This is a genomic window from Enterobacter sp. JBIWA008, from assembly GCF_019968765.1.
Classification (GTDB): domain Bacteria; phylum Pseudomonadota; class Gammaproteobacteria; order Enterobacterales; family Enterobacteriaceae; genus Enterobacter.
In genome coordinates, this window is sequence record NZ_CP074149.1 from 916,923 (window position 1) to 1,371,821 (window position 454,899).

Here is a 454,899-nt window from a genome sequence, read left to right on the forward strand (position 1 = left end):
AGTCTGCAACTCGACTCCATGAAGTCGGAATCGCTAGTAATCGTAGATCAGAATGCTACGGTGAATACGTTCCCGGGCCTTGTACACACCGCCCGTCACACCATGGGAGTGGGTTGCAAAAGAAGTAGGTAGCTTAACCTTCGGGAGGGCGCTTACCACTTTGTGATTCATGACTGGGGTGAAGTCGTAACAAGGTAACCGTAGGGGAACCTGCGGTTGGATCACCTCCTTACCTTAAAGAACCTGCCTTTGTAGTGCTCACACAGATTGTCTGATGAAAAACAGCAGTAAAAATCTCTGCAGGCTTGTAGCTCAGGTGGTTAGAGCGCACCCCTGATAAGGGTGAGGTCGGTGGTTCAAGTCCACTCAGGCCTACCAAACTCCTTTTAAAGGATGAGCGGTACAGAGATTATAAACGATGGGGCTATAGCTCAGCTGGGAGAGCGCCTGCTTTGCACGCAGGAGGTCTGCGGTTCGATCCCGCATAGCTCCACCATCTTTTACTGCAAACACAAGAAAACTTCAGAGTGAACCTGAAAAGGTGCACTGCGAAGTTTTGCTCTTTAAAAATCTGGATCAAGCTGAAAATTGAAACGACACACATGTTATGTGTGTTCGAGTCTCTCAAATTTTCGCAAGTCGATGATGAATCGAAAGAAACATCTTCGGGTTGTGAGGTTAAGCGACTAAGCGTACACGGTGGATGCCCTGGCAGTCAGAGGCGATGAAGGACGTGCTAATCTGCGAAAAGCGCCGGCGAGGTGATATGAACCTTTGACCCGGCGATGTCCGAATGGGGAAACCCAGTGCAATTCGTTGCACTATCGTTAACTGAATACATAGGTTAACGAGGCGAACCGGGGGAACTGAAACATCTAAGTACCCCGAGGAAAAGAAATCAACCGAGATTCCCCCAGTAGCGGCGAGCGAACGGGGAGCAGCCCAGAGTCTGAATCAGCTTGTGTGTTAGTGGAAGCGTCTGGAAAGTCGCACGGTACAGGGTGACAGTCCCGTACACGAAAGCACACAGGTTGTGAACTCGAAGAGTAGGGCGGGACACGTGGTATCCTGTCTGAATATGGGGGGACCATCCTCCAAGGCTAAATACTCCTGACTGACCGATAGTGAACCAGTACCGTGAGGGAAAGGCGAAAAGAACCCCGGCGAGGGGAGTGAAAAAGAACCTGAAACCGTGTACGTACAAGCAGTGGGAGCACCTTTGTGGTGTGACTGCGTACCTTTTGTATAATGGGTCAGCGACTTATATTCTGTAGCAAGGTTAACCGTATAGGGGAGCCGAAGGGAAACCGAGTCTTAACTGGGCGTTAAGTTGCAGGGTATAGACCCGAAACCCGGTGATCTAGCCATGGGCAGGTTGAAGGTTGGGTAACACTAACTGGAGGACCGAACCGACTAATGTTGAAAAATTAGCGGATGACTTGTGGCTGGGGGTGAAAGGCCAATCAAACCGGGAGATAGCTGGTTCTCCCCGAAAGCTATTTAGGTAGCGCCTCGTGAACTCATCTTCGGGGGTAGAGCACTGTTTCGGCTAGGGGGCCATCCCGGCTTACCAACCCGATGCAAACTACGAATACCGAAGAATGTTATCACGGGAGACACACGGCGGGTGCTAACGTCCGTCGTGAAGAGGGAAACAACCCAGACCGCCAGCTAAGGTCCCAAAGTCATGGTTAAGTGGGAAACGATGTGGGAAGGCACAGACAGCCAGGATGTTGGCTTAGAAGCAGCCATCATTTAAAGAAAGCGTAATAGCTCACTGGTCGAGTCGGCCTGCGCGGAAGATGTAACGGGGCTAAACCATGCACCGAAGCTGCGGCAGCGACGCTTATGCGTTGTTGGGTAGGGGAGCGTTCTGTAAGCCGTTGAAGGTGTGCTGTGAGGCATGCTGGAGGTATCAGAAGTGCGAATGCTGACATAAGTAACGATAAAGCGGGTGAAAAGCCCGCTCGCCGGAAGACCAAGGGTTCCTGTCCAACGTTAATCGGGGCAGGGTGAGTCGACCCCTAAGGCGAGGCCGAAAGGCGTAGTCGATGGGAAACAGGTTAATATTCCTGTACTTGGTGTTACTGCGAAGGGGGGACGGAGAAGGCTATGTTAGCCGGGCGACGGTTGTCCCGGTTTAAGCATGTAGGCGGAACGATTAGGTAAATCCGGTCGTTTATTAACGCTGAGGTGTGATGACGAGGCACTACGGTGCTGAAGTAACAAATGCCCTGCTTCCAGGAAAAGCCTCTAAGCATCAGGTAACACGAAATCGTACCCCAAACCGACACAGGTGGTCAGGTAGAGAATACCAAGGCGCTTGAGAGAACTCGGGTGAAGGAACTAGGCAAAATGGTGCCGTAACTTCGGGAGAAGGCACGCTGATATGTAGGTGAAGCCCCTGCGGGTGGAGCTGAAATCAGTCGAAGATACCAGCTGGCTGCAACTGTTTATTAAAAACACAGCACTGTGCAAACACGAAAGTGGACGTATACGGTGTGACGCCTGCCCGGTGCCGGAAGGTTAATTGATGGGGTTAGCGGCAACGCGAAGCTCTTGATCGAAGCCCCGGTAAACGGCGGCCGTAACTATAACGGTCCTAAGGTAGCGAAATTCCTTGTCGGGTAAGTTCCGACCTGCACGAATGGCGTAATGATGGCCAGGCTGTCTCCACCCGAGACTCAGTGAAATTGAACTCGCTGTGAAGATGCAGTGTACCCGCGGCAAGACGGAAAGACCCCGTGAACCTTTACTATAGCTTGACACTGAACACTGGTCCTTGATGTGTAGGATAGGTGGGAGGCTTTGAAGCGTGGACGCCAGTCTGCGTGGAGCCATCCTTGAAATACCACCCTTTAATGGCTGGTGTTCTAACGTAGACCCGTGATCCGGGTTGCGGACAGTGTCTGGTGGGTAGTTTGACTGGGGCGGTCTCCTCCCAAAGAGTAACGGAGGAGCACGAAGGTTAGCTAATCCTGGTCGGACATCAGGAGGTTAGTGCAATGGCATAAGCTAGCTTGACTGCGAGAGTGACGGCTCGAGCAGGTGCGAAAGCAGGTCATAGTGATCCGGTGGTTCTGAATGGAAGGGCCATCGCTCAACGGATAAAAGGTACTCCGGGGATAACAGGCTGATACCGCCCAAGAGTTCATATCGACGGCGGTGTTTGGCACCTCGATGTCGGCTCATCACATCCTGGGGCTGAAGTAGGTCCCAAGGGTATGGCTGTTCGCCATTTAAAGTGGTACGCGAGCTGGGTTTAGAACGTCGTGAGACAGTTCGGTCCCTATCTGCCGTGGGCGCTGGAGAATTGAGGGGGGCTGCTCCTAGTACGAGAGGACCGGAGTGGACGCATCACTGGTGTTCGGGTTGTCATGCCAATGGCACTGCCCGGTAGCTAAATGCGGAAAAGATAAGTGCTGAAAGCATCTAAGCACGAAACTTGCCCCGAGATGAGTTCTCCCTGACTCCCTGAGAGTCCTGAAGGAACGTTGAAGACTACGACGTTGATAGGTCGGGTGTGTAAGCGCAGCGATGCGTTGAGCTAACCGATACTAATGAACCGTGAGGCTTAACCTTACAACGCCGAAGGTGTTTTGGCGGTGAGAGAGACAGGATTTTCAGCCTGATACAGATTAACAGAATTTGCCTGGCGGCTTTAGCGCGGTGGTCCCACCTGACCCCATGCCGAACTCAGAAGTGAAACGCCGTAGCGCCGATGGTAGTGTGGGGTCTCCCCATGCGAGAGTAGGGAACTGCCAGGCATCAAATTAAGTAGTAAGCCGGTGCATGAATCCGGTGGTTACAAGCAGTCTTCGGTGGAGCGGTAGTTCAGTCGGTTAGAATACCTGCCTGTCACGCAGGGGGTCGCGGGTTCGAGTCCCGTCCGTTCCGCCACTTATTAAAAGCCCTGAGCTAACGCTCAGGGCTTTTTTCTTATCTGACGTTTTATTATTGCGAAATTAGCAAAAATCCTCTGCTTTTTGAGATCTTTTTCTCTATAACACCGCCAGCGATAATCTTGCTCAGTTTACGAACATAATGATTGAGGAATAGTATGACTCTCCCTGCATTTGGTCTGGGCACCTTCCGCCTGAAAGACGACGTTGTTATCGCATCAGTTAAAACCGCACTCGAACTGGGCTATCGCGCAGTTGATACGGCACAGATCTATGAAAACGAAGCTGCCGTTGGACAAGCTCTTGAAGAGAGTGGTGTACCGCGTAATGAGCTGTTCATTACCACGAAAATCTGGATTGATAATCTCAGCAAAGACAAGCTGATCCCTAGCCTGAAAGAGAGCCTGAAAAAACTGCGTACTGACTACGTGGATCTGACGTTGATCCACTGGCCATCACCAAATGATGCCGTCTCCGTGGAAGAATTCATGCAGGCACTGCTGGAAGCGAAAAAGCAGGGCTTAACCCGCGACATTGGGATCTCCAACTTCACCATTCCGCTGATGGAAAAAGCCATTTCCGCAGTTGGCGCAGAAAATATTGCCACCAACCAGATCGAGCTGTCTCCATACCTGCAAAACCGCAAAGTCGTAGACTGGGCAAAACAGCACGGTATCCACATTACCTCATACATGACGCTGGCCTACGGTAAGGCACTGAAAGATGAAGTGATTATGCGTATCGCAGAGAAACATAACGCGACTGCTGCGCAGGTGATTCTGGCATGGGCAATGGGTGAAGGTTATGCCGTGATCCCATCATCAACTAAGCGTGAAAACCTGGCCACCAACCTGTTAGCAACGGATCTTCATCTGGAGGCTGACGATAAGAAAGCGATCGCAGCCCTGGAGTGCAACGATCGCCTGGTAAGCCCGGAAGGTTTAGCCCCTAACTGGGATTAAGTCTGACCCACCCTCTGTAACCTGAACCCTCACACAGCTCCTCCGGGAGCTGTTTTTATATGTTCACTCAGGAAGTCAATAAAGGCACGAATGCGCGTACTTACCGCTCTGTCACTGTAATACACGGCGCTAAAAGGCATCTCTACAGGCAGACGTTTATCGGCCATCAGCTCCACCAGATCACCCCGGGCTATCTCCTTGTCAATCATATAGTCGGACAAGCAGGCGATACCATTTCCTTCGAGACACAGCTGCTTCAGCGTTTCCCCGCTGTTTGAGGATAATCCGCAGGTAATTTCATGAAGTTGACCATCATGACAGGCGACAGGCCATGTGTTTAGCGACACCGGCTCCGTAAAGCCCAGGCACAGATGCTGCTTCAATTCTTCAACCGTCTCCGGTTTACCATGCTCAGCAATATACTCTGGTGATGCAATGATTTTGCGGTAGCTGGCAAACAGAGGGCGGGCACGCAAGCTTGAATCCGTCAGGGTTCCCGCCCGGATAGCCACATCCACTTTACGCTCGATGAGGTTAATAAACGTCTCTGAGGAGACCAAAGAAAGCGTCATCTCCGGGTATCGTTCGCGGAAAGGTTTGATCAGCGGCATCAGAAAGTGAAGCACGACCGGCGTGGCCGCATCAATTCGCAGCAATCCACGTGGCGTGCTGCGGGTCTCCATAATCTCCGTCTCCGCTGCGGCCATCTCCTGCAGTACCGACTGTACGCGGCGGAAGTAACGCTCTCCTTCTTCCGTCAGGCTCAGCTGCCGCGTCGTTCGGTTGAGCAGACTCACTCCAAGCTTCATCTCCAGTTTTTTTACCGAACGGCTGATGGCTGAGTTAGCTTGACCCAGCTGTTCGGCCGCGCGGCTAAAGCTGCCGCTTTCAACGACGGCGACAAAGATTGTCAGCTCTTCCGATGTTGCTTTCATTGTTGCACCACCTGCAAAATTCTATTGAGATTTTGACCATTTTTGTTATTTAAGCACTGGCGCATACTGCCTGTCATCTTAATCCTGATGATACGGAGTATTTTATGCCACTGGCGCTACTTGCCCTGACGATCAGTGCCTTCGCAATTGGCACGACCGAATTTGTTATCGTGGGTCTGGTTCCCACCATTGCTGACGGCCCTGACAGGACGTTTTCCGCGTAAGCAACTCTTGGTCGCGCTGATGGTGCTGTTCACCGCCGGTAACATTCTGGCATGGCAGGCGCCAGCCCGCGTCGCGCTGGGGTAACATCAGTAAGCGCTTGCTTACAAAACTGGAAAGCGGTTTCTCAGAAATTGCGTTGAAAGTATGACCTAAAGTCCCTATAACATTAGAACCAGTCCGTTTCCGGGCTGGTTCTAATGTTACAGAGGCTGTTTCCAAAAGTGCGAAAAAATACCTATGCCATGCGTTACGTTGCCGGAATGCCCGCGGAGAGGATCTTGCCTCCGGGGTCATTTGCGAGCATAAGCCAGGCATTACCCGCCGGCACACCGTTAAGCAGCGATGAAAAAATCCGTGTACTGGTGTGGAATATTTTTAAGCAGCAGCGTGCCGAGTGGTTATCAGTACTCAAGAATTTTGGAAAAGATGCCCACCTGGTTCTGCTCCAGGAGGCGCAAACCACCCCTGAGCTGGTACGGTTTGCCACCACCAACTATCTTGCCGCCGACCAGGTGCCTGCATTTGTCCTGCCACAGCACCCTTCAGGTGTGATGACTCTTTCAGCAGCACATCCGGTCTATTGCTGTCCACTGCGCGAACGTGAACCTATCCTGCGACTGGCGAAATCGGCGCTGGTGACGGTCTATCCGCTGCCGGATACCCGAATGCTGATGGTCGTGAATATCCATGCGGTAAATTTCAGTCTGGGCGTGGATGTCTACAGTAAGCAGCTACTTCCGATCGGCGATCAGATTGCCCATCACAGCGGGCCCATCATTATGGCCGGCGATTTCAATGCCTGGAGCCGTCAGCGCATGAATGCGCTGTATCGCTTTGCGCGCGAAATGTCGCTGCGTGAAGTTCGTTTTAGCGATGACCAGCGCAAAAAAGCCTTTGGTCGCCCTCTCGATTTTGTCTTCTATCGTGGTTTGAGCGTGCATGACGCCTCTGTTCTGGTGACGCGCGCCTCGGATCATAACCCTCTACTAGTCGAATTCAGTCCCGGCAAACCTGATAAATAATGGTGTGTCAGGTCTGCCGTGGGGCAGACCTGCGCGGGTGCTGCCCTTTATTTTTCACTCACAAAGGACAGTACGATGACAACAACACACTCCCATCATGACAACGTAGAAAAACAGTTTGGTTCACAGGCAAGTGCCTATCTGAGCAGCGCCGTGCATGCTTCTGGCCGCGATCTGGTGCGTCTCGGTGAACGTCTGGCGGCGTTCCCGCAGGCGCACGTGTTGGATTTAGGCTGCGGGGCAGGGCATGCCAGCTTTACGGCTGCGCAGCAGGTCTCGCACGTTACCGCGTATGACTTATCCAGCCAGATGCTGGACGTCGTTGCCGGGGCGGCGAAAGCGAAGGGGCTGGACAACATTGATACGCGCCAGGGCTATGCCGAATCCTTACCTTTTGATGATGCGTCGTTTGAGGTGGTGATCAGCCGTTATTCCGCGCACCACTGGCATGATGTCGGCCAGGCATTACGCGAGGTTAAACGTGTTCTGAAGCCGGGCGGCACCTTCATTATTATGGATGTGATGTCACCTGGACACCCGGTGCGCAATATCTGGCTGCAAACGGTAGAAGCGCTGCGCGATACCTCGCACGTGCAAAACTACTCCAGCGGAGAGTGGTTGTCATTTATCACTGAAGCGGGGCTGATCGCGCGCGCGTTAATTACCGATCGCTTACCGCTGGAGTTCAGCTCGTGGATCGCGCGTATGCGTACCCCGGCAGCATTGAGCCAGGCGATCAGGCTGTATCAGGAGAGTGCGTCTGCAGAGGTAAAGGCATACTTTGAACTGCAGGACGATGGATCGTTTACCAGCGATACCATCATGGCTGAAGCGCAAAAAGCGGGATAAACAAAAAAGCACCGAGGGGAATCGGTGCTTTTTTATCTTTCGATCGTGCTATCAGGAGTCTGGCGTAGCGCTGTTCTTCACAAACAGCGTCAGCTGGTCACCAGGTTTCAGATTGTCAGTATCATTGTTCCAGCGCATCACATCCTTGATGTTTACGCCGTGCCGTTTTGCGATACTGGACAGTGAATCGCCCTTGCGAACGCGATAGGTAATGCTATCGCTGTTGCTGGCGAGACGCTGTGCGCTGCTACCTGCACCTACCGTCAGAGTCTGACCCACTTTCAGGCCGGAGCTGCGCAGATTATTCCACTGCTGCAGATCTTTCGCATTCACGCCAAGACGTGACGCAATGCCCGAAAGCGTATCACCTGAACGAACCTTATAGCTGCGGCTGTTGACTGATGATGCATCCGCGATCAGCGTTGACTGAACGGCGGCGATTTCACCAGAAGCTAAAGACTCGCGTAACTGCTCAGCATGTTTCTGCGGAACCATTACATACTGCGGACCACTTGCCCCCAGAGTCGAGCCTTTAACGCCAGCGTTAAAGGTTTTCAATTTACTTACCGACATACCCGTCATATCAGCAACCTGTTGAATATCAACCGGATTGCTGAGGCGAACACGCGCCAGTGCACGACTTTCGTCTGGTGTTGGCAGTTGTACACCGTAACGCTTGCTGTTCTTGAGAATATCGCTCAATGCCAGCATTTTCGGTACGTAAATCTTTGTTTCCTGTGGCAGTGAGAGCGACCAAAAATCGGTGGATTTACCCCGTGCTTTATTCGCTTTCATTGCCTTCAGTACACGACCTTCGCCACTGTTATACGCTGCGACCGTTAACAGCCAGTCGCCGTCAAACATCTTGTTCAGACGTTGCATCATGTCGAGAGCGGCTGTCGTTGAAGCGACAACATCACGACGCGCATCATAGTTGCGGGTCTGTTTCAGACCATAGTTTCGCCCGGTGCTCGGAATGATCTGCCAAATGCCTGCGGCATTGGCGCCAGACGTCGCGTGTGGGTCAAAAGCGCTCTCCACTATGGGTAGGAGTACCAGCTCCATAGGCATGTTACGTTTCTTAACTTGCCCGGCTATCCAGTACATATACGGCTCTGCCCGTAACGTTACATCGTGGAGATAGCTCTTATTACTTAAATACTTCTGTTTCTGTTCGCGAATCCGGGGATTTTCCGGAATTCCCATCTTTAGCTCGTCGCCAATAGAGGTCCACAAGTCTTGATCCTGCGCGTAAGATGTTCCATCGTCCATCCAGCGCGCCGAACTTGCAAACTTCCCTGCTTCCCCTTGACCAGCTGCAGAAAGGCTCTGTGCGTGCTGTTGTACGTTGCTGCCGTTCTGCGACTGGCAACCTACAAGCAGGACAGAGGCGAGTAATATCGCTTTTGCCTTCATGTGTGTGTCAATAGTTGCTTAAAAGACGAGCGATGATAACGGCGAAATTTTGAAAAGGCAACCCGCAATTATCTGAAGTTATCTTTCTTTGACCTTAACCATGCAAATCGTTGTTCTGGTTGTTGCAAATTTGTTTCTTGGTTAATTTTATTAATTAAATCAATATCATTCGTTCGTAAAAATAAATTAATTTGGCGCTCTTTTTTCAGAGTTACGGGTAGTGTTTTTTGGTTTTTTGCACGTAACTCCTTCACTTTGTGATAATAATCCTGAATCGCCCGATCCTCGGGTAACAGGCTCACTGAAAACTTCATATTTCCTAAAGTATACTCATGGGCGCAACAAATGATTGTTTCGTCGGGCAGTGAGTTAATCTTCTGTAAAGACTGGTACATTTGAGCTGGCGTACCTTCAAACAGTCTTCCGCAGCCTCCGGAGAACAGCGTATCGCCGCAAAAAAGATAAGGCTTACTGTAGAAACACAGATGTCCCAAAGTGTGACCTGGTGTGGCAAATACGGAAAACTCCCACTCGCGTATGAGGATATTTTCGCCTTCTTCGACTACATGCGTGATTCCCTTATCTTGTGCCTCTGCCGGTCCATAAACCACAAGATGCGGAAAATGGGCGCGCAGTTCAGGTACACCGCCAGTGTGATCGTTATGATGATGCGTCAACAGAATGGCTTCTGGATGCCAGCCGTTCTCTTTTATGGCGCGCAGTACATGGGCGGATTCTCCGGGATCGACAATGACGCATCGACGTTCATCGTCAACCAAAACCCAGATGTAATTGTCCTCAAAAGCAGAAATACTGATAAGATTCATACATTACCTCTTATAGCGTGGCGGGTGTGTTGATGAAACCGGCAAGGATACCTCAGACTGTCACAGCACCGGAACGTTGGGCGGAATTGCCCTGGGGTGAATACTATCGCGAGGCATTAGAGCAACAGCTGAAGCCCTGGCTCGCGAAAATGTATGGCTTTCACCTGCTTAAGATTGGCAATCTCAGCGCGGAAATCAATACCGAAAGCTGCGCTATCTCGCATCAGGTCAACGTCTCTCTCGGCGGATCGCCGGTTCAGGTGAAAGCAGACCCGTTGCATCTGCCGTTTGCGGAAAAATCCGTTGATGCGTGTTTGCTCGCACACACGTTACCCTGGTGCAGCGATCCGCATCGTCTGCTTCGCGAAGCCGATCGCGTGCTGATTGATGACGGCTGGCTGGTACTGAGCGGATTCAACCCGCTGAGCCTGATGGGCCTGCGTAAGCTGGTACCGGTGCTGCGCCGGACGCCGCCTTACAACAGTCGAATGTTCACCATGATGCGTCAGCTCGACTGGCTGTCCCTGCTGAACTTCGAAGTGCTCTGCTACGGCGGCTTTCAGGTGCTGCCCTGGGCGCGGCAGGGGGGCGTGGTACTGAGCACCCATCTCCCCGCGTTGGGCTGTTTGCAGTTTATCGTCGCGCGTAAGCGAACCATTCCCCTTACGCTTAACCCTATGAAGCAGAGCAAGTCGAAAACGCCCATCCGCCAGACCGTCGGCGCCACGCGGCAGTACAAAAAAACCGATTAGGCGTCGGGCTGATAGCCTGCATCTTCATGTGCGGGATTAGATGCCGCTGCACGCGCCAGTTCGTCGCAGCGTTCGTTTTCCGGATGGCCTGCGTGACCTTTAACCCACTCCCACTTAATCTGGTGTTGGCCCAGGGCGGCATCAAGACGTTTCCAGAGATCGACGTTCTTGACCGGCTTCTTATCGGCGGTTTTCCAGCCGCGTTTTTTCCAGTTATGGATCCACTGGGTGATCCCCTGACGCACGTACTGACTGTCGGTGCTTAACACCACGTCACAATGTTCTTTTAACGCCTCCAGCGCCACGATGGCCGCCATCAACTCCATCCGGTTGTTGGTGGTCATAAAATAGCCTTCGCTAAAGGTTTTTTCGTGCTGGCGATAGCGCATAATCGCGCCGTAGCCGCCGGGCCCTGGGTTACCGAGACAAGATCCATCGGTGAAAATTTCTACCTGTTTACGCATCTCTGGTAGACTTCCTGTATTCGAAACGTTCAGTTAAACGATAAGTCTGACATAAATGACCGCTATGAGCACTGCAATTACTCGCCAGATTGTCCTCGATACCGAAACCACCGGTATGAACCAGATCGGCGCGCACTACGAAGGGCATAAGATCATCGAGATCGGCGCCGTTGAAGTGGTGAACCGTCGTCTTACGGGGAACAACTTCCACGTTTACCTCAAGCCCGATCGGCTGGTGGATCCCGAAGCGTTCGGCGTTCACGGGATTGCCGATGAGTTCTTGCTGGATAAACCGACGTTTGCGGAGGTGGCTGACGAGTTTCTGGAATACATCAAGGGCGCCGAGCTTGTCATTCATAACGCATCGTTCGATATCGGCTTTATGGATTATGAATTCAGCAAGCTTAATCGTGATATTCCGAAGACGAACACCTTCTGTAAGGTGACGGACAGCCTGGCGCTGGCAAGGAAGATGTTCCCCGGCAAGCGAAACAGCCTGGATGCACTCTGCTCGCGCTACGAGATAGACAATACCAAGCGAACGCTTCACGGGGCGTTGCTCGATGCCCAGATCCTGGCCGATGTCTATCTGACGATGACCGGCGGGCAGACGTCAATGAAGTTCAGTATGGAAAATGAATCCCAGCAGACCCAAGGCGAAGCGGGCATTCAGCGTGTTGTCCGTCAGGCCAGTCGGTTGCGGGTTATTTTAGCCAGTGACGAAGAGCTTCTTAACCACGAATCCCGGCTTGAGCTGGTCCAGAAGAAGGGCGGCAGCTGTTTGTGGCGCGCCTGAAAAAACGCCTTAATGCCTGTAAAATCATCGTTTGGGTGATTTTTGCAGCAAACGATTCAAAACGTGAGAAAAAGCGTTGACGAGATCGGAGGCGCACCGTAATATGCGCCTCGTTCCCCAAACGGGAACAGTGGAGCGGTAGTTCAGTCGGTTAGAATACCTGCCTGTCACGCAGGGGGTCGCGGGTTCGAGTCCCGTCCGTTCCGCCACTATTCAGAAGGCCTGAATCAGAAATGATTCAGGCCTTCGTCGTTTCAGCATTCTGTAATCTCCCCCTCTCACTTACTGTTAACAAAAAATTAATGCTTGCAGTGCAATTAATTAACATTTGCACGGTTGTAGTGCGTTATTCGCACTAACTTTGTGCGTTTAACCACCATTCCTCTCTTCAGACTTCAGTCAGAATGTGTCTTTCTGTAAAAATAATTCACGCAGAATCATCCGGTTATCTCCTGCTTTCCAAAAATATACCGAACCAATTGCGTATTGGTTTGGTTATTGCTTAATCATTAGCACGATAAGCTTCATTCCATATCAATAAATTATCGTTAATAAAAATAAAGCAATGATGAAAGCGAGCGAACCAATATGGAAAAACCGTCACGGTTTCTGGCCAATTCCAGCACCGCGCTTGAGCAGTTGCGCGGGCTTATCAACCAGCATGAGTCAACACCAGGCATACCGCTGCCCACGGAACGTGAGCTGTCGGACACTCTCGGCGTAGGGCGACGTGAAGTGCGTCGTGCGCTGGACGTGCTGGAAGAAGAGGGGCGCATCTGGCGTAAGCAGGGCAAAGGGACCTTTATCGGCCCGGCTGCACCTGTTGAGCCGCTGGCGCTTCAGGGATTGGTTCAGCAGACCAACCTTCTGGAAGTGATGGAAGCTCGTCTACAGCTCGAACCCGGCTTAGCCCGGCTTGCGGCACTGCGTGCCACCAGGGAAAACCTCGCGCTCATGCAGCGCATGCTGGAACGCATCGATAAGGTCAGCCCGGACGACCGCGATCTCAACGAGCTCTGGGATAGCGCCTTTCACCGGGCGATTGCCGAGGCTGCGGGCAACCGTCTTATGCTCGGCCTGTTTGATGCCATTGATGCCGTGCGGCGTGAACCGGGCTGGCAGCATCTGCGTGAATTAGCCCGCACGCCCGAACGTGTCGATAGCTATAACGACCACCACCACAAGATCATGGCTGCGATTATCCATCGCCAGCCTAATGAAGCTGCGGTCGCCATGCGCGAACACCTGCTCAGCCTGCAAACCGCCCTGATTCAGGCGATCCACATCGAGGACGACTTCACGCCATGACGACAATACCCTTTAAGGACGCCACGCCCGTATTGCGGGTGCAAAACCTCAACGTTACGTTTGCTGGCTCGTCGGTTAGCGTGCTTGATGGTATCTCGCTGACCGTCAGGGCGGGCGAAACGCTGGCGCTGGTGGGAGAGTCCGGCTGCGGGAAAAGCATCACCTCACTGGCGCTCATGGGCTTGCTGCCCGCCAGCGCGCAGATTGTCAGCGGTGAGATGCAGTTCCGCCGTCAAGACCTGCGAAAACTCTCTCCGCGTGAGTATGCCGATCTGCGCGGCAGCGAGCTGGCGATGATTTTCCAGGAGCCGATGACCTCGCTCAATCCGGCGTTTACGTTGGGCGATCAGCTCAGCGAAGCGGTTATGCGACACCAGAACGTCTCGCGCGCAGAGGCGATGAAGGTCGCGCTGCAGATCCTCGACAAGGTGCAGATCCCGGCGGCAGAGATGCGCCTGAAAGCATATCCCCACCAGCTTTCCGGCGGCATGCGCCAGCGCGTGATGATTGCGATGGCGCTGATTAACCATCCCAAACTGCTGATTGCTGATGAACCCACCACTGCGCTCGACGTCACCATCCAGGCGCAAATCCTCGCCTTGCTCAACGCCTTAAAAGAGGAAACCGGCACGGCGGTGCTGATGATCACCCACGATTTAGGCGTGGTGGCCGAAGTCGCCCAGCAGGTCGCGGTGATGTATGCCGGGCAGGTGGTGGAGCAGGGGAGCGTGGAGGCGATATTCGCCGACCCGCAGCACCCGTACACCATCGGCCTGATGGGGTCGATCCCCTCGCTGGGCGCACGCAAGGGCCAGCTCTCCACCATTCCCGGCGCGGTCCCGCTCCCGGAATCCATGCCGAAAGGCTGCCGTTTTGCCACCCGCTGCCCGTTTGCGCAGTCGCGCTGCCATGATGAAAAACCTCAGCTCACCGCGCTCGGCGCGGGCCATCAGGTCGCCTGCTTCCGCGTGCCGCTTGAACACCACATTGCCCTGGGAGAGACCGCATGACCACGCCCATTCTTGAAGCCCACGACCTCAGCAAGCTTTTCCCCGGCCCCAAAAAGCTCTTTACTCCGGCACGGTTTGTCACGGCGGTCGATCGCGTATCGCTTGCCGTGATGCCGGGCGAAACGCTGGCGATTGTCGGCGAGTCCGGTTCCGGAAAATCCACCCTAGGCCGTCTGCTGCTGCGTTTGCTGGCCGCCAGCGAAGGGCGCGTCTTTTATCAGGGGGAGGAGATCACCGACGCCTCCGGTGCCCGCCTGAACCAGCTCCGGCGCGAGCTGCAGATTATTTTTCAGGATCCCTTCGCCTCGCTCAACCCGCGCATGACGGTGGAGCAGATCGTCGGGGAGCCGCTGTGGCTGCATCAGAACATGAAAAAAGCGGATCGCCAGTACCGCGTTGCCGAGCTGCTTAAAACCGTTGGCCTGCCTGCCGCCTGGGCCGGGCGCTATCCACATGAGTTTTCCGGCGGGCAGCGCCAGCGTATCGGCATTGCGCGCGCGCTGGCCTCGGGGCCGAAGCTGCTGCTGGGTGATGAGCCGGTATCCGCGCTGGATGTGTCCGTTCAGGCGCAGGTGGTCAACCTGCTGGAAAGCCTGAAGCACCAGCTGGGGCTGACGATGGTGATTGTCGCCCACGGTCTGGCGGTGATCCGCCATATGAGCGACCGCGTGGCGGTGATGTATCTCGGGCAAATCGTCGAGCTTGCCACCGTGGATGAGATTTTTGACGCGCCGCTGCACCCCTATACCCAGGCGCTGATCGCCTCGGCGCCGCAGATGCAGCCGGGCGTTGAGCGAGAGGCGCCGCTGCTGCAGGGGGATCTGCCCAACCCGGCCAGCCCGCCGTCCGGCTGCCGTTTCCACACCCGCTGCCCGTACGTTACCGATGAATGCCGCCAGGTCGAGCCGATTAATCAGGTGCTCGACGGCGGGCGTCAGGTTGCCTGCCACCGCTGGCAGGAGATCAACCGCGATCGCAGCGTTATCCAGATCGCACCGCCATCCGCCGCTTTTCTGCGCCGCCGCGCGCTGTTTGAACACGCGGCCACTCACTCGTCCCTTCCTTCAAGGAACTCATGATAATGACAATGCGTAATTCTCTTTTGACCGTACTGGGAAGTGTTATGTTGCTTGGCGCGGCGCTGCCCGCCCATTCTGAAAGCGTGCTGCGGATCGGCCTGGGCGCAGACCCGGACATGCTCGACCCGCATCTGGCGCGCACCTACTATGGCCGCTTCGTGTTTGCCTCCCTGTGCGACAGGCTGGTGGACGTGGATGAAAACCTGAAGGTCGTCCCCGGTCTGGCCAAGGACTGGGCGTGGAGTGACGACGGTAAAACCCTGACGCTCAATCTGCGCGAAGGCGTCACCTTCCACGACGGTGAGAAATTCGATGCCGCCGCCGCAAAATACAATCTTGACCGCGCCCTGACCCTGAAAGGCTCCCTGCGTAAGAGCGAGATCTCCTCCGTTGAATCGGTCGAGGTCACCGGCCCAATGCAGATTGCGCTGCACCTGAAAACGCCCGATGCCGCGCTGCTGATGCAGCTCACCGACCGCGCGGGCGCGATGATGGCTCCCGAGGCGGCGAAAAAGCCTGACTTTGCCGCCCATCCGGTCTGCTCCGGCCCGTATAAATTCGACAGCCGCGTGTCCCAGGACCGCATCGTTTTGAGCCGCTTCGATAACTACTGGAACAAAAACGCCTACCACTTCGACAAAATCATCTATCTGCCGATCCCGGACGCCTCCGTGCGCCTCGCGAACCTGCGCGCGGGCGATCTCGACCTGACCGAAGGCATCGCCGCCAGCGACGTGAAAACGGTCGAGGCCGACAGCAAGCTGGCGCTGGCGAAGGTGACCGGTCTGGGCTATCAGGGCATCACCTTCAACATCAATAACGGCAAGGTGCCGGCCAACGATCCGTTTAAGGACGCCCGCGTGCGCGAGGCGTTTTCTCAGGCCATCGACCGCGATGCGTTAAACCAGGTGGTCTTCGAAGGGCTTTACACCCCGGCCAACCAGGCGTTTTCCCCGGTCAGCCCGTATCACGTCAACCTGCCGGTTCCGCCGCGTGACGTCGACAAAGCCAAAGCCCTGCTGAAAGCGGCAGGCATCACCGCGCCGCTGACCGTCAACCTGCTGGTGCCAAACAACCCAACCTCGCAGCAGGTCGGCCAGGTGCTGCAGGCAATGGTCGCCGAGGCGGGCTTTAATCTGAACCTGCAGATGACCGAATTCGCCACGCTGCTGGACCGCCAGCAGAGCGGGGACTACCAGCTGAGCTTCTCCGGCTGGTCGGGACGTCCGGATCCGGACGGCAGCATCTACGGCTTTATCAACAGCAAAGGCACTCTGAACGACGGCCGCTACAGCAACGCGCAGGTCGACGAGTGGCTGACCCAGGCGCGCCAGAGCACCGATCAGGGCGCACGCCAGCCGCTGTACGACAAGGTGGTGAAACAGCTGCAAACCGATATGCCGATTGCCTACCTCTACTTCGAGCCGCGCATTTTCGGTCTGAACAAAAGCGTGCAGGGCTTTAAGCCGTACCCGGACGGCATCGTGCGTCTGGCGGGTTTGACGCTGGCGAAATAAACGTCCTGAGGAGAACCCATGCTGGAACTTATTTGCAAACGTCTGCTGCTGGCTATACCAACTCTGCTGCTGGTGAGCATGATGGTGTTCGGGCTGCAAAAGCTGCTGCCCGGCGACCCGCTGATTGCCATGGCCGGGGAGGAGCGCGATCCGGCGGTCATCGCCCAGCTGCGCGCGGAGCTGAACCTCGATGCGCCGATCCCCGTGCAGTATTTCCACTGGCTGACGCGGGCGCTGCAGGGCGATCTGGGCGTCTCTTTACGCACGCACGAACCGGTGACGCAGCTGATCGCCAGCAAGCTGCCGGTCACGCTGGAGCTGTCCCTGCTGGCGATGATTATTGCGCTGGTGTTTGGCATCAGCATGGGGATCCTCGCGGCGGTGAACAAAAACAGCTGGGTCGATCACGGGGCGAACTTCGTGGCGATCTCGGGGATCTCGATCCCGCACTTCTGGCTGGGGATCCTGCTGATTCTGGTCTTTTCGGTGAACCTGCAGTGGCTACCCGCGTCCGGCTACGTGCCGTTCAGTGAAGATCCGCTCCAGAACCTGCGCACGCTGCTGCTGCCCGCGTCCGTGCTCGGAACCGGCCTCGCGGCAACGCTGATGCGCCACACCCGCGCGTCGATGATTGCGGTCCTGAAGGCAGATTACATCCGTACCGCGCGGGCTAAGGGGCTGCTGCCAAAAGCGGTGATCTTAAAGCACGCGTTTCGCAACGCGCTGGTGCCGGTCATCACCCTCACCACGCTGCTGTTCGGCGAGCTGCTGGGCGGTGCGGTGCTGACCGAGCAGGTCTTCACCATCCCGGGCTTTGGCAAGATGATTGTCGATTCGGTATTCAACCGTGACTACGCGGTGGTGCAGGGCGTGGTGCTGATCGTGGCGATTGGCTTCCTGATGCTCAACCTGCTGGCCGACGTGCTCTACGTCCTTATCAACCCGAAAATGCGAGGTTAACCATGGCGGAACTGACGACGCAAACCGTTACGCCCGCGCTGCCGCGCGCGCAAAACCGGGTGCTGAAGAAATTCCTCGCCAACAAAAGCGCGGTGATTGGCGCGGTGGTGGTGGGGTTCTTTGTAATTGTGGCGCTGCTGGCGCCGTGGCTCGCCCCGTTCGACCCGGTTAAAGCCAACTTTCTGGCGGTGCGCAAAGCGCCGTCGGCGATGTACTGGTTCGGCACCGACGAGCTGGGGCGCGACATTTTATCCCGCATTATCTGGGGGGCGCGCACCTCGCTGATGGCGGGCTGTATGTCGGTCGTTATCGCGGTGGTCATCGGCGTGCCGCTGGGGCTGGTGGCGGGTTACTACCAGAAAATATGGGACGGGGTGATCTCGCGGTTTATCGAGGCGCTGCTGGCCTGTCCGTTCCTGATCATGGCGATCGCGCTGGGGGCATTTTTGGGCCCGAGCCTGACGAACGCCATGATCGCCATCGGCCTTTCGGCGATGCCGATCTTCGCCCGCCTGACGCGCGGCCAGGTGATCGCCATTCGCAACGAAGAGTACATCGACGGCGCGCGGGCGATTGGCCTGCCGGATCGCTGGATCATCATCAAATACGTCCTGCCAAACGTGATGTCGCCGATCCTGGTGCAGGCCACGCTGGCGATTGCCTCGGCGATTATCGCCGAAGCCAGCCTGTCGTTTTTAGGGCTGGGGCAGCAGCCGCCCAATCCGTCCTGGGGCTCCATGCTCAACACTGCGAAAGGGTTTCTGGAGCAGGCGCCGTGGATGTCCGTTTTCCCCGGCGTGGCGATTTTCCTTGCCGTGCAGGGCTTTAATTTACTCGGTGACGGGCTGCGCGATGCGCTCGATCCGCGCCACGACTAAGGAGTCATGATGACCAAAGCGCTTGATTTTACGTCCGGTTACGATTCACGCCGCCCGCCGATGCTGGGCCATAACGCGGTTGCCACGTCGCAGCCGCTGGCGGCACAGGCGGGAATGAAAATGCTGCAGCTGGGCGGCAACGCCGTGGATGCGGCCATTGCCACCGCGATGGCGCTGACGGTGGTTGAGCCGACCGGCAACGGGATTGGCAGCGACGCCTTTGCGATCGTCTGGGACGGTGAAAAGCTTCACGGGCTGAACGCGTCCGGTCGTTCGCCGGCCAGCTGGCATGCGGATCTGTTTGCCGGAAAAACGGCGGTGCCGGAAATTGGCTGGGACGCGGTGACCGTGCCGGGTGCGGTATCCGGCTGGGTCGCGCTGGCGGAACGCTTCGGCACGCTGCCGCTGACCACGCTGGCGCAGCCTGCCATTGACTATGCGCGAAACGGTTTCCCGGTCTCCCCGCTGATTGGCCATCTCTGGCAACGGGGCTACAACAAGCTGAAAGACCAGCCGGGCTTTAGTGCATGTTTCGCCCCTGAGGGACGCGCCCCGCGTATTGGTGAAATCTTCCGTAACCCGGCGCAGGCGAACTCGCTTGAGCTGATTGCCCGCACCAACGGCGAAGCCTTTTACCGCGGCGAGCTGGCGCAGAAGATTGCCGCTTTCGCCAAAGAGCACGGCGCGCATCTTACTGCCGACGATCTGGCAAACCATCGCGTAGACTGGGTTGAGCTGCTGTCGCGCGACTTCGCGGGCGGTTCGGTGCAGGAGCTGCCGCCAAACGGCCAGGGGATCGCCACGCTGATTGCACTCGGCATTCTGGAGCAGTGCGGCATTGAGAAGCATCATCCGGATTCCGTGCAGTCCCTGCACCTGTCCATTGAGGCGATGAAGCTGGCGCTGGCGGATCTCGACCGCTACGTGGCGGATGAAGAACACATGGCGTTTGCGGCAAAAGAGCTGCTGAGCGACCATTATCTGAAGTCGCGAGCCGCGCTTATCGATCACGATAAGGCGTCCGATTTTGTCTACGGTTCCCCGACGCAGAGCGGCACGGTCTACATCAGCACCGCCGACGCCAGCGGGATGATGGTCTCGTTTATTCAGTCCAACTATATGGGTTTCGGTTCAGGCATTGTGGTGCCGGATACGGGGATCAGCCTGCAAAATCGGGGCTGCGGATTTGTGCTGGATCCCAGTCACCCGAACGCGCTGGCGGGCAGCAAGCGTCCGTTCCACACCATCATTCCGGGCTTTGCGATGGACGGCAACGGCCAGCCGCTGATGTCCTTTGGCGTGATGGGTGGCCCGATGCAGGCGCAGGGACACATGCAGATGGCGCTGCGCATTATGCTGCACGGGCAAAACCCACAGGCGGCAATTGACGCCCCGCGCTGGCGCGTGGTGCAGGGCAGAGAGGTGATCGTTGAATCGACGTTCGATCGCAATACTATCGCCGCGCTGCGCGAGCGGGGGCATCAGATCGTGGTGGAAGATCCGCTGCAGGATTACAACTTCGGCGGGGCGCAGGTGATTTACCGTCTGCCGGAAGGGCACTACGTGGCTGCGACGGAAAGCCGCAAAGACGGGCAGGCGCTGGTGAGTTAATGTTTTATCGTCCCTCTCCCTTTGGGAGAGGGGCGGGGTGAGGGGAAAATTTCACCCAATGCTAAACGGATCCGCATCCTGCCATGCCGGAAACTTCTCCCGATACTCTTGCAGCGCCGTCAATGACATCTCGGCATCAATGCGCGTCGCCTGATGCGGCTCGGCGGTGGCAATGATCTCGCCCTGCGGGTTCACCACCCGGCTGTCGCCGCGGTAGTGATGCCCGTTGCCGTCGGTTCCCACGCGGTTACAGCCCACCACGTACGCCTGGTTCTCAATTGCGCGCGCTACCAGCAGCGACTGCCAGTGCAGGGAGCGCGGCGCAGGCCAGTTGGCGACATACAGTGCCAGGTCGTAATCGTTGCGGTTGCGCGACCACACCGGGAAGCGCAGGTCGTAGCAGACCAGCGGCAAAATACGCCAGCCGCGCCACTCGAACACCACGCGCTCGTTTCCGGCTTCGTAGTGATGATGCTCATCCGCCATACGGAACAGGTGGCGTTTATCGTAAAAATGCACCTTCCCTTCCGGCTCCACCAGCAGGAAGCGGTTCACCGGCCCGCGTTCCGTTTGCAGGGCGGCGCTCCCGGCGATCAGCGCGTTGGTCTGCTGCGCTTTGGCATGCATCCAGGCGACTACCTCATCCTGCGGCAGGGACTGCTTTGCCGCCTCCATGGCGAAGCCGGTCGTGAACATCTCCGGCAGGACAATCACATCACGCCCGGTAATGCCTTCCAGTTGACGATCAAAGTGGCGCAGGTTGGCGGGGCCATCCATCCACACTAAAGGTTGCTGCAAAATAGAAATCTTCAGACCAGGCACAATTCAGACTCCTCAAACGACCACTTTTTGACACTGTAGCACGACATAACGAGAAAATGTGGCAATAAAAAACCCCGCGCGAGGCGGGGTTTGTATAAGCGAAACGCGTTACGCCGCTTCAGGTTTGCGGTGCTTCTCCGGCAGCTTTACCGGCTGCGTCGCCAGCTCTTCCGGTTCGAAATCATCCACGTTAATACTGCGCAGACGGCTCTCTTCGGCTTTCACCAGCAGAGCAGCTTCATCTTTATTGATAATGCCACCGGCGAGCGCCTGTTTTGCCAGCTCGTCCAGACGGGTAAACGGCAGGTTTTTGCCCAGCTGTTTACAGATCTTCTGGTGAATCGGATCGGCAGCCATCACGTCCAGCAGCGCCTCTTCCAGCAGACCCACCGGGTTATGCGGCGTCGGCGTCAGATACTGACCGCGGCCGATACGGGAGCGGGTTGCGCTCGGTACCTGCAGGATCTTCGCCACCTTGTGGTCCAGCTTGTCGGACGGCGCCAGATGGTGACGACCGGTCGGGAAGATCACCACGCGCAGAGCGCCCGCCACGAAGCGGTTCGGGAAGTTCGCCAGCAGGTCGTCAATCGCCTGTTCAGCCTGATACATTGCATCCTGAACGCCCCAGTGTACCAGCGGCAGATCCGCTTCCTGACGGCCTTCGTCGTCGTAGCGCTTCAGGACCGCCGAGGCCAGGAAGATCTGGCTCAGCACATCCCCCAGACGGGCAGAGATACGCTCGCGACGCTTCAGGCTACCGCCCAGCACCGCCATAGAGACGTCAGACAGCAGAGCCAGGTTGGCGCTCAGACGGTTCAGATGCTGGTAATAACGTTTGGTCGCATCGCCGGTCGGCGTCGCGCTGGTAAGGCCGCGCGTCAGGCCCAGCCAGAAGCTGCGAACCTTGTTGCTGCCCACGTGACCGATATGTTTGAACAGCAGCTTATCGAAGGCATCCACGTCGTTGTTCTGCGCGGCAGCCATCTCTTCCAGCACGTAAGGATGGCAGCGAATTGCGCCCTGACCGAAGATCATCATGCTGCGGGTCAGGATGTTTGCGCCTTCCACGGTGATGGCAATCGGTGCGCCCTGATAGCCGCGCGCCAGGAAGTTGCCTTCGCCGAGCATAATGCCTTTACCGCCCGCGATATCCATCGCGTCAATGATCGACTGCTGCGCGCGGTGGGTACAGTGGTACTTCACAATTGCGGACAGCACGGCCGGTTTTTCACCCAGCATAATGCCGTAGGTAATCAGAGAAGCAGCGGCATCCATCACGTAGGCGTTGCCCGCGATACGCGCCAGCGGCTCTTCAATACCTTCCATCTTGCCGATGGAGATTTTGAACTGACGGCGGATGTGGGCGTATGCGCCAATACCCATCGCTACCGACTTCAGACCACCGGTTGAGTTCGAAGGCAGGGTAATGCCGCGGCCCACAGACAGACATTCCACCAGCATGCGCCATCCCTGACCGGCCATTTTCGGGCCACCGATGATGTAGTCAATCGGCACAAAGATGTCCTGACCGCGGGTCGGACCGTTCTGGAACGGCACGTTCAGCGGGAAGTGACGACGACCAATTTCAACGCCAGGGGTAGAGGTTGGGATCAGCGCACAGGTAATACCCAGATCTTCTTCACCGCCCAGCAGTTTTTCCGGGTCAGAGAGCTTAAAGGCCAGACCCAGCACGGTGGCGATTGGCGCCAGGGTGATATAACGCTTGTTCCAGGTCAGGCGCATGCCCAGCACCTGCTCGCCCTGCCATTCACCAATGCAGACCACGCCGGTATCCGGGATCGCGCCTGCATCGGAACCCGCTTCCGGGCTGGTCAGCGCGAAGCAAGGGATCTCCTGACCGCGTGCCAGACGCGGCAGGTAGTGATCTTTCTGCTCTTCCGTGCCGTAATGCTGCAGCAGTTCGCCCGGGCCTAAGGAGTTAGGCACGCCAACGGTAATCGCCAGGATCCCGGAGACGCCCGCCAGCTTTTGCAGGACGCGAGCCTGAGCGTAAGCGGAGAATTCCAGGCCGCCGTACTCTTTCTTGATGATCATCGCGAAGAAGCGATGTTCTTTCAGATACGCCCACAGCTCTGGCGGCAGATCGGCCATTTCATGGGTGATGGCAAAGTCGTTTGCCATACGGCACGCTTCTTCCACCGGGCCGTCAATAAAGGCCTGCTCTTCAGCGGTCAGGCGCGGCTGCGGATAGTTATGCAGCTTTTTCCAGTCTGGGTTGCCCTGGAACAGATCGCCTTCCCACCAGGTGGTGCCCGCATCAATCGCTTCTTTCTCGGTACGCGACATCGGCGGCATCACTTTGCGGAAGCCTTTGAACACCGGCGCAGAGATCATTGATTTACGCATCGGGGCCAGGTTAAACGGCAGAAGAATGATGGCAAGAGGGACTAAAAGCCAGATATTCCAGAGGCCTGCGACGCCAAGCGCAGCCGTCCAGGCCAGAAGAATCAGGCTGCTCAGGAATAAACTTACGCGGTGATAGAACAACACACCGAGCAGAACAACGGTTGCGAGAATGCTCAAAATCATCATAAAGAAAAGCTCCCTTGCTTGTAGGAGGTCTGACCACTTGTGATGATATGGTTGTAGTTGATGTTATTTCCTTTAGCAATGTGTTTACAAAATAATTACAACCTGGTTCACATTGTTCGCGTTTTCGCCGGCACGAAAAAGCAAAACGCCGGACGATTCGCATGGCTTTAGCTTCTCGCTTTTCCCGCTATCCGGTACACTCCACTGTGTTATTTCATCAATACTGAAGGATTATCCTCATGTACCAGGATCTTATTCGTAACGAACTGAACGAAGCGGCGGAAACGCTGGCGAACTTTCTGAAAGATGATGCCAATATTCACGCTATTCAGCGCGCAGCGGTCCTGCTGGCCGACAGCTTTAAAGCCGGTGGCAAAGTGCTTTCCTGCGGTAACGGCGGTTCTCACTGTGACGCTATGCACTTCGCAGAAGAGCTGACCGGACGCTATCGCGAAAACCGCCCGGGCTACCCGGCGATTGCGATTTCCGACGTGAGCCACATCTCCTGCGTAGGTAACGACTTTGGTTACGACCACATCTTCTCCCGCTACGTTGAAGCCGTAGGCCGTGAAGGCGACGTGTTGCTGGGAATCTCTACTTCCGGCAACTCCGGCAACGTGATCAAAGCGATCGCCGCCGCGCGTGAAAAAGGGATGAAAGTCATCACCCTGACCGGGAAAGATGGCGGTAAGATGGACGGTACGGCGGATGTCGAAATTCGCGTTCCGCACTTCGGTTATGCTGACCGAATTCAGGAAATTCACATCAAAGTGATCCACATCCTGATCCAGCTGATCGAAAAAGAGATGGTTAAGTAAGACTTCGCTGGGGGGCTCCGGTGCCCCCCGCTGTTGTGGAGGTGTTTTATGTGCGAACTGCTCGGGATGAGCGCCAATGTGCCAACCGATATCTGCTTTAGCTTCACCGGACTGGTTCAGCGCGGTGGAGGAACCGGGCCGCATAAAGACGGCTGGGGCATCACCTTCTACGAAGGCAAAGGGTGTCGCACGTTCAAAGATCCACAGCCCAGCTTTAACTCACCGATTGCTAAACTGGTGCAGGACTATCCCATCAAGTCCCGCTCGGTGATCGCCCACATCCGTCAGGCTAACCGTGGCGAAGTGGCGCTGGAAAATACCCATCCGTTTACCCGTGAACTGTGGGGCCGTAACTGGACCTATGCGCACAACGGGCAACTCACGGGCTATAAATCACTGGAGACGGGTAATTTCCGCCCGGTCGGCGAGACGGACAGCGAAAAAGCCTTCTGCTGGCTGCTTCACAAGCTGACGGAGCGCTATCCCCGCACGCCCGGCAACATGACTGCCGTGTTCAAATACATCGCGACGCTGGCATCTGAACTGCGTGAAAAAGGCGTGTTCAACATGCTGCTCTCTGATGGCCGCTATGTGATGGCGTTCTGCTCGACGAATCTGTTCTGGATCACCCGCCGAGCGCCGTTTGGGGTTGCGACGCTGCTCGATCAGGATGTGGAGATAGACTTTCAGAAGGAGACCACACCGAACGATGTGGTCACTGTTATCGCAACGCAGCCGTTAACGGGCAACGAAACCTGGCAAAAGATTATGCCAGGCGAGTGGGTGCTATTTTGTCTCGGGGACCGTGTAATTTGACGCCAGCTGCGGATGGACGACTTCGTGGCTCAGCGGTTTGCTGACCACGTAACGGCCATCGACGATAGAGACCACTGGTGGCTTGTGGGTCTGCTCAAAGTAGTCGTAACCAGGCTTCAGCTGTTTCCAGAAATCCGCGTAGTATGAGTACTTGTGACGCGCCATGTTGGCGTCCGTCATGCGGAAGGGATAGATGCTGACCTGTACGTTAGGCTGCCCAAAGACCAGCGCGCCCGTCACGAACTGGAAAATCTCATCAATGCCGGAGTCGGTCATCGCATAACAGCCGACAGACACGCAGGCACCGTGGATCATCAGGTATTTACCTTCATAACCGTGTGCACGGTCATAGGCATTCGGGAAGCCGATGTTAATGGCCTTATAGAAGCGGCTGTCAGGTTTTAGCTGACTACGCTGAACGTTGTAAAACCCTTCCGGACTTTTGAAATCGCCCTGACGCTGTTTTGGCCCCAGACCGCCGGAGTAGTTACAAATTTTGTAACTATCAAGCAGCTGATATGTCTCGCCCATTTTGACAAACAGATCGAGAGTGCGCTCTTCCTTAAAGATCTGAATATAAACCGGCGATCCCATTAACTGCTGTTTATATTCTTTGCTGATCGGCGTCGTTGAGCTATTACTGCTGAGCAGCCCGGCAAACGACATGCACGGCATCAGAAGCATCGCAATGAACAATGCGATTTTACGCATACTACTAGTTCCTTGATAAAACCATGACCAACTTGCCAGGACGGCAAAAGAGACCCGAAATCAGATTATTCTGTTAGGAGCGCTCACATTAGCACCGCTATAGATTTTCGCAAGAGCCGGGCGGTGAGTTTACAAATTAGTTTTACTTTATAAACCATCAAAATCGTGATGGCTCCAGGAACTTTGCGCATTAGCTCGCAATTTGGCGCGCGCGACGGTGGATTACCTGCCTGCGAGAAGAGGAAAATGCTACACTTCGCGCCCACTGGATTGTTGTTCATGGAAACCTGCTAACCACATGTTTAAAATTAAAAAAGGACTTAATCTGCCGATTGCAGGCGTGCCAGCGCAGCACGTTTCGACAGGCGCAAGCGTCCGTCATGTCGCCATTTTGGGCGAAGACTACCTGGGTATGCGTCCTTCAATGCTGGTACAGGAGGGCGATCGCGTTATCAAAGGACAGGCGCTCTTCGAGGATAAAAAAAATCCCGGCGTGATGTTCACGGCACCCGCGAGCGGCACCGTTGTGGCCATCAACCGTGGCGAACGGCGCGTTTTGCAGTCGGTGGTTATCCGCATTGAAGGCGATGAAAAGCGTGAATTTGCCCATTACGACAAAGCAGAACTCGCATCGCTGAACCGTGACGCCGTTCAGGATCTACTCCTGGCCTCCGGATTATGGACCGCGCTTCGTACGCGTCCCTTCAGCAAATCCCCCGTACCGGGCACGGAACCGGCCGCCATTTTCGTTACGGCAATCGACACCAACCCGCTCAGCGTGGACCCGCAGCCGGTTATCCTGGCGCAGCGCAAAGCCTTTGATGCTGGGCTGACCGTTTTAACCCGCCTCACGTCAGGAAAAGTCCACGTTTGCCAGGCCGGCGGCGGCAAGCTCGGCGGACATCCGCAGGGGCAGGTCACGTTTAATGAATTTTCGGGCCCCCATCCTGCGGGGCTGGTCGGCACCCATATTCACTTCCTTGAGCCGGTAAGCCTGACGAAACAGGTCTGGCATCTGAATTATCAGGACGTCATCGCCATCGGGAAGCTCTTCACCACCGGTGATCTGTACGCGGAACGCGTCATCGCCATCGGCGGACCGCAGGCTGAAAAACCGCGTCTGGTGAAGACGCTGCTGGGCGCAGACATCAATGAGCTGCTCGAGGGGGAAACGAAAGCGGGTGAAAACCGCCTGATTTCCGGTTCGGTCCTCAGCGGCCGCCATGCTGTCAATGCGCACGCGTACCTGGGACGTTTCCATTTACAGGTCAGCATTGTGCAGGAAGGACGTGAGAAAGAGCTGTTTGGCTGGGTTCTGCCCGGTGCGGAAAAATACTCCGTCACCCGGACCACGCTGGGCCACTTCCTGCGTAATAAGCTGTTTAGCTTCTCAACCAGCACGCACGGCGGCGAGCGAGCCATGGTCCCGATTGGCAACTACGAACGCGTCATGCCGCTGGATATTCTTCCCACCGTGCTGTTACGCGATCTCCTTGCTGGGGATACCGACGGCGCGCAGGCGCTGGGCTGTCTGGAGCTTGACGAAGAAGATTTGGCGCTCTGTACCTATGTCTGTCCGGGCAAATACGAATATGGGCCGGTATTGCGCGAGGTGTTAACCCGCATTGAGCAGGAGGGATAACCGATGGGCTTAAAACACCTCTTTGAAAAAATTGAGCCGCACTTTACCGAAGGGAAGCTCAAAAAGTACTACCCGTTGTATGAAGCAACGACGACTATTTTCTACACGCCGGGGCTGGTGACCAAGGGGGCGGCGCACGTTCGCGATGCCATCGACCTTAAGCGGATGATGATCCTTGTGTGGTTTGCGGTCTTCCCGGCGATGTTCTGGGGAATGTACAACGTTGGCCTGCAGACCATTCCGGCGCTGCACCACATGTACGATGCACAGCAGCTGGCGCAGGTAATCCAGTCAGACTGGCACTACCGTCTGGCCCAGTCGTTAGGGGTGAGCTTCGCTGCAAACGCGGGCTGGCTGAGCATGATGACGCTGGGCGCGGTTTTCTTCCTGCCGATTTACATCACGGTATTTATCGTGGGCGGCTTCTGGGAAGTGCTGTTTGCCATCATTCGTAAACACGAGATCAACGAAGGCTTCTTCGTGACCTCTATTTTGTTTGCCCTGATTGTTCCCCCGACGCTGCCGCTCTGGCAGGCGGCGCTGGGCATCAGCTTCGGCGTGGTGATTGCCAAAGAGATCTTCGGCGGCACCGGGCGTAACTTCCTCAACCCGGCGCTGGCGGGACGCGCGTTTCTGTTCTTTGCTTATCCGGCGCAAATCTCGGGCGATCTGGTGTGGACGGCGGCAGACGGATTTTCCGGCGCGACGCCGCTTTCACAGTGGGCTGCACACGGCGGCGAAACGCTGGTTAACAACGCTACAGGTCAGCCTGTCACCTGGTTTGATGCCTTTATTGGCACCATTCCGGGCTCCATCGGAGAAGTCTCTACGCTGATGATTTTGCTTGGCGGGGCGATCATTCTTTTCGGCCGCGTGGCCTCCTGGCGGATCGTTGCGGGCGTGATGCTCGGTATGGTGCTGACCGCCACCCTGTTCAACGTTATCGGTTCGACCACCAATCCGATGTTCTCCATGCCGTGGTACTGGCATCTGGTGCTGGGTGGCTTCGCGTTCGGCATGATGTTCATGGCGACGGACCCCGTCTCTGCCTCGTTTACGGACAAAGGTAAATGGAGCTATGGCGTGCTCATTGGCGCGATGTGTGTCCTGATCCGCGTGGTCAACCCGGCGTACCCGGAAGGGATGATGTTGGCCATTCTGTTTGCCAACCTGTTTGCGCCGCTCTTCGATTACCTGGTCGTGCGGGCCAATATCAAACGGAGGAAGGCGCGTGGCTGAAGTTAAAAATAACGACAGCATCAGCAAAACGCTGCTGGTGGTGCTGGTGCTCTGTCTGGTCTGTTCTATTGTCGTGGCCGGTTCTGCCGTGGGGTTAAAACCCCTACAGCAGGAGCAACGTGCGCTGGATAAACAGCGCAACATCCTGGCCGTCGCCGGGCTGATGCAGGAAGGAATGAGCGCAGACGACGTTTCGGCCGTCTTTGCTGAACGTATTTCGGCGCGTCTTGTGGATTTAAAAACGGGTGAACTGCTGGATAAAGACCCGGCAACATTCAACCAGGCGCTGGCGCTGAAAGATCCGCTGATGAGCCTGACGCTGGAGGCATCGCAAGATCCCGCCGGGATTAAGCGTCGTAGCAACCTGGCCGAAATCTATCTGGTTCGCGATCCTCAAAAACGCATTCAGGAAGTGGTACTGCCGATCTACGGCAACGGTCTGTGGTCAATGATGTACGCCTTTGTGGCACTGGATACCGATGGCCGCACGGTCAAAGGCATTACGTATTACGACCAGGGTGAAACCCCGGGGCTGGGTGGCGAAGTTGAAAACCCAAACTGGCGGGCACAGTTTGTCGGCAAGAAAGTGCTCGACGATAACGGTCTTCCTGCGCTGAAGGTGATGAAAGGGGCGGCACGTCCCGGTGACGACTACGCCGTTGACGGGCTTTCCGGCGCCACGCTCACCTCAAAAGGCGTGCAGCACAGTTTTGATTTCTGGATGGGTGAGCTGGGCTTTGGTCCTTTCCTGAAAAACGTACGTGAAGGAGCGCTGAACAATGGCTGATACCGGTGAACTGAAAGAAGTCAAAAAGGTGCTCATTGGCCCCCTGCTTGCCAATAACCCGATCACGCTCCAGGTGCTGGGCGTCTGTTCGGCTCTGGCGGTGACGACCAAGCTGGAAACGGCGGTGGTGATGACGCTGGCCGTCACGCTGGTCACGGCGTTCTCCAGCATGTTTATCTCGATGATCCGCCACCACATTCCCAACAGCGTGAGGATCATCGTCCAGATGGCGATCATCGCCTCGCTGGTTATCGTGGTCGATCAGCTGCTTCGCGCCTTCGCCTATGAAACCTCCAAACAGCTCTCGGTGTTTGTCGGGCTGATTATCACCAACTGTATCGTCATGGGACGTGCGGAAGCCTACGCCATGAAAATGCCGCCTATGGCGAGCTTTATGGACGGTATCGGCAACGGCCTCGGCTACGGCGTGATCCTGCTGACCGTTGGGTTCCTGCGTGAGCTGATTGGCAGCGGCAAGCTGTTTGGCATCACGGTGCTGGATACGGTGCAGAACGGCGGCTGGTATCTGCCAAACGGCCTGTTCCTGCTGGCCCCTAGCGCATTTTTCATTATCGGTTTGTTGATCTGGCTGATTCGTACGCTGAAGCCAGAGCAGCAGGAAAAGGAGTAACCGACGATGGCTCATTACCTGAGTTTGTTTGTGCGAGCGGTGTTTGTTGAAAACATGGCGCTCGCGTTTTTCCTCGGCATGTGTACGTTCCTTGCCGTGTCTAAAAAGGTCTCCACGGCATTTGGCCTGGGCGTGGCGGTCACCGTTGTTTTGGGGCTTTCGGTTCCGATTAACAATCTGGTTTACAACTTTGTGCTGCGGGACGGCGCGCTGGTGGAAGGGGTTGATCTCAGCTTCCTGAACTTCATCACCTTTATCGGGGTGATCGCGGCGCTGGTGCAAATCCTCGAGATGATCCTCGATAAATATTTCCCGTCGCTGTACAACGCGCTGGGGATCTTCCTGCCGCTGATCGCGGTGAACTGCGCCATCTTTGGCGGCGTCTCGTTTATGGTTCAGCGTGATTACAACTTCAGTGAATCCGTGGTGTACGGTTTTGGTTCCGGCATCGGCTGGATGCTGGCGATTGTCACCATGGCGGGGATCCGCGAGAAAATGAAATATGCCAACGTGCCTGCGGGTCTGCGTGGCTTAGGGATCACCTTTATCACCACCGGGCTGATGGCGCTGGGCTTTATGTCCTTCTCCGGTGTGCAGCTATAAGGGCTAACAGATGGAAATTATTCTTGGCGTGGTGATGTTCACGCTGATAGTACTGGTGCTGTCAGGGCTGATCCTGACGGCGCGTGCAAAGCTGGTCAATTCAGGGGATGTGGTCATTGATATCAATGACGATCCGCAGAATCAGATCCGCACTCCGGCGGGGGACAAGCTGCTCAACACGCTCTCCGGTAACGGCATTTTTGTCTCCTCCGCCTGCGGCGGCGGCGGCTCTTGCGGGCAGTGCCGCGTGACGGTAAAAGAGGGCGGTGGCGATATTCTGCCAACCGAGCTGGCGCATATTACAAAGCGTGAGGCAAAAGAGGGCTGTCGTCTGGCCTGCCAGGTCGCGGTGCGCCAGAACATGAAGATTGAGCTGCCGGAAGAGATCTTCGGCGTAAAAAAATGGGAGTGCGAGGTTATCTCTAATGATAACAAAGCCACCTTTATTAAAGAGCTGAAGCTGAGGGTGCCGGAAGGGGAAGATGTTCCGTTCCGCGCCGGGGGGTACATTCAGATTGAGTGTCCTGAGCATACCGTGGCCTACGCGGACTTCGACGTGCCGGATGAGTATCGTGCCGACTGGGACAAATTCAATCTCTTCCGCTTTGTCTCGGAGGTGAAAGAGCCGACGCTGCGCGCCTACTCGATGGCCAACTACCCGGAAGAGAAGGGCATCATCATGCTCAACGTGCGTATCGCCACGCCGCCACCGAATGTGCAGGATGCACCGCCGGGCGTGATGTCGTCATACATCTGGTCCCTGAAGCCTGGCGATAAGGTGACGATCTCCGGACCGTTCGGGGAGTTCTTCGCGAAAGATACCGACGCGGAAATGGTCTTTATCGGCGGTGGGGCCGGTATGGCCCCGTTGCGCTCGCACATTTTTGACCAGCTCAAGCGGTTGGGGAGCCAGCGTAAGATCAGCTTCTGGTACGGGGCGCGCTCGCTTCGCGAGATGTTCTATGATGATGAGTTTGAGCAGCTGGCGCGTGAAAACCCGAACTTTACCTTCCACGTTGCGCTTTCCGATCCGCAGCCGGAAGATAGCTGGACGGGCTATACGGGGTTCATCCACAACGTGCTGTATGAAAACTACCTCAAACAGCATCCGGCGCCTGAGGACTGCGAGTTCTATATGTGTGGTCCGCCGATGATGAACGCCGCCGTGATCAAGATGCTGAAAGATCTGGGCATAGAAGATGAGAATATCCTCCTTGATGATTTCGGAGGCTGATCATGCTGACCTTTCTGGCGACCTTCGCGGTGTTTGTGCTGGTGGTTTTCGGCATGTCATTAGGCTGGATTATCAAGCGTAAAAGCATTCAGGGCAGCTGCGGCGGTATCTCTTCTATCGGAATGGAAAAGGTTTGCGACTGCCCGGAACCGTGCGATGCGCGAAAAAAACGAATGGTGCGGGAACAGCAGCGTCAGCAAAAAAGAATCATCTAGCAAAAAAAGGCCGCATATTGCGGCCTTTCCTGTTTATTTTGCCCAGCTTTTCGCTTGCGCTGGCGAATCCACGAGAACCCCTTTGGCGCCTAATGCTTTGGCTTTCTGATAATCTTCGTTAGAGTTCACGCCGATAAAAATCAGGTGGGCATTGCCCTGGGAGCGAAAGCAATCAACGGCTTCTTTGTCCCATGTTAAGGTTGCAGGAGAGATCCCTTCGCCTAAGGTAAATTTCTCAACTACCTCGACCTTTCTGTTTAACTCAAGTCCATACCAGTAATCATTCATTTTTTGTGAGGGCGGAAGGCATTCGTGGCTTAACGAAATATTGGCCAGACGGGTGCGCGTTTCGCTGCGGGTCACAAAACGAGGGATTTCGGTAGGCAAAGCTTCCAGATAACGGTCTTCTGTTGAATAGACGCGAACCCGATTCAGGCTATTGGTTTCCTTCAACACGTTAAGCAGTTGCTTACCCATCATGTCCGGGTTTGCATCAGGGGATTTGATATCAATATAAAACTGCGTATCGGGCCAGGTAGTCAGTACCGATTTAAGCGTTGGTATCGTCGTATTTAGCAGGTTTTCCGGCAGTTCCTTGTCCTTCCACTTCACGCTGGTATCTATCTTCGCCAGTTCCGCGAGTGAATACTGTGACACCTTGCCTTGCTGATTGGTTAACGCTTTCAGGTCGCTTGGGCGATAGAGTACTGGAACCCCGTCCCGGCTTAATTGCACGGTGACCCAAATGGCCTGTGCCTTGTTTTCAAGCGCCAGTTTAATGGCCGGAAGGCTATTTTCAGGCGCATCCGCAGTGCCGCCCCGATGCGCAATGATCTCCGGGTTAGCAAATGCCGCGCTCGCCAGAAAAATTAATGGTACAGAAAAGATTTTCTTCATGAATTAATACCCTCCATTTATTTTTAAAGTGTATGTATATCAATATTTTATTCGGAATTTTCATAACACATTTTTACGACAAACATGCGACACGAAAACAGCTGACGCATTTTTTGCCTTTTGTTATACTGTATATAAATACATGTGTTGGTTCGAAAGATGCGCAAAATAATCCATGTCGATATGGACTGCTTTTTTGCCGCAGTGGAGATGCGTGACAACCCGGCGCTGCGGGATATTCCCATCGCCATTGGCGGCAGCCGCGTTCAGCGTGGTGTCATCAGCACCGCCAACTACCCTGCGCGCAAATTTGGCGTGCGCAGCGCTATGCCGACGGCGATGGCGCTAAAACTCTGTCCCCACCTCACCCTTTTGCCCGGTCGCTTTGAAGCCTACAAAGAAGCGTCAAACCATATACGGGAAATCTTCTCCCGCTATACCTCACTGATTGAGCCGCTATCGCTGGACGAAGCCTATCTGGACGTCACCGACAGCCTGCACTGTCATGGCTCCGCCACCCTGATGGCGCAGGAGATTCGCCAGACGATCTTCAACGAGCTGGATCTCACCGCATCGGCAGGCGTCGCGCCGGTAAAATTTCTCGCTAAAATCGCCTCCGATTTAAATAAGCCCAACGGTCAGTATGTCATCACGCCGGAAGAGGTACCTGCATTCCTAAAAACGCTGCCGCTTGGCAAAATCCCCGGAGTAGGAAAAGTCTCCGCCGCAAAGCTGGAAAGCATGGGGTTACGCACCTGCGAAGACGTGCAGCGAAGCGATCTTGCCATGCTGCTCAAGCGCTTTGGGAAGTTTGGCCGCGTGCTGTGGGAGCGCAGCCAGGGGATAGACGATCGCGATGTAAACAGCGAACGGCTGCGTAAATCCGTCGGCGTTGAGCGAACCCTCAGTGAAGATATTCATAACTGGTCGGAATGCGAAACCATTATCACGGAACAACTTTACCCGGAGCTGGAACGACGCTTAATTAAGGTGAAGCCGGACATGCTCATCGCCCGTCAGGGTATTAAATTAAAATTCAACGACTTCCAGCAGACCACGCAGGAACACGTCTGGCCGCGTCTGAATAAAGACGATCTTATCGCGACGGCGAAAAAGGCATGGGAAGAGCGTCGGGGCGGGCGAGGGGTGAGGCTGGTGGGATTGCACGTTACGCTGCTGGATCCGCAGTTAGAGCGTCAGCTGGTTTTGGGACTGTAAAAAAGCCCGGTATTTACCGGGCCTGCGTTTTTCACCCTCTCTCTTTGGGAGCGGGGAGGGTGCTACTTAACTGGGATCGCTTTCAGCAGTTCAGTCAGCAGCGTCCAGTAGTGACCGACGCTTTCGATATGAACCTGCTCATCCGGCGAGTGCGGACCGGTAATGGTTGGCCCGATGGACACCATATCCATATCCGGATACGGTTTCTTGAACAGACCACATTCCAGACCCGCGTGGATCACCTGGATGTTCGGGGTGCTGTTGAACAGACGCTGATAAGTTTCACGCACCAGCGCCATCACCGGAGAACTCGCATCCGGCTGCCAGCCCGGGTAGCTGCCTTTTGCAGACGTTTTCGCGCCCGCCAGCGTACCGAGAGATTCCAGCATGCTCACCACGTACTCTTTACCGCTATCTATAAGCGAGCGGATCAGGCAGACGATTTCCGCGCTGTCGTCACTCATGGTCACCACGCCCACGTTCAGTGAGGTTTCCACCACGCCTTTCGCCACGTCAGAGTTGCGGATCACGCCGTTTGGCGTCGCGTTCAGCAGCTGAACGAAGGTGTCACGAGATTGCACGGTCAGCGCGGCTTTATCTGTAGAAACAGATTCCAGCACCACGGTCAGGTTTTTCTCTTTCGCCGACAGTTCGTTTTTCAGGATATCCAGGTATACGGTGGAGAGATTTTTCAGCTCGTCCGCTTTTGCAGCAGGAACCGCTACGGTGGCGAACGCTTCGCGTGGGATCGCGTTACGCAGGGTACCGCCGTTGAAGTCCACCAGACGCAGGTCCAGCTCAGCTGCATGGCCTGCCAGGAAGCGCGCCAGCAGCTTGTTGGCATTACCCAGACCCAGGTGAATATCGCCGCCGGAGTGGCCGCCTTTCAGCCCTTTCAGCGTCAGCTTGAAGGTCTGGAAGCCTGCAGGGATCGCTTCGCGTGACAGCGGCAGGGTAGAGATGAAATCAATCCCGCCCGCGCAGCCCATGTAGATCTCGCCTTCTTCTTCAGAGTCGGTGTTGATCAGGATGTCCGCCTGCAGCCAGTTCGCCTGCAGACCGAATGCGCCGTCCATGCCCGCTTCTTCGGTCATGGTCAGCAGCACTTCCAGCGGGCCGTGCTCAACGCTGTCGTCGGCCAGCACCGCCAGCGCAGAGGCCATACCGATGCCGTTATCCGCGCCCAGCGTGGTGCCGCGTGCTTTCACCCAGTCGCCGTCGACGTAAGGTTGAATCGGGTCTTTGGTGAAGTCGTGAACGGTGTCGTTATTTTTCTGTGGCACCATGTCCAGGTGCGCCTGCAGCACAACCGGTTTGCGGTTTTCCATGCCTGCGGTAGCGGGTTTACGAATCAGAATGTTGCCAACCTGGTCGCGTTCAGCATGCAGACCTTTTTCCTTCGCCCAGCCCATAATATGTTCGGCAAGCTGTTCTTCATGGTAGGAAGGGTGTGGAATGGAGCAGATTTTTGCAAAAATATCCCACAGCGGCTGCGGGGATAATTGAGACAGTTCAGACACGATAAGTCTCCTTGTCGTGGCGCTGCAAGCAGGGTTGCAGGTCACAGGGTTAGCAGGTTAATAGTTACCACAAGTCAGGCTTGCGAGATGAAACTGAGAATACCACTTTCTCTGCTGGCTGGTAGCATAAAGCATGTAAAAACTCAGGCAGAGGGCGCTAAACACTGGTTTTTAGTGCGTCAGATCTCTATAATCTCGCGCAACCTATTTCCCCCTCGAACACTTTTTAAGCCGTATAAAAACAGGCTGGGACACTTCACATGAGCGAAAAATACGTCGTCACCTGGGACATGTTGCAGATTCACGCACGCAAACTGGCTGCGCGTCTGATGCCTTCCGAACAGTGGAAAGGCATTATTGCCGTCAGCCGTGGCGGTCTGGTACCGGGGGCGCTGCTGGCACGTGAGCTGGGTATTCGTCATGTCGATACCGTTTGCATCTCCAGCTATGACCATGATAACCAGCGTGAGCTGACCGTGCTGAAACGTGCGGAAGGCGACGGTGAAGGCTTCATCGTTATTGATGATTTGGTGGATACCGGCGGTACTGCGGTCGCTATCCGCGAAATGTATCCGAAAGCACATTTCGTCACAATCTTCGCGAAGCCTGCTGGGCGCCCACTGGTTGACGATTACGTGATTGATATCCCGCAGGATACCTGGATTGAACAGCCATGGGATATGGGCGTGGTCTTCGTACCGCCTATTTCAGGCCGTTAATACCAGTACGTAACTTTACACGCCCGGCTATGTCGGGCGTTGTTCTTTTTGGCCTGCCACGCGTTACAATAGTCTTCATATGACGTATTCATGGAGGCAACGCAATGACGCAGGCGAATCTCACCGAGACTCTCTTCAAACCCCGTTTCAAACATCCTGAAACGTCGACGCTGGTGCGTCGCTTTAATCCGGGTACCCAGCCTGCCGTCCAGTCCGCGTTAGACGGTAAAAACGTGCCCCACTGGTATCGTATGATTAACCGCCTGATGTGGGTCTGGCGCGGTATCGACCCCCGTGAAATCCTTGATGTGCAGGCACGTATCGTGATGAGTGAGGCCGAACGTACCGACAGCGAACTCTACGATACGGTGGTGGGCTACCGTGGCGGAAACTGGATCTACGAGTGGTCTAAACAGGCGATGCTCTGGCAGCAAAAAGCCAGCCAGGAAGAGGATGCCACGCGCAGCGGCAAGCACTGGCTGCACGCCGCTAACCTTTACGGTATTGCCGCGTACCCCCATTTAAAAGGGGATGAACTGGCTGAGCAGGCTCAGGCGCTGGCGAATCGCGCCTATCAGGAGGCGGCTCAACGTCTGCCGGGCCGGATGCGTGAACTTGAGTTCACCATTTCAGGGGGATCGTCCGTAACCGGGTTCCTGCATATGCCTGAAGGTGAAGGTCCGTTCCCGACCGTCCTCATGTGCGGCGGGCTGGATTCACTGCAAATTGATTATTACAGCCTGTATGAGCGTTACTTCGCACCAAAAGGGATCGCGATGCTGACGCTTGATATGCCCTCAATTGGTTTCTCATCCAAATGGAAACTGACGCAGGATTCCAGCCTGCTGCACCAGCATGCGCTAAAAGCGCTGGAAGGCATTCCGTGGGTTGACCACACCCGCGTGGCGGCATTCGGCTTCCGTTTCGGCGCGAATGTCGCGGTGCGTCTGGCTTACCTTGAATCCTCTCGCCTTAAAGCCGTCGCCTGCCTGGGCCCGGTCGTACACGCTCTGCTCAGCGATCCTGCTCGCCAGGGGAACGTACCTGAAATGTACCTTGATGTGCTGGCCAGCCGTCTTGGCATGCATGATGCATCAGACGAAGCGCTGCGCGTTGAGCTCAATCGCTACTCGTTAAAAACGCAAGGGTTGCTGGGACGTCGCTGCCCAACGCCGATGCTGTCGGGGTTCTGGAAAAACGATCCGTTCAGCCCGGAAGAAGAGTCTCGCTTAATCACTTCGTCATCTGCGGATGGCAAATTGCTTGAAGTGCCGTTCAGCCCGGTCTATCAGAATTTCGACAAAGCGCTGAAAGAGATTACGCGCTGGATCGCTCAGAGATTGTGTTAATAGATTGCTAAATTTTGCTGGTTTGGTAAAACAGTGGCTTCACAAAAGGAGATCGCAATGACGTTACCGAGTGGACACCCGAAAAGTAGACTGATTAAGAAGTTTATGGCTCTCGGCCCGTATATTCGAGAAGAGCAGTGTGAAGAGAATCGCTTTTTTTTCGACTGCCTGGCTGTATGCGTCAACGTGAAGCCTGCACCAGAAAAACGTGAATTCTGGGGCTGGTGGATGGAAATGGAAGCAGAGGAAAAACGTTTTACGTATAGCTACCAGTTTGGCCTGTTTAATAAAGACGGCAACTGGCAGGCGACCACCATTAAAGATCAGGAAGTGATTGACCGCCTGGAATATACACTTAAAGAGTTCCATGATAAGGCACGCGCCCTGCTGGCGAGCCTGGATCTCAAGTTCGAGCCCGCGGATGACTTTTCCAGCGAAGCGGTGAAGCTGACTGCCTGATGGTTTCACAGCGCCGGGTGGCGGCTTCGCCTTACCCGGCCTACAAAATGCACTATCCCGTTGGCCCGGTAAGAGCTGCGCCACCGGAAAAAAAATCCCGGCTTATCTGCCGGGATTTTTTTATCGGGATAATCTTAGAACTGGTAGGTCATACCCAGGGCAACGATGTCATCGCTGCTCACGCCCAGTTTATTTTTGTCGTCAATCTGGTTGATTTTATAATCAACAAACGCTGACATATTTTTGTTGAAGTAATAGGTCGCGCCAACGTCAATGTATTTCACCAGATCTTCGTCACCAATACCTTCGATATCTTTGCCTTTAGACTGGACATAACCCAGGGACGGGCGCAGACCAAAGTCGAACTGATATTGTGCGACAACTTCAAAGTTCTGCGCTTTATTTGCAAACCCGCCGGAAATTGGCGTCATATTGCGGGTTTCAGAATACATTGCAGCCAGATAAATATCGTTCGCATCATATTTCAGACCGGTCGCCCAGGCTTCTGCTTTCTGCCCCTGGCCACGCGCCAGCAGGTTCTGAGCGTTGGTGCGGTCAGAGCTGGTGTAGGCACCGCTAACTGCGAAATCGCTGCCGCCGAAGTCATAGGTCAGAGAGGTACCAAAACCGTCACCGTTCTGTTTCTTGGCGTCACGGTTTTCGTTTTTGCCCTGGTACTGCAGCGTCATGTCCAGACCGTCAACCGCGCCGAAGAAATCGGTGTTACGGTAGGTAGCAAGACCGGTAGCACGCTTGGTCATGAAGTTATCGGTCTGCGCGGAAGAGTCGCCGCCGAATTCCGGGAACATATCGGTCCATGCTTCGACGTCATACAGGGCACCCAGGTTACGACCGTAATCCAGAGAACCAAAGTTTTTCAGCTTAAGGCCCGCAAACGCCAGACGCGTTTTCTGAGAGGAATCGCTCTCGGCTTTGTTACCCGCAAATTCAGATTCCCAACGGCCATAGCCTGTCAGCTGATCGTTAATCTGGGTTTCGCCTTTAAAACCGAAACGAACGTAAGTCTGATCCCCATCTTTGGTGGCATCATCACTGATGTAGTGCATGGCTTTCACTTTGCCGTACACGTCCAGTTTATTACCATCTTTATTATAAACTTCAGCTGCGTGAACGGATGCAGAAGCCACTACGCCCATAACCATTAATGCCAGAGTGCTCTTTTTCATTTTCGATCCTGTCTTATAAACGCGCTAAAAAATTCGCTGGACGATAAGCTCATGCTTAAGTCCCGTGAAAAAACAGGAAGGGTTTTATCGTTCTGGAGTGAAACTTTTATGACAAATTAAGAATAATTTTAAAAAACTGTGATTTATTATTTCGGTAATAAAAGCGTCAAATTCTCCCGCTACGCTTCCTGATCCCGCGCAACAAAGTGTTTCGCGATGTGCTAAGGCAGTTGGCAACAGGGCTGACTCCTGTTAAAACGTTCGTTCGACATTACTTTCCCTTATCGTTGAACGGCAGAGAATCATGAGTGACAGCCAGACGCTGGTGGTAAAACTCGGTACCAGTGTTTTAACAGGCGGATCGCGCCGCCTAAATCGCGCCCACATTGTTGAGCTTGTACGTCAGTGCGCTCAGCTACATGCCGCAGGGCATCGTATTGTGATTGTGACCTCCGGGGCGATTGCCGCCGGGCGTGAACACCTGGGTTACCCCGAACTTCCCGCGACGATCGCCTCTAAACAGCTGCTGGCCGCCGTGGGGCAAAGCCGACTCATTCAACTCTGGGAACAGTTGTTCTCCATCTATGGCATCCACGTCGGGCAGATGCTGCTCACTCGTGCGGATATGGAAGACAGAGAGCGCTTCCTGAACGCCCGCGATACCCTGCGCGCGCTGCTGGACAACAATATTGTTCCGGTCATTAACGAGAACGATGCTGTTGCTACCGCTGAAATCAAAGTGGGTGATAACGACAACCTCTCGGCGCTGGCCGCGATTCTGGCCGGTGCTGATAAATTACTGCTTCTGACCGATCAGCAGGGGCTGTTTACCGCCGATCCACGCTCCAACCCGGAAGCCGAGCTGATTACTGACGTGCAGGGTATCGACGATGCGTTGCGCGCCATCGCCGGCGACAGCGTGTCAGGCCTCGGAACGGGCGGTATGGGAACCAAGCTGCAGGCCGCTGACGTGGCGTGCCGCGCCGGTATCGACACCATCATTGCAGCGGGCAGCCGCCCAGGCGTGATTGGCGACGTGATGGAAGGTATCTCCGTCGGCACCCGCTTCCATGCCCAGGAATCCCCGCTGGAAAACCGCAAGCGCTGGATATTTGGTGCGCCTCCTGCTGGCGAACTCGTCGTTGATGAAGGGGCAACCGCCGCGATTCTGGAACGAGGAAGTTCATTACTTCCTAAAGGAATTAAAAGCGTGACAGGCAACTTCTCCCGTGGTGAAGTGATCCGTATCCGTAACCTCGAAGGTCGCGACATCGCTCACGGCGTAAGCCGTTATAACAGCGATGCCCTGCGCCGCATCGCGGGTCACCACTCGCAGCAGATCGACGCCATTCTGGGCTATGAATATGGCCCGGTTGCCGTACATCGCGATGACATGATTATTCGTTAAGGAGCAGAACATGCTGGAACAAATGGGCGCTGCCGCGAAGGCTGCCTCTTACAAACTGGCGCTCCTTTCCAGCCGCGAGAAAAACCGCGTGCTGGAAAAAATCGCTGATTATCTGGAATCACAATCTCAGGAGATTTTGCTCGCCAACGAGCAGGATTTACTGGAAGCGCGTCGTAACGGCTTGAGCGAAGCGATGCTCGACCGCCTGGCGCTGACGCCGGCACGCCTGAAAGGCATCGCCGACGATGTGCGTCAGGTCTGCAATCTGGCCGACCCGGTAGGGCAGGTGATCGACGGCGGGCTGCTCGATAGCGGCTTACGCCTGGAGCGCCGCCGCGTGCCGCTCGGCGTTATCGGCGTGATTTATGAAGCCCGTCCAAACGTGACGGTGGATGTCGCCTCCCTGTGCCTGAAAACAGGGAACGCCGCTATTCTGCGCGGTGGAAAAGAGACCTGGCGCACCAACGCCGCCACGGTGAAAGTCATTCAGCAGGCGCTGGAAGAGTGTGGCTTACCGGCGGGTGCAGTACAGGCGATTGAGAGCCCAGACCGCGCGCTGGTCAACGAAATGCTGCGCATGGATAAATACATCGACATGCTGATCCCACGCGGTGGCGCGGGCCTGCACAAGCTGTGCCGCGAGCAGTCGACGATTCCGGTTATCACCGGCGGTATCGGCGTGTGCCATATCGTGGTCGACGACAGCGCGGAGATTGAACCGGCGCTGAAGATTATCGTTAACGCGAAAACCCAGCGTCCAAGCACCTGTAACACCGTAGAAACGCTGCTGGTGCATCAGGATATTGCGAACACTTTCCTGCCAGCCCTGAGCAAACAGATGGCAGAGAGCGGCGTGACGTTGCATGCTGACGCCAACGCGCTCGCACTGCTTCAGGATGGCCCGGCAAACGTGGTTCCTGTAAAAGCGGAACAGTACGACGACGAGTTCCTGTCGCTGGATCTGAACGTGAAAATCGTTACCGATCTCGACGACGCGATTGCGCACATCCGTGAGCATGGCACCCAGCATTCAGACGCGATTCTGACGCGCACCCTGCGCAATGCCGATCGCTTCGTGAATGAAGTGGATTCCTCTGCGGTCTATGTGAATGCCTCCACCCGCTTCACCGATGGCGGCCAGTTTGGCCTCGGCGCCGAGGTGGCGGTCAGCACGCAAAAACTGCACGCGCGCGGTCCGATGGGGCTGGAAGCGCTGACCACCTATAAGTGGATCGGCTTCGGTGACGATACGATTCGTGCGTAAATAATCACGGGTGATGCAAAAATAGCCGTTTGATTCAAAAGGGCATTGACGCATCACCCGGATAGATCTAACCTTTTGCCCCGTGGTTACGCTCGTAACCAGCCTCTCAGGGCCGATATAGCTCAGTTGGTAGAGCAGCGCATTCGTAATGCGAAGGTCGTAGGTTCGACTCCTATTATCGGCACCACTAACCACGCGGGTTCACGCGATATTCACCAGTTCAGCAAAAGCGCCTTGTGCCATATTTGTGCCATTCCCCGCCAGGAATGAGTCGATTTGCATGGCATGCTGCGTCAGGTGATTCGGTGCCAGATGGGCATAACGCTGTACCATCTCGATACTTTCCCACCCGCCCATTTCCTGTAGCGCACTGAGTGGTACGCCGGACTGTACAAGCCAGCTTGCCCATGTGTGCCGCAGGTCATGGAAGCGGAAATTTTCTATTCCCGCCCGCCTTAACGCTGCGCGCCATGCCGTGTTAGCATCAGACCGCATTTTGCGCACCGCCTTTGTTCTCGTTCCATCCGGGCGAACGGATGATTCAGTGTGAACAAAGACCCACCGGTTATGTTTCCCCAGCTGCTCCCGCAGCACCTTACAGGCCGATTCGTTCAGGGCGACCCCAATCGCCCTTCCTGCTTTCGCGTCCTCGGGATGAATCCATGCGACCTTCCTCTGCATATCAATTTGCGACCACTCCAGATCTGTGATGTTCGACCTGCGCAGCCCCGTCGCCAGTGCAAAAATAACAACTGGTTTCATATGCTCGGGCAGCTCCCGGATCAGGCTCGCCGCTTCCTCTTTGGTTAGCCAGCGAATACGCTTATTTTTCGGCACCGGGCATTTGATGTTCGGCGCTTTGGCTATCCATCGCCATTCGTTGGCCGCGCATCGTAACAGCGCCCGGATGAAAGCAAGGTGCGTTGCCTTCGTCGCCAGCGACGCTGGTTTATCCTTAAATTCAGGAACCGGCTTACCTCTTCGCAGCAGGCTGTCCCGCTTAGCCTCCCAGTTCATTCGATGTTTGCGATTAACCATCGAACTCACCGCCGACAAGATCCTGTCTTCCGTGATTGCTGACAGGTCCATTCCTTTGAAGTGCATCCTCCAGAATCCGATCCGGCTTTTGTCATCGTCCAGGCTTTTCTTGTGCTGCTTTTCGTTAAGCCAGCGAACGCACGCTTCATCGAACGTTCTCGGCTTAAACTCACCCATCTTATCAACTCGCCATGCTTCAGCTTTCAGCTGATCATAGAGCTCCTGCGCTTGCCTTTTGTCCGTTGTCCCAAGAGACCGTCTAATTCGACTTCCACCAGGCGTAACGAAGTCGCAGTGCCACGTACCGGCACGTTGTTTGATTGACATGCTTTATCCTCCTGCACATCAACCGCATTCACGGGTTGATTGTGGATCGGGTTCTTCACTGCCGCAATACAGTCTGTTTTGCAGATCAGATATGGGCTTTTTTTCTTATGTGGATTTTTTCGGGTAGCAGCCAGGCGACCGGACTTTATCCACTGGGCAATCGTGCCTTTATCCACTTTAAGGAAGGCGGCGGCCTCATCTCTGGTAAATACTTCTTCGTCCATCGATGTTCTCCAGTGGCCCCAGTCGGGGCCGTCATTGTTAATCAGTGTGCCTGTGCTGGCAGGTTTCGAAGTTTACGAACGCCGATCATTGCTGTGGCGACATAGCTGGTGGCGCGGTTGACGACTTCGACGGTGACCTTCATGCCATCCACCTCAACGGTGTAATTTGTCTGGTGCTTCTGCCTGCCGTAATCGCCATATTTTGCGTGGTGCGCCGCCAGCGCAACATCGCAAGCGCGGCGACCAATAGGTGATTGCTTACTGCGATTAATCAGCTTCATCATCAATGCACTCCCAAAGTGGCTACGACATCACTCGCTGTTTCGCGGGTGCTGCCTTTGCTGGATATAGCCCGGCGAGCACTGACGCGGTGGAGCGTGAAGCCGTGCTGTTCGTAAAGTTCAATTACGCGCGGAGCGGTAGAATTGCTGATCACCACTTTTGCCCCCCGCTGGTGGGCTGCCACACAGCTTTCCGCAAGCTCTACCTGGCTATCCCATGAGAACCCACCAGCCGCGTAGTTAGTGAAACCAGCGGTGCCGGGCAGCGGCTCATAAGGCGGATCGCAGTAAATGACGTCACCATCACCTGCCAGCGCGAGCGTGCGCCTGAAGCCGGCATTCATGAATACGCATGCGTGAGCCTTCCGCTTAAATGCCTTGATCTCTTCTTCCGGTAAATATGGCGCTTTATATTTCCCAAAGCCGACGTTAAAAAAACCGTCCAGGTTGTAACGGATCAGGCCGTTGAAGCAGTGCCGGTTGAGGTAAAGGAATGCTGCTGCGCGCTCAACCGCATCCAGCCGCTGCGCGTTGAATGCTTCACGAATTACCGTGTAGCTTTCGGCATCATTCAGATGCCTGAATGCCTTCATTGCCTCATAGATCACCGAGTCGGGGACCACCGCCAGCATCTGATACAGGTTAATCAGGTCGGCGTTGACGTCAGCCAGAAGGAAGCGTTCGTGTTTATCTGAGTTAAGGAACACCGATCCGCCACCCACAAAAGGCTCAATAAGGCGTTTCCCTGCGGGGATCAGGCGATCCAGTTCCGGCAGCAGCGAATATTTGCCGCCAGCCCATTTAAGGAACGGGCGCTGCCAGTTGCGCGGTGCAGGCGCTTCGACGGGAAGCGCTGCGGCGATACGTTCACCGATCCAGCGCATAACCGGCACAGCCATAGAGTTGCCTATCGCTTTGTAGCGCGGGCCGTCCGGGCAATCAGCCGCAGCTTTTCCTCGCCACGAAATTAGAGTGTGGTTATCGGGAAAACCCTGGAGTCGTTCGCATTCAACCGGTGTAAGACGGCGAACCTGCATGCCGAATTGAACAACATCAGCAGATGAGCGTGAATCCTGCGTAAAGGCCACATCTTCCTGATAGCCTTTACCTTGAGGCCCAGCAGCATCGTGGCGACCAATAGACGCGTGCTGGATGCAAATAGCGGGCGGCTGACCGCTGTTTGCATGGCTGGTATCGTGATTACCAGCTCTCAGCGTTGGTGACATATCAACGGTCGCATCTGCGCCATGGTCTTTGTAGCTGAAAGCTATAGCCGGAAAACCTTGTCCTGGCTTTCCACCACCAGTGGATAGGGGGCCAGTTATTTGCCCGTCGCCACCCTGTAAACGAATCTCACCGCGACTGTTCTCCGCGAAAGCAATGGCTGGTGTAAGATTGGTTCCTGATTGTGCCGAGGTTAGCGTAGGGGATAGCTCTTCAGCCCATCCAATGCCACCGACTTTACTGCCCTGACCGGGTTTAAATCCATAGCACACGGCATTTTCCTGACCATGATTACGCCCCAACGTGTGAGCCAGTTCGTGATTAGTGTCAGGATCTTGGGTGCCATGGACGGCAAAAGTTTCTGTATCAAAGTCCATTCGCACGCCGTGAGCGGTGCATGCAGTCGCTACGTCGATATTTCCGCCAGTATTACCTCCACCATATGCCAAAACGTAGGTGTCCAAATCTTCTGCTGTGCTATCGTTTTCTTTAGCCAACAATGTGCGGGAGATATTGGAATAAGCATCTGATACAAGGCCAGATCCGCGCTGGCTGAAAATTTCCTGATTGCTGGCGCCAATGCCACCAATATTGTTGGACTGGTTCAGAGTCGGGTGTGGATTTGCTGGGTTGTCCCAGTGACTACCGCCTTCAGCGCAGTTTCCAGCATAGCTGGCAACTTCCGGTTGCGTTTCTCGGCGCGGCGGAGTATCCCGGCGCACGCTGTTGAGCTCAAAAAGTACCGCTGCGGGATCGAAGTCTTTTCGAGAACTTGCGACAACGAACACACGGCGGCGGCGTTGGGCCACTCCGAAAAATTGAGCATCAAGGACGCGCCAGGCGATAATCCTTTGTGGTCCAGACACACAACCTGCGTGCGTCCATTTTCCCCCTGCTGGCTGCAACTCGCTGCTTTCTCCGGCAAGCCCTGCCAGAAAGCAGCCGAATGCGTTGTCTTTGCTGCTGAGGACGCCCGGGACGTTTTCCCAGACGATGATCGCTTCATCTTCTCCGCGCTCGCGGCGTTTGTCGTCGATTGCATTCGCTAATTCCACGTAAGAAAGGGTTAACTGCCCGCGCTCGTCGTCCAGACCATTGCGAAGACCAGCAATACTGAAAGCCTGGCACGGCGTGCCGCCGACTAGCACATCTGGCGCCGCAACGTCACCAGTTCGCACCGCAGCGGCGATTTTTGTCATGTCGCCCAGATTGGCTACATCAGGCCAGTGATGGGCAAGAACCGCAGACGGGAAAGCTTCGATTTCGGCAAACCATGCTGGAAGCCAGCCCAATGATTCCCAGGCAACGCTTGCGGCTTCAATACCGCTGCAAACCGATCCGTATCTCATGCTGCCACCTGCTTTTCGTTAAGTTCTTCAGCCAGTCGTTGCGCCTTCAGTGGGTTGGTAACGACTTCACCCCACGGCAGCAACCATCCGTTTTTCTCTTTGAGCCAGGGAAGGCGCACCGCGCCAACCCTGATTTCGTCCTGTGCATGTGTCATAGCGCATAGATAGAGTGAGAAGGGAACGGGAGACCAATCGGCGCAAATGGGATATCGTCGTCAAAGTCGACCGGTGGCTGACCGCTATTCTGCTGCAAGCGAGACTGTGGTGCGCCGCCAGTCTGATTTGCATAAGGGTTACCGCCATGTTGGGCATTGCGCGGGCCAGAGAACTGCGCGCCGCCGTGGATACGTTCGTCCTTATCCTTCATCGACAGTTCAAGCGCGGCGATCGCTTCTGCTGGGGCATTCTCAGCGTGTTCGGCGTAGGTCTTGCGCGTTCCCGGCTGGAAAACGTGGCGCACTTCGAACTTGTAGCCGTCGCCGCCGTCGTTTTTGGTGTACAGCACCTTCTGGAGAAACAGGCCCACCTTTTTGCCAACCAGCGCAGGGCAGTGCCATTCGATACCGTTTTGACCCTGTACCTGCTGCGGTTGCGCCTGTTTGACCTGGGCGACCCACATCAGCGCTGATACCAGCCCCATGCCGAAAGTCTGCTGGCCGTCTTTGCCGAGGAAGTTAATGCGCAGGAAATTCGCCTTAAGCCCGTTCGAATCCAGGCTCAGTTCAAGCGCCTGGGACTGGCTGCCATCTTTCCCGAAGGTGTACACCGCAGAAACGATTTCGCCCTCGTAAGCGCCGGTTTCGCTGATCCCGCCTGTTGCGCCAGCTTTCTTCGCCATCTCAGCCGTTTCGTTGTTCCACATAAAAGTCATTGGTTGGTTCATCGTTAAATCCTCAAAGTTACAATTCGGTCATAAATTCGGTGATAGCCACGTCTACGGCGTGGAGGTCGTTGTCCATTTCCGTCTGATCAGGGAACAGGTCAGGCGGCGCTTTGGCGGTGTCGTTGTCATCGCCTTTGATGAGAAAAACGTGTTTACCGTCCTTCTTGATGGCGCGCAGCACGATGGAGAAATAGCCCTCTGGCGTCAGCTTTTCGTTCAGCATCTTCCCTGTGGTCTTCATGCGGATCTTTCCCTCGGTCTCTTCGGTGTGAGCCAGGAAATAAACGCGGAAGTCGTCCGGCAGCTCGGTGGCCGCCATGATGATTCGCCAGATGTGATCTGCCATTTCGGTGAACTTGGCATAGCCGGTCTGATACGCGCGGTTCATGTTTTCGTGCTGCATGACCACCTGAAAATCGTCGATGATCAGGACGCGGCGAGTTTTCGACTGCACCATGCGATAGATGGTGTCCAGCACAGTTTCCCAGTTATCTGAGCGCAGAACGTTACCGCGCTGTTTGCTTCCGTCTGGCAGCAGCTTGCCGTGAAGTTTCCAGCCCGCAGACTTGAACGGCAGCATTTTGGGGATGCACTGGAGCAGCATCACATCGTCCGGATTGAAGTTGCGCAGGCTGTAGGACTTGCCCGCGCCAGAATCACCGAGGATCAGCACTGGAGTACCCATCATTTACCCCCGTTCAGCCAGTGTTCAGCCGTAAACAGCACGTCTTCGTCGTCGCTGTTGGCAACGAGCCAGCGCAGGTAACCCGGTTCTGTTTTTGCCAGCTCTGCGAACGAGACGCCTTTATGCTTACCGAAACGGAGCGCATGCAGCAGGGAAGGGTTATTGGAGATGGCGCGCATTTCGCCCATCGTCCATTTCGCCAGGCGGCCCATATAAAGCAGCAATTCGGCGGTGACATAGCAGTCATACAGCGCGCGGTGAGCGTACAGACCTTCCGGTACTTCCGGTTTCAGCCCGAGGCTGTAGCGCAGGTACTGGTTGCTGTGGCTCTTGTGCTCTGGCAGGAGTGAGCGCGCCAGCTTGGCGGTGCAGATCCAAGGCGAATCAATCTGCGGCAGCTTGGATTTGTCGAACTTCGCGTTGTGGGCGACGTAGGCATCAGCCCCCAGATAGCGGCCAATTACTTCACTGAGCAGCGGCGCGCCTTCCACCATGTCTTCGGTGATATGGTGAATAGCCATCGCCTCAAAACCGATCGCCACGCCTGGCTTAACGAGGTCGCTCATTGGGTTGCAGATCACGCCATCGACAATATCGACGCTGGCGATTTCCACCACAGTTTCCGGGCCGCCTTCCAGGCCAGTCGTTTCGGTATCAATGACACGCAACATTGTTAATCCCCTGTGTTCTGTAATCACAAACTGCATCGAAGTGCGCGAGCTGGTGGGCGATGGCCTCAAGGTCAGCTGGCGATAAGTGGTACATCAGGCACAGAAGCGCGATAAGGTTCATCGCCTGCTGCTGTTTGGTCGTAGCCTGCATATCCATTCCTCTGAAAAAGGTTGTAAGAATCCCGTCGCTGTGAAAGCCGACCGTTTAACAAAGTTGGTTTTGCTGGTGTCCCTGCTAATGGATTGCAGGTTTACCGTGCTGGTTGAGATAAACCTCTATCTCATCGTTAGTGGTGCGCAGACGCTCAAACAGGGTGAACAGATACAACCCTTTACCCACGTTTGCAGATGCGCGGTATGTGCGCCCCTGATACCTGACCAGCATCCCTGGTACAACGCTGGTTCTTGGTAATGTTGTTGTGCCGTAATTAGCCATCTCATCCCCTTGCCGTCTTCCCGGCTGCCAGAACTTTTACCCGGGCATTCGCGTTTGAATGCGTTGTTTGGATGAGATGATTATTAACCGATGGTTATTTTTGGTCAATAACCGATGGTTAATTATTTTGAAGATAGTTAATAACTAACTGAAATGTGGGTTAATTTAGTTTTTAAAAACTGCGTGGTATGATTAAAAAAACAGCTATGGAGGTGTTTATGGAATTCAATGAAGAGCGCGCAGGCATGATCTCTAGCGCCATCGGTTTGGCTGTGGTTAATCTTGTTGCCTTTGGTGTCCCTATTAACAGAGATAATTTGGTCGACGAACTTGAACGGGTAAGGCGTGAAACCGGGAACGTGATCGGGAAGGGGGTTAATCGAGATGCTGCTGAGATCGTTAGAAAAGGGATATAAAAAAATCCGGCTCAGTGGCCGGATTATGTCTATCTACGGTAACGCAAAACAGAATACCAGAACACAAACCCGATGATTTCGACGTCGCTTTCGTTTGCCTCTTCATCGTCGTATTCACGATTGATGCTGCGGATTAACACCTTTCCGCCAGGCTTGCGGTAAAGCTGTTTGATTCGCTTTAAATCGCCCTGGTTGATGGCGTACAACTCACCGTCAACGATTCGTTTATTTCCGGTGTCAACTGCAACGGTTGCACCATCAGGAATTACTGGTTCCATGCTATCACCGGAAGCCGGGAAACACAGGACACCAGAACCGTCAGTGCTGGCACCTACGCGCCGTAAAGTTGCTTTGGAAAAACGTAGCTTGAAACCGTTGTAATCTTCATCCGTGACGCGCCCATCCCCGCAGGCAAATTCGATATCCTTCAAGAACGGCACTTCAACCTCATCTTCTGGTAGAGGGGTATTTCTATCCCAAGATTCGACTGTACCCCACTCACTTACGGGGGGGAGAGCATCATCAGACAATCGTTTTTCAGCGAGTTTTTCGCCTCGCCCATACTCAAGCCACTCTGGAGAAACCCCAAGCCATTTACTTAAAGCCATGATGTTTGTCATGTCTGGGATTGCTGCGCCGTTAAGCCATTTCCAGATCCCAGGCTCAGAAACATCAATGCCTTGAGCTTTTAATGCGCTACGAATCCTGCCTGCGAGCCCACGCCCACCCACACCAGCATCAAGACACGCAGTGTGTAGTCGTTTGGAGAACTCTTCTTTTAAATCTTCTTTTTTAACCATGCGTTAATTATCGAATAGAGTTGACATAACTGTCAGTTAAGAATTAATCTTAACCCGTAGTTAATTTGGTTAATGGAAAACGCTATGAATCCAATGCAATTCGCTATTGAAGCTGTAGGCGGCCAAACAGCAGCAGCTCGCCTATGCGGACTGTCGAATGTGGCTATTCATAAGTGGGTTAAGAACGCAGCCTTACCGCGCACTGAATACACAGAGAAAACCAATTATTCACAGATCCTTGCTGACGCATCTGGTGGAAAGTTCACCTCTGAATGGTTGCGTCAAGCAGCAAACCCAGACCGGGAAAAAGCACCCGATGCCGCCGCTTAATCAGCGGCATATGTTTTTACAAGGGGATTATCACCAATGGAGAACGCAATCGCACGAAAGTTAGACCCGCCAGTTATCAATCCGGTTGAGATAGAGAGCGTTCTGCTCACCCGGCTTGCATCAGTGGGCCAGAAGTCTTACGCCGAGCATATGGGTATCAGCGAGTCGACAGCCAGCAGGCGCAAAGCCGAAGGGTATTTCAGCACCATGGCGAAAGAGCTGGCCTTACTGGGTATTCAGGCCGCGCCACCGGAAGCGGTGCTTGTGTCGCGTGAATATCTGGCCTCAGTAGAAACGCTCGCTGATATCGGGCTGAAAGCCGAACGGGCAAGGCCGGGGCCGCTGGGGTGGGATTAAGCCATGAACCATATCGAATTCATCGAAAAGCATGTTCGTGAAGAACTGCTGAAGCTCGGTTTCTCTCTTGGTGTCGCTCAGGGGGGGGCATTCCAGGCAATCGACATGTACAAGCGCATGAGCCAGGCAAGCAGAAAGGGGAAAATTTTTGATGATGTTTTACGGTACGCAAAGCTGTGGGCGGAGAAGCAGCAGTTACCCGCTGACCGCTTTGAGAAGCGAAAAGTTAAACGGAAAGCCCAGCCGGGCTTGTTCTGAAAAGGCGAAAGCCGCTGTGCGTCAACACAAGCGGCTCTCAGGTGCAACAAACGTGAGTAAATTGCGAGGTCAATTCTAATGCCAAAGCGCAAAAAGTACCAGGAAAATGAGGAACGACGCCTTCAGGATTCCCCTGATGGGCTGGTGGTCGCCGCGTCAAAAAACAGGGCGTTCGCTGAACGTCTGGTGGGCGTGATCCGTCTGGCTCTCGCTACGTCGGGAGTGAAAAATGGGCGTCGTTAAGTTAGCAGACTACAGGCCGCCGCTGGAGGTCGTGGAGCATCGCGTGGCGCAGCTGGAAGATGGTTTTACTCGTGTTGCTAATGAGCTTCTCGATGCTGTCATGGCATCCGGACTAAGCGAAACAGAGCTGTGTGTTGTCCTCGCTGTTTGGCGCAAGACGTATGGCTACAACAAGAAGATGGACTGGGTTAGCAATGACCAGCTTGAGCAGATGATTGCCAAGCATCACACACACTGTTCGACAGCAAAAAATCAGCTTGTTGCCAAAAAAGTCTTGGTCCAGGAGGGGCGTAGCGTGGGTATGAATACCAGCATCATCGAGTGGAAAACAAAGATTAACGGATTCTGCAAAACATTAGCTAAACCTGCTAAGGATTCTTTAGCGGAAGTTGCTAATAAAACTTTAGCTGAAAGTGCTAAGGAAACATTAGCGGAAGGTGCTAAGGATGATGGCGAAACCTTAGCAGAATCTGCTTTTGAAACTAAGCAGGATCTGCTAACCACAAAAGACAATATACAAAAGACAATAAATAATACCCCCCAACCCCCAGAGGGGGAGTGTGTCGGGCAGGAAGAAAAACCTGTCTCAAAGAAAACCCCGATCGACTACCAGGCAGTGCTGTCTGCATACAACACCACCCTGGGAGACCGCCTTCCCCAGGCAGAGGCACTAAACGACAAACGTCGCCGTGCTATCAAACGCCTGCTGGCCGAACTGAAAGAGCCAACCGTCGAGGCTGTGGAGAATTACTTCGCCGCGTTCGCCGAGCGAGCACCAAAATTTTACTTCGGTGAGAACGACAGAGGCTGGCGTGCCAGTTTCGATTATCTGCTGCGTTCTGACACCCTGCTGAAAACCAGGGAGAAAGCGCTATGACCGACATGAACATGATCCCGCAGAACATCGAAGCCGAACAAAGCGTGCTGGGCGGTATGATGCTGGATAGCGGTAGCGATCGCTGCCAGACCGCCATGTCGATGCTCAAACCAGAATCGTTCTACATCCGTCCCCACCAGGTGATTTTCGCTGAGATGCGGGAGCTGGTAGCCAACCAGAAGCCTATCGACCTAATCACCCTGATTGAGTCGCTGGAGTCGAAAGGGCTTGGCGAGCAGGCTGGTGGTTTCGCTTACATGGCGGAGATATCCAAAAACACTCCCAGCGCGGCGAACATCGTTCACTACGCAATGCTGGTGCGCGAGAAAGCCATGGAGCGCTACGGCATAGACAAGCTGACCAGCGCCACCGAGCTGCTGTTCTCCCGCAACGGGATGACCACCAGCCAGAAGTTTGACGCTATTCAGACCCTGTTCACCGATATCGCTGACTACGCGAAAACCGGTAACCGCCGAGGGCTTCGCGAGTTTTCGGAAGTGATGGGCGACTGGGTGGACGAGGTGGAAGCGCGCTGGAGTGACTCAGACGCAACGCGCGGACTGTCGACTGGGATCGGCTCGCTGGATGACCTGCTGCAACCGAAAGGGCTGGTTAAAGGCGCTCTGATGGTGATCGGCGCACGTCCAAAGATGGGTAAAACCACGCTGTATAGCCAGCTGGCCGTCAACTGTGCCGAGGTTGAGCAGCTCCCCGCGCTGATGTTCAGCCTCGAAATGCCGGATAAGCAGATTGTGGAGCGCATGATCGGGCAGGTCAGCCGCGTGAATACCGATGTGTTTTATGGCGATCGGTACGACGACGCGCAGGTGGCAATGGCTTTTGCTGCTGGTGGACGTCTGGCCCAGACCGGGAATCTTTACGTCGACGACACGCCCGGGATCACGCTGGCGCACATTGTTGCAGAATCGCGTCGCATCAAACGCGAACGCGGTGCTGTCGGCATGGTGCTGGTGGACTACCTGACCCTGATGACCGCCGATAAGGCTGACCGTAACGACTTGGCCTACGGGATTATCACGAAGGGGCTGAAGAACCTTGCGAAGGAACTGAACTGCATCGTGGTGCTGCTTACCCAGCTGAACCGCGATCTGGAGAAGCGCACCAACAAACGCCCGATGCCGAGTGACTCCCGCGACACCGGTCAGATTGAGCAGGATTGCGATTACTGGATCGGCATTTACCGCGAAGGCGCATACGACGAAAACGCAGATCAGGCGGCTACCGAATTGCTGTTGCGCCTGAACCGCCACGGCCCAACCGGCGTTGTTTACTGCGACCAGCGTAACGGTGCGATCTACGACTGCGACCAGGCTGCTGCTGAGCAGAAGCGCCGCGCGAATGATGCCAGACCCAACAAAAAGAGGGAATTTTGATGAAAATTTACATTGCTGGGCCAATGACCGGCATCCCGAAATATAACCGCCCTGCGTTCCATTTTGAGGCTATGCGCCTGGCTTCGGAAGGCCATGTGGTGTTAAACCCCGCGACGCTTCCCGATGGCCTGAGCCAGCCAGAGTACATGGATATTTGTCTCGCGATGCTCCGCTGCGCTGACGGTATTTTCCTGCTGTCCGGCTGGCAGAACTCCGCAGGCGCAAAAGCGGAACACGCTCTGGCTCAAAAGCTGGATCTGGAAATCATTCATCAGGAGAGTGCGGTATGACCAACAAAACCAAAGAACTCGTAGCTGCCGGACATGCGCTGGCGAAAGAGTTGCATTGCGCTGAGTCTGCTGCGCTGGTGCGTGAACTGGCTACGCAGCTGGATGTGCAGCGTGCTCGCGCTGATGTGTTGGCTGACGTAGAGAAGCAGAACGCCCAACTGAAAGACGAGAACGAATACATCCGCAATCGCTTCAAAGAGCTTGATCGGATGTTCGGTAAGAACCTGCTTGTGATGAAAGCGGCGGTTATCGACTGGCGCACCACCGGAGACGCCAAGAACGGGATGGCATGGATTTTTAACACCCTGCTTGGTCCTGGTGAGCTACCCAACGAGGACGAGAAAGACGCTCAGGCCTACTTTGACCGCGAATACGCGCCACTCGACAAAGAGTTGATGGATCTTCACCAGTGGTTTTGGGAGCGCCATAAGCGCATTGAATCCAAAGGTACTGTTATTCAGGAGGCTGCCCAGTGAACGAAGTATTTGTATTGATCAAGATAACAGCGATGGTCATTGGTATTTCGGTCGCTGTGCTGGGGCTGATGTCATTCGTGATGTGGCAAAACCCGTTTCGCTTCATCAAACCGATGTTTGCCGTAAGGGTTTTGGTGGCGTTAGTAGCATACGCATGGTTCCTTTACTTTATTCCGGGGGCGTCACAATGAACAGAATCACCGAAGGCAAAAAATACTGCTATCGCTACCATGACGGGAACGACAGCGAAGGCCGCCCGATCGTCACTTTGTGGAAGCGCGTAATCATTCGCGAGACAGACAAGACTTTCTGGCACGTCGAAGACATGCCGTACATGACCAATGAGCAGCTTATTAAATACCGGACCGGTGGGCAGCCAGCCAACCAGAAATACCATGTTAAACGCTGCCTAAAAGGTGCTGATCGCTCCAGTTACCATTACACGAGGGAAGAGGCTTTACAGGCATTTGTTCGTCGCAAAACCCACCAGATTAGCAAGATTCAGCTCGCAGAAGAAACAGCGCGCCTGTGTCTTGCCGGTCTTCGTGAAGCCGGGATCATTTCCGAGGGATATCGCTGTAAGGTCGAAAAATTGCCGGATAGCGATATATTCCTCGCTGCCAACCAGCCGGGGCCAATTGCATCAGAATATAGCTGGGGAGAATACTGATGGCTGATAAATTTCCACCAGCAAAAGGGCCGAAGGTGCCGCCTATGCAACCACGCATCACCATCAATATCGGCGAGTCGGCATCATCGGCGCAATTACGCAGGTTGATACGTGATCGGCACGCTGCATGGTCACAGGAAACCTTTGGTGATGTTGGTCCAGTCGGTCCGTTGAAACACCTTGCGAAAGAAGCGCTGGAGGCCGCCGCCGCGCCAGATGATTTATCCGAGTGGGCGGATCTCCAATTCCTCTTGTGGGATGCCCAGCGGCGTGCCGGTATCTCTGACGGCGAAATCACAGCAGCGATGGAAGAAAAGCTGAAAGTGAACATGGCGCGCCAGTGGCCTGAACCGAAGGACGGAGAGCCGCGATTACACATCAAAGAGCCTGACAACGCTCTGGCAATTCCGGATGGTTATGTCGTGGTGCCGATTGAGCCGACAGAAGACATGATCGTTTACGGCTTCGAGTCCGAACCGGATGAGGACTTCAGCGATCCGGCTGTATGGGAGGAATATCAGGCTATGAGTGGGTGCCGACAGGCGGCGCATCGGGCGAAATTATGTTGGGCAGCGATGATTGCAGCAGCGCCAAAGCTGGGGGATGAATGAGCTACTTCTTCCTGATTATTGTGACAGCCAGTAGCACCATGAATATGCAGATTGTACCAATGCAAAGCATGGAACAATGTCAGGCGGCAATAAAAGCGTTAAGCATTGCTGACGAACAACGTTCGTGGAGTGAGACCTCTCCAGCTATCAACAATATCAAATGCGTGGAGGCAAAATAATGGCTAAATCTGCTGCTGAACGCAAAGCCGCCCAGAGAGCCCGACAAGCAGCTGCTGGTGGGCGTAAATTTGAGCTCATACTTGATACGCAGGAACTTGAGATGCTGGAGCGCAATTGTGCATCACGCCGCCCGGGGAGGGCGCCGTATGAAATGAGCGAATACGTCGCGATGCTGATTCGGCAGGACGACGCCCGCGTTCGTGGTCGCATCAAGTCAATCAGGGCGAACCGCTGCGGTAAATGCGGCGATGCGCTGCCGGTTAAGTCGTGTCCGTGCGACGGTGATTCGCAATGCTGGGTTACGCGTGGCTGGCACGAAACGAAACTTGCTATGTGACATGTCACAATGTAATCAATAACATACAAGCCTCTTCGGAGGCTTTTTTGTCGGCGTTAAATTGCTTTTGCCACAATGCCCAGCCATAATATCCCTGTCAGCCTGAACAACTGACACTCGGACATTCGCGCCACGGAGAACACCATGGCGCAGCACCACCAGCTTAAACACAATCGCCTGACGTTATCCGACGTCAGCGACTTGTCGTATCTGTCGCTTAACCTCTTCGGGGGTGACGCGTGAGCCAACAATTCCACCTCGTTAACGAAAGCGTTAAGCAGAACGCTATCAACTACATTCGTCAGTTGCCGGTCGACAGCAAGCGCCCGCTGATTCTCGACGTGAAAGAATCGACGCGCACCGCCATTCAAAACCGCAAGATGTGGCCGTTACTGAAAGACCTTTCCGACCAGGTTCTCTGGTTCGGCAATAAATACGATTCCGACGACTGGAAAGACCTCATCACCGCGCTGGTGGCGAAGACCAAAAAGCAGGAACAGCGAATGGCCCCCGGCCTTGATGGCGGCGTCGTGATGTTCGGCCAGCGCACCAGCAAAATGACCATTCCCCAGATGGTAGAGGTCATCGAGGCGATTTACTGGTTCGGCACCCAGCAGGGCGTCACCTTCAGCGAACAATCCCGCAATGAAATCGAGTGGGCAAAGCGTTGGGGGGATAGCAATGCGAAATAACCCCAATCAGAAAACCTACCGCAGCAAAAAATGGCTCGCTGCTGTCGGGCAGATCGAACAATGCGTGTTATGCGGTTCGTGGGGGACGCAGGTAGCACATCGCAATGAAGGCAAAGGCATGGGCCTGAAAGCTGATGATTGCGCCACGGCGGCGATCTGCATTTGCTGCCACGATAGCATCGACAACGGGAGCAAGCTATCGCGCGACGAACGCCGCCAGCTGATGGACCGCGCTATCGTTCTGACCGTTATCCAGATCGCTCGCCTTGGGTTGGTGGTGCCAGCATGAAAATTTACGATATCACCCCGATCAGCAAGCCCCGCATGACCCGGAGCGATCGCTGGCGCAGCAGGCCGGAAACTTCCGCTTACTGGTTCTTTAAAGTTCAAGTGCGCCGTCTCGGTATAACCCTCCCGGAATCCGGTTACCACATAACATTCGTATTGCCCATGCCGAAAAGCTGGAGCAAGAAAAAGCGTCAGCAGCATGACGGCCAGCCACACCAGACCAAGCCGGATAAGGACAATCTGGAGAAAGCGTTACTGGATGCGATATTCGATGATGACTGTCGGATATGGGACGGCAGGGTAACGAAACGATGGGGAGAGACAGGCCAGATCATTATCCAGGAGAATGCAGAATGACACGCAACGACATTAACAATTACCAGAAAGCGTCTGTTGAGCGTACCGACTCGCAAAACGCCTGGGTGACGCTGGCAGCAGCACCACGCAGATCTTACCTGGGGAAATACCGCCGACTGACACCATCGCAAAGCCGTTGGGTTCGTTCGTTGCTGAACCACTGGGGCGGTATGTACGGGGGCAGCGGAACAGAGCACCTTTCTGGTGGCGGTGGTATGTGGTCAATGATATTGACCGGCTGGACTGGCGAGCAGCAGGAGCGGATCGCTACCGTGCTGTCTGGTCTGCGTAAAATTGGCTATACCGGCGATGCGTTGTTTGAGCAGGCGAGAGCCATCATCTGGCCGAAGAAATCACTTTCTGACCTGATTGGCAATGCCGGTGATCAGGAGGAAGCTGCATTCATGGAGGCTATCATCCTGAAGTCCTTCAAGCCGGGTAATCCCGTGTATGAGATAGGGAAGGACTATTACACCTGGCGGAAAACCATCAATGGCATGGCACGATGGATGCAGTATTACTACGCGCCGTTTCTGACCGAAAAGCAATGTATTGACCGTGTGCGCTGGTGTATTGAGTTGTTCAACTCTGCTGTCTTCTTCACGTTAAAAGATGAATTAGGATTCGAAAATGCAAAAACTTGCGAAAAAGACTTGAAAACGAGTTTTGAAACTGCATAATTCAGATATGCTCGGACGTCAAAGGCGAAAGAGCTTACCCACCAGCGGAGATGCCTTGCGCGGAGCGGTGGGAACCACATTTAAGCCCTTGCAGAAATGCAGGGGCTTTTTTATTGGCTCAATGCCACCGGGTGAATAATGTATGCACACGGCGATCATCTGCGCTTCTGGCCCGTCCCTTACTCCCGTTGACTGTCAAATAGCTGCACGCTCAGGGCTTCCTGTGATAGCGGTTAATTCATCATGGCGAGCCATACCGGAATGCACCCACATTTACGCTGGCGATCTGCGCTGGTGGGATGTGAACATTCCCGCGCTGCCCGATGGCCCAGAACGCTGGTCATGTAACCGGAGAGCACACACCCGATACGGCGTGAACCTCTTCCCGACAGATACCAGCGGCACATTCAATTCGGGGCAGAGAGCGATCCTGTTCGCTCACTGGCTCGGTGCCATGCGCATCATCCTGCTCGGCTTCGATTGCTCAATATCAAATGGTAGTCACTGGCATGGCGATCATACAGCGCTTGATAACCCGACAGCAGCGAACGTAAAGCGCTGGCATGGCGAGTTTGCCCGGGTTGCTGCGCAGCTGCGTGGAAGCGTCAATATCATCAACAGCAGCCGCCAGACGGCGCTTAATTGCTTTCGTCGTCTACCTCTTGAAGCGGCGATCAGCGAGGTTACATGCTGAATCCTCCGATTTACATCGATGGCATGCTGGGAATGGGAGACACCATTTACCAGCGCGCTTTCGTCAAACAGCTGCCTGCGGGGACATTCATTAAGACGGCATGGCCGGAGCTTTACGAAGACCTGCCAGTAAAAGCTGTCCGAAGTGATACCGCGCTTAGAACGCAGCGAAAAAACGAGTTTCGCAGCTCTGCAAAGTTTTATCCGCCGCCATCGCCACGACAGACGAAGCGAATATTTTACGGACCGGATGATCTGCGGCGCGGTTCGATATTTGATGCAATGCGCCGCCAGTTCGGCGTAACGCCAGCAGCGCTTGATTTGCCATCCTTTGGCCCGGCGCAGTTTACGCACCAAAAGCCGATCGCCGTTATCCGTCCGGCAACGGTTCGTTCTGAATGGCGTAGCGACTCCCGAAACCCTGACCCCGATTACCTCCTGCGCGCATCGAGAATCCTGCGGAAACATTTCTGCGTGATTAGCGTTGCTGATTTGCAGGACGGGGAAGAGTGGCTGGTGGGTGAAGAACCAGAGGCGGATCTGAAAATGCACGCTGGCGAGCTCAATATCAAAGAGCTGATGTGCCTGGTAGAGCATGCAGCTGTCGTGGTTACGCCTGTCGGCTGGGCGCTGCCAGCTGCCATTGCGTATAAAACACCTGTTTACGTTATCGCTGGTGGGCGAGGTGGGCATAACGCTCCCGAGATAGTCACCGATCCGGCGATGGATTTATCCCGCGTTGGCTGGGCAATCCCGGACAATTATTGTCGCTGCGAAGCGTGGGATCACCATTGCGACAAACACATCTCCAACTTTGATTCAAAATTCGAGGCCTGGCTGAATGAAGTCGTTTTATCAGGAACTGAACAGCGGGCTGGTATTCCTCCCGGAGCTGGGCATCGGTCGTTATCCGGTTCCGGCGTCACGCCCGTATGACGAGCAGTATTTTGCGAAGTATCAGCAGCTGGCCGACACCGAAACGGGCAGAGCCTTAACGCAATCCCGTATTGAGCTGGTGGAGCGCCATTTTCACGGTCCTGTTCTCGACGTTGGTATCGGCGCTGGTCAGTTCGTCTCTACCCGACCGGGAACGCTTGGGTATGACGTTAATCCGGCTGGTATCGCCTGGCTGAACAAGCGGGGCGCATTCGCTGACCTCTACGCCAGTCAGTGGCGCGCGCTGACGATGTGGGATGTACTGGAGCACATCGACGAGCCGGAGCTGGCAGTACAGCAGGCTAAAGAGTTTGTTTTCGTTTCGATCCCCATTTTTACCGATGCCGGAGACATTCTTCGCTCGCACCATTTCAGGAAGAACGAGCACATCTGGTATTTCACTGATGAAGGTATCAGGCGCTGGTTTGCTGAGCAGGGCTTCGAATGCGTGGAACACAACAATATCGAGTGTGAGCTCGGGCGCAAAGGTGTTGGCACTTACGCTTTCAGGCGTACTTGAGTTAACCCTCATTTTGCCCGCTTCGGCGGGCCTCTTTTTCAGGCTACGGGAATCATCCTCGACGTGCTTTGTGTTAAATCCAGCCCGATAGCCTGAACCCTACACACGGAAATCATATGTCTGATCCATTAACTGTAGCTGGTGGGTTTGCTGCCGGGACTGTGGGGGTGACGCTTGCCACTCTATTTCCCGAAGCCACTCCCGGCGTAATGCTTTTCTCCCTCGGAGGTGCCGCGCTCTATGTGTTGACGTCTGAGCCGCACCAGATATGGAAACAGGCGGTATTCGCGATTATTTCGTTTCTTGGCGGCGTCTCGTTCGCGGTGCCTATGGCGACCATCATGGCTGGCGTTATTAACTCTGCACTGAGTTTGCTGACACCACCAGTGACCATCGAAGTATCACCAAATATCGGCGCGCTGGTCGCCGCATCCATTTCGGTCGCTATCCTCCTTCGCATTTTGTCCAAATCCAAAAACGGGAGCCTTCCCGGACTGGATGGGGGTGATGAATGACATGGGATTCGCTGATGCTTCACGCAAACGCGGTGGTTTGCCTGCTGATAATGTTCCGTCTGATGTTCTTCAATAAGACGGGGAAAGCGTATCGGCTTGGCGTCTCATTGTTTGCGTACCTGATTATTCTTTCAGCCGGATATACCGCATTCCGGATTATCCATGGCGATTACGTACAGGTCGACCCTGGTGAATTCATGCTGAATGCGACTGTTTGCGTCTCGGTATGGGTGGCTGGCGGGAACCTGGCAAAATTTGTGAGAGCAACATAGATGAATCAATCTCAATTTCAAATGGCGGCTGGTATCAGCGCCGGGTTGGCTGCGCGCTGGTTTCAACCAGTAGATGCGGCGATGAAAGAATTTGGCATTACAGCACCTGCGGATCAGGCCATGTTCATCGCTCAGGTAGGTCATGAGTCTGGTGGCTTTAGCGCTGTAGTTGAAAATTTGAACTACACGCCATCGGCGCTGGTGGCGACCTTCGGAAAGAGGATCACACAGCAGCAGGCTGATGCGCTTGGGAGAACAACCGAACACGCAGCCCGCCAGGATGCCATCGCCAATCTGGTGTATAGCAACCGCCTGGGTAACAAAGCGCCCGGCGACGGCTGGAAATATCGCGGCAGAGGGTTAATTCAAATCACTGGCCTCGACAATTATCGCACCTGCGGGGCGGCGCTGAAGTTAGACCTCGTTACTTCACCTGAACAGCTCGAACAGGAACTTCAGGCAGCACGCTCTGCCGCCTGGTTCTACACATCCAAAGGGTGCATGGCCTACGGTGCCGATATTACTCGTGTTACGCGCATCATTAACGGCGGCCTGAATGGCATTGATGACCGCAAGATCCGCTACAACAAAGCGCGGGCGGCGCTGCTGGTATGAAAATGAGTTATTGGGTGCTCATTGTGACGTTTATCGGCTGTATTGCGGGCGGTCTTGTCTGGTCAGCGGATCACTATCATGGAAAGTTTCTGGAGGAACAGCGTCGCGCTGACGATGCAGAACAGCGTGCTGATTCCTCTGAGAGCATCACCGCTAATGTCCTGCGCACCGTAGCAATAACAAACATCATTCTGGAGACAAACCAACATGCCAAGCAGCAGATCGCACTGGAGTCACAGAGAGCCGAGAACGATATCAAAGCTGCTGTTGCGGATGATGATTGTGCTGTTCGTTTTGTGCCTGCTGGCGCAGTTAAGCGGATGCACGAATACGCGAACGGTCTACGTTCCGGTACCGGTAGTTCCGTTACCAGCCAGCCTGACGGCTGAAACACCCCAGCCAGAATTACCCGACCCGTTTACGTGGGGAGCAAGTCTTGACCTGAATGTCGCGTTGCTGTCAGCGCTGGCGCAGTGCAACAGGGATAAGGCTGATATCAGGACTTTCGAGAACAACAGGGCAGGACAAACCGATGGCACGATTAAACGTTGAAGTTATCCCACCAGACAGCAAGGCGCTGAACGGGATTTTTGCAGAGATTGAGCGCAAATATGCGTGTCAGCCGCTGACGCCAAAAGTAATTGATGAAATGCAACGCGAAGCGACGCGCCTTGTACGGCGAATGATAACCACAAAGGTTACGTTCGTCCGGGACTGACATTACAGAAGCCCTTCACTGAGGGGCTTCGATAATGGAGCACTGGAATTATTCATGAACAGACCACACCCACCAGCGCATTTTACGATGCCACCTGACCCGAAGCCTTACATCAGCATAATGCCCGCCAGTGACGTTGGTGAGTGGCTGAATCAGCACATCCTGAGCTATGAGGGTGACCTCTACAACCCTGATCACCAGCATTTGCTTGAAGCGGATCTGTGCTTTCTCTGGGCGTCGAACGCTTTCGAGAAGAAAGGGCGTTCCGTGCTGGGGCAGGCGGAAGAAGTGGCAATGCGGGCTGGAGGATGGCAGAAAGCGCGGATGGAGCAGCAGATGTATGAATGGTTCGGCAGGGTGCCGCAGTTCATCATCACGCTCGCCGCCGATTACTGTTCGCAATGTTCCGATCTGGAGTTCTGCGCGCTGATAGAGCACGAGCTTTATCACATCTGCCAGGCGACAGATGAATTTGGCGCGCCGAAGTTCACGCAGGAAGGGCAGCCAAAGCTGAAGCTGCGCGGCCATGACGTGGAAGAGTTTGTAGGCGTGGTTCGCCGTTACGGTGCGAGCCGGGACGTGCAGGAAATGATTGATGCGGCGAATCAGCCAGCGGAGGTTGCTCATCTCGATATTGCCAGAGCGTGCGGGACGTGCATGCTGCGACTGGCTTAAATACTGGACTGTATAAGACGAATGGTGATTTATGGCTGCATTAAAACCTGATGTGAAAGCCTTCATCATTCAGTCGCTTGCGTGCTATGACACGCCATCGCAGGTGGTCGAGGCTGTCCAAAAAGAATTCGGGATCAAGATCACCCGCCAGCAGGCTGAATCTCACGACCCCACGAAGGCCAGCGGTAAGACGCTCGCCAAAAAGTGGATCGAGATGTTCCACGCGACGCGCGAACGGTTCCTGACCGAAACCAGCGACATTCCGATCGCGAACAAATCCTATCGCCTCCGCGTGCTTGACCGCATGGCAACCAAAACCGAGGGGATGAAAAACTTCTCCCTGACGGCGCAGCTTATCGAACAGGCCGCGAAAGAGGTTGGCGACGCTTACACCAATAAGCTGAAGGTTGAGAGCACTGGCAAGGATGGCGGCCCGATCAAGACCGAGACGACCAACCTCACCGCAGATCAGGCCGCAGAGCTTTACCGCAAGATGATGGGGTGATTATGCCTCTACCGTTTGAATTCGACTTCAGGAACCCTGATTACCAGATGGTTTTTGAATGGCGGATGGAACGCCTACAGCGCATTCGCCAGAACCCCGAAATGCTGCCAGCGCTAAAGCAGTTTTACCGCACCAACCCCGCCCAGTTCATCATCGACTGGGGTATGACGACAGACCCGCGTAACATCGATTATGGCCTGCCGGTCACCATCCCTTTTCTGCTGTTCCCGAAACAGGAAGAGTGGATTCACTGGATCATGGAGCGGCGCGAACGGCTGGAGAACGGCATCACCGAAAAGAGCCGCGAAATGGGGCTCAGCTGGACGGCGATCGGGCTGGCTTGCTCGCTCTGCCTCTTCAACAAAGAAATGGTCATTGGCTTCGGCTCCCGTAAAGAGGAATACGTCGACAGCACCGGTGACCCGAAGGCGCTGTTCTGGAAGGCGCGCAAATTCGTGGAAACGCTGCCCGTCGAGTTTCGCGGTTCGTGGGACGAGAAGAAGCACGCCCCGTACATGCGCGTTGAGTTTCCCGATACTGGCGCTGTCATCAAAGGCGAGGCTGGCGACAATATCGGGCGTGGTGACCGTACCACGCTCTACCTGGTGGATGAGGCTGCGTTCCTCCAGCGGCCCCTGCTGATTGATGCGGCGCTGTCGCAAACCACCCGCTGCCGTATCGACCTGAGCTCGGTTAACGGCATGGCGAACCCGTTCGCTCAGAAGCGTCACGGCGGGAAGATACCGGTATTCACATTCCACTGGCGAAGTGACCCGCGCAAGGATGAGGAGTGGTATCGCAGGGAATGCGAGAAAATCGACAATCCGGTGGTGGTGGCGCAGGAACTTGACCTGAACTACAGCGCATCAGCGGAAGGCGTCCTGATCCCGTCCGACTGGGTACAGGCTGCCGTCGACGCGCATATCAAGCTGGGCATTCAGCCAACGGGCAAACGACTGGGCGCGATGGACGTCGCCGACGAAGGCAGGGACAAAAACGCCTTTTCGACCCGTCACGGCTTCCTCCTGGAGAACGTGCGGGAATGGTCCGGCGTGGGAAGCGACATTTACCAGTCCGTTGAGAAGGTCTTCGGCTTTTGCGAACAGGACAACCTCGAAGAGTTTCGCTTCGACGAGGACGGTCTGGGCGCTGGCGTTCGCGGAGATGCGCGCGCCATCAACGAACTGCGCAACGCTGCGCGCCGACCGTCAATACTCGCCACACCGTTTCGCGGTAGCGGCGCAGTGTTTGATCCGGACGATGAAGCGGTGCGCGGCGACAATGGACAGGCCGCCCGCCTGAACAAGGACTTCTTCGCTAACGCCAAGGCCCAGAGCTGGTGGCGGTTACGCAAGCTTTTCCAGAACACCTATCGCGCCGTGGTTGAGGGAATGGCCTACAACCCGGACGAAATCATCTCAATCAGCAGCGCTATGGCGAGCAAAGACAAACTCATCATCGAGCTTTCTCAGCCGACCTACTCCATTAACGGTGTTGGGAAAATCGTTGTTGATAAACAGCCTGACGGCACCAAGTCGCCGAACCTCGCCGACTCGGTGATGATCAGCTACGCGCCAATGAATTCAGCCCTGAACATCTGGGAGCTGCTAGGGAGACAGGCCTGATGGCACGAAACAAGCAAGCCTCTCAGCGAACGGCGCAGGCCACCGCTGATGGCTATGAGAACTTTGTCGCCCGCGTGGGGATGCAGACGCCTAACCAGCATTCAGCATCGACCTACCGGGCGAACTTCACCAGCCGCAACCGCATGCTGGTGGAATGGTCCTATCGTTCGTCCTGGATCATCGGCGAAGCGGTCGACGCTATCCCGGACGATATGACCCGGAAAGGCATTCGCATCACTTCGGAGATTGACGCCAAAGACCGTGGCACCCTGGAAGCGCAGCTGGATGAGCTGCAGATCTGGGATGCGCTGAACGACGTGCTGAAATGGTCGCGTCTCTACGGCGGCGCGGTTGGCTTCATCATGATTGAGGGGCAGGCACCAATGACCCCGTTGCGGCTCGAAACCATTGGAGAAGGCAGGTTTAAGGGCATTCTCCCGCTCGACCGCTGGATGATTAACCCGGTGCTGGCCCGCCGCATTAAAGATATGGGGCCGGATCTCGGCAAACCTGAGTTTTACGACGTGGTGACCACTGCAACGGGCATCCCGGCCTGGCGCATCCATCACAGCCGCCTGATTCGCTTCGACGGGGTGACGCTGCCATTCCAGCAGAAGATGACCGAAAACGAATGGGGAATGTCGGTTGTAGAGCGTATCTGGGATCGGCTTACTGCGTTCGACAGCGCCACTGTCGGCGCGGCGCAGCTGGTCTACAAAGCGCATCTGCGGACCTACAAGGTGGAAAAACTTCGTGAGCTTATTGCGCTGGGAGGCCCGGCATTCGAGGCGCTGCTGAAAAACATTGATCTGATTCGCCAGTTTCAGAGCAATGAAGGTATGACGCTCATGGATGCCAAAGATACCTTCGAAACCCACCAGTACAGCTTCAGTGGTCTGGATGACATTCTTTCGCAGTTCGCTGAGCAGATTAGCGGTGCAGTCGGCATCCCGCTGGTACGCCTGTTCGGTCAGTCCCCGAAAGGCTTCTCTACTGGTGACGCAGACCTTGCCAACTATTACGACCGGGTGAGCTCATTGCAGGAGCGCCGCTTACGGCTGCCGATGCGCCGGATACTGGACATTATGCACCGCTCGGAACTCGGTAAACCGCTGCCGGACGATTTCACGTTTGAATTTAATCCGCTATGGCAAATGTCTGACGTTGACCGCTCAACGGTGGCCGTAAACACCACCAACGCGATCAGCACCGCGCTGGGCGACGGATTGATGACGCGTAAGGCGGCGATGACCGACCTGCGCGAAAACTCTGACGTCACCGGCATCGGGGCATCCATTACCGACAAGGACATAGAGAATGCCGAAGACGAAGCGCCGCCAGGCATCGGCGAACTTGGCGACAAACCGCCAGAGTCGCCAGGCGGAGATCCGATATCGAACGAGCCTACGGCAGATAGCGCGGGCGGTCGGGGATATCGTAAATGGACGCTACGATGGTTCAAACGATAGCGTCACCGAAATAATGGATGCGCTGGAGCGCTACAGCGAAATCATCACCCCCTGGGCGACGAAGGTTGCTGAGAACTTTACCGCCGACATTGCGCGCCAGAATGAAAAGCAGTGGCGTCAGCACAGCCGAAACATCAGCGCAGAGCTGCGCAACATGGTTGACCGCGCCCCGGTAGGCCAGGTGATGAGATCCATCGTTGCCGAGCAAATTAAGTACATCAAATCGCTACCTCTTGAGGCCGCCGATCGGGTGTATGACATTCAGAACAAAGCCATCGAGGCCGTTGTGACTGGTGGCCGCGCTGAGCCATTCGCGAAAGAGATAGCTGCGTCCGGTGACGTGTCACGCTCACGAGCGAACCTTATCGCCCGTACCGAGCTTGGACGCGCAACCGGAGCGCTGGATCAGGCGCGTGCGCTGTCAATCGGCTCGAATGGTTATATCTGGCGTACAGCCGAAGATGGCGACGTCCGGCACTCTCATCGTGAAATGGAGGGCAAGTTTGTCGAATGGGGCCGACCTCCAACGCTTGACGGCATGACCGGTCATGCTGGCGAGCTCCCGAACTGCCGCTGTTATAAAGAGATCGTCTTCCCCAACCCTCATTCTTATCTCGCCTGAATCGCAGGTAAACCATGAAATATTTTTTCAATACCCGGCTGGGGGAAACCCGCTATCAGCTGGCTGACGGCTCTCTGTTGTGCAAAGACGTGCCGATAGGTCGAACGGGTAAACAGCTCTACGGCGCTGCCGATCTGCCAAACCTCAAACCCGACAAGCTCGGTGAGATAGTCGTAACGCGCTCTCCTGAGCAGGTATTCCATCCGGCCACGCTCGCCTCATTTGAAGGGATGAGCATCACTATCCTGCATCCTGAAGATGAAAACGGGAATGTGCGGCTGGTAAATCCCGAGAACTGGAAAGAGCTTGCGGTCGGGCATCTTCAGAACGTGCGGCGAGGGACTGGTGACCAGTCTGATTTGATGCTGGCTGACCTTATCGTCAAAGACGAAAGCGCCATTCAGCTTATCGAAGATGGTCTGCGCGAAGTGTCGTGCGGCTATGACGCGGAGTACGAGCAGACCGAGCCAGGTAAAGCCGAGCAGGTCGATATTACCGGAAACCATGTGGCTCTTGTCCCTAAAGGCAGAGCCGGAAATCGTTGTGCAATTGGAGACAGAGACACAATGGCAAATCAAAAGAAAAGCTGGTGGACCCGCATGCGCACGGCCATCAAAACGGGTGACGCTGACACCATGAACGAACTGCTGGACTCTGCGCCAGCGGCGGTAACGGGTGATGAAGGGGATCTGCCCAGCGGCGTTAACCTCAACATTAACCTTTCACCGCAGCAACCATTGCCGGACAAAAAGCCGGAAATGGGCGGAGAGCCAACCGGCGACGGCGAGGACGATATCAAAACCTTGCTCAAAGCCCTGCTGGCTAAGCTGGAAGGAAATGCGACGGGTGATAACGCCAATAATCCTGGCGAAAATGATAACAAAAACCCAACCGGCGACGACGAGGACAAAGAAGAGGAAACCACGATTACCGGTGACTCTGCCTATCGTGCCGAGGTTATCGTCCCGGGTATCGATCTGAGCCGTAAGGTGAAACCGACCGCGTTCAAACGTGATGTGCTGGCTGCCGCTGACAAAACACTGGTTCGCCAGGTTGTCGGTGATGCGGATATCCGCAAATTGCCCAAGCAATCGGTCGATATGGCGTTTAACGCCGTGTCTGAGATTGCCAAAGGGCGAAACACTCGCACCACCACGGGCGATGCACAACGTCCAAATATGGGCATGACCAGCATCGCTTCCCTGAACAAACAAAACGCCGACTTCTGGTCTAACCGCAAAGGATAATCCAATGACTGCATATCTGTACCGGATGCCTGTTGGCATTGCCGGGGCTATCTCTCGCCCGCAGGACTTAACCGTCGAACCGGTGATCCTTAAATCCGCTAACGCCTTCGCTGCCTATGGTCTGGCCGGCAAATACGACGCTGACGGCTTTTTCGTGCCGCTGGCGGACGGTGACACCGCCGACAAGGTGAAGGGTATCTACGTTCGTCCGTATCCGACCACATCGCAGCCAGACATGGTTCGCCAGGTGGGGACGGATAAGAACTTCCCGGGCGACGCCATGAAGCGTGGCTACATGACCGTTAACCTTGGATCTGGCTTCGATGCCAGCACCATCAAAAAAGGCGCGCCTGTCTACGTGGTTGTTTCGCTCGACTCAACCATTGACGTGCCGCTGGGCGGCTTCATGTCCACGTCCGTCAGTGGCAAAAACGTGGCGCTGACCAACGCCGAATTCACAGGGGCCGGTGACGCTAACGGCAATGCAGAAATCTCCTGGAAGATTTAAGGAACAGACGAATGATTACTTTTGATCAGGCAACCGTTGATAGCTCTGGTGCCTTTCTCATCGGGGAGCTGGAGAGACTCGACCAGACGCTGAACCTGCCGCTGGTGGGTTACACCTGGACCCGCGACATTCAACTGCGTGAAGACGTTTCTATCGCAGATGACATTTCCAGCTGGACTAACACCAGCTTTGGCGCTGCGGGTACTGGCGCAAATCCGAACGGTAAAAACTGGGTAGGTAAAGACTCCACCGCTATTGCTGGCGTGAACGTTGATATCGGCAAAGACGGCAATCCGCTGAACCTCTGGGGAATGGAACTGGGCTGGACCGTTGTAGAGCTGGCAGCAGCTCAGCAGGTAGGTCGCCCGATTGATACCCAGAAGTACGACGGGATGCAGCTCAAATGGCAGATGGACAACGACGAGCAGGTTTACATTGGCGATGATGCGCTCGGCCTGAAAGGGCTGGCAAACCTTGTCGGTGTGACGCTGAACAATGCGCCGAAGACCTGGGCGAACTCCACCAACGACGAGATTCTTGATAGCGTGAACAGCATTCTGTCGAATGCCTGGGCAGCATCCGGTTATTCCGTCGTGCCTTCTGATCTGCGCATTCCGCCAGAGCAGTATTCACTGCTGGCGAGCCGTAAGGTTTCCGAAGCGGGTAACCAGTCACTGCTGACCTATCTGGCTGTGAACACTATCGCTTTCCACCAGAACGGCGTTCCGCTGGAAATCAAAGCGGTCAAATGGCTGAAAGGGCGCGGGGTTGGCGGTAAAGACCGTATGGTCGCCTACACCAACGACAAGAAATACGTGCGCTATCCGCTGGTGCCGTTGCAGAGCGTTCCTGTCCAGTATCGCGGTCTGTACCAGATTGCGACCTACTACGGCAAGCTCGGTGCGGTTGAGCCAGTGTACAAAGAAACCCTGTCCTACGTGGACGGTATCTGATAACCAGAACGGCCCCGAAAGGGGCCAGAAGGAAACTGAAAATGGCGAAAGAAAAGCTGGTTACCATCCATGTTCACACCCCGTTTACGCTGACGCTCGGCGATCAATCAAAACAGGAGTTTGGCCGGGGACGGCATAACGTACCGGAAGAGGTCGCGTCGCACTGGTTCACCCAGGCGCACTCTGAGCTTTCCGAAAGCGTGATTAGCGACACCGATGATCTGCAACCCATTATCGACAGCCTGCAAGCGCAGATTGCCGACAAAGATAAGCAGATTGTCGATAAAGATCAGCTGATTGCCGATCTGAAAGAAGCGCTGCTCAAACTGCAAGAGCAGAACGACAGCCTGCAAGCGCAGATTGCTGCCGCCCAGACTGGCGGCAATGGAGCAAAAGATGCCAAAGAATCAAAGCCTGCCAACAGTAAGTGATTTTCGCCGCGACTTCCCGCAGTTTGCTGACCCTGCCAAATATCCCGAAGCGCAAATCCAGTTTCGTCTGAATCTGGCCGATGTGCTGCTGAGCGAAAATGTCACCGGCAAAGAGTTGTTTCCGTACTTTGCCGAGTTGTTCGTGGCTCACTACATGACGCTATGGGCGGCAGATAGCCGGGCAATGCTGGTTGGCGGCCCGGGCGGTTCAACCAATGGTGTTCAATCCTCCAAGTCCGTTGACAAGGTAAGCGTCAGCTATGACACCAGCGCGACGCTAAACCCTGACGCAGGCTTCTGGAATAACACCCGATATGGCGCTGAATTTTATCAGCTGATCACGATGTTCGGTGCGGGCGGTCGCCAGCTATGAGTTTCAAAAGCGGTGTAACAACGAGGGTGGATAACGCTCAGGCCATTCTGGATGCGCTCAAATCCATCGGTAAAAAAGAAGTGCTGGTGGGCATCCCGGAAGAAGACAGCGAGCGTGAGGATGTTCCGTTTGGTAATGCCGGGATCGGTTACGTCAACGAATACGGCTCACCGGCGCAAAACATCCCCCCGCGCCCGCACCTGATCCCCGGCGTTAAATCGGTAGAGGAACAGACAGTGCCGCAGCTAAAAGCAGCGGCGCAGGCTGCGCTTGATGGTAATGCGGCGGGTGCGGAAAGAGCGCTCAACCGCGCCGGAACGCTGGCCGCTAATGGCGTCAGGCGTTACATGACTATTACCGGCTTTACACCGCTTGCTGATAGCACCGTTGAAGCTCGCGCGCGTCGAGGGCGTAAAGGGGCGAAAGCGGAGCTTGCCCGACGCGCTGCTGGCGAGTCCCCCGGAACCGATCTGGTGAAACCGCTAATCGACACCGGGCAATATCGCAGAGCCATTACCCATGTTGTGAGGGATAAAGATGCCGACTCTTGATGTAACAGACGTGCTTTTTGACCCCGACTTTTGCGACTTCAACCTGTGGGTAACGCGTCGTGCGCAAACGGTGGACGAGGACGGGATCGGTAGCGACAGCGAAGTTAAAACGCAGTTTGCCGGGGTTGTTACCGTTGACCGCTCTCTGGAAAACCGCCGCATGCAGGCCGGGCAGGTTATCAGCGGCGCGATTCTTATCGTGACAACTGAGCGGCTGACACAGGGGCAGACTGGCCGTGATGCCGATATCGTGACGTATCAGAACCGTGATTATCGTGTGACGTTCGTCGACCCGTATACCGCTTACGGTGCTGGCTTCGTCCAGGCGCATTGCGAACTGTTGCCGTTTGATGGGGGTACTCCCGTTGAGCAATAACACCAGCACAGAGCGCGGCTGGCTGACACCCACCAGCGGCGATCCGGATTATGACGAAGCGCTAGACAGGCTGTTAAGCCAGTGGATGCGCAATGTTTCCGGCTTGCCTTCGGGGATGGTTCGCCCGCGCTGGCAGAAAGATCAGCCGCCACTGCTACCCGTTGAAACGAACTGGTGCGCGTTCGGCGTTACCGGATGGCCCATTGATAACAGTCCTGCATTCACCAGGCAGACCGATGAGGGCGCTCAGCTCTGGCGGCATGAAACGTTTGAGTGCATGGCGTCGTTCTATGGCCCGGCTGGTATGTCTTATGCGTCCCGTTTTCGCGATGGCATATCTGTGCCGCAAAATAATGCTGAACTGAATGCGCTTGGTTTGTCCCTGGGCGACTACACCGGTCTGACCCCTTTCCCCGAACTTATCAACCAGCAATGGGTTCGCCGCTACGACATGACGGTGCGCCTGCGCCGGAAGGTTGTGCGCGAGTACGGCATTAAATCGCTGGTGGAAGCGCCAGTCACCTTTTTTGGAGAATAAACTATGACGCAGGGCTTACCTGTATCCAACGTTGTAAACGTTGATGTGATCATCTCGCCGAAAGCGGCTACTGGTCGTAACTTCGGCGCGCTGCTGATCCTCGGTTCTTCCACTGTCATTCCGGTGCAGGAGCGCGTTCGCCTCTATGCGTCCGTTGAGGACATTGGCGAGGATTTCGGAGTCGACAGCCCGGAATATGAAGCGGCGCAGGTTTTCTTCAGCCAGTCGCCGAAGCCGACGCAGGTTTATGTTGGCCGCTGGGCGAAGACGCTGACCTCTTCCGAAGGTGGAAGCGTGGAAACCATTGTGCAAGCTGTTAATGCCTGCCTGCAATATACCAACTGGTATGGGCTGGTTGTCGCTGATGATGTTGCTGATGGCGATGATGTGCTTGATGCTGCCGACGTGATTGAGGTTGCTAAACTCATCGAAGCGTCCAGCCTGAGCCGCATTTTCGGGGTAACCTCTGCCGACGCCGAGATTATCAATACGACCTCGACGACCGATGTTGCGTCAAAATTAAAGGCTGGTAAGTATTCTCGGACCTTTATTCAGTATTCCACCAGCAGCCCTTATGCTGCGGTTTCAGCTTTTGGTCGCGCGTTTACCGTCAATTTCAACGGCAGCAATACCACGATTACCCTGAAATTCAAACAGGAACCGAGCGTAACCTACGAAACGCTGACGGTAGGACAGGCGGCGGCTGTGGATGCGAAGAATGCGAACGTGTTCGTGTACTACGCCAACGACACGGCGATCCTGCAACAGGGTGTTATGGCGAACGGAGACTTCTTCGACGAGCGCCACGGGCTCGACTGGTTGCAGAACTACGTTCAGACCAACCTCTATAACCTGCTTTACACCAGTACCACCAAAATTCCGCAGACTGATGCTGGTGTGACCCGTCTTCTTTCCGACGTTGAACAGTCCATGGATCAGTCCGTCACGAACGGTCTGGTAGCGGCTGGCGTGTGGAATGGTGGCCCTATCGGACAACTGAATTCCGGCGATACGCTGACCAAAGGCTATTACGTGTATGCACAGCCGCTGGTGCAGCAGGCACAGGCCGACCGCGAAGCGCGCAAAGCACCGTTAATTCAGGTGGCCTGTAAGCTGGCTGGCGCAGTTCATTATGCCGATGTGCAGATCAACGTGGTTCGCTAAGGAGCGATAAATGGCAACTTATTCTTTTCTCGATGTAACCGCGTCGCTCACCGGGCCGACCGGCGTTATCGATCTTGGTCAGGGTTCTGCGAACTCTGAGGAAGGTATCACCCAGACCATGGGCGGCAACAAGAACACCATGACCATCGGTGCCGATGGCGAAGTGATGCACAGCCTGCACGCCGACAAGTCAGGCACCATTACGGTAACGCTGCTGAAAACCTCCCCCGTGAACAAGAAGCTGTCTCTGGCGTATAACGCGCAAAGCCAGTCCTCTGCCACCTGGGGCAATAACGTGATCGTCATTCGCAACACGGCATCTGGTGATATCTCTACTGCGCGTTCGTGTGCATTCCAGAAACAGCCTGATTTCAATAATGCCAAAGAGGGCGGAACCGTCGCCTGGGTATTCGACTGCGGCAAGATTGACCAGCTGCTCGGGGAGTTTTAACGCATGGAATTCGAAATTAAGGGCGTGAAATATCGCACTGCAAAACTCAGTGTTTTCGAACAACTGAAGGTGTCACGCAAGCTGTTGCCGGTGCTGGCCGGGATGGTTTCTGACTTCCGGAGCGTTCAGGAGAAGATCAGCAGCAAAGATACCGAAGGCGCGATGGCTACCATCCTGCCAAAGATTGCCAATGCTGTGTCCGATCTGAGCGATGGAGACGTGGACGCTATCCTGTTTCCCTGCCTTTCCGTAGTTTCACGCGAGCACATGAAAGGCTGGGTGCCGGTATGCCAGCATGGCGAAATGGCGTTTGACGATATCGACCTGCTGACCATGCTGCAACTGGTGGCGCGGGTGGTCGCCGACTCTCTGGGAAATTTTTTGCAAGGACTCCCTACCAGCGAGACGCCCACCCCGCCAGCGGAATAACCTTCAACAGCCTGCCGGGCGGTGAAGATTTTATTCTTCGTCCGGCGCTAGCCTTCCATATTGACCAGAAAGACCTTAACAGCGGTGCGGTAGACCTCTGCCGCATCGCGCTTCTCAATGACTACCTCGACATGCGCGAGGATAACGACGCCCGGGTAGATAAATGGAGAGCGGCCAATGAGCGGTAACGCAGATACGATTAAAGACTTCCTTGTTTCGCTGGGGTTCGATATCGATCAGGCTGGCGCTAATAAGTTTGAAGCAGTGCTGAAAGGCGTTACCGCGAATGTTCTGAAGGTCGGCGCGGTGGTGGAAGGCGCAGCGCTGAGCATTGTTGGGTTTACCACCCAGATCGCGAATGGTCTGGATAAGATTTACTGGGCATCCCAACGGACGGGGGCCAGCGTCCAAGGCATCAAAGCGCTGGGCTATGCCGCATCGCAAACCGGTGCCAGCGCCGAGTCGGCCATGTCCTCCCTTGAAGGACTGGCTGGTTTCATGCGTAGCAATCCGGGGGCGGAGGGCTTCCTGAACCGTCTGGGCGTACAGACCCGCGATGTCAGCGGAAAGATGCGTGATACTGCCGCCATCTTTACTGGCGTTGGGCAAAAGCTCAACAACATGCCGTATTACCGCGCGAAGCAATACGCGCAGATGCTCGGCATCGATGAAAACACGCTGATGGCGATGCGGCGCGGCATGAATGGCTTTACCGCCGATTACCAGTCTATGCTGCAAAAGACGGGGTTCAACGCTGATAAGGCAGCCGTTCAGTCCAACAAATTCATGACGTCCATGCGCGGGCTTACGTCGCTGTTCGGCATTATGCGGGACAAGATCGGCTCAAACCTCGCTGGTGGTCTTGCTGGTTCGCTGGACAGCCTGCGGCGGCGCATCCTCGACAACTTCCCGAAGATTGAGGAAACGCTGACCAAAGTCATTAAAGGCGTGATCTGGCTTGCGAACGCATTCACACGAATGGCGTGGCGGGTGATTCAGGCCGCTGGTTCTGTCATTGAATGGTGGAAAAAGCTGGACGATGGCAGCAAAAAGTTCCTGATGACCATCGGCGCAATCCTCATCGCTTGGCGTTTGCTCAATGCTGCATTTCTGAAATCACCTATCGGCCTGATCACCACGCTGATTCTGGCGATCGGATTACTCTATGACGATTACCAGACGTGGAAAGAGGGCGGTAAAAGCCTGATTGACTGGTCTAAGTGGCAGCCAGAGATTGAGCAAGCAAAAAAGGTATTTAAATGGTTACGCGATAAGTTTCTGGAGCTCAAGGACAACCTGGGCGGCTGGAAAAATACGCTCACCATCCTGTTTGGCTTTCTGGCCGGTGCGAAGCTGGTCTCCATGCTCACGGGTATCGGGCGACTTGTCGCCGGATTTATGGGGCTCGGTAAGGCAATCGGCGGTTCTATTGGTGGGCTGGGTAAGCTGGCGCAGGGGATCGCGCAGCTGGCAATCAAGAATCCCTGGTTGCTTATGTTCATTCCTGCCAACAATACGCCGACCACCAGCGAAGAAATGGCATCGATTGGCGGTATAGGTAGCAATATCGTACCCGAAAGGCAGCAGGCATATGAGGCGCTGAGAAAGGAAAACCCTGGCAAAGACTTTTTCACTGATGAGCAAATCCAGCGAAAAATTCAGGAGATGGGACTGGAGCCAGAGCAGCGAGCGCAGTCTGTTAAGCGACCTCAGGCGACAGCCCAGGGCAAGGTATTGCTCGACTGGATGGGGCCAATGTTCAATAAACTGGAGTCGCTTTATCAGCTGCCAGCTGGCCTGTTGAAAAGCGTGGCGATCACCGAGTCGGGTGGTAACCAGTTCGCCATGTCCGGCGCAGGCGCGAAAGGACTGTTTCAATTTATGGATGGCACGGCGCGCGACATGGGCCTGCGTGGGAATGATGTATTCGACCCGGAAAAGTCAGCTCAGGCAGCCGCTAAGTACCTCAGCCAGCTGTTGCGGCAGAACGGCGGAGACCTTAGCAAAGCACTGGCTTCATATAACTGGGGGATCGGCAACGTTCAGCGCTATGGCATGGGGCTGATGCCGCAGGAAACGCGCAACTACATTCCGAAAGTGATGAGCAATATGCCCACCAGCGCCCCGGTGATTCAGCAGGAAACGAATATTAACATCCACGGCGTTTCCGATCCGCGCGAGGCTGCCCGTTTGACTGTTGACCGTCAGAAGGGCGTGAATTCACAGTTAACCCAGCAACTCCCCGCAGGACCGAGATAATGGATATTTTATCAGCGATTTTTCGCCAGCAATCCCGGCGAATTGGCCTGCTGATCCCCAGCGTGGTCGTCTCCGAAAAGCATTCTGATGCGCTCGAAATTACTGAGCACCCGGTGGAGAAGCCAACAACTAACAGCGCGTCGGGCTTTATCGCCGATCATGCGTACAAGCGCCCCAGTGAAGTCACAATGGAATGCGGCTTCGCTGGTGGTGGTTCGTTGCTGGACTTCATTGATACATCGTCAATCGGCCTCAGTGCCGGACTGAGCCCCAAAGAGACCTATCAGCAACTGCTGGATCTCCAGTCCTCCCGAGTGCCGTTCGATGTGGTGACCGGAAAGCGGGTGTACAGCAATATGCTGGTGCGAGCCATTGAGGTGACAACGGACAAAACCAGCGAGAACGTGCTGAACTGCACGCTTACCCTGCGCGAAGTGATCATGTCGCAAACGCAGAGCGTTAGCGTTGCTGATAAATCAGATATGCAGGATGGCGTCAGTACATCGGCAGTGCAGAATTCCGGGACGAAATCCACGACACCGCCAAATGAATCGCTTCTCAGCAGCATCGTCACAGGCGGTCAGCGCCTTGCCGGAGGGTGATATGCAGTTTAACGAAATACCGCTTTCTCCTGACAATCAGCAGTTCCGCGTCTTGCTGGGCAATACCACGTATACGCTAAGGATCATCTGGCGTGATGCGGCTGGCTGGATCATGGACGTGATGGATAGCGGCGGCGATGCGCTGCTCTCTGGCCTACCTCTACTGACCGGCGTGAACCTATTGCGACAATATCCACAGCTTGGCATTGATGGCGCGCTGGTGGTAGCGACCGATAAGGGAGCACCAGACGAGCCCACCAAAACCAACCTCGGCACATACAGCCACCTCATTTTCGTACAGGAGTAGAAATGTCTCTTAACTGGATGCGCCATTTTGAGCTGCAATTGTTGGACCAGAACGGGCAGGGCGTTTCCCTGTCTGACTTTAAGGTCACGTTCCAGATCGAGTGGGCAGACACACGCTGGCCGCGCGTGGCGAACGTGAAAATTTACAACCTTTCGACCGATACCACGAACAAGATACTGGGGCAGGAATTTGCCAAAATTCGCATCATTGCCGGATATGACGGTATAGCGCCGGATGTTGATGCGAGCCAGGTTGGTGTCGCCAGGGAGATTTCACCAGACCAGATAGGGCAGGTGAACGGTCAGAACTACGGCCTGATTTTTGACGGTGATATTCGCTTCACCGTCACCGGGAAGGACAACATTACGGATTCGTGGGTGTTGATTCAGGCCATTGGTGATCATGAAGCGTTCCTTTATGCGACTACCATCACCACGCTTGCAGCTGGTTATACCGTTGCGGATCTGCACCGGGCGACGATGCAGGATTTCAACGCGTTCGGCGTGACACAGGGCATTACCGGCGATTTTCCTGATACCGTGTTTCCTCGTGGCCGCGCGATTTACTCATCCACCCGTAACGTGATGGATAATATTGCTGCGCAGTGCAAAGCGACATGGCAGCTGGTGGATGGTCAGGTCCAGATGGTGCCAGAGGATAAATATATTCACGAAGCCATTGTGTTGAATGCCGATACTGGCCTGATCGGTATGCCGCAACAGACGATGGGCGGCGGCGTAAACGTGCGGTGCCTGATAAACCCAAACATCCGCATTAATGGTCTTATCCAGCTCGATCAGGCTTCGGTGTACCGCGCCGCGCTCGGCAATAGCGAAATCGCTCAGTCGCCCGGGCGCATCACCGAAACAGAAGAGAACGGCAACCGTGTGTTGACCGGCACAACGTCACAAGCTGCCAGCATTGCGACAGATGGCGTTTATATCGTCAAAGCTATCGACTATACTGGCGACACCAGAGGTCAGGCGTGGTACATGGATTTGATGTGCTTTGCGCGTGGCGCTCGTGATCTGATTAGCCAGGCGACTATAGCTCGTTCAGGAGGAGGTTGAGTGTATAAGAACATGAATGGACTTCGATACAGTGTGATTTTCCTGTCGGTGCTGCTCGTTTCTGGATGCGCAAATGCAGGCTTCAATTCTGATAAGAATGTTAGTTACAAAAAACGCCCCGGGTGGCAGCCAATTTTAATCTTATCGGCAGACGATTGCCAAACATGGCAATCGAAAGGTAAGTCGCTTATCGACTGGAGTGGGGAATCTTGCGGTCCCGAAGGGTTGATTAAGGCGATTAATAAAAAACCAGAGATGATCCCTATTTTTTATGCTGCATATCATGAGTACGGTACCGGTGGCGTTGGGGCTATCGATGTAAGAGATAATTCCCCGCTAAATTACCTTAACTTTGAAAATAACTTAGCTAAAAATCTTTCATCATTAACTGTAATATCAAAGATATATGATGACTACACCATTGACAGAAAACCAATGGGTCTTGCAGAGGTTTCACGTGAGGTTTTTGTTAAGAGGCTAAATGATTTTTCTTTGCAGCAGCCTGCTATCTATCAAAAGATGAATGATGTAGCGAAGGCCGATTATGAGAAAAGCAAAAAAGCACACAGCAACGAAAAACTTGGTGTGAACTACAAGACTACTTGTGGGCCTTATACGATAGACCTGTCGTCTGCTGATGGTTGGGCCAGAATTAATGGCGTGAAACCAGAGACGCAAAAAATTACTCCAATTGGTACTGGTGGCAGCACAAACCGTGAGCCGGATAACGTCAAAATGGAGTGGATGGTCGATACTGACCAACTTGGCCGGTGGGTAGGGCTCGAGTACATCAAGCGCAACGGCAAAGCCATTCTCAACGCTCAGTGGCTGCAAGCCAGCATGAATGCGCCGCGTCAATACGCAACATACGACTGCGTGAAGGTGAAGTAGTACCAAAACCTTGATGCTTCGACTCAAATTGTGCTTTGTTTGTTTTCGTTTTTTAGTGTTAAGCATTACACTGCAGTTACTCTTTCGTGGTTACTTTTCGCTATTCGCAATTTCAACGCAGCAGGAATAACAATTACATGACACAAGCCCAGCTAAAATCTGGCGCTCTGATTGAGGAACTTACACCTTCACTGATCAAAGGTGAGCTTTTGATTAATGAAATGGATGTTCGCAGAATCATCAGGGAAGCCAAGAGGATTCCTGAGAGATATCAAGGACTCTCGATTGAAGGACTGGCTAGGATTACCTTGGGTCAAATTGAGGATGGGTGCGAGCTTTGTGAAAGGGCTCTATCGTTGGCACCAAACGATCCTGTTTCATTATGCAACTATACGATTGCGCTTCGTAACAAAGGTTTACATCTCAAACAAAACGAACTTTTGGCTGCAGCTGTTAATTCGCGCAATCCAAAAATTCTTTATGACATCGTTGCGAATGCGACCTATTGGGCTGATATCAGAACCTTAAATAGGGCTTTGCCTATGCTTATTGCGATGAATTTGCCATCAAGTGTTGATCTTCACGAAGGCTTAGACACCATCAAATATTATGAAAAACATGAGTGGAGGGTGGACGATATGACGTCTATCGGCAAACTTATGATGGCTATTTCAGACAAGCATAGGTTACGTCTTGCTGCTTCACAAATGCTAGATATTAACTCTGAACTTAATGCGTTAGTCATTGAAGTAAAAACAGAAGATCCAGTTTTTATATCCATGCTGAATGATGAGTTGACCAATGAAATTTTGGCTGCTGGTTTAGCAAACTCTGAGTGCGTTGGATATTTTGAAGCAGGAGACTTCTGATGCCAGTTTTGCATACCTGTTTTTTAGAGATAGCGAAAGATTCGCTAGAAAGAAACGGGGAGTTATGGACGCGCAATGCAATTAGTCGGGCATACTATGGCTTGTATCATTCTGCATTAAGAATGACGGACAACATGACACCTCAGTACAGCAAGGATGGCGAAAAATTGCCAGGTGGCTCACACATGCGTTTTTATTTAGCCTGCTGTAGTGGGGAAGCTGCAACCATCAAAAATCTTGATGTCCAGAAGGTAATGAAAATTGGCGTTAAACTCAAAATGCTTCACGCCCAAAGAGTGAGCGCAGATTATAAACTTGATAGAAAAATCAATAGAATAACTGCATTAAGCACGCTAAATGATGTTGAAGAAGCCAATGCAATAATTGACGATCTACTAGGTAGCAATGAAAGTTCTCTAATTGCCTAATCATTTATCTAATCACTTAACCCGCCTCCGAGCGGGTTTTTTTATGGGTTTTTTATGCCAATTCCAACTCAATCACAGATCGGCGGCGAGCAGCAGACCGCGCAGGCCATTGCCGATTCGGTGTCTACCCAGATGCGCGTAGCGATGCCCGGCATCATTCAGTCGTTCGATCCTGATACTGTTACCTGCACCGTAGAGGTGGCGCTTCGCGGTATTGTTGGCGATGGCTCCACCGAATTAAAACCACTGGTGGATGTGCCGGTTATCTTCCCGCGTGGCGGAGGTTGCACGCTGACCTTTCCGGTTAAAGAAGGCGACGAGTGCCTGCTGATCTTTGCCGACCGTTGCATCGATTTCTGGTGGCAGAGCGGCGGCGTTCAGGAGACCGTCGACCCGCGCCAGCATGACTTATCTGACGCATTCGCCATCGTTGGCCCGCAGTCACAAGCACAGAAAATCAGCGGTATCAGTACCAGCGCCGCGCAGCTGAGAACCGATGATGGTGCGGCGTTTGTAGAAGTCGCCGCAGGACATAACATCACAATTAAAACACCGGGCCAGCTTACAGCTACGGCTGAAGGTGGAACGACAATCACATCCCCGACTATCACGCTGAACGGCAACGTAACGATTAATGGCAACTTGTCTCAGGGAATGGGCGAAAGCGGCGGTACTGCGACGATGCTTGGTCCGGTGACGGTAACGAATGACGTAACAGCTTCTGGTATCAGTGTCGCCACGCATAAACATGGCGGAGTACAGACTGGCGGGGGAACTACCGGAGGACCGCAATAATGCGATACCGTCGCGAAGATGCTGAAGGTGATTACACTTTCGGCCAGGGTGACGATACTTTCCTTATCGACAGTCCGGAATGTGTCGCTCAGGCAGTAAAAACCCGTTTCGAGCTGTGGCGCGGTCAGTGGTTTCTCGACCTGACGGAAGGCACGCCGTATGTTCAGTCGGTGCTTGGGAAACAACGATCTGACGTCTACATCCTGGCTATACGCGAACGCATACAGGGCACGCCTGGCGTTCTGTCGATTCTTTCCTTCGATACCAATTATGATGGCACCAGCCGTCGCGTCACTTTCACTTCCTCCATTGACACAATCTACGGTCAGACAACTGTAACAAGCGAGGCATAAATGGCTTTGAACCTCGACACGCTGGGGCTATCGGCAACGGTAACCGCCCAGGGGATTAGTGCGCCTGATTACCAGACAATCCTCGATACACTGACCAGCTATTTCAGGCAGATTTACGGTAGTGATGCCTACCTCGAACCAGACAGCAAAGACGGGCAGATGGTCGCGCTCGTGGCTCTTGCCGTGCATGACGCTAACAATACCGCTATCGAGATCTACAACTCTTTTTCACCGACGACAGCGCAGGCCGCAGCGCTTAGCAGCAATGTGAAAATTAACGGGATCACGCGAAAGGTAGCGACAAACTCTACTGCTGACCTTCTGTTAACCGGTACGGCGGGCACGACTATCACGAATGGCTCTGCACGGGATAAAAACGGCATTATCTGGAATTTTCCCGCAAGCGTATCGATCGGCGTTGACGGCACTGTGCTGGTGACGGCCACATGTGCGAATAGCGGTTCTGTCGCGGCGCTGGCCGGGTCGATTACCACTATCAACACGCCGACCCGTGGATGGGCATCGGTAACCAACCCTGCGGCGGCCACCGTAGGCGCACCGGCTGAAACCGACGCAGAGCTGCGCATCAGGCAGGGGCAAAGCGTAGCGCTACCATCCCTCACACCGTTTGAAGGTGTCGACGGTGCGATCGCCAACGTTGCAGGCGTGACACGTCATAAACTCTACGAGAATGATACTGGTTCCACCGACAGCAACGGGCTACCGCCTCATTCCATTTCCGCCATCGTTGATGGAGGTGATGTTACCGAGATAGCCCAGACAATCCGGGGAAACAAAGGGCAGGGAACAGCCACCTACGGGACAACATCTGTCACGGTGCCGGACACCTACGGTAACCCACACGTGATCAGCTTTTCTAGGTCTACTGATGTGCCAATTTATGGACATATCACCCTGAAGGCATTCACCGGCTACACGTCGCAAATTGGCGTACAGATTCAGCAGGCCGTCGCGGATTACATCAACGGGCTGACGATCGGCGACGATGTGCTGCTGAGCAGGATTTATTCTCCGGCGAACCTCGGTGTGGTGAGTGGTGGCAACGCGCGCTACTACGACATACAGGAGCTGCTGATTGGCAAATCAGCCGGTAGCGTGGCGGCGGCAAACATCATCATCGCCTACAACGAATCTGCGTCGTGTAAGCCTGAAAACATTGTTCTAACGGTGACGTCATGAGCAAGTACACGGACCTAATCACCAACTATCACGCCACTAAGCCCAGATTCTTTGATCACGTCGACCTGAGCACGCGGCCACTGATTGATATCACTGGTGCCACCCGGGGGCTGGTAAGCGCATTCGATATTGATACCGCTGTCGGTGTCCAGCTCGATACGCTCGGCCTCTGGATTGGTCGCAGTCGAATCGTCAGCCAGCCTATAAGCGGCGTTTATTTCAGCTGGGACACCGACGGGCTCGGGTATGACCAGGGTGTATGGCAAGGCCCGTATGATCCAGATGCAGGCTATACCACGCTGAGCGACGAAACCTACCGCATCGTTCTTAAGGCGAAAATCGCTATCAATAACTGGGACGGTCGGAATGACTCGTTACCTCCCATCCTTGACGCTGCGACCGCAGGCTCTGGCCTGAAGATGCAAATCGTCGACAACCAGGACATGACGATCTCGGTCTGGGTTTTTCCCGAGACTGATATTTCTGATGTGTCTCTCGAACTGATCGCCGCTATCAAGCAGGGCTATCTCACCGTTAAAGCTGCTGGCGTATGGGCCGGTGATGTTGAAACGCCCTCGGTAGAAGCACCATCCGAGGGTTCTAAATTCTTTGGGTTTGATATGGATAACGAATACATCGGCGGTTTCGATGTTGGAGCATGGGGGACAATACTCTAATGGCAACAAATAATTTTAAAGCGTTCGCGCTTGATCCTAACGCTAACGTCACCTCACAGGCTGACTGGGAATCACTTCCCGCTCTGCTCTCAGGATTCACGGCGGGCAAAGCATCCAGTGCACAGGTAAACAAAGCAATTCGTCAGGCCAGTTTTATCGCTGCCGCGATTGCTCAGTATGTGGTAAACAAAACGAATCAGGATGTCCTGGATAACGGGAATATTAACGGATTTATTAATCAATTTATCGCTGCACTTGCAGAAAGCCCCAACTTTACCGGCGTGCCAACAGTACCAGATACTCATACAGGTAATTACGGTGAGCAAGCTGCAAACACAAAATTTGTTCGTGATGTGGTGAATGAGCTAATTGATAATGCTCCATCCGGACTTAATACATTAAGAGAACTGGCAGCAGCAATTAATAATGACCCTTCGTTTTATTTATCTGTTAATAATGCTATATCAGGGAAATTAGCAAAAAGCCAGAACGGTGCTGATATACCTGATGCAGCAACATTCAGAGCGAATATCGGTGTGAAGTCTGCGGGCGTGCGCGATGTAGGAACTGGGGCGAATCAGATACCAGATATGTCATCATTTGGGATATCCACATCAGCGAACGGATGGTGCAAACTACCGAATGGTCTAATTATTCAATGGGGAAGAGGAGGGCCGTTAACCCCCGCATCTCCAGATAACTCCGTCAGCTTTAATATTTCGTTCCCGAATGAATGCTTATTCATCACCGAGCACGACCTCAATAATGCCGCAACCATGACCATGGTTCAGTTAGGATATGTAACCACAACTGGTTTTTCGGCATATAACCTTGGTCAACTGAACCGGAGCGCTCCTTCAGGGTTGCAACCTGTTATCTCAGCATATGTACAATGGATCGCAATAGGATATTGAAATGGGAAATTACTTTTATAGTGCAAAGAAAAACGCGTTTTACCCTGTGTCTCTGGAGGATGCCTATCGCGCGGCAAACTCCTGGCCTGAGGATGGCGTAGAGGTTGATGATTCTGTTTATCTTGAATACTCAGCAACGCCGCCTGAGGGTAAGGTTAGGGTGGCAAAAGACGGAGTGCCGTCGTGGGCTGATATTCCACCGCCAACGCATGAAGAACTAGTTGCCTCTGCCAATACTGAAAAACAAAAGAGGATTGATCAGGCTAACGACTATATGAACAGTAAGCAGTGGCCAGGGAAGGCAGCAATGGGGCGACTGAAAGATACCGAAAAAACGCAGTACAACGCGTGGCTTGATTATCTGGATGAACTGGAAACGGTTGATACTTCTACCGCTCCTGATATCAAATGGCCTACGCCACCAGCGGCTTAGTCTCATTTTGGCGATGTGCCAGATTTGTGTCATACATGGTAAATCGCCTTTCTCTTTCTTACATCATGTGCCATTGAGTTGCCTGATGTGAATGCGGCAATGTGTATGTAAAACAGTTAGTTAAATGTGATTCTGCTAATTCGTAATGCGAAGGTCGTAGGTTCGACTCCTATTATCGGCACCAGTCATATCAAGTAGTTACGCATCATTCGTACCTTCCTTATTTTCACTATGGGACAAATTTGGGACAGAAGACCCAAAAATAGAGTCTATTTGCCGTGCATGCTCAGTCAGGTGGTTAGGTGCAAGGTGAGCATATCGACGAACCATTTCGATTGATTCCCAGCCGCCCATTTCCTGCAAAACAGAAATCGGAACTCCAGCCTGAACAAGCCAACTTGCCCATGTGTGTCTCAGGTCATGAAAACGGAAGTCTTCAATTCCTGCTCGTTTTAATGCAGCCCTCCATGCGGTGTTAGCGTCGTAGCGCATCTTTCTCACTACAGGTGATTTAGTTCCATCTGGTTTTGTGCTGCTTTCCTTGTAAACAAACACCCACTTGTGGTGATTGCCGATTTGCTTTTTCAACACCCGGCAAGCAGTATCATTCAGTGCCACGCCAATGGCCTGATTCGACTTGCTCTGCTCAGGGTGAATCCATGCAACCTTTCTCTGCATGTCTATCTGCTGCCATTCCAGATTGATGATGTTCGAGCGTCTTAAGCCAGTAGAAAGCGCAAACTCTACGACTGACTTAAGCGGCTCCGGACATTCATCAATCAACCTTCTCGCCTCGTGAGGTTCAAGCCATCTGATACGCTTGTTCTTAGGCTGAGGCACTTTGACGATCGGAGCCTTATCCAGCATCTTCCATTCACGTTCAGCGGCCCTGAGAAGCGCCTTAATGAATGAAAGGTGAGTTGCTTTTGTGGCTACCGCTGCAGGCTTTGGTTTGTATACTGGAGGAAGCTTTCTTTTCTTGCGACATGCCTTGAATCGCCACGGATAATCTAGACACTTCCGAGCCGTTGATAATACTGGTTTTCATATTCTGTCGGTGACATCTGATTGCTCGAACCATGCCGACGCTTACTGTTATAAAACATTTCGATGTAACCAAAAATATCGCTGCGGGCTTCTTCCCGCGTTCCGTATATCTTTTTCTTTATCCGTTCGCGTTTCAGCAACTGGAAAAAGCTTTCTGCAACCGCATTATCGTGACAGTTACCGCGACGGCTCATGCTCCCCTCCAGGCCGTGTAATTTCAGGAACGACTGACACTCATGGCTTGTTTACTGACTGCCCTGGTCCGAGTGAACCAGCACCTGTTTTTGGGGATTACGCCGCCATACAGCCATCAGCAGTGCGTTCAGGACAATGTCCTTTGTCATCCGGGATTGCATTGACCAGCCGATAATTTTGCGTGAGAACAGATCAACAACCACGGCAAGATACAGCCAGCCCTCGTGGGTCCTGATGTAGGTTATGTCCGTTACCCAACGCTCATCCGGAGCATCCGGATTGAACTGTCGCTGGAGCCTGTTGGGCGATACGATACTGGCCTCGCCTTTACGTGCCGCGGACTCCGGTATCCGACCTGAGCCTTTATCCCGACACGTTTCATCAGTCGCCAGACTCTGTTCACTCCGCACTGTTGCCCGCTGTCCCGCAGATCCAGATGGATTTTGCGATAACCATAGACGCATCCCGATTCCAGCCAGAACTGTTTAATCTGTCCTGTCAGTCTCAGGTCTGCCTGATGGCGTTGTGAATGCGGCTGCTGAAGCCAGGCGTAAAAACCACTGGGATGAACATCCAGCACCCGACAGAGCAGGCGAACAGGCCAGCAACAGGTGTTGTCACGGATAAAGGCGTACCTCAGTCGGACAGCTTTGCGAAGTACGCCGCGGCTTTTTTTAATATGTCCCGTTCGTCGGTAACCCGCTTCAGCTCTTTCTGGAGACGGCGGATCTCGGCCTGAGCATCTGACTGTTCTTTATTAGTGGATGAGTCCGGACCGTACTTCTTTATCCAGGCGTAAAGGCTGTGGGTAGTGATATCGAGACGTGTTGCAACGCTGGCAACAGAATAACCGCGATCAACAACCTGTTTGACTGCTTCAATTTTAAACTCTTCGGGATAACGCTTACCGCTCATGGGCACCTCTCTTTAAGCCATCTTAAATGACTCTTAGATGTCTGTTAAACCCGTGGCGATTCACATTTCCGCACGTCTTGAGCTGTAATCGAATTCATGAATATCACTATATTAAGCGGCCGCTGTGGTGGAGATAAGATTGCGGGCGGGTATGGAAAGAGTTATAAAAGCTTAGAGGATAGTTTAGCGAGGGATATCATGAACCGGCAGCCGTTTACTTCATCAGCACTTAAACGAAACTTAAGTGAAAGTGAGAAGGCTTATTATTTCAAAAAAAATAATTCCGCTGAGTTAGAATTGCTAATTAGTGATGCCGTTTTAATTGCTAATGAGAATTTTCGTTCTGGTGTTAGTGTAAAGAAACTAAACATTAAAGGACGTTGCGTTTACACTGCTTCATGTTTGAAAGAAAAAATAATACTTAGACATTGTAACGCAAATCTAAAATGTATTGAATCACTTCTTCCCAAGCAAAGAAATACAATAATTAATGAGTTGAAAATTTATTTGAAAGAAGGCACTCCATTCAAAATATATCGTTTGGATATAAAATCCTTCTTTGAGTCAATTGATCTGCCACAACTTTTTCAATGCTTACATAATGAAACACGTCTGTCTAGACATACAAAAAATTTGTTAGAATGGTATCTTAAGTCGTGTGAGAGAATCCACTCTTCAAAAGGATTGCCTAGAGGGTTGGAAATTAGCCCTATGTTATCAGAATTGTACTTGGCACAATTTGATAATAGTGTTCATAGGCACCCAGATGTATTTTATTACTCAAGATTTGTAGATGATATGGTGATCGTTTCAAGTGGTTATGAATGTGAAGCGTCCTTTATGAATTTCATACAAGATTTATTACCTAAGGGATTGTCATTAAATAAAAATAAGTTGAAAGTTTCTCCGTGTATACCAAAGAGAAGTAAAGGTATTAATAGGCAGAATAAATTGCTTCATGAATTTGATTTTCTTGGGTACTCATTTTCCATAATAGACACCCCTCTGAATAAAGATGGTGAGATTAATAGCTGTTATAGAAAGGTAATTGTGAATTTATCTAAGTCTCGCCTGAAGAAGATTAAAAATAGAATAGCTAGATCTTTTTACTCTTATCATATCAATGGTGATTTTAAATTACTTTTAGATAGAATTTCTTTTTTGACAAGCAATAGGGATTTAAATAGAAAAATAAAATCTTCAAGCTCTTTGGAGAAAAGTAAGATAAGCACTGGCATCTATTACAGTAATTCGAGATTAGATGCTGACTCTATATCCCTAAAACAATTAGATGACTTTTTGCTGTATTGTGTAAAAACTAATACTGGGCGTTTGAACAGCATTATAAAAAAACCTTTTAATTTGAAGCAAAAAAAAGAATTGCTAAGAAATAGTTTTAGAAAAGGCTTTTTAAATAGAGTATACAGAAAGTATAACTTTAAGCGCTATACTGAGATTACAAAAATATGGCTATAAAGAAAAACATTAAACTCGATAAGAAAGATTATCTCAGGGCTTTACTATGTGATACACAGCCGGGTGATTGTCCAATTATTTTTTCAAATGATGGGCTATATATAAACTTAACCGAGCATGATAGAGTCAGTAATGACTCATCAAGTTACACTCCTGTTTCTTCTTTCTTAAAAAAAATAATTAACCCTGGTTTAGACTCTTCTATTGGTGTCGAAAAGCAAGCCCAAGCAAAGAAAAAACAAAGCTCTCCGTTTGGCTATTGCATAGTGAAAGATGCCTTTAGCCAAAGACATCTTTCTTTAGTTCACCCTAGATCTCAAATTAATTATTCGGAATTTTACAAAACTTACTCATCCGTTATCACACTAAATACATTGAAAAGTAATTTTTCAATTCGTTATCCCCGTAAAGTAGCTAACTCTTTCTTTTTGTATGAGAATTCTGCATCAGAAAAATACAAAGGAGAGGATATCGAAACCACAAAAGATGAGTTAATGAGGAAATATTCATCCTCTTATTTTACTTATGGTGGGTTCAACAGGATATATAAACTATTTCAAAGTAAAATGTTTATTGGTCTTGAGAAGAGATTCTCATTTATGTGGATGTTGGATGTATCGCATTGTTTTGACAGCATATATACACATTCTATTTCTTGGGCGTTAAAAAATAAATCATTTATCAAAAAGCATGTTGCACACAGCAATCAGTTTGGTCAAGAATTAGATAAGCTAATGCAGCGTAGCAATAATAATGAAACAAATGGGATACCTATTGGTTCAGAATTTAGTAGGGTTTTTGCAGAATTAATATTTCAGAGAATTGATTGTAATATTGAGTCATGCCTTCTGAGTGAACATGGATGGGTTAATAATAAAGATTATGCTATATTGAGATATGTAGATGATTTTATTGTTTTTTGCAATAGTGAATCAAGCGCCGAAATTATTACAAAAATCATTAATGTTAAGTTAAATGAATACAATCTTCAGTTGAATGTAAATAAACTTAAGAAGTATTCTAGACCATTTTGTACTAGCAAGACAGGTTTGATTATCAAAGTTAATGAATTAATTCGTAACCTAGAGATTAAGTTGTATGAAAAAAATGATGGTGGCTTCACATTAAATAAAATAAGAAGTAAGCATGACTTAAAAATATATGTAATTAATCATGTCAAGTCTATATGCATTGAAAATAAAGTATCTTATGCTGATGTTTCTTCATATATAATATCTTCTCTTTCTAAAAGACTAATATCAATGATTGATATGTTACAAACCCAAAAAAATGAAGGGGATTTAGAAGTAACAAAAAGAATTAAGGACTTGATTTTCACAGTAACCGATATAATGTTATTCTTCTTCAGTGTTAACCCAACTGTTTCATCATCTTATAAATTATCAAAGACGATGTTTGTTGTTAATAACTATTTGAATGATATCTCTAGTGACTATAGTAGTATTTTTATGACTTCTATAGTGAATACTGCTGAAACCATTAATTTTGGTGAGAATGATAATGGTTTATTTATTGATGATTTCATTTCAATTGAAAAAGTTAATTTGATTTTAGCTGCTACTTTTTTTGGGGATAATTACCTCGTGAGTGCCGATTTTTTTCATGGGATTGTACATAAAAAGAAATTAGATTACTTTACTATAATCTCCTTGTTATTCTATTTTAGAAATAGGAGATCATTCCAGGAATTGAAATGCATAATAGAGAATAAAATAAAAGAGCTATTAAGCCATAATATTGATTTACTACAATCATCGGAAAAAGCGCATTTATTTTTAGATGTTTTGTCATGTCCATTTGTCTCAATAGAGACAAGACGATTTTTATATAGAAAGTATCTTAAAAACTTTGAGCCAACACTTAACAGAAGTCACCAGGAAATTGAGAATGATTTGCAGTCACTTCTCCAAACATATTGGTTTGTCAAGTGGGATGAGTTAGATATTGTGAAAATGATCGAGAAAAAAGAATTGAAAGAAAGCTATTAATTTGATAGAAAAGAATAGTGGTCAGTTTCAAAATACTTACGTCATCGTTGTCGATATAATTTATATTGACAATGAAGGCGATTTCGCTGGAGCTGAAATCGGCTTGAACGCTTAGACTCAAGCTAAAAAAACTGCTTGAGACCAAAGCCTAATTTATTAGCCTTTGGATTTTCAGAATCAGTTGAGAGTAATTACTGGCTGTTTATTGCTTAACCAATACAGTTAGTGGTGCTTACACACCTGATGTTGAGAAACTGACCACACCCATACTACCTGTTGTTTGCCTTAAAAACTGTACACGACTGAATACGAATCATCATCTGGGGGCATGTGTGGGGGCATTTGGGGTGTGTTCCTAAAAATTATCTATTTTTTTCATGCGGTTATGCTATCGTTCCACTCCTATTATCACCCAATAAACAACATTTATTCCTTTTCAAAGAGACTAATTGCGACTCAGCGATAACTTTCTTCCGACTGCTCCGATAAACCATCACACATCTCCTGCAACTCATTAAACATCCTTGCCACATGGAAACCATCGCACACAGAATGATGGACCTGCACCGCGAGCGGCAGCAGCACTTTTCCATCCTGATCGTAGTATTTTCCAAAGGTGAACATAGGCGAAAAGAAGTTCTTCATATGAGCAATATTCATCGTAAAGTTGGTAAACGTTACCCAGGGAATCGATGATACGAAAAAGACATTTTCCCGCGATGCTTCCTTCGGCCAGTAAGACAGGTTATTGCCATAGCGGGCAACATCTTCTGCATACGTGTTCTGGAAGTGATGAATATTACCGTCGAAGTGGCTCCACAGTGACGAAAAGGTCTCCGTTTCAGGATGGAAAATGGTATAGCTTGGATGAATTTCATTCCAGATGACAAGCTCATTGTCCTTCATGGCCATACGGAATTCCTGATGCCGATTCATGATTTTAGACAGGAGGGAAATAATCGTCGGGTAAAACTTCCAGCCGACCACTTTGATATGTTTTCGCAGTGCGGTGATGTCGATCAGAACCGTTTGGTTAATTGTACACTCAGCAAATGACTGGAATACCTCAAAATGCTCTTTCCTGGCCCAACGAGATAAATCAACAGGCGTATAGGCCGGGGCTGTTTTTTTCATTTTATAACCTTTGATTATCAATTACCTAAAGGATTAAGGGCCAGAAAAAGCTGCATAGTCATTTCAACCGTATCTAATCTTCCTGTCAATCTCAGCCTGTGGTTTTCCGAACAGATATCCCTGCACGAGATCGCAGCCAAGCGCCTGAAGACGTTCAAGCTGCGCTTCGGTTTCAACGCCTTCTGCAATGACGCTCATATTGAGGCTCTTCGCCATACCGGTAATCAATTTAACGATATTAAGCGCATCGTCTTGCGTGGATATCGGATTCACAAAGGATTTGTCTATTTTAATTTTATCAAAGTTAAGTTCACTCAGCCTGGAGAGCGAAGAATACCCCGTCCCGAAATCATCGATGGAAATTTTTACACCCAGCGAACGAAGCTTTTTAAGAATAGTGATCGGCATATTGCTGTCACTGAAGAGCGAAGACTCTGTCACCTCCAGCTCGAGTCGACTGGCCGGTAGCCCCGTCTCTTTCAGGATAGTCTGCACCATCGTGGTAAATGATTTATTACCCAACTGAATAGGTGAGACGTTTACCGAGATCCTCGCCGGAACCGCCCAGGAAACCGCTTCCCGGCAGGCAAGCTCAAGCACGGTTTTGCCGATCTGATTGATCATCCCCGTTTTTTCAGCGACTGAAATAAAGTAATCAGGTGACAGTATCCCCTTCACCGGGTGTATCCAGCGAATCAGCGCTTCATAGCCGTAAATTTCACTGCTGAATGAATCGACAATTGGCTGGTAATAAACAACGAATTCGCGGTTATCGATCGCCAGTGCCATATCATGTTCAAGGGTTCTGCTTTCCTGTAACTTTTGCAGCATCCATTGACGGAAAACTTTTATCTGCTGTGAGCCCTCTTTTTTGGCTTCGTAGAGCGCCAGATCGGCAAATTTATAAAGATAATCAGAGCGTCGTTCATTATCAGATAAAACGATACCCACACAGGTGGCAATTTTTATCAGCTGGTTATTAATCGTATAGGGCTGACTGATTTGATCGCTGATTTCTTTAGCGCGGGAAACGGCCGCGTTTTCGGTTAATCCGCTGGAAAGAAGGGCGAATTCGTCTCCGCCTAAACGGTAAAATGTATCAGTGGCGCTACTCATTGAGGTGAGGCGTCTGGATACCTGATTTAACAGCAAATCTCCGGCATCGTGGCCATAGGTATCGTTGACCTCTTTGAACCGGTCTAAATCAAATAACATCACCGTGACGGGGATGTGGTTTTTATCTGCCAGAAGATTAATTTTGTTGAGATCGTCCCAGAAGAACAGGCGGTTTTTCATACCAGTAAGGGAATCATGATAAACATCATATTCCAGCTTGGCATTCTGAATTTGCAGCGTTTCTTTTGATATCTGAAGTTCATCAGCAAGGCTTTTAACCTGCATGTGTGCTTTTAGAATGTTTTTATTCTGGTAGATCATTAAGAAACCAAGGATGAAACTTAATATCACCAGGAGTAGCGAAAGTGCCGAATAAATATAATAAAGAATCTGGATTTTTTTATTAGATTCATTAACTGTATTAATGTCTTTTGTTAATGCTGTTGCTGAAAGCTGGCTCAGCGGCGCATCAAGCTCATGCATATTTTTCAGGTATGCCTGTAACTCTGGGTGGCTCATTTTTTCAAGATGGCTGTCCAGATAGGTTAGTATTTTCTCTAAGCGTGAAGCGAGCTCTTGATGCGTTTTATCGCTGTCAATATAGCGACCTAAATCTCCCCCCTTCATTAAATCGCCCTGGCTGAGCATAATTTCAAGACGCATGCGGACCTGGTCTATCGTAACGTCATCGGTATCGGTTGCGTATAGACCAATCCATGATTCAAAACGGTAATACTCTGATACCAGTTGTGCCACGGACCAGGACTCAGTGTATTGAGTCAGTTTTTGCAATTCCTGCTGACGATCGTAAACAAGGAATGCAATATATCCTGTCGTGATAAAAAGAGAAAAAATGATACCAACCAGTATCCTGTTCATTATGTTCTCCTGAACGACTTACTCAATCTTCATTTTGCTAACCTGCCATGCTGATCGCGAGTAATAAATCTGATTATTCAACTCAGGAAGACTGTCATAGGGGTATACAATGAACGATGGGCCTTTATCGCGGATGCGCATATATTCGCCATTTACCTTTAAGGCAAGTATGGCGTTGTATTTTTTAAAGTCGCTGAGAGGGATCACGGTAGAGTAATCATTGAGCGCAATAACATTCACGTTCGCACCTTTTGCCCCCACATAATCCATGAGTTTGCTCATTGGGACACCCTCAAACTTCGTACGACCGTTATACCAGGGTGAGGTCGTCTCGAAACTCACCATGCCCAGTTTTTCAAGGCTGGCGAGATCAAACACTGCTTTTCCATTTTCATTGGTATTTTCTATATTACCGTAAATCGTTAAAATGGGTTTACCAACTGGTTTTGGCAGGTCGCCAGCCCAGGTTACACTTTGTACCAGACAGCATAACAGCAGTAGGGTTAATCGCATTTTGACCTCCACCTTTTTAACAGAAGTATAAGAATTATAATTTAGATATCACACGAGTTGATATATTTTGTTGAGTAGCAAGGGTTTTTATGTCTTTTATTGATTAAGTTCATAAAAATCAAACTGTTACTCTTGCTTCGTGATGCGGTGTCCGACCGCGGAGTGCGGATTGATTTTTTTGAGATAAGTAAAAGGAACAATTATAAATTTCTTTTGTTTAAAAAATGTTCGTTTTGCATTGGCTTCCGGAAAGAACACTTAGGTAAGTTGTGTCTGAGAAGACAATACCGGTTCAAAACGTGTGTCAGGTTCTAAAAGAGGTTTGTTCTACATCCGAACATTGCAAAGCCACAGCTTTTATTCTGGGGGCGTTTTCATTTATCAGGTATCAGGATTACCTCAATAAACGTTAAGCCCCCTGCAAAGGCGCTTTGGCGGCGTACTGTCTGTTTTTTACAGGTGTTGCCGTAGCAAAAATCCTGCACTATCCAGTTAAAAAGTTAAAGAAAGCGCTATTGCGGAATCAATAGCGTCTTATTCCGGTTTTTGCGCCTGCGGCAGACGCTGCACATGGAGCAGAGAAGGAGGGTATGCTCCTATCTGTTATGAAAATGAAGTCACGGATGAGATGATCGGGCATTGGCGTGAAAATAATAGCTAACCCGCCTCCAGCATCCCAAAACTCACAATCCGCGCCCGGCCAAGCTCTTTTGCCCGGTATAACGCCACATCCGCAGCGCGCAGCAGGTTGTCGGTCTGGGCATGTTGTGGGTAACTGGCAATCCCAATCGACACGTCCACTGGCCCAATCTCGGTAAGTCCGTAGCGAAGCGACAGCTCATGCACACCGTTGTAAATCGTCTGCGCGCAGGCGTGCGCCTCTGCTTCATTAGCGCCGGGAAGCAAAACCAGAAACTCTTCCCCCCCGTAGCGGAATGCCAGTCCGTTGTCGTGTGCGGCACGCTGAACAATTGACGCCACGCTTTTAATCACCCGATCGCCCGCTTCATGGCCGAAGCGGTCATTGATGCTCTTGAAGTGATCGATGTCGATCATCATGCAGCTTAACGGCTCGCCGGTGCGCATCGCCTGTGCCGTTTGGGTTTGCAGGGTATTTTCCAGATGATGACGATTACGCAGGCCCGTGAGCGGGTCGAACAAGGCTTTTTCCAGCAACGCGTCGCGCAGCCGTTGGTTGGCCAGCGCCAACCCGAGCGCCTCGGCCATCAGTTCCAGATACGCGCGGGAAGGGGCATTATCCGCCGTAATATTCTGGAAGGAGAGCAGGCCAATGGCCTCGCCCTGGGCGATAAGCGGCACGCACAGGGAACTTTCCGCCTGTGATGCCGGAAGATGATAGCAGGCGATATCCGGCTCACCGTTTACCGGCGGGTGGCTCTGCCCGCGGCGCACGGCCCAGCACTCATCCGGATGGAAGCGCGTCTCTTCACCAACCGGTGAAAGCCATTGCGCGACGCAGCGCATCTGCCACGGATCGCGGTCAAGGACGTAAAGTCGGCCCGCAATCCCCGGCGCGATATTAGGCGCAAACAGCTCCGCCACGTTAATCACATCGTTAAAGTTCTCACACCCCTGCAGCCGCTGGGTCATGCGCGCCAGCAGCTCGCGGATGGCCCAGTCGGCATCGCGCTCTCTTTCCAGACGCTGTCGCGCAAGGCCGTTTTCACGGAAGATGCGGATGGCCTGGGCCATATCGCCAATTTCATCAATCTGGTTGAAATTGGGCGTTTCAACCGCGTAATCCTGCGATGCCAGACGGTGTACCACGTCGCTCAGGCGCACCACGGGGCGCAGCACGCGGCGCTTCAATATAAAGCCGAGAACAAACAAGAACAGCAGGGCGGTCAGGCCGACCATAAGCTCAGAGGCCGTACGCAGCGCTTTCGATTTTTTTGTCGCCTCCTGAACGGAGACGATGACGCGCCTGTCGAGTATCTGGCGGAAGTGATCGATCTGGTTTTGTGCGCGCTCAAGCTCCTGCTCATAGGGCGCACCGTAGAGTAGCGCAACGGCCTGCGCATCTTCTCCCTGCGCCGCGCTCGTTAGTGCCATCTGCTGCTCGTCCTGCAGTTCATCAATGATTTTTATGCCTTCGCGCAGCAGGGACAGCTCATCATCCGATGCACCGTTGTCCCGTAGCTTTTCAAGCCGGAGTTCAAAGCGCTTCAGGTTGTTCTCTGACTGGCTATATTCCTTCAACGTTTGCGGATCTTTTTTGATAACGTAGAGGCGTGCTAAATTCGACTGCACCCAGGCATCGGTTTCGATATCTTCCGTAAGCTCATCAAAACGCTGGCGTTGTTCAACGGCCTGACGTTCAGCAGTGTCAGCACTTGACGCCATCAGCATGATGACGCCTGAGGCGATGGTCAGGCAGACTGTGGCACCATAGGCCCAGTTTGTTATCGTCGCGATTCGCACCAGATGATCCTTTTACGACATGAGTAGGATGGCGTTCTTCAAATTATAGAAAACGTCTGATTTAAGGCGAAAAAAAGGCGGCACGGCGCCGCCTGGTGTGGTCTTTATCGTCACATCCTCACAATTCTGGAGGGTTTTTTCCTTCTTCGATGAAATCCGCGTCCAGCTCTTCGGCGTTACCTGCATGATCTCGCCCTGAAAAGAGGTTCCAGCAGGCGATAAACAGCGCGGCGATGAGCGGCCCAATCACAAAGCCGTTAATGCCGTACAGCTCCATGCCGCCAAGGGTGGAGATCAAAATCAGGTAGTCCGGCATTTTGGTGTCTTTCCCCACCAGCAGCGGGCGCAGGATGTTGTCCACCAGCCCGACGATAATCACGAAGAAGCCGACAATAAACAGCCCTTGCCAAAGCTGATGGGTGGCGAACAGGAAGATGGCGGCGGGCACCCAGACAATCGCCGAGCCGATGGCGGGTACCAGCGAGAGGAAGGCCATCAACGCGCCCCAGAGCACGCTGCCGTCAATACCGGCAATAGCAAACGCAATCCCGCCGAGTATGCCCTGAACCACCGCCACCGCCGCCGTTCCTTTTACCGTGGCTCGCGATACGCCGACGAATTTGGCGAACAGGTGCTGCTTGGCGAAATCAGACAGCGGCAGGGAGTCGAGGATCTGGCGCACCAGATACGGGCCGTCTTTCAGCAGGAAGAACAGCAGATAAAGCATGATGCCGAAGCTAATCGCAAATCCAAACGTTCCCTTACCAATCAGAAACGCGCTGCCGGCGAGATATTGCCCGCCCTGCAGGGCGACATCAGAGAGTTTTTTCTGGATCTGCGCCGCGTTGGTCAGGTTGTGATCCGCGAGGAAGCCGCTGGCCCAGTCAGGCAGATGGTTAAAGATGCTCGCCACCACTTCCGGGAACTGGGTGTTGTTCTCCTGGAGCTTCGTGTAAACCACGTTCAGCTCAATGGCGAGCGAGGAGAGGATCACCATCAGCGGAATAAAAACGATCAGGCAGATAATGCCAATGGTCAACAGCGAGGCCAGCCCGTTGCGATCCCCCAGCGCGGCGCGCAGCCTGTTTTTTACCGGGTTGAAGATGACGGTCAGAATAGCGGCCCACAGTATCGCGGAGAAGTAGGGCGACAGCACGTCGAAGAAGGCCCAGGTCACAAGGGCAAGAATAAAGATAAAGAAACCTTTGGTCAGTCCGTTAAAGCGCATCAGTCAGTCCTGGTTACTAATAAACTGTCTCGACTATAGAACTGATTGTGAGAATTACCAACCTTGCGCCGGGTGGCGGGCAGTGTTGCGGTATGAATCCACGCTTTACGGATACCACTTTCGACTGACCGAAGTTCGCCTCTTCCTGCACCATGCTGTCAGTATCTGCTTGCGGAGGTGCTTATGGCCTGGCGTCCGATTCTCTATGTGATCCTCACCACCCACCCCAGACTTAGCGCGAGGCGTGCCCGTTTGCGTCTGGTCATCTAGCTTTTTATTAACAATCGCGGTATAACACACCTTCTTTGGATGTTTAGATGTCCATACGTATAGAAGGTAATATGCAAACACAACAAGAAAATGGGCAGCTTAAGCGCACCATGAAAACACGCCACCTGGTTATGCTCTCGCTGGGCGGCGTGATTGGGACAGGGTTATTCTTCAATACCGGCTACATCATTTCAACGACCGGGGCGGCGGGCACGCTGCTGGCGTACCTGATAGGCGCGCTGGTGGTCTGGCTGGTGATGCAGTGTCTGGGCGAACTTTCCGTGGCGATGCCGGAAACCGGCGCGTTCCACGTCTATGCCGCCCGCTATCTTGGCCCGGCGACGGGCTACACCGTAGCGTGGCTCTACTGGCTTACCTGGACGGTGGCGCTCGGCTCAAGCTTTACCGCCGCCGGCTTCTGCATGCAGTACTGGTTCCCGCAGGTGCCCGTCTGGGCGTGGTGCGTGGTCTTCTGCGTGGTGATTTTTGGCCTCAACGTCATCTCGACGCGCTTCTTTGCTGAAGGCGAATTCTGGTTCTCCCTGGTCAAAGTCATCACTATCATCGCCTTTATTATTCTTGGCGGGGCGGCGGTCTTTGGCTTTATCCCGATGCAGGATGGTTCACCTGCGCCGGGCTTAAGCAACATCACTGCCGAAGGCTGGTTCCCGCACGGCGGTCTGCCGATCCTGATGACCATGGTGGCGGTGAACTTTGCCTTCTCGGGGACCGAGCTCATCGGTATTGCGGCGGGGGAAACGGAAAATCCGCACAAGGTGATTCCGGTCGCTATCCGCACCACTATTGCGCGCCTCATTATCTTCTTTATCGGTACCGTATTCGTGCTGGCGGCGCTAATCCCGATGCAGCAGGCAGGCGTGGAAAAAAGCCCGTTCGTGCTGGTGTTTGAAAAGGTCGGTATTCCTTACGCGGCAGATATCGTTAACTTCGTGATCCTGACGGCGATCCTCTCGGCGGCGAACTCGGGCCTGTACGCCTCCGGGCGCATGCTGTGGTCGCTTTCGAATGAGAAAACGCTGCCGCGCTGCTTTGCCCGCGTAAACAAAAACGGCGTGCCGCTGACGGCGCTCTCGGTTTCTATGCTCGGCGGCGTGCTGGCGCTGTTTTCAAGCGTCGTGGCGCCGGACACGGTGTTTGTCGCGCTCTCGGCGATTTCCGGTTTTGCGGTAGTGGCGGTGTGGATCAGCATCTGCGCGTCGCACTTCGTTTTCCGTCGCCGCCATCTGCAGTCCGGCCAGCCGCTTTCTGCGCTGCAGTATCGTGCCCCCTGGTATCCGCTGGTGCCGGTGCTCGGTTTTATCCTCTGCGTGGTGGCCTGTGTCGGCCTGTGGTTTGACCCAAGCCAGCGCATTGCCCTTTATTGCGGGCTTCCGTTTGTCGCTCTGTGTTATGGTGCGTACTACCTGACCCGAAATATGACATCGCAGGAGCCTGAACATGTCGCAGAATAACCCGCTTACCGCCATCCTTGAAAAACAGCCGTTTGTGGTGCTGGATGGCGCGATGGCGACGGAGCTGGAAGCGCGCGGCTGTAACCTGGCAGACAGCCTCTGGTCAGCCAAAGTGCTGGTGGAAAACCCGGAACTCATCCGTGAAGTGCATCTCGATTACTATCGCGCGGGCGCGCAGGTGGCGATCACCGCCAGCTATCAGGCCACGCCTGCGGGCTTTGCGGCGCGCGGCCTGGACGAAGCGCAGTCCCGCGCGCTGATCGGTAAAAGCGTGGAGCTGGCGCGTAAGGCGCGCGAAGCGTATCTGGCTGAAAATCCGCATGCGGGCACGCTGCTGGTGGCGGGATCCGTTGGGCCGTATGGTGCATATCTGGCGGATGGCTCAGAGTATCGAGGCGACTACGTACGCAGTGCGGAGGAATTCACCACCTTCCATCGTCCGCGCGTGGAAGCGCTGCTGGATGCGGGCGCTGACCTGCTGGCCTGCGAAACGCTGCCCTCGTTTGCCGAAATTAAGGCGCTGGCGGCGCTGCTGTCTGAATATCCCCGCGCCCGGGCGTGGTTCTCCTTTACCTTGCGGGACAGCGAACACCTGAGCGACGGTACGCCGCTGCGTGACGTGGTCAGCGTGCTGGAAAACTCTCCCCACATCGTCGCGCTGGGCATTAACTGTATCGCCCTGGAAAATACCACGGCGGCGCTGAAGCATCTGCAAAGCCTGACGTCGCTGCCGCTGGTGGTTTACCCGAACTCGGGCGAGCATTATGACGCGGTAACCAAAACCTGGCACCACCACGGCGAAGCGTGCGAGACGCTGGCGGGGTATCTTCCGCAGTGGCAGGCTGCCGGGGCGAAGCTGATTGGCGGATGCTGTCGCACCACGCCGAAAGACATTGCTGAGCTGAACGCACAGCGCTGAGTGCTTTGCCGGGTGGCGGCTACGCCTACCCGGCCTACATCTGAGGTTTCGTGCGGCCTGATGCCCTCACCCTGACCCTCTTCCACGGGGAGAGGGAAAAAACGAACCGCACAAAATTCGCTATCCTTTCCCGCTTTTTATCTAAAAACGAATCGTTATGAGCGATTCATTTTTATTCCTTTATCAAAATTCCCTCGCCGGAAATACTGCCCTCATAACAACAAGGGGAGCAGGCACTATGGCAATTTCATCGCGAATCACACTTCTCGGCGCACTGGCGCTGTGGGCATTTCAGGCGCAGGCGGTGGACGTCACCGTCGCGTATCAAACCTCTGCGGAACCGGCGAAAGTCGCGCAGGCGGACAACACCTTTGCCAAAGAGAGCGGCGCGAAAGTCGACTGGCGCAAGTTCGACAGCGGGGCGTCCGTCGTGCGTGCGCTAGCCTCGGGCGACGTGCAGATCGGCAATATCGGATCCAGCCCGCTGGCGGTTGCGGCGAGCCAGCAGGTGCCGATTGAGGTGTTCCTGCTCGCCTCCCAGCTCGGTAACTCTGAAGCGCTGGTGGTGAAGAAAAACATCACCAAACCGGAAGATCTGATCGGCAAACGCATCGCCGTGCCGTTTATCTCCACCACCCACTACAGCCTGCTGGCGGCGCTGAAACACTGGGGCATCAAGCCGGGTCAGGTACAAATTATCAACCTCCAGCCGCCGGCGATTATCGCCGCCTGGCAGCGTGGGGATATTGACGGGGCTTACGTCTGGGCTCCGGCCGTGAACGAACTGGAAAAAGACGGCACCGTGCTGACTGACTCCGAAAAAGTGGGCCAGTGGGGCGCGCCAACCCTCGACGTGTGGGTAGTGCGCAAAGACTTTGCCGAGAAACATCCTGAGGTGGTGAAAGCCTTCGCAAAAAGCGCGATTGACGCCCAGCAGCCGTACATCAGCAATCCGGATGAATGGCTGAAGCAGCCTGCCAACCTGGAAAAACTCTCCCGCCTGAGCGGCGTGCCGGAAGCGGACGTACCGGGGCTGGTGAAAGGCAATACCTATCTGACGCCCGCGCAGCAGGTGCAGCAGCTGACCGGGCCGGTGAACAAAGCGATTGTAGATACCGCCACCTTCCTGAAAGAGCAGGGCAAAGTGCCCGCGGTGGCGGCGGATTACAGCCAGTACGTGACCGATCGTTTTGTGAAATAAGGAGTCCGCCATGCTGAATATTACGAACCTGTACGCCGATTACGGTGGTAAACCCGCGCTGGAGGACATCAACCTGACGCTGGACAGCGGTGAACTGCTGGTGGTGCTGGGCCCGTCAGGGTGCGGAAAAACCACGCTGCTGAATCTGATCGCCGGGTTTGTCCCTTATCAGCATGGCGCTATTCAACTGGAAGGCAAAAAAGTGGAAGGCCCGGGCGCAGAGCGCGGCGTGGTCTTCCAGAACGAAGGGTTGCTGCCCTGGCGAAACGTGCAGGAAAACGTGGCGTTTGGGCTACAGCTTGCGGGCATCAACCGCGAACAGCGGCTGGAGACGGCGCGGGCGATGCTGAAAAAAGTGGGGCTGGAAGGGGCGGAAAAACGCTTTATCTGGCAGCTTTCCGGCGGCCAGCGCCAGCGCGTAGGTATTGCCCGCGCGCTGGCAGCGAATCCGCAGCTGTTGCTGCTGGACGAGCCGTTCGGGGCGCTGGATGCCTTCACCCGCGAGCAGATGCAAACCCTGCTGCTGCGCCTGTGGCATGAGACGGGCAAGCAGGTGCTGTTGATTACCCACGATATCGAAGAGGCGGTATTTATGGCGACGGAGCTGGTGCTGCTCTCGCCGGGGCCGGGCCGCGTGCTGGAGCGTTTGCCGCTGGATTTCGCCCGCCGCTACGTCGCGGGGGAACCCGTGCGCAGCATCAAATCCGATCCGCTGTTTATCGAACAGCGTGAATACGTCTTAAGCCGCGTGTTTGAACAGCGGGAGGCTTTCTCATGAGCATCATCTTCAGTGAAAAAACGCGCCGCACGCGTCTGGCGCTGCGCTGGCCTTTCTCGCGTCAAATCACGTTGAGCGTCGGTACGCTGCTGGTGCTGCTGGCGGTGTGGTGGGCTGTGGCTGCCCAGCAGTGGGTCAGCCCGCTGTTTCTGCCGCCGCCGGGACAGGTGCTGGCCAAACTCATTACCATCGCCGGGCCGCAGGGCTTTATGGACGCCACGCTCTGGCAACATCTTGGGGCAAGCCTGACGCGTATTCTGGTGGCGCTGCTGGCGGCGGTAATTATCGGGATACCGGTCGGGATCGCGATGGGCTTAAGCCCGACGGTGCGCGGTATTCTCGACCCGCTGATTGAGCTTTACCGCCCGGTGCCACCGCTGGCCTATCTTCCGCTGATGGTGATCTGGTTCGGCATCGGTGAAACGTCAAAAATCCTGTTGATTTATCTGGCGATTTTCGCCCCGGTTGCCATGTCGGCGCTGGCGGGGGTGAAGAGCGCCCAGCAGGTGCGGATCCGCGCGGCGCAGTCGCTGGGCGCCAGCCGCACGCAGGTGCTGCTGTTCGTGATTTTACCGGGCGCGCTGCCGGAGATTTTAACCGGACTGCGCATCGGCCTCGGCGTAGGCTGGTCAACGCTGGTGGCGGCAGAGCTGATTGCAGCCACGCGCGGCCTTGGGTTTATGGTGCAGTCGGCGGGAGAGTTCCTGGCGACTGACGTGGTGCTGGCAGGGATCGCGGTGATCGCCGCGATCGCCTTCGGATTAGAACTGGGGCTGCGCGCGCTACAGCGCCGCCTGACGCCCTGGCATGGAGAAATACAATGAGTGAACGTCTGACCATTACCCCGCTGGGGCCGTACATTGGCGCGCAGGTGTCGGGCCTGGATGTGACCCGTCCGCTGAGCGATAATCAGTTCGAGCAGCTGTACCACGCGGTGCTGCGCCATCAGGTCGTTTTCCTGCGCGAACAGGCAATCACCCCGCAGCAGCAGCGCGCGCTGGCCCTCCGCTTTGGCGATCTGCATATCCACCCCGTCTACCCGCATGCGGAGGGGGTGGAGGAGATTATCGTTCTGGACACCCACAACGATAACCCGCCGGATAACGACAACTGGCACACCGACGTGACCTTTATCGAGACGCCGCCCGCCGGGGCCATTCTGGCGGCGAAGCTGCTGCCGGAAACCGGGGGCGATACGCTGTGGACCAGCGGGATTGCGGCGTATGAGGCGCTCTCCGCGCCGTTCCGGACGCTGCTGAGCGGGCTGCGGGCGGAGCATGACTTCAAGAAATCGTTCCAGGAGTACAAGTACCGCAGAAGTGAAGAGGAACACCAGCGCTGGCAGGAAGCGGTTGCGAAACATCCTCCATTGCTGCACCCGGTTGTGCGGACCCATCCGGTTACGGGCAAGCAGGCGCTGTTCGTGAACGAAGGCTTCACGACGCGCATTGTGGATGTGTCTGAGAAAGAGAGCGAGGCGCTGTTAGGTTTCCTGTTCGCGCATATCACTAAGCCGGAGTTTCAGGTGCGCTGGCGCTGGCAGGAGAACGACCTGGCGATCTGGGATAACCGCGTAACGCAGCACTATGCCAATGCGGACTATCTTCCGCAGCGCCGGATTATGCAGCGGGCGACGATTTTGGGGGATAAGCCGTTCTTTCGTCCTTGACCCCGCCGCACCCTTAGGCCGGGTGGCGGCTACGCCTTACCCGGCTGCACATTTAAAGGTGCGCCTCAATATACCGCTGATAGCGGTTCGCCTTCAGGTAACACAAATCCACCAGCACCAGCCCGTCGACGCAGTTGTTGAATGCCGGGTCGCTGCCAAAATCAATAAACTGCACGCCGCCGGGCTCGCACAGCTCGGAATATTGCTTGTAGAGCGGCGGAATGCCGCAGCCAAGATTGCCGAGCAGGGATTTCAGCTTCGTCAGATCGTCCACGTAATCCACGCCGCCAAACTGCGCGAGCACGTCCGGCAGTGATGCGGGATACGGCTGACGTGACGCGGCTAGCGGATGCGTCGCCGGGAACCACAGGCGGTAAAATGCCACCAGCAGATCCCGCGCGGCAGGCGGTAAGCCGCCGGAAATGGAGACCGGGCCAAACAGGTAGCGATAGTTCGGATAACGCGCCAGGTAAGCCCCAATGCCGGACCATAAATAGTCCAGGCCGCGGCGTCCCCAGTAGCGCGGCTGAATAAAGCTGCGCCCCAGCTCAATGCCGTGCTCCAGCACATCCTGCATTTTGTCGTCGTAGTGGAACAGGCTATAGCTGTACAACCCTTCCAGACCTCGACGTTCAACCTGGCTGGCGGTGGGCATAAAGCGGTACGCGCCGACGATCTCCAGATCTTCATCATCCCAGAGGATCAGGTGCATATAATCATCATCGTAGCAGTCGGTGTCCCGGCGCTTGCCGCTCCCTTCTTCCACCGCGCGAAAGGCAATCTCGCGCAGGCGGCCCAGCTCGCGCAGCAGAGGGGCGTCTTCCTGACCGTTGCGCTGCCACAGGTAGATGGTTTTACCGTCGCTGGTATTGCCCAGACACTCGGCCTGCGCCAGCGCGCGTTTCAGGGTGGCCCGGTCTTCCGGACGGGCAATGGCGCACTGGGTTTTAAAGACGCCAGGCACTCCCTTGCCAAGACGCATCACGTGCTGACGGCACTGCTCGGCCATCTCACGCGACGAAAGGGTGGCGCTATGCCAGTGATGCCAGGCAATCTGCTGGCCGATTTTAATCGGCAGCTGGCTATGGCGGCGGCGGAACATCTGCTGCATGAGTAACAGCATCGACAGCGTCGGGGAGACCAGCGTGCTGGCATAAAAGAGCAGGCTGTTATGCGCCTGAATATGCACCGGCAGCAGCGGGGCGCGCAGCTTGCTGGCGAGTTTGATAAAGCCAGAGTGCCACTTTTTGTCGCGAATGCCTTTGCGCGTGGGGCGGGAAACTTCTCCGGCCGGGAAGAAGATCAGCACGCCCGCGTTTTGCAGATGCTGCTCCATCTGCACCAGCGACGATTTCGCCGTCCTGCCGCCCATATTGTCCACCGGAATAAACAGCGAGCTGAGGGGCTCAAGGTGAGTTAGCATCCGGTTGGTCACGACTTTAACATCGCGACGCACGCGGGAGACGGCGTACATCAGCGCCAGCCCGTCCAGCGTACCCGTAGGGTGGTTAGCAATAATGACCAGCGGGCCATGTTCGGGGATTTGTTCAAGATCGCGGGCAGAAACGGTGCAGAGAATATCAAGGTGTTCCAGAATTTGCTCCACCATATCCAGCCCTTTCAGGTGGAGGTGTGCTGCTGCAAATTGCTGAAATTCGTCTTCGTAAAACAGTCTTTTTAACAGACTTTTTTGCCAGGGGGCAGGCCTCGCCTGAGGCCAAAGATCGTCGAGAACGCTATCGAGGCTAAACATGGTTACTCCTCCTGCCGTCTTGCGAAGACAGTAGAAGGAGCAGATGTCGGTTGTATTGCAGTTTGGTGAAGATTAGCGCAGAGAACAGGCCGGGTAATGCGAAGACGCCACCCGGCGCTAAAGCGGATTAACGCAGAATTTTCTTCTCGGCCAGATCCAGCGCGAAGTAGCTGAAGATCAGATCCGCGCCTGCGCGTTTGATGGCGCCGAGGCTTTCCAGGATCACTTTCTCTTCGTCAATGGCACCCGCCAGCGCGGCGAATTTGATCATCGCGTATTCGCCGCTGACCTGGTAAGCGCCCAGCGGCAGCTCGGTGCGCTCGCGGATGTCGCGCAGAATATCAAGGTACGCGCCCGCTGGTTTCACCATCAGGCAGTCTGCGCCCTGAGCTTCATCCAGCAGGGATTCGCGAATCGCTTCCCGACGGTTCAGCGGGTTCATCTGATAGGTTTTACGATCGCCCTTCAGCGCTGTACCGGCCGCTTCACGGAACGGGCCGTAGAAGGAGGAGGCAAATTTGGTGGAGTAGGACATGATGGCGGTGTCGGTGAAGCCCGCCGCGTCCAGCGCCTGACGAATCGCCTGAACCTGTCCGTCCATTGCGGCAGAGGGCGCGATGAAGTCCGCACCCGCAGCGGCAGCCACGACCGCCTGTTTGCCGAGGTTCAGCAGGGTGGCATCGTTATCCACGCCATGATCGCACAGCACGCCGCAATGGCCGTGAGAGGTGTATTCGCAGAAGCAGGTGTCTGACATGACGACCATTTCCGGCACGGTCTCTTTGCAGATGCGGGACATGCGGGCGACGAGACCATCTTCTTTCCAGGCGTCACTGCCGGTGGCGTCGGTATGGTGAGAGATGCCGAAGGTCATCACCGAGCGGATCCCCGCGTTGGCGATGCGTTCAATCTCACGTGCCAGATATTTCTCCGGAATGCGCATTACGCCCGGCATGGCTTCGATGGCTTTGTAGTCATCGATCTCTTCTTCGACAAAAATCGGCAACACCAGATCGTTTAAGGTCAGGGTTGTCTCTTCAAACATAGCGCGCAGTGCAGGTGACTTGCGCAGGCGGCGTGGGCGTGCAATTAAATCGGTCATGGTATGCCTGATGTTTGTGGAACAAAGAGGGCTAGTGTACATCAAAGTTAAGAGGGGTGTTTTACTAAAGTGGGCATTTTGCTTTTACGAAATGCGGAGGGTGAGTTTGCCTGTCATCAATAATATTTAATGCAGATAAGAATATCACTGAGAGGAGAATGAGATATTTGCGTTATTTCTATATGGGAATGAATATATCATTAAAAATGATTTATTATTTTTAATGGTATTTTCCCGATTGGTTTGGTCTTGCATTAACGTTTTGTTTTTATAATGTTTATTATATGGCGCCTTATATTTTTTGGGCCTGGATGTGTTTTTTGTCTGAATACGGACTTAATGGAAACATTCATTGAACCTTTTCGAAATGAAACTGCATAATTCCCTCCGCAATTAAATATTGCAAATTCATTGATGGACAAACTTGCTTACGTCCCTGAGGAGGGATGATCCAATGCAAACATGGAAAAAGAAACTGGTTGTATCTCAACTTGCATTAGCCTGCACCCTGGCTATCGCTTCTCAGGCCAATGCGAAGGATATTTCCGGTACGACATATAATACCTTTGGATACGATAATACAGCATCCTCTCCCTGGTATTATGGTTATGCCGACTGGGGTTACTCAGATGCCATCCACGATGGTGATATTTATCCCGTGATTAATAAAGCCACTGTGAATGGTGTTATTTCTACGTATTATCTCGATGATGGCATCAATGGTCGGGCGAATGCGTTGAGCATTTCCAACAGTACCATTAATGGCATGATCACTTCTGAATGTATGACCACCTCGTGTGCTGATGGTATAGATACCGACGGCACGACCCATTCTCAGTACGATCGTTTTAGCCTGACCGTAGATAACTCAACGATCAACGATACCTATGAACATTACGCTTATGATGTCGTAAATGGTCAGAGTACAGAGACGCATTATCTGGACACCTATGCTTTGGGTAACGCGATTACCCTGGATGTTGAATCGGATATCGTTATCCAGAATAATTCTCACGTCGCGGGGATTACCCTGACGCAGGGGTATCAGGAGCTGGATAATACCCCATACGACGGCGTTGAAGGCGTAGCCAACAGCAGTAAAGTCTTTACCGATACGCTACTTGTGAAAGATTCGGTACTGACTTCCGGTGCGTACAGTGATTTAGGTACCAGCGGATTCTACGGTCAAAGCGCGAAGCCGAGCGATTATGGTGAAACCAACGTGACAGCGGCAGATGATGCGGCGCTGATTGTGGCAGCCAGCGCGTCTGATAACGCGATGCAGACCACTGCCACGTTCGATCACTCCACCGTTACTGGTGACATTCTGTTCTCCAGCACCTTCGACAATAACTTCTACCCGAACGGCGATCCAGCAACCGATACCACCGACGATGGCATCTATAACCCCACCACCAACGGCTGGGATGGCACCGATAAGCTGGATGTTACTCTCACCAACGGCAGCAAATGGGTCGGCGCAGCGCAGTCCAGCGTTGAGGCTATTGGCACGGCGCAGATGTATGGCCAGGGCTACAGCAACGTAGACTGGAGCACTCTGTCTCCTAACAGCATTTGGCCGGATTCCACCTTTGACAGCAATGGGCATGTTGCGGGCGAAGCGGTGTATCAGAGTGGTCTGTTTAACATCGTGCTGGATAACGGCTCCGAGTGGGATACCCGTAAGGTGTCTAACATCGACACGCTGACCGTAAACAACCATTCTCAGGTCAATGTTGAAAACTCTGGCCTGCTGGCGGATACCATCACCCTGACCAATGCTTCATCAATGAATATTGGGGACAGCGGTGGCGTGGCAACCGACCACCTGTATCTGGACAGCTATAGCCGTGCGGCACTGACGGAAGAAACGGCCGAACTGTATGCCAACACCATCACCGTGGATAACGGTGCAGAGCTGGCGCTGGGGCTGGGCCAGGTTGATACGCACAATATGGTACTGACCGATGGCGGTGTGCTGAACGTTGCCAGCCGTGATTACGTGCTGAACAGCGATCTGAACAACGCCCGCTATATCACTAACGATAAGCACAGCGCTGATTATGACTACGGCGTAGTGGGTATTAACTCTGACGGCCATCTGGCGGTGAACGGTGACGTCGCCGGTAACTACCAGGTCCGTATCGATGACGCGACTGGGGCAGGTTCCGTTGCTGATTACAAAAATAAAGAGATTATCCGCATCTATGACAATAACGCGGATACCACAGCCAGCTTTACTGCTGCAAACAGAGCCGATTTAGGGGCCTATACATACCAGGCGCAGCAGCAGGGTGACGCCGTTGTCCTCCAGCAGAAAGCGCTGACCGACTACGCGAATATGGCGCTGAGCATTCCTTCTGCCAATACCAATATCTGGAATCTGCAGCAGGATACCGTAGGCACGCGTCTGACCAACAGCCGCCACGGCCTGGCGGATAAAGGCGGGGCGTGGGTGAGCTACTTCGGCGGCAACTTCGACGGTGACAATGGCGTTATCAGCTACGATCAGGACGTGAGCGGTATTATGGTGGGTCTGGATACCCAGATCGACGGTAATAACGCGAAGTGGATCGTCGGTGGTGCGGCAGGTTTCGCGAAGGGTGATATCAGCGATCGTACCGGTCAGGTCGATCAGGATAGCCAGACAGCGATGATCTACGCGTCAGCGAAGTTCATGAACGATCTGTTCCTTGACAGTTCCCTGAGCTACACCCGCTTCAACAGCGATCTCTCCGCTAACATGAGCAACGGTCAGTATGTTGACGGCAATACTACCAGTGACGCTGTTGGTTTTGGGCTGAAGCTGGGCTATGACTGGAAACCAAACCTCTCTGGCTACGTCACGCCATATGCAGCCGTATCTGGACTGTTCCAGTCTGGTGATGATTATCGTCTGAGCAATGACATGCGCATGGATGGGCAATCTTACGATAGCCTGCGTTATGAACTCGGTGTTGATGCGGGTTACACCTTCAGCTACGGCGGCGATCAGGCTCTGACCCCTTACTTCAAACTGGCCTACGTCTATGACGACGCCGATAACAATGCCGATATTAACGGCGACAGCATTGATAACGGCGTGAAAGGTTCAGCTGTTCGTGTTGGGCTGGGCACCCAGTTCAGCTTCACGAAGAACTTCAGCGCTTACACTGATGCCACTTATCTGGGCGGCGGTGACGTTGACCAGAACTGGGGCGCAAATCTGGGTGTGAAATATAGCTGGTAATATATAAAAGCGAGGGAGGGGTTACCTCCCCGCTTTCTACAAAAGTAATAAAAATAATATTGAACCGACAAATACGGATGCCTTGAGGTCTGCATGAACGTTAATGCGAAACCGCTTTCTGAATTACGCCGGCTCGAACAGTGTTTAATATCGGCCAGTACCCCTTTTACATGTACGCCCCAACAATTAATTACGTCAGACGAATGGAATGAGCCTCGTACGATCGTATTACAAACCGGTGTTATTGAGGTCTATCGTTCCTCTGATGAGCTGCTGGTTGGGATTGCGACTGCTCCTTTTATTTTCGGTCTGTCTACGGTGATGATTCGTCACTCTCAGGAATACAGGGTGGTTGCTAAAACGGCCTGTACCGGTTTTTATTTGCCTACGGAAACTACCCGTCAACTCATCCAACAGAATTCCCTCTGGAAAGAGGCCTTCTGCTGGTTATCATGGATAAACTACATTCTTGAAAAACGCGATATGCAGCTGGTTGGCAATAACTCCTATCACCAGATCCGCGCGATGCTGTTAAATATGGCCGAGTGGGATGAAACGCTGCGTTCAAAAATCGGTGTGATGAATCATATTCAGCAAAGCACACGCATTTCACGTTCTGTTGTTGCCGAAGTTCTGGCCGCCCTGCGACAGGGAAACTATATCAATATGAGCCGGGGCAAGCTGGTCAGCATCAACCGCTTGCCCACGGAATATTAATATCAGTTAGACGCGGTGAGCACCTGGGCTTTATTGGCGCTCAGTTCCGCCACTAAGTTATTAATTCCGTCACTCATATTGACGAAACGCGTATGCGGGGAGCGGGTGACCACTACAAACGCGCCGACGTTTGACTGCGGGATCATGGCCATATAGGTGATGAATCCACCGCCGCCACCGGTTTTTTGAATAATACCCGGACGGCCATTTTTGGGGGCCATATAGACCCAGCCCATACCGAGCGCATCGGCTTTACCCGGCACGTCCATCCCGATGACGCGGTGCAGCTGAGTACGCTGATAAATCAGGGTTTGCATACGATCGGCCTGGCTGCTGCGGGCGTAGAAATCCGAGGAAAGGAACTGCTGCATCCAGCGCATCATGTCGCCGGGCGTGGAGTAAACCCCGCCGCTGCCCACGGCCGCCAGCGTGTTGTTACAGGGGCTGGCGCCTTTCTCGGCCACCATCAGGCGACGGCACTGATCCGGGGACGGGGTAAAGGTGGTGTCTTTCATACCCAGCGGGCGGGTTATCTGCTCTTCAAACAGCTGCGTGTAAGGTTTGCCAGCCGCCGTTGAAAGGGCATCCGCCAGCAGGTCAAAGGCGAGGTTTGAATATGAGGCCTGCGAACCCGGTGCCGCCTTCAGCGTGGCGGTACTCAGGTAGCTCCAGCGCTGCTCGCGCGTTGGCCAGACAAATACGTCACGGTGCGCCGCTCCGCCTGGCTGCTCACGCGGCAGGGCGCTGGTGTGGGTGGCAAGGTTCACAAGCCGGATCGGCGTACCCTGATATGTTGGAACCCGGGAGCCTGGAGGCGCATATTTGCTGAGCGGGTCGTCGAGTTTCACCACGCCCTGGTCGAGCAGTTTCACCAGCATTTCGCTGGTCATCAGCTTGGTTAAGGACGCGATGCGGATAACGGAATCCAGCTGCGGGTGAACGTTATTACCCGGGCGCGTTTCGCCAAAGCTGCGGAACACACGCTGGTTGCCATCGATGACGACCATCGCCATCCCGGTCGCGCCGCTGCCGTAATAAATAAGGTTCGCGTAGCGATCGGCAATATCAGAAGCTAAAACGGGGGCCGTCAGCGGTTGGGCTGCCTGGGCGGTAGAAAAGCTCACCGCACACAGCGCGGCAAAAGAGAGCAGACAACGTTTCAACGAAGAGCATCCATGAAGTGAATGAGGAAAGTAATGGGTATTTATACTACTAAACGGTACCGCGCAATGTCCCGAATTGCATAACGATAGTGAAAAAACGTAACCATGGGTAAATATGAACAATTTACTTGCGAGCCATCTCCCATTTTGTGACATCGGGCTTATGATAGGTACCTGTGTCACTCAATCTTACGGAGAACGGTATGTCTGAGAAGCGTGTGGTTATGGTTGTCGATATGCAGAACGGGGTGTTTGAAACCCCCCGTCATCAGCGCGAAAAGTGTGTCTCTCTGATCAACCAGCTTACGCAGGCAGCCGACAAGGTGATTTTTATTCAGCATACCGAGCCCGGGGGCCTGGAAGAGGGAAGTGAGGGGTTTGCGCTACTGTCTGAACTCCATCAGCCAGCCGACGCGCTTTACGTCACCAAAACCGCCTGTGATGCCTTCTATAACACCGCGCTTGAGGCGCTGCTGCGGGAGCAGGGCATTCGCGAGTTTGTCATCTGCGGCTGCGCCACCGATTACTGCGTCGATGCGACAATCAAGAACGGCGTTAGCCGGGGTTATCACATCATCGTGGCGGAAGATGCTCATACTACCGCCAATCGCCCGGCGGCAGATGCGCAGATCCTGATTAACCACCACAACGACGTCTGGCGTAACTTCATCGCGCCGGCGAATCCTCTCGCAGTGAAACGCACCGAAACAATTCTCGAAAACTGGAAAGCGAACTAATAATCAACCCTCGGGTCTGACCTTTTTGCCCGGGCCTGGAGGCTGGCCCGGGCAGGTTTTTCCTGTGGTAACGTGTTGTGCACAGCAACAGCCATAACAACAAGAAGGAAGCATTATGTTTAAGTCTTTTTTCCCAAAGCCGGGGCCTTTTTTCCTGTCGGCATTTATTTGGGCACTGATCGCTGTCATTTTCTGGCAGGCGGGCGGCGGCGCATGGCTGACGCGCATCACGGGGGCGACAGGCGAGGTGCCGATTAGCGCGGCGCGCTTCTGGTCGCTCAGCTATCTGCTGTTTTACGCCTACTACATGGTGTGCGTTGGGCTGTTTGCGCTGTTCTGGTTTATGTATTCTCCGCACCGCTGGCAGTACTGGTCGATCCTCGGCACATCGCTGATTATTTTTGTCACCTGGTTCCTCGTGGAAGTGGGCGTGGCGGTGAACGCCTGGTATGCGCCGTTCTACGATCTGATCCAGACCGCGCTGAGTTCGCCGCATAAGGTGACCATCAACCAGTTCTACCATGAAGTCGGGATTTTCCTCGGTATCGCCCTTATTGCGGTGATCATCGGCGTGATGAACAACTTCTTCGTCAGCCACTACGTTTTCCGCTGGCGTACCGCGATGAACGAACATTATATGGCGCACTGGCAGCACCTGCGCCATATCGAAGGTGCCGCGCAGCGTGTGCAGGAAGACACCATGCGTTTTGCCTCCACCCTTGAAGACATGGGCGTAAGCTTTATCAACGCCATCATGACGCTGATTGCCTTCCTGCCCGTGCTGGTAACGCTCTCGGCGCATGTGCCGGACCTGCCGATTGTCGGCCATCTCCCGTATGGTCTGGTGATTGCCGCGATCGTCTGGTCGCTGATGGGTACGGGCCTGCTGGCGGTGGTGGGGATCAAACTGCCGGGTCTGGAGTTTAAAAATCAACGCGTGGAAGCCGCTTACCGTAAAGAGCTGGTTTATGGTGAAGATGATGCCGACCGCGCCTCGCCACCGACCGTCCGCGAGCTGTTTGGCGCCGTACGTCGTAACTACTTCCGACTCTACTTCCACTATATGTATTTCAACATTGCCCGTATTTTGTATCTGCAGGTGGACAATGTTTTCGGTTTGTTCCTGCTGTTCCCGTCGATTGTTGCGGGTACGATTACGCTCGGTCTGATGACGCAGATCACCAACGTTTTCGGTCAGGTTCGTGGGTCGTTCCAGTACCTGATCAGCTCCTGGACCACGCTGGTGGAGCTGATGTCCATCTACAAACGTCTGCGCAGTTTTGAACGTGAGCTGGACGATCGTGACCTGCAGGAAGTTACCAACACATTTAGCTAATACAGGGAGTTGCTATGCCTTTTGCCGTACCGCGCGCGTTACCGTTGTCCTTGCTGGCCGCTCTTGTGCTGGCAGGCTGTGCCGAACAAGGGGCCGCTCCGCTCAAAAAGGGGGAGAAGCCCGTCGATGTGGCGAGCGTTGTGCGGCAGAAAATGCCCGCCAGCGTGAAGGATCGCAATGCGTGGGCAGATGCGCTGGCAAAAACCTTTGAAAGCCAAAAGATCGCGCCGACCGAGGAGAATATCTGCTCGGTGCTGGCGGTGGCACAGCAGGAGTCGATGTACCAGTCAGACCCGGTGGTGCCGGGTCTGAACAAAATTGCCTGGAAAGAGATCGACCGCCGCGCGGAATCTATGCATATCCCGGTATTCCTCGTGCATACCGCGCTTAAAATCACCTCGCCGAACGGCAAAAGCTACAGCGAGCGGCTGGATGCGGTGAAAACCGAAAAACAGCTTAGCGCCATCTTTGATGATTTCATCAGTATGGTCCCGATGGGGCAGAAGCTGTTTGGCTCACTGAATCCGGTCCACACCGGTGGTCCGATGCAGGTGAGCATTGCGTTCGCGGAGAAGCATACCGACGGCTACCCCTGGAAAATCGACGGTACGGTGCGTCAGGAGGTCTTCTCCCTGCGCGGTGGGCTGTGGTTCGGCACGTATCATCTGCTGAACTATCCGGCGAACTACAATGAGCCGCTGTACCGCTTTGCCGACTTTAACGCGGGCTGGTATGCCAGCCGTAATGCGGCATTCCAGAGTGCGGTCAGCCGAGCAAGCGGCGTTAAGCTCGCGCTGGACGGCGATCTCATCGCTTACGGCAGCAGCGAGGCGGGAAGCACCGAGCTGGCCGTACGGAAATTATCGACCACGCTTGGCTTGAGCAACAGCGACATTCGCCGTCAGCTTGAGAAAGGCGATAGCCTGGCCTTTGAGAAAACGGATCTGTACAAGAAGGTGTTTGCGCTTGCAGAGCAGAAAAGCGGGAAAACGTTACCGAGGGCTATCCTGCCGGGGATCCAGCTGGAAAGCCCGAAGATCACGCGTAACCTGACCACCGCATGGTTCGCAAAACGCGTGGACGAACGCCGGGCTCGCTGTATGGGGCTTTAACGGCGGCGGCGAAAACGCAACACTAACGCCACAACGCCCAGAATCATACATCCCGCGAGGAAGGGGATCAGGCCGAACAGGGTGCTGACACCAAAGCCAATCTCAACTCGCGGGCGTCCGTTATCCTGTACCTGCATCAGGTGTTCATAAACGCCAGGCGCATGGACCAGCATATTGAGCAGCTGCGAGCCGGCCCAGAAGCAGAACAGGACAAACAGGGCATACGCGATATTACCCGCCGTGGAGGTTTTTGGTTTGCCGCCAAAAATCGGTTTCGACAATGTAAAGTCAGCCATGTTGACCTCCCGTGGTATCACTCTGTATTAATACGCGTCTTACGGGGTGAGTTTGACAGGTCATCGCATTTGTCAATATCAGAATCGTGGTAATTTACGCGCCGGAATCCTCCTGGATTGTCGATTTCTGCAGCACATCACAATTCCATCACTTAAGTGAAATTGCGTCGCGTTTCAGAATTTCCGTATCTGCCACAGACCTGGCCGAAAAACTGTGAGAGGATGTCTTTTTTTCCTGCCGGAGTTGTTATGAAGCTCACGTCCAAACTACGCCGTGACTGGCACTACTACGCCTTTGCTATCGGGCTGATCTTTATTCTTAACGGTGTCGTGGGCCTGCTGGGGTTTGAAGCAAAAGGGTGGCAAACGTATGCCGTCGGGCTGGTGACCTGGGTGATAAGTTTCTGGCTGGCGGGGCTGATTATCCGCCGCCGTCCCGAAGAGACGACAGCGGATGAGGCAGAGTCGGCGAAGCGCGCCGATTAACCGTTTACGGAACTTTTAAGCGCGCTGTCGGCGGCGTGACGCTCCAGCGCCAGTTCGATCAGGCGGGTGATTAATTCCGGGTAGCTCAGGCCGCTCGCCTGCCACAGCTTCGGATACATGCTGATGTTAGTGAACCCCGGCAGCGTGTTGATTTCATTGATCACCACTTCGTTTTCCGGCGTCAGGAACACATCCACGCGCGCCATGCCGCAGCAGCCGAGCGTCTGATAAGCGCGAATGGCGATCGCCCGGATCTTATCGTTAATCGCCGGATCGATATCCGCAGGAACGACAACCTGCGCGCCTTTATCATCAATGTATTTGGTGTCGTACGAGTAGAAGTCGCTGTTTAAGACCACTTCGCCGCAGGTGCTCGCCTGTGGAAAATCGTTGCCCAGCACGGCGCACTCAATTTCACGACCTTTGATACCCTGCTCAACCACCACTTTATGGTCGAACTCAAACGCCAGGCGAACGGCCTGCGTGAACTCAGCTTCGCTGGTGACTTTGCTGACGCCCACGGAGGAGCCCTGGTTTGCTGGCTTCACAAACAGCGGCAGACCCAGCTCTCCGCTGATTTGCGCGAAGGTGTGTTTGTCGCGGTTGGCGCGGGTGAGCGTAACGAACGGGGCAATATTCAGTCCGGCATCGCGCAGCAGGCGTTTGGTGACGTCTTTGTCCATGCATGCGGCAGAGCCGAGTACGTCCGAGCCGACGAACGGCAGGTTGGCCATGCGCAGCATGCCCTGCAGGGAACCATCTTCACCGAGGGTGCCGTGAACAATCGGGAAGACGACGTCGATCTGGGCGAGAGCCTGAGCATTGCCGGCGTCGATGAGCTGTCCCTTCACGACGCCGGGTACGGTGGCGACGCTAATTTCCGAAGGATTAAGGGCGATTTGTGCCGGATCGTGAGCATTCAGCAGATACTGGCTGGCATCGTTAACGTGCCACTGGCCCTGTTTATCAATGCCCAGCAGCACCACGTCGAAACGGCTTTTATCGATCGCGTCAACGATATTTTTGGCCGATTGCAATGACACTTCGTGCTCCGCTGATTTTCCCCCAAAGACAATACCTACGCGCTGCTTAGCCATCTCACTCTCTTCCAGTCTGACGAAAAGCCAATAACATACCACGATGCCCGGCGGGTTTCGCGGCCTTCTGCCATAATGTTTTGGGGAATGTTGAGGGGGGAGAGTGAAAGGAAAAACGCTGCTGACCGTTTTCATCATTGTGGCCGTTGCAACGGTGGGTTACCGCTGGTTGCCGCCTTACTACAACCCTTTCATGCCGCTGACGCTTGACGACCCGCCGGGCCTAATCATCCAGTATAAGCTCCGGCGCTTAACCCCCGAGGCGTGCGCGAGCCTGCTTTCGCAGGCTAACCAAAGAGATCTCATCCGCACCCAGCCGGTGGCGGACAGCGGCGGCGCGTGTCCGCTTAACAACGTCGTGCGCGTGCGTGACTTTGGCCCGGTCGGCCTGAACAGCAGTTTCCTTGCCAGCTGTCCCCTGGCCCTCAGCTCAGCGCTGTTTATCAGCCAGCAGGCCCGGCCGCTGACAAAACGCTATACGGGCAGCGACCTGGCTCGCATCGATCATCTCGGCAGCTTTGCCTGCCGCAATATTTATCACCGCCCTGACGCGCGACGCAGTGAACATGCCACGGCGGAGGCGCTGGATATCGCAGCTTTTCGTCTGGCGAACGGGGAACGCGTCGCGGTACTGAACGGCTGGAAGGCGGCAACAACGCAGCCATGGCTGAAGGCAATGCTGGCGGCAAGCTGCGGCTACTACGGAAACGGCCTGGGGCCGGAGTATAACGCGGCGCATGCCAACCATTTTCATCTGGGAATGCGCGGTTTCGGCCTCTGCCGATGAAGCACAATATTCCGCCAGAAAATGGATAAATTGTGACTTATTTCACAAATATGATGACTGGGAAGATAAAACACCAAAGTCAGTCAGGGCGCATCTCTGGTGCGACGTCAAAACACGTAACTTGCTAATCTGTAGGCGAATTCGCCTAAAAATGAAGACTATTTCGTTATGGAATCCTGGAAAGTTAATCTTATCTCGGTCTGGTTCGGTTGTTTCTTTACCGGATTGGCCATCAGCCAGATTTTGCCGTTCCTGCCGCTGTACGTGTCGCAGCTGGGGGTGACCTCGCATGAAGCGCTTTCCATGTGGTCCGGCCTGACGTTTAGCGTCACGTTTCTGGTCTCCGCCATTGTGTCACCGATGTGGGGCAGCCTGGCTGATCGGAAAGGCCGTAAACTGATGCTGCTGCGTGCCTCGCTCGGGATGGCGATTGCCATTCTGCTGCAGGCCTTCGCAACCAACGTCTGGCAGCTGTTTTTCCTGCGGGCGGTGATGGGGTTGACGTCCGGGTATATTCCAAACGCCATGGCGCTGGTTGCCTCTCAGGTGCCGCGCGAGCGTAGCGGCTGGGCGCTGAGTACGCTCTCCACGGCGCAGATAAGCGGCGTCATCGGCGGTCCGCTGCTGGGCGGTTTTCTGGCGGACCACGTCGGGCTTCGCGCCGTATTTATCATCACCGCGATCCTGCTGGTGGTCAGCTTCCTGGTCACGCTCTTTCTTATCAAAGAGGGGGGGCGCCCGGTTATCGGTAAATCTGAACGCCTGAGCGGCAAGGCCGTCTTCGCCTCGCTGCCCTATCCGGGACTGATGATCAGCCTGTTTGTGACCACCATGGTTATCCAGCTCTGCAACGGTTCGGTCGGGCCGATTCTGGCGCTGTTTATCAAGTCGATGGAGCCGGAGAGCACGAATATCGCTTTTCTGAGCGGCATGATTGCCGCCGTGCCGGGCGTTTCTGCCCTGATCTCCGCGCCGCGTCTGGGGAAACTGGGTGACAGGATCGGCACGGCGCGCATCCTGATGGCGACGCTGATCTTTGCGGTCGTTCTTTTCTTCGCGATGTCGTTTGTCACCTCTCCACTTCAGCTTGGCGTATTGCGATTTCTTCTCGGGTTTGCTGATGGCGCAATGTTGCCTGCGGTACAGACCCTGCTGGTTAAATATTCCAGCGATCAGGTGACGGGGCGAATCTTTGGATATAACCAGTCATTTATGTATCTGGGGAATGTTGCCGGTCCGCTTATTGGCGCATCCGTTTCCGCAATGGCCGGTTTTCGTTGGGTATTTGCGGCTACGGCGATTGTTGTTTTAATCAATATTATCCAGCTGGCTATTGCGCTGCGACGGCGCAGACAAATGGCGGAGGCCAAATCGGCGAGATAACGCTTTCGCAGATGTATTATATATTCTTATGGTAGCCGCATTTTTATATAACAAAATGCGGCGTCTTTTTATAGAAAAACGTTTCGCTCACGGCGCTACCTCTTTATTTTCGTTCCTGTATCACTTTTGCATACCATAATTAATTTCTTCTCTTTGCAATAGGGATTCAGAATGCTAACTTCAGATAAAACTGAAAAAGGAACTGGCACGATGAAAAACCTCATTGCTGAATTGCTGGTCAAGCTGGCACAAAAGGAAGAAGAGTCAAAAGAGCTGGTGGCCCAGGTCGAAGCGCTGGAAATTGTGGTCACCGCGCTGCTGCGACAAATGGCGAAAACCGATCAGCAGGCGTTGATTGAGAGCGTGGAAGGCGCGCTGGAGAGCGTCAGGCCTGAATCGCAGGTACCGGTTGAGGATGCGGAGATGCTCCACCAGTACGTAAAGAAGCTGTTAAGGCATCCGCGCAGCTAAACCGTCACAGGACGTAACGACGTGTCATAGAATTGTCATGCAGGATGCCTATAGTCGCTCTGTTTTTATTTTTATGTATTTGTACATGGAGAAAATAAATTGAAACAGAGCGCACTTTTCATTGCATTACTTCCCCTGTTAATTACCCCTGCCATTTATGCTGATACGACGCAAACCAGCGTGCTGGATAATCGTGCGGCAAAAGGCGATATCACCCAGCCTGGCGGCGCGCGCCGTTTATCAGAAGATCAAACTGCCGCTATTCGCGCTTCGCTAAATGATAAGCCGGCGAAAAATATTATTCTGCTGATTGGCGATGGAATGGGGGATTCCGAAATCACGGCGGCGCGAAATTATGCCGAGGGCGCGGGCGGCTTTTTTAAAGGCATCGATGCATTACCGCTGACCGGACAATATACCCACTACGCGCTGGATAAAAAAACCGGTAAACCGGATTACGTAACGGACTCCGCGGCCTCGGCCACGGCGTGGTCCACCGGCGTGAAAACCTATAACGGTGCGCTGGGCGTGGATATTCACGAAAAAGATCATCAAACCCTTCTGGAGATGGCAAAAGCGGCGGGCCTGGCGACCGGCAACGTCTCCACCGCTGAACTTCAGGATGCGACGCCTGCGGCGCTGGTGGCTCACGTGACCTCGCGTAAATGCTACGGCCCGTCAGTGACCAGCGAAAAATGCCCCACGAACGCGCTGGAAAAAGGCGGCAAAGGATCGATTACGGAACAGCTGCTGAACGCACGTCCTGACGTGACCCTGGGCGGCGGCGCGAAAACCTTCGCGGAAACCGCGACGGCGGGCGATTGGCAGGGCAAAACGCTGCGCGAGCAGGCGCAGGCTCGCGGCTATCAGCTGGTGAGTGACGCAAATTCTCTGGCGGCGATAACCGAGGCGAACCAGGACAAACCGCTGCTGGGGCTGTTCTCTGACGGCAATATGCCCGTGCGCTGGGAAGGACCAAAAGCCTCATATCATGGCAATATCGATAAACCAGCCGTAACCTGTACCCCGAACCCGAAACGCACGGACAGCGTGCCGACGCTGGCGGCGATGACCGATAAAGCAATCTCTCTGCTGAGCAAGAGCGAAAAAGGGTTCTTCCTGCAGGTAGAAGGCGCGTCGATAGATAAGCAAGATCATGCGGCGAATCCGTGCGGTCAGATTGGCGAAACCGTCGATCTGGACGAAGCGGTGCAGAAGGCGCTTGAGTTTGCGAAAAAAGACGGCAACACCCTGGTGATCGTCACCGCGGACCATGCGCATGCCAGCCAGATCGTTCCGCCAGATACCAAAGCCCCGGGCCTGACGCAGGCGCTGAACACCAAAGATGGCGCCGTCATGGTGATGAGCTACGGCAACTCTGAAGAAGAGTCCATGGAGCACACGGGCACCCAGCTGCGTATTGCGGCCTACGGTCCGCATGCGGCAAACGTGGTAGGCCTGACCGATCAAACGGATCTGTTCTATACCATGAAGGCGGCGCTGGGCCTTAAATAATAAAACCCCGGCGGAAATCACATCTGCAGGGTGGTTTTTTTCCTGTCACGAACCAGACTTACAGGGAATGTTCACAAAAGGATGGTGCAATGAAAACAACATTACTGGTTACTCTGCTCTCCGGCCTGTTCCTGGTCGCATCGGCAAACGCGGAAGAGAAAACGTTAACGCCGCAACAGCAGCGTATGACCACCTGTAATCAACAGGCGACGTCTCAGAGTCTGAAGGGGGATGCTCGTAAGACCTACATGAGCGATTGCCTCAAAAACGGCGCCGCGAAGCCGGCTGAAAAAAGCCTGACGCCTCAGCAGCAAAAGATGCGCGAGTGTAATGCCAAGGCAACCGAACAGTCCCTGAAAGGGGATGACCGCAGCAAGTTCATGAGTGCCTGTCTGAAGAAAAAAGTGTAGTTCTAACGGGTGAGCGGCTCAGGCGGCTCACCCGAAATTTCATACTTTCCCCGCAGACCCCCTCTCTATAATTTGGGAAAATGTTTCAGAATATTCCCAAAAATGATGAATGATGAAACGTATTACAACAAAAAGCGCATTCGGGAAGAGTGGAATCTAACCCTTTCTCAGGATGACCCTCACCGCGCCGGCATTCAGTTTGCACGGAGAGTTCGGCTGGCGCGCGCCGTGGGGCTGGCAGCGATGTTTTTCCCGGTTGCAGGGATGCTGGTCACCCATTTTTTACCCGGTGGCTGGTGGCTTTTACTGGTGGGGTGGGCGTTCGTCTGGCCCCATTTAGCCTGGCAGTTATCCTGCCGTGCCGCGTCACCTCATCAGCAGGAAATTTTCAATCTTAAAATCGATGCCATTATTGCCGGGCTCTGGATCGGCCTCATGGGGATGAGCGCGTTACCCACGGCAGCGCTGGTGATGATGGTAGGGATGAATATGATGGGCTCCGGGGGCTGTCGTCTGTTTATCCCGGGGATCCTGTTGACCTTGCTTTCCGCGCTGGTGACGCTGCCGCTTGTCGGGAGCGTGGTCGTCTTCAATCCCGACCTCGTGGAATGGGGCTTAACCCTTCCCGTGCTCGTGCTTTATCCCATGCTGTTTGCCTGGCTCAGTCACCGCACCGCCGTCAGGCTTGCAGAGCACAAGCAGCGGCTGGAAATGATGAGCACCCGTGACGGTATGACCGGTGTCTTTAACCGTCGGCACTGGGAAATGCTGCTGCGAAATGAATTTGAGCACTGTCGGCGCGACCACAGCACCGCAACGATATTACTGATTGATATCGACCACTTTAAAAATATCAACGATACGTGGGGGCACGCTGTGGGAGATGAGGCGATCGTTGCCATTACGCGCCAGCTCCAGCGGGCGGTACGGTCAGGCGATGCGATCGGCCGGTTTGGCGGGGATGAGTTTGCGGTGATTATGTCGCAGACCGCGGCGGAAAGCGCCATCGCCGTGATGTCGCGGCTGCATGAGCGGCTGGAAAACCTGACGTTACCGTGCGCGCCAAAAGAAGCGCTGCGCATCAGCGTAGGCGTTGCCCCCTGGGGGCCGCAGTTTGAACATTATCGGGAATGGCTAAAGGCGGCTGACGTGGCGCTGTACAGGGCGAAAAATGCCGGGCGCAGCCGCACCGAAGTGGCCGCCTGACGCCCGACTGAAAGGATCAGGATTTACTCAGCTTCTCTGATTTTTCCATGCATTTTGCCATCGCCTCAATGACGGCAGAGCGGAACCCGCGCTCTTCCAGCACCCGCACCGCTTCGATGGTGGTACCGCCCGGGGAGCAGACCATATCTTTCAGTTCACCCGGGTGTTTACCGGTCTCCAGCACCATTTTGGCGGAGCCCATGACGGCCTGCGCGGCGAACTTATACGCCTGGGCGCGCGGCATTCCGCCAAGAACGGCGGCATCGGCCATCGCTTCTAAAAACATGAAGACATACGCAGGCGCAGAACCACTGACGCCGACCACCGGATGGATCATCGATTCGGCAATCACTTCTGCTTCACCGAAGCAGCGGAAAATGTTCAGCACGTCGGCCACTTCTTCTGTGGTCACCAGCGCGTTAGGCGTGACGGAGGTCATGCCCGCGTTAACCAGCGAGGGGGTATTGGGCATCGCGCGGACGATTTTACGATCGTGACCCAGCGCGCGCGCCAGCTGATCGAGCGTGACGCCTGCGGCAATCGACACGACCAGCGTCTCTTTATTCAGGCTGGAGGTGATATCGCTCAGCACTTTGATCATGATGTTCGGCTTGACGGCGCCAAAGACGATATCGGCTACCTGGGCCACTTCCTGCGCGATTTCGGCGGCGTTGATCCCGTATTGATCGCGCAGCGCGGCGACCTTGTCCGGTGACGGGGTATAGACCCAAATCTGACCCGGCAGCACCTGCCCGCTGGCGATCAGGCCGCCCAGGATGGCTTTGCCCATGTTACCGCAGCCGATAAACCCGATTTTCTTGTCCATCACGATTCTCCGTCATTATGCGTTGTTTTCTCTGATTGATAGCTTAACAACGAAATGCAGGCGACAATAGTCGGCAGAGTTATTATGGGGAGACAATATGGCGATTTGGGTTGATGCGGACGCGTGTCCGAATGTGATTAAAGAGATTTTATTTCGCGCCGCAGAGCGCGTTCAGATGCCGCTGACGCTGGTGGCTAACCAGAATATTCGCGTACCGCCTTCGCGGTTCATCCGCTCTTTGCGCGTACCGGCCGGGTTCGACGTGGCGGATAACGAAATTGTTCGCCTGTGCAGCGCGGAGGATCTGGTGATCACGGCGGATATCCCGCTGGCTGCCGAAGTGCTGGAGAAAGGGGCGGCGGCGCTCAATCCGCGCGGTGAGCGTTATTCGCCTTCGACCATTCGGGAAAAGCTCACAATGCGCGATTTTATGGATACGATGCGGGCCAGCGGCGTGCAGACCGGTGGGCCAGACAGTTTAACTCAGCGTGACCGCCAGCAGTTTGCCGCAGAGCTGGATAAATGGCTGCTGGAAGTGAAGCGCCGTACGGCGTAATGATAATCATTGTCAAATATGGTACAGTATGGCGGTAACAGGGTTGTCATCCCGTACCGCTTTGCAGTAAAGTAAACGCAACATCTTCTGCAATTATTTCTTTACACTCTTCGGCCATCCGGCATCAAGGGGAAACACCTGGTTATGACCCAACCCATCTTTTTAGTTGGCCCCCGCGGCTGTGGGAAAACCACCGTTGGCCTGGAGCTGGCGCGCGCCTGTCAACGCCATTTTATTGATACTGACCACTGGCTGCAGACGCTGGCCGGACAGACCATTGCGGAAATTGTTGAGAAAGAGGGCTGGGACAGCTTTCGCAGCCGCGAAACGGCCGCGCTGGAAGCGGTGACGGCACCCGATGCTGTGATTGCCACTGGCGGCGGGATTATTCTGGCGGAATATAACCGCCGCTTTATGCGCGAAAAAGGGATTGTGATTTACCTCTGTGCACCGGTGGCTGCCCTGGTTGGCCGTCTGGAAGCGTTTCCGGAAGAGGGGCAACGCCCTGCGCTGACCTCCAGACCGCTCAGCGAAGAGGTGAGCGAAGTGCTGGCGGAGCGCGATGCGTTATATCGCGAAGCGGCTCATCACGTGGTGGATGCCTCAGCCTCTCCCGAAGACGTTGTGATTCAGATTATTACCGCCCTGCGTTTGGCTTGTGCCAGCTAACCGGCGTCTATACTTATAGCTCAGACATAAAAAAAGGATGAGCTATGCCAACCAGACCTCCCTATCCGCGTGAAGCGCGCATTGTTACCGTAGAAAAAGGCCAGGGCGATCGCACCGTGACCTGGTATCAACTGCGTGCCGATCACCCCAAACCCGACTCGCTGATTAGCGAACACGAAACCGAGCAGGAAGCGCTGGATGCCAAACGGCGCTACGAAGATCCCGATAAGTCGTGAGTTAATTCCTGAATGGCCTAATACCGTGCGCACATCACACTTTTTACTCATCGTTAATGTTAAGCAAGAGTTAATATTTAGTTATTACAGGTAGCTTCGAAATGGGCAGGCGATCTTTACATTTCGGTGTGCGGATCACCTGCTACGCTTGGTGCTGTTTTGTTGAAAAAATGAACGGTACAGCGTAGTGAGCCTGTGCCTGTGTGAAAGTTTTGGTAGTAACGGAAGGCGATGAAGATGAAGGCGACGTTGGCGATCCTCACCATTGGTGTGGTGCCTGTAAGCGAAGTATTACCGCTCTTAACCGAGCATGTATCTGAACAACAGATCACGCATCTTAGCCTGCTGGGTAAGATAAGCCGGGAAGAGGTCATGGAAGACTACGCTGTCGAGGCGGGGGAGGATCCCCTGGCGACGTTATTAAGTGACGGTAAACTGGCACATGTATCCCGCCAGAAAGTCGAGCGCGCGCTTCAGGGAGTGATAGAAGTGCTCGATAATCAAGGCTATGACGTTATTTTGCTCATGAGTACCGCACCCATCAAAGGATTCGTCGCACGTAATGCGATTTTGCTGGAGCCGATGCGGATCATTCCGCCGCTGGTGGCCTCGATTGTTGACGGGCACCAGGTAGGGGTAATTGTGCCCATTGAAGAACTTATGGATAACCAGGAGGCAAAATGGCAGGTGCTTGAAAAAATGCCGCTGTATGCTCTTGCAAATCCGTTCTGGGACAGTGAGGCAAAACTCATTGCGGCCGGTAAGGAGTTACTGGAACGAGGGGCAGATGTGTTAATTCTCGACTGCCTGGGGTTCCATCAACATCATCGTGATTTGCTGCAAAAAGCCCTAGATGTGCCCGTGCTGTTATCCAACGTTCTGATGGCTCGCCTGGCTTCGGAACTTCTCATGTAATGTTTTTGCGTGACAGGTGATGAGCATGGCCCCTATAGTGGATTTTTATCTAAAAAATATAAGGGCCAGTTCATGCTTCAAAGTAACGAATACTTTTCCGGTAAAGTGAAATCCATTGGTTTTACCAGCAGCAGCACTGGCCGCGCCAGTGTCGGCGTGATGGCTGAAGGGGAATACACCTTTGGTACAGCCGAAGCTGAAGAGATGACGGTGGTGAGCGGTGCGCTAAACGTCTTACTGCCGGGTGAAACGGAATGGAAAGTTTACTCTGCCGGCGAAGCTTTCAACGTCCCTGGCCACAGTGAATTCCATCTGCAGGTTGCTGAACCGACCTCTTATCTGTGCCGCTATCTGAAATAAAAAATAAGCCGGGTGGCGCTCACGCTTGCCCGGCCTGCGTTTTCTTGACTTATCTCTGCGCTTCGCCGCCGAGACCTTCCACCAGATTCTGAATCAACGCGGCCAGCTCGCCGGTCATGAGGATGAAGTCCGCGTCAAAGCGCTGGGCGTAATCTTCCCTGTCGATATCTTCGTTCTGATCGCGCAGCTCGTCGCAGAACTTCAGACGCTTAACGGAGCCGTCGTCGCACATCACAAACTGAATGCGCTGCTGCCAGTCGAGCGCCAGTTTGGTCACCACTTTGCCTGCTTCAATGTGCACGGCGATTTCGTCGCTCACCAGATCCTGCTTTTTCGCGCGGATGACGCCGCCATCTTCAAGCAGGGCTTTCAGCTCGGCCTCATCAAGGATCTGGAAACCCTGTGCCGCAGCACCGCTGCGTACCCATTCGGTCAGCGTCAGCTCGATCGGCGTTTCAAGCGCCAGCGGAACCACCGGTAAAGAACCGATGCTTTTGCGCAGCAGGGCCAGCGTATCTTCCGCTTTTTTGGCGCTGGCGCAGTCCACCATGATCAGCCCGTTGACGGTATCGATCCACATCATGGTCTGGCTGAAGCGGCTAAACGCGCGCGGCAGCAGGGAGTGCAACACTTCGTCTTTCAGGGAATCTTTTTCAGTCTTTTTCAGCTTGCGGCCCTGTTCGGCTTCAAGCTTGAAAATTTTCGCTTCGAGCGCCTGCTTCACCACCGGCGTGGGCAGGATTTTCTCTTCTTTACGGGCGCAAACGATGATTTGACCCGTGCTGCTTGCGTGGGTCAGGGCATCGCTTTGTGAACCCATTGGCGGAACCCAACCGGTTTTCGCCATATCCTGGCTACCGCAAGGGGAAAAGGTATAAGCGGCTAACTGTTTTTCCATCTCTTCTGCACGCAGCGAAACGTCGCGGCTGAGACGGTAAACCATCAAATTTTTGAACCACAGCATGATAATTTCCACGGCCTTGTCGTTAAATCAGCGGGCATGATAACGAATTGTCGCATCGCTTGCATTGCTAATCGGGAAGCGTGCTTCTACTCTGTTGATAATCAAAATAATGAGGAGAGTCTTGTGCGTATTGGGATCGATTTGGGCGGCACCAAAACAGAAGTCATCGCACTGAGCGAGCAGGGGGAGCAGCTTTTCCGTCATCGTCTGCCCACGCCGCGCGACGATTATCACCAGACTATCGAGACGATTGCCAGCCTGGTTGAGATGGCAGAGCAGGCGACAGGACAGACCGGCAGCGTCGGGATGGGCATTCCTGGGTCAATTTCTCCTTATACCGGAGTGGTGAAAAACGCCAACTCCACCTGGCTCAACGGCCAGCCCTTTGATAAAGATTTGAGCGTGCGTCTGCAGCGCGAGGTGCGTCTGGCGAATGACGCGAACTGTCTGGCGGTATCAGAGGCCATCGACGGTGCGGCGGCAGGAGCTCAGACCGTTTTTGCTGTCATCATCGGTACCGGCTGCGGGGCCGGTGTAGCGTTCGGCGGGCGCGCTCATATCGGCGGTAACGGTACGGCGGGCGAGTGGGGACATAACCCGCTGCCGTGGATGGATGAAGACGAGCTTAAATATCGTGCTGAAGTGCCGTGCTACTGCGGAAAGCAGGGCTGTATTGAGACGTTTATCTCCGGCACCGGTTTTGCGACTGACTACCACCGCTTGAGCGGCCAGCCGCTCAAGGGCAACGAAATCATGCGTCTGGTCGAAGAACAGGATCCGGTCGCCGGGCTAGCCCTTAGCCGCTACGAAATGCGGCTGGCGAAATCCCTGGCGCACGTGGTGAATATTCTCGATCCGGACGTGATTGTGCTCGGCGGCGGCATGAGCAACGTCGACCGGCTGTATGCCACGGTACCGAACCTTGTCAAACAGTGGGTCTTCGGCGGCGAATGCGAAACCCCGATCCGCAAAGCTGTCCACGGTGACTCCAGCGGCGTGCGCGGCGCGGCGTGGCTGTGGCCGGAATAAACGTTTATTCCCTCTCCCTTTGGGAGAGGGCCAGGGAGAGGGCCAGGGTGAGGGCACCAGACCGCACCATCCTCCCATTTATTCCACCGCAAACACCTTATCCAGCCTGCTATACCCCAGCCCGTTAATTTTCTTCACCTTGATCTGCACCGGAATGCGCTCTTTCATCGCCTCAACGTGGCTGATTACGCCGATGGTTTTCCCGGTGGCGTTCAGCGCGTCGAGCGCATCGAGCGCGGTGTCCAGCGTTTCGCTGTCGAGCGTGCCGAATCCTTCATCCAGGAACAGCGAATCGATTCGCGTTTTGTGACTCACCAGGTCGGAAAGTGCCAGCGCCAGCGCCAGGCTGACGAGGAAGCTTTCGCCGCCAGAGAGCGTACGGGTATCGCGCACGGCATCGGCCTGCCAGGTATCGACCACCTCCAGCTCCAGTGCGTCACTGACTTTACGCTGGAGCAGATAGCGCCCGTGTAGGCGATTAAGCTGCTGGTTAGCCAGCCAGACCAGATTATCCAGCGTCAGACCCTGGGCGAATTTGCGGAACCTGTCGCCGGTGCTGGAGCCGATCAGCACATTCAGGTGCCCCCAGTCCTCGGTCAGACGTGAGGCCTCGTCAATTTGCAGCATCAGCGCCAGCTGATGCTGGCGGTTATCGCTGTCCTGCTTAAGCTGCTGGCGGATCTCCCCCTGATGGGTGGTGTTGTCACGAAGTTGCTGCGCCAGCTGCTGTAGCTGTGCCTGCAGGGTTTGCGCGTCGGCTTCCAGCCCTTCCGGTCGCTGGCTCTGGTGGGCCTGCAGCTGCTGTTCAGCCTGCCCGCAGAGCGCTATTGCCTGCTGAAGCTGGCTCTCCAGCACCTGCTTGCGTTGCTCAAGACGGCGGATGGTCTCCTCATCCAGCAGCGCGGCGAGAAAGTCCTCCCGATCGGCGAAGCAGCTGGCCGCCAGGGCGGTGGCAAATTGCGTTGTGGCGTGCTGTAACCGCTCGCTTTCCAGACTTTCCTGTTGCTGCAGGGTGGCAAGCTGGCTCTGCAGCGACAGGCATTCGTCATGGATCTCTCGCCAGTTCTCAGGAATGGCCGGTTCAGCCTCAGTGTCATCGGTTGCCGGAAGCGTGTCGAGCAGAGGTTTAAGGGTGTTAATGCGCTCCTGAATCGCCGCATGCTGCGTCTGTTTTTCCTGCCACAGGTTGAATTCCGCTTCCCGGGCGTGCAGCCAGACGGCTTCTGAGCCCTCTTCAGGGACATTCAGTGATAGTGCGAGCAGGGAGTTTTCCAGCGCCTGCCGCGTAGCCGACAGCTGTTGCTGATACTGTCGCTCCTGCACTTCCTGCTCGTTCAGCTGGTTTTGCAGGGTCAGACGCTGGCTCAGCTGATAAAGCTGGCGCTCGTACTGTTCCTGCTCGTTCATCCACGTGGTGATATCTTCCTGAATATTCAATGAGATGTTCAGGGTGGTGCAGATCTCCAGCCACTCTTTAGTGAGCGCTTGCTCTTCCTCAGAAAGCGTCTTTGCTTCGTCTGTTTCTCGCTGGATCTGCTGCGTCAGGGCATTGACCTGTCCCAGTACCAACAGACCTTCTTCTTTAAGCGCGGCGACCTCTTTTTCCAGCGCATCCCGGCGTCGCTGGTTTTCGGTGAGTTCAAGCGCCTGATACGTATCAACGGCGGGATGTTCACTGGAACCGCACAGCGGGCAGGGTTTACCCGCCTCAAGCTGCGAACGGTAGTTTTCCAGCTTTTTGATCGTCGCTTCGCTTTCGCACAATGCTTTCAGATCGACATAGTGCTGGTTTTTTTCTTTGTACTGCTGGCGGCGCAGCGTCAGCGTTTCATTGAGTATTACCTGCTCGGCCTGAGCTTTTTGCCGGGTATCCGCGTTCTGCTGCAGCCGTTTTTGCAGGGGCTGATAGCGGGCATGAAGTGACGTCAGGCGCTGACGGAAAGGGCGTGACCTGGACTGTTGCTCCAGTGCCGCTGCCACGTCATCCGCCGTCAGCGTCAGGGCATTTTCCGGCATGTCGGCGAGCTTCTGACGTGATTCAGCAATACGTGCTGCAAGCGTGGCGATCTGATGTTTATCGCGATTCAACTGTGTGAAATGGGCGCGCCAGCCAGCAATCTCCTGGCCCCACAACCGGTAACGTTCATGCGCCGTCAGCCATGTTGCCTGGGTTGTCAGATCGGTCTGCAGTTGTTGATGGGTACGCAGTGCCGTAAGCCGGATGCGCGAGCGCTGCGCGGTTTTGGCCTGTAAGCGAGTATTTACTTCGACAATGCGCAGCTTTGTCTGCCCGAGGCGCGTGGTCTGCTCTTGCTGACTATCCCACAGAGGACGAAGCTGGGTGGCGGGCTGCGCAAGCTGGAGCTTTGCCAGCTCAGGCGCGGCCTCCTTCAGGGAGTGCTGCGCCTGCTGTTGCAAGAACATTACGCGCTGTTGCTCGCGAATAAGTTCATCGTTGCGCGTCAGCCACTGAAAATCTCGCTGTTGGTTCTGCTGCTGAGTCAGCAGGGTTTTCTCTTCGTCAGTAAGTGCCTGCAAACTCTGCTGTAACTGCTGTTGTTGCGCTTCGCTCAGTAGCACAACGCCTGCGGCCTGCGCCTCGCACATCTCAAGCGCGTTACGGGCGGCCTTATGTTTCTCGAATACCATCGCTGAAATCTGGCCGTAGATCTCCGTACCGGTCAGCTCCTCCAGCAGCTCGGCGCGATCGCCCGGTTTTGCATTGAGGAAGGCGGCAAACTGCCCCTGCGAGAGCAGCATGGAGCGGGTAAAGCGACCATAGTCCAGCCCGGTGAGCGCGGCGGTTTGCTCGAGTTTATCCGTCACTTTGTCGGCCAGGATTTTGCCATCTTCGCAGCGCGCCAGCTCCACGCGCGGCGCCTGCAGGTTCCCGTCAGGCTGGTTGCGCGCGCGGTTCTGGCTCCAGAACGCGCGGTAGGCAGTGCCTTTTACCTCGAATTCCACTTCCGCCAGGCACTCGGCGGTGTCGCGCGTCATCAGGTCGTTTTGCGCCTGGGAGACCTTCTGCAGTCGCGGCGTTTCGTGATAAAGCGCCAGACAGATAGCGTCAAGCAGGGTGGTTTTACCGGCCCCGGTCGCGCCGGTGATGGCAAACAGCCCGTTGCTGGCAAACGGCTCAGCGGTAAAATCAATTTTCCACTCGCCCTTGAGGGAGTTGAGGTTTTTCAGACGCAGGCTCAAAATTTTCATGCGTTCTCTTCCTCATCAGCGAGCGCGTGCAGAGTATGAAGGAACAGCTCGTTAAGCCTTGCGCGCGTTGTGTCGTCAATCTCTTCCTGCGACAGACGGCGTTCAAATACCTCTTCCACCTTCAGTTCGCTGAGCGTTTCACGCTGCGCACCCAGCAGAATTTTCTCGCGCTGTTCGCGGCTGCGGCGTACCAGTAAGACCTCGACGGGAAGCGCTTCCGTCAGCGCCTGGATTTTACGCTGCATATCATGCAGATAGTCATCGGTCGTGATTTCGATATCCAGCCAGATGGGGGGATTTTGCTGGACGTCGCGCCATTGCTCCAGCTGGGCGGTAATGGCCGCCAGATCGCCCTTCAGCACCGCCAGCGGTTGGGTGACGGGGACCTCCATCGACTCAACGGCGCTGAGTTTGCCCTCGCTAAAGCTCACCAGATGAACACATTTGGCTTTGCCGGTCTCATCAAAACTGAGCGCAATGGGCGAGCCGCAGTAGCGAATGTGCTCGCAACCGCCAATGACCTGTGCCCGGTGAATATGTCCGAGTGCGATATAATCCGCTGGCGGGAAATTTTGTGCCGGGAAGGCATCCAGCGTGCCAATATAGATGTCACGTACCGCGTCACTTTTACTGGCACCGACGGTGGTGAGGTGGCCGGTGGCAATCACCGGAATGGCTTGCTCGCCGCGCAGGGAGCAGGCATCGGTATATTGTTGGTGATAATAGTCAGTGATGCTCTGCAGCAGATGCTGCTGTTTTTCTCCGCCGGACATCCCCGCCTGGCTCTGCACGATATCACGCGGGCGCAGGAAGGGAACCGGGCACAGTACCGCCCCAGGTGTACCGTCACGTTTTTTCAGGATCTGCGGAGCATGTCCGGCACTGGCCACCACGGTAGTGTTAAGGAAGGCCAGGATGTCGCGGGATTCATTCAGCATTGCGACGGAATCATGGTTACCGGCGACAATCACCAGATGACAGCCGGTTTGCTGCAGATTTACCACGAAGCGGTTGTAGAGCTCACGCGCATAGCTTGGCGGCGAACCGGTGTCGAAAATATCACCCGCCACAATAATCGCGTCCACCTCGTGCGTCCGGGCCGTTTCCAGCAGCCAGTTCAGGAACGCTTCATGTTCAGCCGCACGGCTTTTGCTGTAAAAATTTTGACCCAGATGCCAGTCCGAGGTGTGAAGTATTCGCATAGCTGATCCGTGGCAAAAAAGAGAAAGCAGGATTATAAACGTTCAGAGACGGGAAAATAACCGCTGTAATAAAACAACCGTTTGCCCGTTATCGTGGTACTGTTTTTCATAAATCTGTCATAAATCTGACGCATAATGACGCCGCATTACAAACTTGTAACTTAAATAAGATAAGACAGGGCAAAGTATGGCGAGACGTATTCTGGTCGTAGAAGATGAAGCTCCAATTCGTGAAATGGTGTGCTTCGTGCTCGAGCAAAACGGCTTCCAGCCGGTTGAAGCGGAGGATTATGACAGCGCGGTGAACCAGCTGAATGAACCCTGGCCCGATCTGATCCTGCTGGACTGGATGTTGCCTGGCGGCTCCGGACTGCAGTTTATCAAACACCTGAAGCGTGAAGCGCTGACCCGCGACATCCCGGTTGTGATGCTTACGGCGCGCGGAGAAGAGGAGGATCGCGTGCGCGGTCTGGAGACCGGCGCGGACGATTACATTACCAAACCATTCTCCCCCAAAGAGCTGGTGGCCCGCATTAAAGCCGTGATGCGCCGTATTTCGCCGATGGCGGTGGAAGAGGTGATTGAGATGCAGGGCCTCAGCCTTGACCCCACCTCACACCGCGTGATGACCGGTGAAAATCCTCTCGACATGGGGCCTACCGAATTTAAACTCCTGCACTTCTTTATGACCCACCCGGAGCGCGTTTACAGCCGCGAGCAGTTGCTGAATAACGTCTGGGGAACTAACGTGTATGTCGAAGACCGGACGGTTGACGTACATATTCGCCGCCTGCGTAAAGCACTGGAACTGAGCGGCCACGATCGTATGGTGCAGACGGTCCGCGGCACGGGTTATCGTTTTTCTACCCGTTTCTGAACAATGACAGGAGTGTGACGCGTGCTGGAACGTCTGTCATGGAAAAGGCTCGTCTTTGAACTGATCTTATGCTGTATTCCGGCCTTCCTACTGGGGGCCTTTCTTGGACACCTGCCGTGGTTTCTGCTGGCGTCGGTCACCGGGCTGCTGATTTGGCATTTCTGGAACCTGCTGCGTCTCTCCTGGTGGCTGTGGGTTGACCGAAGTATGACGCCGCCGCCGGGAAGCGGCAGCTGGGAGCCGCTGCTCTACGGTCTGCATCAGATGCAGATGCGTAATAAAAAGCGACGCCGCGAGCTGGGAAGCCTGATTAAGCGTTTTCGCAGCGGTGCTGAGTCACTGCCGGATGCCGTTATTCTTACGACCGAAGAAGGGACGATCTTCTGGTGTAATGGCCTTGCTCAACAGCTGCTGGGCCTGCGCTGGCCCGACGACAATGGCCAGAATATCCTCAACCTTTTGCGTTATCCCGAGTTCACGCTGTACCTGAAAAAGCGTGATTTTACCCGCCCGCACAATCTGAAGCTCAATAATGGTCGCCATCTGGAGATCCGCGTAATGCCCTACAGCGATAAGCAGTGGCTGATGGTGGCGCGCGATGTCACCCAGATGCACCAGCTGGAAGGGGCACGTCGCAACTTCTTCGCCAACGTCAGCCACGAACTGCGTACCCCGTTGACCGTGCTGCAGGGCTACCTGGAGATGATGCAGGAGCAAACGCTGGAAGGTGCGCCGCGTGAAAAAGCGCTGCACACCATGCGGGAGCAAACGCACCGGATGGAAGGCCTGGTGAAGCAGCTTTTGACCCTCTCGAAGATTGAAGCGGCGCCAACGCTCGCGCTGAATGACACCATTGATGTCCCGATGATGCTGCGGGTTGTGGAGCGTGAAGCGCAGACGTTAAGCCACAAAAAGCATCACCTGACCTTTGACGTCGACAACACGCTGAAGGTGCTGGGTAGTGAAGATGAGCTGCGTAGCGCCATTTCCAACCTGGTGTACAACGCGGTGAATCATACGCCGGAAGGGACGGATATCGTGGTGCGCTGGCACCATACCCTAACGGGGGCCGAGTTTAGCGTTGAGGACAACGGGCCGGGGATCGCGCCGGAACATATTCCGCGTCTGACCGAGCGCTTCTACCGCGTGGATAAAGCGCGATCGCGGCAGACGGGCGGAAGCGGCCTGGGGCTGGCAATTGTGAAACATGCGTTGAATCACCACGAAAGCCGTCTCGATATTCAGAGTACCCTGGGTAAAGGTACCCGTTTCAGCTTCGTGATCCCGGAACGATTAATTGCCAAAAAGATCGCCTGACGGCAGGCGTGTCATTTTACCTTTCCACGGGTCAGCATCTGCTGGCCCGTTTGCTTTGCAGTCAAGCGAAACGCGGATGAATTTTATACGGTTGTCTCTTTTTTGTTCGCATGATTAGCCATGGGTTTTTCTTATAAATAGCGTATTGTGCTGGTACGTTTTTTCATGCTGGCATATTGTTCTGGTTTTGCGATCCCACCTTGCCTTTAAACGTTATAAGCGTTTAAATTGCGCCCCAGATACTGTCAGACCGACTGTATTTGCGTGGTAAATCGAAAAACTATTCTTCTCCACGCCTGGACGGGAGCATTTCCCGCTGAAATTGAGCAAATTTTCGGCTGTATCGTCCCGTCAGGGATATCGAAAATCTCAACGTTTTCAACACCACATCCACAGGCAGTAAGGTTTTATGACCCATCACTTAAAATCGCGTGACATCATCGCGCTGGGCTTTATGACATTTGCGCTGTTCGTTGGCGCAGGCAACATCATTTTCCCTCCAATGGTTGGCTTACAGGCGGGAGAACACGTCTGGACCGCCGCGTTTGGTTTCCTGATTACTGCCGTAGGTCTGCCGGTTCTGACCGTCATCGCGCTGGCGAAAGTCGGCGGCGGTGTGGATAGCCTCAGCACCCCGATTGGTAAAGTGGCGGGCGTTCTGCTGGCAACCGTCTGCTATCTTGCCGTTGGTCCGCTGTTTGCGACCCCGCGTACGGCAACCGTGTCCTTCGAAGTGGGTATTGCTCCCCTGACCGGTGACGGTGCGATGCCGCTGTTTATCTACAGCCTGATTTACTTCGCGATCGTGATTCTGGTTTCCCTCTATCCGGGTAAGCTGCTGGATACCGTGGGTAACTTCCTGGCTCCGCTGAAAATTGTGGCGCTTATTGTTCTGGCTGTAGCTGCCGTCGTGTGGCCCGCTGGCCCGATTAGCGACGCGATGGACGCCTATAAAAACGCCGCATTCTCTAACGGCTTTGTGAACGGCTATCTGACGATGGATACGCTGGGCGCTATGGTATTTGGTATCGTTATCGTTAACGCCGCGCGCTCCCGCGGTGTGACCGAAGCGCGTCTGCTGACACGCTATACCATCTGGGCTGGTCTGATGGCCGGTGTGGGGCTGACGCTGCTGTATCTGGCGCTGTTCCGCCTGGGCTCCGACAGCGCCATGCTGGTCGATCAGAACGCCAACGGTGCGGCTATCCTGCACGCCTACGTTCAGCACACCTTCGGCGGTGCGGGGAGTATGCTGCTGGCGTCGCTCATCTTCCTGGCCTGTCTGGTAACCGCGGTTGGCCTGACCTGCGCCTGCGCAGAGTTTTTTGCACAGTATCTGCCGCTCTCTTACCGCACGCTGGTGTTTATCCTCGGCATCTTCTCCATGGCGGTGTCCAACCTCGGTTTGAGTCACCTGATTCAGGTCTCTATTCCGGTGCTGACGGCGATTTACCCGCCGTGTATCGTGCTGGTGGTGCTGAGCTTTACTCGCCCGTGGTGGAACAACTCTTCACGAATTATTGCGCCAGCCATGTTTATCAGCCTGATTTTTGGTATCCTTGACGGGATTAAAGCATCAGCTTTCGCACACATACTGCCAGCATGGACACAGCGTCTGCCGCTGTCCGAGCAGGGGCTGGCCTGGCTGATGCCTACCGTTGTTGCACTGGTTCTGGCCATTATCTGGGACCGTGCTGCAGGGCGTCAGGTTGCATCGAACGCTCATTAATCAACGGCAACAAACTGTTTAACCACGGGGCTTAAGGCCCCGTGGTTTTTTGTTTTTTTCGTGTTGAATGGCAAGATTTAAATGGAAAGCACTAACAAACTTAAACGTGGATTGAGCACGCGCCACATCCGCTTTATGGCGCTGGGCTCTGCTATCGGCACCGGTCTTTTTTATGGCTCGGCAGATGCCATCAAAATGGCCGGTCCCAGCGTTCTGCTTGCGTACATCATCGGCGGCGTGGCGGCGTATATCATCATGCGCGCCCTTGGCGAAATGTCGGTTCACAACCCGTCCGCCAGCTCATTCTCCCGCTACGCGCAGGAAAACCTTGGCCCGCTGGCCGGGTTTATCACCGGCTGGACCTACTGCTTTGAAATCCTGATTGTGGCGATTGCCGACGTGACGGCGTTTGGCATCTATATGGGCGTCTGGTTCCCGGCGGTGCCGCACTGGATTTGGGTGCTGAGCGTTGTGCTGATCATTTGCGCCGTCAACCTGATGAGCGTGAAGGTGTTCGGCGAGCTGGAGTTCTGGTTCTCCTTCTTCAAGGTCGCGACCATCATCATCATGATCGTGGCCGGTTTCGGCATCATCATCTGGGGAATCGGCAACGGCGGGCAGCCGACCGGTATCCATAACCTCTGGAGCAACGGTGGCTTCTTCAGCAACGGCTGGCTCGGGATGGTCATGTCGCTGCAGATGGTGATGTTCGCCTACGGCGGCATTGAGATTATCGGTATCACCGCCGGGGAAGCAAAAGATCCGGAGAAGTCCATTCCGCGCGCCATCAACTCGGTGCCGATGCGTATTCTGGTGTTCTACGTGGGTACGCTGTTCGTGATTATGTCCATCTACCCATGGAATCAGGTGGGTACCAACGGTAGCCCGTTTGTTCTGACCTTCCAGCATATGGGGATTGCTTTTGCGGCCAGCATTCTTAACTTTGTGGTGCTGACCGCGTCGCTTTCCGCGATCAACAGTGACGTCTTTGGCGTGGGCCGTATGCTGCACGGCATGGCGGAGCAGGGCAGCGCGCCGAAGGTGTTCGCCAAAACCTCACGCCGCGGCACGCCGTGGGTGACCGTCGTGGTGATGACCGTGGCGCTGCTGTTCTCGGTTTATCTGAACTACATCATGCCGGAGAACGTCTTCCTGGTGATCGCGTCTCTGGCGACCTTCGCGACGGTGTGGGTGTGGATTATGATCCTGCTGTCGCAGATTGCCTTCCGCCGTCGTCTGTCGCCGGATGAGGCGAAAGCGCTGAAGTTCAAAGTACCGGGCGGCGTTGCGACGACCGTCGTCGGGCTGATCTTCCTGGTGTTTATCATTGGCCTGATTGGCTACCATCCGGACACCCGCATTTCCCTTTACGTGGGCTGCGCGTGGATCGTCCTGCTGCTGGTGGGCTGGGTGTTTAAATGCCGCCGCGACCGTCAGCTGGCGGAAGCACAGTAATATTTTTTATGCCCTCTCCCTGCGGGAGAGGGAATTTTGCCTCATCCCCCGTCCTCCTCCCCCAATAAATCACGTCATGGTGAGCTATCCTTAACCACCCTGTGGCAAGGTGACGTCAATTTCATCTAAGGGGATTCGTGATGTTAAACGCCTGGCACCTTCCGGTTGCCCCATTTGTTAAGCAAAACAAAGACAACCTTGTGATTACGCTCTGGCTGGCGGGTGAAAATCAGCCTGAACGCGTGACGCTCCGCGCCGAAATCGATAACGAAGAGACTGGGCTGAAAATGCACAAGCTGCGCAGCCAGCCGCAGCCGGGGATCACCGCCTGGCGGGCGAATATCGACCTGCGTAGCGGACAGCCGCGCCGCCGCTACAGCTTTAAGCTTTTGTGGAACAACCGTCAGCTGTGGTTTACCCCGCAGGGGTTTAGCCGTTTCCCGCCCGCCCGGCTGGAGCAGTTTGCTGTGGATTACCCGGATAACGGCCCGCAGTGGGTTAACGACCAGGTCTTTTACCAGATTTTCCCGGACCGTTTTGCGCGCAGCGAAAAACGCACTGCCGACCAGGACAAGATTTATCACCACCATGCGGCGGGCCACGACATTATCCTGAAAGAGTGGGACGAACCGTTAACCGCTCAGGCTGGTGGATCCACTTTTTACGGCGGCGATCTCGACGGCATCAGCGAAAAGCTGCCCTACCTGAAAAAGCTCGGCGTGACGGCGCTGTATCTCAACCCGGTATTTAAAGCCCCGAGCGTGCACAAATACGATACCGAAGATTATCGCCACGTTGACGCGCAGTTTGGCGGTGACGAGGCGCTGCTGCGCCTGCGTAAGAACACCCAAAACGAAGGCATGCGCCTTATTCTGGACGGCGTGTTCAACCACAGCGGAGATTCGCACGCCTGGTTTGACCGTCATAACCAGTCGATGGGCGGGGCATGCCATAACCCGGATTCGCCGCAGCGCGACTGGTACAGCTTTAACGAGGAGGGCCGTGCGCTGGACTGGCTGGGCTACGCGAGCCTGCCGAAGCTGGATTTCCAGTCGCCAACGCTCGTGAATGAAATCTACGGCGGCGAAGACAGCATCGTCCGCCACTGGTTGAAAGCGCCGTGGAATATGGACGGCTGGCGTCTGGACGTAGTGCATATGCTCGGCGAAGCGGGCGGGGCGCGGAATAACCTTCAGCACGTCGCCGGGATCGCGCGCTCGGCAAAAGCGGCCCGGCCGGAGGCGTTCGTGTTTGGCGAGCACTTTGGCGACGCGCGCCAGTGGCTGCAGAACGATGCGGAAGATGCGGCGATGAACTATCGTGGCTTTACCTTCCCGCTGTGGGGATTCCTCGCTAACACCGATATCTCCTACGATCCGAATCATATCGACGCTGAAACCTGCATAGCGTGGATGGAGAACTATCGCGCCGGTCTGTCTCATCAGCAGCAGCTGCGGATGTTCAACCAGCTCGATAGCCACGATACCGCCCGCTTTAAATCCCTGCTCGGCAAGGATGTGGCGCGTATGCCGTTGGCGGTGACCTGGCTCTTCACCTGGCCGGGCGTGCCGTGCATCTATTATGGAGACGAAGTGGGGCTGGACGGCAATAACGATCCGTTCTGCCGCAAAACCTTCCCGTGGGAGTCAGCGAAACAGGACAGGGTGCTGTTGAGCCTGTATCAGCGGCTGGCGAAGCTGCGTAAGCAGAGTCTCGCCCTTCGCTACGGCGGCTGTCAGGTGGTGTACGCCCACGATAACGTGGTGGTGTTTGCTCGCGTTTATAACCAGCAACGCGTGCTGGTGGCGATTAATCGGGGCGAAGCCTGCGAAGTGGTGCTGGATGATTCACCGCTGCTGAAGGTGGCTATGTGGAAGAATAAAGAGGGCAAGGCGACGATACAGGACGGCGTGCTGGCGCTGCCTGCGATATCCGCGACGATCTGGTCCGGCAGCTAAGACCTGCTAATGTTTCCACCTTTTAAGATGGCGCAAATGCAACTATTTGTGTCAATCTTAACGGATCGTTTACGGTGAAGGTGGAAACATGGACGAGCTTTACATCCTTGGCTGTTTGCTCCTGGTTTTTGCGCTGGTGGTTGCACCCGTGCTTGCGGTTATAGGCTTTAACCGAAGCACGGCGGCGCGACAGGAGATCGCCCGGCTACGCCAGCGCATTGAGGCGCTTGAGCAGCGCGGCGTACCTGAAAGAGAGCCGGATCCGGTGCAAACCACCGCGCCAGCGGCTGTGAGCTCGCCGGCCGTTGAGGACGCTCCCGCGCCTGTCGACCCCTGGCGCCACGATACTCCCGCTGCAGTGGCAGAACCCGCCCCAGCCCCGGCGCCTGCGGCAAAACAGCTTTCTGCCTTTGGCGGCATACTGACGTCGCTGGTGCGCTGGTTCATGCAGGGTAATCCGCTGGCGAAGCTTGGGATCCTGCTGCTCTTCCTTGGTCTTTCATTCCTGCTGCGTTATACCGTTGAACATTCCCTGTTCCCGCTTGAGCTGCGCCTCGTGGCAACCGCGCTGTTTGCTATTGTTCTGCTGGCGGTTGGGTGGCGGCTGCGGCACAGGCAGCGTGTCTATGCGCTGATCCTCCAGGGCGGGGCGACCGGCGTGCTCTACCTGACGGTGTTTGGCGCGTTCCGGCTATGGCAAATGCTGCCGATGACGCTGGCCTTTGCGCTGCTGGTGGTGATTTGCGCGGCGAGCGTCGGGCTGGCGGTGCTGCAGAAGGCGCTGAGCCTTGCCATGCTGGCGAGCCTCGGCGGGTATCTGGCGCCGCTGCTCTTATCTACCGGGGGCGGCAGTTTTGTGGCGCTGTTCTCTTTCTATCTCCTGCTTTCCATCGGCATTCTCGCTATCAGCATCTGGCAGCACTGGCGCGAGCTGAATCTGCTCGGGCTGCTGTTTACGTTCGGCGTGGGCGGCCTGTGGGGGCTGAATGACTACCAGCCTGAAGACTATTGGGTCTGCCAGCTGTTCCTGATTGCCAATACGCTGATATTCGGCGTCCTGAGCGTGGCGCTGTCGCTGCGGGCGCAGGAGAAAGGGAGGCAAATTATTGACGGCGTGCTGCTGTTTGCCCCGCCGCTGATCGGTTTTGGAATGCAGTATGGCATGACCCGGCACTGGGAATATGGCCCGGCCCTGAGTGCTCTGGGATACGGCGCATCTTATCTTACCCTCGCGTTCCTTGCGCTGCGGCGCTATCCCTCCATCGGACGACCGCTGGTTATGGCGGCGCTGGCAATCGGCGGCGGGTTCGCTACGCTCGCCATTCCGCTGGCGCTGTCAGCGCGCTGGACGGCGATGGCCTGGGCGCTGGAGGGGCTGGGTATCCTCTGGCTGGGCGTGCAGCAGCATCAGCGTCGCATGAGCTATAGCGGGACGGCGCTACTGGTGCTGGCGCTCGGCAGCGCGCTGTGGGCGCAAACGAACGGCGTTACGTCCCTGAGCCTGCTGCTGATCTTCACCATCCTCAGCCTGTGCTGGCTGGCGGCGGCCTGGCTTTGGCGGACTCTCTTTCTGCCGGTCAGCTGGGCGCTGCTGGCCGGCGGGCTGCTGTTCTGGCTCGTGGCGCTTGGGCGCATCGGGGCTTGCACTTACGCAGGAATTACCGATTCTGGCGTGCGTGCTGGCGCTGACGGCGGCGTCGGTCTGGGGCTGGCGGCAGGTGGCTGCTCGCCTGGCGTGGCGGGAGCTGGATGCCAGCAAATGGCTGCTGTGGCCGGTTATGCTGCTGATGGTGGGTTATCAGCTCTGGCACCAGCAGATCGTTGCCGCCGGCTGGTCAAATCTCGTATGGTGCGTTGCGCTTCCTGCCGCGCTGATGCTGCTCCGGCGCGACGGTGAGAGACTCTTGCCGCGCATCGCGATGGGGCTGCATCTGTCGCTGTTCTGGATGATTTTGCTGGCTCTGGCCGCGGAGCTTTACTGGTTTGCCCGTTCGCTGCCGTGGGGCATGGCGGCCTGGGGCAGCGGGTTAGCGATGGCCGCAGGCGGCGGGGTGATTATGGCGCTCTCTGCAGCCGTACGGCGTCGCGGGTGGCCGTTCCGGGAGTGGCCTGCGCTCTACGCCTGCCTGGCTCCGATCCCCGTGGTCGTGGCGCTGCTGGTATTGCTGGTGGTGACCAATTTCCAGGACGGCGTGGTCTATCGTCAGACCTGGCTGCCGCTGGTAAACCCACTTGAGGAAGGCGCGGCGTTCGCGCTGCTCGGGCTGGTGGTCTTTTATCGCGCGGTGGATCGCTATTACCCGGCGTGGCTCTCGCAGGCCCGCCCGTGGCCTGCCGTCGCGATAATGGCGCTTGGCTTCTGGTGGCTGAACGGTGCGCTGATGCGCGCCCTGGCCTGGTACGGCGACGTGGCCTGGAATATGGCATCGCTGTGGGATTCGCGGCTTGTCCAGACCAGTTTTGCCCTGTTCTGGATGCTGAGCGCGCTGGTGGTCATGATCCATGCCACCCGTAGGGCTTCCCGGCAGGAGTGGCTCTGCGGTGCCGCGCTGCTCGGTGTGGTGATAGTTAAACTGATGCTGGTGGACAGCGCGGGCGGAGGCGGTTTGTCGCGCGCGGTGGCGTTTATCGGCGTGGCGATACTGGTTCTGATCGTGGGGTATTTCTCACCGCTACCGCCCAAAACAGGAGATGAAAAATGAAATGGATGAAAGCGGTAGCCTGTACCGCGCTGCTGGCGTTTTCCGGCCCGGCGTTCTGCGGCGAGGGACAAACGGAATCGCCCCGGGACTATGCTTTTGGTCTTTCACTCGATACGTCTGCTCCTTCCCAGTGGTATCGGGTGATGCTGCCGCTCGCCGTCTATGAGCAAAGCACGTCGCCGGATCTGCGTGATGTCCGCGTCTTTAACCAGTCGGGCGAGCCGGTTCCCTTCAGCCTCGTCAGCGCGACGCGTCCGCAGGGGGCGGTGCAATCCACTGCGCTGCGCCTCTTTCCGCTGGACGCCTCGCCGCTTGCGGGCCCGCGAGGAACCGGCGATAGCGATAAGATCCTGCTCCGTTCCGGAAACGGCGTTGAGATTGTGCTGGAGGGGCAAAAAGCCGCCGCTGCCGGGCAACATTATCTACTGACCCTGCCGGAGAAGGCTACGGAGGAAATGGCCATATCCCAGCTGCAGCTGCTCTGGAATACCCCTCAGACGCCGTGGCAGGGAACGGCGTCGGTCTATTACAGCGAGGATCTTAAGCGCTGGTATACCCTGCGTGAGGATATGCCATTGCTGGACGTCGTCAGCGGCCAGGATCGTCTTAAGCTCGATCGGATAGACACCGATACCGTTTTATCTCCCGATGCAAATCGCTATCTCATGGTGGTGCTGAACGCGCAGAGCCAGGGGATAACCTTGACCGGCGTAAACGCAATCACCGCACCTGCCCAGGCGGCCCGGGAAGCGGTCGATCTTGAGGGAGAAGGGGAGCAGCTATCGACAAGCGAAGCGCAGTGGCACTGGACGCGTCCGCAGCCGCTTAGTGCTGTCAGCATCTCACTGAATGGCGATGGCGTCCTTCCCGTGGAGATCGCGTGGCGGAGTACGGAAAAAGACGCATGGCATCCCCTGAAGAAAGAGGTTCTTTACCGTCTTGAGGGTAAAACGTCGTCACCGGTTTCGCTTAACGGGGGCCCGGTGCAGGCAGTGAAAATCACGACGCTGAATGCGCGTCTGCCAGAATACCTGCCGAGCGTCACGGGACATCGCGACCGCTATGACCTGGTGTTCAACGCGCAGGGGAAAGCGCCGTACGTGCTCGCCTGGGGCAACGGCGCCGCAAAGCCTGCCAGCGTGGAGCCCGGCATGCTGATCCCAGCCGACCTGCGCACGACCTATGATATGGCGAACCTGCCGCAGGCCGACATTCTGGATGATGTCGCGTTAGGCGGCCAGGGGCGTCTGACCGCTACCTCTGCGGCCGAGCGGGAGAGCCGGATGAACACGCTGCTGGTATGGGGCGTGCTGATTGCGGGTGTGATTCTGCTGGCGGGCATGGCCTGGCGCATCTGGCGAGAGACGCAGCGTAAGGCATAAAAAAGGCCCGCATAAGCGGGCCTTTTTCGTAAACCGTGCCGATTACAGGCTGGATACGTTCTCAGACAGGTATTTAGCCACGCCGTCTGGAGACGCGTTCATGCCTTCTTTACCTTTTTCCCACTGAGCTGGGCACACTTCGCCGTGCTCTTCGTGGAACTGCAGCGCGTCAACCATACGCAGCATTTCGTCGATGTTACGACCCAGCGGCAGATCGTTCACAACCTGGTGACGAACGATGCCGTTTGCGTCGATCAGGAAGGAGCCACGCAGCGCAACGCCAGCGTCCGGATGTTCGATACCGTAAGCCTGCTGGATTTCGCGTTTGATGTCCGCAACCATTGCGTATTTCACCGCACCGATGCCGCCTTTGTCGACAGGGGTGTTACGCCATGCGTTGTGTACAAATTCAGAGTCGAAGGAGACGCCAACAACTTCCACGCCACGCTTCTGGAATTCTTCATAACGTTTGTCGAATGCGATCAGCTCAGACGGGCAAACGAAAGTGAAGTCCATTGGCCAGAAGAACAGAACGGTCGCTTTACCGTTGGTGTGCTGTTTGAAGTTGAAGTTTTCAACGATTTCACCGTTGCCCAGAACTGCTGCAGCTGTAAAATCCGGAGCCGGACGAGTTACCAGAACCATATGATTCTCCTGTAGATACTAAGGTTATTTGGAACGCAACGCCGCCCAGTATAGAGAGTGTTCTTTGAGAAGACAAAGAGGCGCTGACAATCGTTCAACAAGCTTTCGCCTATCAAGGTGCATCCAGTCAGAGCTGTTTGTTTTTCGCCTGCGCCATCATGCGCGGGTAAAACTGCCAGAAACGCGCTTCCAGCGCATCGTAATGTTCATCCAGGTCATACCAGGAATCCCGCAGCGCATCCAGTCGCGGTCGGCGGCTCGCCATCCCATTCAGCACGTTCTGGATGAAATCCATCTCGCTATAACGCTCCAGCCAGCGTTCCGACCACAGGTAGTTATTCAGATTCACAAAGCGCGGCGGCGAGTCGGGCAGAATTACCGACACCTGCTGGTGGGCATAGCGCACAAACGTCGGCAGTGGCATCTCCGGCGATAGCTGTTCCCAGTGGCGCGACAGAAAGTGGTCCCACATCACGTCGAGCGTAATCGGCGCTACGCGGCGCGTTTCCGGGCGAAACCACGCTTTGGCTTCCGTCACTTCCGGCAGCTTATCTGTCAGCACGTCGATGCGACGGTGCATAAAAATCCCGTCGACAACCTCAGGGGAGTAGTCTTCAGCGGGGTTGCCGCGTACGAAATCGGCCAGCAAATTGCCGGACAGGGAGCTGTCAGCGAGGTGAGCGAGATGCAGGTGAGCGAGAAAATTCATGCGTTTTATTTGTCCGGGGGCGGCTAGTTGTTGCAGCAAAAGGGTGTGAGCACTAGACTATGCCGCCTGTTTTTAAGTCACGAGTATACGTCATGCGCGTCGCCGATTTCTCCTTTGAACTACCTGAATCCCTGATTGCTCACTATCCCATGCCTGAGCGCAGCAGCTGTCGCTTACTGTCACTGGATGGGCCAACGGGCGAACTGACGCACGGTACTTTCACCGATTTGCTCGACAAGCTCAACCCTGGCGATCTGCTGGTCTTTAACAATACCCGCGTGATCCCGGCGCGCCTGTTCGGCCGTAAAGCCAGCGGCGGCAAGATTGAAGTGCTGGTCGAACGTATGCTTGATGATAAACGTATTCTGGCACATATTCGCGCTTCTAAGGCGCCGAAGCCGGGCGCTGAACTGCTGCTGGGCGATGATGAGAGCATCAAGGCGACCATGACCGCGCGCCACGACGCGCTGTTTGAGGTGGCGTTCGACGACGAGCGCACGGTGCTCGATATCCTGAACGCCATCGGCCACATGCCGCTGCCGCCTTACATTGAGCGCCCTGATGAAGAGGCCGACCGCGAGCTGTATCAGACCGTTTACAGCCAGAAGCCTGGCGCGGTGGCGGCGCCGACGGCGGGTCTGCACTTTGACGAACCGCTGCTGGAGAAACTGCGTGCGAAGGGCGTGGAGATGGCATTCGTGACGCTGCACGTCGGCGCGGGAACCTTCCAGCCGGTGCGAGTGGACAGCATCGAAGATCACATCATGCACTCTGAGTATGCCGAAGTACCTCAGGATGTCGTTGACGCGGTGCTGGCGGCGAAAGCGCGCGGTAGCCGCGTCGTTGCGGTCGGTACGACGTCTGTGCGCTCACTCGAGAGCGCCGCGCAGGCGGCGAAGCGCAATCTTATCGAGCCGTTCTTTGGCGATACGCAGATCTTTATCTACCCGGGCTATCAGTACAAAGTGATTGACGCGCTGGTGACCAACTTCCATCTGCCTGAATCGACGCTGATTATGCTGGTGTCGGCATTTGCCGGTTATCAGCACACTATGGCGGCGTACAAGTCTGCGGTAGAACAAAAATATCGCTTTTTTAGCTACGGGGACGCGATGTTTATCACGTACAATCCGCTCGCTTTGAATGAGCGTGTCGGGGAATAAGTCCGCGGCACCGTATTACAACGTTGGACTGTTTTTCTGACGTCGGAGAAAAAATGAAATTTGAACTCGATACCACCGACGGTCGCGCGCGTCGCGGTCGCCTGGTGTTTGATCGCGGCGTGGTGGAAACCCCCGCGTTTATGCCTGTGGGCACGTACGGCACCGTAAAGGGGATGACCCCGGAAGAAGTAGAAGCCACTGGCGCACAGATTATCCTCGGCAACACCTTCCACCTGTGGCTGCGTCCGGGTCAGGAGATCATGAAGCTCCACGGCGACCTGCATGATTTCATGCAGTGGAAAGGCCCAATCCTGACCGACTCCGGCGGCTTCCAGGTCTTCAGCCTGGGCGATATCCGCAAGATCACCGAGCAGGGCGTACACTTCCGTAACCCAATCAACGGCGATCCGATTTTCCTCGATCCCGAAAAATCGATGGAGATTCAGTACGATCTCGGCTCTGACATCGTGATGATCTTCGACGAATGTACGCCGTACCCGGCCGACTGGGACTACGCAAAACGCTCCATGGAGATGTCCCTGCGCTGGGCGAAGCGTAGCCGTGACCGTTTTGACTCTCTCCAGAACAAAAATGCGCTGTTCGGCATTATCCAGGGCAGCGTTTACGAAGATTTACGCGATATCTCTGTTAAAGGTCTGGTAGAGATAGGTTTTGATGGCTACGCTGTCGGCGGTTTGGCTGTGGGTGAGCCGAAGGAATACATGCACCGCATTCTGGAGCACGTCTGCCCGCAAATCCCGGCGGATAAACCACGATACCTGATGGGCGTGGGTAAACCAGAAGATCTGGTTGAAGGCGTACGCCGCGGCATTGATATGTTCGACTGCGTCATGCCAACCCGCAACGCGCGTAACGGCCATCTGTTCGTTACCGATGGCGTGGTGAAAATCCGTAACGCGAAGCATAAGAGTGACACCAGCCCGCTCGATCCCGAGTGCGATTGCTATACCTGTCGCAATTATTCTCGCGCGTATCTGCATCATCTCGATCGTTGCAACGAGATTTTGGGCGCGCGTCTCAATACCATTCATAATCTTCGTTATTATCAGCGCTTAATGGCTGGTTTACGTAAGGCTATCGAAGAGGGTAAATTAGAGAGCTTCGTGACCGATTTTTACCAACGTCAGGGGCGGGATGTTCCACCGTTGAACGTTGATTAATTTTAATAATGAGGGAATTTGAATGAGCTTTTTTATTTCTGATGCGGTAGCGGCAACAGGTGCTCCAGCGCAGGGCAGCCCGATGTCTCTGATTCTGATGCTGGTTGTGTTCGGTCTGATCTTCTATTTCATGATCCTGCGTCCACAGCAGAAGCGCACCAAAGAGCACAAAAACCTGATGAACTCCATTGCGAAAGGCGATGAAGTACTGACCAACGGTGGTCTGGTGGGGCGCGTAACCAAAGTGGCTGAAAACGGCTACATTGCGATCGCCCTGAACGACACCACTGAAGTGGTCATCAAACGTGACTTCGTAGCTGCCGTTCTGCCGAAAGGCACCATGAAGGCGCTGTAATCCCAACTTTTCCCAAAGGGAACTGCCGTGTTAAACCGTTATCCTTTGTGGAAGTACATCATGCTGGTCGTCGTGATTCTCGTCGGCCTGCTGTACGCGCTTCCCAACCTGTATGGTGAGGATCCGGCTGTTCAAATCACTGGCGCGCGCGGTGTCGCCGCCAGTGAGCAAACGCTGATCCAGGTCCAGAAAACGTTACAAGAAGAAAAAATTACCGCTAAGTCTGTGGCTCTGGAAGAGGGTGCAATTCTTGCTCGCTTCGACACCACCGACACGCAGCTCCGCGCTCGCGAAGCGCTGATGGGCGTGCTGGGTGACAAATACGTCGTAGCGCTTAACCTTGCCCCTGCAACCCCGCGTTGGCTGGCTGCGATGAAAGCAGAGCCAATGAAACTCGGTCTTGACCTGCGTGGCGGCGTTCACTTCCTGATGGAAGTGGATATGGATACCGCACTCGGCAAGCTGCAGGAACAGAATATCGACAGCCTGCGCAGCGATCTGCGTGATAAAGGCATCGCTTACACCACCGTGCGTAAAGAAGATAACTACGGCATGAGCATCACGTTCCGCGACACTGCGGCGCGCGATCAGGCTGTAGATTACCTGACTCAACGTCACCGTGACCTGGTGATCACCTCTCAGGGCAGCAACCAGCTGCGCGCGGTGATGACCGATGCACGTCTGAAAGAAGCGCGTGAATATGCCGTTCAGCAGAACATCAACATTCTGCGTAACCGTGTAAACCAGCTGGGCGTGGCTGAGCCGCTGGTACAGCGTCAGGGTGCTGACCGTATCGTGGTTGAACTGCCGGGTATCCAGGATACTGCGCGTGCGAAAGAGATTCTGGGTGCGACCGCAACCCTGGAATTCCGTCTGGTGAACTCTAACGTCGATCAGTCCGCTGCTGCCGCAGGGCGTATTCCGGGTGACTCCGAAGTGAAACAGACCCGCGAAGGTCAGCCAGTTGTGCTGTACAAACGCGTGATTCTGACCGGTGACCACATCACTGACTCCACGTCGAGCCAGGATGAATATAACCAGCCGCAGGTTAACATCTCGCTGGATAGCGCGGGTGGTAACATCATGTCTAACTTCACCAAGGACAACATCGGTAAACCGATGGCGACCCTGTTCGTGGAGTACAAAGACAGCGGTAAGAAAGATGCAAACGGTCGTGCGGTGCTGGTGAAAGAGGAAGAGGTGATTAACATCGCCAACATCCAGTCTCGTCTGGGTAACAGCTTCCGTATTACCGGTATTAACAACCCGAACGAAGCGCGTCAGCTCTCCCTGCTGCTGCGTGCCGGTGCGCTGATTGCGCCAATTCAGATTGTTGAAGAGCGTACCATTGGTCCAACTCTGGGTATGCAAAACATCCAGCAGGGCCTGGAAGCGTGTCTGGCTGGTCTGGTGGTCTCTATCCTCTTTATGATCTTCTTCTATAAGAAGTTTGGTCTGATTGCGACCTCCGCGCTGATCGCCAACCTGGTGCTTATCATCGGCATTATGTCCCTGCTTCCGGGGGCGACGCTGACCATGCCGGGGATTGCGGGTATCGTTCTTACCCTTGCGGTGGCGGTCGACGCCAACGTACTGATTAACGAACGTATAAAAGAAGAGTTGAGCAACGGTCGCTCTATTCAGCAGGCGATTGACGAAGGCTATAAAGGCGCGTTCAGCTCCATCTTCGATGCGAACGTAACAACACTGATTAAGGTTCTTATCCTGTATGCAGTGGGTACTGGCGCGATCAAAGGCTTTGCGATTACAACCGGTATCGGTGTCGCAACGTCAATGTTTACCGCTATTGTCGGCACCCGTGCCATCGTGAACCTGCTGTACGGCGGCAAGCGCGTCAAAAAGCTGTCTATCTGAGGAGTGCGTTGTGGCACAGGAATATACTGTTGAACAATTGAACCACGGCCGTAAAGTCTGGGACTTTATGCGCTGGGACTACTGGGCCTTCGGCATTTCAGGTTTTCTGCTGATTCTGTCCATCGTCATTATGGGCGTGAAAGGCTTTAACTGGGGTCTCGATTTCACCGGGGGTACGGTCATCGAGATCTCCCTGGAAAAACCGGTCGATATGGACCAGATGCGTCTGTCCCTGCAGAAAGCGGGCTTTGAAGAGCCGCTGCTGCAGAACTTCGGCAGCAGCCGCGACATCATGGTGCGTATGCCGCCGGTGCACGATGCCAACGGCAGCCAGGAGCTGGGTAGTAAGGTCGTACAGGTCATTAATGAGACCACCAGCCAGAACGCCGCGGTCAAGCGAATTGAGTTCGTTGGCCCAAGCGTGGGTGCTGACCTGGCGCAGACCGGCGCGATGGCGCTGCTGGTGGCGCTGATCTCCATCCTGGTGTACGTCGGTTTCCGCTTTGAGTGGCGACTGGCGGCCGGTGTGGTTATCGCGCTGGCGCACGACGTGGTGATCACCATGGGCATTCTGTCGCTGTTCCACATTGAGATTGACCTGACGATTGTGGCATCCCTGATGTCCGTTATCGGTTACTCGCTGAACGACAGTATCGTCGTATCTGACCGTATCCGTGAAAACTTCCGTAAGATCCGTCGCGGTACGCCGTACGAAATCTTTAACGTGTCGTTGACCCAGACGCTGCACCGTACCTTGATCACATCCGGCACCACTTTGATGGTGATCCTGATGCTGTTCCTCTTCGGTGGTCCGGTACTGGAAGGCTTCTCGCTGACCATGCTGATCGGTGTCACCATCGGTACGGCATCGTCTATCTACGTTGCGTCCGCACTGGCACTGAAACTCGGCATGAAGCGCGAACACCTGCTCCAGCAGAAAGTTGAGAAAGAAGGGGCGGATCAGCCGTCCATTCTGCCGTAAGGCGACGTTTAGCGCGTTATCGAAATCCCGGTCTGTTGACCGGGATTTTTTTTATCTGATCCTGACAAACACTCCTGACAGTATGCTGTCAGGAGGCCTGTCGTAGACTCCTTCTGAACCCAAACAACAGGCAGGAGGATGTATGAAAAGCGTCATTAACTGGTTTGAAATTCCGGTCTCGGATATGGATCGCGCCATCAAATTTTATGAGCCGGTGATGCAGCTCGCGCTGCGTCGCGAGAAAATGGACTGTTCGGAGCTGGCGGTTTTCCCGCATGAGGATCCGGGTATCGGCGGGGCGCTGGCAAAATTTGACGGTGTTACACCGTCTGTGCAGGGCGCTATTATTTACCTGCATACTGACAATCTGGCGGCCACGCTCGATCGCATCGCCTCTGCGGGCGGCGAGTGCGTGTTTGGCCCGCTGGAACTGCCGCATGGCATTGGCACTATCGCATTGTTTACCGACAGCGAGGGCAACCGCGTCGGCCTCCATCAACCTGCCTGAGAGCGGAACAAGATATGACCCGACGCGCTGACCGTTTGTTTCAGATTGTGCAGATCCTGCGGGGCAGGCGTCTGACAACGGCAGCGCATCTGGCGGACCGGCTTGGCGTGTCCGAGCGTACGGTCTACCGCGATATCCGCGACCTGTCGCTTTCCGGCGTGCCGGTGGAAGGTGAGGCGGGGAGCGGATATCGGCTGATGTCGGGCTTTGACCTGCCGCCGCTGATGCTGACAAATAAAGAGTCAGAGGCGCTGATCGTCGCGATTCGCCTGCTCAAAACCTGGGGAGGGGAGTCGCTGTCGCGCGAACTGGAGTCGGCCCAGGAGAAGGTGCTGGCTATCCTGCCCGAGGAGAGTCGTCGCAAGGCGGAGCTGGCGCGCATCTATGCCCCGGATTTTTGCATGCAAAGCCACTCCCGCAGTGATTTTGACATGATTCATCAGGCAATTTCCGCCCAGCGCGTGCTGGCACTGCATTACCGTGATGAAGCCGGGCAGCTCTCAAAGCGCGAGGTTCAGCCGCTGGGGCTTTTCTTCTGGGGCGAGCGCTGGCTGCTGGCGGCGTGGTGTGAACGACGCGATGACTATCGTTGTTTCCGGCTCGATCGATGTCTCAATATTGTGCAGACGGAGAGGCGGTTTAGCGAGAGTGCTGACAGGTCTCTGGCAGATTTTTTGCGAAAGGTTAAGCAGTAAAAAGCCGGGTGGCGAGGTAAAAGCAAAACGGCAACGATGTTGCCGTTTTTTGTGTTTGCACCCTCTCCCGTGGGAGAGGGAAGGGGTGAGGGCATCAGCCCGCACAGTCCCGCGCTGATTAGAAGTTGTAACCCACGACCAGGTAGCCACCCCAACCTGTAGAACGGACGTTTTCTTTCATCCAGTTCAGGTCTGCGTCGTCGTTCCACTGACCACCGTTGTGCCAGTAACGTGCTACTACAGAGTAGTGCCAGTGATCGTAGTTCAGCGCCAGGATGTGGCTGGAGGCGATGGAGTCGTTGGTACGCTGCTTAATACCGTTCTCTGCGTAACCGCTCTTATCGCCCAGATCTGAACCCCAGTCGAAGTTGGTAAAGCCGATATAGCTCAGGTTACCGCCCCACAGCTGAGTGATTGGCACAAAGTATTTCACTTTGAAACGGTAGCCATCCCATTCGTTCTGGTTTTCTGCGCCATAGTTCTGCCACTGGTATTTCGCATACACGTTCAGGGACAGGCTCATTGGCAGTCCGGTATCAACGTCGGTACCCAGACCCATGTACCAGGTGCTCTGACGACCGGACGCGTTGCGGCCCATGTCGTAAATGTAGTTGTTCGCGAAGTACCACTCTTTGAACGGACCGAAGCTCAGGTCGGTGCCGGTCAGCTTGTCGATAGAGAAGCGTGGTTCAATTTCCATGAACAGCGGAGAACCGTGGTTCCAGATCCCTTTTGCCTGAGAGTTACCACCGAAGAAGACCGGTGCATCCATGTAGCCGTAGAAATCAAACCAGTCTTTCTTGGCGAACGCTTCATATTCCAGGTAGGTATCGTTGCGGATCTGTGGTCCGAAGCGCGTGTGGTAGCTGCCGACCACGTTAACGCTCTGGTGCCACCAGTCGGAGAGGTATTGTGGTTTATCGTTTTCCGCTGCGTTAACAGTGAAAGAGGAAGAAAGTGCCAGCACGGCGCCAGCTGCGAGTAATGTTTTTTTCATAATCATGCCACTGATTGAAATTCCCTTCCGGGAGTGAAAAATGCGCGAATTGCGTTTCTAAATATTTCGTGTTTCTGCGGTGCCTATTATAGGAATCCCTGCTCACAAAAATATGTGTTGTTTCACATATCTCTCACACGCGTAATCGATTGCGTTCACGTTTGCGTACTTTAAACGGCCGGGATTGTAGCGGCAATCATTTATCTTGCCAATCCATACGAAATGTAAATGTAAGCGGAGTGACATTTCACTCCGCTTAAGAGGATGGAATTACTGCGCGGCGGGTTGAATGTCGTGAATGCGGATAAAGCCTAACTGTTCCGGCGTAAGACCGCTTAACTGAAGCGGTATTTCCACATCGCTGGGTGCTAAAACGCTGGCCGGGGCGGTGAACAGCTGATTCTTCACATTCACCTCCTGGTAATTCTCCGTGGTGCCCTGGATCTGTCCCCACTCCACGGTACCGCTGAAGGCTGGAAGCGGATCGTTGGATTCACCCTGGATGCGTAATGTTGCGCGCGTACCATCGGCATTCGCCGCCACGTTCACGAGCGACATTTTCAGCGTGCCAACCTGGCTGTTCAGGCGCGCAGGCGTGTTCGCGCCCGGCAGCAGATAGACCCCGCTGCTGGATTTGGCGTTCAGCGCGTTTTGCTGGGTGATTTTCACCGTTTCTTTATTAAGTTTGTCCATCGCCGTATTGAGCGTATTCACGCTCTGTTTCATCTGACGGACTTCGGTTTGCTGTGCACAGGCGCTAAGGGTGAAGAGGCTCCCCACCAGCAAAATTTTCAGGTAACGTCTTGTCATTGCGTTTATTTCCTTGAAATAACGGATCGCTCTAATGGTAGCCAGCATCACACCGCCAGACATAGATCCTTTATCTCAAAAAGCTCTTCCTTTGTTGTCAGGCCAGATCAGGGTAAAATGAAAATCAGTTAACCGGATAACAGGGATACCGTATGCATTGCCCATTCTGCTCCGCTGTGGATACCAAAGTCATCGACTCTCGTCTTGTAGGCGAGGGGTCATCCGTACGCCGTCGTCGGCAGTGTCTGGTGTGCAACGAGCGTTTCACCACCTTTGAGGTTGCAGAGCTGGTAATGCCGCGCGTGGTGAAAAGTAACGACGTGCGCGAGCCGTTTAACGAAGAGAAACTGCGCAGCGGTATGCTGAAGGCCCTCGAAAAACGTCCCGTCAGCGCGGATGACGTCGAGATGGCGTTAAACCACATAAAATCTTACCTTCGTGGTTTGGGCGAGCGTGAGGTGCCCAGCAAAATGATCGGTAACCTGGTGATGGAGCAGCTGAAAAAGCTCGATAAGGTTGCCTATATCCGCTTCGCCTCGGTCTACCGCAGCTTCGAAGACATCAAAGAGTTTGGCGAAGAGATCGCCCGCTTACAGGATTAAGCTCATGCAGGATGAGATTTACATGGCGCGAGCCATGAAGCTGGCGCAGCGCGGTCGTTTTACTACCCATCCCAACCCGAACGTCGGGTGCGTTATCGTTAACGATGGCGAGATCGTGGGGGAGGGCTTTCACTATCGTGCAGGCGAGCCGCATGCCGAGGTTCATGCGTTGCGCATGGCCGGTGAGAAGGCGCGCGGTGCCACAGCCTACGTCACGCTGGAGCCCTGCAGCCATCACGGGCGTACGCCGCCGTGCTGCGAAGCGCTGATCGCGGCAGGTGTTTCACGCGTGGTCGCCTCGATGCAGGATCCGAATCCGCAGGTTGCCGGACGCGGGCTGTATCGTTTGCAGCAGGAAGGCATAGACGTCAGCCATGGGCTGATGATGCAGGACGCTGAAGCGATCAACAAAGGCTTTCTGAAGCGCATGCGCACGGGCTTCCCGTATATTCAGCTCAAGCTGGGCGCCTCGCTGGACGGTCGTACGGCGATGGCAAACGGCGAAAGCCAGTGGATCACGTCGCCACAGGCAAGGCGCGATGTGCAACGTCTGCGCGCGCAAAGCCATGCTATTCTCACCAGCAGTGAAACCGTTCTGGCTGACGATCCGGCCATGACCGTGCGCTGGGACGAACTGAATGCTGATACTCAGGCGCTTTACCCGCAGGAGAACCTGCGTCAGCCGCTGCGTATTATTATTGATAGCCAGAACCGCGTGACGCCGAAGCACCGCATCGTTCAGCAGCCGGGGGAAACCTTGATTGCCCGCACCAAAGACGATACGCGCGAATGGCCGGAAGGCGTACGCAGCATTATGGTGCCGGAGCACAATGGTCATCTGGATCTGGTGGTGCTGATGCTGCTGCTCGGCAAGCAGCAGGTGAACAGCATCTGGGTAGAAGCGGGGCCAACCCTCGCCGGTGCGCTCTTACAGGCCGGACTGGTGGATGAACTGATTGTTTACGTTGCGCCTAAACTGTTAGGTCACGACGCGCGCGGCCTGTTTGTGCTGCCCGGCCTTGAAAAACTGGCCGACGCACCGCAACTCAAATTTAGCGAGATTCGTCCGGTAGGTCCGGATGTCTGCCTCCACTTAACGACAGCGTAATTGCTCCTGAAATAGGGAAGCAGTGTGCAAAGTATTATGATAAAATCCGCCCCCCTGCGGGGCCAAATGAACCCGTAAAGGAAGAGTATGAACATTATTGAAGCTGCTGTAGCTACCCCGGACGCTCGCGTCGCCATCACCATTGCGCGTTTCAACAACTTTATCAACGACAGCCTGCTGGAAGGTGCCATTGACGCCCTGAAACGCATCGGCCAGGTTAAAGATGACAACATTACCGTTGTTTGGGTTCCAGGCGCTTACGAACTGCCACTGGCGGCGGGCGCGCTGGCGAAAACCGGTAAATACGACGCGGTGATTGCGCTGGGTACCGTTATTCGTGGCGGCACTGCGCACTTCGAATACGTTGCGGGCGGTGCAAGCAACGGTCTGGCACACGTTGCGCAGGATGCTGAAATTCCTGTCGCGTTCGGCGTGCTGACCACCGAAAGTATTGAACAAGCCATCGAACGTGCTGGCACCAAAGCCGGTAACAAAGGTGCAGAAGCTGCACTGACCGCGCTTGAAATGATCAATGTATTGAAAGCCATCAAGGCCTGATTTTTTTTGTAAGGGGAATTCCGTGAAACCTGCTGCTCGTCGCCGCGCCCGTGAATGTGCCGTCCAGGCACTTTACTCCTGGCAGTTGTCCCAGAACGACATCGCTGATGTCGAATACCAGTTCCTGTCAGAACAGGACGTGAAAGACGTTGACGTTCTGTACTTCCGTGAACTGCTGTCGGGAGTGGCGACTAATAGCGCGTATCTCGATGGCCTGATGAAGCCTTACCTGTCCCGTTTGCTCGAAGAGCTGGGTCAGGTAGAAAAAGCAGTGTTGCGTATCGCGCTGTTTGAGCTGTCTAAACGTGATGATGTGCCGTACAAAGTGGCCATCAATGAAGCGATCGAGCTGGCGAAAACCTTCGGCGCTGAAGACAGTCACAAGTTTGTAAACGGCGTACTTGATAAAGCAGCCCCTGCGATCCGTCCCCACAAAAAGTGATCCGCAAACCGGAGTCCTGCATTGCCTGAAGGGCAGTGCGGCTCCGGTTTTTTCTTTTATTTGCTGAGGCATAACGTATGGCATGCGGCGAATTCTCCCTGATTGCCCGTTATTTCGACCGTGTCAGAACCGCTCGTCTTGATGTTGAAACCGGCATTGGCGATGACTGTGCACTTCTCAATATTCCCGAAAAACAGACGCTGGCAATCAGCACCGATACCTTAGTGTGTGGACGTCATTTCTTACCGGATATCGATCCTGCCGATCTGGCGTATAAAGCGCTGGCCGTTAACGTCAGCGATCTGGCGGCGATGGGTGCCGATCCCGCGTGGCTGACGCTGGCTTTGACCCTGCCAGAAGTGGATGAAGCCTGGCTAGAAGCCTTTAGCGATGCGCTGTTTGAGCAGCTTAGCTATTACGATATGCAGCTGATTGGCGGTGATACCACTGCCGGGCCGCTGTCGATGACGCTGGCGATCCACGGCTATGTGCCGTTCGGCCGCGCGCTGAAGCGCTCGGGCGCAAAACCAGGCGACTGGATCTACGTGACAGGTACGCCGGGCGATAGCGCTGCAGGGCTGGCGATCCTCCAGGACCGCTTAACCGTGAAGGACGCTGACGATGCGGCGTATCTGATGAAACGCCATCTGCGCCCGACGCCGCGTATTCTGCACGGTCAGGCGCTGCGCGAGCGGGCAAGCTCAGCTATCGATCTCTCTGACGGTCTCACCTCAGACCTCGGGCATATCCTGAAGGCCAGCGGCGTAGGTGCGCGCGTTGACCTGGATCTCTTTCCGCTGTCTGAGCAACTGCTTCGCCATGTGGAACCTGAGCAGGCGCTGCGCTGGGCGCTGTCCGGTGGTGAAGACTACGAGCTGTGCTTCACGGTGCCTGAGCTCAACCGTGGAACGCTGGACGTGGCGTTAGCGCATCTCGGCGCGAAGTTTACCTGCATCGGTCAGATCATGCCGGAGAGTGAAGGGCTTAAGTTTGTGAAAGACGGTGCGCCCGTTACGCTGGACTGGAAAGGGTACGATCACTTCGCGTAATTTTTTGCCGGGTGGCGGCTCCGCCTTACCCGGCCTACGTGTCTTGTTCCCTCTCCCTGTGGGTAGGGCTTACTTAAACCCCACCACCGGATGCGGCTGATACGGCGTCTCCAGCTCGGCAATCTGCTCCGGTGTCAGCGTGATATCCACCGCATTCAGCAGCTCATCCAGCTGTTCTTCCCGGGATGTGCCAATAATCGGTGCCGCAACGCCGCGTTTACCCAGCAACCATGCCAGCGCTACCTGGGCGCGCGTTGCACCGGTATCGTCGGCAATCCCGGCTAAACGTTCGGCAATCAGCGCATCGCTGGCTTCTGTACCGTCATAGAGATTTTTTCCCACTTCATCCGATACCAGGCGAGCCGTGGTTTCCCCCCATGGACGGGTCAGGCGGCCGCGTGCCAGCGGGCTCCACGGGATCACCGCCACGCCCTCCTGATGGCATAGCGGCAACATCTCGCGTTCTTCTTCACGATAGATCAGATTGTAGTGATCCTGCATGGTGACAAAGCGCGCCCAGCCGTGCTGTGCCTGGAGAGCCAACGCCTGGGCAAACTGCGACGCGTGCATAGACGATGCGCCGATGTAACGCGCTTTCCCGGCTTTGACCACCTCGTTCAGTGTCTCCAGCGTTTCTTCAATCGGCGTGTTGTAATCCCAGCGGTGAATTTGCAGCAGGTCGACGTACTCCATGTTCAGGCGTCTGAGGCTGTCATCAATGGAGCGCAGGATCTGCGCGCGAGAAAGGCCCTCAGCCAGGTCGCCTGACGGATAGTAGACCTTGGTGGCGACGACGATGTCATCACGACGGGCAAAATCGCGCAGGGCGCGGCCGACAATTTCCTCGCTGCTGCCGTCGGAGTAGCTGTTGGCGGTGTCAAAGAAGTTAATGCCGCCCTCGATGGCGCGTTTGATAATCGGACGGCTGCTCTCTTCCGGTAGCGTCCAGGCGTGATTACCCCGATCGGGCTCGCCAAAGGTCATGCATCCCAGACAAAGTCGGGAAACCTTAAGGTCCGTTTTTCCTAATGTTGTGTATTGCACGGTTCCGCTCCTGCTGTTTAAACACCAGGTTTAAGCATAGCAGGAGCGGAAAAGGGGGAAGGGGTCAGTCCAGCCAGGCGCGGATTTTGGCTTCGATACCGGCCTCGTCCAGGCCAATCGCCGCGCGGGCTTCGTCCTGAGTACCCTGAGGAATGAAATGATCCGGCAGGCCGAGGTTCAGCACCGGCACGGCTTTACGGTTTGCCATCAGCACCTCGTTCACGCCGCTGCCCGCGCCGCCCATGATGGCGTTTTCTTCCAGCGTGACCAGCACGTCATGCGTTTGCGCCATACTCAGGATCAGGGATTCGTCGAGCGGCTTCACAAAGCGCATATCCACCAGTGTAGCATTCAGCGTTTCAGCCACTTTCGCGGCCTCTGGCATCAGCGTACCGAAGTTTAGGATCGCCACTTTTTCGCCGCGACGCTTCACCAGACCTTTACCTATCGGCAGCTTTTCCAGCGGCTGGAACTCAACGCCTACCGCATTGCCGCGCGGGTAGCGAACGGCGCTTGGGCCATCCTGGTAGTGGTAGCCGGTAAACAGCATCTGACGACATTCATTTTCGTCGCTTGGCGTCATGACAACCATATCCGGGATACAGCGCAGGAACGACAGGTCAAACGCGCCCTGGTGCGTCTGGCCGTCGGCGCCGACGATGCCCGCACGATCGATAGCAAACAGTACCGGCAGCTTCTGAATCGCCACGTCATGGATCACCTGATCGTAGGCGCGCTGCAGGAAGGTGGAATAGATAGCGACAACCGGCTTGTAGCCGCCAATGGCCAGGCCCGCTGCAAACGTCACCGCATGCTGCTCGGCAATGGCGACGTCGAAATACTGGTCAGGGTATTTTCTGGAGAACTCCACCATGCCGGAGCCTTCGCGCATGGCCGGGGTGATCGCCATTAGCTTGTTGTCTTTCGCGGCGGTTTCACACAGCCAGTCGCCGAAGATTTTGGAATAGCTCGGCATGCCGCCGCTGCTTTTTGGCAGACAGCCGCTGGACGGGTCAAATTTCGGTACCGCGTGGAAGGTAATCGGATCTTTTTCCGCCGGTTCGTAGCCACGCCCTTTTTTGGTCATGATGTGCAGGAACTGCGGGCCTTTCAGGTCGCGCATGTTCTTGAGCGTGGTCACCAGACCCAGCACGTCATGGCCGTCAACCGGGCCAATATAGTTAAAGCCCAGCTCTTCAAACAGGGTGCCCGGCACCACCATGCCTTTGATGTGTTCTTCGGTACGCTTGAGCAGCTCTTTAATCGGCGGTACGCCGGAGAAGACTTTCTTGCCGCCTTCACGCAGCGACGAGTAAAGCTTGCCGGAGAGCAGCTGGGCCAGATGGTTGTTCAGCGCGCCGACGTTCTCGGAGATCGACATTTCGTTATCGTTGAGGATAACCAGCATGTCCGGCTTGATATCGCCCGCGTGGTTCATAGCTTCGAAAGCCATACCGGCGGTAATGGCCCCGTCACCAATTACGCAGACGGTACGGCGCTGTTTGTTCTCTTTTTCGGCGGCAACGGCAATACCGATGCCCGCCGAAATGGAGGTAGAGGAGTGGCCGACGCTCAATACGTCATACTCGCTCTCACCGCGCCACGGGAACGGGTGCAGGCCGCCTTTCTGACGAATGGTGCCAATTTTATCGCGACGTCCGGTCAGAATTTTGTGCGGATAAGCCTGGTGGCCCACGTCCCAGATGAGCTGATCGAACGGCGTGTTATAGACGTAGTGCAGCGCCACGGTCAGCTCTACCGTGCCAAGCCCTGAGGCGAAATGGCCGCTGGAGCGGCTTACGCTGTCGAGCAGGTAGCGACGCAGCTCGTCGCACAGCTTCGGCAGGCTCTCTTTCGGCAGCAGACGTAACTCCTGGGTGGAGTCAACTAACGCCAGTGTCGGGTATTTGGCAATATCAAAACTCATCAAAGGCTCATCGAGATATGTAGTTTATTTATCACGCTGGATTATATAGTCCGCTAGCGCTTCCAGTGCCGAGGTATCCAGCGATTGCGCGGCCAGTTCATTTAGCGACTGGCGGGCATCGTCAATCAGATCCCGGGCTTTACGTTGGGCTTGCTCAAGGCCCAGCAGGGCGGGGTAGGTACTTTTGCCAAGCTGCTGGTCCGCACCCTGACGTTTACCCAATGTTGCAGTATCGCCCACCACATCCAGAATGTCATCCTGAACCTGGAATGCCAGACCGATACTTTCTGCGTATCTGTCCAGAATCGGCAGGGCTTTGCGCCCTTGTTCACCCGCGCTCAGCGCGCCCAGGCGAACGGCTGAACGAATCAACGCCCCGGTTTTATGGCGGTGAATACGCTCCAGCTGTTCCAGATTAACCTGACGTCCTTCCGCTTCAAGATCCAGCGCCTGTCCGCCGCACATGCCGGCCACGCCGCTGGCCATTGCCAGTTCGGAGATCATCGCCAGGCGGTCGCGATCAGCCACTTCTGCCATCGGCGCGTCGCTCAATATCGAGAACGCCAGCGTTTGCAGGGCATCACCCGCCAGAATGGCATTCGCCTCGCCAAACTTGATATGGCAGGTGGGTTGACCCCGACGCAAATCGTCGTCGTCCATGGCCGGGAGATCGTCGTGGATCAGCGAGTAGGCGTGGATGCACTCAACGGCGGCTGCCGGGGCGTCCAGCGTGTTATCGCTGATGCCAAACATGTTGCCGGTGGCGTACACCAGGAACGGGCGCAGGCGCTTTCCACCCAAGAGTGCGCCATAGTGCATGGCTTCAACCAGAGGAGTGTTCTGAAAAGGCTGTGGCGCAATAAATCGGCGCAGGGCGTCGTTGGCACGCATGACGCGCGCCTGAAGCTCGTTGGCAAAATCCATTTACTCGGCGTCCGGTGTGAAAGGCGTGGTTTTCGCGTCTTCGCTGTCGGAAAGCAGGATCTGCACGCGCTGCTCGGCCTGCTGCAGTTTGACCTGCCCCTGGCGCGCCAGCTGCACGCCGCGTTCGAATTCATTGAGCGCCTCTTCCAGCGGGAGATCGCCGCTCTCAAGACGGGTAACGATTTGCTCCAGTTCACTCAGCGCAGTTTCGAAACTGGCCGGTGCGTCGTTCTTCTTCGGCATAGTGAATTGACTCTTATATTCTCAGCCCCGACATGGTAACGGACTCAGGGCAATTATCAAATAACGCGCAATGTGCACAGGAGCGGCGCGATGGTGGTATACTTGCGCGCCTGGATGCAGCCACGGGTGTGGGCTGCTGTACTCTTTTCCATTACAAGCCTTAATACGCTTGCCTAAGAAACATTGCCGCCATGAAGTTTATCATTAAATTGTTCCCTGAAATCACCATCAAAAGCCAATCTGTGCGTTTGCGCTTTATTAAAATTCTCACCGGGAACATTCGTAACGTATTAAAGCACTACGACGAAACCCTCGCCGTGGTGCGCCACTGGGACCACGTTGAGGTCCGTGCTAAAGACGAAAGCAAACGTCAGGATATTCGCGACGCGCTGACCCGTATTCCGGGGATCCACCATATCCTGGAAGTGGAAGATGTTCCGTTCAGCGATATGCACGACATTTTCGAGAAAGCGCTGGTGCAGTACCGCGACCAGATCGAAGGCAAAACCTTCTGCGTGCGCGTGAAGCGTCGCGGCAAGCACGAGTTCAGCTCCATTGAAGTGGAACGTTACGTCGGCGGCGGTTTAAACCAGCACGTTGAAACGGCGCGCGTACGTCTGACCAACCCGGACGTGACCGTGAACCTGGAGATCGAAAACGATCGCCTGCTGCTGGTGAAAGGGCGCTATGAAGGTATCGGCGGCTTCCCGATTGGCACCCAGGAAGACGTATTGTCCCTGATCTCCGGCGGCTTCGACTCCGGCGTTTCCAGCTATATGCTGATGCGTCGCGGCTGCCGCGTGCACTACTGCTTCTTCAACCTGGGCGGCGCGGCGCACGAAATCGGCGTACGTCAGGTGGCGCATTACCTGTGGAACCGCTTCGGCAGCTCCCACCGCGTGCGTTTCGTGGCGATCAACTTTGAACCCGTGGTCGGCGAAATCCTCGAAAAAGTGGACGACGGCCAGATGGGCGTGGTGCTGAAGCGCATGATGGTGCGTGCGGCGTCCAAAGTGGCCGAGCGCTACGGCGTGCAGGCGCTGGTCACCGGTGAAGCGCTGGGTCAGGTTTCCAGCCAGACGTTGACCAACCTGCGTCTGATCGACAACGTGTCTGATACGCTGATCCTGCGCCCGCTGATCTCCCACGATAAAGAGCACATCATCGATCTGGCTCGCGAAATCGGCACAGAAGATTTTGCCCGCACCATGCCGGAATACTGCGGCGTTATCTCAAAAAGCCCAACGGTGAAAGCGGTGAAGGCGAAGATCGAAGCGGAAGAAGAGAACTTCGATTTCAGCATTCTGGAAAAAGTGGTGGCGGAAGCCTCCAACATCGACATCCGCGAGATTGCCCAGCAGACCGAGCAGGAAGTTGTTGAAGTTGAAACCGTGAGCGGTTTCGGCGCTAACGATGCGATTCTGGATATCCGCTCTATTGACGAGCAGGACGACAAGCCGCTGCAGGTGGAAGGCGTAGAAGTGGTTTCTCTGCCGTTCTATAAGCTGAGCACTAAGTTTGGCGATCTCGACCAGAGCAAAACGTATCTGCTGTGGTGTGAGCGTGGGGTGATGAGCCGCCTGCAGGCGCTGTATCTACGCGAGCAGGGCTTTGCGAATGTGAAGGTGTATCGCCCGTAGTTTATTGCCGGGGAGTGCGGCCTGATGCCCTCACCCCGACCCTCTCCCACGGGGAGAGGGAGACGCCTATTCGTAGTAGTTATAAATCCCCGCCGGCATCACCAGCGACGACGCCACTTCGTACGCTTTCTCGCGCCCGACCAGCAGGTCAATAATCTTTAAGCCAAAATCAATCGCGGTGCCTGGCCCCTGGCTGGTCAGCAGGTTGACGCGCGGATCCCAGACGACGCGTTTATCCACCCAGTGCTCTTCCGGGATCGTATCCTTCAGCCCCGGGAAGCCGGTCATATTGCCGATGGGGAAGATATCGTGCGGAACCAGAGCCGTTCCTGCTGCGGCACAGATAGCCGCGACGATACGGCCGGATAAATGAAACTGACGCACGGTCTCAACCAGCAGCGGGCTGTCGCGAAAACATTCCGCGCCTTTTAGACCGCCGGGCAGTACGATGATGTCGTAATCTCCGTCAGCCACCTGAACAAGCGGTGCATCCGCGAGGATTTTCACCCCGCGTGAACAGGTGATTGCCAGGCTACCGTCGCTGGCGACGCTGGCGGTGGTGACCTTAATGCCGCCGCGCACCATCAAATCAATGGTGGTGACCGCTTCCATCTCTTCGCTACCAGGGGCGAGGCAGATCAGTGCTGACGCGCTCATATTCACTCTCCTTACGTTTAACCAGGTCATACAGACGGGCGTTTTCCGGCACGGCGATGCCGTGCGCGCGGGCGCGTTTTAGCAGATAGCCGGTGATGTAGTCGATCTCCGTGTGGCGTAAGGCCCGAACATCCTGCAGCATCGAGGAGATGTTTTCTGCAGTACTTTCAATGACCTGCTCGACGTAACAGCGCAAATCGTCCGCTGAGGTATGCAGGCCTTCCCGCTCAACGACCGCTGCGACTTCCGCACACAGCGTCGCAACGTCCTGCGGATGATTTTTCAGCTCCCCGTTCGGGCAGTTCCATAGCGCTGTCAGCGGATTGATCACGCAGTTTACCGCCAGCTTCCGCCACAGCTGAGGGCGGATGTTGTTGTGCCAGGCCACGTCCGGCAGCACCTTTTGCAGCACATCGGCAAGATAGCTGTAATCTCCATCCTGAGCCCTGGCGGGGCCGATATGCGTCACGCCGCTGGCGACATGCACGATGATGTTGCCGTCGCGACGGGCAGCGTGCGTGGTCGTCGCCATCAGCAGGGGCTGCGGGACGTTTTTCAGCTCATCAAGCGTTCCCATGCCGTTATGCAGCAGCAGAATGGGGGAAGTGGAGGGGAGCTGCGCGGCCAGCGTCTTTACCGCATCTGAAACCTGCCACGCTTTGAGCGTCACCAGTAAAAGGTCGCTTTGCGCCAGGAAATCAGGATCGTTCGCGGTGAGGGATTCGTTAAAGATGCTTCCGTCTTCACCAATCAGGTTTACACTGCAATAGGGTTGGGGCACGCGCAGCCAGCCCTGAACCTCATGTCCGTGCTTGCACAGCGCGGTCAGCCACAGCTGACCAAGCGCTCCGCATCCGAGCACCGTAATTTTCATTTTTCCTCCTCACCTGCAACTGCGCCAGGTGTTACAGCTTAATTATACAGCTAAGCTTCTGTTGAGTTATGCCTCGTAGCGGGTATTATGCAACGCAACAAAAGTGAAGGGAGAAGAAAAGATGCCATCTTTCGATATTGTTTCCGAAGTTGATATCCAGGAAGTTCGCAACGGCGTTGAGAACGCAACCCGCGAAGTTGAGTCACGTTTCGATTTTCGTGGCGTTGAGGCGTCGTTTGAGCTGAACGACGCAAATAAGACCATTAAGGTGCTGAGCGAGTCTGATTTCCAGGTGAATCAGCTGCTCGACATTCTGCGCGCCAAGCTGTTAAAGCGCGGCATCGAAGGGACGTCTCTGGATGTGCCGGAAGAGTTTGTGCACAGCGGTAAGAACTGGTTTGTTGAAGCCAAACTGAAGCAGGGCATTGAGAGCGCGGTGCAGAAGAAGATCGTTAAGCTCATTAAAGACAGCAAGCTGAAGGTGCAGGCGCAGATCCAGGGCGAAGAAATTCGTGTAACCGGTAAGTCCCGCGATGACCTCCAGTCCGTAATGGCGCTGGTGCGCGGCGGCGATCTGGGACAACCGTTCCAGTTTAAAAATTTCCGCGATTAATATAAAAAAGCCCGGTTTAACCGGGCTTTTTTTCAGGCTTTGAGCGCCTGTTCGACCTCAAAGCGGTTGGTCATTTTACTGTCTATTTTGACGTAAGCGCTGCGCTCTTCCGGGACAATGAGCACCTCCGTCACGCCCTCTTTGGCTTCCAGACGCTGTTTCAGCACATCGCTGATTTCCACATCATCCGGGATTTCTACCCGCAGGCTGCTCACGTAGCGCGGCTCTTTCATGGTGCTGGCGACCAGCAGCCAGACTGTTGCCAACAGCGCGCCGGCGAGAAACACGGTTTGCGAATCAAACAGGCCGTCCACCCAGCCGCCGAGCGAGCCGCCGATCGCCACGCCGAGAAACTGGCTGGTGGAGTAAATGCCCATCGCCGTGCCTTTATACCCGGCGGGAGACTCTTTGCTGATAAGCGAAGGCAGCAGGGCTTCCATCAGGTTAAAGGCCAGGAAGAACAGCTGTACGCCGGCAATCAGCTCCCAGAAGTGCGGGCCGGCACCCCAGAGCACGATCTCGGCAATCAGCAGGACCGCCACGCAGCCCGCGAAGACGCGCTTCATTTTGCGCTTCACTTCGGCGTAGATGATGAACGGCACGACGGAGACAAACGAAATCAGCATCGTGACCAGATAAATTTTCCAGTGCTCAGCCGCCGGGAAACCCGCTGCAGCAAGCTGGCCGGGCAGGGCGACAAAGGTCGACATCAGCAGGATATGCAGACACATAATGCCAAAGTTCAGCTTGAGCAGGCGCGGCTCGACAATCACCTTGCTGAAGCAGCCTTTTACCATCCCCGATTCACGGTTGAGGACGTGGTTTTTGCTGTCCGGCACGACCCACAGGGTTAAGACAATACCGATGGTTGCCAGCACGGCAATCATCCAGAACAGGGCGTGCAGACCCAATGCGTGCGTAATGATGGGGCCCAGCACCATCGCAATCGCAAACGTCACGCCAAAGCTCACGCCGATGAACGCCATCGCTTTGGTGCGGTTTTGCTCGCGGGTTAAGTCGGACAGCAGCGCCATCACCGCGGCGGCAATCGCTCCGGAACCCTGCAGGGCGCGGCCGAGAATAATCCCCCAGATGGAGTGGGAGAGGGCGGCAATAACGCTTCCAAGCACAAAGACCAGCAGCCCGCCGACTATCAGCGGCTTTCGGCCCACCCGGTCAGAGAGCAGGCCAAACGGGATCTGGAAGACCGCCTGCGCCAGACCGTAGATGCCAATTGCGAGCCCAATCAGCGCCTCGCTGGCCCCCTGTAGCGCCATACCGTACGTGGTCAGAACAGGCAGGACCATAAACATGCCAAGCATCCGCAGCGAGAAGACAGTCCCCAAGCCCCAGGTCGCGCGTAGCTCGCCTGGCGTCATTTTATAATCGTTCATTACCACCTCAGTTCAAAAGCAGGCCATAGTGTAGTGCGGGGAAGGGGCGGGGTAAATAAAGGGTTATTTAACAAATATTACATGCTTTATTAATAGATTCAGTGAATAAAAAAAGGGTGCCGAAGCACCCCTTTATTCACCTGTTTTGGCTTACCAGACGTAAGTCAGCAGGTTGTGTGAATCTGGTACCATGAAGTCCACGGACATCATCACGGACAGCGAGGTGATGGCCACAATCGAGAACACAAACAGTTTGCGCGCCCAGACTTTGTCATCTTCCACTTTGTAACCGCGCAGCGCCATACCGAGCCACCAGACGCTCACCGCAGCCGCTACCGCCAGATATTTATATCCAGCGTAACCACCCAGAGAGAGCATCAGCGTTGCCACGGCAAAGGCGATGATGTACAGCGTGATGTGGTTCTTGGCAACGGAAATGCCCTTCACGACCGGCAGAACCGGGATGTTCGCTGCCTGATAATCCTTGAAGCGGAAAATCGCGATGGCATAGGAGTGCGGCATCTGCCACAGGCTAAAGATAGCCAGCAGGATCAGCGCACCGCTGTCGAACTCGTTCGTGACGGCGCAGTAGCCAATCACCGGCGGCGCAGCGCCGGAGAGAGAACCAATCAGCGTGCCGTAGACGGAGTGGCGTTTCATATACAGGCTGTAGACGCCCACATACACCACGAACCCCATCACCCCCAGCCAGCAGGCCAGCGGGTTAGCACCGAACCACAGCAGCATAAAGCCAGCAATACCCAGCAAGGTGGCGTACACCAGCGAGACGGAAGGGGCGATCAGGCCTTTCACCAGCACCCGATTTTTGGTCCTTTCCATCTTCTTGTCGATATCCATGTCGATGTAGTTGTTAAATACACAACCGGACGCAACAACCAGTGACACACCGACCAGCGTGTAGATAAAGAGGGTGTAATCAATGCTGCCCTTAGAGGCCAGCAGGAACCCTCCGATCACGGAGATCAGGTTGCCAAAGATGATGCCTGGTTTCGTTACTTGCAGGTATTGCTTAAACATACTCGCCGCTCTTAGTGAACCATCATGTTGTAGTTGAGGTTCCACATAATCCAGATGGAACCGACTACCAGGATAGCGATGATAATCACGGTAAAGATGAAGGCGGTCATATTCCAGCCTTCATCGGACTTGGTGTTCATGTGCAGGAAGCAAACCAGATGCACCAGAATCTGAATCACCGCGGTCACCAGGATTGCACCCAGGATAACCGGTTTAGACGCAGAACCGCTCATCACCATCCAGAACGGGATCACCGTCAGGATGATCGACAGGATGAAACCTGTCATGTAGGTTTTTACGCTACCGTGGGAAGCGCCATGATCGTTTGAATGACTCATTACATCGCCCCCATCAGATAAACAACAGAGAACACACAGATCCACACCACGTCCAGGAAGTGCCAGAACAGACTCAGGCACATGATACGGGTACGGTTAGTGCTGGTCAGGCCGCGACGGGATACCTGGAACATCAGTACCGCCATCCAGATCAGACCAGAGGTGACGTGCAGACCGTGGGTACCAACCAGCGCGAAGAACGCGGACAGGAAGCCACTGCGATCCGGACCGAAACCTTCCATGATCAGGTGATGGAATTCATAGATTTCCATCCCGATAAATCCAGCACCAAACAGCCAGGTCAACGCCAGCCAGGAAACAACCTGGCTCTTGTTGTTTTTATACATGGCGATAGCCGCCATGCCGTAGGTGATGGAGCTGAATAACAGCAGTGCGGTTTCAACCAGAACGAACGGCAGTTCAAAGATGTCCTTGCCGGTCGGGCCGCCCGCTGTGCCGTTCACCAGAACGGCATAGGTCGCGAACAGACAGCAGAACAGAATGCAGTCGCTCATCAGGTAGATCCAGAAACCGAAGACTTTCATCGGTCCTGTATCGTGGTGCGCATGTTCATGCGCGTGGGCAGTTGAGTGCGCCAGAGTATCAGTTGCCATTTTTCAGCCCCGCTTTAGAAATCTCGTCGAAATGCTGATTTTCCAGCTTCTCAACTTCACGGACTGGTACGTAGTAGTCCACGTCCTCGTCAAAGCTCTTCACAATCCAGCTGATTACGATGCCGGCGAAGCCAACAATCGCCATCCACCAGATGTGCCAGATCATTGCGAAACCAAATACCGTTGCGAAGGCGGCAATGACAATGCCCGCACCGCTGTTTTTCGGCATGTGGATCTCTTCGTAATGAGCAGGTTGCTTGTACGCTTCACCTTTTTCTTTCATTTCCCAGAATGCGTCGCGTTCATGAATCTGCGGCACGATGGCAAAGTTATAGAAAGGCGGTGGAGAAGAGGTCGCCCACTCCAGCGTACGGCCACCCCATGGGTCACCGGTCAGGTCACGGTTCTGATCGCGATCGCGAATTGACACGTAGAACTGAATCAGCTGAGACGCGATACCACAGGCAATCAGCACCGCGCCGCCCGCTGCAACCATCAGCATTGGGTGGAACTGCGGATCAATCTGCTGGCTCAGACGACGGGTCATACCCATGAAGCCCAGCACGTACAGCGGCATAAATGCCACGAAGAAGCCGATGATCCAGAACCAGAACGCGCGTTTACCCCATTTTTCGTTCAGCGTGAAGCCGAACGCTTTTGGCCACCAGTAGGTTACGCCAGCGAAGCAGCCGAAGACCACGCCACCGATGATAACGTTATGGAAGTGCGCAATCAGGAACAGACTGTTGTGCAGCACGAAGTCAGCACCCGGTACCGCCAGCAGTACGCCGGTCATCCCACCTACGGAGAAGGTCACGATGAAGCCGATAGTCCACAGCATCGCTGAGTGGAACACGATACGGCCCTGATACATGGTGAACAGCCAGTTGAAGATCTTCACCCCGGTAGGAATGGCGATAATCATGGTGGTGATACCGAAGAAGGCGTTTACGTTCGCGCCCGCACCCATGGTGAAGAAGTGGTGCAGCCAAACGATGAACGACAGAACGGTAATACACACGGTTGCCCACACCAGAGAGGTGTAACCAAACAGACGTTTACGCGAGAAGGTTGCCGCGATTTCGGAGAACACGCCGAACACAGGCAGAACCAGAATGTACACTTCCGGGTGACCCCAGGCCCAAATCAGGTTGATGTACATCATCATGTTGCCACCCATATCATTCGTGAAGAAATGGGTGCCCAGGTAGCGGTCCAGGGTCAGCAGCGCGACGGTGACGGTCAGAATTGGGAAGGAGGCAATAATCAGGATGTTGGCGCACAGAGATGCCCAGGTAAATACCGGCATCTTGAACATGGTCATGCCAGGTGCACGCATCTTGATAATGGTCACAAAGAAGTTGATACCGGTCAGGGTAGTACCGACACCGGAGAGCTGAAGCGCCCAAATCCAGTAGTCGACGCCAACGCCCGGACTGTACTCAATTCCTGACAGCGGCGGGTAAGCCAGCCAGCCGGTCTGCGCGAATTCGCCCACACCCAGTGACAGGTTAACCAGGATAACGCCGACAACCGTGAACCAGAAGCTCAGGTTGTTCAGGAACGGGAACGCCACGTCGCGCGCGCCGATTTGCAGCGGAACGACAACGTTCATCAGACCGATAACCAGCGGCATCGCCACGAAGAAGATCATGATAACGCCGTGGGCGGTAAAGATCTGATCGTAGTGGTGCGGCGGCAGGAAGCCGGCTTCACCCGCAGAAGCGAGTGCCTGCTGGCTACGCATCATGATCGCATCCGCAAAGCCACGAATTAACATGACGATACCGACGATGCAGTACATGATACCGAGTTTTTTGTGGTCAACCGAAGTCAGCCACTCGTTCCACAGGTAGCTCCACTTACCGAAGTAAGTGATCAGGGCCAGTAAGGCCGCGCCACCAATGATAATTGCAGCCACCGTAACCACGATAATCGGTTCATGGTAGGGCACTGCATCCAGTGTCAATTTTCCGAACATTTTCTTCCTCGGCCCCTTAGTGAGCGGTTTCCGCGTGGCTCATGTCCATGCCTTCCATACCTTCGTGCGCGCTGTGCTCGCCTTCTGGCTGGGTCATGTCCATGCTCTTGCCGTGATCCATAAATTTGCCAATAACTTCTTTGAACAAATCTGGTTTCACATTAGAGAAGTACTCCACCTTATTGTATTCGCTAGGCGCAGCCACTTTATCGAACGCCGCCATGTCAGACATGGTGTTTGGAGACTGCTTCGCTTTTTCAACCCACTGGTCGAAAGCGGCACGGTCTGGCGTCGCAATAGCTTTGAACTTCATACCTGAGAAGCCCGGGCCGCTATAGCTGGCGGAGATACCATCATAGGTGCCTGCTTCATTTGCGATCAGGTGCAGGTTGGTCTGCATACCGGCCATCGCGTAAATCTGGCTACCCAGACGTGGGATGAAGAAGGAGTTCATTACGGAGTTGGAGGTCACTTTGAACTGAACCGGAGTGTTCGCCGGGAAGGCGATTTCATTCACGGTAGCAATACCCTGCTCTGGATAGATGAAGAACCATTTCCAGTCCATGGAGACCACTTCAATGGTAATAGGTTTCTCATCGTGAACCAGCGGTTTGCTTGGCTCAAGTGCGTGAGTGGTTTTCCAGGTCAGTACGGCAAGGAACAGGATGATCAGAATAGGTACCGTCCAGACCACAGCTTCCACTTTATTGGAGTGTGACCAGTTAGGGCTATACTTCGCATCTTTATTGCTCGCACGATACTTCCAGGCGAAACCAACAGCCATCAAAATGGCAGGAATAACCACAATCAACATCAGGCCAAAAGCCGTCAATATCAGTGAACGTTGTTCCAGTCCAATCTGTCCTTTGGGGTCTAGTAGTGCAGAATCGCAGCCACTGAGTAATACAGTGCCCGCGAATAATGACAACCATCCCAAACTTTTATTGTATTTCCCGAGTCTCATTTAACGACCTCAATTCCACAGAGTCTGGTGGCGTTTAAAGTGTGCGGGCATTTTACGGGAAGGTTACATTACTGTAAACATCATTAGGCCTGTGTCAGGAAGGTGTTACCGGGTTCTGCCGCACGTGTCACAAGTGTTGCAAATTATGTCGGTTTTTATGACCGAAGCCGCATGGCATGGGCTTTATAACGAAAGGACCCCCAAGCATACCCTAAAAGGGACAATTGGTATAACCATTGTTGAAAATAAACAAAAAATTAACAATTAATTATCAATAAAAAGACATCTTAAAAACGAAAAATCAAACTCTGGTATGCTGAATCGTTTAATGAAAAATAACGTTTTGGAATGGGAGCCAATAATTTCCAAATCCTATCCCGCACAAAACAACAAATATTTTTTTCAGCGCTTGGTAGCTATTTCGGCGTTATAATTTCGGTTGGTGATTACAACGGGAAATAACCTTTCGCATTTTTCTTCAGGTCATCTGCGTTTTACGCAACGCCATGAAATCAAGCAGACCTCCGATCAGGATCCCGGCGATAGCCAGCAGGGCGCCTGCGTCCAGCAGAAGGGCTTCGAAGGGGAGTGCCAGCGACGTGCTGGCATTAATAATGAGTACCACCAGCCAGAGTGCTAGCGCAACGCAGCCGACCATTAACAGACGTAACGCAAAACGGTAGGCGCGGCGATATTCGGTGCGCGGCATAAAATGTTCTGTCCGCTGGGTATATTCAAGCGTCTCACGGCAGACCAGCAGCAATAAAATTCCCGGCACGGCAGCCACGACCGAGAAGAGATAAAATGTTGGCCAGCCATGAGCTTCTACGAACCAGCCGGCAATCGGGCCGACGTAAACGCGGCCAACGGCGGAGAGCGCCGAGAGCAGAGCGAACTGGGTAGCGGAAAACGATTTGTTGCACAGGCTCATCAGCAGGGCGACAAACGCCGCTGTGCCCATGCCGCCGCAGAGGTTTTCGAAGAACACCGCCGCGGCCATGCTGATCGTGTGTTTGTCGGTAATCGACAGCAGCCAGTAGCCTGCGTTAGAGGCGCCCTGAAGGATGCCGAAAATCAGCAGCGCGCGAAAAAGCGTCAGGCGCTGCATCAATACGCCGCCATAAAGCGCGCCGACAATGGTCGCAAACAGCCCCAGCGTTTTATTCACCACTCCCACTTCACCGGCATCAAAACCGACACCGCGGATCAGGAAGGTGGTGGTCAGGCTCATGGCAAAAGCATCGCCAAGCTTATAAAGGACGATAAGCAACAGAATTAGCCAGGCGTTGTTGCGGCCAAAGAAATCACGAAGCGGTTCGGCGACAGCCTGCTCCAGCGAGCGGGGAACCGGGATGACATCACTCGGTTCGGGCGCGAACAGCGTCGCGATAATGCAGGGGATCAGCAGGGCGGCCATCAGCCAGTACATGCCCTGCCAGCCGAGGTGACGGTCGGCGAGCCACAGCGCCAGCCCGCCGGAGACCAGCATCCCGAGGCGGTAGCCCAACACGCTGATTGCCGCGCCAGCGCCGCGCTCTTCCGCAGGTAACACGTCCGTCTTCCAGGCATCGAACACGATATCCTGAGAGGCGGAACAGAAGGCAATCACCACCGCAAGCGCGGCCATCCAGCGAAGCTGCGTTGTGGGTTCAAGAAAACCCATCGCCGCAATGGCCAGCAGCAGCAGGATCTGCGTCATCACTAACCAGCCGCGTCGACGCCCGAGGAAAGGCGGCGTGTAGCGATCCATGACCGGAGACCACAGGAACTTAAAGACATAGGCCTGGCCCACAAGCGAGAAGAAACCAATGGTTTTAAGATCGATGTTCTCAACCGTCATCCACGCCTGAAGCGTGCCGGAAGTGAGTGCGAGGGGTAAACCCGAGGCGAAGCCGAGGATCAGCAGAATCGCTGATTTCGGTTGCTGGAAAATGCGTAAGTAGTTGCTGGACATGTTTTTATAAAACTGACCCGGCGATATACCGGGTCAGCTGGCAGGATTAACGCGCGTTCTGCTTGATGAAGTCGTGAATGCTGGTGTCCTGCGCCATGTCGGAAATGGTATCCGTCAGCACGCTGTTAACCGCATCAGCAATATTTTTATTCGATGCCTGGAACGCGCCTTCTACAGAGTAGCTGGCGCGGTAGTTTTTGGTCATCTTGTTGCCATTCTTCGCGGTGGCAATGATGGCGATATCCGCTTTGGTCGCGATGTTGTAGCGCACGTTGCCCTGAGACACGTCAGCGTACAGGTTGTTGACGATAATCTGCAGATCAACCGCGCCGCTTGGGCCAATCATGTAGCCGCGAGCGGTCATTTGTTTCTCCAGCACTTCCTGGAGCAGGAAGCGCAGGTCGCGGGACGCGGTGAGGGTAACCTGCTGGTTATCGCGGGTCACTTTTGCCAGCGCCTGATCCTGACGCTGATCGGCACCGTTAATGCTCACGGTGACGCCCATCAGGCTTGGGTCCTGCTGAGGCAGGCTGATTTTTGGTGATACATCAATAGTGGTTGGCGGGGTAGCACAGCCAGCCAGCATAAAAAGGGCTACCAACGGAAAGAAGAGTTTTTTTAACATTTTCGGGTTCTCAACGAATCGTAAGCATATAAAGAGAAAAATTGTCGCCATCATAACATCGCCAACGGCGAGGGGAAGTGGTCAACGCATGTAAATTCATCGCCTTGTCGGAAAACTGACCAGTTCACCGTTTTTCCCAATCCGTATATGACAAAACGTATGAGTCTTACAGTGAACTTCATTCGTTTGAATGAGAAAATCAGACGAAAGCTAAATATTTGTTGTCAAGCTGTAATGGAAACGGTAAAAGCGGCTAACATTTAAAGGGATGGGTGACATCCTGGCGTTGTCGGAGGAGTAATTTCATGATGATACGTGAGCATATAGAAGATAAATTAAGGGCAGCGTTCAACCCTGTGTTCCTCGAAGTCGTCGACGAAAGCTATCGTCATAACGTGCCGGCAGGTTCTGAAAGCCACTTTAAAGTGGTTCTGGTTAGCGATCGTTTCACGGGAGAACGTTTCCTGAATCGACACCGCATGATCTACAGTACCTTGACGGAAGAACTCTCCACGACCGTGCATGCGCTGGCACTGCATACCTACACCATTAAGGAATGGGAAGGCTTGCAGGATACGGTTTTCGCATCGCCGCCCTGTCGCGGTGCAGGCACTATCGCCTGATAAATCGGATTTGCAACGGCTGGAGTTTTTCCAGTATGTTGCTTAGAGATTTCCTCAAAACGGCCTCCGGGCCGTTTTGTTTTGTCTGAGTTTTGAGCGGATGGTGCGATTTTAAGGCTAAAAATAGCCTTAAAGTGTGAAAAAAGCCGCAGCAACATGCCCCAACCGTTCTCGACTCACCTAAGTGATGCCGCTATAATGCCGCGTCTTATTGAATGTCTTCGGGATGATTCTGGCGACAGGGAATGTGAATCTGCACTAAGAGAGCATCCCGGTATAACAGACAGATTCAGAGTTGACCGAGCACTGTGATTTTTTTGAGGTAACAAGATGCAAGTTTCAGTTGAAACCACTCAAGGCCTTGGCCGCCGTGTAACGATTACTATCGCTGCTGACAGCATCGAAACTGCTGTGAAAAGCGAGCTGGTCAACGTAGCAAAAAAAGTACGTATTGACGGCTTCCGTAAGGGCAAAGTACCAATGAATGTTGTTGCTCAGCGTTATGGCGCTTCCGTGCGTCAGGATGTGCTGGGTGAACTGATGAGCCGTAACTTTATTGATGCGATCATCAAAGAAAAAATCAATCCGGCCGGCGCGCCGAACTACGTTCCAGGCGAATACAAACTGGGCGAAGACTTCACCTACTCCGTAGAGTTCGAAGTGTACCCGGAAGTTGAGCTGAAAGGTCTGGAATCTATCGAAGTTGAAAAACCAGTTGTTTCCGTGACTGACGAAGACGTTGACGGCATGCTGGATACCCTGCGCAAGCAGCAGGCGAACTGGAAAGAGAAAGAAGGCGCAGTTGACGCTGAAGACCGTGTCACCATCGACTTCACCGGTTCTGTAGACGGCGAAGAGTTCGAAGGCGGCAAAGCGTCTGATTTCGTACTGGCAATGGGCCAGGGTCGTATGATCCCAGGCTTCGAAGACGGCATCAAAGGCCACAAGGCTGGCGAAGAGTTCACCATCGACGTGACCTTCCCGGAAGAGTACCACGCTGAAAACCTGAAAGGGAAAGCAGCGAAGTTCGCTATCAACCTCAAGAAAGTTGAAGAGCGCGAACTGCCAGAACTGACTGAAGAATTCATCAAGCGTTTCGGCGTGGAAAATGGTTCCGTAGCGGGTCTGCGTACCGAAGTGCGTAAGAACATGGAACGCGAGCTGAACGGCGCGGTGCGTAACCGTGTGAAATCTCAGGCGATCGAAGGTCTGGTGAAAGCCAACGAAATCGACGTTCCAGCTGCCCTGATCGACAGCGAAATCGACGTTCTGCGCCGTCAGGCTGCACAACGTTTCGGTGGCAACCAGCAGCAAGCGATGGAACTGCCACGCGAGCTGTTCGAAGAGCAAGCGAAACGCCGCGTTGTTGTTGGCCTGCTGCTGGGCGAAGTGATTCGTACCCACGAGCTGAAAGCTGACGAAGAGCGTGTGAAAGGCCTGATCGAAGAGATGGCTTCTGCATACGAAGATCCATCAGAAGTGATCGAGTTCTACGGTAAGAACAAAGAGCTGATGGACAACATGCGCAACGTCGCCCTGGAAGAGCAGGCTGTTGAAGCGGTACTGGCGAAAGCGAAAGTGACCGAAAAAGCGACCTCTTTCAACGAACTGATGAACCAGCAGGCGTAATTTCGCCCCAACGGTTTAAAGTTTGAACAGAAAACCCGTTGCCTTGCGGCAGCGGGTTTTTTTTATCGCAGCGATAGCCCAGGAAGAGTGCTAAAACGCCCTTTCGGTGTTAGCGTAACAACAAAAGGTTGTTATGCTTGAAATAGGGCACTGCGAACCCCATAAGTACGTAATCATGATGAATGAGACTGGCTGATAATCCGTCCGTAAGGTTACAATCAGTACAGCAGGTGTTTTCAATTTTGATCCAGGAGACGGAAATGTCATACAGTGGCGAACGAGATAACTTTGCACCCCATATGGCTCTGGTGCCAATGGTTATTGAACAGACCTCACGTGGTGAGCGTTCTTTTGATATCTATTCCCGTCTGCTCAAGGAACGCGTTATCTTTCTGACCGGCCAGGTGGAAGACCACATGGCTAACCTGATCGTGGCGCAGATGCTGTTTCTGGAAGCGGAAAACCCGGAAAAAGACATTTACCTGTACATTAACTCCCCGGGTGGCGTGATTACAGCAGGAATGTCCATTTATGACACCATGCAATTCATCAAGCCTGATGTAAGCACTATCTGTATGGGTCAGGCTGCATCAATGGGCGCGTTCCTGTTAACAGCAGGGGCGAAAGGTAAGCGTTTCTGCTTGCCAAATTCCCGCGTGATGATTCACCAGCCGCTGGGCGGTTACCAGGGGCAGGCGACGGATATCGAAATCCACGCCCGCGAAATTCTGAAAGTAAAAGCGCGCATGAATGAACTTATGGCGCAGCATACGGGTCAACCACTCGAGCAGATCGAGCGCGATACCGAGCGCGATCGCTTCCTCTCTGCTCCAGAGGCAGTTGAGTACGGCTTAGTCGACTCCGTGTTGACCCATCGTAATTGATGCCCGCGACGCGAGGGGGCCGCTATACTAAGGTAGGGCGGCACGCTGCTTGTTGCAGCTTGCGTCTTAGAATGGCATTTGCGTCGTCATGTGCGGCACAAAGAACTTAATAAGAGGTTTGGACTCATGACAGATAAACGCAAAGATGGTTCGGGCAAACTGCTGTACTGCTCTTTTTGCGGCAAAAGCCAGCATGAAGTGCGTAAACTGATTGCCGGGCCGTCCGTGTATATCTGCGACGAATGTGTCGATTTATGTAACGACATCATTCGCGAAGAGATTAAAGAAGTCGCACCGCACCGTGAGCGCAGCGCGCTGCCAACGCCGCATGAAATTCGTCATCACCTTGACGACTACGTCATCGGACAGGAGCAGGCCAAGAAAGTGCTGGCGGTAGCGGTCTATAACCACTACAAACGTCTGCGTAACGGCGACACCAGCAATGGCGTAGAACTGGGCAAAAGTAACATTCTGCTGATCGGCCCAACCGGTTCCGGTAAAACGCTGCTGGCGGAAACCCTTGCACGTCTGCTTGATGTTCCGTTCACGATGGCTGATGCCACCACCCTGACCGAGGCCGGCTATGTGGGTGAGGACGTCGAAAACATCATCCAGAAACTGCTGCAGAAGTGCGATTACGACGTACAGAAAGCTCAGCGCGGGATTGTTTACATCGATGAGATCGACAAAATCTCCCGTAAATCAGACAACCCGTCCATTACCCGTGACGTATCGGGTGAAGGCGTACAGCAGGCACTGCTGAAGCTGATCGAAGGTACGGTTGCTGCCGTTCCGCCACAGGGTGGTCGTAAACATCCGCAGCAGGAGTTCCTGCAGGTTGATACCTCCAAAATCCTGTTTATCTGTGGTGGTGCGTTTGCTGGTCTGGATAAAGTCATCTCCCACCGTGTTGAAACCGGCTCCGGCATTGGTTTTGGCGCAACGGTAAAATCGACGTCCGAAAAACCGAACGAAGGCGAACTGCTGTCTCAGGTTGAACCGGAAGATCTGATTAAATTCGGTCTGATCCCTGAATTCATCGGCCGTCTGCCGGTTGTGGCAACGCTGAATGAGCTGAGCGAAGACGCGCTGATCCAGATCCTGAAAGAACCGAAAAATGCGCTGACCAAGCAGTATCAGGCGCTGTTCAATCTGGAAGGCGTAGATCTGGAATTCCGTGACGAAGCGCTGGATGCTATTGCCAAGAAAGCGATGATCCGTAAAACCGGTGCCCGTGGTCTGCGTTCAATTGTTGAAGCGGCACTGCTTGACACCATGTACGATCTGCCGTCGATGGAAGACGTTGAGAAAGTGGTGATTGACGAGTCCGTCATTAGCGGTCAAACCAAGCCGCTGCTGATTTACGGCAAACCGGAAGCGCAGCAGGCATCTGGCGAATAATTCACCAAATCATACAAGCAGTTAATCAAAAAGGGGGGATTTTATCTCCCCTTTACTTTTTCCGTATTCATAGCGTTGAATGTGTGGGAAACATCCCCATATACTGGATACATGTTAATGGTTATGTGAAGCACAGTGACATGACCAGCTTACCTGGCGGACACTAACTAAGAGAGAGCTCTATGAATCCTGAGCGTTCTGAACGCATTGAAATCCCCGTATTGCCGTTGCGCGATGTGGTGGTTTATCCGCACATGGTCATACCCTTATTTGTAGGGCGGGAAAAATCTATCCGTTGCCTCGAAGCCGCCATGGATCATGATAAAAAAATCATGCTGGTGGCGCAGAAAGAAGCTTCAACGGATGAGCCGGGTGTAAACGATCTTTTCACCGTTGGGACCGTGGCCTCTATTTTGCAGATGCTGAAGCTGCCTGACGGCACCGTGAAGGTGCTGGTAGAAGGCCTGCAGCGTGCGCGTATTACCACTCTTTCAGATGACGGCGAGCACTTCTCTGCGAAGGCAGAGTACCTTGATTCGCCTGAGCTTGATGAGCGCGAACAGGAAGTACTGGTTCGCACCGCGATTAGCCAGTTTGAAGGCTATATCAAGCTGAACAAGAAAATCCCACCAGAAGTGCTGACGTCGCTGAACAGCATCGACGATCCCGCACGTCTGGCGGACACCATCGCTGCACACATGCCGCTGAAGCTGGCTGACAAACAGTCCGTGCTGGAAATGTCCGACGTTAACGAACGTCTGGAATACCTGATGGCGATGATGGAGTCTGAAATCGATCTGCTGCAGGTTGAGAAGCGCATTCGCAACCGCGTGAAAAAGCAGATGGAGAAATCTCAGCGTGAGTACTATCTGAATGAGCAGATGAAGGCCATTCAGAAAGAACTGGGCGAGATGGACGACGCGCCGGATGAAAATGAAGCGCTGAAGCGTAAGATCGACGCGGCGAAGATGCCGAAAGAGGCGAAAGAAAAGGCTGAAGCAGAACTGCAGAAGCTGAAAATGATGTCTCCAATGTCGGCTGAAGCGACCGTTGTACGCGGCTACATTGAGTGGATGGTGCAGGTTCCGTGGAACGCCCGCAGTAAGGTCAAAAAAGACCTGCGTCAGGCGCAGGAAATCCTGGATACCGACCACTATGGCCTGGAACGCGTGAAAGATCGCATTCTTGAGTACCTCGCGGTACAAAGCCGTGTAAACAAAATTAAAGGCCCAATCCTGTGCCTGGTTGGACCGCCGGGGGTGGGTAAAACTTCACTGGGTCAGTCTATCGCCAAAGCGACAGGACGTAAGTATATCCGTATGGCGCTGGGTGGCGTACGCGATGAAGCGGAAATCCGTGGCCACCGTCGTACTTACATCGGTTCTATGCCGGGTAAACTGATCCAGAAGATGGCGAAAGTGGGGGTTAAAAACCCGCTGTTCCTGCTCGATGAGATCGACAAGATGTCGTCGGACATGCGTGGCGATCCGGCGTCTGCTCTTCTGGAAGTACTCGATCCAGAACAGAACGTGGCGTTCAGCGATCACTACCTGGAAGTGGACTACGACCTGAGCGACGTGATGTTCGTGGCGACCTCCAACTCCATGAACATTCCGGCGCCGCTGCTGGACCGTATGGAAGTGATCCGTCTCTCCGGTTATACCGAAGATGAGAAGCTGAACATCGCTAAGCAGCACCTGCTGCCGAAACAGATTGAGCGTAACGCGCTGAAAGCCAACGAGCTGACCGTCGAGGACAGTGCGATTATCGGCATCATTCGTTACTACACCCGTGAAGCCGGCGTGCGTAGCCTTGAGCGTGAAATCTCCAAACTGTGTCGTAAAGCGGTGAAACAGCTGCTGCTGGATAAGAGCCTGAAACACATTGTGATTAACGGCGACAATCTGCATGCGTACCTGGGCGTTCAACGCTTCGACTACGGTCGCGCGGACAACGAAAACCGTGTTGGCCAGGTGACCGGTCTTGCATGGACGGAAGTGGGCGGCGATCTGCTGACCATCGAAACCGCCTGTGTGCCGGGCAAAGGCAAGCTGACCTACACCGGCTCGCTGGGTGAAGTGATGCAGGAGTCCATCCAGGCGGCGCTGACCGTGGTGCGCGCGCGCGCGGAGAAACTGGGTATCAACCCGGATTTCTACGAAAAACGCGACATTCATGTTCACGTTCCGGAAGGGGCGACGCCGAAAGATGGTCCAAGCGCGGGTATTGCCATGTGTACCGCGCTGGTTTCCTGCCTGACAGGGAACCCGGTGCGTGCCGATGTGGCAATGACTGGTGAAATTACGCTGCGTGGTCAGGTTCTGCCGATTGGTGGTTTAAAAGAAAAACTGCTGGCGGCACACCGCGGTGGGATCAAAACCGTACTGATCCCTTACGAAAACAAACGCGATCTGGAAGAGATTCCGGACAACGTGATTGCCGATCTGCAGATCCACCCTGTGAAGCGAATTGAGGAAGTTCTCAGTCTCGCATTGCAGAATGAACCCTCCGGAATGCAGGTTGTAACCGCAAAATAGTGACCTCGCGCAAAGAGCGTCAATAAAAACAAGGCTGGTAAGTCATTTCGCACTTGCCAGCCTTTTTTTGTATAGCTAATTTAGATTGCTGATTAGGTCAGCCATCAACAACGGGTGTTGTAAGGTCATGGCAGGCCTGATATAACTGCTGCGCGGTCGCGTTGTGAAGGATTCAGGCGCGATATAAATTATAAAGAGAGGAAGAGAACAGTGAATAAATCTCAACTGATTGACAAAATTGCTGCTGGTGCTGATATTTCTAAAGCTGCAGCTGGACGTGCGTTAGATGCATTAATTGCTTCTGTTACTGAATCTCTGCAGGCTGGGGACGACGTTGCACTGGTAGGCTTCGGTACTTTTGCTGTTAAAGAGCGTGCTGCCCGTACTGGCCGCAACCCTCAGACCGGTAAAGAGATCACCATTGCTGCTGCTAAAGTGCCGGGTTTCCGTGCAGGTAAAGCGCTGAAAGACGCAGTAAACTGATTGCTTTCCTGTTTCAGGGAAGCCGGAAAGTACAAGGGCGCATCATTTGATGTGCCTTTTTTGTTTGTCCTGGCCTGATTTGTGCGAGTTTATGCGAGTTGTGGGCTGACAATCGCCCCGTTTTCTTGTCACAATACGCCTTCACGCGCGACGGGCAGGATTTTCCGTCAGCGTCAGGTAACCAGTCACCTACAGCGGAGTGTTGTTACACCATGATGGACAGCTTACGCACGGCTGCTAACAGTCTCGTGCTCAAGATTATTTTCGGTATCATTATCGTGTCGTTCATATTGACCGGCGTGAGCAGTTACCTTATTGGCGGTGGCGCAAACTATGCCGCAAAAGTGAATGGCCAGGAAATCAGCCGTGGTCAGTTCGAGAATGCTTTTGCCGGTGAACGTAACCGTATGCAGCAACAGCTGGGCGACCAATTCTCTGAACTGGCAGCGAACGAAGGGTACATGAAGACCCTGCGCCAACAGACACTGAACCGTCTTATCGACGAAGCGCTGCTGGATCAGTATGCCAAAAAACTCGGCCTTGGCATCAGCGATGAGCAGGTGAAAAAAGCCATCTTCTCCACCCAGGCCTTCCAGTCTAACGGTAAATTCGACAACGCGCGTTACAACAGTATCGTCAACCAGATGGGGATGACGGCCGATCAGTACGCTCAGGCGCTGCGTAACCAACTGACTACCCAGCAGCTCATCAATGCCGTCGTGGGCACCGATTTCATGCTCAAAGGTGAAACGGATGAACTGGCTGCTCTGGTGGCACAGCAGCGCGTTGTACGCGAAGCGACCATTGATGTGAACGCCCTGGCGGCAAAACAGCAGGTAAGCGACGCTGACGTTAACGCCTGGTACGAGCAGAACAAGAATTCCTTTGTTTCTCCAGAGCAGTTCCGCGTGAGCTACATCAAGCTGGATGCGGCTGCGCTGCAGGAAACCGCGTCTGATGCTGAAATCCAGTCTTACTACGATCAGCATCAGGATCAGTTCACTCAGCCGCAGCGTAACCGCTACAGCGTGATTCAGACGAAAACCGAGGCTGATGCTAAAGCGGCACTGGATGAGCTGAACAAAGGCGCTGATTTCGCGACCGTTGCAAAAGCGAAATCCACCGACATTATCTCTGCGAAAAACGGCGGTGATATGGGCTGGCTGGAAGACGCGACCACGCCGGACGAGCTGAAAAATGCCGGTCTGAAAGAGAAAGGCCAGCTTTCAGGCGTCATTAAGTCTTCCGTTGGTTTCCTGGTCGTTCGTCTTGACGACATCACCGCGGCGAAAACCAAGCCGCTGGCTGACGTTCGTGAAGATATTGCGGCGAAAGTGAAACAGGAAAAAGCGCTGGATGCCTACTACGCGCTGCAGCAGAAGGTAAGCGATGCTGCCAGCAACGACAACGAATCTCTGGCGGGTGCAGAGCAGGCGGCGGGTGTGAAGGCGGTAGAAACGGGCTGGTTTGGTCGTGACAACCTGCCGGAAGAGCTGAACTTCAAACCGGTTTCCGATGCTATCTTCAACGGTGGTCTGGTGGGCGAGAATGGCACGCCGGGCAGTAACTCTGACATCATTACCGTCGATGGCGATCGTGCGTTTGTGTTGCGCGTCAGCGAGCACAAGCCAGAAGCGGTCAAACCGCTGGCGGAAGTGAAGGATCAGACCATCGCTCAGGTTAAACACAACAAAGCGGAACAGCAGGCGAAACTGGATGCTGAGAAGATTCTTTCTGACCTGAAAGCGGGTAAAGAAGACGCGCTGAAAGCGGCTGGCCTGAGCTTCGGTGATGCGAAAACGCTGAGCCGTACCGGTCAGGACCCAATCAGCCAGGCCGCGTTTGGTCTGACTCTGCCTGCGAAGGACAAGCCAAGCTTCGGTACCACCACCGATACGCAGGGTAACGTCGTTCTGCTGGCGCTGGGCGAAGTGAAAGCCGGGACCCTGCCAGAAGCGCAGAAGAAGGCGATGGTTCAGGGGATTACCCAGAACAATGCTCAGATTGCCTTCGAAGCCATGATGAGCAACCTGCGTAAAGAAGCCAAAATCACGCTGGGTGATGTGATGACTCAGCAGCAGTAATTACGTGTCTGCTCGCAGATTTTCGTAACGCTCTGCAATAACTAAAGGCCGCTTTCGCGGCCTTTTCCATTTCTGCAATCTGCTGTTTGTGCCGGGTTTATCGGGTGGCTATCGTGAGGTGGCTGTCAACAAACAAGGAGATAACAGCATGAAATGTGGAATCAAAGCACTGTTAATTACGCTGGCTATTGCCACCACCGGGATGAGCGTGGGTGCGATGGCGTCGGCCCCCGCCGCCAAAACACAAATTACGCAGAGCAAGTCCGATGCGGCAGCGCCAGTACAAGGGCAAACCAAAGCGACTGACGCCGGTAAAAATGTGGATGATGACGGTACGCGGGTCAGTATTAATTCGGCCTCTGCGGAAGATCTGGCTCGCGCGATGAATGGTGTTGGCCTGAAAAAAGCGCAGGCCATCGTTAGCTACCGCGAAGAGTATGGTCCTTTCAAAACGGTCGACGATCTCAAACAGGTGCCGGGCATGGGCAGCGCGCTGGTTGAGCGCAACCTCTCACACCTGACGTTGTAATTACGCAATTTCTTGCACTGCGGCAAAATTTTGCCAGGATAAAGAGGTCATACCAGTCATGACCTCTCATCCTACAATAACAGTAAAGGCTATTGCGCTATGCAGACAAAAATCAAAGTACGCGGTTTTCATCTCGATGTTTACCAGCATGTGAACAACGCTCGCTATCTTGAGTTTCTTGAAGAAGCGCGCTGGGACGGGCTGGAAAACAGCGAAAGCTTTCAGTGGCTGACCGCGCACAACATCGCGTTCGTGGTCGTCAATATCAACATCAACTACCGCCGTCCGGCCGTGCTGGGTGACGTGCTCACGGTCACCAGCCAGGTACAACAAATCAATGGCAAAAGCGGGGTATTAAGCCAGGTGGTGACGCTCGATCCAGAAGGGCAGGTGGTGGCTGATGCGATGATCACCTTTGTCTGTATCGATCTGAAAACGCAGAAAGCGCTACCGCTGGAAGGGGAGTTGCGGGAAAAGCTGGAGTTGATGATCGTGTAAGACATGTTAAAGCATACTCGTGCTGTCGACACCCGCTTTGCGACAGCACGATCAAATAATCCTATTTAAGGCCGGTTTTTTTCTGCATTGCGGTCATCACACCGACTTTATCGGCAAGATAGTGATTAAGCCCGTTTGCGCGTAGGTTACAGGCCGCACACTGGCCGCAACCGTCGCCTTTGATGCCGTTATAGCAGGTGAGCGTTTCCCTGCGAACCAGGTCCAGCTTGCCCCAGTAGTCCGCCAGCGCCCAGGTTTCGGCTTTATCCAGCCACATGAGTGGGGTTTCAAAGCGCGTCTCTTTCGCCATTCCCAGATTGACGGCATGGTTTAACGCCTTCACGAACTCATCACGACAGTCCGGGTAGCCGGAGAAGTCGGTCTCGCACACGCCCGTGATCACCGCTTCGGCTTTTACCTGGTAGGCGTAGATCGCCGTCAGGGTCAGGAAGAGGATATTACGGCCCGGCACGAAGGTATTCGGAATGCCGCTGGCATCGGGTTCGTAGTCCGGGACGGGAATACTGTCCCGGGTGAGGCTGCTCACGGCCAGTTCATTTAACAGCGTAACGTCCAGCACCTTGTGCGCGCGTGCGCCCAGTTTCAGGGCAAGTTCACGGGCAACGTCGATTTCAGCGCGGTGACGCTGACCATAATCGAAAGTGACACAGTGAACTTCATCGTACTGATGAAGGGCCTGAACCAGGCAGGTAGTTGAGTCTTGTCCTCCGCTGAACACGACGACGGCACGTTTCATAAATCATCTCGACTGTTACGGTAAAAACGTTATGTTACCGTCTGACCATGACGGCGACCAGCTTCTTCACGATTTAGGGGCAGGCAGCCAGGCTTCGGTAAAGTCAAACCAGCCGCGAGTGTTAAGGCGAATGCCATTCACGCCAGGCGGAGCACTGATTTGGTATTGGTAATTAAAAAGGGGGGTCAGCACCGCACTCTCCATTAGCCGGTTGAAGATGGCTTGCAGCCCCGCTTGTCTATCCCGAGCCTCGGCCTGAGTCTGTACCGCATCCAGCGTGGCTTGCAGATGGGCGTAAGCCGGTGCGCTAAGCACGTGCGGCCAGAGGGGATCGCAGCGCAGCCACTGTTCAAGCGTATATTCAGGCGCTTCACCAATCAGCCTGTCGCCCATCATGATGTCTGCATAGGCAAGCTCCAGGCACCCTTCCCACGTCTTGGCGTCGTGAAAGATGACGGTCAATTCACACCCCTGTAGCGCCAGGTATGCCTTCAACTGGCTGGCCATGGTGTGAAGCTCAACAGGGAGATGGTAAACCAGCGTCAACGCTTCGGGGACAGTGACGTCCGATAAATCAGGCCATTCGGGGATTGTCCACCCGGGAAGCAGTTCCTGGGTGGGCGTGATGAGCCCTTCATTTAGCGGAAGCGTGTGGAGAAGCCTGGAGAGATGAATGATATTGATAAGCCACTTTGCCTGGATCTCACTCAGGCGCGCGCTCTGTTTTAGCGTGAGGTAACAGAACCCCAGGCTGGTGCTGCTGCTTACCAGCCGCAGACTCTCCAGCTCGTCGGCCTCGCCGATCGCGATTTGCACCGGGTGACGACAGCTTGTGCCCAGGCTGTAATCAAAAAGCTGTGGCGTGATCCAATATTCGATGGCTTTGAGCAGCGGATGGCTCAGGTGATACTGCTCATGGCTTTCCAGACGAACCAGGTCGGGCTCAAAGGCGGCGAGCCGAAAGGGCCCGCAGCCAACCGCAGGAAGGTCGGGATGCGCCAGACGGCTACAGTAGGTTGCCAGCCTGTGCGGTAGCCAGTAGTCAGGTTGATGCAGCGTAAACGTCAGACACTGTGGGTGCGTTGTTTCAATACATAATACGCTCTGTAACAGGGTGCGCAGGGCGGGGAGCGTCAACAGCGCTGTCAGACTTCGCTGGAGTTGCGCCGTTTCTATTTTATCGCCGTTATGCCAGTGCAGGGTGGAGCGAATGTAGAAATGCCAGCGCAGGCCGTCATCAGAGACATCCCAGTGATGCGCCAGATCGCCCGTGGGTTCACTGCTGTTACCGTGAAAGCGCGTTAAGCCTGAGAACACCTGTCCCGCCAGATGCTGCTCTGCCCGGCCCGGTAAAAAACCCGGCTGAAGCGGCTCCAGCGAGCGATAGTATGGGATGCGCAGCGTCGGCGTGTCGTTTTGCCACTGCCCGCCCAAAAAAGGATGCAGTAATGACCGCAGCGCTTCAGGGGCTAGTTGGGCCAGCTCCAGCGCGTTATGCTGCTGCCCGCTTTTCAGCGCTTCTTCCATCATCGCATTGCGCAGTGACTCCGGGTCGACATGGAACGTCAGCTCACCACGCTTACCGCGCCCAGACTGCGCGCGCCAGCTGAGCCAGCCAGCCTCCTGGGCCTGACGCAGCAGCGTTCGGACATGCCGCTCGCTACAAAAACAGCGGGCGGCCAGCTCGCTGATGGTGACCTGTTGCGTTGCCCCCAGGGAAGGTTGCCACAGGCGGTGATACTGATTGAGTCGATTGAGCTGGCGCATAAGAAACCCGGAACAATAATTTTCATCTATTCACTATTACTTCCGTATATCTCACACGATACTGATGCACAAGTTAACCGCATCACATTTCGGGAGTAATCATGGCTCGGCTCGCTGCATTTGATATGGACGGTACGTTGTTAATGCCGGATCACCGTTTAGGGGAAAAAACCCTGAACACGCTGAAGCGTCTGCGCGAGCGCGATGTCACCCTGACGTTTGCCACCGGGCGCCATGTACTCGAAATGCGCCATTTGCTGGGTGCGTTTTCCCTCGACGCCTTTCTGATCACCGGCAACGGGACGCGAATTCACTCAGTAGAAGGGGATGTGCTGCACCGGCAGGATCTCAACCCGGAAGTAGCGGAGATCGTGCTGCACAGCACCTGGGACACGCAGGCCAGCGTCCACGTCTTTAACGATCGGGGCTGGTTCACCGGAAGCGAAATCCCGGAATTATTGCACGCGCATGTTTACAGCGGTTTCAAATACCAGCTTATCGATCTGCGTCGGATCCCCGCCCATGCGGTAACCAAGATCTGCTTCTGTGGCAATCATGACGATCTGTGTCGCTTAAGGATTCAGCTGAATGAGGCGCTGGGCGACCGGGCGCATCTGACCTTCTCGGCGGTGGATTGTCTGGAAGTGCTGCCGGTGGGCTGTAACAAAGGTTCCGCTCTCGCGGTTCTGAGCGACCACCTGGGCTTAACGCTGCAGGAGTGTATGGCGTTTGGTGACGCCATGAACGACCGCGAAATGCTGGGTAGCGTAGGTCGCGGTCTGATCATGGGGAATGCGATGGCGCAGCTGAAAGCAGAGCTTCCCCATCTGCCGGTTATTGGCCACTGCCGCAATGAAGCAGTGTCCCATTTTTTGACGCATTGGCTGGACAACAACAACCTCCCGTATTCCCCCGAATAGTGAGACCCTTCCAGCAAGCCAGACTTCGGTCTGGCTTTTTTTATTTTACCAGTTCTGCAATCTGCGCTTTCCATGGGGCGATATCGCCGATGTTGGCCTGCACCCACTCCGCGTTGTAGTAGGTCTCGAGATAACGCTCGCCGCTGTCGCACAGCAGCGTGACGATGGAACCGGTGCGGCCCTCTTCGCGCATACGTGCGGCAAGCTGCAGTGCGCCCCACATATTGGTGCCCGTCGATGCGCCCACTTTGCGGCCCAGCTGCGTTTCCAGCCAGTGCGCCGTTGCCACGCTGGCGGCATCCGGCACGCGCATCATCTCATCCACAACGTCGGGGATGAAAGAGGGCTCCACGCGCGGGCGGCCAATTCCTTCAATTTTACTGCCCACCGGGCTGCGCAGACCGGCATCGCGGTTTTGCCAGTAGTCGAGGAACACGGAGTTCTGCGGGTCAACCACCATCAGTTGGGTATCGTAGCCCTGACAGCGGATGTAGCGTCCAATAGTGGCTGACGTGCCGCCGGTACCGGCGCTCATGACAATGTAGGACGGAACCGGATGGGGTTCGTGGGTCATCTGGCGGAAAATACTGTCGGCAATGTTGTTATTGCCGCGCCAGTCCGTCGCGCGCTCGGCGAAGGTGAACTGGTCCATATAGTGGCCGTTCAGCTCGCGGGCCAGCATTTCAGAGGCGGCGTAGATTTCGCAGGCGCTTTCCACAAAGTGGCAGCGACCGCCGTAAAATTCGATCTGCTCGATTTTGCGTTTTGCGGTGCAGGACGGCATCACCGCGATAAACGGCAGGCCCAGCAGGCGGGCAAAATAGGCTTCGGACACCGCCGTTGAACCGGATGAGGATTCTATGATGGTGGTGCCTTCTTTGATCCAGCCGTTACACAAACCGTATAAAAACAGCGAGCGCGCCAGGCGATGCTTCAGGCTGCCGGTAGGATGGGTGCTTTCATCTTTCAGATAGAGCTGAATGCCGTCAAATCCCGGCAGTGAAAGGCGAATCAGGTGCGTATCCGCCGAGCGCTGATAGTCGGCATTGATTTCGCTGATCGCATGTTTAACCCAGGTGCTATTCATCGTCGTTATCCGTTTGTCATTTTGTGCCTAGCATAGCGAAAAGCACAGAAAAAATTGTTGCTATCTGGCCTTTAAAATAGAATGAAGAGAGAAAAATTTTCTCTGTGAGGTGGGTATGCTAGATAAAATTGACCGCAAGCTCCTTTCATTGCTGCAAAATGACTGTACCCTCTCTTTGCAGGCGCTGGCAGATGCCGTTAATCTGACCACCACCCCGTGCTGGAAGCGCCTTAAGAAGCTGGAAGATGACGGCATTCTTCTGGGGCGCGTCGCGTTGTTAGATCCCGAAAAGCTGGGGCTTGGGCTGACGGCGTTTGTGCTGATAAAAACCCAGCATCACAGCAGCGAGTGGTATTGCCGCTTCGTCACCCAGGTGTCGGAGATGCCCGAGGTGCTCGGTTTCTGGCGTATGGCCGGAGAGTACGATTACCTGATGCGCGTCCAGGTGGCCGACATGAAGCGCTATGATGATTTCTACAAGCGGCTGGTGAATAGCGTACCGGGCTTGTCGGACGTCACCTCAAGCTTCGCCATGGAACAGATTAAATACACCACAGCATTACCTATTGAATAACTTCGTAAAATACCTTCAGGAACAAACCGCGTGCGATTATTTGCCCAACTAAGCTGGTACTTTCGTCGGGAGTGGCAACGCTACCTCGGCGCAGTATTCCTGCTTATTATCATTGCCATCCTGCAGCTGATCCCGCCGAAAGTGGTGGGGTACGTCGTGGATGGCGTCACCGAACAGCATTACACCACCGCACGGGTGTTGATGTGGGTTGGCACGCTGGTGCTGACGGCCGTCATTGTTTATCTGCTGCGCTACGTCTGGCGCGTGCTGCTGTTTGGTGCGTCCTATCAGCTGGCCGTTGAGCTGCGTGAAGATTTTTACCGCCAGCTGAGCCGACAGCATCCCGAATTTTATCTGCGCCATCGCACCGGGGATCTCATCGCCCGCGCGACTAACGACGTCGATCGCGTGGTCTTTGCCGCCGGGGAAGGGGTGCTGACGCTGGTGGACTCGCTGGTGATGGGCTGCGCGGTGCTGATCGTCATGTCCACGCAGATCAGCTGGCAGCTGACACTGCTCGCCCTGCTGCCGATGCCGATCATGGCGCTGGCGATCAATCGCTATGGTGAACAGCTGCACGAGCGCTTCAAGCTGGCGCAGGCGGCGTTTTCGTCTCTGAACGATCGCACCCAGGAGAGCATGACCAGCATCCGCATGATCAAAGCGTTTGGTCTGGAAGACCGGCAGTCTGCGCTTTTTGCGGCCGATGCGGCAGACACGGGGGCGAAGAACATGCGCGTCGCGCGTATCGACGCCCGGTTTGACCCGACGATTTATATTGCGATTGGCATGGCAAATATGCTGGCCATTGGCGGCGGAAGCTGGATGGTGGTGCAGGGCACGCTTACCCTGGGGCAATTGACCAGCTTTGCGATGTATCTGGGTCTCATGATCTGGCCGATGCTGGCGTTGGCCTGGATGTTTAACATCGTGGAGCGCGGCAGCGCCGCCTATAGCCGCATTCGCGCCATGCTGGCCGAAGCGCCGGTAGTCATTGACGGTAGCGAAGCCGTACCTGAAGGGCGCGGCGTCATGACCGTCGACGTCCGGCAGTTTATCTATCCGCATACGGAGCATCCGGTACTGGAAAACGTCAGCTTTACCCTGCAGCCAGGGCAGATGCTGGGCATCTGCGGCCCGACGGGATCCGGCAAAAGTACCGTGCTCTCTCTGCTTCAGCGCCACTTTGACGTCACCGAGGGCGATATTCGTTTTCATGATATCCCCCTGACGAACCTGCTCCTGGACGAGTGGCGTGGCCGTCTGGCGGTCGTCAGCCAGACGCCGTTTTTATTTTCGGACACCGTGGCGAACAACATTGCCCTTGGACGCCCTGGGGCGACGCAGGACGAGATTGAACACGTGGCGCGTCTGGCAAGCGTTCATGATGATATTTTGCGTCTGCCGCAGGGGTACGAAACGGAAGTGGGGGAACGTGGCGTCATGCTGTCCGGGGGGCAAAAACAGCGTATCTCCATTGCCCGCGCCCTGCTGCTGAATGCTGAAATCCTGATTCTGGATGATGCGCTTTCCGCCGTGGACGGCCGTACCGAGCATCAGATCCTGCATAACCTGCGACAGTGGGGCGACGGCCGCACGGTGATTATCAGCGCCCACCGTTTGTCGGCGCTCACCGAAGCCAGCGAAATTCTGGTCTTACAACACGGGCACATTGCCCAGCGCGGGCAGCATGAAGCGCTTGCCGAGCAGCCGGGCTGGTATCGCGATATGTACCGCTATCAACAGCTTGAGGCGGCACTGGACGATGCGCCGGAGCAGGATGAGGAGGCCGCCAATGCGTAAGCTCGGAACGATGTGGCCGACGCTCAAACGTCTGCTGGCCTACGGCTCGCCGTGGCGTAAACCGCTCTCCGTGGCCGTGCTTTTGCTCTGGATAGCGGCGATTGCTGAAGTGAGCGGTCCGCTGCTCATTAGCTACTTCATCGACAACATGGTCGCCAAACGCTACCTTCCGCTGGGGCTGGTGGCGGGCTTAGGCGCGGCCTACGTTGGCCTGCAGCTGGCGGCGGCAGGGCTGCACTATGCTCAGTCGCTGCTGTTTAACCGTGCAGCCGTGGGCGTCGTTCAGCAGCTGCGTACGGATGTGATGGACGCGGCGCTTCGCCAGCCGCTCAGCGAGTTTGATACCCAGCCGGTCGGGCAGGTGATTTCGCGCGTGACCAACGATACCGAGGTGATCCGCGATCTGTACGTCACCGTGGTGGCAACCGTATTGCGCAGCGCAGCGCTGATTGGCGCGATGCTGGTGGCGATGTTCAGCCTTGACTGGCGCATGGCGCTGGTGGCGATCACCATCTTCCCGGCAGTGCTGATTGTCATGGTCATTTACCAGCGCTACAGCACGCCAATCGTGCGTCGGGTGCGCGCTTATCTGGCCGACATCAACGATGGCTTCAACGAAGTGATCAACGGCATGAGCGTCATCCAGCAGTTCCGCCAGCAGGCGCGCTTTGGCGAACGCATGGGTGAAGCCAGCCGTTCGCACTACATGGCGCGTATGCAGACGCTGCGGCTTGATGGTTTCCTGCTGCGTCCGCTGCTGAGCCTTTTCTCGGCGCTGGTGCTTTGCGGGCTGCTGATGCTCTTTGGGCTGAGCTCAAACGGTACGATCGAAGTGGGCGTGCTGTACGCCTTTATCAGCTATCTCGGGCGTCTTAACGAGCCGCTGATCGAGCTTACCACCCAGCAATCGATGCTGCAGCAGGCGGTTGTCGCCGGTGAGCGCGTGTTTGAGCTGATGGACAGGCCGCGCCAGGCCTACGGCAATGACGAGCGACCTCTGCAAAGCGGGACTATCGCCTTTGATAACGTCTCGTTTGCCTATCGCGAAGACCGGCTGGTGCTGCAGGACATCACGCTTGACGTTCCGTCGCGCGGTTTCGTGGCGCTGGTGGGGCATACCGGCAGCGGTAAGAGCACGCTTGCCAGCCTGTTGATGGGCTATTACCCGGTCACGCACGGCGAAATCCGCCTCGACGGGCGCCCGCTCGCGTCTCTCAGCCACACCGTGTTGCGTAAAGGCGTCGCGATGGTGCAGCAGGATCCGGTCGTGCTGGCCGATACCTTCTACGCCAACGTGACCCTGGGGCGAGACTACTCCCAGGAGCAGGTCTGGGACGTGCTGGAAAAAGTGCAGCTGGCAGAGCTGGCGCGCGGGTTTAGCGATGGGATCAATACCAAACTGGGCGAGCAGGGTAACAATCTCTCCGTCGGGCAAAAGCAGCTCCTGGCGCTGGCACGCGTCCTGATTGAAACGCCGCAGATACTGATTCTGGATGAAGCCACGGCCAGTATTGACTCCGGCACCGAGCAGGCCATCCAGCAGGCGCTGGCCGCGGTCCGCGACCATACGACGCTGGTGGTGATTGCCCACCGTCTTTCCACTATAGTCGATGCCGATACCATTCTGGTGCTACATCGCGGACAGGCCGTTGAACGCGGTACGCACCGTGAACTGCTGGAAGCAAAAGGGCGCTACTGGCAGATGTACCAGCTGCAGCTGGCGGGCGAAGAGCTGGCGGCTAGCGCGCGTGATGAAGAGTCGCTTAGCGCCTGATGCACTAAAATGAGGCGACGCGCTAACGGTCATTCCTGTTGGTGCAAAACTGAAACGCACCCTGCACCGGCATGGTGCGTTTTTTTTCACCTACGCGTTGAACAGAACCGCGTAACGCTCATCGCACCGTTGTTCCCCCTCGTTTTCATTTCTGGCACACCCCTTGCAATACCTTCTGCGTAAGCTACGGCCATTACCGAATTCTGACTGGAGGGGATCTATGAAGCTGGTTACGGTTGTAATCAAACCATTCAAACTCGAAGACGTGCGTGAAGCGTTGTCTTCTATGGGTATTCAGGGACTGACTGTCACCGAAGTGAAAGGCTTTGGTCGTCAGAAGGGTCATGCCGAGCTTTATCGCGGGGCGGAATACAGCGTTAACTTCCTGCCAAAAGTAAAAATTGATGTCGCGATTGCTGACGATCAGCTTGATGAAGTCATTGATGTCATTAGCAAAGCGGCCTATACCGGCAAAATTGGCGACGGCAAAATTTTCGTTGCCGAACTGCAGCGCGTCATTCGCATTCGTACCGGCGAATCTGACGAAGCGGCTCTGTAAGTAACTCCTGGCACACAGTGATAGGGATCGAGAAAATGAAGATAGCAACACTCAAAACGGGTCTGGGTTCGCTGGCACTGCTGCCGGGCCTGGCGCTGGCTGCTACCCCTGCGGTGGTCGACAAAGCCGACAACGCCTTTATGATGATCAGCACCGCGCTGGTGCTGTTCATGTCAATTCCGGGCATTGCGCTGTTCTACGGCGGCCTGATCCGTGGCAAAAACGTTCTCTCCATGCTGACGCAGGTTGCCGTGACGTTTGCACTGGTCTGCGTGCTGTGGGTGGTTTACGGTTACTCGCTGGCGTTCGGCACGGGCAACGCGTTCTTTGGTAACTTCGACTGGGTGATGCTGAAAAATATTGAGCTGACCGCGCTGATGGGCAGCTTCTATCAGTACATCCACGTTGCGTTCCAGGGCTCCTTCGCCTGTATTACCGTCGGGCTTATTGTGGGCGCGCTCGCCGAGCGTATTCGTTTCTCTGCCGTCCTGATCTTCGTGGTGGTTTGGCTGACGCTCTCCTATGTGCCGATTGCGCACATGGTCTGGGGGGGCGGTCTGCTGGCAACGCATGGTGCGCTGGACTTTGCGGGCGGTACCGTTGTACACATCAACGCCGCGGTAGCGGGTCTGGTGGGTGCCTACCTGATTGGCAAACGCGTGGGCTTCGGTAAAGAAGCGTTCAAACCGCACAACCTGCCGATGGTGTTTACCGGTACGGCTATCCTCTACTTTGGCTGGTTTGGCTTCAACGCCGGCTCGGCAAGTGCAGCAAACGAAATCGCCGCGCTGGCCTTCGTGAACACCGTTGTGGCCACGGCGGGGGCAATCCTCTCCTGGGTGTTTGGCGAGTGGGCGGTACGCGGTAAACCTTCTCTGCTGGGTGCCTGTTCGGGTGCCATTGCCGGTCTGGTTGGCATTACGCCAGCATGTGGTTATGTCGGTGTAGGCGGTGCGCTGCTGGTCGGCCTGGTGTCCGGTCTGGCGGGTCTGTGGGGCGTGACCGCACTGAAACGTCTGCTGCGCGTTGACGACCCATGCGATGTGTTTGGTGTTCACGGCGTGTGCGGCATCGTTGGTTGTATCATGACCGGTATCTTTGCCGCGAAATCGCTCGGTGGCGTGGGCTACGCAGAAGGCGTCACCATGGTTCATCAGGTGCTGGTACAGCTGGAAAGTATTGCTATCACCGTTGTCTGGTCTGCCGTTGTCGCTTTCATTGGCTATAAGCTGGCGGATATGACGGTTGGCCTGCGCGTACCGGAAGAGCAGGAGCGTGAAGGTCTGGACGTCAACAGCCACGGCGAGAATGCGTATAACGCCTGATAAACAGCAAAACGGCAACCAAAGGTTGCCGTTTTTAATGTGTATTCCCTCTCCCTGTGGGAGAGGGGCAGGGTGAGGGCATCAGGCCGTACACAATCACCCGCGATTACGCATCACCCCTTCCTGTACGGTAGAAGCCACCAGCACGCCATCCTGAGTATAAAACTCCCCGCGCACAAACCCGCGTGCACTCGACGCTGACGTACTCTCCACGCTGTAAAGCAGCCACTCATTCATGTTGAATGGACGGTGGAACCACATGGAGTGATCGATCGTCGCGACTTGCATCCCTTTTTCCAGGAAACCAACGCCGTGCGGCTGCAGCGCCACCGGCAGGAAGTTGAAATCTGACGCATAGCCCAGCAGATACTGATGCACGCGGAAATCTTCCGGCACGCTCCCGTTGGCACGGATCCAGACCTGGCGTTTTGGCTCGGCGGTATGGCCTTTCATGGGGTTGTGGAACTCAACCGGGCGGATCTCCAGCGGCTTATCGCAGAGAAACTTCTCTTTGACCTGCGGCGGAAGCAGATGCGCCAGCGCGCGGGCAATATCCGTCTCTGATTTTAAAGAGTCGGGTGACGGAGCCGGGGGCATCACTTTTTGATGCTCGTAGCCGGGTTCCGGCGCCTGGAAAGAGGCGGTCATGTAAAAGATCGGCTTGCCGTTCTGAATGGCCGCGACGCGGCGTGCGCTGAAACTGTTGCCGTCTCGCAGGACTTCAACGTCATAAACAATCGGTTTTGCGCTATCGCCAGGGCGTAAGAAGTAGCTGTGGAACGAATGCACCAGACGGTCTGCCGGGACAGTCTCCTTTGCTGCGTACAGTGCCTGTCCGACGACTTGCCCCCCGAAGACCTGGCGTAAGCCGAGATCTTCGCTCTGTCCGCGAAAGAGTCCTTCCTCAATTTTTTCCAGATTCAGTAATGTCAGCAGATTGTTCAGTGCCTGACTCATAGTTGTCCTCAATAAACGCCGTAGCGAAAGATAGGCAGAGTATAACGCAGAAATGAAAGTGGTCCGATGGGTAGAATAATCTGAATATCGGCACGTTTTCAGGCATAAATCGGTGATCTGTGCCACACTTGAATGCGTTATGTGATTGAAACGACATCGGATGGGATCGATCCCGCTGGTGCATTGATAAGGAGACTTCAATGAAACTCGTGCCCATGCTAAGTGGTGTAGCTATTGCGGTGGCGTTGTCCGCCTGTGCCGGTAAGAGCGCCCAGGTGCCGGTTCCAGCTGCAGATCCGAACGGGATAAATGCCCTTTCACAGCAATCCATTCAGCAGCCTAATGTGTCCGGTACCATCTGGATTAAACAGAGAGTCGCTCTGCCACCGGACGCAGTATTAACGGTAACGCTGTCTGATGCTTCCCTGGCCGACGCGCCGTCGAAAGTCGTGGCTCAGCGCGCCGTTCGTACCGAAGGCAAGCAGGCGCCGTTTAGCTTCGTATTGCCGTATAACCCTTCGGACGTTCAGCCTAACGCCCGTATTCTGCTGAGCGCAGCGGTAACCATCAACGGTAAGCTGGTCTTTATCACCGATACGGTCCAGGAAGCAATCAACAACGGTGGGACAAAAATCGACCTGAACCTGGTGCCGGTGCAGCAGACCGAAGTGCCGGTCGCACCGCAGACCAATCAGCCGTCTCTGCCAACCCCACCGACTCAGATGTAATTTCTGCATTACCCCTCTCCTCCGGGAGAGGGGTCAGTATACCCAGCGAAATTTCTGCAAATCGATTTGACCCGACCCTGACACCTGCACCCCTTCTGAAAGTAACGCCTGACGCTGACGCTGGAGATCCGGCCCGGTTAGAGAAATGGCGCCATGACGATTCACCACCCGATGCCAGGGCAACGTGCTTCCTTCCGGCAACCGTTTCAGGACGCCGCCAACCTGTCGCGCCGCGCGCGGAGAACCGGCCAGACGCGCGACATCACCATAGGTGGTGACATAGCCTTCCGGGATTGAGGCAACGATTTGCCATACGCGCTGTGGAAAGGAGTCGTGCTCGTCCATACTTTCACCTGTGGGGAGTTTCTGGAACGCTATGATAAACGAAGATCTTCATGATTGCTGCGCCTGTTTGCGCAAGAAACCAGCATCCGGTTCCTGGTCGCTTGCAATTGGGCTTTAGCACAGGGATAATGCGCCAGCGCGTTGGTTATCAACGCTCTCAATGGGGGCTCTGTTGGTTCTCCCGCAACGCTACTCTGTTCACCAGGTCAGGTCCGGAAGGAAGCAGCCAGGGCAGACGACGTGTGTGCCGGGATGTAGCTGGCAGGGCCCCCACCCATTTATGCTCTCATAAGATCTTCCAGCTTCACCTCTCCACTTAAACCGCTATCCCACAATAATATTGTGCCTATATCGTGTAATATATATTTCATTGTATTGAAATATTATTGTCATAAACCTGTAATAATAGACTGTCATTTTATAATTGGATGTTTATTTACTACGATAACTTAAAAAAATATATATCTGGATAACATTGTTAACTTCGTGTATTAAATAAAGTACTTATTCCGAAGGGAAGTGACAAACATGGCTACAGCGGTATTAAACGTTAAGATTGATGACGCGCTAAAAGAAAGACTTCGCCACTATGCGGAAGTCAATAACGAGAATTTAAGCGTGACGACAGAGAAACTGCTGCTGCTGGCGTTCGAAGCAGTAGAAGAGGCGGGAGTATCGGAAGAGGATATTGATAATCAGCATACGGAAGAAGAGAGTGTATCTCCTTTTACTCCTAAAGAAATCAAGGCTCTACGTAAACTTCTGAAGAAGAGAAAATGAAACAACAACTGTCAACTGCCAGTGACTACAAAGAGGCCTGCGATCTGTTGCGTTCAGGCTACGTGAAGCATGTACGTCTTGGCTGGAATGTCGGAAGTGATGAGTTCTTTCGTATTGCGTCTGACTGGTGTGATACCGGCGCAAAAATAAAGAAAGACGGTGATAACTTCGTTATTTCACTGAAAGGTTTTCCTATTCCTGCTCAGCATTAACTCCTGACCGGTGAAAACTGCTGACTGTATATGTGACAGTCAGCAGTTTTTATTTATGATCTGCTTCAAAGTTTTTATTATTAGATCACGCTGCGTTTCAACGATGGCACATTTTTATTCAGGGTGAGCCATAACGGTTTGATCCTCAGCAACGCCTGCTCAAGCTCTGTTGATTCGAGCGAGAAGGGCATCCGTAAATAGCGGTCAAACGCGCCAGAGAGACCAAACCGCGTACCGGTCCCCAGGTTTATCCCCAGAATCTCAGCCCGCGCGGCAAGCTGCGTAGCCAGCATGCCCGGGAGTTCTATCCAGTAAGAGAGCCCGCCTTCCGCTTCATGGAATTTCCAGTCCGGGAAATGTTCGCGCAACAGTTCACCGCATCGATCGCGTCGTTCCGCCAGCATCTTCCGGCGTGCGGGCAAAAACGTCTCGCTGTTGTTAATGAGCCAATGCATCGCCAGCTGTTCCAGAAGCGGCGAGCCTAAATCCAGCGTATCCCGCGTCTGGGCAAGCGTGGCGATGGTGCGCGATGAGGCGCGGATCCAGCCGAGACGCAGCCCTCCCCAGAAGCTTTTTCCGGCAGAGCCTAAGGTGATAACGGTGGCCTGCGGGTTAAAGGCGGCCAGCGGTGGCGGGGGAGGCGCATCAAACCAGAGATCCACCATCGTTTCATCCACTACCAGCGCCGTACGGGTTTGTGCAGCAATATCGGTAATAGCCTGACGGGTGGCGATATCCATACAGCGCCCGGTGGGATTATGAAAATCAGGCATCAGGTAGGCCAGGCGCGGCGCCGTCTGGGCAAGGGTTGCCGCAAAGCCATCCGTATCCCAGCCGGTTTCCGGCAGCGACACCCCGACTGGCCGGCACTGCGCTCCCTGAATGGCGGCAATCGCCAGCGGATAGGTGGGGTGATCGACCACGACGCGATCCCCCGGCCCGGTCATCATCCGCAGTACCAGCGCAAAGCCGCTGACGGCGCCATTGACCACCATCACTTCGTCTGCGCGGGTGGGAAGACCCCGCGCGGTATAGCGCGCAGCGATGGCCTCCCGTAGCGTCGGCAGCCCAAGCTGATCGTAGCCCGTCAGCGAGAGATGCTGCGTTATGGCCGTGAGCGCATGGGCATAAGCCTGATGGATCTCCGGCCCGGCATTCAGGGCGGCAGTAGAGAGATCCAGTGCGGCACTTGCCGCTGAAAGGGTGGGAACGGCGCGCGTATCCGGGAGGAGCACGCGTGACCCGCTGCCGTGGCGGCTTTCAAGGTAACCCTCCTCGCGCAGGTGGGCGAGGGCGCTGCCGATGGTGGTCCGGCTCACGTCCAGCGCAGAGGCCAGCTCACGCTCGCCCGGTAGACGCGTATTCAAAGCCAGGCGCCCATCAAGGATTAACAGACGCAGCGCGTCGGCCAGCTGTCGCCAGAGCGGGGTGCGGGATGAGGCTTGCTGCCAGTGGCCTAAAAGACGTACCAGAGACTGGCTTCCGAAGCGACGTGATGACATATGCAGTCCACTATTTGAAAACTGGACATTAATCATAGTGCCATTTTAGGCCAGGATGAAAGCCTGGTTCACTGGAGAAGATAAAAATGGTACGTCGTCTGCTACAACTCTATGTCGGTTTAGGGCTGTATGGCCTTTCCACCGTAATGTTTATTCGTTCTGATTTGGGTGTCGATCCCTGGGATGTTTTTCACCTTGGGGTGGGGATGCAGCTGGGGATGACTATCGGGACGGTGATCATTGTGACCGGCGCTGCGGTGCTGCTGCTGTGGATCCCGCTGCGTCAGATGCCGGGCCTTGGCACGATAAGTAACGTGATTTGTATAGGCCTGGCGGCGGATGCCAGCATGGCGCTTATCCCGGAGCTGGATTCGTTACCCGTTCGAATTGCTTTCCTGGTGTCGGGCATCGTGATGAACGCGATTGCGACCAGTATGTACATCGGCGCCGGCTTCGGGCCTGGCCCGCGCGACGGCCTGATGACCGGCATTCATGCCCGGCTGGGGTGGTCCATTCGCAGCGTGCGTACCTCGATTGAAGTGTCCGTCCTGTTGATTGGGTGCGTGCTTGGCGGCACGTTTGGCGTGGGGACGGTGCTGTATGCCCTGACCATTGGCCCGCTTATTCAGCTCTGTTTGCCCTGGTTCCGCCAGAAGCCGCGCACTGAGGAAATACCTCAGCCGGAGCGGGTTGTTTAATTTTGCGAAGCGCTCACATGTTTTAACGGCGTCGCTGTGCCAGAATATACGCTTCGAAAATCGCGATGCCGGAAAGCATGAAAGCAATCACTCTCTATGATGTCGCCCTCCTTGCGGGGGTTTCTTATCAGACCGTTTCCCGCGTCATTAACGACGCGGAACATGTGTCTGCCCGCACGCGGGAAAAGGTGCAGCAGGCGATGGCGGAGCTGCACTACGTTCCAAACCTTCGCGCGCAGCAGCTGGCGGGTAAACGTACCCGTACGCTGGGTCTTATCACCACTGACCTGGCCCTGCACGCGCCTTCGCAAATTGTGTCGGCGGTCAAATCGCGTGCGGCGGAACAGGGGGCGAGCGTCCTTATCTCCATGGTGGAGCAACCCCGGCAGTGCCATGCCGCGCTTCAGGCGCTGCTGGCACAGCGGGTGGAGGCGCTGCTGGTGAATGTGCCGCTTGACGATCCGCACGCCGAAGAGCTCAGGGCGCTGGCGTCGCCCGTCCCGGTGCTATTCCTTGATGTATCCGCCTCAGCGCGGGTAAACAGCCTTGTGTTTAACGCAGAGGAGGGGGCGCGTCTGGGCGTCGAGCATCTGCTTTCGCTGGAGCATCGGCATATTGCCTTGCTGAGCGGCCCGGAAAGCTCGGTCTCCGCGCGCGCTCGCCTGGCGGGGTGGAAAGCAACGCTGGCGCAGGCGGGTCTTGAGGCGGTTGCGGTGGCTTACGGTGACTGGAGCGCCGCCAGCGGCTATGAGAAAGGGCATGTCCTTCTGTCGGGGACGGTATTTCCGGATGCCATTCTGGTGGCGAACGATCAGATGGCGCTCGGGGTGATGCGCGCCTGCGCGGAAAAAGGGGTAGCGATCCCTGGCCAGCTTTCGGTGGTTGGGTTTGACGATACGGCCGACAGCGCCTGGTTTTCTCCGCCACTGACGACCATTCGCCAGGCGTTTCGCGAGGCGGGCGAACGCAGCGTGGAGTGGCTACTGGCCCCCTCCGGGGACGAGGCGTACTGGCAGGTTCAACTACCGGTGACGCTGGTTACCCGTCATTCCAGCGCGCGCCGCGCGCCGCAGCAGGCCGAACGCGAGGATCTGGCGCAGCAGCTCAGAAGCCTGGCACTCCTTGCCGAGCAGATTGCCCGCAAATAAAACTTTGTGATCGGACTCGCTACCCCGCGATTGAACGCTTTACCATTGCCGGGTGCCAGGGCATGTTAACCAAAATTGTGAGCGCTTCGCAAAGAGGTTACTATGTCCACCACTTCACCGCTGACCCTCAGCGCCATTCTGGCCCGTCGGGACTGGGAAAACCCTGGAGTCACCCAGGTTAACCGTCTGGCCGCACACGCGCCGTTGCACAGCTGGCGCAATGAACCCTCTGCCAGAGAGGACGCTGGATCCATCAGCAGGTTCTCTCTCAACGGGGTATGGCGCTTTAGCTACTTTACCGCGCCGGAGCAGGTTCCTCAGGCATGGATAACCGAAGATTGCGTGGATGCCGTTGCGATGCCCGTGCCGTCTAACTGGCAGATGCAGGGTTTCGACACGCCCATCTATACCAATGTCACCTATCCGATCCCCGTTAACCCGCCTTTTGTGCCGCAGGAAAATCCGACCGGTTGTTACTCGCTCACATTTGAGGTGGATGACGCCTGGCTTCAGAGCGGACAGACCCGCATCATCTTCGACGGCGTGAACTCTGCGTTCCATCTGTGGTGCAACGGACAGTGGATGGGCTATTCCCAGGACAGCCGCTTGCCCGCTGAATTTGACCTTTCGGCGGCATTACGGCCCGGGCAGAACCGCCTGGCGGTCATGGTATTGCGCTGGTGCGACGGCAGCTATCTGGAAGATCAGGACATGTGGCGCATGAGCGGCATCTTCCGCGATGTGACGTTGCTGCATAAACCCGATACCCGGATTGCCGATTATCACGTGGTAACCGACCTGAATGCGGAGCTGGACCGCGCGGTGCTGAAGGTGGATGTCGCGCTGGCAGGCGCTGGCTTTGCAGCCTGCGAGGTGATCGTGACCCTGTGGCGCACGGGTGAAAAATGCGCCAGCGTTTCCCGGCGGCCAGGGTCTGCCATCGTCGACGAGCGCGGCAGCTGGGCAGAGCGCTTAACGGCGGCGATCCCCGTTGATCAGCCCGCGCTCTGGAGCGCTGAAACGCCAGACCTGTATCGCCTGACGATTGCGCTTCTTAACCCGCAGGGTGAGGTGCTGGAGATTGAGGCGTGCGACGTGGGCTTCCGCCGCGTTGACATCAGCAATGGCCTGCTGAGGCTCAACGGTAAACCGCTGTTGATCCGTGGGGTTAACCGGCACGAGCATCACCCGGAAAACGGCCAGGTGATGGACGAGGCGACCATGCGCCGCGATATCGAAATCATGAAACAGCACAACTTCAACGCCGTGCGCTGCTCGCACTACCCGAACCATCCGCTGTGGTACCGGCTTTGCGATCGCTACGGGCTGTACGTCGTTGATGAAGCCAATATCGAAACGCACGGCATGGTGCCGATGAGCCGCCTTGCTGACGATCCGCGCTGGCTGCCCGCCATGAGCGAGCGCGTGACCCGCATGGTGCAGCGCGATCGTAATCACCCCTCGGTTATCATCTGGTCCCTGGGTAATGAGTCCGGTCACGGTGCAAACCACGACGCGCTGTACCGCTGGCTGAAAACCACCGATCCGACGCGTCCGGTACAGTATGAAGGCGGCGGCGCGAACACGGCGGCGACCGATATTGTTTGTCCAATGTATGCCAGGGTCGATCGGGATCAGCCGTTCCCGGCAGTGCCTAAATGGTCAATCAAGAAATGGATCGGCATGCCGGACGAAACGCGTCCGCTGATCCTCTGCGAATATGCCCACGCAATGGGAAACAGCTTTGGCGGGTTCGCGAAATACTGGGAAGCGTTTCGCAGCCATCCTCGCCTGCAGGGCGGGTTTGTCTGGGACTGGGTCGATCAGGCCCTGACGAAACGGGACGAAGATGGCAATACGTTCTGGGCGTACGGCGGAGACTTTGGCGATAAGCCGAACGACCGGCAGTTCTGTCTTAATGGGCTGGTATTCCCCGATCGCACGCCGCACCCGGCGCTGTACGAGGCGCAGCGGGCCCAGCAGTTCTTTACCTTTACGCGGGTCAGTACCTCGCCGCTGGTGATTGAGGTGCAAAGCGGCTACCTGTTCCGCCACACCGATAACGAAGTGCTGAACTGGACGGTTGCCCGGGACGGGGACGTGCTCGCTGCGGGCAAGGTGACGCTGGATATGGCCCCTGAAGGCACTCAGCGTCTGGAGATCGTCCTGCCGGAGCTGAACGCCGTGCCGGGTGAGGTCTGGCTGAACGTTGAAGTACGCCAGCCGCGGGCAACGCCGTGGTCACCGGCAGACCATCGCTGCGCGTGGGAGCAGTGGTCGCTTCCGGCCCCACTTTTTATTGCCGCGCCAGTTCCGGCGGGCGAGCCGCCGGTGTTAACGCAAAACGATCGCAGTCTGGATATCACCCATTGTCAACAGCGCTGGCAGTTCGATCGCGCATCCGGAAACCTGACCCAATGGTGGCGAAATGGCGCTGAAACGCTGCTTTCACCTCTGACGGATAACGTCAGCCGTGCGCCGCTGGACAACGACATTGGCGTGAGTGAAGCGACGCAGATTGATCCCAATGCCTGGGTTGAACGCTGGAAAGCGGCGGGCATGTACGATCTTACCTCGCGCGTGCTGCACTGTGAGGCTGAGCAGCATGCAGGAGAGGTGGTGATCACAACCCAGCATGTCCTTGAGTATCGCGGCAACGCGCTGTTTCTGAGTCGTAAAGTCTGGCGAGTGGACGATCGGGGCGTTCTGCATGGCGATATTCAGATCGACATCGCGTCTGATATCCCGGAGCCTGCGCGCATTGGCCTGAGCGTTCATCTCGCCGAAACGCCGAAAAACGTTCACTGGCTGGGGCTGGGGCCGCATGAAAACTACCCGGACAGAAAGCTGGCGGCGCAGCAGGGGCGCTGGACATTACCTCTCGAAGCCATGCACACGCCGTATATCTTCCCGACGGAAAATGGTTTGCGCTGTGAGACCCGTGAACTGGTGCTGGGAACGCATCAGCTGAACGGCCGGTTCCATTTCTCGGTGAGCCGCTACGGCCAGCAGCAGCTGCGTGAGACAACCCATCATCATCTGCTGCGGGAAGAACCGGGCTGCTGGCTCAACCTCGATGCGTTCCATATGGGCGTGGGCGGCGACGACTCCTGGAGCCCCAGCGTCTCGCCGGAATTCATCCTGCAGACCCGCCAGCTTCGCTATACCTTCAGCTGGCAGCATAACCTTTAACTGACCGTAGAGATGCGGCCGCAGAGTGTGGCCGCAGGATCATGTAAATCCCTAACACGGTAATCAGTGCAGCAGAGATCCACGGCGTTTTACGGGAGAATTCGCTAAACCCGGGCCAGCGTTTGGTTGCGTGCCTGAGGCTCAAGGCAGCAATCGCGCCGGAAACGACCAGCGTTAACGCCATTAGGTAGAATGCCTGCCGAGGTTATTTTCCACCCAAAGAATAAATTCCGCTTTTGGCAGCGCTTTGCTGTAGTACCACCCCTGCCCGTACTGCACGCCGTGTTGGTGTAGCCAGGCGAGCTGCCCTGCGGTCTCGACGCCCTCCGCCACCATCGCCAGCTTTAACGACTTTGCTATTTCAATGATGTGCGGCGTCACGTTTTTATACTCCAGCGCATCCACGAACGATTTATCAATTTTTAGCGTGTCGACGTCCAGATCCTGCAGATAGCTCAGGCTGGAATAGCCCGTGCCAAAATCATCAATATAGACAGGGTGGCCTGAACGGCGAAACGCAGCGATAGCCGGTGCGCTAATTTTGGGGTCGGCAAAGCCGCGCTCGGTGAGCTCAAGGGCGATTTGGCCTGGGTGGATCTTCCATTTGTTCAGCAAGTGATTCAGCAGCGGCGGCAGCGTGCCGGAGGTCAAATCGGCGGGCGAAAGGTTGATGGAGATATGCTGATCGGGGTGAAGGTGCAGCCAGCTGCCCATATCCTCAAACACTTTTTCGATGACTAACTGCGTCAGCTGCGAGATGAGCCCCGTTTGCTCGGCAAGAGGGACAAAAATATCCGGCGAGAGGCTGCTTCCGTCTGGCTGAGGCCAGCGCGTCAGTGCTTCTGCACCCACAATTTTTCCGCTACTGAGCGCCACTATGGGCTGATAGTGAACCACAAAATCCCGGCTGTTAATGGCGTCAAGCAGGCGATTGCGCGGCGACTGGATACGTCCCAGGATCCGCAGGACAAACAGTGCGGCGAGCAGGCTTATCAACATGCCGAACGGTAACCAGAAAAGAAGCTGCCGGTGCCAGGTTTCAGCCAGTGGTTTGAGCGTTGCCCATGCGACGACGGTAAATCCAAGCTCAGGTACAGACTTCATGACGTACACTGAACCGTTGTACTGCACGCTTTTCACACCCCGCACCTGATGAACCATGTCGCGGATGTGAGAATCGAGCTTACTGCTGCTGGCGAAAATGCGGTGTGTTGTGCTTCCTACCAGGGCGGCATCAATTGCTATCTCGCCGAAAGGGATCACGTCCACCAGCGAGGCAGGATCGATCATGACAAGGTAGTTGCCTTTTCCAAGCACTGCCATGTAGCGGTTAAACCCAAGATCGTTTTGCGTGGTCAGCCATGCGCTGTAACCATCTTTGGTAATGCGCATCGGAGGGGGGAAAGGGGGGGCATGACTGGTTTGCTCGAGGGAGGAGCAGAGCGGCTGAAGGTTGTCGATATAAACCACTTCCTGAACATATCGCCACGAGAAAGCGACCCGGCGCATCTCCCTTAACTGCAACGGGCTACACGGCACCCCTTCAAAGGCCTGCAGGTGATCGAGCGCTTCTTTTGCCTGATCCACAACTCTGCCGGTTCTTACCAACACGCGTGACGCATAGTTATCCAGCGCATTGGCAAACTTATCTTCCGCCTGGCGATGGGCCAGCCAGATGCTCAGGCAAATGGGGACCAGCACAGAAAAGATAAGTATGCCAGTCACCAGACTGACCAGATGTCGGGTTTTCATGCTGTCGTGTCCTTCCTCGTATACCCGTTCCTGGGCATTGAGTTCCTTGCCTGAAGAGAAAGATTTTACCGCGAAATGATATAGTTATAGCACGTGGGCAGCCAGATTTTCATGTTATCTCAGGCAAATGAGAAAATATCGCCAGGCAAGATGGGGTTGTTTTTTTAAACTGACCTGGATATTATTTTGTTATGTTATAACAAAACACAAAGGATTTACGATGAAGCCCGATATCCATCCAGCCTATCGCACCGTGGTATTCCACGACACCAGCGCTAATGAATACTTCAAGGTTGGCTCAACCATTAAGACCGACCGCGAAATTGAACTCGATGGCGAGACGTATCCGTACATCACCATCGAGGTTTCTTCAAAATCGCACCCGTTTTATACCGGTAAGCAGAAAACGTTCTCCACGGACGGAAGCGCCGCACGCTTCCGCAAGCGTTTTGGCGGTTTTCTTAATGCGAAGCGGGGCTAACCATGCAGGTACTTAACTCATTACGTAGTGCAAAGCAGCGTCACCCGGATTGCCAGATAGTCAAACGCAAGGGACGCTTATACGTGATTTGCAAATCCAATCCGCGCTTTAAGGCGGTTCAGGGACGTAAAAAAAGACGCTAGACGCGCGTTTCTCGCCAGCTTTCCAGGGATCTTTTCTGTTTGCCATCGGCAGTAAAATTGTCGGTGGCAAGCCAGCTTTCAAAGGCGCCCGCCAGCGCCGGCCACTCTTTGTCGAGAATCGAAAACCAGTCGGTATCCCGGTTATGACCTTTTATGACCAGCGCCTGGCGAAAGCGCCCCTCAAACTGGAAACCCAGACGCAGTGCCGCTTTACGGGAAGGTTCGTTCAGGCTATTGCACTTCCATTCATAACGCCGGTACCCCAGGGTATCGAACACGTACCGCATCAGCAGATACTGCGCTTCTGTCGACATTGGCGTGCGGCTTAAAAGAGGAGAGAAGTGAACGTGCCCCACTTCCACGACCCCGTTTGTAGGATCGATCCGCATCAGGGACAGCGTCCCGACAGGGGACTGGGTCCGGTTATCCATAACGGTAAAGTGGATGGGATCGGATAACTCACTTACGCTCACCACCCATTCGGCAAATTCCTCCGCGGTGGCATCGGGTTCACGCAGTAGCCACGTCCAGCTTCGGGTATCTTCGGCCAGGGAATAGGCAGAAAACAGCGCTTGTGCATGCTCGACGCGCAGCGGCTCAAGCCGACAATAGTGACCCTGGAGGACCACACGGGACGGGTGCTGACGAGGTTGCCAGTCGGTAAGCGCTTCGCCCACTGGCTGTCCGAACTGATTGAATATCTTCATCTTCATTTCCATGACGTTGAAAAGAGCTTCAGGCTAATGAATCGCTGGTTCCTTAAAAAGAGCCACTGCGCTATGTTTTGATGGTGCCATGAGGAGGCGAGATGAATATACCGGGTGATGAATTTTATACCTTGCTCCATGCAGCCCTGAAAACACGCGGGCAAGAGACGCTACAGCGCGCGCTTTACCTTGCTTTGCGGGAGGCCATACTGTGCGGAAGGCTACAATCCGGCAGCCAGCTTTCCGGTTCGAGAACGCTTGCCCGGCAGCTCATCCTTTCCCGGAATACCGTCAATGCAGCGCTGGACCAGCTCACCCTCGAAGGGTATTTGCAGCGTAATCGCCAGGGACCGCGGGTGGCACAGTTAGCTCATCGTTCTGTCTCCCGGACATTGCCGGATCCTGCCATCACGCTCGCAAAACGGGTCGGGCTGCTGCCCGCGCCTGTGCCCCGGGATACGCCGGTTCTGGCATTTACCCCAGGCACGCCGGCCATCAATTATTTTCCCCTGCCGCTGTGGCGGCGATTGTACGATCGTGTCCTGCGCGAGGAGGGGAGTGCCCTGTTAGGGTATGGCGACCCGGCTGGCGAGCCGTCGCTGCGGGCCGCAATTGCCCGGCATCTCGCCTTGTCCCGCGGTATTGATTGCGACGCCAGCCAGATAGTGATTACCGAAGGTGCGCTTGAGGGCGTCAATCTCTGCACGATGCTGGTAAGCGAGCCTGGCGATGTCGCCTGGGTGGAAAACCCCGGCTACAGCGGCGCAAAGAGCGCTTTTGTTAAAACCGGCCTGGCAATGACGGGAATACCGGTTGATGACGAGGGAATGTGTTGGGAGGGGATGGATGCGCCAGCGCCCTCACTGATTTTTACGTCGCCTTCGCATCAGTTCCCTTACGGGAGCGTGCTCAGCGCGCGGCGGCGGCTGGCATTGCTGGAGCTGGCCCGGCAGCATAATGCGTGGATCATCGAGGATGATTACGACAGCGAGTTCCGTTATGCCGGTGAGCCCGTACCGGCGATGCTGGGAATGGTCAACAATGCGCCCGTTGTGTATCTGGGGACGTTCAGTAAAACGTTGTTTCCGTCACTTCGAATGGGGTTCATGGTGTTACCGCCAGCGCTGGCAAAAGCGGCGCGCCCGGCCATCGGCTCGCTGCTGCGCGGTGGACATCGCGCTGAGCAACGTACCCTGGCGCTGTTTATTGAAGAAGGTCACTATGCCCGTCATCTTGCCGCCATGCGTCGGCTCTATCGTAAGCGTTACCGGCAGCTGCGGGAGGTGCTGGACGCAGAGCTGCATACGCCGCACCGCATTCTGGCAGGCGAAGGTGGGATGCATCTGACGCTGGCGATAGACGGTATTGACGACCTGATGCTGGTGGAGCAGGCGAGGGCGTTTCAGCTGGCACCCGCTGCACTGAGCGGGTATTACCTGGAATCGAAGCTGGGGCAAACCGGTCTGGTTTTAGGCTACGGCAATACCTCTGCTTCTCAGTTTGCGCCGGGGATCCGACGCCTGCAGGCGTTAATTACGCAGCAGCAGGGCGGGAAAGGGTAAAGACATCATAGAAAGAGAGCTGACCTTTGGTGGAGACCATTTTCTGCAGCTTCTCTTTTTGCTGGGTTTCCACTGCCGGAGAGTGCATGATGCTCTCGATAAGATCCGCAGGCACGTAACGCGTGTTGTACCATTCGCCGTTGTAGCAGACCCGGAAATCGAGTACGTCGATATCTTCGTAACGGTAGCGCGGATTCACGTCGAAAAAGAAAAAGGCGTTAAAGACGACAAACAGTACAACCAGCAGCCAGACGGAGTCCACCAGCGTTTCGGACTTCAGCATCACAATAAGCGTCGCCAGCCAGGCGGCATACATGGCGACAAAGAGTCCAGGATGTTTGCGAATAAAGCTAATGCTAAAGCGCGGGCGATTGTCGCGCTTTTCGCGGAGGTTTAGATCGTCGATGGTGGCGGTAAGCAGGCGCTGTATCTCGGTCATTTTTTGCCTTCATAAGAGTTGACAATACAGGGTGTCTGCCAATTTTAGGGGAGCCACCAGGCTGAAAAAAGTAACAGTCTGGTGCTAAAAGACTATAACAGTTGGCTCCCCGGGACCTCACAGCGTTTTGATGATTTTTGCCGGGTTGCCGCCAACAACTACATCAGCCGGGACATCTTTCGTCACGACGGCGCCGGAGGCAACCACAACATTATCACCAATGGTGACGCCAGGGTTAATAACCGCCCGGCCACCAATCCAGACGTTATTTCCAATATTGACAGGTTTTCCAAACTCCACGCCGCTGTTTCGTTCCTGCGCATCCAGGGGATGGGTGGCAGTATAAATATGAACACCCGGCGCGAGCATACAGTTATCGCCAATATGAACAGGGCAGACATCCAGCATCACGCAGTCGAAGTTAGCGTAAAAGTTTTTGCCCAGATAAATGTTATATCCATAGTCGCAGCGGAAGCTTGGTTCTATATAGGCTCCTGCGCTTTGTCCCAGAAGTTCCGCCAGAATATTCTGGCGTTCTGTTTTTTCATCAGGCGCGGTGTGGTTATAGCGGTAAACCAGATGGCGGGCCCGCAGTCGTTCAGCCCGTAACGTCTCATCGCCGGGGCGGTAATGTTCACCGGCAATCATTTTCTGTTTTTCTAAGCTCATTGGAAACCTCTCTGGATGTTATTACCGCAGGGTAATCGGAACAGGCCAGAAGGGGAACGTTCCCGGGGGGCCGATGTGACTGTCGTCACAACATTGCTGCTGATGAACGCGTTTTACACGGAGACCTGCCTTAGGCACAGGGAGCATAACGGGATAGGTAAATACTCAAAACGAGGCGTAGAACTCTACAGACACCCTTAAAAGATTAACGGACAAATTTCCACACAGAAGTAGGAATTTTGTCATACAGCTTATTCATTGTTAGTTCAGCAAGACGATGGTCAGCGGCTGAATAAAATACCGCCAGTTCATTATCAGAAAGCTCGTATTTATTCTTTTCAATGACGCGCTCAAGCGTGTCAATTGACTGACAACGTCGTAAGCGCATCAAATAATCGAACTTTGTGAGTGGTTTATCAGACATAAATTCACCTTAGTAATTGTAATAATTTTAACAGGACAGACTCACCGGGTTAGCTCTGCTCACGTTGACGAAACAGCGGAATAGTCGATTTCCCGATTTACGCCATTTTTGCAAATCCTGAGCGTTAATGCCGTAACTGCTGAACAACATAAAGGTGTCGTCCAGGTATTCATCAATTTGCTCAATGAGCTTATTATCTTCATTGTACTTAATTTTATAATTAAGTGCGAAGGTTGCGATATGCTCTATCAGCTCATTCAACTGTAAATTGATGGCAGACGTTGGGTCATTTACCCAGCCATGGTTACTTTCATCAAGATTGGCAAGGCAGTCATGGTACAAGGATTCGCAGAGAAATTTCAACTGCGCAATATCATGCCTTTTTGGCGAGTACTCGTCCATAGCGCATCCCCTTCTGAGTGATTTCTTACTCACCGAACATCATTGTCGGGATGGATACAACTGACTTAGCTACATGAGTGCTGTGTTCCTGATAACCTAACTATAAGCCACTCCTTCCTGGATTTCACCGCGCTATTACGAAAAATTACAAATAAAACCGCAGGCTGGGGGGCTGAACGCAAATGGTCGCCCTGGACTCAACGTTTTAATCCAAATTAACGACGGTGTTTTATTGCTTCCTTACGTTTCATTGGCTTAGCAAAAATGATGAGAAGAGTTCCGACTCAGACTTAGCTTTGTAAGAACTTCTTGCCAGGAATATTCCTAATATCTTAAGCGGAGATATGAAATTAAAAAAATCCTGAATTCACCGACTAAGTTATCAGTTAATTATGATATGTCTATTTATGATGGCAGAAAATAAATAGAACCACAATAAGCGTAATTTATGATTTTTTTCTGAAATGAAAAAGGCCGCTAATGCGGCCTTTTTATCATGTGAAACCGGTATCAGTGAGGTTCTACCGAATGACTGTGTTCAACATCTTCATTCTTTCGGCTAAAGCGGCGGCGAACCACCACGAAGAACACCGGTACGAAGAAGATAGCCAGTACGGTTGCGGTGACCATGCCGCCCATTACACCTGTACCTACTGCGTTCTGCGCGCCGGAGCCTGCACCGGAGCTGATAACCAGCGGCAGTACGCCGAGGATAAACGCCAGTGACGTCATCAGGATTGGGCGCAGACGCATACGAACCGCCTCAAGCGTCGCCTCAATAAGACCTTTGCCTTCTTTCTCCATCAGATCTTTGGCGAATTCCACGATAAGTATCGCGTTCTTCGCCGACAAGCCAATGGTTGTCAGCAGGCCTACCTGGAAGTAAACGTCGTTGGTCAGTCCACGGAACGTCGCCGCAAGCAGCGCACCGATAACCCCGAGTGGAACCACCAGCATAACGGAGAAAGGAATCGACCAGCTCTCGTACAGTGCCGCCAGACACAGGAAGACCACAATCAGAGAAATGGCGTACAGGGCAGGAGCCTGGTTACCGGACAGACGTTCCTGATAGGACATACCGGTCCAGTCATAGCCGATACCCGCAGGCAGTTTGCTCGCCAGCTCTTCCATCAGGTTCATGGCTTCACCGGTGCTTCGGCCCGGAGCAGCCTGACCCAGGATCTCCATCGATGGCAGACCGTTATAGCGTTCCAGACGCGGTGAACCATATTCCCAGCGTGACGTTGAGAACGCAGAGAACGGAACCATCTGACCATTGCTGCCGCGCACGAACCAGTTGTTGATATCGTTTGGCAACATACGGTACTGCGCCTCTGACATCACGTACACTTTCTTCACACGACCGCGGTCGATGAAGTCGTTGACGTAGCTACCGCCCCAGGCTGCGCCCAGCGTGGTGTTGATGTCACTGATGGATACGCCCAGAGCCTGGGCTTTCTCCTGGTCTATGTCGATCTTGTACTGCGGCGTATCTTCCAGGCCGTTTGGACGCACGCCGACCAGCAGGTCAGGGTGCTTAGCGACTTCACCAAACAGCTGGTTACGCGCCTGCGTCAGTTTTTCGTGACCCAGACCGCCCTGGTCAATCAGCTGGAAGTCGAAGCCGGTCGCGGTACCCAGTTCAACAATCGCTGGCAGGTTAAAGGCGAAGACCATCGCATCTTTAATCTGCGAGAAGGTGCCCATTGCGCGGCCGGTGATGGCTTCAACCTTGTTCTCTTCGCCCGGACGTTCAGACCAGTCTTTCAGAGAAACGAAGGCAATACCGGTATTCTGACCACGACCCGCAAAGCCAAAGCCGTTAACCGCAAACACGGACTCAACGTTGGCTTTCTCTTTGGTGAGGTAGTAATCGGTCACTTCATCCAGCACTTTCTGGGTACGCTCTTGCGAGGCACCTGCCGGAAGCTGTGCCATCGTCAGGAACACGCCCTGGTCTTCATCTGGCAGGAACGAGCTTGGCAGACGAACGAACAGGAAGGCCATGCCGACAACGATGATGATATAGAGCAGCAGGTAACGACCGGTGCTGCGCAGAATGTTGCCCACGCTGTCGGTGTAGTGGTGCGTGCTCTTATCAAACATGCGGTTAAACCAGCCGAAGAACCCTTTATGCTCACCGTGACCGCCTTTCTGAATCGGCTTGAGCATGGTGGCACAGAGGGCAGGCGTCAGGATCAACGCGACCAGTACCGACAGCGCCATCGCGGAAACAATGGTAATGGAGAACTGGCGGTAAATCGCACCGGTAGAGCCACCGAAGAAGGCCATCGGGATAAATACCGCGGACAGTACCATCGCGATACCGACCAGCGCGCCCTGGATCTGACCCATCGATTTACGGGTCGCTTCCTTCGGCGGCAAACCTTCTTCCGCCATCACGCGCTCGACGTTCTCAACTACCACGATGGCGTCATCCACCAGCAGGCCGATGGCGAGCACCATCCCGAACATCGTCAGGGTGTTTATCGAGAACCCAAAGGCCGCAAGGATGGCAAATGTCCCCAGCAGAACGACCGGAACGGCGATGGTTGGAATCAGCGTCGCGCGGAAGTTTTGCAGGAACAGATACATCACCAGGAATACCAGGATGATCGCCTCAACAAGCGTCTTAACCACTTCATGAATCGAAATTTTGACGAACGGCGTGGTGTCGTACGGATAAACGATTTTCAGACCTGACGGGAAGTAAGGTTCCATCTTCTTCAGTTCTGCGCGGATCGCCGTGGCGGTGTCCAGGGCGTTAGCGCCTGTCGCCAGTTTGATACCCAGACCGGAAGCTGGTTTACCGTTAAACTTCGCAATGATGTCGTAGTTTTCACCGCCCAGCTCAACTTTCGCCACATCGCGCAGGCGAACCTGCGAACCGTCCTGATTCACTTTCAGCAGAATTTTGCTGAACTCATCGGCAGAGGTCAGACGGGTCTGCGCGATGATCGAGGCGTTAAGCTGCTGGCCTTTCACCGGCGGTGTACCGCCCAACTGACCGGCAGCCACCTGGGCGTTCTGCGCTTTAATCGCACTGATCACGTCAACCGGCGTCAGCTGGAAGTTATTCAGCTTGTTCGGATCCATCCAGATACGCATCGCGTACTGGGAACCGAACAGCTGCACGTCACCCACACCTGAAGTACGGCTAATGGCGTCCTTCATGTTGGCGCCCACGTAGTCGGAAATATCCTCCTGCGTCATGGTACCGTTGGTGTTGATAACGCCGACAACCATCAGGAAGCTACTGGACGATTTCTCGACGCTCACACCCTGCTGTTGTACTTCCTGCGGCAGCAAAGGCATTGCCAGCTGCAGTTTGTTCTGCACCTGAACCTGCGCAATGTCAGCATCCGTACCTGACTCGAAGGTCAGGGTGATCTGTACCGTACCAGTGGAATCACTGTTTGAGGACATGTACATCAGGTTATCGATACCGTTCATGTTCTGTTCGATAACCTGGGTGACGGTGTCCTGCACCGTTTTCGCATCAGCTCCCGGGTAGGTTGCGGAAATTGTCACCGCCGGTGGCGCAATCGTTGGATATTGCGCGACAGGCAGCTTCAGGATCGCAAGTCCCCCGGCCAGCATGATGATAATGGCGATCACCCACGCAAATATGGGGCGATCGATAAAGAAATTAGGCATGTCTTAACGGCTCCTGTTTAAGTTAAGACTTGGTTTGTTCTGACTGGCCAGCGGCCGAAGCTTGTTGTTTATCGTCAGATTTCACTTCCTGTGCTTTAACCTGCGCGCCAGGACGAACTTTTTGCAAACCAGTAACAATCACGCGATCGCCATCTTTCAGACCTTCCGTCACCAGCCATTTATCGCCAATCGCCTGAGTGGCGGTGATATTGCGCGTTTCGACTTTGTCATCAGCCCCAACAACCAGCGCGCTCGCATCGCCTCGTGGCGTACGGGTCACACCCTGCTGTGGAACCAGAAGTGCGGTTGGATTCGTTCCTTCTTCCAGACGCGCGCGAACGAACATACCTGGCAGCAGATTTTTGTCAGGGTTCGGGAAAATCGCACGTAAGGTGATGGAGCCGGTAGTCTGGTCGACCGTCACGTCAGAGAATTCCAGGGTCCCTTCCTGCGGGAACTTGATACCGTCGTTGGTGATCAGCTCCACTTTTGCTTTGCCGTTTTCCTGTTTCAGGGTGCCGTTAGCCAGCTCCTGCTTAAGGCGCAGGAAATCGTTGCTGGACTGCGTCACGTCAACGTAGATCGGATCGAGCTGCTGTACGGTCGCCAGCGCAGTGGTCTGACCGTTCTGCACCAGTGCCCCTTCCGTGACGGAAGACTTACCAATACGACCGCTGATAGGGGAGGTCACTTTGGTATAGGCCAGGTTAATGCGCGCGGTTTCGACGGCCGCTTTGGCGGCCACCACGCTCGCGTTAGCCTGCTGTGCATCTGCCAGGGCGGTATCGTAATCCTGTTGGCTGATGTACTTGGTACCGAGCAGTTTTTGGTAGCGGTTCAACGTCAGCTGAGCAATTTTGGCCGCGGCCTGTGCTTTCGCCAGGTCGCCTTTCGCACTTTCATAAGAGGCCTGATAGGTTGCTGGATCAATCTGATACAGGGACTCACCGGCCTTCACATCACCGCCTTCGGTGAAGTTACGTTTAAGGATAATGCCGCTAACCTGAGGACGAACTTCCGCAATGCGGTAAGCATTTGTACGGCCTGGTAATTCGGTGGTGATTTGTAGAGGTTCAGATTTGAGCGTCACAACGCCTACTTCTGGCGCCTGCTGAGCTCCTTGTTGAGCCGGTTTGTCGTCACATCCTGTTAGCGCTAAGCTGCCTGAGAGCATCAGAACGACCGCCAGAGGCGTTAACCCTCTGTTTTTGTTCATATGTAAACCTCGAGTGTCCGATTTCAAATTGATCAAGGGTCCTGAGTCTAAAACCCATTGCTGCGTTTATATTATCGTCATGCTATGGTACATACATTCATAAATGTATGTAAATCTGACTCCTGTAAATTCACCCACCTATGGCACGAAAAACTAAACAACAAGCGCTGGAAACCCGACAACACATTCTGGATGTGGCAATACGTTTGTTCTCGCAGCAGGGTGTTTCATCCACCTCGCTGGCGCAGATTGCTCAGGCTGCCGGTGTGACGCGAGGAGCGATTTACTGGCATTTTAAAGATAAGTCAGATCTGTTCAGTGAAATCTGGGAGCTTTCAGAGTCCAGCATTAGCGATCTCGAGAGTGAGTATCGGGCAAAATTCCCTGACGATCCACTCTCAGTATTAAGAGAAATATTAGTATATATCCTTGAAGCAACTGTAGTTGAAGAACGTCGCAGATTAATGATGGAGATTATTTTTCATAAATGCGAGTTCGTGGGCGAGATGGCGGTGGTGCAGCAGGCACAGCGCAGCCTTAGTCTGGAGAGCTATGATCGTATCGAACAGAACCTGAACCTGTGCGTGCAGGCAAAACTGTTACCGGCCAATCTCCTGACCCGACGGGCGGCAATCCTGATGCGCAGCTACATTTCAGGTCTGATGGAGAACTGGCTTTTCGCGCCGCAATCCTTTGATCTCAAAGAGGAAGCCAGCAGCTACGTGGCGATTTTACTGGAAATGCTTCAGCTCTGCCCCACGCTGCGCAGCGACGCGTCTTCGCTAACGGCCTGATCCCTTTCCAGGATTTATCTCAGAGGATAACGTTCGCGCTATTCTGCTTTCGGCGAGCGTGATATTCTTCACGCCGGACTATTTTCGGTCCTCTTCTGACATCATTCACAACTATGCTGCCCATCAATCGCTCGCAACATCCTGTATTTGCATTGCTCTTTGCGATGCTGTTTTTCTTCGCCACGGCGCCGCTGACCTGGGCCCGCGCCGATAACAGCAACGATATTCCCTCGCGCGGCGATGTTCAGTCGCAGCTCGACACGCTGAACAAACAAAAAGATCTCTCCCCTCAGGAGAAACTCATCCAGCAGGATCTGACGGAAACGCTGGAAACGCTGGATAAAATTGAGCGTGTTAAAGCAGAAACCGTCCAGCTTCGCCAGAAGGTGGCTCAGGCCCCTGAAAATATGCGTAAGGCCACCGAAGCGCTGAATGCCCTCAGCGATGTGGATAACGACGACGAGACGCGCAAGACGCTCTCGACGCTCTCATTACGTCAGCTGGAGTCCCGCGTCGCACAACTGCTCGATGACCTCCAAACCGCGCAGTCGGATCTCGCAACGTATAATACCCAGCTTGTCTCTCTGCAGACCCAGCCGGAGCGTGTGCAAAACGCGATGTACACCGCGTCTCAGCAGCTGCAGCAAATCCGCAACCGTCTGAACGGCACGACGGTTGGGGAAGGCACGCTGCGCCCGACGCAGCAAACCCTGCTGCTGGTTCAGCAGACCTTGCTCAATGCGCAAATTGAACAGCAGCGTAAAAGCCTGGAAGGGAATACGGTGCTGCAGGACACGCTTCAGAAACAGCGTGATTACGTCACCGCGAATATTAATCGCCTGGAGCACCAGCTTCAGCTGTTGCAGGAGGCGGTAAACAGCAAACGCCTGACGCTAACGGAAAAAACCGCCCAGGAGGCCGTATCCCCTGACGAAACCGCCCGCATTCAGGCGAATCCGCTGGTGAAACAGGAGCTCGAGGCCAACCACCAGCTTAGCCAGCGCCTGATACTGGCGACGGAAAACGGTAACTCGCTGGTTCAGCAAAATATCAAGGTGAAGAACTGGCTGGATCGCGCGCTGCAGGCGGAACGCAACATCAAAGAGCAGATTGCGGTCCTGAAGGGCAGCCTCCTCCTGTCGCGTATTCTCTACCAGCAGCAGCAGACGCTCCCGTCCGCCGATGAGCTGGAGGACATGACCAACCGCATTGCGGATTTACGTCTGGAACAGTTTGACGTTAACCAGCAGCGCGATGCCCTTTTCCAGAGCGATGCTTTTGTCGCCAAAATTGAAGAGGGGCATTCCAGCGACGTGAACCCGGAAGTGCACGACGCGCTGCTCCAGGTCGTTGATATGCGTCGCGAGCTGCTGGACCAGCTCAACAAACAGCTGGGCAACCAGCTGATGATGGCCATTAACCTGCAAATCAACCAGCAGCAGCTGGTGAGCGTCTCGAAAAGTCTGCAGGAGATCCTGACCCAGCAGATTTTCTGGGTGAATAGCAACAAGCCGATGGACTGGGACTGGATTAAATCCTTCCCGGAGACGCTGAAAACGCAGATCAAGAGCATGAAGATCACCGTAAACTGGGAGAAAGCCTGGCCTGCGGTAATGATTGCTTTCCTGGCAGGTTTACCGCTGCTGCTGATTGCCGGTCTGATCCGCTGGCGTCTGGGCTGGCTGAAAAAATACCAGGCGAAGCTGGCCTCCGAAGTGGGGCAGCTGCGCAACGATAGCCAGCTCCATACGCCAAAAGCGATTCTCATCGATCTCATCCGCGCCCTGCCGGTGTGTCTGATTATTCTGGCCGTGGGCCTGATTTTGCTCACTATGCAGCTCAACGTCAGCGACCTGCTGTGGGCGTTCAGTAAAAAACTGGCGCTGTTCTGGCTGGTGTTTGGCGTGTGCTGGAAGGTGCTGGAAAAAGACGGCGTAGCGGTGCGTCATTTTAACATGCCTGCGCAACTGACCAGCCACTGGCGGCGTCAGATTGTGCGCATCAGCCTGGCGCTCCTTCCGCTGCACTTCTGGTCGGTGGTCTCTGAACTTTCCCCTCTGCATCTGATGGATGATGTGCTGGGCCAGCTGGTCATCCTGCTGAACCTGCTGCTGATTGCGATCCTGATGTGGCCGATGTGCCGCGACAGCTGGCGTGATAAAGAGTCCCACAATATTCGTCTGGCCACCGTGACGGTGCTGGCGATCATTCCGCTGACGCTGATGGTGCTGACGGCTACGGGCTATTTCTATACCACGCTGCGCCTGTCCGGGCGCTGGATTGAAACGGTCTATCTGGTGATCGTCTGGAACCTGCTCTATCAGACCGTGCTGCGCGGCCTGAGCGTGGCGGCCCGCCGCATTGCCTATCGCCGTGCCATTGCGCGTCGTCAGCATCAGGTGAAAGAGGGGGCCGAAGGCGCGGAACCGCAGGAAGAGCCGACCATCGCCCTGGAGCAGGTTAACCAGCAGACGCTGCGTATCACCATGCTGGTGATGATTGCCCTTTTTGCCGTGATGTTCTGGGCCATCTGGTCCGATCTCATTACCGTTTTCGCCTATCTCGACAGTATTACCCTCTGGCAATACAACGGTACCGAAGCGGGCGCGGCGGTCATGAAAAGCGTGACCATGGGCAGCCTGCTGTTTGCGCTGGTGTCGTCGGTGGTGGCCTGGGCGTTGATTCGCAACCTGCCAGGCCTGCTGGAAGTGCTGCTCCTGTCACGTCTGAATCTTCGCCAGGGGGCGTCCTACGCCATTACCACGATCCTCAATTACGTGATCATTATTGTTGGGGCGATGACGGTCTTTGGCTCGCTTGGCGTCTCGTGGGATAAACTGCAGTGGCTGGCGGCCGCCCTCTCGGTCGGTCTTGGTTTTGGCCTGCAGGAGATCTTCGGTAACTTCGTGTCTGGCCTGATCATCCTGTTCGAACGTCCGGTACGAATCGGCGATACCGTCACCATCGGCACCTTCTCCGGTACGGTCAGCAAGATCCGTATTCGTGCCACCACCATCACCGACTTCGATCGCAAAGAGGTGATCATCCCGAACAAAGCGTTCGTGACCGAGCGTCTGATCAACTGGTCGCTCTCGGATACGGTGACCCGCGTGGTGATTCGTCTGGGCGTAGCCTATGGATCGGATCTGGAGAAGGTGAAAGAGGTGCTTCTCAAGGCGGCGTCAGAACATCCAAAAGTGATGCACGATCCGGCGCCGGCGGTCTTCTTCACCACCTTTGGGCCGAGCACGCTGGATCACGAATTGCGTTTATACGTGCGCGAGCTGCGCGATCGCAGCTACACCGTGGATGAACTCAACCGCTCTATCGATCGTCTGTGCCGTGAAAATGATATTAATATCGCCTTCAACCAGCTTGAGGTTCACCTGCGTAACGAGAAAGGTGATGAGCATACGGAAGTGAAGCGCGAGATTAAGGGTGACGATCCGACTCCGGCTTAATCTATTATCTTCCCTCTCCCTGTGGGAGAGGGTTAGGGTGAGGGCAACAGGCCTTCACCTTTGCCTCAAAATCCCGCTGCACAATCTCCAGCGCTTTAAGCACCGTCTCGGCGGGAATCTCATGATTCTCCAGCAGCATAATCAAATCGACGGCCAGCTTGACCTCATCGGGTGCATTTTCCAGTGACATGGTGTGACTCCTGTTAACGGGTCAAACGTTCAATGACGTGTTCAATCTCATCCCGCGCCTGACGGCAGCGGAGGATGCGTCCTTCCAGCGCGCTAATCTCGCGCATCAATAGCTGCTGCTCTTCCAGCGTTTCGCTGTTGTTTAGCCGCCCTTCGCGCTCGCGCTTCATTTCAAACAGCCGGCGCTCAAACTCCTGGTTCTCCAGCCGCTTGCGCTGCCATTTGCCGAGCCCCGGCGAGGCGCTGTCCCAGGCGCGCAGCGGCCAGGCGGTGATTTCGCGATGCAGAGCGGTGATCTGCTCTGTGAGATGCTCCGCAAGCCACGCCACCTGTTCCTGCTGTTCATTCTCAACCGCATGGCGAAGCTCGTCGAGGTTCGTCTGCGCTTCCGCCAGGTAATCCTGAATGACGGTGCTGCGCGTGCGAAAAAGCTGCCGGTCAAAGCGCGGCTTCAGCGTGGCGTGCCCCATTAGCGGTGTAGCCTGCTCCCGCAGAGCAATCAGCTGATTTTGCAGCCTTTCAAGAAGCAGTGCTGTTTTCAAGGCGCTCTCCAGTGGTAAAGTAGCCGTTCAGTTTGATAACGATTCGCATTATGCAGCGTACTATTTTAATCATCATTGGCTGGCTCGCGGTAGTGCTTGGCACGCTAGGGGTGTTTTTACCCTTACTGCCGACCACGCCTTTTATCCTGCTGGCGGCCTGGTGCTTCGCCCGCTCGTCGCCGCGTTTTCATCACTGGCTGCTCTACCGCTCGTGGTTTGGCGGCTATCTGCGGCACTGGCAAAAACATCGGGCCATGCCGCCCGGCGCGAAGCCGCGCGCGATCGCGATGATCCTCATCACCTTCGCTATTTCATTATGGCTGGTGAAAATGATGTGGGTACGCATTCTGCTGCTGGCGATCCTGACCTGCCTGCTTTTCTTTATGTGGCGAATCCCCGTGGTTGATGAAAAGCAACAAAAGCACTGAAGCCTTATCATGACTGTTGCAATTATTGCGTACAGCCAGTAAATTCGACCGTTTTCGAGCACAGGTGCGCCTGGTCAAAGGTTAAACAATTGTTGCCTTGGCCGATTCGTTGCGCGCTGTGAGTAACACTGTTTCATTTAGGCAAAACCGATGACCGCAACTGCACAGCAGCTTGAATATCTGAAAAACAGCATCAAAAGCATCCAGGACTATCCAAAGCCTGGCATTCTTTTCCGTGATGTCACCAGCTTGCTGGAAGACCCGAAAGCGTACGCGCTCAGCATTGAACTGCTGGTCGAGCGTTATAAAAACGCCGGGATCACCAAAGTAGTAGGTACCGAAGCCCGTGGCTTCCTGTTTGGCGCACCGGTTGCGCTGGCAATGGGCGTGGGTTTTGTGCCGGTTCGTAAGCCGCGCAAACTGCCGCGTGAAACCATAGCTGAGAGCTACGAGCTGGAGTACGGCACCGATCAGCTGGAGATCCACGTTGATGCGATCAAGCCTGGCGACAAAGTGCTGGTGGTCGACGACCTGCTGGCAACCGGCGGTACCATTGAGGCGACCGTGAAGCTGATCCGTCGTCTGGGTGGTGAAGTGACCGACGCGGCCTTCATCATCAATCTGTTCGATCTTGGCGGTGAACAGCGCCTGGAAAAACAGGGTATTACCAGCTACAGCCTGGTGCCTTTCCCGGGTCATTAATCCCGGTTTTCACAACCTCGCTCAATGGGTGAGGTTGTGATAGCATTCCCCTCCATAAATTCACCTTCCAGCGTTGCAGAGCCTGCCCATGAGTTATCAGGTGTTAGCCCGTAAATGGCGACCACAAACCTTTGCTGACGTTGTCGGTCAGGAACATGTGCTGACGGCCCTGGCGAACGGCTTGTCGCTAGGTCGCATCCATCACGCCTATCTTTTCTCCGGCACCCGTGGCGTCGGTAAGACCTCAATTGCCCGTTTGCTTGCGAAAGGTCTCAACTGCGAAACCGGGATCACCGCCACGCCCTGCGGCGTGTGTGATAACTGCCGGGAGATCGAGCAGGGGCGTTTTGTCGATCTGATCGAGATCGACGCCGCCTCGCGCACCAAAGTGGAAGATACCCGCGATCTGCTCGATAATGTGCAGTACGCCCCGGCTCGCGGCCGCTTCAAGGTCTACCTGATCGATGAAGTGCATATGCTGTCGCGCCACAGCTTCAACGCCCTGCTGAAAACGCTGGAAGAGCCGCCCGCGCACGTGAAATTCCTGCTGGCGACCACCGATCCGCAAAAGCTGCCGGTCACGATTTTATCGCGCTGCCTGCAGTTCCACCTGAAGGCGCTGGACGTTGAGCAGATCCGCGCTCAGCTTGAGCACATTCTTGATGAAGAGAACATTGTCCACGAACCGCGCGCCCTGCAGCTGCTGGCCCGCGCGGCGGACGGTAGCCTGCGTGATGCGCTCAGCCTGACCGACCAGGCGATTGCCAGCGGTGACGGCAAGCTCTCCACCGAGGCTGTCAGCACTATGCTCGGCACGCTGGATGACGATCAGGCGCTGTCGCTTATCGAAGCGATGATTGCCGCCAACGGCGAACGCGTGATGTCGCAGGTGAATGCGGCCGCGGCCCTGGGTATTGAATGGGAAGGACTGCTGGTTGAGATGCTCAGCCTGTTGCACCGCGTGGCGATGCTGCAGCTTTCTCCGTCCGCCATTGGCGCAGATATGGCCGCCATTGAACAGCGGATGCGTGAGCTTGCCCGCACCGTGCCGCCTGCCGACGTGCAGCTGTACTATCAGACGCTGCTGATTGGCCGCAAAGAGTTACCGTTCGCGCCGGACCCCAGGATGGGCGTTGAAATGACTCTGCTGCGCGCGCTGGCGTTCCACCCGCGCATGCCATTGCCGGAGCCGGAAGTGCCGCGGCAGTCTTTCGCGCCGGTCGCCCCTACGGCGGTGATGTCGCCTCAGCAGGTGCCACCGCAGCCGACGCCGCCGCCACAGCAAAACGTGCCGCTGTCGGATGCCACCAGTTCGGTGCTTGCCGCACGCAGCCAGCTGCAGCGTGCCCAGGGAGTAACCAAACCAAAAAAGAGTGAACCGGCAGCGCCAGGAAGAGCGCGGCCGGTGAACAACGCCGCGCTTGCACGACTGGCCTCGGTAACGGAGCGCGTACAGTCGCGTCCGGCACCGTCCGCGCTTGAGCAGAAAGCCCCGGCGAAAGAAGAGGCATACCGCTGGAAGGCGACCACCGTTGTTGAAACGGTGAAGGAAGAGGTCGCCACGCCGAAAGCGCTGAAAAAGGCGCTGGAGCATGAGAAAACGCCGGAACTTTCCGCGAAGCTTGCTGAAGAGTCCATTGCGCGCGACGCCTGGGCCGCCGAGGTTAGCAAACTTCAGCTGCCTAAGCTGGTCGAGCAGGTCGCGCTGAATGCCTGGAAAGAGCAGGACGGCAATCAGGTACGTTTGCACCTGCGTCCGGGCCAGCTGCACCTCAATTCCCCTGGCGCGCAAAAGGCGCTGGCCGAGGCGCTCACCGCATTACAGGGTGCGCCGGTTGAATTGACTATCATTGAAGATGATAATCCGGCAGTGAAAACGCCGCTCGAGTGGCGCCAGGCCATTTATGAAGAAAAGCTCGCGCAGGCGCGCGAGGCGATTATTGCGGATAACAACATTCAGACCCTGCGCCGGTTCTTCGACGCCGATCTGGATGAAGAGAGTATTCGCCCCATTTGATCGTGAGTCTGACTTACGGTTGTAATCCTTAAACGTGAAAAAGAGAGAAGCCTATGTTTGGTGGAAAAGGCGGTCTGGGTGGCCTGATGAAGCAGGCTCAGCAGATGCAGGAAAAAATGCAGAAGATGCAGGAAGAGATCGCTCAGCTGGAAGTCACGGGTGAGTCCGGTGCCGGTCTGGTCAAGGTGACCATCAACGGTGCGCACAACTGCCGTCGCGTGGAAATCGACCCGAGCCTGCTCGAAGACGACAAAGAGATGCTGGAAGATCTGGTTGCAGCCGCGTTTAACGATGCCGCTCGCCGTATCGACGAAACTCAGAAAGAGAAAATGGCCTCTGTATCCAGCGGTATGCAGCTGCCGCCTGGCTTCAAGATGCCATTCTGATGCAAACCAGTCCGCTGCTCACGCAGTTAATGGAAGCACTGCGCTGCCTGCCGGGCGTTGGCCCGAAGTCGGCGCAGCGCATGGCGTTTACGCTATTGCAGCGCGACCGCAGCGGCGGGATGCGCCTTGCGCAGGCTTTGACCCGCGCCATGTCAGAAATTGGTCACTGCGCGGATTGCCGCACCTTTACCGAGCAGGACGTGTGTAACATCTGTACGAACCCGCGTCGTCAGGAAAACGGCCAGATTTGCGTGGTGGAGAGTCCGGCGGACATCTACGCCATCGAACAAACCGGGCAGTTTTCCGGCCGCTACTTCGTGCTGATGGGGCATCTCTCCCCGCTCGACGGTATTGGCCCGGATGATATCGGCCTTGACCGCCTTGAACAGCGTCTTGAGTCCGAAACCATCAAAGAGGTGATCCTCGCCACCAACCCGACGGTGGAAGGGGAGGCAACCGCCAACTACATCGCCGAACTGTGCTCGCAGTACGGCGTGGACGCCAGCCGCATCGCCCACGGCGTGCCGGTGGGTGGCGAGCTGGAAATGGTGGACGGCACCACGCTGTCACACTCTCTGGCCGGGCGTCACAAGATTATTTTCTGACCAAACGGAGGCCGCGCGCGCGGCCTCCGCTTGAAAACTCTCCCCCTTATCCCCATCTCTCACTCAACGTTTTACAACCCCATTAAATGGCATTGTTGAGGTCGACTTAGATGAAAGGACAAGAAACCCGTGGTTTCCAGTCAGAAGTAAAACAGCTTCTGCACCTGATGATCCATTCCCTGTATTCCAACAAAGAAATTTTCCTGCGTGAGCTGATTTCCAACGCCTCGGACGCGGCGGACAAGCTGCGCTTCCGCGCGCTGTCCAACCCGGACCTGTACGAAGGCGACGGCGAGCTGCGCGTGCGCGTCTCGTTCAATAAAGAGAACCGCACCCTGACCATCGCCGATAACGGCATCGGGATGAACCGCGACGAGGTGATCGACCACCTCGGCACCATCGCGAAATCCGGCACCAAAGCGTTCCTTGAGTCCATGGGCTCTGACCAGGCGAAAGACAGCCAGCTGATCGGCCAGTTCGGCGTGGGCTTCTACTCGGCGTTCATCGTGGCCGACAAAGTTACCGTGCGCACCCGCGCGGCGGGCGACAGCGCCGAAAACGGCGTGCTGTGGGAGTCCAAAGGGGAAGGTGAATATACCGTTGATGACATTACCAAAGCGGATCGCGGCACCGAAATCACCCTGCACCTGCGTGAAGGCGAAGACGATTTCCTGAACGACTGGCGCGTGCGCTCGATCATCAGCAAATATTCCGACCACATCGCCCTGCCGGTAGAGATTGAAAAACGGGAAGAGAAAGACGGCGAAACCGTGGTCTCCTGGGAGAAGATCAACAAGGCGCAGGCGCTGTGGACGCGCAACAAGTCTGAAATTAAAGACGACGAATACAACGAGTTCTACAAGCACATCGCCCACGACTTTACCGACCCGCTGACCTGGAGCCACAACCGTGTGGAAGGTAAGCAGGAGTACACCAGCCTGCTGTACATCCCGGCACAGGCGCCGTGGGACATGTGGAACCGCGATCACAAGCACGGCCTGAAGCTGTACGTGCAGCGCGTGTTCATCATGGACGACGCCGAGCAGTTCATGCCGAACTACCTGCGCTTCGTGCGCGGTCTGATAGATTCCAACGATCTGCCGCTCAACGTCTCGCGTGAAATTCTGCAGGACAGCACCGTCACCCGTAACCTGCGCAACGCCCTGACCAAACGTGCGCTGCAGATGCTGGAAAAACTGGCGAAAGACGATGCGGAAAAATATCAGACCTTCTGGAAACAGTTCGGCCTGGTGCTGAAGGAAGGCCCGGCAGAAGACACCGCGAACGTTGAAACGATCGCCAAACTGCTGCGCTTCGCCTCTACGCATACCGACTCCTCCGCGCAGACCGTGTCGCTGGAAGAGTACGTCTCGCGCATGAAGGAAGGGCAGGAGAAGATCTACTACATCACCGCCGACAGCTACGCGGCGGCGAAGAGCAGCCCGCACCTGGAGCTGCTGCGTAAGAAAGGCATCGAAGTACTGCTGCTTTCTGACCGCATCGACGAGTGGATGATGAACTACCTGACCGAGTTCGACGGTAAATCCTTCCAGTCTGTCGCCAAAGCGGACGAATCCATCGACAAACTGGCGGATGAAGTTGACGAAAGCGCGAAAGAAGCCGAGAAGGCGCTGGAGCCGTTCATTGAGCGCGTGAAAACCCTGCTGGGCGAGCGCGTGAAAGAGGTGCGCTTCACGCACCGTCTGACCGACACCCCGGCGATTGTCACCACCGATGCGGACGAAATGAGCACCCAGATGGCGAAACTGTTCGCTGCGGCGGGCCAGGCGATGCCGGAAGTGAAATATATCTTTGAGCTTAATCCGGATCATCCTCTGGTGAAACGCGCGGCGGATACCCAGGACGACGCCCGCTTTGCCGAGTGGGTTGAGCTGCTGCTGGATCAGTCCCTGCTGGCCGAGCGCGGCACGCTGGAAGATCCTAACCTGTTCATTAAACGTGTGAATGCGCTGCTGCTGGCGTAATTGACCACGCCTCCCCTGGTCTTCTCCCTCTTCCGTGGGAGAGGGCCGGGGTGAGGGCATCAGACCGCACCCTCCCAAATAATCTCCCCCCGTTAACCGTTTCAGCCTTCCCGCCTTCCTTGAGCGATGCCCGTTCTGGTGGTATTGTTTAGCGCTTTTGAAAAATTGAAACGACTTTTGAGGGGATTTTCGCAATGCGTATTATTCTGCTTGGCGCTCCGGGCGCGGGTAAAGGAACTCAGGCTCAGTTCATCATGGAGAAATACGGTATTCCGCAAATCTCCACCGGTGACATGCTGCGCGCCGCTGTTAAATCTGGCTCCGAGCTGGGTAAACAAGCGAAAGACATCATGGACGCAGGCAAGCTGGTGACCGACGAGCTGGTTATTGCTCTGGTTAAAGAGCGCATTGCGCAGGAAGACTGCCGTAACGGTTTCCTGCTGGACGGCTTCCCACGCACCATTCCTCAGGCCGACGCCATGAAGGAAGCGGGCATCAACGTGGACTACGTTCTGGAGTTCGACGTACCGGACGAGCTGATCGTTGACCGTATCGTTGGCCGTCGCGTACACGCTGCTTCTGGCCGCGTTTACCACATCAAATTCAACCCACCTAAGGTTGAAGGCAAAGATGACGTGACCGGCGAAGAGCTGACCACCCGTAAAGACGACCAGGAAGAGACCGTGCGTAAACGCCTGGTGGAATACCATCAGATGACCGCACCGCTGATCGGCTACTACACTAAAGAAGCGCAGGCGGGTAACACCAAATACGCAAAAGTTGACGGCACCAAAGCCGTGGCTGACGTACGTGCAGAGCTGGAAAAAATCCTCGGCTAATCGCGCGCCTCTCACCCGGGTTTCCGGGTGAGAAATATTCTCATCTTACCTATTACAGCAATGGGTTTCGTTTAAACGCATTTCCGCTACAATTGACAACCTATCAAATGGTTAAGAGGCGTGAATGAGTCAGGCGAAAACCGGCATCCTGCTTGCCAATCTGGGCACTCCAGAAGCACCTACATCAGACGCGGTAAAACGCTACCTGCGACAATTTTTAAGCGACACGCGCGTCGTGGATTTCCCGAGACTGCTGTGGTGGCCGCTGCTGCGTGGCGTCATTCTGCCGATTCGCTCTCCGCGCGTCGCCAAACTCTATCAGTCCGTCTGGATGGAAGAGGGCTCGCCGCTGATGGTTTACAGCCGTCGTCAGGAGAAAGCGCTGGCCGCCCGCCTGCCGGATATGCCCGTCGCGCTCGGCATGAGCTACGGAAAACCGTCCCTGGAAAGCGCGGTGGAATCACTGCTGGCGCAGGGCGTGGACCATATCGTCGTGCTGGCGCTCTACCCGCAGTACTCCTGCTCGACGGTGGCCGCCGTCTGGGACGAGCTGGCCCGCATTCTGGCGACCCGCCGCCGCATTCCGGGCGTCACCTTTATTCGCGACTACGCGGATAACGATCTCTACATCCAGGCGCTTGCCAACAGCGCGCGCGCGTCGTTTGAAAAGCACGGCGAGCCGGATCTGCTGCTGCTTTCCTATCACGGGATCCCGCAGCGTTTTGCCAATGAAGGGGATGATTATCCGCAGCGCTGCCGCGATACCACGCGCGAGCTGGTCTCCGCCCTTGGCCTGCCGCCGGAGAAGGTGATGATGACCTTCCAGTCGCGCTTCGGTCGCGAGCCGTGGCTGACGCCGTACACCGATGAAACCCTCAAAATGCTGGGCGAGAAGGGCGTGAAGCACATTCAGGTGATGTCGCCGGGCTTCTCGGCCGACTGTCTGGAAACGCTGGAGGAGATCGCGGTACAAAACCGGGAATTTTTCCTTGAAGCTGGCGGCGAAAAGTACGAGTACATTCCGGCGCTTAACGACTCCCCTGAGCATATTGACATGATGGTCTCGCTGGTGACGAAAAGCCGCTAATCGCGCTTGAGGCCGGGTTTGTGCTACCATTCCCGGCTTCTATTCCTTGCACAGTTCAGACCATGAAATTTCCCGGTAAACGTAAATCAAAACACTACTTCCCCGTTAACGCGCGCGATCCGCTCCTGCAGCAAATCCAGCCTGAAAGTGAAACCAGCGCCGCATGGGTGGTGGGTATCGATCAGACGCTGGTGGATATTGAAGCCAAAGTGGATGATGCGTTTGTTGCGCGTTACGGTCTGAGCGCCGGGCATTCGCTGGTGATTGAAGACGACGTTGCCGAAGCGCTGTACCAGGAGCTGGTGCGCGAAAACCTGATTACCCATCAGTTCGCCGGTGGCACCATCGGCAATACCATGCACAACTACTCTGTGCTGGCCGACGACCGCTCGGTGCTGCTCGGCGTGATGTGCAGCAATATCGAAATCGGCGGCTATGCCTACCGCTATCTCTGCAACACCTCAAGCCGTACCGATCTGAACTACCTTCAGGGTGTCGACGGGCCAATTGGCCGCTGCTTTACCCTGATCGGGGAATCCGGTGAGCGTACCTTCGCCATTAGCCCAGGCCACATGAACAAGCTGCGCGCTGAGAGCATCCCGGAAGCGGTGATCGCGGGCGCCTCGGCGCTGGTGCTGACCTCCTACCTGGTGCGCTGTAAGCCGGGCGAGCCGATGCCGGAAGCGACCATGAAAGCGATTGAGTACGCGAAGAAATACAACGTGCCGGTCGTTCTGACGCTGGGTACTAAATTCGTTATCGCCGATAACCCGGAATGGTGGCAGGCGTTCCTGAAAGAGCACGTTTCGATTCTGGCGATGAACGAAGAAGAGGCCGAAGCGCTGACCGGCGAAAGCGATCCCCTGCTGGCATCTGACAAAGCGCTGGACTGGGTGGATCTGGTGCTCTGCACTGCCGGACCGGTTGGGCTGTACATGGCCGGCTTCACGGAAGAAGAGAGCAAGCGTAAAACCCAGCACCCGCTGCTGCCCGGCGCGATTGCCGAGTTTAACCAGTACGAGTTCAGCCGCGGCATGCGTTACAAGGATTGCGTGAATCCGCTGCGCATCTACTCTCACATCGCGCCATACATGGGCGGTCCGGAGAAGATCATGAACACCAACGGCGCGGGCGACGGCGCGCTGGCGGCGCTGCTGCACGATATCACCGCCAATGCCTACCACAAAACCAACGTACCGAACTCCAGCAAGCACAAGTTCAGCTGGCTGACCTATTCGTCGCTGGCGCAGGTGTGTAAGTACGCCAACCGCGTGAGCTATCAGGTGCTTAACCAGCATTCCCCGCGCTTAACGCGCGGCCTGCCGGAACGCGAAGACAGCCTCGAAGAGGCGTACTGGGACAGGTAAAAGCAAAACGGCAACCTATGGTTGCCGTTTTTAGTGTTTGTTCCCTCTGCCTTGTGGGAGAGGGCCAGGGTGAGGGCATCAGGCCGCACAACTCTTAACCCGTCACAGCCTCTTCAACCGGCGGTTTCTCCAGCAGCGTCAGCATCGTATTCGCAATCTCGCGCTCGCCCATCACCACCTTATCCGCACCGCGCTCGGTAATGTACTCCACCTCGTCGTCATAATGCGCCCGGGCGATAATCTCAATCGCTGGACACTTCGCGCGCGCGGAGGCCACAATCTCACCCGCTTCATAGCCGTTAGGTATGGTCAGCAGCAGCCAGCGTGCGCAGTCCAGATGTGCCAGATTCATGATCTCTTCGTTTGCCGCATTGCCCAGCACCGCACGAATACCGCGCTCGCGCAGCTCGTCAACGCGGGTGCGAGAGGTCTCAATCACCACCAGCGGAATGCCCTGCGCCATCAGCTTCTCACCGAGCAGGCTGCCCACGCGGCCAAAGCCGACCAGCAGGGCGTGATTGCAAATATCCACCGGGATCTGCTTCTCCTCTTCGATGGCTTCTTCCAGCGTCTGTTCTTCCAGCGTTTCGGTTTTATCGAGGTATTTTTCCAGCAGGGCAAACAGCACCGGGTTCAGCATAATCGACAGAATCGCCCCCGCCAGCACCAGGTTTTGTCCCGCCTGCGGCAGCAGGTTCAGGGCCATGCCCAGGCCGGCCAGAATAAAGGCGAACTCACCGATCTGCGCCAGGCTGGCGGCGATGGTCAACGCCGTACGCGGGGAGTGGCCGAACATCCGCACCAGGAAGAAGGCGGCAAGCGACTTACCAAAGATGATGATCGCCAGCGTGCCCAGCACGGCCAGCGGCTGGTGAATCAGAACCATCGGATCAAACAGCATCCCGACGGAGACGAAGAACAGCACGGCGAAGGCATCGCGCAGCGGCAGAGTATCGTGCGCCGCGCGGTGGCTCAGCTCGGACTCGTTCAGCACCATCCCGGCAAAGAACGCGCCCAGGGCAAAGGAGACATCAAACAGCTCTACGGCACCAAAAGCGATGCCCAGCGCCAGCGCCAGCACGGAGAGGGTAAACAGCTCGCGTGAGCCGGTTGCCGCGCTGCGGGACATGATCCACGGCACCAGACGGCGCCCCACCAGCATCATGATGGCGATAAACGCCACCACCTTGCCGATGGTGATACTCATATCCAGCGCCAGCGAAGCAAAGCCGACGTTGTCTTTTTCCATCATCCCGGCGACTGCAGGCAGCAGCACCAGCGTCAGGACCATCACCAGGTCTTCAACAATCAGCCAGCCTATCGCGATTTGCCCGCGCTGACTGTCTATTAGCTGTCTCTCTTCAAGCGCGCGCAGCAGCACCACGGTACTGGCGGTTGAAAGACACAGCCCAAATACTATGCCGGTCATTAACGACCAGCCCAGCACCGCCGAAAGCGCCATCCCCAGCAGCGTCGCCACCCCTATCTGGGCGATCGCTCCTGGTATGGCAATCGACTTTACCGCCATCAAATCCTTCAGGGAGAAGTGCAGGCCGACGCCAAACATCAGCAGAATTACGCCCAATTCCGCCAGCTCTGGGGCCAGTTTGGTATCCGCCACGAAGCCTGGCGTAAACGGTCCCGCCAGTACACCCGCTAACAGATAGCCGACAAGAGGAGAAATACGCAGTTTATTGGCAATCATGCCGAGGATAAAAGCGAGCACAAGTCCACCAACAATGGTGGTGATAAGCGGTGTGGCGTGGTGCATTCCGTCTCCTTTCGTTGTGGGTGTTCCTTTTTGGCGAAAACCAAAAAACCGAGTAATAGTTTATGACAAATTTTACCCTTATGTTTATGAATAATTGTTGAAGTTTGAATAAAACAGCAATAAGCACGTAAAAAAGCGCATTTTGATAAATTCAGTGAGGGTATGAAGAGGAAACCCTTATGGCATCAGGGTATCGGGAAGCCAAAGTTAAACTTTGGCTTCCCGTAACTTATGCTTTATGACGGTTATCAGGCAGGAATATGGTTAACATACCAAGAAGTGGCAGGAAAGCGCAGATTTTATAAACCAGGAAGATGCTGGTGTGATCCGCAACCATCCCTAACACCGCTGCACCAAGCCCACCCATGCCGAAGGCGAAACCGAAAAACAGTCCGGAAACCATACCGATACGGCCAGGCAGCAGCTCCTGGGCATAAACCAGAATGGCGGAAAACGCCGATGCGAGGATAAAACCAATGATCACGGTTAAAATTCCCGTCCATTCAAGGCTTGCGTACGGCAAAATGAGGGTAAAGGGGGCTACGCCGAGGATAGAGCCCCAAATGACATATTTACGCCCAATCTTATCACCCACAGGCCCGCCAATGACCGTACCGGCCGCGACGGCGAACAGGAAGGCAAACAGGTGGAACTGCGCATTCTGTACCGATAATCCGAATTTTTGCATCAGATAAAAGGTGTAATAGCTGCTGATGCTCGCCATATAGAAGTATTTCGAGAAAATCAGCACCAGCAGTACGGAAACCGCCAGGATAACCTTATTGCGGGGCAGGGGATTGATAACCTTCGCTTTAGGTTTTCCTTTATTCACGCGATGCTGAGCGGCATACCAGCGGCTGATCTGCGCCAGCACGATAATCGCCAGCAGCGCAGCCAGCACAAACCAGGCCACGTTGCCTTTACCGTAAGGGGCAATAATCACCGCGGCCAGCAGCGGGCCGAGAGAGCTACCAAAGTTACCGCCAACCTGGAAGAGTGACTGCGCCAGCCCGTGACGCCCCCCTGAAGCCATACGCGCCACGCGGGAAGACTCCGGATGGAAAACGGACGAGCCGGTGCCCACCAGCGCGGCGGCAACCAGCACCGCTTCAAAACTCCCCGCCATGGCCAGCAGCACCAGCCCGCTTAAGGTAAAGCACATGCCAATCGGCAGCGACCAGGGCATCGGATATTTATCCGTCCAGTAGCCCACCACCGGCTGCAGCAGCGAAGAAGCCAGCTGGAAGGTCAGGGTGATCATCCCTATCTGCACGAAAGTTAATGAAAACTCGGACTGCAGCAGCGGATAAATGGCCAGAATCAACGACTGGATCATATCGTTGAGCAGGTGCGAGAGACTGATTGCGCCTAAGACTTTAAAGGAGGTGCGCGACGCCGGCGCGCCCGGAACGGGCTGGGTTGATTCACTGATTGCCATAGAGAGAAGTACCACGTCTTTGGTTATTAGAGGTGCAGGGTGTAATTATTATCCGACTAACATACCCGCCCGGGACATTTGAAGAAAGTCGCAATTCTGAAAACTTATTTGTCTATTATTGTGAGTCACTGTAATTTTTGCCTTTGTCTATTGGTCAGGGAGAGAGAAGATGAAGTTAATGAAGCGGGGCGTCGCGCTGGCGCTCTTAGCCGCATGGGGCCTAGTAAGCCTGCCCGCGCAGGCGTATGAAAAAGACAAAATCTATAAAATCACCATTCTGCATACCAACGATCACCACGGTCATTTCTGGCGCAGTGAATACGGCGAATATGGCCTGTCGGCACAAAAAACGCTGGTGGACGGCATTCGTAAAGAGGTGGCTGCTCAGGGCGGCAGCGTGCTGTTGCTCTCAGGCGGCGATATTAATACCGGCGTGCCGGAATCCGATTTACAGGATGCCGAACCCGATTTTCGGGGCATGAACCTGATTGGCTACGACGCGATGGCCGTGGGTAACCATGAGTTTGATAATCCCCTGACCGTGCTGCGTCAGCAGGAAAAATGGGCCAAATTCCCCTTCCTCTCCGCTAATATTTACCAGAAAAGTACCGGCGAGCGCCTGTTTAAGCCGTGGGCGCTGTTTAAGCGTCAGGATCTGAAGATCGCGGTCATCGGCTTAACCACTGACGATACGGCGAAAATTGGTAACCCCGAGTTCTTTACCGATATCGAATTCCGCAAACCGGCAGACGAAGCGAAGCTGGTGATTCAGGAGCTGCAGCAAAACGAAAAGCCGGACGTGATTATCGCCACCACGCACATGGGGCACTACGACAACGGTGATCACGGCTCCAATGCCCCCGGCGACGTGGAAATGGCGCGCAGCCTGCCAGCGGGCTCGCTGGCGATGATTGTGGGTGGTCACTCACAGGATCCGGTATGTATGGCCTCGGAGAACAAAAAGCAGGTGGACTACGTGCCGGGCACGCCGTGCGCGCCAGACCGTCAGAACGGTATCTGGATAGTGCAGGCGCACGAGTGGGGTAAATACGTGGGCCGGGCGGATTTCGAGTTCCGTAACGGCGAGATGAAGCTGGTTCATTATCAGCTCATCCCGGTCAACCTGAAGAAGAAAGTCACCTACCCGGACGGGAAAAGTGAGCGCGTACTTTACACGCCAGAAATCGCAGAGAACCAGCAGATGCTCTCCCTGCTGACGCCGTTCCAGAACAAGGGCAAGGCGCAGCTGGACGTGAAAATCGGCACGCTGAACGGTCGTCTGGAGGGGGACCGCAGTAAAGTTCGTTTCGTGCAGACCAACATGGGCCACCTGGTGCTGGCGGCGCAAATGGCGCGTACCGGGGCTGATTTTGGCGTGATGAGCGGCGGCGGCATTCGTGATTCCATCGAGGGTGGAAATATTACCTATAAGGACGTCCTGAAGGTACAGCCGTTCGGTAACGTGGTGGTCTATGCGGACATGAGCGGGAAAGAGGTGATTGACTACCTGACCGCCGTGGCGCAGATGAAGCCCGATTCCGGGGCCTATCCGCAGTTTGCCAACGTCAGCTTTGTGGCGAAAGACGGCAAGCTTAACGACCTGAAGATCAAAGGCGAACCGGTTGACCCGGCGAAAACGTATCGTCTGGCGACGTTAAGCTTTAACGCCACCGGCGGCGACGGCTATCCGCATATTGATAACAAACCGGGATACGTGAACACCGGCTTTATCGATGCGGAAGTGCTGAAGCAGTTCATTGAGCAGAATTCGCCGATTGACGTGAATGCCTACGAGCCGAAAGGTGAGGTGAGCTGGCAGTAGTGCGGGTGTTTTGTGCCGGGTGGCGGCTACGCCTTAACGGGCCTACATTCGAATCGTAGGCCCGGTAAGCGCAGCGGCACCGGGCAATTTTCTCAATCCCGGCGCGCAATATCCGCAAATTTCGCGTCCAGCATTTTCGCCAGATCGCCCGCCGCCAGCTCGATATCCAGCCCGCGCTTGCCGCCGGATATAAAGATGGTTTCAAATTCCTGTGAAGGCGCATCGATCAGCGTCGGCAGGCGTTTTTTCTGCCCGATAGGACTGATCCCGCCCACCAGATAGCCCGTGGTGCGTTGCGCCACCATCGGATCCGCCATATCCACCTTCTTCGCCCCCAGCGCTTTGGCGACTTTCTTCAGATCCAGCTGCCCCGCCACCGGAGTAACCGCGACGGCGAGGTGTTTCATATCGCCATTCACCGCCACAAGCAGCGTTTTATAAACCTGGTCCGCATTAAGCCCCAGCTTGCGCACCACTTCATCACCAAAGTTAGTTTCATGCGGATCGTGATCGTAAGTGTGGATCCGGAAAGAAATGTTGTTTTTTTCGAGTAATTTAACGGCGGGAGTCATAGCTATCCTTCTTACGACAGACAAATCATGCCCACAGCATACGCCTGACGTTTGTCTAAAAAATAGCACCATCTTGCGCAATAGTATTGGCAGTGATGGTCACTTTGAGCGACAATCGGCTGAACCGAAGGTCTCCTTCGGCATAATAAAAACGATGAAATTCCTCTTTGACGGGCCAATAGAAATATTGGCCATTTTTTTATTTCAACAGTGACGGCAAATTCCCTTCTCCGTACAAATGTAACGCCCCAACCGCCACCACGTAATGCCCCGCGGGCAAAGCATGCAGCGTCTGCCGCCAGGCTTTGTTGCGCGCATTCATCAGCACATCATACAGCGATTCGCTGAATGTAGACGGTAACGCCAGCTTACCGTCCTCAGGCGGCGCGTCCAGCCACCAGCCAATCATGGTCTGTAGCAGGCGCGCGTTGGTATGCCAGTGGGTCAACGTATCATCCAGCAGCATCAGGCCGTCGTCGGGAAGCTGCCGCAGAAGCGCAATCTGGCTGTCCGTCCCTTCCAGCTCGATGATGGGCAGGCTGCGCGCCCTTGCCGCGTTCAGCAGCTGGTAATCAATGCCGTAGTCACCGCGCAGTCCCAGACGCTGCGCCTGCGTGGCCTGCAGCACCATCGCAATTTGCCAGAGCGGCAGGGTGTCAATCATGGAGAGCGACACGCCGGTTTCATCCGCGACGCGCGTCAGTTCGGCAAGCCGGGCATCATCCAGACGTTCCGCCAGGCTGAGATCGCTTTCCAGCCCGGCAAACGGCGACTCCTGACCCGAAATGTCCGCCTCAACGACCAGCGCGTCGGCGCGTTTCAGTTGTTTAATCAGCCCGGGTGGCAGGGGAGACATATCCTGTGTACCCATATGGATGCTGCCGACCAGATGAAGGTGCTGCCCGCCGGGGAGAGAGATATCCAGACCGGGCCAGGCGTAACGGCGAGGAAAGAGGGCGCGAAACGATGCTTTTATACGATTAAACAGACCCATACGCGCTCCATGAATGGAAAGGTTCATGCTAGCGCGTACGGGTACAAGGTTCAATCCTTCGGTTTAAAGCGCAGCAGACGGTTGGCGTTGCTCACCACGGTAATGGAGGAGAGCGCCATCGCCGCGCCCGCGACCACCGGGTTAAGCAGCGTGCCGGTCAGCGGCCATAAAATCCCGGCCGCGATTGGGATACCGAGGGTGTTATAGACGAACGCTCCCAGTAAGTTCTGCTTCATGTTGCGCAGCGTGGCTTTTGAAATGGCCAGCGCGTCGGCAACGCCCATCAGGCTGTGGCGCATCAGCGTAATCGCAGCGGTTTCGATGGCGACATCGCTCCCGCCACCCATGGCAATCCCCACGTCCGCCTGGGCCAGCGCCGGGGCATCGTTGATGCCGTCGCCGACCATCGCCACCTGACGACCCTGACTTTGCAGCTTCTTGATGGCGTCCGCTTTACCGTCCGGCAGCACGCCTGCAATGACCTCATCAATTCCGGCTTCTTTCGCGATGGCGTTGGCCGTTGTCGGATTGTCCCCGGTCAGCATCACCAGACGATAGCCCGCACGGTGCAGACGCTGCAGGGCGTCCACGCTGTCCTGGCGAAGCGGATCGCGCACGGCCAGCAGCGCGGCGGCTTTGCCATCCACAGCCAGCAGAACCGGCGTAGCGCCCTGAGACGCCTGCGCCTTCAGCTCGCTTTCCAGCGCGGCGGTATCAATACCGTTTTCATTGAGCAATGCCTGGTTGCCCAGCAGCAGCGCGTGGCCTTCTGCTTCACCGCTGACGCCGAGCCCGCGCAGGGTGCGGAAATTGCTTACCTGCGGCAGGGCAGAAGCATTCGCTTTATCGAGAATGGCGCGCGCCAGCGGATGGCTGGAGCCCTGCTCCAGCGCGGCGGCGAGACGCAGCGCCTCCTCTTGCGCAATGCCAGCGGTAGTGACGGCCACCACCTGCGGTTTGCCTTCGGTCAGCGTGCCGGTTTTATCAAACACCAGCGTGTCCAGGGTGCTGGCCCGCTGCAGCGCGTCTGCATCCCGCACCAGTACGCCAAATTCAGCCGCGCGGCCTACGCCGGAGATAATCGACATCGGTGTCGCCAGGCCAAGGGCGCAAGGACAGGCGATGATCAGCACCGTGGTGGCGATCACCAGGGTATAAACAATCTGCGGTGCGGGACCGAAGAAATACCAGATAGCCGCGCTCAGCAGGGCAATGCCGACCACCACCGGCACAAAAATGGCCGAGATTCTGTCGGCAAGCTGGCCAATTTCCGGCTTGCTGCTCTGCGCCTGGCGCACCATGCGGATGATACGCGACAGCGTCGTGTGGCTGCCGACGGCGCTGGCGGTAAACAGCACGCTGCCGTCCTGCACCACCGTACCCGCATGAACGGCGTCGCCGTCTGATTTCTGCTGGGGGATAGGCTCGCCGGTCAGCATCGCTTCATCCAGCCAGGCTTCGCCCTGGGTTATCTTGCCGTCAACGGGAACGCGATCGCCCGTCGTCAGGCGCAGCGTCATGCCGGGCTGAACCTCGGCCAGCGGGACGCTTTTCTCCCCCTCGTCCGTGACCACGCGGGCCGTCGGCGGGGTTAAATCAAGCAATCTTTCCAGCGCTTTCGAGGAGCGCTGACGGGCGCGGGCTTCCAGCATATGGCCCAGGTTAATCAGGCCGATAATCATTGCGCTGGCTTCATAATAGAGATGGCGCGCCTCCATCGGGAACCACTGGGGCCAGACGTTCACGCTCATCGAATAGAGCCACGCCGCGCCGGTACCGAGCGCCACCAGGGTGTCCATCGTCGCGGTGCGGTTTTTCAGGCTCTTCCAGGCGCTGGTATAGAAATGCCCGCCTGCAAACACCATCACCGCAAGGGTAATCAGACCGATCGCCAGCCACAGCGTGCGGTTGTCGTCGGTGACCATCATGTTGTCGCCGACCATCCCCCACACCATGACCGGTACCCCGACCAGCAGAGCGACAATCGCCTGCCAGCGGAAGCGCTTCATGGTGGCGATAGCCGTTTCCTGCTGGCGCTCGCGGCGTTTGGCGTCATCTTCGATGGCCTCCGCCCCGTAGCCCGCTTTCTCAACGGCCTGCACTAAATCTGCGGCGGAGGCGCTGCCCATCACCAGCGCGGTACGCTCCGCAAGATTGACCCGTGCCTGCGCGACCCCCGGTACGGCCTGTAAGGCGTTTTGTACCCGGGAGACACAGCTGGCGCAGCTCATGCCGTTGATCAGCAGCTGTTGGCTGTCATCAATATCATCAGCTGCCGGAAGCTCAGGAGTAGCCGCTGTCAGTGCTTCCGACGGGGATGATGACTCTGCCAGCGGTTTAGCCTTTGGGTGGCTTAACTCCGCCCCGTAACCGGCCTGTTTGATGGTATCGATCAGCGCATCCGCGCTGGCGCTGCCGGTTACGGCGGCACGATCGATAGTCACGTCAGCGCTTTCAACGTCAGGGCGCTGTTCCAGGCTTTCTTTAACGCGTTTGACGCAGTGGCCGCAGGAGAGGCCGTCCAGCGTCAGGTCGATAGTGTGAGACATAACAAAACTCCCGTATAATGAACTGGTCAGTAGTTGACCGGAGTAACGCTTTTCGCTAACTGTTATGAAGGTTAAACCTTCCATCAAGGGGAAGGTCAAGAATTTAAATTGCTGATTGAAAGGGATTTTTAAAATCAGCGTCCACATAGCGTCCACACTTCGACAAAAGTGTCCACATTACAATGACAAAGCCCCGCTTGTTGAGCGGGGCTTTTTTCATAACAAGTTACTCTTCATCGTCTGAAGGTAGCTCTAGTTAATGACATAAACTTCGTTTACTTCCAACCACAAGCTTTTTGAAGCGGTTTCATTGCATCTGAAAGGCCCTTCAGATCGAAGGTTGCACTCACAGGGGCTTCATTGTATGGGGTGATTCTGGTGAACATTTTGTCTGCTTTAGCTAGAGATTTAATGAAATCGATGTCACTACCCTTGTAAAAAACTGCTTTGGTATCAGTTGAGATAGACCATTCTTTTTCAACTGCTTTCTGCTTATCCAGGCGGTAGAGCATGCTAGTTTGCTCAAGACCTAGGTACACATCCCAGTTAATGAATACCTCCGTTTTCTTTTCGCGGCAGGCTACATACATTGTTGGAATCACACTTTCTCCAAAAGGAGTTCGAATGTAATCATTACTGTTAAGTGAGAGGATTATGTTTTTTGAGTCGTCTACCGGCGAGGTGCTAATTGATGTTTGCCACTTGCCAGGGTTAGAAACAGAATTTTCTACAGCTTCAGTTTCTGCGGATGTAGTCTGCGGGAATAGCTTGTCGAAACATGCCAGCCTTTTAGTGCCATTAATTTCACTTTGGCACTCTAACAACTTAGCTCGGTCAGGTTGCTGATAATCAGTTTTTGCTGACGTGTTTATCGTGCTTGTTGTAGCTTTAAACGTTGGTGAGAAAAAGCGATCGTAACAAGATAGTCGTTTATCGTTATCTTTCTCCTCAGGGCATTGATCTCTACTCTCGAATTTATCAGCATTTTGTGTTCGTGATGGCGGTATTGATTTGTCGTAACAAGAAAGTCGTTCAGCATTATTTTCCATAGCCCGACATTCAAGTACTGCATTGAAGTTTTTATGTTCACTTCCTGCGTATACAGACGCTGCATTGAGTGCCATAAATGATGCTATTGCATTTAAAAACAGCTTTTTCATTTAATCATCCCTTTGGTCTTGTGAGGAATACAAGGATACCGATGATTATGTCGCCTATAACCCAGACACTAGCGATTGCCATTAAACCTAGACTGGTACCAATTGCAGCCCCAGCTCTTTCTGCATCGGAAGTTGCGTGATTTATTACTTCACCACTCCCACCTAATCCTGCGAAGAGGCAGTAGATCATAAATAAGTTGAACAGTATAAAAGCCCACTTGATGACTTTTCCAAAAAGTGAACGCCGTGGCTTTTTAAGCTGCTTCCCACATGACGGGCAGCGTAATGCTGTATCACTTACATCCTTTAGACACTCTGGACAGCTAACCAATGCCATAAACAAATCTCCTTAAATGAAAATCTTATCTTTTTGTTACAAATCATTGGGATTTTATCGGATTTGGACACATTGACAAGTGAAAAGCCCCGTTACATTGCGGGGCTTTTATTTAAATAATCAGGCTAAGTTGATTATTTCCATAGTGCGAGGCGGGAAAGGCATCGCGGGGGATGAAGTCTGGCGGTAACGGTGCAGTACCTGCACGCTTTGTTACCTCCCTTTCTACGCTGTTAAGCGTGGTGAATGACCGGCTACATTCCAGATTCTGACACTGGTGATATTGCCGGATTGTCATATCGGTTATTTTACGGCTGGTACGGGTGCGGGCCATAGCGCCGCAAAAAGGACATCTGAACATAATGATGGCTCCCCTGTGGGAGTTGAACTCCATTTCATTTTATTCAGTTTCCGCTATCCAGTCAGGTATTTTCGCTTCCAGCTCCAGCCGGGTGGTAAAGCCGCTGTCGTCTATGACGTGCTCAGCGCGCGCAATAATCCAGTCCTGATTATCTATTTTATCCTTAAAACCGCTAACCGTGACGTGCATTTCGGGGTAAAGCTCAGCGCGGCCACGCGCCAGGGTGATCGAGAACTCGGCTGCACCACGCTGAAGCTGTTGCCATTTTGCCGCTGCTGCACGTTTTGCCGCTTCTTCATTCTGGTAGGTCTTGCGCAGCACATAGATGTTACCGTCTGCGCCTTCCATGTAATCGCCCTCACGGCTGCTGCTCTTCTCTTTTTTGGGCTTTGCTGGCTTACGGCGCTTAACGCTGACCTTTTTCTTTTTGCCGAAATTGAGATCCAGCCAGTAAGCCCTGACGCCGGTATACGCATCCCGATCGGCAATACGAAAGCGGTGCCGATCGCCGCTCGTCCGGTCAATACTGGCAGAGGGTAACGCCTTCCCGTCAGCGGTAACACCTCCGCCCGGGAGGATAAACAGCAGACTGCCGTTCTTTACGGTGGCAATTGCGCCCAGCATTTCCGCCATGCGGGTAAGGAATGACATATCGCTTTCCTGCGTCTGGTCAGCGTGATCAATCTCAATATCCATGAGCATTTCACTGATCTGCGCTTTCAGGCCGTAGCGGTGCGCAATGGCCGATACAACGCGCTCAACGGTCACGTCATGCCATGAGACTTCGCGCTTTACGTTGAACTCTTCACGAAAATCAGCGCTGCGGGCAGTAATACCAATGATATCACCCGGCCCTTCATGGGATACCTCATCAACCGTGTACAGTCCCTTGTAAATCAGCGGCTCACCCAGCCAGCCAATTGATACAGCAAGCTCAGCGCCACGCGGAGGCAGAGCAACCATACCGTCACTATCATCAACAGAAATGGAAAGCTGATCGGCATCAAAACCCCGATTGTCCGTCAGTGACAACGACATGATCCGCTCGTCAAGCTGCGTCCGTACCTTGCCGCCCATCGTTATGCTGAATCCCGGACTTTTTACCGCCTCGGTCAGTGAATCGTTATAACTGCTTACGGCGTCGTTAAGTGATTTTGTCAGGTCTGTAAGTGCCATGCTTTCCCCCTTCTTTCGGCGAAGGATCCCACGCGCGCGGGAGAGGCCAAATCGGTTTTTGTTGTCGCCGTCCGGCCAGACCCGCAATAGCGTGAGTGACATTCAGACATGAGGGATTATCACTGCGAACTCAATAACGTAATGGTGGCTAACATGTCAGAGACACGTTTCCACGGTGTACGCGTCCGGGAGAATACCGACCTGGTGACGGCCATCAATGACATTGAATCAAGTGTCATTGGGGTCGTTGCCGTAGCGGATGATGCCGACGCGGAAACCTTTCCCCTGAATACCCCCGTGTTGCTGACGCGGGTTAACAACGTGCTGGGTAAGGCGGGTAAAACCGGTTCCCTGTACAAAACGCTTAAAGCCATCGCTGACCAGACCAGTCCGAAGGTTATCGTTGTGCGCGTGGCAGCAGCCACGGAAGAGGAAGGCGGTAAAACGCAGTCGCAGCTCATCATGGGTGGCACGGCAGAAGACGGCAGCTATACCGGCATGTACGCGTTTCTTACTGCCGAGCAGAAGGTGGGTTATCGTCCGCGCATTCTGGCCGTGCCGGGCTACGACACGGAAGAAGTGACCTCCGCGCTGTGCGTCATTGCACAAAACCTGCGCGCGTTTGTTTACGCCAGCTGCTATGGATGCAAAACGATGGCTGAAGCCACCGCATATCGTGCGACCTTCGCCTATCGCGAGCTAATGCTTATCTGGCCTGATTTCATTGCATACAACCCGCAGACAGGAGAAAACGAAACCTTCCCGGCCCCTGCGTATGCCTGCGGCCTGCGTGCGCTGATTGACAACAATCAGGGCTGGCATAAATCGCTTTCCAATGTATCGGTAAGCAACGTGCTGGGTATTTCGCAGGATGTTTTCTGGTCGCTTCAGGCCGAAGACAGCGACGCGAACGAACTGAACAACAAGGAGATCACGACGCTCATCAAGCGTAACGGTTTCCGGTTCTGGGGCAACCGCGTTACGGACACCAAAGACTATATCTTTGAGGTTTACACCCGTACGGCACAGATTCTGGCTGACAGTATCGCTGAGGCGCAATTTGAATCAGTGGACGAACCGCTAACCCCGGCCAACGTCAAGGACGTGGTCAGCGGCATCAGCGGCAAACTCAATTCGCTGGTGACGCAGGGGCGGCTAATTGGTGCTGAATGCTGGTTTGATATCCTGGATAACCCGACAACCGGTCTCCGTCAGGGTCAGGTACGCATTCGCTATAAATATACACCGATTCCGCCAATGGAAGATCTGACGCTCTACCAGACCTTCACGGACGAGTATTTCGAATCGGCGTTTTCTTCCCTGGGAGGTGCATAAATGGCGGTTCCTCACAAACTGCGCCTGTTCACCTGCTTTGTGAACGGCAGCAACTGCATCGGCAAAGTCTCTTCCGTGACGCTGCCAAAACTGACCCGTAAAACTGAAGATTTTCAGGGCGGCGGGATGATTGGCTCCGCTGCGGTGGATCTCGGTCTGGACAGTGGCGCGCTGGACACCACGATGGTGGTTGGTGGTCTGGTTCAGTCGCTTCTGCTGAACTACTGCGGCGATATCGACGAGACCCGCTTCCGCTTCGCCGGTGAGTATTACACCGATGGTGAAAGCCTGCTGGTAGAGGTCGAACTGCGCGGCCGGATCACCGAAATGGACGGCGGCGAAAGCAAGCAGGGAGAAGACACCTCCGTCAGTTACACGATGAAGAACACCTATTACAAGCTCACCATCGACGATAAGCCGCTGTTTGAGTTTGATCTGCTGAACTTCATCTACAAGAAAGACGGCAAGAATATCTACCCTGACCGCATCACGTCTGCGCTGGGAATGGGTAACTGATTAACCAGATAAGTGGCGGCACAGCCGTGCCGCCCGGAGCATTCAACAATGAGCAAAAAAAACGATAACGCGATTACGCTTGCAAAACCCGTCATTCGCGGCGATGAAAAAATTACTCAGGTAGCGATCACGGATGAAATCAAACAGGCTGGCTCCCTGCGTGGTCTGAAACTGGTCAACGTGATGAATATGGATGTGGATTCGGTGGCGGTGCTGCTGACCCGTGTAACGTCACCGCGCCTCAAGCAGACCGAAATCAACGAAATGGATACCCGCGATTTTGTCAGCCTGTCTGAAGCGCTTGTCCCTTTTTTGACACCTGCGGGGTCTGGAGCGTCGAGCGAGGCGGAGACGGAGAATCAGTAACACTCCTGCGGTTCGACCTGATCGACGATCTGGTTGCTGATATCGCGGTTGTTTTCAACTGGCCGCCCTCTGAAGTCTTCACGATGGAACTGGGCGAAGTCATAGCCTGGCGTGAGCGGGCGGCTGTCCGAAGTGGAGCCAGTGACAGTGAAAAGCCTTAATATCCGCGTCGCGTTCAGCGCGATCGATAAACTTACCCGCCCGGTCAATGCCGCCCGCCAGAGTGCGGGCGGTTTGTCTGAATCCCTCAAAAAAACGCAATCCAGTATTAAAGATCTGGACAGTCAGTCCCGCACGTTCAACCGTTTGCGCGACAGCGTACAAAAGACCTCCCGCAAAATCGACGACGCCAGCCGGACACTTGAAGGGCTGAATCAGGCGCAGCGGGAAGGTACACAGCTTACAGATAAGCAGAAAGCCCATATGGCAGCGCTGGCCGCAAAGCTGGAGCGCCTGAATTCTGCACGCACACAGGAAATGGTTAAGCTGCGCGCCGCCTCACAGGCGCTGCGCAGCCACGGCGTTTCGCTGGTCGGCAGCGATCGCACCATTCAGAGCGCTATACGCCGAACCGAGCAGTACAACCAGACGCTGGAGCGGGAACGGCGACAGCTTGCCGCTGTCACGCAGGCACGTGCGCGCTACGACCAGATGCAGCAAACGGCGGGCAAACTTCGTGGCGGTGGCACGATGGCCGTTGCCGGGGCCACTGCTGCCGGTTATGCAGCGGGGCGCTTTTTATCCCCTGCCGTTGGGTTTGACCGTGAAATGTCCCGCGTACAGGCGCTTACCCGCATAGATAAAAGCTCAGCAGACTTTTCGGCACTCCGCGATCAGGCCAAAAAGCTGGGTGCTGAAACACAGTTCACCACGACTGACGCCGCCAGCGGTCAGGCATTCCTCGCTATGGCCGGTTTCACTCCGCAGGCCATTCAGGCCGCACTGCCCGGCGTGCTCAATATGGCGCTGGCCGGTGGCATGGATTTAGGTGAAAGCGCCGATATCAGCTCAAACATCCTGTCTCAGTTCCGCCTCGATCCCAAAGAAATGGATCGCGTCAGCGATGTATTAACTGGCGCGTTCACCCGCACCAACACCGATCTGCAAAATATCGGTGAGGCAATGAAGTACGCCGGGACAGGTCTTTCCAATCTTGGCGTCAGCGTTGAACAGACAACAGCCATGATCGGCGTAATGGCGAACGTGGGTCTGCGCGGGAGTATCGCAGGTACAGGTTTGCAGGCCACATTTTCACGCCTTGCCGCGCCAACTGGCAGGGCAAAAACCGCGCTTAAAGAATTAGGCGTAGAAGTCGCTGACGCAACGGGGAAAATGCGTCCTGCTGAAGTCGTTCTAACCGATCTCTATAAAAAGATCAGCAAGTACGGGGATACCGATAAGCTCTCTTTCTTCAAAGATATTGCCGGTGAAGAGGCGTCAAAGTCATTCCAGGCTCTGGTTATGTCAGCCGGAAGCGGTGAACTTCAAAAGTTGCTGGGTGAATTGAAAAACGCCAAAGGTGAGGCACAGAAAGCCGCCAAAATAATGGCGGATAACCTTGATGGCGATCTCAAAAATCTGGATAGCGCCTGGGAAGGCTTCCGCATCCAGATTAACGATCTCGTTAACAATCAGCTTCGCGGCCTGACTCAAGGACTGAGTGACGTTGTGGGGAATATGACGCAGTGGGCGAAGGAAAATCCGAAGCTCGCCCAATCCCTGCTGGTTGTCGGCGGCAGCGTTCTGGCACTGACCGCCGCCATTGGCGGCACATCGCTGGCGATCGGCTTGCTGATGGGGCCACTGGCTAAACTCCAGTTAGGTTTTACCCTGCTGACCGGTGGCAGAGGCATAACCGGAACGATTGCCGCTCTGCGAACACTCGGCACAGCTTCCGGCCCGGCAATGGCAAGCGTGCGCGGATGGGGGCCAGTTCTCGGCTCGTTAGCAGGTAAAATGCGGGGAGTATCGACCATCATCCCTGCAATGCGCGGCGCACTTATGGGGGCATTTCTTGCACCTGGCGCCGCGCTGGGCGCACTGACTAAAAATATTGGAAAGTTTGCCCTTCGTCTGACTGGCTTGCCAGCAATATGGGGCATGATCACTACTGCGGTATCTGTGCTTGGTACAGCACTATCACTGCTGTTTAGCCCCATTGGCCTGATAGTGGCTGCGTTTATTGCAGCTGGTGTGCTTATCTGGCGGTATTGGGAACCTCTTAAAGCATTTTTTGCTGGCGTGTTCACCGGCATCATGGAAAGACTTTCCCCATTACGCGAGACCTTCGCGCAATTCAGCCCCATCTTTGACGCGATAGGCAGCGCTGTTAGCCAGGTCTTTAACTGGTTCAAATCTCTGCTTTCCCCGATGGAGTCCAGCAAGGAAACACTGGATAAATGTGCCAGTGCCGGTGAGGTGTTCGGCAACGTTCTGGGCGGTGCGCTTCAGCTTGTCCTGGCTCCCGCAAAAATGCTACTGGATACATTAGCCTGGATCCTTGAAAAGCTCGGCGTTCTGCCAGATGAGGCCGAAAAAGCCAGGAAGAAGATCGAAGACGCACAGCGTATGGCCGTTCTTCAGGACAAAATCGCCCTTCTTCAGGGAGATATTGCTAAAGTTGCGCCGAAAAAAGTTGAGGTGAATAACGTTCCACCCGGATCACCGCAACCCACTTCACCGCTGACCGGCGATAACGGCACTATGCGCCGGTTGCAGAGTATCGACAGTAATACCAAAGCGACAGCCGACAACACGAAGAAGATCGGCCCCGGCGATATCGTGTTTAAAAACCTGCCGCGTGCACTGGCCATTCGTGGTGAATGGAAGGAGTCGCAGCTTGCCAGTACCGCTACGGCAGGTCGGTTAAGTGAACGTCCCGCAACAGTGGGGGAGGAGTGGAAGGAGCCACAACCTGCTAAGACCACCACGGCAAGCCGGATAAGTGCGCGTCCCGTGGCAATGGGTGAGGAATGGAAGGCGGCACAACTTGCCAGCACTACCACGGCAGGCCGGGTAATTGCGCGTCCCGCAGTAGTGGGGGAGGAAGGGAAGGAACCACAGCTTGTCAGCACCACCACGGTGGGCCGAATAAGTGCGCTTCCCGTAGCGGTAGGGGAGGGGTGGAAGGAACCACTACTTGGCACCACCACGGCAGGCCGGTTAAGTGAACGTCCCGCAGTGGTGGCGGCGTCGCTTCCAGTCAAACAGTCGGAACTTCAGCCAGTCAGCCGCAGCGCCAGCAATATACCGGTTGCCGCTGGCGGCTTTACGGGGGAAGTTCACGTACACCTGCACGGCGTAGACCGGCAGGACGCGCACGAAATTGGCCGGATTATTGCCGATCAAGTTAATGCCGAACTGGCCCGCCGTGAACGGCTTAATCGCGGCAGTTTTAAAGACAGAGATTAAGGGGAGGCAACATTATGATGATGATTTACGGGATGTTCGTTTTTGAACTGAAGACACTGCCTTACCAGCAGCTGCGCCATTCGCTTAACTGGCGACATGTGAAAAATGACCGTATCAACCGATCGGCAAAATGGCAGTACATCGGCGCGGGGGAGACACAGATCAACCTGGACGGAGTGCTTTACCCTGAAATTACGGGCGGCGACGTGTCTCTTACCGTTCTGGCAACGCAGGCATATACCGGGCGTCCGTGGCCTTTAATCAGCGGCGCAGGGCAGATTTACGGGATGTATGTGCTGACCGGGCTACAGGCCACGCATACGGAGTTTGACCGCTACGGAAAGGCGAAAAAAATAGAGTTCTCGATCAGCTTTCAGCGCTGTGACGAAGATTTACGCGAACGCCTGCAAGCGTCGTCCGTTGGCGACCTGCTTTCAGGGCTGAAGGATAAAGCTACGTTCGCCTACAACTCTGCCAGTAGTACGCTGTCGGGCCTGTTCTGACAACATCCACATAAAACTAAAGCGGGCATTTGCCCGCTTCATCTTCCTGAACACACCGCCATAACTGACTGTGCTACAGCACCGTTAAAAATGACTGTACTCGATACATATGGCCAGCACGGTTAGAACCGGCAGTACTTGCCGGTATGCAAACTTATTCCGGCTTAACAGGCCAGGTAATTTCCGGCGCTTTCGACGTATCCACAGCCTGCACTGCCTTGATGTAGTTCATCCAGGCGATCAGGCTGGCTTTATCTTCATCGCTGATAATGCTTAACTGTAATTCCGTCTGCCACAGGCTGATCCTCGTTTGTGCCTCTGCAAGTAACGCAGCTTTCTGTTGTTCTGCTGCCTCCACATCTGCCTTGTGCTGTGCTTCATTATCCGTCACCCACTCGCTACCGTCCCACGTATCGTAAGGCGTGGACGGTGCCAGAGTGGTTGTGCCCTCCGGGTAATCACCGGGCAAAGAAACGATCACCGATTCCCCTGTTTCAGTGCTGTACACCGTTTCACCACGGTGATCGGCGACGTATTCCCAGGCGGTAAAGTCTGCTGTCCGGCAAATGGTGAAATCTTCTTTGCTTTTTCCTGGCTCGTCAGTGCAGGAGTTGGCTGGCAGGCCAACGCCAACAGCCAGATATTCCACGGATGTAGACAGGTATTCCCGCGTCTCACCATCATAATTAAACACGGTAATATCACCCGCCACAGTGGCAATAAGTTCGCTATTCAGTTTTGCCTTCGCCATTATGCAGCCCTCACGATGTAGTTAAACGCGGTGTTACATGGTGCGGTTTCGTTCTGGCCCTCGTCGGATAAATACACGCCACTGCTCCCCGAATATGCAAAATAAACGGTCGCTGAACTCTTACGGTAAGATTCATGAACAGCAGGAGTTTCGCCCCCGTCTCCATTACCAAACAATAATGCATGAGTGTGCTTCCTCAACTTATCAGCAGCATACGACAGAATAGCGCGGCCACTATCCAGCCCCCGCCCATCGTCCCAGCCGCGAATAAACACGCCGCGCAAATCAGGCAGACTACCTGATGGATATGCAACAGCCAGTTTGGGGTATTTTGCCCTGTCAAAAGCTGCGCCATTGCACTTGATAAAACCCGCTGGCGGTGTTGCCTGCGGCCACGGAAGCGGAAAACCTGCCGGGAAAAATTTATCAAAATCTGATTCCAGCAAATACTGCGTATGCGGATCAGCCGCGGCAATATGCGCCGCCAGCTGTTGATCCACATATGACTTAACTTCAATGACGGCATCATCGACATATTTACGGGTTGCCAGTACCACGGACGGATCGATTTTCAGCGTTACCGCCTCGGTACTGCTGACGATCAGAATCACGCGAATGACCTGCACACGCCCGCTGCCTTCCTGCAACTGCGGTTTATAGGTCTCCGCGCAGTTGGCAACTGCAATCATATCGCCGTCTTTATCAAACAGACCGATTTCACGGATCCACCATCCGCCCACGTCTTCCGGTATGACCTGTTCCGCAATGATCTGATTGGTATTTACCGGGTCGATAGTCAGCATGTTAAGTTGCGCGCGGCGCAGCTCATGCGTCAGCGCGGTTTGTGCCGGGTTCGGTGTCGGTAGCGCACCATTGCCATCACCTACGGCCATCTGGGTGATCTCAACCTTCGCACCCAATGCCGTGGCGTTTGCCAGTTTTGCCGCCCCGATATTGGTTAACAGGGCAAAATATTTAGTCGCCACTTGCGATCTCCACGGTATCAATTAAATGGACTGCCGCGCCGGTGTAGTCACCACCGCCCACGGATATGGTTTCAGGAAAATAGGGGTAAACGGTCAGCGTATCGCCGATATAACATCCCGCCCCAGCTTCGATATACCCCTGCGACTGAAGCGAAAGAGAAAGGCCAGTAAGGTGGCGGCTTCTCGGCTTGGCATCGTCAATAAGGCGCTCAAGCTCAAGATAGGTTTCCTCCGTAATCCCCTGCTCCTGAATACCGATTTCGAGCTTGAATGTTCCCGGTTCTTCGCCGCTCTGCCACCACTCGATCACGCGAAGCAGAAAGCCGAACGGTTCAACGACGCGACGCAAAGCGGAAATAGTGCCCTTCTGACGGTGAACCAGCCAGGAGGCTTTAATCACCTGCCGCTTGGTCTGTTCTGACCAGTTCTTATCCCAGCGGTCAACTGACAGCGCCCACGCGAGATAAGGCAGAAGATCAGCGGGGCATTCGTCCGGGTTCCACAGCTTGCGCAGATCAACAGGCATATCGGTAAGCCGCTCCGTCACCTTCTCTGTATTGCGCATAAAACCGCTGGCCGAAGGCGGCAGCATGTTCTTATTCATCAGTGCCCCCGGTTTCTATCGCGAAGGACTCGCACCGCGCTGCCTGCGTATCGGCGATCACAATATCGCTGGCAGGCTCCAGCAGCTCCACCCTCTGCACGCCTTGAACATGAAGCGCCGCCATAATGGCTGAGCGGGCAACGTCACGGCCAATCTTGCCCTGCTGATTCAGCCAGGACTGAAGCGCGTCCTGCGCGGCGGTATGGATTGGTTCAGACTCCGGGCCGGGATAGAAATACAGCATCGCATTGATCTGATAATTCACTATCTCTGCTGCCTGAACGGTCAGACGATCGGCAACGGGGCGCTTATCGTCAGCAGACAGCGCTTTATCCACCGTCGCCAGCAGTTCCGCACTGGCAGTGCCGTCACCTTCGGTAGACAGCACAGAGACCACCACCACAGCAGGCGACGGGCTGATCGCTTTGGCGTCCGCCACTTTGCCGCTGGCACTTTTGGCAAAATATTCATATGCACCGGTTGGCCCCGCCACGCTTAGCCCTTCAAACGCAGCCTGCGCGCGCAGACGCAGTGCGGTATCACTTTCTGTTACCGCGTCAGTGGTTGCCGTCTCCGGGGTTATGATCAGGCGTTCGGTGTTCAGGTTGCCCGCGAGATTATCAAGATCGGACGATACGGCATGGCTCAACATACACGCCGCCGCACCGTCATTAATCCGCTGCCTGAGCATCATTTCACGGTAAGCAACTACCTGGGCGATCACGTTCAGTGGTTCGGATTCCAGCTCCAGCGCGGCGGCAACAGAAGCCTGCTGTTCCTGCGGGAATGCCGCCAGCATGACGGCTTTGACCTCGCTGAGAATGACTTCAAAGTCCAGCACTTCGATAATTTGCGGCTGCGGTAGCTGCGATAAATCAACTGTTGCCATTGCTGCCACTCCTGAGCGTTAGCGCACTGCCTGCCGTCTGCATGGTTTCGGTGATAATACCGACCAGTTCAGCGGTAACAGCGCCATCCTTTGAATAACTGATATTGATGCCGTTCAGGGCAATACGCGGCTCCCACATCGTCAGGGCGATCACTGCCGCACTCATACATTGCAGGCGCGTCACTTCGTTCTGTGGTTCATCCAGCAGATCGGGGATCATGCTGCCGTAGTCCCTCCGCATAACCCGGCTTGCCAGCGGCGTGGTCAGTATGTCGCGTACTGAATTCCACAGCTGATCTGTATCGGTAAGCTGGCCCGTGCCGTCCGGGTTCATCCCGGTATAGCGGACTGTCATTTCGGCCCCCCTGTGTTGCTGCCGCCACCCTGCACACCACCATGCACGTGCGAATGAACAGTCACCCCGTTAGACGAAAGCGATCCGCCAGAATGGGTAACATTGCCCTTCATCGTGCCACCCTCCGACAGTTCGAACGTCCGCGCTTTCAGATGGTTGGTGCACTCTACAATTGGTGTTTCAAGCGTGACGCTGGCAGAGGCTTTGATATGTGCTGTCTTCATGCCCTGCGCTTCCAGCGCGCTGGCCTCTGCGTCATAGCGGAAAGAGGCACCGTCTGGTGCTGTCAGCACAATCTCTTTCAGGCTGCTGCCCGGCGCAGGGTTGTCACTGCTGTAGAGACTGCCGATAATGACCGCCGTTTCAGGGTTGCCACCGATACAGCCCAGCCAGACCTGTTCACCCACGGAAGGCGGTACCCATATACTGAATGCCCCGGCACGCGTGGTATTCCAGCGCAGCCAGTCGGTCTGAAGCTCGCCGCTTTGCACGCGCACACGCCAGCTCTCTTCATCAACGGCAATAACGACGCCGACGCGGAGGATATTTTCCAGCAGGCGGATCAGTTCAGCGCTCATCGTGCGGCACTCCCCAGACTGTTAAGCACCTGTTCTGTAATCATCTGCTCATCGCCCGCGGTAAAGCCCAGCAGCTCACGCACCGGATATTTAGCAAAGGCACCCGGCCCGACCTGGTCGCGCTGGCCATACTGGTGTACACGCGCAATGCGTGCCGCCACGCCGTCATAACCCACGGATGTGCCCCCTGCATCAGCACGCATTTTGAGAAAGCGATAACTGCGCAGCCGCTGAAACATCGGCACCTTCTTCGCAGTGCTGCGGCGAACTGAGCGCGTATTGATCTCGATGTAACGCTCAATATCGCTGCGGTAAAACGTGCGAATATCGTTGCGCTCTTCGTCAAAGCCGGTAATGGTGCGCCCGTATTTCCCCCGGCCTCCATGCCAGTTTTTGAGGCGGCGGATCTCGCCCTGCCAGACAAACACGATGCCCTGTTGAGAACGCAGCACCCGGCGACGGCGGGCAGGGTAAGGCGAACCTTCCGGGTTTTGCTGCGCTTTGATGCGCTGTTGCTGGCTCTTTCGCAGTGCCTGGCCAACCGCGCGGGCGGTGCGAATACGTCCGGCCTGCGAGGTGCCCGCCAGTATGTCGCTGAATACCTGATCCAGCTCACGGAAGAGATCGTTACTCATGGGCGTCAGCCTCCCATGTCACATCCTCAAAGATGGCGCTCCAGTCGCCCTCCGCTGACGGGATGCGCGGCTTAGGTTCCGGCAAATGTTCCGCACGCGGAATGCCGTTTGCATCCAGAGTGACCTTCACGCGCTCGCGCAGCGGCATTTCAAAAAGAATGTCGGCGGCATCGTCGTTGTTGATAAGGGTCGTAAATTTAATGTTCCTGTTCTTCTCCGGGTTCAGCAGCAGATCGGGCTGGTTGTGCCAGAGCCATGCCATTAACGGCAACGTGAAATCATCAATATCACCGGCAAAATTCATCACAAACAGCACCAGGGTATAGCGGTACATAAACGATGGTGTTTCGCCGGTCGTCTCGATGTTCCCTTCTTCCACAAAAACGGTGAAGGCTTCAGGGTTGGCTCTGCACCATTTGTTAGCGCGGGTCAGGGTCTCGCGCAGTGAGTCAGCTTTCAGCATGGTGATACCTTCTTAACGCCCGAAACGTTCAATCGCGCCCGCAATGATCAGCAGATAAATAAGCGTCCAGTAAGGGTGAGCGCTCAGGTAGTCGAATAAGGTCATGGTGTGGCCCTCGCGTGGTCAGTCAGTCTTTTCAGGCGGCGCAGATCGAGATCGGCTATCGCCGCCTTATCGGCGTTGCAGGTATCCAGCGCATCGCGCAGGCGATCACTCCAGATGGCTATTGCGCCCCACGTTACCGGGGCGGTCAGTTCCGGCGCTGGCGTTGCTGCCGTCAGGCTTTCCGGCACCGGTTCGTGCACGATTTTCATTTGCGGCTGCGGCGGTACGGTGTTGCAGGCTGTTACTGACAGAAGCAGGAACAACAGTACTGGCACACGTATCGTCTTTGATGGCATCGCGCATGTTTTCACGTCGTTTTTCTCCCTCGGCGTTTCTTTGCTGTTCGGTTGCCCTCAACTGTGCAAGGACTTCGCGGGCATCAGCAGTCAGCGCCCGCAGCTCATCCAGCACCTCACCATTACTCTTCACCTCGCGGGAAAGTGCTTCATTGCGCACGGAGTCTTTACCGCGCTGATGTGTCTGCCAGAGCAAGCCACAAGAGGCCAGCGCCAGCAGCGCGCATAAAATGGCTGTAATCTTCACTTTCCAGCCTCCACGTCACGCAGGCACCACGCCTTAAAATCCGTTCTACGGTTAACCAGTCCCTGGCTGCGTTTACCGCCGCTGTTTACAAAGTCCGTCAGCCGGTTACACATCGCCTGCCATTCATGCGCCTGCGCCTTCTTCCAGATGGTCGTGCGCTGTTTTCGCTTCTGGCTGTCCGTGAACCACATCAGGCCAGTACACCCCACATTAAGACCAGCATCCGTCATGGCCTCAAAGGCGGACTGTGGCATATACGCGCCTTCAAAATTCTGGTTAATGCAGTTTTCAGCGTGCCGCATATCGTTAATCCAGCGACCGGCGATCTCGCTGTCGCTGTACTCACGCTTTTCAACACGTCCCGTCGAACCAATTCCAACAGTCAGCACGCCAGCCGTGCAGTAGTAGGGCGTATTCCGGCAGTCTTCCCAGCCAGCAATCTTCTGCTGACCTTCAGGCGTTGTGCGCAACGCGCCAGGACTGAGCGTGATACCCAGCGCAACAATGGCCGCAATGGAGCATTTTTTAATAAGCTGTTTCATCTTCCGGCTCATTCTGTTGCAGAAGGTCAAGCGCCCGGCGCTCTGATTCACTCATCTGCCTGTGTTCTGCCTGCTCAAGGATCTGGTTAATCAGTTCGTTGCGACGCTTCTGCCCCCGTTCGATGCGGGCGCGATAGATCCATCCACGGGCACCAAAAACCATCCCGACGAGAAGACCGGCCAGCGCAATCTTTTCGCTTAGTGTCATGACGCCGATACTCGTGACCATTGCTGACATGGTGAATGTCAGCCAGTCATTCAGGCGGTGAAAGAAACTTAATCCCATAGCTGCACCATCTCCTGTGTCGCTTTACGCGCGATTTCCGGCAGCTCAATCTCCTGACCGGCATCAAGAAAAACCTGCTGGCTCAGTCCTGGATTGGCAGATAACACTTTTTCGGTCACGCCCTGCGTGGTGCCGTAGTGACGCCAGCAAAGCAAATCCACCGTATCACCCTGCAATGCCTTCACTTTCATCAGCAAAGCTCCGCATAGAGGCGCGGCGTGTCGCGAATGTCGGCAATACTCCAGCGGGCATCCCGCCAGAGATCATCCCGTTGCAGGTCAAGCGCGGCGGCGTCTTTGTCGCCTTTTGCTGTGGTATCAACGTCGCGATAGCCTTCGAGTACCAGCGCCCTGGCAATCGAATAGACTGCACGCCGGAAGCGGTACACCTTCACGTTTTCACCGTTGATAATCAGCTTTTCCGTATCACCTGACAGCAGGACTGAAGGCACATCTTCCAGCGTGTGAAAACCTGCTTTGACCTGACCGGCACGCCAGTCAAGTAACTGCGCGGTGACATGGGCTACCGCTTCCGTGGTGACGTGCATCAGCCTGGACGTAGTGATACCGCCAGTGATACGCGCGGCCAGACGGAGATCGGCCAGTTTAATCACCGGCCAGAAGTCCCCGGCGCTGACGGTAGTATCACCATCATCAACATCGGGGGTATCACTGCCGGCAGGCAACACGCGCTTATTTGCCACAAGGCTGCTCATGCACTTATCTCCCATAAATCAGGCGGTGGGCGGGTGGTTAAAAGACCGTATACGGGCAGATATCCACCCGCGCCGCCTGTCGGACGGGGCCGAAGTCGTTAATTCTTTTTCTGGCTGGCAGGCTTGCGCTTTGTCGCTTTGCCTGTTGCCGTCTTAGTCGTGGTTTTACGCGCCGTCGCTTTACCTGCTGCGCTGGCGGTGGTGGTCTTTTCAGGAACAGGCTCTGCAGTACCGTCAGTTTTGTCGGTGCTGGCCGTATCGCCTTCACCCGTGCCGCTATCCGCAGACAGCTTCTTAACTTCACGGGCAAGCGTGGCAATCTCTTTTTTCACCCCCGCGTTGGGGTTGCGCGTCAGCGCCTCACGGAACAGCGCCAGCGCTTCCGCTTTGGTCGTGATATCAGTCGCACCACGGCGGGCAAGTGCACGAGCCTTGCACAACTTGGCGCGCACCACATCCGGCATATCACTGTTGGCGACAATCTCCGCCACTTCATCAAGCACTGCGGTACTGGCCGTTAAATCAGCGTCAGCATCAGCAGCGGCAAGCGTCAGCACCGGTTTACTCATTTCTTCGGTCAGGAATGTTGCTGCCGTGCGGTTGAAGTTATCCGGCAGCGTCAGCCCGTGGCGCACCACATAGCGCCCCAGCCTCAACGCAAGCGCATAGTCACGGCAGTCAATCGCCCAGACCATCAGCCTGGTGATGACTTCATCCTGCCGCCCGTTGTCACCGTCGAGCGTGCCTTCAATCCATCCCTCATATTCAGGCAGCATGGATTTTTTCATTTCGGCTTTGGTTTCTTCGGACTGCACGCCGCTAAGGCGGGACAAGTCCATACGCAGGCGATGCAGAATTTGCTCATGCGCAGTGCGCTGGATATCGGATTCTTCATCCGCCTGGCCCCGGCGTTCTGCCATGACCTTCTGAAAATGTCGTTGTGCCGGTGTTAACATCGTCACTTCTCCCCGTAATGGCGGGGGAATTCCCCCGCCGCGTCTGTCACTCGCCAGCCTGTTCGGCCTGGGCGAACTGAATGCCGTCAATGAACGCAACATTGCCGTAGTCTTCAATGACGAAGTCATCGTTTGAAGACTGATACGTTGCGACACGGTTGTATTCCGGCTCTTCTTTTATCGTCCGGCGCAGACCGCCGCGCTGGTAGTACACCGACAGGTTTTTGAACGGCGTAATCAGTACGCCAGTTACAGGGAAGTAAGGCGCGATAAAGGTCGGCATGTTGCCTACGCGCTCCTGCGCAACAATCAGCTGACCGGCCAGCATTTCGGTATTCGGGTTGGTCTGGCTTAAGGCGTTGATGGCCGAAAAATTGCTGGTCGTCAGCAGGTCACCCGCCAGAATCACCACGTTATCCGGGTTATGCTTGTGCCACTCATCCATGAGGCTGTTTTTAGCGTCGTACACCGCAGCACCAAGGTTGCCGTAAGTACCTTTTGCAACAATCTTGTTATCTTCATCGCGTGAGGTGATCGTCACATTAGAAATGACGCGGTGCGGTGCCTCCTTACGGATTTTCTCCAGCCAGCCGATGCCACAATCCTGCAACAGTGGATTAGCGGCGCGGTCAGACGGATCGCTGTACTTCACGCCGTTAAAGCCAATCATGATGCGGTCAAGCGACATCTGGCGGGCCATTGCCTTGCTGATCAGCGGCTGGAACTCCGGCATATGTGCCCACGCATCAAGCTGTTCATAGCTGATGCCGTAGTCATAGTTGACCTTGCGGCACATGTAGTCGAACGGCTCCATTGAGTGATTTGAGCCAGGGTTGCGACGACTGGTGACGCCGTTGTTTACGCCAGCCATCGGGCCTTTACTGCCGATCAGGACTTTCTGGCCGATCTGCTGGTTGACGGGGAACACGTTAATTTTGCTCAGGAAAGAATCGTTTTGCTGTGCAGCCTGTTCCATGCGCTGCTGGCGCGTCGGATCTACAGCAAATTTTGCAGCGATAGCGGAGGTTGAAACGCCGTTTAGCTGTGCCTGCTGGGCTACGTACCGATCAAACAGCTGGCGGGTAGTGTTTTCCATATTCTTTGCTCTCGTTGTTGATATCAGTATTCAGCAAGCTGCGCGTTTGCGCCGCCGTTTGCGGGTTCCCGCTGGCTGAAATTGGCGTCAGTGGCCCCCAGCTTGCTGCTCATGGCGGCAAGGTCGGCGGTCAGCTTCTGGATGGCCTGACTGTCCTGTTCGCGGGCGCGGCTCAGTTCGTTGAAGCTGTCCAGCAGATCGGCATGGGACTGAGCTACGTTCTCCACGGCGTCACGCACCTGGCTGAACTGCTCACCGTCAGATTTACGGCCTTTGCCGATAATCCCCATGACACGCCCGAACCACTGTTTGCCTTCATCGCTGCGCTGCTCAGCCAGTTCGATAATTTCAGCCTCAATGGCATCGGTGAACAGCGGGGCTTCACCCTGCTGATTGTTGAATGACATAACCTGCTGACGCTGCTGCGCGGCAAACTTCAGGCGTTCGGTGCCGAGGCTTGCCGGGGTATCGGTCATCGCCAGCCCCATGACATACGCCTTGCCGTTCAGCGCAAACTGCGGGTGCAGTTCAATGCTGGAATAAATTTTCTTGCCTTCATCTGTCAGCTTCTTCATGCGCTCAGATGGTTCAATTTCGGCGTAAAGCGCTGTGCGTCCGGCGAGCGGGCCTTCACTGATATCTTCAGCACTCAGCGCCGTCACATCACCCATCGCGCCGAAATCACTGCCGGGGAATGGCGAAAGGTAGTGCTCCACGTTGACGCGTGCGCCGTACACGTCCGGGCTGTAGTTTGCTGCTGCATCACGAAGGTGCTCAGGGCGAATTTCACGCCCGTCAACGGTGGCACCAGAGACAGCAACGCGGAATTTCTTACGGGCTGGTTTAGCTGCGCTAGCCATGTCGATAATCCTGTTGAGTGGTTTCTGTACGGCCATGATGGCAGAGCGTAACTTGCTGTCTCAACGAGGTTTTGTTGTCGGAGGAAGGCCAGACCATAAAGGGGGCGATAGCGGGATCGCGCGCGGGGTAATCTTCACTCCATAAACGGTGGAGGGCAGATGATACAGGACGCTTTTGTACGTCAGAGGGCAAAACAACTTTACTGGCAGGGCTACCCGCCAGCGGAGATCGCGCGCCTGATGGGGATTAATCAGAACACAATTTACGCCTGGAAGAAACGCGATGAATGGGATGAAACGCCGCCCGTCCAGCGCGTCAGCCAGTCTATGGATGCCCGCCTCATCCAGCTTACGGACAAGAAAGACAAGACCGGGGGAGACTTCAAGGAGATTGATCTGCTGACCCGGCAACTGAAAAAGCTGTCTGACGGACAACCGGCAGGGGCTGGCGCGGGCAAAAAGCCGCGCAAGCGCAAGCTGAAAAACCACTTCACCGAAGAACAGATCGTCGCGCTGCGGGAGAAAATACTTGATTCCCTTTCGTGGCATCAACGCGGCTGGTACGAGCAACGCCACCACCGAAACCGCATGATACTGAAGTCCCGCCAGATTGGCGCAACCTGGTACTTTGCACGCGAGGCGTTGCTTGATGCGCTGAGAGATGATGTGAAATACCCGTACCAGCGCAACCAGATATTTCTGTCTGCATCCCGCCGTCAGGCTCACCAGTTCAGGGGATTCATTCAGAAAATGGCTGAAGAGGTGGACGTTGAGCTTAAGGGCGGTGACAAAATCGTACTGAGTAACGGCGCAGAGCTGCATTTCCTCGGCACGTCCGCTGCAACGGCGCAGTCATATACGGGCAACCTGAAGTTTGACGAATTCTTCTGGGTCAGCAACTTCACCAACCTGCGAAAGGTTGCGGGGGCGATGGCTACGCTGAAGGGGCTGACGCGTACCTACTTTTCAACGCCGTCAGGTGAGACCCATGAGGCTTATCCGTTCTGGACGGGCGATCGCTGGAATGAGAAACGCCCGAAGGCACAGCGCAAAGCGTTTGATGTGGGCTGGAAAACGCTGAACAGTGGGCTGTTATGCCCGGATAAAACCTGGCGTCAGATTGTCACCCTGAAGGATGTGATAGACCACGGCTGGGAGTATACCGATCTTGAAGAAATTCAGGATGAAAACAGCGAGGATGAATTCCGCAACCTGTACATGTGCGAGTTCGTTCGCGATGGCGAGTCCGCCTTCAACCTTAACGCCCTGATTGGGTGCGGGGCAGATGGTTATGACGAATGGCCGGACTGGAAGCCTTTTGCGTCCAGGCCGATGGGTAATCGTCCGGTCTGGATAGGTTATGACGCCAACGGCAGCAGCGGAAACGGTGACAGCGGCGCGATTTGCGTTGTGGTTCCACCACTTGTGCCGGGAGGTAAATTCCGCACGGTAGAAACGGAACAGGTGCGTGGCCTTGAGTTTGAAGAGCAGGCGAAAGTTATCGAAAATTTCACCTTCAAATACAACGTCCAGCATGTCGGTATAGACGTAACGGGCGGTAACGGTGAGGCCGTTTACCAGATAGTGAAGAAGTTTTTCCCGATGGCAATGCCCTACACCATGTCAATGACGTCAAAGCGCGCCCTGGTGCTGAAAATGCTACAGCTGATCCGCGCCGGGCGATGGGAATATGACCGCAGTGAGCGCGCCCTGATCAACGCCTTTAACTCTGTTCGCAAGGTAAAGACGCCTGGCGGATTCATCACCTATGACACTGACCGCTCGCGCGGCGTCAGCCACGGTGATTTAGCTTGGGCGAATATGCTCGCCATTATTAACGAACCGCTGGGCCAGGAGAGTGGCAGCGGCGGGTTTGCTATGGAGTTCTGATGAAGAAGTGCACCTACAAAAATAAACACACTGCCAACAGTGGCAGTGCCGGACAGCCTGATATCTCTGACGCGCTCAGAAGCGATCCGGCGCTTAGCGCCTTCACGTTTGACGGGCCATATTCAGTAACAGACGGCTATGATCTGCTGGACAGCATGTGTTGCGTCGATAATGGCCGGTACTATGAAACGCCAATTGACTGGAAAGGGCTGACCCGTGCATTCGCACAATCCCCGCTGCATCAGTCGGCGCTTTACTTCAAGCGTAATGTGCTGACCGGGTGCTTTATCCCTCACCCCTTGCTGTCACGTCAGGCCTTCTCTGCGTTTGCACTGGACTGGTTTGTCTTTGGTAATGCCTATCTTGAACGTCGCTCTAACCTCCTTGGCGCTCCGCTCAAACTCCAGCATGTTCCGGCACTGAACACGCGACGCGGGAGCGACCTTAATACCTACTGGTTTATCCGACAGTGGAAAGATGAATATGAGTTCAAAGCGGGCGAGGTCTGCCACATCATGAACCCGGACATTCATCAGGAAATCTACGGTATGCCGGAATACATGGGGGCGCTTCTTTCCGCCAGCCTGTCACATTCCGCCGATAAATTCCGCAAACTCTATTACGACAACGGCTCCCATGCCGGATGTATTCTGTATGTCGGTTCGGAGAAGGTGGATCAGGAAAGCATAAAGGTGGTTCAAAAAACGCTGTCACAGGCCAGAGGGAAAGGCTCCTTCAAAAACGTGCTGATCCACGCGCCGGGTGGCGGCAAAGACGGTGTGCAACTGTTGCCGTTCAGCCAGATATCGGCAAAGGATGAGTTTCTTAACATCAAATCAGCAACGCGCAACGATTTACGCGACGCTCACCGCATCCCGCCGCAACTGATGGGCGCAATGCCGGAAGGCAACGGCTCGCTCGGTGATGTTGAGAAGGCCGCGCGCGTCTTCGCCATCAACGAAATGTTGCCCGTGATGGAAGCCATGAAGGGCGTCAATGACTGGCTCGGTCAGGAAGTGATCCGCTTTAATCCCTACGCTCTGCTCAAAGACGAGTGATCCGCACCACCCGCCGCACATCCTGCGGCGGTTGTCCTTCAGTAATTTTCAATCTTCGCATGACCGGCCAGCACCCGATTACCACCCGGTACGACCTTTAACGCCCCTCACTCAGAGCGCATGAGCGCCATTCTGGCAGGCGCAAACTGCAATCGACTCCGCACACACCCGGAAGCGAGAAAACGCGCTAAGAAGGCGGAAATGGCCGAAGAATGGCATTTAATGGCACCCCCTCCCTGACCCCTGTCGCGTGGGCTGTTCCCCCGTCACCTGCGCGCGACATTTGCTTCGTTTTTTGTGCACTTCCCGATCCTGAGCCAGACCGCGCCGCCACAGGGCGGAAAGGGCATAAACAGCATCAAAAAAATTGTGCAAATTTGTGCGCTATTGTGCAGCTCTAAAAGGCCCATCCATTTGACTACCGATTACCTTTAGGGTAATTTTGTCGTATTACTTCACTAATAAGTGAATCTTCACCAATAAGTGAACTACGAAATGCTTTCAAAGGGGGTTATTATGAGAAAATTGTTTGATGAGTTCGACGGCTTCTAAGCTGAATCTAACCTCTACGAGGCGGGGAACTTACCCCGCCTTTTTTATGGATAAAAAACATGACATTAGACGCCAATACCCTGCAAATTATCAGTAACGCCCTTGTGCTGCTCGGCGTTGTCGTTGCCATCTGGACAATCGTCTATAACGTCCGCACCGCAAAGAAAACGCAAACGGCGAACTTTCTGTTCGAAAGTCGCCAGGATACGCAGTACATAGAATCGCTGCATGTCCTCAAGCAAGTGCATCGTTCAGGAAAATCGTTCCGTGCTTACGTCTTTCCATGCGAAGGCAAAGCGATCACCGAAGAAGAAATGACTGAGCGTCGCAAATTTCAGTACATCCTGAACTTTTACGAAAGGGTTGCCGTGAGCATCCGCGAGGGGATTTATAACGAGCAGATGATCAAACGAACATCGTATACCACCGTGATAGAGACCTACGATATTGCCGAACCACTGATCAAAGCCATCAGGGAGCACATCAAGTCAGAAACTACCTATCAAGAATTTGAATGGCTGGTTAAGCGATGGAAAGCCAAACCGCTTAAGAAGAATAAATAACTATCGGCGTTGAGGAAGCCGCCAGCTAGGCGGCTTCCTCAAACTACCGCGATGAACCGGAAACGATTTAGTTACGAGATGCAGGGGACTAAAACCTGTTTTGATAATATCAATCCTATCTCAGGTCTCAGCGCGTGCCTAAATCGTACTCAGTTATCCCGCTTTTTGCGCAAACCTGCAGCAGGCCCATTCCAATATGGTTAGCTCGAAAACATACAAAAATAGTTTGTGTATTTATAGGAAATTTGCGCATCATTTTTCTTCACCTTTTACTTCCACTGTTTTTTCTTTATCTTGCCCGCGAGATTTGAGGGTTTCCATAACCTCTTTAAATAGCTCAGACTGAATACCTCTCAGCATCTTAGACTCTTCTTTGAACTGATTCTTTTCCAGAGAATCAAGAGGTGGTTGGTGTAATTGTTCCAAAACTGACTTTATATACTCAGTAACACTGTCAGGAGAACTATCCGTCAACTCATTACGGAAACTTACCATTGATAAGGCAAGAACTTTTTTATATGCATAATCTTCAATTATATGTTTTTGCTTAATATACTGGCTTGAGCAAAACCATAGTCCCGCAAGAATTAGCGGAACGATACTTAACCTTGAGAATAGATAGGGTATTTCGCTCGCTGCATCAAAACTCCATAAGGCCCATACGCAAACCCCTACAGCACACGCTAATAGCACACCGCTTGCAATTAACCATTTGCCAACATTTTCTTTTGCTTCTGTGTGCTGCTCTTTAAAAAACTGGCCTAAACTAACAGTCCCGGTTATGTTTAGAATGGAAATCGCTTTTTCTTTTATCTTCTCAAGTTCATTGGCTTTTGCATCAAAATACTCGACTATATTTGATGCACTTCGGTTATTATCCTCTGCGATTTCGACCAGTGCCTTTAACTGCCTTCTAATATCTCCAGATGATTTGTAAAGCTCATCAATTCTTGAATGTACATCTTCAACTTCATCCTTGACTCTATCCATTTCAACAACTTTTTGATCCCAATCGTTTTTAGAGGTGGCTATAGACTCTATTTTCTTATTAACTTTATCAAGTTCAATTTCAAGCTCGCTGAATTTTTCTTCGGCTTGACCATGAATAGCCTCAACCTTATCATAATATTCTTCTATGGATGTCAGGCATTCGTTAGCTTCTTTTTTATACCTCTGAGCATAGTCTAAATTATTAACAAAATCTCCCTTTAAATTTTCTAATGCAACTTGATCTTCCAATAATCGTCTATAGCTATCCCCTCTAGTTTCTGCCCCTTTGAAAGCAAAAACGCGGAGATATGGCTTCAAAACATCCAATTCGTTTGGAATGAGATTGAGTGAAAGTGGAGACCGTGGCCTAAGACGCTTTTCATGCTGAGTTGCAGAAATGTTAGGCATATCGAATATATCATTATTTAGCTGCACATCATCTTTTGTAAGAGTTTTATCACCATTTTCATCTCGTAATTGCCTTTCGCAAGCATCTAAAGCGGAATCAATTCTATGCAAACTATCTTCAATAATTTGAATTTCACTTGCACTATAAAACACAGATAGAGTAAAGCTTTTCTTATTGAAATACTGAATACTCGATTTTAGTAGTGTACTTAAGTCATTCAAAATACCTTTAATGGATTTTCCTTCGTAATTACTAGTCGAATAATCCAAATCAAACCCAGAGGCAATCAGTTCAGTTTGGAGGTTATCTTTTTTTGCTATTATGTTTTTAACTAAAGATTCCATTTATGTTCCTAGCTAATGTAAGTGCATAGTCCTCATCAATCATATGACAACTCACTGAGTAATCAAATACTTTGCTATTCCTCCCGCTTACTCTTATCACATGCTATTTTCCATCTTTGCAAAAGTTTTTGTGTCTGTTTAGATGCCAATAGTCTTTGCAATGGCTGTTTATCTATCCCGGACTCGGCGCGGTTGCGCAATACCAGCCGCCCGTCATGCACAGTGATAATGAGATCGCCGCACGCCACTGACGCACCGTCCATAATCGATCTGACCATTCCGGCGCTAGCATCAACCCCACGCAGCGCCAGCAATTCACTGATCTGCTGTTCTTTCACGGATAGCCGTCCCCGCTCTTCCCGTTCCGGTGGCCGCTTTTTACGCTTACTTCTCACATCGTCACTAAGTCTCTGTGCCAGTTCTCTCTTTTCCTGCCGTGAAAGCCCGTCAAAATTCACCGTCACGCCCTCAGCTGGAACAGTCATTTCCGACTGCCCTGCAGATTCGCTGGCGGCATGTTCAACACCGTCAGCACCTGCCGCAGGATCCCGCGTACAGTTATTGACAGAACTCCGAGGGGCGGCGATGCCGCCTGAAAAACCAACGTCAACGGCCACACCGTCAGCGTTCTGGCGCTTCGGCACGATTTTGTATTGAGTGGTGCGGGTGAAGATCAAAGAGTCATTGCCCGTTATCGGGCAGTAAATACCGGTGATGCGCTGGACGTCATCGCCGTAGGCGTTGCCGTTTTCGGTGGTTTCATAGTTCAGACGAATGCGCAGCTTATCGCGCTCAACCAACGGGCCACCCTGGGCTAATACGTAGTTATCCCACTCGCCAGCATCAGCGGCCTGTCGTGCGGTTTCCAGTTCAGGGTGTAACACCAGTTCGCGATTACCCAGGCGGCGAAGTTCACGATATACCGTGACCGGCGCACCGCCGATCTGCTGAAACTGGCGAATAGACCAGCGCGACGCCCACGCGCTAACGCGGAGTGACATTTCTTTCAGGTCTTCCCCGGTTTCGTCGTCTTTTTCGCCATCCAGCGCGAAGCCGTCGATATTCTTCGAAATGTATTTCGCTATGTAGCCGGTTGCGCTGCCTAAAGCGTCCTCAATCGGCTTAAATTCAAGGCGGTGCTCCCATGCTCCTGGCTCGTTGCCGTCTTCTCTAAGGGCATATTTACGGAAGATATCGCGCGCCTGTTCGACCTTTTCCGGGCGCATGAAAAGAAGTAAGTGCCAGTGCGGCGTTGCATCGTGGTGCGGTTCAACCACGCGGAAGCCAAAAACACGGATCCCTTTTCTCTTCCACGCGGCGCGGGTTCTCGCCCAGACCTTGCAAAGGTATTGCTGCGTCTCGCGAGGTGACGCGCCACAGTATTTATTATTACGACGCCCGTTATGCTGCATAGCGTGATAGCGGGAAGGTGCAGTCAGCGTGTAGAAGTCACCGGCCAGCCCTTCCAGCTTTGCCAGTTCTTCAAATCCGCGCATTCTCGTCATGAGTTCGCGGCGACGGTTGGCTGGATTGGCAACACTGCCGGCGACTTTATCGATCAAAGAAATGCGCTCGCCCGTGTCCTGGTCTTCCAGTTCCATAGCCTTAAGGTATTCACGGTTAGCCTTTTTCTGGGCCAGCCATTCCGTAAGGCACGGGGCGCTGCTATATGGAGAGGATTTTTTCTGGACATATCCCGCTGCGATCATCAAATGCTCACGCCAACGGGCATGGATACGGCGCAGGCGGTTTAACCACCACTGCGGTGACTCAAGACGGAGAACCGCGCGTAACGCGTCCTCCGCTTCAAGTTCTTCATTGCAATATGCTGTCCAACCGGGGATCGGCGTTTTCAAATGCACCGCCAGCGACGCAATACGGCCATAGCCAGAAAGCGCCGCGAACTCAGGATCGCCGGTGCGCGCCAACTGGTGATCGGACTCGCGTATAAACTCGCTCGTAAAGATATCGGCAAGCGTATAAGCCAGTCTTTTTAACTCTTTTTTCCCTGCCCAGAGCATACGGAAAAGCTGATCGCGGATTGGCAGCAGAATGCCGGGCATCACAGTGTCAGGCTGGTAAACACTGTTCACGCCATCAATACGCGTTAATACGTGGCGCTCAAAGGTGTTAAGCAGCCAGTGGTCTGCCGCTTTGCGGTCTTTCGCGTCCAGCGCATCCAGCTTCGCGGCAAAGTGACGGCGGACATACTGCGGAAGAGAAGCCAGACGGCGGCGCAGCAGCTTGCTGCGTTCCGGCTTTTCGTCCTCCGCTACCAGTTCACTGAACGCAATATGCTTGCGGGTGCCGTCCGGCGTGAGATAGTCGAAACCATCCAGCCCCGGCGCTACATCAACGCCAATCGGCTGGTATGGTTTGTTCCCGCCATAAGCGTAAGGGGTAGCATTATCAGTGCTACCCGGATACGGTGGAGGTGGAGAAGGGGCGCGACGGCCACGGGTTGCCGTGGTCATTGCGCGATCTCCATGTAGGCTTTTAAGAAAGTAGCGGCTGCATAGATATTTACGGCGTTTCCGCTGGCGCGTAGTTTTCCCACTCTGGAGGGAACCCCATCAACCAGAGGCTTAAGGCCGGGTTTAACTGGCCTCCACTTTCCATCTCTGCAAAAGAGCCAGTCAGCAGATCCCCAGAATCCGTTAACCGGGCCGGGCCTGCTATCTGCGCTGTCACATCCAGCGTATCCGTTGACAGCTTCCCGTGCCGCATCCTTCCTCCCTGATACCCGCCCTTTCCATCCCTCGCCGCAGGGGTGGGCCAGCCCGCAAGACAAGCAAAGTCCTGTAAGTTCGACTGCCGACCAGCCAGCTTCCTGGCGATCACCTTCTCGGCATCCTGATAAGCGTTCTTCGTATTGCTCGCGGTTGGAGTCGGCCAGCCAGTAAGTACGCTCCCGGATGTGCGGCGCACCGACGCCCGCAGACGGAAACGCCGACGCCCCGAAGGCATAGCCCAAACTTTCCATGTCAGTTTGTACAAGGTCGATCCAGACTTCTGCATCTTTGCTTGAAGACTGTTCGCCAAATATAACGACAGGGCGTTGCTGGCCTGCAAGCCAATGAACGGCGGGCCATAGGTGCCGCTCATCATCAAATTGTTTTCCTTCGCCTGCCTGGCTGAAAGGTTGGCATGGGCAACTTGCTGTCCATATTGGGCGGTCGTCCGGCCATCCTGCAACGCGCAAAGCACGGGGCCAGCCTCCAAAACCTGCAAACAGGTGGACTTGAGAGAATCCTTTAATGTCATTTGGGGTTACATCCTCAACGGAACGAGTATCAACAACGCCGGAAGCGATAAGCCCAGCATCAATGAGGTTGCGCAGGTATTGCGCGGCGAAGGGGTCGATTTCGTTGTAGTAGGCAGTCATAGAGGGCGTCTCACAGTGGAATCGGGTTTTCTTCTGATTCCCAATAGCCGGGGAGCACATCGCTATCGGATTCATCTCCACATCCGGCTGAATACCCAGCGCATGGCCCGCAGTCCGGGCAATGACCACCACCATAACGCCCGCAGCAGTCGCAGACAGGCAGCACGCCGATCACTTCTTTGGCCTTCTGGCGGTTGTCCTTGTCAGTGCTGACGGAACGTTGCACGCTGATTTCGTGCATCTTGAATGGCTGATAAATCGCGCGGGTGGCTTCGGTGTCGCTGTTGGAAATGACGACCTTCACGCCATGCTTACGGTTAACTTCCAGCAGTGCCTTGACTAACTGGCGGTGGTTGTCTTCCTTGAATGGTTCGGTGTGGTACTGGGTGAAATCCGCTGTTTTGCTCTCAGGCAGGTAAGGCGGATCGCAGTACACGAGAACATCGCCACTCGTGACGACTTGTAGAGAACGCTGGAACGGCGCGCAAAGAAATATTGCCTTTGTATCGTTGGCCTTTTCGGCAAACAGGCGGATTTCATTTTCAGGAAAGTAGACGCTCTTATACTTGCCAAACGGCACGTTAAAGCCGGTCTTCCGGCTGTATCGACATAAGCCGTTATAACCGTGGCGATTCAAATACAGGAATTGAGCAGCGCGCATAATGCACGCCATTTCAGCGCCATAACGCAACCCACCGCTTTTTACCATACCCACCTGCTTATTGAACGCGGCGCGGACTTCGTTGTATCCCTGCGGGCTGTTCTTACTGTTGAACAGTTCGCGGGCCGCATCGATCACTAAGTCCGGGTAACGGGTGACTTCCCGATACAGGTTAATAAGATCCGGGTTGATATCAGCCAGCACATATCGGCGGTATTCAGTCGCCAGAAATACCGATGCGCCGCCTACGAACGGTTCGATCAGGCAGTCGGCTTTAGGAAGATGCGGCAGCAGGTCAGGGAGGACACGGGTTTTACCCCCTGCCCATTTGATGAACGGGCGGATCATTTTATAGGACTCCGTAATGGGAAGCTGGAATAGAAGGGCGCTGCAATTCTTCAATGCAATGCTGGCGCAGATTGCTTATAAAATTGGTTGCTACTGACCCACTGGCTGAAAGGGTTAACTCACCATCACGGCGGGTTTTGATGGTTAATCCTTCATTTTCGATAGCAGGTAAAAGAACATGCAAAATGAAGCTATATTGATCACGTCTGGTCATAATCTCTTCCTCAAAAAAGAATGAGTTAAACCGCCGCCACTTAATAAAGGGGCGGAGAAAACAGAGTCGATTTTTTAAACAGAATTACTTAATTAGCGTTTTAAATAATTCAGCCAGTGTAAACAGGAAGCCTTTATTTATTTTTTGGGTATAAATAAACGGTTTATTTTTACCTTTGATAAATTGAACCTTCGCCGGTTCGGGCTTAAAAAATCTTCCGTCCGGCGTTTCCAGCCAGCCGCGTGAGTTCTTGAAGTGCGTGACCTGACAACCGTGCTTTAAGAGGCTGGCAAGTGATGGGGCGTTATCGTTCATATCGTGTACCTGCTACAGTTGTCTACGTGCTTTTAGTTCAACTTCTTCACGGCGGGCTTTATATTCAGAAAGCGCCTTAATTCTTTTCTGCTTAGTGTTTTCTATTCGCTGCCTGATTAGGAATTGAGTTAGGTACAAAACAAGCACAGCAAAAATAGAAAGACCGATAATCATTTCAACCCTCATGATTTCTTCCACTATTCAGCCGTTCAATTGTTCGCATTGCTTCAGATAAGGCAAAGTCACGGCCAAAATAATTATCAACATTGCCGTTATCATCCCGCTTATTAATCAGATATGAATTACTTCTGTTAAAAGCATTGCGCGGTGATTTACGGATAGTGAAGCCGTTAAAGACATAAACGTTTTTGCTTACCTGAACCAAACCCGGAATGCTCCCAGCATCTGACCCATGTTGTGAATAGCGCTTTTTCATGTCTGCTTTTCCCTATGCCCGGCCATGCGAAAGTGTATTGCGGCTATTACGCTTCAACACATTGTGTTTGTTTCCGGTGGTGCGTCGATAAGTGGCTTTGTCGTGCATCAGTCTGTCGATGTAATGCCTTTCTTCTGGGGTGATCAGAGCGCGGCAATGTGCAACAGCATCCCAATATTCTTGCAGCATGACGAAACGTTTTGGACGCTTTGAACCTGGCATACCTTCGCGATGAACTGGAAGCTGCGCGCGATCCATCAGGTTGCGAACTGATTTTAGTGTGCGGCCAGTCAGATAAGCGAATTCTGCCGGCGTGACGAAAATCTGCTTTTGCAGTTCTTCGGTATTCATATCCCGGATGCTTTCAGCCTGCGCGGTGGTCATTTTGCACGTGCGAGCAACGCGGGCATTGTCTAACGGGAATTGGCGTAAATGTTGAGATCCCGAAGTTAAATTGATTTCTCGTGATTCTGTCATTTGTTAGACTCCTAAGTTAACCATTTATGAGGCTTACTAAGTTCATTTATGGCTTGTATGACATTGTCTCGACTTGAGCTAAATGTCTCGTATGTAGGTAACTATATGGAGAACTCGTAATAGTGTCAATTTCCCAAGGCGAAAAACTAGCCCTGATCCGTGACTCTGAAAGGCTAACAAAACAACAACTTGTTGATTTAGTTGGGCTTAACTACACGACTTATCACGGATATGAACGCAATAAATCCAAAATGACTTTAGAGGCAGCTGTAAAAATCTTCGGACATCCCAGATTCAACAAATATCAAGACTGGTTCATGTACGATCGGATCGACCCAAGTCGGGGCCAGATCGCACCGGCTCTCGCACACTATGGGCACGAAACAACTCAATCAGACCACTCTGGGAAACAGATTGGTTAACTTTATATAAACATTACATTTTCACTATTTGTTACCAGGATAGTGAATTCACCATTGGAGGGCTTCACTATGTCAGTTAAGAAGCTCGAAGATGGACGCTACGAAGTTGATGTAAGGCCGCGCGGGCGCGATGGAAAACGCATTCGGCGGAAGTTTGATAGAAAGGCAGATGCCCACGCTTTTGAACGCAGTATCATTGCCAAATTTCAGAATCATGATTACCTGAACAAACCGGCAGATAAACGAAAACTAAGCGAGTTTATTGCGCTCTGGTGGCAGTTGATCGGACGAAACAAAAACTATGCAAATCGCAGATTGAGTGCGGTTAAATGTATTTGCCAAGATATGGGTGACCCTATGCTTTACCAGCTTGATGCACGATGCATTATTGATTACCGGGCATACCGGCTGGAGCAGGGGATCAAGGCTTCAACGATAAATCATGACCTTTTCGCCTTAAGTGGGATTTTCAAGTCAATGGCGGAGATCGACGAGTTCCACGGAGAAAACCCCGTGACGTCTGTTGCCGCGTTGAAAGAACCCAAAACCGAAATGTCATATCTCACTCAGACCGAAGTTGATCGGCTTTTGTCGTTATGTACGGGTGATTACTACCGCATAGCAATTTTGCTGTTGGCTACCGGTGCGAGGTGGGGGGAAGCATACAATCTGAAAGCGGAAAACATTGTCGGTAACAGAGTCATGTTTACCCTGACAAAAAACGGCGAAAGGCGCGTTGTTCCGATATCGGATGATATCGCCAGGATAATTAAACACAGGGAATCAGGGCGGCTTTTCCGAGTCAGTTACAAGACATTCCGTTTGAGGATGAAAGAAGCAAAACCCAACTTGCCAGATGGACAGGCGGCCCACGCTTTGCGGCATACGTTCGCAACGCACTTCATGATGAAGGGGGGCAACATCATTGCCTTACAGCGAATTTTGGGTCATGCGGATATTTCGCAAACGATGGTTTACGCACACTTTGCACCAGACTATTTACTGGACGCTGTGAGCTATAATCCTCTCAGTGGAATGTCCACATTGTGTCCACACTCTGGAGGCAAAGCGGGGGATTTGCGGGTTAGTTAAGTCTGTAAAATACTGATTCGGCGCAGTACCTTACGGGGCTGCGCCTGTCAGAATCCCACCATCAAGGGGAAGGTCAAGGGGGAAATGTGAATATCAGTGACGTGGCAAAAAAAACCGGCTTAACCAGCAAGGCAATCCGCTTTTATGAAGAGAAGGGGCTAGTAACGCCACCGCTGCGCAGTGAAAACGGCTATCGCAGCTACACGCAGCTGCATCTGGATGAACTGACGCTGCTGCGCCAGGCAAGACAGGTGGGGTTTAATCTGGAAGAGTGCGGCGAGCTGGTTAACCTGTTTAACGATCCGAAGCGTCACAGCGCCGACGTGAAAAAACGCACGCTGGAAAAAGTAGCCGAGATTGAACGCCACATCATCGAGCTGCAGTCGATGCGCGAACAGCTGCTACAGCTCGCGGAAACCTGTCCGGGGGATGACAGCGCCGACTGCCCGATTATCGATAACCTTGCCGGCTGCTGTCATCGTAAGGCCTCTGCTTAGCAGGCTTTCACCCGCAGGGTAATGCCTTCCACCGCGATGACCTCAACCCGCGTGCCGGCGCTGAGGTCGTCGTCGGCGACCACCGGCCACGAGCTGTCGCCCACGCGCATATGCCCGCGTCCATTCACCAGCGCGGCGTCGAGCGTAAAACGCTTGCCGACAATCTGCTGTCCGCGCTGGTTAAGGTGCGCGTCCAGCGGTTTCTGCTCCTTAACCCGCCGGTTTAGCCAGCGCCACCACAGCCACGCGGCCACCAGCGTGAGCACGGCGAACAGTGCGCCCTGCCACGTCCAGTCCAGGGGAAGGATCCAGACCAGAAGGCCAGTAATGACGGCGGCAACACCGCTCCAGAGCAGGTAGCCGTTGCCGCCCAGCATCTCCGCCGCCAGCAATAAGCCACCGAGGCTTAGCCAGAAGGCATGAGGATGTGCAACGATCAGCTCAATCATTTTTTACGCTCGTTTCCGCTGTCTTTGATCAGCTCGGCAATACCGGCGATAGAGCCCATCAGGCTGCTGGCGTCCAGCGGCATCATCACCACTTTGCTGTTGTTCGCGGAGCCGATCTGTTTTAGCGCGTCGGTATATTTTTGCGCGACAAAGTAGTTCACGGCCTGGATATCGCCGGCGGCAATCGCCTCTGACACCATCTGGGTGGCGCGGGCTTCCGCCTCGGCTGAACGTTCACGCGCTTCCGCCTGTAAGAATGCGGACTGACGATCGCCTTCCGCTTTCAGGATCTGCGACTGCTTTTCCCCTTCCGCTTTGAGGATCTCCGCCTGACGCACCCCTTCGGCTTCCAGAATGTAGGCGCGCTTGGTTCGCTCGGCCTTCATCTGGGCGTTCATGGAGGCGATCAGCTCCGCCGGCGGGCGCACGTCGCGGATCTCGATACGGGTGACCTTGATCCCCCACGGGTTCGTTGCCTCGTCGACAATGTGCAGCAGGCGGGTATTGATGCTGTCGCGCTGGGAAAGCATCTCGTCTAGCTCCATCGAGCCGAGCACGGTACGGATGTTGGTCATCGTCAGGTTGACGATCGCCAGCTCCAGGTTGCTGACCTCATAGGCCGCCTTCGGCGCATCAATCACCTGAATAAAGCAGACGGCGTCGATGGTGACGTTGGCGTTATCCTTGGAGATCACTTCCTGGGACGGAATGTCCAGAACCTGTTCCATCATGTTGATCTTGCGACCAATCCGGTCCATGAACGGAACAATCAGGCTTAAGCCCGGCTGGAGGGTGTTGGTATATCGACCGAAACGCTCAACGGTCCACTGATACCCTTGCGGGACAATTTTGACGCCTGCGCCCACGATAACCAGCGCAACGAAAATAAGGACAGGAACAACGATAAGCATAAAAACCTCCTGTTTTGCATGCTGTGACGAGAGATGTGTGTGTTTATTGCTCGTAAGTATAGGTAAAGTCAGAGATGAAGCCATCACCGGCTTCGGCAATGGCTTTGGATAATCCCTGGTAGTACTTCTCCAGCCCCAGCGCTTCGATACGCTGGATCTGTTCGCGGACAGGGGCGCAGAACAGAACGGCATTCCCCGCTTCTACGCGCTTGTTATTGGGGGGAAGGTCGCCCGCGATGGCTTTGAACCAGGTTCTGATGCCCTGCTTTAAATTATGCGGCGCTTTTGTCAGGTTATCCATGCCCGTCAGGACCTGCAGGGTGGGAAACTCATCGGCCAGCACGGCGGTTTTCATGCGTGCAAAGAACTGGCTGAACAATTCAAACGATCCCAGATCGGTCACGCGCGGTTTGGTCGTTTTACCGTTTTTATTGCCGATTTTCCCTGCGGCTGACGTTGCGGTCGGAACCGCATTCACCTTTTCCAGCTCCAGCCCGAATAACAAATTGCAGTGCGCGCGGCGCGCTTTCAGCGGGTAGGACATCAGCACGTCAATGAATTGGGTGGCCTTTACATCCGCAAGATCGTGGTTGATAAGCCACTGGGTACGAGAAAATTCAGCCGGAGAGACGAACCAGTCGGGTACCTCATTGAAACGTTTTGATTTTCCCTTGCCGTCAAATTCCAGAAAGTGTGTCCCGTTGTCGAAGGCGAAATAGCAATTTTTGAAACTGCCGATCGTGGTGTTCACGATGAGCGCCTTCTTAACAAAATCCACCACCTCTGCACCAATGACAAAACGCGTGAGTTCCGACGATTTGATGACTTCCATTAATGTTTCGACATCAGGAACACCAGGCTTCAGGGAAGGAAACTCATAAAAGATATGTGCCATGCTGCTTACTTCCTGTAGTGATGGTGGTGACAAATTACAAACAAAAAGTTTAACACTTGCTTTAGCGTGAGGCTATTCGCTCTGTGCAGGCGAAAGGATTATGCTACAGACGGTTATTACACGAAGCGGTTAACGGAAGCGTAATGAACGATAAAAAAAAGCTATTACATGTCAGGGATATCGGATTTCGTGTCGGGGAAAACATTATTCTTCAGCACGTCGGATTTAGCCTCTCGCCGGGCGAGTTTAAATTAATCACGGGACCGTCAGGCTGCGGTAAAAGCACGCTGCTGAAGATTGTGGCTTCCCTCCTCAGCCCGACGGAGGGAAACATTCTGTTTGAAGGACAGGATATCGCGACCCTGTCCCCGGAAAGCTACCGCCAGCAGGTCTCCTACTGCGTGCAGACCCCCGTGCTTTTTGGCGATACGGTCTATGACAACCTGATTTTCCCGTGGCAAATCCGTAATAAAACGCCGGAGCCGGAAAAATTTATCAGCGATCTCGCACGCTTTGGCCTGGCGCAGGAGACGTTGACCAAATCCATCACTGCGCTGTCGGGTGGAGAAAAGCAGCGCGTCTCGCTGATCCGCAACCTGCAGTTTTTACCGAAGGTGTTGCTGCTCGACGAAATCACCAGCGCGCTCGATGACGCCAACAAGCGCAACGTTAACGAGATTATTCATCGCTACGCCCGGGAGCAGAACATTGCCGTGCTGTGGGTGACGCACGACGCTAACGAAATTACCCATGCGGATGACGTGATTACGCTTCAGCCGCACGGCGGGAAAATGCAGGAGGCTAACCGTGGGTGAGCATAACATTACCAATGAATCCCTGGCGTTTTCGATGGTGCTGGTGCTGATTGCGATTGTGGTCAGCTACCGGGAAAAGCTGGGGCTGGAAAAAGATATTGTGTGGAGTATCTGCCGCGCGGTGATTCAGCTCATCATCGTCGGCTATGTGCTGAAGTATATATTCAACGTCAACCACGCGATGCTTACGCTGCTGATGGTGCTCTTTATCTGCTTTAACGCAGCGTGGAATGCGAAAAAACGCAGTAAATACATTGATAAAGCGTTTATCTCGTCGTTTATCGCCATTACCACCGGGACGGCGCTCACGCTGGCGGTGCTGGTGCTCTCCGGCTCGATTGCGTTTACGCCGATGCAGGTTATCCCCATCTCCGGGATGATTGCGGGGAACGCCATGGTGGCCGTTGGGCTGTGTTATAACAATCTCGGCCAGCGTTTCAGCAGTGAACAGCAGCAGCTACAGGAGAAATTAAGCCTGGGAGCGACGCCTAAAGTGGCCTCGGCGCGGCTGATCCGTGAGAGCATTCGCTCATCGCTGATCCCCACGGTAGATTCAGCCAAAACGGTGGGGCTGGTGAGCCTGCCGGGCATGATGTCGGGGCTGATTTTTGCAGGTATCGATCCGGTTAAAGCGATTAAGTATCAGATCATGGTGACGTTCATGCTGCTTTCCACGGCAAGCCTGTCAACCATCATTGCCTGCTACCTGACCTATCGGAAGTTCTACAACGCGCGCCACCAGCTGGTGGTGACGCAGTTGAAAAAGACGGGGTAATATCGGTTTGTGTAGGCCCGGTAAGGCGAAGCCGCCACCGGGCTTTTTTTATCAGTACAGCAGCGCATACAGCTGACGACGATACTTCGACGCCAGCGCGTCTCCGGTGCCCAGCGCGGCCAGAATTTCCTGGAACATCTTACGCGCCTGACCGTCTGCGGCTGCCAGGTCTTTTTGCAGGTGGCTGAACAGCAGCTCCAGCGCCTCTTCGTTACGCCCCACCTGATGAAGCTGCAGCGCCAGCTGGCTTGCCAGCGCGGCATCGGCCGGGTTGTCGGCAACCTGCTGCTGAAGCTGCTGAATTTCCGGGGTGTCCGCCGCCTGTTTCAGCAGCTCAATTTGTGCGACCAGCCCCTGATAGCGGGTGTCCTGATCCTGCAGAGGAACCGTCTTGAGTACGGCTTCCGCGTCTTCTGAGCGGTGCAGGGCGATCTGCGTCTCCGCCAGCAGCAGGCCAATCTGGCTGTTCTGTTTTGACAGCTGCCACGCCTCTTTGAGCAGCGGCAGCGCCTCGTCGTATTTGCCTTCCTGCATCAGCGCCATGCCTTCCTGCGCTTTCAGCTCTTCTTCGCGCGGCAGCACCTTATCCAGCAGGGCGCGGATAGCCTCTTCCGGCTGCGGCCCCTGGAAGCCATCAACGGGCTGGCCGTTCTGGAACAGATAGACGGTTGGGATGGCGCGCAGACCAAACTGGGACGCGACCATTGGCTCGGCGTCACAGTCCAGCTTTGCGAGAATGAACTGACCGTTGTACTGGGCGGCAAGGCTTTCCAGCACCGGCGTCAGCTGCAGACAGTGTTGGCTGCGTTCAGACCAGAAGTAGAACAGGACCGGTTTGGTCATCGACTGTTCAAGGGTCTGTTGCAGGTTTGCTTCAGTGATATTGACGATATTCTGTACGGACATGCGGCTTTCTCTTTTGTCGGTTTGTTCTTTACATGGGGATGAGCGTCGTTGCTTCAACTCAGCCGTGCAAAATTTTGTCCATCATCCGGCCCGGCAGCAGGCGTTTTAACCAGCCTACGGCATGGGTGACCAGCGTCACCGGGTAGCGCATTTTGGGATGTTCACTCTCAAAAGCATGGCGCACTTTGGCCACCACCGCCTCTGGCCCGAGGGTAAAACGTGCGGCGATGCCGGGGTTCTCCACCGGTTTATCCGCCTGCGTCTGGTTCACGTTTTGGGTAAAGCGGGTGCGGATCGGGCCGGGTTCAATCAGGCTGACCTTGATGCCGCTGTGGCGTAGCTCCATGCGCAGGGCGTCGGACCAGGCCTCCAGCGCATATTTGCTGGCGGCGTAGGCGCCGCGGCCCGGAGTGGAAATCAGCCCCATCACCGACGATGTCATTACGATGCGCCCTTCGCCGTGCGGCAGCATAGCGGGGAGCAGACGCATGGTGAGCTGATGCACGCCGAAGAAGTTGGTCGAAAACTGCTTCTCCAGCGTTTCACGGGAGAGCGTATCCAGCGGGCCATACACGCCGTAACCGGCATTGTTAAAGAGCCCGTAGAGACGATTGTCGGTCAGCGCGATCGCTTCATCAGCGGCGCGCTCAATGCTCTCCGGCGAGTCCATGTCCAGCAACACGCCGGTAAAGCCTAGTCCGTTCATGCGTTCGACATCGTCGGGTTTGCGACAGGCAGCCAGGACCCGAAACCCCCGGCGCTTCAGTTCGAGCGCGCTTTCCAGGCCAATTCCACTGGAACATCCTGTAATTAAGACCGATTTTTGCATAACTTTACCTGTCAGGATCTCCGCTTAATCAGGAGTCATGTTTAACTAAAGGAGCCAGCCGCGTTGCCATCCAGTCGGCAATAAACGGCTGAGCATCGCGATTGGGGTGGATCCCGTCGTCTTGCATCCACTGGGGTTTGAGATAGACCTCTTCCATGAAAAATGGCAGCAGCGGAATATCAAACTCTTTGGCAAGCTTAGGGTAGATCGCGCTAAAGGCTTCATTATACCGACGACCGTAGTTAGCGGGCAGGCGAATTTGCATCAGCAGCGGCTGGGCGTTTGCCGCCTTGATATCCTGCAAAATGGTGCGCAGCGTTTGCTCGGTTTGCTGAGGCTGAAAACCGCGCAATCCATCGTTACCGCCAAGCTCCACCAGCACCCAGCGCGGCTGATGCTGTTTGAGCAGCGCAGGCAGGCGCGACAGGCCCTGCTGCGAGGTATCGCCGCTGATGCTGGCGTTGATTACCGACGTCTTGCTCTGCCATTTGTCGTTAAGCAGAGCGGGCCAGGCCGCGCTGGCCGCCATGCGATAGCCAGCGCTCAGGCTGTCGCCGAGAACCAGTAACGTGTCCGCTGCCGCCGCGCGGAAGGTCATCAGAATCAAAAACAGGAAGGGCAAATGCCAGCGGAAAACAGTGTTGAAGTTCATCATCTTAAGAAGTCCGTCGGTCAGGGGGAACACGAGCTTTCCATCCTTACTGGAGTTGAACTCGTTGTCAAACGCGCTGAAACCATCGCGCTGATTGGCGAATCCGGCTCCGGCAAGTCCACGCTGCTGGCGATTTTGGCCGGTCTGGACGACGGCAGCAGCGGTGAGGTCCACCTTGTCGGGCAGCCGCTGCATCAGCTTGATGAAGAGGCGAGGGCCGCGCTGCGCGCGCGTCACGTAGGTTTTGTCTTTCAGTCCTTTATGCTGATCCCGACCCTGAACGCGCTGGAAAACGTCGAGCTCCCGGCGCTGTTGCGCGGTGAAAATAGCCGTGAAAGCCGCGCGCACGCGAAGGCGCTGCTGGAACAGCTCGGTCTGGGCAAGCGTCTCGACCATCTTCCCGCACAGCTTTCCGGCGGCGAACAGCAGCGCGTGGCGCTGGCGCGGGCGTTTAACGGCCGTCCCGAAGTACTGTTTGCCGATGAGCCCACCGGTAACCTCGACCGTAAAACCGGAGACCGGATTGCTGACCTGCTGTTTTCGCTTAACCGCGAGCACGGCACCACGCTGATCCTCGTGACCCACGATCCGCAGCTCGCCGCCCGCTGCGACCGCCGCCTGCGGCTGGTGAACGGTATTCTTCAGGAGGAGGCATGATTACCCGCTGGTTCTGGCGCGAGTGGCGCTCGCCCTCGCTGCTGATTGTCTGGCTGGCGCTAAGCCTGGCGGTGGCCTGCGTGCTGGCGCTAGGGAGCGTCAGCGACCGCATGGAAAAAGGGCTTAGCCAGCAGAGCCGGGAGTTTATGGCGGGGGACAGGGCGCTGCAAAGCTCCCGCCCGGTGCCGTTGGGCTGGATTGAAGAGGCGCGCAAAGAAGGGCTGAAGGTGGGGGAGCAGCTCACCTTCCAGACTATGACCTTTGCGGGCGACACGCCTCAGCTGGCAAGCGTTAAAGCCGTCGATGATATCTACCCGATGTACGGCGAACTGCAGACCAACCCGCCTGGGCTGAAGCCAAAGCCCGGCACGGTGCTGCTGGCATCACGTCTGATGGCGCTTCTGAACCTGAAACCCGGCGATAGCATCGACGTCGGCGACGCCACCCTCAAGATTGCCGGGGAAGTGGTGCAGGAGCCCGATTCCGGCTTTAACCCCTTCCAGCTCGCGCCGCGCCTGCTGATGAACACCGCGGATGTCGCGGCAACCCATGCGGTACAGCCGGGCAGCCGCGTCACCTGGCGCTATAAGTTTGGCGGCACGCCTGCCCAGCTGGATGCGTACGAAAAATGGCTTCTGCCGCAGCTCAAACCGGAACACCGCTGGTACGGGCTGGAGCAGGACGAAGGGGCGCTCGGTAAATCTCTTGAACGTTCTCAGCAGTTCCTGCTGCTGTCGGCACTGTTGACCCTGCTGCTGGCGGTGGCGGCGGTTGCCGTGGCGATGGGGCATTACTGCCGCAGCCGTTACGATCTGGTGGCGATCCTCAAAACCCTGGGGGCGGGCAGGGCGCAGCTGCGCAAGCTGATCGTCGGCCAGTGGCTGATGCTGCTGGTACTGTCCGCGCTGACCGGCGGAATAATGGGGCTGCTGTTTGAAAAACTGCTGATGGTGATGCTGAAGCCGGTGCTCCCGGCCGCATTGCCGCCGGCCAGCCTCTGGCCGTGGCTGTGGGCGATGGGCGCAATGACGGTGATTTCGCTGCTGGTGGGGCTCCGACCTTACCGCCTGCTGCTCGCCACGCAGCCGCTGCGCGTGCTTCGCAACGATGTGGTGGCGAACGTCTGGCCGCTGAAGTTCTACCTTCCGGTGATTATTGTCGTAGCGGTGGGGCTGCTGGCCTGGCTGATGGGGGGCAGCACGCTGCTGTGGGCGGTACTGGCCGGGGCGGTTGTGCTGGCGCTGCTGTGCGGCGTGCTGGGCTGGATATTGCTCAACGTCCTGAAGCGGCTAACGGTAAAATCGCTGCCCGTGCGCCTGGCGGTCAACCGCCTGCTGCATCAGCCGTGGTCAACGCTCAGCCAGCTGTCGGCGTTTTCGCTGTCGTTTATGCTGCTGGCGCTGCTGTTAGTGCTGCGCGGCGATCTGCTCGATCGCTGGCAGCAGCAGCTTCCGCCTGAAAGCCCGAACTATTTCCTGATCAACATTGCCCCTGAGCAGGTTACGCCGCTGAAGGGCTTCCTGTCGGAGCATCACATTATCCCCGAGTCGTTCTATCCCATCGTGCGTGCGCGTCTGACGCAGATCAACGGTCAGCCAACGGAGGGGAACAAGGACGAGTCGCTTAACCGCGAGCTGAACCTGACCTGGCAGGAGAAACGCCCTGACCATAACCCGATAACCGCCGGCACCTGGCCGCCGAAAGCGGGTGAGGTGTCGATGGAGGAGGGGCTGGCGACGCGGCTGAACGTGAAGCTCGGGGACCGCGTCACCTTTACCGGGGATACCCAGGACTTCAGCGCCAAAGTGACCAGCCTGCGTAAAGTGGACTGGGAAAGCCTGCGGCCCAACTTCTTCTTTATCTTCCCGCCGGGGGCGCTGGACGGACAGCCGCAGAGCTGGCTGACCAGCTTCCGCTGGGAAAACGGCAACGGCATGCTGACCCAGCTTAACCGGGAGTTTCCGACGGTCAGCCTGCTGGATATTGGGGCGATCCTGAAGCAGGTGGGGCAGGTGCTGGAGCAGGTGAGCCGCGCGCTGGAGGTCATGGTGGTGCTGGTAACCCTCTGCGGCGTGCTGTTGCTGCTGGCCCAGGTGCAGGTGGGCATGCGCCAGCGCTATCAGGAGCTGGTGGTCTACCGCACGCTGGGGGCCGGAAAGCGGCTGCTGCGGATGACGCTCTGGAGCGAGTTTGCGCTGCTGGGGCTGGTGGCCGGTCTGGTGGCGGCCATTGGCGCAGAGACGGCGCTGGCGATGCTGCAGACAAAGGTCTTTGACTTCCCGTGGGAGCCTGACTGGCGCCTCTGGTTGATCCTGCCTCTCAGCGGCGCGGTGCTGCTTTCTCTCTGCGGAGGCTGGCTCGGCACGCGGCTGTTAAAGGGCAAAGCCCTGTTCCGTCAGTTTGCGAGTTGATTTAGAACGGTGATAGTTGCGCACCGGGTTTTAATTCCGGTGCGCAGTGTTTAAATAGCACAAAGTGATAATACCCACTCATTTAGTAGCACAAAACATTAAAAACCCGACCACACGGCCCGATTATTTCCAGTTAATATTCACCCGCTAAATATTTAGCAGCGTGTCTATTAAGGAAAAATAATGACTATAAAAAAATCAGCGCTGGCGGCAACGATCGGCGCGGCAGTGGCATTGACTACCTTCGCTTCTCAGGCGGAAATCACCGTTCTTAAGCAGGATCCTCAGGCGGGTAATCCGCTGAGCCGCCTGAACTTTACCGTTGGCGGCAGTATTCGTCCTCAGTTCCAGAACATGACCGGCGACGACGGTAAAAACAGCTACAAGCGTAACGGCTTTGACGGCGGCACCCGTTTCCGTTTCGCAGCAGATTACTACCTGTTTGATGACATCAGCTGGATCAGCTACTACGAGCTGGGTGTCAATATTCCTGCGCAGTTCAACTGGGATCACCACTACGCCGACGGCGCACACGACACCACGCGTCGTATGCTCTACACCGGTCTGAAGAGCGACACCTGGGGTACGCTGACCTTCGGTCAACAGAACAGCGTTTACTATGATGTGGTGGGCGCGAAAACCGATATCTGGGACTACGACATGATCGGTCAGGCTCCGGGTAACGGTATCAACGGCGATTACGACGGTTCTTACCGTTCACGCCAGATGCTGAAATATAAGAAAACCGTGGGTGATGCCGATATTTATGCATCCTACCTGTTTGAAGACAGCGAATACCTGCCGGGCAACGGCCTGCGCTACAAGCGTAAAGGCGGCGGCTCGCTGGGTCTGGATTACCACCTGACCACCGACCTGACCTGGGGCGCGGCGTGGAACTACACCCGCGCGGACATGCGTAACCCGGACAACGGCGACAGCAAAACCTACGACCAGAACATCCTCGGTACCGCGCTGAGCTGGACCCCGGACAACTGGACCTTCTCCGCTGGCGGCGGCTGGTATCAGAACTTCCTGACCACCAAAAAAGTGTCTGTTAACGACTACTTTGCGGGTGACGCGTGGGGTATTGAATACTTCGCAGGGTACAAATTCCCAATCGGCCAGTACGCGGTTAAATCCATCCAGCCTTACTTCATGGGCGACCGCATTGAGTACGTGAACGGCCGTAACTACCAGCGCATCGACAACGGCGTTGGTATCAGCTTCCAGTTGGACTACGGTTTCCGCGTGGATTACGAACACGTGTTCACCTCCAGCACCGACAACCTGGGCGACATGAACCTGGTGCGTCTGCGTTACGACTTCTAAGTCGTCTTGTTGGGTGCGGTCTGATGCCCTCACCCTGACCCTCTCCCACGAGGAGAGGGAATAAACATTAAAACGGCAACTCCGGTTGCCGTTTTGCTTTTACCTCGCCACCCGGCCTTGTTTTTCAGCGATCAAGCCACTCGGCAACGTCTTCAAACGTCCCGCGATAGACGATCTTCTCCGCTTTCTTCTCCAGCTGATAGCCGTACATCGGGTCGTAATAGTCGTTCAGGAGCGGTACAAGCCAGCTGAAGTGCGCGTCCGTGCTACCGGAGCGTTGCTGTTCCAGCAGCGCGGAATCTAACAGCGCGGTGAATTCTGCATACCGCTGCAGCCCCAGACGGCGGCGAATGGCGAACAGGCCGTGATGCAGGTACTCGCTGTATTCCTTCCAGCCTGCTTCCTCGCCGTAGGCGGCAGAAAAATCCGCCCACATATGGTCGAAATACTCTTCGCGCAGGCGTTCAAGACGAATTTCAAACGGGTCTTCGACGACAGCGATAGGGGCTTCAGCCATGCGGTCGCGCAGGCACTCCGGCAGGTGGTTGGAGCCAATCATCCGGCCCTCGTCCTCCAGCACCCAGCGCGCGGCGTCTTTTTTCAGCAGCTCAACCGCAAGGTGATTTTCAAAGCTTGCCTGGGAAAGCTGCGGCGTCAGCGTGCGGCCAAACGACGAACCGCGATGGTGCGCCAGCCCTTCCAGATCGATTCCCTGCGCGTGCTGCTTCACCAGCAGGGTTTTACCGTTCCCGGTACAGCCGCCAATAAGCACCATCGGCTTTTGTGACTGCTCGATGGTCACCTGAATTGCCGTCTGGCGCAGGGCCTTATAGCCGCCGCGGATCAGCGGGTAGTCGACGCCCGCCTCTTTCAGCCAGGCCTGGGAGATATGCGAGCGCTGGCCGCCGCGCGCGCAGCAGAGAAAGCCCTCAGGATGGGCAAGGCTGGCTTCCCGCCAGGCGTTGATGCGTGCCTCACGCGTCTCGCCGTTCACCAGCTGATGGCCGAGCGCCATCGCGGCCTCGGGGCCCTGGCGTTTATAGCAGGTACCAACGGCGGCACGTTCGTTGTCATTCATTAAAGGCAGGTTGATCGCCGCAGGCATCGCGCCCTGGGCAAATTCGATCGGCGCGCGAACGTCGATTAAAGGGGTATCAGACGCGAGGATCGCGCGATAGTCCGTTCCATCGTTCATGGTTATTCCAGAAGAAAACTCAGCAGCAATGGGCGGGGATTGTACGCCGGGGAAGGGGAAGGTCAACTCCCCGGCGCGGATGTCTTACTTGAGCTTTGACTGCGCCCAGACAATACCGCTCGCATATTCCGGCGGCAGGAGAGGGATCATCGCTTCCAGGGTGGCGCTCAGGCGGCCCGTGTCGCTGTCGTTCAGGTTCAGGTGACCGACCTTACGACCCGCGCGAACCTCTTTGTCATACCAGTGCAGATGCACCAGCGGCAGCTTCAGCCAGTCGTAGTTCAGATCGGTGCCGATCAGGTTGATCATCACCGACGGGCTGTTCACCACCGGCTGCGGCAGCGGCAGGTCGGTAATTGCGCGCAGGTGCAGCTCGAACTGGCTGATGGATGCGCCGTTTTGCGTCCAGTGGCCGCTGTTGTGCACGCGCGGCGCGAGTTCGTTGATCAGCAGGCCGGACGGGGTGATAAAGCACTCCATCGCCATGACGCCCACATAGCCCAGTTCGTGCATGATGGCAGAGAGCATATCTTCCGCCTGCGCCTGCTGGTCAGCATTGGCATGCGGGAAGGCGACGCTGGTGCGCAGAATGCCGTCCTGATGCAGGTTATGCGTCAGCGGATAAAAGACGGTATGCCCGTCGTGCCCGCGCGCGCCAACCAGCGACACTTCACCGCTGAAGTTAATGCCTTGCTCAACGATGCACTCGCCGTAGCAGTCGTCCGGCAGTTCTGCCGTTTCATCTGCACGCAGGCGCCACTGGCCGCGGCCATCGTAGCCGCCCACGCGGCGCTTTACGATTGCCAGCTCGCCCAGCATCGCGAAAACGTCATTCCACTCGCTTTTATCGGACAGGAGCTGCCACGGCGCGGTCGGCAGACCGAGCTTGTCGAACAGCTGCTTTTGCGTCAGGCGGTCGGCGATGATCGGGAATACGTCGCGGTTAACGAAGGCGTTATGACGCGCCAGCTCGCGCGTCAGGGCCGTCTCCGGCCAGCGTTCGATCTCAGCGGTGATCACGCTCTGGTGGAACGGTACGGCTTCAGGTTCAGCATCCAGCCCCACGGGCCAGACGGCAATACCCAGCGGCTCACCGGCCTGACGCAGCATGCGGCCTAGCTGGCCGTTACCGAGGACGCAAACCTGCTTCATGCCGCACCCCGCGGGTCCGGATTGTCCAGCACTTCGTCGGTCTGGGCTTTACGCCACTCCGCCAGACGCTGATGCAATGCTTTATCGTGCGTCGCGAGAATTTGCGCCGCCAGCAGGGCGGCGTTCGCCGCACCCGCTTTACCAATCGCCAGCGTGCCGACAGGAATACCGCGCGGCATCTGGACGATGGAGTAGAGGCTATCCACACCGCTTAACGCGGCGCTTTGTACCGGGACGCCCAGTACCGGCACCAGGGTTTTGGCGGCAATCATGCCCGGCAGGTGTGCTGCGCCGCCCGCACCGGCAACGATCACCTCATAACCGTTCTCTTCGGCGCTTTCGGCGAAGCTGAACAGTTTGTCCGGTGTACGGTGCGCGGAGACCACTTCAACGTGGTGCGGAACATTCAGGATTTCAAAGATTTCGGCGGCGAACTGCATGGTAGCCCAGTCGCTTTTGGACCCCATCACGATGGCGACACGCGCCGGATTATTGCGGGAAGACATGCGTCTTAAAACTCCTGTGGTGCGAAACACACTGCTTTCGAGGGCACAGAGAATAGCATGTTATACGGGCAAGGAAAACGGTTGCGCGGTTAAATCTTGAGCCGTTGTTGCCATCCGTTCATAACAAAACAGACCGCGTTCTGGCGGTCTGTTTTCGTTGTTTGCCAATCATTATTTAGTCAGTTCGGCTGTCATGTGTACGCGGTTGTTGAACTGCGCACTGGTAATTTTGTAAGAGGCACCCTGTTCAGCGGCCTGCGCGGCGATTTTCGCTTCTGCGCGGTCAAGGGTAGAGGCGGTTGCGCTCACGCTCTGCGCGAAAGAACCGAAAGAAACCAGGGAAAGAGCGGCAACTGCAACGAAAGTTTTGATGGATTTCATGGTCGTATTCCTCAAGTATTTTATCTGGGATAGGGCGTGTTGCCCTGATGTGATAAATAATAGGTCGACCACGAGCTGATTAAAATCGAAACAATTTGCCGATGTTATTCAAAAAAATAGAATGATGGCGTGAGGGGTTAAAACGAAAACGCGATCAGCTCCACGCCCTCTGGCGTGACTTTGACCATGGAGCCTTCTGAGTGCCATGCACCCAACACCACGCGATGGGCCTGTTCGCCGTTGGCGATAAGGGAATGGACGTCAGGACGATGGGTATGGCCGTGGATCAACCACTGAACGCCATGCTTTTCCATCACGCTCACCACCGCCTGCGGGTTAACGTCCATGATGGTCATGGATTTGCTGCTGTTGGCGGCTTTACTGCCCGCGCGCATTCTGGCGGCGATGCGGTTGCGGATAAACAGCGGCAGGGCAAGGAACACCTTTTGGATCCACGGGGTGTGGACTTTAGCGCGAAACGCCAGGTAGCCGGTATCGTCGGTGCAGAGCGTGTCGCCGTGCATGATCAGGCCCCTGCGGCCATAGAGATCGAGCACCTTTTCTTCCGGCAGCAGCGTCATGCCGCTTTCGCGGGCGTAGCGCTTGCCGATCAGGAAATCGCGGTTGCCGTGAATGAAGTAGCAGGGGACGCCGGAATCCACGAGCGCGTGAATGGCGGCTGCCATTTCACGGTGCAGCGGGTTAGGGTCGTCGTCGCCAATCCAGGCTTCAAACAGGTCGCCCAGGATGTACAGCGCATCGGCGCTTTTCGCTTCACCGCGTAAAAAACGCAGAAAACCGGCGGTTATCGCCGGTTCTTCTGTTTGCAGATGCAGATCCGCAATAAAGAGTGTCGCCACGAATTACTCGCTGACGGTCACGCTTGTAATCACAACGTCTTCTTTAGGAACGTCCTGGTGCATACCGCTGCGACCGGTAGAGACGGCTTTGATCTTGTCAACCACGTCCATACCTTCAACCACTTCTGCGAATACGCAGTAGCCCCAACCCTGCAGGCTTTCGCCGGAGAAGTTCAGGAAGTCGTTGTCCGCTACGTTGATGAAGAACTGCGCGGTGGCAGAGTGAGGCGCCTGAGTACGGGCCATTGCCAGCGTACCGCGGGTGTTTTTCAGACCGTTGTTCGCTTCGTTTTTGATCGCTTCTTTGGTCTCTTTCTGGTTCATGCCAGGTTCGAAACCGCCGCCCTGGATCATAAAGCCGTTGATCACGCGGTGGAAAATGGTGTTGTTGTAGAAACCTTCGCGGCAGTAGTCCAGGAAGTTTTTAACTGTTTCAGGCGCTTTGTCATCAAAGGTTTTGATTACGATATCGCCATGATTAGTGTGGAAAGTAACCATTTTTGCATCCTGTTCCGTTATTGTGGTACGTCGACCCGCGTTCGGGTCATCTATAGGGGCTTGTTATAGCATAACCACAGGATGCGATCACCTTGCATTGTGTGCTGCTTCGGGTTTGAATTACGGGTAGAATAGCCGGTTTTCAACCACACACGTGTTTACATGGAATCTTCGATGTTAAAAATCTTTAATACAATGACGCGCCAAAAAGAGGAATTTAAACCTATCCATGCCGGGGAAGTTGGCATGTACGTGTGTGGTATTACGGTTTACGATCTCTGTCACATTGGCCATGGCCGTACCTTTGTCGCTTTTGACGTGGTGTCACGCTACCTGCGTTTCCTGGGCTATACCCTGAAATACGTGCGTAATATCACCGACATCGATGACAAAATCATCAAGCGCGCTAATGAAAACGGCGAAAGCTTCGTTGCACTGGTCGATCGCATGATCGTCGAAATGCACAAAGATTTCGACGCCCTGAATATTCAGCGCCCGGACAGCGAGCCGCGAGCGACCCACCATATTCACGAAATCATCGAGATCACGGAAAAGCTGATCGCACGCGGTCACGCCTACGTTGCGGACAACGGTGACGTGATGTTCTCGGTGCCGACGGACCCAACCTACGGTTCGCTTTCCCGTCAGGATCTGGACCAGCTTCAGGCCGGTGCACGCGTCGACGTGGTCGACGTGAAGCGTAACCCGATGGACTTCGTGCTGTGGAAAATGTCGAAAGAGGGTGAACCAAGTTGGCCATCCCCGTGGGGCGAAGGCCGTCCGGGCTGGCACATTGAATGTTCCGCGATGAACTGCAAACAGCTGGGCAAACACTTCGACATTCACGGCGGTGGTTCGGATCTGATGTTCCCGCACCACGAAAACGAAATCGCGCAGTCCACCTGCGCCCATGGCGGCGAGTACGTGAACTACTGGATGCACTCCGGAATGGTAATGGTTGATCGCGAGAAGATGTCTAAATCGCTGGGTAACTTCTTCACCGTGCGCGACGTGCTGAAGTATTACGACGCGGAAACCGTGCGCTACTTCCTGATGTCCGGCCACTATCGCAGCCAGCTGAACTACAGCGAAGAGAACCTGAAGCAGGCGCGCTCGGCGCTGGAGCGTCTATACACCGCGCTGCGCGGTACCGACAGGTCTGTTCCTGCTGCAGGCGGCGAAGCGTTTGAAGCACGCTTTGTTGAGGTGATGAACGACGACTTCAACACCCCGGAAGCCTACTCCGTGCTGTTCGACATGGCGCGCGAAGTGAACCGCCTGAAGTCAGAAGATATGGCCGCGGCGAATGCGCTGGCGTCCCATCTGCGTAAGCTTTCCTCCGTGCTCGGCCTGCTGGAGCAGGATCCGGACGTGTTCCTGCAGAGCGGTGCGCAGGCGGACGACGGTGAAGTGGCGGAAATTGAAGCGTTGATCAAAGCGCGTCTGGAAGCGCGTCAGGCAAAAGACTGGGCGGCGGCAGATGCGGCGCGTAACCGTCTGACCGAGATGGGCATCATTCTGGAAGATGGCCCGCAGGGCACCACCTGGCGCCGTAAGTAATTTTCCCCTCACCCTAACCCTCTCCCCGTGGGAGAGGGCCGGGGTGAGGGCATCAGCGCGCAAGTTTCCTCCACCACAGCAACCCCATCAGCACGACTCCCGGCAGCCACACCCACAGCAGTTCTGAAACGATCACCTGATGCCCGTACGGCGTGGTATAGCGCGACAGCGCAAACGGCGCGACCTTAATGACCTGCCACGGCGCAAAGAAGCGTTCATCTGACCACGGCCACAGCCAGCCGACACCTTTCCCGCCCGTGGTAATCGAATCCAGCAGGCTGTGCGACAGCAATGACACCGTTAAAAACAGCCAGCACCGCGTCAGGCTGGTCCTGAACCATCGTCGGCCAATCAGCACGCAAAGTATCGGCACCACAAAGGCGAACAGCAGGGAGTGGGTAAAGCCGCGGTGGCCGAAAACATTGCCGTACGCGACGCCGAACTTGAACGCCAGCACGTCGGCATCCGGCAGCATGGCGAGGACAATCCCGGCAAACAGCAGGCGGGGAGGAATAACTTTGGTTCACAGGCCTAAGCCCAGGCAAAGCGGAACAGCAGCGTGCGTAATAACGGTAGGCATTGCTATTATCCATGGCAAATCATGGAAATATAGCAGCAATCCCGCGCCGGCAGACCTGTTTTAAATTCTGATTTTACGCCGACTCGCGCGCGATAAGCTGCCCGGAAAGCGTAATGCGCTGGGTTTGCAGCGTCGGCTCCTTCAGCGTGCGAATAATCAGCCCGGCCGCCTGACGCCCCGTCTCTTCGCTGGCGGACGACACGTAGGTAAAGGACGGCGAGGTGAGGTTAACGTGGAGCATATCTTCGAAACCGACCAGCGCGACCTGCTGCGTCAGAAACACATCTTTGCCCACCGTTCGTCCTACCTGATGAATACCGGAGATGGAGCCGATCATGGCATCCGGCGAGTGGCAGAGCAGGGCGGTGATGGTGTTGTTTTTTTCCAGCAGCTGGCGGGTCGCGAAACCCGCGGCCAGGGTGTCATCGCTGCAGGCCGGAGAGTATTCATCGCGCCAGACCAGCCCGTTCTGCGTCATCGCGCTGCGAAAACCGAGCAGGCGCTGTTCGCGGATAAGACATCCTTCACGTCCGCCAATGTAGGCGATATTGCGATGGCCGCGCTCGATAAGATAACGCACCGCCAGATTTGCCGCCTGACGGTTGTCGCGCATCACCAGATTGCATTTTTCATCCAACAGCGACTGAGAGACCACAACCAGCGGCAACGGGCAGCGGCGAATGTGTTCCGGTAGGGTAGAGGTGCGGGTATCCGAAGCCAGATAGATAACCCCGGCGACGCCCTGCTGCTTAAACGACAGCAGGCAGCGCTCAAGATGGTCATGGTCGTTCTGGGGCTGGCCGAGAAAAACCATATACCCCTGTTTTTCAAGATCCTGGACGATGCTCGCCATCACCTTGATGGAGAAACTGTCGCTAAAGTCACGGAGGATCAGGCCAATCAGGTTGGACGTATTGGCGCGGAGGTTGGCAGCGGCGACGTTATGAACATAGCCCAGCGTATTGATGGCAGCGTTGACCTTCTCGATCGTTGCCTCTGAGATTTTCCCTTTCTGGCGCAAAACCAGCGAGACGGTTGAGACCGACACGCCCGCGTGCTTTGCGACATCAATAATGCTGACTTTCTTCAAAACCGCTCCCTGAAATTCACCGATTATCAGTCAGATACGACAATGCGTCTCCCAGACTACAGGAGACGCGTCGTTCAGGCATCTTATTATTTGCCGACCATAGTGGACATGCTCTGGGCAATAAACTGTGCTCTGGCACCGAATATCACCTGAATACCGTTGTCGCCGACAAACACCACGCCGCGCGCGCCGAGTCCGTTCAGGCCATCTTTATCGACCGCCTCGCTTTTTGCCACTTCCAGGCGCAGACGGGTGATACAGGCGCCGACGGAGTCGATGTTATGCGCCCCGCCCAGCAGGGTGATGATCTCGGTCGCGAGTTCTGAATCAGACTTATCATCCGCGTTAGCGGTCACCTCAGTACGGCCAGGCGTCTTCACGTCGAAGCGACGGATCACGAAGCGGAACGTGAAGTAATAAATCAGGCCCATTGGGATACCGATAATAATCGCATTCAGGAAGTTGGTCTTGTAGCCGTTAAAGGACGGCAGGATCCCGAATGACAGATAGTCGATAAAGCCTGCGGAGAACGACTTGGCGATATGCGCATGCAGCAGATACATGGTCATGTACGCCAGGCCCGCCATGATGGCGTTAAAGACGTACAGGATCGGCGCCACGAAGATAAAGGTAAACTCGACCGGCTCGGTGATCCCCGTGAGGAAGCAGGTCAGCGCCGCGGAGAACAGAATACCGGCCGCGATTTTCTTATTCTTCGTATGGGCTTCGTGATACATCGCCAGGCACGCGGCGGGCAGCGCGAACAGCATCAGCGGGAATTCGCCCTGCATGAACTTACCGGCGTTCTGGTAGGTGTCGCTGCTGAAGGACTTCACCCCTTCTTCCAGCATTTTGAACCAGATGGTCTGGTCGCCGTGGATCACCTGGCCTGCCTGGGTAGTGTAATCCCCGAACGAATACCAGAAGGACGGATACCAGATGTGGTGCAGGCCAAGCGGGATCAGCGCACGCTCCACCAGTCCGAAGATAAAGGTCGACGCCGCCTGATTATCGCCGTTCACCACCACGGAGAGCGCGTCGATACCGGCCTGAATATGCTGCCAGACGTACGGCAGCAGCAGCCCCATCAGGAACGACAGAAACGCCGTTGCAATGGCCACGAAGCGCTTGCCGGAGAAGAAGCCCAGGAACTCCGGCAGCTGCATGGTGTGGAAGCGGTTATAGCACCAGGCCGCGAGGATACCGCAGATCAGGCCGCCGAAGACGCCCATCTGCAGCGTCGGGATGCCGACCACCATGGCGTATTTCCCGCCCTGAGAGGCCATTTCCGGCGTGATGCTCAGCACGGTGCTGATGGTGATATTGGTGACAAACACCGATACCGCCGCAGACAGCGCCGCGATGCCGGATTCTGAAGCCAGACCCACGGCGGAGCCAATGGCAAACAGCATCGGCAGGTTATCAAAAATAACCCCGCCCGCGTTCATCATCAGCGGCAGATGGAACTTATCGCCGAAGGCCAGCAGAAGGCCCGCAGCGGGAAGCAGTGAAATTGGCAGCATTAAGGCGCGACCAATCATCGATAACTTAGACAGCGATTTAACAAACCCTGATATCAGACTCATGCTGATTTCCCCCGAGTAGCGCTTTATTGGCGCTGTTATTGTAAGTAGAACGTTTTAGTAGAACGTTCTACTTATCGTGGGCAAAGAGTGAAAAACGCGCAACTGAATTTTCACTTTTCAACAGATGAAATAGTGATTATTTGAAGTGGATCGATAAATAACCGCGATGGGGGGTATGGGGATTTTTATCCCCTCTCCCGGGGGAGAGGGTTAGGGTGAGGGCATCAGAATGCTCAGGCCGTAACGGTGACGCTCTGTCCTTCAAAGCTCACGGTCTGGCCCGCGACAATCTTGCAGCGCTTGCGCGTTTCTACCGCGCCGTCGACTAACACCCGCCCGTCGGCGATGACGATTTTCGCCTGCGCGCCGCTTTCGCTCCAGCCTTCCAGCTTGAGCAGATCGCACAGCTCAACGTGCGGGTGTTTGCCTAATGAAAATGTGGCCATCTTATGCGTCCTCTACGTCGTGATATTCTTCGCACGCCTGCAAAGTATTCTGAATCAGTGTGGCAACGGTCATCGGGCCTACGCCGCCCGGTACCGGCGTGATGTAGGAGGCACGAGCCGCGGCATCTTCATACACCACGTCGCCGACCACTTTGCCGTTTTCCAGACGGTTAATCCCGACGTCCACGACAATCGCACCCTCTTTAATCCACTCGCCCGGAATAAAGCCCGGCTTGCCGACTGCGACGATCAGCAGATCGGCGTTCTCGACGTGGTGACGCAGGTTTTTGGTGAAGCGGTGGGTGACGGTGGTGGTGCAGCCGGCCAGCAGCAGCTCCATGCTCATCGGGCGGCCCACGATGTTGGACGCACCGATGACCACGGCATTCAGACCGTAGGTGTCGATGTTATAACGCTCCAGCAGCGTCACAATACCGCGCGGCGTGCAGGGGCGCAGACGCGGCGCGCGCTGGCACAGGCGGCCAACGTTGTACGGGTGGAAGCCGTCTACGTCTTTATCCGGCGCGATACGCTCCAGCACCTTCACGTTGTCGATACCTGCTGGCAGCGGCAACTGAACCAGAATACCGTCGATCTCTTTGTCGGCATTCAGGGTGTCAATAAGTTCCAGCAGTTCTGCTTCGCTGGTGGTTTCCGGCAAATCGTAAGAGCGGGAGACGAAGCCGACCTCTTCACACGCTTTGCGCTTGCTGCCGACATAAATCTGCGATGCCGGGTTGCTACCAACCAGCACAACGGCCAGCCCGGGGGCGCGTTTTCCGGCTGCTTTTCGCGCCTTCACTTTTTCAGCGACCTCAGAGCGCACCTGCTGCGCAATCGTTTTACCGTCAATAATCTTTGCTGCCATCAGAGAGAAGATTCCGTCTGTAACGTTTGAAAGGGGGGATGGCGTGTATTTTGTCAGAAGCGAGCGTCGCTGTCAGTCACCCTTTACGCGTTTTTATCAGCGAGACGCAAAAACCCTTCTTAGGGGATGGTCAATTTCTTAGGCGGGATTAGGATGTGACCTGGCGAAATGGCAGCGTTTTGACATATTTAAAAATCGCCTCCTGAGCTACTTTGTCTCCTCCGAAATAAGCTTTCAATTACTCAATTGAACGTATTTCTTATTCCCGATTATTCGCGGGAAGGGTTATTTACATTTTAAAGGAATAGACATGAAACTCAGCAACATTGCTTCTACTGTTATTGCAACTCTGGCTCTGGTCGCGGGTGCCGCTCATGCAGATCCGGTTTCCGTCAATGGCGGTACCGTGCATTTTAAAGGGGAGCTGGTTAATGCTGCTTGTTCAGTAAATACTGATTCTTCCGAGCAGACCGTTAATCTGGGTCAGTATCGTACCGCGAAATTTACCAAAGTGGGCGACACCACCTCGAATATTCCATTCAACATTGAACTGAATGACTGCGATCCGCAGGTTGCTCAAACGGCAGCGGTTGCGTTCACCGGTCAGATCGACCCAACGGACAAAACCCTGCTGGCTGTCACTTCCGGTAACAACGACAACACCGCGAAAGGCGTGGGCATTGAGATCCTCGACAGCAAATCCAGCGTGCTGACCCCAGACGGTGCGACCTTCTCTGCTGCGCAGACGCTGATCGAAGGGACAAACACCCTGAAGTTCACCGCGCGTTATAAATCAACGGCTGCCACTACCGAGCCAGGCCAGGCGAACGCTGACGCCACCTTCGTAATGAAATACGAATAATTCCTCCGCACAGGGATGTTCAGGCCTCAGGGACGAGGCCCGTCATACGCTATTGCCAGGAACGAAGGATGACAAGGACTGGAACACTACTGCTGTTAACCCTTGCGATGGCTTGCCCGGCATCGGCGCATACCGTGGTGATCGAGGGCGGCAAGGTTCATCTCAGAGGTGAACTGGTGAACGGCGGCTGCGCCGTGGCGCCCGACAGCCAGAATATGCGCATCGACATGGGGCAGTACCGAACCAATTCATTTTCCGGCGTGGGCAGTTTTTCCACGGTGAATGTGCCTTTTACCGTGCGGCTGCTGGACTGCAGCGTTGATGTTTCGCGCACCGTGGGGATCCAGTTTCAGGGCGTCACGCCCGCGGAAGATCCGCAGGTCTTTCTGGCGACATCGCGGCCCGGTGAAACCCCTGTCAGCAGCGGCGTGGGGCTGGCGCTCTTTGATGAACAGCAGCGTCAGATAATCCCAAACGCCACGGCCGTCAGCTGGCTGCCGATCGATACCCGCGAGCTCGCGTTCCATTTTAGCGCCCGCTACCGGGCTATTTCCGAACACCTCGAGCCAGGCAAAATTCAGTCGGATGTCTGGTTTACGTTGATTTATCCATAACACCTGCGAACACATTATTAAAGGTACGGTTGTGATGAATACCCTAATTAAACCAGGATTGTTTCTATCGTTTATTTTGATGATGGTTTCTGCATGCGCAAATGCATCCGGCGGTATTGCGCTGGGGGCCACGCGCGTTATTTATCCCGCAGAGGCGAAACAAACGTCACTGGCGATCACCAACAGCAACAAACAGGAACGCTATTTAATTAACGCGTGGATCGAAAATGCGAGCGGGCAAAAAGAAAAAACGTTTGCCGTCACTCCGCCCCTGTTTGTTAGCGAGCCGAACAGTGAAAACACGCTGCGTATTATTTACGCCGGGCCTGCGCTGCCTGCCGATCGCGAATCGCTGTTTTACATGAACGTGAAGGCTATCCCGTCGGTGAACAAAGCGAAAACGGAAAACAATAACGTGCTGCAGCTGGCGATCCTGTCACGCATCAAGCTGTTTGTGCGCCCGAATAACCTGGCGATGCAGCCGGAAGAGGCGCTTTCCCAGCTGCGGTTTGAGCGCGCGGGCAACCATCTCAAAGTCAGCAACGCTTCCCCGTATTACATCACCCTCGTCAATATGAAGCTGGGCGGGCAGAAGCTGGATAACCTGATGGTTGCGCCGAAAAGCTCGGCTCAGCAGGCGCTGCCAGCCGGTGCCAGCGGCACGCTTTCCTGGCAGAGCGTGAATGACTACGGTGCCATCACCCCGGCGCGTAGCGTCAACCTGTGAGCAGAGTCAGGGCGATGAAAAACCACCAGAGACGTTACTGCCCGGTTGCACTGGCGCTGATGGCTGCGCTCTGGCCGCAGGCTGGCTGGAGCGAAAGTTATTTCAACCCGGCCTTCTTGTCCGACGACACCGCCAGCGTGGCGGATTTGTCGCGTTTTGAACAAGGACACCAGCAGGCACCCGGCGTTTATCGCGTGGATATCTGGCGTAACGATGAGTTTATCGGTACCCAGGACGTGCGTTTTGAGCAGGCCGAAAACACGCCCCCGGTGGCGGGCGGTTTGTCGGCGTGCATTACGCGCGCGATGCTCGATCGCTTTGGCGTCAACGTTACGGCGTTTCCCGAGCTCGCTAAGGTGCAGGGCGAGACCTGCGTTCCGTTGAACACGGCTATACCCGGCAGCGAAACGGTATTCAACTTTGCCTCACAGCGTTTGGACGTCAGCCTGCCGCAGGTGGCGTTACAAAACAGCGCCCGGGGCTATATTCCCCCTGAACAGTGGGATGAAGGCATTCCCGCCGCACTGGTGAATTACAGCTTCACCGGTAACCGGGGAAGCGAAGACGACAGCTATTATCTGAACCTGCAAAGCGGGCTGAACTATGGCGCCTGGCGTTTACGTAACAACGGCGCATGGCGGTACACGCAGAATAACGGGCAGCGGCACAGCGAGTGGCAGAATATTGGCACCTGGGCGCAGCGCACCGTTATTCCGCTTAAAAGCGAACTGGTGCTGGGCGACAGCAATACCGGGAATGACGTCTTCGACAGCATGGGTTTTCGCGGTGGGCGGCTTTTCTCGTCTGACAGCATGTACCCGGACAGCCTGCAGGGCTACGCGCCGACCGTGCGCGGGATCGCCCGTACGCCTGCTAAAGTGGTGGTTCGCCAGAACGGCTACGTTATCTATCAAAGCTATGTGCAGCCGGGCGCATTTGCGATTACCGATCTCAACCCGACCTCCTCAAGCGGTGACCTGGAAGTGACGGTGGAAGAGAAAGACGGTACCCAGCAGCGTTATACCGTGCCGTACTCCACCGTGCCGCTTCTGCAGCGTGAAGGGCGCTGGAAGTATGATCTCGTCGCGGGGAATTATCGCAGCGGTAACAGCGATCAGGATACGCCGTTCTTCACCCAGGGAACCCTGATTACCGGTCTTGCCAACGGTTACACGCTCTACGGCGGGACACAGCTGGCGTCACGCTATACCGCGGTGGCCCTCGGGGCCGGAAAAAACCTGGGCGACTGGGGCGCGGTCTCGCTCGATATCACCCACGCCCGCAGCCAGCTCGCGGACGACAGCAAGCATGAAGGGCAGTCTCTGCGCTTCCTCTATGCGAAATCCCTTAACGGCTTCGGCACCAACTTCCAGCTGCTGGGCTACCGCTACTCCACAAAAGGGTTTTACACCCTCGACGATGTGGCCTGGCGCTCAATGGAGGGCTATCAGTATGCCGATAGCCAGAACGATAACGATGTGCCGGACGTGCAGAGTTATCACAACCTGACGTGGAATAAAAAAGGCCGCTTCCAGCTCAACGTATCTCAGTCTCTGGGGGACTACGGCTCGGTCTATATCTCCGGTAGCGAGCAGACCTACTGGGGAACAGACGAGACGAACCTCTGGTACCAGCTGGGCTACGCGGGAGGCGTGAAGGGGATCAACTACTCCGTCTCGTGGTCGTGGAATAAATCCGTTGGGATAGACGGCACCGACCGGATCGCGTCGTTTAACGTCTCCGTGCCGTTCAGCCTCTTTACCCGTCAGGGCTATCGCCGGGACAGCGCGATTGACCGCGCCTACGCTACGGCGTCCGCCAGTCGAAACAGCGATGGCGACACAAGCTGGCAAACCGGCGTCAGCGGAACGCTGCTCGAGGACCGCAACCTGAACTACAGCGTCACCCAGGGACACGCCAGCACCAACGGCTCAAGCGGAAGCGCCAGCGCCAACTGGCAGGCGACCTACGGCACGCTGGGCGTGGGCTACAACTATTCCCGCGATCAGCACGATCTCAACTGGCAGCTCTCCGGCGGGGTGGTCGGCCACGCCGACGGCGTGACCTTCAGCCAGCCGCTGGGCGACACCAACGTGCTGATCAAAGCCCCGGGGGCATCGGGCGTCAGTATTGAAAACCAGACCGGTGTGAAAACCGACTGGCGAGGCTACGCGGTGATGCCGTATGCCACCGTCTATCGTTACAACCGCGTGGCGCTGGATACCAACACCATGAGCAACAACACCGATATCGAAAACAACGTGAGCAGCGTGGTGCCGACCAAAGGCGCGCTGGTACGCGCCAGCTTTGATACCCGCATTGGCGTGCGCGCCCTGCTGACGGTAACGCGCGGCAACCAGCCGGTGCCGTTCGGCGCGGTGGTGCGTGAGACCAAAAGCGGCGTCACCAGCATGGTGGGGGATGACGGGCAAATTTACCTGAGTGGGCTGCCGCTGGAAGGCGAACTGCTGATCCAGTGGGGAGACGGGGCGCAGTCCCAGTGTCGCGCGCCTTACAGCTTGTCTGAACAGAGCCTGCAACAGGCAATCACACTTAAGGGGATCGGCTGTGATTAAAACCCAAATCTTTGCCCTGTCGCTGCTGGCGTTACTGCCCGCGACAAACGCATTGGCGACCGTGTGCGTCAATGAAAATGGTGTGCCGACGGAGGTGCATTACGACCTGACGGATAAATTCAATAGCTCGAATAACCAGGTCGGGCAGGTCGTGACGCTCAGCGAGAAATCGCAGTGGGTAGGGGTGAATGCCGTCTGTCCGAAGGGCACGTCCGGGAATACCACCAAGCGCAGCTATGTGACCGATTATCCGGTAACGGGAACGAGTGATGGCTATCAATATCTGAAGCTTAACGACTATCTGGACGGGGCCATGAAAATCACGGACAGCTATGCTGGCGTGTTTTACCCGCCCAAAAGCTATATCCAGATGGGGAGCCATCCTAACGTCTCCAAAAACAAACCGTTTGGCGTTCAGGACTCCAGCCTGGTCTTCCGCCTGAAGGTGACCCGGCGTTTTATTAACATGGTAGTGATTCCGCGTGCCACCATGTTCCGCGTCTACGTCACCACCACCTCCTCCGATCCGTTAACCTCGCCGGTCTATACCATCAGCTACAGCGGAACTATTCAGGTGCCGCAAAGCTGCGCCATTAATGCCGGTAACGTGGTGGAGTTTGATTTCGGCGACATTGGCGCTTCCTTGTTCAGCAAGGCGGGCGTGGGTAACAAGCCGGAGGGGGTCTCATCGCAAAGCAAAACCATCGCCATTAAATGCACCAACGTGGAGGCGAACGCCATGCTGACGATGCGCGTCGAGGCGGAAAAGGTCTCTGATAATGTGCTGGTGTCGGATAACCCGGATGTGGGGTTCATCATTGCCAACGAAAGCGGGACGCCGCTCACGCCCAACAACCTGACGAGCAAAATCCCGTTCCGCCTCGACGACAGCGCGCAGGCGCAGGTGGGGATCCGCGTCTGGCCGGTAAGCGTAACGGGCAATAAGCCAGCGGAAGGGCGCTTCACCTCGCGCGGGTATTTGCGCGTGGATTACGACTAAGGAGCCGATATGCGAAACGGGATCCGTTTTATCACCGTGGCGCTCTTTGCGCTTTGCACTCAGGCTCAGGCGGACACCGCGTTGGGCGAGATTAACATTCGACTCTACGGCAATGTCGTCGATTTTACCTGCGTTGCTGAGGGCAGCGACAGCGACAAGACCGTCCCGCTGGGCACCTGGCCCACGAAACAGCTCCGCACCACCGGGAGCCGCACGCAGCCCATGCCGTTTACGCTGAAGCTGACCGGCTGCCCACCGGGCGCTGCGTCCATTACGTTTTCGGGGAAAGCCGACGGGAGCAACAGCGGCTTGCTGGCGCTGAATGACGCCAGTACAGCAAGCCATGTCGCCGTTGAGATCAGGGATGCGGATAAAACGCGCCTTGCGCTTCAACAGGCCAGCCAGCCGGTCTCGGTTGATGCGCAGGGGAATGCGATTTTGTCATTTTATGCCAATTATATTGCCACTGCCGATAACCCTGAGCCCGGACGGGCTGATGCGGATGCCACCTTCATGATTAATTATAATTAGCACTGACCGCACTCCCTGCAGCTCAGATAAGCTGCAGGGAGTGAATTCAGGTTATAGCAGTTCGTGCGCTTTAGCGTAATCAATTAATTCCACGATGCTTTGCACACCCAGCTTAGAATAAATATTGGATTTATGCGCACTAATGGTCTTGTTACTTAATAGTAGCTGTTCAGCAATTTCCTTGTTGGATAATCCATTCGCCAGGTATCGTAATACCGTGACCTCGCGATTCGATAATGGCATATCTACTGCCATCCCTTTCCCCGATCCCAGATGGTTTATAAAGTTCAGCGTTTCCGACGGGAAAAAAGAATAGCCCATCAGGATCATTTCTACGGCGTTGTAGATCTCCCCCAAATCTTTTCGTTTACTGACAAAGCCATTTGCCCCAGCGCGAATGGCGCGACCTGCGTAAAATAACTCTGATTTAGAGGAGAGGAACAAAACCTTAATATTTTTGTTTAGGTTCTTGATTCTCTTGAGTAAAACGAAAGCATCCGTGCCCGTGAGTTCAATGTCAAGGATCACCAGATCGATCGGGTGATTGCGGATACAGTCAAGGACTTCATGGCTATCGCCAGACTTGAGCTTGACTGTGATATTCTTATTTTTCTGTAGCAGGACTTCTATCGACATTCTGACGATAGGATGTTCGTCCATAATGATAACGGATGCCGGTTTCATTTTTAATGCCTCAGATTGTTAAAAGCGTTATGCAGAGTTTTGTAAAACTCTCGAAATGCCGGAAGGATATAATGTGAAGATCCCTATACCGTAGTATTTCCCTGGAAAGAGCGAAAGCATCCTTGTTTACGTAATGAAAAGAACTATGCCTCAGCGCGGTCATCTCATTAGGCTGGTGTTGGCAAAAAGGTTTTTCTTATTCATATTTGATACGCATCTTATTATACAGGGTAAGTTTTTTCCGAAAACCCTGTAAATTAATATCCGTGTATGGGTTTATATTATCTTCTGGATCTGAATCGCTATTTTTTTAAAATTAGCGGAAATATCCTGTTATCCCATTTACCGCATATTTTCATCTTTATGTAATAACAAAAAATAACAGATATCTCTGTATGTTGATTAATTGTTAACAAAAATCCCCCTTTTTTAAATGGGCAAACCTGCAAATATGAGGTTAAAAATTGCCCTCGCAGGCCGCCAGACCTTCATACGAAAGTGGTTGCGTTGACCTGGATAACGGCGTCAGGTGCACAGGAGAACATGCTACCCGCTTCGCTTTTTACTCCAGGCAGTTGTCGCTAAGTTGCTTGTTTTTACATCATTATCATCTTGTTAACGCCTTCTGTATTCACTTAACGGATGGAGGAAAGTGCTGCCGTTCCGTTAATCTGTGGTATTTCACAAGGTTCTCGCCCATAAATTAGGAATAGTTATAAATTCGAATTAATTGTTAAGAATTAACAATTGTGCAACGTTGGTGGTAAGTAAATTCCTAAACATCTTTAGGAAATAAGGGGTTAGGAGGTCAGTGAAAATGTGCAGTCTGAGAGGTTATTAAGAAGATGCAGCAATTCCTGACGATGGCTCAGCCCCAGCTTCACCAGGATGCAGCTGAGACGATAGATAATGCGGCTATAGGGGCGATTCTGCATAAGGGCAATCTGACGTAATGTCTTGCCCCGGGAAAGCTCCTGCAGGATGGGCCATTCGTTGCGCGAGAACCAGTCTTTCTCGGTACCCTGCGGAGGGAGGGTATCCAGCAGGCTGTGTTGGAGCTCAGCGGCGTTCAGCTGGCGTTCGAGCACATGAAAGGGACCGGCTGCTTTGCAGAAGAGGCGGGTGTCGTAATTATCGGCCCTGACCAACAGCCAGGGCGTCAGGAACGGAGGAAACAGGCTATGCCTTCTCAACTGATCCAGTTTCTCCAGAAGCCCCGTAGACCGGCTCTCAATATCCACGACCAGACGGGCTGAGGGCCACTGGGTCTGAGCGATGAGGGCGTCGTCCAGCGTGGCGTAGTCGCAGCAGCTGCTCAGGGGAAATTGCCCGTTGAGAAAACCGGTGCGCAGGTAGTGATCCTCCGTCACCAGAAGAATACACGGGGCGTCTGTTTTGCGGGGCTGGCTGATGGACTGGCTCAAAAATTCAAGTCGGTCGAAAAAGGGGGGACCAAAAGGTGAGCGCGTAAATCCCAGCGCATCACTTCCTGTACGCCGCCGCCGGTAACGGCGCACTGTCATTCGCATGGTCTCCCTCCTGGAAATGGCTTTTTAATCCTCCGGCCATGTCCAGGACGGCCAGTAATACCCCTGGCCGAGATCTGCGCCTGCCTGCAGTGCCCAGGTACGATCGCGTTCAGTCTCAATACCTTCGATAAGCACTTTCCCGGCCAGCTGAAAGCAAAGGGAAACCAGTTGCCTCAGCGCAGGAGTGTTGCGTAAACGCCAGAATGCTTCCTTATCTATTTTGATGCCGCTTAACGGGAGTCGGCAGGATAAAAACGACTGCACTGTGACGTCATCCACGTCATCAAGCCATATTGCGTGTCCCTGTCTGTTAAGTTGCCGTAAATTTTGAACGACATGCTGCTTCTGTACGACGGACAGCGCCAAAAAGGACGCAACGTCGACAATCTCAATATTGAGCGGCGCGTCTGACAATCGGATAAGTCGTTGAAAAGACGCTTGCTCTGTCAGGACGGTTATCGGCAGATTAATAAAAAGGTTATGACTTTGCGGCGTTTTTTTTAATGTCGCAAGCTGCGCTTCAAGCAGCGTTATCGACCAGTCAGCGGACCTATCGTAAAAAAAGTCCTCGCTGTGGCGCATGTCGGACAGGACGCTGAGTACCTCCACGCCAACCTGGCGCAAAGAGGTGAGGGCAACGATGGGCTCAAGCTTAATGCCGACGATGTCCTGAGAAATGTACTGTAATCGGGGGGGCGTATCGATCAGGTTTTGCGCTGTCACTCCATTGTCCTGTTGTCTGTCAGCCTCCAGGCGGCCGGGATACCAGACTCTAGTGTGGCGAGCTGACGTTCAGGAAAACAGCAGGCGTTACTTAAATGCAACTAAGCCTTTTCGCAGCGCTAAATTTTACGGTGAAACAGGGGGGAATGTTGAGAAAATAGCCGTATTTACAATCGGCTAGCGGTAATTGCCGTGGAAAACGGAAAAGGCATTGACTCACCTGCCATTGACCGTATAATTCTTCGCGTTTCACCACCGCGAAGTTCACGCATATCAGTGCGCCCTTAGCTCAGTTGGATAGAGCAACGGCCTTCTAAGCCGTAGGTCGTAGGTTCGAATCCTACAGGGCGTGCCATTTAGCCTCAGCGCTTAATCCAGTCAATTCTTCCTCTGACCACCAACTACTACCTGTCCTTCACCCTGTGCCTGATATTAACCGTCGGATTTGCATGGTTAATTCTGGATGTGTATCATCTTGCTCCCGATTCTATAGCCTGTCGGTGAGAACGTTTTTTCCGTCATCGACCGGTCATTGCCGCGTAGTTCCAGCAAGGGCTACCGCACCGCCACTCGCTCCCCGGGAAGAGCAACAACCGTACATACCGATCATCAAGGACATATATGTGGTATCTACTCGCAACTTCGCTTGCCGCACTTTCCCTTAATAAAAGCCTGGCTTACCTGATGCTGGGATTAACGGCATTTCTCGGCTGGAAACAGAGTATTCTTGACGTCCCGGCGCTGCTGGTAATTGCATCAATCGTTGTTGGCTGGTCTGTTGTTGAATGGCTACGTAATAAAAATAATAAATATACTTATCTGGTCGAAGGCCTGTGCGTGGTCATCGCCGTTGCCCTGGTTTTGCATGTGATCCCGGGCTTCCATAACCCCAAAGTGCTGGATGCAGTCGTCGTTGGTCCGCAAAGCATACCGTTCAGTATGTACTTTAATATGGACAAGGCAGTGGTGCCGTTCTTTTTAATTACGTGCATGCCAACGTTATTCGTCGCAAAACCCCTCTATAAAGCTGGCAAGGTCGGCTGGGGAATATTGGTTCTTGCGATACCCGCGCTGTTACTTCTGGCTGTTGCGTTAGGCGGACTCAGAATTGAGCTGCATGCGCCAGAATGGTTCACTCAATTTGCCCTTGCGAATATTTTTTTCGTTTCTTTGGCCGAGGAAGCCTTGTTCAGAGGCTACCTGCAGCAACGCTTGTCCCGGATTATTCATCCTGTTGTCGCGCTGTTGATTGCCTCAGTCATCTTTGGGCTGATGCATTATAGCGGCGGTTTACTACTGATTATTTTTGCCAGCCTCTCCGGCATTATTTACGGTCTGGCGTGGATGTGGAGCGGCAGGCTCTGGGTTGCAACGTTATTCCATTTTGGGCTGAACTGCGTGCATTTATTGTTCTTCACCTATCCGATGTATGCCCCTCATGCGGCAATGTAATGCGTTTTAAAATAGTAGCTTTATAAATTTGGCTACCTCCGGATAAGCATAAAAAGCCCCGAAATATCGGGGCTTTTTATATATAGCGGGCGCGTGAATAACTGATTTATCTTCGCGTCAAAATGAATAGAAGGCTAATGAATTTCATTGCTTACAGGCTTAAGGTTTTCTTAATCTAAAAATTATCTCAGATTAAAATTTGGGTTTTTATCACTCTAAAACCTGCTAAAAAGAAATTTTACACTTTTACGCCTAAACTGGATTGATACTAATTATCATTAGCGTTGTTGTATGCTTTAATCCTGTCCCACAATGCTATGAGTTGTTAATCCCGTTGGTCTATAAAGGATATGTTCATGAATTCTCGCCTGCTGTCCTGCTTCTCGCTTGCCTTGTTGTCTTCATCGCTTTTCCTTTCCACACAATCGGTTGCGGCCGATAACAACGACGGTATCGTTGTCTATAACGCGCAGCACGAAAACCTGGTGAAGTCATGGGTTGACGGTTTTACCAAAGAAACCGGCATTAAAGTCACTCTGCGTAACGGTGATGACAGCGAGCTGGGTAACCAGCTGGTTCAGGAAGGCAGCGCATCGCCGGCAGACGTATTCCTGACCGAGAACTCGCCGTCAATGGTGCTGGTGGATAACGCCAACCTGTTTGCGCCGCTGGATGCAGGCACCCTGAAGCAGGTACCGGCAGAATATCGTCCTGCGCACGGCCGCTGGATCGGCATTGCCGCCCGCAGCACGGTGTTTGTCTATAACCCGGAAAAGCTGAACGAACAGCAGTTGCCTAAATCGCTGATGGATCTGGCAAAACCCGAGTGGAAAGGCCGCTGGGCGGCATCACCGTCAGGCGCGGATTTCCAGGCCATCGTGAGCGCGATGCTGGCTCTGAAAGGCGAAAAGGCCACCCTGGAATGGCTCAAGGCAATGAAAGCCAACTTCGTTGCCTATAAAGGCAACAGCACGGTGATGAAAGCGGTCAATGCCGGCCAGATTGATGGCGGCGTGATTTATCACTACTACCGTTTTGTCGATCAGTCCAAAACCGGTGAAAACAGCAAAAACACCCAGCTCTACTACTTCAAACACCAGGATCCGGGCGCGTTCGTAAGCCTCTCTGGCGGCGGCGTCCTGGCGTCCAGCAAACACAAAGCGCAGGCGCAGGCCTTCATCAAATACATTACCGGTAAAGAAGGTCAGGAAAGTCTGCGTACCAACAATGCCTTTGAATATGCAGTGGGCGTGAACGCGGCCTCAAACCCGAAGCTGGTCCCGCTGAAAGATCTTGATGCACCGAAGGTTGAACCTTCAACGCTCAATAGCAAAAAAGTTATCGAGCTGATGACGCAAGCCGGTCTGCTGTGATCCTGAGAGTGAAGTGAACGTCTTATGTCTGGTCTGAGTTTCGACATCGGAAAAAACAAAGTCCAGGAGCCTGTCCGCAGGCGTCCTGCACTGCCGATGGTTGCGTTAGCTGTGTTGTTTTCATTAATGGCGCTTCTGCCTTTGGGTTTTATCATTGCCATTGGCATTGAGACCGGCTGGGAAACCATTAAGGCTCTGGTGTTTCGCCCGCGTGTTGCTGAGCTGCTCAGCAACACGCTGTGGCTGACGGCTTTAGCGGTTCCGCTCTGTATTGTGACGGGGGTGGCGATAGCCTGGCTCACCGAGCGCACGCAGCTTGCCGGGCGAGGGATCTGGTCTGCACTGGCGGTCGCCCCGCTGGCGATCCCCGCGTTTGTGCAAAGCTATGCCTGGGTGAGCGCTGTCCCGTCCATGCATGGGCTCTACGCGGGCGTGTTCCTTTCCGTTCTTGCCTACTATCCGTTTATCTATATGCCGGTTGCGGCGGTGCTGCGTCGCCTTGACCCGACGCTTGAAGATGTAGCCGCTTCGCTGGGTACGCCGCCGTGGCGGGTCTTTTTCCGCGTGGTGCTTCCCCAGCTCAAGCTGGCTATCTGCGGCGGCGCGCTGCTGGTGGCGCTGCACCTGCTGGCGGAATATGGCCTGTACGTGATGATCCGCTTTGATACCTTCACCACAGCAATCTATGACCAGTTCCAGTCTACCTTCAGCGGTCCGGCGGCGAACATGCTGGCGGGCGTTCTGGCCTTGTGCTGCCTTGCTATATTAATGCTGGAAGGCGTGACGCGCGGAAAAGCGCGCTACGCGCGCATTGGCGCCGGGGCAGCGCGCGAGCAGAAACGCTGGCCGCTGAAGCCTGCGGCTGCCGCGCTGGGTCAGCTGTTTTTCATCGTGCTGATCGTGCTGGCGCTGGGCGTGCCGTTAATTGTCCTGTGTCGCTGGATTTGGCTCGGCGGCGTGCAAAACTGGATGAGTGCCGATCTCTGGCACTCCCTGCGCCAGACGCTGATGCTCGGCGTGGGCGGAGCGCTCCTGACGACGGCCTGCGTGATCCCCATTGCGTGGCTCGGTATCCGCTATCCGCACCGTATCTTCCGGATGCTGGAAGGGTGCATCTATATCACCAGTTCACTGCCGGGCATTGTCACGGCGCTGGCGCTGGTCACCGTCACTATTCATTACGCTCGTCCCATTTACCAGACGGAAATTACCCTGTTCCTGGCCTACCTGCTGATGTTTATGCCCCGTGCGCTCATTAACCTGCGGGCGGGGATTGCGCAGGCGCCGGTCGAGCTGGAGAACGTGGCGCGCAGCCTGGGCAGCACGCCCGCGAAGGCGCTCTGGAGCGTCACGATGCGTCTGGCCGCGCCGGGTGCGGCAGCGGGTGCCGCGCTGGTTTTTCTCGGCGTCAGCAACGAATTGACCGCCACGCTGTTGCTCTCTCCGCTGGGTACGCGCACGCTCTCCACCGGATTCTGGGCGCTGACCAGCGAAATTGATTATGTGGCCGCCGCGCCTTACGCGATGCTGATGATCCTGATTTCACTCCCGCTGACCGCCATTCTCTATATGCAGTCGAAGAAAATTGCAGGGCTATGACATGCTTGAATTAACCGCCATTTCTAAATCGTTTTCTGATGTGCAGGTGCTCGACAGCGTAAACCTGAGCGTTGCGCCGGGGAGCAGGACGGCGATTGTCGGGCCGTCCGGATCGGGGAAAACCACGCTGCTGCGTATTCTTGCCGGGTTCGAAACGCCTGACACCGGGCGTATTGTCATGCAGGGGAGAACGCTGTTTGATGAAAACAGTTTTGTTCCCGCCCACCTGCGCCGGGTCGGTTTTGTGCCTCAGGAAGGCGCGCTGTTTCCGCACCTCAACGTGGCAGACAATATCGCCTGGGGGCTGGACGGCACCCGCCACGAGAAGCGCCAGCGCGTTGAGGCGCTGATGGAGATGGTTTCTCTGGACAGGCAGCTCGCAACGCACTGGCCCCACGAGATATCCGGCGGACAGCAGCAGCGCGTGGCGCTTGCCCGTGCGCTGGCCCAGCGTCCTTCACTGATGCTGCTGGATGAACCATTCTCGGCTCTGGATACCGGCCTGCGCGCGATGACGCGTAAGGCAACGGCCGATCTGCTGGCCGAAGCGGGCGTGGCCTCGATTCTGGTCACCCACGATCAGAACGAAGCGTTGTCCTTTGCCACGCAGGTTGCCGTCATGCGCTCCGGACGCTTCACACAGGTCGGCACGCCTTATGACGTCTACACCCGTCCGGTTGACGAAGAGACGGCACTTTTTCTTGGCGATGCAGTGATCCTGCCAGCTCAGCTCGCTGCCGGGTATGCCGTGTGCGCGCTGGGTAAAGTGCCGACGGACAACGCGCATGCGACAGGACAGGGCCGGGTAATGATGCGCCCTGAACAATTACGCGTGACGGCATGCGCAGCGCATGAAAGCCCGATCTCAATTCTTGATGTGGACTTCACCGGCCAGCTGTCGACGCTTACCCTCGGATTAGCCGGGCAGCAGCAGCCCGTGATTCTGAGGACCGTAAGCCAGCCGGGATGGAACCCGGGCACGGCGGTACGCATTGATATTGCTGGCACCGCGCGCGTATTCGAATATTCTTAATATTCGTTAGTAATTTCATGCAACGGGTTGTTATAAAAGAATTTTCCTGAACGTGTGGCATTTCCTGAGATTCTCTACCATGCTCATAAAACCTCACCACGCTGCGTGAGGTTTTACGTAGTTGCTGATTAATCTCAAGGAAAAAGGTTATGAAAAAGACGACTGCTATTTTGTTGGGAACGGCGTTACTGTTTACAACCAATGCTTTTGCTGCTCAGTTGCTGACTAAAAGCGAGTTCAAAAAAGTTGCATCTCAATATAAAAAAATCGGTACGGTAAATACCTCAAATGAAGTATCGGTTGATGATGCAAAAAAAGAACTGATTGAGAAAGCCGATAAGAAAGGCGCGGATGTCCTGGTGCTCACTTCAGGGAACACCAATAATAAAATTCACGGTACGGCCAATATCTACAAGAAAAAATAACTCATTGCAGCCCCCCATGCGGGGTGGCTGCGCTTTATCAGGTATGAATGCTTCCAATGAGTTCGTTAATTTTCATCGGTTTGCAGAAATAGTAGCCTTGTAAAAAATCGCTGTTCTTAAAGCGCAGGTAGTTAGCCTGAGCCTCTGTTTCAACTCCTTCTGCAATAATGCTGAGCTGCATTCTTTTTGCCAGTTCGATAAGACTGTCAACTAGCCGGGTATCGCCATTTTCACTAATCTGGCTAACAAAAAGTTTGTCTATCTTGATGAATTCGGGTTTCAGCGCGTGAATATAAGCGAGGTTTGAATAACCTGTCCCAAAGTCATCCAACGCCAGAGCTATATTTGATTGTCGAAGCCTTGCAAACCATTCGCTCAGCCGTGGCGTAAAATGCAGCGGATTTCGTTCCGTGATTTCAATAACCAGCTGAATCTGGCCCGACGAAAGTTTTTGCAAAAGCTCAAGCGTATCCGTTTCAAAGCGCGGATCGAGACAGTTATCCGTGCTCAGATTAAGGCTGATGTAGAGCCGCTCAGGAAAAAGGTGGATACGAGGCTGGAGATCGGCAATAACCTGCTGAATCAGATGATGCATTAGTGGAGCAATCAGCCGGTGCTTCTCCGCCAGCGGGATAAACGTATCCGGAGACACTGGGCCATACAGCGGATGATTCCAGCGAGCGAGCACTTCGATACCCGCAATCTTGCCCGTCAGGCTGTCAAAAAAGGGCTGGTAGACTGGCACGATCTCGCGCCTTTCAATGGCCGCGCTCAGGGTGCTTTCCCGGGAGAGGGGAAAGAGGCGAGCCTGCAGGGTGTTCAAGCTGCCGGGCAATCCCGGCGTTGTCTTTGTCATGGTTATCACCGAGAGCCTTAAACGCGCGGCGACCTGTCCCGGTAGCCGCGCGGCAGTTATCAGAATTTAACCCATTCGTCCTGTCCACGGGCGGGAGGGCGTTTAAAAGGTGCAACGCTGGCGGTTTGTTTGCTCTCTTTTGGCAGGGTTTCAGGACGCGTGGTATGAGCTTTTGAGACACGGAAAATCGACACCACTTTTTCAAGCTGAACAGCCTGCTCCTCCAGCGAAATGGCCGCAGCAGAAGACTCTTCCACCAGGGCGGCGTTCTGCTGAGTAGTGGTGTCCATTTCAGCCATGGCCTGGGCAATTTGTGAAATTCCGCGGCTTTGTTCATCAGTGGCAGCGGCAATTTCGTTCATGATGTCGCGTACCTGCGCCACGGATGTCTCAATTTTCGACATTGCATCACCCGCGCTTTCAACCAGGCTAAAGCCGGTATCCACATGCACGACCGATTCGTTGATCAGGTTTTCAATCTCTTTTGCAGACTGCGCGCTGCGCTGGGCAAGCGTTCGCACTTCGGCGGCTACAACAGCGAAGCCTTTACCCTGATCGCCTGCCCGGGCGGCTTCAACGGCGGCATTCAGCGCTAAAATATTGGTCTGGAAGGCGATACTGTTAATTACGGTGGTGATCTCAGAAATGCGGTGCGAACTGCTGCGCACGTTTTTCATCGTATCTATCACCCTCAATGAGAGCTGGCTTCCTTCCGTCGCATTTTGCGCGGCTTCATCTGCCAGACGTCGCGCGTGGTTGGCATTTTCAGCGTTGAGCGCGACGGTAGAGGTTAACTCTTCCATGCTGGCGGCGGTTTCAACGACGGCGGCTGACTGCTGCTCGGTCCGCGACGACAAATCCATATTGCCCGCGGCAATTTCAGAAGACGAACGCGCGACGCTATCTACTCCATTACGTACATCATTAATGATGTTTTTCAGGTTTGCATTCATGGTAGCGACGGCCTGCATTAACAGTCCAGGCTCATCACGACGTGTGCTGGTCACGGTGCTGGTGAGATCGCCACTGGCGATTTGCTCCGCGACGCGCAGCGTTTCATTAAGCGGACGGGTGATGGACAGGGTGATGCCCATTGCCAGCAAGATGCCAAGCGCAAGACCGATTGCGGCAACAATGCCCATCTCTAGCTGAACGCTATTCACCGTATCGGCCACTTTTTTCTGCTGCAGAGCAAATAACGTCTGTATGGCGTGCGTTAGTGTTAAGGCCTTTCCGGTTAAGGTCTCCGAGAGCGTCGACTGTTGATCCCAGACTTTTTGGTAATTCAGCAACTCAGCCGCGATGCTTTCCATGCTTTCAAGACCGGACTGCAACCAAACCTTTTGTTCCGTGGTAGCAACCGGTAACAGTTGTTCGGTATCTGATTTCGCTACATCCAGGCGATCGCGGATCCCTTTCATTAACTCATCTGTAGGATGCTGTTTATAAAGCGTTACCTGAGAGTCAATGTCGCTCATGATAAAAGCAATCTGTGCAGCCACAAGGGTGTGCTGAGCGTCCAGCGTACTATTACGGCTTAGCGTTGAAGCCAGCACGGAGTTATCGCATAAACTCTGTGTGCTGAGTTTTTTTTCACTGATTCTTTTTTCTGAAAGGGATTTTGTGAAAGGCAGCAGGGTAGCAACATAGCTATTCACTGCATTTGCTGTATCATCCAGCGCTTTTTTCCCTTCCGGAGACCAGGGCAACTTATCCATACTGGCGACAATGCTCTGCATGCGTTGCATGCCTGAGTTGGTCTGCTCCAGGTACTTCTGATCAAGTGTATATTGGAAATTCGTCCGCCCTAAACGGACCTGCGAAAGTGAGTTAAATAGATCGGCGGTATAGCCGTTTTTTTTGACTTTATCCTGAATGTTGCTAAAACCCAGTAAACCTGACATCAGAATAACAATCGTCACGAGCAATACGAGGGAAAAACCAAAAAACAACTTCTTACGGACTTTTAAATTGGCAAAATGGTTGATTATATTCATATGTAACTCCAGTGTTGGTATAAACCAAACAACAGTGCTAATACATCATTAACGAAAGAATTGATAGTGAAGAGGGATAATAAAAAAAAGCCCCTCACACATGTGTGCTCAGGGCAAAAAAACCTGAGTTGACATCACTTACTCAGGCTATCTGTCGTCTCCTCTTTTTTAACGGAATGAGCCGGGAGTTCGCTCATTCTGTAATAAACGGGGATTACATCCGGGTAATTAATGATGTAACCACGCCCTTTAATATTACGAATAAAATCCTCGGGTAAACCCAAGACATTAAGCTTGTTCGTTAGATTATGTAAAACCTGCCATAATCGCTGTGTGGAAGGGCTCAGATTATGTGCCTCCCAAATTTCTTCAAATAACTCTTCTTTTGAGACTGGTCTTGTTCTGCCATTCATCAATAAAAAAAGAAAAAGTCTAAGCATCGTTTCATTTAAGTAAATTGATGCGAATGCAATGCTTTTATCTGTATGACTGCCTGTGAGTCGGTATAGTCTGCGATTAGAAATATCAAAATGAATTTCTTCGCCAATCATAAATCCATATAGACGATAGCCCATATCATTTGCCCACAATTGAGAAACTAACATGCACTCCTACATATAAGCCTGAGATAATCCATACTCTTCATGTGGTGGATTATATGGCTGCTATGAATGCTTTCCAATACACATCCCTACGCGCTATAAGAAACAGGATCTGCCATCCCTCGGCGTGAAGTTTTTGTCGATGTAAGTCGTTTTTTCAGACTAAAAAACTACTGTAAATACATTCTCAGTGCACTTGTTCTGAAAATTAATGTCTACCTGATGACTCAAGATAAAATGCTTATTTTAGAAAAGTCTTAGAATTTGTCTCCTTCTTAGTCTGGCAATGGTCTTCAACACGTTACGGCGCGTCAGCGATAGAGTGGAGTGAAGTTAAATGATTTATACTGATTGAAGTGAGCCTTAATCATGGCGCTACGATACAAGGCGTCGTCTTCGGAAGGGTGAAGTTGATTGATTTTAAAGCCTTAATTTCTGAATCAGAAAGCGGATACGGACGCGTAAACATAGCAATGATGAATGTACTATTACCCTTTGCCTTAATGGTTGATGCTTCATGAAGCCTGTTTTTTTGATAAATGGTTTAGTGTTTTTTGAACCCGATCGGCGTCGTCTCTGTTCGCTTTCGGGCTACCCCGAGCGTGCTGTTATCCTTCACGGTCCGGTTAGTGAATGCCTGCTTCAACTGCTTGAACACAACGGCGAAGTGCTGTCGCAACGTTATCTTTTTTCGGCGGTATGGGAAAAACAGGGCGCGATAGTCTCGACCAATGCGTTATACCAGACTATTGCCTCCATTCGTAAAGCGCTCAAGATGGCGGGGCTGGCAGAGAATGTTGTGCAAACGGTACCAAAAGCAGGGTTTAAGCTCGTTGCACAAATACAAACGGGGACGGTCGATAATTTTATCTCGATGGCCGTCGCAACCCCGGAGAGTTTACCCTCTAAACCAGATGTTCCGTCACCATCCGTTACAGATAGCAGGTTCAATCTTTTCTCGAAAAAAATTGCATATGGGGTGGCCGCAGCGGTCTTATTTATCCTCTCTTGTACGGTTCTATTTCAACAGCTTCATGTACAGGATTCTGGATTTAAGGCATATCAACCGATAGGTAATATTGCAGGTTGCGACGTTTACTCTTCGTGGCATGACGATATAAAAAGCCAGCGTATTTATACCACCTTGATAAAACGTTATCCCATTCATTGCAATGCTGGCGGGGTAGCCTATATGACGATCAATCGTTTTCCAAATGGTACTTCGGTGATCGTATGCGATAAGTTGCCCGATATTGCTGGCGCTGACTGTGATTCAATCATGTACAGGAACCAATATAATGAAAACGACTAGTCGGAGTGCGATCGGATTGATCATCATACTGATGATTGCCGCGCCATTATTTTACGCCTGGTACATTCATTATCAGCAGAATCACTTTACCTGCGAGAGCCGTTTAATCATTGTTGAAGATGATTCCCAGGTGGATTCCCTTATGACGTTTACATTTAATAATGGCAATGGCACCTATGATTCCTCCGGAGAATACAGTCAGTCGGGCCAGCAGACGGTCATCTTCAGCAATAAGATAACCTTCAACTACTGGCGTGAAGAGGGTAGAGTGATTATGGTCTCCAGTGAGACTAACGAACTGCCGAAAAAAGACGAACTCTTTCGCCGACATATTCCTGATTTTTTCCATTATCGCGATCGTGGTATTAGTGTGGAAATCCTTCCGGTAAATACCTCAGGTTATCTCTTCTCCTTCGGAAATTCTCCCGCGTTCTACTGCGCTAAAGGATGAGCTGAAGCCCTTTTGTTATGCGTTCTTTGTACAAGATCTTACGGATGTTTACGCTTGATTATGCAAAGATAATGCGTATAGTTCTCATTTACATTGAAGCCAAACATTCTAAGGCCCGACAAAGGGTCATTTTTGCGCGCACGTTTAAATGAGTTAACGATGAACAACACCAAAATACACAGGACGCTGCTGGCGCTCGCCGTTGGCGCGGCGACACATTCCTCCTTCGCGGCGGACGATCAAAAAGAGGACACCCTCGTTGTCCAGTCTGCACCAGCCGGCGATTTCAAACCCGGTGGCGACCAGCTGGTACCGGCCTTCCTTGACGGGCAGGTGGCGAACGGCGGGCGCATGGGGATGCTGGGCCAGCAGAACGCCATGGACGTGCCGTTCAACATCATCAGCTACACCTCGAAGCTGGTGGAAGATCAGCAGGCGAAAACCATTGCCGATGTCGTCGCGAACGACGCGGGCGTACAGTTTGTTCAGGGGTACGGCAACAGCGCGGAGACCTACCGTATCCGTGGCCTGAAGTTTGACGGCGACGACATGACCTTTGGCGGTCTGTCCGGCGTGCTGCCGCGCCAGGTGGTGGATACCCAGATGGTCGAGCGCATCGAGATCTTCAAAGGGGCCAACTCGCTGATGAACGGCGCGGCAAGCTCCGGCGTGGGCGGGATGATTAACCTTGAGCCAAAACACGCGGGCGAACTCCCGCAGGCCAAAGTCGGCGTGGACTATACCTCGGATTCCCAGATTGGCACCACGCTGGATGCGGGCCGTCGCTACGGCGACAATGACCAGTTTGGCGCGCGGGTGAACCTGGTCCATCGCGAAGGGGAAACCGGCATACCGAACGATCGCCGCCGCACCACGCTGCTCTCCACCGGCCTGGATTACACCGGCGACCGCTTCCGCACCTCGCTGGATCTGGGCTATCAGAAGAAAACTTTCCACGGCAGCCCGACCAGCGTCAATATTTCCGCGGTGGATTTCGTGCCCGAGCCGCCGAAAAACGATCGCAACTTCTCGCAGAAGTGGGCCTACAGCAACATCGAAAACGAATTTGGGATGTGGCGCAGCGAGTACGACATTACCGACGGCTGGACCGCCTATACCGGTCTGGGCGCGCAGCACGCGCATGAGGAAGGCATCTACAGCGCGCCGAAGCTGGTGGATAAAAGCGGCAAGGCAACGGTCAGCCGCCTTGATACCAACCGCATAAGCGATTCCGTCAGCGGCATGGCGGGCGTTCGCGGCAACTTCAATACGGGATTCGTCTCGCACAAGATCAACGTCGGCTATTCGGCGATGACCAAAAACGAAAAAATCGCGTGGAAAATGTCGGCGGCGAAGGATAACCCGACCACCAACATCTATCACAATACCGGCGTCGATATGCCGGATAGCACCAACTTCAACGGCTCTGGCGGGAAGTACAGCGATCCGCTGACCAGCGGGCGCACCCGTACACAGGGCTGGCTGCTGAGCGATACCCTGGGCGTGCTTGACGATAAACTGCTGTTTACTGCGGGCGCGCGCCACCAGAAAGTGGTCATTCGCGGGTATAACAAAGTCACCGGTGCGGAAAACGCGGCGGACGGTTTCGACGGCAGCCGCTGGATGCCAACCTACGGCGTGGTCTACAAGCCGTGGGAGGCGATCTCCCTCTATGCTAACCACACTGAAGCGCTGCAGCCGGGCAAAACCGCGCCTAACACCGCCACCAACTACGGCCAGAGCACCGGTATCGTTCACTCTAAGCAGAACGAAGTGGGCGTGAAGGCGGATTTTGGCCGCGTGGGCGGATCGCTTGCGCTGTTCGAAATCAAAATGCCGTCGGCGATCCTCGACGACAGCGGCCACTACGGGCTTGACGCTGAACAGCGTAACCGTGGCGTGGAGCTGAACGTTTTCGGTGAGCCAATGCTGGGGATGCGTCTGAACGCCAGCGCCACCTGGCTGCAGGCCGAGCTGACCAAAACCAAAAATGGCGTGAATCAGGGTAACGATGCGATCGGTATTCCGAACTTTTACGCCGTGCTGGGCGCAGAGTACGACATCAAGCCGATTAATGGCCTGACCGCCACCGCCCGCGTGAACCACTCCGGCGCGCAGTACGCTGACCTGGCAAACACCAAAAAGCTGGACAGCTACACCACGCTGGATCTGGGGATGCGTTATCGCTTCGCGGTGAATCACAATCAAAACCAGATGACGGTTCGTGCGGGCATCGACAACGTGACCAATGAAAACTACTGGGCCAGCGTGGACGACTCCGGTACTTATATTACGCAGGGCGAACCGCGCACCTATAAGGTCTCTGTTGGCTACGCGTTTTAAGCGTTCCATCTCGTTATCCGGGGCAGGGATGCCCCAATCCCTTGCTACCTCCAGCATGAAGTGTTAAAACGTGCCCCTTCTAAAAAAGAGACAGGGGTAGGACGTGAAAGACGCGTCATCCGCTTCAGGCCAAGGTAGCGCTGAAGCCTCGTCGGATCAGAATCCGACGCTGCAACGTGGTTTGCAAAATCGACATATTCAGTTAATTGCCCTTGGCGGCGCGATCGGTACCGGGCTGTTTCTCGGCATTGGCCCCGCTATTCAGATGGCTGGTCCGGCGGTGCTGCTGGGTTACGGTATCGCCGGGATTATTGCCTTCCTGATAATGCGCCAGCTTGGCGAGATGGTCGTTGAAGAGCCGGTTTCAGGCTCCTTCGCGCACTTTGCTTATAAATACTGGGGCCCGTTTGCAGGCTTCCTGTCCGGCTGGAACTACTGGGTGATGTTCGTGCTGGTGGGGATGGCGGAGCTGACCGCCGCGGGCATTTACATGCAGTACTGGCTGCCGGACGTCCCGACGTGGATCTGGGCGGCGGCCTTCTTCATCATTATTAACGCCGTTAACCTCGTCAACGTGCGCCTGTATGGCGAAACCGAGTTCTGGTTTGCGCTGATCAAGGTGCTGGCGATTATCGGAATGATCGGCTTTGGCCTGTGGCTGCTGTTCTCCGGTCACGGCGGCGAGCGCGCCACGATCGACAACCTGTGGCAGCACGGCGGCTTCCTCGCCACCGGCTGGAAAGGGCTGATTCTCTCCCTGGCAGTGATCATGTTCTCCTTCGGTGGACTCGAGCTGATCGGCATTACCGCCGCGGAAGCGCGCGACCCGCATAAAAGCATTCCTAAAGCGGTCAACCAGGTCGTGTACCGTATTTTGCTGTTCTACATCGGCTCGCTGGTGGTGCTGCTGGCGCTTTACCCGTGGGTGGAAGTGAAGTCCGACAGCAGCCCGTTCGTGATGATTTTCCACGATCTGAACAGCAACGTGGTGGCCTCGGCGCTGAACTTCGTCATTCTGGTGGCGTCTCTGTCGGTCTATAACAGCGGCGTTTACTCCAACAGCCGCATGCTGTTCGGCCTCTCCGTGCAGGGCAACGCGCCGAAGTTTCTTACCCGCGTCAGCCGTCGCGGCGTGCCGGTGAATTCCTTGTTCCTTTCTGGCGCTATTACGTCGCTGGTGGTGCTGATCAACTATCTGCTGCCGAAAGAGGCCTTTGGCCTGCTGATGGCGCTGGTTGTTGCTACGCTGCTGCTGAACTGGATCATGATTTGCCTGGCGCACCTGCGCTTTCGCGCCGCGATGCGCCGCAAGGGACGCGAGACGCAGTTCAAAGCGCTGCTCTATCCGGCGGGGAATTACGTCTGTATCGCTTTCCTGGGGCTGATTCTGGTGCTGATGTGCACTATGGATGAGATGCGTCTTTCGGCGATGCTGCTGCCGGTGTGGGTTATCTTCCTGTTTGTGGCGTTTAAACTTTCCCGCAAAAAGTAGCGTGGTTTTATCCCTCTCCCTGTGGGAGAGGGCCGGGGTGAGGGCACCAGACCGTACCAGCCTTCACGCCCGGTGGCGCAAACTGATTATCTGGCGCTAACGCCCGCCAGGGAGCGAATATCGTTCCCCGTCGGGGACTGGTGAATACGCAGCCCAAATTCATCCACTACCGCGAAAATATGGTCGAAGATGTCGGCCTGAATCTCCTCATATTCTGCCCAGACCACCGTGTTGGTGAAGGCATATATTTCAATCGGCAAACCATTCGCATCAGGCGCTAGCTGGCGCACCATCAGCGTCATATCTTTTCGAATACGGGGATGGTTGCGCAGATATTCATTCAGGTAGGCGCGGAAGGTGCCAATATTGGTCATCTTACGCAGGTTTAATACCGACTCCCCTTCACCGTTCTTCTGATTCCACAGGTTAATTTCCTCATGCCGCGCGGCCAGATAGGGCTTCAGCAGCTTCGCCTGAATGAGTTTCTGCTGTTCCTGCTCGTCGAGAAAATGAATGCTGGTGGTATCTATATTCAGGCTGCGCTTAATGCGTCGCCCGCCGGAGGCAGACATGCCGCTCCAGTTGATAAAGGCATCGGAGACCAGCGCCCACGTCGGAATAGTCGTAATCGTATTATCGAAGTTGCGCACTTTAACGGTGGTCAGACCGATGTCCGTCACCGTGCCGTTGGCACCGTATTTCGGCATCTCCAGCCAGTCGCCGAGCTTGAGCATGTCGTTGGCGGAAAGCTGAATCCCCGCCACAAGTCCTAGTATCGGGTCTTTAAACACCAGCATCAGAACGGCGGCCATGGCACCCAGACCGCTTATCAGAATTGCCGGGGACTGACCAATCAGCAGGGAGATAATTAATATCCCCACCAGGATGGCGCTCACCAGCTTGATGCCCTGGAAGATCCCTTTCAGCGGCAGCTGCGATGCGGTGGCCATTTTCTGCGACAGATTAAAAATCACGTCCAGCAGCGAGAAGAAGGAGAGCAGGGCATACACCATGACCCACAGCTTTGCGCATGTCGTGAGAATTTCCGCCGCTTCGCTACCCTTTTGCAGCCAAAGTACCGCCTGGACGTTGACGATTATCCCCTGAAGGGTGAAGGCCAGACGGTGAAATAATTTATTCTGGGTGATGATCTGCAGCCATAAATGGCTGCTGGCCTGCGCGCGTTTTTCGAAAGCGCGAAGCACCCCTTTGTGCAAAATAAAATGAACGATGATGGCGGTAAGAAAAATAATACCGAAGATAATCACTAAAGAGGTGGTGTGATTAATTTCAATGCCTAACTCTTCAACCTGAGCAATTAATTCCTGCATAACGTCTCCTGTATTGATGCAGCCCCATAATGGCGGCTGCGGATCTATTATGCAAATTCACGGGCTTATTTGGTGGCCTGGCAGACGTTGACCACCGGCAGACACAGGCTATGGCGGATGCGCAGCGTCGCCAGGGCAAGCACCACCATCATCGCCGTTTCCACCGTCAGGAAGACGTTAACCGCCTGGGTGTAATCCCCGTGATGGTTCTGCAGCGCGTGGAGCAAAATCGCGCCAAAAATGGCCGGGCCAAGCCCCAGCGCGGCCTGCTGGAGCGTGCTGAGAATGGCGCTCGCGGCCCCCGCGTCGTCAGGCTGAATATCGCGCATCCCGATGCGGTAGAAGCTGTTCACGATCAGTGCCTGCCCGTAGCCGACCAGCCCGGTCGCGGGCGCCAGCGTCAGCTCGGTATTCTCCATTCCCCAGACGCGGAACGTGGCGATCAGCGCCAGCAGGCCGACAATCTGGATCGCCAGACCCGTAAGCAGAATGGTACTGGTGCTGTAGCGGGCAATCAGCCGCGGCGCGAACCACGCGGAAATAAAGTAGGTTACGCCCAGCGCGATAAAGCTGTTTCCGGACTGCCACGGAGCCATCCCCAGACCGGTTTGCATGGTGAGCGCCATACAGAACATAAACCCGGACCAGACGCTGAAAAAGAGCATCGCAATCAGAATGCCAAAGCGAACGCTGCGAAGCGCAAGCAGACGCGGCGGGATCAGCGGGTGGGCATTCTCACGCTCCTTTTTGCGCGCGTTCAGCGCCGTCAGCCAGGCCAGCGGAAGAATGGCGAGCAGCATAACCTTTAGCGGCCACGACCAGTGCCACTGTGGGCCGAGCGCCATCGGGAACAGCAGGCAGCAAAGGATGACTGCCAGCAGCATGGTGCCCGTCCAGTCGATGCGTGACGGCGTCTCGCGACGTGTTTCGGGGACGAAATAGCGACTCAGCGCCAGCACCACCAGGCAGATCGGGACGTTGATGAAGAAGGCGTTACGCCAGCCCAGCCCGGCGATATCTGCCGATACCAGCCAGCCGCCGCCCATTTGTCCTACGATAAACGCAATCCCACCGATGCCGCCGAACAGGCTAATGGCCTTAGCGTGCGCCGTACCTTTCAGCGTCACGTGTAGGGTGGCAAGAATTTGCGGCACGATCAGTGCGGCTCCCGCCCCCTGAACGATGCGCGCGGCCAGCAGCTGTTCAATGTTCCCCGCCATTCCGCACAGCAGCGAGGCCAGGCCAAAGCTCGCGACGCCCCACATGAACAGACGGCGACGGCCAAAGTTATCCCCCAGCTTGCTGCCAAGCGCGAGGCAGACGGCGAAGGCCACGCCGTAGAGCGCGACAATCAGCTCCAGCTCGGTGGCGGTGGCGTGCAGCGAATGGGTGATGGCGTCCAGCGCCACGTTGGTGATTGAGGTATCAATCATCGGCAGCATCTGGCCGGTTAATAGCAAAATCAGGCCAGCGCGGCCCGGTGAAACAACTGACGTATTCATGGTAACTCCATTGCGTCATTCATCAGATGGTCGTAGCATCAACCATCTAATAAACGGGTACCAGTTCTTGCTTATACTGGTACTGGCACTACCATGCAGGGGGATTTATGGCATTGATGTCTGAACCCGTCGTCTCTCTTCAGGATGACACCCGAAAACAGCTGGGGGCATTTTTACGCGCGCGACGCGAAAGCCTCGATCCGCAGCGTCTTGGCCTGCCGCGCAGCGGTCGTCGCCGCACGCCGGGTCTGCGCCGTGAAGAGGTGGCGATGCTTGCTGACGTGGGCGTGACCTGGTACACCTGGCTTGAGCAGGGCAGGGACGTCAATCCGTCCAGCGCGGTGATGGCGGCCGTGGCAAAAGCGCTGCAATGCACTCCAACCGAGGCCCGGCACCTGTTTGTGTTAGCGGGCTTACCGCCGGGTGAAGCGCCGCAGGCGGTCTGCTGCGAGGGCATCAGCGAAGGCACCCGGCGCCTGCTTGATACGCTGATGCCGAAACCCGCCAGCATTCAGAAACCTAACTTCGATATCGTGGCGTGGAACGACAGCTTCGGGCACCTGATGGGCGTCGATTTCAATGACATCCCTCCCGAAGACCGCAACTGTATCTACCTGTTCCTCACCCATCCGGCGTGGCGCGCGCGTCTCGGCAGACGCGACGACGTGCTGCCCATATTTGTTTCCTATTTCCGGGCGGCGATGGCCGAGCACCGGGGCGATCCGCTGTGGGAGGCCAAACTGGCGCGCTTCTTTGCGGTGTCGGAAGAGTTTAAAACCCTGTGGCGCCAGCGCAACGACGTGCGCGGCGTGGAGAACCAGCTCAAGCTGTTTACCCATCCCGAGCTGGGGGATTTTACGCTGCAGCAGATGTACTGGTACTCCGCGCCGCGAAACGGGTCGCGGCTGCTGGTGTATTTGCCGGTGGATGAGGCAGGGGAGCGGGCGATGGACTGGCTGGCGGCGCAGGGGAAATAAGTTTTTGCGAGGTACTTTCAGGAAATAAGAGCCGTATCTGCTGAGTGGAGAGAACTGGCGTAATGTGGGGGTAACTTAAACCCATCACTGAATCGGCATCATTTCGACGGGGTGTTAAAAAGCGTAACGGGCCACACAGAGCGGCCCGTTTTGTTTAGCACTCGGTCACAATCGTGCTCAGCGGCAGGCGAGACTTCGGCAGCGTGGCGTTGAAATCTTCCACGCTGTGGTGCCCAACCGGTACCACCACCAGGCTGGTAAAGCCTTTCTCTTTCAGGCCAAACTCTTCGTCGAGAATAGCGGAGTCGAAACCTTCAATCGGTACCGCGTCCAGACCCATCGCGCCTACGCCCAGCAGGAAGTTGCCGACGTTCAGGTAAACCTGCTTCGCCATCCACTGGTCGTCATCTTTCAGATCCACACGGTGCATGTCGGCGAAGTAGGTGCGGCCCTTATGGTTCGCGGCTTTGGCTTCCGGTGTGTTAAAACGGCCATCGGCCTCTTCCTGATCCACGACGCGCTCCAGCCAGGCATCGTCCATCGCCGTTTTCGCGCAGAACACCACCACGTGAGAGGCGTCCAGCATTTTGCGTTCGTTGAACACATAGGTACCTGCGGCGGATTTCGCCACGCGCGCTTTACCTTCCTCGGTGCTGGCTACAATAAAGTGCCACGGCTGGGAGTTGGTGCTGGACGGGCTGTACTGCAGCAGGGTTTTGATTTTTTCTGCTTCTTCAGCGGTCAGTTTTTTAGTCGGATCGAACGCCTTGGTGGAGTGGCGTTTCAGTGCAACAGAAATGATATCCATAACAACTCCTGGTGATGAAATTCGCCCGCGTGCGGGCGCGAAAGGTGAGCAGATTATCGCGCGAAGCGGCAAAAGATAAGTGCAATTCGAGCGCTTAATCTGTTCGTCTCAGACGAACAATCAGGCCGACCGGATCCACTTCTGGTCTTTTTTCGGCAGTTTATCCACCACCAGATGCCAGGAATCATTGATGAGGTCGGTAACCAGTTCCGGCGTCACGTCGTCAGTGCCGTAAAGGGAAATCCAGTGCTTTTTACTCAGATGGTAACCCGGCTCTATCCCGCGATAGATCTGCTGATTTAACAGCGATTTCTCCGGGTCTGACTTCAGGCTGACGTGCGGCCGCCCGTGCGCGACCGCGACGATCATGAAAATCTTACCGCCCACTTTAAACACGTCAAACTCCGGCCCAAACGGCCAGCAGTGTTCGGTGAACGGCAGTTCCAGCGCCACGCGTTTTGCGTGCTCCTGCAACGTTTTACTGTCCATCGCTATCCTCCTGAGCCAGCCCGCGCCACATGGCCTCAAAACCCAGCGCTTTAAAATCGACGGCCCGTGACGGATCGCGGGTGGCAAACTCCATGGTGGTTTCCGCCAGCGATAAGAAAAGCGCATCGCCAAACGTTTTAAATTCATCTGACATAAACACTGGGCGCACCGAGCGGCGGCAGAGTTCATGCAGCTCCGGGAACATCTCCTTCACCGCCTGTTCCGTTTCGGCGCTCAGCTTTTCACTGACGCCAATCTGGCGGATCGCCGCATGAGCAACGGGGTTACGAATCCCCCAGTCCACGTAGCTGTTCCAGATATTGCGGGTATGTTCTTTAGGCAGCGTGATGGTGCGATCGAGGTTCGCCAGCATGGTCTGGCAGAGATCCTGCTTCAGGTGCAGATAGAGGGCATTCAGCAGATCGTCTTTAGTGGGAAAGTAGCGAAACAGGGTCCCTTCGGCGACGCCCGCGTTACGGGCGATTAACGCCGTTGAGGCGGCGATACCTGACTGAGCAAATGCCGCCGTTGCTGCTTCCAGTAAGGCCTGTTTTTTGTCTTCACTCTTCGGACGTGCCACTAAATTTTTCCCCCTGTCAATTGTAAAAAACCTGATTGAAACACGTGCTTTGACACGCTGCAACGCGGAATGTCAAAGATCGAAAACGTCTTGACGACTTTATCATCATATCTATAATGAGTGCCTACTCACTCATAATCAAGTTTACCCCGCGCAAACTATCGGATGGGGCGCGTTTTCGGGTCAGGATATGAAAAAACCTCTCTTCATCTGCGTGGTGTTAATCATGATTATTGCTTCAGCTGCGAGTTTACCGTTTGTCCTGAATGCCGGATTTGGCCAGCCACCGCAGGGTGAGCAGCTCACTGAAGTGGAGGCCTCCCCCCAGTATCGCGACGGGAAATTCCACAATACGCTGCCGACGCCGGGTTATAACGGCGACAAAAATATGCTGGTCGCGATGTGGGAGTTTCTGACCAAAAAAACCGAAAACGCGCGCCCGGCCCGGCCGTTGCCGCTGGTGAAAACCGATCTTGCGAGCCTGCCGCTGGAGCAGGACACCCTGGTGTGGCTCGGTCACTCCTCGTGGTACCTGCAGCTCGCAGGCAAACGCATCCTGATTGACCCGGTGCTCGGCAACTACGCCGCGCCGTTCTCGTTCCTGAATAAAGCCTTTGCCGGGGAGTATCCGTGGCGCGCTGAAAGCATGCCGGATATCGACCTGCTGATTATCTCGCACGATCACTACGATCATCTGGATTACGCCACCATCAGGGCGTTACTCCCGAAGGTGAAGCGCGTGGTGACGCCGCTGGGCGTGGGATCCCACCTGCGCTACTGGGGAATGAAGCCTGAGATTATTGACGAGCGCGACTGGAACCAGTCGGTACGCATCAGCGAGGAACTGACGGTGCATATTCTGCCGGCGCGCCACTTCTCCGGGCGCGGCATCAAGCGCGATCGGACCTTGTGGGGCAGCTTTATGTTCGTCACGCCAGAGCAGAAGGTTTACTACAGCGGGGACTCCGGTTACGGTCCGCATTTCAAGGCCATCGGCGAGCAGTTTAAGGGCGTGGACGTCGCCATCATGGAAAACGGCCAGTACGACCAGGACTGGAAGTACATCCACATGCTGCCGGAGGAAACGGCGCAGGCCTCGGCGGATCTGAACGCAAAAGCCGTGGTGCCCGGGCATAACGGGCGCTTCGTGCTGGCGAAACATGCCTGGAACGATCCGCTGATCCAGCTGGCAAAAGCCAGCAAGAATAAAAACTATCGGCTACTGACGCCGGCGCTGGGCGAGCCCGTCCGGGTGAGTGACGCCACGCAAACCTTTCGCGCGTGGTGGGAATAATGTTTAAGCGAGAAGCAGAGGGGGACAGCTGTATGACCATTTCCGCTCAAGTCATCGACACTATCGTCGAATGGATCGACGACAATCTGCACCAGCCATTACGTATAGAAGAGATTGCCCGCCACGCGGGTTACTCGAAGTGGCACCTGCAGCGGTTATTTATGCAGTACAAAGGGGAGAGCCTGGGGCGTTATATCCGTGAACGCAAGCTGCTGCTGGCGGCGCGCGATCTGCGTGAATCCGACGCTCGCGTGTACGACATCTGCCTGCGTTACGGGTTTGACTCGCAGCAGACGTTTACCCGTATCTTCACCCGTACGTTTAACCAGCCGCCTGGCGCGTACCGCAAGGAAAACCACGGTCAGGCGCATTGAACGTAAACCTAAAAAAGCCGGGTCAGGCGAAGCCGCCACCCGGCTTTTTTATTGGCTCACGATGCCAGTGAAAACCAGCGGCGCCAGACGAAACGCAGCACGAAGAATTCGATGGCACCCAGCAGTAAAAACCACACGCAGAACAGAATGGTGTAAAGCTGATTCAGATCGACCATGTGAAAGGTCTGTACCAGCTTCTGCGCCAGCACCAGACCCAGCGACGGCGCGGGTAACAGCAGGCAGGAGATCAGCGCCAGCAGTAAAATGCCGCCTGCCGTAAGCAGCGATTCTAACGGGTGTTTCATCGTAATGTTAATCGTCAGTTAAAAATGTCATTGTCCGGCATCCTGTAACGTAAAGCAATATCAGCGGCTCAGGCGTTATTGAATAAAACGAAGATATTATTTTGCGAATAAATAACAAAATAAGACCCGGCATTTATATTAATATCGCGTTATGTAAATAAATGTCTTTATCAGGAAAATAATTTTACAAAAGTATAGGTGCTATAACCAATTAACGTGGCAATAACAATGGCCGCGATAACGTATAACACCAGTCGGCGTCCGCGATAAATACCCCACATGGTTCCCCCTCGTTTAGCATTGGTTTAGAAATATTTTGTAAAAATCAGCGTGTCGAAATAATTTTAATTAATTTTGAATAACCCAGTAGTAAATATATTGCGGTAGATCAATTTTACCCGCAAGACTTTAAAATGAATTTATTTAAGCCAGAAAGGAATTCAGGCTTCTGTTCACCGGATATTGAAGGAAAAATACGATGACCGAAAAAAAATTGTCCCCAAACGTGCCGCCTTCCGGCGGGCTGGCATACCAGCAGACCGTAGAGCAGGTGCTTACTCACACGCAGAGCCAGGCCAGCGGTCTGGATCGCGCAGAGGCGCAGCTGCGTCTGCAAAAAACAGGGCCGAACGCGCTGCCGGAGAAAAAAGGCAAACCCGCCTGGCTGCGTTTCTTAGCCCATTTTAATGATGTGCTGATTTATGTCCTGCTGGCCGCCGCCGTATTAACGGCAGTAATGGGCCACTGGGTTGATACGCTGGTTATTTTGGGCGTCGCGGTAATCAATGCCTTAATTGGTCATATTCAGGAAAGCAACGCGGAAAAATCCCTGAAGAGTATTCGCAATATGCTCTCCAGCGAGGCGCGCGTTATTCGTAACGGCAGCCACGAAACTATACCCACAACTGAAATAGTCCCGGGCGATATTATTGTATTACGCGCGGGGGATCGTATTCCGGCGGATATGCGTTTAATTGAAGCGCATAATTTACGGGTGGAAGAGGCGATTCTGACCGGTGAATCCACCGTGGTGGATAAACACGTTAATTCGCTGAGCGGCGAATTACCGCTGGGCGATCGTACCAATATGGTGTTCTCCGGGACGACCGTGAGCGCGGGCGGCGGTGTCGGCGTAGTCACCGCGACCGGTAAGGATACGGAGCTTGGCCACATCAACCAGATGATGGCGGGCATCGAAAAGCACCGCACGCCGCTGCTGGTGCAGATGGACAAGCTGGGTAAAGCGATCTTCGCCATTATCCTGGCAATGATGGCCGCGCTGTTTGTCTTCAGCCTGGTGTTCCGCGAGATCCCGATGGGCGAGCTGCTGCTCTCCCTGATTAGCCTGGCGGTGGCCTCCGTACCGGAAGGTCTGCCGGCGATTATCTCCATCATCCTCTCTCTGGGCGTGCAGGCGATGGCGCGCAAGCGGGCGATTATCCGCAAGCTGCCGACGGTTGAAACGCTCGGCGCGATGACCGTGGTCTGCTCGGATAAAACCGGCACCCTGACCATGAATGAGATGACGGTCAAAGCCATCATTACCGCTGACGTCTGCTACCGCGTGGACGGCAACAGCTACGAGCCGGTGGGCAACATCTACCTGGAAGGCAGCGACGAGCCGGTGCAGATCCAGCCGGGCACGGTGCTGGAGCAGTACCTGCGCACTATAGATCTGTGTAACGACAGCCAGCTGATTCAGGACGAGCACGGCCTGTGGGGCATCACCGGTGGCCCAACCGAGGGCGCGCTGAAGGTGCTGGCGGCGAAGGCCAGCCTTGAGCCGGTGATGACCACGCTGGTTAACAAGATCCCGTTCGACTCGCAGTACAAGTACATGAGCACCCACTACCAGATTGGCGGTGAGGAGCAGATCCTGATCACCGGCGCGCCGGACGTCATTTTCGCCCTGTGCGCGCAGCAGCAGACCCGTAACGGTGTGGAAGCCTTCAACCGCGCGTACTGGGAAAGCGAGATGGAGCGCTATGCGCGTCAGGGGCTGCGCATGGTGGCCGCGGCGTTCAAGCCGGCGAACGGCGAGCAGGAACTGACGCACGACGATCTGAGCCACGGCCTGATCTTCCTCGGCATCGCCGGGATGATGGATCCGCCGCGTCCGGAAGCCATTGACGCGATTAACGCCTGCCAGCAGGCGGGGATCCGCGTGAAGATGATCACCGGGGATCACCCGCAGACGGCGATGAGCATCGGCCAGATGCTGGGGATCACCAACAGCGAGCAGGCGGTCACCGGCTACGAGCTGGAGAAGATGGACGACGCCGCGCTGGCGGAAGCCGCGGTGAAGTATGACATCTTCGCCCGTACCAGCCCGGAGCATAAGCTGCGCCTGGTAAAAGCGCTGCAGGACAAAGGCGAAATCGTCGGCATGACCGGTGACGGCGTGAACGACGCCCCGGCGCTGCGTCAGGCTGACGTGGGCATCGCGATGGGCATCAAGGGCACGGAAGTGACCAAAGAGGCGGCGGACATGGTCCTGACGGACGATAACTTCGCCACCATCGCCAGCGCGGTGAAAGAGGGGCGTCGCGTTTACGACAACCTGAAGAAGACCATCCTGTTCATCATGCCGACCAACCTCGCGCAGGGGCTGCTGATTGTGATTGCGCTGCTGGCGGGGAACATCATTCCGCTGACGCCGGTGCTGATTCTGTGGATGAACATGGCCACCTCCGCCACGCTCTCCTTCGGCCTGGCCTTTGAGGCCGCCGAGCGCAACATCATGCGCCGCCCGCCGCGCCAGACCGGGCAGCACGTGATGGACGCCTACGCCGTCTGGCGCGTGGCCTTCGTTGGCACCATGATTGCCATCGCCGCCTTTGCGCTGGAAGCCTGGCTGGCGCCGCGCGGCCACAGCGCGGAGTTCATCCGCACCGTGCTGCTGCAGATGCTGGTCTGCGCCCAGTGGGTATACATGATTAACTGCCGCAACACCGAAGGGTTCTCCCTGAACCGCGGCCTGCTGGCGAACAAAGGGATCTGGCTGGTGACGGGCGTGTTGTTCCTGCTCCAGGCGGCGATCATCTACCTGCCGTTTATGCAGATGCTGTTCGGCACCGAAGCGCTGCCGCTGCGCTACTGGTTTGTGACCCTGGCGGTGGCGGGCGTGATGTTCTTCGTCGTCGAAATCGAGAAGCGACTGACCCGCAGGTTCCGTAAGGCTGCATAACCTAAACCTTACCCCTCACCCTAACCCTCTCCCGCGGGGAGAGGGGACTCTGACCTCCCTCGCCCCTTTGGGGAGAGGGCCGGGGTGAGGGGAAAACGCTGAGGTACTCCCATGAAATTCCCTCTCCTGTTCGTCCTGCTCGCCTGCACCCTGCAACCCGCATTCGCCGCCGTTCCCGTTCGCGTCGCCACCGTGGAGCAGACCGCCCACGCCGCCGAGCGCCAGATCCCGGGCCGCATCGAAGCCATTCACACCGTTGAGCTACGGGCGCGCACGGAAGGCGCGATCGCCAAAATCCACTTCCGTGACGGGCAGTACGTGAAGAAAGGCGACGTGCTGTTTGAGCTGGACGACGCCGAGCCGCGCGCCGCCCTGCGCCTGGCGCAGGCCGAAGTGAGAAGCGCCGAAGCCACGCTGCGTCAGGCGCAGCAGCAGCTTTCCCGCTTTGAAAGCCTGGGCAGCAGCAACGCCATCAGCCGTCACGACGTGGACAACGCCCGCATGCAGCGGGACGTCGCCAGTGCCGCGCTGGAGCAGGCGAAAGCCCGGCTCGACGCCCGCAGCGTCACCCTGAGCTACACCCGCATCACCTCGCCGATTGACGGTCGCGTGGGGCACAGCCGGTTCCACGTCGGCAGTCTGGTCAACCCTGCCAGCGGCGTGCTGGTGGAGGTGGTGCAGCTCGATCCGATCCGCATCGCCTTTGCGCTGGAAGAGGGGGCGTTTGCCACCAAAGCCGGACAGCATGGGGATATCAGCGCCATGAAGCAGGCCTGGCAGGCGTTAATTGACAGCAACGGCCAGCGCGTCAGCGGCGAGCTGACGTCCGTGGACAACCGCATCGATCCGCGCACCGCCAGCGTGATGCTGCGCGCCGAGTTTGCCAACCCGCGCCATCAGCTCCTGCCCGGCGGCAACGTGAACGTGACCCTGCGCCCGGCCAGCGAGCAGCCGGTTCTGACCCTGCCCGCCGCCGCAGTCCAGCAGAACGGCGACGGGTTCTTTGCCTGGGTGGTTAACCCCGACGGCAAAGCCGAAATGCGCCCGCTGAAAATTGCCGGACAGATCGGCCAGCAGTTCCGGATTTCATCCGGCGTGAAGCCCGGTGAGCGAGCGATTACTGACGGCGCGCAGCGCGTGCAGCCAGGTGCTGCTGTCCAGATACTGAATTAAGGAGCCATCATGCTGACGTTTTTCATCAAACGCCCGCGCTTTGCGATGGTGATTGCGCTGGTCATCACCCTGCTGGGGGCCATTGCGCTGAGGATTATCCCGGTGGAGCAGTACCCGCAGATCACGCCGCCGGTGGTGAATGTTTCTGCCAGCTGGCCGGGCGCCAGCTCGGCTGACGTGGCAGAAGCGATAGCCACGCCGCTGGAGACCCAGCTGAACGGCGTGGATCATATGCTCTACATGGAGTCCACCAGCTCGGACGAAGGCACCTATAGCCTGAACATTACCTTTGCGGCGGGCGCCGATCCGGACCTCGCCGCCATCGACGTGCAAAACCGCGTGGCGCAGGCCGTGGCGCAGCTTCCGACCGAGGCGCAGCAAAACGGCGTGCAGGTGCGCAAGCGTGCCACCAACCTGATGATGGGGGTAAGCCTTTACTCACCAAATAACACCCACACGCCGCTGTTCGTCAGCAACTACGCCAGCACCCAGGTGCGCGAGGCGCTGTCTCGCCTGCCGGGCGTCGGGCAGGTGCAGATGTTTGGCGCGCGCGACTACAGCATGCGCATCTGGCTGCGTCCGGACCGCATGAACGCCCTGAACGTCACCACAGATGACGTGGCGCAGGCGCTGCGCGAGCAGAACGTGCAGGGGGCGGCAGGCCAGGTCGGTACGCCGCCGGTGTTTAACGGCCAGCAGCAGACCCTGACCATCAACGGGCTGGGGCGATTAAGCCAGGCCGAAGACTTTGCCGACATCATTATCCGCGCGGGCGAGATGGGCCAGCTGGTGCGCCTGAAGGATGTGGCCACCATCGAGCTCGGTTCGCGCAGCTACAGCTCCGGCGCGCAGCTGAACGGGCACGACTCCGCCTACCTCGGCATCTACCCGACGCCGTCTGCCAACGCCCTGCGCGTGGCCGACGCGGTGCGCGCGGAGCTGGAACGCCTCTCGACGCGCTTCCCGGACGACCTGGTCTACGAGGTGAAATTCGACACCACCTCCTTTGTGGCCGCGACCATCAAAGAGATCGGCGTCTCGCTGGCGCTTACCATGCTGGCCGTTGTGGTGGTCGTTTCCCTGTTTCTGCAAAGCTGGCGCGCAACGCTGATTGTCGCGCTCGCCATTCCGGTGTCGCTGGTGGGCACCTTCGCGGTGCTCTACACGCTCGGCTACTCCGCCAACACCCTCAGCCTGTTCGCTATCATTCTGGCGCTGACCATGGTGGTGGATGATGCCATCGTGGTGGTGGAGAGCGTCGAAACGCTAATGGCGGAAGGGCAGAGCCGCACGGCGGCGACCGCGCTGGCGCTGCGCCAGATTGCCGGGCCGGTCATCGCGACGACGCTGGTGCTGCTGGCGGTGTTTGTGCCGGTGGCGCTCCTGCCGGGGATTGTCGGCGAGCTGTACCGCCAGTTCGCGGTGACGCTCTCCACCGCCGTCACGCTCTCAAGCCTCGTGGCGCTGACCCTGACGCCCGCCCTGTGCGCGATGCTGCTGCGCCCGCGCCCGGAGAAACCTGCGGCAGCCTATCGCGCCTTTAACCGTGGGCTGGACGCCACGCGCGGTTTCTACACCCGCATCGTGAACGTATTAAACCTGCGCCCGTGGCTGGCGCTGCTGGCCACCGCAGGCGCGGCAGCCGTGGTGGCGTTTAGCTTTACGTCGATGCCAAAAGGCTTCCTGCCGCAGGAAGACCAGGGCTACTTCTTCGCCAGCGTCCAGCTGCCGGAAGCGGCCTCGCTGGAGCGCACCGAGGCGGTGATGGCCACGGCGCGCGAATTAATAGCCAAAAACCCGGCGGTGGAAGACGTGATTCAGGTGTCCGGGTTTAACATCCTCAACGGCACCAGCGCCTCCAACGGCGGGTTTATCTCCATCATGCTCAAAGACTGGAGCGAGCGCCCGCCGCTGGACGAGGTGATGGGTACCCTGCAGCGCCAGCTGCTGTCCCTGCCGGAAGCAACCATCATGACCTTTGCGCCGCCGACTCTGCCGGGGCTGGGCAACGCCTCCGGCTTCGACCTGCGCATCCAGGCGCAGGCGGGGCAGAGCCCGGCGGAGCTGGAGCGCGTGACGCGCGAGGTGCTGGCGAAAGCTAACCAGCATCCGCAGCTGAGCCGCGTTTTCACCACCTGGAGCAGCAACGTGCCGCAGCTGACGCTGACCGTTGACCGCGAGCGCGCCGCCCGCCTCGACGTGCCGGTGTCGCGCATCTTCAGCAGCCTGCAAACCGCCTTTGGCGGCACGCGCGCCGGGGATTTCAGCGTCAACAACCGCGTCTACCACGTGGTGATGCAGAACGAAATGCAGTGGCGCGAGCGCGCCGAGCAGATCGGCGAGCTGTTCGTGCGCAGCAATAGCGGCGAGCGGGTGCGCCTGAGCAATCTCGTCACCATCACGCCGACCGTCGGCGCGCCGTTCCTGCAGCAGTACAACCAGTTCCCGTCGGTGTCGGTGAGCGGCTCGGCGGCGGAGGGGGTGAGCAGCAGCACCGCGATGGCGGCGATGGGCGAGATTCTGGTGGAAAACCTGCCAGCCGGGTACGACTATGCCTGGAGCGGCATGTCGTATCAGGAGCAGCAGACCGGCAACCAGGCGATGTGGATCGTGCTGGCGGCGGTGGTGATGGCGTGGCTGTTCCTCGTCGCCCAGTATGAGAGCTGGACGCTCCCGGCGAGCGTGATGCTCTCGGTGCTGTTCGCCATCGGCGGGGCGCTGGTCTGGCTGTGGCTGGCGGGCTATGCCAACGACGTGTACGTGCAGATAGGTCTGGTGCTACTGATAGCCCTCGCCGCCAAGAACGCGATCCTGATCGTTGAATTTGCCCGCGCCCGGCGCATGGACGGGATGGCGATTGTCGATGCCGCGAGGGAAGGGGCATCGCGTCGCTTCCGTGCGGTAATGATGACCGCCGTGTCGTTCATTATCGGCGTATTGCCGATGATGCTGGCGACCGGGGCGGGTGCCCAGAGCCGCCGCATTATCGGCACCACGGTGTTCAGCGGCATGCTGGTGGCGACCGTGGTGGGGATCCTGTTTATCCCGGCGCTGTTCGTGCTGTTTCAGCGCCTGCGCGAGTGGGGCCACGGCCTTACGGACTCGTCGCCCACAGCTCGCAGTGCTTCTGAACCAGAGAAATAAGCGAGCCGCCGTCCGCGATAAACTCCCGCATGCGCTGCGCCTCGCTCTTGCCCTGCTTTAACAGCAGGGCGATTTCATTGATTGCGCTCGTCGCGCCGAGCTTCTCGGCCGACGGCGCAACCTGCTCCAGCAGCCAGGCGATGTCTTCCGCCACGGTTTTATGTTCGCCGGTGTGCACGTCCGTCAGGATCCCCTCCAGCCCGTAGCGACAGGCCTGAAAACGGTTAAAGCGGTACAGCAGAAAATCTTTTTCCTGATGCTTATAGGGGCGCGCGGTCAGCAGCCAGTGCGACGTCGCCTGAATAAGCCCGGCGATGTTAATGGCGTGGCCGAGCGTCAGCGGCGTATCCATCACCCGCACTTCAACGGTGCCGAAGTGCGGGCTGGGGCGGATGTCCCAGTGCAGATCCTTAATGCTGTCGATCATGCTGGTGGAGCTCAGGCGGCGGAACAGCCCCTCGAACTCCTGCCAGCTGTTGACCCAGGGCATCTGGCCGTTATCCGGGAACCCCGAGAAGATGTTGAGCCGCGACGAGGAGAACTTCGTGTCCGTGCCCTGCATATACGGCGAGGCTGCCGCCAGGGCGATAAAGTGCGGCACGAAGCGAGACAGGCCATGCAGGAGGTAAATTGCGTCGTCCCCGGTCCGGCAGCCGACGTGCACGTGCTGGCCGAACACCGTCGCCTGCAAAATCAGATAGCCAAAGCGCTCCAGCGTGACGTTATAGCGCTCGTCGTCGCACACCTCCTGACGCTGCCACTTCTGAAACGGATGCGTCCCGCCGCCGCAAATCTGGATATGCTGCTCCGCCGCCGCGCGCAGGATGCTCTGCTGCATCACCGAGAACTGCGCTGCCGCCTGATCGATGGTCTGGCACACGCCGGTGGCGATTTCGAGCATGCTTTCGGTGATGTCGTGTTTGACCTCGCCGCCTTTGATGTCGTCTTTGACGGCGGCGATGAGCGCGGAGGAGTCCTGACTCAGATCGTAGCCCGGTGGGTTAACTACCTGCAGTTCGAGCTCGATGCCGAGGGTGAAAGGTTCAGAGGACTTAAAATCGGGTAAGGGCATGGCGCACTCCGTTGTCTGTTGTGTGTTGAGTATAGACAACGGGCGTGGCGCGCTCGTCTCAGGGTGGTATAACTGATAGCAGGCTTAGCAAAAGGGGAGTGATTCATGTCTGACTATCCAACCATTGCGCTGATAGGACCGGGTGCGATTGGGACCACCATTGCCGCAGTATTGCATGACGCTGGCCGCACGCCGCTGCTGTGCGGACGCACCGCGCATCCGGAACTACGCCTGCGCCACGACGAGGGTGAAACCGTGGTGCCCGGTCCGGTATTAACCGATCCGGCCGTCATAACGCGCCCCGTCGATCTCGTTTTTGTGGCGGTAAAAACGACGCAAAATGCCGACAGCGCCGGATGGCTGCGCGCCCTGTGCGATGAACACACCGTGGTCTGCGCCCTGCAAAACGGCGTGGAGCAGAAAGCCCAGCTTGAGCCGTGGGTTAACGGCGCGACGGTACTGCCGTCGGTGGTGTGGTTCCCGGCCCAGCGCGAGCCGGATGCCTCCGTGTGGCTGCGGGCGAAGCCGCGCCTGACGCTGCCGGACGTGGCGCAGGCGCAGCGGGTAGTGGAGGCGCTTCGCGGTACGCGCTGCGCGGTTGAGCTCTCGGCAGATTTCGCCACCGTCGCCTGGCGCAAGCTGCTGCAAAACGCGGTTGCCGGGCTGATGGTGCTTTCTAACCGCCGCGCCGGGATGTTCAGGCGCGAGGATATCAGCGAGCTTTCGCTGGCCTACCTGCGAGAGGGGCTTGCCGTTGCCCGCGCCGAGGGGGCGAAGCTGGACGATGGCGTGGCCCAGGAGATCCTGGCGAACTTCCAGCGTGCGCCTGAGGACCTGGGCACGTCGATCCTGGCCGACCGTCAGGCCGATCGCCCGATGGAGTGGGATATTCGCAACGGCGTGATCCAGCGCTATGGCCGCATGCACGGGATTGCGGTGCCCATCAGCGATGTGGTGGTGCCGCTGCTGGCGGCGGGGAGCGAGGGGCCGGGTTGAGTTCAATACCAGTTTTAAAATGAGGGGAGGCGGTGCGGATAGAAATCCCGCATCAATTCCCCACAAACGCACTCACCGGCAAATCAAAACGCTTCGCCAGCGCGCGCATATGATCCAGCGTTAGCGTACGCTGTCCGTTAAGGATCCGACTCACCAGAGACTTTTTACCAATCTCGTTCTCAAAGTCGCTCTGAGTGAGTTGGTACTGGTCTATCAGCGTTCGCAATAACGCAACGCCTGACGGAATGCTGGCAACACGTGAGTTAAATTCTGCAAACTCCGGAGACTCGTTTTCGTATTTATCGATTTTGGCGGTGAGCATCTCTACCAGCGAGCTATCGGGTTCGTGTTCGACCAGATACTCCACCAGCGCTAGCGCATCCTCGTAATCTTGTCGCGACGGGCTTGAGCCCAGGAAAGGGAGCTCGTTGGTCAGATCGTTTGCCGCTTTGATGGCTGCTGCATAATTCATTCTTTCGTTCTCCGGTAGAGTTCCGTGAGCTTGTCATACTCTGCGTGTGTGCTGATGTGTTTGATGAAGATCTTTCCTCGTTCAAAATCAGCTAAAAACATCACTCTTAAATGCCCGCCACCCACATCAATGACCCACCATTTTTCCCTGTATTTCATCCTGTCCAGGCTGGGGAATCGCTTTCTCATATCGTCCGGTGACGGGTAGTGTTCCTTCTTTAGCACCCGGTAAAGATCGCCCAGGGCGAGTGCTTGATTAGGAAATTGTCTGGTGGCCGTGTCGAAAGGCGCTCTTGAGACTACGTGCATCCTTGCCCCTTGTTTCCAGAATGGAAACATTATGGATGTTGAACGGTGAGTTGACAATGTGGAAACTACAATGGGCTGCAGTTTCCTTATGCTCGTGATTACGGCGCTCATGTATTAAGTGCGCACACTTTAAGAGATGGTGATGAGAAATTAAAGTGAATGGTATGGCTCGGCTTTGGGTATTTGTTTGATTTGCGTAGCGTATTCAGGAATTGCTTACTGAGAAGGATTTCTGTGGGTGATGGTTTTTCTTATAGCCGTATATGGAAGTGTGTGAAATATGCGTCCGCTTTGTGCCAGGAGCGGACGTTGCTGGAATCACAATGTGTTAACCAACGGGTAGCTGGTCAGCAGGACTACACCATGAGGCGTTAATGGCGCAGATTGACGCACTGATGGCTCGTGTCGCACAACCGTAGTCAAAAAAGCCCAGGGGCCGGCAACAGTGTCATCACCGTACCCTGTATGACTATACCCATACAGGGTACGGTGCTAAGTTAATAAAGAAAATAACCGTTTTATTCATGGAGGTTTACTGTGAGCGTATATGTTTTTTATTACAACGAGTCTGGCGCAAGAGTCTTTACCAAAAGTAGTGTAAATGATGAAGCAAAAGAGCTTCTCAAGCGTAAAGGGTACAAAAAACATTTTTTCGAGGTTGAAGCTGAAAGTGCCAAGGAAGCTATTGCGAAGATGAAAAGCAACAACGATGAATATCTTAATGAATTAAAACATTATTCTGACAGCCTTCTTTTTGTTGGCCTTGTTGGGGGGTGTCATTTTTTTAAAAAGTAGTTGCGGTGACCTGCTCACCGCCAATCAGATACTGAACACATCCGGTTGTAATAACCTGCGAACTTCCGCTTTTCGCTCTTAACGGACATTCAACAAACAACTTTGTACTTTTAGTAAGGCCTAAGTCCTGCTTTTTACCCCGCAGAATTCCGGCCTTCAGTCACCAAATTCAGTGCGCCGTTATATAAGGCTCCTTCACAAATTCCGTCAGCAGCCAAACCATATCATGCAGCAGCCCGGTGAGTTCTTTCGTCACGCTCGCAGGCAACGTCCCGCCTGTCACCGCCAGCGTTAACGCTACGGCATAATCCACCTGCAATGCTGTTTCCTGCCAGCAGTCCGGCACGCAGGAGGTAATCTTTTCCCCTGCGATCAATTGTTCAATTAGATACGAAGGCAGTTCTGCATCGCAGCGTTCCCGTAGTCGCTTCAGCGCAGCCAGTAAACGCTTACAGAGCGTAGCAAACGTCACCGCGTCGTCAGTTTCCACCAATACGCTTACATAGGCGGTGCAGGCATCGGCCAGTTCGAAGAGATCCGCGGAATCGGAAATTGAAGTGTTGATGAGCTGATGAACTGCGCTTTCCTCTGAGAGCGCGTAAGAAAATCCAGAAGTAGTCGCCATTTAGCATCCTCTTTGTCCAAAAAATGTCATGTTATGCTAACGGGTTCCTACGCCCGGCTACGGATGTGCCGCAACGCAGGTACTTTACGGCGGTGAAAAAAGGAAGGAAAGGGATGCCCATGAATTACATAAGATTGCTTGCAGGTTTGCGAGGCGGCTTCCAGAAGGTCATTGCCGGGTAGCGGCTACGCCTTACCCGGCCCACAAAATCGCCAACCAACCTACCCGCCACACGAACCGTAGGCCCGCGCAAGCGCAGCGTAGCCATTTTGCAGTACCTGGTAGACCTCAAGCCAGAACGATGCCTGGCACCGCGAGCAGCCATCCGGGTGTTTAAATGGTTAAAATAAAAAATAATAATCATTGCGCAATAAATTTCGCTGTGTCTTAATAGCGTCATCGGTTTGGAATACAGACCTTATGAAAGCAGTTTTAGTAAAGCAGTCCTCATTTCAGGTGTTATCCATAGATACTCCTTCTTCGTGAGCCTCCTCCTAAGTGCCAAATAAGTAACTCTCGAAATACAGGCCATCATCGCCGCGCTTAAGTGGCTCATAAATTAAGGATTTATCTATGTCTAATAAAATGACTGGTTTAGTAAAATGGTTCAACGCAGATAAAGGTTTTGGCTTTATCACCCCTGACGACGGCAGCAAAGATGTATTCGTACACTTCTCTGCTATTCAGAGCGACAACTTCAAAACGCTTGATGAAGGTCAGAAAGTTTCCTTTACCATTGAGAATGGCGCAAAAGGTCCTGCAGCTGGAAATGTTTCTCCACTGTAACCCGCGCTAAATATCAGTGTGGCGTACGATAGCGATGAAGACAATAGTCCGAGCAGTTAAGCTGTACTGATAAAAAATTAACCCGCACCTGTGCGGGTTTTTTATTTTTAAAGGGTAATGGCACCTGAGTTTTATATGGCAGCCTGCCCATATTCCCTTCAAATTCAGCCTCAATACCCGCTTCGCAATAAATTGAGTATCAATACAATCCGCAGTTTCTGAAAGGGTCATCCCTGATCCCGTTCCCCCTCGCTCATCATCGTCAAAAACCGCTTCACCGTCCGCGAGCGTTCAAAACGCCGCCAGCAGAGCGCGATATCGGTATAAAGCTCCGGCGAGCTCAGCGCGTGATAGGTCACATTCGGCGGTGAAATGGCCGCCATGGATTTGGGCACCAGCGCGAACCCGCCGCCCGCGGAAACCATGCTCAGGGAGGAGGAAAGCTGCGACGACTGCAGCGCGTGCTGCACGTCAATCCCGGCCCGCTCGCAGCAGCCGTGAACCCGTTCGTACAGCCCCGGCGCGACCTCCTGCGGGAACAGCACAACCGGCGTATCCCGAAGCTGCTCTAACGCCAGCGAATCGCACGCCGCCAGCGGATGATCGCGATGCAGCGCCACCACCATCGGCTCCCGGTCGAGGATTTTTAACTCGAACGCCTTGCTGCTCTCGCACGGCAGGCGCACGAAGGCAATATCCAGTTCACCCTCCGCCAGCATTGTCGTCAGCGAAGACATATTGGCTTCCACCTGGTGAACCTGCACCGCCATGTTCTGCACCTGAAACTGGCGAATCAGCGCGAAAATTTTGGGATGAAAAGCGTCGGAGCTGGTGATGCCAATCGACAGGTTGCCGTTCAGCCCGCGCGCGATGCCGCGGGCCTTTTCCAGCGCGGCATCGCTCAGCGCCAGTATTTTGCAGGCATCCTCATAGAAGGCTTCTCCCGCCTCGGTCAGCTCCACGCCCCGCGTCAGGCGTCTGAACAGCGGCGTGCCCACTTCCTCTTCGAGCCGTTTGATCTGCTGACTCAGAGGAGGCTGTGAAATACCCAGCGCTTCGGCCGCCCTGGTGAAGTGTCGCTCGCGTGCAACCGCGACAAAATACCGCAGATAACGAAGTTCCATATCTAAAACGTCTCAAACCAGCATGGTTTCTATATTGGAACTCTCTGCTGAATCGGGTCAACATTTATTTAACCTTTCTAAATAAAGTTGAAGAGGACGAGCTCGATGATGCATTCATCTGCCTGCGACTGTGAGGCCAGCCTGTGCGAGACCCTGCGCGGGTTCTCCGCCCGGCATCCTGACAGCGTGATCTATCAAACATCGCTAATGAGCGCCCTGCTAAGCGGCGTGTACGAAGGAGATACCACCATCGCCGACCTGCTGGCACACGGTGATTTTGGCCTGGGCACCTTCAACGAGCTGGACGGCGAAATGATTGCCTTCAGCAGCCAGGTGTACCAGCTGCGCGCCGACGGCAGCGCCCGGGCCGCGAAGCCGGAGCAGAAAACGCCGTTCGCGGTAATGACCTGGTTCCAGCCGCAGTATCGTATCACCTTCAATGCGCCGGTCAGCCGCCAGCAGATCCACGACGCGATCGACCAGCAGATCCCCTCCGATAACCTGTTCTGCGCGCTGCGCATCGACGGCAACTTCCGCCATGCCCACACCCGAACCGTACCGCGCCAGAAGCCGCCGTACCGCGCGATGACCGACGTGCTGGACGACCAGCCGGTGTTCCGCTTTAACCAGCGCGAAGGGGTGCTGGTTGGGTTCCGCACGCCGCAGCACATGCAGGGCATCAACGTGGCGGGCTATCACGAGCATTTCATCACCGACGACCGTCAAGGCGGGGGCCATCTGCTCGACTACCAGCTGGAGAGCGGCGTGCTCACCTTCGGTGAAATTCACAAGCTGATGATTGACCTGCCCGCCGACAGCGCGTTCTTACAGGCCAACCTTCACCCCAGCAATCTTGATGCAGCGATCCGTTCCGTCGAAAACTAACAGGAGAACTACCGTGAACAGTGAGAAACAGTCACGTCAGTGGGCGCACGGCGCCGATATGGTTGTCGGCCAGCTGGAAGCGCAGGGCGTGAAGCAGGTGTTCGGGATCCCGGGTGCGAAAATCGACAAGGTCTTTGACTCCCTGCTGGACTCCTCCATCGAGATTATTCCGGTGCGTCATGAGGCCAACGCGGCGTTTATGGCGGCGGCGGTCGGGCGGCTGACCGGCAAGGCGGGGGTGGCGCTGGTTACCTCCGGGCCGGGCTGTTCCAACCTGATCACCGGCATTGCCACCGCCAACAGCGAAGGCGACCCGGTAGTGGCGCTGGGCGGGGCGGTGAAGCGGGCGGATAAAGCGAAGCTGGTACATCAGAGCATGGACACCGTTGCCATGTTCAGCCCGGTTACTAAATACGCCGTGGAGGTCAGTTCGCCGGACGCGATTGCCGAGGTGGTATCGAACGCGTTTCGCGCCGCCGAGCACGGCAGGCCGGGGGGGGCGTTCGTCAGCCTGCCGCAGGATATTGTTGACCAGCCCGCCACGGGAGCAATTTTGCCTGCCAGCGGTCCCGCGCTGATGGGCCCGGCACCGGAATCCGCTATCAACGACGTGGCGAAGCTTATCGAAAAGGCCAAAAACCCGGTCATTTTACTCGGCCTGATGGCCAGCCAGCCCGCGAACAGCGCCGCGCTGCGCAAGCTGCTGGAGAAAAGCCGCATTCCGGTCACCAGCACCTATCAGGCCGCCGGGGCGGTGAACCAGGAGCACTTCACCCGCTTCGCCGGACGCGTCGGCCTGTTCAACAACCAGGCGGGCGACCGGCTGCTGCATCTGGCGGATCTGATTATCTGCATCGGCTACAGCCCGGTGGAGTACGAGCCGTCCATGTGGAACAGCGGCGACGCGACGCTGGTGCACATCGATGTGCTGCCTGCCTATGAAGAACGTAACTACGTGCCGGATCTGGAGCTGGTGGGGGACATCGCCGAAACGCTGAACCTGCTCGCTAACCGGATCGATCGTAAGCTCGAGCTGAGCCAGCGGGCCTCCGAAATTCTGGTCGATCGCCAGCATCAGCGCGATCTGCTCGATCGCCGCGGCGCCTCGCTCAACCAGTTTGCCCTGCACCCGCTGCGCATCGTGCGCGCCATGCAGGACATCGTGAATAACGACGTGACGCTTACCGTGGATATGGGCAGCTTCCACATCTGGATCGCCCGCTACCTCTACAGCTTCCGGGCGCGTCAGGTGATGATCTCCAACGGTCAGCAGACCATGGGCGTCGCGCTGCCGTGGGCGATTGGCGCGTGGCTGGTGAACCCGGGCCGCAAGGTGGTTTCAGTTTCCGGTGACGGCGGCTTCCTGCAGTCGAGCATGGAGCTGGAAACCGCGGTGCGACTCAACGCCAACGTGCTGCACATCATCTGGGTGGATAACGCCTACAACATGGTGGCGATTCAGGAAGAGAAAAAATACCAGCGCCTTTCCGGCGTCGAGTTCGGCCCGGTCGATTTCAAAGCGTATGCCGACGCCTTCGGTGCGAAAGGCTTTGCCGTGGAGAGCGCCGAGGCGCTTGAGCCGACGCTGCGTGCGGCGATGGATGTGGATGGCCCGGCCGTAGTGGCCATTCCCGTCGACTACAGCGATAACCCGCTGCTGATGGGCCAGCTCCATCTCAGCCAGATTTTGTGACTCACGATAAGGACAGAGAAATGCAAAAAGTTGCTCTCGTAACAGGCTCAGGCCAGGGGATTGGTAAAGCGATTGCGCTTCGCCTGGTGAAAGATGGCTTTGCCGTCGCCATCGCCGACTATAACGAGGAGACGGCGAAAGCGGTCGCCGATGAAATCATCCGTAACGGCGGCAAAGCCGTCGCCGTGAAGGTCGATGTCTCTGACCGCGAACAGGTGTTTGCGGCGGTGGAGAAAGCGCGCACCGCGCTGGGCGGCTTTAACGTGATCGTGAATAACGCCGGGATCGCGCCGTCTACCCCCATTGAATCCATCACGCCGGATATTGTCGATAAGGTTTACAACATCAACGTGAAAGGGGTGATCTGGGGGATCCAGGCCGGGATTGACGCCTTCCGCAAAGAGGGGCACGGCGGCAAGATCATCAACGCCTGCTCCCAGGCGGGCCACACCGGCAACCCGGAGCTGGCGGTCTACAGTTCGAGCAAGTTCGCGGTTCGCGGCTTAACCCAGACCGCGGCACGGGATCTCGCGCCGCTGGGGATCACCGTTAACGCCTACTGCCCGGGCATCGTCAAAACGCCGATGTGGGCGGAAATCGACCGTCAGGTCTCCGAGGCGGCGGGTAAACCGCTCGGCTACGGGACCGAAACCTTTGCCAAACGCATTACGCTTGGCCGCCTGTCCGAGCCGGAAGATGTGGCCGCCTGCGTTTCATATCTCGCCGGGCCAGACTCTGACTACATGACCGGCCAGTCGCTGCTGATTGATGGTGGAATGGTGTTTAATTAAATTCTAATAAGCTCTGACATGAGTTTTCCCCTGCACCCGTGCAGGGGCTTTTTTTTGTCTCCTCCGTCATTGTGCATTACACTGCGCGCTGCAAAACTTTAGTCATTACGATCTGACAGGCGGTAACAGCGATGAACGGAACAATCACAACGTGGTTTAAAGATAAAGGCTTTGGATTTATCAAAGATGAAAACGGCGACAACCGCTATTTTCATGTGATTAAGGTCGCGAACCCCGATCTGATTAAGAAAGATGCCGCGGTGACCTTCGAGCCAACCACCAACAATAAAGGCCTCTCCGCCTATGCGGTGAAGGTGATCCCCGAAAGCAAACATCTCTATATCGCAGGAGAGCGCGTGAAGCTCACCTCGATCAAATCCTTCGTGGTGTTTAACGAAGAAGAGCCGGTTGATACCAAAATCGACAAAGAGAACGCGGTGCTGTCGGTGGGGCTGCTGATGAACAGCATCAAGCCGAAATCCGAGAAAAAGCCGGGCGAAATGCGCACGGTGAAGAAGCTGGCGATCACCACCTTCCAGAATACGACGCTTATCTTCACCGAAGATGAGATCGACATCGATGCCACGGTGAAGCTGCTGAAGTAATCTTTTTGCCGGGTGGCGGCGACGCCTTACCCGGCCTGCAAATCCCGCGCGACACCCGGTTTACCCCATCCTGTGCTCACCCCGTAACATCGCCTCACGGTCAAACACCTTCTGGATCTCCCCGTGCGCCATAAACGCTGCCCGGTCGGACATGTGGGCAACCACGTCCGCGTCGTGGCTCACCAGCAGATAGGTCATGCCGTGCTCGGCCTTCAGGCGGTTGAGCAGGTTCACGATTTCAGCCTGCACCGACATATCCAGCGCCGAGGTGGGTTCATCCAGCAGCAGAAGCTGCGGGCGCAGCAGCAGCGCGCGGGCAATGGCAACGCGCTGGCGCTGGCCGCCGGAAAGCTGATGCGGATAACGTTTACCCGCGTCAGCGGAAAGCCCCACCTGCTGCAGCGCATCCGCCACCTTTTCGGCAATCTGCGTTTCGCCGTGGATGCTTAACGGCTCCGACAGCGTGCGCGCAACGGTGTGGTTTGGATGCAGCGATGCCCACGGATCCTGAAACACCATCTGCACGTTGCGGCGAAGCTCGCCTTCAAAACGTTGCCCTGGCGTTAACGCTTCTCCCAGCAGCGCAACACTGCCGCGCCACTCGCGCTGCAGCCCAGCCAGCACCCGCAGAATAGTTGATTTCCCGCAGCCGGATTCACCGATCAGGCTGAAGCTTTCTCCTTTTTCGATGGCAAAGCTGGCGGCGGACACCGCCATTTTCTCCCCGAAGCTCACCTGGAGATCCTTAACTTCAACGAGCGTCATTAGCGGCCTCCTTCCACGGCTGCGAACGGTCAAGCGTCGGCAGCATCTGCCCATAGGTACTGGCGTTCGGACGGCAGGTCCACAGGGTGCGCGTGTACGGATGCGTCGCCTGCGGAAGCTGGTTTGCCGCCATCTCATCGACCTTTTCGCCCTGATACATCACCAGCACGCGGTCGCAGTGCTCCGCCACCAGCGGCAGATCGTGGCTGATTAACAGCATCGCCATCTGGCGTTCTTCGCACTGCTGCACCAGCAGCTCGAGGATCTGGTTGCGCAGGCGGGCGTCCAGCGCGGAGGTGGGTTCGTCGGCAATCAGCACCTGCGGGTTGTTGATCAGCGCAATCGCAATCATCACCCGCTGGCCCATGCCGCCGGAGAGTTCGCCGGGGTAACGCTGGAGGACATGTTCGTTGAGTCCGACGGCGCGGATGACGTCGTGAATGCGCGCCCGGCGTTCAGCGCGCGGCAGGCGCTGATGCAGGGTCAGCGCTTCATCAAGCTGAGCGGCGACGTTTTTCGCCGGATTCAGCGCGTAGCGCGGGTCCTGCAGGACCATCGCAATCCCGTTACCGCGCAGCCCCTGCCAGCGGCGGGTGCTTAGGGTCAGCAGGTCGTTGCCGAGCACGTTAAGCCGGTTCGCGCTCACGATGCCGGGCTTGCGCACCAGCCCCATCAGGGCGCGGGCGGACATCGACTTGCCCGAGCCGGATTCCCCCACCAGCGCCAGCCGCTCGTTGCCAAGCGTGAAGCTCAGGTTGTTGACCACGCGCGCGGAGGGGTAGTCGATATTCAGCGCATCGACGATGACGCGTTGTTCAGTCATGCTGTGGCTCCAGTACGTCGCGCAGGCCATCGCCCATCAGGTTGAAGGCCAGGCTGGCAAACAGAATCGCCCCGCCCGGAATGGCGGCAATCCACCACTGGTCGAAAATGACCTGCATACCGTCGGCGATCATCGCGCCCCATTCGGCCATCGGCGGACGCGCGCCAAGGCCGAGGAAGCCCAGCCCGGCGGCCGCCAGAATAATCCCCGCCAGATCCAGCGCCAGACGCACAATCGCGGACGGCAGGCACAGGGGCAGAATATGGCCGACCAGCAGGCGCAGGCCGCGAATGCCCATCATTTCGGCGGCGGCCAGATAATCGCTGTGGCGCAGACGCTGAATTTCACTCCGCGCCTGCCGCGCGTAGGCGGGCCAGGTGGTCAAGGCCAGCGCCAGCGCGCCGTTGACCAGCCCCGGGCCAAGCATCGCCACAAACGCGAAGGCGAGGATCAGGCGCGGCATCGACATCACCACGTCGGTAAAACGCATCAGGATGCGCTCCAGCCAGCCGCCGTAGTAGCCGGACAAAATCCCCACCAGCAGCCCGACGGGCAGGGTGATTACGGTAACTAACGCCACCAGCCCGAGCGCCGGACGGGTGCCGTAAATCAGGCGCGAAAGCAAATCGCGCCCGTAGCTGTCGGTGCCCAGCCAGTGCTGGCCGTTCGGTGCCTGCAGGCGCGCGGCGGCGTCCTGCCAGTTCGGGTCAAGCGGCGCGAGCCACGGCGCGAACAGGGCGATAACCACCAGCAGCGCGATGGCAACCAGCCCGCAAAACGCGGCAGGGGAGCGGCGCAGGCGGCGTAAGAAAAGATAAAACGGCATCAGCGCATCCTGGGATCGGTCGCCCGCACGAGCAGGTCGGTAAGGTTATTAATGAGTACAAAGCAGACGCCAATCAGCAGCGTGCCGCCCATGACGGCGGTGGTGTCACCGGCAAACAGGGCGGTGGTGAGGTAGCGCCCGATGCCCGGCCAGGAGAAGACGGTTTCGGTCAGTACCGCGCCTTCCAGCATGCTGGTGTACGCGAGGGCGATCACCGTCAGCAGGGTGCCGCGAATGTTTGGCAGCACGTGGTGCAGCAGAATGGTCATCTCCCCGGCACCCTTGGCGCGGGCGAGCAGGATGTACTCTTTGTTCATCTCGCTCAGACAGGCCGAACGCGTCAGGCGGGTAATGCTTGCCAGCGAGTAATAGGCCAGCAGCAGCACCGGCAGCACCAGATGGCTGATGGCGTTGCGAAATGCCTCCCGATCGCCGGAAAGCCAGGTATCCACCAGCGCAAAGCCGGTGCGCGGCTCGACGGTAAACTGCCAGATATCATCCAGCCTGCCGGGACCCGCGCTCCACTGCAGCTTCGCGTAGAACAGGGCCAGCATCAGCAGGCCGAGCCAGAAAATCGGTACCGAGTTGCCGAGCAGGGTGAGCGTTCTGATGGCTAAATCGAGCGGCGAACCGGCGTAGCGGGCGCACAGTACCCCGGCAATCACGCCGAGCACGGCGCCGATGATTAACGCCAGCGTCGCCAGCTCAAGCGTGGCGGGGAAGGCGTGCAGCAGATCCTGCAGCACCGGCTGCCCGGTGGCGCTGGCGGTGCCTAAATCACCGTGGGCAAGGTTTTGCAGATAGTGCCAGAACTGCACGGGCAGGGGCCGATCCAGCCCAAGCTGGTGGCGAACCTGATCGTAGGTTGACTGGCTGGCGTGATCGCCCACGATCTGCAGCACGCGGTCGACCGGTGAAAACGCCGAGAGCGCAAACGTGACGAGCAGCAGCCCGAATAGCGTGAGCAGCAGGGTCAGCAGACCCTGAAGCAGGCGGGTGGAAAGATGTGGCATGGAAAAATCGTTATCCTGAAAATATGCACGGACGACCCCCTCTCCCTGTGGGAGAGGGAGAAGGGCTACTTCGTGACGCGATCGTACCAGACCATATCCGCGTTCAGCCCCTGCTGATACCCCTTCACGTTATCGCGCACCACGATCTGGGTTTTACCCTGATCGACGAACACGTACGGCGAATTCTGCTGCAGCTGTTCCTGCATCTTCTTGTAAAGATCCAGACGCTTCGCCGGATCCGGCTCGGCAACCGCCGCCAGCGTGGCTTTGTTCAGCTCTGGAATTTTCCAGCCGTTAAGCCCGGCCACGGTGCTGGATTTACCGTCGTTCCACGCAAAGGCGCTGGCGTTAGAGTGCGCGTCGAAGTAGTCCGGGATCCACAGACGAATCGCCGCCTGGTGCTGCTTCGCGCGCACGCGGGCATAGACCTGGCTCCCGGCGGCAGGAAGCAGATCGACCTTCACGCCCCCCTGAGCAAAGCTCGCCTGCATCGACTGGGCGATGGTGATAAACGGCGGCTTGTTCTCCACGTCCAGCGTGAAGTGCGCGTCTTTAATGCCCGCTTTGGCCAGGATGTCTTTTGCTTTTGCCGGGTCAAACGTAAATGGATTGTCTTCCAGCGCGCCCGGCAGCCCGACCGGCAGGAAGCTCTGATGAACAAAGTACTGGCCTTTCAGCAGATTTTTAGTGATGCCGTCATAGTCCACCAGCCAGCGCGCGGCTTCCCAGAACGCCGGATTGTTCAGCAGCGGGTTGGCGCTGTTGCCGGTGTTAAACACCAGGTAATTTTGCTCGGCGGACGGAATGCTCAGCACCTTCACGCCAGGCTTACCGTCCAGGGCGCTTATCTGATCTGCACCCAGATCGCGCGCCACGTCCGCGTCACCCTGCTGGATCAGCAGTCGGCGTGAAGCCGGATCGGGGACGTTTTTAATGATGATGCTTTTGAGCTTCGGCGCGCCGCCGGGTGCAGATTCGTTAGCTTCCAGCACGATGGCCTGATGCGGCTGATAGACGCGCATCTTGAACGCGCCGCTGCCCGCCGAGTGCATTTTCAGCCAGGCGTTGCCGAAGTCGTTATCCTTCGCGTTCGCGGCGACCTGCTTTTCATCGACGATGGAGGCTATCGGCGTGGAGAGAATATTCAGCGCTACCGACGGGCTGACGTCCGCCGTCCAGTGAAGCTGGAGGGTATGATCGTCCACCTTTTTCAGCTGGCTGGCGATGTTGCTCGCGTCCCAGCCCAGCACGTTCAGAATAAAGGCCGGGGATTTGTTCAGCGTCACGGCGCGGGTGTATGAGAAGATCACGTCTTCCGGGCGCAGCGGGTTGCCGGAGGCGAATCTGGCATCGGCCTTAAGTTTAATCGTCAGGGTTTTTGCTGCCGCGTCCGCTTCCCAGCTCTCTGCGAGAATCGGGGTGATTTTTTCAGGGTTATCGCGGTCCGGCTGTACCAGACGCTGATACAGGCTCGGCACGGTCTGAATGCTGGATAGCTCGTTGGCTTCAGCCGGGTCGAGGCTCACGATGTCATCCAGCCCCTGGGCAACAACCAGCGTGTTGGGCGGAGTAGCGGCGTGGACGGCGCCTGAGAGCGCAGCCAGCACCAGTAACGGCAACAGTTTTTTCGTCATAGCGATCCCTGAAAAGAATATATTGTGATTGTTTTATGCTCCGCTACGTTAGGTCGACTCTGACATTCCGCAAAGTCGAAATTCAGCTTTGCTTATGCCTTTCGGGAATATCGCATGCGTTCGGGCTATTAAAATACGCTGCTTTTCGCCCGCTTTTTAACCTGCTATAACAAACTCCTTACCTTTCAGGGAGTCACCGCCGTGCCCGAAATCAATCAACATGGTCAAACCGTTAACGATATCGTTCCCGACTGGAAAGGCGCGCGCGACCTAACCCGCACGCCGCTGTTCGGCCAGTATTGCCGCCTGGAGCCGCTGGATGCCGATCGTCACGCGGCCGATCTCTATGAGGCGTACGCGCTGGGCGACGACAGCGACTGGACGTGGCTTGCCAGCACCCAGCCAGTGAGCGTGGAGGCCACCGCGCACTGGGTCATGGCGAAGGTCATGGACGATGAGCTGGTGCCGTTTGCCGTCATAGATTTACGCACCGAACGTGCGGTGGGGCTGGTGAGCTATATGGCTAACGAGCGGCTGCTGGGGTCGGTGGAGATTGGGCACGTCACCTGGTCGCGGAGGATGAAAGGAACCCGGATGGGCACCGAAACGGTATGGCTGCTGCTGAAAAATGCGTTTGAGCACGGCTACCGGCGCCTTGAGTGGAAGTGCGATTCCATGAACGTGGCGTCGCGCAGGGCGGCGGAGCGGCTGGGTTTCGTCTGGGAAGGACGCCTTCGCCAGAAGCTGGTGCGCAAAGGGCGCAACCGCGACAGCGATATGCTTTCTATTATTGACGGCGAATGGCCGCAGCGCGATGCCGAACTGCGCGCCTGGCTGGCGGCGGAGAATTTTGCCGACGAAGGGCGGCAGATTAAGCGGCTTGAGGCGTTTCGGTTATAAGTTTTTTTGTAGGGTACAGCGTAAACGCGCGGCTAATCCGCGGAAATCGCGATTTCAATTAAGTTGGTTTTTCCTGACTGCAGGCCGCGCGTTACCGCTTCGGCGATATCTGCAGCCTCGGTCACCCGGCAGCAGTGGACGCCCATAGCGATGGCCAGCGACTGAAAATCGATATGCGGGTTCACGAGGTCCATCCCGATAAAACGCCCCAGCTGCGTTGAGCTGTAGTCAGCCTGGCTCTTCATAAAGTTTTTCAGGATGTTGTACTCCCTGTTATTCATGACGATAAAGGTGACCGGCAGATTTTCGTGTGCCGCCGTCCAGAGTGCCTGCGGCGAGTACAGGGAGGCTCCGTCACCTATCAGGCATACCACCGGCTCTCGCCCGCGTCCCAGCGAGTGCCCTACCGAGGCAGGCATCCCCCAGCCCAGTCCGCCGCCGCGCATAAAGTAGTAGCGCGGGTGCTGCTGGTCGGAAATAAACCGGCGAACGTGTCTGGCCGTTGCAATCGCCTCGTCGACAATCGTGATGCCAGGCGGAACGGACTTTATCACCTCGTAGGCCGCGACCATTGGCGAAATCGCCGGGCGCAGCCGCTCGGCTGCCAGACGTTCTTCCTGCAGTTGCCACTCTGTTTCACGTTCAGCGCGTGCCGCTTTGAGCAGCCGCTGATGCGTCAATTTGCTTGCCACCCGGCGTTGTTCAAGCTTCGGCAACAGTTCGTGCAGGGACAGCTTGATATCCCCCATCACCGAGAGGCGGGTGGCATACGTGCGGCCAAGTTCGTTCATATCCGCCGAGAGCTGATACACCGCGCAGGTTTCCGGAATGGCCTCGCCCTCGCTATACAAAATGGTAATCAGGCTTCTGCCGCCGATGATAAACACCGCATCGTAGGCATTAACGATGCTGGCGATTTCTTTTGCGGTGGTGGGCATATTGCCTCGCCAGAGCGCGTGCTGCGTGGGGAAGGGCAAATTCAACGGCCAGGAGGAGCCGTAGACGTGGGCGCCTAGCGCTTCAGCAAGCTGGACAATCTCCTGCGTCGAGCCGCTGGAGTGAACCTCATCTCCCGCCACAATCATGATCCTGCCTGGAGCTATCTCGCTGAGCGATTCTGCCAGTTCGTTCAGCGAGCCCGCGACGGTGTGGTAGTTCACCCTGGACGCCTTCTGTATCCCGGCGTCGCTTAGCTCTTCCATTACGTTCATCGGGAGGGAGAGCAGAACCGGGCCGGCCGGAGGATAGCTGGCAGCATGAAACGCGCGGCGCACCAGTACCGGGAGCTGGTCGGCGCTGGTGACCTCCTGCGCCCACTTCATGACCGGGGAACCAATGGAAACAATATCATCATACAGAAGCGGGTCGCGAACGTAGTGCCGCATGTCCTGCTGGCCGACGGTGACCACCAGCGGTGTTTTCATTATCCGCGAGTTGATTAAATTTCCCATGCCGTGCCCCAGACCGCTGGCGGTATGCAAATTGATAAAGCCGGTCTTGCCGGAGGCTTTCGCATAGCCGTCGGCAATGGCGACCACGGTGCTCTCCTGAAGCGCCAGAATATAATGAATATTTTCATGGCGAAGCAGGGCATCAATGAGCGGGAGTTCGGTGGTGCCGGGGTTGCCAAAAATATATTCCACACCTTCACTCTCCAGCACTTCAAGGAGAATATCGGCGCCCGATCGCACATTTAAATCTGATAAGGACGGTAATGATTTAATCATAATTAAACCTCATTCAGCGTTATTTAACTTATGCTAAAACTCTTCCTGCGTGGGACGGACAATTATTTCGTTTACATCAACATTGCCTGGTTGTTCGATAGCAAATAATACGGCTCTGGCAATCGACTCTGCCGGAATAGCCTGCTTATAAAATTCATGGAGGAACTGTTTGCTCGGGGCGTCAGAGCTGCCAAACTGCAGCTCGCTTTCAACGGCGCCGGGGGAAATAAGTGTAGTCCGAATGGTTTTCCCCGCTTCCTGACGTAGCCCTTCACTCAGGGCGCGGACGGCGAATTTCGTGGCGCTGTACACCACGCCGCCGGGGGCAAGGACCTTGATACCCGCCACGGAGGCCACGTTGATAAAGTGCCCGCTCCCCTGACGCTGGAACACCGGGAGTGCCGCTGCGATACCGTACAGCACGCCTTTGAGATTAGTATCAATCATCCGGTCCCACTCGTCGGTTTTCAGCTCGCTGATGGGGGCAATCGCCATAAAGCCCGCGTTGTTGATCAGTACATCGACGCGCTGGTATGCGGCGACGGCAGCGTCAATCGCGCGCTGAACCTCGTCCTGTCGGGTCACGTCCGCCTTCACGGCTATCGCCTGACCGCCCTGCTGAATAATGCGATCCACCAGGGCGTTAATTCTCTCCAGACGACGGGCAACCAGCACCAGTGAAAAAGGTTTATTTGCCAGATGAAGGGCAATGGCCTCACCAATACCACTGCTGGCACCGGTGATAACAACAACTTTGTTTGCACTATTATTCATGATCTTATCTCGCCGTTGTGTGATTCAAAAAAATAAAATGCAGAGAAGGATTAAAGAATAATGAAGAATTCTTTAACCCTTTTTAAAAATATATTGTATATGTCGAATTAAATAGCATTCGATTTAAACTTAAAGGAGTTGCAGGGAAAGTGTCAATAAAGTTTTGAATAATAAAATTCATTGCGGTGCTAATATTTAATTCTTATATGTAACAGTAAATATTATTTATAGGATTGAGTATTGAAATATATCTCTTTTCTTATCACACAGGTGTTAATCCTGGGAAGGCAGATGATGAGACTCGCGGCCCTGCGAACAAGGCCGTAGGATTAAATCTTTCCACTGTACAGCACGGGGCCGGTGGGTTGACCGGTGGGTGATCCCCCCTCAGGTTCAAGGCTTATGGCTATCATCGCGTCAGGGGTAAGGGTTTTGTTTCCGATGGCAACATGGGTCGATGCGTTGCTATGCAGTAGCCCCAGGGATATCGGGGCCTTACCGGCAGGAATAAGCCAAAGTTGCAGGCTATTTTGCGCCGCAATGGCGTTCGGTCTGAGAGGGGTTATGCTGAGATACTGGCGGCTGCTGTCCGCACTGACGATCCATTGCCCGTGCTGTTGGGCATCGTTGAGTACCATTATCGGCGCGAGTTCCGGCGTTCGGGTGGAATACCAGGTCACGACGGTAACGGCGGCGAGGCTGGCCGCGGCCATCCAGCCGAGATAAAGCCGACTTTTGCGCAAAGGCTTTTTGGGCGGCAGATCGAGGACTATCCTCTTCCACACCGTCTCGGGTGGGGGAACGGGCGCAAGATGACTGTCGAGCGTGCTGAACATGTTCTGCCAGTACGCAGCGCGTGCAGCCAGAGTGGGTTCATCGGCAAGCCTTTTTTGGAACTTAAGCCGCGCCCCTCCGCGCAGAGTGCCGAGGGCATATTCTGCAGCCAGCATGTCATCGCGTTTTTCGCTGTCATTCATAGGCCCACGCACTCCCGAAGATGATCCATCGCGCGGCGGATCCAGCTTTTTACTGAGCCCACGGGCTGCTGGAGCCAGTCGGCAATGTCGCTGTGGGACATGCCCTGATAGTAGGCGAGCGTAATGCTCTGCCGCTGTTCGTGGCTCAGATGTTCCAGGCAATGCCTGAGCCGTGCTGCCTGCGCGTCGTCGTGCCAGCTATTCGGCTCGTCGCTTTCGCTCAGCAGAATATCTTCAGAATACGACTCCTCGCGGGCGGCAGCGCGGGTTTGCCCGCTGCGCAGCCAGTCAATACAGCGGTTGCGAACAATATGCGTAAGCCAGGTCATCGGAGAGCTCAGGGCGGCATTATAGGTTTCAGCTTTACTCCAGACGGTGACAAAACAGTCGTGGAGGATCTCTTCTGCCCAGGCGCGATGACGCAGCATGCGCAGCGCGACGGCAAACAGATGCGGTGAAGTGAGTCGGTATAGTTGTTCAAATGCGCGGCGATCGCCGTTTGCGACCGCCTGCATTAATTTCAACTGCTTTTCAGCCAGCGCGTTATCCATATTTTTCCCGGAAGGCAACGTCACACTTCCGAAGTATAGACAACTACTTAGGCATCAGGACGGTATCAATCACATCGATCACGCCATTTTTCTGATGGACGTCATAGGTGCTGATATTCGCCACGTTACCTTTACCGTCCTTGAGCTGAATATTGTGCGGGCCGTTGCTCATGATCCACAGAGGTTGACCGTTAACGGTTTTCAGCTCCGCGTGACCGCCGCCCTGTTTAATTTTTTGCTCCAGCGCTTTCATATCGTAATTACCGGCGACCACGTGATAGGTCAGGATACTGGTGAGCAGCGCTTTATTTTCTGGCTTCACCAGATTGTCGACCGTACCCGCAGGCAATTTCGCAAATGCCGCATCGGTGGGCGCAAAGACGGTGAATGGCCCTTTACTCTGAAGCGTATCCACCAGTCCAGCCGCTTTGACGGCGGCCACCAGGGTGGTGTGATCTTTCGAGTTCACGGCGTTCTCAACAATGTTTTTGCTTGGGAACATTTCCGCTCCACCCACCATCACGGAGCCTGACGTCATGGCTGCTGACGCGCCTGCACAGAAAAGTAAAGCGCTGGTTACAAATGCAACACGGGTTAGCTTTTTCATCATCTTTCCTCGGATTCAGGAGCAAAGGAGTTGCTCACATACTCACATACGAGGGCAGGGTGGAAACTGGATGCAGTGAAATGAAAATAATTTCGGGAGCGGGAATTCCCTCTCCCCGGCGGGGAGAGGGGGAGGGGAAATGACTTAGCTTCTTACCGGCGCTCCGTTCGCCACATAATACGCCGCCGTGCTCTTCGCCAGCGGCTCGCGCCCGCGAATGGCGTCGGCAACCTTCTCGCCAATCATAATGGTGGTGGCGTTCAGGTTGCCGGTAATGATCTGCGGCATGATCGACGCATCCACCACGCGCAGCCCTTCCAGTCCGTGAACGCGGCCTTCGCCGTCGACCACCGCCATCTCGTCATAACCCATCTTGCAGGTGCCGCACGGGTGGAAGGCGGTTTCGGCATGGTTACGCACGAACTCGTCCAGCTGCTCGTCGGTCTGGCATTCAATACCCGGACTGATTTCACGGCCGCGGTACTTGTCCAGCGCGGGCTGGTGCATGATCTCGCGGGTGATGCGGATAGCGTCGCGGAACTCCTGCCAGTCCTGCTCGTGTGACATATAGTTGAACAGGATCGCCGGATGCTGGTGCGGATCGCGCGACTTGATGCGAACGTGCCCTCGGCTCGGGGAGCGCATGGAGCCAACGTGGCACTGGAAGCCATGCTCTTTTACCGCGTTCGAGCCGTTGTAGTTAATCGCTACCGGCAGGAAGTGGTACTGAATGTTAGGCCATTCGAACTCTTCTCGGCTGCGGATAAACCCGCCCGCTTCGAAGTGGTTGCTCGCGCCCACGCCGGTGCCGCCAAACAGCCACTCGGCGCCAATTTTCGGCTGGTTCCACCACTGCAGGGCAGGGTAGAGGGAAACCGGCTCTTTGCATTCGTACTGGAGGTACATCTCCAGGTGATCCTGCAGGTTTTCGCCCACGCCGGGCAGGTCGTGTACCAGCGGGATATCGAACTGCTTCAGCAGGTCAGCGTTGCCCACGCCGGAACGCTGGAGGATCTGCGGGGAGGCGATCGCCCCGGCGCTCAGCAGCACCTCTTTATTCGCCGTCGCTTTGGACGGGATGGTGCTTTCGCCCTCCAGCCACTCGACGCCCACCGCGCGCTTGCCCTCAAAGAGGATGCGATCGGTCATGGCATGGGTGCGGATGGTCAGGTTCGGACGCTGCTTCGCCCGATCCAGATAGCCGCGCGCGGTGCTGGCGCGTCGGCCCTGCGGCGTGACCGTGCGATCCATCGGGCCAAAGCCCTCCTGCTGGTAGCCGTTGAGATCGTCGGTGCGCGGATAGCCCGCCTGCACGCCCGCTTCCACCATCGCCTCAAACAGCGGGTTCACGCCCGGCTTAGAGGTGGTGACGCTCACCGGACCGTCGCCGCCGTGATAGTCGTTCGGCCCCACGTCGCGCGTCTCGGCCTTGCGGTAGTAGGGCAGGCAGTTGAGGTAGCTCCAGTGCTCCAGACCCGGCTCTTTGGCCCAGTGGTCGAGGTCCATCGCGTTACCGCGGATGTAGCACATGCCGTTGATCAGCGACGAGCCGCCCAGCCCTTTGCCGCGCCCGCACTCCATGCGGCGGTTGTTCATGTACGGCTCTGGCTCGGTTTCATACGCCCAGTTGTAGCGCTTGCCCTGCAGCGGGAACGCCAGCGCGGCGGGCATCTGGGTGCGGAAGTCAAAGCGATAATCCGGCCCGCCTGCCTCAAGCAGCAGCACGGTGGTGTTCGGATCTTCGGTCAGTCGCGTTGCGAGTACGTTGCCGGCAGAGCCGGCACCGATAATGATGTAGTCAAATTGCAAATAAACCTCCCGGTTAAAATATGGACTGGAATTTACCCATCTCAACCTGGATGGACTTCACCTGGGTGTAGCTCTGCAGCGTCATGACGCCGTTCTCGCGGCCAATGCCGGAGTGTTTGTAGCCGCCAACCGGCATCTCTGCGGCGGATTCACCCCAGGTGTTGATCCAGCAGATGCCCGCTTCGAGCTGATGAATAGCACCGTGCGCGCGGTTCAGGTCGGCCGTGACGATGCCCGCCGCCAGACCGTAGTCGGTGTCGTTGGCGCGGCGAATGGCTTCTTCGTCGGATTCGTAGGTGAGGATGGACATCACCGGGCCGAAGATCTCCTCGCGCACGATGGTCATCTCGTCCGTGCAGTCGGTGAACACGGTCGGGGCGACCCACGCGCCGTTGTCAAAGCCTTCGCCCTTCAGCACGTCGCCGCCGCACAGCACGCGCGCGCCTTCCTCTTTGCCTTTGGCGATGTAGCGCATCACGCTGTCGCGGTGCGGGAAGCTGACCATCGGACCAAAGTTGGTGCGTTCATCGAACAGATCGCCCGCGCGTATGCGGCCCACGCGCTCAACGATTTTTTGCTCAAACGCAGCCTTGAATTTCGCGGGCACGAACACGCGGGTGCCGTTGGTGCATACCTGGCCGGAGCTGAAGAAGTTCGCCATCATGGCGATGTCTGCCGCGAGATCCAGATCGGCATCGTCGAAAATAATCAGCGGGGATTTGCCGCCCAGCTCCATCGTCACCTCTTTCAGGGACGAGGCCGCCGAGTTGGCCATCACCTTTTTGCCGCTGGCGACGCCGCCGGTGAAGGAGACTTTCGCGATACCCGGATGTTCGGTCAGGTACTGGCCGGTCTCCGCGCCCACGCCCGGCAGGACGTTAAACACGCCGTCCGGCAGGCCCGCTTCGGTGTAGATCTCCGCAAGCTTCAGGGCGGTGAGCGGGGTGACCTCGCTCGGCTTGAAGATCATCGCGTTGCCCGCCGCCAGCGCCGGAGCGGATTTCCACAGGGCGATCTGGATCGGGTAGTTCCACGCCCCGATGCCCGCCACCACGCCCAGTGGCTCGCGGCGGGTGTAGACGAATGAGGTCTCACGCAGCGGGATCTGGCTGCCTTCCAGCGCCGGGATCAGCCCCGCGTAGTACTCCAGCACGTCCGCGCCGGTGACGATGTCCACGGTTGAGGTTTCGGAATATGCTTTACCGGTGTCGAGGGTTTCCAGCTTTGCGAGCTCGTCGTTGCGCTCGCGCAGGATATCCACGGCGCGACGCAGGATGCGCGAGCGTTCCATGGCGGTCATCGCCGCCCAGATCTTCTGCCCGCGCTGTGCGCTTTCCACGGCGCGATCGACGTCTTCGCGCCCGGCGGCCTGTACGGTCGCCAGAACGTCACCGTTGGCCGGGTTGATGGTCTCGAAGGTGCGACCGCTGGTGGCGGAGGTATAACCACCATTGATATAAAGCTGCTGTTCTGCCATTCGGGACATAAATTCTCCTCGGTTATTCGGTCGGTAAATGCTGGCTGATAAAGTGGCTGGTGAGCGATTGCGCCAGGGTTTTATCCAGCGGTTTGCCGCTCAGGGCCGCGCGCAGCCACAGCCCGTCGATCAGCGCCGCCAGCCCGTAGCCCGCCTCCTGGGCCTGCTCGCGCGGCAGTTCCCGGCGGAACTCGTACACCAGGTTCGACAGCAGACGGCGGCTGCTTACCTGCTGCAGGCGGTAGAGCATCGGCTGGTGCATGCTGCTTGCCCAGAAGGCCAGCCAGGCCTTCATTGCCGCGCTGCTGGTCTGGGTTTCATCAAAATTGCCGCCGACAATCGCCTGCAGGCGCTGCTCCGCGCAGCCGTCCGGCAGGGCGCGTAAGCGGCTCAATACCGCGTCCCGCAGCTGGCCGGTGATGTCGCGCATGGTCGCTTCCAGCAGACCGTTTTTGTCTTTGAAGTAGTGACTGATGATCCCCGTGGAAACGCCCGCCCGACGGGCGATCTGCGCGATCGTCGCGTCATGCATTCCCACTTCATTTATTGCTTCCAGCGTGGCGTCGATAAGCTGCCTGCGCCGGATCGGCTGCATCCCCACTTTGGGCATTTTTGCCACTCCATTCATCAGCGTTGGTAATACATTAAAGCGGTTTTTGATTGGACGTTCAATATAAAATGTGTCTTAATTGTTGCGGATTTGGATTTTAATAGTTACAAAAACAGTGGGGATACTGGATGACAGACCTTTCACAAGACAGAGAAAAAGACAAAATCAACCCGGTCGTTTTTTATACGTCCGCCGGGCTGATTTTGTTGTTTTCCCTGACGACGATCTTCTTTCGTGATTTTTCTGCCGAGTGGATTGGGCGCACCCTGAACTGGGTGTCGAAGACCTTCGGCTGGTATTATTTGCTGGCGGCAACGCTCTATATTGTTTTTGTTGTCTGCATTGCCTGCTCGCGCTTCGGTTCGGTGAAGCTCGGGCCTGAGCAGTCCAAGCCCGAGTTCAGCCTGTTGAGCTGGGCCGCAATGCTGTTTGCCGCGGGCATCGGCATCGACCTGATGTTCTTCTCCGTGGCGGAACCGGTCACGCAGTATATGCAGCCGCCGGAAGGGGCAGGGCAGACGATGGAGGCCGCGCGCCAGGCGATGGTCTGGACGCTGTTCCACTACGGCCTGACCGGCTGGTCGATGTACGCCCTGATGGGCATGGCGCTCGGATACTTTAGCTATCGTTATAATTTGCCTCTTACCATCCGCTCCGCGCTCTACCCGATCTTCGGTAAAAAGATTAACGGTCCGATTGGCCACAGCGTTGATATCGCGGCGGTGATCGGCACCATCTTTGGTATCGCGACGACGCTCGGGATTGGCGTGGTGCAGCTCAACTACGGCCTGAGCGTGCTGTTTGATATTCCTGATTCGATGGCGGCAAAGGCGGCGCTGATTGCGCTGTCGGTGATTATCGCCACCATTTCGGTGACCTCCGGCGTCGACAAGGGCATCCGCGTGCTCTCCGAGCTGAACGTGGCGCTGGCGCTGGGCCTGATCCTGTTCGTGCTGTTTATGGGCGATACCTCGTTCCTGCTCAATGCCTTAGTGCTGAACGTGGGTGACTACGTGAACCGCTTTATGGGCATGACGCTGAACAGCTTCGCCTTCGACCGTCCGGTGGAGTGGATGAACAACTGGACGCTGTTCTTCTGGGCGTGGTGGGTGGCGTGGTCGCCGTTTGTCGGCCTGTTCCTGGCGCGTATTTCACGTGGCCGCACCATCCGACAGTTTGTGATGGGCACGCTGATTATCCCGTTCACCTTTACCCTGCTGTGGCTGTCAATCTTCGGCAACAGCGCGCTGCACGAGATCATCCACGGCAACGCGAACTTCGCGCAGGAAGCGATGGCGCACCCGGAGCGCGGCTTCTATAGCCTGCTGGCGCAGTACCCGGCGTTTACCTTTAGCGCCTCCGTGGCGACCATCACCGGCCTGCTGTTCTACGTTACCTCGGCGGATTCCGGCGCCCTGGTGCTGGGCAACTTCACCTCGAAGCTTAAAGACATCAACAGCGACGCGCCGAACTGGCTGCGCATCTTCTGGTCCGTCGCCATCGGCCTGCTGACGCTCGGCATGCTGATGACCAACGGTATTTCGGCGTTGCAGAACACCACGGTGATCATGGGCCTGCCGTTCAGCTTCGTCATCTTCTTCGTCATGGCCGGGCTGTATAAATCGCTCAAGGTGGAAGACTACCGCCGCGTCAGCGCCAGCCGCGACACCGCGCCGCGTCCGATGGGCGCGCAGGACAGGCTGAGCTGGAAGAAACGCCTGTCGCGCCTGATGAACTACCCCGGCACGCGCTACACCAAACAGATGATGGAGACGGTCTGCTTCCCGGCGATGGAAGAGGTAGCGCAGGAGCTGAAGCTGCGCGGCGCCTACGTGGAGCTGAAAAACCTGCCGCCGGAGGAGGGCGAGACCCTGGGGCACCTGGATCTGCTGGTGCACATGGGCGACGAGCAGAACTTTGTCTATCAAATCTGGCCGCAGCAGTACTCGGTGCCTGGCTTTACCTACCGGGCGCGCAGCGGGAAGTCGACCTACTACCGGCTGGAGACCTTCCTGCTGGAAGGAAGCCAGGGGAATGATTTGATGGATTACAGCAAGGAGCAGGTGATTACGGACATTCTGGACCAGTATGAACGGCACCTGAACTTTATCCATCTGCACAGGGAAGCGCCGGGGAATAGCGTGATGTTCCCTGATACGTAAGTCACTTTTTCTACAAACGCGCAATATAAGGCAAGTGTCTAACGGCACTTGCCTTTTTTTATCACTTAAGTTTGCTGGCAGAACTCATCAGGAGGAGGAAAGAAGAAATACGCCAGAATATTGTTAATTTTCATCAAAAAAATTGATCTGAATGCGTTTTTCCAAAAGTTATATGATTTTAAAGAAGTTTTTTTGTTTTTTGACGAGCTGGTGTTAGGTTTTCGTAAAGAAACTTCAGATTTTGTAGTAGGCGTTTTACTAAAATTCAAAGTTTTGTCATGAATAATCTTAAATTAACCCTATTAAGAGAAGGTTTAATTACCCTTCTTTACCCTACTAACTTATTGATTTGACTTATTGATTCTTTCTTGTTTGGAATTTTGTTCTATTTTGTTAAATATAATGGGTGAATATGCTTGTGTAATGATTATGTTAAAAATTAGTGTTTGGTTTATACATTTTTTTATCAAAAAGGATTTTATACTTAATAATGTCAATCTATTAGTTGAATGTTGTTGATAAAGTAAAAATGGTGTTTTTTTATCTTGATAAAGTTGTCTCATTGTCACATTTTCTTCATTCAAATACCATCTTCTACAAATCAGGCGAACGCTGATTTACCCAGCAGGGAGGAGGAGATGTCATAGAAATGAGAACGATAAGCCCCTAAGGAGTGGTTGTGCCTTTTGTCTCTGACGAACTTCTGTATGGATACACCATTTTCCAGCATCTGGAATACAGGCCAACAACACGTACGCTAATTAATATCAAAAATGGCCGAATCAAAAGATTTGGCACGACGAAAGCCAGATTGTTTGAGTATTTATTGTCAGGAATGGATGAAGGAATTGTCTACGATAATGACATCATCGTACATGTTTTTGAAGATCATGGGTTGCGGTGCTCCAGGTCTTATCTGCTGTCCATGATTAAAAAAATTCAAAATGCGTTTAATACCGTCGGCTTTGAGCGGTATCCCTTTGCAAGGGTTGATGGAAAAGCTTATGTAATCGATCGGTCTTGTTTAGAACGCATATATGTTGTCAAAACTTCATCTTAATCATGTTATGTGAGTTAAAAAAAGGAATGAACGTTGACGACGTTACTGGTGTTTACTCGGAATTTTACGATGAGGCAGGCCATTAAGGGCTTATCCTCAGCGGACAAAGCGGTATTCTTTTTTGATAACCGCCTTGAGTTTATTGTCTGTGCAACGATCCTGGATAAGCCTTGCATATTGATTGATGCTATAGATGAAACAACAGAAAACATAAGGTGGTTATATTCTCGGCTCGCGGCCAGAGGGTTATCGCGACGAACCTATTTTATTTCGCCAGAAGAAAATACAGGCAACAGCTATTTAAAACTGTTCTGGCTGGTTACGACGATCAAAGAGTTGAAGGCGCTTTGCGACCGCGCAACGAAACTCCCCGCAACGGAACAACCCTGGGAGGTAGCCGATGTTATTTACGACAGGTTATCGGAAAAATTATCGCCAGAACATCTGGACTTTCTGATGAAGTTGTACGATGCATCGACCGGGGAATATCGTTGTAATGACCGCGATGACATAAATAAAAACTACTATTTAAGAAAACGACTTGCATTATGCAGCAGTTCAGAGATGAAGCAGCTCATCGTCATTTTATCCACTCAGGCTTATCAACATCCTTGTTTAAAATCAGCCTGACTGGGCAGTAAATAATACATTAACTGGTTTAGCGGACTTATTCCGCTGTTCCTGCATTGACATGACGTCAATGCAGATAATGTTCAATCCTAAGGATAAAGCTATGCAAACTAAAGTTACCCGTGTAATTCGTAATGTACTGGCGGCCGCAGCCGTAAGCGGAATCACCTTTGCCGCTCAGGCGGCCGATGGAAAAATTAATTTTACCGGCACAATCCTTGATTCGGCCTGTACGATTGATACCAATACGGCGAATCAAACCGTTAACCTTGGGAAAATCCCTAAAAGCTCGTTTAGCGCGGCCGGATCTGTTGCTGCCGCAACCCGCTTCAGCATTGTGTTGAACAATTGCCCCGCGGCCGTGACCTCTGCCGCCATTAAGTTTGATGGTACTGCGGACAGCTCTGACACCAGTATTCTTGCGCTGAACAGCGATCAAACGGCGAAAGGCGTTGGCGTTGCGTTTTACGAAGAGGACGGCATTACCGCGATCCCTCTGGCTACCCAGTCGAAGAGCGTCACTCTTGACACCAGCGCAGGCGAAGATGCCGCAAACAGCAATAAGATGACCTTCGTGGCTAAATATAAGGCAACGCAGGCTGCCGTGGTGGCGGGTACGGCAAACGCGACGTCAGATTTTACCATTACCTATCAGTAATATTTCGGGCGTACTAAAGGTACGCCCCGTTGTCTCTTGCTGAAATAAAGGGAACGTATGATGAGCCAACTTATTCGAACGATTGTGTTATTAGGCGCTTGCCTGCTCTCTTTGCCGGTTCAGGCCAGCATAACCGTCGGGGGGACGCGCTTAATTTATAATGGAAATGAAAACGAAGCCTCACTCCCTGTGAGTAACAGTCGGGATGCTGTTCCCTATTTAATTCAGTCATGGGTTGAGTTAAGTGAAAACGCGAAGGAGAAGGTTCCTTTTATCGTTACGCCGCCCCTGTTCCGCCTCGACGGAGGCCATGAAAATACGCTGCGGATCATTTATACCGGTGAAAAAGCGCTGCCTGATAATCGCGAATCTGTTTTTTGGCTAAACGTTAAGTCTATTCCCTCAATGACCCGGTCAGATGAAAATCGGCTGCTTATTGCCGTTAAGACGCGCATGAAGCTTTTCTATCGCCCTGCGGCTCTGGCGTCAGAAAAATCCGGTGAAGCATGGATGAAATTAAAGTTTGAGCCGCGCGGCGAACACCTGGTGATTAATAACCCAACGCCGTTCTACGTTTCTCTTTATTCATTAACGATTGGCAATAAAAAGATTGCGCAGCCGCCAATGATTTCACCCTTTGGTTCCGAAACGGTGGCCGGCAGTGGATCGCAGGTGGCCTGGAAGGCCATAAATGATTTTGGTGGCGTAACGACAGAAAAGCGCCAGATGCTGAAATAAAAAATATCAACAATACGCTATGTCACTCGCGCAGGTAAGCAAAGTGAATACTGTTCCTTTTTCTCGATATGGTTTTTTCTCTGGCTCGTGGCCTAACCGCGTAAGTCGACTCTCGACGATAGCGCTTTTTATTTCGGGCGTTTTTCCCGCAGCCGCGGACGAACTCTATTTCATGGCCGATGCGCTAGAAAAAACACACTCGACTTCTCAGGGCATCGATCTGGGCCGCTTCGAGCGGGGAGAGCAGTTACCCGGCACCTACAGGGTGGAAATATGGCTTAATGAAAATTACATCCGAACGGAAAATATCTCTTTTGTATCTATTAACGGCGTCGGGCTGGCGCCGGAGCTTAACCGTGGCGTGCTGGAAACACTCGGTGTCAGGGTCAAGGCATTTCCTGAATTATCCATGCTGCCTGCCGAGGCGATAATTACCGATCCCGGCGCATTTATACCGGATGCCTCCACCCGGCTGGATTTTGACAGGCAGAGGCTGGATATCTCTATCCCTCAATCGGCGCTTAACGCGCGGGCACGCGGCACGGTTGACCCGTCGCGCTGGAACCAGGGCATTTCTGCACTGCTGGTAAATTACAGCATCAACGGCTCGCGCAGCTGGAGCAGGGACGGTGAGAAGCAGGATCAGCTTTATACCAATCTGCAAAGCGGTATTAATGCGGGGCCGTGGCGCCTGCGTAACTACAGCACCGTGACGAAGAACAACGGAAAACAGTTCTTTTCATCGTTGAATACGACCCTGAGCCGCGACGTCCAGTTTTTGAGAGGGCAGTTTCAGGTGGGGGAAACCAGCACCCCCGGCGACGTGTTTGACAGCGTGATGTTTCGCGGCGCGCAAATTTTTTCCGATGACACCATGCTGCCGGAAAGCATGCGCGGCTTCGCCCCTATCATTCGGGGGATCGCCCGCACCAACGCCACGGTTACCGTGAAGCAAAACGGCTACACGGTTTATCAAACCTACGTGGCGCCTGGTAGCTTTGTCATTCGCGATCTCTATCCTACGTCAGCGAGCGGCGATCTGGACATTGTTGTCACCGAAGCCGACGGCAGCGTCCAGCACTTCGTGCAGCCTTTCTCCGCGGTTCCCGTCATGCTGCGGGAAGGCCGCGTGAAGTATGCGCTGAGCGCGGGGGAGTTTCGATCCACGAAGCATGGGGCACATACGCCCACATTCGGCCTGGGCACGCTGGCCTATGGCCTTTCCAATAATCTCACGCTGTACGGCGGCGTCCTGGGGGCAAATAACTATGCGTCCGGCGTGCTCGGTTCCGGCCTCGGCTTTGGCGATATAGGCTCACTGTCGGCAGACGTTACCCTTGCCGAGAGCCAGCTCGTTGAGGAGAAAAATCGCCGTAGCCGGGGGCAGTCCTATCGGGTGCAGTATTCAAAAACGGTGGCCACGACCGATACCACCGTGACGCTCGCCAGCTATCGCTACTCCACGGAAGGGTTTTATACCTTTCAGGAAGTGAATGAATTCAGCAGCCAGCGTTACAACAAGCGAAGCCGACTGCAGCTCAACCTCAGCCAGTCGCTGCAAAGCTGGGGGAACTTTTATATTTCGGCATACCAGCAGGACTACTGGAGCAGACAGGGCTATGAGCGCAACGTCAGCACCGGCTTTAACACCAGTATTCGCGATATCAATTACTCGCTCGGCTACACCTACAGCGAAACGCCGGGCAAAGACCGTAAGGACCAGATTGTAGCCTTTAACCTCCAGGTGCCGCTGAGCAAATGGCTGCCGCAAAGCTGGGCCAGCTATAGCGTAAATATGCAAAAGAACGGTCCTGAAACGCACCAGGTGGGTCTGAGCGGCACCGCACTCGCCGATAATAACCTGAGCTACCTGGTCCAGCAGGGCTATACATCTTCTGGCGGGGAATCGAGAAGCTCCCTAAGCGGAACCTATAAAGGCGGCTACGGCACCGTAAGCGCAGGCTACAACTACAGCCGACAGAACAGTCAGCTGAACTTCGGCCTGCAGGGGGGGATTGTCGGCCACGAGCATGGCGTGACGTTCTCTCAGCCGCTGGGGGATACCGTCGTGCTGCTGGAAGCGCAGGGCGCGCCAGGCGTGAGCGTGCGCAATAACCCTGGCGTTAAAACGGACTGGCGCGGATATGCGGTAGTGCCCTATGCCAGCGCCTATCAGGAAAACCGGATTGCGATAGACATCGGTTCGCTGGGGCCGGACGTGGATGTGGACGAATCCGTAGTCAACGTCGTACCTACGCGCGGTGCCGTGGTGCGCGCGACGTTCAACGCGCGAACGGGGTTCCGGGCCCTGATAACGCTGCTGTATCAGAACTCGCCGGTGCCCTTTGGGGCCATGGTAAAGCTCAACGGAAGCGATGCGATGAGCATTGTCGGGAGCGACGGAGAGGTCTATATGAGCGGCCTGAACGACGGTGACAGCATAACGGTACAGTGGGGAGCGAAAACCTGCCGCGCCAAAATAAACTTGAACGCCTTACCGGGTAAAATTCAGCGTACCACTGTGGCGTGTCGTTAAATTTCTCATTGCGTTAATGCGCATTATTACTTTTACGGGAGGAGGCCTGCGCCTCGCCTGAAATGAAGGAACATATAATGTCCACCGTATTTAAAATCGCGACGGCAGCCGCGGGGTGCGCTGTCTCTCTGAATGCTTTTGCGCTGTGTTCTGCAAACGACGTAGCGGTCAACTTCGATCAAAATATTGTTGTTCAGCGGGATGCGCCCGTTGGAACGGTATTAGCAACGATTATCACCAGTGCTCCCATAACATGTGACCCTGAGGGGCAGCAAATTGGATACGATGGCTCGTGGTTTATTCAGCTCTCCGGGGCGAATGCGGATTACGGCGCCTCGCCGCTGGCAAACGTGCGAGCGACAGAGGTTCCGGGCATCGGCATCCGGTGGAAGAACTTTTCCAGCACCACGCAAAGCAGCGAGTTTGTCACCAGAATGGACCTCAATAACCCGAGCTGGAGGCGAGGGATCCTCCAGAATGGTGTATCAACGTTCACGGATACCTTTGAGCTGATCAAAACCAGCACCACCCCGGCGACGGGCTCAATACCCGCTCTGACGCTAAATATGGAATACAGCACACCGAGGAGTAACAACATTGTGCGCCTGCCGCTTTTTAAATATATATTTTCGCCGATAAATATCAGCACCGCATCCTGTCAGATTGAAGATAAAAATTTGAATATTAATATGGGGATTGCGTTATTACCGAAGTTTAACGGCGTCGGCAGCACCCAGAATCCGGTGACATTTTCCATACCGCTTATCTGTAGTGAACAGACCGCAGTGAATGTGACGCTGGATAACGTCAGCCCGCTTGCCGATCCTGTTAACGGAGTATTAGGGCTAAACAGCAGTTCGACGGCTACAGGCTTGGGCATTCAGCTAAAATATAACGATTCGCCCGTACAGTTCGGCAAGCTTATTAAATACGGCACGACGACCTCGGCGGGGGAAATCGTCAATATTCCCTTTACGGCCGCGTATTACATGACCTCTGCAAATGCGCGATCAGGCTCGGTGAGCGCCACGGCGTCGTTTACTATGACCTATCGTTAACGCTTTATTTGAAATGCCCTCGCGTCCGCTCTGTTCTGCGCGGTATCCACCGAATACCTGAAAGATAACCGCCTAATCAGGCAGAATGAGGTTATGGGGATCGTTTTTTCCGGCATGTTTGGTGCCGGGTTGAGGCTCTGTATTGCCGTCGAGCCCAGAATGCATCTCGACCATTGTCGTGCTGTTCCAGGTGGTGTTTATCATGACGCTTGTGGTTACCAGCGCGAAGGCGCGTCGGCAGGAGAGCGTGACAGCAGGGTGATCGCCTGTTCGCCGTGCTGTTGCCAGTGAAGGGTGAAGGCGGTGCCTTTGGCATAGCCCGCGCGTTGACGGGTCAATGCCAGCGTAAGCGTCTTATCGTCGAGCTGTGTGACGCGAGCGCTGTCAAAACCCATCCAGGATTGCACCTGCGGAAAGAGAGCTTTGAACAGGCTCTCTTTGGCGCTAAACGCCAGCGTCAGGGCGAGGGAGAACGAATAACCTGAGCGGGAAAGGAGGATCTCTTCCTGGGCATCAATGACGCCGTCTTTTATTTCCCGGGCTTCATCTTCGGGGAGGATCGTTTCGCAATCGATGCCGATAAGCGCCGGATGGTCGCATGTCACAACAGCCATCGCCTGCGTGCCGCTGTGGGTGATGCTCCCCGAAACGCCTTCCGGCCAGAGCGGTTCGCCGCTGGGGCCGATGCCGGGAACCGCACGTTCATTTATCCCACCGAGCGCATGCGCGGCGGCGATGCGGCCAGCCAGATGCTCGGCTTTGCGTTTGCGTCCGGCGTTTGAAAGCTCAGCGTAGTGGGGGAGCCAGAGGAGATCGGCATCGGTGAAGGTGGTTGGGTCGAAGGTGACGTAGTAGACGGTGTGGCCGGCAAGAGAAAATGTGCTGTGGGTGGTGTGCATGTTTTTCCTCTTTCATCAAATAGTGCGGCCTGATGCCCTCACCCCGCCCCTCTCCCATAGGGAGAGGGAGGAGTTACTGCCTGAATCAGAAGCGCGTATTCACGCTCATGTACCAGGTATGGCCCGGCTCATTATACGTGTAGGCCCCCGCACCGTACATATACGCACCGGTGGTGGCATTACCGGTGGTCTGGGCATTACCCGCGCGCCACTGACGCTTGTCGAAGACGTTATCCACGCCGCCGGTCAGGCTGACGTTTTTGGTCATGTCCCAGGTCGCGCTCAGGCCAACGATGCTGTACGGGCTGACTTCGTCTTTTTCAGACCCGGTAACTGGTTGACCTTTGTAGTTGTACTTCTTCGGCTGCTGCTTGCCGTACCAGGTAAAGGTCGACTGGAGCGAAACGTCCTGATGAACCTGCCAGCTGAGAGTGGAGTTCAGCGTGTACTCCGGAATGATCGACAGACGGTCGCCGGTCTCCTTGTTCTTGCTCTGCAGCATGTAGGTGATATTGTTGGTCCAGTTGATCGTGTCGCTGACCGGCACGTTCAGGGAGCCTTCCAGCCCTTCGACTACCGCTTTCGGAACGTTTTCCCACTGGTAGATATCGGTTTGTACTTTACCGGAAGAGGTGTGACCAATCGGCGCGTAGCCCGCTTCAATCTTGTCGCGATAGTCGTTGCGGAACCAGGTCACGCCCGCCAGCCAGCCGTCGCGTTTCCACTCCAGACCGATCTCTTTGTTGATGCTGGTTTCCGCTTTCAGATCGTCATTGCCCATCATATAGCAGCCCACACCGTCAGAGCTTGCGTAGCAGCCCTGGCCTTTGCTGTAGAGCAGGTAGTTTGGGTTGGTCTGGTACAGGCTCGGCGCTTTGTAGGCGCGCGCGATCCCCATCTTCAGCGTGAAGTCATCACCCAGACCCTGCGACAGGTTCAGGGACGGGCTCCAGTTGTTGCCGACGATGGTGTGGTGATCGAAGCGCAGGGCAGGGGTCAGCATGGTGCTGTCGGTCAGCTCCATGTTGTTTTCGGCGAACAGGGAGAAAATCTCCGCCGAGGTGTACGGGCTGCGGTCGTTGCTCATGCCCGGGATGGTGCCGCCCTGCTGGGTTTGGGTGAAGGAGGTCGAGTCCTTCATGCGCTGCTGGTTCCACTCGGTGCCCAGCGTCAGGTTCTGGTTGACGAGGAAATCAATCGGCAGGTTGATTTCACTGTGCAGCATCACGTCGGCCAGATCGGTGTCGGTGAATTTATTACTGTTGAACAGCCCTTCCAGGCCGCCCGCCAGCCCTTCGCCCAGACGGGAGTTGCGGGTGTGCTCGTACTGCGCCCAGTTGCTGGTGGTAATGCCGTTATCCCAGCCGCCGTTCCAGGTCACGGCGAAGTTCTGGCGATAGATACGGTTAGTCTCTTTGCCGTAGTTCTTCTTCACCAGCGCGTTGTCGTTGTTGGTGTTCTGGGTATCGCCCGCGTAGAGGTTGTTCTGGCGGCTGTAGCCCGCCTCAAATTCCAGTGACTGCATCGGCGCAAAGTCCCAGCGCACCACGCCGTTGATGTCTTTGTTTTCTACACCCTCGCGGCCCGCGGGCAGCGTGTTCGCGTAGGTACCGGTACGATCGGACTGGTGGCCCTGGTTGATGTCCCACGCGTCGGCCTGGGTTTTGTCCAGGTTACCGAACATGCGGAAGCTGAAGTCGCCGCCCAGCGGGCCGCTCAGGCTGAAGTTGGTGCGTTTGGTGGAACCTTCGTCCTTGTGCTCAGGCGCGTTCAGGTAGGTGTTCCAGGAGCCGTGCCACTGGTCGTCGAATTTTTTGGTAATGATGTTCACCACGCCGCCTGCCGCGCCGTTGCCGTAGCGCGCGGCTGCCGGACCACGGATCACTTCGATGCGCTCGATCATCTCCGGCGGCACCCAGCCGGTATCGCCGCGGGTGTCGCGTTCGCCGCGCCAGCCCAGACGGATGGAGTTACGGCTGGTGACCGGCTTGCCGTCGATCAGGATCAGGGTGTTTTCCGGCCCCATGCCGCGGATGTCAATCTGACGGTTGTTTCCGCGCTGGCCGCTGGTGGAGTTCCCTGTCAGGTTAACGCCCGGCATGGTGCGGATGATTTCCGCCACGTCGCGCGCGGGCGGGTTTTTGCGAATTTCATCGGCGGTGATGGTCGACACGCCCGGCGCCTGCAAATTCTGCTCGGCGGCGGTGATGACCATGGTGTCTTCGTGCTGCGCAGAGGCGGTGTTGTCGTCTGCCATTGCGGGCAGCGCGACACCATAAATCCCTAAATTGACCAGCAAGGCCAGAGAGTGAATCTTCTTATTCATTGTACGTCCCGCTTTTATGGTTATCTATGAACGCGCTTCCCACAGCGCGGGCATTACGCTATTGCAAATGCAAATAGTTATCAATAATATTATCAATAAAATTTGTCCTGAAACAAAAAAGACTGTTAAACATGAGGTTATAAGGGTGACGACGTTAACAACGGGAAGTGAAGCGTGGTGGCAGTCGAAAAACGGGCCTGAATGGGAACGTCATCAGGAAAACTATCGTGTGACATTCTGGTGGCGGGACCCGGCGGGAACGCAGAAAACGTCGACGGTTAAACGCGTCTGGCTCTACGTTACCGGCGTGACCGATCACCATCAACATGCCCGCCCGCAGTCCCTCGAACGCATCCCGGATACCGACGTCTGGCAGTGGCAGGGCGAGTTCAGCCCCGAGTGGCGCGGGAGCTACTGTTTTATCCCTTCTGTAAACGAAAATGATTTTGCCGATACCGTGTTTGAAGGCGAGCAGCCGGACCGCATGGCGCTGCGCGAAGGCTGGCGCAAGCTGCTGCCGCACGCGGTTTCCGACCCGCTGAATGCGCAGAGCTGGCGCGGCGGTCGCGGTCATGCCGTCTCGGCGCTGGAGATGCCGGACGCGCCCGTTCAGCCCGGCTGGGATCGTCCCGATACGCCGTATCAACAGCCGGTCTGCATTGAGTGGAACAGCGAGCGTCTCAACAACCGTCGCCGCGTGTGGATTTTTACCACCGGATATGACGGCCCCGAGCGCCCGCTGGCGGTGCTGCTCGACGGGCAGTTCTGGGCCGAAAGTATGCCCGTCTGGCCTGCGCTGACGTCGCTCACCACCGGGCGCAAACTGCCCTCTGCGGTCTACGTATTAATTGACGCGATCGACATGGAACATCGCAGCCGCGAATTGCCCTGTAACCCCGATTTCTGGCTGGCGGTACAGGAAGAACTTCTCCCCCTTGTAAAACATCTCGCGCCCTTCAGTGACCGCGCCGACCGTACCGTGGTGGCGGGCCAGAGCTTTGGCGGACTCTCTTCGCTTTATGCTGGCCTCAACTGGCCGCAGCGTTTTGGCTGCGTGCTGAGCCAGTCCGGCTCGTACTGGTGGCCGCACCGCGGTGGGCAGCAGGAAGGGTGCCTCATCGAACAGCTCAGAGCCGGTGAGCTCACCGCGAGCGGGCTGCGTATCGTCCTCGAAGCCGGGCGCAACGAGCCGCTGATTTTCAATGCCAATCAGGCGATTTACGCCGAACTACACGCGCAGCAGCAGGTTTCCTGGCGTCAGGTTGACGGCGGACACGATGCGCTTTGCTGGCGCGGTGGGCTGACGCAGGGGCTGATGACCCTATGGCAGCCGCTCATTCAATAACGGAGTCTGTATGGAATTCAGCAATCCTTTCGATAATCCGCAGGGACAGTTCGCCATTTTGCAAAACGACCGTGGGCAGTACAGCCTGTGGCCGCAGCAGTGCGAACTGCCGGCGGGGTGGCGCGTGGTGTGCGAAGCGCAGTCTCAGGAGGGGTGCCAGCAGTGGCTGGCCGGGCACTGGCGCACGCTTGAACCGTCCCATTTTGCGGAGGGGAGCGCATGAACCGTCTTCCTCTCGTCGCCGCCCAGCCGGGGATCTGGATGGCGGAACAGCTGTCCACGCTGCCAAACGCCTGGAGCGTGGCGCATTACACCGAGCTGAAAGGCGATATCGACGCGCCATTGCTGGCAAAAGCCATCGCTGAAGGCATGATGCAGGCCGATACCCTGCGCATGCGTTTTGCAGAAGAAAACGGCGAGGTGTGGCAGTGGGTGGATGACACCTTCATTCTGCCGGAGCCGTCCATCGTTCGCGTTGCCTCTCACGACGACGCCGTGGCGCTGATGGAGGCCGATCTCAATCAAAACCTGCGCGTCGACAGCGGCCAGCCGCTGGCGTTTCATCAGCTGATTCAGGTGGGTGAAAGCCACTGGTACTGGTATCAGCGCTATCATCATCTGGTGGTGGATGGCTTCAGCTTCCCGGCAATTACCCGCCAGATCGCCACGATTTACGCCGCGTGGAAGAAGGGGGAGTCGACGCCTGCCTCCCCGTTTACGCCATTTGCCGGAGTGGTGGAAGAGTATCAGCGCTATCGCGACAGCGAGGCGTATCAGCGCGACGGCGCCTTCTGGGCGGAGCAGCGCAGGCAGCTTCCTTCTCCGGTCTCGCTCTCTTCCGCGCCGCTGCCGGGACGCGCCGCCACTACCGATATCCTGCGCCTGAAAATCGCTGCCGACGGCCGCGCCTTTAGCCAGCTTGCGCAGGCGGCAGGGCAGGCGCAGCGTACCGATCTGGCCCTGGCGCTGGTGGCGCTGTGGCTGGGCCGCCTGACCGGACGGCTGGACTATGCCGCCGGGTTTATCTTTATGCGCCGCATGGGCTCCGCCGCGCTGACCGCGACCGGGCCGGTGCTTAACGTCCTGCCGCTGGCGGTGAATATCAATCCTCAGGAGAGCCTGCCGGAGCTGGCGCTGCGCCTGGCGAACCAGCTGAAAAAAATGCGCCGCCATCAGCGCTACGACGCCGAGCAGATCGTGCGCGACAGCGGGCGTGCCGCAGGCGATGAAGCCCTGTTTGGCCCGGTGCTGAACGTGAAGGTGTTCGATTATCAGCTGGATATCGACGGCGTGGAGGCCATCACCCACACGCTGGCAACCGGCCCGGTGAACGATCTGGAGCTGGCGCTGTTCCCGGACGAGCAGGGTGGCTTGAGTATTGAGATCCTCGCCAATAAACAGCGTTACGATGAAGCGACGCTTTCCCGTCACGTCGCGCGTCTGAACGCGATGCTGATGCAGTTTGCGGCTAACCCGGATCTGCGCTGCGGCGAAGTGGAAACCGTTTCAGAGCAGGAATACGCGCAGCTTGCGCGCATCAACGATACCGGGCTGGCCTTACCGTCTGCCACGCTGGCGGATCTGGTGGCGGAGCAGGCGAGCAAAACGCCGGACGCTCCCGCGCTGGCAGATGCAAACGTCGAATTGAACTATCGTCAGATGCGCGAGCAGGTGGTCGCGCTGGCAAACCTGCTGCGCGCGCGCGGCGTGAAGTCGGGCGACAGCGTGGCGGTGGCACTGCCGCGATCGGTGTTCCTGACGCTGGCGCTGCACGGCATCGTCGAGGCCGGTGCCGCGTGGCTGCCGCTGGATACCGGCTACCCGGACGACCGCCTGCGGATGATGCTCGAAGACGCGAAGCCGTCCCTGCTCATTACCACCGACGAGCAGCTCCCGCGCTTTAGCGATCTGTCGATTACGGCGTTTAGTTACAACACACTTTTACCGGCTGCGGGTGCTGAACCGCTGCGGCTGGCGAAGCCGGAGCAGACCGCGTACATCATCTTTACCTCCGGTTCGACGGGGCGCCCGAAAGGGGTCATGGTCGGCCATACCGCCATCGTTAACCGCCTGAAGTGGATGCAGGACCATTACCCGCTGGACGCGACGGACGTGGTGGCGCAGAAAACGCCGTGCAGCTTTGACGTGTCGGTGTGGGAGTTCTGGTGGCCGTTTATCGCCGGGGCGAAGCTGGTGATGGCCGAGCCGGACGCGCACCGCGATCCGCAGGCGATGCAGAGCTTTTTTGCGCAGTACGGCGTGACCACCACCCACTTCGTACCGTCGATGCTGGCGGCGTTTGTCGCCTCGCTGACGCCGGAAAACGTCGACTGCTGCAGCACGCTTAAGCAGGTGTTCTGCAGCGGCGAAGCGCTGCCAACCGAGCTGTGCCGCGAGTGGGAGCAGCTCACCCGTGCGCCGCTGCACAACCTCTATGGCCCAACCGAAGCGGCGGTTGACGTCAGCTGGTATCCGGCTTATGGCCCCGAGCTGGCGGCGGTGGAAGGCAACAGCGTTCCGATCGGCTTCCCGGTGTGGAACACGGGGCTGCGCATTCTGGACGCGATGATGCGCCCGGTGCCGTTCGGCGTGGCGGGCGATCTGTATCTCACCGGCATTCAGCTGGCGCAGGGGTATCTGGGCCGTCCGGACCTTACCGCCAGCCGCTTTATTGCCGACCCGTTCGCCCCCGGCGAGAGGATGTACCGCACCGGTGACGTGGCCCGCTGGCTGGACAACGGCGCGGTGGAATATCTCGGCCGCAGCGACGATCAGCTAAAAATCCGCGGCCAGCGCATTGAGCTCGGCGAAATCGACCGGGCGCTGCTGTCGCTGCCGGACGTAGCCCAGGCCGTGGCGCACGCCTGCGTGTTCAACCAGGCGGCGGCAACCGGCGGCGATGCCCGCCAGCTGGTGGGGTATGTGGTTTCTGAATCCAGCTTACCGCTGGATCGCGACGCGCTGCTGGAATCGCTCAAAGCAAAGCTGCCGCCGCACATGGTGCCGGTGGTGCTGCTGCAAATCAGCGCGCTGCCGCTCAGCGCCAACGGCAAGCTGGACCGCAGGGCGCTGCCGCTGCCGGAACTCACGAGTAAAACCTCCGGGCGCGCGCCGGAGACGGAAACCGAAATTGCCGTCGCGCAGGCGTTTTCTGCCCTGCTGGGCTGCGAGGTCAACGATATCGACGCCGACTTCTTTGCCCTCGGCGGCCACTCGCTGCTGGCGATGCGCCTGGCGGCACAGCTTAGCCGCGCGTTCGAGCGCAAGGTTACGCCGGGGCAGATTATGGTCGCCTCCACGGTCAGCAAGCTCAGCGCGCTGCTGGACTCGCAGATGAGCGACGAGCAGGCGCAGCGTCTGGGGTATGAAACACTTCTGCCGCTGAGGGAAAGCGACGGCCCAACGCTGTTCTGCTTCCACCCGGCGTCCGGCTTTGCCTGGCAGTTTAGCGTGCTGGCGCGCTACCTCAGCCCGCGCTGGTCGATTACCGGCATTCAGTCGCCGCGCCCGGAGGGGCCGATGCAGCAGTGCGCGGATCTGGATGGGGTAATTGAGCATCATCTGAATTCGCTGCGTCAGCAGCAGCCGCAGGGGCCGTATTATCTGTTCGGCTACTCCCTCGGCGGCACGCTGGCGCAGGGTATTGCCGCCCGTCTGCGCGAGCAGGGTGAAGAGGTGGCCTTCCTAGGCCTGCTGGACACCTGGCCGCCGGAAACCCAGAACTGGGCGGAGAAAGAGGCCAACGGCCTCGACCCGGACGTGCTGGCGGAAATCGAGCGCGAGCGTCAGGCGTTTATCGCCGCTCAGCAGGGGCAGGGCTCCAGCGAGCTGTTTAACGCTATCGAGGGCAACTACGCCGACGCGGTGCGGTTGTTAACCACGGCGCACAGCGCGCGGTTTGACGGCAAAGCGACGCTGTTTGTCGCCGAGCGCACCCGAACGATGGAACCGCAGGTCGCCTGGGCGCCGTGGGTGGCGGAGCTTGAGACGTACAGCCAGGACTGCGCCCACGTGGATATCATTTCACCGCAGGCGTTTGAGAAAATAGGGCCGGTGTTGAGGGATATATTGGGATAGCGTTAACAGCCCCTCACCCTAACGCTCTCCCACGGGGAGAGGGCCGGGGTGAGGGCATCAGACCGCACGCTTGCCCAGCGGCACCACCAGCGGCGTACCCGCCACCGGATCGTCAATAATCATGCAGCGCATGCCGTAGATCCGCGCGATCAGCTCCGGCGTCACAATCTCTTTCGGCGCACCCTGCGCCACAATCTCACCGTCTCGCAGGGCAATCAGGTGCGTGGCGTAGCGGCACGCCTGGTTTAAATCGTGCAGCACCGCCGCCAGGGTATACCCCTGCGTGCGGTTCAGCTCGCTCAGCAGCTCCAGCAGGTCAATCTGGTGGCTGATGTCGAGCCAGGTCGTCGGCTCGTCCAGCAGCATGATGGAGGTCTCCTGCGCCAGTACCATCGCAATCCATGCGCGCTGACGCTGTCCGCCGGAGAGGGTATCCACGCTCTGCTGGGCGAGATCGGTGATGCCCGTCGCCTGCATCGCGCGGCTGACCGCCTCGTCGTCCTCTTTACGCCAGCGGGTAAACAGCGGCTGGTGCGGATAGCGCCCGCGCGAGACCAGCTCCTGCACCGTGATGTCCCCCGGCGTGGTGGCGTTCTGCGCAAGCAGCCCGATGCGCCGCGCCACCTCTTTGCTGGCGAAGCGCTGGATCTGCTCCCCGTCGAGGAACACGCTGCCCTCTGCTGGCGTCATCAGGCGGCTCAGCGTGCGCAGCAGGGTCGATTTGCCGCAGCCGTTTGGCCCGATAATGGCGGTGAAGTGGCCGTCCGGAATGGCGACGGATAAATCACGGGCAATGATTTTTTTGCCGTAGCCGAGGGTGAGGTTTTCGCCGCGCAAGCGGGGGGTTATGTCTGTCATTTCTTGCGTGACTCCTGAACGAGCAAGACGATGAGGTAAATTCCGCCGAGGCTTACGGTCACCACGCCCACCGGCAGTTGATAAGGCATAAACAGCCGCTGGGCGCAGAGATCGGCGGCCAATAGCAGCAGCGCGCCGCACAGCGCCGCCTGGGTTAATCCCCAGCGCGCCGTGCCGCTAAGTCGCCGGGCGATGTGCGGTGCCACGAGGGCGATAAACGAGATTGGTCCGGCAATCGCGGTGGAGGCTGCGGTCAGCAGTACGGCGACCAGCATTAGCATCAGGCGCGAGCGTTCGACGCCCACGCCCAGCGCGCAGGCGCTGTCGTCGCCCATCTCCAGCAGGCGCATGCGTCGCACCAGCAGCAGCGCGCCGATAAACATCAGCAAAATCAGCGGCGCGGCGGGCCAGGTTTTGCCCCACGTCAGGCCGTTGAGCGAACCGGCGTACCACAGCCCGGCGGAGAGCGCGGTTTCCAGCGAGGCCTGCAGTAAAAGCCAGGTGTTAAAGGCCATCAGCATGGCGCGGATGCCAATCCCGATAATGATCAGGCGGAAGGTGTCGATACCGTTGCGCCAGGCCAGCGCCCAGATAAGCAGGGAGGTGAGAATGCCGCCCGCCATCGCCGTGAAGGTAATGGCCGTCAGGTGCTGACCAAACAGCACCATCGCTACCAGCACGCCGCTCCAGGCCCCGGTGTTGAGGCCCATCACGTCCGGGCTGCCGAGCGGGTTGCGCATCAGCGACTGGAATATCGCACCGCTCACGCCGAGCGCCGCGCCAACCAGAATCGCCATCGCCACGCGCGGCAGTCGCCACTCCGTCACCACCATGGTGACGTTGCGCGGCGCGCTGCCGAGCAGGGCATTGAAGACCTGAGTGAAATCGAGCGTCACCGCGCCGCTGCGCAGGCTCCAGACCGCCAGCAGCAGAATGGCGATAAGCAGCAGCGAGACGCAGGTGAGTAAACGACGGGACGGGGCCATCATGCGCCACCTCCGCGTTTACGGCGTACCAGGAAAATCAGCACCGGCGCGCCGATAAAGGCGCTGACCACCGAGACGCGCAGCTCGCCGGGCACCAGCAGGCGGCCCAGCACGTCGGCAAACAGCAGCAGGGCAGGGGTTGCCAGCAGCGTCACCGGCAGTGACCAGCGGTGATCCGCTCCCACCAGCCAGCGGGCCATGTGCGGCATCATCAGGCCAATAAAGGCGATCGGGCCGACCACGGCGGTCGCGCTGCCGCACAGCACGGTGATGGCAAGCAAACCAATGAGCTGCGTGCGCGCCACCCGGTTGCCGAGGGCGGTCGCGGTGTCGCTGCCGAGGCTCAGGCTGTTGAGCGACCGGCTTAAAAACAGCGCCACGGCGGCGGCGATAATGACCGGGATTGCCACCACTTTTAAGGTTTCAAGGGTGCGGATATCCAGCGAGCCGGCCTGCCAGAAGCGCAGCTGGTCGTAAACGTCCGGGTTGAGCAGGGCGATGCCGTTGGATAAGCCTTCCAGTACCGCGGCGAGCGCCACGCCCGCCAGCGTCAGGCGGACCGGACTCAGCTGCCCGCCGCCCTGGCTGCCGGTAAACGCCACGACCAGCGAGGCGGCCAGGGCGCCGCAGAAGGCCATTACCAGCTGTTCAGAGGGCGAGCTCAACCCGAACAGCGCCGCGCCGAGCACGATGGCAAAGCTGGCGCCGGAGTTAACTCCGAGGATGCCGGGGTCCGCCAGCGGATTACGGGTGAGGGTTTGCATCAGGGCACCGGCAAGGCCGAGCGCGCCACCCGCCAGCAGTCCGGCAAGCGTGCGGGGCAGTCGGGCGTCGAGCACGATGACGCAGTCAGCGCTCTGGCAGGTGCCGGAGAGCGCATCAACGATAACGAGCGCGGGCAGCGGCTTCGCGCCGACCAGCAGGCTGAGTGCAACCGCAAGGCTCAGGAGCAGCAGTAAAACGGGCACGGCAATGGCGCGTACCGAAGAAGAGGAAAACGACATAGCAACATCCATGATTTGATAATGATAGTGATTATCGTTATCTATCTTATTTGGCTATGTTAGCATGTGCGCCCATGGAATGGGTAGAAATAGACTCAAGGCTTTGTCATGAATCAAAAATCCTGGCTGCTCAACCTCAGCCTGCTGAAAACGCACCCGGCGTATCGCGCCGTTTTTATCGCTCGCTTTATCTCCATTTTGTCCCTCGGGCTGCTCGGCGTGGCCGTGCCGGTACAGATCCAGACCATGACGCACTCCAGCTGGCTGGTGGGGTTATCGGTTACGTTAACCGGCGGGGCGATGTTTATCGGCCTGATGGTCGGCGGCGTGCTGGCGGATCGCTACGAGCGTAAGAAGCTGATCCTGCTGGCGCGCGGCACCTGCGGCGTGGGCTTTATCGGGCTGTGCCTGAACGCGATGCTGCCGGAGCCGTCGCTGATCGCGATTTATGCTCTGGGGCTGTGGGACGGCTTTTTTGCCTCGCTGGGCGTGACGGCGCTGCTGGCGGCTACGCCCGCGCTGGTCGGGCGCGAGAACCTGATGCAGGCGGGGGCGATCACCATGCTCACCGTGCGTCTGGGCTCGGTGATTTCGCCGATGGTGGGCGGCCTGCTGCTGGCGACCGGCAACGTAGCGTGGAACTACGGGCTGGCGGCGGCGGGAACCTTTATCACCACGCTGACGCTGCTGCGCCTGCCGCTGCTGCCACCTCCGCCGCAGCCGCGCGAGCATCCGCTGAAATCGCTGATGGCCGCTATTCGTTTCCTGTTCAACAACCCTCTGATTGGCGGGATTGCGCTGCTCGGCGGCCTGCTGACGATGGCGAGCGCGGTGCGCGTGCTGTACCCGGCGCTGGCGGGCGAGTGGCACATGAGCGCCTCGGAGATTGGCATTCTCTACGCCGCCATCCCGCTCGGCGCGGCGTGCGGGGCGCTGACCAGCGGCAGCCTGGCGCAGAGCGCGCGTCCGGGGCTGATTATGCTGCTTGCCACGCTGGCCTCGTTTATCGCCATCGGGTTTTTCAGCCTGATGCCGGTGTGGGCGCTGGGGGTGTTGTGTCTGGTGATTTTCGGCTGGCTCAGCGCAATCAGTTCGTTGTTACAGTACACCCTGATCCAGACGCAAACACCGGAAGGGATGCTTGGGCGCATTAACGGCCTGTGGACGGCGCAGAACGTCACGGGGGATGCGATTGGTGCGGCGATCCTCGGCGGGCTGGGAGCGATGATGACCCCGGTGGCCTCGGCGAGCAGCAGCGGGTTTGCGTTAGCGATGGTTGGCGTGATTTTATTGGCGGTATTGGTGAAGTTGCGTCGGTTCAGGCAGGAGGTTGTGTTGAACGACGGTGCGGCCTGATACCCTCACCTCGGCCCTCTCCCACAGGGAGAGGGAGGGAAAATGCCTATTTAAACAACGTATTCAATCTGTCTAACACCAACATCGCGCTGTAATAATCCAGGCGGAACGTCTCGGTTCCCAATGCCCAGACCCGTTTGTTTTTCACCGACGGCAAATGCGCCAGCAGCGGGTTGGCGTAAATCGCATCCACATCTTTCTGGTCGCCGGCAAACACAAATAACCCTTCGCCGTTCAGCCCCGTCGCCAGGTTTTCTCCTCCCAGCTGAATGATGTCGTGGCGTTTGCCCTGGCTTTTGGATGTCTGCAGCCCGGCGGGCAGCTCCGCCAGCGTAAAGCCCAGCTGGTACAGCAGCTTGCCCTGCGCCGATTCCGCGGTCCAGAGGTTGGCGCTGTGCGCGGCGGCGGTGTAGACGATGGCGTTCACCGGCTGCGGCGGCAGCTTCATCTGCTGTTTCACCTGCGCGAGCTGTTTATCAAAGGCGGCAATGCGCCCGGCGGCCTGTTTTTCCTGGCCGGTGATGGTCCCCAGCTGCGTCAGCAGCGCCTGCCAGCTCTTGTCGTCGTAGTTGATGATAAGCGTTGGGGCGATGGCGGAGAGCTGATCGTACAGCGCCAGCGCGGAATCCCCGCCGGTGGCGCTGATCAAAATCAGATCCGGCATCTGGGCGGCAACCGCTTCAGCGCTCGGCTCGCCGATGTATAGCCGTGCAACCTTGCGCTGCTTCGCGATCTCGCCCCACTGGCGCAGGAAACCCTGCCCATCCGCCACGCGGTTATTCGGCGTGGTGGCGCCGCTGGCGACGACCGGTGCGTCAATCGCCAGCAGGGAGCCGGTTAAGGTCACGCTGGTGGAGACAATGCGCATCGGTTTGCTCTCAAGCGTGTGAACGCCGCGGCTGTCGGTCACCTGACGCGGCCAGTCGGCGGCAGCGGCTGAGGCAAGTCCTAAAACAAAAAGTCCAGGTAAAAGCAGGGTATTACGGAATAGGGCAGGGAATTTCACAGCGCGACATCCTGTTTTTGTTGAAGATAATGCTTCTCATTTTCATGGTTGACGCGAAGGGATGCAAGCTTTTGTCGCACAAGTTATTTGTCCGACGGTTGACAGCGAAGCGATGTGGGATTAGGTTAGCCGACGAAAATATAAATGATAATCATTATTGCTTCTTTTATCATTTTAAGGAGGATGATATGGATACGTCCCTGGCTGAGGAAGTTCAGCACACCGCAACCACGCTGGAATCAGACCGCTTTTTCTTTATGTCGCCTTATCGCAGCTTTACCACGTCCGGCTGCTTTGCCCGCTTCAGTGAACCCGCTGTTGGCGGCGACGATCCGGCGGGGCACTTCCAGCAAAAATTAGCCCAGGCCTTCCGGAATGCGAAAGCCAACGGTATCGCTCATCCGGTGATGGTGGGGGCTATCCCGTTTGATACCCGCAAGCCATCCTCTCTGTTTATTCCACAACGCTGGCAGACCTTTTCTCGTCCTGCACGTCAGCAGTCCGCACGCTATTTTTCCGGCTCGCAGGCGCTGAAGGTGGAGCAACGCACCGAGATCCCGCCGCAGCCCGTGTTTGAAGAGATGGTCGCTCGCGCCGCGTCGCTCACCGCCACGCCGCAGGTGAACAAGGTGGTGCTGTCGCGCCTGATTGATATCGTGACCGACAAAAACATGAACAGCGGCGCCCTGATGGAGCGCCTGATCGCCCAGAACCCGGCGAGCTTTAACTTCCACGTGCCGCTGGAAGACGGCGGCGTGCTGCTCGGCGCCAGCCCCGAACTGCTGCTGCGCAAAGAGGGCGCGCACTTTAGCTCGCTGCCGCTGGCAGGCTCCGCGCGCCGTCAGCCGGACGATGTGCTGGATCGTGAAGCGGGCAATAAGCTGCTGGCCTCCGAAAAAGACCGTCACGAGCACGACCTGGTGACCCAGGCAATGAAGGCCATTCTGGCACCGCGCAGCCATCATCTCAGCATGCCTGATTCTCCTCAGCTGATTACCACGCCGACGCTGTGGCATCTGGCAACGCCGGTTGAAGGTGACGCTCGCGAGAATGAAAACGCCCTGACCCTGGCCTGCCTGCTGCACCCGACGCCGGCGCTGAGCGGCTTCCCGCATGAGGCGGCAAAAGAACTGATTGCCGAGCTGGAGCCGTTCGACCGCGAGCTGTTTGGCGGCATCGTCGGCTGGTGCGACAGCGAAGGCAACGGCGAGTGGGTGGTGACTATCCGCTGCGCGCGTCTTCGCGAAAATACCGTTCGCCTGTTTGCCGGCGCGGGCATTGTTCCCGCCTCCTCGCCGGTGGGCGAGTGGCGCGAAACGGGCGTGAAGCTCTCCACCATGCTCAACGTGTTTGGTTTGCACTAAGGAAGACTGATGACCATTCCCTTTACCCGCTGGCCTGAGGCATTTGCCCGCCGCTACCGCGAAAAAGGCTACTGGCAGGAGCTGCCGCTGACCCACATCCTGACGGATCGTGCGGACAGCGATGCCGTGGCGATTATCGACGGCGAGCGGCACATAACCTACCGCGCGTTTAATCAGGCGGTGAACAACCTGGCGTCCACCCTTCAGGCGCAGGGGCTGCACCGCGGCGAGACCGCGCTGGTACAGCTCGGCAACGTGGCCGAGTTCTACATCACCTTCTTCGCGCTGCTGCAAATCGGCGTCGCGCCGGTCAACGCGCTCTTTAGCCATCAGCGCAGCGAACTGAGCGCCTACGCGGAGCAGATCAAACCCGCCGTGCTGATTGCCGATCGCGGCCACGCCCTGTTCGCGGGCGATGACTTCCTCAACGCCTTTGTGGATGCGCACCGCTCGGTACGCGTCGTGCTGCTGCGCGGCGATAGGGGTGAACACGCCCTGGAAGCGGCGATTGCGCGTCCGGCGGACAACTTCATTCCGAACCCGACGCCCGCTGACGAAGTGGCGTTTTTCCAGCTTTCCGGGGGCAGTACCGGCACGCCGAAGCTGATCCCGCGCACGCATAACGACTACGACTACAGCATCCGCCGCAGCAACGAGATTTGCGGCATCACCGCCGAAACGCGTTACCTGAACGCGCTCCCTGCGGCGCATAACTACGCCATGAGCTCGCCGGGATCGTTAGGCGTTTTCACCGCGGGCGGCTGCGTGGTGCTGGCGAACGATCCGAGCGCCACGCTCTGCTTCCCGCTGATTGAACGGCATCAGATTAACGTCACCTCGCTGGTTCCTCCGGCGGTGAGCCTCTGGCTGCAGGCGATTGCCGACGGCGCGGGCAACGCGCAGCTCAAATCCCTCAGGCTGCTGCAGGTGGGTGGCGCACGCCTCTCCGCCACGCTCGCGGCGCGCATTCCGCTTGAAATCGGCTGTCAGCTTCAGCAGGTGTTCGGCATGGCGGAAGGGCTGGTGAACTACACCGCGCTCGACGACGCGCCGGAACGCATCATCAACACCCAGGGCCGCCCGATGTGCCCGGACGACGAAGTGTGGGTGGCGGACGAGCACGGCAACCCGCTGCCGCGCGGGGAGGTCGGGCGTCTGATGACGCGCGGACCTTACACCTTCCGCGGCTATTTCAACAGCCCGGAACACAACGCCAGCGCCTTCGACGCCGAGGGCTTTTACTGCTCCGGCGATCTGATTGCTATTGACGAGCAGGGCTACATCACCGTGCAGGGACGCGAGAAGGATCAGATCAACCGCGGCGGCGAGAAAATCGCCGCCGAAGAGATTGAAAACCTGCTGCTGCGCCACGAGGCGGTGATCCACGCCGCGCTGGTGAGCATGGAGGACAGCCTGCTGGGCGAAAAAAGCTGCGCGTATCTGGTGGTGAAACAGCCCCTGCGCGCGGTCGAGGTGCGCCGCTTCCTGCGCGAGCAGGGCGTTGCCGAATTCAAGCTGCCGGACCGCGTGGAGAGCGTGGAAGCGCTTCCGCTGACGCCGGTCGGCAAAGTCGATAAGAAACAGTTGCGCCTGTGGCTTGCTGAACGCGCCCGGGGCTGAGGAACAGAGTATGGCTATCCCAAAATTAACCGCTTACGCGCTGCCAACCGCCGCAGAGCTGCCGACCAGTAAAGTGAACTGGCCGTTTGAGCCTGAACGCGCCGCGCTGCTGATCCACGACATGCAGGAGTACTTCCTGAACTTCTGGGGCGAAAACAGCGCGATGATGCAGCAGGTGGTGGCGAATATCGCCAGACTGCGCGCTTACTGCAAAGCGCACAATATTCCGGTGTACTACACCGCCCAGCCGAAAGAGCAGAGCGAGGAAGACCGCGCCCTGCTGAACGATATGTGGGGGCCAGGCCTGACCCGTTCGCCGGAGCAGCAGCGCATTGTCCGTGAACTGACGCCGGACGAAGCCGACACGGTGCTGGTGAAGTGGCGCTACAGCGCGTTCCACCGCTCGCCGCTGGAGCAGATGCTCAAGGAGACGGGACGCAACCAGCTGCTGATTACCGGCGTTTACGCCCACATCGGCTGCATGACCACCGCCACCGATGCCTTTATGCGCGACATCAAGCCGTTCTTTATCGCCGACGCGCTGGCGGATTTCACCCGCGACGAGCACCTGATGTCGCTCAAGTACGTGGCCGGACGCTCGGGCCGCGTGGTGATGACCGACGAGCTGCTGCCGTCCGTTCCGGCGACCAAAGCCGCGCTCCGCGAGCTGATCCTGCCGCTGCTGGACGAGTCCGACGAGCCGATGGATGACGAAAACCTGATCGACTACGGTCTGGACTCGGTGCGCATGATGGCGCTGGCCGCCCGCTGGCGAAAAGTGCACGGCGACATTGACTTCGTGATGCTGGCAAAAAATCCAACAATCGACGCCTGGTGGGCGCTGCTTTCCCGCGAGGTGAAGTGATGGCTCTGGATTTCACCGGTAAAACCGTCTGGGTGACGGGCGCGGGGAAGGGAATTGGCTACGCGACGGCGCTGGCGTTTGCTGAGGCGGGCGCACGGGTGACCGGCTTCGACCTGGCATTTCCGCTGGGCGATTATCCGTTCGCCATCGAAGCCCTGGACGTGGCGGATGCCGCGCAGGTGCATGAAGTGTGCGGGCGCGCGCTGGCGTCGCTTGAACGGCTGGACGTGCTGGTCAACGCGGCGGGCATTTTGCGCATGGGGGCGACGGACCAGCTCTCGCAGGAGGACTGGCAGCGGACCTTCGCGGTCAACGTCGGCGGCGCGTTCAACCTGTTCCAGCAGACGATGGGCCAGTTCCGCCGTCAGCAGGGCGGGGCGATTGTCACCGTTGCGTCCGACGCGGCGCACACGCCGCGCATCGGCATGAGCGCCTATGGCGCATCGAAGGCGGCGCTGAAAAGCCTGGCTCTGACCGTCGGGCTGGAGCTGGCGGGCTGCGGCGTGCGCTGTAACCTGGTGTCGCCGGGTTCGACGGACACCGACATGCAGCGCACCCTGTGGAAAAGCGACGACGCGGAGCAGCAGCGTATTCGCGGATTTGGCGAGCAGTTCAAGCTCGGCATTCCGCTGGGCAAAATCGCCCGTCCGCAGGAGATTGCCAGCACGGTGCTGTTTCTTGCCTCCGATGCCGCCAGCCATATCACCCTGCAGGATATCGTGGTGGACGGCGGCTCCACGCTGGGAGCGTAAGATGATCTGGAAACGTCATTTAGCGCTAGAGGAGCTGAACGCGACCAGCCTGAACACCCTGGTGGCGCATCTCGGCATCGTCTATACCCGCCTCGGCGACGACACGCTGGAAGCGGAGATGCCGGTGGATGCGCGTACCCACCAGCCGTTTGGCCTGCTTCACGGCGGCGCATCGGCAGCGCTTGCGGAAACGCTGGGCTCAATGGCCGGTTTTTTGATGACCCGCGACGGGCAGAGCGTGGTGGGAACGGAGCTTAACGCCACGCACCATCGTGCGGTCTCTCACGGCAAGGTGCGCGGGGTGTGCCAGCCGCTGCATCTGGGCCGCTCCACCCAGAGCTGGGAGATTGTGGTACTCGACGAGCAGGGGCGGCGGTGTTGCACCTGCCGGTTGAGTACGATGGTGTTGGGTTAAGCCAGGCAGATCAAAGTGATCGGCTTAACACTGTGGTGTAAATCTCTGGTTTGACCACGCATTATTGCGTTTCAAAGTTGTTAAATTTTTCCGGTTGTTCTAGAAACAAAATGTAACATCTCACTGTTTCACAACGACGGATAACAACTATGAACAACTCAGGGAAATACCTTACATGGGCAGGGCTCTCCGTTGTGGGAGCCTTTGCCCTGGGCTATATCGCCCTCAACCGGGGGGAACAGATCAATGCGCTCTGGATCGTCGTCGCCTCCGTCTGCATTTATCTGATCGCGTATCGTTTTTATGGCCGCTATATCGCGAAGAACGTCCTGGGCGTTGACGCGACGCGCATGACGCCAGCCGTCCGCCATAACGACGGGCTGGACTACGTGCCGACCGATAAAAAAGTGCTGTTCGGTCACCATTTTGCGGCGATTGCCGGGGCGGGCCCGCTGGTGGGGCCGGTGCTTGCGGCGCAGATGGGCTACCTGCCGGGGATGATCTGGATCCTCGCGGGCGTGGTACTGGCGGGCGCGGTGCAGGACTTTATGGTGCTGTTCGTCTCAACCCGCCGCGACGGGCGTTCGCTGGGTGAGCTGGTGAAAGAGGAGATGGGGGCAACCGCCGGGGTGATTGCGCTGGTGGCGACCTTTATGATCATGGTGATCATCCTCGCGGTGCTGGCGATGATCGTGGTGAAAGCGCTGACCCACAGCCCGTGGGGAACGTATACCGTTGCCTTCACCATTCCGCTGGCGCTGTTTATGGGGATTTACATTCGCTACCTGCGCCCCGGCCGCATTGGTGAGGTGTCGGTGATTGGCCTGGTGTTCCTCGTGTTCGCCATTATCTCCGGCGGCTGGGTGGCGGAAAGCCCGACCTGGGCTCCGCTCTTCGACTTTACCGGCGTACAGCTGACCTGGATGCTGGTGGGCTACGGCTTTGTGGCGGCGGTGCTGCCGGTGTGGCTGCTGCTGGCGCCGCGTGACTACCTCTCTACGTTCCTGAAAATCGGCACCATCGTCGGGCTGGCTATCGGCATTCTGATTATGCGTCCGACCCTGACCATGCCTGCGTTAACCAAATTCATCGACGGTACCGGCCCGGTCTGGACCGGTAACCTGTTCCCATTCCTGTTTATCACCATCGCCTGCGGTGCGGTCTCTGGCTTCCACGCCCTGATTGCATCGGGCACCACGCCGAAGATGCTGGCGAATGAAAATCAGGCCTGCCTGATTGGCTACGGCGGCATGCTGATGGAGTCTTTCGTGGCCATCATGGCGCTGGTCTCCGCCTGCATTATCGACCCGGGCGTCTACTTTGCGATGAACAGCCCGATGGCGGTCCTGGCCCCGGCCGGAACCGTTGACGTCGTAGCGTCTGCCGCGCAGGTGGTGAGCGGCTGGGGCTTTGCGATTACGCCAGACACGTTAACCAGCATTGCGAATGAGGTGGGCGAGCAGTCGATCATCTCACGTGCGGGCGGGGCGCCTACGCTGGCGGTTGGCATGGCGTATATTCTTCACGGCGCGCTGGGCGGCCTGATGGACGTCTCGTTCTGGTACCATTTCGCCATCCTGTTCGAGGCGCTGTTTATCCTGACGGCGGTAGATGCGGGAACCCGTGCGGCGCGCTTTATGCTGCAGGATCTGCTGGGGGTGATCTCCCCGAACCTGAAGCGTACCGATTCGCTCCCGGCTAACCTGCTGGCGACGGCGCTGTGCGTGCTGGCGTGGGGCTATTTCCTGCACCAGGGCGTGGTCGATCCGCTGGGCGGGATTAACACCCTGTGGCCGCTGTTTGGTATTGCCAACCAGATGCTGGCAGGCATGGCGCTGATGCTCTGCGCGGTGGTGCTGTTCAAGATGAAGCGCCAGCGTTACGCCTGGGTGGCATTAGTGCCAACCGCGTGGCTGCTGATCTGTACCCTGACGGCGGGCTGGCAGAAAGCCTTCAGCCCGGACAACAAGGTGGGCTTCCTGGCAATCGCCAACAAGTTCCAGGCGATGATCGACAGCGGTAAGATCCCGGCGCAGTACACCGAGTCCCAGCTGTCGCAGCTGGTGTTTAACAACCGTCTGGACGCCGGGCTGACCATTTTCTTTATGGTGGTGGTCGTGGTGCTGGCGTTGTATTCTCTCAGGACCGCGCTGGCGGCGTTGAAAAACGATAAGCCAACGGCGAAAGAGACGCCGTATGAGCCAATGCCTGAGAACCTGGACGAGATTGTCACCCAGGCCAAAGGGGCGCATTAACCCGTGTGCCGGGTGGCGCTAGCGCTTACCCGGCCTTAATTTCCTGTGAGACCAGAATTATGTTCGACACCCTCTCCAAAGCAGGTAAGTACCTGGGCCAGGCCGCCAAAATGATGATTGGCGTGCCGGACTACGACAACTACGTCGAGCATATGCGCGTCAACCATCCGGACCAGACGCCCATGACCTATGAAGAATTCTTCCGCGACCGCCAGGACGCGCGCTACGGCGGCAAGGGCGGAGCGAAGTGCTGTTAACCCTCTTTCGGTAAATAGAGGCTGATCTGCTCCTGTTTGCAGCCGTAAATGGCTGCCAGCTTTTCACGGGTGCGCTTTTGCGGACGGGAGTCCAGCGCTTCCAGCTGTGACACGGCGGACTGGCTGATGCCGAGTTTCTCCGCCACCTCCTGCTGGGACATGCCGCGTAGGATGCGCCACGCGGCCTGCAGGCTGACGTTCTCGTTATGCATGATGTCGCATACTTCCCCCGGTAGACCTACGTTGTCATAGACGTCTGATTCGTATGGAATATCCTCCCACTCATTTTCATCATCGTCGTCGTACTCCAGCATGGCTAAGCGCATGCGAAAATATTCACCGTAGGGAATGACGACATACTGATTTTTTCCTTCTTCATCCTTTATGAACTGAATAGTCATATTCCGTATGTTCCTCATGAAGGTAGGTGGTAGTTGTCCGGCGTTTTACCGCCACTATGTAGCAGGTATCGCCCGGCGGATCGCCGAAGGTGTAAATGATCCTGTAATCGCCTAATCGCAGCCTGTAATGGTTTTCGGGAAAAGATAATTTCTTGATATCTGAGACCGGCGACGCTTTATCATCCATCTTCTCCAGCCTGAATTTAATGCGGTTCTGATACCGATTATCGATTTTAGAAAATTGCTTCTCTGCTGTTTTTGACCAGACAATCTTCATCCGTACCTCCACTGTACGCCCACACAAAATATAAGGAAATAATAAGACTATTAGATAAATTCCGAATTTCTTATGGGGTACTGTAGAGCGGAGAAAAAACGCAGGTAAGAGGCAAAACGCGAACCGTCGAGAGCGCTCGGAAGGGCCTCTGTCGGGCGACAGAGGCTTGCAGGAAATATGCGATCAGGCGTTCAAGCCGCCGTCCACATCCAGCCCTGTGCCGGAGATCTGCCCGGCAGCCGGGCTGGCAAGAAACGTGACCGCCGCCGCGACGTCTTCCGGCTGGCCGTAGTGCCCCAACGCAATAAGCTGACGCTGCGAGTCAGCCTGTGCCCCGTCTTCCGGGTTCATATCGCTATTGGTGGGGCCGGGGTGCACCAGGTTAACGGTTATGCCGCGCGGTCCTAAATCACGAGCCAGCCCGCGGGTGAGGGAGTTAAGCGCCGATTTGGTCATCGAGTAAACGGCAATGCCCGGCTGCGCCACGCGGTTTGCCAGGCAGCTGCCGATGTTAATGATGCGCCCGCCGTCAGACATGTGCACCAGCGCTTCCTGAATGGCGATCACCACGCCGCGAATGTTGACGTTGATAAGGGCGTCAATATCCGCCAGCGTCATGGACTCCAGCGGGCCGCCGCGCGCGATCCCGGCGTTGTTGACCAGAATATCCAGCCCGCCAAGGGAACGCGCCGCATGGGTGACGGCATCCTGAATCGCTTGCGCGCTGGCGCTGTCCGCCTGCACGGCTTCGCCGTGTCGTCCCAGCGCCTTAATCTCATCGACGACCGCCTGGGCTTTATCGGCAGATTTTTCATACGTAATAATCACATCCGCACCGGCGCGCGCCAGCGACAGGGCAATAGCGCGACCCAACCCGCGGCTGGCACCGGTAACCAGCGCCTTTTTACCTGTTAAATCGATCTGCATGATGACCTCGTTACGAGAGTGGTATGAATCATCATTAGGTATAGACGGTCAGGGCGATTAACGGCTGAAGGATTCCACCTTCTCAAACGCGGCGCGCAGAACGTCAGGCGTTAACGTAATGGGTAAATAATGAATCGACTCCACCGGACGCAGGGTGTGGGCAATCACCTTATCCAGCTCGTCACGGTTGTTGATATCGACGTCCAGCTCGCGAAGCGTGGTCGGCAGGTTAAAACGCCGGTACGCCGTCACCAGCTGCGCCAGCACGTCGTCCTGGCCGAGCAGCGCGCTCTGCACCAGAATGCCGTAGGCCACCTTGGTGCCGTGCAGGTACTTCTCCGTCTGCGGCAGCATGGTCAAACCGTTGTGCACCGCATGCGCTGCCGCCACGCGGGTGTAGCGCTCGCCCAGACCGCCAACCATACCGCCACCGGCGACGATCGCGTCCACCACGTCCCGGAACGCCTGCGTCTGTTCGCCGCGCTGCTGGTCGGCCAGCGCTTCCTCGCTGCGTTCCAGCAGCACGTCGCGGATAGCCAGCGCGCCGTTGATGCCCAGCCGCACGGTCAGCGGCAGGTTTTCCGGCTCAGGTGCTAATACAACGGCTTCGTACCACTTCGCCAGCGTATCGCCGATACCCGCCAGCAGGTATTCCGCCGGGGCGTTGAGCACGATCTGCGGCTCCACCAGCACCAGGAAGTTGGCGTCGTCGAAGATCTCAAAATGCAGCGCCTGGCCGGCATCGTTGTACCAGACGGAAAGCGGGGTCCACGCCGCGCAGGTAGCGGCAATGGTGGGAATGCCGACAAACGGCACCCCTAAGCGGCGCGCCACGGCCTTGACGGTATCTAACACCGCGCCGCCGCCGACGCCAATCACCACGCTGGCGTCGCTGCCGGATTCATTCACCAGATGGGTGACGTCGCGCTCGCTGCAGTGGCCTTTAAACAGCAGGCGTTTCGCCCCCGGCGCGTTAAAGCTCTCCGGCAGGAAAGGGCGCGCGCCTTCGATAGCGCGCTCGCCGTAGATCCACACCGCGCGGGAAAGCTGTTCCGGGGTAAAGAAGTTATCCAGCCGCGCAAGGCTTCCGGAATGAGAGAAGTAGTTCGCCGGGCCAGGCACGACGCGGATATCGGTGTTGCTCATGGTGTTGTCCTTTTTGGGGAAGCGCTAACCCGATGTTATGTCTGGACATCTGGATGGCTAATAATATTTCGCTTTAACTTATGCCTTTTCCGTCGTTGTCAGTCAACCGGAGCTGTGAAAAATTCGATAAATCAGAAGAGTAATGAAGGATTTACGCGGATGGTTTCCAGTCGCCTTGAGATGCGCGGTATCAGCCTGGCCTTTTCCGGCTTTCAGGCGCTGTCGCGCGTGAATTTCACCTTAACCGGCGGGTCCGTACATGCGCTGACCGGTGCCAACGGCGCGGGAAAATCGACGCTGATGGCGGTGCTGTGCGGGACGCACGACCACTATGAGGGCGAAATTTGCATCAACAACCAGCCGGTGAGCATCCGTGAGCCGCTCGATGCCAAACGGCTGGGCATCCACCTCGTACAGCAGGAAGTGGACGTGGCGCTGATCCCGGGGTTAAGCATCGCCGAGAACATCATGCTCGACCAGCTGGCGCTGCCGGGGCATCGCTTCAACTGGCGCGCCATCCGCCAGCAGGCGAGACAGGCGCTGGCGCAGCTCGATATTTCTCTCGACGTTCGCCGTTCCATCGACAGCTGTTCGCTGGCCGAAAAGCAGCAGATTTTGCTGGCACGCGCCTTGTCCCACCACTGCCGTTTTTTGATTCTTGATGAGCCCACCGCGCCGCTGGATGCGCACGAGAGCGAGCGTCTGTTTGCGGTGGTGAGACGTTTAAAGCAGCAGGGCATCGGCGTGGTGTTTATCTCCCACCGCATTCACGAGCTGAAGGCTATCTGCGACACCCTGACGGTGCTTCGCGACGGCAAGCTGATCGAGTCCGGACCGATGGCCGATCTTAGCGGCGAAGCGATCGTCGAGAAGATGCTCGGCCACGTGCTGAGCGATATCTATCCGCCCGCGCGACCGCCGCACGGCGACGAGACGCTGCTGCGGGTGGAAGGTCTGCATGACGACGCGCTGCTAAAAGATATCTCCCTGCACCTGCGCAAAGGCGAAATTCTCGGGATTGCCGGGCTGGCGGGGGCGGGGAAAACCGAACTCTGCAAGGCGCTGTTTGGCGCCACCAAAAGCCGCGTCGCGCGCGGTGAGCTGAATCATCAATCCTGGCAGCCTCGCGATCCGGCCGACTCCGTGCTGCGCGGGCTGGCGCTGGTGCCGGAGGAGCGGCGCAAGGAGGGCATTTTTATCGACGAGCCGGTGAGCATGAACCTTGCCGTGTGCGCCGATAACAGCTTTTCACGCTGGAGCCTGTTTGGCCATCGTCAGGCGTGGCGCTGGGCGGAAGAGGTGATTGCCCGCGTCGGCGTGCGCGCGCGTGGGCCGGGGCAGGTGCTGCGCCGCTTATCTGGCGGCAACCAGCAGAAGGTCGCCATCGGTAAATGGCTGCGCAATGACGCCAGCGTGCTGATATTCGACGAGCCGACCAAAGGCGTGGACGTGAAGGCCAAAACCGACCTGTTCCAGCTGATTGACGGCCTGGCGCGCGAGGGCAAAGGGGTGATTTACGCCTCGGGCGAATTTGCCGAACTGGTGGGACTGTGCGACCGCATCTGCGTCCTGTGGGACGGGCGCATCGTGGCGGAAATCGCCGGGGCAGAGGCCCGGGAAGAGACACTACTTTACTATTCAACCGGAGGAACGGCGTCGTGAGCAAGGCCCTTTCAGTGAACGCGGCGGCGTCTGGCCGTCAGCAGATTTTCGATTTTCTCTACAGGTGGGGCATGCTGTTGACCGTCGTCGCGCTGGTGGCCGTCTTTGGCCTGGCGTCGGACAGCTTCCTCGATCCGAACAACATCATCAATATTCTGCGCTCGATCGCCATCGTGACGGTGATTGCCATTGGCGTGTCGATATCGTTGACCATCGGTGGGTTCGATCTCTCTGTCGGATCGACCGCCTCGCTGGCGAACGCGCTGGTGATTTCCCTTTTCGTCTGGCACGGCTTTGGCACCACCGAGTCGATTCTGATCACCCTCGCGCTCTGCACGCTGGTGGGGCTGTTTAACGCCTTTCTGATCGTCATCCTGCGCATTCCGGACATGCTCGCGACGCTTGCCAGCCTGTTTGTTATCCAGGGCGTGGCGATGACCTACAGCTACGGCGGGTCGATTACCGAGAACATGGTGCTGCCGAGCGGCGACATGGCGGAAGGGACCATTCCGGCGGCGTTCAGCCTGCTGGGGCAGGTGCCGACCATCGTTATTGTCATGCTGGTGGTGACCGTGCTGGCGCAGCTTGGCCTGTCGCTCACAACGCATGGCCGACGCATGTACGCCATTGGCGGTAACCCCGAGGCTGCGCGTCTCTCCGGCATTCGCACCACGCGCTACAAGGTGGCGGCCTACGTGATTGCCTCCCTGCTGGCGGGCCTGGGCGGGATTTTGCTGGCTTCGCGCATCGGTTCGTCGCAGGTGAATGCGGGCGGCGGATACCTGATGGATGCGGTGGCGGCGGCGTGGATTGGCTTCTCGCTGGCCGGGTCCGGCAAACCGAATGCGCTGGGAACCCTGGTCGGGGCGGTCATTCTCGGCGTGCTGTCGAACGGGCTGGTGATGCTCTCGGTGCCGTACTACGCCATGGACATTATAAAAGGGCTGGTGCTCGCGGTGGCGCTGGCGATTACCTACATACAAAAACGCTGACAACACAACGGGATAAAAAATGAAAAAGATTGCACTCTCTTTGGTGGCACTTGGGTTGCTCACTGCTCTGCCAGGCTTCGCGGCTACGCCCGCGCCGCTTCCGGCTGCCATTGCGAACCATGACGGCCCGATCCGCATCGCGGTGATCCGTAACCTTGGCTCAGACGACAACACCACGCAGTTTATTGCGGGGGCAATTCAGGAAGGGAAAAAGCTCGGCTTTAAGGTCAGCACCTTTTTAAGCAACGGGGATGACGCGAAATTCCAGGACTTCGTGAACCAGGCGATCAGCCAGAAGTATGACGGGATTATCCTCTCTCAGGGGCGCGATCCGTACTCCACCGCGCTGGTGAAGAAAGCGGTGGATGCCGGGATTAAAGTCGCCGTCTTTGATACCGCCGTTAACGGCGAGATCCCGGGCGTGACCGTCACCCAGCAGGACGATGCCTCCCTGACGAATCTCTCCTTCGGCCAGCTGGCGAAAGATTTCAACGGCAAGGCCAATATCGTCAAGCTGTGGGTGGCGGGTTTCCCGCCGATGGAGCGTCGTCAGGCAGCCTATAAAGTGCTGCAAAAGCAGTATCCGGACATCAAAGAGCTGGAGTCCATCGGCGCCGTATCCTCTGACGTGCAGGGTGATACCGCCAACAAGGTAGGTGCGATCCTGGCGAAATACCCGAAAGGCAAAATCGACGCCATCTGGGGCACCTGGGACGCCTTTAGCCAGGGCGCGTATAAGGCGCTGAAGGAGAACGGTCGCACCGAGATCAAGCTCTACAGCATCGACATTTCCAACCAGGATCTGCAGCTGATGCGCGAACCGGGCAGCTCATGGAAGGTGAGCGTGGCGGTGGATCCGAAGCTGATTGGCGCGACCAACGTGCGTCTGGTGGCGAACAAGATTGCCGGGGAAGCGACGCCGGCGACCTACGATTTCAAAGCGGCCGCCATTCCGCAGGCGCTGCTGACCGCCCAGCCGGGCCCGGTGAACGTCGCGTCGCTGGGGAAAATTATTCCGGGCTGGGGCCAGACGGAAGATTTTATCGCGCCGTGGTTTGCGACGCTGGAAGCGAAAAATAAATGAGCGTGCTCCCTACGCCCGAATACAGCCGCAATATGCGGCTGATTGGCCATAGCGACCAGGGCGGTCGCCCGGACGGCGTGCAGCTGATGGTGCATCGCGGTTTCGCCTATATCGGCCATATGGTGTCGCAGGGCTTTTCGATTGTCGACGTGCGCGACCCGAAAAACCCGAAAGCGGCGGGCTACGTGCCCGCGCCGCCCGGCACCTGGAACGTGCATCTGCAGGCGCATGACGACCTGCTGCTGGTGATTAACGCCCGGGATCTGTTTGCCGATGCCCGCTTTGCCGACGAGAAGATCTACTACACCCGCCAGGTGGGGGAGACCGTCAGCGACGTGCAGGACAAAGGCTGGAGCGCCGGGCTGCGCGTCTTTGATATCTCCACGCCGGACAGGCCGCGCGAAATCGGCTTTCTGTCGCTGAGCGGCATCGGCATCCACCGCATCTGGTACGTCGGCGGCCGCTGGGCCTACGTGTCGGCGCTGATCGACGGCTTTACCGACTACATTTTCCTGACCATCGATCTGGCCGATCCGCGTAAACCTGAAGTGGCGGGGCGCTGGTGGCTGCCGGGGATGAACCAGGCCGAAGGGGAGAAGCCGAACTGGCCGGAAGGGAAACGCTACGCGCTGCACCACGCGATTATCGCCGGCGACACCGCGTACGGCAGCTGGCGCGACGGCGGCCTGACGCTGCTGGACGTGAAGGATCGTACCCGGCCGACGCTGATTAGCCATCGCAACTGGAGCCCGCCCTTTGGCGGCGGAACGCACACCGCGCTGCCGCTGCCGGACCGCTCCCTGCTGGTGGTGCTGGACGAAGCGGTGCTCGACAACCAGCAAGACGGCGAGAAGCTGATCTGGCTGTTTGATATCCGCGAGCCGGCGAACCCGGTGAGCATCTCCACCTTCCCGCAGCCGGATGAAACCGACTACGTGGCGAAAGGAGCGCATTTCGGCCCGCACAACCTGCACGAGAACCGCCCGGGGAGCTTCGTCAGCTCAACGCTGATTTTTGCGACGTATCAGAACGCGGGCGTGCGCGCGTATGACATCTCTAATCCGTATCGGCCGGTGGAAACCGGCGCGCTGGTGCCCGCCGCGCCGGAGAGAATGATGGACACGCGGCCGAATCGCCCGCAGGTGATCCAGTCGTGCGACGTCTTTGTGGACGCGCAGGGGATTATTTACAGCACGGACTATAACGGTGGGCTGTCGGTGATTGAGTATTTGGGGTAGGCGCGGTTTGATGCCCTCACCCCGGACCGTACACCCACGGGGAGAGGGAGAAAATCAGCTGTACTGCCGCACCCTTGCCACCAGATCTTCCGCGCTGTCGATGCGGTCGGCAATGACAATCAGCGCCTTGCCGAGCGTAATGGCGTGGCGCAGGCATTCGTGGCGCATCGCCTCGTCCTGGATGGTGTCGATATCCGCCACGTGGGAAAGCCCGACGCTGCGGCGAATGAGCTCGGTGCCGCAGAAGCCGATGGCGTCATGCCAGACCTTTTTCAGGAACGCGGAGGCATAGCCCGGTGCGCCGAGCGCGGCGTCGCGCGTTTTCTCGTTTGCCAGCGCCTGGAAGCGTTCCGCGAAGGTGTTCCACAGCTCCTGAATATCGGTCAGACGCTGCTCGCGCGCGGCGGCGGCATCGCGAATGCCCAGGTGCCCCGGCAGGCCGCAGAAGTTCAGCAGCAGGTTGCCGATGGCGGTGCCGACGTCAAAGCCAATCGGGCCAAAGTAGCCGAATTCGGCGTCGATGGCCTTCAGGCTACCGTCGGCCACAAAAATCGACCCGCTGTGAATATCGCCGTGCAGGAGCGCTTCGGCGTGCGAGAAGAAGCGGTGCTTCAGGGAAGCCACGGCAATTTTAAGCTGAGCGTCGTCGCGCAGGGCCGCGACGTCATTTTCCAGCTCTGCCGGGTAGCTGTTGCGTTCGTGGATCTGGTACGGATCGTTGAAGAACAGATCTTCGGTGATCTCGCACATCTCAGGGTTGATGAATTTTGCCACCTGCGCTTTTTTCTCGTGCGGGTGCAGGAAGAAATCGCTGGTGTGGAACAGCGCGTGCGCGAGGTATTCGCCCAGCTGACGCGCCGCCTGCGGGTAATAATTGTTTTTAATCAGCTCGCCGCGCCAGATGCGATGGCTGGAGAGATCTTCCATCACCATCACCGCCAGGTCCGGGTCGAAGTGGTGGATTTTCACGGTGTGCTGCGGGCTGTGCTGGTAGTGCTCGACCAGCGTTTGCGCCTCAAGACGGGCGCGGTCCAGCGTCAGCGGCCAGGACTCGCCGACGCAGCGCACGTAGGGCAGCGCCTGCTTAACGACGATGCGGCTCACGCCCGCGCTGTCGAAAATTTTAAAGACCAGATTAAGGTTGCCGTCGCCCACCTCCTGCGCCTCTACCAGCGATGAAGGATCGTCAAGGCCGCCAAACTGCCTGGCATACTCCACGGCTTCCTGAGCGGTAAAGGTACGGTATTGCGACATGGCCTGCTCCTCACGAGTTTTCTAATTAAGACATGTAGACGTCTATACATCTGGATTTCATCCTGACACAATGTGCTACAACAACGCAACAGGGAATTAACGACATGCAGACATTACAGACGACCAGCCTGCGGGTGGCGGATAATCAGCTCTTTATTCTCGACCAGCAGGCGCTTCCGCAGGAGAAACGCTGGCTGGACGCCTCGACCGTAGAGGCGCTGGTGGGTCACATTCATGCCCTGCGGGTGCGCGGCGCGCCGCTGATTGGTCTTTCTGCAAGCCTGCTCCTGGCGCTGCTGGCGGAAAACGGTAAAAGCCGCGACGAGCTGGCGACGGCGCTGGAAACCCTGCGCGCCTCCCGCCCGACGGCGGTGAACCTGATGAACAATCTCGACCGCATGAAGATTGCGCTGTGGCAGGAAGAGTATGTTCCGGCGCTCGTGGCCGAAGCGCTGCGCCTGATTGACGAAGACAAACGGCTCTGCGACGCGATTGCGAAAGCCGGTAGCGCGCTGGTTAAGCCCGGCAGCCGTCTGCTGACCCACTGCAACACCGGCGGGCTGGCAACGGCGGGCGTCGGCACCGCGCTCGGCGTCATTGCCCGCGCGCATCTGGACGGCAACGTCAGCAGCGTCTGGGTGGATGAAACCCGTCCGCTGCTGCAGGGTGGCAGATTGACCGCGTGGGAGCTTGGCGAGCTGGGCGTGCCGTACAAGCTGATTACCGACTCCATGGCCGCCAGCCTGATGGCGAAAGGTCAGGTAGACGCCGTGTGGGTAGGCGCAGATCGTATTGCCGCCAACGGCGACGTGGCGAACAAGATTGGCACCTATTCCCTGGCGGTGCTGGCGAAATTCCACGGCATTCCGTTCTACGTGGCCGCCCCGCAAACGACCCTCGATCCGGACTGCCCGAACGGTGACGCGATCCCGATTGAGCAGCGTGCTTCCAGCGAGGTGACGGGCGTCGCCGGAAGCTTTGGTGCGGTGCAGTGGGCGCCGGAAAACGCACAGGTCTACAACCCGGCGTTTGACGTTACGCCAGCCTCGTTGATTAGCGGCTGGGTGCTGGATACGGGCGTGGTCACACCGCAAGAGGTGGCGGAAGGGAAATTCGCCTGAGTCCGGCTATCCTTTAAGGGGTTCCCCTGAGAGGACAACATCGTGACGCTCGATCCTGAAACTGACTTAAAACTGGAGCGCGTGGTGGATGCACCGCGCGACCTTCTGTGGCTCTGCTGGACCACGCCGGAACACATCAAAAACTTCTTCATTCCTGCTCCCCATAAGGTGACCGAATGTGACCTCGACCTGCGCGTGGGTGGGCGGTTCAACACCGTGTTTGAGGTGGACGGGCAGCGGATGGATAACCGGGGCGTGTTTCTTGAAATCGATCCCGGCAAAAAGCTGGTCTTTACCGACGGCTATACCGAAGGCTGGAAGCCGGCCGAGAAGCCGTTTATGACGGCGATCCTGCTGCTGGAAGATGTGGGTGAGGGCAAGACCCGCTACACGGCGATTGCGCGTCATCCGACGAAGGAAATCCGCGAGCAGCATGAACAGATGGGCTTCCACGAAGGGTGGGGGATTGTGCTGGATCAGCTGGTGGGGTATGTGAAGAGGCTTAACGCGTAGTGCAGGCTGATGCCCTCACCCCGGCCCTCTCCCACAGGGAGAGGGCGAAAAGATCATGCCAGCCTTGGATACGCATCCGCGATCGCATCCCCTGTAAACTGGGCAACCCAGCCTTCAGGGTTATCGAAAATACGAATGGCGGTGAAGTTCGGCTCTGAGCCCATATCAAACCAGTGCGGCGTGCCTGCGGGAACGGAAATCAGGTCGTTTTTCTCGCACAGCACCTGATACACCTCATCGCCAATGTGCAGACAGAACAGCCCCGCGCCTTCCACGAAGAAGCGCACTTCGTCTTCGCCGTGGGTGTGTTCGTTCAGGAACTTCGCGCGCAGCGCCTCTTTCTGCGGGTTGTCGGCGCGCAGGCTGATTACGTCCCAGCTCTGATAGCCTTTCTCCGCCACCAGCTTGTCGATGGCATGCTGATACGCCGCAATCACGGCTTCGGGCGCGGGATCGTGTCCTAAATCGCGATCCGCAGCCCAGCGTTCAAACCGCACGCCTTTAGCGTTGAGCTGCTGGGCGATCTCCGCGGCGTCGGTGCTGCGCCACTGATGCTGGCTGGCGTCTTTATCGGAATAAATGGTCAATGCGCTCATGAAGGGATCTGCTCCGGATTAATCTCGTCAAACTGGTGGACCTGATGGTGATGGCTTGCGCCGTCATCATCGCCGCGAATCAGCTGCAGGGTGCGAAAACCTGCCCGTTCAGCCGCGTCCAGCTCCTGATGAATATCGGACAGGAACAGGATCTGCGACGGGGCGATGCCCGTTTGCGCCGCAATGTTGTGATACGACTGCACCTCGCGCTTGGCGCCGATGTGGGTATCAAAATAGCCGCTGAACAGATGAGTAATATCACCTTCGTCGCTGTAGCCAAATAACAGTTTCTGCGCGGCGACGGAGCCAGAGGAATAAACATAGAGATCAATCCCTTGCGCTTTCCACTTTTCCAGCGCAGGCAGTACGTCCGGGTATAGGTGGCCGGTAAAGTCGCCGTTCACGTAGCCGTCATGCCAGATGATCCCCTGCAGTGCTTTGAGCGCCGTGGATTTGCGGTCTTCATCCATAAAGGCAAACAGGGCGTCGACAAGCTCGCTGACGCTGGCGTGCGGGTGACCGATTTCATCACGCAGGTTGTCCAGAATGGATTTGACCGGCTCGGCGTACTGCTGCGCGGTCACGAAGGCCGCCAGCCGCTCACGCGCGTAGGGGAACAAAACGTCATGGACAAAACGGATATCGCTGGTGGTTCCTTCAATATCCGTCACAATCGCGCGAATCATACTCTCTCCAGTTGTCGTAAACGCATTTCGCATTCAAATAAGAATTCTAATCCTTCCAGATGACGGCGGGCCTCGGCCACATCGCGTCCCCAGCAGGTTAAGCCATGACCGCGCAGAAGAAAACCATAATTAAGCGGGCGTTCCCGTGCGTAATGGGCGATTCGGGAGGCGAGGACGTCGATATCCTGGTCGTTATCAAAGACCGGGATAGCCACCGTATCCAGGTGCGTGGTCTGTCCGGTGAGGGATTTTTGCATTTCAAAGCCGCTGATGTTGAGTTCGGCTTCTTTCACCAGACGCGACAGCACCGTGGCGTTGACGGTATGAACGTGCAGGACGGCGTTGGCCTCCGGAAACAGACGATAGATTAGTGTGTGAAGCCCCGTTTCGGCTGATGGCTTACGACCAGACGGCGCGCGGTTGGTGGCGATTTCAACCTGCAGAAAATCCTCCGTCGTCAGGCTGCCTTTGTCTTTGCCGGATTCGCTGAGCCAGCAGAGGCGTTCGTCCTGGCGCACCGACATGTTGCCGCCGGTGGCGGGGGCCCAGCCTTTGGCGCCAATCCAGCGGCAGGCGTCGACCAGATGTGTGAGTTGCAGGTTGTCTGTCATTTCCTTTTATCCTCGCGGCCAGGAATATTCATATGGTTTAGACGTCTAAGCGTCTTGATTGCCAAAGACTAACATCGTGTTATAGTGGCAGCAACATAAGTATTACAAGCAGGCACGACATAATGAGCAATAACGCATTGATTCCGCAGAGTAAACTTCCCAATCTCGGGACCACCATCTTTACGCAGATGAGCGCTCTGGCGCAGCAGCACAACGCCATTAACCTTTCTCAGGGCTTTCCGGATTTCGACGGCCCGACCTATCTGCAGGAGCGTCTGGCGTACCACGTGGCGCAGGGGGCGAATCAGTATGCGCCGATGACGGGCGTGCAGGCGCTGCGGGAAGCCATTGCGGATAAAACGGCGGAGCTTTACGGGCATAAGCCCGATGCGAACAGCGACATTACGGTGACGGCAGGGGCGACCGAAGCGCTGTATGCGGCCATCACCGCGCTGGTGCGTACGGGCGATGAAGTTATCTGCTTTGACCCAAGCTACGACAGCTATGCGCCTGCGGTTGAACTCTCCGGCGGCGTGGTGAAGCGCGTGGCGCTTCAGCCGCCGCATTTTCGTCCTGACTGGCAGGCGTTTGCTGCGCTGCTGAGCGACAAAACCCGCCTGGTGATCCTGAATACCCCGCACAATCCGTCGGCGACGGTGTGGCAAAAGGCCGATTTCGCCGCGCTGTGGCAGGCGATTGCGGAACGCGAAATTTACGTCCTGAGCGATGAGGTCTACGAGCACATCTGCTTTGCACAAGAAGGACACGCCAGCGTGCTGGCCCATCAGCAGCTTCGCGAGCGCGCTATCGCCGTCTCGTCATTCGGTAAGACTTACCATATGACCGGCTGGAAAGTGGGCTACTGCGTCGCACCGGCGGCCATCAGCGCCGAGCTTCGCAAGGTGCACCAGTACCTGACCTTTGCCGTGAACACGCCGGCTCAGCTGGCGCTGGCGGATATGCTGCGCGCTGAACCAGGCCATTACCGCGAGCTACCGCACTTCTATCGTGAGCGTCGGGATCTGTTTGTGGCGGCGCTGAGTAAAAGCCGTCTGGAAATTTTGCCCTCAGAAGGGACTTACTTCCTGCTCGCGGACTACAGCGCGATTTCCGATCTCGACGACGTTAGCTTTTGCCAGTGGCTGACAAAAGAGGTGGGCGTGGCCGCCATTCCGCTGTCGGTGTTCTGCGCCGATCCCTTCCCGCATAAGCTGATCCGTCTTTGCTTTGCGAAGCAGGAATCGACGCTGCTGGCGGCAGCAGATCGACTGAACACGCTCTGATTATTTCACCGTCCAGGCTTAAGAGTAACGGCGGTCTGCAAACAGCTCCAGCAGACCGTTTTTCTGGGGGAGCAACGTTTTTGGGGTTGTAGTCATTAGCGGTAATAGCGTCCTGCCTGATCCAGAGGACGCAGTCTATCGGTTGCTCACGAAAAGCATTTATGGCGTTAATTTTCGAGAGTCTATTTTATTCGCTCCCGGAAGGCAGTAAGTATTTTCTGGAGAATAAATACCAGACCGTAGCGCCAGCTTTGAAGAGAAGATTATATTAGTCAATAATTTATTGGATATATGACGGTTGTACTGCGTTATTGTTTATCGGTGGTAAATGTTTTAACGGTGCGGCTCCCATTTTGTGCGCGAGCCGCACCAATATCTCAAGACAAGGATAATTCTTCAATAAAGCTCGCGAATGCCGAGCTATTCAGCGCGGAACGATTGTACATCATGTAAATATCAATGCTGGGGAATTGAATATCTGTTTTTACCTTGCGCAGGTTGAGGGCTGGACCATATTGTTCGAAGGCCGGTGTGGGCACTAATCCTATGAGGTCGGATGAACCGATCGCCGACAGAAGAGATATAAAAGAGTCGCTGCGATAGACGATATTTCTTTGGGTTAACAGGTTTTCGGCCTTTTCCTTATAGTCTTTGAAGCTGTTCTTGTCGTTCAGGTATGCGGTGAAGTTTTCATTCAGAATATCTTCACGCGTAGGATTTTCACTGAGACGGGGATGGCCCTCCCGGCAAACGAGAACTAAAGGAAGTTTATGGTAGAGGCTGCAGGCGATAGAATGACTATTAGAAGAGGAAAACGAAAATATCAAGTCGGCTCTTCTGTAGGTTAAAAGATCTTCCGCAGAATCGGGAGAAAGAAATACATCATGTAATTCAATTGAATAGTTATGGTTATCCATGAGCAGTTTTATAGGGTCAAGCGTTGCTTTCGTACTCATAAAATGCGGGCAGTAAATGACAAAGTTCTTCTTCAACCCGCTGCTGTGCATGATATTGATAGTCTGCTCCAGCTGGTTCAGGTTCTGTTCAAGATGATGATGCAAATTGACGCCGACGGTCGTGGGCGTGATCCCTTTACCGGAACGGATAAACAGAGGATCGTTGAGTTGTCCTCTCAGGCGTTGCAGTGACTGGCTTACGGCGGAGGGGGTGATATACAGCGTCTCGGCGGCTCTACTGATACTAAGGTGTTGGTAAATGCACTCGAAAATGACTAACAGATTAAGATCGAATTTTTTAAGGTCATAGAGATTTGCCATGTTTCGTCCTGAGGGCTGCGTTTGCTGTGGTTATCATATAATTGATAACAATAGTTTGAAGCTAACCACTTACAATCCTTTCGGTTAGCTCTCTTAGTTTTAAATTAAAATCATCTTAATATATCACGGTGGCAGATTGTTGAAATAGCGCTTCAAAGGTGATTAAGATAATTTAATCTTTGAAGAGGGATAAATGTTTTAAATGATAGTTGGCATTTATATATTGCAGTGGTTTTATAATAAAAATAAATCTATAACGCACCGGAATGATGTTCGACACAACCTATCACAGCCATAGGCAGGAATGCTTCTCTTATGGATTGCTCAATCCCTGCGCGGATGGTGTAATCAAAAGGCTGTTACCGCCTTGATATAAAGGGTTGTAGAGCGCAACGCAACGCCAGTTTCGACTGGCACTGAATGTACCTGCGGGGAATTCAGGTATCAGGGCCGCCCGTTGAGGCGGCCTTTTTACTTTCAGACTTTCCTGTAAAGGTTCAACCTGTTGTCTTGTCGACGTTGTAAGGTTTGGCTGATTGATTTGATAAAGCATACGCATTAGCCCCGATGAATAAAGTTGGTTACCTTACATCTCAACGAAAACACGGAGGAAGTACAGATGTCTTTGATTAATACCAAAATTAAACCTTTCAAAAACCAGGCGTTCAAAAACGGTGAGTTCATCGAAGTTACCGAGAAAGATACCGAAGGCCGCTGGAGCGTCTTCTTCTTCTATCCGGCTGACTTTACCTTCGTTTGCCCGACTGAACTGGGTGACGTTGCGGACCATTACGACGAACTGCAGAAGCTGGGCGTAGACGTTTACTCTGTTTCTACCGATACCCACTTCACCCACAAAGCATGGCACAGCAGCTCTGAAACCATCGCAAAAATCAAATACGCGATGATCGGCGACCCGACTGGCGCCCTGACCCGTAACTTCGACAACATGCGTGAAGATGAAGGCCTGGCCGATCGCGCCACCTTCGTTGTTGACCCGCAGGGCATTATCCAGGCTATCGAAGTTACCGCTGAAGGTATCGGCCGTGATGCTTCTGACCTGCTGCGTAAAGTGAAAGCCGCTCAGTACGTGGCTTCTCACCCTGGCGAAGTGTGCCCGGCGAAATGGAAAGAAGGCGAAGCAACGCTGGCTCCATCCTTAGATCTGGTTGGTAAAATCTAAGTTTTGCCCATCCGGCAATCAATGGGCGCACCCGCGCCCATTTCATTCCAGCACCATGATGCAAGTTGCATTCAGGCCGCCCGTATAAGGCAGCTTGCATGATGACGTCTTAAGAGAGGGAACAACAATGCTCGACACAAACATGAAAACCCAGCTCAAGGCCTACCTTGAGAAACTGACCAAACCCGTTGAGCTGATTGCCACGCTGGACGACAGCGCCAAATCGGCAGAGATCAAGGAACTGCTGGCAGAGATCGCCGAGCTGTCACCAAAAGTGACGTTTAAAGAAGATAATGCGCTGCCAGTGCGCAAGCCATCCTTCCTGATCACCAATCCGGGATCTGACCAGGGACCGCGCTTTGCCGGTTCTCCGCTGGGGCATGAATTTACGTCGCTGGTGCTGGCTCTGCTGTGGACCGGTGGTCACCCGTCTAAGGAAGCGCAGGCGCTGCTGGAGCAGATCCGCGATATCGACGGTGATTTCGAGTTTGAAACCTATTACTCGCTCTCCTGCCACAACTGCCCGGACGTGGTGCAGGCGCTGAACCTGATGTCGGTCCTGAACCCGCGCATCAAGCACACGGCGATTGACGGCGGTACATTCCAGAATGAAATCACCGATCGCAACGTGATGGGTGTTCCGGCGGTCTACATGAACGGCAAAGAGTTCGGCCAGGGCCGTATGACTCTGACCGAAATCGTTGCCAAAGTGGATACCGGTGCTGAAAAACGTGCGGCGGAAGAGCTGAACAAACGCGGTGCCTACGACGTGCTGATCGTCGGTTCCGGCCCTGCGGGCGCGGCGGCGGCGGTGTACTCCGCGCGTAAAGGCATTCGCACCGGCCTGATGGGCGAACGCTTTGGCGGCCAGGTGCTCGATACCGTGGACATCGAAAACTACATTTCCGTGCCGAAGACCGAAGGCCAGAAGCTGGCGGGGGCGCTGAAGGCGCACGTCAGCGACTATGACGTAGACGTGATCGACAGCCAGAGCGCCAGCAAGCTGGTTCCGGCAGCGGTCGAGGGTGGTTTACACCAGATTGAAACCGCGTCCGGCGCGGTGCTGAAAGCGCGCAGCATTATCATTGCCACCGGTGCGAAATGGCGCAACATGAACGTCCCGGGCGAAGATCAGTACCGTACCAAAGGCGTGACCTACTGTCCGCACTGCGACGGCCCACTCTTCAAAGGTAAACGCGTGGCGGTTATCGGCGGCGGTAACTCCGGCGTGGAAGCGGCTATCGACCTGGCGGGGATTGTTGAACATGTTACCCTTCTGGAATTCGCTCCAGAGATGAAGGCCGACCAGGTTCTGCAGGATAAAGTTCGCAGCCTGAAAAACGTCGACATCGTACTGAACGCGCAGACCACGGAAGTGAAGGGCGACGGCAGTAAAGTGACCGGTCTGGAATACCGCGACCGCGTGAGCGGCGACGTGCACAGCGTTCAGCTGTCAGGGATCTTCGTGCAGATTGGTCTGCTGCCAAATACCACCTGGCTGGAAGGCGCGATTGAGCGCAACCGCATGGGCGAAATCATCATCGATGCGAAATGTGAAACCAGCGTGAAAGGCGTGTTTGCGGCTGGCGACTGCACCACCGTGCCGTACAAACAGATCATCATTGCCACCGGCGAAGGGGCCAAGGCGTCTCTGAGTTCGTTTGACTATCTGATTCGCACCAAAACCGCATAACAGAAGAAAGTAAGGCTACACCTGCAATAGCGAGAGGCCACCGAAAGGTGGCCTCTTTTTTTATCTTACGACCATCACCGGTATATGGGTGTGACGGATCACGCTGGAGGCGTTAGAGCCCAGCAGATGCGTGGTAATGGAAGGGTTGCGCGAACCGATGACCACCACGTCTGCTTTCAGTTCGTTCGCCAGTTCGTTTACCGCATCGCGTACGCTGCCGAATCTGACGTGCGTTTTGATGCGCGAAGGGTCGATGCTGAAGTGGCTAACCATGGTTTGCAGGCGAGTTTCCGCTTCATGCTGCAAATGCTCCTCGAAGCGACGCACGTCGGCGGCAAAGCGGTGCAGGCTAAGGCTGGCGGAGCCCGGCAGGACATGCAAAAGATGGATGACTCCGTCCTGCTGCGCCAGGAACTCCGCATGGCGAACGGCCTTGTCGCTCAGCTCCATCTCAAAAACATCAACCGGCATAATGATTCTCTGATACATACCCGTTTCTCCTTGTTTATAAACGCTGAACTCATTCGACCATAAAATATAAATGGTTTCTGTAAGCGCCCCGTCAGTTTTCTTATATCGCTAGGGAAAATCTCAAAAGAGCGCAATTTCCGCATTCACCAGTGGCGTTCAAGATAAAGCACGGCCGTGACGATAATCGCCGCAATAATCAGAAAAATAAGTGTGATAGCCAGTATCTCACTCATGACCGTCCCCACGGCACCAAAACAGATTAAGCGTGGATTAAGGGCTTTTTGCGCGATATAAGAAATTGGGGTGAATTTGCGGAAAGAGGATGCGGCTGCATCCTCTGTGCAAAGCGGGTGGGCGCTTGTTCAGAAGGGGGTTAACGCAGGTAATCGCCCGCGGCTTCTGGCTGGTAGAGCAACGCCAGCACTTCCAGATGGGCAGAGGCGCCACCCGGTAATTCCCAGTGGATGGTATCACCTGTGCGAAGCCCCAGCAGTGCGGCACCCACGGGTGCCAGAACAGAAAGCTGCGCGCTGCTGTCGGTCATCTGAGCCGGGTAAACCAGCGTGCGGGTCAACTCTTCACCGGTGGTCAGGTTGCGGAATTTTACCTGGCTGTTCATGGTGACCACGTCATGCGGCATCGACTCTGGCGTGCACATCTGCGCCCGGTCGAGCTCCTCATTCAGGGCGTCGGCCACGGGAAGTGAGGCAAACTCTGCTTTTTCCAGCAGCCTGTCGATACGTTCTGCGTCGAGCTCATTGATGATAATTGTAGGTCTGGACATTTTTACTCCATGTCGTTAATGCTGCGTGTAACGCAGAAACCGATCCAAAAGAAAACCCTCGCCGTCTGGCAGCGAGGGTTTAACTCTCACGATGATACTGGCTGAGCGCGCAAGTTTGAAGTGATGAAGGTCACATTCATAGCCCATATGAATTTTCGCTGAAATTTATTCAGTCTTCATTCCGGGTGGAATACGCTACGCTGAATGTCCTGAATCAGGGCGTTGCCCACCAACGAGAGAGAACTATGTATTTCTACCAACCGTCTCAGGGGCATGGCCTGCCGCATGACCCGCTGAATGCCATTATTGGTCCACGTCCGATAGGCTGGATCTCCTCATGCGATAGGGCAGGTCAGTTGAACCTCGCGCCGTATAGTTTCTTTAACTGCTTTAACTATCGCCCGCCGATCATCGGTTTTTCCAGCAACGGCTGGAAGGACAGCGTGCGTAATATTACCGAAACCGGGGAGTTTGTCTGGAACCTGGCGACGCGCGATCTCGCCCAGGCGATGAATCAAACCTCCGCGATGCTTCCTCACGATCGGGATGAGTTTAGCTTCGCCGGCCTCACGCCAGCGGCCAGCCAGTTGGTTAACGCGCCCCGCGTCGCAGAAAGCCCGGTGAACTTTGAGTGCCGCCTGTCGCAGTGTATTCAGCTTACCGGTGCTGATGGTACACCGGTCGATACATGGCTGGTATTGGGGGAGGTGGTTGGTATCCATATTGCCGAAACGCTGCTGGAAGAAGGGATATACCAGACTGCGAAAGCGCAGCCCATCCTGCGTGCGGGTGGGCCGACGGCGTATTATGGCATCAGTGACGAAAACCGGTTTGATATGGTGCGCCCGGGCGCGGATCAATAACCGGCTTTATCGATCACGAATTGTTTTCCGCAGTTACCCGGATGTGGCTGCGGTGCAAATGATGCCGTAGAAAGCGGGTTGTTAATGGCGTTTGCCTTCAGCGAAATCTGCATCTCGGTCAGATACGCCGGATTGCCGTTGCAGGTCAGCTTGATCGCTTTGATGTTCTCCTTGCCCCAGCTTTTGGCAACGGCACTGTCAAAGTCGCTGCGATTGACGGTTTTCCCGTAGTTATCGGCGAGGAATTTACCGACCGCGCTGTTTTTAACTTCCTGATTCATCCGCACCATCGTGCCGAAATAGGCATCCGGATCGAAACCAAAGCAGACGCCATGTTTGGCATATTCATAACGTTCCAGGCACGAATTACCGCCCGCGCCCGGCATCACGTCGTTGAGCTTTGCGGCAGCGGAAAGCGACAGTCCTGTTTCGGCGGCATCGCATTTGCGGCTGGCCTTCACTTCCGGCATGTTCGGAATAGGGCGCGTGGCGCAGCCAAAACGCATCCATCGACGCTCATCCACGCCGCGTGCGGCAATAGATTTCGGCAGGCCAGGCCATAGACCGTGAACGGTCAGAAAATCAGCTTTATTATCGCGCTCTTTTTGCAGGCGACATTCGTCAGGTTCATTGCGGTTGCGCTCGACCATGCTCTGGCAAAACCCGGTTTGCCAGGAGAGAGCCAGTACATAGCGATCGAAATCGCCATACTGTGTTGCCTTCAGCGGTTCCGCCTGTGCGGAGAAGATACAGAGAGCAAGCGCCATTGCGCCAGACGGGATGACGATATCCTTTCTGAACATATGATTTCCTGATCGAATGAGGATGATTTATTTCTGGACGTTATTAAAACACAAAAAGCGCCCGCAGGCGCTTTTTGGATATCCCTAATTTAGCTTAGGCCGCGCCGGGTACCAGCACTTCCGTGGCGATAATCACGATAATCAGACCAACCATAACGGGCACCGAGGTGCATTTGACGACTTCAAATGGCGAGATTTTCGCCATCCCGGCAACGGCGACGACCACACCCGACACCGGCGAAATGGTACGGCCCAGGTTTGACGCCTGCAGCATGGGAATGGAGAGATAAGCCGGGTTAATACCGGATGAGTGGGCCAGTTTCGGGATCATCTCAACGAAAGCGTAGAAGGGCGCATTACCGGAACCGGTGGTCATGGCCGCCAGCATGGTGAGCACCACCAGAACCAGCATCAGGATAATACTGGCCGAGCCGAACGAGGTGGCGATAGATATCAGGCTCTGGATAAAGCCGATTGTGCTCAGACCCTGGGCAAAAACGCCTGCCGCAACCAGCAGCATCACCACGCCGGCGAAGGCATCCGCCATACCGCGATACGCCACTTCCAGACCCGAGAAGACTTTTTGCGTGTTAAAACCGCGTACAAACTCCAGCAGGGCGGCCAGCAGCATACAGATGACCAGAATGGTGATGATGTGCAGCTGCGGACCCCATTTGCCGTCAAAAATCAGCACTCCGACGATCGGGGTGAACGGCAGAATGGCATAGAATGCGGGAGCGGTCGTGGTGATTTCACTTACGTCCATCATTTCATGGCTGATGTTCTCTTTCTTATCGAGATAGCGCTGCCAGAAGAAATGCGCGATCCCCATGCCCACTATGGCAACGATTGAGATCGGTAATGTGGTTTTAAAGGCGAAGTCGATGAGTGACATCTCCGCCGCCTTTGCCGCCAGCACGACGTCGCCGGAGGTCGGGGAGAGAATAATGGCTGCCGGAGACGCGCAAATTGCCGCTGCCGCGCCACGGCTGATACCGACGTTCACCATGACCGGGAACAGCGTCGCCATGAGCAGTACGCCAAGTCCGGTAGCTGACGAAACGGCCAGTGACATCAGGCAGGCGAGGAAATAGGCGGCGACCATCAGCAGATACGGCGAGTTGATGTACTGCAGGGGTTTGGAGGCAAGCTTAACAACCATGTCGTTGGCGCCGATGTGGGTCATGTAGGCTGCAAAACCGCACAGCATCATGATCATCATGCCCAGATCGCCGCCGCGGCTCATGAGCAATATTTTAACGTATTCAACAATATCTGTAGCGGTGTAACCGGTGCTGGTCGCGCTGGCAGGTAACAGCTGGTGCCCCATTATTGCGCTGATAATCAGCAGCGTTAAACCGCCAACAAATAATACTCCCGTGGCCGAGTAGCCTTTAATGATGTAGCGTGCGACGCCGACAATGACGACGGCTCCAATAAGGAGTTCGAATAACGTAAGCATGATTTCCCCTGTATCTCTGCTGCAATGGAGCACAAAAAATCAATAAAAAAAGAAGGATGAAAATGTGCCGAATAAATGGCCTGTTCTTGCTGATTAAAATCAATAAACATACGACTAAAGAACAGAACAACCGTGTTTTTGCCATGGCCCATACATTTACGTCATGAGGCCCTTGACCGTCAGAAATAGTGCAACATGTACTGGTAATGATAACAAATTGTTAATTTTTTGTATGGTTTTACATATCCCTGATTAAGAATGCTAAATGATAAAAGTCACACCCCTTGTGGGCTTATTTAAACGTATCGTCGGCTTTCTTTAAGAATATTCCCGGAAAGAGGCCGAATAATTAGGAATAACGCCGATGTCGTTAAGCCTTTATTCAACTATGTTGTGGTAAACTTTACCTCGAATACTAAGAATGGTAATTGCATTGTGATCGTACGTAATACATTTTTCGCTATTTTGTTGTTTATTTTTGGGCAGTTAACGTTTTCTTCGGTTGCACAGGCAGATGGCAACGCGGCAGATAAAGGCTGGTTCTCAACCTTTACGGATAATGTTTCCCAGACCTGGACGGCACCTGAACATTATGATCTCTATGTTCCGGCAATAACGTGGCATGCGCGTTTTGCTTATGACAAAGAGAAAACCGATAAATACAACGAGCGTCCATGGGGCGCGGGTTTTGGTCAGTCGCGCTGGGATGAAAAGGGAAACTGGCATGGCATCTATCTGATGGCCTTCAAAGACTCGTTTAATAAATGGGAGCCGATCGGGGGTTATGGTTGGGAGAAAACCTGGCGTCCGCTAGCGGACGAGAACTTCCACGTCGGTCTGGGGTATACCGCCGGGGTCACTGCACGTGATAACTGGAACTACATTCCGATTCCGGTGCTGCTGCCTTTGGCCTCTATTGGCTATGGGCCCGCAACGTTCCAGATGACCTACATCCCGGGTACGTACAACAACGGTAACGTTTACTTTGCCTGGATGCGTTTTCAGTTTTAACTGACAAAACGTTACAAGCTGGTGATAAAACGCGCAGATGTTGATTCATAAGCGATAAAAATCTGACAGTGAAAATTAACGCGACTTTAGTCACTTTTTATCAAAGATCCGCTGGACAAAAGGTCCCACAATTGATGTACTGGTAACCGACACAGCATTTGTGTCGTTTTTTAATGTAAAGGTAATTTTGATGTCTAAGATTAAAGGTAACGTTAAGTGGTTTAATGAGTCCAAAGGATTCGGTTTCATTACTCCTGAAGATGGCAGCAAAGACGTGTTCGTACACTTCTCTGCAATCCAGTCTAATGGTTTCAAAACTCTGGCTGAAGGTCAGCGTGTAGAGTTCGAAATCACTAACGGTGCCAAAGGCCCTTCTGCTGCTAACGTAATCGCGCTGTAATTCAGACGCGTCAGCAAGAATTTCAAAACCCGCTCACTGAGCGGGTTTTTTTCGTTTTGAATCAGCAAAGCAGATACATTTTCAGGAAGCTGGCAACGATCAGCACGCTCAACAACACCATTCCTGCGCTCATCAGACTCTGTTTCATTCTGTCACCCTCGTTCAGTACTGCATTCAGGGTGACAGAGAAAAATTAAGCCAACATTAACAGTTCGGCTGTTAATGCGCGCTTGCGGAAGAAAATAGCCAAAATGCGATCCCCGTCATCGCAAAGGAGCCGAGCATGTTAACCGCAATATTCATCAACGCCCACCCGATACGGCCTTCCTGAAAGAGAAAAACCGTTTCCGCAGAAAAGGTTGAGAAGGTGGTTAACCCGCCGCAGAATCCGGTGGTAATCAATACCTTCCACATTGGGTCGATGTGCGTCATTCGGTTAAACCAGGCCAGCCCCATGCCGATGATAAAGGCACCAATCAGGTTTGCGGCAAGCGTCCCCATGGGAATCGCCTGATGCAGGGGGTTAAACCGCATACTCAGAAACCATCGCGCAACGCTACCCGTTCCCCCACCAATAAAAACGGCTAAAAGTAGTTGTAACACGCTAAATACCTGCTATTTGATGTGTAAGAGTAGCGAGTTTAACGCTGTTTTTGATGAGGGGACAAATATGTATGTTGCGGTAGGGCAGTTTGCCGTCGCGCCTGACTGGCGTGAAAATGCGCTCACGTGCGTCGAACTGATGATGCAGGCCAGGCAGAAAAGCGCGTCGCTGCTGGTTCTCCCCGAGGCGCTGCTGGCCAGGGATGATAATGACCCGGATTTATCCGTGAAGTCCGCGCAGCCGCTGGATGGAGAATTCTTACAGCAATTGCTTGCCCAAAGCGCAGGCAATACGATGACGACGATCTTAACGATCCATGTTCCCTCCACGCCGGGTCGCGCAGTGAATACGCTTTTGGCGATTCGTGGCGGGGCCATTGTTGCACGCTACGCCAAGCTTCATCTCTATGATGCGTTCAGTATCCAGGAGTCGCGACTCGTTGACCCCGGAGACAATATCCCACCGCTGCTGGAGATTGCCGGATTTAAGATCGGGCTTATGACCTGCTACGATCTGCGTTTTCCCGAGCTGGCGCTTCATCTGGCGCTACAGGGTGCGGACATGCTGGTACTTCCTGCCGCCTGGGTCAAAGGGCCGTTAAAAGAGCACCACTGGGCAACGCTGCTTGCGGCGCGCGCGCTGGATACAACCTGCTATGTCGTTGCCGCAGGGGAATGCGGCACGAAAAACATCGGGCAAAGCAGGGTAGTTGATCCGCTGGGGGTGACGATCGCCGCCGCCGCTGAAGCCCCGCATTTGCTGGTGGCGGATATAAACTCAGAAAGAATCGCGCTTGCGCGTCAGCAATTACCCGTTCTTCGCAATCGTCGGTTTGCGCCACCGCAATTATTGTGATGTTTTTTTCAACAACGCTTGATTCACCTTGTTACAGATTGCTATTGTGTGCACGCGCTAAATGACCGTTAATACAATCAGGTTTTGGCGCTGAATGCAGCCTGTTTTAAGTAAAGAAGGTATCTATGGGTGAGATTAGTATTACCAAACTGCTGGTGGTTGCCGCACTGGTCGTCCTGCTGTTTGGTACCAAGAAGTTACGCACGCTGGGTGGTGACCTGGGGGCTGCCATCAAAGGGTTTAAGAAAGCGATGAACGATGATGATGCAGCGGCGAAGAAAAGCGCCGAGGATGCCGTCCCGGCAGACAAGCTTTCTCACAAAGAGTGACAGCAACGCCTGAGGGCTTGCGAAAAAAAACCGGCTCATGAGGCCGGTTTTTTTGTATTACTGTAAATGAATATTACAGCATTATTTAACTTCTTCGCCTTTAGCCTGCATATCGGCATGGTATGAGGAGCGAACGAATGGGCCGCAGGCAGCGTGGGTGAAGCCCATCGCCATCGCTTCGGCTTTCATTTCATCGAACTCGTCCGGGCTCACGTAGCGCTGTACAGGCAGGTGGTGACGGCTTGGCTGCAGATACTGACCCAGGGTCAACATGGTCACACCGTGGCGGCGAAGATCGCGCATCACTTCGATGATTTCGTCATTGGTTTCACCCAGACCTACCATCAGACCAGACTTGGTCGGTATATGTGGATGCGCTTCTTTGAAACGCTCCAGCAGTTTAAGAGACCAATTATAGTCTGCGCCCGGTCGGACCTGACGGTAGAGACGCGGCACGTTCTCCAGATTGTGGTTGAACACATCTGGCGGCGTCGCGGTCAGGATATCCAGCGCGCGGTCCATACGGCCACGGAAATCAGGCACCAGCGTCTCGATTTTGATGTTAGGACTTTTCTCGCGGATAGCCGTAATACAGTCAGCGAAGTGCTGCGCTCCGCCGTCACGCAGATCGTCACGATCGACGGAGGTGATCACCACATAACGCAGCGCCATGTCAGCGATGGTCTGCGCCAGCTTCTGGGGTTCGTTAGCATCAGGTGCGACTGGACGGCCATGAGCAACATCGCAGAACGGGCAGCGGCGGGTGCAGATAGCACCCAGAATCATAAACGTCGCAGTACCGTGATTGAAACATTCAGCAAGGTTCGGACAAGAGGCTTCTTCACAGACTGAGTGAAGGCCATTCTTGCGCATCGCAGCTTTGATCCCCTGGATACGCGAAGAGTCGGCCGGAAGTTTGATTTTCATCCATTCCGGTTTTCTTAACAGCGCCTCGCGCTCTGTAGCCACGTTTTTAACCGGGATAAGGGCCATTTTATCGGCATCGCGGTATTTAACACCGCGTTCCATCACAATGGGTTTACTCATAGCGTGCGTGTTCCAGTTGCGAATATCGAAGGAAAGCGTTTCAATTCAAGGGAATGTTGTATTTATCAACTATTTTTGAACGAACGACAGGCAGTATATCATTGAAACGGTCGTTAAAGCAGCCTGCCAGATCGCCAATTTGTAAAATAGTTGTTGTTTTGTGCCTTTTGCCCTGCCAGTTGCAGGGGCTTGTGCGGGTTAAACCCGTCAGAAGGCCTGACGGATAATGCGGATGACGTTTTCCAGGACCGGATCGCGCAAACTCAGCTTATTGTAGTGCAGTGAAATTTCAATAGATTCCGCATTAAGCTGACTGAGGGGAATGCTTTCCAGCGGCCAGCATTTTCTTAGCAGCCTGTACAGGCGTGATTGCATAACGCACAGCATGTCACTACTACCAATCAGGGATGCGGTGGTAAACATATTGTAACTGCTGAAGCTGATCTGGCGTTCCGGGAAAATTTCATCAATACGCTGACGAAGTGCATGGTTAGACTGCCCTTCGGTCATGAAAGACGAGTGGTCGTAGTTGCGCAGGTTTTCAATGGTCAACGGCTCGCTAAGAGCGGGATGCTGCTGGCGGCAAACCAGTACCAGGTTATCCGCATAAAGCACATTTTGCCCCAGCGCTCTGGCACTGAAGCTGCCGCTTTCAATAATCAGGTCTGTCTGAAACTGGGCAAGCTGAATGTCAGGTTCATTGAGAGGCACATTGCGAAGCAGTAGCTGCGGAGCATGCTCCTTCACGGCCTGAAAGATAGCGGGCATAACCAGCACACCCACAGAAGGGGAACAGCCGATGGTGATGGTTCTCTGCTTATCATAGCTCCCGGTTAAATCCAGTGCGCCCAGGATCGACTCCAGCCCTTGGCTGATATACTCATGGAGATGCGTGGCGTAGGCCGTCGGCGTTACCCCCTGGCCCTTACGTATAAATAAAGGGTCAGGAAATATAGCGCGTAGCTTTTGGATTGACTGGCTTATTGCTGATGGCGTGAGATTAAGAATTTTCGCAGCGTTAACGATACCCTTATGGACATATACTGCCTCAAAAATAGTCAGTAAATTGAGATCAATATTACGTAAAGTCCGAAAAATTTGCGGCTTGTCTTCACCACCGGGTTCATTGAGTCGTTTGGCTGGTAAATTATTATACTCCACGCTTTCACTCCGTATACATTCACAATATGAATGATAGTTGAATTTATTTATTATGCTTGTAGAGATTCGTAAAGTGTTGGTTTTGTTTCGCTTGTTTATCAAAAACAAACACTTGTGTGATAATTGCTCACGTTACTTATGCCGTATTTGCCGTGCTCGCTGGAGGCTAAATAATATGTAGCGGTTATATTCGGGCGCTTCGAAAATATAGAATCTGTGGATTATTGTAAAGCGCAAAAGCGGTAAATGAACAGTGGCCCATCAAATTATCGAGCCATTTTGTATGATATATTAAGCAGGGATATATTCGTGCGGGGGATTGTTAAGTAGTGCTAACATATTCTTTAAAAGCACGGGACGAATATGTTCTGGCGTAGCGGTTTCTACCCACTGACGCATTTGCGTCATTTCCATGCCGGCGTAGCCGCAGGGGTTTATGCGCTGGAAAGGCGCGAGATCCATATTAATATTCAATGCCAGGCCATGGAATGAGCAGCCTTTACGAATACGCAGCCCCAGAGAGCAGATCTTCATTTCCCCAACGTAGACGCCCGGCGCATCGGCGCGTGGATGCGCGTCAATACCATATTCCGCCAGCGTGTTGACGACAGTTTGTTCCAGTAAGGTAACCAGTTCACGTACGCCAAGCTTTCTGCGCTTCAGATTGAGCAGGACGTACATCACCTGCTGTCCGGGCCCATGATAAGTGACCTGACCGCCTCGATCGCTCTGAATAACCGGGATATCTCCCGTCATTAGCAAATGCTCTGCTTTACCTGCCTGACCCTGCGTAAATACCGGCAGGTGTTCGACCAGCCAGATTTCATCTGGGGTGGTGTCATCGCGTGAATCGGTGAAGTCATGCATAGCCTGGGAGACAGGCTCATAAGGTTGCAGGCCGAGGTGACGGACCAGAATTTTATCCTGATACAAAACTGCGTCTCCGAAGACGAGGGACAAAAGGTGTAGGGGAGTATATCACAGCGAGGAGAGGGGTTACCCGGCAAACCGGGTAACCGCAAAGGGACTACAGCACCATACGAACAATTTCGATATTGCCGAGCTCTTCGTACAGCGTTTCAACCTGCTCAATATGTGTGGCAGTGATGGTGATAGAAACCGAGTGGTAGTTGCCCTTGCTGCTTGGTTTTACTGATGGAGAGTAGTCACCGGGCGCATGGCGCTGTACCACTTCAACCACCTGATCAACCAGCTCAGGTTTCGCCAGACCCATTACTTTGTAGGTAAATGAGGTAGGGAATTCAAGCAGTTCGTTAAGTTTGGTTTTCATGTCAGCTCCGGCGTAACGTCAAAAAATAATAACTCCCACGTCAGGTGGGAGTTATCAGGATACTTAGTATATGGGGATCAAAATCACACTTTCAAGTGTTCAATTTTTAACCGAACCAGTGGTGGAACATCAATTTAATGTAATCAATGATTTTGCCGAAGAAATTGCCTTCAGGAATTTCTTGCAGGACAACCAGCGGACGCTGATCGATCGTTTTTCCATCCAGCTGGAAGTTGATTGTGCCTACAACCTGGTTTTTCTGCAGTGGGGCATGCAGCTCGGTGCTGTTCAATACGTAGCTGGCTTTCAGATCCTTCATACGACCGCGTGGAATGGTCAGGTAGAGGTCTTTATCAACGCCGAGTGAAGCACGGTCGTTGTCGCCGAACCAGACGGGTTCAGACGCAAACTCTTTGCCTGCTTTCAGTGGGTTCACGGTTTCGAAGAAACGGAAGCCCCAGGTCAGCAGTTTCTTGCTTTCTGTTTCACGACCTTTAAAGGTACGGCCGCCCATCACGGCTGAGATCAGACGCATCTGACCTTCAGTGGCAGAGGCCACCAGGTTGTAGCCAGCTTTGTCGGTGTGGCCAGTTTTGATGCCGTCAACATTCAGGCTGTTATCCCACAGCAGGCCGTTACGGTTGGTCTGACGAATACCGTTGAAGGTGAACTCTTTCTCTTTATAGATAGAGTATTCGTTAGGTACATCGCGGATCAGCGCCTGACCAATCAGGGCCATATCACGTGCGGAACTGTACTGACCGTCTGCGTCCAGTCCGTGTACGGTCTGGAAATGGCTGTTTTTCAGACCCAGCGCGGTAACGTAGCTGTTCATCAGACCCACGAAGGCATCCTGGCTACCGGCGGCGAAGTCGGCCATTGCCACGCAGGCATCGTTACCCGACTGCAGGTTGATACCACGAATCAGCTGGGAAACAGGAACCTGCATACCCGGCTTCAGGAACATCAGAGAGGAACCTTTGAAGACAGGGTTCCCGGTTGCCCACGCATCGTTACCGATGGTGACCAGATCCGATTCTTTGAATTTACCTGCCTTCATCGCCTGGCCGATAACGTAGCTGGTCATCATTTTGGTCAGGCTGGCCGGGTCACGGCGGGCATCGGCATTCTGTTCTGCCAGCACTTTGCCAGAGTTGTAATCGATCAGGATGTAGGATTCCGCGTCGATTTGCGGAACGCCAGGGATCATGGTCTTGATATTCAGGTCATCGGCGTGAGCTGCAGGGAGCGCAGCAGCGCAAAGGGCCGTGGTCAGCGCCATGCGCTGCACAAAACGAGCAGAAAAAGTGGTCTTCATGGTCAGAACTACGACATCCGTGATGGAATTAAAAAAAGTGCCTTACTATAGCAAATGCTATTCAGGCAGGCATCCGACTTTAAGCATGAGTTTGTGAATGTGTTTTACACAAACTGACAATTCGGATACCGCCGGTTAATTATTTCGCAACAGCGATAAATGACTGAAGCTGAGCTTCATTTTGCAGACGCTGCTGCAGGGACGCGGCCTGCGATTTGCTGGTAAACGGCCCCATCTGAATGCGCCAGACCGCGCCGTTCTGCTCAACGCGTCCAGGAACACCAAACTGCTGGCTCAGACGCTGCTGATACTGTTTGGCCCGGGCCTGATCGCTCACTGCGCCTACCTGAACCACATAGCTGCCGCTGGCCGCTGTTGGAGCCGCCACCGCCGCACTTTGCGTGGTCGCTGGCGCCGTTACGGGAGCCGGCTGGGTCGCTGGCGCAGAAACGGGAGCGGGGGCTGGCGTCGGTTCACTGCCTTCCAGCACGCCGGAGGCTAAGGTCGTCGGTGCGCCAAGAAAGCCGCTACTCTTTACCGGCGCGCCGGTAGAATCCTCACTTTGCAGCGTGTCATTGCTGATCGGGCGTATTTCTCCCCCCGGTTGAGCGGGCTCGGCCGGAGAAGAGACGCTGCCCATTCCGCCGTCAAGATTTGGGCGGTCAGGAAGGGCATAGGTCTGTTTTGCCACCGTCGTACAGGCGGTACCCGGGCCGGACAGCGAACCATCCTGCGCGACAATAATCGGGTCAATACGGACTTTGGTGTTGTTCGAGGTGTTCAGGCGATCGGCGGATGCGCGGGAAAGAGAGATCACCCGATCATTACCGTATGGACCACGATCGTTAATTTTTACGACGATCATTCGCCCATTCGCCAGGTTCGTTATACGTGCATAGCTCGGAATTGGCAGCGTCGGGTGGGCTGCCGTCAGCTGCATGGGGTCGAACGCTTCCCCGGAAGCCGTCAGGTTACTGCCTGGCTCGGCATCATAAATGGCGGCAAAGCCTGCCTGACTGAAACGGGAAGGGTCCTGAACAATTTTATAGCTTTTGCCGTCGCGCTCGTAATCCTGATTGGCACTGGCATTCAGCGGTTCATAAACGGGATCGGCACCGCTGATTTCAACAATAGGGCCATTACACACCGCAGGCTGCGGTGGCGCGACGGTTGCCTGTTGCTGACCATCATCACTTGTGCAGGCCGCAAGTAAACTTGCCGCAATGCAGATCCCCAGCCACTGCTTACGCATTCCGATCCCCTTATTTTTATACGCTTTTTGACAACATTTTTCTGTGGGTATGAATCGACATCACGATACCAAACCCGGCCATCAACACGATCAGTGCGGAGCCTCCGTAACTCACTAGCGGCAGCGGTACGCCTACCACCGGCAGAATACCACTCACCATACCAATATTTACGAAGACATAAACGAATAAAATCAGCATCAACCCGCCGGCCATGACGCGACCAAAAGTGGTTTGTGCGCGTGCTGCAATCCACAATCCCCGCATGATCAGCAGTACGTACAGCGCCAGCAATATTAAGATGCCAACCAGCCCCAGCTCTTCCGCCAGTACGGCAAAGATAAAGTCGGTGTGGCGTTCAGGTAAAAACTCCAGCTGCGACTGCGTGCCGTGCAGCCAGCCTTTACCGCGTAGTCCGCCGGAGCCAATCGCAATCTTGGACTGAATAATATGATAGCCCGCGCCCAGCGGATCGGTTTCCGGATCGAGCAGCATCATGACGCGCTGGCGCTGGTAATCATGCATCAGGAAGAACCAGAGGATAGGAATGAACGCCGCAATCAGCACCACCGCGATACCAATCAGGCGCCAGCTCAGTCCCGACAGGAAAAGAACAAACAGGCCGGAGAGGGCGATAAGAATTGAGGTGCCAAGGTCAGGCTGCGCCGCAACCAGCAGCGTCGGCAGGAAAATCAGCACCAGCGCAATGGCGGTATTTTTCAGAGACGGCGGACAGACGTCGCGGTTGATAAAGCGTGCCACCATCAATGGAACGGCGATTTTAGCAATTTCCGAAGGCTGGAAGCGGACAACGCCCAGATCCAGCCAGCGCTGCGCCCCTTTTGAAATGGCGCCAAACGCATCTACCGCAACCAGCAAAATAATACAGAATATGTAGAGGTAGGGCGCCCAGCCTTCGTAGACGCGCGGCGGGATCTGCGCCATCACCACCATAATGATCAGACCCATGGCGATCTGGCCGATTTTGCGCTCCATCATGCCGATGTCCTGGCCGCTGGCGCTCCAGATAACCAGGGCGCTGTAAACCAGCAGAGCCAACAGGATCAGCAGCATAGCTGGGTCGATGTGGATTTTGTCCCACAGCGATTTTTTATTTGGATTATCCGTCATGATTATTGGTCCTCCGCCGCAGCGGCGGCCGGGTTTTCAGCCGGCAGTTCGGTGTTGTTATCACCCAGCATAATGTGGTCAAGGATCTGGCGCATGATGGTCCCTACTGCTGGCCCGGCACCGCCGTTCTCCAGAATCATCGCCACCGCGACCTGTGGGTTATCATAAGGGGCAAACGCCGTCATCAGCTTATGGTCACGCAGACGTTCAGCAATGCGGTGCGCGTTATAGGTTTCGTTGGCTTTCAGACCAAACACCTGCGCGGTACCGGATTTCGCGGCCACTTTGTACGGCGTACCGGCGAAGTACTTATGCGCGGTCCCATTCGGGCGGTTTGCCACGCCGTACATACCATCTTTCGCAATTTCCCAGAATCCGGAATGGATGTCACCCACCGGCGCCTCGAGCGGCTGGTTCCACGGCACTTTTTTGCCGTCTTCAACCGTGCTCTGTAGCAGATGAGGCACTTTCACCACGCCATCATTGATGAGGATCATCATGGCTTTGTTCATCTGAATCGGCGTCGCCGTCCAGTAGCCCTGGCCGATACCCACCGGAATGGTGTCACCCTGATACCACGGTTTTTTAAAGCGCTTCAGCTTCCATTCACGCGTTGGCATATTACCTGAACGTTCTTCTGCAAGGTCCACGCCGGTGTAATGCCCGTAGCCGAATTTGCTCATCCACTCAGACAGGCGGTCGATCCCCATGTCATACGCCACCTGATAGAAGAAGGTATCGGCAGATTCCTCCAGCGATTTGGTGACGTTCAGATGGCCGTGTCCCCATTTTTTCCAGTCACGATAGCGTTTTTCTGAGCCCGGAAGCTGCCACCAGCCCGGGTCAAACAGACTGGTATTACGGTTGATGACGCCGGCACTCAGGGCAGAGACCGCCACGTATGGTTTAACCGTTGATGCCGGCGGGTAAACCCCTTGCGTTGCGCGGTTCACCAGCGGCGTGTTCGGGTCATTCAGCAGACCTGAATAGTCCTTGCTGGAAATGCCGTCAACAAAGAGGTTCGGATCATAGCTAGGCATGGAGACCATCGCCAGGATACCGCCGGTACGAGGATCGGTGACCACAACGGCTGCACGGCTGCCCGCCAGCAGGGTTTCAATATACTGCTGAAGTTTGAGGTCGAGTGTCAGATAGACGTCATGCCCCGCCTGAGGCGGCACTTCTTTCAGCTGGCGGATCACGCGGCCACGGTTGTTAACTTCAACCTCTTCATAGCCGGTTTGTCCGTGCAGAACGTCTTCGTAGTAACGTTCGATCCCCAGCTTACCGATATCGTGCGTAGCAGCGTAGTTGGCCAGCTTGCCGTCTTTATCAAGGCGGTCAACGTCTTTGTCGTTAATCTTGGAAACGTAGCCAATCACATGCGTCAGCGCGGAGCCGTAGGGATAGTAGCGACGCTTATACCCCTTCACTTCCACGCCGGGGAAGCGGTACTGATTCACCGCAAAGCGGGCCACCTGGACTTCCGTAAGATTGGTTTTAACCGGAATAGAGGTGAAGCGGTGAGAGCGGGCACGCTCTTTTTTGAAGGCGGCGATATCGTCATCGTTAAGGTCGACAACGCTTTTCAGCGCTTCCAGCGTATCCTGAACATTATCGACTTTTTCCGGCATCATCTCGATTTGATAGATGGTGCGGTTTAATGCCAGCGGGGTTCCGTTACGATCGTAAATAATGCCGCGGCTGGGGGCGATTGGCACCAGCTTAATACGGTTTTCGTTTGAACGCGTCTGGTAGTCGGTAAAGCGGACAATTTGCAGATTATAAAGGTTGGCGATCAGTACGCCGGTAAGCAGCAAAATCCCGGTAAAGGCGACCAGCGCCCGGCGCACAAACAGCGCGGACTCAGCCGTATAGTCGCGAAAAGAATTCTGTAGTTTCATCCGCTGCTTAATCTACCCTGGTCAGTCATTACTCGCGGTGATAGGGGTGGTTGGTAGTAATGCTCCACGCGCGATACAGGCTTTCTGCCACCAGTACCCGAACAAGCGGGTGGGGAAGCGTCAGCGCGGAGAGGGACCAACTTTGTTCTGCTGCCGCTTTGCAGGCAGGGGACAACCCTTCAGGTCCGCCAATCAGCAGACTAACGTCACGGCCATCCTGCTTCCAGCGCTCCAGTTCGTGCGCCAGCTGCGGCGTATCCCAGGGTTTACCCGGAATATCGAGGGTGACGATGCGGTTCTTGCCAGCGGCAGCCAGCATCAGTTCGCCCTCTTTATCGAGAATACGTTTGATATCCGCGTTCTTACCGCGCTTCCCGGCAGGGATCTCCACCAGTTCGAACGGCATGTCTTTTGGAAAACGACGCAGATATTCAGTAAAACCGGTTTGTACCCAGTCCGGCATTTTGGTGCCGACAGCGACCAGCTGCAACTTCACGCATTAACCCCAGAGTTTTTCCAGCTCATACAGGCGACGGCTCTCTTCCTGCATGACGTGGACAATCACATCGCCGAGGTCGACCACCACCCAGTCAGCCGTCGCTTCACCTTCAACACCCAGCGGCAACAGCCCTGCTGCACGCGATTCCTGAACCACGTGATCGGCAATCGAAACAACATGACGCGTCGATGTACCGGTGCAGATGATCATGCAGTCGGTAATACTGGATTTACCCTTAACGTCGATAGCGATGATGTCCTGACCTTTCAGGTCATCAATTTTGTCAATAACAAAATCCTGGAGTGCTTTACCCTGCAAGTTTTCCCCCTGGGGTGAATGAGATTGTAAAACTTTGAATTCGTAGCCAGACAGTATACCTGAACTCATGCCTCTGTCGGGACAAATGTCTCCGGCCGGGCTTTTGAAGGCGGGTATCATCCCACCCTCCGCCTGAGATTGCATCGCCATTTTTGTAAAACAATTTCTGTAAAGCAATGATCGGCGGGAAAGTCTGGCAGCGGAGAATAACAGTATGGCTTACCCTGTCAAGGCAGGATAAACAATAAGCCGCTTTTTATGCCCTCCGGCTATTCATCTGCGCTTTTCTGATACAAACCGTGCGTATGGATATAGGCCAGCACCGGGGTCGGCAGCAGATCGTCACAGGCTAAACCCTGCTGTAAACGCTCACGAATGAGGGTCGCAGAGATATCGAACCACGGCGTTTCCGCCAGATAGATCTTCCCGGCAGGCTGATTGTGAAGATCTTCAACATTATCGGTGAGATGGTCTTCAAGCCACTGCTGATATTGCGCTTCGCGCATGGTCAGCGGGTAGCCAGGACGGCGGCAGACGAGCAGATGGCTGTTCTCCAGAATGGTTTCATACTGATGCCACGTGGGGAAGTTGAGCAGGGAGTCCTGACCGATGATAAAGGCGAGCGGCTGTTCAGGCCCTTGCTCGGCCCGCCACTCCTGCAGCGTTTGCGACGTCCACGAGGGGGTGTCGCGACGCAATTCCCGTTCATCCAGCCTGAAGAGCGGCTTATCCGCGATAGCCAGAGCGAGCATCTCTTTGCGCTGCTCGCTGGTTGCTTCAGGCTGGGGGCGGTGCGGCGGAACATTATTGGGCATGATGGTGACGCGCTGAAGGCCGATCAGATTCGCCAGAATTTCAACCGGCTTCAGATGTCCGTAATGCACCGGGTCGAAGGTGCCGCCATATAAGGCCTGTAAAGAATACATGCTATCCATCAATAAAAACGTCTGCCAGCGCCTTGTGGCAGAGCAATAGAGAAAGGCTTTCCAGCTCCGCCCAGACCGACTGGCCGTAATCTTGTTTTAACGTGAGCTCTGCGCGCATCAGAAGCTGTACAGCCTGACGAAGCTGTTCATGACTCAGGCGGTTGACGGCCTCGGTGGTCAAAGCCCGGCGATTTTGCCACACGCGATGTTTATCAAATAGCGAACGCAGCGGCGTATGGGCAGACTGACGCTTGAGCGTAATCAGCAGCAGTAATTCGCGCTGCAGCGTACGCAGCAGAATAACGGGTTCGCTCCCTTCGAGACGCAGCTGTTGCAGAATATGCAGGGCGCGTTTGCTTTTCGCCGACAGTAGCGCATCCACCCAGTGGAACGGCGTGAAGTGCGCGGCGTCGTTAACGGCCTGCTCGACGCGCGGCAAGGTTAGTTTGCCGTCTGGCCAGAGCAGGGAGAGCCTGTCCAGCGCCTGCGCCAGGGCCAGCAGGTTACCTTCATAGCAGTAGCAGAGCAGCTGGTTCGCCGCATCATCCAGCTGAAGGTTGTTCTGCTTCGCTCTCGCTGCCACCCATTTGGGCAGATGCGCTTGCTCAGGCGTCTGACAGGTGATCTGTACCGCGTGGGCTGCGAGCTGGGTGAACCACGCCGCATTTTCCTGCGCTTTGGTAAGCTTGTTGCCGCGCACGATCAGCAGTAGATCGCTATGAAGCAGGCGGACGAGCGTGCCCAGCTGTTCATTGATAGCCGCGTTAGGGCCATTCTCCGGCAGCAGAATCTGAATAGTCTGGCGCGAGGCAAAAAGGCTCATCGCCTGACAGAGTGAGAAGAGGGCATTCCAGTCGGTGTTGTTATCCAGCTGGACAGTATGATGTTCATCGAAGCCCTCAGAGGCGGCCGCATACCGCACGGCATCCAGGCTTTCCTGAAGTAATAATGGATCGTTTCCAAGAAGCAGATACGCCGCGCGCAGCCCTTCTTTGAGCTGCGCGCGGAGTTGTTCAGGATACAGCCTGATCATCATTTACCCAGAGAGTTAGCAGCAGGAAGCGTGCCGGCAACCGGTTTTTCAACGATGTCAGATCCTTGTTTAGTCGACGCTGCAATACTTGGCAGTTTGCGGATCAGCTGTTCCGCCGCCTTGTCGTACATTTCGTTGATGATAATCTGCTGCTCGGCATCTTTTGCCAGCGCCGTCTGCGGGTTATCGAAGAACGAACGGTACACTTTAGCGCTGATTGGGTAGATGTCTTTACCCGGGATCAGGACTGCCGCGTTGACCGTCAGCACCATCTGATACTCTGCGGTACGGCCATCCTGGAAGATAGAGGCTGTATCTTTCGACAGGCCTCCTCCAATGATACGCAGAGACGGTACATCCTGGCGCAGCGTTTGTTTCTCAACAAGCTCAACGCCGTTCAGACGCAGTTGATTACGAACTGCCCGGCTGAGTGGACCATTCGGATCTGATGAGTCGAAAATCATCGTTTTCATCTGAGCAGGCACTGCCGTGGTATTACGCAGGTGCCAGCCACAGCCAGCGGTGACAAGCACCGCCAGTGATAAGAGTATTGTTGCCAGTTGTCGCACGTTTCCTCCCGCGCTTAGCCAACGACCAGATTAAGCAGTTTACCCGGTACGTAGATCACTTTACGTACGGTAACGCCCTCAAGATATTTTGCGACCAGAGGTTCCTGGCCCGCACGTTCGCGAACCTGTTCTTCGGTTGCATCGACCGCCACGGTAATTTTACCGCGTACTTTGCCGTTTACCTGGACTACAACCAGCGTGGTGTTTTCCACCATCGCGGCTTCGTCAGCCTGCGGCCACGGCGCGTTGTCGATATCGCCTTCGCCTTTCAGCTCCTGCCACAGGGTGAAGCTAACGTGTGGAGTGAACGGGTTCAGCATGCGAACGACGGCCAGCAGCGCTTCGCGCATTAAGGCACGATCCTGCTCACCGTCCTGCGGGGCTTTCGCCAGCTTGTTCATCAGTTCCATAATAGCCGCAATTGCGGTATTGAAGGTCTGACGACGACCAATATCATCGGTCACTTTCGCAATCGTTTTATGAACATCACGACGCAGCGCCTGCTGATCTTCAGTCAGTACGGCGGCGTTAAGCGCCGGGGCATCACCCAGAGCGGTGTGTTCGTAGACCAGTTTCCAGACGCGTTTCAGGAAGCGGTTCGCGCCTTCCACGCCAGATTCCTGCCATTCCAGGGTCATGTCCGCCGGAGAGGCAAACATCATGAACAGACGCACGGTATCCGCGCCATAACGCTCAACCATCACCTGCGGGTCGATACCGTTGTTTTTCGACTTAGACATCTTGCTCATGCCGGTGTAGACCAGTTCATGACCTTCGGCGTCTTTCGCCTTAACGATGCGGCCCTTCTCGTCGCGCTCGACGATCGCATCAACCGGAGAAACCCAGTTACGCTCGCCGTTGGCACCGACGTAATAGAACGCATCTGCCAGTACCATGCCCTGACACAGCAGCTGTTTTGCTGGTTCGTCAGAGTTCACCATGCCTGCATCGCGCATCAGTTTGTGGAAGAAGCGGAAGTAGAGCAGGTGCATGATGGCGTGTTCGATGCCGCCGATGTAGATATCTACCGGCAGCCAGTAGTTTGCCGCATCGGAATCGAGCATTCCGTCCTGATACTGCGGACAGGTGTAGCGCGCATAGTACCAGGATGACTCCATAAAGGTGTCAAAGGTGTCGGTTTCACGCAGCGCAGGCTGACCGTTGACGGTGGTTTTTGCCCACTCCGGATCGGCTTTGATCGGGCTGGTGATACCGTCCATGACCACGTCTTCTGGCAGGATCACCGGGAGCTGATCTTCCGGCGTTGGCATCACGGTGCCATCTTCCAGCGTCACCATTGGGATTGGCGCACCCCAGTAACGCTGGCGGGACACGCCCCAGTCGCGCAGGCGGAAGTTAACTTTGCGCTCGCCCACGCCAAGGGAGGCCAGCTTGTCGGCGATGGCGTTGAAGCCCTCTTCGAAGCTCAGACCGCTGAACTCGCCGGAGTTGAACAAGGTACCTTTTTCGGTCAGCGCTTGTTCGGACAGGTCTGGTTCAGATCCGTCAGCCGCCAGGATAACAGGCTTGATGGTCAGGCCATATTTGGTGGCAAACTCGTAGTCGCGCTGGTCGTGACCCGGAACAGCCATCACAGCACCTGTGCCGTATTCCATCAGCACGAAGTTGGCGGCCCAGACAGGGATCGCTTCGCCAGTCAGTGGGTGAATGGCTTTAAAGCCCGTATCAACACCTTTTTTCTCCATCGTCGCCATGTCGGCTTCGGCCACTTTGGTGTTGCGGCATTCGTCGATGAAGGTCGCCAGTTCCGGGTTGCTCTCTGCCGCTTTCTGCGCCAGCGGGTGACCTGCGGCCACGGCCAGGTAGGTCGCGCCCATGAAGGTGTCCGGACGGGTGGTGTAGACAGTCAGGGTCTGATCATAGTTCTCAACGTTGAAGGTAATCTCCACGCCTTCAGAACGGCCGATCCAGTTGCGCTGCATGGTTTTAACGGTGTCTGGCCAGTGGTCCAGATTGTCCAGATCGTTCAGCAGCTCATCAGCGTAAGCGGTGATTTTGATAAACCATTGCGGGATCTCTTTACGCTCAACTTTGGTGTCGCAGCGCCAGCAGCAGCCGTCGATAACCTGTTCGTTAGCGAGAACGGTCTGGTCATTCGGGCACCAGTTCACGGCAGAGGTCTTCTTATACACCAGGCCTTTTTTGTACAGCTCGGTGAAGAACTTCTGTTCCCAGCGGTAGTATTCCGGGGTGCAGGTTGCCAGCTCGCGGCTCCAGTCATAGCCAAAGCCCAGCATTTTGAGCTGGTTTTTCATGTACGCGATGTTGTCGTACGTCCACGGTGCCGGCGCGGTGTTGTTTTTGACCGCTGCGCCTTCCGCAGGCAGACCGAACGCATCCCAGCCGATAGGCTGCAGAACGTTTTTGCCCAGCATGCGCTGGTAGCGTGCAATCACATCGCCGATGGTGTAGTTACGCACATGGCCCATGTGTAGTCGACCAGAAGGATAGGGAAGCATCGACAGGCAGTAATACTTCTCTTTGCTCTCGTCTTCGGTTACTTCAAAGGTGCGCTTCTCGTCCCAGTGTTGCTGGACTTTTGATTCTATCTCTTCCGGGCGGTATTGCTCTTGCATGGCAGCCAGTGGTCCTGTTTTCAATACAGCTACAAATGTAGCCAATGGATGTGGTAATTCAGATCCGCATAGCATAGCCCAAACGTCCGCGTCAAAACAGCCTTTCGCACAAATGCGCTTTGCAGGAATTTACCGGGTCTGTGCTTCACCTGACAAAGCGGCGGTGAAATAAGGTCTATTATTAGAAATAGTTACTTACCCGGGAGGCAAAATGATGAACAAGGTTGCTCAATTTTATCGCGAACTGGTGGCGACACTGACGGAACGACTGCGTAACGGCGAGCGAGATATCGACGCGCTGGTGGAGCAAGCGCGTGCCCGCGTGACGCAAACGGGTGAGTTAACGCGAACCGAAGTGGAAGAGGTGACGCGCGCCGTGCGTCGCGATCTGGAAGAGTTCGCGCGCAGCTATCAGGAGAGTCAGGAAGAGGTGACCGACAGCGTCTTTATGAGGGTCATTAAGGAGAGCCTGTGGCAGGAGCTGGCTGACATTACTGATAAAACGCAGCTGGAGTGGCGCGAGGTCTTTCAGGATTTGAACCATCACGGTGTGTATCACAGCGGTGAGGTGGTCGGGTTGGGAAATCTGGTGTGTGAGAATTGCCACCACCATATTGCGGTGTATACGCCGGATGTCCTGCCGCTGTGTCCGAAATGCGGCCACGATCAGTTCCAGCGTCGGCCGTTTGAGCCATAAATAAAAGCAAAACGGCAACCATGTTGCCGTTTTTAGTGTCTGCATCCTCTTCCCGTGAGAGAGGGGATCAGGCCGCACTATAGTAAGCAAGTCTCTCTGCCAGCAAATCCACAAACGCCTCGCGATCGATGTCCACCATCACCGTGGTATTCGGTTTATTCCCCGTCAGCGAGTAGTAATCCACCACCGTCATTCCCTGGGTGTATTTTCCCTGCGTCTCGACGCCAACCCATCTGTCCACCGTGGTGAACATTTCCGGCTTCAGTAGCCAGGCAATGGTGCACGGGTCATGCAGCGGCGCGCCGTGGAAGCCCCACTTCTCGGTTTTGTGATACTCCATAAAGAAATCGAGCAGTTCTGCTACGGTTGTCGCAACCGGGTTGCCCACGGAGCGAAATCGCTCAATATCGTCCGCCATAATCTGCGCGCGATGGGTAACGTCCAGTCCTGCCATCACAATCGGTAAGCCGGACTGGAAGACAATTTCCGCCGCTTCCGGGTCGACAAAGATGTTGAACTCCGCCGCAGGCGTCCAGTTCCCCAGCCCCATTGCCCCGCCCATAATCACAATACGGGCAATTTTATTATGCAGCTCAGGATGGCTGTTCAGCAGCAGCGCGACGTTAGTTTGCGGTCCCGTTGCTACCAGCGTGACGGGTTCCGCGCTCTCGCGCAGCACCTTCGCCATCAGATCCACGGCGGTACAGTTTTGCGGCGTGAAGCCCGGCTCAGGCAGTGCCGGGCCGTCCAGCCCGCTTTCACCATGCACGTTATCCGCGATAATTAATTCACGCATCAGGGGTTTGAGGGCTCCACCGGCGACAGGAATATCGGTGCGTTTGAGCAGCGTTAGCATGCGCAAAACGTTACGCAGGGTTTTGTCAGGCGTCTGGTTTCCGGCGGACGAGGTGACGGCTTTTACGTCGAGTTCAGGGGAAGCAAGCGCGAGGACGAGCGCGATTGCGTCATCATGACCCGGATCGCAATCGAGAATAATAGGCTGTGTCATAGCGTTCTCCATACGTAGCGTTATTTTGTGACAAGGTTAACGCTGCAATGTGACGCCGACGAGAGAAAGTGAGTGAAAGCGTGAAGCGGTGCGCAATCCGCAGATTGCGCACCGAGAAGATTAGTGCAGAATTTTCGCAAGGAAATCTTTCGCACGCTCGGATTTCGGGTTAGCGAAGAACTCTTCTTTCGGTGAGTCTTCGACAATTTTCCCTTCGTCCATGAAAATCACGCGGTTGGCCACTTTACGGGCGAAGCCCATTTCATGGGTCACCACCATCATGGTCATCCCTTCATGCGCCAGCTCGACCATCACGTCCAGCACTTCGTTGATCATCTCTGGATCGAGCGCCGACGTTGGCTCATCAAACAGCATTGCCACCGGATCCATACACAGCGCACGGGCGATCGCCACACGCTGCTGTTGGCCGCCAGAAAGCTGTGCCGGGAACTTATCGGCATGCGCCGAGAGCCCAACGCGTTCCAGGAGTTTCAGACCTTTCTCGCGCGACGCTTTTTTATCACGCTTAAGTACTTTTACCTGAGCCAGCGTCAGGTTCTCAATAATGGAGAGGTGAGGGAACAGCTCAAAATGCTGGAACACCATGCCAACGTGCGAGCGAAGCTGAGCAAGGTTGGTTTTCTTGTCGTTGACTTTGGTGCCATTGACAACGATTTCACCCTGTTGCACCGGCTCCAGTCCGTTGACGGTTTTGATCAGCGTCGATTTACCGGAGCCGGACGGCCCGCACACCACCACCACGTCGCCTTTTTTGACTTCAGTGGAGCAGTCGGTCAGCACCTGAAAGTGCCCATACCATTTAGAAACATTTTTCAGGGAAATCATTATACCGTCCTTTTCTTCAGCCAGCTGACCAACAGCGACGCGCTTAAACTAATCACAAAATAGACCGCACCCGCAAAGAGCACCATCTCGACCTGCGTACCATCACGTTCACCTATGGTTGACGCGGTGCGGAAGAAGTCTGCCAGACTCAGCACATAGACCAGCGAGGTATCCTGGAACAGTACGATACCCTGGGTCAGCAGGAGCGGAACCATGGCGCGAAACGCCTGCGGCAGAATAATGAGCTGCATGGACTGCCAGTGCGTCATTCCCAGCGCCAGCGCGGCGCTGGATTGCCCGCGGGAGATACTCTGAATGCCCGCGCGGATAATCTCAGAATAGTAAGCGGCCTCGAACATTGAGAACGCCACCATGGCGGAGATCAGACGGATATCGGTTTTCGGCGACAGCCCCAGCACGTTCTGCAGGAAGCCGGGCACAATCAGGTAAAACCACAGCAGCACCATCACCAGCGGGATGGAGCGGAACACGTTAACGTAGGCGGTCGCAAACCAGGCGAACGGTTTAAAGCTCGACAGGCGCATGACGGCCAGCAGGGTGCCCCAGACGATACCAATGATGATGGCAATAACGGTGATTTTTAAGGTAATCACCAGGCCATCAAGCAGGTAAGGCATGGATGGAACGATAGAACTCCAGTCAAATTCGTACATTATTTGCCCCCCAGATTACCCGGCAGGCGGATTTTGCGTTCAACCAGGTTCATCACCAGCATGATGAAAGCGTTAATCAGAACATATGCGAGCGTGATCGCGGTGAAGGATTCCCACGCGTGAGCGGAGTAATCCAGCAGCTTGCCCGCCTGCGCGGCCATATCCACCAGGCCGATAGTCGAGGCGATGGCCGAGTTTTTCACCAGGTTCATCATCTCGGAGGTCATCGGTGGAACGATAACGCGGTAGGCGTTAGGCAGCAGCACGTAGCGGTAGGTTTGGGGTAGCGTCAGACCCATTGCCAGGCCCGCATTTTTTTGTCCGCGCGGCAATGACTGAATGGCGGCACGCACCTGCTCGCAAACGCGCGCAGCGGTAAACAGCCCCAGACACATCATGGAGGAGACAAAGAACTGCACGTTCGGATCCAGTTCCGACTTGAACCACATGCCAATATTTTCCGGCAGCAGTTCCGGGATGACCAGATACCAGGTAAAGAATTGCACGATCAGCGGAACGTTACGGAACAGTTCCACATAAAGGGTGCCGAGTGTTGAAAGAAAACGGTTAGGAACGGTGCGCAGAATACCGAACAAAGAACCGACAAGAAACGCGATAATCCACGCCGTTATCGATAATGCCACGGTAACCTGAAAGCCGCTCCACAGCCAGCCAAGATAGGTGGTGTTGCCGAACGGGGCTTGTTGCAGAAATATGCCCCAGTTCCAGTCTATTGACATAATAAACTCCAGAAAAAAAAGGGTAGCAGCGCTACCCTCGAAGATTGGTGAGAAGCTCATTTTTAGCGCTGAGTGGGGAACGACCACTCAACGTGTAGTCTGTCCATGCTTCCCGACAATCGAGAGGGCAGGAGATCCCGCCCCTGTAGTTCTAATTAGTTAAGAGCCTTGTCATTTGGAGATTTGAACAGCGCTTTCATGTCGTCAGACAGTTCAAAATTCATGTTCAGGTTTTTTGGTGGAATCGGGTTCTTGAACCACTTGTCGAACCATTTTTCCGCTTCGCCGGAGGTCTGTACCTGAGCGATGGTGTCATCGATCAGCTTTTTGAACTGTGGATCGTCTTTACGCAGCATACAGCCATAGGCTTCTTTCGACTGCGCGGTACCGACGATATCCCAGTTGTCTGGTTTTTTCGCTTTCGCACGCTCGCCCGCCAGCAGGGCGTCATCCATCATAAACGCGACGGCACGACCGCTTTCCAGGGTACGGAAGGAGTCGCCATGGTCTTTCGCGCTGATGATGCGCATATCCATTTTCTTCTCGTCATTCAGCTTGTGCAGCAGCACTTCTGAAGTGGTACCGGAGGTCACAACAACCGCTTTGCCTTTCAGGTCAGCGAAGTCTTTGATCTCACCGCCTTTCTTCGTCAACAGACGGGTGCCCACGACAAAGATGGTGTCCGAGAAGGCAGCCTGTTTTTGACGCTCGAGGTTGTTGGTGGTGGAGCCACACTCGAAGTCGAAGGTGCCGTTTTGCAGCAGTGGAATACGGTTTTGTGAAGTGATAGGGATCAGCTTCACCTGCAGGTCAGGTTTGTTCAGCTTTTTCTTCACGGCTTCAACGATAGCGTTGGAGTAATCCTGTGAATAGCCCACGACTTTTTGCGTGTTGTCGTAGTAAGAGAACGGGACAGAAGATTCACGGTGGCCGACCACGATGACGCCGTTTTTGGCAATCTTGTCGAGAGTGCTGCCTGCTGCAGGCGCATCTTCAGCGTGAACCACGCCAGCAGACATTCCCATAACCAGCATTGCTGTGGCCAGTTTACGTAATTGCATACCCAACTCCTTTTTTATCAGCGCCAGCGACGCATTGATACCCATTGTGATGTTGTTATATCTCGCGCAATGCGAGTGCAGTGTTATGCAAGCTTGTTAACATTTAGTCTGGCTTAATGTAAAGATTTTGCTGCGTTATTGTTTATTTTTGCGAAGCGCGCCGCACCATTCAGAGGCAAATATCTCCCGTTGCACCGTTTCGGTGCTGCCGGCGATCTACGCTGGTGCGACTAAGTTGCACATGAAGCCAAACTGCGTTTACCTGAATAAACAAAGCAATAGGCGTGCCAGAATTGAAATTTTGAGGGAACTGCCGGGTGGCGGCTACGCCTTACCCGGCAACAGAAGGGAAGGTTATTTACGTCGCTGACGCAGGCTCATCAGCACCGCGCCAAAGCCGAACAGCACGGTCATTATCCACAGCGGCCAGTTGCCGGTACGGGCGTATGGCGTCAGCCCCGTGGTTGGCGTGACTTTTGTGGTCAGCACTTCCCGGGTGAACTGCGGGATCATGGCCTGGATTTCACCCTGCGGTCCAATCACAGCGGTGATGCCGTTGTTGGTGCTACGCAGCAGCGGACGCGCCAGCTCCAGGGAGCGCATACGTGCCATCTGGAAGTGCTGCCACGGGCCGATTGACTTACCAAACCAGGCATCGTTTGAGATGGTCAGCAGATAGTCAGTATCCGGGCGGAAGTTATCGCGCACCTGCTCGCCGAGAATGATTTCGTAGCAGATGGCCGCCGTCAGGGCAAATCCGTGCGCGTGCAGCTGAGGCTGTAAGTACGGGCCGCGGCTGAAAGAGGACATCGGCAGGTCAAAGAATGGTGCCAGCGGACGCAGAATCGACTCCAGCGGGACAAATTCACCAAACGGCACCAGGTGGTTCTTGTTGTACCGGTCAGTAGAGTGGTAGCTGTACTCGCTATTTTTCCCGAGCGTAATGATGCTGTTGTAGGTGTCGTAGCGGTTCTGCTGATTCAGACGCGCATCGACAATCCCGGTGATTAGCGTGCTGCCGCGCGCCATCAGCAGGTCGTTCATCATGTTGAGGAACGGCTGCTGGTTAATTTCAAGATCGGGGATCGCAGATTCCGGCCAGATAATCAGCTGTGATTTACCCATTACCTCTTCGGTGGCGTTGGCGTAGATCTTCAGCGTATTCAGCAGCTCTTTCTCATCCCACTTCATAGACTGCGGAATATTCCCCTGCACCATGGAAACCTGCATGGCGCGCTCAGGCTCAGGCGTGAACCAGTGGATATAACGCAGCGGAAAGGGAAGGGCGAACAGCACCAGCGCCACTGCCAGCGGCCTCCAGCCGCGCGAGACGAGCGCCAGGACCAGCAGTCCGCTCACCACCATCAGCAGGAAGTTGATGGCCTCAACGCCCATTACCGGCGCCAGGCCTTTCAGCGGACCGTCAATCTGACTGTAGCCGAACTGCAGCCACGGGAAGCCGGTGAGTACCCAGCCGCGCAGGAACTCGGTTACCTGCCAGACCGCCGGCGCGGCAACGGCGACGCGCAGCCAGGTGGTTTTTGGCCACAGGCGAGAAAGGATGCCGGCGAACAGACCGGTATAGAGCGAGAGATACGCGGCGAGCAATACCACCAGGAAGACGTTTACCGGGCCAGGCATACCGCCAAACTGGGCGATGCTGACATAGACCCAGTTGATACCTGAGCCAAACAGCCCCAGCCCCCAGAAGTAACCGATGGCAGCGGCCTGTACCGGACGACGATTCAGGGTCAGGCCCTGAAGCCCCATCAGGGAGAGGATGGCCGCGGGCCAGATATCGTAAGGTGAGAAAGCCAGCGTACCGCTGGCTCCAAGTAACAGCGCCAGCAGCAAACGGACGCGCTGGCGTTCAAGCAGTGGGGCAAATGCCATTTACATTAATCTTCCAGTTTTGGCACCGGTGAGTCGTCCGGCGTTCTGACGTGAACCTGTATAATACGTCGGCTGTCGGCCATTGCCACTTTGAACTGGTAACCGTCGATGTCAACGGTCTCACCGCGCGCCGGGAGGTGGCCAAAGGCCTGCATCACCAGCCCGCCAATGGTATCGACCTCTTCATCGCTGAAGTGGGTACCGAAGGCGTCGTTGAAGTCCTCAATGGAGGCCAGCGCGCGCACGGTCCAGGTGTGGCGGCTAAGCTGACGGAAGTCGATATCTTCTTCTTCGTCGTACTCGTCTTCGATTTCGCCCACGATCAGCTCAAGAATATCCTCGATCGTGACCAGTCCGGAAACGCCACCAAATTCATCAATAACAATCGCCATGTGGTAGCGCTGAGAGCGGAACTCTTTCAGCATCCGATCCACACGTTTACTCTCCGGCACAACCACGGCCTGGCGTAACACTTTTTCCATGCTGAAGGCTTCGGCATCGCTGCGCATAAATGGCAGCAGATCTTTGGCCATCAAAATCCCTTCGATGTGATCCTTGTCTTCGCTGATGACCGGGAAACGCGAGTGGGCGGATTCGATGATCACATCGAGGCACTCGTCCAGCGTCTGGTTACGTTTCAGGGTGATCATCTGCGAGCGGGGGATCATGATATCGCGAACGCGCTGGTCGGCGATGTCCATAACCCCTTCGAGCATTTCGCGCGTATCTTCGTCGATAAGATCGTTCTGCCCGGAATCACGAATCAGCTCCAGCAGTTCATCACGGTTTTTGGGTTCGCCGTGGAAAAGCTGGTTCAGAATGAGGGAGAAAAATCCCTTTTTACTGGTTGTCGTGTCGCTACTGTGTGAATTGTCGTCGCTCATGGCGTTTGTTAAGGGTTCTCTTGTTAGTTCAACGTTTACCGCCACGCGATGTCCTTTCGTGGCGGCATGTGAGTCAGTCAGGTGACGGACTATTCTTTCTCGGCAATGTACGGATCCTCATAGCCCAGAGCAAGCATTATCTCTGTCTCGAGGGACTCCATCTCTTCCGCTTCGTCGTCTTCAATGTGATCGTAGCCGAGCAGGTGCAGACTGCCGTGTACCACCATATGCGCCCAGTGGGCCTCAAGCGGCTTTTGCTGTTCTTTAGCTTCCTGCTCAACCACCTGACGGCAGATGATCAGATCGCCCAGCAGCGGTATCTCAATGCCCGGCGGCGCTTCGAACGGGAAAGAGAGCACGTTGGTCGGCTTATCTTTCCCGCGATAGGTCAGGTTAAGCTCGTGGCTTTCAGCTTCATCCACCAGGCGAATCGTAACTTCTGATTCTTCCTGAAACTGAGGAATAACGGCATCCAGCCATTTCTGAAACTGTGCCTCATCTGGCATGCCGGAATTGTCTTCACAGGCCAGCTGTAAATCGAGGATCACCTGACTCATTTCTGTTCTTGCTCCTGCGCTTCGCGCTTACGTTCTGCGGCCAGTTCGGCCTTACGCTTCTGATCCGCCTCTTCCCAGGCTTCATAGGCGTTAACGATACGCGCGACCACCGGGTGGCGTACCACGTCTTCACTGTGGAAGAAGTTAAAGCTGATTTCGTCGACCTCGGCCAGCACCTCAATGGCGTGGCGCAGGCCGGATTTGGTGCTGCGCGGCAGGTCAATCTGGGTGACGTCACCGGTAATGACCGCTTTCGAGTTAAAACCGATACGCGTCAGGAACATCTTCATCTGTTCGATGGTGGTGTTCTGGCTTTCGTCGAGAATGATGAACGCATCGTTCAGCGTACGACCGCGCATGTAGGCGAGCGGAGCAACTTCGATAACGTTACGCTCAATGAGCTTCTCGACCTTCTCAAAGCCCAGCATTTCGAACAGCGCATCGTATAAAGGACGCAGATACGGGTCGACCTTCTGGCTCAGATCGCCTGGCAGGAAGCCCAGTTTTTCACCCGCTTCAACGGCAGGGCGGGTCAGCAGGATGCGACGGATCTCCTGGCGTTCCAGGGCATCTACCGCAGCGGCAACGGCCAGATAGGTTTTACCCGTACCCGCCGGGCCCACCCCGAAGGTGATATCGTGGTCGAGGATATTGGCGATGTATTGCGCCTGGTTTGGCGTACGCGGCTTAATGACGCCACGTTTGGTCTTGATATTGATTGCCTTACCGTAGTCCGGCACGCTTTCCGCGCTCTGCTCAAGCACGCGCGCCTCTTTAATGGCGAGGTGAATTTGTTCCGGTTCGATATCCTGAATTTCGCCACGCATGGGGGATGTATCCACATACAGGCTACGCAGAATATCCGCAGCGGCGTTGACGCAGATAGGGCGTCCGGTAAGTTTGAAATGATTATCGCGACGATTGATTTCGATACCCAGACGTCGCTCCAGTTGTTTGATGTTGTCATCAAACGGCCCGCACAGGCTCAGCAGGCGAGCGTTGTCTGCTGGCTCAAGGCTAATTTCACGCGTATCTATGTTCAAACTGTTCCTCTTTAATTAGTTAACCGATCCGTTGCGATAGGGCGTAATAAAACGGTCATTACCGAAATTATTCACGCCACAGAATAAAGGCGCAAGCGTTGCGGAAGATATTGGGGACGATGAGAGGAAATACAAGGCCTGCCGGAAAGGCAGGCCTTGGGGATTAAGGCTGGTAAATCCCAACGCCAGAATCGTTTTCTTTACGGGTACGAGAGATCACGGATTCCGGTGACTCAGCAATACGCAGGCCCATTTCGTCCTCGGTGCGTACCAGCTTCGCGCGCAGCGAGTTGGTCAGCACTTCGACAATCTCGACGTCCACGAATTTACCGATCATGTCCGGGGTGCCTTCAAAGTTCACCACGCGGTTGTTTTCCGTACGACCGGAGAGTTCCATAATGCTCTTGCGGGAAGTGCCTTCCACCAGAATGCGCTGAACGGTGCCGAGCATACGGCGGCTCCACGCGTTGGCCTGCTGGTTAATACGATCCTGGAGAACATACAGACGCTGCTTTTTCTCTTCTTCCGGCACATCGTCAACCATATCGGCCGCAGGTGTCCCAGGACGCGCAGAGAAGATAAAGCTGTAGCTGACGTCAAAATTCACTTCACCGATGAGCTTCATGGTGCGCTCGAAGTCATCAGCGGTTTCGCCAGGGAAGCCGACGATAAAATCGGAGCTGATCTGGATATCCGGACGCGCTTCACGCAGCTTGCGAATGGTGGACTTGTACTCGAGCACCGTATGCGGGCGGCCCATCAGGTTCAGCACGCGGTCAGAACCACACTGAATCGGCAGGTGCAGGAAGCTCACCAGCTCTGGCGTATCGCGATACACGTCGATGATGTCGTCGGTAAATTCCATCGGATGGCTGGTGGTAAAGCGAATGCGGTCGATACCGTCAATCGCAGCCACCAGACGCAACAGCTCGGCAAAGCTGCCGGTGGTGCCGTCGTAGTTTTCCCCACGCCAGGCGTTAACGTTCTGGCCCAGCAGGTTTACTTCGCGAACGCCCTGTGCGGCAAGCTGTGCGATTTCAAACAGTATATCGTCTGCTGGACGGCTGACTTCTTCACCACGGGTGTAAGGCACCACGCAGTAAGTGCAGTATTTGTTGCAGCCTTCCATGATGGAGACGAAGGCGGTCGGGCCATCGGCGCGCGGCTCCGGCAGACGGTCAAATTTTTCGATCTCAGGGAAGCTAACGTCAACGACCGGGCTACGGTTGCCGCGAACCTGATTGATCATCTCCGGCAGGCGGTGCAGGGTCTGAGGGCCAAAGACGATATCCACATACGGGGCTCTCTGGCGGATCAGCTTGCCTTCCTGCGACGCAACGCAACCGCCCACGCCGATGATCAGGTCCGGGTTTTTTCGCTTGAGAAGCTTCCAGCGGCCTAACACGTGAAAGACTTTTTCCTGCGCTTTTTCACGAATCGAACAGGTGTTCAGCAGCAGCACGTCCGCTTCTTTCGCATTTTCAGTCAGCTGGTATCCGTGGGTGGTATCCAGCAGATCGGCCATCTTGGATGAATCGTATTCGTTCATCTGACAGCCCCAGGTTTTTATATGGAGTTTTTTAGTCATCGACTTGCTCAGCTCAGGATTGCAAGCCGCGTATTGTAATGCTTTGGTGGGGTTGTGACCAGTATGAAGGTTGTGTGTCTCAGGACCGCAAAAATCCGGTAAACTTAAGGGATTCTCCAATAAGGAAAATTGACCATGACACTCCAACACACCGAAGTTGCCGTTGTCGGCGGCGGTATGGTCGGCGGCGCGCTGGCGCTGGGGCTGGCGCAGCAGGGATTTGAGGTAACGGTAATTGAACAGGCTGCTCCGCCGACATTCGATCCCACCAGCAAACCGGATGTGCGCATTTCCGCGATCAGCGCGGCGTCCGTCGATCTGCTGCGCGGGCTGGGCGTCTGGGACGCGGTGCTGGCGATGCGCGCCCATCCATACAGCCGTCTTGAAACCTGGGAGTGGGAAAATGCCCACGTCGCGTTTGATGCCGCTGAGCTGAAGCTGCCGCGCCTGGGCTATATGGTGGAAAACAACGTGCTCCAGCGGGCGCTCTGGCAAGCCCTGGAGTCGCACCCTAAGGTCACGCTGCGCGTGCCTGCGTCGCTTAAGGCGCTGCATCCTCACGATAGCGGTTATGTACTGGCCCTCGACAGCGGCGATGAACTGGCCGTGAAGCTGGTCGTCGGGGCGGACGGCGCCAACTCGCTGGTCAGGCAGATGGCGGGGATTGGGGTTCATGCCTGGCAGTATGAGCAGTCCTGCATGCTGATTACCGTCGAGTGCGAGAATGCGCCGGGTGAAAGTACCTGGCAGCACTTTACCCCGAATGGCCCGCACGCCTTTTTACCGCTGTTTGATAACTGGGCGTCTCTGGTGTGGTACGACAAACCGGCTCGCATTCGTCAGCTGCAGGGGCTCTCAATTGAACAATTGCAGTGGGAAATCCATCTGAACTTCCCTGGCCGTTTGGGCAACGTTACGCCGATCGCTGCAGGGGCGTTCCCGCTCACGCGCCGTCACGCATTGCAGTATGCCCGAGAGGGGCTGGCGCTGGTGGGGGATGCGGCACACACTATTCACCCGCTGGCCGGGCAGGGGGTCAACCTGGGGTATCGTGACGTTGAGGCTTTACTGGATGTGCTTGGCAGCGCCCGCGGGCACGCGGAAAACTGGGCCAGCCATCTGGTCCTGAAGCGTTACCAGACGCGACGCATGGCGGATAACTTTATTATGCAGTCGGGAATGGATCTGTTCTATGCCGGGTTCAGTAATGACTTAGCCCCGGTGCGCATTCTGCGTAATATTGGATTGATGGCGGCAGAGCGTGCCGGTGGTCTGAAGCGTCAGGCACTGAAATACGCCCTGGGACTTTAATTTTTGCTCCGACTATTCCCTCGCCCCTTTTGGGGAGAGGGTGAGGGGGCATCAGGCAGGATAATAGCGAATAACAAAAACAAAAAAGCCCGCATAGCGGGCTTTTTTGTTACTTAAGTGGCTGGGGTGCAGGGATTCGAACCCCGGAATGCTGGTATCAGAAACCAGAGCCTTACCGCTTGGCGACACCCCAATTGCGTCAAACAAACTGCTTAACGACTTTGAAATTGGCTGGGGTACGAGGATTCGAACCTCGGAATGCCGGAATCAGAATCCGGTGCCTTACCGCTTGGCGATACCCCAACAATTTGTTTTGATTCCCGAAAAATCGACAATCTTAATTTGGTGGCTACGACGGGATTCGAACCTGTGACCCCATCATTATGAGTGATGTGCTCTAACCAACTGAGCTACGTAGCCAGTACTACAATCTTCGATTGGCTGGGGTACCTGGATTCGAACCAGGGAATGCCGGTATCAAAAACCGGTGCCTTACCGCTTGGCGATACCCCAATACCGCGGAGAACCGCAAAATCGAAGAAATATGGCTGGGGTACCTGGATTCGAACCAGGGAATGCCGGTATCAAAAACCGGTGCCTTACCGCTTGGCGATACCCCATCCGTGCAACGCTTACCCGGGAATGGTGCGGGAGGCGAGACTTGAACTCGCACACCTTGCGGCGCCAGAACCTAAATCTGGTGCGTCTACCAATTTCGCCACTCCCGCAAAAAAGATGGTGGCTACGACGGGATTCGAACCTGTGACCCCATCATTATGAGTGATGTGCTCTAACCAACTGAGCTACGTAGCCATCTTTTTTCGCGTTACCTTATCGGCGTTGCGGGGCGCATTATGCGTATAGACCCTTACAGCGTCAACACCTTTTTCAACGAAAATAGCCGGAATGTGACTGTTTGGTTAGGTTGCGAACAGCGTGGCCGAATATTCGGCAATTATTGGTTATTAATCAGATTTAGGCGGTGAAATGTGAGGCAAAAAAATCAGGCCCCTGAGGGGCCTGATTGCGATCTGAGTGATTATTTGTAGGCTGACTGGTGAACGCCTACCGCGCGTCCTGATGGATCGTTCATGGATTTGAACGATTCATCCCATTCTATTGCTTTGGCAGACGAACAGGCGACGGACGGGCCACCCGGTACACACTCGGCAGCACTCGGCACCGGGAACAGCTCTTCAAAAATTTCACGGTACAAATAGGCCTCTTTCGAGCCCGGCGTGTTGTAAGGGAAGCGGAAGCTTGCGGTTTCCAGCTGTTGGTCTGAAACCTGTTTCGCCGCGACCTCTTTCAGGGTGTCGATCCAGCTATAACCTACTCCATCGGAGAACTGCTCTTTCTGACGCCATGCCACGCTCGCCGGCAGGTAGGATTCAAAACATTCACGCAGGATATGTTTTTCCATTTTGCCGTTGCCGCACATCTTGTCCTGAGGGTTAATGCGCATCGCCACGTCGAGGAATTTCTTATCCAGGAACGGTACGCGCGCTTCCACGCCCCAGGCCGACATCGCTTTGTTGGCACGCGCACAGTCGAACATGTGCAACGCCTGAAGCTTACGCACGGTTTCTTCATGCAGCTCTTTAGCGTTTGGCGCTTTGTGGAAGTACAGGTAGCCGCCAAACACTTCGTCCGAACCTTCACCTGAGAGCACCATCTTGATGCCCATCGCTTTGATCTTACGCGACATCAGGTACATCGGCGTTGAGGCGCGGATGGTGGTCACGTCATAGGTTTCGATGTGATAGATCACATCGCGGATCGCATCCAGACCTTCCTGCACGGTGAAATGAATTTCATGGTGCACGGTGCCGAGGTGGTTCGCCACTTCCTGAGCAGCTTTCAGGTCAGGTGCACCTTCCAGGCCAACCGCAAAAGAGTGCAGCTGTGGCCACCAGGCTTCTGAGCGCTCCTGATCTTCCACGCGACGGGCCGCGAATTTCTTGGTGATCGCGGAGATCACGGAGGAGTCCAGACCTCCGGAGAGCAGCACGCCGTACGGCACGTCGGACATCAGGTGGCTTTTCACGGAATCTTCCAGAGCCTGACGCAGTTCGGCTTTGTCCGTGACGTTGTCTTTTACCGCATCATAGTCGAACCAGTCACGCTGGTAATAGGAACGGATCTCGCCGTCTTTGCTCCACAGATAGCTGCCCGCCGGGAACTCTTTAATGGTGCGGCAGACCGGCACCAGGGCTTTCATTTCAGAGGCAACGTAGAAGTTGCCATGCTCATCGTGGCCCATGTACAGCGGGATAATGCCGATGTGGTCACGGCCAATCAGGTAAGCATCTTTTTCGCTGTCGTACAGGGCGAAGGCAAACATTCCCTGCAGGTCGTCCAGGAACTCGGGCCCTTTCTCCTGATACAGCGCCAGGATCACTTCACAGTCAGAACCGGTCTGGAACGCGTAGCGGTCGTCGTATTCGGCGCGCAGGGCCTGGTGGTTATAGATTTCACCGTTGACAGCCAGCGCGTGCGTTTTTTTCTCGTTATACAGCGGCTGTGCACCGGCGTTGACGTCAACAATAGACAGACGTTCGTGAGCCAGAATCGCTTTGTCACTGGCGTAAACGCCTGACCAGTCCGGGCCGCGATGGCGCATCAGGCGGGATAGTTCGAGTGCTTTTTTACGCAGTTCGCCCGCGTCAGTTTTAATATCCAGTACGCCAAAAATTGAACACATAACCTTCTCCGTTAACCCTGTTGCTTTGTAATGTTGCTTGCTTATGAAAATGCCGCAAAGTGGCAGGGCGCGCAAGCGTTTTGCAGGCTAAAACGGAAATAGTGCAATCGTGATTGCGGAATAGTGAAAAAAGAGCACGTTATGAATTCTTTTATTGATGATTATTCAATAAAACGTGCTTTTTGTTAGATGGGGTTTTATTTGTGTAGGCCATAAATGAAAAAACCACGCCCTGAGGCGTGGTTCGGAATCAAATAATATCGATTTCGTCGACGGAGGGGTAAATCCAGCTCGGCCGGAACGGCATCGAATCAATATCATCAAGTTGAGAGACGCCGGAGAGGACCAGAATTGTCTCCAGACCCGCCTGGAAACCGGCCAGAATATCGGTGCGCAGGTTATCGCCGACAATAACCGTTTCTTCAGAGTGCGCCTGCATCTTGTTGAGCGCGGCACGAATGATCCACGGGCTCGGTTTACCGACCACGAACGGCTGACGACCTGAGATTTTCTCGATACCGGCGCAGAGCGCGCCGCAGGCCGGATAAAAACCACGGCCGTGCGTATCCGGGTTGGTAGCGATAAAGCGCGCGCCGCTGGCGACAAAATATGCAGCTTTATGCATCATCTCCCAGTTAAAGGAACGCGTCTCGCCAACAATCACGAAGTCCGGGTTTACATCAGTGATGGTGAAGCCTGCTTTGTACAGCTCGTGGATCAGCGCACCTTCCCCCACTACGTAGGCTTTCTTTCCTTCCTGGCGCTTCAGAAAATCCGCTGTGGCCATCGCCGAGGTATAAAACACGCTGTCCGGGACGTCGACGCCTGCGGTGGCAAAACGGTTTGCCAGATCCTGACCGGTTTGGGAAGGGTAGTTCGTGAGCAGAACCAGTGGCATTCCTTTGTCGATAATGCGGTGAAGAAACTCCGCAGCACCCGGCACGGCGACGTTGTCGTGCATCAGCACGCCGTCGATATCACAAATTACGTTCTTAATGGTCATGGACAGTCCGACATCAAAAAAAGAAGGCGTTACTATAAGGTCCGATCAACTTTCCAGCAAATGCTGCAGCAGAATTCCGTTAAGCATGGCGCGTTTGACCAGCGCGAATGCGCCAATCGCCGAACGATGGTCAAGCTTTGAACGAACAACCGGGAGATTCTGGCGGAATGCTTTCAGCGCCTGGGTGTTAATACAGCCTTCAATGGCGGGGAGTAGCACCTTTTCCGCTTCTACAATTTCACCGGCGATCACCACTTTTTGTGGGTTGAACAGGTTAATGGCGATGGCGATGGTTTTCCCCAGGTGGCGTCCTACCTGCTCGATCACTTCACAGGCCAGCGCATCGCCTTTATTGGCGGCTTTGCAGATGGTTCCTATCTTGTAATCGTCCAGCGTGACGCGGCTTTGATAACCCTGCTCAAGGAGATGGCGAACGCGCTGCTCGATGGCCGTATTGGCGGCAATGGTTTCAAGGCAGCCGAAGTTGCCGCAGTGGCAGCGCTCCCCGAGGGGCTCAACCTGAATGTGGCCGATCTCGCCGACGTTACCGTTGCGACCAATAAAAATACGGCCGTTAGAGATAATACCGGCGCCCGTTCCGCGGTGAACGCGCACCAGAATAGAGTCTTCGCAGTCCTGGCTCGCACCAAAGTAGTGCTCTGCCAGTGCCAGAGAGCGAATGTCGTGGCCCACAAAGCAGGTTACTTTAAAACGCTTTTCCAGCGCGTCGACCAACCCCCAGTTTTCAACCTGAATGTGCGGCATATATCGGATCACGCCGCTTTCCGGGTCGACCAGGCCGGGCAGAATCACGGAGATAGCAATAAGTTCGCGGATTTTGCGCTGACAGCTTTCAATAAACTGCGCGATGGTATTCAGCAGCGCATGCTCCAGCGTCTCCTGGGTGCGCTCCGGAAGAGGGTAGTGCTCTTCCGCAATCGCTTTACTGCTCAGATCGTACAGCGTGAGCGTGGTGTCATGACGGCCCAGCCGGACGCCAATTGCCTGAAAATTGCGGGTTTCGGTAATAATGGAGATAGCGCGGCGGCCCCCGGTGGAGGCCTGCTGATCGACTTCTTTGATCAGACCGCGCTCAATGAGCTGGCGGGTAATTTTTGTCACGCTGGCGGGAGCAAGCTGGCTTTGTTCGGCTATTTGAATTCGCGAGATTGGTCCGTGCTGGTCAATCAGGCGGTATACCGCCGCACTGTTAAGTTGTTTAACGAGATCGACATTACCGATTTGAGCTTGTCCGCCAGGTGTCATACTTTTACTTACTCAGTGACGACCTCGTTACCATTAACGATGGTCTTAATAATTTTAAAATCGTGTGTGAATGCCGTCAGGTTTGCAACCATACCTGGTGCAATTCCGCCGAGCTGTTTATCCACGCCCATTGCGCGAGCCGGATAAAGGGTTGCCATACGCAGGACTTCATCAAGCGCAATTCCGCAATGTTCAACCAGGTTACGCACCCCTTCAATCATGGTCAAAGAGGAACCGCTCAGCGTACCGTTTTCATCCACACACAGTCCATTGCGGTAGTATATTGTTTTACTGGCAAAAATGAACTGCTCAATATTTGCACCTGCCGGTGCGGTGGCATCCGTCACCAGACAAAGCTTGTCACCTTTCAGCCGCTTAGCATTGCGAATGTTGGTGTAATCGACATGTAATCCGTCCGCAATTATGCCGCAGTAGACGTCTGGCTCATCCAGAATCGCCCCGACCAGGCCCGGTTCACGGCCTGTGATATACGGCATAGCGTTGTAAAGGTGCGTTGCGAAGGTAATGCCCGCGCGGAAACCGGCTTTCGCCTCTTTCAGCGTCGCGTTAGAGTGCCCTGCTGAAACGATAATCCCGGCACCAGCCAGTTTGCTGATGACATCCGTACCCGTCATTTCAGGCGCTAGCGTCACTTTGGTGATCACATCGGCGTTCGCACACAGGTAGTCAACCAGTTCCGCATCAGGTTTACGCACGTAATTCGGGTTATGCGTCCCTTTCTTGACCATATTCAGCCATGGCCCTTCAAGATGCAGGCCCAGTGCCTGATTAGGGTGTTTGGCCAGGTATTCCCGCATCACGCGGATACCCTGCTTCATGAGATCATCACTACTGGTGATGAGCGTTGGCAGATAGCTGGTGCAGCCCGATTTCTCATTGGCTTTCTGCATGATCTCCAGGGTTTCGACCGTCACCGCATCCGCGGTGTCATTGAATTGCACACCGCCGCAGCCGTTAAGCTGTACGTCGATGAAACCGGGGGAGATTACTGCTCCATTGAGTGAGCGCTGTTCAATCTCCGGCGGCAGTTCTGCCAGCGGGCAAACACGTTCAATCAGGCCATCAGCGATAACAATCGCATGGTCATCCAGAATTTCATGGCCGGTATAAATCCGACCGTGGGTTAAAGCGTACATAACGACCCCCGGTTAAAAAAAGCGGCCGCCTCTTGATGAAGAGGCGGTTATTCAATTACAGACCTTTGATGTTCTCAGCTTCTAACTCGTTGAAGTATTTCAGCGTTTTAACCTTCAGCTCCATCGTGGACGGTTCGTCGCAAACGATGACTGATTTAGGATGCAGCTGCAGGCAGCTGATGGTCCACATATGGTTAACGTTGCCTTCAACGGCAGCCTGGAGCGCTTGGGCTTTCACGCCGCCCAGCACCAGGATCATCACTTCTTCGGCATCCAGCAGGGTGCCTACGCCTACGGTCAGGGCGTATTTTGGTACCTGGTTAACATCGCCGTCAAAGAAGCGGGAGTTTGCCACGCGCGTGTCATGGGTCAGCGTTTTAATACGGGTGCGGGAAGCCAGAGATGACGCCGGTTCGTTAAACGCGATATGACCATCATTACCTACACCACCCATGAACAGGTGGATCTTACCGTAAGAACGGATTTTTTCTTCATACTGACGGCATTCTGCGTCAATATCAGGCGCGTTTCCATTCAGCAGGTTAATATTTTCAGATGGAATATCAACGTGATCAAAGAAATTGCGGTGCATAAAGCTATGGTAGCTTTCCGGGTGGTCTTTCGGTAAGCCAACGTATTCATCCATATTGAAGGTCACAACATGTTTGAAGCTAACCTGGCCTGCTTTATGCATCTCAACCAGCGCCTTATAGGCGGTCAGCGGTGTGCCGCCTGTCGGAAGTCCAAGAACGAAAGGACGATCGGCGGTCGGCTTAAACGCGTTAATACGATTAACGATATGGCGAGCGGCCCATTTACCGACTTGTTCAGCAGTTGCCAGGGGAATCAGTCTCATTGTTCACCTCGAGAGTTAAAGTAGAAGAGTGGGCGGATGGCTATCGGAACCTGATACTTAAGCGTAACCTGGAAACTTTCAGGCCGGATCAATCCGTCTTGATTTTTTGAATGATAAAATAAGTTTTCACTGTTAGCCAGTATGAGGGAGGGTAAATAACGATATTTGGTGACAAAAATCACAAAAAATACGCGTTTAATTTGCGATACGAATTAATTTTTCACACACTCACAATGCCAGTGAAGCATCAACGGTATCTATCGTTCGTGACACAATAAAAAACAGAGCTGAGAACATGCCTTAAACGGGGTCTCATAGGGGGAAGAAAGTGAGTATTCTAGGTTATTTACAAAAGGTTGGTCGCGCACTGATGGTGCCGGTCGCCACGCTGCCTGCCGCAGCCATCCTGATGGGTGTCGGCTACTGGATCGACCCCAACGGCTGGGGTAATACCAGCGCGCTGGCGGCGTTCTTTATCAAGTCAGGTTCCGCCATTATCGACAACATGTCCGTGTTGTTCGCGATTGGTGTGGCTTACGGTATGTCCAAAGACAAAGACGGTGCCGCTGCGCTGACCGGTTTTGTCGGTTTCCTCGTGTTAACCACCCTCTGCTCGCCTGCAGCGGTGGCTATGATCCAAAAAATTCCGGCGGACCAGGTTCCGGCGGCATTCGGTAAGATCAGCAACCAGTTTGTCGGTATCCTTGTGGGTATCATCTCCGCTGAACTGTATAACCGCTTCAGCAGCGTAGAGCTGCCAAAAGCACTCTCCTTCTTTAGTGGTCGCCGTCTGGTCCCCATCCTGACCTCGTTTGTGATGATCGTTGTTGCGTTCATCATGATGTACGTCTGGCCGATGATCTTCGACGGTCTGGTTAACTTCGGTGAGCACATCCAGAAACTGGGATCTGTCGGTGCGGGCGTGTATGCGTTCTTCAACCGTCTGCTGATCCCGGTCGGTCTGCACCACGCGCTGAACTCCGTGTTCTGGTTCGACGTTGCTGGTATTAACGATATCCCTAACTTCCTGGGTGGCGCACAGTCCATCGAAGCAGGTAAAGCGGTTGTCGGTATCACCGGTCGTTACCAGGCGGGCTTCTTCCCGATCATGATGTTTGGTCTGCCAGGTGCTGCGCTGGCTATCTACCACTGCGCGCGTCCAGAGAATAAAGCGAAAGTGCTGGGTATCATGATGGCGGGGGCGTTCGCGGCCTTCTTCACCGGTATCACCGAGCCGCTGGAGTTCTCCTTCATGTTCGTGGCGCCGGTTCTGTATGTGATCCACGCCGTTCTGACCGGTATCTCCGTGTTCATTGCTGCCAGCATGCAATGGATTGCCGGTTTCGGCTTCAGCGCCGGTCTGGTGGATATGGTGCTGTCGTCCCGTAACCCGCTGGCGACCCACTGGTGGATGCTGATCCCGCAGGGTCTGGTGTTCTTTGCGATCTACTACGTGGTGTTCCGTTTCACTATCACCAAATTCAACCTGATGACGCCGGGTCGTGAACTGGCTGTGGCCGGTAGCGAAGCGGATGGTCAGGATATGAACGTGAGCGGTGCTCAGGATCAGGACGTATCAGGTCTGGCGCGTCAGTACATCGCCGCTGTCGGCGGTTCTGACAACCTGACCGGCATCGACGCCTGTATCACTCGCCTGCGTCTGAACGTTAAAGACTCTTCCCTGGTGAACGAAGCGCTGGCCAAACGTCTGGGTGCTTCCGGTGTTATCCGCCTGAACAAAACCAGCGTGCAGATTATCGTTGGCTTCGTAGCAGAGAAAATTGCTAATGCCATGAAAACCACTGGTCCGGTAGCCGCAGCAGAAGCTTCTGCCGCACCTGTCGCCGCGCCAGCGGCTGCAAAACCGCAGGCGGTACCCAACGCCAAAACGGTAGCCGCGCTGGTTTCACCGGTCACCGGTGAAGTCGTTGCGATTGAGCAGGTGCCTGACGAAGCCTTCGCCAGTAAAGCGGTCGGTGACGGTGTGGCGGTGAAACCAACGGATAAAACCGTTGTGTCTCCTGCTGCCGGTACCATCGTGAAAATCTTCAACACAAACCACGCGTTCTGCCTCGAAACCGAAAATGGCGCGGAGATCGTTGTCCACATGGGTATCGATACCGTTGCGCTGAACGGTCAGGGCTTTACTCGCCTGGTGGAAGAGGGCGCTGAAGTAGTGGCAGGACAGCCGATTCTGGAAATGGATCTGGACTTCCTGAACGCCAACGCGCGCTCAATGATTAGCCCGGTCGTATGCAGCAACATCGACGACTTCAGCGGTCTGCTCATCCAGGCGAAAGGTCAGGTTATTGCGGGTCAAACACCGCTGTATGAGATTAAAGGCAAGTAATCGCTCCTGAGTAGAGTCATGCCTTAAGCGGCGGGGGATACCCTCCGCCGCTTTTTTTTGCAGCAAAAGCCCCCATTATTTTCCTCAGAGACGTTTTAAGGGTTGTCACTACGTCCGGCTTATAAGATCATATGCCGTTATACGTTGTTTACGCTTTGAGGAATCCACGATGAGTGAGGCAGAAGCCCGCCCGAGTAACTTTATTCGTCAGATCATCGATGAAGATCTGGCCAGTGGTAAGCACACCACAATTCATACCCGCTTCCCGCCGGAGCCGAACGGCTACCTGCATATTGGGCATGCGAAGTCCATCTGCCTGAACTTTGGCATTGCGCAAGACTATCAGGGACAGTGCAACCTGCGTTTCGATGACACCAACCCAGTAAAAGAAGACATCGAATACGTTGAGTCCATCAAGAATGACGTGCAATGGCTGGGCTTCAACTGGTCTGGCGATATCTGCTACTCCTCTGACTATTTTGATCAGCTTTACGCCTACGCGGTTGAACTGATCAACAAGGGTTTGGCGTATGTTGACGAACTGTCTGCTGATGAGATCCGTGAGTACCGCGGTACGCTGACTGCACCGGGAAAAAATAGCCCGTTTCGCGATCGCAGCGTGGAAGAGAACCTGGCGCTGTTTGAAAAAATGCGTGCCGGTGGCTTCGAAGAAGGCAAAGCGTGCCTGCGTGCTAAAATCGACATGGCGTCTCCGTTCATCGTAATGCGCGATCCGGTGCTGTACCGCATCAAGTTCGCAGAACACCACCAGACCGGCAACAAGTGGTGCATCTACCCGATGTACGACTTTACCCACTGCATCAGCGATGCGCTGGAAGGCATTACGCACTCCCTGTGTACGCTGGAGTTCCAGGACAACCGTCGTCTGTACGACTGGGTTCTGGATAACATCACCATTCCTGTGCATCCGCGCCAGTACGAGTTCTCTCGTCTGAATCTGGAATACACCGTGATGTCCAAGCGTAAGCTGAACCTTCTGGTGACAGACAAGCACGTTGAAGGTTGGGATGACCCGCGTATGCCGACCATCTCCGGTCTGCGTCGTCGTGGTTACACTGCCGCTTCTATTCGTGAGTTCTGCAAACGTATCGGCGTGACCAAGCAGGATAACACCATCGAAATGGCGTCTCTGGAATCCTGCATTCGCGAAGATCTCAACGAAAACGCCCCGCGCGCGATGGCGGTTATCGATCCGGTGAAACTGGTTATCGAAAACTATCCGCAGGGTGAAAGCGAGCTTGTCTCCATGCCTAACCACCCGAACAAACCGGAAATGGGTAGCCGCGACGTGCCGTTCAGCGGTGAGATCTGGATTGATCGTGCTGACTTCCGCGAAGAAGCCAATAAGCAGTACAAGCGTCTGGTGCTGGGTAAAGAAGTGCGTCTGCGTAATGCCTACGTCATCAAAGCCGAGCGCGTAGAGAAAGATGCAGAAGGGAATATCACCACTATCTTCTGTTCTTATGATGCTGAAACGCTGAGCAAAGATCCGGCGGATGGCCGCAAGGTGAAAGGCGTTATTCACTGGGTGAGCGCTTCCCACGCGCTGCCGGTAGAAATTCGTCTGTACGATCGTCTGTTCAGCGTGCCTAACCCAGGTGCTGCTGAAGATTTCCTGGCGACCATCAACCCGGAATCTCTGGTGATCAAACAGGGTTATGCGGAGCCTTCTCTGAAAGCTGCTGAAGCGGGCAAAGCGTTCCAGTTTGAACGTGAAGGTTATTTCTGCCAGGACAGTCGTTACAGCACGGCGGAAAAACCGGTATTTAACCGTACCGTAGGTCTGCGTGATACCTGGACGAAGATCGGCGAATAATATTGCTGCTCTGGTCAATGAGAAACAAACGCCGCACTATGCGGCGTTTTTTTTTATTTAACGATCAGGGTATTAAGCCAGAGCCTAAAGAGGCGTCGTGAAAATATCAGGTCAATGAGGTGCTACTTATTTTTTTAAAAAAAGTTTGTGTCATTACGAAAATCAAAAAGGTTATAAAAAAGAAAAGAGAATCCACATCTAACCACTGAAATACTTGGCAATTCCCCGTCATTACTCGTCTCACTGCAAATGTTACAAATCACTACCAATTATGTGCACTTCGTCATAATCCTGACTTTTGTCCGCTAAAAAGCATTGATAATTCGCGTCGCGAAAAATAACCTAAAGACGGTAGTTAATTCGAGGGTATTTAAAACTATCCCTG

At 55.3% G+C, this 454,899-nt stretch carries 445 protein-coding genes, 13 tRNA genes, 3 rRNA genes, 1 other RNA gene, 10 pseudogenes and 1 other annotated feature (1 of these 473 cut by a window edge); of the genes and pseudogenes, 262 read left to right on the top strand and 210 right to left on the bottom strand.

Annotated elements, in window-relative coordinates; genetic code table 11:
- The 7 genes from KGP24_RS04340 to dkgB form a co-directional block, all read left to right on the top strand.
- Window positions 1-232 (top strand): 16S ribosomal RNA (locus KGP24_RS04340) (it extends 1,310 nt beyond the left edge of the window).
- A gap of 69 nt (window positions 233-301) precedes the next feature.
- A tRNA-Ile gene (locus KGP24_RS04345) sits at window positions 302-378 on the top strand.
- Between the two features lie 42 nt (window positions 379-420).
- Window positions 421-496: transfer RNA gene (locus tag KGP24_RS04350), tRNA-Ala, on the top strand.
- Between the two features lie 180 nt (window positions 497-676).
- A 23S ribosomal RNA gene (locus KGP24_RS04355) occupies window positions 677-3,582 on the top strand.
- Between the two features lie 69 nt (window positions 3,583-3,651).
- Window positions 3,652-3,767 (top strand): 5S ribosomal RNA (gene rrf / locus KGP24_RS04360).
- Together the 16S, 23S and 5S rRNA genes with 3 tRNA genes alongside form the textbook arrangement of a ribosomal RNA operon.
- 56 nt (window positions 3,768-3,823) lie before the next feature.
- Window positions 3,824-3,900, top strand: a tRNA-Asp gene (locus KGP24_RS04365).
- A gap of 160 nt (window positions 3,901-4,060) precedes the next feature.
- Window positions 4,061-4,864 (top strand): 2,5-didehydrogluconate reductase DkgB, encoded by an 804-nt coding sequence (dkgB, locus tag KGP24_RS04370; protein WP_223562484.1) that lies wholly within the window; start codon window positions 4,061-4,063, stop codon window positions 4,862-4,864.
- Between the two features lie 29 nt (window positions 4,865-4,893).
- Here the strand turns inward: dkgB and yafC are convergent, their stop codons facing one another.
- Window positions 4,894-5,799, bottom strand: coding sequence for a DNA-binding transcriptional regulator YafC (gene yafC / locus KGP24_RS04375; RefSeq protein ID WP_223562485.1), 906 nt, complete (start codon window positions 5,797-5,799; stop codon window positions 4,894-4,896).
- A gap of 104 nt (window positions 5,800-5,903) precedes the next feature.
- On the opposite strand from yafC, the pseudogene KGP24_RS04380 reads away from it, so the two are divergent.
- From KGP24_RS04380 to KGP24_RS04390, 3 genes and pseudogenes are all read left to right on the top strand, one after another.
- Window positions 5,904-6,087, top strand: a pseudogene (locus tag KGP24_RS04380) (MFS sugar transporter); the annotation flags it as partial.
- A 158-nt stretch (window positions 6,088-6,245) separates the two neighbouring features.
- Window positions 6,246-7,046: an endonuclease/exonuclease/phosphatase family protein gene (locus tag KGP24_RS04385; RefSeq protein ID WP_223562486.1), complete on the top strand. Its 801-nt coding sequence runs from the start codon at window positions 6,246-6,248 to the stop codon at window positions 7,044-7,046.
- A gap of 75 nt (window positions 7,047-7,121) precedes the next feature.
- Window positions 7,122-7,895, top strand: coding sequence for a class I SAM-dependent methyltransferase (locus tag KGP24_RS04390; protein ID WP_223562487.1), 774 nt, complete (start codon window positions 7,122-7,124; stop codon window positions 7,893-7,895).
- A 51-nt stretch (window positions 7,896-7,946) separates the two neighbouring features.
- Here the strand turns inward: KGP24_RS04390 and mltD are convergent, their stop codons facing one another.
- Window positions 7,947-9,311, bottom strand: a complete 1,365-nt coding sequence (gene mltD, locus KGP24_RS04395; protein WP_032661729.1) for a murein transglycosylase D — start codon at window positions 9,309-9,311, stop codon at window positions 7,947-7,949.
- Window positions 9,312-9,379: 68 nt separating this feature from the next.
- A complete protein-coding gene (gene gloB / locus KGP24_RS04400) occupies window positions 9,380-10,138 on the bottom strand; it encodes a hydroxyacylglutathione hydrolase (protein WP_223562488.1) in 759 nt (252 codons plus the stop codon).
- A gap of 32 nt (window positions 10,139-10,170) precedes the next feature.
- On the opposite strand from gloB, the gene KGP24_RS04405 reads away from it, so the two are divergent.
- Window positions 10,171-10,890 (top strand): class I SAM-dependent methyltransferase, encoded by a 720-nt coding sequence (locus KGP24_RS04405; protein ID WP_223562489.1) that lies wholly within the window; start codon window positions 10,171-10,173, stop codon window positions 10,888-10,890.
- On the opposite strand, the gene rnhA is transcribed toward KGP24_RS04405, so the two are convergent.
- On the bottom strand, window positions 10,887-11,387 hold the full coding sequence (gene rnhA / locus KGP24_RS04410; protein WP_223563449.1) for a ribonuclease HI: 501 nt from the start codon (window positions 11,385-11,387) through the stop codon (window positions 10,887-10,889). The genes KGP24_RS04405 and rnhA overlap by 4 nt on opposite strands.
- 31 nt (window positions 11,388-11,418) lie before the next feature.
- Here rnhA and dnaQ point away from each other — a divergent pair, with 31 nt between their 5' ends.
- From dnaQ to KGP24_RS04455, 9 genes are all read left to right on the top strand, one after another.
- Window positions 11,419-12,150: a DNA polymerase III subunit epsilon gene (gene dnaQ, locus KGP24_RS04415; RefSeq protein ID WP_223562490.1), complete on the top strand. Its 732-nt coding sequence runs from the start codon at window positions 11,419-11,421 to the stop codon at window positions 12,148-12,150.
- A 132-nt stretch (window positions 12,151-12,282) separates the two neighbouring features.
- A tRNA-Asp gene (locus KGP24_RS04420) sits at window positions 12,283-12,359 on the top strand.
- 379 nt (window positions 12,360-12,738) lie between these two features.
- Window positions 12,739-13,458 carry an FCD domain-containing protein gene (locus tag KGP24_RS04425; protein WP_223562491.1) on the top strand — a complete coding sequence of 240 codons (720 nt, stop codon included), beginning with the start codon at window positions 12,739-12,741 and terminating at the stop codon, window positions 13,456-13,458.
- The gene (locus KGP24_RS04430; RefSeq protein ID WP_223562492.1) at window positions 13,455-14,468 is read left to right on the top strand and encodes an ABC transporter ATP-binding protein; all 1,014 of its coding nucleotides are present in this window, start codon (window positions 13,455-13,457) and stop codon (window positions 14,466-14,468) included. Before KGP24_RS04425 ends, KGP24_RS04430 begins: the two co-directional genes overlap by 4 nt.
- The gene (locus tag KGP24_RS04435) at window positions 14,465-15,547 is read left to right on the top strand and encodes an oligopeptide/dipeptide ABC transporter ATP-binding protein (RefSeq protein ID WP_223562493.1); all 1,083 of its coding nucleotides are present in this window, start codon (window positions 14,465-14,467) and stop codon (window positions 15,545-15,547) included. The genes KGP24_RS04430 and KGP24_RS04435 overlap by 4 nt, the downstream gene beginning before the upstream one ends.
- A 2-nt stretch (window positions 15,548-15,549) precedes the next feature.
- Window positions 15,550-17,064: an ABC transporter substrate-binding protein gene (locus KGP24_RS04440; RefSeq protein WP_223562494.1), complete on the top strand. Its 1,515-nt coding sequence runs from the start codon at window positions 15,550-15,552 to the stop codon at window positions 17,062-17,064.
- An 18-nt stretch (window positions 17,065-17,082) separates the two neighbouring features.
- Window positions 17,083-18,024, top strand: a complete 942-nt coding sequence (locus KGP24_RS04445; protein WP_023310491.1) for an ABC transporter permease — start codon at window positions 17,083-17,085, stop codon at window positions 18,022-18,024.
- 2 nt (window positions 18,025-18,026) lie between these two features.
- Window positions 18,027-18,902, top strand: coding sequence for an ABC transporter permease (locus KGP24_RS04450; protein WP_223562495.1), 876 nt, complete (start codon window positions 18,027-18,029; stop codon window positions 18,900-18,902).
- Window positions 18,903-18,911: 9 nt separating this feature from the next.
- Entirely contained in the window at window positions 18,912-20,513 is a 1,602-nt protein-coding gene (locus KGP24_RS04455) for a gamma-glutamyltransferase family protein (protein ID WP_223563450.1), read from the top strand.
- A gap of 51 nt (window positions 20,514-20,564) precedes the next feature.
- Here KGP24_RS04455 and KGP24_RS04460 read toward each other — a convergent pair whose 3' ends face one another.
- A complete protein-coding gene (locus KGP24_RS04460; protein ID WP_223562496.1) occupies window positions 20,565-21,335 on the bottom strand; it encodes an amidohydrolase in 771 nt (256 codons plus the stop codon).
- A gap of 108 nt (window positions 21,336-21,443) precedes the next feature.
- A complete protein-coding gene (gene fadE, locus KGP24_RS04465) occupies window positions 21,444-23,888 on the bottom strand; it encodes an acyl-CoA dehydrogenase FadE (protein ID WP_223562497.1) in 2,445 nt (814 codons plus the stop codon).
- A gap of 239 nt (window positions 23,889-24,127) precedes the next feature.
- Between fadE and lpcA the strand changes: the two genes are divergently transcribed.
- Window positions 24,128-24,706, top strand: a complete 579-nt coding sequence (gene lpcA, locus KGP24_RS04470; RefSeq protein WP_010427884.1) for a D-sedoheptulose 7-phosphate isomerase — start codon at window positions 24,128-24,130, stop codon at window positions 24,704-24,706.
- Window positions 24,707-24,754: 48 nt separating this feature from the next.
- A complete protein-coding gene (locus KGP24_RS04475) occupies window positions 24,755-25,522 on the top strand; it encodes a class II glutamine amidotransferase (protein WP_023310496.1) in 768 nt (255 codons plus the stop codon).
- Here the strand turns inward: KGP24_RS04475 and dpaA are convergent.
- Window positions 25,493-26,233 (bottom strand): peptidoglycan meso-diaminopimelic acid protein amidase, encoded by a 741-nt coding sequence (gene dpaA / locus KGP24_RS04480; protein WP_223562498.1) that lies wholly within the window; start codon window positions 26,231-26,233, stop codon window positions 25,493-25,495. The two genes, KGP24_RS04475 and dpaA, sit on opposite strands and share 30 nt — an antisense overlap.
- Window positions 26,234-26,531: 298 nt before the next feature.
- Here dpaA and KGP24_RS04485 point away from each other — a divergent pair, with 298 nt between their 5' ends.
- Genes KGP24_RS04485 through nqrM form a run of 7 tightly spaced genes read left to right on the top strand, consistent with a single transcriptional unit; the run spans window position 26,532 to window position 32,584 of the window.
- The gene (locus tag KGP24_RS04485) at window positions 26,532-27,875 is read left to right on the top strand and encodes a Na(+)-translocating NADH-quinone reductase subunit A (protein WP_223562499.1); all 1,344 of its coding nucleotides are present in this window, start codon (window positions 26,532-26,534) and stop codon (window positions 27,873-27,875) included.
- A 3-nt stretch (window positions 27,876-27,878) separates the two neighbouring features.
- Entirely contained in the window at window positions 27,879-29,114 is a 1,236-nt protein-coding gene (locus KGP24_RS04490) for an NADH:ubiquinone reductase (Na(+)-transporting) subunit B (RefSeq protein ID WP_223562500.1), read from the top strand.
- Entirely contained in the window at window positions 29,107-29,901 is a 795-nt protein-coding gene (locus KGP24_RS04495; protein WP_223562501.1) for a Na(+)-translocating NADH-quinone reductase subunit C, read from the top strand. The genes KGP24_RS04490 and KGP24_RS04495 overlap by 8 nt, the downstream gene beginning before the upstream one ends.
- Window positions 29,894-30,532, top strand: a complete 639-nt coding sequence (locus KGP24_RS04500; protein ID WP_223562502.1) for an NADH:ubiquinone reductase (Na(+)-transporting) subunit D — start codon at window positions 29,894-29,896, stop codon at window positions 30,530-30,532. The genes KGP24_RS04495 and KGP24_RS04500 overlap by 8 nt, the downstream gene beginning before the upstream one ends.
- 6 nt (window positions 30,533-30,538) lie before the next feature.
- Window positions 30,539-31,135 carry an NADH:ubiquinone reductase (Na(+)-transporting) subunit E gene (nqrE, locus tag KGP24_RS04505; protein WP_023334613.1) on the top strand — a complete coding sequence of 199 codons (597 nt, stop codon included), beginning with the start codon at window positions 30,539-30,541 and terminating at the stop codon, window positions 31,133-31,135.
- Window positions 31,136-31,145: 10 nt separating this feature from the next.
- Window positions 31,146-32,369: an NADH:ubiquinone reductase (Na(+)-transporting) subunit F gene (gene nqrF, locus KGP24_RS04510; RefSeq protein WP_223562503.1), complete on the top strand. Its 1,224-nt coding sequence runs from the start codon at window positions 31,146-31,148 to the stop codon at window positions 32,367-32,369.
- 2 nt (window positions 32,370-32,371) lie between these two features.
- The gene (gene nqrM / locus KGP24_RS04515) at window positions 32,372-32,584 is read left to right on the top strand and encodes a (Na+)-NQR maturation NqrM (RefSeq protein ID WP_223562504.1); all 213 of its coding nucleotides are present in this window, start codon (window positions 32,372-32,374) and stop codon (window positions 32,582-32,584) included.
- A gap of 33 nt (window positions 32,585-32,617) precedes the next feature.
- On the opposite strand, the gene KGP24_RS04520 is transcribed toward nqrM, so the two are convergent.
- The gene (locus KGP24_RS04520; RefSeq protein WP_223562505.1) at window positions 32,618-33,481 is read right to left on the bottom strand and encodes a glycerophosphodiester phosphodiesterase family protein; all 864 of its coding nucleotides are present in this window, start codon (window positions 33,479-33,481) and stop codon (window positions 32,618-32,620) included.
- A 159-nt stretch (window positions 33,482-33,640) separates the two neighbouring features.
- Between KGP24_RS04520 and dinB the strand changes: the two genes are divergently transcribed.
- Window positions 33,641-34,699: a DNA polymerase IV gene (gene dinB, locus KGP24_RS04525; RefSeq protein ID WP_223562506.1), complete on the top strand. Its 1,059-nt coding sequence runs from the start codon at window positions 33,641-33,643 to the stop codon at window positions 34,697-34,699.
- Window positions 34,700-34,761: 62 nt separating this feature from the next.
- Here the strand turns inward: dinB and pepD are convergent, their stop codons facing one another.
- Window positions 34,762-36,219 carry a cytosol nonspecific dipeptidase gene (gene pepD, locus KGP24_RS04530; RefSeq protein WP_223562507.1) on the bottom strand — a complete coding sequence of 486 codons (1,458 nt, stop codon included), beginning with the start codon at window positions 36,217-36,219 and terminating at the stop codon, window positions 34,762-34,764.
- 260 nt (window positions 36,220-36,479) lie between these two features.
- On the opposite strand from pepD, the gene gpt reads away from it, so the two are divergent.
- The 3 genes from gpt (at window position 36,480) to crl (ending at window position 38,746) form a co-directional block, all read left to right on the top strand.
- Window positions 36,480-36,938 (top strand): xanthine phosphoribosyltransferase, encoded by a 459-nt coding sequence (gene gpt, locus KGP24_RS04535; RefSeq protein WP_010427903.1) that lies wholly within the window; start codon window positions 36,480-36,482, stop codon window positions 36,936-36,938.
- Window positions 36,939-37,042: 104 nt separating this feature from the next.
- Window positions 37,043-38,287, top strand: coding sequence for an esterase FrsA (gene frsA, locus KGP24_RS04540; RefSeq protein WP_223562508.1), 1,245 nt, complete (start codon window positions 37,043-37,045; stop codon window positions 38,285-38,287).
- Between the two features lie 57 nt (window positions 38,288-38,344).
- Window positions 38,345-38,746, top strand: coding sequence for a sigma factor-binding protein Crl (gene crl / locus KGP24_RS04545; RefSeq protein ID WP_198886322.1), 402 nt, complete (start codon window positions 38,345-38,347; stop codon window positions 38,744-38,746).
- Window positions 38,747-38,880: 134 nt separating this feature from the next.
- Here crl and phoE read toward each other — a convergent pair whose 3' ends face one another.
- On the bottom strand, window positions 38,881-39,933 hold the full coding sequence (phoE, locus tag KGP24_RS04550; RefSeq protein ID WP_045330369.1) for a phosphoporin PhoE: 1,053 nt from the start codon (window positions 39,931-39,933) through the stop codon (window positions 38,881-38,883).
- Between the two features lie 304 nt (window positions 39,934-40,237).
- On the opposite strand from phoE, the gene proB reads away from it, so the two are divergent.
- The 3 genes from proB to KGP24_RS04565 all read left to right on the top strand — a co-directional run bounded on the left by proB (window position 40,238) and on the right by KGP24_RS04565 (window position 42,792).
- The gene (proB, locus tag KGP24_RS04555) at window positions 40,238-41,341 is read left to right on the top strand and encodes a glutamate 5-kinase (protein ID WP_023310508.1); all 1,104 of its coding nucleotides are present in this window, start codon (window positions 40,238-40,240) and stop codon (window positions 41,339-41,341) included.
- A gap of 10 nt (window positions 41,342-41,351) precedes the next feature.
- Complete coding sequence (gene proA / locus KGP24_RS04560; RefSeq protein WP_223562509.1) at window positions 41,352-42,605, top strand: glutamate-5-semialdehyde dehydrogenase; 1,254 nt, start codon at window positions 41,352-41,354, stop codon at window positions 42,603-42,605.
- Between the two features lie 111 nt (window positions 42,606-42,716).
- Window positions 42,717-42,792, top strand: a tRNA-Thr gene (locus tag KGP24_RS04565).
- Between the two features lie 80 nt (window positions 42,793-42,872).
- On the opposite strand, the pseudogene KGP24_RS04570 reads toward KGP24_RS04565, so the two are convergent.
- The 10 genes and pseudogenes from KGP24_RS04570 to KGP24_RS04615 all read right to left on the bottom strand — a co-directional run.
- Window positions 42,873-43,964, bottom strand: a pseudogene (locus KGP24_RS04570) (site-specific integrase); the annotation flags it as partial.
- On the bottom strand, window positions 43,847-44,194 hold the full coding sequence (locus tag KGP24_RS04575) for a helix-turn-helix domain-containing protein (RefSeq protein ID WP_072011928.1): 348 nt from the start codon (window positions 44,192-44,194) through the stop codon (window positions 43,847-43,849). The pseudogene KGP24_RS04570 and the gene KGP24_RS04575, both read right to left, overlap by 118 nt.
- Before the next feature lie 41 nt (window positions 44,195-44,235).
- The gene (locus tag KGP24_RS04580; RefSeq protein WP_029139424.1) at window positions 44,236-44,475 is read right to left on the bottom strand and encodes a DUF4060 family protein; all 240 of its coding nucleotides are present in this window, start codon (window positions 44,473-44,475) and stop codon (window positions 44,236-44,238) included.
- A gap of 2 nt (window positions 44,476-44,477) precedes the next feature.
- Window positions 44,478-47,048, bottom strand: coding sequence for a Dam family site-specific DNA-(adenine-N6)-methyltransferase (locus tag KGP24_RS04585; RefSeq protein WP_223562510.1), 2,571 nt, complete (start codon window positions 47,046-47,048; stop codon window positions 44,478-44,480).
- Entirely contained in the window at window positions 47,045-47,203 is a 159-nt protein-coding gene (locus tag KGP24_RS04590) for a DUF1317 family protein (RefSeq protein WP_038155432.1), read from the bottom strand. The genes KGP24_RS04585 and KGP24_RS04590 overlap by 4 nt, the downstream gene beginning before the upstream one ends.
- Complete coding sequence (locus tag KGP24_RS04595) at window positions 47,200-47,931, bottom strand: hypothetical protein (protein WP_127663788.1); 732 nt, start codon at window positions 47,929-47,931, stop codon at window positions 47,200-47,202. The genes KGP24_RS04590 and KGP24_RS04595 overlap by 4 nt, the downstream gene beginning before the upstream one ends.
- 16 nt (window positions 47,932-47,947) lie before the next feature.
- Entirely contained in the window at window positions 47,948-48,616 is a 669-nt protein-coding gene (locus tag KGP24_RS04600) for an AAA family ATPase (protein WP_000537165.1), read from the bottom strand.
- The gene (exoX, locus tag KGP24_RS04605) at window positions 48,616-49,287 is read right to left on the bottom strand and encodes an exodeoxyribonuclease X (protein WP_223562511.1); all 672 of its coding nucleotides are present in this window, start codon (window positions 49,285-49,287) and stop codon (window positions 48,616-48,618) included. The genes KGP24_RS04600 and exoX overlap by 1 nt, the downstream gene beginning before the upstream one ends.
- Window positions 49,271-49,438 (bottom strand): hypothetical protein, encoded by a 168-nt coding sequence (locus tag KGP24_RS04610; RefSeq protein ID WP_223562512.1) that lies wholly within the window; start codon window positions 49,436-49,438, stop codon window positions 49,271-49,273. The genes exoX and KGP24_RS04610 overlap by 17 nt, the downstream gene beginning before the upstream one ends.
- Before the next feature lie 84 nt (window positions 49,439-49,522).
- Complete coding sequence (locus tag KGP24_RS04615; protein ID WP_072778541.1) at window positions 49,523-49,723, bottom strand: cell division protein FtsZ; 201 nt, start codon at window positions 49,721-49,723, stop codon at window positions 49,523-49,525.
- Between the two features lie 218 nt (window positions 49,724-49,941).
- Between KGP24_RS04615 and KGP24_RS04620 the strand changes: the two genes are divergently transcribed.
- A complete protein-coding gene (locus KGP24_RS04620) occupies window positions 49,942-50,139 on the top strand; it encodes a hypothetical protein (protein ID WP_063613580.1) in 198 nt (65 codons plus the stop codon).
- Window positions 50,140-50,168: 29 nt separating this feature from the next.
- On the opposite strand, the gene KGP24_RS04625 is transcribed toward KGP24_RS04620, so the two are convergent.
- On the bottom strand, window positions 50,169-50,939 hold the full coding sequence (locus tag KGP24_RS04625) for a helix-turn-helix transcriptional regulator (protein WP_058690035.1): 771 nt from the start codon (window positions 50,937-50,939) through the stop codon (window positions 50,169-50,171).
- A gap of 84 nt (window positions 50,940-51,023) precedes the next feature.
- On the opposite strand from KGP24_RS04625, the gene KGP24_RS04630 reads away from it, so the two are divergent.
- The 56 genes and pseudogenes from KGP24_RS04630 (at window position 51,024) to KGP24_RS04905 (ending at window position 85,963) form a co-directional block, all read left to right on the top strand.
- On the top strand, window positions 51,024-51,269 hold the full coding sequence (locus KGP24_RS04630) for a hypothetical protein (RefSeq protein ID WP_047716431.1): 246 nt from the start codon (window positions 51,024-51,026) through the stop codon (window positions 51,267-51,269).
- A 36-nt stretch (window positions 51,270-51,305) separates the two neighbouring features.
- Entirely contained in the window at window positions 51,306-51,626 is a 321-nt protein-coding gene (locus KGP24_RS04635; RefSeq protein ID WP_223562513.1) for a CII family transcriptional regulator, read from the top strand.
- A gap of 3 nt (window positions 51,627-51,629) precedes the next feature.
- Window positions 51,630-51,884, top strand: a complete 255-nt coding sequence (locus tag KGP24_RS04640) for a hypothetical protein (protein WP_223562514.1) — start codon at window positions 51,630-51,632, stop codon at window positions 51,882-51,884.
- A gap of 78 nt (window positions 51,885-51,962) precedes the next feature.
- On the top strand, window positions 51,963-52,127 hold the full coding sequence (locus KGP24_RS04645; protein WP_021241755.1) for a hypothetical protein: 165 nt from the start codon (window positions 51,963-51,965) through the stop codon (window positions 52,125-52,127).
- Window positions 52,114-53,004, top strand: coding sequence for a replication protein (locus KGP24_RS04650; protein ID WP_223562515.1), 891 nt, complete (start codon window positions 52,114-52,116; stop codon window positions 53,002-53,004). The genes KGP24_RS04645 and KGP24_RS04650 overlap by 14 nt, the downstream gene beginning before the upstream one ends.
- Window positions 53,001-54,398: a DnaB-like helicase C-terminal domain-containing protein gene (locus tag KGP24_RS04655; protein WP_178328222.1), complete on the top strand. Its 1,398-nt coding sequence runs from the start codon at window positions 53,001-53,003 to the stop codon at window positions 54,396-54,398. Before KGP24_RS04650 ends, KGP24_RS04655 begins: the two co-directional genes overlap by 4 nt.
- Complete coding sequence (locus KGP24_RS04660) at window positions 54,398-54,688, top strand: DUF4406 domain-containing protein (RefSeq protein ID WP_045399478.1); 291 nt, start codon at window positions 54,398-54,400, stop codon at window positions 54,686-54,688. Before KGP24_RS04655 ends, KGP24_RS04660 begins: the two co-directional genes overlap by 1 nt.
- Before the next feature lie 140 nt (window positions 54,689-54,828).
- Window positions 54,829-55,164, top strand: a pseudogene (locus tag KGP24_RS04665) (ead/Ea22-like family protein); the annotation flags it as partial.
- Window positions 55,161-55,355 carry a hypothetical protein gene (locus tag KGP24_RS04670; protein ID WP_137470398.1) on the top strand — a complete coding sequence of 65 codons (195 nt, stop codon included), beginning with the start codon at window positions 55,161-55,163 and terminating at the stop codon, window positions 55,353-55,355. The pseudogene KGP24_RS04665 and the gene KGP24_RS04670, both read left to right, overlap by 4 nt.
- Complete coding sequence (locus tag KGP24_RS04675; protein ID WP_223562516.1) at window positions 55,352-55,834, top strand: hypothetical protein; 483 nt, start codon at window positions 55,352-55,354, stop codon at window positions 55,832-55,834. The genes KGP24_RS04670 and KGP24_RS04675 overlap by 4 nt, the downstream gene beginning before the upstream one ends.
- Before the next feature lie 44 nt (window positions 55,835-55,878).
- A complete protein-coding gene (locus tag KGP24_RS04680; RefSeq protein WP_223563452.1) occupies window positions 55,879-56,445 on the top strand; it encodes a dATP/dGTP pyrophosphohydrolase domain-containing protein in 567 nt (188 codons plus the stop codon).
- Window positions 56,442-56,624: a hypothetical protein gene (locus KGP24_RS04685; RefSeq protein WP_223562517.1), complete on the top strand. Its 183-nt coding sequence runs from the start codon at window positions 56,442-56,444 to the stop codon at window positions 56,622-56,624. Before KGP24_RS04680 ends, KGP24_RS04685 begins: the two co-directional genes overlap by 4 nt.
- The gene (locus KGP24_RS04690) at window positions 56,624-56,962 is read left to right on the top strand and encodes a hypothetical protein (protein ID WP_223562518.1); all 339 of its coding nucleotides are present in this window, start codon (window positions 56,624-56,626) and stop codon (window positions 56,960-56,962) included. The genes KGP24_RS04685 and KGP24_RS04690 overlap by 1 nt, the downstream gene beginning before the upstream one ends.
- 239 nt (window positions 56,963-57,201) lie before the next feature.
- Entirely contained in the window at window positions 57,202-57,654 is a 453-nt protein-coding gene (locus KGP24_RS04695; protein WP_045354709.1) for a recombination protein NinB, read from the top strand.
- A complete protein-coding gene (locus KGP24_RS04700; protein WP_223562519.1) occupies window positions 57,644-57,943 on the top strand; it encodes a DUF1364 domain-containing protein in 300 nt (99 codons plus the stop codon). The genes KGP24_RS04695 and KGP24_RS04700 overlap by 11 nt, the downstream gene beginning before the upstream one ends.
- Window positions 57,940-58,299, top strand: coding sequence for a RusA family crossover junction endodeoxyribonuclease (locus tag KGP24_RS04705; protein ID WP_223562520.1), 360 nt, complete (start codon window positions 57,940-57,942; stop codon window positions 58,297-58,299). The genes KGP24_RS04700 and KGP24_RS04705 overlap by 4 nt, the downstream gene beginning before the upstream one ends.
- Window positions 58,296-58,979: a hypothetical protein gene (locus tag KGP24_RS04710; protein WP_223562521.1), complete on the top strand. Its 684-nt coding sequence runs from the start codon at window positions 58,296-58,298 to the stop codon at window positions 58,977-58,979. The genes KGP24_RS04705 and KGP24_RS04710 overlap by 4 nt, the downstream gene beginning before the upstream one ends.
- Window positions 58,980-59,202: 223 nt before the next feature.
- Window positions 59,203-59,673 (top strand): hypothetical protein, encoded by a 471-nt coding sequence (locus KGP24_RS04715; RefSeq protein WP_223562522.1) that lies wholly within the window; start codon window positions 59,203-59,205, stop codon window positions 59,671-59,673.
- Window positions 59,667-60,608, top strand: a complete 942-nt coding sequence (locus KGP24_RS04720; RefSeq protein ID WP_223562523.1) for a hypothetical protein — start codon at window positions 59,667-59,669, stop codon at window positions 60,606-60,608. Before KGP24_RS04715 ends, KGP24_RS04720 begins: the two co-directional genes overlap by 7 nt.
- Window positions 60,514-61,128, top strand: coding sequence for a methyltransferase domain-containing protein (locus KGP24_RS04725; RefSeq protein ID WP_223562524.1), 615 nt, complete (start codon window positions 60,514-60,516; stop codon window positions 61,126-61,128). Before KGP24_RS04720 ends, KGP24_RS04725 begins: the two co-directional genes overlap by 95 nt.
- A gap of 116 nt (window positions 61,129-61,244) precedes the next feature.
- The gene (locus tag KGP24_RS04730; protein ID WP_032666047.1) at window positions 61,245-61,643 is read left to right on the top strand and encodes a putative holin; all 399 of its coding nucleotides are present in this window, start codon (window positions 61,245-61,247) and stop codon (window positions 61,641-61,643) included.
- The gene (locus KGP24_RS04735; RefSeq protein WP_223562525.1) at window positions 61,640-61,915 is read left to right on the top strand and encodes a phage holin family protein; all 276 of its coding nucleotides are present in this window, start codon (window positions 61,640-61,642) and stop codon (window positions 61,913-61,915) included. The genes KGP24_RS04730 and KGP24_RS04735 overlap by 4 nt, the downstream gene beginning before the upstream one ends.
- Window positions 61,916-62,530 carry a glycoside hydrolase family 19 protein gene (locus tag KGP24_RS04740; RefSeq protein ID WP_031275085.1) on the top strand — a complete coding sequence of 205 codons (615 nt, stop codon included), beginning with the start codon at window positions 61,916-61,918 and terminating at the stop codon, window positions 62,528-62,530.
- On the top strand, window positions 62,527-62,919 hold the full coding sequence (locus KGP24_RS04745; protein WP_223562526.1) for a DUF2570 domain-containing protein: 393 nt from the start codon (window positions 62,527-62,529) through the stop codon (window positions 62,917-62,919). The genes KGP24_RS04740 and KGP24_RS04745 overlap by 4 nt, the downstream gene beginning before the upstream one ends.
- A complete protein-coding gene (locus KGP24_RS04750; RefSeq protein WP_078341569.1) occupies window positions 62,804-63,082 on the top strand; it encodes a hypothetical protein in 279 nt (92 codons plus the stop codon). The genes KGP24_RS04745 and KGP24_RS04750 overlap by 116 nt, the downstream gene beginning before the upstream one ends.
- Window positions 63,063-63,248: a hypothetical protein gene (locus KGP24_RS04755; protein ID WP_223562527.1), complete on the top strand. Its 186-nt coding sequence runs from the start codon at window positions 63,063-63,065 to the stop codon at window positions 63,246-63,248. The genes KGP24_RS04750 and KGP24_RS04755 overlap by 20 nt, the downstream gene beginning before the upstream one ends.
- Window positions 63,249-63,302: 54 nt before the next feature.
- Window positions 63,303-63,923 carry a putative metallopeptidase gene (locus KGP24_RS04760; protein ID WP_223562528.1) on the top strand — a complete coding sequence of 207 codons (621 nt, stop codon included), beginning with the start codon at window positions 63,303-63,305 and terminating at the stop codon, window positions 63,921-63,923.
- A gap of 31 nt (window positions 63,924-63,954) precedes the next feature.
- Window positions 63,955-64,428, top strand: a complete 474-nt coding sequence (locus KGP24_RS04765) for a DUF2280 domain-containing protein (protein WP_000729396.1) — start codon at window positions 63,955-63,957, stop codon at window positions 64,426-64,428.
- A gap of 2 nt (window positions 64,429-64,430) precedes the next feature.
- Window positions 64,431-66,053 carry a TerL protein gene (locus KGP24_RS04770; protein WP_223562529.1) on the top strand — a complete coding sequence of 541 codons (1,623 nt, stop codon included), beginning with the start codon at window positions 64,431-64,433 and terminating at the stop codon, window positions 66,051-66,053.
- Entirely contained in the window at window positions 66,053-67,522 is a 1,470-nt protein-coding gene (locus KGP24_RS04775) for a DUF1073 domain-containing protein (protein ID WP_223562530.1), read from the top strand. Before KGP24_RS04770 ends, KGP24_RS04775 begins: the two co-directional genes overlap by 1 nt.
- A gap of 13 nt (window positions 67,523-67,535) precedes the next feature.
- Window positions 67,536-68,144: a phage minor head protein gene (locus KGP24_RS04780; protein WP_223562531.1), complete on the top strand. Its 609-nt coding sequence runs from the start codon at window positions 67,536-67,538 to the stop codon at window positions 68,142-68,144.
- 14 nt (window positions 68,145-68,158) lie between these two features.
- A complete protein-coding gene (locus tag KGP24_RS04785) occupies window positions 68,159-69,391 on the top strand; it encodes a DUF2213 domain-containing protein (RefSeq protein ID WP_223562532.1) in 1,233 nt (410 codons plus the stop codon).
- A gap of 4 nt (window positions 69,392-69,395) precedes the next feature.
- Window positions 69,396-69,899: a hypothetical protein gene (locus KGP24_RS04790; RefSeq protein WP_006120173.1), complete on the top strand. Its 504-nt coding sequence runs from the start codon at window positions 69,396-69,398 to the stop codon at window positions 69,897-69,899.
- A gap of 11 nt (window positions 69,900-69,910) precedes the next feature.
- Window positions 69,911-70,852, top strand: coding sequence for a DUF2184 domain-containing protein (locus tag KGP24_RS04795; RefSeq protein ID WP_032238374.1), 942 nt, complete (start codon window positions 69,911-69,913; stop codon window positions 70,850-70,852).
- A gap of 41 nt (window positions 70,853-70,893) precedes the next feature.
- Window positions 70,894-71,283: a hypothetical protein gene (locus KGP24_RS04800; RefSeq protein ID WP_006120171.1), complete on the top strand. Its 390-nt coding sequence runs from the start codon at window positions 70,894-70,896 to the stop codon at window positions 71,281-71,283.
- A complete protein-coding gene (locus KGP24_RS04805; protein ID WP_021241727.1) occupies window positions 71,249-71,656 on the top strand; it encodes a DUF4054 domain-containing protein in 408 nt (135 codons plus the stop codon). Before KGP24_RS04800 ends, KGP24_RS04805 begins: the two co-directional genes overlap by 35 nt.
- The gene (locus KGP24_RS04810; protein ID WP_063448666.1) at window positions 71,653-72,207 is read left to right on the top strand and encodes a hypothetical protein; all 555 of its coding nucleotides are present in this window, start codon (window positions 71,653-71,655) and stop codon (window positions 72,205-72,207) included. The genes KGP24_RS04805 and KGP24_RS04810 overlap by 4 nt, the downstream gene beginning before the upstream one ends.
- Window positions 72,194-72,583 carry a hypothetical protein gene (locus tag KGP24_RS04815; protein ID WP_001142474.1) on the top strand — a complete coding sequence of 130 codons (390 nt, stop codon included), beginning with the start codon at window positions 72,194-72,196 and terminating at the stop codon, window positions 72,581-72,583. The genes KGP24_RS04810 and KGP24_RS04815 overlap by 14 nt, the downstream gene beginning before the upstream one ends.
- A complete protein-coding gene (locus tag KGP24_RS04820; RefSeq protein ID WP_129609878.1) occupies window positions 72,558-73,121 on the top strand; it encodes a hypothetical protein in 564 nt (187 codons plus the stop codon). Before KGP24_RS04815 ends, KGP24_RS04820 begins: the two co-directional genes overlap by 26 nt.
- 3 nt (window positions 73,122-73,124) lie before the next feature.
- The gene (locus tag KGP24_RS04825) at window positions 73,125-74,285 is read left to right on the top strand and encodes a DUF3383 family protein (protein ID WP_223562533.1); all 1,161 of its coding nucleotides are present in this window, start codon (window positions 73,125-73,127) and stop codon (window positions 74,283-74,285) included.
- Between the two features lie 10 nt (window positions 74,286-74,295).
- Window positions 74,296-74,736: a DUF3277 family protein gene (locus KGP24_RS04830; RefSeq protein ID WP_000257257.1), complete on the top strand. Its 441-nt coding sequence runs from the start codon at window positions 74,296-74,298 to the stop codon at window positions 74,734-74,736.
- Window positions 74,737-74,739: 3 nt separating this feature from the next.
- On the top strand, window positions 74,740-75,165 hold the full coding sequence (locus KGP24_RS04835) for a phage tail assembly chaperone (RefSeq protein WP_000393957.1): 426 nt from the start codon (window positions 74,740-74,742) through the stop codon (window positions 75,163-75,165).
- Window positions 75,166-75,224: 59 nt separating this feature from the next.
- A complete protein-coding gene (locus KGP24_RS04840) occupies window positions 75,225-75,353 on the top strand; it encodes a lytic transglycosylase (RefSeq protein WP_085980100.1) in 129 nt (42 codons plus the stop codon).
- Window positions 75,343-77,424 (top strand): lytic transglycosylase domain-containing protein, encoded by a 2,082-nt coding sequence (locus tag KGP24_RS04845; protein WP_223562534.1) that lies wholly within the window; start codon window positions 75,343-75,345, stop codon window positions 77,422-77,424. The genes KGP24_RS04840 and KGP24_RS04845 overlap by 11 nt, the downstream gene beginning before the upstream one ends.
- Window positions 77,424-78,026, top strand: a complete 603-nt coding sequence (locus KGP24_RS04850) for a phage baseplate protein (RefSeq protein WP_223562535.1) — start codon at window positions 77,424-77,426, stop codon at window positions 78,024-78,026. Before KGP24_RS04845 ends, KGP24_RS04850 begins: the two co-directional genes overlap by 1 nt.
- 1 nt (window position 78,027) lies before the next feature.
- Window positions 78,028-78,333, top strand: a complete 306-nt coding sequence (locus KGP24_RS04855; RefSeq protein ID WP_223562536.1) for a hypothetical protein — start codon at window positions 78,028-78,030, stop codon at window positions 78,331-78,333.
- Between the two features lie 2 nt (window positions 78,334-78,335).
- Window positions 78,336-79,403: a hypothetical protein gene (locus tag KGP24_RS04860; RefSeq protein WP_063249830.1), complete on the top strand. Its 1,068-nt coding sequence runs from the start codon at window positions 78,336-78,338 to the stop codon at window positions 79,401-79,403.
- Window positions 79,404-79,988: 585 nt separating this feature from the next.
- Window positions 79,989-80,294 (top strand): hypothetical protein, encoded by a 306-nt coding sequence (locus tag KGP24_RS04865; RefSeq protein WP_223563453.1) that lies wholly within the window; start codon window positions 79,989-79,991, stop codon window positions 80,292-80,294.
- A 137-nt stretch (window positions 80,295-80,431) separates the two neighbouring features.
- Complete coding sequence (locus KGP24_RS04870; protein ID WP_223562537.1) at window positions 80,432-81,163, top strand: hypothetical protein; 732 nt, start codon at window positions 80,432-80,434, stop codon at window positions 81,161-81,163.
- A complete protein-coding gene (locus KGP24_RS04875; RefSeq protein WP_223562538.1) occupies window positions 81,163-81,591 on the top strand; it encodes a hypothetical protein in 429 nt (142 codons plus the stop codon). Before KGP24_RS04870 ends, KGP24_RS04875 begins: the two co-directional genes overlap by 1 nt.
- 54 nt (window positions 81,592-81,645) lie before the next feature.
- Window positions 81,646-82,386: a phage baseplate assembly protein V gene (locus KGP24_RS04880; RefSeq protein WP_048219596.1), complete on the top strand. Its 741-nt coding sequence runs from the start codon at window positions 81,646-81,648 to the stop codon at window positions 82,384-82,386.
- On the top strand, window positions 82,386-82,739 hold the full coding sequence (locus KGP24_RS04885; protein ID WP_223562539.1) for a hypothetical protein: 354 nt from the start codon (window positions 82,386-82,388) through the stop codon (window positions 82,737-82,739). The genes KGP24_RS04880 and KGP24_RS04885 overlap by 1 nt, the downstream gene beginning before the upstream one ends.
- Complete coding sequence (locus tag KGP24_RS04890; protein WP_223562540.1) at window positions 82,740-83,939, top strand: baseplate J/gp47 family protein; 1,200 nt, start codon at window positions 82,740-82,742, stop codon at window positions 83,937-83,939. It abuts the gene before it with no gap.
- A complete protein-coding gene (locus tag KGP24_RS04895; RefSeq protein WP_223562541.1) occupies window positions 83,936-84,616 on the top strand; it encodes a DUF2612 domain-containing protein in 681 nt (226 codons plus the stop codon). The genes KGP24_RS04890 and KGP24_RS04895 overlap by 4 nt, the downstream gene beginning before the upstream one ends.
- A complete protein-coding gene (locus tag KGP24_RS04900; protein ID WP_223562542.1) occupies window positions 84,616-85,530 on the top strand; it encodes a phage tail protein in 915 nt (304 codons plus the stop codon). Before KGP24_RS04895 ends, KGP24_RS04900 begins: the two co-directional genes overlap by 1 nt.
- Window position 85,531: 1 nt before the next feature.
- On the top strand, window positions 85,532-85,963 hold the full coding sequence (locus KGP24_RS04905; protein WP_223562543.1) for a tail fiber assembly protein: 432 nt from the start codon (window positions 85,532-85,534) through the stop codon (window positions 85,961-85,963).
- A gap of 198 nt (window positions 85,964-86,161) precedes the next feature.
- Here KGP24_RS04905 and KGP24_RS04910 read toward each other — a convergent pair.
- Window positions 86,162-86,965 (bottom strand): annotated as a pseudogene (locus KGP24_RS04910) (site-specific integrase); the annotation flags it as partial.
- Window positions 86,966-86,973: 8 nt separating this feature from the next.
- Window positions 86,974-88,120 (bottom strand): annotated as a pseudogene (locus KGP24_RS04915) (IS3 family transposase).
- A 96-nt stretch (window positions 88,121-88,216) separates the two neighbouring features.
- Here KGP24_RS04915 and drt3a point away from each other — a divergent pair.
- The gene (gene drt3a / locus KGP24_RS04920; protein WP_223562544.1) at window positions 88,217-89,596 is read left to right on the top strand and encodes an antiviral reverse transcriptase Drt3a; all 1,380 of its coding nucleotides are present in this window, start codon (window positions 88,217-88,219) and stop codon (window positions 89,594-89,596) included.
- Window positions 89,587-91,605: an antiviral reverse transcriptase Drt3b gene (gene drt3b, locus KGP24_RS04925; RefSeq protein ID WP_223562545.1), complete on the top strand. Its 2,019-nt coding sequence runs from the start codon at window positions 89,587-89,589 to the stop codon at window positions 91,603-91,605. Before drt3a ends, drt3b begins: the two co-directional genes overlap by 10 nt.
- A 456-nt stretch (window positions 91,606-92,061) precedes the next feature.
- On the opposite strand, the gene catA is transcribed toward drt3b, so the two are convergent.
- From catA to KGP24_RS04950, 5 genes are all read right to left on the bottom strand, one after another.
- Entirely contained in the window at window positions 92,062-92,739 is a 678-nt protein-coding gene (catA, locus tag KGP24_RS04930) for a type A chloramphenicol O-acetyltransferase (RefSeq protein ID WP_223562546.1), read from the bottom strand.
- Between the two features lie 63 nt (window positions 92,740-92,802).
- Window positions 92,803-94,734, bottom strand: a complete 1,932-nt coding sequence (locus tag KGP24_RS04935; RefSeq protein WP_223562547.1) for a GGDEF domain-containing phosphodiesterase — start codon at window positions 94,732-94,734, stop codon at window positions 92,803-92,805.
- A gap of 18 nt (window positions 94,735-94,752) precedes the next feature.
- Window positions 94,753-95,247, bottom strand: coding sequence for a molybdopterin-dependent oxidoreductase (locus tag KGP24_RS04940; RefSeq protein WP_223562548.1), 495 nt, complete (start codon window positions 95,245-95,247; stop codon window positions 94,753-94,755).
- Between the two features lie 657 nt (window positions 95,248-95,904).
- Entirely contained in the window at window positions 95,905-97,689 is a 1,785-nt protein-coding gene (locus tag KGP24_RS04945) for a diguanylate cyclase (protein WP_223562549.1), read from the bottom strand.
- 118 nt (window positions 97,690-97,807) lie between these two features.
- Window positions 97,808-98,917: an AI-2E family transporter gene (locus tag KGP24_RS04950; protein WP_223562550.1), complete on the bottom strand. Its 1,110-nt coding sequence runs from the start codon at window positions 98,915-98,917 to the stop codon at window positions 97,808-97,810.
- Between the two features lie 341 nt (window positions 98,918-99,258).
- Between KGP24_RS04950 and mmuP the strand changes: the two genes are divergently transcribed.
- The 6 genes from mmuP (at window position 99,259) to tauD (ending at window position 105,226) form a co-directional block, all read left to right on the top strand.
- Window positions 99,259-100,659 (top strand): S-methylmethionine permease, encoded by a 1,401-nt coding sequence (gene mmuP / locus KGP24_RS04955; RefSeq protein ID WP_194399667.1) that lies wholly within the window; start codon window positions 99,259-99,261, stop codon window positions 100,657-100,659.
- The gene (mmuM, locus tag KGP24_RS04960) at window positions 100,646-101,578 is read left to right on the top strand and encodes a homocysteine S-methyltransferase (RefSeq protein ID WP_223562551.1); all 933 of its coding nucleotides are present in this window, start codon (window positions 100,646-100,648) and stop codon (window positions 101,576-101,578) included. Before mmuP ends, mmuM begins: the two co-directional genes overlap by 14 nt.
- Before the next feature lie 238 nt (window positions 101,579-101,816).
- The gene (gene tauA / locus KGP24_RS04965) at window positions 101,817-102,779 is read left to right on the top strand and encodes a taurine ABC transporter substrate-binding protein (protein ID WP_023293188.1); all 963 of its coding nucleotides are present in this window, start codon (window positions 101,817-101,819) and stop codon (window positions 102,777-102,779) included.
- 10 nt (window positions 102,780-102,789) lie between these two features.
- A complete protein-coding gene (gene tauB / locus KGP24_RS04970; protein WP_223562552.1) occupies window positions 102,790-103,557 on the top strand; it encodes a taurine ABC transporter ATP-binding subunit in 768 nt (255 codons plus the stop codon).
- Window positions 103,554-104,381, top strand: a complete 828-nt coding sequence (tauC, locus tag KGP24_RS04975; RefSeq protein ID WP_223562553.1) for a taurine ABC transporter permease TauC — start codon at window positions 103,554-103,556, stop codon at window positions 104,379-104,381. The genes tauB and tauC overlap by 4 nt, the downstream gene beginning before the upstream one ends.
- Window positions 104,378-105,226, top strand: coding sequence for a taurine dioxygenase (tauD, locus tag KGP24_RS04980; RefSeq protein ID WP_223562554.1), 849 nt, complete (start codon window positions 104,378-104,380; stop codon window positions 105,224-105,226). Before tauC ends, tauD begins: the two co-directional genes overlap by 4 nt.
- Window positions 105,227-105,278: 52 nt before the next feature.
- On the opposite strand, the gene KGP24_RS04985 is transcribed toward tauD, so the two are convergent.
- Window positions 105,279-106,979 carry a lysophospholipid acyltransferase family protein gene (locus tag KGP24_RS04985; RefSeq protein WP_223562555.1) on the bottom strand — a complete coding sequence of 567 codons (1,701 nt, stop codon included), beginning with the start codon at window positions 106,977-106,979 and terminating at the stop codon, window positions 105,279-105,281.
- A gap of 127 nt (window positions 106,980-107,106) precedes the next feature.
- A complete protein-coding gene (gene hemB / locus KGP24_RS04990) occupies window positions 107,107-108,081 on the bottom strand; it encodes a porphobilinogen synthase (RefSeq protein ID WP_021241687.1) in 975 nt (324 codons plus the stop codon).
- A gap of 454 nt (window positions 108,082-108,535) precedes the next feature.
- Here hemB and KGP24_RS04995 point away from each other — a divergent pair, with 454 nt between their 5' ends.
- Both KGP24_RS04995 and KGP24_RS05000 read left to right on the top strand, forming a co-directional pair.
- On the top strand, window positions 108,536-111,310 hold the full coding sequence (locus KGP24_RS04995; RefSeq protein ID WP_223562556.1) for an autotransporter outer membrane beta-barrel domain-containing protein: 2,775 nt from the start codon (window positions 108,536-108,538) through the stop codon (window positions 111,308-111,310).
- 93 nt (window positions 111,311-111,403) lie between these two features.
- Window positions 111,404-112,027, top strand: a complete 624-nt coding sequence (locus KGP24_RS05000) for a helix-turn-helix domain-containing protein (RefSeq protein WP_223562557.1) — start codon at window positions 111,404-111,406, stop codon at window positions 112,025-112,027.
- Window positions 112,028-112,029: 2 nt separating this feature from the next.
- Here the strand turns inward: KGP24_RS05000 and ampH are convergent, their stop codons facing one another.
- Window positions 112,030-113,190: a D-alanyl-D-alanine-carboxypeptidase/endopeptidase AmpH gene (gene ampH / locus KGP24_RS05005; RefSeq protein ID WP_223562558.1), complete on the bottom strand. Its 1,161-nt coding sequence runs from the start codon at window positions 113,188-113,190 to the stop codon at window positions 112,030-112,032.
- Between the two features lie 203 nt (window positions 113,191-113,393).
- Between ampH and KGP24_RS05010 the strand changes: the two genes are divergently transcribed.
- The 3 genes from KGP24_RS05010 (at window position 113,394) to KGP24_RS05020 (ending at window position 116,375) form a co-directional block, all read left to right on the top strand.
- Window positions 113,394-113,927: an isochorismatase family protein gene (locus KGP24_RS05010; protein WP_223562559.1), complete on the top strand. Its 534-nt coding sequence runs from the start codon at window positions 113,394-113,396 to the stop codon at window positions 113,925-113,927.
- Between the two features lie 115 nt (window positions 113,928-114,042).
- Window positions 114,043-115,263, top strand: coding sequence for a peptide antibiotic transporter SbmA (gene sbmA / locus KGP24_RS05015; protein WP_223562560.1), 1,221 nt, complete (start codon window positions 114,043-114,045; stop codon window positions 115,261-115,263).
- A 14-nt stretch (window positions 115,264-115,277) separates the two neighbouring features.
- Window positions 115,278-116,375: a DUF1615 domain-containing protein gene (locus KGP24_RS05020; protein WP_223562561.1), complete on the top strand. Its 1,098-nt coding sequence runs from the start codon at window positions 115,278-115,280 to the stop codon at window positions 116,373-116,375.
- Here the strand turns inward: KGP24_RS05020 and KGP24_RS05025 are convergent.
- Window positions 116,372-116,671: a DUF2755 family protein gene (locus KGP24_RS05025; protein WP_008503287.1), complete on the bottom strand. Its 300-nt coding sequence runs from the start codon at window positions 116,669-116,671 to the stop codon at window positions 116,372-116,374. The genes KGP24_RS05020 and KGP24_RS05025 overlap by 4 nt on opposite strands.
- A gap of 249 nt (window positions 116,672-116,920) precedes the next feature.
- Between KGP24_RS05025 and KGP24_RS05030 the strand changes: the two genes are divergently transcribed.
- Complete coding sequence (locus KGP24_RS05030; protein ID WP_023334666.1) at window positions 116,921-117,157, top strand: DUF2754 domain-containing protein; 237 nt, start codon at window positions 116,921-116,923, stop codon at window positions 117,155-117,157.
- On the opposite strand, the gene ddlA is transcribed toward KGP24_RS05030, so the two are convergent.
- Window positions 117,154-118,254 (bottom strand): D-alanine--D-alanine ligase, encoded by a 1,101-nt coding sequence (gene ddlA, locus KGP24_RS05035; protein ID WP_223562562.1) that lies wholly within the window; start codon window positions 118,252-118,254, stop codon window positions 117,154-117,156. The two genes, KGP24_RS05030 and ddlA, sit on opposite strands and share 4 nt — an antisense overlap.
- A gap of 103 nt (window positions 118,255-118,357) precedes the next feature.
- Here ddlA and KGP24_RS05040 point away from each other — a divergent pair, with 103 nt between their 5' ends.
- From KGP24_RS05040 to adrA, 6 genes are all read left to right on the top strand, one after another.
- A complete protein-coding gene (locus KGP24_RS05040) occupies window positions 118,358-119,041 on the top strand; it encodes an extensin family protein (protein WP_223562563.1) in 684 nt (227 codons plus the stop codon).
- Window positions 119,042-119,209: 168 nt separating this feature from the next.
- Window positions 119,210-120,424, top strand: a complete 1,215-nt coding sequence (locus KGP24_RS05045; RefSeq protein WP_223562564.1) for a multidrug efflux MFS transporter — start codon at window positions 119,210-119,212, stop codon at window positions 120,422-120,424.
- A gap of 210 nt (window positions 120,425-120,634) precedes the next feature.
- Entirely contained in the window at window positions 120,635-120,895 is a 261-nt protein-coding gene (iraP, locus tag KGP24_RS05050) for an anti-adapter protein IraP (protein WP_023293178.1), read from the top strand.
- Window positions 120,896-120,994: 99 nt separating this feature from the next.
- Window positions 120,995-122,410: an alkaline phosphatase gene (gene phoA / locus KGP24_RS05055; protein WP_223562565.1), complete on the top strand. Its 1,416-nt coding sequence runs from the start codon at window positions 120,995-120,997 to the stop codon at window positions 122,408-122,410.
- An 89-nt stretch (window positions 122,411-122,499) separates the two neighbouring features.
- Window positions 122,500-122,820 (top strand): phosphate starvation-inducible protein PsiF, encoded by a 321-nt coding sequence (gene psiF / locus KGP24_RS05060; RefSeq protein ID WP_023334671.1) that lies wholly within the window; start codon window positions 122,500-122,502, stop codon window positions 122,818-122,820.
- A gap of 102 nt (window positions 122,821-122,922) precedes the next feature.
- The gene (gene adrA, locus KGP24_RS05065; RefSeq protein ID WP_223562566.1) at window positions 122,923-124,026 is read left to right on the top strand and encodes a diguanylate cyclase AdrA; all 1,104 of its coding nucleotides are present in this window, start codon (window positions 122,923-122,925) and stop codon (window positions 124,024-124,026) included.
- A 16-nt stretch (window positions 124,027-124,042) separates the two neighbouring features.
- On the opposite strand, the gene proC is transcribed toward adrA, so the two are convergent.
- Window positions 124,043-124,852 (bottom strand): pyrroline-5-carboxylate reductase, encoded by an 810-nt coding sequence (gene proC, locus KGP24_RS05070; RefSeq protein WP_223562567.1) that lies wholly within the window; start codon window positions 124,850-124,852, stop codon window positions 124,043-124,045.
- Window positions 124,853-124,949: 97 nt separating this feature from the next.
- Here proC and KGP24_RS05075 point away from each other — a divergent pair, with 97 nt between their 5' ends.
- The 5 genes from KGP24_RS05075 (at window position 124,950) to ppnP (ending at window position 127,588) form a co-directional block, all read left to right on the top strand.
- The gene (locus tag KGP24_RS05075; RefSeq protein WP_223562568.1) at window positions 124,950-125,408 is read left to right on the top strand and encodes a YaiI/YqxD family protein; all 459 of its coding nucleotides are present in this window, start codon (window positions 124,950-124,952) and stop codon (window positions 125,406-125,408) included.
- 144 nt (window positions 125,409-125,552) lie between these two features.
- Complete coding sequence (aroL, locus tag KGP24_RS05080) at window positions 125,553-126,077, top strand: shikimate kinase AroL (RefSeq protein ID WP_223562569.1); 525 nt, start codon at window positions 125,553-125,555, stop codon at window positions 126,075-126,077.
- A 44-nt stretch (window positions 126,078-126,121) separates the two neighbouring features.
- Entirely contained in the window at window positions 126,122-126,313 is a 192-nt protein-coding gene (yaiA, locus tag KGP24_RS05085; protein ID WP_014830849.1) for a protein YaiA, read from the top strand.
- Window positions 126,314-126,550: 237 nt separating this feature from the next.
- Complete coding sequence (locus KGP24_RS05090; protein WP_223562570.1) at window positions 126,551-127,228, top strand: AroM family protein; 678 nt, start codon at window positions 126,551-126,553, stop codon at window positions 127,226-127,228.
- A 72-nt stretch (window positions 127,229-127,300) separates the two neighbouring features.
- Window positions 127,301-127,588, top strand: coding sequence for a pyrimidine/purine nucleoside phosphorylase (ppnP, locus tag KGP24_RS05095; protein ID WP_223562571.1), 288 nt, complete (start codon window positions 127,301-127,303; stop codon window positions 127,586-127,588).
- Window positions 127,589-127,637: 49 nt separating this feature from the next.
- Here ppnP and rdgC read toward each other — a convergent pair whose 3' ends face one another.
- Complete coding sequence (rdgC, locus tag KGP24_RS05100) at window positions 127,638-128,552, bottom strand: recombination-associated protein RdgC (RefSeq protein ID WP_023310540.1); 915 nt, start codon at window positions 128,550-128,552, stop codon at window positions 127,638-127,640.
- Between the two features lie 123 nt (window positions 128,553-128,675).
- Between rdgC and mak the strand changes: the two genes are divergently transcribed.
- Entirely contained in the window at window positions 128,676-129,581 is a 906-nt protein-coding gene (gene mak, locus KGP24_RS05105) for a fructokinase (RefSeq protein WP_223562572.1), read from the top strand.
- 78 nt (window positions 129,582-129,659) lie between these two features.
- On the opposite strand, the gene sbcC is transcribed toward mak, so the two are convergent.
- Together sbcC and sbcD are read right to left on the bottom strand one after the other, a co-directional pair.
- Window positions 129,660-132,791 carry an exonuclease subunit SbcC gene (gene sbcC, locus KGP24_RS05110; protein WP_223562573.1) on the bottom strand — a complete coding sequence of 1,044 codons (3,132 nt, stop codon included), beginning with the start codon at window positions 132,789-132,791 and terminating at the stop codon, window positions 129,660-129,662.
- On the bottom strand, window positions 132,788-133,993 hold the full coding sequence (gene sbcD, locus KGP24_RS05115; RefSeq protein WP_223562574.1) for an exonuclease subunit SbcD: 1,206 nt from the start codon (window positions 133,991-133,993) through the stop codon (window positions 132,788-132,790). The genes sbcC and sbcD overlap by 4 nt, the downstream gene beginning before the upstream one ends.
- A 187-nt stretch (window positions 133,994-134,180) precedes the next feature.
- Between sbcD and phoB the strand changes: the two genes are divergently transcribed.
- From phoB to KGP24_RS05150, 7 genes and pseudogenes are all read left to right on the top strand, one after another.
- On the top strand, window positions 134,181-134,870 hold the full coding sequence (gene phoB / locus KGP24_RS05120) for a phosphate response regulator transcription factor PhoB (protein WP_008503265.1): 690 nt from the start codon (window positions 134,181-134,183) through the stop codon (window positions 134,868-134,870).
- 21 nt (window positions 134,871-134,891) lie between these two features.
- Entirely contained in the window at window positions 134,892-136,187 is a 1,296-nt protein-coding gene (gene phoR / locus KGP24_RS05125) for a phosphate regulon sensor histidine kinase PhoR (protein WP_223562575.1), read from the top strand.
- Between the two features lie 409 nt (window positions 136,188-136,596).
- A complete protein-coding gene (brnQ, locus tag KGP24_RS05130; protein ID WP_223562576.1) occupies window positions 136,597-137,916 on the top strand; it encodes a branched-chain amino acid transporter carrier protein BrnQ in 1,320 nt (439 codons plus the stop codon).
- An 81-nt stretch (window positions 137,917-137,997) separates the two neighbouring features.
- Window positions 137,998-139,371, top strand: a complete 1,374-nt coding sequence (gene proY, locus KGP24_RS05135; RefSeq protein WP_008503261.1) for a proline-specific permease ProY — start codon at window positions 137,998-138,000, stop codon at window positions 139,369-139,371.
- A 140-nt stretch (window positions 139,372-139,511) separates the two neighbouring features.
- Window positions 139,512-141,329 carry a maltodextrin glucosidase gene (gene malZ, locus KGP24_RS05140; RefSeq protein ID WP_223562577.1) on the top strand — a complete coding sequence of 606 codons (1,818 nt, stop codon included), beginning with the start codon at window positions 139,512-139,514 and terminating at the stop codon, window positions 141,327-141,329.
- Between the two features lie 88 nt (window positions 141,330-141,417).
- Window positions 141,418-144,031 (top strand): annotated as a pseudogene (locus tag KGP24_RS05145) (DUF2339 domain-containing protein).
- The gene (locus KGP24_RS05150; protein ID WP_223562578.1) at window positions 144,028-145,413 is read left to right on the top strand and encodes a DUF3999 domain-containing protein; all 1,386 of its coding nucleotides are present in this window, start codon (window positions 144,028-144,030) and stop codon (window positions 145,411-145,413) included. Before KGP24_RS05145 ends, KGP24_RS05150 begins: the two are co-directional and overlap by 4 nt.
- Before the next feature lie 42 nt (window positions 145,414-145,455).
- Here KGP24_RS05150 and KGP24_RS05155 read toward each other — a convergent pair whose 3' ends face one another.
- On the bottom strand, window positions 145,456-146,058 hold the full coding sequence (locus KGP24_RS05155) for a peroxiredoxin (RefSeq protein ID WP_014168840.1): 603 nt from the start codon (window positions 146,056-146,058) through the stop codon (window positions 145,456-145,458).
- A gap of 127 nt (window positions 146,059-146,185) precedes the next feature.
- Window positions 146,186-146,767: an ACP phosphodiesterase gene (gene acpH / locus KGP24_RS05160; RefSeq protein WP_223562579.1), complete on the bottom strand. Its 582-nt coding sequence runs from the start codon at window positions 146,765-146,767 to the stop codon at window positions 146,186-146,188.
- A 92-nt stretch (window positions 146,768-146,859) separates the two neighbouring features.
- Between acpH and queA the strand changes: the two genes are divergently transcribed.
- The 7 genes from queA to KGP24_RS05195 all read left to right on the top strand — a co-directional run bounded on the left by queA (window position 146,860) and on the right by KGP24_RS05195 (window position 153,526).
- Window positions 146,860-147,930 carry a tRNA preQ1(34) S-adenosylmethionine ribosyltransferase-isomerase QueA gene (gene queA, locus KGP24_RS05165; protein WP_143347476.1) on the top strand — a complete coding sequence of 357 codons (1,071 nt, stop codon included), beginning with the start codon at window positions 146,860-146,862 and terminating at the stop codon, window positions 147,928-147,930.
- A 53-nt stretch (window positions 147,931-147,983) separates the two neighbouring features.
- Complete coding sequence (gene tgt / locus KGP24_RS05170) at window positions 147,984-149,111, top strand: tRNA guanosine(34) transglycosylase Tgt (protein ID WP_223562580.1); 1,128 nt, start codon at window positions 147,984-147,986, stop codon at window positions 149,109-149,111.
- Window positions 149,112-149,133: 22 nt separating this feature from the next.
- Window positions 149,134-149,466 carry a preprotein translocase subunit YajC gene (gene yajC / locus KGP24_RS05175; RefSeq protein WP_003859109.1) on the top strand — a complete coding sequence of 111 codons (333 nt, stop codon included), beginning with the start codon at window positions 149,134-149,136 and terminating at the stop codon, window positions 149,464-149,466.
- 27 nt (window positions 149,467-149,493) lie between these two features.
- Window positions 149,494-151,341, top strand: a complete 1,848-nt coding sequence (secD, locus tag KGP24_RS05180) for a protein translocase subunit SecD (RefSeq protein WP_223562581.1) — start codon at window positions 149,494-149,496, stop codon at window positions 151,339-151,341.
- A gap of 10 nt (window positions 151,342-151,351) precedes the next feature.
- On the top strand, window positions 151,352-152,323 hold the full coding sequence (secF, locus tag KGP24_RS05185; RefSeq protein WP_223562582.1) for a protein translocase subunit SecF: 972 nt from the start codon (window positions 151,352-151,354) through the stop codon (window positions 152,321-152,323).
- A gap of 142 nt (window positions 152,324-152,465) precedes the next feature.
- Window positions 152,466-152,831 (top strand): VOC family protein, encoded by a 366-nt coding sequence (locus tag KGP24_RS05190; protein WP_223562583.1) that lies wholly within the window; start codon window positions 152,466-152,468, stop codon window positions 152,829-152,831.
- Between the two features lie 14 nt (window positions 152,832-152,845).
- On the top strand, window positions 152,846-153,526 hold the full coding sequence (locus KGP24_RS05195; RefSeq protein WP_223562584.1) for a YafY family protein: 681 nt from the start codon (window positions 152,846-152,848) through the stop codon (window positions 153,524-153,526).
- Window positions 153,527-153,644: 118 nt separating this feature from the next.
- On the opposite strand, the gene KGP24_RS05200 is transcribed toward KGP24_RS05195, so the two are convergent.
- Both KGP24_RS05200 and KGP24_RS05205 read right to left on the bottom strand, forming a co-directional pair.
- Entirely contained in the window at window positions 153,645-154,523 is an 879-nt protein-coding gene (locus tag KGP24_RS05200; RefSeq protein WP_223562585.1) for a nucleoside-specific channel-forming protein Tsx, read from the bottom strand.
- Between the two features lie 270 nt (window positions 154,524-154,793).
- Window positions 154,794-155,333 (bottom strand): DUF3251 domain-containing protein, encoded by a 540-nt coding sequence (locus KGP24_RS05205; RefSeq protein ID WP_134348635.1) that lies wholly within the window; start codon window positions 155,331-155,333, stop codon window positions 154,794-154,796.
- A gap of 152 nt (window positions 155,334-155,485) precedes the next feature.
- Between KGP24_RS05205 and nrdR the strand changes: the two genes are divergently transcribed.
- The 5 genes from nrdR (at window position 155,486) to thiL (ending at window position 159,092) form a co-directional block, all read left to right on the top strand.
- The gene (gene nrdR, locus KGP24_RS05210) at window positions 155,486-155,935 is read left to right on the top strand and encodes a transcriptional regulator NrdR (RefSeq protein ID WP_008503337.1); all 450 of its coding nucleotides are present in this window, start codon (window positions 155,486-155,488) and stop codon (window positions 155,933-155,935) included.
- A gap of 4 nt (window positions 155,936-155,939) precedes the next feature.
- The gene (gene ribD, locus KGP24_RS05215) at window positions 155,940-157,043 is read left to right on the top strand and encodes a bifunctional diaminohydroxyphosphoribosylaminopyrimidine deaminase/5-amino-6-(5-phosphoribosylamino)uracil reductase RibD (protein ID WP_223562586.1); all 1,104 of its coding nucleotides are present in this window, start codon (window positions 155,940-155,942) and stop codon (window positions 157,041-157,043) included.
- Window positions 157,044-157,130: 87 nt separating this feature from the next.
- Complete coding sequence (ribE, locus tag KGP24_RS05220; protein ID WP_006176874.1) at window positions 157,131-157,601, top strand: 6,7-dimethyl-8-ribityllumazine synthase; 471 nt, start codon at window positions 157,131-157,133, stop codon at window positions 157,599-157,601.
- 22 nt (window positions 157,602-157,623) lie between these two features.
- Window positions 157,624-158,043, top strand: coding sequence for a transcription antitermination factor NusB (gene nusB, locus KGP24_RS05225; protein ID WP_006809908.1), 420 nt, complete (start codon window positions 157,624-157,626; stop codon window positions 158,041-158,043).
- A gap of 77 nt (window positions 158,044-158,120) precedes the next feature.
- Entirely contained in the window at window positions 158,121-159,092 is a 972-nt protein-coding gene (gene thiL, locus KGP24_RS05230; RefSeq protein ID WP_223562587.1) for a thiamine-phosphate kinase, read from the top strand.
- A 69-nt stretch (window positions 159,093-159,161) separates the two neighbouring features.
- Here the strand turns inward: thiL and KGP24_RS05235 are convergent, their stop codons facing one another.
- The 4 genes from KGP24_RS05235 to xseB form a co-directional block, all read right to left on the bottom strand.
- Window positions 159,162-160,136 carry an aldo/keto reductase gene (locus tag KGP24_RS05235; protein ID WP_223562588.1) on the bottom strand — a complete coding sequence of 325 codons (975 nt, stop codon included), beginning with the start codon at window positions 160,134-160,136 and terminating at the stop codon, window positions 159,162-159,164.
- A gap of 64 nt (window positions 160,137-160,200) precedes the next feature.
- Window positions 160,201-162,063 carry a 1-deoxy-D-xylulose-5-phosphate synthase gene (dxs, locus tag KGP24_RS05240; RefSeq protein ID WP_223562589.1) on the bottom strand — a complete coding sequence of 621 codons (1,863 nt, stop codon included), beginning with the start codon at window positions 162,061-162,063 and terminating at the stop codon, window positions 160,201-160,203.
- A gap of 24 nt (window positions 162,064-162,087) precedes the next feature.
- Window positions 162,088-162,987 (bottom strand): (2E,6E)-farnesyl diphosphate synthase, encoded by a 900-nt coding sequence (gene ispA / locus KGP24_RS05245; protein ID WP_223562590.1) that lies wholly within the window; start codon window positions 162,985-162,987, stop codon window positions 162,088-162,090.
- Window positions 162,988-163,230 carry an exodeoxyribonuclease VII small subunit gene (xseB, locus tag KGP24_RS05250; protein ID WP_008503331.1) on the bottom strand — a complete coding sequence of 81 codons (243 nt, stop codon included), beginning with the start codon at window positions 163,228-163,230 and terminating at the stop codon, window positions 162,988-162,990. It lies immediately after the preceding gene.
- 191 nt (window positions 163,231-163,421) lie between these two features.
- Here xseB and thiI point away from each other — a divergent pair, with 191 nt between their 5' ends.
- Window positions 163,422-164,870, top strand: a complete 1,449-nt coding sequence (gene thiI, locus KGP24_RS05255) for a tRNA uracil 4-sulfurtransferase ThiI (protein ID WP_223562591.1) — start codon at window positions 163,422-163,424, stop codon at window positions 164,868-164,870.
- 66 nt (window positions 164,871-164,936) lie between these two features.
- Here thiI and yajL read toward each other — a convergent pair whose 3' ends face one another.
- Window positions 164,937-165,527: a protein deglycase YajL gene (gene yajL / locus KGP24_RS05260; protein WP_223562592.1), complete on the bottom strand. Its 591-nt coding sequence runs from the start codon at window positions 165,525-165,527 to the stop codon at window positions 164,937-164,939.
- Window positions 165,490-166,401: a 2-dehydropantoate 2-reductase gene (panE, locus tag KGP24_RS05265; RefSeq protein ID WP_223562593.1), complete on the bottom strand. Its 912-nt coding sequence runs from the start codon at window positions 166,399-166,401 to the stop codon at window positions 165,490-165,492. The genes yajL and panE overlap by 38 nt, the downstream gene beginning before the upstream one ends.
- A gap of 121 nt (window positions 166,402-166,522) precedes the next feature.
- Between panE and KGP24_RS05270 the strand changes: the two genes are divergently transcribed.
- The gene (locus KGP24_RS05270; protein ID WP_023334701.1) at window positions 166,523-167,014 is read left to right on the top strand and encodes a YajQ family cyclic di-GMP-binding protein; all 492 of its coding nucleotides are present in this window, start codon (window positions 166,523-166,525) and stop codon (window positions 167,012-167,014) included.
- A gap of 32 nt (window positions 167,015-167,046) precedes the next feature.
- Here the strand turns inward: KGP24_RS05270 and KGP24_RS05275 are convergent, their stop codons facing one another.
- The 8 genes from KGP24_RS05275 to KGP24_RS05310 form a co-directional block, all read right to left on the bottom strand.
- The gene (locus KGP24_RS05275) at window positions 167,047-168,408 is read right to left on the bottom strand and encodes an MFS transporter (RefSeq protein WP_223562594.1); all 1,362 of its coding nucleotides are present in this window, start codon (window positions 168,406-168,408) and stop codon (window positions 167,047-167,049) included.
- A gap of 150 nt (window positions 168,409-168,558) precedes the next feature.
- Window positions 168,559-169,446 carry a heme o synthase gene (gene cyoE / locus KGP24_RS05280; RefSeq protein ID WP_013095848.1) on the bottom strand — a complete coding sequence of 296 codons (888 nt, stop codon included), beginning with the start codon at window positions 169,444-169,446 and terminating at the stop codon, window positions 168,559-168,561.
- An 11-nt stretch (window positions 169,447-169,457) separates the two neighbouring features.
- Entirely contained in the window at window positions 169,458-169,784 is a 327-nt protein-coding gene (locus tag KGP24_RS05285) for a cytochrome o ubiquinol oxidase subunit IV (RefSeq protein WP_006176899.1), read from the bottom strand.
- On the bottom strand, window positions 169,784-170,398 hold the full coding sequence (locus tag KGP24_RS05290) for a cytochrome o ubiquinol oxidase subunit III (RefSeq protein WP_006176900.1): 615 nt from the start codon (window positions 170,396-170,398) through the stop codon (window positions 169,784-169,786). The genes KGP24_RS05285 and KGP24_RS05290 overlap by 1 nt, the downstream gene beginning before the upstream one ends.
- Window positions 170,388-172,379, bottom strand: a complete 1,992-nt coding sequence (cyoB, locus tag KGP24_RS05295) for a cytochrome o ubiquinol oxidase subunit I (RefSeq protein ID WP_223562595.1) — start codon at window positions 172,377-172,379, stop codon at window positions 170,388-170,390. The genes KGP24_RS05290 and cyoB overlap by 11 nt, the downstream gene beginning before the upstream one ends.
- A gap of 16 nt (window positions 172,380-172,395) precedes the next feature.
- Window positions 172,396-173,343, bottom strand: coding sequence for a cytochrome o ubiquinol oxidase subunit II (cyoA, locus tag KGP24_RS05300; RefSeq protein WP_148244055.1), 948 nt, complete (start codon window positions 173,341-173,343; stop codon window positions 172,396-172,398).
- A gap of 478 nt (window positions 173,344-173,821) precedes the next feature.
- The gene (ampG, locus tag KGP24_RS05305; RefSeq protein WP_223562596.1) at window positions 173,822-175,297 is read right to left on the bottom strand and encodes a muropeptide MFS transporter AmpG; all 1,476 of its coding nucleotides are present in this window, start codon (window positions 175,295-175,297) and stop codon (window positions 173,822-173,824) included.
- A gap of 46 nt (window positions 175,298-175,343) precedes the next feature.
- Window positions 175,344-175,922 carry a lipoprotein gene (locus tag KGP24_RS05310; RefSeq protein ID WP_223562597.1) on the bottom strand — a complete coding sequence of 193 codons (579 nt, stop codon included), beginning with the start codon at window positions 175,920-175,922 and terminating at the stop codon, window positions 175,344-175,346.
- Window positions 175,923-176,227: 305 nt separating this feature from the next.
- Between KGP24_RS05310 and bolA the strand changes: the two genes are divergently transcribed.
- The 9 genes from bolA (at window position 176,228) to KGP24_RS05355 (ending at window position 186,590) form a co-directional block, all read left to right on the top strand.
- Window positions 176,228-176,545 carry a transcriptional regulator BolA gene (bolA, locus tag KGP24_RS05315; RefSeq protein WP_223562598.1) on the top strand — a complete coding sequence of 106 codons (318 nt, stop codon included), beginning with the start codon at window positions 176,228-176,230 and terminating at the stop codon, window positions 176,543-176,545.
- A gap of 330 nt (window positions 176,546-176,875) precedes the next feature.
- Complete coding sequence (gene tig / locus KGP24_RS05320; RefSeq protein WP_223562599.1) at window positions 176,876-178,174, top strand: trigger factor; 1,299 nt, start codon at window positions 176,876-176,878, stop codon at window positions 178,172-178,174.
- Between the two features lie 260 nt (window positions 178,175-178,434).
- Window positions 178,435-179,058: an ATP-dependent Clp endopeptidase proteolytic subunit ClpP gene (gene clpP / locus KGP24_RS05325; RefSeq protein WP_010428105.1), complete on the top strand. Its 624-nt coding sequence runs from the start codon at window positions 178,435-178,437 to the stop codon at window positions 179,056-179,058.
- A 126-nt stretch (window positions 179,059-179,184) separates the two neighbouring features.
- Window positions 179,185-180,459 (top strand): ATP-dependent protease ATP-binding subunit ClpX, encoded by a 1,275-nt coding sequence (gene clpX / locus KGP24_RS05330; protein ID WP_024906819.1) that lies wholly within the window; start codon window positions 179,185-179,187, stop codon window positions 180,457-180,459.
- A 182-nt stretch (window positions 180,460-180,641) separates the two neighbouring features.
- Window positions 180,642-182,996 (top strand): endopeptidase La, encoded by a 2,355-nt coding sequence (lon, locus tag KGP24_RS05335; RefSeq protein ID WP_023334706.1) that lies wholly within the window; start codon window positions 180,642-180,644, stop codon window positions 182,994-182,996.
- 210 nt (window positions 182,997-183,206) lie between these two features.
- Entirely contained in the window at window positions 183,207-183,479 is a 273-nt protein-coding gene (gene hupB, locus KGP24_RS05340) for a nucleoid-associated protein HU-beta (RefSeq protein ID WP_002444653.1), read from the top strand.
- A gap of 212 nt (window positions 183,480-183,691) precedes the next feature.
- The gene (ppiD, locus tag KGP24_RS05345) at window positions 183,692-185,563 is read left to right on the top strand and encodes a peptidylprolyl isomerase (RefSeq protein ID WP_223562600.1); all 1,872 of its coding nucleotides are present in this window, start codon (window positions 183,692-183,694) and stop codon (window positions 185,561-185,563) included.
- A 148-nt stretch (window positions 185,564-185,711) separates the two neighbouring features.
- Window positions 185,712-186,092, top strand: a complete 381-nt coding sequence (locus KGP24_RS05350) for a helix-hairpin-helix domain-containing protein (protein WP_223562601.1) — start codon at window positions 185,712-185,714, stop codon at window positions 186,090-186,092.
- Window positions 186,093-186,191: 99 nt separating this feature from the next.
- On the top strand, window positions 186,192-186,590 hold the full coding sequence (locus KGP24_RS05355) for a YbgC/FadM family acyl-CoA thioesterase (protein WP_069303738.1): 399 nt from the start codon (window positions 186,192-186,194) through the stop codon (window positions 186,588-186,590).
- A gap of 61 nt (window positions 186,591-186,651) precedes the next feature.
- On the opposite strand, the gene queC is transcribed toward KGP24_RS05355, so the two are convergent.
- Window positions 186,652-187,347, bottom strand: coding sequence for a 7-cyano-7-deazaguanine synthase QueC (gene queC, locus KGP24_RS05360; RefSeq protein ID WP_223562602.1), 696 nt, complete (start codon window positions 187,345-187,347; stop codon window positions 186,652-186,654).
- A gap of 66 nt (window positions 187,348-187,413) precedes the next feature.
- Window positions 187,414-189,114: an SgrR family transcriptional regulator gene (locus KGP24_RS05365; RefSeq protein ID WP_223562603.1), complete on the bottom strand. Its 1,701-nt coding sequence runs from the start codon at window positions 189,112-189,114 to the stop codon at window positions 187,414-187,416.
- A 101-nt stretch (window positions 189,115-189,215) separates the two neighbouring features.
- Here KGP24_RS05365 and cof point away from each other — a divergent pair, with 101 nt between their 5' ends.
- Complete coding sequence (gene cof, locus KGP24_RS05370) at window positions 189,216-190,034, top strand: HMP-PP phosphatase (protein WP_223562604.1); 819 nt, start codon at window positions 189,216-189,218, stop codon at window positions 190,032-190,034.
- Between the two features lie 40 nt (window positions 190,035-190,074).
- Here cof and KGP24_RS05375 read toward each other — a convergent pair whose 3' ends face one another.
- Window positions 190,075-191,121 (bottom strand): PLP-dependent cysteine synthase family protein, encoded by a 1,047-nt coding sequence (locus tag KGP24_RS05375; RefSeq protein ID WP_223562605.1) that lies wholly within the window; start codon window positions 191,119-191,121, stop codon window positions 190,075-190,077.
- Between the two features lie 115 nt (window positions 191,122-191,236).
- Here KGP24_RS05375 and KGP24_RS05380 point away from each other — a divergent pair, with 115 nt between their 5' ends.
- The 5 genes from KGP24_RS05380 (at window position 191,237) to amtB (ending at window position 197,156) form a co-directional block, all read left to right on the top strand.
- The gene (locus KGP24_RS05380) at window positions 191,237-191,695 is read left to right on the top strand and encodes an Lrp/AsnC family transcriptional regulator (protein ID WP_023310581.1); all 459 of its coding nucleotides are present in this window, start codon (window positions 191,237-191,239) and stop codon (window positions 191,693-191,695) included.
- 30 nt (window positions 191,696-191,725) lie between these two features.
- Window positions 191,726-193,498 carry a SmdA family multidrug ABC transporter permease/ATP-binding protein gene (locus KGP24_RS05385; RefSeq protein WP_223562606.1) on the top strand — a complete coding sequence of 591 codons (1,773 nt, stop codon included), beginning with the start codon at window positions 191,726-191,728 and terminating at the stop codon, window positions 193,496-193,498.
- Window positions 193,491-195,272, top strand: coding sequence for a SmdB family multidrug efflux ABC transporter permease/ATP-binding protein (locus KGP24_RS05390; protein ID WP_223562607.1), 1,782 nt, complete (start codon window positions 193,491-193,493; stop codon window positions 195,270-195,272). Before KGP24_RS05385 ends, KGP24_RS05390 begins: the two co-directional genes overlap by 8 nt.
- Window positions 195,273-195,492: 220 nt before the next feature.
- Window positions 195,493-195,831, top strand: a complete 339-nt coding sequence (glnK, locus tag KGP24_RS05395; RefSeq protein ID WP_008503304.1) for a P-II family nitrogen regulator — start codon at window positions 195,493-195,495, stop codon at window positions 195,829-195,831.
- Window positions 195,832-195,866: 35 nt separating this feature from the next.
- Window positions 195,867-197,156, top strand: a complete 1,290-nt coding sequence (gene amtB, locus KGP24_RS05400; protein ID WP_024906831.1) for an ammonium transporter AmtB — start codon at window positions 195,867-195,869, stop codon at window positions 197,154-197,156.
- A gap of 96 nt (window positions 197,157-197,252) precedes the next feature.
- On the opposite strand, the gene tesB is transcribed toward amtB, so the two are convergent.
- Window positions 197,253-198,113, bottom strand: coding sequence for an acyl-CoA thioesterase II (gene tesB, locus KGP24_RS05405; RefSeq protein ID WP_058841181.1), 861 nt, complete (start codon window positions 198,111-198,113; stop codon window positions 197,253-197,255).
- 200 nt (window positions 198,114-198,313) lie between these two features.
- Here tesB and KGP24_RS05410 point away from each other — a divergent pair, with 200 nt between their 5' ends.
- Window positions 198,314-198,841 carry a YbaY family lipoprotein gene (locus tag KGP24_RS05410; RefSeq protein WP_223562608.1) on the top strand — a complete coding sequence of 176 codons (528 nt, stop codon included), beginning with the start codon at window positions 198,314-198,316 and terminating at the stop codon, window positions 198,839-198,841.
- A 33-nt stretch (window positions 198,842-198,874) separates the two neighbouring features.
- Here the strand turns inward: KGP24_RS05410 and KGP24_RS05415 are convergent.
- Window positions 198,875-199,272 (bottom strand): annotated as a pseudogene (locus tag KGP24_RS05415) (MGMT family protein).
- A gap of 84 nt (window positions 199,273-199,356) precedes the next feature.
- Between KGP24_RS05415 and ffs the strand changes: the two are divergent.
- The 3 genes from ffs (at window position 199,357) to KGP24_RS05430 (ending at window position 200,178) form a co-directional block, all read left to right on the top strand.
- Window positions 199,357-199,453: signal recognition particle sRNA small type (gene ffs, locus KGP24_RS05420), an RNA gene on the top strand.
- Window positions 199,454-199,714: 261 nt separating this feature from the next.
- The gene (locus tag KGP24_RS05425; protein ID WP_023310587.1) at window positions 199,715-199,966 is read left to right on the top strand and encodes a hypothetical protein; all 252 of its coding nucleotides are present in this window, start codon (window positions 199,715-199,717) and stop codon (window positions 199,964-199,966) included.
- Window positions 199,963-200,178, top strand: coding sequence for a hypothetical protein (locus tag KGP24_RS05430; protein ID WP_023326800.1), 216 nt, complete (start codon window positions 199,963-199,965; stop codon window positions 200,176-200,178). The genes KGP24_RS05425 and KGP24_RS05430 overlap by 4 nt, the downstream gene beginning before the upstream one ends.
- Window positions 200,179-200,258: 80 nt before the next feature.
- Here KGP24_RS05430 and KGP24_RS05435 read toward each other — a convergent pair whose 3' ends face one another.
- The gene (locus KGP24_RS05435) at window positions 200,259-201,680 is read right to left on the bottom strand and encodes a PLP-dependent aminotransferase family protein (RefSeq protein ID WP_223562609.1); all 1,422 of its coding nucleotides are present in this window, start codon (window positions 201,678-201,680) and stop codon (window positions 200,259-200,261) included.
- Window positions 201,681-201,766: 86 nt separating this feature from the next.
- On the opposite strand from KGP24_RS05435, the gene KGP24_RS05440 reads away from it, so the two are divergent.
- The 3 genes from KGP24_RS05440 to KGP24_RS05450 all read left to right on the top strand — a co-directional run bounded on the left by KGP24_RS05440 (window position 201,767) and on the right by KGP24_RS05450 (window position 206,718).
- A complete protein-coding gene (locus KGP24_RS05440; protein ID WP_223562610.1) occupies window positions 201,767-202,378 on the top strand; it encodes a hypothetical protein in 612 nt (203 codons plus the stop codon).
- Between the two features lie 77 nt (window positions 202,379-202,455).
- Window positions 202,456-203,526, top strand: coding sequence for a LacI family DNA-binding transcriptional regulator (locus KGP24_RS05445; protein WP_223562611.1), 1,071 nt, complete (start codon window positions 202,456-202,458; stop codon window positions 203,524-203,526).
- Window positions 203,527-203,628: 102 nt separating this feature from the next.
- Window positions 203,629-206,718 (top strand): beta-galactosidase, encoded by a 3,090-nt coding sequence (locus KGP24_RS05450; protein ID WP_223562612.1) that lies wholly within the window; start codon window positions 203,629-203,631, stop codon window positions 206,716-206,718.
- On the opposite strand, the pseudogene KGP24_RS05455 reads toward KGP24_RS05450, so the two are convergent.
- Both KGP24_RS05455 and KGP24_RS05460 read right to left on the bottom strand, forming a co-directional pair.
- Window positions 206,696-206,902, bottom strand: a pseudogene (locus tag KGP24_RS05455) (hypothetical protein); the annotation flags it as partial. The gene KGP24_RS05450 and the pseudogene KGP24_RS05455 sit on opposite strands and share 23 nt — an antisense overlap.
- Window positions 206,902-208,470, bottom strand: coding sequence for an EAL domain-containing protein (locus tag KGP24_RS05460; protein WP_223562613.1), 1,569 nt, complete (start codon window positions 208,468-208,470; stop codon window positions 206,902-206,904). The pseudogene KGP24_RS05455 and the gene KGP24_RS05460, both read right to left, overlap by 1 nt.
- A gap of 220 nt (window positions 208,471-208,690) precedes the next feature.
- Here KGP24_RS05460 and KGP24_RS05465 point away from each other — a divergent pair, with 220 nt between their 5' ends.
- Both KGP24_RS05465 and ykgO read left to right on the top strand, forming a co-directional pair.
- Entirely contained in the window at window positions 208,691-208,951 is a 261-nt protein-coding gene (locus tag KGP24_RS05465) for a type B 50S ribosomal protein L31 (protein ID WP_010428154.1), read from the top strand.
- Window positions 208,952-208,953: 2 nt separating this feature from the next.
- Window positions 208,954-209,094 carry a type B 50S ribosomal protein L36 gene (ykgO, locus tag KGP24_RS05470; RefSeq protein WP_003859006.1) on the top strand — a complete coding sequence of 47 codons (141 nt, stop codon included), beginning with the start codon at window positions 208,954-208,956 and terminating at the stop codon, window positions 209,092-209,094.
- Here ykgO and KGP24_RS05475 read toward each other — a convergent pair.
- Complete coding sequence (locus tag KGP24_RS05475) at window positions 209,091-209,801, bottom strand: GNAT family protein (protein ID WP_223562614.1); 711 nt, start codon at window positions 209,799-209,801, stop codon at window positions 209,091-209,093. The two genes, ykgO and KGP24_RS05475, sit on opposite strands and share 4 nt — an antisense overlap.
- 101 nt (window positions 209,802-209,902) lie before the next feature.
- On the opposite strand from KGP24_RS05475, the gene KGP24_RS05480 reads away from it, so the two are divergent.
- Window positions 209,903-211,363 carry a PLP-dependent aminotransferase family protein gene (locus KGP24_RS05480; RefSeq protein WP_223562615.1) on the top strand — a complete coding sequence of 487 codons (1,461 nt, stop codon included), beginning with the start codon at window positions 209,903-209,905 and terminating at the stop codon, window positions 211,361-211,363.
- Here the strand turns inward: KGP24_RS05480 and KGP24_RS05485 are convergent.
- From KGP24_RS05485 to acrA, 6 genes are all read right to left on the bottom strand, one after another.
- Window positions 211,335-211,802 (bottom strand): YlaC family protein, encoded by a 468-nt coding sequence (locus tag KGP24_RS05485; RefSeq protein WP_223562616.1) that lies wholly within the window; start codon window positions 211,800-211,802, stop codon window positions 211,335-211,337. The genes KGP24_RS05480 and KGP24_RS05485 overlap by 29 nt on opposite strands.
- Before the next feature lie 117 nt (window positions 211,803-211,919).
- Complete coding sequence (gene maa / locus KGP24_RS05490) at window positions 211,920-212,471, bottom strand: maltose O-acetyltransferase (RefSeq protein ID WP_223562617.1); 552 nt, start codon at window positions 212,469-212,471, stop codon at window positions 211,920-211,922.
- 205 nt (window positions 212,472-212,676) lie between these two features.
- Entirely contained in the window at window positions 212,677-212,895 is a 219-nt protein-coding gene (locus KGP24_RS05495) for an HHA domain-containing protein (protein WP_148244022.1), read from the bottom strand.
- Window positions 212,896-212,922: 27 nt separating this feature from the next.
- Complete coding sequence (gene tomB / locus KGP24_RS05500; protein ID WP_008499288.1) at window positions 212,923-213,297, bottom strand: Hha toxicity modulator TomB; 375 nt, start codon at window positions 213,295-213,297, stop codon at window positions 212,923-212,925.
- A gap of 510 nt (window positions 213,298-213,807) precedes the next feature.
- Window positions 213,808-216,954, bottom strand: coding sequence for a multidrug efflux RND transporter permease subunit AcrB (gene acrB / locus KGP24_RS05505; RefSeq protein ID WP_223562618.1), 3,147 nt, complete (start codon window positions 216,952-216,954; stop codon window positions 213,808-213,810).
- A 22-nt stretch (window positions 216,955-216,976) separates the two neighbouring features.
- Window positions 216,977-218,170: a multidrug efflux RND transporter periplasmic adaptor subunit AcrA gene (gene acrA / locus KGP24_RS05510; protein ID WP_223562619.1), complete on the bottom strand. Its 1,194-nt coding sequence runs from the start codon at window positions 218,168-218,170 to the stop codon at window positions 216,977-216,979.
- 140 nt (window positions 218,171-218,310) lie between these two features.
- Between acrA and acrR the strand changes: the two genes are divergently transcribed.
- Window positions 218,311-218,964 carry a multidrug efflux transporter transcriptional repressor AcrR gene (gene acrR, locus KGP24_RS05515; protein ID WP_194399725.1) on the top strand — a complete coding sequence of 218 codons (654 nt, stop codon included), beginning with the start codon at window positions 218,311-218,313 and terminating at the stop codon, window positions 218,962-218,964.
- A gap of 113 nt (window positions 218,965-219,077) precedes the next feature.
- A complete protein-coding gene (gene mscK, locus KGP24_RS05520) occupies window positions 219,078-222,425 on the top strand; it encodes a mechanosensitive channel MscK (protein ID WP_223562620.1) in 3,348 nt (1,115 codons plus the stop codon).
- A gap of 4 nt (window positions 222,426-222,429) precedes the next feature.
- Here the strand turns inward: mscK and rsmS are convergent, their stop codons facing one another.
- Complete coding sequence (gene rsmS / locus KGP24_RS05525) at window positions 222,430-222,615, bottom strand: pleiotropic regulatory protein RsmS (protein WP_223562621.1); 186 nt, start codon at window positions 222,613-222,615, stop codon at window positions 222,430-222,432.
- 13 nt (window positions 222,616-222,628) lie between these two features.
- Window positions 222,629-223,156, bottom strand: coding sequence for a primosomal replication protein N'' (gene priC, locus KGP24_RS05530; RefSeq protein WP_223562622.1), 528 nt, complete (start codon window positions 223,154-223,156; stop codon window positions 222,629-222,631).
- Window positions 223,157-223,206: 50 nt separating this feature from the next.
- On the opposite strand from priC, the gene KGP24_RS05535 reads away from it, so the two are divergent.
- The 9 genes from KGP24_RS05535 (at window position 223,207) to KGP24_RS05575 (ending at window position 232,572) form a co-directional block, all read left to right on the top strand.
- Window positions 223,207-223,584 carry a DUF454 family protein gene (locus tag KGP24_RS05535; protein ID WP_223562623.1) on the top strand — a complete coding sequence of 126 codons (378 nt, stop codon included), beginning with the start codon at window positions 223,207-223,209 and terminating at the stop codon, window positions 223,582-223,584.
- 150 nt (window positions 223,585-223,734) lie between these two features.
- The gene (apt, locus tag KGP24_RS05540) at window positions 223,735-224,286 is read left to right on the top strand and encodes an adenine phosphoribosyltransferase (RefSeq protein ID WP_000127359.1); all 552 of its coding nucleotides are present in this window, start codon (window positions 223,735-223,737) and stop codon (window positions 224,284-224,286) included.
- Between the two features lie 88 nt (window positions 224,287-224,374).
- Window positions 224,375-226,303, top strand: a complete 1,929-nt coding sequence (gene dnaX / locus KGP24_RS05545) for a DNA polymerase III subunit gamma/tau (RefSeq protein WP_223562624.1) — start codon at window positions 224,375-224,377, stop codon at window positions 226,301-226,303.
- Window positions 225,633-225,697, top strand: a sequence feature (DnaX frameshifting element). It overlaps the preceding gene by 65 nt.
- A 53-nt stretch (window positions 226,304-226,356) precedes the next feature.
- Window positions 226,357-226,689 (top strand): YbaB/EbfC family nucleoid-associated protein, encoded by a 333-nt coding sequence (locus tag KGP24_RS05550; RefSeq protein WP_003858972.1) that lies wholly within the window; start codon window positions 226,357-226,359, stop codon window positions 226,687-226,689.
- Window positions 226,689-227,294, top strand: a complete 606-nt coding sequence (gene recR / locus KGP24_RS05555) for a recombination mediator RecR (RefSeq protein WP_008499298.1) — start codon at window positions 226,689-226,691, stop codon at window positions 227,292-227,294. The genes KGP24_RS05550 and recR overlap by 1 nt, the downstream gene beginning before the upstream one ends.
- A gap of 110 nt (window positions 227,295-227,404) precedes the next feature.
- Window positions 227,405-229,279, top strand: a complete 1,875-nt coding sequence (htpG, locus tag KGP24_RS05560) for a molecular chaperone HtpG (protein ID WP_223562625.1) — start codon at window positions 227,405-227,407, stop codon at window positions 229,277-229,279.
- A gap of 194 nt (window positions 229,280-229,473) precedes the next feature.
- On the top strand, window positions 229,474-230,118 hold the full coding sequence (gene adk, locus KGP24_RS05565; protein WP_006809841.1) for an adenylate kinase: 645 nt from the start codon (window positions 229,474-229,476) through the stop codon (window positions 230,116-230,118).
- Between the two features lie 124 nt (window positions 230,119-230,242).
- Window positions 230,243-231,205 carry a ferrochelatase gene (gene hemH, locus KGP24_RS05570; protein WP_223562626.1) on the top strand — a complete coding sequence of 321 codons (963 nt, stop codon included), beginning with the start codon at window positions 230,243-230,245 and terminating at the stop codon, window positions 231,203-231,205.
- A 62-nt stretch (window positions 231,206-231,267) separates the two neighbouring features.
- A complete protein-coding gene (locus KGP24_RS05575) occupies window positions 231,268-232,572 on the top strand; it encodes an inosine/guanosine kinase (protein ID WP_223562627.1) in 1,305 nt (434 codons plus the stop codon).
- Window positions 232,573-232,666: 94 nt separating this feature from the next.
- Here the strand turns inward: KGP24_RS05575 and ybaL are convergent, their stop codons facing one another.
- Together ybaL and KGP24_RS05585 are read right to left on the bottom strand one after the other, a co-directional pair.
- The gene (gene ybaL, locus KGP24_RS05580) at window positions 232,667-234,343 is read right to left on the bottom strand and encodes a YbaL family putative K(+) efflux transporter (RefSeq protein ID WP_223562628.1); all 1,677 of its coding nucleotides are present in this window, start codon (window positions 234,341-234,343) and stop codon (window positions 232,667-232,669) included.
- A gap of 229 nt (window positions 234,344-234,572) precedes the next feature.
- Window positions 234,573-235,781 carry an MFS transporter gene (locus KGP24_RS05585; RefSeq protein WP_039263970.1) on the bottom strand — a complete coding sequence of 403 codons (1,209 nt, stop codon included), beginning with the start codon at window positions 235,779-235,781 and terminating at the stop codon, window positions 234,573-234,575.
- Window positions 235,782-235,950: 169 nt separating this feature from the next.
- Between KGP24_RS05585 and ushA the strand changes: the two genes are divergently transcribed.
- Complete coding sequence (ushA, locus tag KGP24_RS05590) at window positions 235,951-237,603, top strand: bifunctional UDP-sugar hydrolase/5'-nucleotidase UshA (protein ID WP_223562629.1); 1,653 nt, start codon at window positions 235,951-235,953, stop codon at window positions 237,601-237,603.
- 92 nt (window positions 237,604-237,695) lie between these two features.
- Here ushA and ybaK read toward each other — a convergent pair whose 3' ends face one another.
- The 7 genes from ybaK to KGP24_RS05625 all read right to left on the bottom strand — a co-directional run bounded on the left by ybaK (window position 237,696) and on the right by KGP24_RS05625 (window position 244,752).
- Complete coding sequence (gene ybaK / locus KGP24_RS05595) at window positions 237,696-238,175, bottom strand: Cys-tRNA(Pro)/Cys-tRNA(Cys) deacylase YbaK (RefSeq protein ID WP_223562630.1); 480 nt, start codon at window positions 238,173-238,175, stop codon at window positions 237,696-237,698.
- Window positions 238,176-238,374: 199 nt separating this feature from the next.
- Complete coding sequence (locus KGP24_RS05600; protein WP_194399734.1) at window positions 238,375-239,169, bottom strand: TraB/GumN family protein; 795 nt, start codon at window positions 239,167-239,169, stop codon at window positions 238,375-238,377.
- Between the two features lie 50 nt (window positions 239,170-239,219).
- Entirely contained in the window at window positions 239,220-241,718 is a 2,499-nt protein-coding gene (gene copA / locus KGP24_RS05605) for a copper-exporting P-type ATPase CopA (RefSeq protein ID WP_223562631.1), read from the bottom strand.
- Between the two features lie 275 nt (window positions 241,719-241,993).
- Complete coding sequence (locus KGP24_RS05610) at window positions 241,994-242,878, bottom strand: type VI secretion system-associated protein TagO (RefSeq protein ID WP_048249721.1); 885 nt, start codon at window positions 242,876-242,878, stop codon at window positions 241,994-241,996.
- A 4-nt stretch (window positions 242,879-242,882) separates the two neighbouring features.
- Complete coding sequence (locus tag KGP24_RS05615; protein WP_223562632.1) at window positions 242,883-243,215, bottom strand: hypothetical protein; 333 nt, start codon at window positions 243,213-243,215, stop codon at window positions 242,883-242,885.
- A gap of 112 nt (window positions 243,216-243,327) precedes the next feature.
- Window positions 243,328-243,576, bottom strand: coding sequence for an ogr/Delta-like zinc finger family protein (locus KGP24_RS05620; RefSeq protein WP_045346406.1), 249 nt, complete (start codon window positions 243,574-243,576; stop codon window positions 243,328-243,330).
- A gap of 39 nt (window positions 243,577-243,615) precedes the next feature.
- Window positions 243,616-244,752: a phage late control D family protein gene (locus KGP24_RS05625; RefSeq protein ID WP_223562633.1), complete on the bottom strand. Its 1,137-nt coding sequence runs from the start codon at window positions 244,750-244,752 to the stop codon at window positions 243,616-243,618.
- Between the two features lie 153 nt (window positions 244,753-244,905).
- Between KGP24_RS05625 and KGP24_RS05630 the strand changes: the two genes are divergently transcribed.
- The 6 genes from KGP24_RS05630 to KGP24_RS05655 are packed head-to-tail and all read left to right on the top strand — an operon-like array spanning window position 244,906 to window position 250,883.
- Window positions 244,906-246,087 (top strand): phage tail sheath family protein, encoded by a 1,182-nt coding sequence (locus tag KGP24_RS05630; protein ID WP_223562634.1) that lies wholly within the window; start codon window positions 244,906-244,908, stop codon window positions 246,085-246,087.
- A complete protein-coding gene (locus KGP24_RS05635; protein ID WP_006117904.1) occupies window positions 246,088-246,603 on the top strand; it encodes a phage major tail tube protein in 516 nt (171 codons plus the stop codon).
- A gap of 48 nt (window positions 246,604-246,651) precedes the next feature.
- On the top strand, window positions 246,652-246,969 hold the full coding sequence (locus tag KGP24_RS05640; protein ID WP_063144371.1) for a phage tail assembly protein: 318 nt from the start codon (window positions 246,652-246,654) through the stop codon (window positions 246,967-246,969).
- A gap of 5 nt (window positions 246,970-246,974) precedes the next feature.
- Window positions 246,975-247,130, top strand: a complete 156-nt coding sequence (locus tag KGP24_RS05645; protein ID WP_032424037.1) for a GpE family phage tail protein — start codon at window positions 246,975-246,977, stop codon at window positions 247,128-247,130.
- Window positions 247,117-250,380, top strand: coding sequence for a phage tail tape measure protein (locus KGP24_RS05650; RefSeq protein ID WP_223562635.1), 3,264 nt, complete (start codon window positions 247,117-247,119; stop codon window positions 250,378-250,380). The genes KGP24_RS05645 and KGP24_RS05650 overlap by 14 nt, the downstream gene beginning before the upstream one ends.
- Before the next feature lie 14 nt (window positions 250,381-250,394).
- Window positions 250,395-250,883, top strand: coding sequence for a phage tail protein (locus tag KGP24_RS05655; RefSeq protein ID WP_223562636.1), 489 nt, complete (start codon window positions 250,395-250,397; stop codon window positions 250,881-250,883).
- Window positions 250,884-251,037: 154 nt separating this feature from the next.
- Here KGP24_RS05655 and KGP24_RS05660 read toward each other — a convergent pair whose 3' ends face one another.
- The 17 genes from KGP24_RS05660 to KGP24_RS05740 form a co-directional block, all read right to left on the bottom strand.
- A complete protein-coding gene (locus tag KGP24_RS05660; RefSeq protein ID WP_223562637.1) occupies window positions 251,038-251,634 on the bottom strand; it encodes a tail fiber assembly protein in 597 nt (198 codons plus the stop codon).
- Entirely contained in the window at window positions 251,634-252,620 is a 987-nt protein-coding gene (locus KGP24_RS05665) for a phage tail protein (protein ID WP_223562638.1), read from the bottom strand. The genes KGP24_RS05660 and KGP24_RS05665 overlap by 1 nt, the downstream gene beginning before the upstream one ends.
- Window positions 252,610-253,224 carry a phage tail protein I gene (locus tag KGP24_RS05670; protein WP_223562639.1) on the bottom strand — a complete coding sequence of 205 codons (615 nt, stop codon included), beginning with the start codon at window positions 253,222-253,224 and terminating at the stop codon, window positions 252,610-252,612. The genes KGP24_RS05665 and KGP24_RS05670 overlap by 11 nt, the downstream gene beginning before the upstream one ends.
- On the bottom strand, window positions 253,217-254,113 hold the full coding sequence (locus KGP24_RS05675; RefSeq protein ID WP_069733256.1) for a baseplate J/gp47 family protein: 897 nt from the start codon (window positions 254,111-254,113) through the stop codon (window positions 253,217-253,219). The genes KGP24_RS05670 and KGP24_RS05675 overlap by 8 nt, the downstream gene beginning before the upstream one ends.
- On the bottom strand, window positions 254,100-254,468 hold the full coding sequence (locus KGP24_RS05680; RefSeq protein ID WP_021312601.1) for a GPW/gp25 family protein: 369 nt from the start codon (window positions 254,466-254,468) through the stop codon (window positions 254,100-254,102). Before KGP24_RS05680 ends, KGP24_RS05675 begins: the two co-directional genes overlap by 14 nt.
- Window positions 254,465-255,046, bottom strand: a complete 582-nt coding sequence (locus tag KGP24_RS05685) for a phage baseplate assembly protein V (RefSeq protein WP_223562640.1) — start codon at window positions 255,044-255,046, stop codon at window positions 254,465-254,467. Before KGP24_RS05685 ends, KGP24_RS05680 begins: the two co-directional genes overlap by 4 nt.
- Window positions 255,043-255,681, bottom strand: a complete 639-nt coding sequence (locus tag KGP24_RS05690; RefSeq protein ID WP_223562641.1) for a phage virion morphogenesis protein — start codon at window positions 255,679-255,681, stop codon at window positions 255,043-255,045. Before KGP24_RS05690 ends, KGP24_RS05685 begins: the two co-directional genes overlap by 4 nt.
- Window positions 255,674-256,144 carry a phage tail protein gene (locus tag KGP24_RS05695; protein WP_223562642.1) on the bottom strand — a complete coding sequence of 157 codons (471 nt, stop codon included), beginning with the start codon at window positions 256,142-256,144 and terminating at the stop codon, window positions 255,674-255,676. Before KGP24_RS05695 ends, KGP24_RS05690 begins: the two co-directional genes overlap by 8 nt.
- 101 nt (window positions 256,145-256,245) lie before the next feature.
- Window positions 256,246-256,458: a peptidase gene (locus tag KGP24_RS05700; RefSeq protein WP_072189927.1), complete on the bottom strand. Its 213-nt coding sequence runs from the start codon at window positions 256,456-256,458 to the stop codon at window positions 256,246-256,248.
- Window positions 256,355-256,792 (bottom strand): DUF2570 domain-containing protein, encoded by a 438-nt coding sequence (locus KGP24_RS05705; RefSeq protein WP_223562643.1) that lies wholly within the window; start codon window positions 256,790-256,792, stop codon window positions 256,355-256,357. Before KGP24_RS05705 ends, KGP24_RS05700 begins: the two co-directional genes overlap by 104 nt.
- Window positions 256,789-257,334 carry a lysozyme gene (locus tag KGP24_RS05710; RefSeq protein WP_223562644.1) on the bottom strand — a complete coding sequence of 182 codons (546 nt, stop codon included), beginning with the start codon at window positions 257,332-257,334 and terminating at the stop codon, window positions 256,789-256,791. Before KGP24_RS05710 ends, KGP24_RS05705 begins: the two co-directional genes overlap by 4 nt.
- Window positions 257,318-257,620: a phage tail protein gene (locus KGP24_RS05715; RefSeq protein ID WP_223562645.1), complete on the bottom strand. Its 303-nt coding sequence runs from the start codon at window positions 257,618-257,620 to the stop codon at window positions 257,318-257,320. Before KGP24_RS05715 ends, KGP24_RS05710 begins: the two co-directional genes overlap by 17 nt.
- On the bottom strand, window positions 257,611-257,811 hold the full coding sequence (locus KGP24_RS05720; protein ID WP_045292873.1) for a tail protein X: 201 nt from the start codon (window positions 257,809-257,811) through the stop codon (window positions 257,611-257,613). The genes KGP24_RS05715 and KGP24_RS05720 overlap by 10 nt, the downstream gene beginning before the upstream one ends.
- Window positions 257,811-258,335, bottom strand: coding sequence for a head completion/stabilization protein (locus tag KGP24_RS05725; protein ID WP_223562646.1), 525 nt, complete (start codon window positions 258,333-258,335; stop codon window positions 257,811-257,813). Before KGP24_RS05725 ends, KGP24_RS05720 begins: the two co-directional genes overlap by 1 nt.
- A gap of 98 nt (window positions 258,336-258,433) precedes the next feature.
- Window positions 258,434-259,291, bottom strand: a complete 858-nt coding sequence (gene gpM / locus KGP24_RS05730) for a phage terminase small subunit (protein WP_223562647.1) — start codon at window positions 259,289-259,291, stop codon at window positions 258,434-258,436.
- Between the two features lie 46 nt (window positions 259,292-259,337).
- On the bottom strand, window positions 259,338-260,387 hold the full coding sequence (locus KGP24_RS05735) for a phage major capsid protein, P2 family (RefSeq protein WP_223562648.1): 1,050 nt from the start codon (window positions 260,385-260,387) through the stop codon (window positions 259,338-259,340).
- Between the two features lie 23 nt (window positions 260,388-260,410).
- Window positions 260,411-261,247: a GPO family capsid scaffolding protein gene (locus KGP24_RS05740; protein ID WP_223562649.1), complete on the bottom strand. Its 837-nt coding sequence runs from the start codon at window positions 261,245-261,247 to the stop codon at window positions 260,411-260,413.
- Between the two features lie 159 nt (window positions 261,248-261,406).
- On the opposite strand from KGP24_RS05740, the gene KGP24_RS05745 reads away from it, so the two are divergent.
- The 3 genes from KGP24_RS05745 (at window position 261,407) to KGP24_RS05755 (ending at window position 265,310) form a co-directional block, all read left to right on the top strand.
- Window positions 261,407-263,137, top strand: a complete 1,731-nt coding sequence (locus KGP24_RS05745; protein WP_006117884.1) for a terminase family protein — start codon at window positions 261,407-261,409, stop codon at window positions 263,135-263,137.
- On the top strand, window positions 263,137-264,195 hold the full coding sequence (locus tag KGP24_RS05750; RefSeq protein WP_223562650.1) for a phage portal protein: 1,059 nt from the start codon (window positions 263,137-263,139) through the stop codon (window positions 264,193-264,195). The genes KGP24_RS05745 and KGP24_RS05750 overlap by 1 nt, the downstream gene beginning before the upstream one ends.
- 611 nt (window positions 264,196-264,806) lie before the next feature.
- Window positions 264,807-265,310 (top strand): DUF4760 domain-containing protein, encoded by a 504-nt coding sequence (locus KGP24_RS05755; RefSeq protein WP_223562651.1) that lies wholly within the window; start codon window positions 264,807-264,809, stop codon window positions 265,308-265,310.
- A 252-nt stretch (window positions 265,311-265,562) separates the two neighbouring features.
- On the opposite strand, the gene KGP24_RS05760 is transcribed toward KGP24_RS05755, so the two are convergent.
- The 8 genes from KGP24_RS05760 to KGP24_RS05795 all read right to left on the bottom strand — a co-directional run bounded on the left by KGP24_RS05760 (window position 265,563) and on the right by KGP24_RS05795 (window position 272,889).
- Window positions 265,563-267,053: a hypothetical protein gene (locus KGP24_RS05760; RefSeq protein ID WP_223562652.1), complete on the bottom strand. Its 1,491-nt coding sequence runs from the start codon at window positions 267,051-267,053 to the stop codon at window positions 265,563-265,565.
- Between the two features lie 74 nt (window positions 267,054-267,127).
- Entirely contained in the window at window positions 267,128-269,527 is a 2,400-nt protein-coding gene (locus tag KGP24_RS05765) for a replication endonuclease (RefSeq protein ID WP_223562653.1), read from the bottom strand.
- A complete protein-coding gene (locus KGP24_RS05770) occupies window positions 269,524-270,438 on the bottom strand; it encodes a DNA cytosine methyltransferase (RefSeq protein WP_223562654.1) in 915 nt (304 codons plus the stop codon). The genes KGP24_RS05765 and KGP24_RS05770 overlap by 4 nt, the downstream gene beginning before the upstream one ends.
- 10 nt (window positions 270,439-270,448) lie before the next feature.
- The gene (locus KGP24_RS05775; protein WP_223562655.1) at window positions 270,449-271,447 is read right to left on the bottom strand and encodes a Dam family site-specific DNA-(adenine-N6)-methyltransferase; all 999 of its coding nucleotides are present in this window, start codon (window positions 271,445-271,447) and stop codon (window positions 270,449-270,451) included.
- Between the two features lies 1 nt (window position 271,448).
- On the bottom strand, window positions 271,449-271,661 hold the full coding sequence (locus tag KGP24_RS05780; protein WP_084832535.1) for a hypothetical protein: 213 nt from the start codon (window positions 271,659-271,661) through the stop codon (window positions 271,449-271,451).
- Between the two features lie 84 nt (window positions 271,662-271,745).
- On the bottom strand, window positions 271,746-271,976 hold the full coding sequence (locus KGP24_RS05785; protein ID WP_181541409.1) for a phage filamentation protein Fil family protein: 231 nt from the start codon (window positions 271,974-271,976) through the stop codon (window positions 271,746-271,748).
- Between the two features lie 175 nt (window positions 271,977-272,151).
- On the bottom strand, window positions 272,152-272,412 hold the full coding sequence (locus tag KGP24_RS05790; protein ID WP_223562656.1) for a DUF4761 family protein: 261 nt from the start codon (window positions 272,410-272,412) through the stop codon (window positions 272,152-272,154).
- A 12-nt stretch (window positions 272,413-272,424) separates the two neighbouring features.
- Window positions 272,425-272,889: a hypothetical protein gene (locus KGP24_RS05795; RefSeq protein ID WP_223562657.1), complete on the bottom strand. Its 465-nt coding sequence runs from the start codon at window positions 272,887-272,889 to the stop codon at window positions 272,425-272,427.
- 122 nt (window positions 272,890-273,011) lie between these two features.
- Between KGP24_RS05795 and KGP24_RS05800 the strand changes: the two genes are divergently transcribed.
- The 3 genes from KGP24_RS05800 to cueR all read left to right on the top strand — a co-directional run bounded on the left by KGP24_RS05800 (window position 273,012) and on the right by cueR (window position 274,900).
- Window positions 273,012-273,311 (top strand): helix-turn-helix transcriptional regulator, encoded by a 300-nt coding sequence (locus KGP24_RS05800; RefSeq protein ID WP_045346978.1) that lies wholly within the window; start codon window positions 273,012-273,014, stop codon window positions 273,309-273,311.
- Between the two features lie 69 nt (window positions 273,312-273,380).
- Window positions 273,381-274,403: a tyrosine-type recombinase/integrase gene (locus KGP24_RS05805; RefSeq protein ID WP_223562658.1), complete on the top strand. Its 1,023-nt coding sequence runs from the start codon at window positions 273,381-273,383 to the stop codon at window positions 274,401-274,403.
- 86 nt (window positions 274,404-274,489) lie between these two features.
- Entirely contained in the window at window positions 274,490-274,900 is a 411-nt protein-coding gene (gene cueR, locus KGP24_RS05810) for a Cu(I)-responsive transcriptional regulator (RefSeq protein ID WP_223562659.1), read from the top strand.
- Here cueR and KGP24_RS05815 read toward each other — a convergent pair.
- Genes KGP24_RS05815 through KGP24_RS05825 form a run of 3 tightly spaced genes read right to left on the bottom strand, consistent with a single transcriptional unit; the run spans window position 274,897 to window position 277,155 of the window.
- Entirely contained in the window at window positions 274,897-275,349 is a 453-nt protein-coding gene (locus KGP24_RS05815) for an NfeD family protein (protein ID WP_223562660.1), read from the bottom strand. The genes cueR and KGP24_RS05815 overlap by 4 nt on opposite strands.
- A complete protein-coding gene (locus KGP24_RS05820) occupies window positions 275,346-276,260 on the bottom strand; it encodes an SPFH domain-containing protein (protein ID WP_024906863.1) in 915 nt (304 codons plus the stop codon). Before KGP24_RS05820 ends, KGP24_RS05815 begins: the two co-directional genes overlap by 4 nt.
- Window positions 276,261-276,303: 43 nt before the next feature.
- Window positions 276,304-277,155 (bottom strand): hypothetical protein, encoded by an 852-nt coding sequence (locus KGP24_RS05825; RefSeq protein ID WP_223562661.1) that lies wholly within the window; start codon window positions 277,153-277,155, stop codon window positions 276,304-276,306.
- Window positions 277,156-277,298: 143 nt separating this feature from the next.
- Here KGP24_RS05825 and fetA point away from each other — a divergent pair, with 143 nt between their 5' ends.
- Together fetA and fetB are read left to right on the top strand one after the other, a co-directional pair.
- Window positions 277,299-277,970: an iron ABC transporter ATP-binding protein FetA gene (gene fetA / locus KGP24_RS05830; RefSeq protein WP_223562662.1), complete on the top strand. Its 672-nt coding sequence runs from the start codon at window positions 277,299-277,301 to the stop codon at window positions 277,968-277,970.
- A complete protein-coding gene (gene fetB / locus KGP24_RS05835) occupies window positions 277,963-278,745 on the top strand; it encodes an iron export ABC transporter permease subunit FetB (protein WP_194399740.1) in 783 nt (260 codons plus the stop codon). Before fetA ends, fetB begins: the two co-directional genes overlap by 8 nt.
- Before the next feature lie 51 nt (window positions 278,746-278,796).
- Here fetB and KGP24_RS05840 read toward each other — a convergent pair whose 3' ends face one another.
- From KGP24_RS05840 to tesA, 3 genes are read right to left on the bottom strand one after another with little or no spacing between them, the layout of a single operon-like run.
- The gene (locus KGP24_RS05840; RefSeq protein WP_023293125.1) at window positions 278,797-279,651 is read right to left on the bottom strand and encodes a co-chaperone YbbN; all 855 of its coding nucleotides are present in this window, start codon (window positions 279,649-279,651) and stop codon (window positions 278,797-278,799) included.
- 58 nt (window positions 279,652-279,709) lie between these two features.
- On the bottom strand, window positions 279,710-280,480 hold the full coding sequence (locus tag KGP24_RS05845) for an SDR family oxidoreductase (protein WP_223562663.1): 771 nt from the start codon (window positions 280,478-280,480) through the stop codon (window positions 279,710-279,712).
- Between the two features lie 28 nt (window positions 280,481-280,508).
- Complete coding sequence (gene tesA, locus KGP24_RS05850; protein WP_032661743.1) at window positions 280,509-281,132, bottom strand: multifunctional acyl-CoA thioesterase I/protease I/lysophospholipase L1; 624 nt, start codon at window positions 281,130-281,132, stop codon at window positions 280,509-280,511.
- Here tesA and ybbA point away from each other — a divergent pair.
- The 3 genes from ybbA to KGP24_RS05865 all read left to right on the top strand — a co-directional run bounded on the left by ybbA (window position 281,103) and on the right by KGP24_RS05865 (window position 285,529).
- Window positions 281,103-281,789 carry a putative ABC transporter ATP-binding protein YbbA gene (gene ybbA / locus KGP24_RS05855; protein WP_023617272.1) on the top strand — a complete coding sequence of 229 codons (687 nt, stop codon included), beginning with the start codon at window positions 281,103-281,105 and terminating at the stop codon, window positions 281,787-281,789. The genes tesA and ybbA overlap by 30 nt on opposite strands.
- A complete protein-coding gene (ybbP, locus tag KGP24_RS05860; protein ID WP_223562664.1) occupies window positions 281,786-284,200 on the top strand; it encodes a putative ABC transporter permease subunit YbbP in 2,415 nt (804 codons plus the stop codon). Before ybbA ends, ybbP begins: the two co-directional genes overlap by 4 nt.
- Window positions 284,201-284,383: 183 nt before the next feature.
- The gene (locus tag KGP24_RS05865) at window positions 284,384-285,529 is read left to right on the top strand and encodes a porin (RefSeq protein WP_023310628.1); all 1,146 of its coding nucleotides are present in this window, start codon (window positions 284,384-284,386) and stop codon (window positions 285,527-285,529) included.
- A 124-nt stretch (window positions 285,530-285,653) separates the two neighbouring features.
- Here the strand turns inward: KGP24_RS05865 and mnmH are convergent, their stop codons facing one another.
- The 6 genes from mnmH to ppiB all read right to left on the bottom strand — a co-directional run bounded on the left by mnmH (window position 285,654) and on the right by ppiB (window position 290,121).
- Entirely contained in the window at window positions 285,654-286,724 is a 1,071-nt protein-coding gene (gene mnmH, locus KGP24_RS05870; RefSeq protein WP_223562665.1) for a tRNA 2-selenouridine(34) synthase MnmH, read from the bottom strand.
- Window positions 286,725-286,808: 84 nt separating this feature from the next.
- Entirely contained in the window at window positions 286,809-287,876 is a 1,068-nt protein-coding gene (gene purK, locus KGP24_RS05875; RefSeq protein WP_032661448.1) for a 5-(carboxyamino)imidazole ribonucleotide synthase, read from the bottom strand.
- The gene (purE, locus tag KGP24_RS05880; protein WP_023310631.1) at window positions 287,873-288,382 is read right to left on the bottom strand and encodes a 5-(carboxyamino)imidazole ribonucleotide mutase; all 510 of its coding nucleotides are present in this window, start codon (window positions 288,380-288,382) and stop codon (window positions 287,873-287,875) included. Before purE ends, purK begins: the two co-directional genes overlap by 4 nt.
- Window positions 288,383-288,553: 171 nt before the next feature.
- On the bottom strand, window positions 288,554-288,763 hold the full coding sequence (locus tag KGP24_RS05885; RefSeq protein WP_023336837.1) for a YdgH/BhsA/McbA-like domain containing protein: 210 nt from the start codon (window positions 288,761-288,763) through the stop codon (window positions 288,554-288,556).
- A gap of 137 nt (window positions 288,764-288,900) precedes the next feature.
- Window positions 288,901-289,623: a UDP-2,3-diacylglucosamine diphosphatase gene (gene lpxH / locus KGP24_RS05890; RefSeq protein ID WP_223562666.1), complete on the bottom strand. Its 723-nt coding sequence runs from the start codon at window positions 289,621-289,623 to the stop codon at window positions 288,901-288,903.
- A 3-nt stretch (window positions 289,624-289,626) separates the two neighbouring features.
- Window positions 289,627-290,121 carry a peptidylprolyl isomerase B gene (gene ppiB / locus KGP24_RS05895; protein WP_010428247.1) on the bottom strand — a complete coding sequence of 165 codons (495 nt, stop codon included), beginning with the start codon at window positions 290,119-290,121 and terminating at the stop codon, window positions 289,627-289,629.
- 174 nt (window positions 290,122-290,295) lie between these two features.
- On the opposite strand from ppiB, the gene cysS reads away from it, so the two are divergent.
- Complete coding sequence (gene cysS, locus KGP24_RS05900) at window positions 290,296-291,681, top strand: cysteine--tRNA ligase (protein ID WP_023334763.1); 1,386 nt, start codon at window positions 290,296-290,298, stop codon at window positions 291,679-291,681.
- A 52-nt stretch (window positions 291,682-291,733) separates the two neighbouring features.
- Here cysS and KGP24_RS05905 read toward each other — a convergent pair.
- The 5 genes and pseudogenes from KGP24_RS05905 to folD all read right to left on the bottom strand — a co-directional run bounded on the left by KGP24_RS05905 (window position 291,734) and on the right by folD (window position 296,251).
- Window positions 291,734-292,261 (bottom strand): annotated as a pseudogene (locus KGP24_RS05905) (metal-dependent hydrolase).
- A gap of 73 nt (window positions 292,262-292,334) precedes the next feature.
- Window positions 292,335-293,351 carry a Mal regulon transcriptional regulator MalI gene (malI, locus tag KGP24_RS05910; protein ID WP_223562667.1) on the bottom strand — a complete coding sequence of 339 codons (1,017 nt, stop codon included), beginning with the start codon at window positions 293,349-293,351 and terminating at the stop codon, window positions 292,335-292,337.
- A gap of 86 nt (window positions 293,352-293,437) precedes the next feature.
- Window positions 293,438-294,937 (bottom strand): PTS transporter subunit EIIC, encoded by a 1,500-nt coding sequence (locus KGP24_RS05915; RefSeq protein WP_223562668.1) that lies wholly within the window; start codon window positions 294,935-294,937, stop codon window positions 293,438-293,440.
- A gap of 233 nt (window positions 294,938-295,170) precedes the next feature.
- The gene (ybcJ, locus tag KGP24_RS05920) at window positions 295,171-295,383 is read right to left on the bottom strand and encodes a ribosome-associated protein YbcJ (protein WP_116341500.1); all 213 of its coding nucleotides are present in this window, start codon (window positions 295,381-295,383) and stop codon (window positions 295,171-295,173) included.
- A 1-nt stretch (window position 295,384) separates the two neighbouring features.
- Window positions 295,385-296,251: a bifunctional methylenetetrahydrofolate dehydrogenase/methenyltetrahydrofolate cyclohydrolase FolD gene (folD, locus tag KGP24_RS05925; RefSeq protein ID WP_008499332.1), complete on the bottom strand. Its 867-nt coding sequence runs from the start codon at window positions 296,249-296,251 to the stop codon at window positions 295,385-295,387.
- 310 nt (window positions 296,252-296,561) lie between these two features.
- Here folD and fimA point away from each other — a divergent pair, with 310 nt between their 5' ends.
- The 6 genes from fimA (at window position 296,562) to sfmF (ending at window position 302,561) form a co-directional block, all read left to right on the top strand.
- On the top strand, window positions 296,562-297,113 hold the full coding sequence (gene fimA / locus KGP24_RS05930; RefSeq protein WP_223562669.1) for a type 1 fimbrial major subunit FimA: 552 nt from the start codon (window positions 296,562-296,564) through the stop codon (window positions 297,111-297,113).
- 68 nt (window positions 297,114-297,181) lie between these two features.
- Entirely contained in the window at window positions 297,182-297,727 is a 546-nt protein-coding gene (gene fimI / locus KGP24_RS05935) for a type 1 fimbrial protein subunit FimI (protein ID WP_023310642.1), read from the top strand.
- 34 nt (window positions 297,728-297,761) lie between these two features.
- Entirely contained in the window at window positions 297,762-298,454 is a 693-nt protein-coding gene (gene fimC, locus KGP24_RS05940; protein WP_223562670.1) for a type 1 fimbria chaperone FimC, read from the top strand.
- Between the two features lie 14 nt (window positions 298,455-298,468).
- Window positions 298,469-301,030 (top strand): fimbrial biogenesis usher protein, encoded by a 2,562-nt coding sequence (locus KGP24_RS05945; protein WP_223562671.1) that lies wholly within the window; start codon window positions 298,469-298,471, stop codon window positions 301,028-301,030.
- Entirely contained in the window at window positions 301,023-302,030 is a 1,008-nt protein-coding gene (gene fimH / locus KGP24_RS05950; protein ID WP_223562672.1) for a type 1 fimbria D-mannose specific adhesin FimH, read from the top strand. Before KGP24_RS05945 ends, fimH begins: the two co-directional genes overlap by 8 nt.
- A 9-nt stretch (window positions 302,031-302,039) precedes the next feature.
- Window positions 302,040-302,561 (top strand): fimbria assembly protein, encoded by a 522-nt coding sequence (gene sfmF, locus KGP24_RS05955; protein WP_223562673.1) that lies wholly within the window; start codon window positions 302,040-302,042, stop codon window positions 302,559-302,561.
- A gap of 51 nt (window positions 302,562-302,612) precedes the next feature.
- Here the strand turns inward: sfmF and fimZ are convergent, their stop codons facing one another.
- From fimZ to KGP24_RS05970, 3 genes are all read right to left on the bottom strand, one after another.
- Window positions 302,613-303,245, bottom strand: coding sequence for a fimbria biosynthesis transcriptional regulator FimZ (fimZ, locus tag KGP24_RS05960; protein WP_223562674.1), 633 nt, complete (start codon window positions 303,243-303,245; stop codon window positions 302,613-302,615).
- An 800-nt stretch (window positions 303,246-304,045) separates the two neighbouring features.
- The gene (locus tag KGP24_RS05965; protein ID WP_223562675.1) at window positions 304,046-304,774 is read right to left on the bottom strand and encodes a DNA-binding response regulator; all 729 of its coding nucleotides are present in this window, start codon (window positions 304,772-304,774) and stop codon (window positions 304,046-304,048) included.
- Between the two features lie 24 nt (window positions 304,775-304,798).
- Complete coding sequence (locus KGP24_RS05970; RefSeq protein ID WP_223562676.1) at window positions 304,799-305,497, bottom strand: EAL domain-containing protein; 699 nt, start codon at window positions 305,495-305,497, stop codon at window positions 304,799-304,801.
- A gap of 278 nt (window positions 305,498-305,775) precedes the next feature.
- Here KGP24_RS05970 and KGP24_RS05975 point away from each other — a divergent pair.
- The 6 genes from KGP24_RS05975 (at window position 305,776) to yahO (ending at window position 311,379) form a co-directional block, all read left to right on the top strand.
- Window positions 305,776-305,852 (top strand) — tRNA-Arg (locus tag KGP24_RS05975).
- Between the two features lie 266 nt (window positions 305,853-306,118).
- Entirely contained in the window at window positions 306,119-306,949 is an 831-nt protein-coding gene (locus tag KGP24_RS05980; RefSeq protein WP_223562677.1) for a CPBP family intramembrane glutamic endopeptidase, read from the top strand.
- Between the two features lie 356 nt (window positions 306,950-307,305).
- Window positions 307,306-308,322, top strand: coding sequence for an iron ABC transporter substrate-binding protein (locus tag KGP24_RS05985; RefSeq protein ID WP_223562678.1), 1,017 nt, complete (start codon window positions 307,306-307,308; stop codon window positions 308,320-308,322).
- Window positions 308,323-308,346: 24 nt separating this feature from the next.
- Complete coding sequence (locus KGP24_RS05990) at window positions 308,347-309,921, top strand: iron ABC transporter permease (RefSeq protein WP_223562679.1); 1,575 nt, start codon at window positions 308,347-308,349, stop codon at window positions 309,919-309,921.
- Window position 309,922: 1 nt separating this feature from the next.
- On the top strand, window positions 309,923-310,954 hold the full coding sequence (locus KGP24_RS05995; protein WP_223562680.1) for an ABC transporter ATP-binding protein: 1,032 nt from the start codon (window positions 309,923-309,925) through the stop codon (window positions 310,952-310,954).
- 149 nt (window positions 310,955-311,103) lie between these two features.
- Window positions 311,104-311,379: a DUF1471 family periplasmic protein YahO gene (gene yahO, locus KGP24_RS06000; protein WP_023310654.1), complete on the top strand. Its 276-nt coding sequence runs from the start codon at window positions 311,104-311,106 to the stop codon at window positions 311,377-311,379.
- A gap of 37 nt (window positions 311,380-311,416) precedes the next feature.
- On the opposite strand, the gene KGP24_RS06005 is transcribed toward yahO, so the two are convergent.
- From KGP24_RS06005 to KGP24_RS06015, 3 genes are all read right to left on the bottom strand, one after another.
- A complete protein-coding gene (locus tag KGP24_RS06005) occupies window positions 311,417-312,235 on the bottom strand; it encodes an EAL domain-containing protein (RefSeq protein WP_223562681.1) in 819 nt (272 codons plus the stop codon).
- 59 nt (window positions 312,236-312,294) lie between these two features.
- Window positions 312,295-313,974: a methyl-accepting chemotaxis protein gene (locus KGP24_RS24740; protein WP_282454303.1), complete on the bottom strand. Its 1,680-nt coding sequence runs from the start codon at window positions 313,972-313,974 to the stop codon at window positions 312,295-312,297.
- 392 nt (window positions 313,975-314,366) lie between these two features.
- Window positions 314,367-314,807 carry a winged helix-turn-helix domain-containing protein gene (locus KGP24_RS06015; protein WP_316045619.1) on the bottom strand — a complete coding sequence of 147 codons (441 nt, stop codon included), beginning with the start codon at window positions 314,805-314,807 and terminating at the stop codon, window positions 314,367-314,369.
- A 544-nt stretch (window positions 314,808-315,351) separates the two neighbouring features.
- Between KGP24_RS06015 and KGP24_RS06020 the strand changes: the two genes are divergently transcribed.
- The 4 genes from KGP24_RS06020 (at window position 315,352) to pheP (ending at window position 320,432) form a co-directional block, all read left to right on the top strand.
- The gene (locus KGP24_RS06020) at window positions 315,352-316,146 is read left to right on the top strand and encodes a winged helix-turn-helix domain-containing protein (protein WP_223562683.1); all 795 of its coding nucleotides are present in this window, start codon (window positions 315,352-315,354) and stop codon (window positions 316,144-316,146) included.
- Window positions 316,133-316,597, top strand: a complete 465-nt coding sequence (locus KGP24_RS06025; RefSeq protein WP_223562684.1) for a hypothetical protein — start codon at window positions 316,133-316,135, stop codon at window positions 316,595-316,597. The genes KGP24_RS06020 and KGP24_RS06025 overlap by 14 nt, the downstream gene beginning before the upstream one ends.
- Before the next feature lie 159 nt (window positions 316,598-316,756).
- Window positions 316,757-318,940 carry a TonB-dependent siderophore receptor gene (locus tag KGP24_RS06030; RefSeq protein ID WP_223562685.1) on the top strand — a complete coding sequence of 728 codons (2,184 nt, stop codon included), beginning with the start codon at window positions 316,757-316,759 and terminating at the stop codon, window positions 318,938-318,940.
- 103 nt (window positions 318,941-319,043) lie between these two features.
- Window positions 319,044-320,432, top strand: coding sequence for a phenylalanine transporter (gene pheP / locus KGP24_RS06035; protein ID WP_223562686.1), 1,389 nt, complete (start codon window positions 319,044-319,046; stop codon window positions 320,430-320,432).
- Window positions 320,433-320,518: 86 nt separating this feature from the next.
- Here the strand turns inward: pheP and KGP24_RS06040 are convergent, their stop codons facing one another.
- Together KGP24_RS06040 and KGP24_RS06045 are read right to left on the bottom strand one after the other, a co-directional pair.
- Entirely contained in the window at window positions 320,519-321,763 is a 1,245-nt protein-coding gene (locus tag KGP24_RS06040) for a mechanosensitive ion channel family protein (RefSeq protein ID WP_223562687.1), read from the bottom strand.
- Between the two features lie 65 nt (window positions 321,764-321,828).
- Window positions 321,829-323,265 (bottom strand): MFS transporter, encoded by a 1,437-nt coding sequence (locus KGP24_RS06045; protein WP_223562688.1) that lies wholly within the window; start codon window positions 323,263-323,265, stop codon window positions 321,829-321,831.
- Window positions 323,266-323,372: 107 nt separating this feature from the next.
- Between KGP24_RS06045 and KGP24_RS06050 the strand changes: the two genes are divergently transcribed.
- On the top strand, window positions 323,373-324,242 hold the full coding sequence (locus tag KGP24_RS06050) for a helix-turn-helix transcriptional regulator (protein WP_223562689.1): 870 nt from the start codon (window positions 323,373-323,375) through the stop codon (window positions 324,240-324,242).
- A gap of 154 nt (window positions 324,243-324,396) precedes the next feature.
- On the opposite strand, the gene nfsB is transcribed toward KGP24_RS06050, so the two are convergent.
- The 3 genes from nfsB to KGP24_RS06065 form a co-directional block, all read right to left on the bottom strand.
- Window positions 324,397-325,050, bottom strand: coding sequence for an oxygen-insensitive NAD(P)H nitroreductase (gene nfsB / locus KGP24_RS06055; protein ID WP_223562690.1), 654 nt, complete (start codon window positions 325,048-325,050; stop codon window positions 324,397-324,399).
- 120 nt (window positions 325,051-325,170) lie between these two features.
- Window positions 325,171-325,539 carry an MmcQ/YjbR family DNA-binding protein gene (locus tag KGP24_RS06060; protein ID WP_223562691.1) on the bottom strand — a complete coding sequence of 123 codons (369 nt, stop codon included), beginning with the start codon at window positions 325,537-325,539 and terminating at the stop codon, window positions 325,171-325,173.
- Window positions 325,529-326,119, bottom strand: a complete 591-nt coding sequence (locus KGP24_RS06065) for a TetR/AcrR family transcriptional regulator (RefSeq protein WP_223562692.1) — start codon at window positions 326,117-326,119, stop codon at window positions 325,529-325,531. Before KGP24_RS06065 ends, KGP24_RS06060 begins: the two co-directional genes overlap by 11 nt.
- Before the next feature lie 190 nt (window positions 326,120-326,309).
- Between KGP24_RS06065 and KGP24_RS06070 the strand changes: the two genes are divergently transcribed.
- Window positions 326,310-327,413 (top strand): MBL fold metallo-hydrolase, encoded by a 1,104-nt coding sequence (locus KGP24_RS06070; protein WP_223562693.1) that lies wholly within the window; start codon window positions 326,310-326,312, stop codon window positions 327,411-327,413.
- Window positions 327,414-327,445: 32 nt separating this feature from the next.
- Window positions 327,446-327,787, top strand: coding sequence for a RamA family antibiotic efflux transcriptional regulator (locus tag KGP24_RS06075; protein WP_223563454.1), 342 nt, complete (start codon window positions 327,446-327,448; stop codon window positions 327,785-327,787).
- A gap of 56 nt (window positions 327,788-327,843) precedes the next feature.
- On the opposite strand, the gene KGP24_RS06080 is transcribed toward KGP24_RS06075, so the two are convergent.
- Window positions 327,844-328,092: a DUF1158 domain-containing protein gene (locus KGP24_RS06080; RefSeq protein WP_213328771.1), complete on the bottom strand. Its 249-nt coding sequence runs from the start codon at window positions 328,090-328,092 to the stop codon at window positions 327,844-327,846.
- A 478-nt stretch (window positions 328,093-328,570) separates the two neighbouring features.
- Between KGP24_RS06080 and KGP24_RS06085 the strand changes: the two genes are divergently transcribed.
- From KGP24_RS06085 to KGP24_RS06095, 3 genes are all read left to right on the top strand, one after another.
- A complete protein-coding gene (locus tag KGP24_RS06085) occupies window positions 328,571-331,279 on the top strand; it encodes a cation-transporting P-type ATPase (protein ID WP_223562694.1) in 2,709 nt (902 codons plus the stop codon).
- 111 nt (window positions 331,280-331,390) lie between these two features.
- Window positions 331,391-332,452: an efflux RND transporter periplasmic adaptor subunit gene (locus KGP24_RS06090; protein WP_223562695.1), complete on the top strand. Its 1,062-nt coding sequence runs from the start codon at window positions 331,391-331,393 to the stop codon at window positions 332,450-332,452.
- A gap of 9 nt (window positions 332,453-332,461) precedes the next feature.
- Window positions 332,462-335,596: an efflux RND transporter permease subunit gene (locus tag KGP24_RS06095; RefSeq protein ID WP_223562696.1), complete on the top strand. Its 3,135-nt coding sequence runs from the start codon at window positions 332,462-332,464 to the stop codon at window positions 335,594-335,596.
- On the opposite strand, the gene KGP24_RS06100 is transcribed toward KGP24_RS06095, so the two are convergent.
- Complete coding sequence (locus KGP24_RS06100; protein WP_045401965.1) at window positions 335,547-336,668, bottom strand: YbdK family carboxylate-amine ligase; 1,122 nt, start codon at window positions 336,666-336,668, stop codon at window positions 335,547-335,549. The genes KGP24_RS06095 and KGP24_RS06100 overlap by 50 nt on opposite strands.
- Before the next feature lie 105 nt (window positions 336,669-336,773).
- Between KGP24_RS06100 and KGP24_RS06105 the strand changes: the two genes are divergently transcribed.
- Window positions 336,774-337,664, top strand: a complete 891-nt coding sequence (locus tag KGP24_RS06105; RefSeq protein ID WP_223562697.1) for an oxidoreductase — start codon at window positions 336,774-336,776, stop codon at window positions 337,662-337,664.
- Between the two features lie 52 nt (window positions 337,665-337,716).
- On the opposite strand, the gene KGP24_RS06110 is transcribed toward KGP24_RS06105, so the two are convergent.
- Both KGP24_RS06110 and KGP24_RS06115 read right to left on the bottom strand, forming a co-directional pair.
- Window positions 337,717-338,136, bottom strand: a complete 420-nt coding sequence (locus tag KGP24_RS06110) for a helix-turn-helix domain-containing protein (RefSeq protein WP_223562698.1) — start codon at window positions 338,134-338,136, stop codon at window positions 337,717-337,719.
- The gene (locus KGP24_RS06115; protein ID WP_223562699.1) at window positions 338,133-338,444 is read right to left on the bottom strand and encodes a type II toxin-antitoxin system HigB family toxin; all 312 of its coding nucleotides are present in this window, start codon (window positions 338,442-338,444) and stop codon (window positions 338,133-338,135) included. Before KGP24_RS06115 ends, KGP24_RS06110 begins: the two co-directional genes overlap by 4 nt.
- A 537-nt stretch (window positions 338,445-338,981) precedes the next feature.
- Between KGP24_RS06115 and KGP24_RS06120 the strand changes: the two genes are divergently transcribed.
- On the top strand, window positions 338,982-339,239 hold the full coding sequence (locus KGP24_RS06120) for a hypothetical protein (RefSeq protein ID WP_137467519.1): 258 nt from the start codon (window positions 338,982-338,984) through the stop codon (window positions 339,237-339,239).
- A gap of 169 nt (window positions 339,240-339,408) precedes the next feature.
- On the opposite strand, the gene KGP24_RS06125 is transcribed toward KGP24_RS06120, so the two are convergent.
- On the bottom strand, window positions 339,409-339,864 hold the full coding sequence (locus tag KGP24_RS06125; protein WP_223562700.1) for a hypothetical protein: 456 nt from the start codon (window positions 339,862-339,864) through the stop codon (window positions 339,409-339,411).
- 573 nt (window positions 339,865-340,437) lie between these two features.
- Between KGP24_RS06125 and cspA the strand changes: the two genes are divergently transcribed.
- Entirely contained in the window at window positions 340,438-340,650 is a 213-nt protein-coding gene (gene cspA, locus KGP24_RS06130) for an RNA chaperone/antiterminator CspA (protein WP_022647355.1), read from the top strand.
- 227 nt (window positions 340,651-340,877) lie between these two features.
- On the opposite strand, the gene KGP24_RS06135 is transcribed toward cspA, so the two are convergent.
- Entirely contained in the window at window positions 340,878-341,774 is an 897-nt protein-coding gene (locus KGP24_RS06135; protein ID WP_223562701.1) for a LysR family transcriptional regulator, read from the bottom strand.
- Between the two features lie 105 nt (window positions 341,775-341,879).
- Here KGP24_RS06135 and budA point away from each other — a divergent pair, with 105 nt between their 5' ends.
- The 4 genes from budA (at window position 341,880) to KGP24_RS06155 (ending at window position 345,748) form a co-directional block, all read left to right on the top strand.
- Complete coding sequence (gene budA, locus KGP24_RS06140; protein WP_223562702.1) at window positions 341,880-342,659, top strand: acetolactate decarboxylase; 780 nt, start codon at window positions 341,880-341,882, stop codon at window positions 342,657-342,659.
- Window positions 342,660-342,717: 58 nt separating this feature from the next.
- The gene (alsS, locus tag KGP24_RS06145; RefSeq protein ID WP_230478718.1) at window positions 342,718-344,352 is read left to right on the top strand and encodes an acetolactate synthase AlsS; all 1,635 of its coding nucleotides are present in this window, start codon (window positions 342,718-342,720) and stop codon (window positions 344,350-344,352) included.
- Window positions 344,353-344,372: 20 nt separating this feature from the next.
- Complete coding sequence (locus KGP24_RS06150; protein WP_223562703.1) at window positions 344,373-345,143, top strand: (S)-acetoin forming diacetyl reductase; 771 nt, start codon at window positions 344,373-344,375, stop codon at window positions 345,141-345,143.
- Window positions 345,144-345,274: 131 nt separating this feature from the next.
- A complete protein-coding gene (locus KGP24_RS06155; protein WP_028019531.1) occupies window positions 345,275-345,748 on the top strand; it encodes a cold shock domain-containing protein in 474 nt (157 codons plus the stop codon).
- A 60-nt stretch (window positions 345,749-345,808) separates the two neighbouring features.
- Here KGP24_RS06155 and KGP24_RS06160 read toward each other — a convergent pair whose 3' ends face one another.
- The 5 genes from KGP24_RS06160 to KGP24_RS06180 all read right to left on the bottom strand — a co-directional run bounded on the left by KGP24_RS06160 (window position 345,809) and on the right by KGP24_RS06180 (window position 350,809).
- Window positions 345,809-346,513: an ABC transporter ATP-binding protein gene (locus tag KGP24_RS06160; RefSeq protein ID WP_223562704.1), complete on the bottom strand. Its 705-nt coding sequence runs from the start codon at window positions 346,511-346,513 to the stop codon at window positions 345,809-345,811.
- On the bottom strand, window positions 346,500-347,336 hold the full coding sequence (locus KGP24_RS06165; RefSeq protein ID WP_223562705.1) for an ABC transporter ATP-binding protein: 837 nt from the start codon (window positions 347,334-347,336) through the stop codon (window positions 346,500-346,502). The genes KGP24_RS06160 and KGP24_RS06165 overlap by 14 nt, the downstream gene beginning before the upstream one ends.
- Window positions 347,329-348,162 (bottom strand): ABC transporter permease, encoded by an 834-nt coding sequence (locus KGP24_RS06170; protein ID WP_223562706.1) that lies wholly within the window; start codon window positions 348,160-348,162, stop codon window positions 347,329-347,331. The genes KGP24_RS06165 and KGP24_RS06170 overlap by 8 nt, the downstream gene beginning before the upstream one ends.
- Window positions 348,162-349,175, bottom strand: a complete 1,014-nt coding sequence (locus KGP24_RS06175) for an ABC transporter permease (RefSeq protein WP_223562707.1) — start codon at window positions 349,173-349,175, stop codon at window positions 348,162-348,164. Before KGP24_RS06175 ends, KGP24_RS06170 begins: the two co-directional genes overlap by 1 nt.
- 65 nt (window positions 349,176-349,240) lie before the next feature.
- The gene (locus KGP24_RS06180; protein ID WP_223562708.1) at window positions 349,241-350,809 is read right to left on the bottom strand and encodes an ABC transporter substrate-binding protein; all 1,569 of its coding nucleotides are present in this window, start codon (window positions 350,807-350,809) and stop codon (window positions 349,241-349,243) included.
- 201 nt (window positions 350,810-351,010) lie between these two features.
- On the opposite strand from KGP24_RS06180, the gene KGP24_RS06185 reads away from it, so the two are divergent.
- Entirely contained in the window at window positions 351,011-351,709 is a 699-nt protein-coding gene (locus KGP24_RS06185) for a GNAT family protein (protein ID WP_223562709.1), read from the top strand.
- Window positions 351,710-351,741: 32 nt separating this feature from the next.
- Here the strand turns inward: KGP24_RS06185 and KGP24_RS06190 are convergent, their stop codons facing one another.
- The 8 genes from KGP24_RS06190 to betI all read right to left on the bottom strand — a co-directional run bounded on the left by KGP24_RS06190 (window position 351,742) and on the right by betI (window position 360,241).
- Window positions 351,742-353,436, bottom strand: coding sequence for a thiamine pyrophosphate-binding protein (locus KGP24_RS06190; protein ID WP_223562710.1), 1,695 nt, complete (start codon window positions 353,434-353,436; stop codon window positions 351,742-351,744).
- Window positions 353,437-353,469: 33 nt separating this feature from the next.
- Window positions 353,470-354,210 (bottom strand): SDR family oxidoreductase, encoded by a 741-nt coding sequence (locus tag KGP24_RS06195; RefSeq protein ID WP_223562711.1) that lies wholly within the window; start codon window positions 354,208-354,210, stop codon window positions 353,470-353,472.
- A gap of 329 nt (window positions 354,211-354,539) precedes the next feature.
- Entirely contained in the window at window positions 354,540-355,187 is a 648-nt protein-coding gene (locus tag KGP24_RS06200; protein WP_223562712.1) for an anti-sigma factor, read from the bottom strand.
- Window positions 355,184-355,738, bottom strand: a complete 555-nt coding sequence (locus tag KGP24_RS06205) for a sigma-70 family RNA polymerase sigma factor (RefSeq protein ID WP_223562713.1) — start codon at window positions 355,736-355,738, stop codon at window positions 355,184-355,186. The genes KGP24_RS06200 and KGP24_RS06205 overlap by 4 nt, the downstream gene beginning before the upstream one ends.
- Window positions 355,739-355,781: 43 nt before the next feature.
- Window positions 355,782-356,345 carry a fasciclin domain-containing protein gene (locus KGP24_RS06210; protein ID WP_134707280.1) on the bottom strand — a complete coding sequence of 188 codons (564 nt, stop codon included), beginning with the start codon at window positions 356,343-356,345 and terminating at the stop codon, window positions 355,782-355,784.
- 144 nt (window positions 356,346-356,489) lie between these two features.
- Entirely contained in the window at window positions 356,490-358,154 is a 1,665-nt protein-coding gene (betA, locus tag KGP24_RS06215) for a choline dehydrogenase (protein ID WP_223562714.1), read from the bottom strand.
- A 13-nt stretch (window positions 358,155-358,167) separates the two neighbouring features.
- Window positions 358,168-359,640, bottom strand: coding sequence for a betaine-aldehyde dehydrogenase (betB, locus tag KGP24_RS06220; protein WP_223562715.1), 1,473 nt, complete (start codon window positions 359,638-359,640; stop codon window positions 358,168-358,170).
- Window positions 359,641-359,653: 13 nt separating this feature from the next.
- Complete coding sequence (gene betI / locus KGP24_RS06225) at window positions 359,654-360,241, bottom strand: transcriptional regulator BetI (protein WP_223563455.1); 588 nt, start codon at window positions 360,239-360,241, stop codon at window positions 359,654-359,656.
- 128 nt (window positions 360,242-360,369) lie between these two features.
- On the opposite strand from betI, the gene betT reads away from it, so the two are divergent.
- The 8 genes and pseudogenes from betT to KGP24_RS06265 all read left to right on the top strand — a co-directional run.
- Entirely contained in the window at window positions 360,370-362,403 is a 2,034-nt protein-coding gene (gene betT, locus KGP24_RS06230; protein WP_223562716.1) for a choline BCCT transporter BetT, read from the top strand.
- A gap of 679 nt (window positions 362,404-363,082) precedes the next feature.
- Window positions 363,083-363,463: a hypothetical protein gene (locus tag KGP24_RS06235; RefSeq protein WP_025912684.1), complete on the top strand. Its 381-nt coding sequence runs from the start codon at window positions 363,083-363,085 to the stop codon at window positions 363,461-363,463.
- 33 nt (window positions 363,464-363,496) lie between these two features.
- Entirely contained in the window at window positions 363,497-364,093 is a 597-nt protein-coding gene (locus KGP24_RS06240; protein WP_223562717.1) for a hypothetical protein, read from the top strand.
- Window positions 364,094-364,196: 103 nt separating this feature from the next.
- Window positions 364,197-364,751 (top strand): fimbrial protein, encoded by a 555-nt coding sequence (locus KGP24_RS06245; protein ID WP_223562718.1) that lies wholly within the window; start codon window positions 364,197-364,199, stop codon window positions 364,749-364,751.
- 57 nt (window positions 364,752-364,808) lie between these two features.
- Window positions 364,809-365,489, top strand: coding sequence for a molecular chaperone (locus tag KGP24_RS06250; protein WP_223562719.1), 681 nt, complete (start codon window positions 364,809-364,811; stop codon window positions 365,487-365,489).
- 172 nt (window positions 365,490-365,661) lie between these two features.
- Window positions 365,662-368,025, top strand: coding sequence for a fimbria/pilus outer membrane usher protein (locus KGP24_RS06255; RefSeq protein ID WP_223562720.1), 2,364 nt, complete (start codon window positions 365,662-365,664; stop codon window positions 368,023-368,025).
- 77 nt (window positions 368,026-368,102) lie between these two features.
- Entirely contained in the window at window positions 368,103-369,083 is a 981-nt protein-coding gene (locus KGP24_RS06260; RefSeq protein ID WP_223562721.1) for a fimbrial protein, read from the top strand.
- Between the two features lie 24 nt (window positions 369,084-369,107).
- Window positions 369,108-369,257: pseudogene (locus KGP24_RS06265) on the top strand (metal ABC transporter permease); the annotation flags it as partial.
- Window positions 369,258-369,298: 41 nt separating this feature from the next.
- Here KGP24_RS06265 and entD read toward each other — a convergent pair.
- Together entD and KGP24_RS06275 are read right to left on the bottom strand one after the other, a co-directional pair.
- The gene (gene entD / locus KGP24_RS06270; RefSeq protein WP_223562722.1) at window positions 369,299-369,982 is read right to left on the bottom strand and encodes an enterobactin synthase subunit EntD; all 684 of its coding nucleotides are present in this window, start codon (window positions 369,980-369,982) and stop codon (window positions 369,299-369,301) included.
- 85 nt (window positions 369,983-370,067) lie between these two features.
- Complete coding sequence (locus KGP24_RS06275) at window positions 370,068-372,308, bottom strand: TonB-dependent siderophore receptor (RefSeq protein ID WP_223562723.1); 2,241 nt, start codon at window positions 372,306-372,308, stop codon at window positions 370,068-370,070.
- Between the two features lie 145 nt (window positions 372,309-372,453).
- On the opposite strand from KGP24_RS06275, the gene fes reads away from it, so the two are divergent.
- From fes to entF, 3 genes are read left to right on the top strand one after another with little or no spacing between them, the layout of a single operon-like run.
- Window positions 372,454-373,653 (top strand): enterochelin esterase, encoded by a 1,200-nt coding sequence (fes, locus tag KGP24_RS06280; RefSeq protein ID WP_223562724.1) that lies wholly within the window; start codon window positions 372,454-372,456, stop codon window positions 373,651-373,653.
- Between the two features lie 10 nt (window positions 373,654-373,663).
- A complete protein-coding gene (locus tag KGP24_RS06285; RefSeq protein ID WP_223562725.1) occupies window positions 373,664-373,876 on the top strand; it encodes an MbtH family NRPS accessory protein in 213 nt (70 codons plus the stop codon).
- Window positions 373,873-377,730 carry an enterobactin non-ribosomal peptide synthetase EntF gene (gene entF / locus KGP24_RS06290; RefSeq protein WP_223562726.1) on the top strand — a complete coding sequence of 1,286 codons (3,858 nt, stop codon included), beginning with the start codon at window positions 373,873-373,875 and terminating at the stop codon, window positions 377,728-377,730. Before KGP24_RS06285 ends, entF begins: the two co-directional genes overlap by 4 nt.
- Window positions 377,731-377,787: 57 nt before the next feature.
- Here entF and fepC read toward each other — a convergent pair whose 3' ends face one another.
- From fepC to fepD, 3 genes are read right to left on the bottom strand one after another with little or no spacing between them, the layout of a single operon-like run.
- Window positions 377,788-378,588: an iron-enterobactin ABC transporter ATP-binding protein gene (gene fepC, locus KGP24_RS06295; RefSeq protein WP_223562727.1), complete on the bottom strand. Its 801-nt coding sequence runs from the start codon at window positions 378,586-378,588 to the stop codon at window positions 377,788-377,790.
- The gene (gene fepG / locus KGP24_RS06300) at window positions 378,585-379,574 is read right to left on the bottom strand and encodes an iron-enterobactin ABC transporter permease (RefSeq protein ID WP_223563456.1); all 990 of its coding nucleotides are present in this window, start codon (window positions 379,572-379,574) and stop codon (window positions 378,585-378,587) included. The genes fepC and fepG overlap by 4 nt, the downstream gene beginning before the upstream one ends.
- The gene (gene fepD, locus KGP24_RS06305) at window positions 379,574-380,578 is read right to left on the bottom strand and encodes a Fe(3+)-siderophore ABC transporter permease (RefSeq protein WP_223562728.1); all 1,005 of its coding nucleotides are present in this window, start codon (window positions 380,576-380,578) and stop codon (window positions 379,574-379,576) included. The genes fepG and fepD overlap by 1 nt, the downstream gene beginning before the upstream one ends.
- A 108-nt stretch (window positions 380,579-380,686) precedes the next feature.
- On the opposite strand from fepD, the gene entS reads away from it, so the two are divergent.
- A complete protein-coding gene (entS, locus tag KGP24_RS06310; protein WP_223562729.1) occupies window positions 380,687-381,934 on the top strand; it encodes an enterobactin transporter EntS in 1,248 nt (415 codons plus the stop codon).
- 46 nt (window positions 381,935-381,980) lie between these two features.
- On the opposite strand, the gene fepB is transcribed toward entS, so the two are convergent.
- Window positions 381,981-382,940, bottom strand: coding sequence for a Fe2+-enterobactin ABC transporter substrate-binding protein (gene fepB / locus KGP24_RS06315; protein ID WP_223562730.1), 960 nt, complete (start codon window positions 382,938-382,940; stop codon window positions 381,981-381,983).
- Window positions 382,941-383,128: 188 nt separating this feature from the next.
- Between fepB and entC the strand changes: the two genes are divergently transcribed.
- From entC to KGP24_RS06350, 7 genes are all read left to right on the top strand, one after another.
- Window positions 383,129-384,304 (top strand): isochorismate synthase EntC, encoded by a 1,176-nt coding sequence (gene entC / locus KGP24_RS06320; RefSeq protein WP_223562731.1) that lies wholly within the window; start codon window positions 383,129-383,131, stop codon window positions 384,302-384,304.
- 9 nt (window positions 384,305-384,313) lie between these two features.
- The gene (gene entE / locus KGP24_RS06325; RefSeq protein WP_223562732.1) at window positions 384,314-385,924 is read left to right on the top strand and encodes a (2,3-dihydroxybenzoyl)adenylate synthase EntE; all 1,611 of its coding nucleotides are present in this window, start codon (window positions 384,314-384,316) and stop codon (window positions 385,922-385,924) included.
- Window positions 385,925-385,934: 10 nt separating this feature from the next.
- Window positions 385,935-386,789, top strand: a complete 855-nt coding sequence (locus KGP24_RS06330; RefSeq protein WP_223562733.1) for an isochorismatase — start codon at window positions 385,935-385,937, stop codon at window positions 386,787-386,789.
- Window positions 386,786-387,541 (top strand): 2,3-dihydro-2,3-dihydroxybenzoate dehydrogenase EntA, encoded by a 756-nt coding sequence (entA, locus tag KGP24_RS06335; protein WP_223562734.1) that lies wholly within the window; start codon window positions 386,786-386,788, stop codon window positions 387,539-387,541. Before KGP24_RS06330 ends, entA begins: the two co-directional genes overlap by 4 nt.
- 1 nt (window position 387,542) lies before the next feature.
- Window positions 387,543-387,956 carry a proofreading thioesterase EntH gene (entH, locus tag KGP24_RS06340; RefSeq protein ID WP_223562735.1) on the top strand — a complete coding sequence of 138 codons (414 nt, stop codon included), beginning with the start codon at window positions 387,543-387,545 and terminating at the stop codon, window positions 387,954-387,956.
- A gap of 149 nt (window positions 387,957-388,105) precedes the next feature.
- Entirely contained in the window at window positions 388,106-390,211 is a 2,106-nt protein-coding gene (gene cstA, locus KGP24_RS06345) for a pyruvate/proton symporter CstA (RefSeq protein ID WP_223562736.1), read from the top strand.
- A gap of 59 nt (window positions 390,212-390,270) precedes the next feature.
- Window positions 390,271-390,468 carry a YbdD/YjiX family protein gene (locus tag KGP24_RS06350; protein WP_006809671.1) on the top strand — a complete coding sequence of 66 codons (198 nt, stop codon included), beginning with the start codon at window positions 390,271-390,273 and terminating at the stop codon, window positions 390,466-390,468.
- Here the strand turns inward: KGP24_RS06350 and KGP24_RS06355 are convergent.
- The 4 genes from KGP24_RS06355 to KGP24_RS06370 all read right to left on the bottom strand — a co-directional run bounded on the left by KGP24_RS06355 (window position 390,465) and on the right by KGP24_RS06370 (window position 393,219).
- The gene (locus KGP24_RS06355; RefSeq protein WP_223562737.1) at window positions 390,465-390,869 is read right to left on the bottom strand and encodes a helix-turn-helix transcriptional regulator; all 405 of its coding nucleotides are present in this window, start codon (window positions 390,867-390,869) and stop codon (window positions 390,465-390,467) included. The genes KGP24_RS06350 and KGP24_RS06355 overlap by 4 nt on opposite strands.
- A complete protein-coding gene (locus KGP24_RS06360) occupies window positions 390,844-391,146 on the bottom strand; it encodes a type II toxin-antitoxin system RelE/ParE family toxin (protein ID WP_223562738.1) in 303 nt (100 codons plus the stop codon). Before KGP24_RS06360 ends, KGP24_RS06355 begins: the two co-directional genes overlap by 26 nt.
- 183 nt (window positions 391,147-391,329) lie before the next feature.
- On the bottom strand, window positions 391,330-392,073 hold the full coding sequence (locus tag KGP24_RS06365; protein WP_223562739.1) for a 3-oxoacyl-ACP reductase family protein: 744 nt from the start codon (window positions 392,071-392,073) through the stop codon (window positions 391,330-391,332).
- A gap of 57 nt (window positions 392,074-392,130) precedes the next feature.
- Window positions 392,131-393,219 (bottom strand): oxidoreductase, encoded by a 1,089-nt coding sequence (locus KGP24_RS06370; protein ID WP_223562740.1) that lies wholly within the window; start codon window positions 393,217-393,219, stop codon window positions 392,131-392,133.
- Window positions 393,220-393,378: 159 nt separating this feature from the next.
- On the opposite strand from KGP24_RS06370, the gene KGP24_RS06375 reads away from it, so the two are divergent.
- From KGP24_RS06375 to KGP24_RS06390, 4 genes are read left to right on the top strand one after another with little or no spacing between them, the layout of a single operon-like run.
- Complete coding sequence (locus KGP24_RS06375) at window positions 393,379-394,881, top strand: sugar ABC transporter ATP-binding protein (RefSeq protein ID WP_223562741.1); 1,503 nt, start codon at window positions 393,379-393,381, stop codon at window positions 394,879-394,881.
- Entirely contained in the window at window positions 394,878-395,873 is a 996-nt protein-coding gene (locus KGP24_RS06380; RefSeq protein WP_023334863.1) for an ABC transporter permease, read from the top strand. Before KGP24_RS06375 ends, KGP24_RS06380 begins: the two co-directional genes overlap by 4 nt.
- A 19-nt stretch (window positions 395,874-395,892) precedes the next feature.
- Complete coding sequence (locus KGP24_RS06385; RefSeq protein WP_223562742.1) at window positions 395,893-396,957, top strand: sugar ABC transporter substrate-binding protein; 1,065 nt, start codon at window positions 395,893-395,895, stop codon at window positions 396,955-396,957.
- Complete coding sequence (locus KGP24_RS06390) at window positions 396,954-398,195, top strand: LVIVD repeat-containing protein (RefSeq protein ID WP_223562743.1); 1,242 nt, start codon at window positions 396,954-396,956, stop codon at window positions 398,193-398,195. The genes KGP24_RS06385 and KGP24_RS06390 overlap by 4 nt, the downstream gene beginning before the upstream one ends.
- A gap of 54 nt (window positions 398,196-398,249) precedes the next feature.
- Here KGP24_RS06390 and mtnK read toward each other — a convergent pair whose 3' ends face one another.
- Window positions 398,250-399,449: an S-methyl-5-thioribose kinase gene (mtnK, locus tag KGP24_RS06395; protein ID WP_223562744.1), complete on the bottom strand. Its 1,200-nt coding sequence runs from the start codon at window positions 399,447-399,449 to the stop codon at window positions 398,250-398,252.
- Between the two features lie 104 nt (window positions 399,450-399,553).
- Here mtnK and mtnA point away from each other — a divergent pair, with 104 nt between their 5' ends.
- The gene (gene mtnA / locus KGP24_RS06400) at window positions 399,554-400,570 is read left to right on the top strand and encodes an S-methyl-5-thioribose-1-phosphate isomerase (RefSeq protein WP_223562745.1); all 1,017 of its coding nucleotides are present in this window, start codon (window positions 399,554-399,556) and stop codon (window positions 400,568-400,570) included.
- Window positions 400,571-400,612: 42 nt separating this feature from the next.
- Window positions 400,613-401,083, top strand: coding sequence for an SRPBCC family protein (locus KGP24_RS06405; RefSeq protein WP_223562746.1), 471 nt, complete (start codon window positions 400,613-400,615; stop codon window positions 401,081-401,083).
- A gap of 53 nt (window positions 401,084-401,136) precedes the next feature.
- On the opposite strand, the gene KGP24_RS06410 is transcribed toward KGP24_RS06405, so the two are convergent.
- From KGP24_RS06410 to KGP24_RS06420, 3 genes are read right to left on the bottom strand one after another with little or no spacing between them, the layout of a single operon-like run.
- Window positions 401,137-401,679 (bottom strand): acireductone dioxygenase, encoded by a 543-nt coding sequence (locus tag KGP24_RS06410; RefSeq protein WP_223562747.1) that lies wholly within the window; start codon window positions 401,677-401,679, stop codon window positions 401,137-401,139.
- Entirely contained in the window at window positions 401,676-402,365 is a 690-nt protein-coding gene (gene mtnC, locus KGP24_RS06415) for an acireductone synthase (protein WP_223562748.1), read from the bottom strand. Before mtnC ends, KGP24_RS06410 begins: the two co-directional genes overlap by 4 nt.
- Window positions 402,362-402,976 carry a methylthioribulose 1-phosphate dehydratase gene (locus KGP24_RS06420; RefSeq protein WP_223562749.1) on the bottom strand — a complete coding sequence of 205 codons (615 nt, stop codon included), beginning with the start codon at window positions 402,974-402,976 and terminating at the stop codon, window positions 402,362-402,364. Before KGP24_RS06420 ends, mtnC begins: the two co-directional genes overlap by 4 nt.
- Window positions 402,977-403,098: 122 nt before the next feature.
- Between KGP24_RS06420 and KGP24_RS06425 the strand changes: the two genes are divergently transcribed.
- Window positions 403,099-404,259: a pyridoxal phosphate-dependent aminotransferase gene (locus tag KGP24_RS06425; RefSeq protein ID WP_223562750.1), complete on the top strand. Its 1,161-nt coding sequence runs from the start codon at window positions 403,099-403,101 to the stop codon at window positions 404,257-404,259.
- A 377-nt stretch (window positions 404,260-404,636) separates the two neighbouring features.
- On the opposite strand, the gene KGP24_RS06430 is transcribed toward KGP24_RS06425, so the two are convergent.
- Window positions 404,637-405,536, bottom strand: a complete 900-nt coding sequence (locus KGP24_RS06430; protein ID WP_223562751.1) for a LysR family transcriptional regulator — start codon at window positions 405,534-405,536, stop codon at window positions 404,637-404,639.
- A gap of 619 nt (window positions 405,537-406,155) precedes the next feature.
- Here KGP24_RS06430 and ahpC point away from each other — a divergent pair.
- Together ahpC and ahpF are read left to right on the top strand one after the other, a co-directional pair.
- Window positions 406,156-406,719 carry an alkyl hydroperoxide reductase subunit C gene (ahpC, locus tag KGP24_RS06435; RefSeq protein ID WP_008501015.1) on the top strand — a complete coding sequence of 188 codons (564 nt, stop codon included), beginning with the start codon at window positions 406,156-406,158 and terminating at the stop codon, window positions 406,717-406,719.
- Between the two features lie 127 nt (window positions 406,720-406,846).
- The gene (gene ahpF / locus KGP24_RS06440; protein ID WP_223562752.1) at window positions 406,847-408,412 is read left to right on the top strand and encodes an alkyl hydroperoxide reductase subunit F; all 1,566 of its coding nucleotides are present in this window, start codon (window positions 406,847-406,849) and stop codon (window positions 408,410-408,412) included.
- 60 nt (window positions 408,413-408,472) lie between these two features.
- Here the strand turns inward: ahpF and uspG are convergent, their stop codons facing one another.
- From uspG to rnk, 3 genes are all read right to left on the bottom strand, one after another.
- Window positions 408,473-408,901 carry a universal stress protein UspG gene (uspG, locus tag KGP24_RS06445; RefSeq protein WP_023310731.1) on the bottom strand — a complete coding sequence of 143 codons (429 nt, stop codon included), beginning with the start codon at window positions 408,899-408,901 and terminating at the stop codon, window positions 408,473-408,475.
- Between the two features lie 125 nt (window positions 408,902-409,026).
- Window positions 409,027-409,116, bottom strand: coding sequence for a small membrane protein YldA (gene yldA / locus KGP24_RS24745; RefSeq protein ID WP_023334879.1), 90 nt, complete (start codon window positions 409,114-409,116; stop codon window positions 409,027-409,029).
- 140 nt (window positions 409,117-409,256) lie between these two features.
- Window positions 409,257-409,667: a nucleoside diphosphate kinase regulator gene (gene rnk / locus KGP24_RS06450; protein ID WP_023334880.1), complete on the bottom strand. Its 411-nt coding sequence runs from the start codon at window positions 409,665-409,667 to the stop codon at window positions 409,257-409,259.
- A gap of 245 nt (window positions 409,668-409,912) precedes the next feature.
- Between rnk and KGP24_RS06455 the strand changes: the two genes are divergently transcribed.
- Window positions 409,913-410,530, top strand: a complete 618-nt coding sequence (locus KGP24_RS06455) for a flavin reductase family protein (RefSeq protein WP_223562753.1) — start codon at window positions 409,913-409,915, stop codon at window positions 410,528-410,530.
- Here the strand turns inward: KGP24_RS06455 and rna are convergent.
- Entirely contained in the window at window positions 410,524-411,333 is an 810-nt protein-coding gene (gene rna, locus KGP24_RS06460; RefSeq protein ID WP_223562754.1) for a ribonuclease I, read from the bottom strand. The genes KGP24_RS06455 and rna overlap by 7 nt on opposite strands.
- Window positions 411,334-411,427: 94 nt before the next feature.
- Complete coding sequence (gene dcuC / locus KGP24_RS06465) at window positions 411,428-412,795, bottom strand: anaerobic C4-dicarboxylate transporter DcuC (RefSeq protein WP_223562755.1); 1,368 nt, start codon at window positions 412,793-412,795, stop codon at window positions 411,428-411,430.
- A gap of 435 nt (window positions 412,796-413,230) precedes the next feature.
- On the opposite strand from dcuC, the gene pagP reads away from it, so the two are divergent.
- Window positions 413,231-413,806 (top strand): lipid IV(A) palmitoyltransferase PagP, encoded by a 576-nt coding sequence (gene pagP / locus KGP24_RS06470; protein ID WP_348984483.1) that lies wholly within the window; start codon window positions 413,231-413,233, stop codon window positions 413,804-413,806.
- Between the two features lie 190 nt (window positions 413,807-413,996).
- The gene (gene cspE / locus KGP24_RS06475) at window positions 413,997-414,206 is read left to right on the top strand and encodes a transcription antiterminator/RNA stability regulator CspE (protein WP_002439184.1); all 210 of its coding nucleotides are present in this window, start codon (window positions 413,997-413,999) and stop codon (window positions 414,204-414,206) included.
- 219 nt (window positions 414,207-414,425) lie between these two features.
- Here the strand turns inward: cspE and crcB are convergent, their stop codons facing one another.
- Window positions 414,426-414,809, bottom strand: a complete 384-nt coding sequence (gene crcB / locus KGP24_RS06480) for a fluoride efflux transporter CrcB (RefSeq protein WP_223562756.1) — start codon at window positions 414,807-414,809, stop codon at window positions 414,426-414,428.
- A 67-nt stretch (window positions 414,810-414,876) separates the two neighbouring features.
- Between crcB and KGP24_RS06485 the strand changes: the two genes are divergently transcribed.
- Window positions 414,877-415,665: a deaminated glutathione amidase gene (locus KGP24_RS06485; RefSeq protein ID WP_223562757.1), complete on the top strand. Its 789-nt coding sequence runs from the start codon at window positions 414,877-414,879 to the stop codon at window positions 415,663-415,665.
- Between the two features lie 125 nt (window positions 415,666-415,790).
- A complete protein-coding gene (gene tatE / locus KGP24_RS06490) occupies window positions 415,791-415,994 on the top strand; it encodes a twin-arginine translocase subunit TatE (RefSeq protein ID WP_045402135.1) in 204 nt (67 codons plus the stop codon).
- Window positions 415,995-416,075: 81 nt separating this feature from the next.
- On the opposite strand, the gene lipA is transcribed toward tatE, so the two are convergent.
- The 14 genes from lipA to leuS form a co-directional block, all read right to left on the bottom strand.
- A complete protein-coding gene (gene lipA, locus KGP24_RS06495) occupies window positions 416,076-417,041 on the bottom strand; it encodes a lipoyl synthase (protein ID WP_013097595.1) in 966 nt (321 codons plus the stop codon).
- A 207-nt stretch (window positions 417,042-417,248) separates the two neighbouring features.
- The gene (locus KGP24_RS06500) at window positions 417,249-418,202 is read right to left on the bottom strand and encodes a YbeF family transcriptional regulator (RefSeq protein ID WP_223562758.1); all 954 of its coding nucleotides are present in this window, start codon (window positions 418,200-418,202) and stop codon (window positions 417,249-417,251) included.
- A 291-nt stretch (window positions 418,203-418,493) separates the two neighbouring features.
- A complete protein-coding gene (gene lipB / locus KGP24_RS06505; protein ID WP_223562759.1) occupies window positions 418,494-419,135 on the bottom strand; it encodes a lipoyl(octanoyl) transferase LipB in 642 nt (213 codons plus the stop codon).
- A 94-nt stretch (window positions 419,136-419,229) separates the two neighbouring features.
- Window positions 419,230-419,493: a DUF493 family protein YbeD gene (gene ybeD, locus KGP24_RS06510; protein ID WP_006177135.1), complete on the bottom strand. Its 264-nt coding sequence runs from the start codon at window positions 419,491-419,493 to the stop codon at window positions 419,230-419,232.
- Window positions 419,494-419,599: 106 nt separating this feature from the next.
- Window positions 419,600-420,811, bottom strand: a complete 1,212-nt coding sequence (gene dacA / locus KGP24_RS06515) for a D-alanyl-D-alanine carboxypeptidase DacA (RefSeq protein WP_223562760.1) — start codon at window positions 420,809-420,811, stop codon at window positions 419,600-419,602.
- A gap of 139 nt (window positions 420,812-420,950) precedes the next feature.
- Entirely contained in the window at window positions 420,951-422,063 is a 1,113-nt protein-coding gene (gene rlpA / locus KGP24_RS06520; protein WP_223562761.1) for an endolytic peptidoglycan transglycosylase RlpA, read from the bottom strand.
- Between the two features lie 16 nt (window positions 422,064-422,079).
- A complete protein-coding gene (gene mrdB / locus KGP24_RS06525) occupies window positions 422,080-423,192 on the bottom strand; it encodes a peptidoglycan glycosyltransferase MrdB (protein WP_023310746.1) in 1,113 nt (370 codons plus the stop codon).
- Window positions 423,193-423,194: 2 nt separating this feature from the next.
- Window positions 423,195-425,096 (bottom strand): peptidoglycan DD-transpeptidase MrdA, encoded by a 1,902-nt coding sequence (mrdA, locus tag KGP24_RS06530; protein WP_223562762.1) that lies wholly within the window; start codon window positions 425,094-425,096, stop codon window positions 423,195-423,197.
- A 28-nt stretch (window positions 425,097-425,124) separates the two neighbouring features.
- Window positions 425,125-425,592: a 23S rRNA (pseudouridine(1915)-N(3))-methyltransferase RlmH gene (gene rlmH / locus KGP24_RS06535; RefSeq protein WP_003858701.1), complete on the bottom strand. Its 468-nt coding sequence runs from the start codon at window positions 425,590-425,592 to the stop codon at window positions 425,125-425,127.
- A 3-nt stretch (window positions 425,593-425,595) separates the two neighbouring features.
- On the bottom strand, window positions 425,596-425,913 hold the full coding sequence (gene rsfS, locus KGP24_RS06540) for a ribosome silencing factor (protein ID WP_003858696.1): 318 nt from the start codon (window positions 425,911-425,913) through the stop codon (window positions 425,596-425,598).
- A gap of 269 nt (window positions 425,914-426,182) precedes the next feature.
- A complete protein-coding gene (gene nadD, locus KGP24_RS06545) occupies window positions 426,183-426,848 on the bottom strand; it encodes a nicotinate-nucleotide adenylyltransferase (protein ID WP_223562763.1) in 666 nt (221 codons plus the stop codon).
- Window positions 426,841-427,872: a DNA polymerase III subunit delta gene (gene holA, locus KGP24_RS06550; protein ID WP_223563458.1), complete on the bottom strand. Its 1,032-nt coding sequence runs from the start codon at window positions 427,870-427,872 to the stop codon at window positions 426,841-426,843. Before holA ends, nadD begins: the two co-directional genes overlap by 8 nt.
- Window positions 427,872-428,441, bottom strand: a complete 570-nt coding sequence (gene lptE, locus KGP24_RS06555) for an LPS assembly lipoprotein LptE (RefSeq protein WP_223562764.1) — start codon at window positions 428,439-428,441, stop codon at window positions 427,872-427,874. The genes holA and lptE overlap by 1 nt, the downstream gene beginning before the upstream one ends.
- Before the next feature lie 14 nt (window positions 428,442-428,455).
- Window positions 428,456-431,038 carry a leucine--tRNA ligase gene (leuS, locus tag KGP24_RS06560; protein WP_223562765.1) on the bottom strand — a complete coding sequence of 861 codons (2,583 nt, stop codon included), beginning with the start codon at window positions 431,036-431,038 and terminating at the stop codon, window positions 428,456-428,458.
- 214 nt (window positions 431,039-431,252) lie between these two features.
- Between leuS and KGP24_RS06565 the strand changes: the two genes are divergently transcribed.
- Window positions 431,253-431,735 (top strand): zinc ribbon-containing protein, encoded by a 483-nt coding sequence (locus KGP24_RS06565; protein WP_032661386.1) that lies wholly within the window; start codon window positions 431,253-431,255, stop codon window positions 431,733-431,735.
- Window positions 431,736-431,802: 67 nt separating this feature from the next.
- On the opposite strand, the gene rihA is transcribed toward KGP24_RS06565, so the two are convergent.
- From rihA to miaB, 10 genes are all read right to left on the bottom strand, one after another.
- Entirely contained in the window at window positions 431,803-432,744 is a 942-nt protein-coding gene (gene rihA, locus KGP24_RS06570; RefSeq protein WP_223562766.1) for a pyrimidine-specific ribonucleoside hydrolase RihA, read from the bottom strand.
- Window positions 432,745-432,864: 120 nt separating this feature from the next.
- Window positions 432,865-433,590, bottom strand: coding sequence for an amino acid ABC transporter ATP-binding protein (locus KGP24_RS06575; protein WP_014883001.1), 726 nt, complete (start codon window positions 433,588-433,590; stop codon window positions 432,865-432,867).
- Complete coding sequence (gene gltK / locus KGP24_RS06580; protein WP_023334900.1) at window positions 433,590-434,264, bottom strand: glutamate/aspartate ABC transporter permease GltK; 675 nt, start codon at window positions 434,262-434,264, stop codon at window positions 433,590-433,592. Before gltK ends, KGP24_RS06575 begins: the two co-directional genes overlap by 1 nt.
- Complete coding sequence (locus KGP24_RS06585; RefSeq protein ID WP_023310756.1) at window positions 434,264-435,004, bottom strand: amino acid ABC transporter permease; 741 nt, start codon at window positions 435,002-435,004, stop codon at window positions 434,264-434,266. The genes gltK and KGP24_RS06585 overlap by 1 nt, the downstream gene beginning before the upstream one ends.
- Before the next feature lie 155 nt (window positions 435,005-435,159).
- Window positions 435,160-436,065 (bottom strand): amino acid ABC transporter substrate-binding protein, encoded by a 906-nt coding sequence (locus KGP24_RS06590; RefSeq protein ID WP_008501049.1) that lies wholly within the window; start codon window positions 436,063-436,065, stop codon window positions 435,160-435,162.
- Window positions 436,066-436,419: 354 nt separating this feature from the next.
- Window positions 436,420-437,958 carry an apolipoprotein N-acyltransferase gene (gene lnt / locus KGP24_RS06595; RefSeq protein WP_223562767.1) on the bottom strand — a complete coding sequence of 513 codons (1,539 nt, stop codon included), beginning with the start codon at window positions 437,956-437,958 and terminating at the stop codon, window positions 436,420-436,422.
- 5 nt (window positions 437,959-437,963) lie between these two features.
- Window positions 437,964-438,842, bottom strand: a complete 879-nt coding sequence (gene corC / locus KGP24_RS06600; protein WP_021242574.1) for a CNNM family magnesium/cobalt transport protein CorC — start codon at window positions 438,840-438,842, stop codon at window positions 437,964-437,966.
- An 89-nt stretch (window positions 438,843-438,931) separates the two neighbouring features.
- Window positions 438,932-439,399, bottom strand: a complete 468-nt coding sequence (gene ybeY / locus KGP24_RS06605) for an rRNA maturation RNase YbeY (protein WP_223562768.1) — start codon at window positions 439,397-439,399, stop codon at window positions 438,932-438,934.
- Window positions 439,396-440,442, bottom strand: coding sequence for a PhoH family protein (locus KGP24_RS06610; protein WP_008501053.1), 1,047 nt, complete (start codon window positions 440,440-440,442; stop codon window positions 439,396-439,398). The genes ybeY and KGP24_RS06610 overlap by 4 nt, the downstream gene beginning before the upstream one ends.
- A 163-nt stretch (window positions 440,443-440,605) precedes the next feature.
- On the bottom strand, window positions 440,606-442,030 hold the full coding sequence (miaB, locus tag KGP24_RS06615; RefSeq protein WP_223562769.1) for a tRNA (N6-isopentenyl adenosine(37)-C2)-methylthiotransferase MiaB: 1,425 nt from the start codon (window positions 442,028-442,030) through the stop codon (window positions 440,606-440,608).
- Window positions 442,031-442,165: 135 nt separating this feature from the next.
- On the opposite strand from miaB, the gene ubiF reads away from it, so the two are divergent.
- Window positions 442,166-443,341 (top strand): 3-demethoxyubiquinol 3-hydroxylase, encoded by a 1,176-nt coding sequence (ubiF, locus tag KGP24_RS06620; RefSeq protein WP_223562770.1) that lies wholly within the window; start codon window positions 442,166-442,168, stop codon window positions 443,339-443,341.
- 118 nt (window positions 443,342-443,459) lie between these two features.
- On the opposite strand, the gene KGP24_RS06625 is transcribed toward ubiF, so the two are convergent.
- The 12 genes from KGP24_RS06625 to nagB form a co-directional block, all read right to left on the bottom strand.
- Window positions 443,460-443,534 (bottom strand) — tRNA-Gln (locus KGP24_RS06625).
- 35 nt (window positions 443,535-443,569) lie between these two features.
- Window positions 443,570-443,644 (bottom strand) — tRNA-Gln (locus KGP24_RS06630).
- A gap of 40 nt (window positions 443,645-443,684) precedes the next feature.
- Window positions 443,685-443,761 (bottom strand) — tRNA-Met (locus KGP24_RS06635).
- Window positions 443,762-443,779: 18 nt separating this feature from the next.
- Window positions 443,780-443,854, bottom strand: a tRNA-Gln gene (locus tag KGP24_RS06640).
- 32 nt (window positions 443,855-443,886) lie between these two features.
- Window positions 443,887-443,961, bottom strand: a tRNA-Gln gene (locus KGP24_RS06645).
- 23 nt (window positions 443,962-443,984) lie between these two features.
- Window positions 443,985-444,069, bottom strand: a tRNA-Leu gene (locus KGP24_RS06650).
- An 8-nt stretch (window positions 444,070-444,077) separates the two neighbouring features.
- Window positions 444,078-444,154: transfer RNA gene (locus KGP24_RS06655), tRNA-Met, on the bottom strand.
- A 226-nt stretch (window positions 444,155-444,380) separates the two neighbouring features.
- Window positions 444,381-446,045 (bottom strand): asparagine synthase B, encoded by a 1,665-nt coding sequence (gene asnB, locus KGP24_RS06660; RefSeq protein WP_223562771.1) that lies wholly within the window; start codon window positions 446,043-446,045, stop codon window positions 444,381-444,383.
- A gap of 250 nt (window positions 446,046-446,295) precedes the next feature.
- On the bottom strand, window positions 446,296-447,048 hold the full coding sequence (gene nagD / locus KGP24_RS06665) for a ribonucleotide monophosphatase NagD (RefSeq protein ID WP_023310763.1): 753 nt from the start codon (window positions 447,046-447,048) through the stop codon (window positions 446,296-446,298).
- Between the two features lie 45 nt (window positions 447,049-447,093).
- The gene (locus tag KGP24_RS06670; RefSeq protein WP_223562772.1) at window positions 447,094-448,314 is read right to left on the bottom strand and encodes an N-acetylglucosamine repressor; all 1,221 of its coding nucleotides are present in this window, start codon (window positions 448,312-448,314) and stop codon (window positions 447,094-447,096) included.
- A gap of 8 nt (window positions 448,315-448,322) precedes the next feature.
- Window positions 448,323-449,471, bottom strand: a complete 1,149-nt coding sequence (gene nagA, locus KGP24_RS06675) for an N-acetylglucosamine-6-phosphate deacetylase (protein ID WP_223562773.1) — start codon at window positions 449,469-449,471, stop codon at window positions 448,323-448,325.
- A 55-nt stretch (window positions 449,472-449,526) separates the two neighbouring features.
- Window positions 449,527-450,327 carry a glucosamine-6-phosphate deaminase gene (gene nagB / locus KGP24_RS06680; protein ID WP_023310765.1) on the bottom strand — a complete coding sequence of 267 codons (801 nt, stop codon included), beginning with the start codon at window positions 450,325-450,327 and terminating at the stop codon, window positions 449,527-449,529.
- A 328-nt stretch (window positions 450,328-450,655) separates the two neighbouring features.
- On the opposite strand from nagB, the gene nagE reads away from it, so the two are divergent.
- Both nagE and glnS read left to right on the top strand, forming a co-directional pair.
- Window positions 450,656-452,677 (top strand): N-acetylglucosamine-specific PTS transporter subunit IIBC, encoded by a 2,022-nt coding sequence (gene nagE, locus KGP24_RS06685; RefSeq protein WP_223562774.1) that lies wholly within the window; start codon window positions 450,656-450,658, stop codon window positions 452,675-452,677.
- Between the two features lie 169 nt (window positions 452,678-452,846).
- Window positions 452,847-454,514 carry a glutamine--tRNA ligase gene (glnS, locus tag KGP24_RS06690; protein WP_223562775.1) on the top strand — a complete coding sequence of 556 codons (1,668 nt, stop codon included), beginning with the start codon at window positions 452,847-452,849 and terminating at the stop codon, window positions 454,512-454,514.
- Window positions 454,515-454,899 lie beyond the last annotated feature (385 nt).

Bases quoted from the DNA above. Each gene is read 5' to 3' on its own strand.
- KGP24_RS05390 (WP_223562607.1), top strand. From the start codon at position 193,491: ATGCGTAAGCTCGGAACGATGTGGCCGACGCTCAAACGTCTGCTGGCC.
- KGP24_RS06110 (WP_223562698.1), bottom strand. From the start codon at position 338,136: ATGAATTATGCAGCAGCCATCAAAGCGGCAAACGATCTGACCAACGAG.
- proA (WP_223562509.1), top strand. From the start codon at position 41,352: ATGCTGGAACAAATGGGCGCTGCCGCGAAGGCTGCCTCTTACAAACTG.
- KGP24_RS04595 (WP_127663788.1), bottom strand. From the start codon at position 47,931: ATGAACCAACCAATGACTTTTATGTGGAACAACGAAACGGCTGAGATG.
- KGP24_RS05075 (WP_223562568.1), top strand. From the start codon at position 124,950: ATGGCGATTTGGGTTGATGCGGACGCGTGTCCGAATGTGATTAAAGAG.
- KGP24_RS05780 (WP_084832535.1), bottom strand. From the start codon at position 271,661: ATGACCAGACGTGATCAATATAGCTTCATTTTGCATGTTCTTTTACCT.
- KGP24_RS05760 (WP_223562652.1), bottom strand. From the start codon at position 267,053: ATGGAATCTTTAGTTAAAAACATAATAGCAAAAAAAGATAACCTCCAA.
- KGP24_RS05615 (WP_223562632.1), bottom strand. From the start codon at position 243,215: ATGGCATTGGTTAGCTGTCCAGAGTGTCTAAAGGATGTAAGTGATACA.
- yajC (WP_003859109.1), top strand. From the start codon at position 149,134: ATGAGCTTTTTTATTTCTGATGCGGTAGCGGCAACAGGTGCTCCAGCG.
- KGP24_RS05460 (WP_223562613.1), bottom strand. From the start codon at position 208,470: ATGAAAACCCGACATCTGGTCAGTCTGGTGACTGGCATACTTATCTTT.
- ahpF (WP_223562752.1), top strand. From the start codon at position 406,847: ATGCTCGACACAAACATGAAAACCCAGCTCAAGGCCTACCTTGAGAAA.
- ribD (WP_223562586.1), top strand. From the start codon at position 155,940: ATGCAGGATGAGATTTACATGGCGCGAGCCATGAAGCTGGCGCAGCGC.
- lipA (WP_013097595.1), bottom strand. From the start codon at position 417,041: ATGAGTAAACCCATTGTGATGGAACGCGGTGTTAAATACCGCGATGCC.
- KGP24_RS04610 (WP_223562512.1), bottom strand. From the start codon at position 49,438: ATGCAGGCTACGACCAAACAGCAGCAGGCGATGAACCTTATCGCGCTT.
- glnK (WP_008503304.1), top strand. From the start codon at position 195,493: ATGAAGCTGGTTACGGTTGTAATCAAACCATTCAAACTCGAAGACGTG.
- KGP24_RS05820 (WP_024906863.1), bottom strand. From the start codon at position 276,260: ATGCTTATCGTTGTTCCTGTCCTTATTTTCGTTGCGCTGGTTATCGTG.
- tatE (WP_045402135.1), top strand. From the start codon at position 415,791: ATGGGTGAGATTAGTATTACCAAACTGCTGGTGGTTGCCGCACTGGTC.
- fepG (WP_223563456.1), bottom strand. From the start codon at position 379,574: ATGGCCCCGTCCCGTCGTTTACTCACCTGCGTCTCGCTGCTGCTTATC.
- ispA (WP_223562590.1), bottom strand. From the start codon at position 162,987: ATGGATTTTGCCAACGAGCTTCAGGCGCGCGTCATGCGTGCCAACGAC.
- KGP24_RS05270 (WP_023334701.1), top strand. From the start codon at position 166,523: ATGCCATCTTTCGATATTGTTTCCGAAGTTGATATCCAGGAAGTTCGC.
- KGP24_RS05660 (WP_223562637.1), bottom strand. From the start codon at position 251,634: ATGGCGAAGGCAAAACTGAATAGCGAACTTATTGCCACTGTGGCGGGT.
- betB (WP_223562715.1), bottom strand. From the start codon at position 359,640: ATGTCCCGAATGGCAGAACAGCAGCTTTATATCAATGGTGGTTATACC.
- nqrE (WP_023334613.1), top strand. From the start codon at position 30,539: ATGGCTCATTACCTGAGTTTGTTTGTGCGAGCGGTGTTTGTTGAAAAC.
- KGP24_RS05670 (WP_223562639.1), bottom strand. From the start codon at position 253,224: ATGAATAAGAACATGCTGCCGCCTTCGGCCAGCGGTTTTATGCGCAAT.
- sfmF (WP_223562673.1), top strand. From the start codon at position 302,040: ATGCGAAACGGGATCCGTTTTATCACCGTGGCGCTCTTTGCGCTTTGC.
- KGP24_RS05715 (WP_223562645.1), bottom strand. From the start codon at position 257,620: ATGGGATTAAGTTTCTTTCACCGCCTGAATGACTGGCTGACATTCACC.
- KGP24_RS04765 (WP_000729396.1), top strand. From the start codon at position 63,955: ATGGCTGCATTAAAACCTGATGTGAAAGCCTTCATCATTCAGTCGCTT.
- queA (WP_143347476.1), top strand. From the start codon at position 146,860: ATGCGCGTCGCCGATTTCTCCTTTGAACTACCTGAATCCCTGATTGCT.
- KGP24_RS05410 (WP_223562608.1), top strand. From the start codon at position 198,314: ATGAAACTCGTGCCCATGCTAAGTGGTGTAGCTATTGCGGTGGCGTTG.
- KGP24_RS04585 (WP_223562510.1), bottom strand. From the start codon at position 47,048: ATGAGATACGGATCGGTTTGCAGCGGTATTGAAGCCGCAAGCGTTGCC.
- mtnC (WP_223562748.1), bottom strand. From the start codon at position 402,365: ATGATTCGCGCGATTGTGACGGATATTGAAGGAACCACCAGCGATATC.
- KGP24_RS06375 (WP_223562741.1), top strand. From the start codon at position 393,379: ATGGTTTCCAGTCGCCTTGAGATGCGCGGTATCAGCCTGGCCTTTTCC.
- fepC (WP_223562727.1), bottom strand. From the start codon at position 378,588: ATGACAGACATAACCCCCCGCTTGCGCGGCGAAAACCTCACCCTCGGC.
- KGP24_RS05620 (WP_045346406.1), bottom strand. From the start codon at position 243,576: ATGTTCAGATGTCCTTTTTGCGGCGCTATGGCCCGCACCCGTACCAGC.
- KGP24_RS04790 (WP_006120173.1), top strand. From the start codon at position 69,396: ATGACTGCATATCTGTACCGGATGCCTGTTGGCATTGCCGGGGCTATC.
- mnmH (WP_223562665.1), bottom strand. From the start codon at position 286,724: ATGAACGATGGAACGGACTATCGCGCGATCCTCGCGTCTGATACCCCT.
- lon (WP_023334706.1), top strand. From the start codon at position 180,642: ATGAATCCTGAGCGTTCTGAACGCATTGAAATCCCCGTATTGCCGTTG.
- KGP24_RS05045 (WP_223562564.1), top strand. From the start codon at position 119,210: ATGGAATCCTGGAAAGTTAATCTTATCTCGGTCTGGTTCGGTTGTTTC.
- asnB (WP_223562771.1), bottom strand. From the start codon at position 446,045: ATGTGTTCAATTTTTGGCGTACTGGATATTAAAACTGACGCGGGCGAA.
- KGP24_RS06050 (WP_223562689.1), top strand. From the start codon at position 323,373: ATGGCATTGATGTCTGAACCCGTCGTCTCTCTTCAGGATGACACCCGA.
- rna (WP_223562754.1), bottom strand. From the start codon at position 411,333: ATGTTCAGAAAGGATATCGTCATCCCGTCTGGCGCAATGGCGCTTGCT.
- purK (WP_032661448.1), bottom strand. From the start codon at position 287,876: ATGAAGCAGGTTTGCGTCCTCGGTAACGGCCAGCTAGGCCGCATGCTG.
- KGP24_RS06275 (WP_223562723.1), bottom strand. From the start codon at position 372,308: ATGAATAAGAAGATTCACTCTCTGGCCTTGCTGGTCAATTTAGGGATT.
- KGP24_RS06370 (WP_223562740.1), bottom strand. From the start codon at position 393,219: ATGAGCAACACCGATATCCGCGTCGTGCCTGGCCCGGCGAACTACTTC.
- clpP (WP_010428105.1), top strand. From the start codon at position 178,435: ATGTCATACAGTGGCGAACGAGATAACTTTGCACCCCATATGGCTCTG.
- KGP24_RS05690 (WP_223562641.1), bottom strand. From the start codon at position 255,681: ATGAGTAACGATCTCTTCCGTGAGCTGGATCAGGTATTCAGCGACATA.
- KGP24_RS04430 (WP_223562492.1), top strand. From the start codon at position 13,455: ATGACGACAATACCCTTTAAGGACGCCACGCCCGTATTGCGGGTGCAA.
- KGP24_RS04815 (WP_001142474.1), top strand. From the start codon at position 72,194: ATGCCGACTCTTGATGTAACAGACGTGCTTTTTGACCCCGACTTTTGC.
- KGP24_RS06425 (WP_223562750.1), top strand. From the start codon at position 403,099: ATGAGCAATAACGCATTGATTCCGCAGAGTAAACTTCCCAATCTCGGG.
- KGP24_RS06260 (WP_223562721.1), top strand. From the start codon at position 368,103: ATGTCCACCGTATTTAAAATCGCGACGGCAGCCGCGGGGTGCGCTGTC.
- dkgB (WP_223562484.1), top strand. From the start codon at position 4,061: ATGACTCTCCCTGCATTTGGTCTGGGCACCTTCCGCCTGAAAGACGAC.
- KGP24_RS04845 (WP_223562534.1), top strand. From the start codon at position 75,343: ATGAGCGGTAACGCAGATACGATTAAAGACTTCCTTGTTTCGCTGGGG.
- malZ (WP_223562577.1), top strand. From the start codon at position 139,512: ATGTTAAACGCCTGGCACCTTCCGGTTGCCCCATTTGTTAAGCAAAAC.
- KGP24_RS04640 (WP_223562514.1), top strand. From the start codon at position 51,630: ATGAACCATATCGAATTCATCGAAAAGCATGTTCGTGAAGAACTGCTG.
- KGP24_RS05090 (WP_223562570.1), top strand. From the start codon at position 126,551: ATGAAGGCGACGTTGGCGATCCTCACCATTGGTGTGGTGCCTGTAAGC.
- yldA (WP_023334879.1), bottom strand. From the start codon at position 409,116: ATGAGTGAGATACTGGCTATCACACTTATTTTTCTGATTATTGCGGCG.
- folD (WP_008499332.1), bottom strand. From the start codon at position 296,251: ATGGCAGCAAAGATTATTGACGGTAAAACGATTGCGCAGCAGGTGCGC.
- dxs (WP_223562589.1), bottom strand. From the start codon at position 162,063: ATGAGTTTTGATATTGCCAAATACCCGACACTGGCGTTAGTTGACTCC.
- KGP24_RS04825 (WP_223562533.1), top strand. From the start codon at position 73,125: ATGACGCAGGGCTTACCTGTATCCAACGTTGTAAACGTTGATGTGATC.
- ybbA (WP_023617272.1), top strand. From the start codon at position 281,103: ATGCCAGCGGAAAACAGTGTTGAAGTTCATCATCTTAAGAAGTCCGTC.
- nqrM (WP_223562504.1), top strand. From the start codon at position 32,372: ATGCTGACCTTTCTGGCGACCTTCGCGGTGTTTGTGCTGGTGGTTTTC.
- KGP24_RS05735 (WP_223562648.1), bottom strand. From the start codon at position 260,387: ATGGAAAACACTACCCGCCAGCTGTTTGATCGGTACGTAGCCCAGCAG.
- KGP24_RS04745 (WP_223562526.1), top strand. From the start codon at position 62,527: ATGAAAATGAGTTATTGGGTGCTCATTGTGACGTTTATCGGCTGTATT.
- KGP24_RS04485 (WP_223562499.1), top strand. From the start codon at position 26,532: ATGTTTAAAATTAAAAAAGGACTTAATCTGCCGATTGCAGGCGTGCCA.
- betT (WP_223562716.1), top strand. From the start codon at position 360,370: ATGACAGACCTTTCACAAGACAGAGAAAAAGACAAAATCAACCCGGTC.
- mltD (WP_032661729.1), bottom strand. From the start codon at position 9,311: ATGAAGGCAAAAGCGATATTACTCGCCTCTGTCCTGCTTGTAGGTTGC.
- recR (WP_008499298.1), top strand. From the start codon at position 226,689: ATGCAAACCAGTCCGCTGCTCACGCAGTTAATGGAAGCACTGCGCTGC.
- KGP24_RS06040 (WP_223562687.1), bottom strand. From the start codon at position 321,763: ATGCAGGAATTAATTGCTCAGGTTGAAGAGTTAGGCATTGAAATTAAT.
- KGP24_RS04435 (WP_223562493.1), top strand. From the start codon at position 14,465: ATGACCACGCCCATTCTTGAAGCCCACGACCTCAGCAAGCTTTTCCCC.
- acrR (WP_194399725.1), top strand. From the start codon at position 218,311: ATGGCACGAAAAACTAAACAACAAGCGCTGGAAACCCGACAACACATT.
- KGP24_RS04870 (WP_223562537.1), top strand. From the start codon at position 80,432: ATGACACAAGCCCAGCTAAAATCTGGCGCTCTGATTGAGGAACTTACA.
- KGP24_RS05795 (WP_223562657.1), bottom strand. From the start codon at position 272,889: ATGACAGAATCACGAGAAATCAATTTAACTTCGGGATCTCAACATTTA.
- KGP24_RS06245 (WP_223562718.1), top strand. From the start codon at position 364,197: ATGCAAACTAAAGTTACCCGTGTAATTCGTAATGTACTGGCGGCCGCA.
- KGP24_RS05550 (WP_003858972.1), top strand. From the start codon at position 226,357: ATGTTTGGTGGAAAAGGCGGTCTGGGTGGCCTGATGAAGCAGGCTCAG.
- KGP24_RS05680 (WP_021312601.1), bottom strand. From the start codon at position 254,468: ATGACAGTCCGCTATACCGGGATGAACCCGGACGGCACGGGCCAGCTT.
- cyoB (WP_223562595.1), bottom strand. From the start codon at position 172,379: ATGTTCGGAAAATTGACACTGGATGCAGTGCCCTACCATGAACCGATT.
- KGP24_RS06355 (WP_223562737.1), bottom strand. From the start codon at position 390,869: ATGACTATTCAGTTCATAAAGGATGAAGAAGGAAAAAATCAGTATGTC.
- panE (WP_223562593.1), bottom strand. From the start codon at position 166,401: ATGAAAATTACGGTGCTCGGATGCGGAGCGCTTGGTCAGCTGTGGCTG.
- ubiF (WP_223562770.1), top strand. From the start codon at position 442,166: ATGACACTCCAACACACCGAAGTTGCCGTTGTCGGCGGCGGTATGGTC.
- KGP24_RS06155 (WP_028019531.1), top strand. From the start codon at position 345,275: ATGAACGGAACAATCACAACGTGGTTTAAAGATAAAGGCTTTGGATTT.
- KGP24_RS04795 (WP_032238374.1), top strand. From the start codon at position 69,911: ATGATTACTTTTGATCAGGCAACCGTTGATAGCTCTGGTGCCTTTCTC.
- KGP24_RS04760 (WP_223562528.1), top strand. From the start codon at position 63,303: ATGAACAGACCACACCCACCAGCGCATTTTACGATGCCACCTGACCCG.
- phoE (WP_045330369.1), bottom strand. From the start codon at position 39,933: ATGAAAAAGAGCACTCTGGCATTAATGGTTATGGGCGTAGTGGCTTCT.
- KGP24_RS04615 (WP_072778541.1), bottom strand. From the start codon at position 49,723: ATGGCTAATTACGGCACAACAACATTACCAAGAACCAGCGTTGTACCA.
- KGP24_RS05485 (WP_223562616.1), bottom strand. From the start codon at position 211,802: ATGACCGAGATACAGCGCCTGCTTACCGCCACCATCGACGATCTAAAC.
- acrA (WP_223562619.1), bottom strand. From the start codon at position 218,170: ATGAACAAAAACAGAGGGTTAACGCCTCTGGCGGTCGTTCTGATGCTC.
- KGP24_RS04445 (WP_023310491.1), top strand. From the start codon at position 17,083: ATGCTGGAACTTATTTGCAAACGTCTGCTGCTGGCTATACCAACTCTG.
- KGP24_RS06060 (WP_223562691.1), bottom strand. From the start codon at position 325,539: ATGGACAGTAAAACGTTGCAGGAGCACGCAAAACGCGTGGCGCTGGAA.
- tesB (WP_058841181.1), bottom strand. From the start codon at position 198,113: ATGAGTCAGGCACTGAACAATCTGCTGACATTACTGAATCTGGAAAAA.
- KGP24_RS06170 (WP_223562706.1), bottom strand. From the start codon at position 348,162: ATGCCGTTTTATCTTTTCTTACGCCGCCTGCGCCGCTCCCCTGCCGCG.
- dnaX (WP_223562624.1), top strand. From the start codon at position 224,375: ATGAGTTATCAGGTGTTAGCCCGTAAATGGCGACCACAAACCTTTGCT.
- KGP24_RS05990 (WP_223562679.1), top strand. From the start codon at position 308,347: ATGTCTGGTCTGAGTTTCGACATCGGAAAAAACAAAGTCCAGGAGCCT.
- KGP24_RS05865 (WP_023310628.1), top strand. From the start codon at position 284,384: ATGACTATAAAAAAATCAGCGCTGGCGGCAACGATCGGCGCGGCAGTG.
- proC (WP_223562567.1), bottom strand. From the start codon at position 124,852: ATGGACAAGAAAATCGGGTTTATCGGCTGCGGTAACATGGGCAAAGCC.
- KGP24_RS06080 (WP_213328771.1), bottom strand. From the start codon at position 328,092: ATGAAACACCCGTTAGAATCGCTGCTTACGGCAGGCGGCATTTTACTG.
- KGP24_RS06205 (WP_223562713.1), bottom strand. From the start codon at position 355,738: ATGGATAACGCGCTGGCTGAAAAGCAGTTGAAATTAATGCAGGCGGTC.
- KGP24_RS06590 (WP_008501049.1), bottom strand. From the start codon at position 436,065: ATGCAATTACGTAAACTGGCCACAGCAATGCTGGTTATGGGAATGTCT.
- KGP24_RS06210 (WP_134707280.1), bottom strand. From the start codon at position 356,345: ATGAAAAAGCTAACCCGTGTTGCATTTGTAACCAGCGCTTTACTTTTC.
- KGP24_RS05475 (WP_223562614.1), bottom strand. From the start codon at position 209,801: ATGAAGATATTCAATCAGTTCGGACAGCCAGTGGGCGAAGCGCTTACC.
- KGP24_RS06285 (WP_223562725.1), top strand. From the start codon at position 373,664: ATGGAATTCAGCAATCCTTTCGATAATCCGCAGGGACAGTTCGCCATT.
- KGP24_RS04770 (WP_223562529.1), top strand. From the start codon at position 64,431: ATGCCTCTACCGTTTGAATTCGACTTCAGGAACCCTGATTACCAGATG.
- brnQ (WP_223562576.1), top strand. From the start codon at position 136,597: ATGACCCATCACTTAAAATCGCGTGACATCATCGCGCTGGGCTTTATG.
- mtnK (WP_223562744.1), bottom strand. From the start codon at position 399,449: ATGTCGCAATACCGTACCTTTACCGCTCAGGAAGCCGTGGAGTATGCC.
- KGP24_RS06180 (WP_223562708.1), bottom strand. From the start codon at position 350,809: ATGACGAAAAAACTGTTGCCGTTACTGGTGCTGGCTGCGCTCTCAGGC.
- KGP24_RS05425 (WP_023310587.1), top strand. From the start codon at position 199,715: ATGGCTACAGCGGTATTAAACGTTAAGATTGATGACGCGCTAAAAGAA.
- KGP24_RS06565 (WP_032661386.1), top strand. From the start codon at position 431,253: ATGAACAAGGTTGCTCAATTTTATCGCGAACTGGTGGCGACACTGACG.
- sbcC (WP_223562573.1), bottom strand. From the start codon at position 132,791: ATGAAAATTTTGAGCCTGCGTCTGAAAAACCTCAACTCCCTCAAGGGC.
- tgt (WP_223562580.1), top strand. From the start codon at position 147,984: ATGAAATTTGAACTCGATACCACCGACGGTCGCGCGCGTCGCGGTCGC.
- KGP24_RS05655 (WP_223562636.1), top strand. From the start codon at position 250,395: ATGATGATGATTTACGGGATGTTCGTTTTTGAACTGAAGACACTGCCT.
- KGP24_RS05745 (WP_006117884.1), top strand. From the start codon at position 261,407: ATGATACAGGACGCTTTTGTACGTCAGAGGGCAAAACAACTTTACTGG.
- KGP24_RS06085 (WP_223562694.1), top strand. From the start codon at position 328,571: ATGACCGAAAAAAAATTGTCCCCAAACGTGCCGCCTTCCGGCGGGCTG.
- yafC (WP_223562485.1), bottom strand. From the start codon at position 5,799: ATGAAAGCAACATCGGAAGAGCTGACAATCTTTGTCGCCGTCGTTGAA.
- KGP24_RS05675 (WP_069733256.1), bottom strand. From the start codon at position 254,113: ATGGCAACAGTTGATTTATCGCAGCTACCGCAGCCGCAAATTATCGAA.
- nrdR (WP_008503337.1), top strand. From the start codon at position 155,486: ATGCATTGCCCATTCTGCTCCGCTGTGGATACCAAAGTCATCGACTCT.
- dacA (WP_223562760.1), bottom strand. From the start codon at position 420,811: ATGAAGACCACTTTTTCTGCTCGTTTTGTGCAGCGCATGGCGCTGACC.
- ybbP (WP_223562664.1), top strand. From the start codon at position 281,786: ATGATTACCCGCTGGTTCTGGCGCGAGTGGCGCTCGCCCTCGCTGCTG.
- fimA (WP_223562669.1), top strand. From the start codon at position 296,562: ATGAAACTCAGCAACATTGCTTCTACTGTTATTGCAACTCTGGCTCTG.
- gpM (WP_223562647.1), bottom strand. From the start codon at position 259,291: ATGTTAACACCGGCACAACGACATTTTCAGAAGGTCATGGCAGAACGC.
- KGP24_RS05755 (WP_223562651.1), top strand. From the start codon at position 264,807: ATGACATTAGACGCCAATACCCTGCAAATTATCAGTAACGCCCTTGTG.
- tig (WP_223562599.1), top strand. From the start codon at position 176,876: ATGCAAGTTTCAGTTGAAACCACTCAAGGCCTTGGCCGCCGTGTAACG.
- crl (WP_198886322.1), top strand. From the start codon at position 38,345: ATGACGTTACCGAGTGGACACCCGAAAAGTAGACTGATTAAGAAGTTT.
- leuS (WP_223562765.1), bottom strand. From the start codon at position 431,038: ATGCAAGAGCAATACCGCCCGGAAGAGATAGAATCAAAAGTCCAGCAA.
- KGP24_RS06430 (WP_223562751.1), bottom strand. From the start codon at position 405,536: ATGGCAAATCTCTATGACCTTAAAAAATTCGATCTTAATCTGTTAGTC.
- ybcJ (WP_116341500.1), bottom strand. From the start codon at position 295,383: ATGGCCACATTTTCATTAGGCAAACACCCGCACGTTGAGCTGTGCGAT.
- xseB (WP_008503331.1), bottom strand. From the start codon at position 163,230: ATGCCGAAGAAGAACGACGCACCGGCCAGTTTCGAAACTGCGCTGAGT.
- rihA (WP_223562766.1), bottom strand. From the start codon at position 432,744: ATGACACAGCCTATTATTCTCGATTGCGATCCGGGTCATGATGACGCA.
- KGP24_RS05790 (WP_223562656.1), bottom strand. From the start codon at position 272,412: ATGAAAAAGCGCTATTCACAACATGGGTCAGATGCTGGGAGCATTCCG.
- gltK (WP_023334900.1), bottom strand. From the start codon at position 434,264: ATGTACGAATTTGACTGGAGTTCTATCGTTCCATCCATGCCTTACCTG.
- KGP24_RS04875 (WP_223562538.1), top strand. From the start codon at position 81,163: ATGCCAGTTTTGCATACCTGTTTTTTAGAGATAGCGAAAGATTCGCTA.
- KGP24_RS06195 (WP_223562711.1), bottom strand. From the start codon at position 354,210: ATGAATAATAGTGCAAACAAAGTTGTTGTTATCACCGGTGCCAGCAGT.
- rlpA (WP_223562761.1), bottom strand. From the start codon at position 422,063: ATGCGTAAGCAGTGGCTGGGGATCTGCATTGCGGCAAGTTTACTTGCG.
- ddlA (WP_223562562.1), bottom strand. From the start codon at position 118,254: ATGGCTAAGCAGCGCGTAGGTATTGTCTTTGGGGGAAAATCAGCGGAG.
- KGP24_RS04720 (WP_223562523.1), top strand. From the start codon at position 59,667: ATGCTGAATCCTCCGATTTACATCGATGGCATGCTGGGAATGGGAGAC.
- KGP24_RS05985 (WP_223562678.1), top strand. From the start codon at position 307,306: ATGAATTCTCGCCTGCTGTCCTGCTTCTCGCTTGCCTTGTTGTCTTCA.
- KGP24_RS06165 (WP_223562705.1), bottom strand. From the start codon at position 347,336: ATGACTGAACAACGCGTCATCGTCGATGCGCTGAATATCGACTACCCC.
- cspA (WP_022647355.1), top strand. From the start codon at position 340,438: ATGTCTAATAAAATGACTGGTTTAGTAAAATGGTTCAACGCAGATAAA.
- ybaK (WP_223562630.1), bottom strand. From the start codon at position 238,175: ATGACTCCCGCCGTTAAATTACTCGAAAAAAACAACATTTCTTTCCGG.
- yaiA (WP_014830849.1), top strand. From the start codon at position 126,122: ATGCCAACCAGACCTCCCTATCCGCGTGAAGCGCGCATTGTTACCGTA.
- drt3a (WP_223562544.1), top strand. From the start codon at position 88,217: ATGAATATCACTATATTAAGCGGCCGCTGTGGTGGAGATAAGATTGCG.
- KGP24_RS04440 (WP_223562494.1), top strand. From the start codon at position 15,550: ATGACAATGCGTAATTCTCTTTTGACCGTACTGGGAAGTGTTATGTTG.
- KGP24_RS04600 (WP_000537165.1), bottom strand. From the start codon at position 48,616: ATGGGTACTCCAGTGCTGATCCTCGGTGATTCTGGCGCGGGCAAGTCC.
- rdgC (WP_023310540.1), bottom strand. From the start codon at position 128,552: ATGCTGTGGTTCAAAAATTTGATGGTTTACCGTCTCAGCCGCGACGTT.
- gpt (WP_010427903.1), top strand. From the start codon at position 36,480: ATGAGCGAAAAATACGTCGTCACCTGGGACATGTTGCAGATTCACGCA.
- entC (WP_223562731.1), top strand. From the start codon at position 383,129: ATGGATACGTCCCTGGCTGAGGAAGTTCAGCACACCGCAACCACGCTG.
- tauB (WP_223562552.1), top strand. From the start codon at position 102,790: ATGCTGAATATTACGAACCTGTACGCCGATTACGGTGGTAAACCCGCG.
- tesA (WP_032661743.1), bottom strand. From the start codon at position 281,132: ATGAACTTCAACACTGTTTTCCGCTGGCATTTGCCCTTCCTGTTTTTG.
- KGP24_RS05695 (WP_223562642.1), bottom strand. From the start codon at position 256,144: ATGCTGAAAGCTGACTCACTGCGCGAGACCCTGACCCGCGCTAACAAA.
- KGP24_RS04500 (WP_223562502.1), top strand. From the start codon at position 29,894: ATGGCTGATACCGGTGAACTGAAAGAAGTCAAAAAGGTGCTCATTGGC.
- yahO (WP_023310654.1), top strand. From the start codon at position 311,104: ATGAAAAAGACGACTGCTATTTTGTTGGGAACGGCGTTACTGTTTACA.
- KGP24_RS06175 (WP_223562707.1), bottom strand. From the start codon at position 349,175: ATGCCACATCTTTCCACCCGCCTGCTTCAGGGTCTGCTGACCCTGCTG.
- KGP24_RS04520 (WP_223562505.1), bottom strand. From the start codon at position 33,481: ATGAAGAAAATCTTTTCTGTACCATTAATTTTTCTGGCGAGCGCGGCA.
- bolA (WP_223562598.1), top strand. From the start codon at position 176,228: ATGATGATACGTGAGCATATAGAAGATAAATTAAGGGCAGCGTTCAAC.
- KGP24_RS06015 (WP_316045619.1), bottom strand. From the start codon at position 314,807: ATGGGCTATCGTCTATATGGATTTATGATTGGCGAAGAAATTCATTTT.
- KGP24_RS05740 (WP_223562649.1), bottom strand. From the start codon at position 261,247: ATGGCTAGCGCAGCTAAACCAGCCCGTAAGAAATTCCGCGTTGCTGTC.
- KGP24_RS04450 (WP_223562495.1), top strand. From the start codon at position 18,027: ATGGCGGAACTGACGACGCAAACCGTTACGCCCGCGCTGCCGCGCGCG.
- KGP24_RS06125 (WP_223562700.1), bottom strand. From the start codon at position 339,864: ATGGCGACTACTTCTGGATTTTCTTACGCGCTCTCAGAGGAAAGCGCA.
- KGP24_RS05685 (WP_223562640.1), bottom strand. From the start codon at position 255,046: ATGAGCGCTGAACTGATCCGCCTGCTGGAAAATATCCTCCGCGTCGGC.
- KGP24_RS04405 (WP_223562489.1), top strand. From the start codon at position 10,171: ATGAAACCGGCAAGGATACCTCAGACTGTCACAGCACCGGAACGTTGG.
- KGP24_RS05785 (WP_181541409.1), bottom strand. From the start codon at position 271,976: ATGAACGATAACGCCCCATCACTTGCCAGCCTCTTAAAGCACGGTTGT.
- KGP24_RS04490 (WP_223562500.1), top strand. From the start codon at position 27,879: ATGGGCTTAAAACACCTCTTTGAAAAAATTGAGCCGCACTTTACCGAA.
- KGP24_RS06070 (WP_223562693.1), top strand. From the start codon at position 326,310: ATGAAAAAACCTCTCTTCATCTGCGTGGTGTTAATCATGATTATTGCT.
- KGP24_RS05770 (WP_223562654.1), bottom strand. From the start codon at position 270,438: ATGACTGCCTACTACAACGAAATCGACCCCTTCGCCGCGCAATACCTG.
- KGP24_RS04940 (WP_223562548.1), bottom strand. From the start codon at position 95,247: ATGCGATTAACCCTACTGCTGTTATGCTGTCTGGTACAAAGTGTAACC.
- glnS (WP_223562775.1), top strand. From the start codon at position 452,847: ATGAGTGAGGCAGAAGCCCGCCCGAGTAACTTTATTCGTCAGATCATC.
- copA (WP_223562631.1), bottom strand. From the start codon at position 241,718: ATGTCTCACACTATCGACCTGACGCTGGACGGCCTCTCCTGCGGCCAC.
- phoB (WP_008503265.1), top strand. From the start codon at position 134,181: ATGGCGAGACGTATTCTGGTCGTAGAAGATGAAGCTCCAATTCGTGAA.
- KGP24_RS04575 (WP_072011928.1), bottom strand. From the start codon at position 44,194: ATGGACGAAGAAGTATTTACCAGAGATGAGGCCGCCGCCTTCCTTAAA.
- KGP24_RS05915 (WP_223562668.1), bottom strand. From the start codon at position 294,937: ATGAGTCTGATATCAGGGTTTGTTAAATCGCTGTCTAAGTTATCGATG.
- ykgO (WP_003859006.1), top strand. From the start codon at position 208,954: ATGCAGGTACTTAACTCATTACGTAGTGCAAAGCAGCGTCACCCGGAT.
- KGP24_RS06100 (WP_045401965.1), bottom strand. From the start codon at position 336,668: ATGCCCTTACCCGATTTTAAGTCCTCTGAACCTTTCACCCTCGGCATC.
- KGP24_RS05750 (WP_223562650.1), top strand. From the start codon at position 263,137: ATGAAGAAGTGCACCTACAAAAATAAACACACTGCCAACAGTGGCAGT.
- KGP24_RS04730 (WP_032666047.1), top strand. From the start codon at position 61,245: ATGTCTGATCCATTAACTGTAGCTGGTGGGTTTGCTGCCGGGACTGTG.
- KGP24_RS06090 (WP_223562695.1), top strand. From the start codon at position 331,391: ATGAAATTCCCTCTCCTGTTCGTCCTGCTCGCCTGCACCCTGCAACCC.
- thiI (WP_223562591.1), top strand. From the start codon at position 163,422: ATGAAGTTTATCATTAAATTGTTCCCTGAAATCACCATCAAAAGCCAA.
- KGP24_RS06075 (WP_223563454.1), top strand. From the start codon at position 327,446: ATGACCATTTCCGCTCAAGTCATCGACACTATCGTCGAATGGATCGAC.
- KGP24_RS06160 (WP_223562704.1), bottom strand. From the start codon at position 346,513: ATGACGCTCGTTGAAGTTAAGGATCTCCAGGTGAGCTTCGGGGAGAAA.
- KGP24_RS06455 (WP_223562753.1), top strand. From the start codon at position 409,913: ATGTATTTCTACCAACCGTCTCAGGGGCATGGCCTGCCGCATGACCCG.
- KGP24_RS06115 (WP_223562699.1), bottom strand. From the start codon at position 338,444: ATGCACGTAGTCTCAAGAGCGCCTTTCGACACGGCCACCAGACAATTT.
- KGP24_RS04835 (WP_000393957.1), top strand. From the start codon at position 74,740: ATGGAATTCGAAATTAAGGGCGTGAAATATCGCACTGCAAAACTCAGT.
- KGP24_RS05450 (WP_223562612.1), top strand. From the start codon at position 203,629: ATGTCCACCACTTCACCGCTGACCCTCAGCGCCATTCTGGCCCGTCGG.
- htpG (WP_223562625.1), top strand. From the start codon at position 227,405: ATGAAAGGACAAGAAACCCGTGGTTTCCAGTCAGAAGTAAAACAGCTT.
- fetA (WP_223562662.1), top strand. From the start codon at position 277,299: ATGAACGATAAAAAAAAGCTATTACATGTCAGGGATATCGGATTTCGT.
- KGP24_RS06135 (WP_223562701.1), bottom strand. From the start codon at position 341,774: ATGGAACTTCGTTATCTGCGGTATTTTGTCGCGGTTGCACGCGAGCGA.
- cyoA (WP_148244055.1), bottom strand. From the start codon at position 173,343: ATGAGACTCGGGAAATACAATAAAAGTTTGGGATGGTTGTCATTATTC.
- mmuP (WP_194399667.1), top strand. From the start codon at position 99,259: ATGCAAACACAACAAGAAAATGGGCAGCTTAAGCGCACCATGAAAACA.
- betI (WP_223563455.1), bottom strand. From the start codon at position 360,241: ATGCCCAAAGTGGGGATGCAGCCGATCCGGCGCAGGCAGCTTATCGAC.
- catA (WP_223562546.1), bottom strand. From the start codon at position 92,739: ATGAAAAAAACAGCCCCGGCCTATACGCCTGTTGATTTATCTCGTTGG.
- KGP24_RS06385 (WP_223562742.1), top strand. From the start codon at position 395,893: ATGAAAAAGATTGCACTCTCTTTGGTGGCACTTGGGTTGCTCACTGCT.
- KGP24_RS06005 (WP_223562681.1), bottom strand. From the start codon at position 312,235: ATGACAAAGACAACGCCGGGATTGCCCGGCAGCTTGAACACCCTGCAG.
- KGP24_RS05980 (WP_223562677.1), top strand. From the start codon at position 306,119: ATGTGGTATCTACTCGCAACTTCGCTTGCCGCACTTTCCCTTAATAAA.
- KGP24_RS04700 (WP_223562519.1), top strand. From the start codon at position 57,644: ATGCGAAATAACCCCAATCAGAAAACCTACCGCAGCAAAAAATGGCTC.
- KGP24_RS04750 (WP_078341569.1), top strand. From the start codon at position 62,804: ATGATGATTGTGCTGTTCGTTTTGTGCCTGCTGGCGCAGTTAAGCGGA.
- KGP24_RS04895 (WP_223562541.1), top strand. From the start codon at position 83,936: ATGAGCAAGTACACGGACCTAATCACCAACTATCACGCCACTAAGCCC.
- KGP24_RS04705 (WP_223562520.1), top strand. From the start codon at position 57,940: ATGAAAATTTACGATATCACCCCGATCAGCAAGCCCCGCATGACCCGG.
- KGP24_RS05195 (WP_223562584.1), top strand. From the start codon at position 152,846: ATGACCCGACGCGCTGACCGTTTGTTTCAGATTGTGCAGATCCTGCGG.
- ushA (WP_223562629.1), top strand. From the start codon at position 235,951: ATGAAGTTAATGAAGCGGGGCGTCGCGCTGGCGCTCTTAGCCGCATGG.
- tauC (WP_223562553.1), top strand. From the start codon at position 103,554: ATGAGCATCATCTTCAGTGAAAAAACGCGCCGCACGCGTCTGGCGCTG.
- KGP24_RS05765 (WP_223562653.1), bottom strand. From the start codon at position 269,527: ATGACCACGGCAACCCGTGGCCGTCGCGCCCCTTCTCCACCTCCACCG.
- apt (WP_000127359.1), top strand. From the start codon at position 223,735: ATGACCGCAACTGCACAGCAGCTTGAATATCTGAAAAACAGCATCAAA.
- KGP24_RS06575 (WP_014883001.1), bottom strand. From the start codon at position 433,590: ATGATTTCCCTGAAAAATGTTTCTAAATGGTATGGGCACTTTCAGGTG.
- KGP24_RS06485 (WP_223562757.1), top strand. From the start codon at position 414,877: ATGTATGTTGCGGTAGGGCAGTTTGCCGTCGCGCCTGACTGGCGTGAA.
- dcuC (WP_223562755.1), bottom strand. From the start codon at position 412,795: ATGCTTACGTTATTCGAACTCCTTATTGGAGCCGTCGTCATTGTCGGC.
- KGP24_RS04850 (WP_223562535.1), top strand. From the start codon at position 77,424: ATGGATATTTTATCAGCGATTTTTCGCCAGCAATCCCGGCGAATTGGC.
- KGP24_RS05310 (WP_223562597.1), bottom strand. From the start codon at position 175,922: ATGTTAAAAAAACTCTTCTTTCCGTTGGTAGCCCTTTTTATGCTGGCT.
- fimZ (WP_223562674.1), bottom strand. From the start codon at position 303,245: ATGAAACCGGCATCCGTTATCATTATGGACGAACATCCTATCGTCAGA.
- KGP24_RS04755 (WP_223562527.1), top strand. From the start codon at position 63,063: ATGGCACGATTAAACGTTGAAGTTATCCCACCAGACAGCAAGGCGCTG.
- cysS (WP_023334763.1), top strand. From the start codon at position 290,296: ATGTTAAAAATCTTTAATACAATGACGCGCCAAAAAGAGGAATTTAAA.
- mscK (WP_223562620.1), top strand. From the start codon at position 219,078: ATGCTGCCCATCAATCGCTCGCAACATCCTGTATTTGCATTGCTCTTT.
- nadD (WP_223562763.1), bottom strand. From the start codon at position 426,848: ATGGATAGCATGTATTCTTTACAGGCCTTATATGGCGGCACCTTCGAC.
- KGP24_RS06095 (WP_223562696.1), top strand. From the start codon at position 332,462: ATGCTGACGTTTTTCATCAAACGCCCGCGCTTTGCGATGGTGATTGCG.
- KGP24_RS05285 (WP_006176899.1), bottom strand. From the start codon at position 169,784: ATGAGTCATTCAAACGATCATGGCGCTTCCCACGGTAGCGTAAAAACC.
- KGP24_RS06190 (WP_223562710.1), bottom strand. From the start codon at position 353,436: ATGATTAAATCATTACCGTCCTTATCAGATTTAAATGTGCGATCGGGC.
- mtnA (WP_223562745.1), top strand. From the start codon at position 399,554: ATGCAGACATTACAGACGACCAGCCTGCGGGTGGCGGATAATCAGCTC.
- KGP24_RS05290 (WP_006176900.1), bottom strand. From the start codon at position 170,398: ATGGCAACTGATACTCTGGCGCACTCAACTGCCCACGCGCATGAACAT.
- KGP24_RS05600 (WP_194399734.1), bottom strand. From the start codon at position 239,169: ATGGGTCTGTTTAATCGTATAAAAGCATCGTTTCGCGCCCTCTTTCCT.
- KGP24_RS05275 (WP_223562594.1), bottom strand. From the start codon at position 168,408: ATGAACGATTATAAAATGACGCCAGGCGAGCTACGCGCGACCTGGGGC.
- frsA (WP_223562508.1), top strand. From the start codon at position 37,043: ATGACGCAGGCGAATCTCACCGAGACTCTCTTCAAACCCCGTTTCAAA.
- KGP24_RS04455 (WP_223563450.1), top strand. From the start codon at position 18,912: ATGACCAAAGCGCTTGATTTTACGTCCGGTTACGATTCACGCCGCCCG.
- KGP24_RS04735 (WP_223562525.1), top strand. From the start codon at position 61,640: ATGACATGGGATTCGCTGATGCTTCACGCAAACGCGGTGGTTTGCCTG.
- KGP24_RS06255 (WP_223562720.1), top strand. From the start codon at position 365,662: ATGGCCGATGCGCTAGAAAAAACACACTCGACTTCTCAGGGCATCGAT.
- gloB (WP_223562488.1), bottom strand. From the start codon at position 10,138: ATGAATCTTATCAGTATTTCTGCTTTTGAGGACAATTACATCTGGGTT.
- uspG (WP_023310731.1), bottom strand. From the start codon at position 408,901: ATGTATCAGAGAATCATTATGCCGGTTGATGTTTTTGAGATGGAGCTG.
- KGP24_RS04805 (WP_021241727.1), top strand. From the start codon at position 71,249: ATGCCAAAGAATCAAAGCCTGCCAACAGTAAGTGATTTTCGCCGCGAC.
- KGP24_RS04855 (WP_223562536.1), top strand. From the start codon at position 78,028: ATGCAGTTTAACGAAATACCGCTTTCTCCTGACAATCAGCAGTTCCGC.
- mrdB (WP_023310746.1), bottom strand. From the start codon at position 423,192: ATGACGGATAATCCAAATAAAAAATCGCTGTGGGACAAAATCCACATC.
- KGP24_RS04740 (WP_031275085.1), top strand. From the start codon at position 61,916: ATGAATCAATCTCAATTTCAAATGGCGGCTGGTATCAGCGCCGGGTTG.
- KGP24_RS06390 (WP_223562743.1), top strand. From the start codon at position 396,954: ATGAGCGTGCTCCCTACGCCCGAATACAGCCGCAATATGCGGCTGATT.
- KGP24_RS05200 (WP_223562585.1), bottom strand. From the start codon at position 154,523: ATGAAAAAAACATTACTCGCAGCTGGCGCCGTGCTGGCACTTTCTTCC.
- tauD (WP_223562554.1), top strand. From the start codon at position 104,378: ATGAGTGAACGTCTGACCATTACCCCGCTGGGGCCGTACATTGGCGCG.
- KGP24_RS05190 (WP_223562583.1), top strand. From the start codon at position 152,466: ATGAAAAGCGTCATTAACTGGTTTGAAATTCCGGTCTCGGATATGGAT.
- KGP24_RS05630 (WP_223562634.1), top strand. From the start codon at position 244,906: ATGTCAGAGACACGTTTCCACGGTGTACGCGTCCGGGAGAATACCGAC.
- KGP24_RS04725 (WP_223562524.1), top strand. From the start codon at position 60,514: ATGAAGTCGTTTTATCAGGAACTGAACAGCGGGCTGGTATTCCTCCCG.
- entF (WP_223562726.1), top strand. From the start codon at position 373,873: ATGAACCGTCTTCCTCTCGTCGCCGCCCAGCCGGGGATCTGGATGGCG.
- alsS (WP_230478718.1), top strand. From the start codon at position 342,718: ATGGTTGTCGGCCAGCTGGAAGCGCAGGGCGTGAAGCAGGTGTTCGGG.
- proB (WP_023310508.1), top strand. From the start codon at position 40,238: ATGAGTGACAGCCAGACGCTGGTGGTAAAACTCGGTACCAGTGTTTTA.
- KGP24_RS05825 (WP_223562661.1), bottom strand. From the start codon at position 277,155: ATGGCACATATCTTTTATGAGTTTCCTTCCCTGAAGCCTGGTGTTCCT.
- KGP24_RS04630 (WP_047716431.1), top strand. From the start codon at position 51,024: ATGAATCCAATGCAATTCGCTATTGAAGCTGTAGGCGGCCAAACAGCA.
- ybeY (WP_223562768.1), bottom strand. From the start codon at position 439,399: ATGAGTCAGGTGATCCTCGATTTACAGCTGGCCTGTGAAGACAATTCC.
- ppnP (WP_223562571.1), top strand. From the start codon at position 127,301: ATGCTTCAAAGTAACGAATACTTTTCCGGTAAAGTGAAATCCATTGGT.
- miaB (WP_223562769.1), bottom strand. From the start codon at position 442,030: ATGACTAAAAAACTCCATATAAAAACCTGGGGCTGTCAGATGAACGAA.
- psiF (WP_023334671.1), top strand. From the start codon at position 122,500: ATGAAAACAACATTACTGGTTACTCTGCTCTCCGGCCTGTTCCTGGTC.
- KGP24_RS05805 (WP_223562658.1), top strand. From the start codon at position 273,381: ATGTCAGTTAAGAAGCTCGAAGATGGACGCTACGAAGTTGATGTAAGG.
- KGP24_RS06330 (WP_223562733.1), top strand. From the start codon at position 385,935: ATGGCTATCCCAAAATTAACCGCTTACGCGCTGCCAACCGCCGCAGAG.
- purE (WP_023310631.1), bottom strand. From the start codon at position 288,382: ATGTCTTCCCGCAATAATCCGGCGCGTGTCGCCATCGTGATGGGGTCC.
- KGP24_RS04985 (WP_223562555.1), bottom strand. From the start codon at position 106,979: ATGTTTAGCCTCGATAGCGTTCTCGACGATCTTTGGCCTCAGGCGAGG.
- KGP24_RS04780 (WP_223562531.1), top strand. From the start codon at position 67,536: ATGGATGCGCTGGAGCGCTACAGCGAAATCATCACCCCCTGGGCGACG.
- entS (WP_223562729.1), top strand. From the start codon at position 380,687: ATGAATCAAAAATCCTGGCTGCTCAACCTCAGCCTGCTGAAAACGCAC.
- lpcA (WP_010427884.1), top strand. From the start codon at position 24,128: ATGTACCAGGATCTTATTCGTAACGAACTGAACGAAGCGGCGGAAACG.
- KGP24_RS04775 (WP_223562530.1), top strand. From the start codon at position 66,053: ATGGCACGAAACAAGCAAGCCTCTCAGCGAACGGCGCAGGCCACCGCT.
- holA (WP_223563458.1), bottom strand. From the start codon at position 427,872: ATGATCAGGCTGTATCCTGAACAACTCCGCGCGCAGCTCAAAGAAGGG.
- KGP24_RS06350 (WP_006809671.1), top strand. From the start codon at position 390,271: ATGTTCGACACCCTCTCCAAAGCAGGTAAGTACCTGGGCCAGGCCGCC.
- KGP24_RS24740 (WP_282454303.1), bottom strand. From the start codon at position 313,974: ATGCAGAGCATTGTCGCCAGTATGGATAAGTTGCCCTGGTCTCCGGAA.
- aroL (WP_223562569.1), top strand. From the start codon at position 125,553: ATGACCCAACCCATCTTTTTAGTTGGCCCCCGCGGCTGTGGGAAAACC.
- KGP24_RS05380 (WP_023310581.1), top strand. From the start codon at position 191,237: ATGCTAGATAAAATTGACCGCAAGCTCCTTTCATTGCTGCAAAATGAC.
- KGP24_RS05845 (WP_223562663.1), bottom strand. From the start codon at position 280,480: ATGCAAAAATCGGTCTTAATTACAGGATGTTCCAGTGGAATTGGCCTG.
- proY (WP_008503261.1), top strand. From the start codon at position 137,998: ATGGAAAGCACTAACAAACTTAAACGTGGATTGAGCACGCGCCACATC.
- sbcD (WP_223562574.1), bottom strand. From the start codon at position 133,993: ATGCGAATACTTCACACCTCGGACTGGCATCTGGGTCAAAATTTTTAC.
- KGP24_RS04890 (WP_223562540.1), top strand. From the start codon at position 82,740: ATGGCTTTGAACCTCGACACGCTGGGGCTATCGGCAACGGTAACCGCC.
- entE (WP_223562732.1), top strand. From the start codon at position 384,314: ATGACCATTCCCTTTACCCGCTGGCCTGAGGCATTTGCCCGCCGCTAC.
- KGP24_RS05965 (WP_223562675.1), bottom strand. From the start codon at position 304,774: ATGCGAATGACAGTGCGCCGTTACCGGCGGCGGCGTACAGGAAGTGAT.
- KGP24_RS06025 (WP_223562684.1), top strand. From the start codon at position 316,133: ATGAAAACGACTAGTCGGAGTGCGATCGGATTGATCATCATACTGATG.
- KGP24_RS05150 (WP_223562578.1), top strand. From the start codon at position 144,028: ATGAAATGGATGAAAGCGGTAGCCTGTACCGCGCTGCTGGCGTTTTCC.
- queC (WP_223562602.1), bottom strand. From the start codon at position 187,347: ATGAAACGTGCCGTCGTCGTGTTCAGCGGAGGACAAGACTCAACTACC.
- KGP24_RS05710 (WP_223562644.1), bottom strand. From the start codon at position 257,334: ATGAAACAGCTTATTAAAAAATGCTCCATTGCGGCCATTGTTGCGCTG.
- KGP24_RS04635 (WP_223562513.1), top strand. From the start codon at position 51,306: ATGGAGAACGCAATCGCACGAAAGTTAGACCCGCCAGTTATCAATCCG.
- ybaL (WP_223562628.1), bottom strand. From the start codon at position 234,343: ATGCACCACGCCACACCGCTTATCACCACCATTGTTGGTGGACTTGTG.
- KGP24_RS04690 (WP_223562518.1), top strand. From the start codon at position 56,624: ATGGCTAAATCTGCTGCTGAACGCAAAGCCGCCCAGAGAGCCCGACAA.
- corC (WP_021242574.1), bottom strand. From the start codon at position 438,842: ATGAGCGACGACAATTCACACAGTAGCGACACGACAACCAGTAAAAAG.
- KGP24_RS05435 (WP_223562609.1), bottom strand. From the start codon at position 201,680: ATGTCATCACGTCGCTTCGGAAGCCAGTCTCTGGTACGTCTTTTAGGC.
- fimI (WP_023310642.1), top strand. From the start codon at position 297,182: ATGACAAGGACTGGAACACTACTGCTGTTAACCCTTGCGATGGCTTGC.
- exoX (WP_223562511.1), bottom strand. From the start codon at position 49,287: ATGTTGCGTGTCATTGATACCGAAACGACTGGCCTGGAAGGCGGCCCG.
- KGP24_RS05480 (WP_223562615.1), top strand. From the start codon at position 209,903: ATGAATATACCGGGTGATGAATTTTATACCTTGCTCCATGCAGCCCTG.
- dinB (WP_223562506.1), top strand. From the start codon at position 33,641: ATGCGCAAAATAATCCATGTCGATATGGACTGCTTTTTTGCCGCAGTG.
- entH (WP_223562735.1), top strand. From the start codon at position 387,543: ATGATCTGGAAACGTCATTTAGCGCTAGAGGAGCTGAACGCGACCAGC.
- KGP24_RS05725 (WP_223562646.1), bottom strand. From the start codon at position 258,335: ATGAGCAGCCTTGTGGCAAATAAGCGCGTGTTGCCTGCCGGCAGTGAT.
- KGP24_RS04580 (WP_029139424.1), bottom strand. From the start codon at position 44,475: ATGAAGCTGATTAATCGCAGTAAGCAATCACCTATTGGTCGCCGCGCT.
- KGP24_RS04900 (WP_223562542.1), top strand. From the start codon at position 84,616: ATGGCAACAAATAATTTTAAAGCGTTCGCGCTTGATCCTAACGCTAAC.
- KGP24_RS05375 (WP_223562605.1), bottom strand. From the start codon at position 191,121: ATGAATAGCACCTGGGTTAAACATGCGATCAGCGAAATCAATGCCGAC.
- KGP24_RS04685 (WP_223562517.1), top strand. From the start codon at position 56,442: ATGAGCTACTTCTTCCTGATTATTGTGACAGCCAGTAGCACCATGAAT.
- acpH (WP_223562579.1), bottom strand. From the start codon at position 146,767: ATGAATTTTCTCGCTCACCTGCATCTCGCTCACCTCGCTGACAGCTCC.
- KGP24_RS05815 (WP_223562660.1), bottom strand. From the start codon at position 275,349: ATGATTGAGCTGATCGTTGCACATCCTCATGCCTTCTGGCTAAGCCTC.
- KGP24_RS04860 (WP_063249830.1), top strand. From the start codon at position 78,336: ATGTCTCTTAACTGGATGCGCCATTTTGAGCTGCAATTGTTGGACCAG.
- ribE (WP_006176874.1), top strand. From the start codon at position 157,131: ATGAACATTATTGAAGCTGCTGTAGCTACCCCGGACGCTCGCGTCGCC.
- KGP24_RS05010 (WP_223562559.1), top strand. From the start codon at position 113,394: ATGTCTGAGAAGCGTGTGGTTATGGTTGTCGATATGCAGAACGGGGTG.
- KGP24_RS06410 (WP_223562747.1), bottom strand. From the start codon at position 401,679: ATGAGCGCATTGACCATTTATTCCGATAAAGACGCCAGCCAGCATCAG.
- KGP24_RS04710 (WP_223562521.1), top strand. From the start codon at position 58,296: ATGACACGCAACGACATTAACAATTACCAGAAAGCGTCTGTTGAGCGT.
- KGP24_RS04880 (WP_048219596.1), top strand. From the start codon at position 81,646: ATGCCAATTCCAACTCAATCACAGATCGGCGGCGAGCAGCAGACCGCG.
- lnt (WP_223562767.1), bottom strand. From the start codon at position 437,958: ATGGCATTTGCCCCACTGCTTGAACGCCAGCGCGTCCGTTTGCTGCTG.
- rsmS (WP_223562621.1), bottom strand. From the start codon at position 222,615: ATGTCACTGGAAAATGCACCCGATGAGGTCAAGCTGGCCGTCGATTTG.
- KGP24_RS04810 (WP_063448666.1), top strand. From the start codon at position 71,653: ATGAGTTTCAAAAGCGGTGTAACAACGAGGGTGGATAACGCTCAGGCC.
- KGP24_RS04785 (WP_223562532.1), top strand. From the start codon at position 68,159: ATGAAATATTTTTTCAATACCCGGCTGGGGGAAACCCGCTATCAGCTG.
- fimC (WP_223562670.1), top strand. From the start codon at position 297,762: ATGAATACCCTAATTAAACCAGGATTGTTTCTATCGTTTATTTTGATG.
- acrB (WP_223562618.1), bottom strand. From the start codon at position 216,954: ATGCCTAATTTCTTTATCGATCGCCCCATATTTGCGTGGGTGATCGCC.
- KGP24_RS05640 (WP_063144371.1), top strand. From the start codon at position 246,652: ATGAGCAAAAAAAACGATAACGCGATTACGCTTGCAAAACCCGTCATT.
- rnk (WP_023334880.1), bottom strand. From the start codon at position 409,667: ATGTCCAGACCTACAATTATCATCAATGAGCTCGACGCAGAACGTATC.
- KGP24_RS06150 (WP_223562703.1), top strand. From the start codon at position 344,373: ATGCAAAAAGTTGCTCTCGTAACAGGCTCAGGCCAGGGGATTGGTAAA.
- hemH (WP_223562626.1), top strand. From the start codon at position 230,243: ATGAGTCAGGCGAAAACCGGCATCCTGCTTGCCAATCTGGGCACTCCA.
- KGP24_RS05635 (WP_006117904.1), top strand. From the start codon at position 246,088: ATGGCGGTTCCTCACAAACTGCGCCTGTTCACCTGCTTTGTGAACGGC.
- KGP24_RS04950 (WP_223562550.1), bottom strand. From the start codon at position 98,917: ATGCGCTTTAACGGACTGACCAAAGGTTTCTTTATCTTTATTCTTGCC.
- KGP24_RS04820 (WP_129609878.1), top strand. From the start codon at position 72,558: ATGGGGGTACTCCCGTTGAGCAATAACACCAGCACAGAGCGCGGCTGG.
- KGP24_RS06585 (WP_023310756.1), bottom strand. From the start codon at position 435,004: ATGTCAATAGACTGGAACTGGGGCATATTTCTGCAACAAGCCCCGTTC.
- KGP24_RS06670 (WP_223562772.1), bottom strand. From the start codon at position 448,314: ATGACACCTGGCGGACAAGCTCAAATCGGTAATGTCGATCTCGTTAAA.
- KGP24_RS05700 (WP_072189927.1), bottom strand. From the start codon at position 256,458: ATGAAAATCGTGCACGAACCGGTGCCGGAAAGCCTGACGGCAGCAACG.
- ybeD (WP_006177135.1), bottom strand. From the start codon at position 419,493: ATGAAAACCAAACTTAACGAACTGCTTGAATTCCCTACCTCATTTACC.
- cspE (WP_002439184.1), top strand. From the start codon at position 413,997: ATGTCTAAGATTAAAGGTAACGTTAAGTGGTTTAATGAGTCCAAAGGA.
- KGP24_RS06045 (WP_223562688.1), bottom strand. From the start codon at position 323,265: ATGAATACGTCAGTTGTTTCACCGGGCCGCGCTGGCCTGATTTTGCTA.
- KGP24_RS05995 (WP_223562680.1), top strand. From the start codon at position 309,923: ATGCTTGAATTAACCGCCATTTCTAAATCGTTTTCTGATGTGCAGGTG.
- KGP24_RS05030 (WP_023334666.1), top strand. From the start codon at position 116,921: ATGAAGCTCACGTCCAAACTACGCCGTGACTGGCACTACTACGCCTTT.
- KGP24_RS06030 (WP_223562685.1), top strand. From the start codon at position 316,757: ATGAACAACACCAAAATACACAGGACGCTGCTGGCGCTCGCCGTTGGC.
- KGP24_RS05775 (WP_223562655.1), bottom strand. From the start codon at position 271,447: ATGATCCGCCCGTTCATCAAATGGGCAGGGGGTAAAACCCGTGTCCTC.
- KGP24_RS05350 (WP_223562601.1), top strand. From the start codon at position 185,712: ATGAAATGTGGAATCAAAGCACTGTTAATTACGCTGGCTATTGCCACC.
- KGP24_RS05535 (WP_223562623.1), top strand. From the start codon at position 223,207: ATGCAGCGTACTATTTTAATCATCATTGGCTGGCTCGCGGTAGTGCTT.
- KGP24_RS05625 (WP_223562633.1), bottom strand. From the start codon at position 244,752: ATGGCACTTACAGACCTGACAAAATCACTTAACGACGCCGTAAGCAGT.
- ppiB (WP_010428247.1), bottom strand. From the start codon at position 290,121: ATGGTTACTTTCCACACTAATCATGGCGATATCGTAATCAAAACCTTT.
- dnaQ (WP_223562490.1), top strand. From the start codon at position 11,419: ATGAGCACTGCAATTACTCGCCAGATTGTCCTCGATACCGAAACCACC.
- KGP24_RS04655 (WP_178328222.1), top strand. From the start codon at position 53,001: ATGACCGACATGAACATGATCCCGCAGAACATCGAAGCCGAACAAAGC.
- KGP24_RS04995 (WP_223562556.1), top strand. From the start codon at position 108,536: ATGCAAACATGGAAAAAGAAACTGGTTGTATCTCAACTTGCATTAGCC.
- KGP24_RS05840 (WP_023293125.1), bottom strand. From the start codon at position 279,651: ATGTCCGTACAGAATATCGTCAATATCACTGAAGCAAACCTGCAACAG.
- maa (WP_223562617.1), bottom strand. From the start codon at position 212,471: ATGAGCTTAGAAAAACAGAAAATGATTGCCGGTGAACATTACCGCCCC.
- KGP24_RS05155 (WP_014168840.1), bottom strand. From the start codon at position 146,058: ATGGTTCTGGTAACTCGTCCGGCTCCGGATTTTACAGCTGCAGCAGTT.
- KGP24_RS04935 (WP_223562547.1), bottom strand. From the start codon at position 94,734: ATGAACAGGATACTGGTTGGTATCATTTTTTCTCTTTTTATCACGACA.
- sbmA (WP_223562560.1), top strand. From the start codon at position 114,043: ATGTTTAAGTCTTTTTTCCCAAAGCCGGGGCCTTTTTTCCTGTCGGCA.
- KGP24_RS05575 (WP_223562627.1), top strand. From the start codon at position 231,268: ATGAAATTTCCCGGTAAACGTAAATCAAAACACTACTTCCCCGTTAAC.
- KGP24_RS05205 (WP_134348635.1), bottom strand. From the start codon at position 155,333: ATGACAAGACGTTACCTGAAAATTTTGCTGGTGGGGAGCCTCTTCACC.
- KGP24_RS05020 (WP_223562561.1), top strand. From the start codon at position 115,278: ATGCCTTTTGCCGTACCGCGCGCGTTACCGTTGTCCTTGCTGGCCGCT.
- KGP24_RS06105 (WP_223562697.1), top strand. From the start codon at position 336,774: ATGTCTGACTATCCAACCATTGCGCTGATAGGACCGGGTGCGATTGGG.
- KGP24_RS05000 (WP_223562557.1), top strand. From the start codon at position 111,404: ATGAACGTTAATGCGAAACCGCTTTCTGAATTACGCCGGCTCGAACAG.
- KGP24_RS04650 (WP_223562515.1), top strand. From the start codon at position 52,114: ATGGGCGTCGTTAAGTTAGCAGACTACAGGCCGCCGCTGGAGGTCGTG.
- nfsB (WP_223562690.1), bottom strand. From the start codon at position 325,050: ATGGATATCATTTCTGTTGCACTGAAACGCCACTCCACCAAGGCGTTC.
- KGP24_RS06420 (WP_223562749.1), bottom strand. From the start codon at position 402,976: ATGACAGACAACCTGCAACTCACACATCTGGTCGACGCCTGCCGCTGG.
- fepD (WP_223562728.1), bottom strand. From the start codon at position 380,578: ATGTCGTTTTCCTCTTCTTCGGTACGCGCCATTGCCGTGCCCGTTTTA.
- KGP24_RS04800 (WP_006120171.1), top strand. From the start codon at position 70,894: ATGGCGAAAGAAAAGCTGGTTACCATCCATGTTCACACCCCGTTTACG.
- ppiD (WP_223562600.1), top strand. From the start codon at position 183,692: ATGATGGACAGCTTACGCACGGCTGCTAACAGTCTCGTGCTCAAGATT.
- KGP24_RS05945 (WP_223562671.1), top strand. From the start codon at position 298,469: ATGAAAAACCACCAGAGACGTTACTGCCCGGTTGCACTGGCGCTGATG.
- KGP24_RS06250 (WP_223562719.1), top strand. From the start codon at position 364,809: ATGATGAGCCAACTTATTCGAACGATTGTGTTATTAGGCGCTTGCCTG.
- KGP24_RS05355 (WP_069303738.1), top strand. From the start codon at position 186,192: ATGCAGACAAAAATCAAAGTACGCGGTTTTCATCTCGATGTTTACCAG.
- KGP24_RS05440 (WP_223562610.1), top strand. From the start codon at position 201,767: ATGGTACGTCGTCTGCTACAACTCTATGTCGGTTTAGGGCTGTATGGC.
- budA (WP_223562702.1), top strand. From the start codon at position 341,880: ATGATGCATTCATCTGCCTGCGACTGTGAGGCCAGCCTGTGCGAGACC.
- nqrF (WP_223562503.1), top strand. From the start codon at position 31,146: ATGGAAATTATTCTTGGCGTGGTGATGTTCACGCTGATAGTACTGGTG.
- KGP24_RS04620 (WP_063613580.1), top strand. From the start codon at position 49,942: ATGGAATTCAATGAAGAGCGCGCAGGCATGATCTCTAGCGCCATCGGT.
- KGP24_RS05610 (WP_048249721.1), bottom strand. From the start codon at position 242,878: ATGAAAAAGCTGTTTTTAAATGCAATAGCATCATTTATGGCACTCAAT.
- tauA (WP_023293188.1), top strand. From the start codon at position 101,817: ATGGCAATTTCATCGCGAATCACACTTCTCGGCGCACTGGCGCTGTGG.
- iraP (WP_023293178.1), top strand. From the start codon at position 120,635: ATGAAAAACCTCATTGCTGAATTGCTGGTCAAGCTGGCACAAAAGGAA.
- KGP24_RS06365 (WP_223562739.1), bottom strand. From the start codon at position 392,073: ATGCAGATCGATTTAACAGGTAAAAAGGCGCTGGTTACCGGTGCCAGC.
- KGP24_RS04675 (WP_223562516.1), top strand. From the start codon at position 55,352: ATGAACAGAATCACCGAAGGCAAAAAATACTGCTATCGCTACCATGAC.
- KGP24_RS04645 (WP_021241755.1), top strand. From the start codon at position 51,963: ATGCCAAAGCGCAAAAAGTACCAGGAAAATGAGGAACGACGCCTTCAG.
- KGP24_RS05495 (WP_148244022.1), bottom strand. From the start codon at position 212,895: ATGTCTGATAAACCACTCACAAAGTTCGATTATTTGATGCGCTTACGA.
- KGP24_RS06020 (WP_223562683.1), top strand. From the start codon at position 315,352: ATGAAGCCTGTTTTTTTGATAAATGGTTTAGTGTTTTTTGAACCCGAT.
- KGP24_RS04625 (WP_058690035.1), bottom strand. From the start codon at position 50,939: ATGGTTAAAAAAGAAGATTTAAAAGAAGAGTTCTCCAAACGACTACAC.
- KGP24_RS04425 (WP_223562491.1), top strand. From the start codon at position 12,739: ATGGAAAAACCGTCACGGTTTCTGGCCAATTCCAGCACCGCGCTTGAG.
- KGP24_RS04885 (WP_223562539.1), top strand. From the start codon at position 82,386: ATGCGATACCGTCGCGAAGATGCTGAAGGTGATTACACTTTCGGCCAG.
- KGP24_RS05885 (WP_023336837.1), bottom strand. From the start codon at position 288,763: ATGAAATCCATCAAAACTTTCGTTGCAGTTGCCGCTCTTTCCCTGGTT.
- KGP24_RS05445 (WP_223562611.1), top strand. From the start codon at position 202,456: ATGAAAGCAATCACTCTCTATGATGTCGCCCTCCTTGCGGGGGTTTCT.
- cstA (WP_223562736.1), top strand. From the start codon at position 388,106: ATGAACAACTCAGGGAAATACCTTACATGGGCAGGGCTCTCCGTTGTG.
- ahpC (WP_008501015.1), top strand. From the start codon at position 406,156: ATGTCTTTGATTAATACCAAAATTAAACCTTTCAAAAACCAGGCGTTC.
- ampG (WP_223562596.1), bottom strand. From the start codon at position 175,297: ATGTCCAGCAACTACTTACGCATTTTCCAGCAACCGAAATCAGCGATT.
- cyoE (WP_013095848.1), bottom strand. From the start codon at position 169,446: ATGTTTAAGCAATACCTGCAAGTAACGAAACCAGGCATCATCTTTGGC.
- KGP24_RS04660 (WP_045399478.1), top strand. From the start codon at position 54,398: ATGAAAATTTACATTGCTGGGCCAATGACCGGCATCCCGAAATATAAC.
- nagA (WP_223562773.1), bottom strand. From the start codon at position 449,471: ATGTACGCTTTAACCCACGGTCGGATTTATACCGGCCATGAAATTCTG.
- entD (WP_223562722.1), bottom strand. From the start codon at position 369,982: ATGCACACCACCCACAGCACATTTTCTCTTGCCGGCCACACCGTCTAC.
- KGP24_RS05720 (WP_045292873.1), bottom strand. From the start codon at position 257,811: ATGAAAGTGAAGGCATTGCAGGGTGATACGGTGGATTTGCTTTGCTGG.
- drt3b (WP_223562545.1), top strand. From the start codon at position 89,587: ATGGCTATAAAGAAAAACATTAAACTCGATAAGAAAGATTATCTCAGG.
- amtB (WP_024906831.1), top strand. From the start codon at position 195,867: ATGAAGATAGCAACACTCAAAACGGGTCTGGGTTCGCTGGCACTGCTG.
- KGP24_RS04680 (WP_223563452.1), top strand. From the start codon at position 55,879: ATGCAACCACGCATCACCATCAATATCGGCGAGTCGGCATCATCGGCG.
- KGP24_RS05465 (WP_010428154.1), top strand. From the start codon at position 208,691: ATGAAGCCCGATATCCATCCAGCCTATCGCACCGTGGTATTCCACGAC.
- KGP24_RS05430 (WP_023326800.1), top strand. From the start codon at position 199,963: ATGAAACAACAACTGTCAACTGCCAGTGACTACAAAGAGGCCTGCGAT.
- clpX (WP_024906819.1), top strand. From the start codon at position 179,185: ATGACAGATAAACGCAAAGATGGTTCGGGCAAACTGCTGTACTGCTCT.
- KGP24_RS04475 (WP_023310496.1), top strand. From the start codon at position 24,755: ATGTGCGAACTGCTCGGGATGAGCGCCAATGTGCCAACCGATATCTGC.
- KGP24_RS06360 (WP_223562738.1), bottom strand. From the start codon at position 391,146: ATGAAGATTGTCTGGTCAAAAACAGCAGAGAAGCAATTTTCTAAAATC.
- thiL (WP_223562587.1), top strand. From the start codon at position 158,121: ATGGCATGCGGCGAATTCTCCCTGATTGCCCGTTATTTCGACCGTGTC.
- fadE (WP_223562497.1), bottom strand. From the start codon at position 23,888: ATGATGATTTTGAGCATTCTCGCAACCGTTGTTCTGCTCGGTGTGTTG.
- adrA (WP_223562566.1), top strand. From the start codon at position 122,923: ATGATGAATGATGAAACGTATTACAACAAAAAGCGCATTCGGGAAGAG.
- KGP24_RS04905 (WP_223562543.1), top strand. From the start codon at position 85,532: ATGGGAAATTACTTTTATAGTGCAAAGAAAAACGCGTTTTACCCTGTG.
- KGP24_RS05025 (WP_008503287.1), bottom strand. From the start codon at position 116,671: ATGGCTGACTTTACATTGTCGAAACCGATTTTTGGCGGCAAACCAAAA.
- nagB (WP_023310765.1), bottom strand. From the start codon at position 450,327: ATGAGACTGATTCCCCTGGCAACTGCTGAACAAGTCGGTAAATGGGCC.
- mrdA (WP_223562762.1), bottom strand. From the start codon at position 425,096: ATGAAACTACAGAATTCTTTTCGCGACTATACGGCTGAGTCCGCGCTG.
- nagD (WP_023310763.1), bottom strand. From the start codon at position 447,048: ATGACCATTAAGAACGTAATTTGTGATATCGACGGCGTGCTGATGCAC.
- dpaA (WP_223562498.1), bottom strand. From the start codon at position 26,233: ATGCGTAAAATCGCATTGTTCATTGCGATGCTTCTGATGCCGTGCATG.
- KGP24_RS04390 (WP_223562487.1), top strand. From the start codon at position 7,122: ATGACAACAACACACTCCCATCATGACAACGTAGAAAAACAGTTTGGT.
- KGP24_RS04590 (WP_038155432.1), bottom strand. From the start codon at position 47,203: ATGACACATGCACAGGACGAAATCAGGGTTGGCGCGGTGCGCCTTCCC.
- KGP24_RS05365 (WP_223562603.1), bottom strand. From the start codon at position 189,114: ATGCGCCAGCTCAATCGACTCAATCAGTATCACCGCCTGTGGCAACCT.
- mmuM (WP_223562551.1), top strand. From the start codon at position 100,646: ATGTCGCAGAATAACCCGCTTACCGCCATCCTTGAAAAACAGCCGTTT.
- yajL (WP_223562592.1), bottom strand. From the start codon at position 165,527: ATGAGCGCGTCAGCACTGATCTGCCTCGCCCCTGGTAGCGAAGAGATG.
- adk (WP_006809841.1), top strand. From the start codon at position 229,474: ATGCGTATTATTCTGCTTGGCGCTCCGGGCGCGGGTAAAGGAACTCAG.
- KGP24_RS04830 (WP_000257257.1), top strand. From the start codon at position 74,296: ATGGCAACTTATTCTTTTCTCGATGTAACCGCGTCGCTCACCGGGCCG.
- hemB (WP_021241687.1), bottom strand. From the start codon at position 108,081: ATGACCGATTTAATTGCACGCCCACGCCGCCTGCGCAAGTCACCTGCA.
- tomB (WP_008499288.1), bottom strand. From the start codon at position 213,297: ATGGACGAGTACTCGCCAAAAAGGCATGATATTGCGCAGTTGAAATTT.
- cof (WP_223562604.1), top strand. From the start codon at position 189,216: ATGGCTCGGCTCGCTGCATTTGATATGGACGGTACGTTGTTAATGCCG.
- KGP24_RS05585 (WP_039263970.1), bottom strand. From the start codon at position 235,781: ATGGCAATCAGTGAATCAACCCAGCCCGTTCCGGGCGCGCCGGCGTCG.
- KGP24_RS06200 (WP_223562712.1), bottom strand. From the start codon at position 355,187: ATGAATGACAGCGAAAAACGCGATGACATGCTGGCTGCAGAATATGCC.